This window comes from Xanthomarina sp. GH4-25 (assembly GCF_045363175.1).
Lineage (GTDB): Bacteria > Bacteroidota > Bacteroidia > Flavobacteriales > Flavobacteriaceae > Xanthomarina.
This window is the reverse complement of record NZ_JBJFLO010000001.1, coordinates 1-461373: the sequence shown is the minus strand read 5'-3', so window position 1 is coordinate 461373 and position 461373 is coordinate 1. Positions and strand designations below refer to the sequence as shown.

The 461373-nt window shown below is 32.5% G+C and carries 422 protein-coding genes, 9 tRNA genes, 1 other RNA gene and 2 pseudogenes (1 of these 434 only partly in view); 179 read left to right on the top strand and 255 right to left on the bottom strand.

What is annotated here, in order from left to right; translation table 11 throughout:
- A protein-coding gene (locus ACI5KZ_RS02170) for a YceI family protein (RefSeq protein ID WP_406846737.1) crosses the window boundary here: on the top strand, nucleotides 1-119 show its 3' portion. The gene continues 403 nt to the left of window position 1, outside the view; the window shows 119 of its 522 coding nt (coding positions 404-522); its start codon lies off the left edge, out of view; it ends in the stop codon at nucleotides 117-119.
- Between the two features lie 157 nt (nucleotides 120-276).
- On the opposite strand, the gene rimO is transcribed toward ACI5KZ_RS02170, so the two are convergent.
- A complete protein-coding gene (gene rimO, locus ACI5KZ_RS02165) occupies nucleotides 277-1596 on the bottom strand; it encodes a 30S ribosomal protein S12 methylthiotransferase RimO (RefSeq protein ID WP_406846736.1) in 1320 nt (439 codons plus the stop codon).
- A 130-nt stretch (nucleotides 1597-1726) separates the two neighbouring features.
- Here rimO and ACI5KZ_RS02160 point away from each other — a divergent pair, with 130 nt between their 5' ends.
- Nucleotides 1727-2701, top strand: a complete 975-nt coding sequence (locus ACI5KZ_RS02160) for a fibronectin type III domain-containing protein (protein WP_406846735.1) — start codon at nucleotides 1727-1729, stop codon at nucleotides 2699-2701.
- Nucleotides 2702-2763: 62 nt separating this feature from the next.
- Here the strand turns inward: ACI5KZ_RS02160 and ftsY are convergent, their stop codons facing one another.
- The 8 genes from ftsY to ACI5KZ_RS02120 form a co-directional block, all read right to left on the bottom strand.
- The gene (gene ftsY / locus ACI5KZ_RS02155; protein WP_406846734.1) at nucleotides 2764-3738 is read right to left on the bottom strand and encodes a signal recognition particle-docking protein FtsY; all 975 of its coding nucleotides are present in this window, start codon (nucleotides 3736-3738) and stop codon (nucleotides 2764-2766) included.
- Between the two features lie 143 nt (nucleotides 3739-3881).
- The gene (locus tag ACI5KZ_RS02150; RefSeq protein ID WP_109307877.1) at nucleotides 3882-4034 is read right to left on the bottom strand and encodes a DUF4295 domain-containing protein; all 153 of its coding nucleotides are present in this window, start codon (nucleotides 4032-4034) and stop codon (nucleotides 3882-3884) included.
- A gap of 40 nt (nucleotides 4035-4074) precedes the next feature.
- On the bottom strand, nucleotides 4075-4257 hold the full coding sequence (gene rpmG / locus ACI5KZ_RS02145) for a 50S ribosomal protein L33 (protein WP_109307876.1): 183 nt from the start codon (nucleotides 4255-4257) through the stop codon (nucleotides 4075-4077).
- Between the two features lie 24 nt (nucleotides 4258-4281).
- A complete protein-coding gene (gene rpmB, locus ACI5KZ_RS02140) occupies nucleotides 4282-4518 on the bottom strand; it encodes a 50S ribosomal protein L28 (protein WP_109308132.1) in 237 nt (78 codons plus the stop codon).
- 112 nt (nucleotides 4519-4630) lie between these two features.
- A complete protein-coding gene (locus ACI5KZ_RS02135) occupies nucleotides 4631-5878 on the bottom strand; it encodes a competence/damage-inducible protein A (RefSeq protein WP_406846733.1) in 1248 nt (415 codons plus the stop codon).
- On the bottom strand, nucleotides 5878-6219 hold the full coding sequence (locus tag ACI5KZ_RS02130; protein ID WP_406846732.1) for an Hpt domain-containing protein: 342 nt from the start codon (nucleotides 6217-6219) through the stop codon (nucleotides 5878-5880). The genes ACI5KZ_RS02135 and ACI5KZ_RS02130 overlap by 1 nt, the downstream gene beginning before the upstream one ends.
- A gap of 1 nt (nucleotide 6220) precedes the next feature.
- Entirely contained in the window at nucleotides 6221-6832 is a 612-nt protein-coding gene (locus ACI5KZ_RS02125) for a fumarylacetoacetate hydrolase family protein (protein WP_109307873.1), read from the bottom strand.
- A 1-nt stretch (nucleotide 6833) separates the two neighbouring features.
- Nucleotides 6834-7610 (bottom strand): 3'-5' exonuclease, encoded by a 777-nt coding sequence (locus ACI5KZ_RS02120; RefSeq protein ID WP_109307872.1) that lies wholly within the window; start codon nucleotides 7608-7610, stop codon nucleotides 6834-6836.
- Between the two features lie 143 nt (nucleotides 7611-7753).
- Between ACI5KZ_RS02120 and ACI5KZ_RS02115 the strand changes: the two genes are divergently transcribed.
- Both ACI5KZ_RS02115 and ACI5KZ_RS02110 read left to right on the top strand, forming a co-directional pair.
- The gene (locus tag ACI5KZ_RS02115; RefSeq protein ID WP_406846731.1) at nucleotides 7754-9184 is read left to right on the top strand and encodes a P1 family peptidase; all 1431 of its coding nucleotides are present in this window, start codon (nucleotides 7754-7756) and stop codon (nucleotides 9182-9184) included.
- 38 nt (nucleotides 9185-9222) lie between these two features.
- Nucleotides 9223-10035, top strand: coding sequence for an alpha/beta hydrolase (locus ACI5KZ_RS02110; protein WP_406846730.1), 813 nt, complete (start codon nucleotides 9223-9225; stop codon nucleotides 10033-10035).
- Between the two features lie 94 nt (nucleotides 10036-10129).
- On the opposite strand, the gene ACI5KZ_RS02105 is transcribed toward ACI5KZ_RS02110, so the two are convergent.
- The 3 genes from ACI5KZ_RS02105 to recR form a co-directional block, all read right to left on the bottom strand.
- Nucleotides 10130-11464, bottom strand: coding sequence for a dihydrolipoamide acetyltransferase family protein (locus ACI5KZ_RS02105; RefSeq protein WP_406846729.1), 1335 nt, complete (start codon nucleotides 11462-11464; stop codon nucleotides 10130-10132).
- Nucleotides 11465-11544: 80 nt separating this feature from the next.
- Nucleotides 11545-12651 (bottom strand): glycosyltransferase family 2 protein, encoded by a 1107-nt coding sequence (locus tag ACI5KZ_RS02100; RefSeq protein ID WP_406846728.1) that lies wholly within the window; start codon nucleotides 12649-12651, stop codon nucleotides 11545-11547.
- 10 nt (nucleotides 12652-12661) lie between these two features.
- A complete protein-coding gene (gene recR, locus ACI5KZ_RS02095; protein ID WP_406846727.1) occupies nucleotides 12662-13279 on the bottom strand; it encodes a recombination mediator RecR in 618 nt (205 codons plus the stop codon).
- Nucleotides 13280-13402: 123 nt separating this feature from the next.
- Between recR and ACI5KZ_RS02090 the strand changes: the two genes are divergently transcribed.
- A complete protein-coding gene (locus ACI5KZ_RS02090) occupies nucleotides 13403-14839 on the top strand; it encodes a sodium:solute symporter (RefSeq protein ID WP_406846814.1) in 1437 nt (478 codons plus the stop codon).
- Here ACI5KZ_RS02090 and ACI5KZ_RS02085 read toward each other — a convergent pair.
- Together ACI5KZ_RS02085 and ACI5KZ_RS02080 are read right to left on the bottom strand one after the other, a co-directional pair.
- A complete protein-coding gene (locus ACI5KZ_RS02085; RefSeq protein ID WP_406846726.1) occupies nucleotides 14816-15178 on the bottom strand; it encodes a CoA-binding protein in 363 nt (120 codons plus the stop codon). The two genes, ACI5KZ_RS02090 and ACI5KZ_RS02085, sit on opposite strands and share 24 nt — an antisense overlap.
- 413 nt (nucleotides 15179-15591) lie before the next feature.
- Entirely contained in the window at nucleotides 15592-16602 is a 1011-nt protein-coding gene (locus ACI5KZ_RS02080; protein ID WP_406846725.1) for a 3-oxoacyl-ACP synthase III family protein, read from the bottom strand.
- A gap of 169 nt (nucleotides 16603-16771) precedes the next feature.
- On the opposite strand from ACI5KZ_RS02080, the gene ACI5KZ_RS02075 reads away from it, so the two are divergent.
- Nucleotides 16772-19204 carry a prolyl oligopeptidase family serine peptidase gene (locus ACI5KZ_RS02075; protein ID WP_406846724.1) on the top strand — a complete coding sequence of 811 codons (2433 nt, stop codon included), beginning with the start codon at nucleotides 16772-16774 and terminating at the stop codon, nucleotides 19202-19204.
- 109 nt (nucleotides 19205-19313) lie between these two features.
- Here the strand turns inward: ACI5KZ_RS02075 and ACI5KZ_RS02070 are convergent, their stop codons facing one another.
- Nucleotides 19314-20882 carry a GMC oxidoreductase gene (locus ACI5KZ_RS02070; protein ID WP_406846723.1) on the bottom strand — a complete coding sequence of 523 codons (1569 nt, stop codon included), beginning with the start codon at nucleotides 20880-20882 and terminating at the stop codon, nucleotides 19314-19316.
- A 187-nt stretch (nucleotides 20883-21069) separates the two neighbouring features.
- Here ACI5KZ_RS02070 and htpG point away from each other — a divergent pair, with 187 nt between their 5' ends.
- The 3 genes from htpG (at nucleotide 21070) to ACI5KZ_RS02055 (ending at nucleotide 23820) form a co-directional block, all read left to right on the top strand.
- Nucleotides 21070-22980 carry a molecular chaperone HtpG gene (htpG, locus tag ACI5KZ_RS02065; RefSeq protein ID WP_109307861.1) on the top strand — a complete coding sequence of 637 codons (1911 nt, stop codon included), beginning with the start codon at nucleotides 21070-21072 and terminating at the stop codon, nucleotides 22978-22980.
- Nucleotides 22981-23167: 187 nt separating this feature from the next.
- Nucleotides 23168-23617 (top strand): hypothetical protein, encoded by a 450-nt coding sequence (locus tag ACI5KZ_RS02060; protein WP_406846722.1) that lies wholly within the window; start codon nucleotides 23168-23170, stop codon nucleotides 23615-23617.
- A 2-nt stretch (nucleotides 23618-23619) separates the two neighbouring features.
- Nucleotides 23620-23820, top strand: a complete 201-nt coding sequence (locus ACI5KZ_RS02055; protein WP_109307859.1) for a helix-turn-helix transcriptional regulator — start codon at nucleotides 23620-23622, stop codon at nucleotides 23818-23820.
- A 129-nt stretch (nucleotides 23821-23949) separates the two neighbouring features.
- Here the strand turns inward: ACI5KZ_RS02055 and ACI5KZ_RS02050 are convergent, their stop codons facing one another.
- Both ACI5KZ_RS02050 and ACI5KZ_RS02045 read right to left on the bottom strand, forming a co-directional pair.
- Nucleotides 23950-24717, bottom strand: coding sequence for a hypothetical protein (locus ACI5KZ_RS02050; RefSeq protein ID WP_109307858.1), 768 nt, complete (start codon nucleotides 24715-24717; stop codon nucleotides 23950-23952).
- Between the two features lie 281 nt (nucleotides 24718-24998).
- Nucleotides 24999-25856 (bottom strand): YitT family protein, encoded by an 858-nt coding sequence (locus ACI5KZ_RS02045; RefSeq protein ID WP_109307857.1) that lies wholly within the window; start codon nucleotides 25854-25856, stop codon nucleotides 24999-25001.
- A gap of 475 nt (nucleotides 25857-26331) precedes the next feature.
- Between ACI5KZ_RS02045 and ACI5KZ_RS02040 the strand changes: the two genes are divergently transcribed.
- Nucleotides 26332-27573 (top strand): DEAD/DEAH box helicase, encoded by a 1242-nt coding sequence (locus tag ACI5KZ_RS02040; RefSeq protein WP_406846721.1) that lies wholly within the window; start codon nucleotides 26332-26334, stop codon nucleotides 27571-27573.
- A 51-nt stretch (nucleotides 27574-27624) separates the two neighbouring features.
- Here ACI5KZ_RS02040 and ACI5KZ_RS02035 read toward each other — a convergent pair whose 3' ends face one another.
- Both ACI5KZ_RS02035 and ACI5KZ_RS02030 read right to left on the bottom strand, forming a co-directional pair.
- On the bottom strand, nucleotides 27625-28038 hold the full coding sequence (locus ACI5KZ_RS02035) for a hypothetical protein (RefSeq protein WP_109307855.1): 414 nt from the start codon (nucleotides 28036-28038) through the stop codon (nucleotides 27625-27627).
- Entirely contained in the window at nucleotides 28019-28609 is a 591-nt protein-coding gene (locus tag ACI5KZ_RS02030) for an RNA polymerase sigma factor (RefSeq protein WP_406846720.1), read from the bottom strand. The genes ACI5KZ_RS02035 and ACI5KZ_RS02030 overlap by 20 nt, the downstream gene beginning before the upstream one ends.
- A gap of 153 nt (nucleotides 28610-28762) precedes the next feature.
- Here ACI5KZ_RS02030 and ACI5KZ_RS02025 point away from each other — a divergent pair, with 153 nt between their 5' ends.
- From ACI5KZ_RS02025 to ACI5KZ_RS02005, 5 genes are all read left to right on the top strand, one after another.
- Nucleotides 28763-29110, top strand: coding sequence for a DUF6249 domain-containing protein (locus ACI5KZ_RS02025; protein ID WP_109307853.1), 348 nt, complete (start codon nucleotides 28763-28765; stop codon nucleotides 29108-29110).
- 124 nt (nucleotides 29111-29234) lie between these two features.
- Nucleotides 29235-30215, top strand: coding sequence for a hypothetical protein (locus ACI5KZ_RS02020; RefSeq protein WP_406846719.1), 981 nt, complete (start codon nucleotides 29235-29237; stop codon nucleotides 30213-30215).
- A gap of 118 nt (nucleotides 30216-30333) precedes the next feature.
- Nucleotides 30334-32169 (top strand): Xaa-Pro dipeptidyl-peptidase, encoded by a 1836-nt coding sequence (locus ACI5KZ_RS02015; protein ID WP_109307851.1) that lies wholly within the window; start codon nucleotides 30334-30336, stop codon nucleotides 32167-32169.
- Nucleotides 32170-32281: 112 nt separating this feature from the next.
- Nucleotides 32282-33037, top strand: a complete 756-nt coding sequence (locus ACI5KZ_RS02010; RefSeq protein ID WP_406846718.1) for a DUF6597 domain-containing transcriptional factor — start codon at nucleotides 32282-32284, stop codon at nucleotides 33035-33037.
- A gap of 65 nt (nucleotides 33038-33102) precedes the next feature.
- Nucleotides 33103-33642, top strand: coding sequence for a hypothetical protein (locus ACI5KZ_RS02005; RefSeq protein ID WP_109307849.1), 540 nt, complete (start codon nucleotides 33103-33105; stop codon nucleotides 33640-33642).
- On the opposite strand, the gene ACI5KZ_RS02000 is transcribed toward ACI5KZ_RS02005, so the two are convergent.
- The gene (locus ACI5KZ_RS02000) at nucleotides 33639-34319 is read right to left on the bottom strand and encodes a uracil-DNA glycosylase family protein (RefSeq protein ID WP_109307848.1); all 681 of its coding nucleotides are present in this window, start codon (nucleotides 34317-34319) and stop codon (nucleotides 33639-33641) included. The two genes, ACI5KZ_RS02005 and ACI5KZ_RS02000, sit on opposite strands and share 4 nt — an antisense overlap.
- Before the next feature lie 64 nt (nucleotides 34320-34383).
- On the opposite strand from ACI5KZ_RS02000, the gene ACI5KZ_RS01995 reads away from it, so the two are divergent.
- Nucleotides 34384-34521 (top strand): 30S ribosomal protein THX, encoded by a 138-nt coding sequence (locus ACI5KZ_RS01995; RefSeq protein WP_109307847.1) that lies wholly within the window; start codon nucleotides 34384-34386, stop codon nucleotides 34519-34521.
- Here ACI5KZ_RS01995 and ACI5KZ_RS01990 read toward each other — a convergent pair.
- The 4 genes from ACI5KZ_RS01990 to ACI5KZ_RS01975 form a co-directional block, all read right to left on the bottom strand.
- Nucleotides 34511-34849, bottom strand: coding sequence for a hypothetical protein (locus ACI5KZ_RS01990; protein WP_406846717.1), 339 nt, complete (start codon nucleotides 34847-34849; stop codon nucleotides 34511-34513). The two genes, ACI5KZ_RS01995 and ACI5KZ_RS01990, sit on opposite strands and share 11 nt — an antisense overlap.
- Entirely contained in the window at nucleotides 34806-35564 is a 759-nt protein-coding gene (gene yaaA, locus ACI5KZ_RS01985) for a peroxide stress protein YaaA (RefSeq protein WP_406846716.1), read from the bottom strand. The genes ACI5KZ_RS01990 and yaaA overlap by 44 nt, the downstream gene beginning before the upstream one ends.
- Nucleotides 35565-35661: 97 nt before the next feature.
- Nucleotides 35662-36699, bottom strand: a complete 1038-nt coding sequence (locus tag ACI5KZ_RS01980) for an RluA family pseudouridine synthase (protein WP_406846715.1) — start codon at nucleotides 36697-36699, stop codon at nucleotides 35662-35664.
- Nucleotides 36700-36701: 2 nt separating this feature from the next.
- Nucleotides 36702-37265, bottom strand: coding sequence for a PASTA domain-containing protein (locus ACI5KZ_RS01975; protein WP_109307843.1), 564 nt, complete (start codon nucleotides 37263-37265; stop codon nucleotides 36702-36704).
- A gap of 104 nt (nucleotides 37266-37369) precedes the next feature.
- On the opposite strand from ACI5KZ_RS01975, the gene ACI5KZ_RS01970 reads away from it, so the two are divergent.
- Together ACI5KZ_RS01970 and coaD are read left to right on the top strand one after the other, a co-directional pair.
- A complete protein-coding gene (locus ACI5KZ_RS01970) occupies nucleotides 37370-38344 on the top strand; it encodes a D-alanine--D-alanine ligase (RefSeq protein ID WP_109307842.1) in 975 nt (324 codons plus the stop codon).
- Between the two features lie 18 nt (nucleotides 38345-38362).
- On the top strand, nucleotides 38363-38824 hold the full coding sequence (gene coaD / locus ACI5KZ_RS01965) for a pantetheine-phosphate adenylyltransferase (RefSeq protein WP_406846714.1): 462 nt from the start codon (nucleotides 38363-38365) through the stop codon (nucleotides 38822-38824).
- A 126-nt stretch (nucleotides 38825-38950) separates the two neighbouring features.
- Here coaD and ACI5KZ_RS01960 read toward each other — a convergent pair whose 3' ends face one another.
- Complete coding sequence (locus ACI5KZ_RS01960) at nucleotides 38951-40573, bottom strand: SulP family inorganic anion transporter (protein ID WP_406846713.1); 1623 nt, start codon at nucleotides 40571-40573, stop codon at nucleotides 38951-38953.
- 102 nt (nucleotides 40574-40675) lie between these two features.
- Here ACI5KZ_RS01960 and ACI5KZ_RS01955 point away from each other — a divergent pair, with 102 nt between their 5' ends.
- The 6 genes from ACI5KZ_RS01955 to ACI5KZ_RS01930 all read left to right on the top strand — a co-directional run bounded on the left by ACI5KZ_RS01955 (nucleotide 40676) and on the right by ACI5KZ_RS01930 (nucleotide 49019).
- Nucleotides 40676-42409, top strand: coding sequence for a M14 family metallopeptidase (locus ACI5KZ_RS01955; RefSeq protein ID WP_406846712.1), 1734 nt, complete (start codon nucleotides 40676-40678; stop codon nucleotides 42407-42409).
- A gap of 67 nt (nucleotides 42410-42476) precedes the next feature.
- Entirely contained in the window at nucleotides 42477-44006 is a 1530-nt protein-coding gene (locus ACI5KZ_RS01950) for a bifunctional GNAT family N-acetyltransferase/carbon-nitrogen hydrolase family protein (RefSeq protein WP_406846711.1), read from the top strand.
- Nucleotides 44007-44209: 203 nt separating this feature from the next.
- Nucleotides 44210-45418, top strand: coding sequence for a CHRD domain-containing protein (locus ACI5KZ_RS01945; RefSeq protein ID WP_406846710.1), 1209 nt, complete (start codon nucleotides 44210-44212; stop codon nucleotides 45416-45418).
- A 235-nt stretch (nucleotides 45419-45653) separates the two neighbouring features.
- The gene (locus tag ACI5KZ_RS01940) at nucleotides 45654-47099 is read left to right on the top strand and encodes a RimK family protein (RefSeq protein WP_406846709.1); all 1446 of its coding nucleotides are present in this window, start codon (nucleotides 45654-45656) and stop codon (nucleotides 47097-47099) included.
- 1 nt (nucleotide 47100) lies between these two features.
- The gene (locus tag ACI5KZ_RS01935) at nucleotides 47101-48327 is read left to right on the top strand and encodes a glutamate-cysteine ligase family protein (protein ID WP_406846708.1); all 1227 of its coding nucleotides are present in this window, start codon (nucleotides 47101-47103) and stop codon (nucleotides 48325-48327) included.
- Nucleotides 48324-49019 carry an N-formylglutamate amidohydrolase gene (locus tag ACI5KZ_RS01930; protein ID WP_406846707.1) on the top strand — a complete coding sequence of 232 codons (696 nt, stop codon included), beginning with the start codon at nucleotides 48324-48326 and terminating at the stop codon, nucleotides 49017-49019. Before ACI5KZ_RS01935 ends, ACI5KZ_RS01930 begins: the two co-directional genes overlap by 4 nt.
- On the opposite strand, the gene ACI5KZ_RS01925 is transcribed toward ACI5KZ_RS01930, so the two are convergent.
- Complete coding sequence (locus tag ACI5KZ_RS01925; RefSeq protein ID WP_406846706.1) at nucleotides 48995-49675, bottom strand: M15 family metallopeptidase; 681 nt, start codon at nucleotides 49673-49675, stop codon at nucleotides 48995-48997. The genes ACI5KZ_RS01930 and ACI5KZ_RS01925 overlap by 25 nt on opposite strands.
- Nucleotides 49676-49708: 33 nt before the next feature.
- Here ACI5KZ_RS01925 and ACI5KZ_RS01920 point away from each other — a divergent pair, with 33 nt between their 5' ends.
- The 10 genes from ACI5KZ_RS01920 to ACI5KZ_RS01875 all read left to right on the top strand — a co-directional run bounded on the left by ACI5KZ_RS01920 (nucleotide 49709) and on the right by ACI5KZ_RS01875 (nucleotide 59011).
- Nucleotides 49709-50308 (top strand): alpha-ketoglutarate-dependent dioxygenase AlkB, encoded by a 600-nt coding sequence (locus ACI5KZ_RS01920; protein WP_109307831.1) that lies wholly within the window; start codon nucleotides 49709-49711, stop codon nucleotides 50306-50308.
- A 371-nt stretch (nucleotides 50309-50679) separates the two neighbouring features.
- On the top strand, nucleotides 50680-51606 hold the full coding sequence (locus ACI5KZ_RS01915) for an alpha/beta hydrolase (protein ID WP_109308130.1): 927 nt from the start codon (nucleotides 50680-50682) through the stop codon (nucleotides 51604-51606).
- A gap of 255 nt (nucleotides 51607-51861) precedes the next feature.
- The gene (locus ACI5KZ_RS01910; protein WP_109307830.1) at nucleotides 51862-52722 is read left to right on the top strand and encodes an SPFH domain-containing protein; all 861 of its coding nucleotides are present in this window, start codon (nucleotides 51862-51864) and stop codon (nucleotides 52720-52722) included.
- Nucleotides 52723-52726: 4 nt separating this feature from the next.
- Nucleotides 52727-52885, top strand: coding sequence for a DUF4177 domain-containing protein (locus ACI5KZ_RS01905; protein WP_109307829.1), 159 nt, complete (start codon nucleotides 52727-52729; stop codon nucleotides 52883-52885).
- A 1-nt stretch (nucleotide 52886) separates the two neighbouring features.
- The gene (locus tag ACI5KZ_RS01900; RefSeq protein ID WP_406846705.1) at nucleotides 52887-53390 is read left to right on the top strand and encodes a DUF1648 domain-containing protein; all 504 of its coding nucleotides are present in this window, start codon (nucleotides 52887-52889) and stop codon (nucleotides 53388-53390) included.
- Entirely contained in the window at nucleotides 53390-54322 is a 933-nt protein-coding gene (locus tag ACI5KZ_RS01895; protein WP_406846704.1) for a serine aminopeptidase domain-containing protein, read from the top strand. Before ACI5KZ_RS01900 ends, ACI5KZ_RS01895 begins: the two co-directional genes overlap by 1 nt.
- A 1-nt stretch (nucleotide 54323) precedes the next feature.
- The gene (locus ACI5KZ_RS01890) at nucleotides 54324-54491 is read left to right on the top strand and encodes an Arc family DNA-binding protein (RefSeq protein ID WP_109307826.1); all 168 of its coding nucleotides are present in this window, start codon (nucleotides 54324-54326) and stop codon (nucleotides 54489-54491) included.
- A gap of 65 nt (nucleotides 54492-54556) precedes the next feature.
- On the top strand, nucleotides 54557-55867 hold the full coding sequence (locus ACI5KZ_RS01885; protein ID WP_109307825.1) for a DUF819 domain-containing protein: 1311 nt from the start codon (nucleotides 54557-54559) through the stop codon (nucleotides 55865-55867).
- 52 nt (nucleotides 55868-55919) lie between these two features.
- Nucleotides 55920-56615, top strand: a complete 696-nt coding sequence (locus ACI5KZ_RS01880) for a DUF4369 domain-containing protein (RefSeq protein WP_406846703.1) — start codon at nucleotides 55920-55922, stop codon at nucleotides 56613-56615.
- 86 nt (nucleotides 56616-56701) lie between these two features.
- On the top strand, nucleotides 56702-59011 hold the full coding sequence (locus ACI5KZ_RS01875; RefSeq protein ID WP_406846702.1) for a transglycosylase domain-containing protein: 2310 nt from the start codon (nucleotides 56702-56704) through the stop codon (nucleotides 59009-59011).
- A 57-nt stretch (nucleotides 59012-59068) separates the two neighbouring features.
- Here ACI5KZ_RS01875 and ACI5KZ_RS01870 read toward each other — a convergent pair.
- The 5 genes from ACI5KZ_RS01870 to idi all read right to left on the bottom strand — a co-directional run bounded on the left by ACI5KZ_RS01870 (nucleotide 59069) and on the right by idi (nucleotide 61455).
- A tRNA-Thr gene (locus tag ACI5KZ_RS01870) sits at nucleotides 59069-59142 on the bottom strand.
- 58 nt (nucleotides 59143-59200) lie between these two features.
- Nucleotides 59201-59470: a hypothetical protein gene (locus ACI5KZ_RS01865; RefSeq protein WP_109307822.1), complete on the bottom strand. Its 270-nt coding sequence runs from the start codon at nucleotides 59468-59470 to the stop codon at nucleotides 59201-59203.
- Between the two features lie 27 nt (nucleotides 59471-59497).
- Nucleotides 59498-60469, bottom strand: coding sequence for a type I phosphomannose isomerase catalytic subunit (locus ACI5KZ_RS01860; RefSeq protein ID WP_109307821.1), 972 nt, complete (start codon nucleotides 60467-60469; stop codon nucleotides 59498-59500).
- Between the two features lie 51 nt (nucleotides 60470-60520).
- The gene (locus ACI5KZ_RS01855; protein ID WP_109307820.1) at nucleotides 60521-60931 is read right to left on the bottom strand and encodes a 6-carboxytetrahydropterin synthase; all 411 of its coding nucleotides are present in this window, start codon (nucleotides 60929-60931) and stop codon (nucleotides 60521-60523) included.
- Nucleotides 60932-60933: 2 nt separating this feature from the next.
- On the bottom strand, nucleotides 60934-61455 hold the full coding sequence (gene idi, locus ACI5KZ_RS01850) for an isopentenyl-diphosphate Delta-isomerase (RefSeq protein ID WP_406846701.1): 522 nt from the start codon (nucleotides 61453-61455) through the stop codon (nucleotides 60934-60936).
- A gap of 126 nt (nucleotides 61456-61581) precedes the next feature.
- Here idi and ACI5KZ_RS01845 point away from each other — a divergent pair, with 126 nt between their 5' ends.
- The gene (locus ACI5KZ_RS01845; protein WP_109307818.1) at nucleotides 61582-63171 is read left to right on the top strand and encodes a peptide chain release factor 3; all 1590 of its coding nucleotides are present in this window, start codon (nucleotides 61582-61584) and stop codon (nucleotides 63169-63171) included.
- A gap of 142 nt (nucleotides 63172-63313) precedes the next feature.
- Nucleotides 63314-63547 carry a (4Fe-4S)-binding protein gene (locus ACI5KZ_RS01840; protein WP_109307817.1) on the top strand — a complete coding sequence of 78 codons (234 nt, stop codon included), beginning with the start codon at nucleotides 63314-63316 and terminating at the stop codon, nucleotides 63545-63547.
- Between the two features lie 64 nt (nucleotides 63548-63611).
- Here the strand turns inward: ACI5KZ_RS01840 and ACI5KZ_RS01835 are convergent, their stop codons facing one another.
- The 25 genes from ACI5KZ_RS01835 to ACI5KZ_RS01715 all read right to left on the bottom strand — a co-directional run bounded on the left by ACI5KZ_RS01835 (nucleotide 63612) and on the right by ACI5KZ_RS01715 (nucleotide 86643).
- On the bottom strand, nucleotides 63612-63929 hold the full coding sequence (locus ACI5KZ_RS01835; RefSeq protein WP_109307816.1) for a DUF3467 domain-containing protein: 318 nt from the start codon (nucleotides 63927-63929) through the stop codon (nucleotides 63612-63614).
- A gap of 79 nt (nucleotides 63930-64008) precedes the next feature.
- Complete coding sequence (rpoC, locus tag ACI5KZ_RS01830; protein WP_109307815.1) at nucleotides 64009-68310, bottom strand: DNA-directed RNA polymerase subunit beta'; 4302 nt, start codon at nucleotides 68308-68310, stop codon at nucleotides 64009-64011.
- A 62-nt stretch (nucleotides 68311-68372) separates the two neighbouring features.
- Nucleotides 68373-72185 carry a DNA-directed RNA polymerase subunit beta gene (gene rpoB / locus ACI5KZ_RS01825; RefSeq protein ID WP_109307814.1) on the bottom strand — a complete coding sequence of 1271 codons (3813 nt, stop codon included), beginning with the start codon at nucleotides 72183-72185 and terminating at the stop codon, nucleotides 68373-68375.
- A gap of 125 nt (nucleotides 72186-72310) precedes the next feature.
- The gene (gene rplL, locus ACI5KZ_RS01820; RefSeq protein WP_109307813.1) at nucleotides 72311-72685 is read right to left on the bottom strand and encodes a 50S ribosomal protein L7/L12; all 375 of its coding nucleotides are present in this window, start codon (nucleotides 72683-72685) and stop codon (nucleotides 72311-72313) included.
- A 61-nt stretch (nucleotides 72686-72746) separates the two neighbouring features.
- Nucleotides 72747-73268, bottom strand: coding sequence for a 50S ribosomal protein L10 (gene rplJ / locus ACI5KZ_RS01815; RefSeq protein ID WP_109307812.1), 522 nt, complete (start codon nucleotides 73266-73268; stop codon nucleotides 72747-72749).
- 19 nt (nucleotides 73269-73287) lie between these two features.
- Nucleotides 73288-73977, bottom strand: coding sequence for a 50S ribosomal protein L1 (gene rplA, locus ACI5KZ_RS01810; protein ID WP_109307811.1), 690 nt, complete (start codon nucleotides 73975-73977; stop codon nucleotides 73288-73290).
- A 17-nt stretch (nucleotides 73978-73994) separates the two neighbouring features.
- Nucleotides 73995-74435: a 50S ribosomal protein L11 gene (gene rplK / locus ACI5KZ_RS01805; RefSeq protein WP_109307810.1), complete on the bottom strand. Its 441-nt coding sequence runs from the start codon at nucleotides 74433-74435 to the stop codon at nucleotides 73995-73997.
- 74 nt (nucleotides 74436-74509) lie between these two features.
- A complete protein-coding gene (nusG, locus tag ACI5KZ_RS01800) occupies nucleotides 74510-75064 on the bottom strand; it encodes a transcription termination/antitermination protein NusG (RefSeq protein ID WP_109307809.1) in 555 nt (184 codons plus the stop codon).
- An 11-nt stretch (nucleotides 75065-75075) separates the two neighbouring features.
- Complete coding sequence (gene secE / locus ACI5KZ_RS01795) at nucleotides 75076-75273, bottom strand: preprotein translocase subunit SecE (protein ID WP_109307808.1); 198 nt, start codon at nucleotides 75271-75273, stop codon at nucleotides 75076-75078.
- 16 nt (nucleotides 75274-75289) lie between these two features.
- A tRNA-Trp gene (locus tag ACI5KZ_RS01790) sits at nucleotides 75290-75362 on the bottom strand.
- 62 nt (nucleotides 75363-75424) lie between these two features.
- Nucleotides 75425-76612, bottom strand: a complete 1188-nt coding sequence (gene tuf / locus ACI5KZ_RS01785) for an elongation factor Tu (protein ID WP_109307807.1) — start codon at nucleotides 76610-76612, stop codon at nucleotides 75425-75427.
- 69 nt (nucleotides 76613-76681) lie between these two features.
- Nucleotides 76682-76753 (bottom strand) — tRNA-Thr (locus ACI5KZ_RS01780).
- Between the two features lie 9 nt (nucleotides 76754-76762).
- A tRNA-Gly gene (locus ACI5KZ_RS01775) sits at nucleotides 76763-76835 on the bottom strand.
- Between the two features lie 27 nt (nucleotides 76836-76862).
- Nucleotides 76863-76944: transfer RNA gene (locus ACI5KZ_RS01770), tRNA-Tyr, on the bottom strand.
- 79 nt (nucleotides 76945-77023) lie between these two features.
- Nucleotides 77024-77097 (bottom strand) — tRNA-Thr (locus ACI5KZ_RS01765).
- 99 nt (nucleotides 77098-77196) lie between these two features.
- Nucleotides 77197-77499, bottom strand: coding sequence for a ribosome hibernation-promoting factor, HPF/YfiA family (gene hpf, locus ACI5KZ_RS01760; RefSeq protein ID WP_109307806.1), 303 nt, complete (start codon nucleotides 77497-77499; stop codon nucleotides 77197-77199).
- 32 nt (nucleotides 77500-77531) lie between these two features.
- Nucleotides 77532-78422 carry a tyrosine-type recombinase/integrase gene (locus ACI5KZ_RS01755; RefSeq protein ID WP_406846700.1) on the bottom strand — a complete coding sequence of 297 codons (891 nt, stop codon included), beginning with the start codon at nucleotides 78420-78422 and terminating at the stop codon, nucleotides 77532-77534.
- Between the two features lie 113 nt (nucleotides 78423-78535).
- Entirely contained in the window at nucleotides 78536-78730 is a 195-nt protein-coding gene (gene rpsU, locus ACI5KZ_RS01750; protein ID WP_109307804.1) for a 30S ribosomal protein S21, read from the bottom strand.
- Between the two features lie 82 nt (nucleotides 78731-78812).
- The gene (locus ACI5KZ_RS01745) at nucleotides 78813-80237 is read right to left on the bottom strand and encodes a carboxypeptidase-like regulatory domain-containing protein (RefSeq protein WP_109307803.1); all 1425 of its coding nucleotides are present in this window, start codon (nucleotides 80235-80237) and stop codon (nucleotides 78813-78815) included.
- 19 nt (nucleotides 80238-80256) lie between these two features.
- Nucleotides 80257-81423, bottom strand: a complete 1167-nt coding sequence (locus tag ACI5KZ_RS01740; RefSeq protein ID WP_109307802.1) for an acyl-CoA dehydrogenase family protein — start codon at nucleotides 81421-81423, stop codon at nucleotides 80257-80259.
- Between the two features lie 14 nt (nucleotides 81424-81437).
- Nucleotides 81438-82304, bottom strand: coding sequence for a ComEA family DNA-binding protein (locus tag ACI5KZ_RS01735; protein WP_406846699.1), 867 nt, complete (start codon nucleotides 82302-82304; stop codon nucleotides 81438-81440).
- 18 nt (nucleotides 82305-82322) lie between these two features.
- A complete protein-coding gene (locus ACI5KZ_RS01730; protein WP_109307800.1) occupies nucleotides 82323-83999 on the bottom strand; it encodes a sodium:alanine symporter family protein in 1677 nt (558 codons plus the stop codon).
- A 93-nt stretch (nucleotides 84000-84092) separates the two neighbouring features.
- Nucleotides 84093-85118 carry a TrkA family potassium uptake protein gene (locus ACI5KZ_RS01725; RefSeq protein ID WP_109307799.1) on the bottom strand — a complete coding sequence of 342 codons (1026 nt, stop codon included), beginning with the start codon at nucleotides 85116-85118 and terminating at the stop codon, nucleotides 84093-84095.
- 9 nt (nucleotides 85119-85127) lie between these two features.
- Nucleotides 85128-85355, bottom strand: a complete 228-nt coding sequence (locus ACI5KZ_RS01720) for a PspC domain-containing protein (RefSeq protein ID WP_109307798.1) — start codon at nucleotides 85353-85355, stop codon at nucleotides 85128-85130.
- Between the two features lie 16 nt (nucleotides 85356-85371).
- Nucleotides 85372-86643 carry a DUF2851 family protein gene (locus ACI5KZ_RS01715; RefSeq protein WP_406846698.1) on the bottom strand — a complete coding sequence of 424 codons (1272 nt, stop codon included), beginning with the start codon at nucleotides 86641-86643 and terminating at the stop codon, nucleotides 85372-85374.
- Between the two features lie 184 nt (nucleotides 86644-86827).
- On the opposite strand from ACI5KZ_RS01715, the gene egtB reads away from it, so the two are divergent.
- The 5 genes from egtB to ACI5KZ_RS01690 all read left to right on the top strand — a co-directional run bounded on the left by egtB (nucleotide 86828) and on the right by ACI5KZ_RS01690 (nucleotide 91759).
- Nucleotides 86828-87976 carry an ergothioneine biosynthesis protein EgtB gene (gene egtB, locus ACI5KZ_RS01710; RefSeq protein WP_406846697.1) on the top strand — a complete coding sequence of 383 codons (1149 nt, stop codon included), beginning with the start codon at nucleotides 86828-86830 and terminating at the stop codon, nucleotides 87974-87976.
- A gap of 5 nt (nucleotides 87977-87981) precedes the next feature.
- Nucleotides 87982-88941 (top strand): L-histidine N(alpha)-methyltransferase, encoded by a 960-nt coding sequence (locus ACI5KZ_RS01705; protein WP_109307795.1) that lies wholly within the window; start codon nucleotides 87982-87984, stop codon nucleotides 88939-88941.
- Entirely contained in the window at nucleotides 88934-89608 is a 675-nt protein-coding gene (locus ACI5KZ_RS01700; RefSeq protein ID WP_406846696.1) for an aspartate/glutamate racemase family protein, read from the top strand. Before ACI5KZ_RS01705 ends, ACI5KZ_RS01700 begins: the two co-directional genes overlap by 8 nt.
- 18 nt (nucleotides 89609-89626) lie before the next feature.
- Nucleotides 89627-90337: a flavodoxin family protein gene (locus ACI5KZ_RS01695; RefSeq protein WP_109308129.1), complete on the top strand. Its 711-nt coding sequence runs from the start codon at nucleotides 89627-89629 to the stop codon at nucleotides 90335-90337.
- A gap of 198 nt (nucleotides 90338-90535) precedes the next feature.
- The gene (locus ACI5KZ_RS01690; RefSeq protein WP_109307793.1) at nucleotides 90536-91759 is read left to right on the top strand and encodes a tRNA modification GTPase; all 1224 of its coding nucleotides are present in this window, start codon (nucleotides 90536-90538) and stop codon (nucleotides 91757-91759) included.
- A gap of 160 nt (nucleotides 91760-91919) precedes the next feature.
- Here ACI5KZ_RS01690 and ACI5KZ_RS01685 read toward each other — a convergent pair whose 3' ends face one another.
- From ACI5KZ_RS01685 to ACI5KZ_RS01670, 4 genes are all read right to left on the bottom strand, one after another.
- Nucleotides 91920-92900 carry a PLP-dependent cysteine synthase family protein gene (locus ACI5KZ_RS01685; RefSeq protein ID WP_109307792.1) on the bottom strand — a complete coding sequence of 327 codons (981 nt, stop codon included), beginning with the start codon at nucleotides 92898-92900 and terminating at the stop codon, nucleotides 91920-91922.
- Between the two features lie 209 nt (nucleotides 92901-93109).
- Nucleotides 93110-94696: a DUF1254 domain-containing protein gene (locus ACI5KZ_RS01680; RefSeq protein ID WP_406846695.1), complete on the bottom strand. Its 1587-nt coding sequence runs from the start codon at nucleotides 94694-94696 to the stop codon at nucleotides 93110-93112.
- Nucleotides 94697-94754: 58 nt separating this feature from the next.
- Nucleotides 94755-96308, bottom strand: a complete 1554-nt coding sequence (locus tag ACI5KZ_RS01675; protein ID WP_406846694.1) for a DUF1214 domain-containing protein — start codon at nucleotides 96306-96308, stop codon at nucleotides 94755-94757.
- A gap of 233 nt (nucleotides 96309-96541) precedes the next feature.
- Nucleotides 96542-97777: an ABC transporter permease gene (locus ACI5KZ_RS01670; RefSeq protein WP_406846693.1), complete on the bottom strand. Its 1236-nt coding sequence runs from the start codon at nucleotides 97775-97777 to the stop codon at nucleotides 96542-96544.
- Here ACI5KZ_RS01670 and ACI5KZ_RS01665 point away from each other — a divergent pair, their 5' ends adjacent.
- On the top strand, nucleotides 97778-99034 hold the full coding sequence (locus tag ACI5KZ_RS01665) for an exo-beta-N-acetylmuramidase NamZ domain-containing protein (RefSeq protein WP_406846692.1): 1257 nt from the start codon (nucleotides 97778-97780) through the stop codon (nucleotides 99032-99034).
- A gap of 1 nt (nucleotide 99035) precedes the next feature.
- Here the strand turns inward: ACI5KZ_RS01665 and ACI5KZ_RS01660 are convergent, their stop codons facing one another.
- The 4 genes from ACI5KZ_RS01660 to ACI5KZ_RS01645 all read right to left on the bottom strand — a co-directional run bounded on the left by ACI5KZ_RS01660 (nucleotide 99036) and on the right by ACI5KZ_RS01645 (nucleotide 101987).
- Nucleotides 99036-99824, bottom strand: coding sequence for a hypothetical protein (locus ACI5KZ_RS01660; protein ID WP_406846691.1), 789 nt, complete (start codon nucleotides 99822-99824; stop codon nucleotides 99036-99038).
- Nucleotides 99825-100066: 242 nt separating this feature from the next.
- Entirely contained in the window at nucleotides 100067-100426 is a 360-nt protein-coding gene (locus tag ACI5KZ_RS01655) for a hypothetical protein (protein WP_109307786.1), read from the bottom strand.
- A gap of 174 nt (nucleotides 100427-100600) precedes the next feature.
- Nucleotides 100601-101446, bottom strand: a complete 846-nt coding sequence (locus ACI5KZ_RS01650; protein WP_109307785.1) for a sterol desaturase family protein — start codon at nucleotides 101444-101446, stop codon at nucleotides 100601-100603.
- A gap of 46 nt (nucleotides 101447-101492) precedes the next feature.
- Nucleotides 101493-101987, bottom strand: coding sequence for a YkgJ family cysteine cluster protein (locus tag ACI5KZ_RS01645; protein ID WP_406846690.1), 495 nt, complete (start codon nucleotides 101985-101987; stop codon nucleotides 101493-101495).
- 96 nt (nucleotides 101988-102083) lie between these two features.
- Here ACI5KZ_RS01645 and ACI5KZ_RS01640 point away from each other — a divergent pair, with 96 nt between their 5' ends.
- Nucleotides 102084-102782 (top strand): class I SAM-dependent methyltransferase, encoded by a 699-nt coding sequence (locus ACI5KZ_RS01640; protein WP_406846689.1) that lies wholly within the window; start codon nucleotides 102084-102086, stop codon nucleotides 102780-102782.
- A 3-nt stretch (nucleotides 102783-102785) separates the two neighbouring features.
- Here the strand turns inward: ACI5KZ_RS01640 and ACI5KZ_RS01635 are convergent, their stop codons facing one another.
- The 3 genes from ACI5KZ_RS01635 to ACI5KZ_RS01625 form a co-directional block, all read right to left on the bottom strand.
- Nucleotides 102786-104408, bottom strand: a complete 1623-nt coding sequence (locus ACI5KZ_RS01635) for an amidohydrolase (RefSeq protein ID WP_406846688.1) — start codon at nucleotides 104406-104408, stop codon at nucleotides 102786-102788.
- 170 nt (nucleotides 104409-104578) lie between these two features.
- On the bottom strand, nucleotides 104579-106312 hold the full coding sequence (locus ACI5KZ_RS01630; protein ID WP_406846687.1) for a TonB-dependent receptor: 1734 nt from the start codon (nucleotides 106310-106312) through the stop codon (nucleotides 104579-104581).
- Between the two features lie 41 nt (nucleotides 106313-106353).
- Entirely contained in the window at nucleotides 106354-109377 is a 3024-nt protein-coding gene (locus ACI5KZ_RS01625; RefSeq protein ID WP_406846686.1) for a tetratricopeptide repeat protein, read from the bottom strand.
- 216 nt (nucleotides 109378-109593) lie between these two features.
- On the opposite strand from ACI5KZ_RS01625, the gene ACI5KZ_RS01620 reads away from it, so the two are divergent.
- Nucleotides 109594-110283: a cell division ATP-binding protein FtsE gene (locus ACI5KZ_RS01620; RefSeq protein ID WP_406846685.1), complete on the top strand. Its 690-nt coding sequence runs from the start codon at nucleotides 109594-109596 to the stop codon at nucleotides 110281-110283.
- On the opposite strand, the gene ACI5KZ_RS01615 is transcribed toward ACI5KZ_RS01620, so the two are convergent.
- From ACI5KZ_RS01615 to ACI5KZ_RS01595, 5 genes are all read right to left on the bottom strand, one after another.
- Nucleotides 110280-111230, bottom strand: a complete 951-nt coding sequence (locus ACI5KZ_RS01615) for a hypothetical protein (protein ID WP_406846818.1) — start codon at nucleotides 111228-111230, stop codon at nucleotides 110280-110282. The two genes, ACI5KZ_RS01620 and ACI5KZ_RS01615, sit on opposite strands and share 4 nt — an antisense overlap.
- On the bottom strand, nucleotides 111227-111682 hold the full coding sequence (locus ACI5KZ_RS01610; RefSeq protein WP_406846684.1) for a hypothetical protein: 456 nt from the start codon (nucleotides 111680-111682) through the stop codon (nucleotides 111227-111229). Before ACI5KZ_RS01610 ends, ACI5KZ_RS01615 begins: the two co-directional genes overlap by 4 nt.
- 26 nt (nucleotides 111683-111708) lie before the next feature.
- Nucleotides 111709-112626: a hypothetical protein gene (locus ACI5KZ_RS01605; protein WP_406846683.1), complete on the bottom strand. Its 918-nt coding sequence runs from the start codon at nucleotides 112624-112626 to the stop codon at nucleotides 111709-111711.
- Nucleotides 112626-114056 (bottom strand): MBOAT family O-acyltransferase, encoded by a 1431-nt coding sequence (locus ACI5KZ_RS01600; protein WP_406846682.1) that lies wholly within the window; start codon nucleotides 114054-114056, stop codon nucleotides 112626-112628. Before ACI5KZ_RS01600 ends, ACI5KZ_RS01605 begins: the two co-directional genes overlap by 1 nt.
- A gap of 62 nt (nucleotides 114057-114118) precedes the next feature.
- Nucleotides 114119-115708: a right-handed parallel beta-helix repeat-containing protein gene (locus tag ACI5KZ_RS01595; RefSeq protein WP_406846681.1), complete on the bottom strand. Its 1590-nt coding sequence runs from the start codon at nucleotides 115706-115708 to the stop codon at nucleotides 114119-114121.
- A gap of 257 nt (nucleotides 115709-115965) precedes the next feature.
- Here ACI5KZ_RS01595 and ACI5KZ_RS01590 point away from each other — a divergent pair, with 257 nt between their 5' ends.
- Together ACI5KZ_RS01590 and ACI5KZ_RS01585 are read left to right on the top strand one after the other, a co-directional pair.
- The gene (locus ACI5KZ_RS01590) at nucleotides 115966-116850 is read left to right on the top strand and encodes a glycosyltransferase (RefSeq protein ID WP_109307773.1); all 885 of its coding nucleotides are present in this window, start codon (nucleotides 115966-115968) and stop codon (nucleotides 116848-116850) included.
- A gap of 1 nt (nucleotide 116851) precedes the next feature.
- Entirely contained in the window at nucleotides 116852-117772 is a 921-nt protein-coding gene (locus ACI5KZ_RS01585; RefSeq protein ID WP_406846680.1) for a glycosyltransferase family 2 protein, read from the top strand.
- Here the strand turns inward: ACI5KZ_RS01585 and ACI5KZ_RS01580 are convergent.
- Both ACI5KZ_RS01580 and ACI5KZ_RS01575 read right to left on the bottom strand, forming a co-directional pair.
- A complete protein-coding gene (locus tag ACI5KZ_RS01580; RefSeq protein ID WP_109307771.1) occupies nucleotides 117769-118191 on the bottom strand; it encodes an FdtA/QdtA family cupin domain-containing protein in 423 nt (140 codons plus the stop codon). The two genes, ACI5KZ_RS01585 and ACI5KZ_RS01580, sit on opposite strands and share 4 nt — an antisense overlap.
- Nucleotides 118181-119011, bottom strand: a complete 831-nt coding sequence (locus ACI5KZ_RS01575) for a glycosyltransferase family A protein (protein ID WP_406846679.1) — start codon at nucleotides 119009-119011, stop codon at nucleotides 118181-118183. The genes ACI5KZ_RS01580 and ACI5KZ_RS01575 overlap by 11 nt, the downstream gene beginning before the upstream one ends.
- Nucleotides 119012-119052: 41 nt before the next feature.
- On the opposite strand from ACI5KZ_RS01575, the gene ACI5KZ_RS01570 reads away from it, so the two are divergent.
- A complete protein-coding gene (locus tag ACI5KZ_RS01570; RefSeq protein ID WP_165815766.1) occupies nucleotides 119053-120204 on the top strand; it encodes a glycosyltransferase in 1152 nt (383 codons plus the stop codon).
- On the opposite strand, the gene ACI5KZ_RS01565 is transcribed toward ACI5KZ_RS01570, so the two are convergent.
- The 6 genes from ACI5KZ_RS01565 to ACI5KZ_RS01540 are packed head-to-tail and all read right to left on the bottom strand — an operon-like array spanning nucleotide 120194 to nucleotide 126693.
- Nucleotides 120194-121510 (bottom strand): O-antigen translocase, encoded by a 1317-nt coding sequence (locus tag ACI5KZ_RS01565; RefSeq protein WP_109307769.1) that lies wholly within the window; start codon nucleotides 121508-121510, stop codon nucleotides 120194-120196. The genes ACI5KZ_RS01570 and ACI5KZ_RS01565 overlap by 11 nt on opposite strands.
- Nucleotides 121511-122611: a DegT/DnrJ/EryC1/StrS aminotransferase family protein gene (locus ACI5KZ_RS01560; protein WP_109307768.1), complete on the bottom strand. Its 1101-nt coding sequence runs from the start codon at nucleotides 122609-122611 to the stop codon at nucleotides 121511-121513.
- Nucleotides 122608-123588 (bottom strand): GNAT family N-acetyltransferase, encoded by a 981-nt coding sequence (locus ACI5KZ_RS01555; RefSeq protein WP_109307767.1) that lies wholly within the window; start codon nucleotides 123586-123588, stop codon nucleotides 122608-122610. The genes ACI5KZ_RS01560 and ACI5KZ_RS01555 overlap by 4 nt, the downstream gene beginning before the upstream one ends.
- A 31-nt stretch (nucleotides 123589-123619) precedes the next feature.
- A complete protein-coding gene (locus ACI5KZ_RS01550) occupies nucleotides 123620-125116 on the bottom strand; it encodes a hypothetical protein (protein ID WP_406846678.1) in 1497 nt (498 codons plus the stop codon).
- The gene (locus ACI5KZ_RS01545; protein ID WP_406846677.1) at nucleotides 125109-126494 is read right to left on the bottom strand and encodes a class I SAM-dependent methyltransferase; all 1386 of its coding nucleotides are present in this window, start codon (nucleotides 126492-126494) and stop codon (nucleotides 125109-125111) included. Before ACI5KZ_RS01545 ends, ACI5KZ_RS01550 begins: the two co-directional genes overlap by 8 nt.
- On the bottom strand, nucleotides 126484-126693 hold the full coding sequence (locus tag ACI5KZ_RS01540) for a hypothetical protein (RefSeq protein ID WP_109307764.1): 210 nt from the start codon (nucleotides 126691-126693) through the stop codon (nucleotides 126484-126486). The genes ACI5KZ_RS01545 and ACI5KZ_RS01540 overlap by 11 nt, the downstream gene beginning before the upstream one ends.
- 191 nt (nucleotides 126694-126884) lie before the next feature.
- On the opposite strand from ACI5KZ_RS01540, the gene ACI5KZ_RS01535 reads away from it, so the two are divergent.
- The gene (locus tag ACI5KZ_RS01535) at nucleotides 126885-128162 is read left to right on the top strand and encodes a hypothetical protein (RefSeq protein ID WP_109307763.1); all 1278 of its coding nucleotides are present in this window, start codon (nucleotides 126885-126887) and stop codon (nucleotides 128160-128162) included.
- On the top strand, nucleotides 128146-129303 hold the full coding sequence (locus ACI5KZ_RS01530; RefSeq protein WP_406846676.1) for a glycosyltransferase family 2 protein: 1158 nt from the start codon (nucleotides 128146-128148) through the stop codon (nucleotides 129301-129303). The genes ACI5KZ_RS01535 and ACI5KZ_RS01530 overlap by 17 nt, the downstream gene beginning before the upstream one ends.
- Here the strand turns inward: ACI5KZ_RS01530 and ACI5KZ_RS01525 are convergent.
- The 3 genes from ACI5KZ_RS01525 to typA all read right to left on the bottom strand — a co-directional run bounded on the left by ACI5KZ_RS01525 (nucleotide 129300) and on the right by typA (nucleotide 132005).
- The gene (locus ACI5KZ_RS01525; RefSeq protein WP_406846675.1) at nucleotides 129300-129545 is read right to left on the bottom strand and encodes a uroporphyrinogen decarboxylase; all 246 of its coding nucleotides are present in this window, start codon (nucleotides 129543-129545) and stop codon (nucleotides 129300-129302) included. The genes ACI5KZ_RS01530 and ACI5KZ_RS01525 overlap by 4 nt on opposite strands.
- A gap of 23 nt (nucleotides 129546-129568) precedes the next feature.
- Entirely contained in the window at nucleotides 129569-130123 is a 555-nt protein-coding gene (locus ACI5KZ_RS01520; RefSeq protein WP_406846674.1) for a methyltransferase domain-containing protein, read from the bottom strand.
- Nucleotides 130124-130205: 82 nt separating this feature from the next.
- Nucleotides 130206-132005, bottom strand: a complete 1800-nt coding sequence (gene typA, locus ACI5KZ_RS01515; RefSeq protein ID WP_109307759.1) for a translational GTPase TypA — start codon at nucleotides 132003-132005, stop codon at nucleotides 130206-130208.
- A 162-nt stretch (nucleotides 132006-132167) separates the two neighbouring features.
- On the opposite strand from typA, the gene ACI5KZ_RS01510 reads away from it, so the two are divergent.
- The 3 genes from ACI5KZ_RS01510 (at nucleotide 132168) to kdsA (ending at nucleotide 134594) form a co-directional block, all read left to right on the top strand.
- Complete coding sequence (locus tag ACI5KZ_RS01510) at nucleotides 132168-133187, top strand: hypothetical protein (protein WP_406846673.1); 1020 nt, start codon at nucleotides 132168-132170, stop codon at nucleotides 133185-133187.
- Nucleotides 133188-133381: 194 nt separating this feature from the next.
- Complete coding sequence (locus ACI5KZ_RS01505; RefSeq protein ID WP_109307757.1) at nucleotides 133382-133741, top strand: hypothetical protein; 360 nt, start codon at nucleotides 133382-133384, stop codon at nucleotides 133739-133741.
- A 34-nt stretch (nucleotides 133742-133775) separates the two neighbouring features.
- Nucleotides 133776-134594, top strand: coding sequence for a 3-deoxy-8-phosphooctulonate synthase (gene kdsA / locus ACI5KZ_RS01500; protein ID WP_406846672.1), 819 nt, complete (start codon nucleotides 133776-133778; stop codon nucleotides 134592-134594).
- A gap of 6 nt (nucleotides 134595-134600) precedes the next feature.
- On the opposite strand, the gene ACI5KZ_RS01495 is transcribed toward kdsA, so the two are convergent.
- Complete coding sequence (locus tag ACI5KZ_RS01495; RefSeq protein WP_406846671.1) at nucleotides 134601-134963, bottom strand: DUF1801 domain-containing protein; 363 nt, start codon at nucleotides 134961-134963, stop codon at nucleotides 134601-134603.
- 111 nt (nucleotides 134964-135074) lie between these two features.
- Between ACI5KZ_RS01495 and ACI5KZ_RS01490 the strand changes: the two genes are divergently transcribed.
- The 6 genes from ACI5KZ_RS01490 to ACI5KZ_RS01465 all read left to right on the top strand — a co-directional run bounded on the left by ACI5KZ_RS01490 (nucleotide 135075) and on the right by ACI5KZ_RS01465 (nucleotide 139585).
- A complete protein-coding gene (locus tag ACI5KZ_RS01490) occupies nucleotides 135075-135851 on the top strand; it encodes a DUF6090 family protein (protein WP_109307754.1) in 777 nt (258 codons plus the stop codon).
- Between the two features lie 31 nt (nucleotides 135852-135882).
- Complete coding sequence (locus ACI5KZ_RS01485; RefSeq protein ID WP_165815761.1) at nucleotides 135883-136575, top strand: DUF6090 family protein; 693 nt, start codon at nucleotides 135883-135885, stop codon at nucleotides 136573-136575.
- A 6-nt stretch (nucleotides 136576-136581) separates the two neighbouring features.
- Nucleotides 136582-137274 carry a DUF6090 family protein gene (locus ACI5KZ_RS01480; protein ID WP_406846670.1) on the top strand — a complete coding sequence of 231 codons (693 nt, stop codon included), beginning with the start codon at nucleotides 136582-136584 and terminating at the stop codon, nucleotides 137272-137274.
- Nucleotides 137271-138014 (top strand): DUF6090 family protein, encoded by a 744-nt coding sequence (locus ACI5KZ_RS01475; protein WP_406846669.1) that lies wholly within the window; start codon nucleotides 137271-137273, stop codon nucleotides 138012-138014. Before ACI5KZ_RS01480 ends, ACI5KZ_RS01475 begins: the two co-directional genes overlap by 4 nt.
- Nucleotides 138011-138781: a DUF6090 family protein gene (locus tag ACI5KZ_RS01470; protein WP_109307750.1), complete on the top strand. Its 771-nt coding sequence runs from the start codon at nucleotides 138011-138013 to the stop codon at nucleotides 138779-138781. The genes ACI5KZ_RS01475 and ACI5KZ_RS01470 overlap by 4 nt, the downstream gene beginning before the upstream one ends.
- 69 nt (nucleotides 138782-138850) lie before the next feature.
- Nucleotides 138851-139585 (top strand): DUF6090 family protein, encoded by a 735-nt coding sequence (locus tag ACI5KZ_RS01465; RefSeq protein WP_109307749.1) that lies wholly within the window; start codon nucleotides 138851-138853, stop codon nucleotides 139583-139585.
- A 99-nt stretch (nucleotides 139586-139684) separates the two neighbouring features.
- On the opposite strand, the gene ACI5KZ_RS01460 is transcribed toward ACI5KZ_RS01465, so the two are convergent.
- Nucleotides 139685-139807, bottom strand: a complete 123-nt coding sequence (locus tag ACI5KZ_RS01460) for a hypothetical protein (protein ID WP_406846817.1) — start codon at nucleotides 139805-139807, stop codon at nucleotides 139685-139687.
- Between ACI5KZ_RS01460 and ACI5KZ_RS01455 the strand changes: the two genes are divergently transcribed.
- The gene (locus ACI5KZ_RS01455; protein WP_406846813.1) at nucleotides 139755-139985 is read left to right on the top strand and encodes a DUF2809 domain-containing protein; all 231 of its coding nucleotides are present in this window, start codon (nucleotides 139755-139757) and stop codon (nucleotides 139983-139985) included. The two genes, ACI5KZ_RS01460 and ACI5KZ_RS01455, sit on opposite strands and share 53 nt — an antisense overlap.
- On the opposite strand, the gene ACI5KZ_RS01450 is transcribed toward ACI5KZ_RS01455, so the two are convergent.
- Together ACI5KZ_RS01450 and ACI5KZ_RS01445 are read right to left on the bottom strand one after the other, a co-directional pair.
- Nucleotides 139986-140768, bottom strand: a complete 783-nt coding sequence (locus tag ACI5KZ_RS01450; RefSeq protein WP_109307748.1) for an SDR family oxidoreductase — start codon at nucleotides 140766-140768, stop codon at nucleotides 139986-139988.
- A 17-nt stretch (nucleotides 140769-140785) separates the two neighbouring features.
- Nucleotides 140786-141988: an NAD(P)-dependent oxidoreductase gene (locus tag ACI5KZ_RS01445; protein WP_109308126.1), complete on the bottom strand. Its 1203-nt coding sequence runs from the start codon at nucleotides 141986-141988 to the stop codon at nucleotides 140786-140788.
- A 167-nt stretch (nucleotides 141989-142155) separates the two neighbouring features.
- Here ACI5KZ_RS01445 and ssrA point away from each other — a divergent pair.
- Nucleotides 142156-142550, top strand: a transfer-messenger RNA (tmRNA) gene (gene ssrA / locus ACI5KZ_RS01440).
- Nucleotides 142551-142749: 199 nt separating this feature from the next.
- Here the strand turns inward: ssrA and ACI5KZ_RS01435 are convergent.
- From ACI5KZ_RS01435 to ACI5KZ_RS01420, 4 genes are all read right to left on the bottom strand, one after another.
- Nucleotides 142750-143010: a hypothetical protein gene (locus tag ACI5KZ_RS01435; protein ID WP_123808295.1), complete on the bottom strand. Its 261-nt coding sequence runs from the start codon at nucleotides 143008-143010 to the stop codon at nucleotides 142750-142752.
- Between the two features lie 182 nt (nucleotides 143011-143192).
- The gene (locus ACI5KZ_RS01430) at nucleotides 143193-143720 is read right to left on the bottom strand and encodes a hypothetical protein (protein WP_123808292.1); all 528 of its coding nucleotides are present in this window, start codon (nucleotides 143718-143720) and stop codon (nucleotides 143193-143195) included.
- A 6-nt stretch (nucleotides 143721-143726) separates the two neighbouring features.
- Entirely contained in the window at nucleotides 143727-143966 is a 240-nt protein-coding gene (locus ACI5KZ_RS01425) for a hypothetical protein (RefSeq protein WP_109307745.1), read from the bottom strand.
- A gap of 16 nt (nucleotides 143967-143982) precedes the next feature.
- Nucleotides 143983-144204, bottom strand: coding sequence for a hypothetical protein (locus ACI5KZ_RS01420; protein ID WP_109307744.1), 222 nt, complete (start codon nucleotides 144202-144204; stop codon nucleotides 143983-143985).
- 131 nt (nucleotides 144205-144335) lie between these two features.
- Between ACI5KZ_RS01420 and ACI5KZ_RS01415 the strand changes: the two genes are divergently transcribed.
- Nucleotides 144336-145220 (top strand): helix-turn-helix domain-containing protein, encoded by an 885-nt coding sequence (locus ACI5KZ_RS01415; RefSeq protein ID WP_406846668.1) that lies wholly within the window; start codon nucleotides 144336-144338, stop codon nucleotides 145218-145220.
- Here the strand turns inward: ACI5KZ_RS01415 and ACI5KZ_RS01410 are convergent.
- The 4 genes from ACI5KZ_RS01410 to ACI5KZ_RS01395 all read right to left on the bottom strand — a co-directional run bounded on the left by ACI5KZ_RS01410 (nucleotide 145212) and on the right by ACI5KZ_RS01395 (nucleotide 147177).
- Nucleotides 145212-145610, bottom strand: coding sequence for a rhodanese-like domain-containing protein (locus ACI5KZ_RS01410; RefSeq protein ID WP_406846667.1), 399 nt, complete (start codon nucleotides 145608-145610; stop codon nucleotides 145212-145214). The genes ACI5KZ_RS01415 and ACI5KZ_RS01410 overlap by 9 nt on opposite strands.
- A 10-nt stretch (nucleotides 145611-145620) precedes the next feature.
- Nucleotides 145621-145935: a rhodanese-like domain-containing protein gene (locus tag ACI5KZ_RS01405; RefSeq protein WP_109307742.1), complete on the bottom strand. Its 315-nt coding sequence runs from the start codon at nucleotides 145933-145935 to the stop codon at nucleotides 145621-145623.
- A gap of 93 nt (nucleotides 145936-146028) precedes the next feature.
- Nucleotides 146029-146637: a thioredoxin family protein gene (locus ACI5KZ_RS01400; RefSeq protein ID WP_109307741.1), complete on the bottom strand. Its 609-nt coding sequence runs from the start codon at nucleotides 146635-146637 to the stop codon at nucleotides 146029-146031.
- 6 nt (nucleotides 146638-146643) lie between these two features.
- A complete protein-coding gene (locus ACI5KZ_RS01395) occupies nucleotides 146644-147177 on the bottom strand; it encodes a TlpA disulfide reductase family protein (protein ID WP_406846666.1) in 534 nt (177 codons plus the stop codon).
- Nucleotides 147178-147556: 379 nt separating this feature from the next.
- On the opposite strand from ACI5KZ_RS01395, the gene ACI5KZ_RS01390 reads away from it, so the two are divergent.
- The 9 genes from ACI5KZ_RS01390 to ACI5KZ_RS01350 all read left to right on the top strand — a co-directional run bounded on the left by ACI5KZ_RS01390 (nucleotide 147557) and on the right by ACI5KZ_RS01350 (nucleotide 154747).
- Nucleotides 147557-148960 (top strand): anthranilate synthase component I family protein, encoded by a 1404-nt coding sequence (locus ACI5KZ_RS01390; RefSeq protein WP_109307739.1) that lies wholly within the window; start codon nucleotides 147557-147559, stop codon nucleotides 148958-148960.
- A gap of 86 nt (nucleotides 148961-149046) precedes the next feature.
- Entirely contained in the window at nucleotides 149047-149613 is a 567-nt protein-coding gene (locus tag ACI5KZ_RS01385) for an aminodeoxychorismate/anthranilate synthase component II (RefSeq protein ID WP_109307738.1), read from the top strand.
- 1 nt (nucleotide 149614) lies between these two features.
- Entirely contained in the window at nucleotides 149615-150610 is a 996-nt protein-coding gene (gene trpD, locus ACI5KZ_RS01380) for an anthranilate phosphoribosyltransferase (RefSeq protein WP_406846665.1), read from the top strand.
- Nucleotides 150610-151392, top strand: a complete 783-nt coding sequence (trpC, locus tag ACI5KZ_RS01375; protein WP_406846664.1) for an indole-3-glycerol phosphate synthase TrpC — start codon at nucleotides 150610-150612, stop codon at nucleotides 151390-151392. The genes trpD and trpC overlap by 1 nt, the downstream gene beginning before the upstream one ends.
- Nucleotides 151392-152015: a phosphoribosylanthranilate isomerase gene (locus ACI5KZ_RS01370; protein WP_406846812.1), complete on the top strand. Its 624-nt coding sequence runs from the start codon at nucleotides 151392-151394 to the stop codon at nucleotides 152013-152015. Before trpC ends, ACI5KZ_RS01370 begins: the two co-directional genes overlap by 1 nt.
- 65 nt (nucleotides 152016-152080) lie before the next feature.
- Entirely contained in the window at nucleotides 152081-153262 is a 1182-nt protein-coding gene (trpB, locus tag ACI5KZ_RS01365) for a tryptophan synthase subunit beta (protein ID WP_406846663.1), read from the top strand.
- 3 nt (nucleotides 153263-153265) lie between these two features.
- On the top strand, nucleotides 153266-154036 hold the full coding sequence (gene trpA / locus ACI5KZ_RS01360) for a tryptophan synthase subunit alpha (protein ID WP_406846662.1): 771 nt from the start codon (nucleotides 153266-153268) through the stop codon (nucleotides 154034-154036).
- Nucleotides 154033-154260: a hypothetical protein gene (locus tag ACI5KZ_RS01355; RefSeq protein WP_109307731.1), complete on the top strand. Its 228-nt coding sequence runs from the start codon at nucleotides 154033-154035 to the stop codon at nucleotides 154258-154260. Before trpA ends, ACI5KZ_RS01355 begins: the two co-directional genes overlap by 4 nt.
- Nucleotides 154261-154291: 31 nt before the next feature.
- Nucleotides 154292-154747, top strand: a complete 456-nt coding sequence (locus ACI5KZ_RS01350; RefSeq protein ID WP_406846661.1) for a tRNA (cytidine(34)-2'-O)-methyltransferase — start codon at nucleotides 154292-154294, stop codon at nucleotides 154745-154747.
- A gap of 10 nt (nucleotides 154748-154757) precedes the next feature.
- Here the strand turns inward: ACI5KZ_RS01350 and ACI5KZ_RS01345 are convergent, their stop codons facing one another.
- Nucleotides 154758-155150, bottom strand: coding sequence for a hypothetical protein (locus tag ACI5KZ_RS01345; protein ID WP_109307729.1), 393 nt, complete (start codon nucleotides 155148-155150; stop codon nucleotides 154758-154760).
- A gap of 44 nt (nucleotides 155151-155194) precedes the next feature.
- Nucleotides 155195-156979 (bottom strand): arginine--tRNA ligase, encoded by a 1785-nt coding sequence (argS, locus tag ACI5KZ_RS01340; RefSeq protein ID WP_109307728.1) that lies wholly within the window; start codon nucleotides 156977-156979, stop codon nucleotides 155195-155197.
- A gap of 451 nt (nucleotides 156980-157430) precedes the next feature.
- Here argS and ACI5KZ_RS01335 point away from each other — a divergent pair, with 451 nt between their 5' ends.
- Nucleotides 157431-159491, top strand: a complete 2061-nt coding sequence (locus ACI5KZ_RS01335) for an ATP-binding protein (RefSeq protein ID WP_406846660.1) — start codon at nucleotides 157431-157433, stop codon at nucleotides 159489-159491.
- Here the strand turns inward: ACI5KZ_RS01335 and ctlX are convergent.
- Nucleotides 159488-160423 carry a citrulline utilization hydrolase CtlX gene (gene ctlX / locus ACI5KZ_RS01330; protein WP_406846659.1) on the bottom strand — a complete coding sequence of 312 codons (936 nt, stop codon included), beginning with the start codon at nucleotides 160421-160423 and terminating at the stop codon, nucleotides 159488-159490. The two genes, ACI5KZ_RS01335 and ctlX, sit on opposite strands and share 4 nt — an antisense overlap.
- Before the next feature lie 115 nt (nucleotides 160424-160538).
- On the opposite strand from ctlX, the gene ACI5KZ_RS01325 reads away from it, so the two are divergent.
- Entirely contained in the window at nucleotides 160539-161045 is a 507-nt protein-coding gene (locus ACI5KZ_RS01325) for a DUF3124 domain-containing protein (RefSeq protein ID WP_406846658.1), read from the top strand.
- Between the two features lie 82 nt (nucleotides 161046-161127).
- Here the strand turns inward: ACI5KZ_RS01325 and ACI5KZ_RS01320 are convergent, their stop codons facing one another.
- The 8 genes from ACI5KZ_RS01320 to porU all read right to left on the bottom strand — a co-directional run bounded on the left by ACI5KZ_RS01320 (nucleotide 161128) and on the right by porU (nucleotide 175653).
- The gene (locus tag ACI5KZ_RS01320; protein ID WP_406846657.1) at nucleotides 161128-165168 is read right to left on the bottom strand and encodes an FG-GAP-like repeat-containing protein; all 4041 of its coding nucleotides are present in this window, start codon (nucleotides 165166-165168) and stop codon (nucleotides 161128-161130) included.
- A gap of 146 nt (nucleotides 165169-165314) precedes the next feature.
- On the bottom strand, nucleotides 165315-166001 hold the full coding sequence (locus ACI5KZ_RS01315) for an SDR family NAD(P)-dependent oxidoreductase (RefSeq protein ID WP_406846656.1): 687 nt from the start codon (nucleotides 165999-166001) through the stop codon (nucleotides 165315-165317).
- Nucleotides 165991-166986: a M28 family peptidase gene (locus ACI5KZ_RS01310; RefSeq protein WP_406846655.1), complete on the bottom strand. Its 996-nt coding sequence runs from the start codon at nucleotides 166984-166986 to the stop codon at nucleotides 165991-165993. The genes ACI5KZ_RS01315 and ACI5KZ_RS01310 overlap by 11 nt, the downstream gene beginning before the upstream one ends.
- A gap of 102 nt (nucleotides 166987-167088) precedes the next feature.
- Nucleotides 167089-168741, bottom strand: coding sequence for a pyruvate dehydrogenase complex dihydrolipoamide acetyltransferase (locus tag ACI5KZ_RS01305; protein ID WP_406846654.1), 1653 nt, complete (start codon nucleotides 168739-168741; stop codon nucleotides 167089-167091).
- A gap of 3 nt (nucleotides 168742-168744) precedes the next feature.
- A complete protein-coding gene (pdhA, locus tag ACI5KZ_RS01300; RefSeq protein WP_406846653.1) occupies nucleotides 168745-169743 on the bottom strand; it encodes a pyruvate dehydrogenase (acetyl-transferring) E1 component subunit alpha in 999 nt (332 codons plus the stop codon).
- Between the two features lie 113 nt (nucleotides 169744-169856).
- On the bottom strand, nucleotides 169857-170339 hold the full coding sequence (gene cdd / locus ACI5KZ_RS01295; RefSeq protein WP_406846652.1) for a cytidine deaminase: 483 nt from the start codon (nucleotides 170337-170339) through the stop codon (nucleotides 169857-169859).
- A gap of 151 nt (nucleotides 170340-170490) precedes the next feature.
- Nucleotides 170491-171738, bottom strand: a complete 1248-nt coding sequence (porV, locus tag ACI5KZ_RS01290; protein WP_109307718.1) for a type IX secretion system outer membrane channel protein PorV — start codon at nucleotides 171736-171738, stop codon at nucleotides 170491-170493.
- Nucleotides 171739-171771: 33 nt separating this feature from the next.
- A complete protein-coding gene (porU, locus tag ACI5KZ_RS01285) occupies nucleotides 171772-175653 on the bottom strand; it encodes a type IX secretion system sortase PorU (RefSeq protein ID WP_406846651.1) in 3882 nt (1293 codons plus the stop codon).
- 265 nt (nucleotides 175654-175918) lie between these two features.
- Between porU and gldJ the strand changes: the two genes are divergently transcribed.
- The 5 genes from gldJ (at nucleotide 175919) to ACI5KZ_RS01260 (ending at nucleotide 182445) form a co-directional block, all read left to right on the top strand.
- A complete protein-coding gene (gene gldJ / locus ACI5KZ_RS01280; protein ID WP_406846650.1) occupies nucleotides 175919-177610 on the top strand; it encodes a gliding motility lipoprotein GldJ in 1692 nt (563 codons plus the stop codon).
- A gap of 64 nt (nucleotides 177611-177674) precedes the next feature.
- Complete coding sequence (gene murF / locus ACI5KZ_RS01275) at nucleotides 177675-178949, top strand: UDP-N-acetylmuramoyl-tripeptide--D-alanyl-D-alanine ligase (protein WP_406846649.1); 1275 nt, start codon at nucleotides 177675-177677, stop codon at nucleotides 178947-178949.
- A 50-nt stretch (nucleotides 178950-178999) separates the two neighbouring features.
- Nucleotides 179000-180313, top strand: a complete 1314-nt coding sequence (locus ACI5KZ_RS01270) for a S28 family serine protease (protein WP_406846648.1) — start codon at nucleotides 179000-179002, stop codon at nucleotides 180311-180313.
- A gap of 112 nt (nucleotides 180314-180425) precedes the next feature.
- Nucleotides 180426-181385, top strand: a complete 960-nt coding sequence (locus ACI5KZ_RS01265) for an ornithine cyclodeaminase family protein (RefSeq protein WP_109307714.1) — start codon at nucleotides 180426-180428, stop codon at nucleotides 181383-181385.
- A complete protein-coding gene (locus ACI5KZ_RS01260) occupies nucleotides 181378-182445 on the top strand; it encodes a proline racemase family protein (RefSeq protein ID WP_406846647.1) in 1068 nt (355 codons plus the stop codon). Before ACI5KZ_RS01265 ends, ACI5KZ_RS01260 begins: the two co-directional genes overlap by 8 nt.
- Here the strand turns inward: ACI5KZ_RS01260 and ACI5KZ_RS01255 are convergent.
- The 8 genes from ACI5KZ_RS01255 to ACI5KZ_RS01220 form a co-directional block, all read right to left on the bottom strand.
- Nucleotides 182437-183735, bottom strand: a complete 1299-nt coding sequence (locus ACI5KZ_RS01255) for an aminopeptidase P N-terminal domain-containing protein (RefSeq protein WP_406846646.1) — start codon at nucleotides 183733-183735, stop codon at nucleotides 182437-182439. The two genes, ACI5KZ_RS01260 and ACI5KZ_RS01255, sit on opposite strands and share 9 nt — an antisense overlap.
- Nucleotides 183736-183737: 2 nt before the next feature.
- Nucleotides 183738-184985, bottom strand: a complete 1248-nt coding sequence (locus tag ACI5KZ_RS01250) for an NAD(P)/FAD-dependent oxidoreductase (RefSeq protein ID WP_406846645.1) — start codon at nucleotides 184983-184985, stop codon at nucleotides 183738-183740.
- A 108-nt stretch (nucleotides 184986-185093) separates the two neighbouring features.
- Nucleotides 185094-185459, bottom strand: a complete 366-nt coding sequence (locus ACI5KZ_RS01245) for a four helix bundle protein (RefSeq protein ID WP_109307710.1) — start codon at nucleotides 185457-185459, stop codon at nucleotides 185094-185096.
- Between the two features lie 50 nt (nucleotides 185460-185509).
- The gene (locus ACI5KZ_RS01240) at nucleotides 185510-186520 is read right to left on the bottom strand and encodes a 4-hydroxyproline epimerase (protein ID WP_406846644.1); all 1011 of its coding nucleotides are present in this window, start codon (nucleotides 186518-186520) and stop codon (nucleotides 185510-185512) included.
- On the bottom strand, nucleotides 186513-188252 hold the full coding sequence (locus ACI5KZ_RS01235) for a DUF885 domain-containing protein (RefSeq protein ID WP_406846643.1): 1740 nt from the start codon (nucleotides 188250-188252) through the stop codon (nucleotides 186513-186515). Before ACI5KZ_RS01235 ends, ACI5KZ_RS01240 begins: the two co-directional genes overlap by 8 nt.
- 4 nt (nucleotides 188253-188256) lie before the next feature.
- A complete protein-coding gene (locus ACI5KZ_RS01230; RefSeq protein WP_406846642.1) occupies nucleotides 188257-189840 on the bottom strand; it encodes an aldehyde dehydrogenase (NADP(+)) in 1584 nt (527 codons plus the stop codon).
- Entirely contained in the window at nucleotides 189837-190103 is a 267-nt protein-coding gene (locus tag ACI5KZ_RS01225; RefSeq protein WP_109682685.1) for a DUF1272 domain-containing protein, read from the bottom strand. The genes ACI5KZ_RS01230 and ACI5KZ_RS01225 overlap by 4 nt, the downstream gene beginning before the upstream one ends.
- Nucleotide 190104: 1 nt before the next feature.
- Complete coding sequence (locus tag ACI5KZ_RS01220; protein WP_109307706.1) at nucleotides 190105-191019, bottom strand: dihydrodipicolinate synthase family protein; 915 nt, start codon at nucleotides 191017-191019, stop codon at nucleotides 190105-190107.
- A gap of 144 nt (nucleotides 191020-191163) precedes the next feature.
- On the opposite strand from ACI5KZ_RS01220, the gene ACI5KZ_RS01215 reads away from it, so the two are divergent.
- Entirely contained in the window at nucleotides 191164-192018 is an 855-nt protein-coding gene (locus tag ACI5KZ_RS01215; RefSeq protein WP_109307705.1) for an AraC family transcriptional regulator, read from the top strand.
- A gap of 215 nt (nucleotides 192019-192233) precedes the next feature.
- On the opposite strand, the gene ACI5KZ_RS01210 is transcribed toward ACI5KZ_RS01215, so the two are convergent.
- The 8 genes from ACI5KZ_RS01210 to ACI5KZ_RS01175 all read right to left on the bottom strand — a co-directional run bounded on the left by ACI5KZ_RS01210 (nucleotide 192234) and on the right by ACI5KZ_RS01175 (nucleotide 199504).
- Nucleotides 192234-192308, bottom strand: a tRNA-Val gene (locus ACI5KZ_RS01210).
- A 64-nt stretch (nucleotides 192309-192372) separates the two neighbouring features.
- A complete protein-coding gene (locus ACI5KZ_RS01205; protein WP_109307704.1) occupies nucleotides 192373-193590 on the bottom strand; it encodes a folylpolyglutamate synthase/dihydrofolate synthase family protein in 1218 nt (405 codons plus the stop codon).
- Nucleotides 193591-193594: 4 nt separating this feature from the next.
- Nucleotides 193595-194488 (bottom strand): cell envelope integrity protein TolA, encoded by an 894-nt coding sequence (gene tolA, locus ACI5KZ_RS01200; RefSeq protein ID WP_109307703.1) that lies wholly within the window; start codon nucleotides 194486-194488, stop codon nucleotides 193595-193597.
- 4 nt (nucleotides 194489-194492) lie between these two features.
- Nucleotides 194493-194885, bottom strand: a complete 393-nt coding sequence (locus tag ACI5KZ_RS01195) for a biopolymer transporter ExbD (protein ID WP_109307702.1) — start codon at nucleotides 194883-194885, stop codon at nucleotides 194493-194495.
- A complete protein-coding gene (locus ACI5KZ_RS01190) occupies nucleotides 194885-195586 on the bottom strand; it encodes a MotA/TolQ/ExbB proton channel family protein (protein ID WP_406846641.1) in 702 nt (233 codons plus the stop codon). The genes ACI5KZ_RS01195 and ACI5KZ_RS01190 overlap by 1 nt, the downstream gene beginning before the upstream one ends.
- A gap of 53 nt (nucleotides 195587-195639) precedes the next feature.
- The gene (gene nhaD, locus ACI5KZ_RS01185) at nucleotides 195640-197037 is read right to left on the bottom strand and encodes a sodium:proton antiporter NhaD (protein WP_109307701.1); all 1398 of its coding nucleotides are present in this window, start codon (nucleotides 197035-197037) and stop codon (nucleotides 195640-195642) included.
- A gap of 11 nt (nucleotides 197038-197048) precedes the next feature.
- Nucleotides 197049-198275, bottom strand: coding sequence for a Glu/Leu/Phe/Val dehydrogenase dimerization domain-containing protein (locus ACI5KZ_RS01180; protein ID WP_109307700.1), 1227 nt, complete (start codon nucleotides 198273-198275; stop codon nucleotides 197049-197051).
- Between the two features lie 161 nt (nucleotides 198276-198436).
- Nucleotides 198437-199504, bottom strand: coding sequence for an anhydro-N-acetylmuramic acid kinase (locus tag ACI5KZ_RS01175; protein WP_406846640.1), 1068 nt, complete (start codon nucleotides 199502-199504; stop codon nucleotides 198437-198439).
- Nucleotides 199505-199594: 90 nt separating this feature from the next.
- On the opposite strand from ACI5KZ_RS01175, the gene ACI5KZ_RS01170 reads away from it, so the two are divergent.
- The gene (locus tag ACI5KZ_RS01170) at nucleotides 199595-200737 is read left to right on the top strand and encodes an acyl-CoA dehydrogenase (RefSeq protein WP_109307699.1); all 1143 of its coding nucleotides are present in this window, start codon (nucleotides 199595-199597) and stop codon (nucleotides 200735-200737) included.
- 110 nt (nucleotides 200738-200847) lie between these two features.
- Here the strand turns inward: ACI5KZ_RS01170 and ACI5KZ_RS01165 are convergent, their stop codons facing one another.
- The 3 genes from ACI5KZ_RS01165 to ACI5KZ_RS01155 all read right to left on the bottom strand — a co-directional run bounded on the left by ACI5KZ_RS01165 (nucleotide 200848) and on the right by ACI5KZ_RS01155 (nucleotide 205523).
- Nucleotides 200848-200979, bottom strand: coding sequence for a hypothetical protein (locus tag ACI5KZ_RS01165; RefSeq protein WP_406846639.1), 132 nt, complete (start codon nucleotides 200977-200979; stop codon nucleotides 200848-200850).
- Between the two features lie 172 nt (nucleotides 200980-201151).
- Complete coding sequence (locus tag ACI5KZ_RS01160) at nucleotides 201152-201691, bottom strand: sigma-70 family RNA polymerase sigma factor (RefSeq protein ID WP_109307698.1); 540 nt, start codon at nucleotides 201689-201691, stop codon at nucleotides 201152-201154.
- 415 nt (nucleotides 201692-202106) lie between these two features.
- On the bottom strand, nucleotides 202107-205523 hold the full coding sequence (locus ACI5KZ_RS01155) for a methylmalonyl-CoA mutase family protein (protein ID WP_406846638.1): 3417 nt from the start codon (nucleotides 205521-205523) through the stop codon (nucleotides 202107-202109).
- A 123-nt stretch (nucleotides 205524-205646) separates the two neighbouring features.
- On the opposite strand from ACI5KZ_RS01155, the gene ACI5KZ_RS01150 reads away from it, so the two are divergent.
- Both ACI5KZ_RS01150 and ACI5KZ_RS01145 read left to right on the top strand, forming a co-directional pair.
- The gene (locus ACI5KZ_RS01150; protein WP_109307696.1) at nucleotides 205647-206354 is read left to right on the top strand and encodes a DUF4197 domain-containing protein; all 708 of its coding nucleotides are present in this window, start codon (nucleotides 205647-205649) and stop codon (nucleotides 206352-206354) included.
- Between the two features lie 260 nt (nucleotides 206355-206614).
- Nucleotides 206615-206815, top strand: a complete 201-nt coding sequence (locus ACI5KZ_RS01145; RefSeq protein WP_109307695.1) for a Lacal_2735 family protein — start codon at nucleotides 206615-206617, stop codon at nucleotides 206813-206815.
- Between the two features lie 35 nt (nucleotides 206816-206850).
- Here ACI5KZ_RS01145 and ACI5KZ_RS01140 read toward each other — a convergent pair whose 3' ends face one another.
- Genes ACI5KZ_RS01140 through prfA form a run of 3 tightly spaced genes read right to left on the bottom strand, consistent with a single transcriptional unit; the run spans nucleotide 206851 to nucleotide 209620 of the window.
- Nucleotides 206851-207636 (bottom strand): ABC transporter substrate-binding protein, encoded by a 786-nt coding sequence (locus tag ACI5KZ_RS01140; RefSeq protein ID WP_406846637.1) that lies wholly within the window; start codon nucleotides 207634-207636, stop codon nucleotides 206851-206853.
- A gap of 45 nt (nucleotides 207637-207681) precedes the next feature.
- A complete protein-coding gene (gene pyrF / locus ACI5KZ_RS01135) occupies nucleotides 207682-208509 on the bottom strand; it encodes an orotidine-5'-phosphate decarboxylase (protein ID WP_406846636.1) in 828 nt (275 codons plus the stop codon).
- A 34-nt stretch (nucleotides 208510-208543) separates the two neighbouring features.
- A complete protein-coding gene (gene prfA / locus ACI5KZ_RS01130; protein WP_406846635.1) occupies nucleotides 208544-209620 on the bottom strand; it encodes a peptide chain release factor 1 in 1077 nt (358 codons plus the stop codon).
- 411 nt (nucleotides 209621-210031) lie between these two features.
- On the opposite strand from prfA, the gene ACI5KZ_RS01125 reads away from it, so the two are divergent.
- Entirely contained in the window at nucleotides 210032-210691 is a 660-nt protein-coding gene (locus ACI5KZ_RS01125; protein ID WP_406846634.1) for an ATP-binding cassette domain-containing protein, read from the top strand.
- A gap of 55 nt (nucleotides 210692-210746) precedes the next feature.
- Here the strand turns inward: ACI5KZ_RS01125 and ACI5KZ_RS01120 are convergent, their stop codons facing one another.
- The 6 genes from ACI5KZ_RS01120 to ACI5KZ_RS01095 form a co-directional block, all read right to left on the bottom strand.
- Nucleotides 210747-213302, bottom strand: coding sequence for an adenosylcobalamin-dependent ribonucleoside-diphosphate reductase (locus ACI5KZ_RS01120; RefSeq protein ID WP_406846633.1), 2556 nt, complete (start codon nucleotides 213300-213302; stop codon nucleotides 210747-210749).
- Between the two features lie 177 nt (nucleotides 213303-213479).
- Nucleotides 213480-214433, bottom strand: coding sequence for a DUF3078 domain-containing protein (locus tag ACI5KZ_RS01115; RefSeq protein WP_109307689.1), 954 nt, complete (start codon nucleotides 214431-214433; stop codon nucleotides 213480-213482).
- A 19-nt stretch (nucleotides 214434-214452) separates the two neighbouring features.
- Nucleotides 214453-215631, bottom strand: a complete 1179-nt coding sequence (locus ACI5KZ_RS01110; protein ID WP_406846632.1) for an AIR synthase related protein — start codon at nucleotides 215629-215631, stop codon at nucleotides 214453-214455.
- Between the two features lie 40 nt (nucleotides 215632-215671).
- Nucleotides 215672-216325 (bottom strand): Curli production assembly/transport component CsgG, encoded by a 654-nt coding sequence (locus tag ACI5KZ_RS01105; RefSeq protein ID WP_406846631.1) that lies wholly within the window; start codon nucleotides 216323-216325, stop codon nucleotides 215672-215674.
- A 544-nt stretch (nucleotides 216326-216869) separates the two neighbouring features.
- Nucleotides 216870-219056 (bottom strand): glutamine synthetase III, encoded by a 2187-nt coding sequence (locus ACI5KZ_RS01100; RefSeq protein ID WP_406846630.1) that lies wholly within the window; start codon nucleotides 219054-219056, stop codon nucleotides 216870-216872.
- Between the two features lie 126 nt (nucleotides 219057-219182).
- Nucleotides 219183-220136 carry a calcium/sodium antiporter gene (locus tag ACI5KZ_RS01095; RefSeq protein ID WP_109307685.1) on the bottom strand — a complete coding sequence of 318 codons (954 nt, stop codon included), beginning with the start codon at nucleotides 220134-220136 and terminating at the stop codon, nucleotides 219183-219185.
- A gap of 131 nt (nucleotides 220137-220267) precedes the next feature.
- Here ACI5KZ_RS01095 and ACI5KZ_RS01090 point away from each other — a divergent pair, with 131 nt between their 5' ends.
- Nucleotides 220268-220627 carry a BlaI/MecI/CopY family transcriptional regulator gene (locus ACI5KZ_RS01090; protein ID WP_109307684.1) on the top strand — a complete coding sequence of 120 codons (360 nt, stop codon included), beginning with the start codon at nucleotides 220268-220270 and terminating at the stop codon, nucleotides 220625-220627.
- A 2-nt stretch (nucleotides 220628-220629) separates the two neighbouring features.
- Nucleotides 220630-222411, top strand: coding sequence for a M56 family metallopeptidase (locus tag ACI5KZ_RS01085; protein WP_406846629.1), 1782 nt, complete (start codon nucleotides 220630-220632; stop codon nucleotides 222409-222411).
- A 66-nt stretch (nucleotides 222412-222477) separates the two neighbouring features.
- Here ACI5KZ_RS01085 and ACI5KZ_RS01080 read toward each other — a convergent pair whose 3' ends face one another.
- Nucleotides 222478-224427 (bottom strand): endonuclease, encoded by a 1950-nt coding sequence (locus ACI5KZ_RS01080; protein ID WP_406846628.1) that lies wholly within the window; start codon nucleotides 224425-224427, stop codon nucleotides 222478-222480.
- 115 nt (nucleotides 224428-224542) lie between these two features.
- Between ACI5KZ_RS01080 and ACI5KZ_RS01075 the strand changes: the two genes are divergently transcribed.
- The 3 genes from ACI5KZ_RS01075 (at nucleotide 224543) to ACI5KZ_RS01065 (ending at nucleotide 225548) form a co-directional block, all read left to right on the top strand.
- The gene (locus ACI5KZ_RS01075; protein WP_109307681.1) at nucleotides 224543-224695 is read left to right on the top strand and encodes an SsrA-binding protein; all 153 of its coding nucleotides are present in this window, start codon (nucleotides 224543-224545) and stop codon (nucleotides 224693-224695) included.
- Between the two features lie 56 nt (nucleotides 224696-224751).
- Nucleotides 224752-224825: transfer RNA gene (locus ACI5KZ_RS01070), tRNA-Arg, on the top strand.
- 198 nt (nucleotides 224826-225023) lie between these two features.
- Nucleotides 225024-225548, top strand: coding sequence for a DUF488 family protein (locus tag ACI5KZ_RS01065; protein ID WP_109307680.1), 525 nt, complete (start codon nucleotides 225024-225026; stop codon nucleotides 225546-225548).
- A 155-nt stretch (nucleotides 225549-225703) separates the two neighbouring features.
- Here ACI5KZ_RS01065 and ACI5KZ_RS01060 read toward each other — a convergent pair whose 3' ends face one another.
- From ACI5KZ_RS01060 to ACI5KZ_RS01025, 8 genes are all read right to left on the bottom strand, one after another.
- On the bottom strand, nucleotides 225704-226834 hold the full coding sequence (locus ACI5KZ_RS01060) for a BamA/TamA family outer membrane protein (RefSeq protein ID WP_406846627.1): 1131 nt from the start codon (nucleotides 226832-226834) through the stop codon (nucleotides 225704-225706).
- A 362-nt stretch (nucleotides 226835-227196) separates the two neighbouring features.
- Nucleotides 227197-228786, bottom strand: a complete 1590-nt coding sequence (locus tag ACI5KZ_RS01055) for an FMN-binding glutamate synthase family protein (protein ID WP_109307678.1) — start codon at nucleotides 228784-228786, stop codon at nucleotides 227197-227199.
- A gap of 280 nt (nucleotides 228787-229066) precedes the next feature.
- Nucleotides 229067-229342, bottom strand: a complete 276-nt coding sequence (locus ACI5KZ_RS01050; RefSeq protein WP_109307677.1) for an ATP-dependent Clp protease adaptor ClpS — start codon at nucleotides 229340-229342, stop codon at nucleotides 229067-229069.
- An 18-nt stretch (nucleotides 229343-229360) separates the two neighbouring features.
- On the bottom strand, nucleotides 229361-230197 hold the full coding sequence (gene prmA / locus ACI5KZ_RS01045; RefSeq protein ID WP_406846626.1) for a 50S ribosomal protein L11 methyltransferase: 837 nt from the start codon (nucleotides 230195-230197) through the stop codon (nucleotides 229361-229363).
- 2 nt (nucleotides 230198-230199) lie between these two features.
- Nucleotides 230200-230949, bottom strand: coding sequence for a triose-phosphate isomerase (gene tpiA / locus ACI5KZ_RS01040; RefSeq protein ID WP_109307675.1), 750 nt, complete (start codon nucleotides 230947-230949; stop codon nucleotides 230200-230202).
- Between the two features lie 7 nt (nucleotides 230950-230956).
- The gene (locus ACI5KZ_RS01035) at nucleotides 230957-232033 is read right to left on the bottom strand and encodes an ABC transporter permease (RefSeq protein WP_406846811.1); all 1077 of its coding nucleotides are present in this window, start codon (nucleotides 232031-232033) and stop codon (nucleotides 230957-230959) included.
- 1 nt (nucleotide 232034) lies between these two features.
- The gene (locus ACI5KZ_RS01030; RefSeq protein ID WP_406846625.1) at nucleotides 232035-233345 is read right to left on the bottom strand and encodes a BT_3928 family protein; all 1311 of its coding nucleotides are present in this window, start codon (nucleotides 233343-233345) and stop codon (nucleotides 232035-232037) included.
- Between the two features lie 12 nt (nucleotides 233346-233357).
- Nucleotides 233358-233897, bottom strand: coding sequence for a DUF1599 domain-containing protein (locus tag ACI5KZ_RS01025; RefSeq protein ID WP_406846624.1), 540 nt, complete (start codon nucleotides 233895-233897; stop codon nucleotides 233358-233360).
- A gap of 119 nt (nucleotides 233898-234016) precedes the next feature.
- Here ACI5KZ_RS01025 and folP point away from each other — a divergent pair, with 119 nt between their 5' ends.
- From folP to ACI5KZ_RS01005, 4 genes are read left to right on the top strand one after another with little or no spacing between them, the layout of a single operon-like run.
- Nucleotides 234017-234841 (top strand): dihydropteroate synthase, encoded by an 825-nt coding sequence (folP, locus tag ACI5KZ_RS01020; RefSeq protein WP_406846623.1) that lies wholly within the window; start codon nucleotides 234017-234019, stop codon nucleotides 234839-234841.
- Nucleotides 234842-234843: 2 nt separating this feature from the next.
- Nucleotides 234844-235509 (top strand): hypothetical protein, encoded by a 666-nt coding sequence (locus ACI5KZ_RS01015; RefSeq protein WP_123808289.1) that lies wholly within the window; start codon nucleotides 234844-234846, stop codon nucleotides 235507-235509.
- Nucleotides 235510-235544: 35 nt separating this feature from the next.
- Complete coding sequence (cdaA, locus tag ACI5KZ_RS01010; RefSeq protein ID WP_109307669.1) at nucleotides 235545-236330, top strand: diadenylate cyclase CdaA; 786 nt, start codon at nucleotides 235545-235547, stop codon at nucleotides 236328-236330.
- Nucleotides 236331-236336: 6 nt separating this feature from the next.
- Nucleotides 236337-237092 carry a DUF3667 domain-containing protein gene (locus ACI5KZ_RS01005; protein WP_406846622.1) on the top strand — a complete coding sequence of 252 codons (756 nt, stop codon included), beginning with the start codon at nucleotides 236337-236339 and terminating at the stop codon, nucleotides 237090-237092.
- Between the two features lie 18 nt (nucleotides 237093-237110).
- Here the strand turns inward: ACI5KZ_RS01005 and ACI5KZ_RS01000 are convergent, their stop codons facing one another.
- Both ACI5KZ_RS01000 and truA read right to left on the bottom strand, forming a co-directional pair.
- On the bottom strand, nucleotides 237111-238874 hold the full coding sequence (locus tag ACI5KZ_RS01000; RefSeq protein ID WP_109307667.1) for an ABC transporter ATP-binding protein: 1764 nt from the start codon (nucleotides 238872-238874) through the stop codon (nucleotides 237111-237113).
- Between the two features lie 24 nt (nucleotides 238875-238898).
- On the bottom strand, nucleotides 238899-239648 hold the full coding sequence (gene truA / locus ACI5KZ_RS00995) for a tRNA pseudouridine(38-40) synthase TruA (protein WP_109307666.1): 750 nt from the start codon (nucleotides 239646-239648) through the stop codon (nucleotides 238899-238901).
- Between the two features lie 108 nt (nucleotides 239649-239756).
- Here truA and ACI5KZ_RS00990 point away from each other — a divergent pair, with 108 nt between their 5' ends.
- Entirely contained in the window at nucleotides 239757-240251 is a 495-nt protein-coding gene (locus ACI5KZ_RS00990; protein ID WP_109307665.1) for a metallophosphoesterase, read from the top strand.
- A 60-nt stretch (nucleotides 240252-240311) separates the two neighbouring features.
- On the opposite strand, the gene ACI5KZ_RS00985 is transcribed toward ACI5KZ_RS00990, so the two are convergent.
- Entirely contained in the window at nucleotides 240312-240722 is a 411-nt protein-coding gene (locus ACI5KZ_RS00985) for a DUF4293 domain-containing protein (RefSeq protein ID WP_109307664.1), read from the bottom strand.
- A gap of 196 nt (nucleotides 240723-240918) precedes the next feature.
- On the opposite strand from ACI5KZ_RS00985, the gene rho reads away from it, so the two are divergent.
- Nucleotides 240919-242577: a transcription termination factor Rho gene (gene rho / locus ACI5KZ_RS00980; RefSeq protein WP_406846621.1), complete on the top strand. Its 1659-nt coding sequence runs from the start codon at nucleotides 240919-240921 to the stop codon at nucleotides 242575-242577.
- Nucleotides 242578-242725: 148 nt separating this feature from the next.
- Here the strand turns inward: rho and rpsT are convergent, their stop codons facing one another.
- From rpsT to proS, 3 genes are all read right to left on the bottom strand, one after another.
- The gene (gene rpsT / locus ACI5KZ_RS00975) at nucleotides 242726-242977 is read right to left on the bottom strand and encodes a 30S ribosomal protein S20 (protein ID WP_109307662.1); all 252 of its coding nucleotides are present in this window, start codon (nucleotides 242975-242977) and stop codon (nucleotides 242726-242728) included.
- A gap of 27 nt (nucleotides 242978-243004) precedes the next feature.
- Nucleotides 243005-243076 (bottom strand) — tRNA-Glu (locus ACI5KZ_RS00970).
- 150 nt (nucleotides 243077-243226) lie between these two features.
- Nucleotides 243227-244705 (bottom strand): proline--tRNA ligase, encoded by a 1479-nt coding sequence (gene proS, locus ACI5KZ_RS00965; protein ID WP_406846620.1) that lies wholly within the window; start codon nucleotides 244703-244705, stop codon nucleotides 243227-243229.
- A 100-nt stretch (nucleotides 244706-244805) separates the two neighbouring features.
- Here proS and ACI5KZ_RS00960 point away from each other — a divergent pair, with 100 nt between their 5' ends.
- Entirely contained in the window at nucleotides 244806-245807 is a 1002-nt protein-coding gene (locus ACI5KZ_RS00960) for a hypothetical protein (RefSeq protein ID WP_406846619.1), read from the top strand.
- Between the two features lie 25 nt (nucleotides 245808-245832).
- Nucleotides 245833-247368: an OmpP1/FadL family transporter gene (locus ACI5KZ_RS00955; RefSeq protein ID WP_406846618.1), complete on the top strand. Its 1536-nt coding sequence runs from the start codon at nucleotides 245833-245835 to the stop codon at nucleotides 247366-247368.
- 150 nt (nucleotides 247369-247518) lie between these two features.
- On the opposite strand, the gene ACI5KZ_RS00950 is transcribed toward ACI5KZ_RS00955, so the two are convergent.
- Entirely contained in the window at nucleotides 247519-254628 is a 7110-nt protein-coding gene (locus ACI5KZ_RS00950) for a T9SS type B sorting domain-containing protein (RefSeq protein WP_406846617.1), read from the bottom strand.
- Between the two features lie 207 nt (nucleotides 254629-254835).
- Between ACI5KZ_RS00950 and folE the strand changes: the two genes are divergently transcribed.
- The 5 genes from folE (at nucleotide 254836) to ACI5KZ_RS00925 (ending at nucleotide 259327) form a co-directional block, all read left to right on the top strand.
- A complete protein-coding gene (gene folE, locus ACI5KZ_RS00945) occupies nucleotides 254836-255513 on the top strand; it encodes a GTP cyclohydrolase I FolE (RefSeq protein WP_406846616.1) in 678 nt (225 codons plus the stop codon).
- 203 nt (nucleotides 255514-255716) lie between these two features.
- Nucleotides 255717-257204: a cysteine--tRNA ligase gene (gene cysS / locus ACI5KZ_RS00940; protein WP_406846615.1), complete on the top strand. Its 1488-nt coding sequence runs from the start codon at nucleotides 255717-255719 to the stop codon at nucleotides 257202-257204.
- Nucleotides 257205-257206: 2 nt separating this feature from the next.
- Complete coding sequence (gene yidD / locus ACI5KZ_RS00935; RefSeq protein ID WP_109307655.1) at nucleotides 257207-257443, top strand: membrane protein insertion efficiency factor YidD; 237 nt, start codon at nucleotides 257207-257209, stop codon at nucleotides 257441-257443.
- Between the two features lie 317 nt (nucleotides 257444-257760).
- Nucleotides 257761-258690 carry a prolipoprotein diacylglyceryl transferase gene (lgt, locus tag ACI5KZ_RS00930; RefSeq protein WP_406846614.1) on the top strand — a complete coding sequence of 310 codons (930 nt, stop codon included), beginning with the start codon at nucleotides 257761-257763 and terminating at the stop codon, nucleotides 258688-258690.
- Between the two features lie 139 nt (nucleotides 258691-258829).
- Nucleotides 258830-259327, top strand: a complete 498-nt coding sequence (locus ACI5KZ_RS00925) for a DUF192 domain-containing protein (protein ID WP_109307653.1) — start codon at nucleotides 258830-258832, stop codon at nucleotides 259325-259327.
- 97 nt (nucleotides 259328-259424) lie between these two features.
- Here the strand turns inward: ACI5KZ_RS00925 and secDF are convergent, their stop codons facing one another.
- The 9 genes from secDF to asnB form a co-directional block, all read right to left on the bottom strand.
- Nucleotides 259425-262412: a protein translocase subunit SecDF gene (gene secDF, locus ACI5KZ_RS00920; protein WP_109307652.1), complete on the bottom strand. Its 2988-nt coding sequence runs from the start codon at nucleotides 262410-262412 to the stop codon at nucleotides 259425-259427.
- A gap of 148 nt (nucleotides 262413-262560) precedes the next feature.
- Nucleotides 262561-263223 (bottom strand): hypothetical protein, encoded by a 663-nt coding sequence (locus ACI5KZ_RS00915; protein WP_109307651.1) that lies wholly within the window; start codon nucleotides 263221-263223, stop codon nucleotides 262561-262563.
- A 28-nt stretch (nucleotides 263224-263251) separates the two neighbouring features.
- Nucleotides 263252-264178, bottom strand: coding sequence for a malate dehydrogenase (gene mdh / locus ACI5KZ_RS00910; protein ID WP_109307650.1), 927 nt, complete (start codon nucleotides 264176-264178; stop codon nucleotides 263252-263254).
- A 117-nt stretch (nucleotides 264179-264295) separates the two neighbouring features.
- A complete protein-coding gene (gene gyrB, locus ACI5KZ_RS00905) occupies nucleotides 264296-266245 on the bottom strand; it encodes a DNA topoisomerase (ATP-hydrolyzing) subunit B (protein ID WP_109308119.1) in 1950 nt (649 codons plus the stop codon).
- A 326-nt stretch (nucleotides 266246-266571) separates the two neighbouring features.
- Nucleotides 266572-267588, bottom strand: coding sequence for a dipeptide epimerase (locus ACI5KZ_RS00900; protein ID WP_406846613.1), 1017 nt, complete (start codon nucleotides 267586-267588; stop codon nucleotides 266572-266574).
- A gap of 46 nt (nucleotides 267589-267634) precedes the next feature.
- The gene (locus tag ACI5KZ_RS00895) at nucleotides 267635-268363 is read right to left on the bottom strand and encodes a DUF6090 family protein (RefSeq protein ID WP_406846612.1); all 729 of its coding nucleotides are present in this window, start codon (nucleotides 268361-268363) and stop codon (nucleotides 267635-267637) included.
- 35 nt (nucleotides 268364-268398) lie between these two features.
- Nucleotides 268399-269112, bottom strand: coding sequence for a DUF6090 family protein (locus ACI5KZ_RS00890; protein ID WP_406846611.1), 714 nt, complete (start codon nucleotides 269110-269112; stop codon nucleotides 268399-268401).
- A 77-nt stretch (nucleotides 269113-269189) separates the two neighbouring features.
- Nucleotides 269190-269882, bottom strand: a complete 693-nt coding sequence (locus tag ACI5KZ_RS00885) for a DUF6090 family protein (protein ID WP_406846610.1) — start codon at nucleotides 269880-269882, stop codon at nucleotides 269190-269192.
- Between the two features lie 226 nt (nucleotides 269883-270108).
- Complete coding sequence (gene asnB, locus ACI5KZ_RS00880) at nucleotides 270109-271773, bottom strand: asparagine synthase B (protein ID WP_109307644.1); 1665 nt, start codon at nucleotides 271771-271773, stop codon at nucleotides 270109-270111.
- Between the two features lie 297 nt (nucleotides 271774-272070).
- Here asnB and ACI5KZ_RS00875 point away from each other — a divergent pair, with 297 nt between their 5' ends.
- A complete protein-coding gene (locus ACI5KZ_RS00875; protein WP_406846609.1) occupies nucleotides 272071-272604 on the top strand; it encodes a DUF2911 domain-containing protein in 534 nt (177 codons plus the stop codon).
- 49 nt (nucleotides 272605-272653) lie between these two features.
- On the opposite strand, the gene ACI5KZ_RS00870 is transcribed toward ACI5KZ_RS00875, so the two are convergent.
- Entirely contained in the window at nucleotides 272654-273286 is a 633-nt protein-coding gene (locus ACI5KZ_RS00870; protein WP_406846608.1) for a 7-carboxy-7-deazaguanine synthase QueE, read from the bottom strand.
- Nucleotides 273287-273465: 179 nt separating this feature from the next.
- Here ACI5KZ_RS00870 and ACI5KZ_RS00865 point away from each other — a divergent pair, with 179 nt between their 5' ends.
- From ACI5KZ_RS00865 to ACI5KZ_RS00835, 7 genes are all read left to right on the top strand, one after another.
- Nucleotides 273466-275004: a helicase HerA-like domain-containing protein gene (locus tag ACI5KZ_RS00865; protein WP_406846607.1), complete on the top strand. Its 1539-nt coding sequence runs from the start codon at nucleotides 273466-273468 to the stop codon at nucleotides 275002-275004.
- 46 nt (nucleotides 275005-275050) lie between these two features.
- A complete protein-coding gene (locus ACI5KZ_RS00860; protein WP_406846606.1) occupies nucleotides 275051-275605 on the top strand; it encodes a hypothetical protein in 555 nt (184 codons plus the stop codon).
- Between the two features lie 28 nt (nucleotides 275606-275633).
- Nucleotides 275634-276008, top strand: a complete 375-nt coding sequence (locus ACI5KZ_RS00855; RefSeq protein ID WP_406846605.1) for a cupin domain-containing protein — start codon at nucleotides 275634-275636, stop codon at nucleotides 276006-276008.
- Nucleotides 276009-276055: 47 nt separating this feature from the next.
- Nucleotides 276056-276832 (top strand): alpha/beta hydrolase, encoded by a 777-nt coding sequence (locus ACI5KZ_RS00850; RefSeq protein ID WP_406846604.1) that lies wholly within the window; start codon nucleotides 276056-276058, stop codon nucleotides 276830-276832.
- A gap of 18 nt (nucleotides 276833-276850) precedes the next feature.
- Complete coding sequence (locus ACI5KZ_RS00845) at nucleotides 276851-277615, top strand: pseudouridine synthase (RefSeq protein WP_406846603.1); 765 nt, start codon at nucleotides 276851-276853, stop codon at nucleotides 277613-277615.
- Nucleotides 277616-277693: 78 nt separating this feature from the next.
- Nucleotides 277694-278263: a hypothetical protein gene (locus ACI5KZ_RS00840; protein WP_406846602.1), complete on the top strand. Its 570-nt coding sequence runs from the start codon at nucleotides 277694-277696 to the stop codon at nucleotides 278261-278263.
- A 14-nt stretch (nucleotides 278264-278277) separates the two neighbouring features.
- Complete coding sequence (locus ACI5KZ_RS00835) at nucleotides 278278-278700, top strand: VOC family protein (protein WP_406846601.1); 423 nt, start codon at nucleotides 278278-278280, stop codon at nucleotides 278698-278700.
- Nucleotides 278701-278703: 3 nt separating this feature from the next.
- Here ACI5KZ_RS00835 and ACI5KZ_RS00830 read toward each other — a convergent pair whose 3' ends face one another.
- The 6 genes from ACI5KZ_RS00830 to ACI5KZ_RS00805 form a co-directional block, all read right to left on the bottom strand.
- A complete protein-coding gene (locus ACI5KZ_RS00830; protein WP_406846600.1) occupies nucleotides 278704-280452 on the bottom strand; it encodes an alpha/beta hydrolase-fold protein in 1749 nt (582 codons plus the stop codon).
- 101 nt (nucleotides 280453-280553) lie between these two features.
- Nucleotides 280554-281270: a TIGR02206 family membrane protein gene (locus tag ACI5KZ_RS00825; RefSeq protein ID WP_406846599.1), complete on the bottom strand. Its 717-nt coding sequence runs from the start codon at nucleotides 281268-281270 to the stop codon at nucleotides 280554-280556.
- 21 nt (nucleotides 281271-281291) lie between these two features.
- Complete coding sequence (locus ACI5KZ_RS00820) at nucleotides 281292-282167, bottom strand: bifunctional 5,10-methylenetetrahydrofolate dehydrogenase/5,10-methenyltetrahydrofolate cyclohydrolase (RefSeq protein WP_406846598.1); 876 nt, start codon at nucleotides 282165-282167, stop codon at nucleotides 281292-281294.
- A gap of 99 nt (nucleotides 282168-282266) precedes the next feature.
- Nucleotides 282267-282638: a four helix bundle protein gene (locus ACI5KZ_RS00815; RefSeq protein WP_406846597.1), complete on the bottom strand. Its 372-nt coding sequence runs from the start codon at nucleotides 282636-282638 to the stop codon at nucleotides 282267-282269.
- A 74-nt stretch (nucleotides 282639-282712) separates the two neighbouring features.
- Nucleotides 282713-284041: a signal recognition particle protein gene (gene ffh, locus ACI5KZ_RS00810; RefSeq protein WP_406846596.1), complete on the bottom strand. Its 1329-nt coding sequence runs from the start codon at nucleotides 284039-284041 to the stop codon at nucleotides 282713-282715.
- A 141-nt stretch (nucleotides 284042-284182) separates the two neighbouring features.
- Nucleotides 284183-286498, bottom strand: coding sequence for a LamG domain-containing protein (locus tag ACI5KZ_RS00805; RefSeq protein WP_406846595.1), 2316 nt, complete (start codon nucleotides 286496-286498; stop codon nucleotides 284183-284185).
- A gap of 103 nt (nucleotides 286499-286601) precedes the next feature.
- Here ACI5KZ_RS00805 and ACI5KZ_RS00800 point away from each other — a divergent pair, with 103 nt between their 5' ends.
- The 3 genes from ACI5KZ_RS00800 to ACI5KZ_RS00790 are packed head-to-tail and all read left to right on the top strand — an operon-like array spanning nucleotide 286602 to nucleotide 290362.
- On the top strand, nucleotides 286602-287117 hold the full coding sequence (locus tag ACI5KZ_RS00800; RefSeq protein WP_406846594.1) for an RNA polymerase sigma factor: 516 nt from the start codon (nucleotides 286602-286604) through the stop codon (nucleotides 287115-287117).
- Nucleotides 287118-287172: 55 nt separating this feature from the next.
- Nucleotides 287173-288069: a FecR family protein gene (locus ACI5KZ_RS00795; protein WP_406846593.1), complete on the top strand. Its 897-nt coding sequence runs from the start codon at nucleotides 287173-287175 to the stop codon at nucleotides 288067-288069.
- On the top strand, nucleotides 288059-290362 hold the full coding sequence (locus ACI5KZ_RS00790; RefSeq protein ID WP_406846592.1) for a TonB-dependent receptor plug domain-containing protein: 2304 nt from the start codon (nucleotides 288059-288061) through the stop codon (nucleotides 290360-290362). The genes ACI5KZ_RS00795 and ACI5KZ_RS00790 overlap by 11 nt, the downstream gene beginning before the upstream one ends.
- Before the next feature lie 4 nt (nucleotides 290363-290366).
- Here the strand turns inward: ACI5KZ_RS00790 and ACI5KZ_RS00785 are convergent, their stop codons facing one another.
- Both ACI5KZ_RS00785 and ACI5KZ_RS00780 read right to left on the bottom strand, forming a co-directional pair.
- The gene (locus tag ACI5KZ_RS00785) at nucleotides 290367-291542 is read right to left on the bottom strand and encodes a hypothetical protein (RefSeq protein WP_406846591.1); all 1176 of its coding nucleotides are present in this window, start codon (nucleotides 291540-291542) and stop codon (nucleotides 290367-290369) included.
- A gap of 134 nt (nucleotides 291543-291676) precedes the next feature.
- The gene (locus ACI5KZ_RS00780) at nucleotides 291677-292258 is read right to left on the bottom strand and encodes an NUDIX hydrolase (protein WP_109307627.1); all 582 of its coding nucleotides are present in this window, start codon (nucleotides 292256-292258) and stop codon (nucleotides 291677-291679) included.
- A gap of 127 nt (nucleotides 292259-292385) precedes the next feature.
- Between ACI5KZ_RS00780 and pyrE the strand changes: the two genes are divergently transcribed.
- Both pyrE and ACI5KZ_RS00770 read left to right on the top strand, forming a co-directional pair.
- Nucleotides 292386-293030 (top strand): orotate phosphoribosyltransferase, encoded by a 645-nt coding sequence (pyrE, locus tag ACI5KZ_RS00775; RefSeq protein WP_406846590.1) that lies wholly within the window; start codon nucleotides 292386-292388, stop codon nucleotides 293028-293030.
- 91 nt (nucleotides 293031-293121) lie between these two features.
- The gene (locus tag ACI5KZ_RS00770; RefSeq protein WP_109307625.1) at nucleotides 293122-293517 is read left to right on the top strand and encodes an orotate phosphoribosyltransferase; all 396 of its coding nucleotides are present in this window, start codon (nucleotides 293122-293124) and stop codon (nucleotides 293515-293517) included.
- On the opposite strand, the gene ACI5KZ_RS00765 is transcribed toward ACI5KZ_RS00770, so the two are convergent.
- Nucleotides 293514-294245, bottom strand: a complete 732-nt coding sequence (locus tag ACI5KZ_RS00765; RefSeq protein ID WP_109307624.1) for a biotin--[acetyl-CoA-carboxylase] ligase — start codon at nucleotides 294243-294245, stop codon at nucleotides 293514-293516. The genes ACI5KZ_RS00770 and ACI5KZ_RS00765 overlap by 4 nt on opposite strands.
- A 95-nt stretch (nucleotides 294246-294340) precedes the next feature.
- Here ACI5KZ_RS00765 and rsfS point away from each other — a divergent pair, with 95 nt between their 5' ends.
- The 6 genes from rsfS (at nucleotide 294341) to ACI5KZ_RS00735 (ending at nucleotide 299169) form a co-directional block, all read left to right on the top strand.
- On the top strand, nucleotides 294341-294712 hold the full coding sequence (rsfS, locus tag ACI5KZ_RS00760) for a ribosome silencing factor (protein WP_109307623.1): 372 nt from the start codon (nucleotides 294341-294343) through the stop codon (nucleotides 294710-294712).
- An 8-nt stretch (nucleotides 294713-294720) separates the two neighbouring features.
- Nucleotides 294721-296709, top strand: coding sequence for an ATP-dependent zinc metalloprotease FtsH (ftsH, locus tag ACI5KZ_RS00755; protein ID WP_109307622.1), 1989 nt, complete (start codon nucleotides 294721-294723; stop codon nucleotides 296707-296709).
- Between the two features lie 119 nt (nucleotides 296710-296828).
- Nucleotides 296829-297437 carry an LUD domain-containing protein gene (locus tag ACI5KZ_RS00750; protein ID WP_109307621.1) on the top strand — a complete coding sequence of 203 codons (609 nt, stop codon included), beginning with the start codon at nucleotides 296829-296831 and terminating at the stop codon, nucleotides 297435-297437.
- A 1-nt stretch (nucleotide 297438) separates the two neighbouring features.
- On the top strand, nucleotides 297439-298263 hold the full coding sequence (locus tag ACI5KZ_RS00745) for a phosphatidate cytidylyltransferase (RefSeq protein ID WP_109307620.1): 825 nt from the start codon (nucleotides 297439-297441) through the stop codon (nucleotides 298261-298263).
- Entirely contained in the window at nucleotides 298253-298903 is a 651-nt protein-coding gene (locus tag ACI5KZ_RS00740) for a phosphatidylserine decarboxylase family protein (protein WP_109307619.1), read from the top strand. The genes ACI5KZ_RS00745 and ACI5KZ_RS00740 overlap by 11 nt, the downstream gene beginning before the upstream one ends.
- Nucleotides 298903-299169, top strand: coding sequence for an acyl-CoA-binding protein (locus ACI5KZ_RS00735; protein WP_109307618.1), 267 nt, complete (start codon nucleotides 298903-298905; stop codon nucleotides 299167-299169). Before ACI5KZ_RS00740 ends, ACI5KZ_RS00735 begins: the two co-directional genes overlap by 1 nt.
- A 76-nt stretch (nucleotides 299170-299245) precedes the next feature.
- Here the strand turns inward: ACI5KZ_RS00735 and pafA are convergent, their stop codons facing one another.
- A complete protein-coding gene (pafA, locus tag ACI5KZ_RS00730) occupies nucleotides 299246-300928 on the bottom strand; it encodes an alkaline phosphatase PafA (protein WP_406846589.1) in 1683 nt (560 codons plus the stop codon).
- Nucleotides 300929-301038: 110 nt separating this feature from the next.
- On the opposite strand from pafA, the gene ACI5KZ_RS00725 reads away from it, so the two are divergent.
- Together ACI5KZ_RS00725 and ACI5KZ_RS00720 are read left to right on the top strand one after the other, a co-directional pair.
- Nucleotides 301039-301776: an ABC transporter permease gene (locus ACI5KZ_RS00725; protein WP_109307616.1), complete on the top strand. Its 738-nt coding sequence runs from the start codon at nucleotides 301039-301041 to the stop codon at nucleotides 301774-301776.
- Nucleotides 301776-302543, top strand: a complete 768-nt coding sequence (locus ACI5KZ_RS00720) for an ABC transporter ATP-binding protein (protein ID WP_109307615.1) — start codon at nucleotides 301776-301778, stop codon at nucleotides 302541-302543. The genes ACI5KZ_RS00725 and ACI5KZ_RS00720 overlap by 1 nt, the downstream gene beginning before the upstream one ends.
- Before the next feature lie 16 nt (nucleotides 302544-302559).
- On the opposite strand, the gene ACI5KZ_RS00715 is transcribed toward ACI5KZ_RS00720, so the two are convergent.
- The 5 genes from ACI5KZ_RS00715 to ACI5KZ_RS00695 form a co-directional block, all read right to left on the bottom strand.
- Nucleotides 302560-302730 (bottom strand): hypothetical protein, encoded by a 171-nt coding sequence (locus ACI5KZ_RS00715; protein WP_165815764.1) that lies wholly within the window; start codon nucleotides 302728-302730, stop codon nucleotides 302560-302562.
- Nucleotides 302731-302836: 106 nt separating this feature from the next.
- The gene (locus ACI5KZ_RS00710; protein ID WP_123808280.1) at nucleotides 302837-303037 is read right to left on the bottom strand and encodes a hypothetical protein; all 201 of its coding nucleotides are present in this window, start codon (nucleotides 303035-303037) and stop codon (nucleotides 302837-302839) included.
- 251 nt (nucleotides 303038-303288) lie between these two features.
- Entirely contained in the window at nucleotides 303289-304776 is a 1488-nt protein-coding gene (locus ACI5KZ_RS00705) for a DUF389 domain-containing protein (RefSeq protein WP_109307612.1), read from the bottom strand.
- 92 nt (nucleotides 304777-304868) lie between these two features.
- Nucleotides 304869-305948, bottom strand: coding sequence for a mannose-1-phosphate guanylyltransferase (locus tag ACI5KZ_RS00700; RefSeq protein WP_109307611.1), 1080 nt, complete (start codon nucleotides 305946-305948; stop codon nucleotides 304869-304871).
- Nucleotides 305949-306000: 52 nt separating this feature from the next.
- Nucleotides 306001-306600, bottom strand: coding sequence for a SprT-like domain-containing protein (locus tag ACI5KZ_RS00695; RefSeq protein ID WP_109307610.1), 600 nt, complete (start codon nucleotides 306598-306600; stop codon nucleotides 306001-306003).
- A 184-nt stretch (nucleotides 306601-306784) separates the two neighbouring features.
- On the opposite strand from ACI5KZ_RS00695, the gene ACI5KZ_RS00690 reads away from it, so the two are divergent.
- Both ACI5KZ_RS00690 and ACI5KZ_RS00685 read left to right on the top strand, forming a co-directional pair.
- Entirely contained in the window at nucleotides 306785-307774 is a 990-nt protein-coding gene (locus tag ACI5KZ_RS00690) for a hypothetical protein (RefSeq protein ID WP_109307609.1), read from the top strand.
- 64 nt (nucleotides 307775-307838) lie between these two features.
- Nucleotides 307839-308285, top strand: coding sequence for a hypothetical protein (locus ACI5KZ_RS00685; RefSeq protein WP_109307608.1), 447 nt, complete (start codon nucleotides 307839-307841; stop codon nucleotides 308283-308285).
- Nucleotides 308286-308335: 50 nt separating this feature from the next.
- Here ACI5KZ_RS00685 and hemL read toward each other — a convergent pair whose 3' ends face one another.
- The 3 genes from hemL to ACI5KZ_RS00670 are packed head-to-tail and all read right to left on the bottom strand — an operon-like array spanning nucleotide 308336 to nucleotide 311352.
- Nucleotides 308336-309622, bottom strand: a complete 1287-nt coding sequence (hemL, locus tag ACI5KZ_RS00680; RefSeq protein ID WP_406846588.1) for a glutamate-1-semialdehyde 2,1-aminomutase — start codon at nucleotides 309620-309622, stop codon at nucleotides 308336-308338.
- Between the two features lie 15 nt (nucleotides 309623-309637).
- Complete coding sequence (locus tag ACI5KZ_RS00675; protein WP_109307606.1) at nucleotides 309638-310456, bottom strand: glucosaminidase domain-containing protein; 819 nt, start codon at nucleotides 310454-310456, stop codon at nucleotides 309638-309640.
- A complete protein-coding gene (locus tag ACI5KZ_RS00670) occupies nucleotides 310456-311352 on the bottom strand; it encodes a 1-aminocyclopropane-1-carboxylate deaminase/D-cysteine desulfhydrase (protein ID WP_406846587.1) in 897 nt (298 codons plus the stop codon). The genes ACI5KZ_RS00675 and ACI5KZ_RS00670 overlap by 1 nt, the downstream gene beginning before the upstream one ends.
- Before the next feature lie 411 nt (nucleotides 311353-311763).
- Here ACI5KZ_RS00670 and ACI5KZ_RS00665 point away from each other — a divergent pair, with 411 nt between their 5' ends.
- Both ACI5KZ_RS00665 and ACI5KZ_RS00660 read left to right on the top strand, forming a co-directional pair.
- Nucleotides 311764-317223 (top strand): fibronectin type III domain-containing protein, encoded by a 5460-nt coding sequence (locus ACI5KZ_RS00665; RefSeq protein WP_406846586.1) that lies wholly within the window; start codon nucleotides 311764-311766, stop codon nucleotides 317221-317223.
- 241 nt (nucleotides 317224-317464) lie between these two features.
- Nucleotides 317465-321835 carry a GEVED domain-containing protein gene (locus tag ACI5KZ_RS00660; protein ID WP_406846585.1) on the top strand — a complete coding sequence of 1457 codons (4371 nt, stop codon included), beginning with the start codon at nucleotides 317465-317467 and terminating at the stop codon, nucleotides 321833-321835.
- 3 nt (nucleotides 321836-321838) lie between these two features.
- Here the strand turns inward: ACI5KZ_RS00660 and ACI5KZ_RS00655 are convergent, their stop codons facing one another.
- Nucleotides 321839-322162 (bottom strand): hypothetical protein, encoded by a 324-nt coding sequence (locus ACI5KZ_RS00655; RefSeq protein WP_109307602.1) that lies wholly within the window; start codon nucleotides 322160-322162, stop codon nucleotides 321839-321841.
- A 312-nt stretch (nucleotides 322163-322474) separates the two neighbouring features.
- Between ACI5KZ_RS00655 and ACI5KZ_RS00650 the strand changes: the two genes are divergently transcribed.
- The 3 genes from ACI5KZ_RS00650 (at nucleotide 322475) to ACI5KZ_RS00640 (ending at nucleotide 325242) form a co-directional block, all read left to right on the top strand.
- A complete protein-coding gene (locus tag ACI5KZ_RS00650) occupies nucleotides 322475-322630 on the top strand; it encodes a DUF5522 domain-containing protein (RefSeq protein ID WP_165815763.1) in 156 nt (51 codons plus the stop codon).
- Between the two features lie 4 nt (nucleotides 322631-322634).
- A complete protein-coding gene (locus tag ACI5KZ_RS00645) occupies nucleotides 322635-324629 on the top strand; it encodes a urocanate hydratase (RefSeq protein WP_406846584.1) in 1995 nt (664 codons plus the stop codon).
- A gap of 79 nt (nucleotides 324630-324708) precedes the next feature.
- Nucleotides 324709-325242 carry a DUF4136 domain-containing protein gene (locus ACI5KZ_RS00640; RefSeq protein ID WP_406846810.1) on the top strand — a complete coding sequence of 178 codons (534 nt, stop codon included), beginning with the start codon at nucleotides 324709-324711 and terminating at the stop codon, nucleotides 325240-325242.
- A gap of 48 nt (nucleotides 325243-325290) precedes the next feature.
- Here ACI5KZ_RS00640 and ACI5KZ_RS00635 read toward each other — a convergent pair whose 3' ends face one another.
- The gene (locus tag ACI5KZ_RS00635; RefSeq protein WP_109307600.1) at nucleotides 325291-325644 is read right to left on the bottom strand and encodes a hypothetical protein; all 354 of its coding nucleotides are present in this window, start codon (nucleotides 325642-325644) and stop codon (nucleotides 325291-325293) included.
- 201 nt (nucleotides 325645-325845) lie between these two features.
- On the opposite strand from ACI5KZ_RS00635, the gene ACI5KZ_RS00630 reads away from it, so the two are divergent.
- Nucleotides 325846-326037, top strand: coding sequence for a cold-shock protein (locus ACI5KZ_RS00630; RefSeq protein ID WP_109307599.1), 192 nt, complete (start codon nucleotides 325846-325848; stop codon nucleotides 326035-326037).
- A gap of 91 nt (nucleotides 326038-326128) precedes the next feature.
- Here the strand turns inward: ACI5KZ_RS00630 and ACI5KZ_RS00625 are convergent, their stop codons facing one another.
- The 19 genes from ACI5KZ_RS00625 to ACI5KZ_RS00535 all read right to left on the bottom strand — a co-directional run bounded on the left by ACI5KZ_RS00625 (nucleotide 326129) and on the right by ACI5KZ_RS00535 (nucleotide 344472).
- The gene (locus ACI5KZ_RS00625; protein WP_109307598.1) at nucleotides 326129-326389 is read right to left on the bottom strand and encodes a hypothetical protein; all 261 of its coding nucleotides are present in this window, start codon (nucleotides 326387-326389) and stop codon (nucleotides 326129-326131) included.
- Between the two features lie 124 nt (nucleotides 326390-326513).
- Nucleotides 326514-328565 carry a thiamine pyrophosphate-dependent enzyme gene (locus ACI5KZ_RS00620; RefSeq protein ID WP_406846583.1) on the bottom strand — a complete coding sequence of 684 codons (2052 nt, stop codon included), beginning with the start codon at nucleotides 328563-328565 and terminating at the stop codon, nucleotides 326514-326516.
- Nucleotides 328565-329632, bottom strand: coding sequence for a branched-chain amino acid aminotransferase (locus ACI5KZ_RS00615; RefSeq protein WP_109307596.1), 1068 nt, complete (start codon nucleotides 329630-329632; stop codon nucleotides 328565-328567). The genes ACI5KZ_RS00620 and ACI5KZ_RS00615 overlap by 1 nt, the downstream gene beginning before the upstream one ends.
- Before the next feature lie 113 nt (nucleotides 329633-329745).
- Nucleotides 329746-331047 carry a dihydrolipoamide acetyltransferase family protein gene (locus tag ACI5KZ_RS00610; RefSeq protein ID WP_109307595.1) on the bottom strand — a complete coding sequence of 434 codons (1302 nt, stop codon included), beginning with the start codon at nucleotides 331045-331047 and terminating at the stop codon, nucleotides 329746-329748.
- A 120-nt stretch (nucleotides 331048-331167) separates the two neighbouring features.
- Nucleotides 331168-331764 carry a transferase hexapeptide repeat family protein gene (locus ACI5KZ_RS00605; RefSeq protein ID WP_109307594.1) on the bottom strand — a complete coding sequence of 199 codons (597 nt, stop codon included), beginning with the start codon at nucleotides 331762-331764 and terminating at the stop codon, nucleotides 331168-331170.
- On the bottom strand, nucleotides 331764-332516 hold the full coding sequence (locus ACI5KZ_RS00600) for an enoyl-CoA hydratase/isomerase family protein (protein WP_109307593.1): 753 nt from the start codon (nucleotides 332514-332516) through the stop codon (nucleotides 331764-331766). Before ACI5KZ_RS00600 ends, ACI5KZ_RS00605 begins: the two co-directional genes overlap by 1 nt.
- Before the next feature lie 23 nt (nucleotides 332517-332539).
- A complete protein-coding gene (gene paaZ, locus ACI5KZ_RS00595) occupies nucleotides 332540-335041 on the bottom strand; it encodes a phenylacetic acid degradation bifunctional protein PaaZ (protein ID WP_109307592.1) in 2502 nt (833 codons plus the stop codon).
- A gap of 2 nt (nucleotides 335042-335043) precedes the next feature.
- Nucleotides 335044-336252, bottom strand: coding sequence for a 3-oxoadipyl-CoA thiolase (gene pcaF, locus ACI5KZ_RS00590; RefSeq protein WP_406846582.1), 1209 nt, complete (start codon nucleotides 336250-336252; stop codon nucleotides 335044-335046).
- Nucleotides 336253-336263: 11 nt separating this feature from the next.
- Nucleotides 336264-337124, bottom strand: a complete 861-nt coding sequence (locus tag ACI5KZ_RS00585; protein WP_109307590.1) for a neutral zinc metallopeptidase — start codon at nucleotides 337122-337124, stop codon at nucleotides 336264-336266.
- Nucleotides 337125-337148: 24 nt separating this feature from the next.
- Nucleotides 337149-337556, bottom strand: coding sequence for a PaaI family thioesterase (locus tag ACI5KZ_RS00580; protein WP_109307589.1), 408 nt, complete (start codon nucleotides 337554-337556; stop codon nucleotides 337149-337151).
- Nucleotides 337557-338711, bottom strand: a complete 1155-nt coding sequence (locus ACI5KZ_RS00575) for a 3-hydroxyacyl-CoA dehydrogenase NAD-binding domain-containing protein (RefSeq protein ID WP_109307588.1) — start codon at nucleotides 338709-338711, stop codon at nucleotides 337557-337559.
- A 111-nt stretch (nucleotides 338712-338822) separates the two neighbouring features.
- The gene (locus ACI5KZ_RS00570) at nucleotides 338823-339602 is read right to left on the bottom strand and encodes an enoyl-CoA hydratase-related protein (protein WP_109307587.1); all 780 of its coding nucleotides are present in this window, start codon (nucleotides 339600-339602) and stop codon (nucleotides 338823-338825) included.
- Nucleotide 339603: 1 nt separating this feature from the next.
- Entirely contained in the window at nucleotides 339604-339966 is a 363-nt protein-coding gene (locus ACI5KZ_RS00565; protein WP_109307586.1) for a VOC family protein, read from the bottom strand.
- Nucleotides 339966-340466 (bottom strand): 1,2-phenylacetyl-CoA epoxidase subunit PaaD, encoded by a 501-nt coding sequence (gene paaD / locus ACI5KZ_RS00560; RefSeq protein WP_109307585.1) that lies wholly within the window; start codon nucleotides 340464-340466, stop codon nucleotides 339966-339968. Before paaD ends, ACI5KZ_RS00565 begins: the two co-directional genes overlap by 1 nt.
- A gap of 100 nt (nucleotides 340467-340566) precedes the next feature.
- Nucleotides 340567-341322 carry a 1,2-phenylacetyl-CoA epoxidase subunit PaaC gene (paaC, locus tag ACI5KZ_RS00555; RefSeq protein ID WP_406846581.1) on the bottom strand — a complete coding sequence of 252 codons (756 nt, stop codon included), beginning with the start codon at nucleotides 341320-341322 and terminating at the stop codon, nucleotides 340567-340569.
- Nucleotides 341323-341422: 100 nt separating this feature from the next.
- Nucleotides 341423-341710 (bottom strand): 1,2-phenylacetyl-CoA epoxidase subunit PaaB, encoded by a 288-nt coding sequence (gene paaB, locus ACI5KZ_RS00550; RefSeq protein WP_109307583.1) that lies wholly within the window; start codon nucleotides 341708-341710, stop codon nucleotides 341423-341425.
- A gap of 78 nt (nucleotides 341711-341788) precedes the next feature.
- On the bottom strand, nucleotides 341789-342745 hold the full coding sequence (paaA, locus tag ACI5KZ_RS00545) for a 1,2-phenylacetyl-CoA epoxidase subunit PaaA (protein WP_109307582.1): 957 nt from the start codon (nucleotides 342743-342745) through the stop codon (nucleotides 341789-341791).
- Nucleotides 342746-342761: 16 nt separating this feature from the next.
- Complete coding sequence (gene paaE / locus ACI5KZ_RS00540; RefSeq protein ID WP_109307581.1) at nucleotides 342762-343835, bottom strand: 1,2-phenylacetyl-CoA epoxidase subunit PaaE; 1074 nt, start codon at nucleotides 343833-343835, stop codon at nucleotides 342762-342764.
- A 67-nt stretch (nucleotides 343836-343902) separates the two neighbouring features.
- A complete protein-coding gene (locus ACI5KZ_RS00535) occupies nucleotides 343903-344472 on the bottom strand; it encodes a TetR/AcrR family transcriptional regulator (RefSeq protein WP_109307580.1) in 570 nt (189 codons plus the stop codon).
- Nucleotides 344473-344519: 47 nt separating this feature from the next.
- On the opposite strand from ACI5KZ_RS00535, the gene ACI5KZ_RS00530 reads away from it, so the two are divergent.
- Nucleotides 344520-344825, top strand: a complete 306-nt coding sequence (locus ACI5KZ_RS00530; protein ID WP_109307579.1) for a rhodanese-like domain-containing protein — start codon at nucleotides 344520-344522, stop codon at nucleotides 344823-344825.
- A 32-nt stretch (nucleotides 344826-344857) separates the two neighbouring features.
- On the opposite strand, the gene ACI5KZ_RS00525 is transcribed toward ACI5KZ_RS00530, so the two are convergent.
- The 7 genes from ACI5KZ_RS00525 to alaS all read right to left on the bottom strand — a co-directional run bounded on the left by ACI5KZ_RS00525 (nucleotide 344858) and on the right by alaS (nucleotide 353186).
- Nucleotides 344858-345481, bottom strand: coding sequence for a DUF4230 domain-containing protein (locus ACI5KZ_RS00525; RefSeq protein WP_109307578.1), 624 nt, complete (start codon nucleotides 345479-345481; stop codon nucleotides 344858-344860).
- Between the two features lie 47 nt (nucleotides 345482-345528).
- The gene (locus ACI5KZ_RS00520) at nucleotides 345529-346179 is read right to left on the bottom strand and encodes a response regulator transcription factor (RefSeq protein ID WP_109307577.1); all 651 of its coding nucleotides are present in this window, start codon (nucleotides 346177-346179) and stop codon (nucleotides 345529-345531) included.
- 55 nt (nucleotides 346180-346234) lie between these two features.
- Nucleotides 346235-348334 carry a tetratricopeptide repeat protein gene (locus ACI5KZ_RS00515; protein WP_406846580.1) on the bottom strand — a complete coding sequence of 700 codons (2100 nt, stop codon included), beginning with the start codon at nucleotides 348332-348334 and terminating at the stop codon, nucleotides 346235-346237.
- A 65-nt stretch (nucleotides 348335-348399) separates the two neighbouring features.
- Nucleotides 348400-348687, bottom strand: coding sequence for a hypothetical protein (locus tag ACI5KZ_RS00510; RefSeq protein ID WP_109307575.1), 288 nt, complete (start codon nucleotides 348685-348687; stop codon nucleotides 348400-348402).
- A 278-nt stretch (nucleotides 348688-348965) separates the two neighbouring features.
- Nucleotides 348966-349490 (bottom strand): DUF6252 family protein, encoded by a 525-nt coding sequence (locus ACI5KZ_RS00505; RefSeq protein ID WP_406846579.1) that lies wholly within the window; start codon nucleotides 349488-349490, stop codon nucleotides 348966-348968.
- Between the two features lie 122 nt (nucleotides 349491-349612).
- The gene (locus ACI5KZ_RS00500; protein WP_406846578.1) at nucleotides 349613-350572 is read right to left on the bottom strand and encodes a GSCFA domain-containing protein; all 960 of its coding nucleotides are present in this window, start codon (nucleotides 350570-350572) and stop codon (nucleotides 349613-349615) included.
- A 4-nt stretch (nucleotides 350573-350576) separates the two neighbouring features.
- Entirely contained in the window at nucleotides 350577-353186 is a 2610-nt protein-coding gene (gene alaS / locus ACI5KZ_RS00495; protein ID WP_109307572.1) for an alanine--tRNA ligase, read from the bottom strand.
- Between the two features lie 220 nt (nucleotides 353187-353406).
- Here alaS and ACI5KZ_RS00490 point away from each other — a divergent pair, with 220 nt between their 5' ends.
- Genes ACI5KZ_RS00490 through ACI5KZ_RS00470 form a run of 5 tightly spaced genes read left to right on the top strand, consistent with a single transcriptional unit; the run spans nucleotide 353407 to nucleotide 356625 of the window.
- Nucleotides 353407-354378 (top strand): M23 family metallopeptidase, encoded by a 972-nt coding sequence (locus ACI5KZ_RS00490; protein WP_109307571.1) that lies wholly within the window; start codon nucleotides 353407-353409, stop codon nucleotides 354376-354378.
- A complete protein-coding gene (locus ACI5KZ_RS00485) occupies nucleotides 354378-354707 on the top strand; it encodes a MerR family transcriptional regulator (RefSeq protein WP_109307570.1) in 330 nt (109 codons plus the stop codon). Before ACI5KZ_RS00490 ends, ACI5KZ_RS00485 begins: the two co-directional genes overlap by 1 nt.
- 57 nt (nucleotides 354708-354764) lie before the next feature.
- Complete coding sequence (locus ACI5KZ_RS00480) at nucleotides 354765-355364, top strand: LemA family protein (protein ID WP_109307569.1); 600 nt, start codon at nucleotides 354765-354767, stop codon at nucleotides 355362-355364.
- A 5-nt stretch (nucleotides 355365-355369) separates the two neighbouring features.
- Complete coding sequence (locus ACI5KZ_RS00475) at nucleotides 355370-355807, top strand: TPM domain-containing protein (RefSeq protein ID WP_406846577.1); 438 nt, start codon at nucleotides 355370-355372, stop codon at nucleotides 355805-355807.
- Nucleotides 355807-356625 carry a TPM domain-containing protein gene (locus tag ACI5KZ_RS00470; RefSeq protein WP_406846576.1) on the top strand — a complete coding sequence of 273 codons (819 nt, stop codon included), beginning with the start codon at nucleotides 355807-355809 and terminating at the stop codon, nucleotides 356623-356625. Before ACI5KZ_RS00475 ends, ACI5KZ_RS00470 begins: the two co-directional genes overlap by 1 nt.
- A gap of 73 nt (nucleotides 356626-356698) precedes the next feature.
- On the opposite strand, the gene der is transcribed toward ACI5KZ_RS00470, so the two are convergent.
- Nucleotides 356699-358006 carry a ribosome biogenesis GTPase Der gene (gene der, locus ACI5KZ_RS00465; protein WP_109307566.1) on the bottom strand — a complete coding sequence of 436 codons (1308 nt, stop codon included), beginning with the start codon at nucleotides 358004-358006 and terminating at the stop codon, nucleotides 356699-356701.
- Nucleotides 358007-358089: 83 nt separating this feature from the next.
- On the opposite strand from der, the gene ACI5KZ_RS00460 reads away from it, so the two are divergent.
- Both ACI5KZ_RS00460 and ACI5KZ_RS00455 read left to right on the top strand, forming a co-directional pair.
- Entirely contained in the window at nucleotides 358090-358821 is a 732-nt protein-coding gene (locus ACI5KZ_RS00460) for an SIMPL domain-containing protein (RefSeq protein WP_406846575.1), read from the top strand.
- A 7-nt stretch (nucleotides 358822-358828) separates the two neighbouring features.
- The gene (locus ACI5KZ_RS00455; protein WP_109307564.1) at nucleotides 358829-359332 is read left to right on the top strand and encodes a GTP-binding protein; all 504 of its coding nucleotides are present in this window, start codon (nucleotides 358829-358831) and stop codon (nucleotides 359330-359332) included.
- 48 nt (nucleotides 359333-359380) lie between these two features.
- On the opposite strand, the gene era is transcribed toward ACI5KZ_RS00455, so the two are convergent.
- Entirely contained in the window at nucleotides 359381-360259 is an 879-nt protein-coding gene (era, locus tag ACI5KZ_RS00450; RefSeq protein ID WP_109307563.1) for a GTPase Era, read from the bottom strand.
- Nucleotides 360260-360367: 108 nt separating this feature from the next.
- Between era and ACI5KZ_RS00445 the strand changes: the two genes are divergently transcribed.
- The 7 genes from ACI5KZ_RS00445 to ACI5KZ_RS00415 all read left to right on the top strand — a co-directional run bounded on the left by ACI5KZ_RS00445 (nucleotide 360368) and on the right by ACI5KZ_RS00415 (nucleotide 370863).
- Entirely contained in the window at nucleotides 360368-361504 is a 1137-nt protein-coding gene (locus ACI5KZ_RS00445) for a hypothetical protein (RefSeq protein WP_109307562.1), read from the top strand.
- Between the two features lie 88 nt (nucleotides 361505-361592).
- On the top strand, nucleotides 361593-362183 hold the full coding sequence (locus ACI5KZ_RS00440) for an RNA polymerase sigma factor (protein WP_406846574.1): 591 nt from the start codon (nucleotides 361593-361595) through the stop codon (nucleotides 362181-362183).
- A gap of 4 nt (nucleotides 362184-362187) precedes the next feature.
- Complete coding sequence (locus ACI5KZ_RS00435; protein ID WP_406846573.1) at nucleotides 362188-362925, top strand: tetratricopeptide repeat protein; 738 nt, start codon at nucleotides 362188-362190, stop codon at nucleotides 362923-362925.
- Between the two features lie 34 nt (nucleotides 362926-362959).
- On the top strand, nucleotides 362960-366184 hold the full coding sequence (locus tag ACI5KZ_RS00430) for a CHAT domain-containing protein (RefSeq protein WP_406846572.1): 3225 nt from the start codon (nucleotides 362960-362962) through the stop codon (nucleotides 366182-366184).
- 319 nt (nucleotides 366185-366503) lie between these two features.
- Nucleotides 366504-367142 (top strand): hypothetical protein, encoded by a 639-nt coding sequence (locus ACI5KZ_RS00425; protein ID WP_109307558.1) that lies wholly within the window; start codon nucleotides 366504-366506, stop codon nucleotides 367140-367142.
- The gene (locus tag ACI5KZ_RS00420; RefSeq protein WP_406846571.1) at nucleotides 367142-368254 is read left to right on the top strand and encodes a BamA/TamA family outer membrane protein; all 1113 of its coding nucleotides are present in this window, start codon (nucleotides 367142-367144) and stop codon (nucleotides 368252-368254) included. The genes ACI5KZ_RS00425 and ACI5KZ_RS00420 overlap by 1 nt, the downstream gene beginning before the upstream one ends.
- A gap of 209 nt (nucleotides 368255-368463) precedes the next feature.
- Nucleotides 368464-370863 carry an HYR domain-containing protein gene (locus tag ACI5KZ_RS00415; protein ID WP_406846570.1) on the top strand — a complete coding sequence of 800 codons (2400 nt, stop codon included), beginning with the start codon at nucleotides 368464-368466 and terminating at the stop codon, nucleotides 370861-370863.
- 129 nt (nucleotides 370864-370992) lie between these two features.
- Here the strand turns inward: ACI5KZ_RS00415 and ACI5KZ_RS00410 are convergent, their stop codons facing one another.
- From ACI5KZ_RS00410 to ACI5KZ_RS00335, 16 genes and pseudogenes are all read right to left on the bottom strand, one after another.
- On the bottom strand, nucleotides 370993-372084 hold the full coding sequence (locus ACI5KZ_RS00410; RefSeq protein WP_109307555.1) for a mechanosensitive ion channel family protein: 1092 nt from the start codon (nucleotides 372082-372084) through the stop codon (nucleotides 370993-370995).
- A 174-nt stretch (nucleotides 372085-372258) separates the two neighbouring features.
- Nucleotides 372259-373098: a helix-turn-helix domain-containing protein gene (locus tag ACI5KZ_RS00405; RefSeq protein ID WP_406846569.1), complete on the bottom strand. Its 840-nt coding sequence runs from the start codon at nucleotides 373096-373098 to the stop codon at nucleotides 372259-372261.
- Between the two features lie 142 nt (nucleotides 373099-373240).
- Nucleotides 373241-373708, bottom strand: a complete 468-nt coding sequence (locus ACI5KZ_RS00400) for a Dps family protein (protein WP_109307553.1) — start codon at nucleotides 373706-373708, stop codon at nucleotides 373241-373243.
- Between the two features lie 198 nt (nucleotides 373709-373906).
- Nucleotides 373907-374410 (bottom strand): GreA/GreB family elongation factor, encoded by a 504-nt coding sequence (locus ACI5KZ_RS00395; protein ID WP_109307552.1) that lies wholly within the window; start codon nucleotides 374408-374410, stop codon nucleotides 373907-373909.
- A gap of 173 nt (nucleotides 374411-374583) precedes the next feature.
- A complete protein-coding gene (locus ACI5KZ_RS00390) occupies nucleotides 374584-374982 on the bottom strand; it encodes a heme-binding protein (RefSeq protein WP_109307551.1) in 399 nt (132 codons plus the stop codon).
- A 254-nt stretch (nucleotides 374983-375236) separates the two neighbouring features.
- Nucleotides 375237-376541, bottom strand: coding sequence for a Na+/H+ antiporter NhaA (gene nhaA / locus ACI5KZ_RS00385; RefSeq protein WP_406846568.1), 1305 nt, complete (start codon nucleotides 376539-376541; stop codon nucleotides 375237-375239).
- Between the two features lie 305 nt (nucleotides 376542-376846).
- A complete protein-coding gene (locus ACI5KZ_RS00380; RefSeq protein WP_109307549.1) occupies nucleotides 376847-377731 on the bottom strand; it encodes a pirin family protein in 885 nt (294 codons plus the stop codon).
- A gap of 18 nt (nucleotides 377732-377749) precedes the next feature.
- Complete coding sequence (locus ACI5KZ_RS00375; protein WP_406846567.1) at nucleotides 377750-378052, bottom strand: phosphoribosylpyrophosphate synthetase; 303 nt, start codon at nucleotides 378050-378052, stop codon at nucleotides 377750-377752.
- Nucleotides 378053-378072: 20 nt separating this feature from the next.
- The gene (locus ACI5KZ_RS00370) at nucleotides 378073-378999 is read right to left on the bottom strand and encodes a ClpXP adapter SpxH family protein (RefSeq protein ID WP_406846566.1); all 927 of its coding nucleotides are present in this window, start codon (nucleotides 378997-378999) and stop codon (nucleotides 378073-378075) included.
- An 11-nt stretch (nucleotides 379000-379010) separates the two neighbouring features.
- The gene (locus ACI5KZ_RS00365) at nucleotides 379011-379394 is read right to left on the bottom strand and encodes a nuclear transport factor 2 family protein (protein WP_109307547.1); all 384 of its coding nucleotides are present in this window, start codon (nucleotides 379392-379394) and stop codon (nucleotides 379011-379013) included.
- Between the two features lie 63 nt (nucleotides 379395-379457).
- A complete protein-coding gene (locus tag ACI5KZ_RS00360) occupies nucleotides 379458-380969 on the bottom strand; it encodes a catalase (protein ID WP_406846565.1) in 1512 nt (503 codons plus the stop codon).
- A 257-nt stretch (nucleotides 380970-381226) separates the two neighbouring features.
- Nucleotides 381227-381865, bottom strand: a complete 639-nt coding sequence (locus tag ACI5KZ_RS00355; RefSeq protein ID WP_406846564.1) for an HdeD family acid-resistance protein — start codon at nucleotides 381863-381865, stop codon at nucleotides 381227-381229.
- 66 nt (nucleotides 381866-381931) lie between these two features.
- The gene (locus ACI5KZ_RS00350) at nucleotides 381932-382750 is read right to left on the bottom strand and encodes a universal stress protein (RefSeq protein WP_109307544.1); all 819 of its coding nucleotides are present in this window, start codon (nucleotides 382748-382750) and stop codon (nucleotides 381932-381934) included.
- 68 nt (nucleotides 382751-382818) lie between these two features.
- Nucleotides 382819-383631: pseudogene (locus ACI5KZ_RS00345) on the bottom strand (SDR family oxidoreductase).
- 58 nt (nucleotides 383632-383689) lie between these two features.
- Entirely contained in the window at nucleotides 383690-384583 is an 894-nt protein-coding gene (locus ACI5KZ_RS00340; RefSeq protein WP_406846563.1) for a hypothetical protein, read from the bottom strand.
- Between the two features lie 553 nt (nucleotides 384584-385136).
- Nucleotides 385137-385277, bottom strand: coding sequence for a hypothetical protein (locus tag ACI5KZ_RS00335; RefSeq protein ID WP_165815762.1), 141 nt, complete (start codon nucleotides 385275-385277; stop codon nucleotides 385137-385139).
- Here ACI5KZ_RS00335 and ACI5KZ_RS00330 point away from each other — a divergent pair.
- The 23 genes from ACI5KZ_RS00330 to ACI5KZ_RS00220 all read left to right on the top strand — a co-directional run bounded on the left by ACI5KZ_RS00330 (nucleotide 385270) and on the right by ACI5KZ_RS00220 (nucleotide 408942).
- Nucleotides 385270-387390 carry an FUSC family membrane protein gene (locus ACI5KZ_RS00330; RefSeq protein WP_406846562.1) on the top strand — a complete coding sequence of 707 codons (2121 nt, stop codon included), beginning with the start codon at nucleotides 385270-385272 and terminating at the stop codon, nucleotides 387388-387390. The two genes, ACI5KZ_RS00335 and ACI5KZ_RS00330, sit on opposite strands and share 8 nt — an antisense overlap.
- Nucleotides 387391-387649: 259 nt before the next feature.
- A complete protein-coding gene (locus ACI5KZ_RS00325; protein WP_406846561.1) occupies nucleotides 387650-388489 on the top strand; it encodes a helix-turn-helix domain-containing protein in 840 nt (279 codons plus the stop codon).
- Nucleotides 388490-388571: 82 nt separating this feature from the next.
- Nucleotides 388572-389114: a carboxymuconolactone decarboxylase family protein gene (locus ACI5KZ_RS00320; RefSeq protein ID WP_406846560.1), complete on the top strand. Its 543-nt coding sequence runs from the start codon at nucleotides 388572-388574 to the stop codon at nucleotides 389112-389114.
- A gap of 27 nt (nucleotides 389115-389141) precedes the next feature.
- Complete coding sequence (locus ACI5KZ_RS00315; protein ID WP_406846559.1) at nucleotides 389142-389525, top strand: DoxX family membrane protein; 384 nt, start codon at nucleotides 389142-389144, stop codon at nucleotides 389523-389525.
- A 696-nt stretch (nucleotides 389526-390221) separates the two neighbouring features.
- Nucleotides 390222-391034: a hypothetical protein gene (locus ACI5KZ_RS00310; protein WP_406846558.1), complete on the top strand. Its 813-nt coding sequence runs from the start codon at nucleotides 390222-390224 to the stop codon at nucleotides 391032-391034.
- A 324-nt stretch (nucleotides 391035-391358) separates the two neighbouring features.
- Nucleotides 391359-392051: an MBL fold metallo-hydrolase gene (locus ACI5KZ_RS00305; protein WP_406846557.1), complete on the top strand. Its 693-nt coding sequence runs from the start codon at nucleotides 391359-391361 to the stop codon at nucleotides 392049-392051.
- A gap of 157 nt (nucleotides 392052-392208) precedes the next feature.
- On the top strand, nucleotides 392209-393147 hold the full coding sequence (locus ACI5KZ_RS00300) for a hypothetical protein (RefSeq protein ID WP_406846556.1): 939 nt from the start codon (nucleotides 392209-392211) through the stop codon (nucleotides 393145-393147).
- A gap of 115 nt (nucleotides 393148-393262) precedes the next feature.
- Entirely contained in the window at nucleotides 393263-394441 is a 1179-nt protein-coding gene (locus ACI5KZ_RS00295; RefSeq protein WP_406846555.1) for a serine hydrolase domain-containing protein, read from the top strand.
- 313 nt (nucleotides 394442-394754) lie between these two features.
- Nucleotides 394755-395480 (top strand): DUF6090 family protein, encoded by a 726-nt coding sequence (locus tag ACI5KZ_RS00290; protein ID WP_406846554.1) that lies wholly within the window; start codon nucleotides 394755-394757, stop codon nucleotides 395478-395480.
- Nucleotides 395481-395666: 186 nt separating this feature from the next.
- Nucleotides 395667-396449 carry a DUF6090 family protein gene (locus tag ACI5KZ_RS00285; protein ID WP_406846553.1) on the top strand — a complete coding sequence of 261 codons (783 nt, stop codon included), beginning with the start codon at nucleotides 395667-395669 and terminating at the stop codon, nucleotides 396447-396449.
- A gap of 182 nt (nucleotides 396450-396631) precedes the next feature.
- The gene (locus ACI5KZ_RS00280; protein ID WP_406846552.1) at nucleotides 396632-397093 is read left to right on the top strand and encodes a hypothetical protein; all 462 of its coding nucleotides are present in this window, start codon (nucleotides 396632-396634) and stop codon (nucleotides 397091-397093) included.
- A gap of 65 nt (nucleotides 397094-397158) precedes the next feature.
- Nucleotides 397159-398199 carry an alpha/beta hydrolase gene (locus ACI5KZ_RS00275; RefSeq protein ID WP_406846551.1) on the top strand — a complete coding sequence of 347 codons (1041 nt, stop codon included), beginning with the start codon at nucleotides 397159-397161 and terminating at the stop codon, nucleotides 398197-398199.
- Between the two features lie 15 nt (nucleotides 398200-398214).
- Complete coding sequence (locus ACI5KZ_RS00270) at nucleotides 398215-398724, top strand: RNA polymerase sigma factor (protein WP_406846550.1); 510 nt, start codon at nucleotides 398215-398217, stop codon at nucleotides 398722-398724.
- A 4-nt stretch (nucleotides 398725-398728) separates the two neighbouring features.
- On the top strand, nucleotides 398729-399388 hold the full coding sequence (locus tag ACI5KZ_RS00265; RefSeq protein ID WP_406846549.1) for a hypothetical protein: 660 nt from the start codon (nucleotides 398729-398731) through the stop codon (nucleotides 399386-399388).
- A 439-nt stretch (nucleotides 399389-399827) separates the two neighbouring features.
- Nucleotides 399828-401603: a helix-turn-helix domain-containing protein gene (locus tag ACI5KZ_RS00260; protein ID WP_406846548.1), complete on the top strand. Its 1776-nt coding sequence runs from the start codon at nucleotides 399828-399830 to the stop codon at nucleotides 401601-401603.
- 136 nt (nucleotides 401604-401739) lie between these two features.
- A complete protein-coding gene (locus ACI5KZ_RS00255) occupies nucleotides 401740-402597 on the top strand; it encodes an alpha/beta hydrolase family esterase (protein ID WP_406846547.1) in 858 nt (285 codons plus the stop codon).
- A gap of 10 nt (nucleotides 402598-402607) precedes the next feature.
- Entirely contained in the window at nucleotides 402608-403687 is a 1080-nt protein-coding gene (locus tag ACI5KZ_RS00250; RefSeq protein WP_406846546.1) for a serine hydrolase domain-containing protein, read from the top strand.
- Nucleotides 403688-403711: 24 nt separating this feature from the next.
- Nucleotides 403712-404572, top strand: a complete 861-nt coding sequence (locus ACI5KZ_RS00245) for an SDR family oxidoreductase (protein WP_406846545.1) — start codon at nucleotides 403712-403714, stop codon at nucleotides 404570-404572.
- A 126-nt stretch (nucleotides 404573-404698) separates the two neighbouring features.
- Nucleotides 404699-405304, top strand: a complete 606-nt coding sequence (locus ACI5KZ_RS00240; RefSeq protein ID WP_406846544.1) for a hypothetical protein — start codon at nucleotides 404699-404701, stop codon at nucleotides 405302-405304.
- Between the two features lie 12 nt (nucleotides 405305-405316).
- Nucleotides 405317-406192, top strand: a complete 876-nt coding sequence (locus ACI5KZ_RS00235) for an alpha/beta fold hydrolase (protein WP_406846543.1) — start codon at nucleotides 405317-405319, stop codon at nucleotides 406190-406192.
- Nucleotides 406193-406196: 4 nt separating this feature from the next.
- Complete coding sequence (locus ACI5KZ_RS00230) at nucleotides 406197-407336, top strand: serine hydrolase domain-containing protein (RefSeq protein WP_406846542.1); 1140 nt, start codon at nucleotides 406197-406199, stop codon at nucleotides 407334-407336.
- An 11-nt stretch (nucleotides 407337-407347) separates the two neighbouring features.
- Nucleotides 407348-408598, top strand: coding sequence for a S41 family peptidase (locus ACI5KZ_RS00225; RefSeq protein WP_406846541.1), 1251 nt, complete (start codon nucleotides 407348-407350; stop codon nucleotides 408596-408598).
- 140 nt (nucleotides 408599-408738) lie between these two features.
- The gene (locus ACI5KZ_RS00220; protein ID WP_406846540.1) at nucleotides 408739-408942 is read left to right on the top strand and encodes a hypothetical protein; all 204 of its coding nucleotides are present in this window, start codon (nucleotides 408739-408741) and stop codon (nucleotides 408940-408942) included.
- 205 nt (nucleotides 408943-409147) lie between these two features.
- Here ACI5KZ_RS00220 and ACI5KZ_RS00215 read toward each other — a convergent pair whose 3' ends face one another.
- Together ACI5KZ_RS00215 and ACI5KZ_RS00210 are read right to left on the bottom strand one after the other, a co-directional pair.
- Nucleotides 409148-409843: a LytR/AlgR family response regulator transcription factor gene (locus ACI5KZ_RS00215; protein WP_406846539.1), complete on the bottom strand. Its 696-nt coding sequence runs from the start codon at nucleotides 409841-409843 to the stop codon at nucleotides 409148-409150.
- Complete coding sequence (locus ACI5KZ_RS00210) at nucleotides 409836-410969, bottom strand: sensor histidine kinase (RefSeq protein ID WP_406846538.1); 1134 nt, start codon at nucleotides 410967-410969, stop codon at nucleotides 409836-409838. The genes ACI5KZ_RS00215 and ACI5KZ_RS00210 overlap by 8 nt, the downstream gene beginning before the upstream one ends.
- Before the next feature lie 230 nt (nucleotides 410970-411199).
- Between ACI5KZ_RS00210 and ACI5KZ_RS00205 the strand changes: the two genes are divergently transcribed.
- On the top strand, nucleotides 411200-412087 hold the full coding sequence (locus ACI5KZ_RS00205) for an ABC transporter ATP-binding protein (RefSeq protein WP_406846537.1): 888 nt from the start codon (nucleotides 411200-411202) through the stop codon (nucleotides 412085-412087).
- A gap of 3 nt (nucleotides 412088-412090) precedes the next feature.
- Complete coding sequence (locus ACI5KZ_RS00200; protein WP_406846536.1) at nucleotides 412091-415657, top strand: ABC transporter permease/M1 family aminopeptidase; 3567 nt, start codon at nucleotides 412091-412093, stop codon at nucleotides 415655-415657.
- Nucleotides 415658-415913: 256 nt separating this feature from the next.
- Here ACI5KZ_RS00200 and ACI5KZ_RS00195 read toward each other — a convergent pair whose 3' ends face one another.
- The 28 genes from ACI5KZ_RS00195 to ACI5KZ_RS00060 all read right to left on the bottom strand — a co-directional run bounded on the left by ACI5KZ_RS00195 (nucleotide 415914) and on the right by ACI5KZ_RS00060 (nucleotide 450193).
- The gene (locus tag ACI5KZ_RS00195; RefSeq protein WP_133355515.1) at nucleotides 415914-416555 is read right to left on the bottom strand and encodes a DUF6266 family protein; all 642 of its coding nucleotides are present in this window, start codon (nucleotides 416553-416555) and stop codon (nucleotides 415914-415916) included.
- Between the two features lie 88 nt (nucleotides 416556-416643).
- A complete protein-coding gene (locus tag ACI5KZ_RS00190) occupies nucleotides 416644-417117 on the bottom strand; it encodes a DUF6943 family protein (RefSeq protein ID WP_133355514.1) in 474 nt (157 codons plus the stop codon).
- A 231-nt stretch (nucleotides 417118-417348) separates the two neighbouring features.
- Nucleotides 417349-417645 carry a helix-turn-helix domain-containing protein gene (locus ACI5KZ_RS00185; protein WP_406846535.1) on the bottom strand — a complete coding sequence of 99 codons (297 nt, stop codon included), beginning with the start codon at nucleotides 417643-417645 and terminating at the stop codon, nucleotides 417349-417351.
- Between the two features lie 824 nt (nucleotides 417646-418469).
- Complete coding sequence (locus ACI5KZ_RS00180; protein WP_406846534.1) at nucleotides 418470-418964, bottom strand: heavy-metal-associated domain-containing protein; 495 nt, start codon at nucleotides 418962-418964, stop codon at nucleotides 418470-418472.
- A gap of 32 nt (nucleotides 418965-418996) precedes the next feature.
- Nucleotides 418997-420775 carry an efflux RND transporter periplasmic adaptor subunit gene (locus ACI5KZ_RS00175; protein WP_406846533.1) on the bottom strand — a complete coding sequence of 593 codons (1779 nt, stop codon included), beginning with the start codon at nucleotides 420773-420775 and terminating at the stop codon, nucleotides 418997-418999.
- Complete coding sequence (locus ACI5KZ_RS00170; RefSeq protein WP_036122983.1) at nucleotides 420765-421247, bottom strand: DUF305 domain-containing protein; 483 nt, start codon at nucleotides 421245-421247, stop codon at nucleotides 420765-420767. The genes ACI5KZ_RS00175 and ACI5KZ_RS00170 overlap by 11 nt, the downstream gene beginning before the upstream one ends.
- A 17-nt stretch (nucleotides 421248-421264) precedes the next feature.
- Nucleotides 421265-423766 carry a heavy metal translocating P-type ATPase gene (locus tag ACI5KZ_RS00165; protein WP_406846532.1) on the bottom strand — a complete coding sequence of 834 codons (2502 nt, stop codon included), beginning with the start codon at nucleotides 423764-423766 and terminating at the stop codon, nucleotides 421265-421267.
- A gap of 4 nt (nucleotides 423767-423770) precedes the next feature.
- Nucleotides 423771-424298 carry a YybH family protein gene (locus tag ACI5KZ_RS00160; protein ID WP_406846531.1) on the bottom strand — a complete coding sequence of 176 codons (528 nt, stop codon included), beginning with the start codon at nucleotides 424296-424298 and terminating at the stop codon, nucleotides 423771-423773.
- Nucleotides 424299-424309: 11 nt separating this feature from the next.
- The gene (locus tag ACI5KZ_RS00155; RefSeq protein WP_406846530.1) at nucleotides 424310-424768 is read right to left on the bottom strand and encodes a heme-binding domain-containing protein; all 459 of its coding nucleotides are present in this window, start codon (nucleotides 424766-424768) and stop codon (nucleotides 424310-424312) included.
- Nucleotides 424769-425377 carry a DUF3347 domain-containing protein gene (locus tag ACI5KZ_RS00150; protein ID WP_406846529.1) on the bottom strand — a complete coding sequence of 203 codons (609 nt, stop codon included), beginning with the start codon at nucleotides 425375-425377 and terminating at the stop codon, nucleotides 424769-424771. It lies immediately after the preceding gene.
- An 88-nt stretch (nucleotides 425378-425465) separates the two neighbouring features.
- Entirely contained in the window at nucleotides 425466-427613 is a 2148-nt protein-coding gene (locus ACI5KZ_RS00145) for a multicopper oxidase domain-containing protein (RefSeq protein WP_406846528.1), read from the bottom strand.
- Between the two features lie 94 nt (nucleotides 427614-427707).
- A complete protein-coding gene (locus ACI5KZ_RS00140; RefSeq protein ID WP_406846527.1) occupies nucleotides 427708-428946 on the bottom strand; it encodes a TolC family protein in 1239 nt (412 codons plus the stop codon).
- Nucleotides 428943-432695: an efflux RND transporter permease subunit gene (locus ACI5KZ_RS00135; protein WP_406846526.1), complete on the bottom strand. Its 3753-nt coding sequence runs from the start codon at nucleotides 432693-432695 to the stop codon at nucleotides 428943-428945. The genes ACI5KZ_RS00140 and ACI5KZ_RS00135 overlap by 4 nt, the downstream gene beginning before the upstream one ends.
- Before the next feature lie 109 nt (nucleotides 432696-432804).
- Nucleotides 432805-433218, bottom strand: a complete 414-nt coding sequence (locus ACI5KZ_RS00130; protein ID WP_226742850.1) for an HYC_CC_PP family protein — start codon at nucleotides 433216-433218, stop codon at nucleotides 432805-432807.
- A gap of 74 nt (nucleotides 433219-433292) precedes the next feature.
- On the bottom strand, nucleotides 433293-435242 hold the full coding sequence (locus ACI5KZ_RS00125; protein ID WP_406846525.1) for a heavy metal translocating P-type ATPase: 1950 nt from the start codon (nucleotides 435240-435242) through the stop codon (nucleotides 433293-433295).
- Nucleotides 435239-435601 (bottom strand): DUF3703 domain-containing protein, encoded by a 363-nt coding sequence (locus ACI5KZ_RS00120; protein ID WP_013622781.1) that lies wholly within the window; start codon nucleotides 435599-435601, stop codon nucleotides 435239-435241. Before ACI5KZ_RS00120 ends, ACI5KZ_RS00125 begins: the two co-directional genes overlap by 4 nt.
- Before the next feature lie 56 nt (nucleotides 435602-435657).
- Nucleotides 435658-436071, bottom strand: coding sequence for a Fur family transcriptional regulator (locus ACI5KZ_RS00115; RefSeq protein WP_072349413.1), 414 nt, complete (start codon nucleotides 436069-436071; stop codon nucleotides 435658-435660).
- Nucleotides 436072-436073: 2 nt separating this feature from the next.
- Nucleotides 436074-437279 carry an efflux RND transporter periplasmic adaptor subunit gene (locus ACI5KZ_RS00110; protein ID WP_072349414.1) on the bottom strand — a complete coding sequence of 402 codons (1206 nt, stop codon included), beginning with the start codon at nucleotides 437277-437279 and terminating at the stop codon, nucleotides 436074-436076.
- 4 nt (nucleotides 437280-437283) lie between these two features.
- Nucleotides 437284-441618, bottom strand: coding sequence for a CusA/CzcA family heavy metal efflux RND transporter (locus ACI5KZ_RS00105; protein WP_406846524.1), 4335 nt, complete (start codon nucleotides 441616-441618; stop codon nucleotides 437284-437286).
- 117 nt (nucleotides 441619-441735) lie between these two features.
- Complete coding sequence (locus tag ACI5KZ_RS00100; RefSeq protein WP_027879789.1) at nucleotides 441736-442047, bottom strand: DUF6660 family protein; 312 nt, start codon at nucleotides 442045-442047, stop codon at nucleotides 441736-441738.
- 58 nt (nucleotides 442048-442105) lie between these two features.
- Nucleotides 442106-444169 carry a Piwi domain-containing protein gene (locus tag ACI5KZ_RS00095; RefSeq protein WP_406846523.1) on the bottom strand — a complete coding sequence of 688 codons (2064 nt, stop codon included), beginning with the start codon at nucleotides 444167-444169 and terminating at the stop codon, nucleotides 442106-442108.
- A 20-nt stretch (nucleotides 444170-444189) separates the two neighbouring features.
- On the bottom strand, nucleotides 444190-444483 hold the full coding sequence (locus tag ACI5KZ_RS00090) for a helix-turn-helix domain-containing protein (RefSeq protein ID WP_406846522.1): 294 nt from the start codon (nucleotides 444481-444483) through the stop codon (nucleotides 444190-444192).
- A gap of 163 nt (nucleotides 444484-444646) precedes the next feature.
- A complete protein-coding gene (locus tag ACI5KZ_RS00085) occupies nucleotides 444647-446386 on the bottom strand; it encodes a DUF3987 domain-containing protein (RefSeq protein ID WP_406846521.1) in 1740 nt (579 codons plus the stop codon).
- Complete coding sequence (locus ACI5KZ_RS00080) at nucleotides 446383-447291, bottom strand: BT4734/BF3469 family protein (protein WP_406846520.1); 909 nt, start codon at nucleotides 447289-447291, stop codon at nucleotides 446383-446385. The genes ACI5KZ_RS00085 and ACI5KZ_RS00080 overlap by 4 nt, the downstream gene beginning before the upstream one ends.
- Entirely contained in the window at nucleotides 447278-447550 is a 273-nt protein-coding gene (locus ACI5KZ_RS00075) for a helix-turn-helix domain-containing protein (RefSeq protein WP_406846519.1), read from the bottom strand. The genes ACI5KZ_RS00080 and ACI5KZ_RS00075 overlap by 14 nt, the downstream gene beginning before the upstream one ends.
- 20 nt (nucleotides 447551-447570) lie before the next feature.
- Nucleotides 447571-447873, bottom strand: a complete 303-nt coding sequence (locus tag ACI5KZ_RS00070) for a helix-turn-helix domain-containing protein (protein WP_027885460.1) — start codon at nucleotides 447871-447873, stop codon at nucleotides 447571-447573.
- A gap of 210 nt (nucleotides 447874-448083) precedes the next feature.
- Complete coding sequence (locus ACI5KZ_RS00065) at nucleotides 448084-449088, bottom strand: DUF6617 family protein (RefSeq protein ID WP_406846518.1); 1005 nt, start codon at nucleotides 449086-449088, stop codon at nucleotides 448084-448086.
- The gene (locus tag ACI5KZ_RS00060; protein ID WP_406846517.1) at nucleotides 449081-450193 is read right to left on the bottom strand and encodes a phage integrase SAM-like domain-containing protein; all 1113 of its coding nucleotides are present in this window, start codon (nucleotides 450191-450193) and stop codon (nucleotides 449081-449083) included. Before ACI5KZ_RS00060 ends, ACI5KZ_RS00065 begins: the two co-directional genes overlap by 8 nt.
- 293 nt (nucleotides 450194-450486) lie before the next feature.
- Between ACI5KZ_RS00060 and ACI5KZ_RS00055 the strand changes: the two genes are divergently transcribed.
- The 10 genes and pseudogenes from ACI5KZ_RS00055 to ACI5KZ_RS00010 all read left to right on the top strand — a co-directional run bounded on the left by ACI5KZ_RS00055 (nucleotide 450487) and on the right by ACI5KZ_RS00010 (nucleotide 460737).
- On the top strand, nucleotides 450487-451278 hold the full coding sequence (locus ACI5KZ_RS00055) for a DUF6090 family protein (RefSeq protein ID WP_109307532.1): 792 nt from the start codon (nucleotides 450487-450489) through the stop codon (nucleotides 451276-451278).
- A gap of 256 nt (nucleotides 451279-451534) precedes the next feature.
- Nucleotides 451535-452572, top strand: coding sequence for a helix-turn-helix domain-containing protein (locus ACI5KZ_RS00050; RefSeq protein ID WP_406846516.1), 1038 nt, complete (start codon nucleotides 451535-451537; stop codon nucleotides 452570-452572).
- 80 nt (nucleotides 452573-452652) lie between these two features.
- The gene (locus tag ACI5KZ_RS00045) at nucleotides 452653-453960 is read left to right on the top strand and encodes a S41 family peptidase (protein WP_406846515.1); all 1308 of its coding nucleotides are present in this window, start codon (nucleotides 452653-452655) and stop codon (nucleotides 453958-453960) included.
- 14 nt (nucleotides 453961-453974) lie between these two features.
- Complete coding sequence (locus ACI5KZ_RS00040; protein WP_109307529.1) at nucleotides 453975-455087, top strand: serine hydrolase; 1113 nt, start codon at nucleotides 453975-453977, stop codon at nucleotides 455085-455087.
- A gap of 223 nt (nucleotides 455088-455310) precedes the next feature.
- Nucleotides 455311-455550, top strand: a pseudogene (locus ACI5KZ_RS00035) (type II toxin-antitoxin system ParD family antitoxin).
- 443 nt (nucleotides 455551-455993) lie between these two features.
- Nucleotides 455994-456770: a DUF6090 family protein gene (locus tag ACI5KZ_RS00030; protein ID WP_109307528.1), complete on the top strand. Its 777-nt coding sequence runs from the start codon at nucleotides 455994-455996 to the stop codon at nucleotides 456768-456770.
- Nucleotides 456771-457099: 329 nt separating this feature from the next.
- Nucleotides 457100-457891, top strand: a complete 792-nt coding sequence (locus tag ACI5KZ_RS00025) for a hypothetical protein (RefSeq protein WP_109307527.1) — start codon at nucleotides 457100-457102, stop codon at nucleotides 457889-457891.
- A gap of 203 nt (nucleotides 457892-458094) precedes the next feature.
- Complete coding sequence (locus ACI5KZ_RS00020) at nucleotides 458095-458856, top strand: hypothetical protein (RefSeq protein ID WP_109307526.1); 762 nt, start codon at nucleotides 458095-458097, stop codon at nucleotides 458854-458856.
- Between the two features lie 168 nt (nucleotides 458857-459024).
- The gene (locus ACI5KZ_RS00015) at nucleotides 459025-459846 is read left to right on the top strand and encodes a lysostaphin resistance A-like protein (RefSeq protein ID WP_406846514.1); all 822 of its coding nucleotides are present in this window, start codon (nucleotides 459025-459027) and stop codon (nucleotides 459844-459846) included.
- A 138-nt stretch (nucleotides 459847-459984) separates the two neighbouring features.
- On the top strand, nucleotides 459985-460737 hold the full coding sequence (locus ACI5KZ_RS00010) for a hypothetical protein (protein WP_109307524.1): 753 nt from the start codon (nucleotides 459985-459987) through the stop codon (nucleotides 460735-460737).
- Here ACI5KZ_RS00010 and ACI5KZ_RS00005 read toward each other — a convergent pair.
- Nucleotides 460729-461373: tyrosine-type recombinase/integrase (locus ACI5KZ_RS00005; RefSeq protein ID WP_406846513.1), on the bottom strand; the 645-nt coding region annotated here is incomplete at its 5' end. The genes ACI5KZ_RS00010 and ACI5KZ_RS00005 overlap by 9 nt on opposite strands.

Sequence of the window (461373 nt, the reverse complement as noted above, 5' to 3'; positions counted from 1 at the left end):
GAAACATTAACAGAAAAGATTTCAATTTAACGTGGAATGGGGTTACGGAAGCGGGAAGCATAGTTGTTTCCGATAAGGTTAAAATGGTAATTGACGTACAATTCACAAAACAATCTTAGCAAAAGTTGCTCATTTTTAGTGTTATTAAAATAATAATCAGCACTAAAGTTAAAAACAAATGGTTTGAGTGTACACTCAAACCATTTGTTTTTTATTTAATATTTTTCTTCTAGGAACACCTTGATCTTAATTTCAAATTTCCTCTAGCTGTCCAAATTAAGATTCCTTCTGAAGGGTAGAAACCTCTCCATAAAGATCAAAATCTGCAGCTTCAGTAATAGTTATTGTTGCAAATTCACCAGTTTTTAAGTAGGTTTTAGAAGCATCTATAAGCACTTCATTATCTACATCTGGAGAATCGAATTCTGTTCTACCAACAAAGTATTCACCTTCTTTTCTATCGATAACCACTTTAAAAGTTTGCCCGATTTTAGCTTGATTCAATTCCCAAGAAATTTGAGATTGGATTTCCATGATCTGATTGGCACGATCTTGCTTTACATCTTCAGGAACATCGTCTACTAAATTATAAGCATGTGTATTTTCTTCATGACTATAGGTAAAACAGCCCAGACGTTCAAAACGCATATCTGTAACCCATTGTTTTAATTCCTGGAAATCTTCTTCAGTTTCACCTGGATACCCAACAATTAATGTGGTTCTAATAGTCATTTCTGGAACTTCTTTTCTAAACTCCTTAAGCAAGTTGGTTGTTTTCTCTTTTGTTGTTCCACGACGCATACTTTTTAAGATATGGTCTGAAATATGTTGTAATGGAATATCTAAATAGTTACACACTTTTGGCTCACGATTCATCACATCTAACACATCCATTGGAAATCCTGTTGGAAAGGCATAATGCAAACGAATCCACTCCACACCATCCACTTTCACTAAAGCTTCTAGTAGTTCAGCAAGATTTCTTTTTTTGTATAAATCGAGTCCGTAATAGGTTAAATCTTGAGCAATAAGTATCAATTCTTTCACACCATTAGCTGCTAATTTTTCAGCTTCGATAACAATGTCCTCAATAGGTGTCGATCTATGCTTACCACGCATAATAGGAATAGCACAAAAACTACAAGGTCTGTCGCAACCTTCAGCAATCTTTAAATAAGCATAATTTTTAGGTGTTGTTGTTAAACGTTCACCAATAAGTTCGTGTTTATAATCTGCTCCTAAAGCTTTTAATAAACCTGGTAATTCAGTCGTACCAAAATACTGGTCCACATTCGGGATTTCCTTCTGTAAATCTGGTTTGTAACGTTCGCTTAAACAACCTGTAACAAAGACTTTATCGACATCGCCATCTTCTTTTTTTTGCATAAAATCAAGAATGGTATCGATACTTTCTTCTTTAGCATTATTGATAAAACCACAGGTATTAATAACCACAATATTTCCTTCCTCTTCATGCACAACTTCTTTACCACTGGCTTTAAGTTGTCCCATTAACACTTCGCTATCGTAGACATTTTTACTACAGCCAAGTGTTACCACATTGATTTTGTTCTTTTTAAGCGATTTTGTTCTCATCTTATTATTTTGGACTGCAAATATAGGCTTCTTTTTAGAGTTAATTACATTAAATGTTTTTTGAAATTTTATCTTCTTTAATTGCCTGACAATTTCTATATTCGCGACCGAAAATTCTTATAAATTCATAATGAAAAAAATTATTTTAGTACTCTCAATTGGATTGCTTGTTTTTAACTGTTCTAGTGATAGCTCAGACGATTCAAACGACTCCAATAATTGCCCAAAACCCAATGGACTAAATGTATACGATTTAACAAATACAACGGCTCAATTTAGTTGGAATACAAATGTACAATCGTCTTTATATCAAGTACAGTATGGCCAATTTGGTTTTGGTTTAGGTTCTGGAACAACTTTAACAGTTCCTGAACAATATACTTTAGTAGAAGATTTATTACCACAAACTCAATATGCTTTTTATGTAAGAGTTTTTTGCAATAACACCAATGACTATAGCAATTGGGCTGGACCTTTTAACTTTGTAACTTTATTAGATAATCCTTACTGTAATAATCCATCAGATTTTTCTGAAGGTTTATACCCTGAATCTATAACTCATAATTCAATAGAATTAAATTGGGGTAACCCTAGTTCTGATGGATCTCAAATTGAGTATGGGTTACAGGGTTTTACACTTGGAAGTGGAACCACACAGGTTGAACCTGATTTTTACGATCAACATGCTACTGTAACTGGTTTGAACGCTGAAACTACTTATGATTTTTACTTAAGAAATATTTGTGATAATGTTGGTTATAGTGCATGGATTGGCCCTATAAGTGTAACAACAGAAGAAATTCCTTTTAATGTAAACTGTTTAGACCCAGTAAACTTTGAATTAAATCAAATATATACTTCTGGAGGTTCAGATTATTTAGTGTTTGTTTGGGATGCTCAAAACTCAGAAAACACATGGCAATTAAGTAAAAGTGCTGTAGGCACGCCTGCTGGTTCAGATGCTATTATAGACACAAGCTACAACCCTGTTCAATTAACTAACCATACAAGTACTGGAGTTGTTTACGATTTCTATGTTCGTGCCAATTGTAGTGTAGATGGTTATAGTGATTGGGTTGGACCAATTACAGTTACTGGACCATAATAAAACAACCATAAATAAAAAAGCCTTAAGAGATTCTTAAGGCTTTTTTTTATTTCTAATTTCTATTTAAAAAACGAATCTACAAACTCGTATTTGTTGAATACTTGAAGGTCTTCGATCCCTTCACCTACACCAATATATTTAACTGGAATTTGAAACTGATCTGAAATACCAATAACAACACCACCTTTTGCTGTTCCATCTAATTTGGTAACTGCAAGCGATGTTACTTCGGTTGCTGCTGTAAATTGTTTGGCTTGTTCGAAAGCATTTTGACCTGTAGAGCCATCTAAAACTAATAACACATCGTGAGGTGCATCTCCCACTACTTTCTGCATGACACGTTTTACTTTAGTTAGTTCGTTCATTAAGTTTACTTTATTATGTAAACGTCCAGCTGTATCAATAATAATCACATCGGCATTTTGTGTAACTCCAGATTGCAAGGCATCGAAAGCTACAGATGCAGGATCACTTCCCATATCTTGTCTTACCATGGGTACATCTACGCGATCTGCCCAGACTTGAAGTTGATCTATAGCTGCAGCTCTAAAGGTATCGGCAGCGCCAAGAACAACACTTAAACCTTGTTTTTTAAACTGATAAGCTAGTTTTCCAATCGTCGTTGTTTTACCAACACCATTTACTCCAACGACCATTAAAACATAAGGTGTCTTATTACCTTCACTTGAAGCTGGAAGTTTTGGTATGGTATATTCGGTGTCTTCTCCAGAATTGGTTTCACTTAATAAACCAGCAATTTCTTCACGAAGAATTTTATTAAGTTCGTCTGTACCAAGATACTTATCTTGTTCTACACGAGCCTCAATACGTTTAATAATTTTAAGGGTTGTATTAACTCCAACATCACTAGTAACTAGAATTTCTTCGAGGTTATCTAATACCTCATCATCTACTTTAGATTTACCAGCAACTGCTTTGCTTAACTTATTTAAGAAATTGGTTTTAGATTTTTCTAAACCTTTATCTAGTGTTTCTTTTTTTTCTGAAGAAAATATTTTTTTAAAAAAGCTCATTTGTGATTGTTCTATTACACATTATAAAACAAAAGTCTTGCCTAATTGATTTGGCTGAACATTTGTCATAACAAATGTAAATATAAAATAAAAGCTGCTTTCTAAAATAGAAAGCAGCTTAAAATATTGTAATACAAAAAGGATTATTGTTTAGATAACCACTCGTTTACTTGATCTGGTGCCATAATTGATTCAACAAACATGTAAGCTCCCGATTTAGGAGATTTTACCATTTTTATAGCTTTTGTTAATCTTTTAGATCCTGTTTGTAACGATGCAACTGATTTCTTTGCCATGTCTTATGTTTTTAAAACTTTATAAAATATAAAAGTTTAATTATTTAATTTCTTTATGAACAGTCATTTTCTTTAAGATAGGATTGAATTTTTTAATTTCCATTCTATCTGGAGTGTTCTTTTTATTTTTAGTTGTAATATATCTAGAAGTTCCTGGTTGTCCAGACTCTTTATGCTCTGTGCATTCTAATATTACCTGTATTCTGTTACCTTTCTTTGCCATTTTCTTAACTTTTAATTGCCGCTATTATTTATAAAACCCTTTAGATTTAGCTTCTTTAATTGCAGCAGCAATTCCAATTCTATTGATGGTTTTTAATGCTGAAGTAGAAACTTTTAAAGTTACCCACTTATCTTCTTCTGGAAGATAAAAACGTTTTTTAATAAGATTTGCATCAAATTTACGCTTTGTTTTATTCATTGCGTGAGATACGTTGTTTCCAACCATCGCTTTTTTTCCAGTAAGTTCACAAACTCTTGACATTTCTTCTAACTTTAATGTTGTTATTTGATCTGTTTTCAAAAAATCTATTCAGGATGTTTTTAAACAGGCTGCAAATTTAGTAAAACTTTACAATATCAACAAACTAAAATTGTTACTTTTTTAAAATTTCTTTTTGAAGCATTTCAAAAGCTTTATTTACAGCTTTCCGAATCACTTTAGTTCTATGGTTTCCCAAATTAAATTCTTCTGAAAAAACGGTGTCTTTTGTAGCAATAGCTATAAAAACTGTTCCAACCTCTGCATTCGAGTCTCCTTTGTCTGGTCCAGCATTTCCGGTTGTTGCAATAGCATAATCTGTTTTAAATAAATCTAAAACATTCTTGGCCATAGCTTCTGCTACTTGAGAACTTACTACAGAATGAGCCTTAATTAATGCTTCAGGGACTTTTAAAACATCCATTTTAGCTTCAGTGGCATAACTCACGATACTTCCTTTAAAGTATTTTGAAGCTCCGGGAATTTTTGTAAACGATTCGGCAATTTTTCCTCCAGTACAACTTTCGGCTGTAGCTACTGTTTTTCCAATATGAGTTAATTGTTTTCCTAAAACAGCTTCAATGGAAGTATCGGCCTCAAAACCTACAAAAATATCTTGTATTTGGGGTAAGAGTTTATCTATTTGATGCTGCATTTCGGTTTCTACTAACTCCTTATCCATATTCTTTGCTGACAAACGCAAACGAACTCTACCCAATCCAGGCAAGTAAGCTAACTTCATAAAATTTGGTAAACAAACTTCCCAGGCTTCAATCCTTTCTGCTAAAGAACTTTCTCCTAACCCATAGGTTAAAATGGTAGTATGTTTAATATATGGGAATTTGTAAGTTTCTCTTAACTTCGGAATTACTAAATTTTCCATCAAGGCTTTCATTTCAAAAGGAACTCCTGGAAGCGAAACAAACACTTTTCCATGGTGTTCCATCCACATACCTGGAGCACTTCCATTGACGTTCATTAAAACCTGTGCTTTTGAAGGTACTAATGCTTGATCGATATTTACTTGAGTTAAAGGCTGTTTAATATGAGTTTCCCAAATGTGTTGAATGTTTTTTAAAACAGCATGACTTTGCACCAAACTATCATTAAAATAATCTGCAATGGTTTTTTTGGTGATATCGTCTTTTGTTGGACCTAATCCTCCTGTAATAATTATAATATCGGCATTTTCTTCAGCTTCTTTTAAAGACTTTAATATATGAGCTTTATCATCCTGAACAGAGGTAATTTGATATACAGAAACACCAATAGAATTAAGAATTTTACTTATAAATGCTGAATTGGTATCTACTATCTGACCAATAAGAATTTCATCTCCAATAGTTATAATTTCTGCTTGCATTACAGGTTAAAATCTGCTTTCATTTCATTTGAAGCTTTCTCAACAGCTGTTAAAACAAGTTCTAATTTCTCTGAAATATCTAAACCTGTTTTCTCGAATTTTCCCCAATCTTGAACTTCAATTAGGTCTTGAAGCACACCAAGTTCGAACAAATCGATGGTTGGTTTCATTTTATGAGCTGCCTGATAAGCATTGTAATAGTCTTTTTCTGAAACTGCTTTTTCTAAACGTTGGGCATCTTCAGGTACTTCTCCTAAAAAAGCTTCGGCTAAGGCTTTTACAAAATCTTCATCGCCATCGGCTAACTCACGTACTCTAAATAATTTATAATGTTGTTCCATGTTATTTTACTGTTATTGAAAACATTTGCTTGTTTTCTATAAAACCTACTAATTTATCTTCTGCATTTACTCTTCCAACTCCAGCAGGAGTTCCTGTAAAGATAATATCTCCTATCTTTAAAGTAAAATATTTTGAGATATATTCTATGAGTTCATCAATTTTCCAGAGCATGTGACTGGTATTTCCCGTTTGAACCACTTCGCCATTTTTTTCTAAAGAAAAAGAGATGTTATTTACATTATCGATGTTTGATTTAGACATCCAATTTCCTACAACTGCTGCACCATCAAAAGCTTTGGCTTTTTCCCAAGGCAAGCCCTTTTCTTTTAGTTTGGCTTGCAAATCACGTGCCGTAAAATCAATACCTAATCCAATCTCATCATAATATTTATGTGCAAATTTTTTAGCAATGTGCTTTCCAACTTTATTAATCTTTACTAAAACTTCTACTTCATGATGCACATCTTCAGAAAAATCTGGAATAAAAAAAGGTTGTTTCTTTAATAAAATGGCTGTGTCTGGTTTTAAAAATACAACAGGGTCGGTTGGTTTTTCGTTTTCCAACTCTTTAATATGGTCTGTGTAATTTCTACCAATACAAATAAGCTTCATATTAATCCAGTTTGTTATTAAAAGATCTTAATTTAATAGATGTCAATACTTTTTTAGTATATAAAGGAAAGTCGGCATTTAACAACCAACCAAAATAACCAGGCTCAGTTTCCAACACATCTACCACACGCTTACCTTTATGTTTACCGAATGAAAAACACTCTTCACCTTCTTTATTAAAGATTAAAAAACCTGCAAAATCGGCAAACTTTTTACGAGAACTAAACTCTGCTAAAAACTTGGTATCGTTTTCTAACGTGTCGTATTTAGCTATTTGTGCCTTTAAAACTTCATAAGTCGCTAAGGTATCTGCTTCAGCACTATGTGCATCTTCCAGGCTTTTATCGCAATAAAATTTATAAGCAGCAACTAGTGTTCTTTGTTCCATTTTATGAAAAATAGTCTGCACATCTACCGACATTCTGTTTTTCATATCGAAATCGATATCTGCACGAAGCATTTCTTCAGCTAAAAGAGGAATATCGAATCTATTGGAATTAAAGCCACCCAAATCTGAATCTTTAATCAGGTTGTGAATTTCTTTTGCCAAATCTTTAAAAGTTGGTTTATCTGCCACATCTGCATCTGAAATCCCATGAATTTTTGTCACTTCAGCAGGAATGGGAATGGTAGGATTTACCAAACGAGTATAGCGTTCTTCCTTTCCATCTGGATACACTTTTAAAATGGAAATTTCTACAATTCTATCGTTTGTGATATTAATTCCAGTAGTTTCTAAATCGAAAAAACAGATGGGTTTGGTGAGATTAAGTTGCATGTAATTTAATTTTGGGCAAAGATACTTAGAATAAATAAAAAAGGGTTGACGAACACCTAAAACAAATTGATGAAATTTGGCTTTAAAAGATAATTAGTCGAACTTCGTTTCAATTACCTGAAAACCAACTAAAATAACAAACCATGAAAAAATTCATTTTAACTCTGTTAATTCTTTCCTCTTTTCAATTGGTTTTGACACAAAATCCAAGAGCAAGGGATTTGGGCATCCCTTTTGTTGGAAATACCGGTAAATTTAATGCCATTACAGATGTTCAAGGTGTTGAAGTTGGTTATAGCACCATTATTAAAGGAAAGGGTAAAAACATTCTTGGCGAAGGACCAATTAGAACAGGAGTGACTGCAATTTTTCCAAGAGGAAAAACTAAAAAATTCAGCCCTGTGTATGCCAATTGGTACAGTCTGAATGGCAATGGAGAAATGACTGGTACCACCTGGGTAACTGAGTCTGGTTTTCTTGAAACACCTATTATGATTACTAACACGAATAGTGTTGGAGAAGTAAGACAAGCTGTTTTAAAATGGTTTGTAGATACAGATTGGTATCGTGGCGAAAAATGGTGGTACACCTACCCTGTTGTAGCCGAAACTTATGATGGCTTTTTAAATGATATTTATGGTTTTCACGTAAAGGAAGAACATGTGTTGGAAGCCATAGAGAATACGTCTAGTGGCAAAATTGCCGAGGGAAATGTTGGTGGTGGAACAGGCATGATGTGTTTGGGCTTTAAAGGTGGTACAGGAACATCGTCTAGAGTGGTTCATATTAACGATTCTACGTACACGGTTGGTGTTCTTGTACAGTCAAATTTTGGTGCCAAGAAAAACTTGACCATTGCAGGAGTTCCAGTTGGCATGGAATTGATGCATGTAAAAAGTGAAGAATATAAAGGTGCTCCAATGTCTAACAGAAAGGAAGGCGATGGCTCTATAATTGTTATTGTTGCAACAGATGCACCTTTACTTCCACATCAATTAAAACGCATTGCGCAACGCATTCCATTAGGTATTGGGAATGTTGGTGGTAGAGGAAGCAATGGTTCTGGAGACATTTTTTTAGCCTTTTCTACGGCTAATGAAGGTGCTTTTAGTAGGTCTGAAAACACAACAGTTGAAAATGTTTCCAACGATATGATTTCCCCTTTATTTGAAGCCACAGTTCAAGCTGTTGAAGAGGCCATTATCAATGCCATGGTAGCTGCCGAAACTATGGAAGGCATTCATGGAAATACCAGTTACAGACTGCCTCATGATGAAACCATAGAAGTCATGAAGAAGTACAACAGATATCAACCTAAAGTAATTCTAAAAAATGAAGAACTAGAAACATATGCAGGAAAATATGAATTTAGACCTGAAGCTTATGCAACCATATCTCAAGAAGGAGGAAAACTATTCATTCAATTCCCGAAAACTCATAAAGCAGAAATGTCACCTATAAACAATCATACTTTCGAGGTTTTTGACTTTGGGGTTCGTATAAGTTTCAATAAGAACACAACTGAACTAACCATTATGGCTAATGGTGAAACTAAAGCCAAGAAAGTTGAATAATAAAAAACACTAGAACAATCACTCTTTAAAATTTAAAAATGAATAAAATAACTTTTTTATTGTTTCTTCTTACTCTAACCTTAAGCTGTAAAAACAATCCACAATATAACGACCCCATTCCAGAACACGACAATTTCACAATAGCATCCAGCCAGGTTGATGAAACTAGAGTAATTAATGTTTGGCTACCTCCTACTTATAAAAATGGTAACGATTCGTTTCCTGTGCTATATATGCCTGATGGTGGCATCAAAGAAGATTTTCCACATATTGCCAATACCCTTGCAAAACTTATAGAAGAAAAAAGCATTCCTCCTTATATTCTTGTTGGTATTGAAAATACAGAAAGAGGCAGAGATTTAACTGGTGTTTCTGAAAATATAGAAGATGAAAAATACTGTCCTTTAACAGATGGTGCCAAAAATTTCCGTGGGTTTATAACCGAAGAATTAACGAACGAGATTAACAACAACTATAGAACCACAGATAAAAAAGGCATTATTGGAGAATCTTTAGCTGGATTGTTTGTCATGGAAACCTTTATGTTAGAACCTAAATCCTTCGATTTTTACATTGCTATGGATCCTTCTCTTTGGTGGAATAGTTTTAATTTAGTTAAAGAAGCAAACAATCATTTGGCAAATTTTCCATCTGAAGAGAAAAAATTATGGTTTGCAGGTTCTGGAGCAGAAGATATTTCCAAACACACACAAAAGCTCGCCAAGATTTTAGAAGCTGAAGCACCTGAAAATGTGACATGGACCTATCAAGACGAACCTGATGAAAAACACAATACCATTTTTAGGGCCACCAAAGAAAAAGCAATGGTTTGGGCTTTGAATTATCCTTAAGATAAATACTATTATTAAAACAAAAAAAAACACAATCCTAAAATTGTGCTTTTCTGTTTTATATAGTTGAGATTATTAAATTCTCAGGAATTTGTTAGATTTCTCTATTAGAATCCCAAGCTTCTAAATAATCTTTAACAGCTTTAACAAATTGGCCTCCAAGAGCTCCATTTACAACTCTGTGGTCGTAAGAATGCGATAAGAACATTCTGTAACGGATGCCAATAAAGTCGCCTTCAGGAGTTTCTACAACTGCTGGCACTTTTCTAATAGCTCCAAGAGCTAATATCCCTACTTGTGGCTGATTAATAATTGGTGTTCCCATGATGCTACCAAAAGTACCAACATTGGTTACTGTATAAGTTCCACCTTGTATATCGTCTGGTTTCAATTGGTTTAATCTAGCTCTATTTGCTAAATCGTTTACCTTTTTAGTCATGCCAACTAAATTAAGTTGGTCAGCATCTTTAATAACAGGTACAATTAAGTTTCCATCTCCTAAAGCTGCAGCCATACCTAAATTAATATGTTTTTTCTTTACAATAGTATCTCCCTGAAGTGAAATGTTCATCATTGGGAAATCGCGTAAAGCCTTTGCAATGGCTTCCATAAAGATTGGTGTAAAGGTTAAGTTTTCTCCTTCACGTTTTGCAAAACCATCTTTTACTTTTTTACGCCAATTCCATATTTTAGTCACATCTGCTTCAATAAAACTCTGTACGTGAGCAGATGTTTGAACTGATTCCACCATATGATGTGCAATAATTTTGCCCATTCTGGTCATTTCTATAATCTCGTCGTCTCCACTAGCAACAACTGAAGCTGCTGCAGGTTTTTCAGATTTGGCAGGAGTAACTTGAGGCTTCTCGACTGTGTTTGAAGTGGCAACATTTTGTTGTGGGGCAGAACTTCTAGTTTCTAAGTGTGCTAGAATATCGTTTTTTGTTACACGACCATCTTTTCCAGTTCCAGAAATCCCGTCTAATTCTGCTTGAGAGATACCTTCTTTTTTAGCAATGTTCTTTACTAAAGGGGAATAGAACCTATCTTCTGATGAACTAACCGAAGCCACAGTTTCTTGAGCTGCTTCAACTGTTTGTGCTACTTGAGCAACAGCTGCTTGTTCTGCAACTGGGGCTTTTTGAGCTGGTTCTGCTTTTGGTGTTGCAGCTTCAACTGAGGCTTCACCTTCAGTTTCTATAACAGCAATAACTTGTCCTACTTGAACCACATCGTCTATGTTGAATAATTTTTCAACTAAAACGCCAGTAACTTCACTAGGCACTTCGCTATCTACTTTGTCAGTTGCAATTTCAAGAACTGCTTCATCTGCTTCAATAGTATCACCAACTTCTTTTAACCAAGAAGTGATTGTTGCTTCTGCAACACTTTCACCCATTTTAGGGAGTTTTAATTCAAATTTTGCCATATCTGTAATGGAAAGGTGTTTTTTTAAATTATGACTGCAAAATTAATGAAAATTCATTGAATCTATTGCAGTTTCTTCAATTAATTATTTTTTATACAAATGACTTCTCCGCGACTTTTAGAACTATTCGAGCCTAAAATAAACCCTGCATTTTTAAGCAAAAATTTAAAATAACTTGGTTGTTTTTGATTATTACTTGCCACCAAATCTATCGCTTTTTTAAAGCCTAAAAAATGTGTGTCTAAAATATATTCGAATTTTGGAATATAATTATCTACTGTTTCTTGTGCAACCACGTTTTTACTTAAAACATCTTGGATGTTTTGGTTAAATTCATTTGAAATAAGAACATAACCTTTAACTTGATTTGAATAGGCTTCTCCTTTTGGAAAGAAGATAGACACTATTTTAATTCCAATCCAAATTAAGATATTAAAAAGCCAATTGGCTTTAAAATGCTTTTCGAAAAACAATTGCATCGAGCCATTAAAACGTTTGGCATAGGTTTTATCTTTTAAAGTACTCTCGCCCTTAAAATGAATGACGGAAGTTTTTGGATTGTAATAATTATGATAACCTGCTTTTAATACTTTATAAGATAGATCTAAATCTTCGCCATACATAAAATAATCTTCATCGAACCCTCCAACTTCAACATATACACTTTTTTTTAAAAGCATGAAAGCTCCAACAAGAATAGGCACTTTTCCAATATTGTTTTCATTTAACTGGCTTGCGTAATAAGGTTTTGAAAAGCCAAGAATTTTTTTAATTGAAACCATTGGTGTAGGAACATTGCGTTTACTTTCTGGAAGAAATTGTCCTTTACCATCAATGAGTTTACAACCCAAAATTCCTAAATCAGTTTTTGTTTCTGCAAATTTTAAAAGAATTTCAAAGGTGTCTTCTGCAACAACCGTATCTGGGTTTAAGATGCATAAATAGTCACCATTTGCTTGTTTAACACCTATATTATTTCCTTTAGAAAAGCCGTCGTTAGATTTGTTTTCAATAAGTTTCACCTTAGGAAATAGTTCTTTCACCATCTGGCAACTATCATCTGGAGAATTATTATCAACAACAATAATTTCAGCATCCATATTGACAACTGCTGCTTCGACACTTCTTAGACATAATTCTAAAAAATGGCGCACGTTATAATTTAATATGATGATGGATAATTTCAAATAAAGATAATTAAGATTTTAGTGAGGCTTCAAATGGTATGCGATTAATAATGCTTCGACCAAGCGTGATTTCGTCTGTATATTCCAATTCGTTTCCAACCGAAATACCTCTTGCTATTGTAGACGTTGTTACTTGATAATCCTGAATTTGTTTATAAATATAAAAATTGGTGGTATCTCCTTCCATCGTAGAACCTAATGCAAAAATAAGCTCCTTAACAATACCATGTTTTACTTTTTCTACTAAGGGATGAATGTTTAAATCGTTTGGACCAATACCATCCATGGGTGAAATTTTCCCTCCCAAGACATGATATAAGCCTTTAAACGAACTGGTGTTTTCAATTGCCATGACATCGCGTATATCTTCTACCACGCATATAATTTCATTATTTCTGTGTGGATTGGCACAAATTTCACAAACATCTGTATCGCTAATATTATTACAACTTTTACAAAATTTAATATCTATTCTCATAGATTCTAATGCTTTTGCCAATTGAAGGGTTTGATCCTCAGGCTGTCTCAATAAGTGCAATACCAAACGCAAAGCTGTTCGCTTTCCAATTCCTGGTAATTGCGACATTTCATTCACAGCTTTTTCTAAAAGTTTAGACGAAAATTCCATAGCTGCGAATTTACTATTTAGCCACGAATTTCACTAATTTTCACAAGGCTTTTAAATAAATTATACTTCGTTTGGATTTTGGAATTTAATATTTGTAATTTGAAAACTGAAAAACCTGTTTCTATGAATGCGACTCAAATTATCTTACTTATTTTATCCTACTTCGGAGTTTTAATTTTAATCTCTTATTCTACAGGAAAAAAATCTGGTAACGATGCTTTTTTTAAAGGAAACAAACAATCTCCTTGGTTTGTAGTTGCTTTTGGAATGATTGGAGCTTCACTCTCGGGAGTGACTTTTATTTCTGTTCCTGGCTGGATTGAAGCGTCGCAATTTAGTTACATGCAGGTGGTTTTGGGTTATATTGTTGGATATTTAGTTATTGGTACAGTTTTACTTCCTTTATATTACAAATTAAATTTAACCTCCATTTACACCTATTTAGAGGAACGTTTTGGTGATTATTCTTATAAGACTGGAGCTTCTTTTTTCTTAATTTCCAGAATTGTTGGAGCTAGTTTTAGACTGTTTCTAGTAGCCAATGTCTTGCAAGTTATTCTTTTTGATGAGATTGGTATTGCCTTTTGGCAAACAGTTATTATTACCGTATTACTTATTTGGTTATATACGTTTAAATCTGGTATAAAAACCATTGTTTGGACAGACACATTACAAACGCTCTTTATGTTGATAGCTGTTGGTGTAACCATTTATTTTGTAAGTGATGAATTGGGTTTAACAGGAGGCAATATTTTAGGCTTTGTATTAGATAGCGATCTTTCTAAGACCTTCTTTTTCGACGATTTTAAATCCAGTAATTACTTTTGGAAACAGTTTATTTCTGGTGCTTTTATAGCTATTGTTATGACAGGTTTAGACCAAGACATGATGCAAAAGAACCTAACCTGTAAAACGCTGAAAGATGCTCAGAAAAATATGTTTTGGTTTACTATTGTTTTAACGGTTGTCAACTTTATCTTTTTATGTTTGGGCTTACTATTAACCGTTTATGCAGAACAAAATGGTATTGACGCACACAAAGATGATTTATTTCCGATTTTAGCCAAAAATCACCTAGGAATTGGTGTGTTTGTATTCTTTCTTATTGGGTTAATTGCAGCTGCCTACAGCAGTGCAGATAGTGCTTTAACAGCATTAACAACCTCTTTTAGTATAGATATTTTAGATATTGAAAAGAAACTGGACGAAAAAGCCCAAGTTGCTAAAAGGAAACAAATTCACGTACTTTTTTCAATCGTTTTAATTCTTGTAATTATATCTTTTAAATATCTCATAAAAGATGAAAGTGTTATAGCCAAACTTTTTGTGTTTGCTGGATATACGTATGGACCTTTACTAGGTTTGTATGCTTTTGGATTGTTTACCAAATGGCAGGTAAGAGATAAATTGGTTCCTGTAATCGCCATTCTTTCACCTATCTTATCTTATGTAATTAGTGTGAATAGTGCAATCTGGTTTGGTTTTGAATTTGGCTTCTTTATCTTAATCTTAAATGGGTTCTTAACTTTCTTGGGGTTAATACTGATTCGTAGAAAGTAAGACTAAAGTACAAGCGACTTCAAAATCGATTTCATGCATTTTTAAAATATTATAAAACTCCGGGTTTTCAGTCCCTGGATTAAAAATAACGCGATTAGGTTTTAAAGATAAAATATAATCGTAATAAGCTTTTTGATTGTTTGGGTTTAAGTAAAGAGTTACTGTATCAATATCCTTATAAGGCATTAAATCGGTATCAATTTGTACACCATTTACTGTTCCTTGTTTTAATCCTATTGCGAATACTTCATGACCAGATTGCACCAATCGGTTGACTGCTATATTAGAGTATCTACTAGCATTTAAAGAAGCTCCAAGTACTAAGGCCTTTTTTTTCATTTGTTAAAGTCTGTTAAGTATTGTTAAAAAGAGTAACAATACCCAAAAATAGGCGTCTATATAGTAAATACAAAATAAGTTATCTTAAAATAAACTTATAATAATATTTAATAGCCTACATAATAGTTGATGGTTAGTGTTAAGTCTGGCTATTAAATAAGAAAACCCAAAACATGATGTTTTGGGTTTTTGATTTTAGAATTGTTAAATGATAGTTAAATATAGACATGGATGAAATAAAATCGTCTTTTCTACGTCTATATAATAAGTGATAAGTTTTTAAGTAATCAAACTATAAAAAACTTTTTATGGTTAGTGTTAGTTAAAATTGGTTAGTAGTGAAAAACCCGAAACAGACTTGTTTCGGGTTTTTTGTATTTTATATTCTAATTCACTTTCATTTAGAAACCAGACTACCATTTAATTATAACAGATCCCCAAGTAAATCCACTACCAAAAGCAGCAAGTACCACAGTATCTCCTTCTTTTACTTTTCCTTCTTCCCAAGCTTCAGTTAAAGCTATTGGAATAGAGGCAGCAGTTGTGTTTCCATATTTTTGAATGTTATTAAAAACTTGGTCGTCTGTAAGCTTAAACTTCTTTTGAATAAATTGTGCAATTCTTAAATTGGCCTGATGAGGAATAAGCATATCTATATCATCGATTTCTAAATTATTTTTTTGTAATCCTTCATTGATTACTTCACTAAAACGAACCACAGCATTTTTAAAGACAAATTGCCCATTCATATAAGGAAAATAACTATCGTCGTCCGGATTATCATCTGCAAGAATATCATTAATCCAACGTTTTCCCATTCCAGGAGCAACAAGCACTAATTCTTCTGCATGCTCTCCTTGTGAATGAAGGTGGGTCGATAATATACCTTTACTTGAATCTTCTTCTCTAGTTAAAACGGCTGCTCCTGCTCCATCTCCAAAAATAACTGAAACCCCTCTACCTCTATCTGTTTTATCCAAACCATGAGAGTGTAATTCACTCCCAATTACTAGCACATTTTTATACATGCCTGTTTTAATAAAATTATCGGCTACAGATAATGCATATACAAATCCAGAACATTGGTTTCTTACATCTAATGCTCCAACGGTTTTAATATCAAGAGCATGTTGTACCTGCACACCTGGACCTGGAAAATACATGTCTGGACTTAAAGTTGCAAACACAATAAAATCGATCTCGTCTTTATCAATTCCAGATCGTTCAATAGCTATTTTAGCAGCTTTTATTCCCATAACCGATGTGGTATCACCAGAACCAGGTTTAACCCAACGTCTTTCCTGGATACCTGTACGTTCTTGAATCCATGCATCGTTGGTGTCCATCATTTTTGACAAATCATCATTAGTCACCACATTATCAGGAACATATTTTCCTAAACCAATAATTTTTGAATTATACATAAATAAACAATTTAGTTATTTAATCAGGTTTGCAATTTAATCATTAAAAATAGTATTCTCATAATTATTGATTTTAAATATAAATTTCATAAAATTTCATCTTTTTAACACGCTTTTAATAATTTCAAACCTAAGTTTTAGTAGCTTTAAAAACCAAAATACAAACCACATGAAAACATCTTTATTTCACCTGTTTTTGTTTGTTACTTTTTTAAGTTTCGGACAAGAAAATTTAACTTATCAAAAACCTCATCAAAACATTCTAGAACTTGCCGAAGCTCCTTTAGCTCCAAGCATTAGAATGGATAGTAAAGGAAATAACATTGTCTTTTTATATAGAAGCAATTTTAAAAGTATTGAAGAACTATCTGAAACCGAAATGCGCTTAGGAGGATTACGCATCAATCCTGTAACAAACATTGGTAGTAGAACCAGATATTATATAGATATAAAGGTTAAAAACGGCATAGACGCCAAAGAAACAGCTGTTTCAGGACTGCCAGAAAATGGTAGATTTGCTAATTTCTCATGGTCTCCTAACCAAGAATATATGGCTTTTACAAATACCATACCTTCGGGAGTAGAACTTTGGATTGTTGATGTTAACAAGGCTAAAGCAACAAAAATTAGTCAGGCAAATTTAAATGCAAATATAGGAAGTCCGTTTACATGGTTTAAAGACAGTAAATCTCTAATAGTAACGACGCTTCCAACCAATAGAAAATCATTAATAGACACTAAAGAAGCTATTCCTACTGGACCTACGATTTCTATTAGTGAAGCTGGTGTTGAAGCACAAAACAGAACTTATCAAGATTTACTTAAAAACAAAAACGACGAATATAATTTTGAGCTTTTAACACACGCAGAATTATTTAAAATAAATATTGACGGTTCATCCAGCCTTTGGAAAAAAAGCGATATGTATCGAGATATATCCTTTTCTCCAGACGGGAATTATGTCATGGTTACAACTATTAACAGACCTTTTTCTTATTTGGTGCCTTATTATAGGTTTCCCTCAACAACAACAATTTATAAATCTAATGGCGATTTTGTAAACACGTTTTTAGAAGTCCCATTAATTGAAGATTTACCTAAAGGCTTTATGGCAGAAAGAACTGGAAAAAGAGATGTAACTTGGAGACACGACAAACCAGCAACCTTAGTTTGGACAGAGGCCTTAGATGGTGGAGATCCAGAAAACGATGTGCCATTTAGAGACGAAGTATTCCAACAAGATGCTCCTTTTACTGGAAAAGTAACCTCGCTTTTAAAAACAATAGATCGTTTTAGATTTATACAATGGGGAAATAATAATACTGCATTAGCTTATGATTATTGGTGGAATACCAGAAACACCAGAACGTATCTTTTTAATCCATCGGATAATAGTCAAGAACCAAAAATTGTTTTCGATAGAAATTATCAAGATGTCTACAGCAATCCAGGAAGTTTTGTTTCTACTAAAAATGATTTCGATGAATCTATTTTAGATTTAGATAATAATAATGCTTATCTCATTGGTGATGGTTATAGCGATGCTGGAAAATTTCCTTTTATCGATGAAATAAATTTGGGAAATTTAGAAACCACTAGATTGTACCAATCGACCTTATCGGAACAATTAGAAGATATTTCTATGGCTTTAAACGCCAAACAAGGAGAATATGTTGTAAGAATTGAATCTAAAAATGAATACCCTAACTATTACGTTCGGAATATTAAAAAACGTATTGGACTACAACCATTAACACAATTTGAAAATCCTTTTAAAAGCATTCAAGATGTTCAAAAAGAAGTAATTAAATACAAACGTGCAGATGGTTTAGAATTAACAGGAACCCTTTATTTGCCTACTAATTACGAAGTAGGAAAAAAATACCCAATGGTTATATGGGCTTACCCTCAAGAATTCAAAGACAAAAGTAGTGCTGGACAAAACACCAAAAGCTCGAACGAATTTACGTATCCTTGGTATGGATCACCTATTTATTGGGTAACCAGAGGTTATGTGGTTTTAGACGATGCTTCTTTCCCTATTGTTGGTGAAGGAGACGAGGAACCTAATGATACGTTTATAGAGCAATTAGTTTCCAATGGAAAAGCTGCCATAGACGCTGTGGATGCTTTAGGATATATAGATAGAAACAAAGTAGCTGTTGGTGGCCATAGTTATGGGGCCTTTATGACAGCCAATTTATTATCGCATTCAAATTTATTTGCAGCAGGAATAGCTAGAAGTGGAGCTTATAATAGAACTTTAACACCTTTTGGTTTCCAGAGTGAAGAACGTAATTATTGGGAATCCCCAGAAGTTTATTACAACATGTCGCCTTTTATGCATGCTGATACTATGAAAACACCTTTACTTTTAATTCATGGTGAAGCTGATAATAATTCTGGAACATATCCTTTACAAAGTGAACGTTATTTCAACGCACTTAAAGGATTAGGAGCTCCCGTTAGATTGGTTATGTTACCTAAAGAAAGTCATGGATATGTCGCTAAAGAGTCTGTTCTACACATGCTTTGGGAACAAGATGAATGGTTGGAAAATAATGTAAAAAACAAACCAGAAACATCTGAAGGCACACATTAATAAAAATTAATTAAAGGAATAAAAAAACCACCAAATTGGTGGTTTTTTTTATGTCTTAAAATGCAGTTGAGCACTGCAAATCTATTGATTTTACTTTTCAGACATCATATTAAATCATTTTCGCATTAATATGACTCATGGCATGTTCAGAAATAGCCGTAATAGATAAAGAGGGGTTCACTCCTGGATTTGCTGAAATCATTGAACCATCACAAACCAACATGTTTTTATAACCAAAAACTTTATTGTGTTTATCAATTACTCCTTTAGTTGCATCTTCAGCCATGACAGCTCCTCCCAGAATATGCGCTGTGGTTGGAGTTCCTAACAGAGCATCCGTAAAGTTAGCATAGGGAATTCCGTTTACTTTCTTGGCAACCTGCTTACCTAATTCCATAGCTTCAGGAATAAAAGCACTCGGTTTTGGTCCAGATTCTTTAACGGTTTTCATTTTGGTAAACTTGCCTAATTTCATTTGTAGTGTACTATCCAAAGTTTGCATAAACAATAAGATAGTTGTTCGTTGTGCATAATTTTTTGAAAAGATGGTTTTAAAAAACCTAGAAGGTTGTTTAAAAAATAAACCAACAATTCCTAACAATCTAAATAGTACAAACTTATTATGAATAGTTGGCATGGTTAAAGTTTTTGAAAAACTGGAACCTTCACCATAACGCACAGGTTCTAAATGGCTATTTTCGTCTGTATGTAAAATAGAACCAATAGCAATTCCCTTGGAATAATCTTTTGGATTTTTATCTGTTGATGTCACTAATAACAACGATTCATTATTGGTTCTAATGTTTTTCCCTACAGCATTAGATAAATTAAGTAAGGAAGATTTTTTTAGTTTTAATAACAATGGAACCGTTCCCATAACGCCACCTGAAAAAATAACTCCTTTTGCCGTAACACTTGCTTTTGCTTTTCTTCCTATACTAGATTTAAAGTCAATTTTATAACCATCTGAACCATCTTTATTTCCTAGCACAGACACATTATAAACTTCTTTTTCGGCTAAAATTTCAGTCCCTAATTGTTGTGCTAAATGCAGGTAATTTTTATCCAACGTATTTTTGGCATTGTATCTACATCCTGTCATGCAAGCACCACAAAACACACAGCCTGTTCTATCTGGACCTTTGCCATTAAAATATGGATCTGCTACTTTTTTACCAGCTTCACCAAAATATACAGCCACTTTGGTAGCTTCAAAATGAGCTTCCTTTCCAATGTCTTTCGCCAAGTCTTTTATTAATAAATCCGATTCGTATAATTTCGGATTTGTTTCTGCTCCTAACATTTTATAAGCCGTATCATAAAATGGCTTTAGTTGGTTCTCCCAATTATTTAAATTGGCCCAACTTCCAGTTTTAAAAAACTCCCTTTTAGGAATCGGCAATGTATTAGCATACGTTAAAGAACCTCCACCAACGCCAACACCAGAAAGAACCGTCACGTGATTTAAAAAAGTCATTTTAAAAATACCATGAAGTTTTGCTTTAGGTTCCCAAAGCCACTTTTTTAAGTTCCAGTTGGTTTTTGGGAAGTCTTTATCATGAAACCATTTTCCTTTCTCAATGACTAAAACTTTATAGCCTTTTTCAGACAGTCTTAATGCAGATACAGATCCTCCAAAACCACTTCCAATAATCACATAATCGTAATCTAAATTCACTATAGATTTGTTTTTTATAAAACTAAAAATATTATTCGGCTTTCATAGATAATTCAAAATGAATTTCATGGTGTCAGTTTGTCACTTATTCATGCTTGGCATTTTTGTTGTTTTATTGAATACATTAGAAATAAACATATTATTAATTAGATTTCTTCCTTTGAAGGAATTATAAATACATTACACTATGACAAAAGGAAATATTAATGTTTCGGTAGAAAATATCTTTCCATTAATTAAAAAATTCCTGTATAGCGATCACGAAATCTTTTTACGTGAGTTAATAAGTAACGCTACAGATGCCACTTTAAAACTGAAACATTTAACAAGTATTGGAGAAGCTTCAGTAGAATATGGCAATCCAAAAATTGAAATTAAAATCGATAAGGAAGGAAAAAAACTTCATATTATCGATCAAGGTTTAGGAATGACAGCTGAAGAAGTTGAAAAATACATCAACCAGATTGCTTTTTCAGGTGCTGAAGAGTTTTTAGACAAGTATAAAGATTCTGGAAAAGATTCTGGAATTATTGGGCATTTTGGTCTTGGCTTTTATTCAGCCTTTATGGTTGCTGAAAAAGTAGAAATCATCACAAAATCTTTTAAAGACGAGCCTGCAGCACATTGGACCTGCGATGGAAGTCCGGAATTCACTTTAGAACCTCATGACAAAACGGATAGAGGGACAGAAATCATCCTTCATATTGCTGAAGATTCTACAGAGTTTTTAGAAGAAGCGCGTATAAACAGTTTACTTACTAAGTATAATAAGTTTATGCCTATTCCTATTAAATTTGGAACTAATGAGGTAAACGATCCTGATTTTACACCGCAAACAACAACTGATAAAGATGGTAAGGAAACCACCGAGCCACACAAACAAATAACCGTTGATAACATCATCAACAACCCGAATCCTGCTTGGACCAAACAACCAGCAGAATTAGAAGATGAAAACTATAAAAGTTTTTACAGAGAATTGTATCCAACGCAATTTGAAGAGCCTTTATTCCACATTCACTTAAATGTAGATTATCCATTTAATCTTACTGGAATCTTGTATTTCCCTAAGATGACGAATGATTTAAACATTCAGAAGGATAAAATTCAATTATACCAGAATCAGGTTTTTGTAACCGATAATGTGGAAGGAATTGTTCCAGAATTTTTAACCATGTTACGTGGTGTAATTGATTCTCCAGACATTCCTTTAAATGTTTCTCGTTCTTATTTACAAGCCGATGGTGCAGTTAAAAAGATATCCTCTTACATTACTAGAAAAGTTGCCGATAAATTAAAATCGTTGTTCAACAATAACAGAGAAGATTTTGAAGCTAAATGGAACGATATTAAAATTGTGATTGAATACGGGATGCTTTCTGAAGATAAATTCTTTGAAAAAGCAGATGCTTTTGCATTATATCCAACTGTTGATGGAAAATATTATACGTATGAAGAGCTTTTCAATAAAGTAAAAGCCAATCAAACAGATAAAGACGGAAAATTAGTACTTCTTTATGCATCTAATGAAGATGCACAACATAGTTATATTGAAGCTGCTAAAACTAAAGGTTACGAAGTGTTATTATTAGATTCTCCAATTATTAGTCATTTAATGCAAAAACTGGAATCTACTAAAGAGAATATTACGTTTACTCGTGTAGATGCAGATCATGTTGATAATTTAATTAAGAAAGATGACACGAAGATTTCTAAATTAACCGAAGAGCAAAAATCAGCATTGGAAACCCTATTAAAGGAAGTGATTCCTGCTGAAAAATTCTCGGTACAATTGGAAACTATGGATAGCACTGCCACACCATTTATGATTACGCAACCAGAGTTTATGCGTAGAATGAAAGAGATGCAGCAAACTGGTGGTGGTGGAATGTTTGGAATGGGTAACATGCCAGACATGTACAACTTGGTTGTAAACACAAATTCTGATTTAGTTAGTGAAATTTTAGCTACTAAAACCAAAAAGAAACAAGAACGTTTAATTACACAAAGTTTAGACTTAGCCAGATTATCTCAAGGGCTTTTAAAAGGTGAAGAACTTACTAATTTTATCAAGCGTAGTTACGAGATGATAAAATAGTTTAAACAACACATCTTACTAGATTTTATAATACCAAACCACTTTGATGCTTTTCAAAGTGGTTTGTTAATTTAAAAAATATCTAAAAATATTTTTTTATTTCATAATGTAAAGTATATTTGTCATTATATAAAACTTGCTTTCCTTTTTGGAAAGATTGTTTGTCAAAAAAAAAAAAAAAAAACTTATGGAAAAAAAGAATTTTATAGACTGTGAGCGTAAACAATTTACTAAGCTTTTAAAATTTAGGTTACCCAACACATTTATGTTTGTAGGTATTACCATAGCTGCACTATCAATAGTATCTATGTTTGTAAATGCCTTTGTATTAGAAGGAGATAATCACTGGTTAAAATTACTTTCACAAAAAACCTTATTAATCGGCATGTTAATCATGTCTATTAGTAAAGATAAAATAGAAGATGAAATGACCATTCAACTAAGGTCGCAATCTTATATGATAGCTTTTATTGTAGGTGTTATTTATGCCATGTTTATGCCTTATGTGGAATTTGGCGTTTCTAATATGGTTCATAATGGTGGAGAAAATTATAAAGATTTGGGCGATTTCCAAGTACTTTTGTTTATGCTCATGATTCAGTTAATGTTTTACCATAATTTAAAACGTTACAGATAATTATGGAGAATACTTTAAAATTAGAACGTGTTATTTTAAATTTAACACAAGATGAATTAGCGCAAAAAATAGGCGTCTCTAGGCAAACTATCAATTCTATTGAAGCTAATAGATATGTACCTTCAACGGTTTTAGCATTAAAACTTTCTGAAGTCTTTGACAAACCTGTTAATGATTTTTTTAAACTTACTAAAGATGATTAGACAGATATTTTTATAGTTTCAAGTAACGCAAAAATGACATCAATTATTTTTAAATAATTCAGATATTAAAAACTAAAAAACCACCTTAAAATCAGGTGGTTTTTTTAATAAAATTGGTTGGTTAATTGGTTAGTCGCCACTCAGGTTTTTATTATACACCCAGATTTCATCAAAGGTGTCTTCAAATAAATCGTCTCTTGCGTCTAGAAAATTTTGAAAACTATTTTCCCCATGAAGTTTTTCGAAAGCCTCTTTAAAATTTGGACCTTCTTTATCAAATTCCGTCCAGTTTTTACTAAACCCAACAGATGCTACATGTCTTCCAAGGTCTCCTTGCAAGAAATTATTATAATATAATCCCCAAGGGTTTTCACCAGGCATAGATTTTAGAGTAGTACTTACTTTCTTAAAAAAGTCTTTCATAAGGTATTGATGGTCATCAGCTAACTCCATTATTCTTACAAATAAAATTGGATATTTAACTTCATCTCCTGCAAGTAAACTGGTATTAGATAACTCATCATCTTGAGACCAATATTCAACAGTTTGAACTTTTTTAACATACGGCATCACATTGTCTCTCCAATCAGCATCATGTGCTCCTCTTGGTCTGGAGTCGTTGTGTTTAAACATCATTGGACCCATTTGCCAAATAATGTTTCCAGCATTTGGTCCAGTTGTAATGTTAAATACAAAAGCATTAAAATGACCTTCGCTATGGTACGTTTGGTTATGCTTTCTCATGTTCTCACCAAACGTTTTCAAATTGGCGTAATCTGGAGTTAACATAACGTTTTGCCACATAGTGTAATCTTTTGATTCTTGAGAGTTCGCGTTAATTGACACTCCTAAAACCATGACTAGCATCATTGCAGATGCGATAGTTTTTTTAAACATAATTATAAAATTTAGTTGATTAATAGCACTATTTGTAACGATTGCAAATAGAAAAAAATTAATAATAAAAAAGTGATAATGATATAATAAATGGATAAAAACAAAGCCATTTAAGATAAGGATCAGCTTTGGGAGGTGTTTAAAGTAAATAATTATTTGTCAGTAAATCAAATGATTACGGACGAATTAGCGGTTTCATTGTCCGAAGGATGCTTTTTGTTTATCGGAAATAAAAAAGCTACCTAAAAACAGGTAGCTCAATATCTTATTTTATGTCTATTTTAATCTGTCACACTGTTAGATTCTAAAACTGTAATAGTTGCATTTGGATCTATTTTATAAATAAGTTCTCTTACCATTTCAATTTTTTTAGTATTCTTGGTAATAAGAATCAACTTTCCATTGGCATCATAATGGATTAATTTTAAAATTCCATCTGTATGTTTCTTATTCTTTAATATGGACTCTTGAATTAATATATTTTTAGAAGAAAACACAAACAATGTCATGTTTTTAAGCGACTTTTTCATAAAATATTCAATCGTTTTACTAATGGCAATTATAGCAATAATACTATAAGCTGCCATGGTAAAATCTTCAAAAACTAAGACACCTAATAAGATAACAATACCATCAATAATTAATATTAATTGATTGTATGGTAATTTTATTTTTGTTGCTAAAATTCTAACCAAGATATCGTTGCCACCCGTTGTTGCTCCTGCATTCATAACTATAAAAACCGAGAGACCTATAATAACACCTCCAAAAACAGAGGAGACTAAGACATCTTCAACATAAATTTTATTGTTCAATAAATTTGAAAATACATCTATATAAAACGACACCAAAACCATTGAAAAGGCCGTTTTAATACCCGTTTTAACACCTAGCACTTTTGTTCCCCATAAAAGCAAAGGAATATTTATCATCAAAGCTAAAAGACCAATAGATAATCCGGTTAACTTATTAATAACAATACTCAGTCCTAGAATCCCTCCAGGTACAATATTATGTGGAATTATAAATACCACATAAGTAATAGCTAACAATACAGAGCCAGCAAAAACCCAAGTATAACTTTTAAGTTCTTTAAGTACAATGTCTTTTTTTAATGTGAGTATGAATCTGTTTTTCATGATGCATTTCAATAAAAAAATCCCTTTGATTAAATGTTAATCAAAGGGATTTTAAATTATAATATAAATATATTTTATTCTCTTTGATAAATAGTTATTGCCTTACACATAAACTTACGTGTAATCTTATTAGTCTTACAAATTGGTTTCATCTTAAATAAATTCATTTTTAAAGTTTAGTAAATAAAAAAAGCGTTCTAACAATTAGTAGAACGCTTTTAAAATATTTTAAATATATAGTACGCTCTAGCCCTTGGAAAATTTCCAATTCATCTTACAAATGCTATGTATGCGATTATTTCTCATATTGAAGCAACAAATTTATAATTAATTTTTAAGAGGCATGATATATTTAGTCTTTTTTTTATATTTTTTTGAAATGCCGTCAAAATGAGACGAATTAATAAGACGAAAATGTATCCTTCACAAATTGAATCCTTTAAAATTCATCTATCTTTGTCGAAAATTAAGACACATGTCATTTAAAGACTTACAACTTATAGATCCTCTTTTAAAAGCCATTGAAGAACAGGGTTATACCACTCCTACTCAAGTTCAAGAAAAAACCATTCCTTTAGTTTTAGCAAAAAAAGATGTCATTACTTCTGCTCAAACAGGAACTGGCAAAACTGCTGCTTTTGCATTACCTATTTTGCAATTGCTTTCAGATAAACAAGATGCACCAAAAAGAGGAAAAAAAATAAAAGCGCTTATTGTTAGTCCTACAAGAGAATTGGCATTACAAATTGGAAATAATTTTAAGGCCTATGGTAGACATACCAATCTACGAACTACTGTTATTTTTGGAGGTGCTTCTATAGAACCACAAATTGATGTTTTAACTAAAGGGGTAGATATATTAGTTGCAACTCCTGGACGTTTAATCGATTTGTACAAACAAGAGGTTATTACTTTGGAACACATTGAAATTTTAGTTTTAGATGAAGCTGACTTAATGTTAGACATGGGTTTTATAGACGATGTTAAGCAAATTGAAAGTTTATGTCCAAAACAGAAGCAGATCCTTTTATTTTCGGCAACCATGCCATTTAAGGTTGAGCAACTTGCCAACACCATTCTAAATAACCCAGAACGTATTGAAGTTCATACAACGTTATCATCAGCAAATAATATTGGGCAGGTGTTGTATTATGTTCCAAAACGCAACAAAATAGAATTGTGTTTACACTTATTAAGAAACGAAATAAAAGGTAGTATCTTAATTTTTAGACGCACTAAATTTGGAGTGGATAAATTAGAACAAACCTTAATTAAAAACAATTATCAAGTAGAAACACTTCATGGTGATAAATCTCAAACCGATAGACAAACAGCATTAAAAAAGTTTAAAAGTGGTCAAGTAAATATTCTTGTAGCTACAGATGTTGCTGCTCGTGGGATTGATATTAACGAATTGGATGCCGTAATTAATTTCGATTTACCTAACATTCCAGAAACTTATGTTCATAGAATTGGAAGAACTGGTCGTGCTGGAAACTCTGGTATGTCTTATTCTTTCTGTGGTGCAGATGAAAAAGCCTATGTACAAACCATCCAACAATTACTTCAAATCCAGATTCCTGTTGAAGAATTACATCCTTATCCCTTAGATCCAAACACCAAAGCTGAAATTCATAAATCGAAACAAACAGCAAGCAAACATAAAAAAGGCAGAAAAAGTGCTGCTTCTAGAAAGAAGAAAAAACGCTGGTATTGATTTAGTGTTTAGTGTTTAGTGTTTAGTGTTTAGTGTTTAGTGTTTAGAAGTTTAGAAGTTTAATCTTTTATCGAAATAGTTTTTAAGCAACGGAATTTGGATACAAACCATAATTCCAAATAGAATAAGAGCGTATAAACTTGTCGTTGACAGTTTTACTCCTGAAAGTAGATTAGGCATTTTAAAATTTGAAAGGACACTAAAATCTATAACATCAAACCAGTCACTACTTTGAAAATCACCAGTAATCAAAACAAAAACTACAAAAGCCAAAACAATTAGAATTAAAAATACCCAACCTGTTTTAGTGATTAAAGGTTTATATAAAGTTACATCACTTTTAGAAGAAGTTGTAACTTGTTGCATGACTTGAGACGTAAAATCCAAAGAAGGGGCTTCTAAAACAGAATCCTTCATGACTTTACTCACTAATTTTTCTATATGTTTATCTACGTTCTCTTTCATAATGTTTAATAATTTCTGGTTCAATACGTTGTTTTAAAATAACCATTAATTTTTTTCTACTTCTAAAGAGTTTTACTTTTACGTTATTTGCTGTTAAACCAACAACTTTGGCAATTTCATCTAGAGATTGTTCTTCAAAATAATAAAGAGTTAGTAAAAATCCGTCTTCATTTGGCAACAAATTTAAACAATCCTGTATGGCTTGTTTACGTTCGTCTGCAACCATATTCTCTAAGGCGTTGTCTATGGTCTTAACTTGATGTTCTGTATACTCATCAATAGCAATTTCGTTATATTTTCTTTTATTCTTTTTTATTCTATCTAAACAGGTGTTATAAGCTACTTTATAAATCCATGTTGAAAATTTTGAGTCTCCTTTAAATTTAGACAATGATTTATAGGCTTTAATAAACGTATCTTGCGATACTTCTTCTGCTTCCTCTCTATGTTTTAACATGCGCAACGCCAAAGTAAAAACCAAGTCTTTATAACGATCTACTAAAATTGCAAATGCATTAGTATCGCCTTCGGTTATTTGATTGATGAGTATTTGGTCGTTGTTGGTGGTCATTTATATTAAGACGACAATAGTTTATAAATGGTTACACTTTTATTAAAAAAAGATTTATAAAAAATAATTTTACTTTTTTATGTAACCTAAACTCAAGACGAGTCGTCATAAGCTATGAACACATTAAAATTAATCAATTAAAAACAAACAATTATGGGATCAGAATTAATTATCATACCAATTATATTTGGAGCAATTTTCGGAGTATTTTACTTATACTTTTCTACTAGAAACAAAGAACGCTTAGCGCTTATTGAAAAAGGTGCCGATGCAAGCATTTTTATTAAAGGCAAGCAAAGTACTGCTCCAATATGGAAGGTCTTTATTTTAAACCTTGCCTTATTATTAATGGGCATTGGGGTTGGAGTTTTTATAGCATCTATATTAGAAAGTTACACAACTCTTGATGATGATGCTGTATATCCAGCAACCATATTCTTTATGGCTGGAGCTGGTTTATTTTTAGGCTTTAAAATGACTAAAGATTTAGATAAAGAATAATCTATTACAATGTAACACACTTTTAAACCTGCTATTTTATCCATAGCAGGTTTTTTATTTTGATTTTTTTAGATTTGAATCTGTATCTTTAAAGATTATAAAACAATTGCAATCAATTCATAACATGTATAAAATACCTGCATTTTTATTATTTATATGTCTTTCAATTAACTGTTTCTCCCAAACTGCAGTTATAGATTCTCAAACAAAACACCCTGTGTCTTACGCAACTATTTCGTTTGGAAATGGTCAAGGCGTGTTTGCAGATGATGAAGGGACATTCATGTTTACAAAAAAAATATATCCAGATATCGATTCACTTTTTGTTTCTGCTTTAGGGTTTAAAGATTTACATATTTCATCGGAAAACCTACCAGACACATTACATTTAGTGCCATATATAGACAAATTAGATGAAGTGGTTGTTCGAGCCAAACTAGATAGAAAATACAAAGAGGAATCTATGGAGCCTTACCTAGACGACGATTATTATAAATGTTGGTTACCAACTATTGAATCTGAAATTGCTGTCTATTTTAAAAACCCAGATGATAAACTCAAAAAATTAACTGAAGTCCATTTTCCTATAGCTTTAGAATCTAAAGATTGGGAGAAAAGACATAAGTCCAATGCTGAAAAAAAGCCTTTTTCAACTTTATTTAAAGTGAATGTATACCAGAACAACAACGGCTTTCCTGGCAAACCATTAACTTATCAAAATATGGTTTTTAGAGTCACTGAAAAACATGGCGATGCTTTTACTTTAGACGTATCTGGCCAAGATATTTATATTCCAGAATCTGGTTTATTTATTTCGCTTCAGGTATTAGGTTATACCGATAAAGTAGGGAAACTTTTACCTAATAAAAAATATAAGGAAATTAAATCCAGAGGTCAAACTGTGAAAATTCCAACCAATTTTAGACCTCTACTTCCATTTACCAACGAAATTCCAGAAAATAACACGTTTATAAAACGTGTCTTTTTAAATAGAAACCAATGGATTCAATTTAAAAAAGGAAATGTAGACGATTCTAGTTTGATAAAAGCTGGATTGAACAACTATGGTATGGGAATTACATTTAATGTCTATAAAGACGAATAACTCTAGATGTACTTTTTATAACTTAGGAACAGTACCATATTATCTAACTTGTTTTTAAATAATAAAAAAACGACCTTAGTAAGCATCAAAGACCATTCACATTAAGAATTTATAAATTATGAAAACATCCTTTAAATTATTACTATGCCTGCTATTTTTATTCAGTTATACAGTTTCCTATTCACAAGAAAAGGCTGTGCCTGTTTTTGAAAATGGCGAAGCTCAGATTGTCCCAGAATTTAGTAAACCGGAAAGCTGGATAAGACACGATTTATGGGTTGAAACCGAATTTGATACCGATGGAGATAACAATCCAGATAGAATGCATGTGTCTGTTACAAGACCTCCTCAAACAGATTCTGAAGACTTAAAATTACCAGTTATTTATGTGTCTAGCCCTTATTTTGCTGGAGTAGCAAGAAATGAAGATGGCCTTTTTTGGGATGTCAAACATGAACTAGGTGAAGCAGCCAAAGCACGTACTCATGTTGAAGTAAAACGTATAGGAGAAAGACCAATTATTTCAAACTCACATATTTTAAAATGGGTGCCTAGAGGCTATATTGTTGTACATTCTTCATCTCCAGGAACTGGACTTTCAGACGGCTCTCCTACTGTAGGTGGTGATAACGAATCTTTAGCTCCTAAAGCAGTTATCGATTGGTTATGTGGTCGTGCTAAAGGGTATACAGAAAGAGATGGTAATGAAGAAGTAAAAGCTTATTGGTCTACCGGAAAGGTTGGTATGACAGGCACTTCATATAACGGAACTATTCCTCTAGCTGCTGCAACTACAGGAGTTGAAGGTCTTGAAGCTATAATTCCAATTGCACCAAACACATCCTACTACCACTATTACAGATCGAATGGTTTGGTTAGGTCTCCAGGAGGATATTTAGGTGAAGATATTGATGTGCTATACGATTTCATCCATAGTGGAGACGAATCGAAACGAGCTTATAGCAACGAAGTCGTAAGAGATACCGAAATGAAAAATGGTATGGACAGAATTACAGGGGATTATAACGATTTCTGGGCTGGACGTGATTATATAAACGATATGAAACCTATGAAAGCTGCTCTATTGATGTCTCATGGGTTTAACGATTGGAATGTGATGCCTGAACATAGTTATAGAATATACGAACAAGCAGTAAAACAAGGTATTCCATCTCAAATTTATTATCATCAAAACGGACATGGTGGACCTCCACCAATGACGATGATGAACCGTTGGTTTACTCATTATTTATTTGGCATTGATAATGGTGTTGAAAACGATGCAAAAGCCTGGATCGTTAGAGAAAATGATGCTCCTGAAAATCCAACAGCCTATAAAGATTATCCAAATCCAGAAGCTTCTTTAGTGAGCTTACATCCTCATTCTGAAGGCTTAAAAACTGGAAAATTAGCAATCGGAAAATCTAAAAAACAAGACAAAGAAACGCTAGTTGACGATTATAATTTTTCAGGTATCGATTTAGCGCAAGCAGAAAGTTCTAACAACCGTTTATTATATGTCACATCAACACTTTCAAAAGATATTCACCTATCTGGAACAGCTAAAATAACTGTTAACATTGCAAGTAGTAAACCGGCTGCAAACCTTTCGGTTTGGTTGGTATCTCTACCATGGAATGGAGATAAAAACGCTAAGATTACTGATAATATTATTACTCGAGGTTGGGCAGATCTTCAAAATTATAAATCGCTCACTGAAAGCGAACCTTTAGAACCAGGAAAATTCTATAGCATGACATTCGATTTACAACCAGATGATCAAATAATTCCTAAAGGACAACAAATAGGTTTAATGATTTTTTCTAGTGACAATCAATACACCATATTGCCAAATCCAGGAACAGAACTAACATTAGATTTGGAGAATACGACTCTTAGCTTACCAGTTGTTGGAGGTGAAAAAGCATTAGAAATTGCTTTAAAAGCACATTAAAAAAACTCACGATATTGCATGATTCTAAAAACCAGAGTATTAAACTCTGGTTTTTTTTTGAACTGTTTATTGAAATTGAAATATTACAATATTATATTGTAACTTTAATTTAATGAAATATATAGAACACCCACCTGACAGTATTTTAAAAGAAATTATTCAAAATTATTGGAAATTCGAGGTTTTAGATTTCCCAGATTTAAAATTTCCATTGAATCATGAAACCTTACCAGAAAGCACAGTTTCTTTAGTACTTATTAATCAACCATATTTTAATGGTGTTAGATTAATGGGACCACATAATATAAAATACACGCAATCAATATTCCCAAATTCAATTTTTCTTGGTGTTAGATTTCACCCTTGGATTATTATAAAATCTTTAATAAACAACAAAGCTAATATTCTTAACAAAACTATAGATACAAGTACATCAGTTCAAAATCATTTTAAAGACATTTCTATTAAAGTAGGGTTTGACAACTTTAAGTTAATAGATAAACAATTAATAAAAATTTTAAATACTGTAGAAATAGAAAAAAATAATCTCGTGAAGTTTATTTGCTTAGAGTTAAGTTTAGGGAAACCCATTTCAGAGGTAATCATCCAAATACCAATTTCTACTCGAGTCATTCAAAAAAAATTCAAAGAGGTCACAGGAGTTACCATGAAACAATATTCCAAGATTGAAAGACAAAGAAACACATGGAAATCTATTATTCTAGAAAGGAAAAATCAGATGGATGCAATTTTAGACAATGGTTATTATGATCAATCTCATTTTATAAATGAATTTAAAAAAATCATGAATCGTTCTCACAATGATTTTCAATCATATCTATTATCTGTTGAAATGGCATTCCATTAAATTGACGTTTTTTTACAAGACTTCATAGCTATTTTTCTGTAATTTTAAATATTAAATTATAAATTATGAAAACTCTTATAAGCTACATTATTATTACTTTATCAATTTCCTATTCTGTTTATTCACAAGATTTTGAAGTATCAGATACAAATGTTATGGAACCACTTCAATTTATGTTAGGCAAATGGGAAGGAAATGCTTGGTCTATGACACGTGATGGTAAAGTTGAGTCTAATATTTCAGAACATATATATTGCAAAACAAATTGTAATATTATGGTTGCTGAAGGTTTAGGCACAAAGATAAATCCAGAAACCAATGAAACTGTTATCGTACATGATGCATTTGGAATTATGTATTTAGATCCTGACACTAAAAAATTAACTTTAAGAGCTTATAAAGACAATAAAATTTCTATATCTGAAATTGAATTAATTGAAGATAAAGTTATAAGATGGGAAATGACAATTCCAAACCAAGGCACTGCTAGGTTTACCAGTGATTATAGTACAGAAAACACTTGGATTGAAGTTGGCGAATTTAGCAGAGATGGTGAAACTTGGATACAGTTTTTAGGCATGGAACTTATCCGAATAGACAATTAAAAAAACTCACGATATTGCATGATTCTAAAATCCAGAGTATTAAACTCTGGTTTTTTTTGTTTGAGTTGTTTGTACAATGGCATACTTCCTACAGCTCTGTTTGCTGCTCCTGATGGTGCTGTTAAAGAGACTGTTTTAATGATGCGTTTCTTTGAAACAGATTCCCACGCTTCGCTCGGAATGACAAACTGATGAATTCTAGGCACTTCATTGGAAACCAATTCCAGTTTCAGATTATACTCTTTTAAATGTTTTCTAAAAAAATATTCAGGACCATTTTTACTGTTCCCTCCTGTAAATAATAACGTATCTACTTTTGGGTATTGTTTTAAATAGCTTATTAAATCTCTTAGCTTAATGTTTTGCATGCCTAAATCAGATGCATCCATTTTAACTCGTTCGGCAGATTCAACAATATCGCAAACACCAATGCCTCTATCTATTAAAAATTGTTTGCGTTGTTGTATAGCTGATTTTGTTGTTTCATATTTCAAATTTAATTGAAATAAAGCATCTAAAATTTTCCATAATTGCCCATCACTACTTCCATAACAAAAATCGACATCTGCAGGTTTTAAATCTCCAATGGTAAACCTTGGAGGTGGTAACGTACCAACTATTAATTTGGTAGCGTATTCCGGAATAAATGGTTTGTATGGGTGTTGATGTTTGAACATGAAACTCTTGATTTATAAGCTTATTTTTTGTATCTTATGTATAACTTACAAAATACATAAAAGAATGGGAAAAGGAGATAAAAAAACTAGACGAGGCAAAATACATCGTGGTACTTTTGGTGTTAGAAGACCACGAATTAAAAAACGCCCTCGATTAGAGGATCAATTAAATGTGAATAAAAAAGCAAACCCTAAATCTTAAAATATCTAGCTAGTTTTCTACCAAAAGCATAAGCACCTACTATAGATAAAACAACTAAAAAAATATTTGCAAAAACATATAAGGTATAAAGTAATACGTCATCGATAGAATTGATGCAAAACGTATCTGTAATACAGACTTCTAAAGTGTCTTCATAGATTTGAATTAATAAAAAGCTCAACACAAACATTATTAAAATCGAAACCAAAATATATTGAAGCGTTTTATTTCTAGGCTTTATACCTGTTGGTTTAAAAGCGTTTCGTTGATCTTCGGTGCGTTTGTTATCTTGTAAAGACCAGACGGTTTTCTTTGGAGAGTTGCTCATGAAATCTATAGTTTTCTAAATTAAAGCCCTTAATATCTTCTATGGTTTTGGCATTGGTGTCAATAATAAAACGTGCCATCAAGCCTCTAGCTAATTTTGCGAAAATACCTATGGTTTTATACTCGCCGTTTTTTAGTTCTTTAAAATCGATATCGACAACTGGTACTTTTAAGGTTTTTGTGTCAATGGCTTTAAAATACTCGTTGCTGGCTAGATTTAAAAAGAGTTCGTTGTCTTCCAACTCTTCGTTTAAAGCTTGGGTGACTTTCTTTTTCCAAAATTCATACAGATTTTTATTTTTTCCAATAGGAAGTTTCGTTCCCATTTCCAATCTATAAGCCTGAATTAAGTCCAAAGGTTTCAAAACGCCATACAAACCTGAAAGAATTCTAACAGTATCTTGTAATTTATCAATTTTTTTAGCATCTAAAGTATACACATCCAAGCCTCTATAAACATCGCCATTAAAAGCATACACAGCTGGTCTGGCATTGTCTTTTGTGAAGGGCAATTGCCAGTCTTGATTTCTTTGATAGTTTAATTCTGATAAATCTTTTGAAATACTCATGAGTTTAGATAAACTCCTGGCCGATTTCTTTTTTAGTAATTTATTGATGCGCTCTGAATCTGAAAGAAACTGAGATTCTGAGGTTTTTGTTGTTGGTAATTTACTTTCAAAATCGAGTGATTTTGCTGGTGATAATACTAGCTTCATAGGTCTTTAAATTTACTATTCAAAGTTACATATAAATCCATAAACTAACGAACCGAAACTGTTATAGCAAAGTTAAAAGACTTTATCTCAAGACTGATTATTTCACCTCCTGATGCTTCACATAATGTTGCCATTTTTCAATACACAACTGCATATCTTCAGGGATTTCGGAATCGAAACTCATAAATTGTTTAGTTTTTGGATGTACAAACCCTAATGTTTTTGCATGAAGCGCTTGTCTTGGTAACACTTTAAAACAATTATCTACAAACTGCTTGTATTTGGTAAAGGTGGTACCTTTTAAAATGCGTTCACCTCCATAACGTTCGTCGTTAAACAAAGTATGTCCAATGTGTTTCATATGTACACGTATTTGGTGTGTACGTCCCGTTTCTAATTTACAGGACACTAGTGTCACATAACCCATACGTTCTAATACTTTATAATGTGTGACTGCAGGCTTTCCTTTATCTTCATCATCCCCAAAAAAGACTGTGTTTTGCAATCTATTTTTTGGATGGCGTCCAATATTGCCTTCAATGGTTCCTTCTTCCTCTTCCATATTTCCCCAAACAATAGCTATATATTCGCGTTCACTGGTTTTATCGAAAAACTGTTTAGACAGATGTGCCATGGCCTCTTCGTTTTTAGCAACCACTAAAAGTCCACTGGTATCTTTATCTATTCTATGTACCAATCCTGGACGATTACTAGAATTGTTAGGCAGATTATCAAAATGATAAATCAAGGCATTAATTAAGGTTCCAGAGTAGTTGCCATGTCCTGGATGCACAACCATGCCTGCTTCTTTATTAACAACCAACAGGTCGTCGTCTTCATAAACAATATTTAATGGAATGTTCTCTGGTGTTAGTAAATTTTCGTAAGGTGGATGCTCGAAAAGCACACGAATTACATCAAAAGGTTTTACTTTGTAATTAGATTTAACAGGCTCATCGTTTACATAAATATTACCACTTTTTGCAGCAGCTTGAATTTTATTACGCGTTGCGTTTTCAATAAAATTCATTAAATATTTATCTATTCTTAGAGGTTGCTGACCTTTTACAGCAGTGAAGTTGTAATGTTCGTATAATTCGTCATCATCTTCCTGCTCTGGTGTATAATCTGTCATATCTATTCAGAAGTTGGTCTGGTGCCATTACCTAAAATCAAATCGATTTTAGAAGTTTTTGGGAGCATATCTCCTGGTTTAATTTTCTCTCCATTAAAACTCATATCTAAGACCATATCTTTTGCAATATTATCTATATACGTCAGTTTCCCTATTTTAAACCCTAAAGCTTCCAAGGTTGGTTTTGCTTGTCTAAACGTACGTTCTTTTAAATCTGGAACCAAGACTTTTCTATAACCAGAAGGATTAAGAGTTAAATAAATTTTGCGATTTTCTTTTACTTTCTCGCCTGCAATTGGATCTTGTTCAATCACAGAAAACTTTGGGTATTCCGGATTGTAATTAGACGAATCTAATATTTCCATAACTAAACGATTTTCTTTCAATTCTATATCTGCTACTTGAATTGATTTCCCTTTTAACTCTGGAACCGTTTCAAACTCACCATGATTGGTCGTTATTTTTAACCATTTTAGCATGATAAAACTCAACACGAATATAGCTACAACAGCCAATACTATTTGTTTTAAAAACGTTTTACTTTTTATAAAGTTTAAGAAGCTCATTTAAATTTATTTGTGCAACAAAGATATAAAAACAGAACTGTTTTTTCTTTTGCTTTTAATGTGATATTTTAGCTTAACGGTTTTTTCCATCGTTTCTTATTTATATGAAAAAAAATATTGCCATTATCATGGGAGGTTTCTCCAGCGAATACGAGATCTCATTAAAGAGTGGAAACGTTGTTTACCAAACACTTAACGACGACAAATATACTGCTTACAGAATTCATATTTTTAAAAACAAATGGGTTTATGTTGATGATGAAGATACAGAGTTTCCAGTAGATAAAAACGATTTTTCTATTTCAATCAATAATAACAAAATTTCTTTCCATTGTGTTTTTAACGCCATTCATGGATCTCCAGGTGAAGATGGGTTTATGCAAGCTTATTTTAAGCTCTTGAACATTCCTCAAACCAGTTGTGACATGTATCAGGCTGCACTAACTTTTAATAAACGTGATTGCTTAAGTGTTTTAAAACCATACGGCATAAAAACGGCTGAAAGTTTTTATATCAATCTTGGCGATGCTATAGATGCCAATGCCATTATTAAAAAAGTTGGTTTACCTTGTTTTGTGAAGGCTAATAAGGCTGGAAGCAGCTTTGGAATTACAAAAGTATATAAGGTTGAAGACATGCAGTCTGCTATTGAAGTGGCCTTTAAAGAAGATGATGAAATTATAATTGAATCTTATTTAGATGGTGTCGAAGTATCTGTAGGTGTGATTAAATATAAAGGTGAAACCATTGTCTTACCTATAACAGAAATTGTTAGTGATAATGACTTCTTCGATTATAAAGCAAAATATTTAGGAGAATCTAAAGAAATTACACCAGCTAGAATTAGTGAAGACATGGCTGAAAAAGTGAGCAAAGTAGCCAAACAAGTTTATGATATTTTAAAAATGACAGGCTTTAGCAGAAGCGAATATATTTTTAAAGATGGTGAACCATATTTATTAGAAGTGAACACGGTTCCCGGATTAACCAAAGCAAGTATCTTACCTCAACAAGCTGCAGCAGCAGGAATTAGTTTGTCTGAATTATTTGAAAATGCAATTGAAGAGGCTTTAAATTAAAAGTTGTAATTTTATAATATGAAACGAGCACTATTTCCAGGGTCTTTCGATCCATTAACTTTAGGTCATTATGATATTATAAAACGTGGCGTTCAACTTTTTGATGAAGTTGTAATCGCTATTGGTATCAATGCTGATAAAAACTACATGTTTACCCTTGAAGAACGCAAAAAATTTATTGAAGAGGCTTTTAAAGAGGAACCTAAAGTAAAAGTGGTGACTTACAAAGGGATGACTATCGATTTTTGTAAAGAAATAGATGCCGAATTTATTCTACGTGGATTAAGAAATCCAGCCGATTTCGAGTTTGAAAAAGCCATTGCCCATACCAACAGAATGCTCTCTAAAATAGAAACCATCTTTTTATTAACAGCTGCAAGCACTTCTTACATCAGTTCAAGTATTGTTCGTGATGTTATTAGAAACAAAGGTGATTATTCGGTTTTGGTTCCAGATAGTGTAAGAGTGAAAAAGTATTAAGCTTCCTTCTGAATTTGATTCAGAATATCACAAATTCACAATTAAAATAATGAGATATTGAAACAAGTTCTGTTGAGGAATATTTTTTTCTGCATATATCTGTAAACTGCGAACTGAGACTTTCAATTAAAGCTTATACTCAGAAAGTGGCTTCGGAAAATCTTCAGGATTTGCAGCTAAATGATATCTTGGATCGTCGATATCTTCAACAATTACTTCTCTAAATTTCGGACTCGCCTTATACATTAAAGCTTTGCAATCTTCACTTAAATGCTTTAGCTTAATCGACTTACCTTCAGTTTCATACTTTGCAACAATATTAAATATAGCTTCTAAAGCTGAATGATCACTCACACGTGATTCTATAAAATCGATTACAATCTTATCTGGATCATTTTTCGCATCAAACTTATCGTTAAAAGCCTGGATAGAACCAAAAAATAAAGGTCCCCAGATTTCATATACTTTCGTCCCATCTTCTTTAATGCGCTTTCTAGCACGAATACGTCTGGCATTTTCCCATGCAAACACTAAGGCACTAACAATAACACCAGCTATTACTGCAATAGCTAAATCGAAAAGGACTGTTAAACCAGATACTAAAATAAGTACGAATAAATCTGTTTTTGGTATTTTTCTTGCCACTCTAAAACTAGACCAAGCAAAGGTTCCAATAACAACCATAAACATGACACCTACTAAAGCAGCAATGGGCACTTGCTCGATAAGACCTGAAGCAAATAAGATAAACCCTAACAAAGCTAAGGCTGCCACAATTCCAGAAAGTCTTGTTCTTCCTCCACCTTTTATATTGATTATAGATTGCCCAATCATGGCACATCCACCCATACCTCCAAAGAGACCTGTTACAATATTAGCTCCACCCTGTGCTAGACATTCACGATTTGAATTTCCACGGGTTTCTGTCAATTCATCAATTAAATTTAAAGTCATTAAAGATTCAATCAATCCAATGGCAGCAAGAATTAATGCGTAAGGCGCAATAAATTTAAAAGTAGCCCAAGTTAATGGAACTTTATTAAAAATATCTGTTTGAAATACCGGTAAACCTCCTTTTAATCCTTCTCCTCCACCTTCACGAATAAAGCTTCCTACAGTTGCTACATCTAGATTTCCAAAAATTACTATGGCTGAAACTGCTAAAATGGCAATTAATGCTTCTGGTAGTTTTTTAGTTATTTTTGGTAATCCGAACATAATACCCATGGTTAAAGCTACAAGCCCAATCATCGTCCATAATTTTGCTCCTTGTAACCAAGTTTCCTGACCATTTTCTACAGTCATAAACATACCCAATTGTGATAAGAATATAACAATGGCTAAACCATTTACAAAACCCATCATAACTGGATGCGGAATCAATCTAACAAACTTTCCAAGCTTAAAAACACCAGCTAACATTTGTATCATTCCCATTAAAATAACAGTAGCAAAAAGGTAGTACAACCCTAATTGTTCTCCGGCAGCTCCCATGGCATTACCTTCGGCAACTAAACTCACCATAACTACTGCTAAAGCTCCAGTAGCTCCACTAATCATTCCAGGTCGTCCTCCAAAAACAGATGTAATTAAACCAACCATAAAAGCTGCATACAAACCTACTAATGGATCTACTCCAGCAACAAAAGCAAAAGCAACAGCTTCTGGAACCAATGCCAAGGCTACAGTTAATCCAGATAAAATATCATTTTTAGCGTTTACAGTACGCCTTCTTATAAATTCAGTCATCTATTTCTGTTTTTTTTGGAGGTGCAAAAATAGACTTAATATGGTTAAACACAAGGTTATATTATTTTAAATTGATTAGTTTTATACTTTAAATCTTGACTTATGAAAAAAATTATTGCTTTTTTCCTTATTTGTTTGTGCTTCAATTTTTTATCTTCTCAAACACCTCTACAATTTGAAACAACCTTCGAAAAAAGTGGCGGAACCGAAACTGGATCTTATCAAGAAGTCATTGCTTATTATAAAAATTTGAGTAACACTTACCCTGAAATTTCAATACAAGAAATGGGCAAAACAGATTCAGGAGAACCCTTACATATCGTTATTTACAATCCTGATAAAAAATTTTATTTTTCAGAAATAAGAAAAAACAAACGTGTTTTATTAATTAATAATGGCATCCATCCTGGAGAAAGCGATGGTATTGACGCGACTATGATGTTGTATCGTGATTTAGCTCAAGAAAAAATTAAAACACCAGAAAACACTGTATTAGTAACCATTCCTATTTACAATATTGGTGGTAGTTTAAACAGAAACACAGGAACAAGAGCCAACCAAAATGGCCCAAAAGCATATGGTTTTAGAGGCAATGCTAGAAATTACGATTTGAATCGAGATTTTATAAAAAGTGATACAGAAAATGCCAAAAGCTTTGCTCAAATATTTCATTTAGTACAACCAGATGTTTTTATTGATAATCATGTTAGTAATGGCGCAGATTATCAATATACCTTAACGCATTTATTTACCCAACACAATAAATTAGGAGGTTCTTTAGGCAATTATTTAAATCAAGAAATGATGCCTAATTTAGAAGATAAATTAGCAAACAAAGATTGGGACATTACACCTTATGTTAATGTATTTAACCAAGTTCCAGAGGTTGGCTTTAGTCAGTTTATGGATTATCCAAGGTACTCAACAGGTTATACATCTTTATGGAATGTTTTAGGAATGATGGTAGAAACACACATGCTTAAACCTTACAAACAACGTGTGGAAGGAACCTATGAATTAATGATTAGCATGATAGAAATTACTGAAGAACAAGGTGACATAATTACGGAATTAAGAAAAAAAGCTTTCCAAGAATTTCAAACTAAAAAAACGTATGTTTTAGATTGGGACGTCGATAACACAAAATTCACCACCTTACAATTTAAAGGCTTTGAGGGAGACATAGTACTTAGTGATGTAACTGGTATGCAACGATTAAAATACGATCGTAACAAACCGTTTACTAAAGAAGTTAATTATCTAAATTATTTTAAACCTAGTGTTGAGATTAAAATTCCGAAAGCTTATGTGATTCCACAAGGCTGGCATGATGTTGTAGATTTACTCAAACTAAATCAAGTACAAATAAAACGTTTTAAAAAAGATACAACTCTTACCGTAACATCTTATAAAATAACTGAATTTGATACCAGAAAAAATGCTTACGAAGGTCATTACCCACATTTCAACACAACTGTAAAAAGTTCAGAAGAAAAGGTTACTTTCAGAAAAGGCGATTATTATGTAGAAACAAATCAAATTGCTAAACGCTATCTATTAGAAACTTTAGAACCACAAGCTCCTGACTCCTTTTTTAATTGGAATTTTTTCGATACCATTTTACAACAAAAGGAAGGTTTTTCACCTTATGTATTTGAAGATACTGCCAAAAACATGCTAGATAATGACGCGAAACTTAAAGCCGAATTTGAGAAGAAAAAAGAAAGCGATACAAGCTTTTCAGCTAATTGGTATGCACAACTAAATTGGTTGTATGAACGTTCTAACCATGCAGAAAAAGCATACCTTCAGTATCCAGTTTATAGATTAAATTAATTCAAAATAATTTTGAATTTTCAATTATAAATTCGATTACATTTACATAAAAAATTATTCATATTATATGAAACCTCAGGACATTGAAAATATTGAATTGCAATATCTTACTTTAGATGATTATCAAGAATTAAAAGGTGCTATGCAACAGGCATATAGTTCTATGCCAGATTTATTTTGGAGAGAAAATCAAATAAAAACACTAATAGACAAATTTCCAGAAGGACAAGTTGTAATTAAAATAAACAATCAAATTGCTGGCTGTGCACTTTCTATTATTGTGGACTACGATAGCATTGACGATATACATACTTACGAAGACATTACAGGAAATTACACCTTCAACACACACGATGCAGATAAAGGGGATGCCTTGTATGGTATTGATGTCTTTATAAAGCCTGAATTTCGTGGGTTGCGTTTAGGCAGACGTTTATACGATTATAGAAAAGAAGTATGCGAGAAATTAAATTTAAGAGGTATTGCTTTTGGTGGAAGAATCCCAAACTTTCATAAATATTCTAAAGAGATGACTCCAAAAGAATATATTGACAAAGTAAGGAGAAAAGAGATTCACGACCCTGTACTAAACTTTCAAATCTCAAACGACTTTCACCCTGTAAGAATTTTAAAAGGCTATTTAGAAGGCGACAATGCTTCAGGTGAATATGCAGTACTATTAGAATGGGATAATATTTACTACGAAAAACCTACCAAAAAAGCAGCTACTAAAAAGAAAATTGTTCGTTTAGGACTTATTCAGTGGCAAATGCGGTTGTATAAAGATTTGGAAGAGTTGATGCAACAAGCTGAATATTTTATTGATGCTGTTTCAGGTTATCGTTCGGATTTTGCATTATTTCCTGAATTTTTCAATGCGCCTTTAATGGCTGAAAACAATCATTTATCTGAGTCTGAAGCCATCAGAGAGTTAGCAAAACACACAGAATCAATTGTTCAAAAATTTTCTGAATTTGCCATTACCTACAACATCAACATTATTACTGGTAGCATGCCAGAAATTAAAGACGATTTACTTTACAATGCTGGTTATTTATGTAAACGTGATGGTTCTGTGGAGCGATATGAAAAACTTCATGTTACACCAGACGAAGCTAAAGTTTGGGGCATGCAAGGTGGCACACAATTAAAAGCATTTGATACAGATTGTGGTAAAATAGGCATCTTAATTTGTTACGATTCTGAATTTCCAGAATTAAGCAGATTATTAGCAGACGAAGGCATGGATATTTTATTCATTCCGTTTCTTACCGATACCCAAAATGGCTACTCAAGAGTGAGACATTGTGCACAAGCAAGAGCTATAGAAAACGAATGCTATGTTGCTATTGCAGGAAGTGTTGGGAATTTACCAAAAGTACATAATATGGACATTCAGTTTGCGCAATCTATGGTTTTTACGCCTTGCGATTTTTCATTTCCTGCAAACGGAATAAAAGCTGAAGCAACTACCAATACAGAAATGATTTTAATTGCTGATGTGGACATCGATTTACTTCGTGAGTTAAATCAATTTGGGAGTGTTAGAAATTTAAAAGACAGACGAAAAGATCTGTTTGAACTACGAAAAAAATAATGACACTAATTGGTAATTAAATTCGATGACAACTAAGTAATAAAAACTTCAGGTCTTCTGATTATTTAACCTCTACACCCTCTGTTATTACTTAATTTTAAAAAATGAGTTTATTAATCTTTTGAGTTAATATAAAAACCATTCAAGCAAAAAGTTGTAATACAACTATGGTATTTTTGATTTAAACAAAAAAAAGATTCATTATGAAAAACATTTTTAAAACTTTAGTAATATTAATCTCTATTGCAACGCTATCAAGTTGCAGTAATGACGACGACGATGGGTTAATATATATCAATCCCGATGAAGTAAAAACATATACATTAACCTCAGTATCAGACCCCACTATTTCTGGAACAGCGAAATTTATAAAAAACACCGATAACTCTGTTACTATAGAGCTTCAATTAACTGGTACATCGCCAGGAGGCGTGCATCCTGCACATATTCATGAAAATACTGCTGCAGAAGGAGGAGATATAGCGTTGACCCTTGGAACAGTGGATGGCGATACTGGTTTTAGTACTATTTCAACCACTTCATTTACTTTTGAAGAGCTACTAGATTATGATGGCTATATAAATGTGCATGTAAGCGATACTGATTTAGGAACTCTAATTGCACAAGGTGATATAGGTCAAAATGAATTGACAGGAACTAACAAAATTTATGCTTTAGGTTCGGTGTCCGATCCAAATATAAGTGGAACAGTTGAGTTTGCTGAACGTGTTAATGGTGAGACGATGGCAAAAATACAGTTAGACGGAACACCTGCTGGAGGTATGCATCCTGCACATATTCACATGAATACTGCTGCCGAAACTGGTGATATTGCCTACACATTTAATCCTGTAAATGGAGACACTGGAATGAGTGTCAATAATATATCCGTTTTAGATTTTGGAGATTTAGATTCATCAAATGATGTTCCAATTACTTATGACGAATTAACAGCGTACGATGGCTATGTAAATGTACATTTAAGTGCTTTAGATTTGGTTACTTTGGTAGCTCAAGGTGACATAGGACAGAACGAATTAACAGGTATGACGCAATCTTATACATTAAATGCTGTAGACGTACCAACTATATCTGGTACAGTCACTTTTTCAGAAAGATCAAATGGTGATGCACTAGCAAAAATTGAACTTACTGGAACTCCACCAGCAGGAATGCACCCAGCACATATACATATGGGAAGTGTTGCAACCGCTCCAGGAGACATCATGTTTACTTTTAATCCAGTAATTGGTGATACTGGTATCAGTCTTACCAACGTTACTGCACTTGATGATACAACTTCATTTGGGTATTCTGATATATTAAATGTAGATGGTTATATAAACGTGCATTTAAGTGCTTCCGATTTAGGAACCTTGGTAGCGCAGGGAAATATTGGTGCAAATAACTAATATCAAATTTTAAAAAGATTTAACCTGATGGAAACATCAGGTTATTTTTTTGTTTATTGCTTAAATTCTAGTAACAACCATTTAACTTTCGAAATTAGTCACTTTAGAGCATTAGCACTTATAAATCAGTCCTAAACACTTTTTTTAACTATATAAAAAATATTCTAACAGCATGTAAAAGCAATCAAAAAATACTTTAATTTTGCTTAAATTATATATCGCGATTTCGCTTTAAATGAATAAATACATTGTTGTCAATCAACCTGAAAAATGGCATTTTTCGATTGAGAATATTACCGTAATTTCTTCGCAAGAATATCTTACCAATCCAAAGTATTCCTTACTTAAAAAGGCTCGAATTTTCAATCTTTGCAAAGATTATTCGTATCAATCTAAAGGATATTATGTATCACTTTTAGCAGAAGCCAGAGGGCATTTAGCCATTCCAACTGTTAAGAATATTGTAGATTTAAAAGCCTTAAAACTGGTTCGAATTGTTTCAGATGAATTTGACGACGTCATTCAGCAAAGTTTAAAAAACATCAAATCGCAAGAGTTTACTTTAAGTATTTATTTTGGACAGAATGTGGCTCACAAATACAAGGAATTAAGTGCTCTATTCTACAAACATTTTCAAGTGCCTTTTTTACGTGTAAAATTCAATCATACCACTAAATGGAATGTGCAAAGTGTCCGAGCTATTTCTGAATCTGAAATTCCTTTGGAACACATGGAAAGTGTGATGCTCTTTGCCAATCAATATTTTTCTAAAAAACGCTATGACACCCCAAAACTTTCAAAATCTGATTTCGATTTAGCCATTTTGGTCAACCCTAACGATCCTGCTCCTCCTAGCAACCCAAAAGCTTTGAAGAAATTTATTGATATGGCTGAAAAAATGAACATTTACGCAGAAATTATCGAACCTAAAGATTTATCGAGACTTTCTTCTTTTGATGCTTTATTTATACGTCAGAGTACTGAAGTCAATAACGAGGCTTATGCCTTTGCCAGAAAAGCACAGCAAGATGGAATTGCTATAATTGATTATCCAGATGCTATTTTAAAATGCTGCAACAAAGTTTATATGGCGGAAGCATTAAACAATGCCAATATAGATACGCCAAAAACCGTTATTGTTCATAAAGACAATAGGAACGAGGTGATTGATCAAGTTGGCTTACCTTGTGTTTTAAAAGCTCCTGATTCCACCTTCTCTTTTGGCGTAAAAAAAGCTAAAACGGAAGAAGAATACAATACGTTAGTTACAGACATGCTAAAAGAATCGGATTTGATTATAGCACAGGAATTTTGTCCTTCCGATTACGATTGGCGCATTGGAATTATAGACGACAAACCCTTCTTTGCTTGTAAATATTATATGGCAAAAGGACATTGGCAAATCTATAACTGGAATGCCAAGAAAAAAGATGATCAAGATGGAAATGCAGATTGTTTACCGATTGAAGACGTGCCACAAAAAGTATTAGATATGGCTTTGAAATCTGCTAAATTAATAGGAAAAGGTCTTTATGGTATTGACATAAAAGTAGTTGGTTACAAACCTATGGTTATCGAAATTAACGACAATCCTAATATTGACTTTGGTGTTGAAGATGCGTATTATGGCGATCTTATCTATACCGAAATTCTTTTAGCTTTAAAAAACAGATTAGCGTAACATGAGTAAAAAATATCACCTATTTGAAGTTTACGGCATCGAATTAGAATACATGCTGATTAACAATAAGAACTTTAAAGTAGCTCCAATAGTCGATAAATTATTGACTAAAAAAGCTGGCAAACTTACTTCAGATATAGACAATGGAGATATTGCTTGGAGCAATGAGTTAGTGGCACATGTGATTGAATTAAAAACCAATGGTCCAACGAATAACTTGGATGATTTGTCTGAATCATTCCACAAAAATGTTCTTGAGATAAATACACTTCTAAAACCATTAGAATCTTATTTGCTGCCTACAGCTGCACATCCATTATTATACCCATTAAAAGACACCGAACTTTGGAAGCATAGTTATAGTGAAGTATACGAATTGTACAACCGAATTTTCGACTGTCATGGTCATGGTTGGAGTAACGTACAAAGTACACATATTAACCTACCGTTTTTCGATGATAAAGAGTTTGAAAAGCTTCATGCTGCTATTAGAATCATGTTGCCTTTAATTCCAGGATTGTGTGCAAGCTCACCCATTCTTGAAGGAAAAAATACAGGATTTAAAGACACGCGTTTAGAATATTACAAAACCAACCAAAAAGAAATTCCGGAACTCACGGGCTTGGTTATTCCAGAGCGTGTTTTTAGTAAAGTTGATTATTATGCAACTATTTTTGAGCCTATAAAAAGAGCCATTAGACCACATGATTCCAAGAAAATTTTAGACCATCATTTTTTAAATTCCCGTGGTGCTATCGCTCGTTTCGACAGAAATGCTATTGAAATTCGATTGGTAGATATTCAAGAATGTCCGAAAGCAGATATCGCAATTTGTGTACTTATTATTGAGGTCTTAAAACTTTTGGTATATAAAAAACTAGCACCCATTCAACAACAGAAAAAATGGTTGAAACAAGAGCTCTTTGATATTTTAAACCCAATTATTAAAGATGCCGAAAATTACACCATTTCTAATCTAGATTATTTAAATATGTTTCAAATTAAAGAAACTATTTTGGTTAACAATCTTTGGAAACATTTATATAATTTGGCTAAAGAAAACATTCATGAATCGCATCATGAAGCCATTGAAATCATTTTAAATGAAGGTACGTTAGCAACAAGAATATTAAAATCGGTTGGAGATAATTACTCAGAATCTAACATTAAAAAAGTATATTCTAAATTAGCCAATTGCTTGCAAGAAAATACGCTTTTCTTACCATGAAACTTGTTTTAACATCTGAACATGGTGGAAATTTGATTCCTAAAGCATACGCGTCGCTTTTTATAAATCAACAAGCTCTTTTAAACACACATAGAGGTTACGATTTAGGTTCTTTAGATCTTTTTAATTATTTAAAACCCCTCTCCTCTTTTTCTCTCTCAAGCACAACAAGTCGTTTATTGATTGAGCTTAATAGATCGTTACATCATAAAAACCTATTCTCTGAATTTTCAATAAAACTATCTTTAGAAGAAAAAGAGCAGCTTATTAAAGCTTATTATTTAGTTTATAGAAACAACGTTGAAAAACAGATTAAATACTTTATTGATTCTGGAGAAACCGTTTTACACGTATCGGTACATTCGTTTACACCTATTTTAAATGAGGTTATCAGAAATTGTGATATAGGATTGTTATTCGACTCCAGAAAAGCTTCTGAAAAGCTATTCGCTAAAACCCTTAAAAAAAGTTTAATCAAAGAAAACCCCAACTATAGTGTACGATTTAATTATCCATATTTAGGTAAAGCTGATGGTTTCACTACTTATTTAAGAAAACAGTTTCAAGAAAATTATTTAGGAATTGAGCTTGAAATCAATCAGAAGTTTTCGGAAAACAATAAAGTAGATGCACAGTTAAAACAAAGTTTGTTTACTGTTTTTAATTATTATTTAACTGGAAAATTAAAATAAGTATCAGGAAAGGGTTCATATCTCAATGTAAAATGCCACCATTCTTTTGAGTAATTTCTAAAACCATGTTTTAGCATGACAGTTTGTAAAAGTTGTCTGTTTGCTTTTTGTGTATCTGAAATATCTGGGTAAGAAACCCATGATGCCTCACCAAAAAAATCGTATGGGCTCCCCATATCCAAAGCTTCATGCGTATCTGCATCTATAATAGTTAAATCCAAAGTACTACCTCTACTATGTCCAGATTTCGATGCTATATAACCATCTCGAAACAAATGTTTCTTTTTCACTTCTGGATAAAATTCTTGTTTGTTTCTAGTGTCTTTTAAATCTTTAGCCCATGTCATAAAATGATTAACAGCTTGTTGAGGTCTATATGCATCGTACACTTTTAAACATAGATTATTAAGTAATAATTCGTTTTGAACATTTTTTAGAGCATCAGCAGTTTGCTTGGTAACAATCAATTTATTGGCATAATAGCCAGTAATAGTATCGCCAACAAAATTGTTAGTTGAGTAATAACGCAATTCTACCTCCAAATCTGGAATAATAGAATTGGCATAAACAAAACCTTCTGGCAAGCTCTTTGTATCTTGTTTAAAAGAGACAAGTATTAATAAAAGAATAACTAATATGCTTATTTTTATTTTCATAGACTTATGGCTAATTTAGAAAAAATTTAAACGATGGATTTGTTTTCTACAAAAAAAACCATTTTTAATCTGCCACAAGCAGAATTAATTTACTTGCCTTATTTTTTTAATCAAACTAAAGCAGACACCTATTTTAAAGTGCTTTTAAATGATGTAAATTGGCAACAAGATTATATAACTCTTTTCGGTAAAACACATAAACAACCTAGACTAACAGCATTATTTGCTGAAAACAATACATCTTATACATATTCAGGTATTACAATGAATCCTCAACCGTTTAATGAGTTGCTAATGCATATTAAAAATCGTGTAGAATTAACTACAAGTCATAAATTTAATTCAGTTTTGTTAAACCTTTATAGAAATGGAAATGACAGTAATGGTTGGCATAGAGATAATGAAAAGGAACTCGGTAAAAATCCAGTAATTGCTTCGATAAGTTTCGGAGCTAAACGTGTATTTAAATTTAAACACAGAAAATTAAAAGATGAAAATTATAAGCTAGAATTGGAACATGGCAGTTTATTAATTATGAAAGGAGAGATGCAACACAATTGGTTACATCAAATTCCGAAGACTCAGAAAGAAATAGAAAAACGGATTAATCTAACTTTTCGGTTTATTGCATAAAAAAAACCGAGGTCCCTCAACCTCGGTTTAGTTTAATTTGCATCTTTATTATGTAGTTAGATTTAGGGTCTCTAGTATCAACAACATAATGCAAATATTAATTAATTAATCCATTGAACTAAAAAGTAATATTTTAGTACACTTCAAATGTAAAATTATATTTGAATACCAACGTTTAAAAGTCATTATTTTCGATGAAATGCACATAATTTTAACATTTATGGGTAAAATACCACATAATATCGATGAAATACATAGTTAAGAAATGTAATTTTCATGTAATATATATCCTATTAAAAGATAATTTTAAAGTAATTTTACGTTATAACGACATCAAACTCAAATTTGTTGCAATAAGTAAATTAAAATCTATGAAACTTAAAGTTCTAATTGTTTTTTTAATGTGTAGTGTCACTAAAATGATTTCACAAGAAAATGTCTTTAAAACTGAAGACATTTCTATTAATCAATTTATTGATGGTACTTTATTAACTCCAACAAATAATGAAAGTCCTTCATTAGCGATTATAATAGGAGATTCTGGACCAACAGATAGAAATGGAAATCAGAATTTTCAAAAAAATAATATTCTAAAAAAACTAGCAGAAGGATTATCTAATAATGGTATAGCAACATATCGATATGATAAACGCATTGTAAAACAAATTAGAAAAGGACGAGTCGATAAAAACATCAGTTTTAACAATTTTATTACAGACGCCGTTTCGATTGTCAATTATTTTACAGAAAAAAACACATTTAAGAATATTTATATTATAGGTCACGGGCAAGGAAGTTTGGTTGGTATTTTAGCTTCAAAAGAAAACGTATCTGGTTATATCTCTATAGCCGGTTCTGGCAAATCTATTGACGAAGTTATCTTAGATCAAATCAAGCAAACTGTTCCTGGATTAACAGAAGAATCGGAAGTTGCTTTTAAAATATTAAAAGATGGAAAAGCAACATCAAATTATCCTCCTGCTCTAGAATCTATATTTAGTCCAGAGAATCAAGCTTTTATGAGTAGCTGGATACAGTATCATCCACAAGAAAGCATTTCAGAATTAAACATTCCTACGCTTATTATAAGTGGAACAAAAGATTTACAGGTTCCAACAGAAGAAGCTCAATTATTAAAAGAAGCATCGAAAGAAGGCTCTGTATTACTTATTGAAAACATGAATCATGTATTATTTAATATACAAGGAGATGATTTAGAAAACTCAAAATCTTATAACGAATCTTTCAGACAATTAAGCCCTGAACTTCTTCCTGCCATAATAGATTTCATAAAATAAAACCACTTTCATATTATACAAAAAAAAGAAAAGCATCTTAAAAAGACGCTTTTCTTAACTAACCAACCAAAAATATGAAATACTACCTTTTTTAAAAGTAACCACACTCTTTAAAAAGTTTTTGTGTAGTATCAATTTACATAATGTATTTCAATCTTCGTGCCAAACTAGATTTTGTTGTTAATAATTTTATATATATCTTTATGATATCATTTTAATATCATTTTAAATTAACCGATCTAAATTTATAAACACATGAAAGAAGAAAAAATTATCATTCCAGCAAACGGCTACCTTATGCTATTTGTTTTTGTTTTATTATTATTTGGTGGCATAGTTGCTATTGTTGCTACAAAGAATCCTTGGTATTTATTAATAATATTAATTGCATTATTTATTGCATTAGGATTCCTTATGGTTCAACCAAATAATTCCAGAGTCTTATTGCTTTTTGGTAAATATGTAGGTACTATAAAAAAGAATGGTTTGTATTGGGCAAATCCATTTTATACCAAAAAGAAGATTTCATTAAGGGCCAGTAATTTTGATAGCGAACGTTTAAAGGTTAACGACAAACTTGGAAATCCAGTAATGATAAGTACTATTCTGGTTTGGAGAGTACAGAACACATATAAAGCAGCTTTCGATGTGGATAATTACGAGAATTTTGTGCGTGTACAAACAGATGCAGCTGTAAGAAAGTTAGCAAGCATGTATCCATATGATAATTTTGCTGATGAAGGTCTTGCTGAAGACATCACACTTCGATCAAGTGTAAATGAGGTTAGTGAAGCTCTTGAGAAAGAAATCGACGAACGTCTTTCTATTGCTGGAATTGAAGTTCTTGAAGCTAGAATTGGATATTTGGCTTATGCACAAGAAATAGCAAATGCTATGTTAAAGCGTCAACAAGCAACTGCCATTGTTGCAGCAAGACATAAAATTGTTGAAGGTGCAGTTAGCATGGTCGAAATGGCTTTGCACGAATTAAGCAAAAAACAAATTATAGATTTAGACGAAGAACGCAAAGCAGCTATGGTAAGCAACCTCATGGTTATTTTATGTGGAGATAAAGATGCTTCACCTATTGTAAATGCTGGAACTTTAAATCATTAATACTATGAAAGAATACAAGGTTATTTCTTGGAAAATGGGCTTAACTAATAACAATGAACGTTTAGAGGAAGCCCTGAATCAATTTGCCATGTCTGGATGGAGAGTAATTCATATTGCTGAAAATTCTGCTAGAATTGTTTTAGAACGGGATAAAAACAGATAATATGAAAACGCATAGACCTAAAATTCAAATACCCTTAGCTCCAATTGATAAAACATTAATTGCTTTAACAGTATTAGGCATTATTTGTATGTTTGTTTTTACCTTCACGTCTTATCCAAACTTGTCTGAAACCATTCCAACTCATTTTAATGCCAAAGGAGAAGCAGATGCTTATGGGAAAACTATTAATATATGGATTTTACCTTTTGTTTCACTGCTTATAACAACATTACTCTTTATAATAAATAGATTTCCTCATATACATAATTATATGGTTAATATTACCGAAGAAAATGCTTTAAAAAACTATCGTTTAAGCACAAGAACCGTTAGGGTTATTAACTTTTTTGTTATGCTGTTATTGCTATACATTCAATATGTTATGCTTCAAGCTGGAATGGGCAAAGAGACATCATTAGGTGTGTGGTTATTACCCATAGTTATATCAAGTAGTATCATATTACCAATAGTATTAATTATTCAACTTATTAGAATTAACAAATAATGAAAATAACACTTATTTTAATACTTTTTAGCTGTTTGATGTTTTCGCAAGAACATATTATTTCAGAAGAAATTCTATTAAAGAATGACAGTATTCAACTTCCAGGCACACTATCTTATAACAAAGAATTAAAAAATCAGCCTTTAGTTATTTTTATTCATGGTTCTGGAAATGTAGATAGAAATGGAAATCAAGCTGGAGTAAATATAAAAGCTGAATATATAAAGCAATTAGCAGATAGTTTAAATACTAGAGGCATTGCTTTTTATAGATATGATAAACGTAACTCAACAGAAGAAAATTTAAAATTCATGATGGGAGATTTAGATTTTTACCGTTTTGTAGATGATGCTACGCTTGCCATAAAGCATTATAAAGAAGATAACCGTTTTAGCAGTATTACATTAATTGGACATAGCCAAGGTTCGTTAGTTGCCATGTTAGCTACTCAAAACAAAAATGTGGATAAATATATTTCGTTAGCAGGAATAAGCGAAGACATGGGGACTTTTATTATTAACAGTTACAAGCAAGTTAGCCAAGACATGTCCAACATGGCAAAAGCACAAATAACCGAGCTTAAAGAAACTGGCACCATAGAAACCGTGAATCCTGCTTTGGCTCATTTATTTAGCAAACCCAATCAACCATTTTTTTTTACTTGGATGGCTTATAACCCTTCAGAAGAAATAAAAAAAATAAGCATTCCTGTACTTATTATAAACGGGACAAAAGATCTTCAGGTAAAAGTTGAAGAGGCTAATAAACTACATGAAGCTAAACCAGATTCAGAATTAGTAATTATAGAAAACATGAATCATGTGTTAAAAACAATTGATAAAGACGAAGACAATTTAAAATCTTATTATACACCAGATTTTTCATTGTCTGAAGAATTAATAAATTCTGTCGAAGCATTTATAAAAAAATAATATGTCAAAAAAGAAAGCCTTTGCGTTAAGAATTAATGAAGAGATGCTCAAAGCCATAGAAAAGTGGGCTTCAGACGAGTTTAGGAGCACCAATGGTCAGATTGAATGGATGCTTATGCAATATCTAAAAGAGCATCATAGAGAACCCAAAAAATCAGAAAAAAAGTGACTTTAAAAAAGTTGCTTTTTTTATACCCATTTATTTTGGTATTTTGCAACTTCAAACTATAACACATGCAACAAGCACCAATTTTTACTGACGACACTATTGTATTTGGACTCCTAATGTTAACGTTAGGTTTTATTTTTTATACCGAATCTATAAAAACCGGATTTTGGCCAAAGTTTTATAAAATTATTCCAGGTCTTTTTATGGCCTATATGCTTCCTGCCGTTTTAACTACGTCTGGATTAATAGCTCCAGAATGGCAAACGACTTCAGAAACTGGAGAAGTTGTAAATCACAGTACCAGTCTATATTATGTGTCTAGTCGTTATTTATTACCTGCTGCTTTAGTGCTTATGACTTTAAGTATTGATTTAAAAGCTGTATTTAATTTAGGTTGGAAAGCACTAGTTATGTTCTTAACAGGAACCCTTGGAATTGTAATTGGAGGACCAATTGCCATTCTACTAGTTTCTATGGTATCTCCAGAAACTGTTGGTGGTGTTGGTCCAGATGCCGTATGGAGAGGACTTTCTACGCTTGCTGGAAGCTGGATTGGTGGAGGAGCTAACCAAACTGCCATGCTTGAAATATTTGAATACAATCAATCTGAATATGGTAAAATGGTCTTTATAGATATTGTAGTTGCCAATATTTGGATGGCTATAATATTAATTGGTATTGGTCGTTCTAAAGCTATTGATAAATGGTTAGGTGCAGACAATTCAGCTATTGAAGCTTTAAAAGAAAAGGTAACTTCATTTGCTAAAAGTGTTAAAAGAAATCCATCTTTAACCGACATCATGATTATTGTTGCTATTGCTTTTGGAACGGTAAGTGTCGCACACATTTCTGCCAATTTTCTAGCTCCTTATTTTGAAGGTGTTGTAGCCAATATAGAATCTAAAACCTTAAGAAACACATTTACATTCTTAGATTCTCAATTCTTTTGGATGATAAGTATTGCAACCCTGGTTGCCATATTATTATCTTTTACAAAAGCCAAAAATTATGAAGGAGCTGGAGCAAGTAAATTTGGTAGTGTCTTTATATATATTTTAGTTGCTTCTATTGGTATGAAAATAGATTTAATGTCGATTTTTGATAATCCAGGTTTAATAGCTGTTGGATTAATTTGGATGAGTATACATGCCATACTTTTAATAATAATTGCAAAAATCATTAAAGCACCATACTTCTTTTTGGCTGTAGGAAGTCAGGCAAATGTTGGTGGTGCAGCCTCTGCTCCTATTGTAGCTTCGGCATTCCATCCATCTTTAGCAACTGTAGGTGTACTTCTGGCTGTCTTTGGTTATGCCATTGGAACCATAGCAGCAATAGGTTGTACTATTTTAATGAAATTAGCAGCTGGAGGTTAGTATTTAATTATTTTTTATATGATATTTGCGCTCCAAAATTCTAAATCTTTTTATGAAAAAGCTAGCCCTATTTTTTGTGTTAATTGTTATTGTTTCTTGTGGAAAAGATCCGGATCTAATTGTTAAAGGTCACGTTAAAGGATTAAAAAAAGGAACTGTATATCTTGAAAAAGAACAAGATTCTTCTATTATTATAGTTGATTCTATCTTCCTAAATGGACCTTCAGAATTTGAATTAAAAAGCGATTTAGAATCTCCTGAAGCATTTTATTTGCGTTTAGATAAAAAGAATAGTAAAGAAAACAATACACGAATCGTTTTTTTCGCAGACAAAGGTGTTACAGAAATTAATACCACGTTAAAAAACTTTGTTCAAGATGCTAAAATTAATGGCTCAAAACAGCAAAAGCTTTATGAAGATTTTTTAAAAGTCATTACAAGATACGACGATAAAAACTTAGATTTAATTAAAGAAAGTTTTGAAGCAAAAAAATCAAATGATTCCGTTAGAATTGAAGCTAATAATAAAGCCTTAGATAATTTAGTAAAAAGCAAATATCTCTATATTGTAAATTTTGCAGTTAACAATAAAAATAGTGAAGTAGCTCCATATCTAGCATTAACTGAAATTTATGATGCTCAAATTAAATGGCTTGACACCATAAATAATTCTTTAACACCACCAATTAAAGATTCAAAATATGGCAAAGCTTTAGAAGGTTATCTAGCCATTAGAAAATCTGATTAAACACAACGTTTCTTTTCATATTTATTTCACACATATTATACGGTTCTTTTTAATATGTCGTTACTTTGTAAAGAGAAATTTTACAGATGATTCTAAAAAACGACAAATTAAAAAAATGGGCGAAACGCTTAACTTATAGTTTTCTATTAGTTTTCACACTATTGCTCAGCTTTTATGGAAGCATCTATTTTGGCTTTTGGGGAGAGATTCCTTCTTCAAAAAAATTAGCAAATTTAAAACAAAGTCAGGCCACACAAGTTTTAGACACTAATAACCATCTTATTGGGAAATTTTATATTTACGACAGACAATCTATAACCTATAATGATTTTCCCCAACATTTAATAGATGCATTAGTTGCTACAGAAGACTCGAGATTTTACGAACATGACGGAATAGACAACACCAGCTTATTAAGAGTTTTTTTTAAAACTATTTTATTATCTGATGCCTCCTCTGGTGGAGGAAGCACAATTACTTTACAATTGGCTAAAAACCTTTTTGGAAGAAAAGATTATGGCTTTTTAAGTATTGTTGTAAATAAACTAAGAGAGAGTATTGTTGCAAGTCGTATTGAAAACATTTATTCCAAAAAAGAAATTCTTACTTTATATTTAAATACAGTTCCATTTTCAGATAACACCTATGGCATTGAAAGTGCATCACTAAAATTTTTCAACACAAAAACAAAATCATTAAATCTATCACAGGCAGCAACACTTGTAGGAACCTTAAAGGCTAATAATAGTTATAATCCAAGACTTTATCCAGAAAGATCGCAGCAACGCAGAGATTTGGTTATCATGTTGATGAAAAACCAAGAGTATATTACTGAAAAAGAAGCAGAAAATGTTATTAAAAAAGATATTGAATTGGATTATCAATACTATGCTCCTAACCAAGGTTTGGCGCCATATTTTCGAGCAGAAATCAAAAAACAATTAGACGCCATTCTTCAAGAAAAGTCATACAAAAATCCAGAGGGAGAGGCTTACAATATCTATCATGATGGCTTAAAAGTTTATACCACTTTAGATAATAATATGCAGCGTTATGCAGAAGAAGCTATGCAAGAACACATGTCGAGCATACAACGACAATTTGAAAAAGGGTATGGACAAAATGCGCCATGGTTAAAAAACAAACCAGCTTACTTGGCTGCAATAAAACGCTTAAGTAAATATCAAGCTTTAAAAAGTCAAAACTTATCTGATAAAGACATTGAAGATTCGTTAAATAAAGTACATGAAACTAAATTATTTTCGTGGGATGAACCTACAGTTGCACAAATGTCAACACTTGATAGTTTAGAGTATTATTCTAAATTTTTAAATGCAGGGTTTCTATGTCTTGAACCAAAAACTGGCGCAATAAAAGCATATGTAGGAGGAATTGATTATAGATACTTTCAATATGATCACGTATCCCAAAGCAAAAGACAAGTAGGTTCTACCTTTAAACCCATAGTTTATACTGCTGCATTAGAAAACGGCATGAATCCATGCTCCTATTTCTCCATTAAGGAAGTAACCTACACAGATGTTAATAACTGGACGCCAAAAAATTCTTCTAAAGTTGAAGATGAAGAATTACGTTATTCTTTAAAATATGCCTTAAGTCGTTCGGTAAACACCATCTCCGTAAAAGTATTGCAAAAAACTGGAGTTAATAAGGTTATAGAGCAAGCAAAATCTATGGGAATTAAAAGTGAGATAGAAGAAGTGCCTTCCATAGCGCTTGGAACAGCAAATCTAAGTATGATTGAATTGGCAACTGCATATACATCTTATGTAAATAATAGCATTCCTTCTAAACCTGTCTTTATTACTAGAATTGAAGACAAAAATGGCAATGTAATAGCTTCTTATAAAGATTTAAATCCGATACAATCTGATGAAAAAGCTTTTAGTGATGATACCAGGCAAATAATGTTGGAGTTTTTAAAAGAAACTGTTAATAACGGAACAGCTAGTAGATTGCGTTCCTCCTATAATTTATCCAATGAGATTGCTGGAAAAACAGGAACGACACAAGACAATAAAGATGGTTGGTTTGTAGGTGTTACACCAAAACTTGTAACAGTAACTTGGGTTGGAAACGACAATCAACAAATTGGTTTTAGCAATACTAGAATTGGCCAAGGAGCAAATTCTGCACTACCCATGTTTGCTAAGTATCTACTAAAATTGAATTCAAACATTGACTATAAAAACTTCACACAAGCTACATTTGAAAAACCATCAGAAAAAGTATTAAAAGTAATTAATTGCGAACTCACAAAAGAGGAAGGTTTTTTTAAGCAGTTATTTGGAAGTGACAAAGAGGAAAACACCTTTAAAAAGAAAAAAAAGAAAGGTTTCTTTTCATGGCTTAAAAAAGATAAAGATTCGGTTTAAAGAAAACAGAATGACTTTAAAACAAAAAAGTCCAATATTTCTATTGAACTTATTTTGAGCCGATGGAGGGACTCGAACCCACGACCTGCTGATTACAAATCAGCTGCTCTAGCCAGCTGAGCTACATCGGCAAAACAGGTTGCAAATATAATCTTGAAAATTATATATGCAACTATTTTTTTTTAATTTTTATCCTAGCTTATTAATTTTTTCAATCAAAGCTTTTCCTTTAGTTTCTAATTCATTATTAATAGCCTTAAAATGAGCCTTTTTATCTTCAACATTTTTTGCATTCACTTTTACAATTAACTCATCGAATGTTGCAATAGCTTCATCAATAATTGCTTCGCTCTTTTTATTGTCTTTATCTGTGTTTGAATATTCCCAAACATATACTGCTTCAATAATGTCTCCTAAAACATAATTGATGTCTTTTTTTAAATCTCTTTTGTTTGCCATTTTATTATAATTTATTTAGATGCAAAATTAAACATAAACTTCTAATAGTGTTGCATTTTTAGAAGTAATTTCAAACGTTTTTATTTTTGCCGGAACCAAAATAGTTTCCCCTTTTTTTATTGTTTCTTTATAAGTCCCTACAGAAATTATCACCTCCCCTTCAACGCACATATAAATCAAAAAAGAATCAAATGTGTTTTCTATGAATATAGGTTTTGTTATTTTTAAATAATTGGTGGAAAAATAAGGACAACGAACCATGTTATTAGATTGGTTCTCTGTTTTGTTGTATACAGCCTTAGAATCATTTTTTAGATTAAAACTGATGGCTTCAAACGCTAAATCTGTGTGTAGCTCTCTTTTATTTCCTTGGCTGTCAACTCGATCCCAATCATAAATTCTGTATGTAATATCACTTGTTTGTTGAATTTCTGCCAGTAATACCCCTGCACCAATAGCATGAATAATTCCTTCACGAATAATAAATGTATCTCCAGGAATAACACTTTCGAAATTTAAAATCTTGGTTAAGGTATTGTCTTTAAGGTGTTTCAAATATTTATCTGAAGTCATTTCTTGATTAAAACCAACTATCAAATTTGAATTTGAATCTGCTTGCATCACATACCACATTTCTGTTTTCCCAAAAGAATTATGTCGTTTTGCTGCAATTTCGTCGTTAGGGTGCAATTGAATTGATAAATCTTCTTTAGCATCTATAAATTTAATAAGCAATGGAAACGTGTTTCCAAATTCCATATAATTTTTTTTCCCAATTAAATCTGCTTTGTATGTGCTTAAAAGATGCTTTAATGATTGATTCTCTAGGTCGCCATTTGCAACGATAGACGTGTCTCCTTCAACATCACTAATTTCCCAGCTCTCACCAATATTTGGCAAATGACAGTCCTTATTTAGAAGTGTTTTTAATTTCTTTCCTCCCCATATTTTGTCTTTTAAAATAGGGTGAAATTTTATGGGGTATAAATTGGTTTTCATATGATTTAAAATAAACCTATAAGTTTTTAAAAACCTTAAAGATTCAATATATTATTCTCCAGAATAGCTTACAAAATTACGAGGGGTCTCATAAAGCGTGACTTCCAATTCTAAATTTAGGTTCAATTTTTGTCTCAGTATATTATAAATAACAATAACGATATTTTCTGCAGTTGGGTTTAAGTTTCTAAAAGCGTCAACATCTTCATTTAAATTTTTATGATCGAAGACATCTTCTACGTTCTCTTTAATTATATCTTTTAAAATCTTCATGTCAATAACATAGCCTGTTTCGTTATCAATTTCGCCCGTTACACTAACAATAAGTTCGTAATTATGACCATGGAAATTAGGGTTGTTGCATTTACCAAAAATAGCTTCATTTTTTTCATTGCTCCAATCTTTCCTATATAATCTATGTGCCGCATTAAAATGCCCTTTTCTACTTACAGTTACTTTCATTTTTAAGTAATATTAATATGTTCGTAGAATTTATCGAAAATAATCTTAAACCATTCTGTGTAAATTTCAGGATGGATTTTCAAATCAGATTTAACAGCATCCAAAGACATCCATTTCCAATTAGCTACTTCATCTGGATTAATTTTAGGAGATTCATTATAATAACCAATCATAACATGGTCGTATTCATGCTCGGTTAAACCATTGTCAAAAGGCGCTTTATAGATAAACGAAATAGATTCTTCTAAAGCAGTTACAAACCCCATTTCCTCATGTAAACGACGTTTACCTGCTTCTATGTTAGACTCCCCATCTCTTTGATGACTACAACACGTATTGGTCCATAAGTTAGGGGAATGATATTTATGTGCAGCACGTTGTTGAATCATCAATTCATTTTTATCATTAAAAACAAATACAGAAAATGCTCGATGTAACAAAGCCTTTTGATGTGCTTCTAGTTTAGGCATTAAACCTATTTGTTCATCATTTTCGTTTACTAAAATTACCTGTTCTTCAATCATAGCGTAAAAATACCAATCAAAACATTAAAAATACGTCAAACTTTTCATAAAATTAAAAAGCAAATAAAACAATCATTTAAATTGTGTTTAATAATATTATCTTTGCAACCCATTTGCAAGATTATTATGAGTTTTAAATCAGAAATTAACAGACGAAGAACCTTTGGCATTATTTCGCATCCCGATGCAGGAAAAACCACTTTAACAGAAAAATTATTACTTTTTGGTGGTGCCATTCAAGAAGCTGGAGCTGTAAAAAGTAATAAAATAAAAAAAGGAGCTACCAGTGACTTTATGGAAATTGAGCGTCAACGTGGAATTTCTGTAGCTACTTCTGTACTTGCATTTGAATATGATGGCATCAAAATCAATATTCTAGACACGCCTGGGCATAAGGATTTTGCTGAAGACACCTTTAGAACACTAACAGCTGTAGATAGTGTTATTGTAGTTATTGACGTTGCGAAAGGAGTTGAGGAGCAAACTGAAAAATTAGTTGAAGTTTGTCGCATGCGAAACATTCCTATGATTGTTTTTATCAATAAAATGGATCGTGAAGGAAAAGATGCTTTTGATTTATTAGATGAAGTTGAGCAAAAATTAGGCTTACATGTTGTACCGTTAAGTTTTCCAATTGGAATGGGTTACGATTTTAAAGGTATTTATAATCTTTGGGAAAATAACATCAATCTTTTTAGTGGTGATAGCCGGAAAGATATTGAAGAAACCATCGAGATTTCAGATTTACAATCTCCAGAATTAAATAAACTAGTAGGTGATAAAGCTGCCAACACACTACGTGAAGAAATTGAATTGGTTGAAGGAATCTACCCTACTTTTAATAAAGAAGAATACTTAGATGGCAAACAGCAACCTGTCTTTTTTGGTTCGGCTTTAAACAATTTTGGAGTTAGAGAACTATTAGATTGTTTTGTGGATATTGCGCCAAAGCCACGTCCTAAACAAAGCGAGGAAAGGCTTGTAAAACCAGAAGAAGATAAATTTACAGGGTTTGTTTTTAAAATCCATGCCAATATGGATCCCAATCATAGAAATCGTTTAGCATTTGTTAAAATTGTTTCTGGTGAATTTAAAAGAAATGTATCTTATTTACATGTAAGAAATAATAAAAAAGTCAAATTTTCAAGTCCGAATGCTTTTTTTGCTGAAAAGAAAGAGATTGTTGATGTCTCATATCCTGGAGATATCGTAGGGCTTCAAGACACTGGTACTTTTAAAATTGGAGATACTTTAACTGAAGGAGAAATTTTAAATTATAAAGGTGTGCCTAGTTTCTCTCCAGAGCATTTTAGATATATCAATAATGCAGATCCATTAAAGTCCAAACAATTATTTAAAGGTATTGACCAATTAATGGATGAAGGTGTTGCTCAATTATTTACCTTAGAACTGAACGGAAGAAAAGTAATAGGTACTGTTGGCGCCCTACAATACGAAGTAATTCAATACAGATTAGAACATGAGTATGGTGCAAAATGTACTTATGAAAACTTAAATGTCCATAAAGCGTGTTGGGTTGAGGCTAAAGACCCTAAAAGTGCTGAATACAAAGAATTCTTAAGGGTAAAGCAACGTTTTATAGCCAAAGACAAACAAAATCAATTGGTGTTTTTAGCAGATTCGCCATTCAGTTTACAAATGACACAACAAAAATATCCAAACATTAAATTCCATTTTACTTCCGAATTTAATTAAAAAGGCGATGTATTTCATCGAATAAATAATTTTAATGTTGTGTTTTATCGAATTTTTAATACATTTAATCGATTTTATATGTAATCACAATTTTGATTATATACATTTAAATTAGATTATAACCCCAAATAATGATCTACTTATGGAAACAAACAACCCCAATGTTTTCAGTAATAACGATATTACTGTAACCTACAATCCCAAAGTTTGCATACATGCAGAGCGTTGTGCAAGAGAGCTTTCAAATGTTTTTAGAGATTCTGTCATTCCTTGGATTGACTTAGATGGAGCTTCAACCAAAAAAATTATCAAACAAATTAAAAAATGTCCTTCAGGTGCATTAGATTATTGTTTAAATAAAAAGGAAGCCTGTTAAAATTTATTTTATATACCTTAATTAAACAAAAAATCCCATTGAAATATCAATGGGATTTTTTTGTTTATGCTTCACCAGTTGGTCCAAAGTTGAGTGGAATTGGTGGTTGCTCGTAATCTTTAATTTCACCGTGTGCATTCTCAAATTTATTAACATTGTCACCTAAAGCTTTGAATAGTCTTTTGGCATGTTGTGGAGTTAATATAATTCTAGATTTCACTTTACTTTTAGGTGTACCTGGCATGATACTAACAAAATCTATAACAAATTCTGAAACTGAATGATTGATAATAGCTAAGTTAGAATACGTTCCCTCAGCTACTTTTTCATCTAGTTCAATATTTATTTGTCCTGGTTTTTTTTGTTTTTTTTCTTCTGACATAATATGTATAGTTTTAAACAAAGAATCCTGCAATAGCAGGATTCTTTTAATTATTTAATATTGAATGATAACATACAAATTAGTTATAATTAACTTCTTGTTTTGCTTGCATCATTTCGTCGAATTCTTCTTTAGACCCAACTATAATATTCTCGTAAGTTCTCATACCAGTACCTGCTGGAATTCTATGACCTACAATAACATTTTCCTTAAGACCTTCTAAAGTATCTACCTTACCATTTACTGCTGCTTCATTAAGAACCTTAGTAGTTTCTTGGAACGATGCTGCCGAAATAAACGATTTAGTTTGTAACGATGCTCTAGTAATACCTTGTAAAATAGGCGTTGCAGTAGCTGGTTGAGCATCTCTAGCTTCAACAAGCTTCTTATCTTCTCTACGTAGTATCGAATTTTCGTCTCTTAAATCGCGAGGTGAAATAATTTGACCTGCTTTAATAGTTGCAGAATCTCCTGAATCCTCAACCACTTTCATTCCAAATACTTCATCGTTTTCTTCAATGAAATCTGACTTATGAACTAATTGGTCTTCTAAGAACGTTGTATCTCCAGAATCTATAATTCTAACTTTACGCATCATCTGTCTTACTACAACTTCAAAATGCTTATCGTTAATCTTCACACCTTGTAAACGATATACTTCTTGAACTTCGTTCACTAAGTACTGTTGTACAGCTGAAGGTCCTTTAATGTTCAAGATATCGTTAGGTGTAATAGAACCATCAGAAAGTGGCATACCAGCTTTAACAAAATCGTTTTCTTGTACAAGAATCTGATTTGATAATTTTACTAAGTATTTCTTAATATCTCCTAATTTAGATTCTACAATAATCTCACGATTACCTCTTTTAATTTTTCCGAAGGAAACAACACCATCAATAGCACTTACAACTGCTGGATTTGAAGGGTTACGTGCTTCAAATAATTCGGTTACACGTGGTAAACCTCCTGTAATATCTCCAGATTTAGCTGATTTACGAGGGATCTTAACTAAAATTTTACCAACTTTAATTTTATCTCCATCGTCAATCATTAAGTGAGCTCCTACTGGTAAATTGTAAGAACGAATTGTTTCTCCTTTCGAATCTTCAATGTGAAGTGTTGGGATTAACTTTTTATTTCTAGATTCAGAAATTACTTTTTCTTGGAAACCTGTTTGTTCATCTATTTCAACTTGGTATGTGATACCTTGTTCTATATTTTCATATCTAACTTTTCCAGCAAATTCTGAAATAATAACACCATTATATGGATCCCAAGAACAAACAACATCTCCTTTTTTAAGTGCATCGCCATTTTTAACTAAAATAGTAGATCCATAAGGAATATTATTTGTGCTTAAAACAATACCTGTTTTCTTATCAACAAGTTTCAATTCTGAAGTACGAGAAATAACAATATTATTTGTTTTTCCATCGCTATCTTCACCTTTAACTGTTTTAAGTTCGTCTATCTCTGCGATACCATCAAATTTAACAGCTAGTTTGTTTTCTTCAGAAATGTTACCAGCAATACCACCTACGTGGAATGTACGTAATGTTAATTGAGTCCCAGGTTCTCCAATTGATTGTGCTGCCACAACTCCAACTGCTTCACCAAGTTGAACCATTTTATTGGTTGCTAAATTACGTCCGTAACATTTTGTACAGATTCCTTTTTTAGCCTCACAAGTTAATGGCGAACGAACTTCTACTGCATCAATAGGTGAATTCTCGATTGCTTTTGCAATGTCTTCATCTATTAACTCTCCTGAAGCAACAAATAAATCGTCTGATAAAGGATCGTAAACATCATTTAAAGAAATTCTACCTACAATTCTATCTTTTAAAGATTCAACTATTTCATCGTTTTTCTTTAATGGTGTTACTTCGACACCTCTTAAAGTACCACAGTCTTCACTATTTACTATAACGTCTTGAGATACATCTACTAAACGACGTGTTAAATAACCAGCATCTGCAGTTTTAAGAGCTGTATCGGCAAGACCTTTACGAGCACCGTGAGTTGAGATAAAGTATTCTAAAATTGAAAGTCCTTCTTTAAAGTTAGAAAGAATTGGATTTTCAATAATCTCTCCTCCACCTGCTGTCGATTTTTTAGGCTTTGCCATTAATCCACGCATTCCAGTAAGCTGACGAATCTGTTCTTTAGATCCACGAGCACCAGAATCAAGCATCATATATACTGAGTTAAATCCTTGTTGGTCTTCACGAATACGCTTCATAGACAATTCTGTCAATTCAGCATTTGTAGAAGTCCAAATATCAATAACCTGGTTATAACGTTCATTGTTTGTAATAAGTCCCATGTTATAGTTACCCATAATACCATCAACCAAACCATTAGCTTTATCGATCATGTCTTGTTTTTCTGGTGGGATAATGATATCTCCTAAACTGAAAGATAATCCACCTTTAAAGGCAAAATTATATCCTAAGTTTTTAATTTCATCAAGGAAATCGGCAGTTTCAGGAACCGACGTTACTTTTAAAATATCACCAATAATATTTCTTAATGATTTTTTAGTAAGTACTTCATTAATATATCCTGCTGCATGTGGAACGTTTAAATTAAACAGAACACGTCCAACAGTTGTAGGAATTATTTGTAAGGTTAATTCTCCTGCTTCATTAAAGTCGTACGTTCTAACTTTAATAGATGCATTTAATTCAACTCTTTTTTCGTTGTAAGCAATAACAACCTCTTCTGGCGAATAGAATGTTAAGCCTTCGCCTTTAATTGGCACTTCTTTAGTAGACTTACGTTCTTTGGTCATATAATATAAACCAAGTACCATATCTTGTGAAGGTACAGCTACAGGTGAACCATTTGCAGGATTTAAGATATTGTGAGAGGCTAACATTAATAATTGACACTCTAAAATAGCTTCTGGTCCTAATGGTAAATGTACTGCCATCTGGTCACCATCAAAATCGGCATTAAACGCAGTAGTTACAAGTGGATGTAACTGGATTGCTTTACCTTCAATCAATTTAGGCTGGAAAGCTTGAATACCTAATCTGTGTAATGTAGGAGCACGATTTAAAAGAACTGGATGTCCTTTTAAAACATTTTCTAAAATATCCCATACTACAGGTTCTCTTCTATCTATAATTTTCTTTGCAGATTTTACTGTTTTTACAATACCTCTTTCAATTAATTTTCTAATTACAAAAGGTTTGTAAAGTTCAGCTGCCATATTCTTTGGCAATCCACATTCAAATAATTTTAATTCTGGTCCAACAACAATTACTGAACGTGCTGAATAATCCACACGTTTACCAAGTAAGTTTTGACGGAAACGTCCTTGCTTTCCTTTAAGCGAATCTGACAAAGATTTTAAAGGTCTGTTAGAGTCAGTTTTTACTGCAGAAGATTTACGTGTGTTATCAAATAATGAATCAACAGATTCTTGTAACATACGTTTCTCATTACGCAAAATAACTTCTGGTGCTTTTATTTCAACAAGTCTTTTAAGACGGTTGTTACGGATAATAACACGACGGTATAAATCATTTAAATCAGACGTTGCAAAACGTCCTCCATCTAGTGGTACTAATGGACGTAATTCTGGTGGAATAATTGGAACAACTTTCATAATCATCCATTCTGGACGATTTTCTCTGTTCTCATTAGACTCACGTAAAGATTCTACAACTTGTAAACGTTTTAAAGCTTCGGTTTTACGTTGTTTAGAAGTTTCAGTATTAGCTTTATGACGTAATTCAAATGACAAGGCATCTAAATCTATTCTAGCTAATAAATCGATTAAACATTCAGCTCCCATTTTAGCTATAAACTTATTAGGATCTGAATCTTCTAAATATTGATTTTCTTTTGGAAGCGTTTCAAGAATATTTAAGTATTCTTCTTCTGTTAAGAAATCCATTTTTTGAACTGGTTCTCCTTCAGCATTGTTAGCTATACCAGCTTGAATTACTACATAACGTTCGTAGTAAATAATCATATCTAATTTCTTAGATGGTAAGCCTAAAAGGTAACCTATTTTATTTGGTAACGAACGGAAATACCAGATATGAGCTACAGGAACAACAAGGTTAATGTGTCCTACACGATCTCTACGTACTTTCTTTTCTGTTACTTCTACACCACAACGGTCGCAAATAATCCCTTTGTAGCGAATTCTTTTATATTTTCCACAGGCACATTCGTAATCCTTTACGGGACCAAAAATACGCTCACAGAATAAACCATCACGTTCTGGTTTATGTGTTCGATAATTGATAGTTTCTGGTTTTAGAACTTCACCTCTAGATTCTGCTAAAATAGACTCTGGTGATGCTAAACCTATGGAGATTTTATTAAATCTCTGTACTGTATTCTTATCTTGTTTTCTTGCCATAATAAATGGTGATATCGAATTATTTTGTAAACTTAAATTTCCCCTCTTTCGAGGGGATTTTTTTATTCCTCTAATCTAATGTCTAGTCCTAAACCTTTCAATTCGTGCATAAGTACGTTGAAAGATTCTGGTAATCCAGGTTCTGGCATTGGTTCTCCTTTAACGATACTTTCGTATGTTTTAGCTCTTCCAATAACATCATCAGATTTAACTGTCAATATTTCTCTTAATGTTGCAGATGCTCCATAGGCTTCAAGTGCCCAAACTTCCATTTCTCCAAAACGCTGACCACCAAATTGTGCTTTACCACCAAGAGGTTGTTGCGTAATTAATGAATATGGTCCAATAGAACGTGCGTGCATTTTATCGTCAACCATATGTCCTAATTTTAGCATATAGATAACTCCAACGGTTGCAGGTTGATCAAAACGATCTCCTGTACCACCATCATAAAGATAGGTGTGTCCAAATCTTGGAATTCCAGCTTCATCTGTAAATCCGTTAATTTGATCTAGTGTTGCACCATCAAAAATTGGTGTCGCGTAAGTACGACCTAATTTTTGTCCAGCCCATCCTAAAACAGTTTCGTAAATCTGACCAATATTCATACGAGAAGGTACACCAAGTGGATTTAATACAATATCAACTGGAGTTCCATCTTCTAAGAATGGCATATCTTCTTGACGAACGATACGAGCAACAATACCTTTGTTTCCGTGACGTCCAGCCATTTTATCACCAACTTTTAGTTTACGCTTTTTAGCAATGTAAACTTTAGCTAATTTTATGATACCTGCCGGTAATTCATCTCCTACAGAAATTGTAAACTTTTCACGACGTAAAGAACCTTGTAAGTCGTTTTCTTTAATTTTATAGTTGTGAATTAAATCGGCAACAAGTTTGTTTGTATAATCATCTGTTGTCCAAGTACCACTTGTTAAGTGCGTATAATCATCAACAGCATTTAACATTTTAAGGGTGTATTTTTTACCTTTTGGTAACACTTCTTCTCCTAAATCGTTAAAGACCCCTTGTGCCGTTTTACCATTTACAAGTGCAAATAGTTTTTCAACTAAAACATCTTGTAAATCATCAAACTTTTTATCGTAGATACCTTCTAATTGAGTGATATCTTCTTTATCTTTTGCACGTTTACGTTTATCTTTAACAGCACGAGCAAAAAGTTTTTTATCGATTACCACTCCATTTAATGAAGGTGAAGCTTTTAAAGAGGCATCTTTAACATCTCCAGCTTTATCACCAAAAATAGCACGTAATAATTTTTCTTCTGGAGTTGGATCCGATTCTCCTTTTGGTGTAATTTTACCAATAAGAATATCACCAGGTTTTACTTCTGCACCTACGCGAATCATTCCGTTTTCATCAAGGTCTTTAGTAGCCTCTTCCGAAACGTTTGGAATATCGTTAGTAAGTTCTTCGTTTCCTAATTTCGTATCTCTAACTTCTAGAGAATACTCATCGATATGAATTGAAGTAAACACATCATTTCTTACCACTTCTTCAGAAATAACAATCGCATCCTCAAAGTTATACCCTTTCCAAGGCATAAAAGCTACTTTCATATTTCTACCTAAAGCTAATTCTCCTTTTTGAGTAGCATATCCTTCACAAAGAACTTGACCTTTTGCAACCTTATCACCTTTTTCAACAATAGGCTTTAGGTTAATAGATGTTCCTTGGTTCGTTTTTCTGAATTTTACTAACTGGTATGTTTTAACATCACTATCAAAACTTACTTTAGCTTCGTCTTCAGTTCTATCGTATTTAATGGTTATTTCGTTTGCATCAACGTACTCTACAACACCACTTCCTTCAGCATTAATTAAAACACGAGAATCTGAAGCTACTTGTCTTTCTAAACCTGTTCCGACAATTGGAGCTTGTGGACGTAATAATGGTACAGCCTGACGCATCATATTCGACCCCATCAAGGCTCTATTTGCATCATCATGCTCTAAGAAAGGAATTAAAGATGCAGAGATTGAAGCAATTTGATTTGGTGCAACATCTGTATAATGAATTTGAGATGGTTCTACCACTGGGAAATCGCCTTCCATTCGAGCAATGACCTTATCGTGAAGAATTTTTCCTTTATCATCTACTTTTACAGTTGCTTGAGCAATCATTTGCTCTTCCTCTTCTTCAGCACTTAAATAAATAGGTGTGCTTTTAATATCTACAACACCATCAGTTACTTTTCTATAAGGAGTTTCAATGAATCCCATTGAGTTTACCTTAGCAAAAACTGAAAGTGACGATATTAATCCAATGTTTGGTCCCTCAGGAGTTTCAATTGGACAAAGTCTTCCGTAGTGTGTATAGTGAACATCACGTACTTCGAAACCTGCTCTTTCACGAGATAAACCACCTGGTCCAAGTGCTGATAAACGACGTTTGTGCGTAATTTCAGCAAGTGGATTTGTTTGATCCATAAACTGTGAAAGCTGATTCGTACCAAAAAATGAATTAATAACAGACGATAAAGTCTTAGCATTAATTAAATCTATTGGTGTAAATACTTCGTTATCACGAACATTCATACGTTCACGAATAGTACGAGCCATTCTCGCTAAACCAACACCAAATTGAGAAGATAATTGTTCACCAACTGTACGTACACGACGGTTAGATAAGTGATCAATATCATCAATTTCTGCTTTTGAGTTGATTAGCTCGATTAAATATTTTATAATGGTAATGATATCTTCTTTAGTAAGCACTTGCTTATCCATTCCAATATCAAGACCTAATTTTTTATTCATTCTATAACGACCTACTTCTCCAAGAGAGTAACGTTGATCTGAAAAGAATAATTTATCAATTATACCACGTGCTGTTTCCTCATCTGGCGGCTCAGCATTACGTAGTTGTCTATAAATATGTTCAACAGCTTCTTTTTCAGAGTTTGTTGGATCTTTTTGTAACGTGTTATGAATAATTGCATAATCTCCTTGTTGCGCACTCTCTTTATGTAAAAGAATCGTTTTTACGCTTGTTTCAAGGATTTCCTCAATATTATCTTTATCTAATACAGTATCTCTATCAAGAACAATTTCGTTACGCTCAATAGAAACCACTTCACCAGTGTCTTCATCAACGAAATCCTCATGCCAAGTATTAAGTACACGAGCAGCCAATTTACGACCTAGTACTTTTTTCAATCCAGCTTTAGATACCTTAATTTCTTCAGCAAGATCAAATATTTCAAGAATATCTTTATCGCGCTCGAAACCAATAGCTCTAAATAATGTAGTAACAGGTAATTTTTTCTTACGATCGATATACGCATACATTACTTGATTGATATCTGTAGCGAATTCAATCCAAGAACCTTTAAAAGGAATAACTCTTGCAGAGTATAATTTAGTTCCATTTGCATGAAAAGATTGTCCAAAAAACACACCTGGAGAACGATGTAATTGAGAAACTACAACACGTTCTGCACCATTGATACAAAAAGTACCTGAAGGTGTCATATAAGGAATAGTACCAAGGTACACATCTTGAACAATGGTTTCAAAATCCTCATGTTCAGGGTCTGTACAATACAGTTTTAATCTAGCCTTAAGTGGCACGCTATATGTAAGTCCTCTTTCAATACATTCTTCAATTGTATATCTAGGTGGATCGATAAAGTAATCTAAAAATTCTAAAACAAATTGATTACGTGTGTCTGTTATTGGGAAGTTTTCCATGAAGGTATTATAAAGACCTTCATTACCTCTTTCTTCTGATTTCGTTTCTAACTGGAAAAAATCCTGGAAGGATTTAATCTGAATATCCATAAAATCTGGATATTCTGTTCTATTTACAATAGACGAGAAGTTTAATCTTTCAGCTTGTGTTACTAACATCAATGGACGAAATTTTGATTAAAAAAAAATGTTTGTTTATAGCCTACTGACTATATACGACAAATGGTCTAGGTCTTAGAGAGTACTCTCCAGACCTAAACCTTTGTTAGTTTTGATTGTTAAGCTTACTTAAGCTCAACCTCAGCTCCTGCTTCCTCTAATTGAGTTTTTAGAGCTTCAGCTTCATCTTTAGAAACTCCTTCTTTGATTGGGCTTGGTGCCTCATCAACTAAACCTTTAGCTTCTTTTAATCCTAAACCAGTTAATTCTTTAACTAGTTTTACAACTGCTAATTTAGAACCACCAGCGGCTTTAAGAATTACATCAAATTCAGTTTGCTCATCAGCAGCGTCTCCACCACCAGCAGCAGGACCAGCCATAGCTACAGCAGCAGCTGCAGGCTCGATACCATACTCATCTTTTAATATAGTTGCTAATTCGTTTACTTCTTTTACTGTTAAGTTTACTAATTGTTCTGCGAAATCTTTTAAATCTGCCATTTTTCTATCGTTTTAATAGTTTTAATAAAATATAATTTGTTTAAGTGCGTACACGTTTAAATTATCCTTCTTTTTCGGATAAAGTTTTAATGATACCTGCTAATTTTCCTCCACTAGATTTAAGTGCAGAAATAACATTTTTAGCTGGTGATTGTAATAACCCAATGATATCTCCAATAACTTCTTCTTTTGATTTGATATCTACTAAAGCATCAAGTTGAGCATCTCCAATATAAATTGCTTCTTCAATAAAAGCTCCTTTTAAAAGAGGTCTGTTTGATTTTTTACGGAAATTTTGAATTATTTTCGCTGGAGCATTTCCAGTTTCAGAATACATAACTGAAGTGTTTCCTTTTAATGTTTCAGGAAGTTCTCCAAAGTCTTTATCTGATGCCTCCATTGCTTTTGAAAGCAAGGTGTTTTTAACAACTGCTAATTTTACGTTTGCTTTAAAACAAGCACGACGTAAATTTGAAGTACTAGCTGCGTCTAATCCTGAAATATCTGCTAAATAGATATTTGAGTTATCAGCTAATTGTGCAGTTAATTCTTTAATTACATGTGATTTTTCTTCTCTTGTCATAATAAAAGTTTTAAACTACTTAACCGATTTTAGGATCAACAGCTAAACTAGGGCTCATTGTAGAAGACATAAAAATGCTTTTTACATAAACTCCTTTAGCTGCAGTTGGTTTAAGTTTCATTAATGTTTGTAATAATTCGTTTGCGTTATCTTCAATTTTATCTGCACTAAAAGATGCTTTTCCAATTGAAGCATGTACGATTCCAGTTTTATCAACTTTAAAGTCAATTTTACCAGCTTTAACATCGCTTACAGCTTTTGCTACATCCATAGTAACTGTACCTGTTTTTGGGTTTGGCATTAAACCACGAGGACCTAACACACGTCCTAAAGGACCTAATTTACCCATAACACTTGGCATAGTTACAATAACATCTACGTCTGTCCAACCACCTTTAATTTTATCGAGGTACTCATCCAAACCAACATAATCAGCACCAGCTTCTTTAGCTTCTGCTTCTTTGTCTGGTGTTACTAATGCTAAAACTTTTACGTCTTTACCAGTACCATGAGGAAGCGTTACAACTCCTCTTACCATTTGATTAGCTTTTCTAGGATCTACTCCTAAACGTACAGCTAAATCAATTGATGCATCAAATTTGGTATTGGTTATATCTTTAACTAATGCTGAAGCTTCAGTAACAGAATAGATTTTTCCTTTTTCTATTTTTGCTAATGCTTCTTTTTGTTTTCTTGTTAATCTTGCCATTTTAAAAATTTTTTAGATTAATTAGGGGCTTCGCCACCTTTAACAGTTATACCCATAGATCTAGCAGTACCTGCTACCATTTTCATAGCAGAACCAATAGTAAATGCATTTAAATCTACCATTTTGTCTTCTGCGATGGTTCTAACCTGATCCCAAGAAACTTTTGCTACTTTCTTAATATGTGGTTCTCCAGAACCTTTTTTTACTTTGGCCGCTTCTAATAATTGTACAGCTGCAGGTGGTGTTTTGATTACAAAGTCGAATGATTTGTCTTTGAAAACCGAAATGACCACAGGTAAAACTTTACCTGGTTTATCTTGGGTTCTAGCATTAAACTGCTTACAGAATTCCATGATATTAACTCCAGCGGCACCTAAAGCGGGTCCAACCGGTGGCGACGGATTCGCTGCACCTCCCCTAACTTGTAGTTTAACTACTTTACTTAACTCTTTTGCCATTTTTAATAATTTAGTTTATTTGCAATACTTATTATTTTGAAGCTTAAGATTGCATTTTTATAATGTAACAAATATTATACTTTTTCTACTTGCATATAACTTAATTCTAATGGTGTTTTTCTTCCGAAAATTTTCACCATTACTTCAAGCTTACGCTTTTCTTCGTTGATGTTCTCTATGGTTCCATCGAATCCATTAAATGGTCCATCAATAACTTTAACAGTTTCTCCTTTTGTAAAAGGAATTGCAACATTTGAATCTGAATCTACTGTTAATTCATCAACCTTACCTAACATTCTATTTACTTCAGACTGCCTTAATGGCACTGGATCTCCACCTTTTGTTTCACCTAAAAAACCAATAACATTCGTAACAGATTTTATAATATGAGGTATTTCTCCTGTTAGATTTGCTTTTATCATGATGTAACCTGGAAAATAAACTTTTTCTTTATTCACTTTCTTTCCGTTACGAATTTGAATAACCTTTTCAGTTGGAACTAAAACTTGGTCTACATAATCTTCCAAACCTAATCGAGATATTTCAGTTTCGATATAAGCTTTTATTTTATTTTCTTGACCACTTACAGCACGAACAACGTACCATTTTTTCTCATTCCCTTCAGACATAAATTCTTATTTTAACCGTTAATGAATTTAAAATAGAATCCAACAACTTTACTAAACACTGTATCTACTCCCCAAATTGCTAATGAGAAAATAATAGAAAATACAGCAACTAAAACTGTTAAACTTTGTGCTTCAGCCCAAGTTGGCCAAGTCACATTGTTTTTCAATTCTCCAAATGATTCTTTTATATAATTTACAAATCCAGCCATTATATTTTTTTATTTGCACGGGTTGAGAGACTCGAACTCCCGACACCTGGTTTTGGAGACCAGTGCTCTACCAACTGAGCTAAACCCGTAAATACAAGTCAAGGCATTCCGAAAATACGGAATACCTTAACTTTATATTTATTAAACTTAATTAGTCTAAAATTTCAGTAACCTGACCAGCTCCAACTGTTCTTCCTCCTTCACGGATAGCGAAACGAAGACCAACATTCATTGCAATTGGTTGAATTAACTCAACATGAATTGTTAAGTTATCTCCAGGCATTACCATCTCTACTCCTTCAGGAAGCGCAATGTTTCCAGTTACATCCGTTGTACGAACGTAAAATTGAGGACGGTAGTTATTATGGAAAGGTGTGTGACGTCCACCTTCTTCTTTTTTAAGGATATAAACCTCAGCTTTAAATTTAGCATGTGGTGTTACAGAACCTGGTTTACAGATTACCATTCCTCTTGAAATTTGAGTTTTCTCAATACCTCTTAATAAGATACCTGCATTATCTCCAGCCTCACCTCTATCAAGGATTTGACGGAACATTTCGATACCAGTAATAGTAGAAGTTAATTTCTCAGCTCCCATACCAATAATCTCAACAGGATCTCCTGTATTAGCAATACCAGTTTCGATACGACCTGTAGCAACAGTTCCACGACCAGTAATAGAGAATACATCTTCGATAGGCATTAAGAAAGGCTTATCAACTTCACGTTGAGGCTCTTCAATCCATGCATCAACAGCTTCCATTAATTCTAAAACTGTATCTACCCATTTTTGCTCACCGTTTAATGCACCTAATGCAGATCCAGCAATTACAGGTCCATTATCTCCATCGTACTCATAGAAAGAAAGTAAATCTCTAACTTCCATATCTACCAATTCGATTAACTCCTCGTCATCAACCATATCCACTTTATTCATGAATACAACAATACGAGGAATACCTACTTGGCGTCCTAATAAGATATGTTCTCTTGTTTGTGGCATAGGACCATCAGTAGCCGCAACTACTAAGATAGCACCATCCATTTGAGCTGCACCAGTAACCATGTTCTTTACGTAATCCGCGTGACCTGGACAGTCTACGTGAGCGTAATGACGATTTGCTGTTGCATATTCTACGTGTGAAGTATTAATTGTAATACCTCTTTCTTTTTCTTCTGGTGCATTATCAATTTGATCAAATGATCTTGCTTCTGAGAAACCTGCATCAGCTAATACTTTAGTAATAGCAGCAGTTAAAGTTGTTTTACCGTGATCTACGTGTCCAATTGTACCAATGTTTAAGTGTGGTTTTGAACGATCGAAAGTTGCCTTTGCCATGTTTTTAAAATTTAATCTTAGTTATATAATAATATTAGTGTATTCTAATTTAAAAATCTCTTTAAAGAGAGCCAATGACGGGAATTGAACCCGTGACCTCTTCCTTACCAAGGAAACGCTCTACCCCTGAGCTACACCGGCTTAAAAAAGAGCGAGAGACCGGGTTCGAACCGGCGACATTCAGCTTGGAAGGCTGACGCTCTACCAACTGAGCTACTCTCGCAATATTTTAATATCCTAAATTTTATAGTGGGGAGAGCAGGATTCGAACCTGCGAAGACGTAGTCAGCAGATTTACAGTCTGCCCTCGTTGGCCGCTTGAGTATCTCCCCAATTAAAATTTTTCACTCTTTAAAAGAACTTTACCAATCAAACCATTCCTTTACAGTTATAATCTTCTTGATATTTTTGAGCCGATGGAGGGACTCGAACCCACGACCTGCTGATTACAAATCAGCTGCTCTAGCCAGCTGAGCTACATCGGCTTTTATACTCTTTTTACATAAAAAAAAGCCCGCTATTTCTAACGGACTGCAAATGTATATATTTATTTTCGTATTCAAAACATTTTTTTAAAAATTTTATTATAAATGTGCTCTTAATTTTTCTTTTCGTTTTTTTAATTGTCTTTCTAACGATGCTATTGCCATGTCTGTTCCTTCTTCAAAGGTTTTGCATTGCTTCTTTACTACAAAACTATCTCCTGGAACACTTACTCGAGCTTCAAAAATTTTATTCTCTTTATCACTCGTGTTTTCTAATTTTAAATAAACATCAGAGCTTATTACTTTATCATAAAATAAATCTAACTTATCCATACGCTTTTGAATAAAGTCAATCAATTTTTTGTCTGCATTAAAATTGACGGATTGCGTGTTTACTTTCATACTTCTTTTGTTTTTTGGTTAGACAATAGGTTTCACTTCTTACTTCTAGGATGTGAGTTTAAATACACTTTTTTTAATTCAGCTATACTATTATGGGTATAAACTTGTGTAGCAGCTAAACTTGAATGTCCTAGTAATTCTTTTACAGCATTTAAATCTGCACCTTGATTAAGTAAATGAGTTGCGAATGAATGTCTTAATATATGCGGACTCTTTTTTACTTTACTAGATGCTAAACTAAAATACTCATTAATTATTCGGTAAACAAGTGTTTCGTAAATTTTAACTCCTTTTTTTGTTAAAAATAGGTAGTTTATATCTGTTATATTATTTAACTCTTTTCTAGAGTTTAAATAGGTATTCAATGTTTCTGTTACAGATTCTAATAACGGAACAAAACGCTCCTTATTTCTCTTCCCTAAAACCTTTAACGTTTTATTAGAATAATCAATGTCTTTTAATTTGAGTTCGACCAACTCGATTCTACGTATTCCTGTTGAATAAAAAAGTTCAATAATAAGTCTGTCTCTTATACCTTCGAAATTGTCTTCAAAATGGAGTTCGTCTAAAACCATTGTAATTTCAGTTTCAGAAAATGGCACTTGAATTTTTTTGCTTGTTTTTAGGGCTTTGTGTTTTGCTAACGGATTGGATGGAATGCTTTCTGTTTTTAATAAGAATTTGTAGTATGAATTTAAAGCAGATATTTTACGGTTAATACTTCTATTTGAAATGCCTTTTTCAACTAGACTAACAATCCAACTTCTTATTTGAGCATAGTTAATAGCTTTAATGGCATCTGAGTCGTATGTTGTTTTAATAAATTCTGAAAATTCATTTAAATCATTTTGATATGCTTTTACAGTAAGAGTCGAGTATTTCTTCTCGAGCAACAAATAGTTTATAAAAGATTGAAACTGCATACGTAGGTTTTGAATGACTAGTAAATATAAGAACTTTAATATGAAGGGTTACTTATATAACAAAAAAATCCTGCGATTGCAGGATTTTTATATGATTTAACAAAACAAAGACATTAGATATTCTCTTGATCTCTTAAATTTTGAACGTATTGTGCTTTTTGAATTTGAGCTCTACGTACTACAGATGGCTTATCAAACTGCTTACGAGTTTGAAGTGCTCGTCTTGTTCCAGTTTTATCAAACTTTCTTTTATAACGCTTTAACGCTCTATCTATATTTTCTCCTTCTTTAATTGGTATTATTAACATAGTGTCTTAACCTCCTCTCTTTTAGAATTTCAAGGCGCAAAGATAATAACAAATTTATAATGGGCAATTAAAAAATAAAAAATTATTCTTTAAATAAAGTAGAACGTTTTGTTAGGTCCTGAATGAGCTTTTCTTCTTCCTCACTTTCCAACAACGTATTGTAGTTTTTCCAGAATTCTTTATTATATGGTCTCGACATAAAAATATCTGGATCCCAAGAACTATTTAAGGCTTCTTTAATTTTTTCTTTGTCCAAAATAATTTCTGTAAACAAAATTTCCTGAACTGTATAATAATAACGCTCTTCTGGGTTGCTCTCTACTTCTTTACCATTAACAGTCGTTCCTGATTTTGGTCCAACATTTACCAATTTTGGGGTTTCGTAATATATATAACTTGGATACATTTTATCTTGATACTCCATATAATTAATAATTAATTTATGGTTTACCTGAGTTCCAAAAAGGGTTTTACTTCTACTTTTCTGAGCGCTAGATGCCGCAATTAATTCGTATTCAATTTTTTTAATGGCATAGGTATCCCAATAAATGTAAATCCAACCATTAGCATTGTAACCATCATTATAAATTCCTTTGGTTTCAAGGTTGATATACTCTTTCCCTTTATTAATTTTAATCTTGTAAATTTTACGGTCGTTATCTACTAGAATGGTATCTAAAGAAAACAAGTGTTTATCTAACATGTTTTCGTCAAACAAAGCTCTAGACAGATTCGAATTTCTAACAAGGTTTAACTTGCCTTGAAATAAGTTCTCCAAACCATTAATTCTGGTATCGTTCCACTTAATGGCTTTGACTAAAGTAGATGTTTTAATGGTGTCTCTTCTTAAGTTTTTAGCTTTTAGCTCTCTGTTATTAGACTTGTCTTTTAAGTAAGCTGTGTAGGTTAATAAACTATCTACATCTCTTAAATCGTAACTTTTTCTAACTTCATCGACATTTATCTTAAGAAATTCTGGCGTTTTTGTTTGATAACTGGAATCGTAAAGTGTGATAGCTCCTTCAACTAACCACTTAAACTCTTTTTTATTACGTTCTTTATGCCTCACAAAGCCTTTTTCTAAATAAGCTGAATCTGGTAAGTTTTCAGATAATTCTTCAAGTGCTTTGAGTACAATATCATTTCCTGTTTTTGGTCTTGTTTCTGCAACAAGCAGTATCTCGTCTAATGAAGCTACATCTGGTTCCAAATAAACATCAAACGTGCTGTCGAATTCATTGACAGGAATTTTATAACTTTTAAAACCAATGGATGAAACAACTAAAGTGTCGCTTTTATATCTCTCAGGAACCATTAAAACAAACTTCCCATCTGCATTGGTTATAGTTCCAATGGTCGTGTTTTTAACATACACACTAGCACTTTCTAGTGGAAGAAAAGTTTCTGCATCTAGAACAGAGTTTTTTAATTCTGTTTGTGAAAATGAAGAAAAACCATATAAAAGAATAAGAATTCCGAAAAAATGTTTAAAATATTGAGGCTTCATAGAACTGTTTACTTAAAAATTAGGTAGCCGGTTTATAGTTTTTATCGTCTAATAACATTTTAGCTAATATTTCACGAAGAATCTCTGAGGTTCCACCACCAATTGGACCTAGTCTACTATCACGAAGTAATCTTGCCATAGGGTATTCTTCCATATAACCATAACCTCCTAGAAACTGAAGACAATCGTAAATAACTTCATCTGCCATTTTAGTCGATTTTAATTTAGACATGGTGGCTTGTTTTACAACATATTCCCCTTTATTAAGCCTGTAAGCTACAGAGTAATTGAATTCTTTACAAATTTCCATATCTGCATACAGTTCAGCAAACCGATGTCTTAAGGCTTGAAATTTATTGATTGTTTTTCCAAAAGCTGTGCGTTCACTCATGTATTGTTTGGCATAATCTAATGCGTATTCGGCTCTGGCATGAGAGTTAATTCCCATAATCAATCTTTCTAGAGCAAAATGCTGCATGATGTATGGAAAACCTTTGCCCTCTTCACCCATTAAATTACTAGCTGGAATAGTTACGTTATCGAAAGCAATCTCTGCTGTATCGCTTGCTCTCCAACCTAATTTATCTAATTTGGTAGCAGAAATTCCAGGTGTATCTCTATCCATAATAAAAATACTCATTCCATTATGTCCTGCTTCAGGATCTGTTTTAGCAGCAACGACTAAGTAATCGCTGTAGATACCATTAGTAATAAATGTTTTAGAACCATTAATAATATACGTATCTCCTTTTTTAACAGCAGAGGTCCTCATGCCTGCAACATCACTACCACCAAAAGGTTCTGTAATACATAGACAGCCAATTTTATCGCCACTTATACTTGGAGTTAAATATTTTTCTTTTATCTCATGACTTCCTTCTTTATTAACATGAGTCATGGCCAAATAGGCATGTGCCCACATATTTGCTGCAAACCCTCCGGAATTTACTTTTTGAAGTTCTTCCAAGAAAATTACAGTGTAGAACAAATCGAGATTTAGTCCACCATATGCTTCAGGATAAGCCAAACCAAAGAATCCCATGTCACCAAATTTTTTCCAGATAAAGCGTTCTACAGTTCCATCTTTCTCCCATTTTTCAATATGTGGAACCACTTCTTTTTGCAAAAAATCTTGAAGACTTTCTCTAAACATTTGATGTTCTTCTGTGAAGTACATACTATTCATACCTTTTCTCTTTATTAATTAAGTTTCAAATATAATTTAATTATATCGAATTTGTTAGAAGGGAAGCTTTTAACTTTTAATAATTCATCTAAAGATTGATATCCTTCTCTTAAGGTTCGTTGCTCTATTATATGATGTGCAATCTCGTAATCTATATATTGAATGGTTACTAATTCTTCGATGGTTGCCGTATTTAAATGAATCTTCTCAACCTGTCTTGGTGTTTTTACGGTAAATTGTTGGGTGATTCTTTCAATAACTTCGGGCGACAAACCGTAAACTTCTTGAAGTTGAACATCTGCAATAAAACCACCATATTTATCTCTATAAGCAACTATGCGTTTTGAGTAAGCTTCTCCTATGCCATTTATTTTTTGAAGTTGCGACGCTGAAGCTGTGTTTAAATCTTGTTTCTGTTGAAAGGTTTTTGGCTGACTGTTATTTTGATATGAATAACTGGATCTTGGTTTCGGTTTGGTAACCCATTCTGGAAATTTAAAATAAGGAGATATGATTTCTAAAAGTGAATCTGATACTTTAGTGATTTGTTGAAATTCTTCGGCTGAATTCATCCATTTATCCTGAGAGCGAAATTTTAGTAATCTATCTATTTCTTCATTAGACATTCCAAGTGTATAGCCTCTATAATCGGTTATAAAATTTGGATTAAACGGGTAAATTTTTGGTTTTCTATTTTCAATTTCAACTGTCCGTAGAGAATCTAACTCTTCTTGAAAAACATTTAATTCCTGTTGATTTATTTGAATATTATCTGAAGTAAAATCAATAAAAAAGTAAACACTTTGCAAGATTAAAATGATAAGAATCAATAAAAAAATCCCATTCCGTTGTTTTTTAGAAAACGTGAAATGGGATTTCATATAATGTGTTTTTATATTTTACATGTGCTCTGTAACATCTACAGCGCCATCTTCGATAGCTTCTTTTTTAGCAGTAATGGCACCAATATAACGTTTCATTTCCTCTCTTACTTTTGGGAATAAGAAGAACAAACCAATCATATTTGGAAATACCAATGCAAGAATCATAGCATCAGAGAATTTTATAACAGCATCTAGTGTTGCTGCTGCTCCAATAACTACAAATAATAAGAATAATATTTTATAAACTAAATCGGCTACTTTTCCTTTTCCAAAAAGGTATTTCCAAGATTGTAATCCATAATAAGACCACGATATCATTGTAGAAAAAGCAAATAACACAATAGCAACTGTTAATACATAAGAGAAATGAGGTATTACAGAATCGAAAGCCATTGAAGTTAAATCTACACCATTAATTGGCATCCCAGTTTCATTTAAAAGAACGCTACTACCATGTGCTGCCGAATAATCAAATACAGATTGCACGTCCGTTCCATTAATATTGAAGAAAATAATTACTAATGCCGTCATGGTACAAATAACTACTGTATCAATAAATGGTTCTAATAAAGCAACGACACCTTCGGAAGCTGGATATTTTGTTCTTACTGCAGAGTGAGCAATTGCTGCAGAACCTGCACCAGCTTCGTTTGAGAAAGCTGCACGTTGGAAACCTACAATTAATACACCAACTAAACCACCAAGTCCAGCCATAGGTGTAAATGCACCTTCTATAATTAACTGAAATGCTACTCCTATATCGCTAAAGTTTGCAAAAATTATTATTAAAGAAGCAACTATATAAATACCTGCCATAAACGGAACCACTTTTTCTGTAATACTAGCGATTCTTTTAATTCCACCTATAATAACGATTCCTACTAAAATAGCTAAAATAACTCCAATAATTACACCATTAGAACCTCCTTCTAACTGAAGCATCGAACTAATTTGTACAGCTGCTTGATTAGATTGAAATGCATTACCACCTCCAAAAGAAGCACCAACACATAGAATAGCAAATACAACTCCTAAGACCTTACCAATTTTTGAAAAACCTACTTCTTTTAGTCCTTTTGAGAGATAATACATAGGACCTCCATAAATTGTACCATCTTCACCTACATCTCTATATTTTACACCTAAAGTACATTCTACAAATTTTGTTGACATACCAATTAGTCCACATATAATCATCCAAAACGTAGCTCCTGGACCTCCAAGTCCTATTGCCACTGCAACACCTGCAATATTACCTAATCCAACGGTACCTGATACGGCTGTTGCTAAGGCTTGAAAATGAGACACTTCACCATGAGCGCTTTCGTCCCGTATGGTATCTTTTATATCTTCGACCGCAAGGGCTTCATCATTATTATACAACTTATCTACACCATGCTTTTCAATATCAACATATTTACCTCTAACTGTATTTATAGCTGTTCTAAACTTTGTAATTGCTGGAAATCTAAAATATATAGTAAAAAAAGTAGCGCCTCCAACTAAAAGCAAAACAACAAAAGGGATATTATATTCTCCAATAGGTACTGTTGTTAATATAAATCCTTCCCACCAAACTGCAATTGGCATAAAGGCATCGTTTATTTTCTCGTCTAACCCTTTCTCTGCCACTTGTGCAAAGGTTAAAAAAGGTGTGATTAAGGTTAAAATTGAAAGAAGATATTTCTTCATAAGAATTATTAATTAGTTAGTTTTTTTTAATTAGTGTGACAAGATGCTAAAAAAAAATGATTTTTTAAAACATCTCCCGTTAAAATAAGCACTTTAATATTGAATATTATATACTGAATTTAATGTTTGAATCTGTTCTGGTCTTCCTAAAACTATAATTTTAGAATTAGGTACTAACTTCATTTCAGCTTCCGGATTTATGACATATTCTCCAGCTGCATCTTTATAACCAATGATGCTACACCCTGTTTTATTTCGTAGATCTAAATCTCTAATAGTTTTAATTTCGGAAGTGTCATAGAGTTGTTCCACCGAAATTTCTTCGATATTTATATTGGATTTCCCCACAATAGAAAGGTTGTCAATAAACTCTAATAATCCCGGAACCACAACTAATGAAGCCATGTGGTCTCCACCAATTTTATCAGGAAGAATAACATTGTTTGCGCCAGCTAATTTTAATTTCTTATAAGATGTTTCTTGAGAAGCACGACTAATAATATTCATGTTTTTATTAATCTGCCTAGAAGAAAGGACTACAAACAGGTTGTCGGCGTCGTTAGGCAAAGCTGAAATTAGGGTACTCGCTCTAGCTATTCCTGCTTGTAGAAGTATGTCATCTTCATTGGCATTACCTATTACAAATGGCACCAATTCACTTTGAAATTTTTCTGCTATGTCTTTATTTTTTTCAATAATAACAAATGGCTTTTTATAAGCTAATAATTTTGTAGCAGCTTGCTTACCGTTTCTACCATAGCCACAAATAATAATGTGGTTTTTAAGACTGTCTATTTTTTTTTGCATTTTTCTCTGTTTTAGTCCTTCAAAATTATTTTTGCTTAGTATATATTCTGTAATGATGCTTATAGCGTACCCTACAACAACAACACTTGTTAAAATTAAAAAAATTGTAAAAATTTTAGAACTATCATCTAAAGGTTGTACTTCTCCAAACCCAACAGTTGTTATGGTAATAACTGTCATGTACATGGCATCAATCCATGAAAGTTGCGACAGTATTTTAAAACCAATAACACCTGCGCCTAATAAAATAACCAATAAGAATATGGCCGTATATATTTTAGATCTTAAAAGTTTAATTAATGGGTTGTGCATGTCTGATTTTTATAAATCGAATACCGAAGAACGCTTTGTATAAAGCAAATCTTTTATATGCATCCAAAATGCTATAAAAAGATAAAGTGCAAAGCCAAAACCAAGGGTTACAAAGGTTAAATATAAAAAAGAAGTTCTTACTACTTTTGCTCTAATACCAAACCTATCTGCAATTCGCTGACATACATAGTATCCATGCTTTTGAAAATATAATAAGATTTTATAAAAAATATTCATGTTGCAATTTAACAATTTATTTGATGATTAATGCATTACCTATTGCACATTGCAAACATTTATTTTGATCGCAATATTCTGTTTTTAGCTGAATAAGTGCTTGAGATTGCAAAGCAGTATATGAAACTTTTTTTAAGTTATTAAATGCAGTGACAATACTATTTTTCTCTGATGCAATGTGTTGAATTAACTCTAAAAGTATGTCATTAATATCTTTACCTTGATATTTTGCATAAGCAAACTTTATTGGAATAATTGTATTTATTAAAAGTAAATCTATAAATGGTTTGGTTATTTTTTTTGATAATGATTTTGATTTCTTTCCAAACGAGTAATGTGTTTCCCAAAATGACGATGTTGCAACATGAAACAGCTTATAAAGCTCTTTTTGAGAATTTGTTTCAATTATTTGTGAAAACAAATTGGAATGCAAACTGTAAAGTGTTGCTAATTGAGACAGTCGAAGTGTTGGAAAGTTTTGTGGTCTCAACCTAAAAAACTGAATAGGAACAACCTTAGTATTATCCAACTGAAACTTTTGTTTTAAAAACCGATATTCTTTTTGAAGTTCTAAAAAATAAGCTTCTTGAACGTCTTCGTCTAACAAACCAGCCTGTCCAAAAAATAAAGCTTCTAATGCTGTTTGGTTAATCTGCAATTTTCTTATAATAGTATAATCTATAGAATTTGCCATGCTAAAAAAAGCATCGCCATTTACTTTTAAACCAAAATTTTTAGCCAACATTTTAAACAAAACAGATTCCCAATTGTTTCTGGAGTTTTGTAATAAAACCTCAATAGTCTGAGATTTTCTTTCCAAACGTTCAATATACAATCGCTCTAACCAACTTTCTAGAATAAAGGTATCGACTTCTGCAAAATCTACTTCGCAATTAATCCATTTGTTTTTAGCAGAAAGCAATTTATTGTAATTTTTAAAAACGTGAGAATCTACATATTGCTTTAATTCCAAGGTTGGGATAATGGAATTATCTTTCCTAAAAATTTCTGTATCGTGTTCCCAAACAACGTGTAAAATTACATTATCATACGCTTTATCAATTTCGTGGTTATGTATAAACCAATCGCTAGATTTTATATGTATTTCTACATTTCCAGCCCAAAGTTGTTCTGAAATTTTTAGTTGTGCATTGAAAAAATCTGGTCCAGAATTAATATTATGCTGCCCAACAGAAATTATTTCCAAAGTTTCATATTGAGACGTTTTTAAATGAACAATATCCATTTTTTTATGTTGCCAGACATAATGTAAAAAATCTTCTTGCATACATTAAAAATAATGAATTATTAATAATAAATCATTACTTTTTAACCAATTATAATTAAAAACAAAGGTTTATAAAGTTTAAAGTAAGGACTTTAAAACAAAGGAGACTTAAACCATAGTCACATTGTTAAAATTATCTTATTCTAAACAAGAAATCACAACATATTTATTAAGTTTATAGTATATGCAAGACCTGTTACAAACTTATCAATATACAAGAAACCAAACCAAGGCACTTTGTAAGCCATTAAAAACAGAGGATTACACACCTCAATCTGCTGAATTTGCAAGCCCTCCTAAATGGCATTTAGCACATACCACATGGTTTTTTGAAGAAATGATTTTAAAAACCTATTTTAAAAACTACCACGTGTTCGATGAAACCTACAGTTTCTTATTCAACAGTTATTACAATAGTATAGGCGAGCGTATTGAACGAAAAAATCGTGGTCTCATAACTAGACCCTCAATAGAAAAAATATACGATTACAGAACTCATGTAGATAAACATATAACGAAACTTTTGGAATTAAATACTTCTAAAGAGATTATAGATCTTACCATACTTGGCATCAATCACGAACAGCAACATCAGGAATTATTGATAACCGATTTAAAACACACTTTTTCTTGTAATCCAATTTACCCAAAGTTTTCTAAGACCAATTATCTGACTTCTAAAAATAAGACTACTGGCTGGATAGACATCCCTGAAGGCATTTATCATGTTGGATATGAAGGTGCCGGTTTTTGTTTTGATAACGAGCTTGGGAAACATCGCGTTTTCTTAGAGCCTTTTAAAATTTCTAATGCCCTAGTTACCAATGCTGAGTACATTGAATTTATAAATGATAAAGGTTATCAACAAGCTAAATACTGGTTAGACGATGCTTGGCATTGGGTCAATCAAAACAAAATTAAAAACCCATTGTATTGGAAATTAATTGATGGAGATTGGTATCAATACACCTTGTCTGGATTACAGCCTGTTAATCCGGATGGCATTTTAACTCATATTTCATATTATGAAGCTTCGGCTTTTGCTTTCTGGGCTGGCTATAGATTACCAACAGAATTTGAATGGGAAATAGCCTCTAAACAACTGGATTGGGGAGCCGTTTGGGAATGGACCAATTCTGCTTATTTACCATACCCAAATTTTAAAATTGCTACAGGTGCAGTTGGAGAATATAATGGCAAATTTATGGTGAATCTTATGGTCTTAAAAGGCGCTTCTACTGCAACAGCTAAAAACCACAGTAGGAATACTTATCGCAACTTTTTTTCACCAAATACGCAATGGCAATTTTCTGGAATTCGCTTAGCTAAATAACATCTATGAACACAAATTTTAAAAACGATATTAACGAAGGTTTAAGTAAACCTTTAAAAACTTTACCCTCTAAATATTTTTATGATAAAATTGGAGATGCTTTGTTTGTTAAAATAATGAAGCTCCCAGAATACTATCTTACAAAAGCTGAATTTGATATTTTTAAAAATCAGACCAAAAAAATCATCTCGTCTTTAAAAATAAAGCCAAATGCCTATTTCGAATTAATAGAACTAGGTGCTGGAGATGGAACGAAAACAAAAGAACTTCTTAAAGAGTTACTTGCAGAAAATTATAACTTTGAATATATCCCTATCGACATTTCAAAAAATGCCTTAAGTAAATTAGAAACAACTTTAAAAGCTGAACTCCCTCAATTAAAAGTTTCAACAAAACAAGGTGATTATTTTAATGTACTGGACAGCTTAAAAGCTTCAAGCCACTCAAAAGTGGTGCTGTTTTTAGGCTCCAATATTGGAAACATGGAAGATGAAAAAGCCAAACAATTTATTTCTAATCTAAGTAATTCTTTAAAAAACAACGACAAAGTTTTATTAGGTGTCGATTTAATTAAAACTGAAGATATTGTATTACCAGCTTACAATGACAAGGCTGGGATTACCAAAGCCTTCAACTTAAATTTATTGACAAGGATTAATAACGAATTAGATGCCAATTTCAATATTGACGATTTCTCTCATCAACCTGAATACACAGAATCTGAAGGCATTGCAAGAAGCTATATGGTTAGCAACAAAGATCAAAATGTACGTATTAATGCATTAAATAAAACCTTTCATTTTAAAAAGGATGAGAAAATACATACGGAAACCTCTAGAAAATATAATGACATCATTTTGCAAACCATTTTAGAAGGGAGTCAATTAAACATTGTTTCAAAACTTTTAGATTCTAAGTCTTTTTTTGCCGATTATATTTTAATAAAAACTGAAAATCATGTCTAAGAATGGTAACACTTTAGGGATATTGGGTTTAGGCAACAGAAGCACCTTGTTTTATATAAATACTTTAAATGTTGAATTTAATAATATAGAAAACACAGATAGTACTTATCCCTTTATACTTTTAAATACAGATTTTAATACAATCAACCCCTATTTACCAAATAATTTCAAAAAACTAATTCCTTCACTTTCAAGATACATCCATCAAATAGAGAAACTTCCTATAAGTCATTTATTAATTCCAAACATCACTTTACACGAAACTTTAGACAAACTCTCAATTAGTATACCTATACTTCATCCTCTTGAACTAAGTATTGCCAAATTAAAAGAAAATAACGCAAACCGAGTTGTAATTTTTGGTTCGAAATATACAATGACCTCAACCTATATTTCTAACTTCTTTTCTTCAGAAGGTATTGAAGCGATTTCTCCAACAAAAGATGATATAGATTTTATTGATAGGCTAAGACAAAAAATCTACTCTAATTCTGAAACATTAACTGATTTAGATATGTATAATAGTTTATTAGAAAGCTACAATAAAAAAGCATCTGTACTAATAGCATGCACAGAAATATCTATAATCAAGAACTCCATACCTGTTTTAGACATGGTTAAACTCCAAATAAATGCGGCCCTGAAATTGTGTAAAAAAATTAAATAACATTAAATACTAAAGATGATGAAAAAACCAGATTTTACAGATTTAAAAGCTATTTACGTTAATTGTACCCTAAAAAAATCACCTAGACAAAGTCATACCGATGGCTTGATGGAGGTTTCAAAAAACATCATGAAAACCGAAGGTGTTTCAGCAAAACACATTAGATTGGTAGATCACGATGTTGCTTTTGGAGTCTATCCAGACATGACTGAACATGGCGTTGAAAAAGACGAGTGGCCTAGCTTGTTCAAAGAAATATTTGAAGCCGATATCTTAATTATTGGCTCTCCTATTTGGTTGGGAGAAAAATCGTCTGTTTGTCAAAAATTGATTGAACGGTTGTATGCTATGAGTGGTAAAACAAATGACAAAGGACAATATTTATTTTACGGAAAAGTTGGTGGTTGTGTGATTACGGGTAATGAAGATGGTATTAAACATTGTGCAATGGGTATTCTATATGCTTTACAACATGTTGGTTACTCCATTCCACCACAAGCCGATTGTGGTTGGATTGGAGAAGCTGGTCCTGGACCAAGTTATTTGGACAATGAAAGTAACGCAAAAAACAATAATTTCACCAATAGAAATACGACGTTTATGACCTATAATTTATTGCATCTAGCAAAATTATTAAAGGAAAACAAAGGCTATTCAAATTATGGAAATTCTAGAGAAGCTTGGGATGATGGTACTCGATGGAATTTTGAGAATCCGGAATACAGATAAGAAATAGAATTTATTTCTGCTCTTGAGTTTTTTAAGAGTTTTAAATATACGTATTACTACGTATAGATTATCTTATAAAAATAAATTAGCTTTGTTTAAAATTTGATATAAACCCGAGTTTCGGTTTTATATCTTTTTTTATGGAGTTTATATACCCAAAATTAACTAAGATAATTAACCTTTTAAAATTTAGCCCCAATGAAAAAACAACTATTATTCCTTTTAATTATGATTATAAGCTTCTGTAGCTATGGTCAGATTTCTTTTGAGAACGGATATTATATTAATAATTCTAATGAAAAAATATCTTGTTTAATTAAAAACATAGATTGGAACAACAACCCAACTCAGTTTGAATATAAGCTATCAGAAAATAGCGAATCCCAAAAAGGGACTATAAAATCCGTAAAAGAATTTGGTATTAATAATATTTCAAAATATATAAGAAGTACTGTAAATATCGACAGATCTAGTGATAATATTAATGATTTGAGTGATGACAAAAACCCTATATATAATAAAGAAATCCTATTCTTAAAAGTATTGATTGAAGGAAAATCTAACTTATATGAATATGCAGATGTCAACTTAAAAAGATATTTTTATAATATAGATAACGCTATAATTGAACCTTTAATCTACAAAAGGTTTAATACCATTGACAAGAATATTGGTAAAAACTATAGATTTAGACAACAGTTATGGGTTAATTTAAAATGTCCAAATTTCAAATTGAGTCAGATTGAAAATATTGATTATAAAAAAAATGATCTAGTAAAGTATTTTATTGAATACAATGAATGTCAAAATGCCACGGTAATCAATTATGAACAAAAACAAAAAATAGATTTTTTTAATTTAACTCTTCGACCACGTATCAATAATTCTTCATTATATATTGTAAGCTCTACTTCAAATCCTAAAAGTTTTGATTTTGATAATGAAATAGGTTTTGGTTTTGGAATAGAGTTCGAATTTATTCTGCCATATAATAAAAACAAATGGGCTATTGCTATAGAACCAACTTATCAGAATTATAAATCTGAAACAATATCCACCTATGATAATGTTTCTGGAGGAGATTTGACAGCAAATGTTGACTACAGTTCAATTGAAATTCCATTCAGTATAAGACATTACTTTTTTCTTAATAAAAATTCAAAAATTTTCGTTAATGCATCTTACATTCTTGATGTGAGTTCAAAAACATTAATTGAACTTACAAGGGTTGATGGTTCTAATTTTAATACACTCGAAATTAATTCAAGAAATAACTTTGGAATGGGAATTGGTTTTAAACAAAGCGATAAATATAGTTTAGAGATAAGATATCAAACCAGTAGAGAGATTTTAGGTAATGATCAAGCATGGAGTTCGAATTATAAAACATTGTCTTTTATTATTGGATACTCGTTTTTTTAAAAAAAACACATCATATCAATGACAGAAAGCATGTAACTCCTTTTAGCTTAAACATTTTTAACATAATTGCATAAAAAAAACCGAACAGTAGTTCGGTTTTTTTTTATATGTTTTAAGGTTTTGAGAAAATGCTACGTCACGTTGTTCCTCACAAAGACAGTTAATCAATATAACCCATTTTCTTCATCCAGTCGTCGTTAAACATTTTTCCTACATATCTACTTCCATGATCGTGGAAAAGCACTACAACTACATCGTCTTTTGTAAAGTGTTCTTTTAATTGTAATAAGCCTTTAATAGCTGCTCCAGCAGAATTCCCTAAAAACATGCCTTCTTCCTTGGCTAATTTTTGAGTATAAACTGCTGCATCTTTATCCGTTACTTTGGTAAAACCATCTATAATATCAAAATCAACATTTTTAGGCAATATATCTTCACCAATACCTTCAGTGACATAAGGGTAGATCTCCTTCTCATCGAAGATTCCAGTTTCATGATATTTTTTAAACACAGAACCATAGGTATCTATTCCCCAAACCTTCACATTTGGATTTTGTTCTTTTAAATATTTTCCTACTCCAGAAATAGTTCCACCTGTACCAACACCAACAACAAAATGTGTTATTTTCCCTTCTGTTTGTTTCCAGATTTCTGGTCCAGTACTTTGATAATGCGCTTTTGTATTGCTTAAATTATCGTATTGGTTGACATACCAAGAGTTAGGCGTTTCCTCACCTAAACGCTTAGAAACAGAATAATACGAACGTGGATCTGTAGGTTCTACATCTGTAGGACAAACTATAACCTCTGCTCCCACAGCTTTAAGCATATCTACCTTTTCCTTACTCTGCTTGTCTGCCATAACAAAAATACATTTGTAACCTTTAACAACAGCAGCTAAAGCTAAGCCCATTCCGGTGTTTCCTGAAGTTCCTTCAATAATGGTGCCTCCTGGTTTTAATCGTCCGTCTGCTTCGGCATCTTCAATCATGGTTAAAGCCATTCTGTCTTTTACAGAATTGCCTGGATTAAAGGTTTCGTATTTTGCTAATACCAAACATGGCAAGTCTTCTGTAAGTTTATTCATTTTAACCAAAGGCGTATTTCCAATGGTTTCTAAGATATTCTTTGCGTAATTCATGCTGTAAATTTTCAGCTGCAAAGGTAGGTTTTTGCTATGAATTCATGAATACATTTTAAAAAGAATTAAGTTTTGGAATTTTAATATATATTATTTTGAATGTTTGCAACCAAATATTTAAAAAGCTTTTTTTTTAGGCAAACTTTAAAGTAAAAAAACCGAGACATTGTCATCGGTTTTTTTTAAATCCTTTTTATATGTAGTGTATATTATTTCACCAATTTAAAATCACCAGGCTGCCATGTTTTGTCAAACCAAGGTTCTAGTGGACCATAGAGTCTAAAAATCACAAAAAATCCTTTGCCTTTTACCGACTGTAACCAATTGGCTTCTTTACCTTCGGGAGCACTATTTGTTGCTCCAAAATACAAGGTAACAGATCCATCTTCGTTCTTTACTAATGGCGTTCTTTGGCTACTTACGCTAGGTAAAGCCTGTCCGGTTTGCAATTCTGAACGTGTTTGTGGATCGTACATCACTACCGACCAAAAATCTTTTGCCGGCACATTTGCAGGAATATTAAGGGTATAGTTGTTTTTACCATCAAGATAATTGCCGTCTGCATCTAGAAAAGCTATAGCATACTGTGACCCTTTACCTATCATTTTTAAGACCATAGCTGGGGTATTTACTGTGGCTGCATAGAAAAAGCGTGTTCGTGCATCTAAGAATCGTCCTCCTTTACCATCACTTTTCAACCACTGATAACTACCACCAATAAAACCAGATTCCCAATGTCCAGTTTCAAAAATGGATGATTCTTTTTCTCTAGTTTTAAATGTTATTGCTCGAGCCGTGGCGTTTCCTACAGCTACGGCATCTGTTAAGATGTCTTGCATTCTATTATCTGGATTAAATGGGATTTCTTTTTCTATTCCAATACTTGCAAACAAACCACGTAATTCTGGATCTAAGAAAGAAACCGGTTCTCGTTGAATGACATCGTTTAGTTCTTTGTAAAAATCGAAATTGTTTGCATGAATAGTGTTAAACAGCTTTTTCGAACTATTAATGAATTTCATAGAAGGTTGTTTATCTTTATCTTTTAACGGATAAATTTTTAAACCGTTACGAAACATTTCTGATGAGAAATCTGGTTTTCCATCTACTAAGAAGCCTCTAAGAATAAGCCAATTGACATAGCTTGTAGATTTGGCCACAAAATAGCCCTCTGGTGTTTCTCCATCAAAATCGGGTGGTAGTATTAAGTATTTACCTCCTTTACCCCTGTCTGGACCAGGAGCACCCATATCTACTACAAATCTAAAATAAGCATCGTTTACAGTACCTGGGCCACAACCTGCAGGAATCTCTACAACTGTAGGTCCATCATTTTTTAAATCGAGAAAAGTGGTTGCATACACCGTACTAGTATTGCCTGTTAAAAATAATGGATTAGAATCCATTAATTCATCGAATATAACTACTTGATTTGACGTGTTAGCACCTGCTTCTTCCAATCCCAACCTAATACCTTCTATAGAAGTCGCTGGAATTCCGTTTAAAAATGTTTCAACACCTCTCATAAAGTCGAGGTTATCATATACTTTCTTTGTGGTTTCATCAGAAGGTAATCCGTCAAAGAAGTTTAAAGTACCAAGTCTTGTTTCTACAGCATCAGGAGTCAATATTTTATCAGGAATATCTGTATTGTACTTTTCTTTTATCGATTCTAGTGAACTCGTTTCGACAACCACGTCTTCTATTTTATTCTCTTCACTAGTATTTTTGCAGTTGATTATAGCCAAAAGGGAAAAGACACCGATGGCATATGGCAATTTGTGTTTTAAATTCATACTTAAAAGGTTTTTAATTGATTGTTTGATTCATTTTTATTTAATAAATTATATAATGTTATTTCATCAATTCAATATCGCCAAGCTGCCATGTTTTATCAAAGAATGCTTGCTGAGTTCCATAGGTTCTAAATACAGGGAACCATCCTTCATCTTCATTGGTTTGAACCCAGTTACTCTCCTTACCTTCAGGAGATGTATGACCTATGTACAAATCAACACTACCATCGTCATTTATTTTTAACTCCTTATCTCTCGAGTCAATGCTAGTAGCTCTTAGTTTATCTTTTGCCTCTTTATTGTCTATGAAACAACGTGTCACTTCGCTATAAATAGTAAACGCCCAAAAATTTGAAGCTGGCATATCTGCTGGAATATGGATTTTGTATGTATTAGAACCCAATAAGAAATTACCGTCTTTATCCTTTTTGTTGGTTAAATAACTGGTTGTACCAGGGCCAGGAGTGTTCGATTTCATACCAGCTGTTATAGTTACTGCTTCGAAATAGTATTCATTGCTTTCATCTAAATAATAATCTGTCTTGGTTGATTTAGTCAATGGAATATTGGCCATCAATCGGTACCAAGTAGTGTTATCATAAAAAGGCTCATCTTGTCTTGGCTCTATCTGATTGGCTCTACACATCAATTCACCCAATTTAGCTCCTTTAGTCAAAGTTATTTGCAATTCTGAAGATGGATTTAAGGGTTGACCGTTTACAATACCAAAATACCTCATATAAGTATAGAAGATTTTATCTTCTTGCTTCTGTGGTTCATCTTGAATAAACTGGTGTACTAATTTAAAATAATCATACCCACTCGGCATGACACCCGAAAAGCGTTTGTCTGTATTTGAAATGAATCTTGCTGGCTTCAATGCTTCACCATATTTACCAATTAAAAAGCTTTCTTTCATCTTTTTTACTTCTGCTTCGTCAGTTGACAAAAACCTAGTTCCAATCATAATTTTATTGGTGGTAGCGTTAATTACAAAATACCCTTTTGTATTTAGTTTTGAAACATCATAACCATTAGGAATAATCAGGTATTTTCCACCTTTCCCTTTGTCTTGACCAGCTAATCCTAGGTCGCCCAATGAAAGTTGGAAAAAATCTAATACGCCTCCTGCAGAAGGCCCTGCAGGATAATCAATAACTACTGGTCCTGTATTGGCAAGGTTTGCCCAACCAATTACATAAGGTGTAGTCGCATTAGCGGTTAAAATACCTACTTTTTCTTCAAAGGACTTGGATTCTACAAAATCTAAATCGTTTGCTCCATATACTTCAGAACTGGAATTGTACCATTTTTGAAAGGATACTAATGGTAGTGACCATTCGTAAATGGCAACTGCACGTTGCAAGTGCAACTGGTGATTTAACTTGTCAATAGATTCATTGGTAATAAAGGTTTGGTTCATTTGAATATCCCCAAAATCTGTTTTAATCAATTCATCGCCTTGCAAAGTAGCCTCTGCTAGTACAACTGTTTTGTTGTTTAGATCTGCTTTATAAACTGTATCGTTTTGAGGTTGTTGATTATTACAACTGGTTAAAACAATTATTGTAGCAAGCAATAGTATTGTTGTAAATTTTTGTGGGTATTTCATAAAGAATTGGTGTTTTAGTTGAAAATTTGCTAAATCTACTTTAGTTATAGCTGGAGAACTACAAATACAACATAGTCGATTAAGCACTTTTATTATTGCTTTTAATGTAAAATGAAAACAAAAAAAGGGTTTAATAAAAATAGTGTTTTTAAAATGATTTACTACTGTGTAAATTCCATTTAAATTTATTATTCGTTAGCTGACTTATTTAAAATTATTAATCTATAGAAACCTTACTCAAACCTAATAGCTTTTACAGGAGAAATTTTTGTTATAAGATATGAGGGTAATAATAACATAAATAAACAAAGTATAAAAGTGCCAATGTTTAATGCAAAAATATAGCTTAAGCTTATATAAACCGGAGCTTCTGTTACATAATACACGTCTGGATTTAAAGGGAAAAGTTTTAAATACTTTTGAGCAAAGAGCAATCCTAAGCCAAGTATATTTCCCCATATTAATCCTAAAGTAATCAAATAAGAAGCATTGTAAAGAAATATTTTTCTAATGGTCCAATTATTAGAACCTAGGGCTTTTAAGATACCTATCATTTGAGTACGTTCTAATATTAAAACTAGTAAAGCCGTTATCATATTAATGCCTGCCACTAAAATCATGATACCAATTATGCCATATATATTTTTATCAAAAATTTTAATCCATTCGAAAATAGATCCAAATTTTTGCTCAACTGTTGTCACATTTAACATGGATGGCGTATTATTATAGACGCTATTATAGGTCTTGTTTAATTTGCTATAATCATCTACAAAAACCTCAAAATGTCCAGCTTGATCAGAATCCCATTTGTTTAAACGTTGTAAGTGACGCAAATCTCCTATTACATAAGTTTCGTCAAAATCTTTAAAGCCAGAATTATAAATACCTACAATATTGTAAGTAATCATGCTTGGTGGTTTGTTTGGGTCTTCTTTTCTAAATAACGCTGTAAACGAATCGTCTAACTTAAAGCCTAACCTATTAGCTAAATATTCTGAAATTAAAACCTCTTCATTTCGTTTTTTTGTATAATCTGGGAGCCTTCCTTCTTTTAAAAAATCTTTGAAAAGCACCCAATTATAATCAGCACCTACACCTTTTAATATTATGGCTTCAAAGTCTGTTTCGGTTCTAATAATTCCAAATTTTGAAGCTACCGCTTGAATATGATTTATCCCATCAACCGATTTGAATTCTGGATAAAAATCCTGATCCATAGACACAGGATCCCCACTCTCCTGAGAATTATTACTATCAAAATTAGAAATAATAATGTCGCCATTAAAAGCAACCACTTTTTCTCTTATTTTTTGCTGGAGTCCAATTCCAGTAGCTATAGCAATCATCATCACAATAATTCCAATAGCTATAGCAGCGATACCAATTTTTATTATTGGTGCCGAAACACTACTTTTATACGCTTTACTATCAATAATGCGTTTAGCTATAAAATATTCGAATTTCAAATGAAGCAATTAAAATTTATTCACCTCAAAAATACAGTTTTATTATTTGTTTTAATACTCCTTTCTTGTGGAAACTTTTCGAATGCTGAAGGTGGGCATAACAATGAAGTCATTGCCACATCGCAAACTCCTCTCGATGACAATCAAATTATTATTGGAGCCAATCAAACCGAGAAATACATACCACTTCTAAATGGAAAACGTGTTGGCGTTGTAGCTAATTTGACAAGTGTTATTTTTAAAAACACTGAACAAACAAGATATACGCATCTAGTAGATTCTTTAGTCGCATTAAATATCGATGTCAAAAAAGTACTTTCTCCTGAGCATGGTTTTAGAGGTGCTGCTGATGCTGGAGAATTAGTTGAAAGTGGCAAAGACATTAAAACAGGTCTGCCCATCATTTCGCTTTATGGAAAAAACAGAAAAGCGACTATGGCAGATTTAGAAGATCTTGATATCATAGTTTTCGATATCCAAGATGTTGGTGTTCGTTTTTACACGTATATTTCTACACTGCATTATATCATGGAGTCTTGTGCTGAAGCAAATATCCCATTACTTATTTTAGATAGACCAAATCCAAATGGGCATTATGTAGATGGACCTACTCTAGAAATTGAGAACAAGAGTTTTCTTGGCCTGCATCCAATTCCGTTGGTACACGGTTTAACCATTGGCGAATTTGCTCAAATGCTTAATGGTGAAAAATGGTTGGAAAATAAGGCACAATGCGATATAACTATTATTCCAGTTAAAAATTATACTCATGACCGGTTTTATCATGTTCCAATTAGACCATCACCAAATTTACCAAACGATCAAGCTATTAAACTTTATCCTAGTCTAGGTCTTTTTGAAGGAACAAACATCAATGCAGGTCGAGGTACAGAATTTCAATTTCAACGTTATGGAGCGCCATTCTTAAACAAAAAGGTATTTCCTTTCACTTATACACCCAAAGAGAATTTTGGTGCTAAAAACCCAAAACATAAAGATGAACTCTGTTATGGTGAAAATTTAGAAAACAATACTTTGTATGGACAAGTCTCCTTAAAGTGGGTTATAAAAGCTTATAACAATGCTACAGATAAAACTAAAGTGTTCAATACAGCAAATTTTACTAAACATGCAGGAACAACTAAATTACAGCAACAAATTGAAGCTGGTTTAAGCGAAAAAGATATTAAAGCTACTTGGCAAAAAGATCTTGAAGCATTTAGAAAAATTAGACAATTGTATTTATTGTATCCGTAAATTAATCGTAGCGTCTGCCATTTGGTCTTAAGTTGTTTCGTCTATAATCTTCTCTAGACTGAATAACATATTGACCTTGTCTCATATCTGTTAAGTTATAAGGCTTGTATTCTATTGTGTTTCCATGCTTTTTAATAGACTTAGAAATGATATTTCCTCTTAAAGGATTTTTCTTCCCTGAAGCATCTATATTTATTAAGGAAAGCGACCCGATACTTTTTTCAGTTTCTCTTGATGCCAGTTTGTTTGAATCGACATTGATCTCTTCTTTCTCATCTAAATTACTAGCCAAACCAACTGGTTTTGGAAAATCTTTAATAATTTTATTTTCACTAAGATCCAAAATTGGAATTTGTCCTCCAGCCAGATTGTAATTAGATTGCAGTTGATTCATACCATTTTTCATACCAAAATCTATAGGTACCAATCTAGACACTTTAAAAATGATACTTTTTCTATAAATAGTGGTGTCATCACGTCCTTCAGTATGCATAACAACAATGGTATAATCTCCAAGAGGAAGATCGTTTAAAGGAATACGAAGTTCTTTGGTGGAATCGTGAACAGGAAAATTCTTTAAACCAGAATCTCCAATAATCTCAATTTTATTAAGAGTGAAAGTACTTTTAAGAAAAAGTGTGTCGCCAGACTTATTTAAATAATGATTTAAACTTTTGGCTGTTTTATTTACATTTTTAAAAATTGCTGAATAAACAACTTCTTGACTGTAAGAAGTATTAAAAAAAGCAACAACTAAAAACATAAATATAGTAAATTTTAGGGTCTTCATACTATCTATGATTTTGTTTAACAAATGAGTTTTAGGCTATAATCAATTCTTTGTTGAACAATATTAATTTAGCACAAAATAAGTGTCAAAACAATCAAAACCCCATATATTCGATAAGTCTATAATTAAAATAGACTAACCGATTTTCGCATACATTTAATCGATAATTTAAGTCATTAGAAGACAGCTATTTTAAGACATAAAGCACTGAAAACTAAATAATATAGAAAAGAATTAAGCTTCTAATTATCAATAGAAGCAATAGGAAAAGGACCATAAACATGGATAACAAAAATAATTTTCTTAGGTGATTGATCAACCACCATGACATGTTTTCCTCGGGATAATTTTCTTAGCGAAATTTGTAAATCTGTTTCATTCAAATACTCATCTAACTCTCTTTTATATTTAGAGTTTATAGAATAGATATGTGTGATTTTGGTATCACTTTTAAGTAATAAGGTATCTTTTGACGTATTTAATTCGTGAAAAAGAGTATTTGCCTTTAAATTTCTATTTTTTTCAATTTTTGCAAAAACTGTTTGCGAAAAAATAGAATTAGAAAAAATACTAATGCTAAGTGTCAGTAAAAATGTTTTCAAAAAAAAATACTATTAAGTTCTACAATCCTTGAACTCAACAGTAACTAATTAATCCTCAGGTAAATCTAATTGAATTTCTATTTTTTACGGCAAATATTCCATAAACTACCAAAAAATCAGAAGAAGCGTAATAAATTGTTAATAACCTGTTGAAAACTGTTCAAAATCATGAGATTAGGAGATCTCTTTTTCAGGAATAATTGTTGGTTTTTGGTAATTTTGAAATGGTTGTTTAAGCAACTCTCCAATCTTTCCATTTTTAATTTCATCAGGAAAAACATCCACACCATAGACCAATTTCTCTCTATCTAAACTCATATAAGTACCAAACAACCTGTCCCAAATAGAAAAGATATTACCATAATTAGAGTCTGTATAAGGTAAGACATAATGATGATGAATTTTATGCATATCTGGAGAAATAAACACATAGCTAATTATCTTATCTACTTTTTTAGGCAACTTTATATTTGCGTGTGTTAATTGTGTAAAAATAACAGACAAAGATTGATAAATAAACACAATAGCGATTGGTGTCCCAACAATAAACACACCTAATAAGGTAAACATAAAACGAATAACACTCTCTATTGGATGATGCCTATTGCCTGTGGTTGTATCTACTTTGTGGTCTGTATGATGTACCAAATGTATCATCCATAAAGGTTTTACCTTATGTTCTACATAATGTGCTAAATAAGCACCAAAAAAGTCTAATAGCAAGACTCCCAATACAACATATAACCATATTGACATGTCTGGCAACCAATTTATGATACCAAAATTATTTTCTTTAACCCAATCTGCAGATAGCAATAAAATAAAAGCTAAACCAAAGTTTATTAATATAGTTGTTAATGTAAAAAAGAAATTAGGCCAAGCATGTTGCCATTTTTTATAATTGAATTTAAAAAGTGGAAAGGCACCTTCCAGCATCCAGAAAAAAGTTATTCCTCCTGCTAAAAGTAATCCTCTATGGAGTGTTGGGATGGTTTCGAAATATGTAACTATAGATTCCAAGGACAAATATTTTGACTAAATATACAAAAAGAAAGTATTTTATGTCTTAAAGCTTGAGTCGCTTTTTCATTTCTTCAACAATATTAAATGCGGCTGGACAAATAGCAACATTCTTTAAAGTTAAATTAGAGATTTGCTGAAACTTTTTCCTATCAGTATGTGGAAATTCGCTACAGGCTTTTGGTCTAACATCGTAGATTGAACAATAATTATCTGCGCCTAAAAATGTACAAGGAACACTTTGTAAAACATAATCATTCTCCTCATCAACACGCAAGTAAGTATCTATAAATTGCTGTTGTTTCATTTTAAAATGTTTGGCAATACGCACCACATCTTTATCTGTAAACAAAGGACCAGTTGTCTTGCAACAATTAGCACATTCTAAACAATCTGTTCTATTAAATTCTTCTTCGTGTAATTCCTGCATCACATAATCTAACTGCTTTGGTGGTTTCTTTTTAAGCTTTGTAAAGAAAGTTTTATTTTCCTTATGCTTATCTTTGGCGAGCTTTGGAAGATTATTAATGATGTCTTGCATACTGCAAAAGTACTAAAACTTGTCATTCAGAGCGAAGCGAAGAATCTAAAAATAATAAAGATGTTTCGACTGCGCTCAATATGGCACATAACAAATATGAAAAAAGACCTATTCGGAAAAGCTTTGTTAGATTATCAAAATGATAATTATACGGAAGACTTAATAACCTCAACCAATATTTCAGATGAAGATGAATTACCTCTTCCCTATCTCTTTAGAGACTTCAAAGAGATGCCAAAACTGGAACAAAAAGCCTTAAAACTTTCAAAAGGAAAAACCTTAGATGTTGGTTGTGGTTCTGGTAGTCATAGCTTGTATTTACAAGAAAAAGAGTTTGAAGTCAAAGCCATAGACATCTCAAAAGGAGCTATTGAAGTTGCTAAAAAACGTGGCGTTTTAAATACTGAGGTTTTAGATATTTTAGATGAAACTGAGACATTTGACACCATTTTACTTTTAATGAATGGCTCAGGTATTTTTCAGGAGCTTTCTCAAATAGCTACATATTTGAAACATTTAAAATCGCTTTTAAATCCAAAAGGTCAGATTTTAATTGATTCCTCAGATATCAAATACATGTACCAAGATGAAGATGGAGGCCTTTGGATAGATACCAATGCTAATTATTATGGCGAATTAGATTATTATTTAAGCTATAAAAAGGACCATGAAGAACCAATGAAATGGCTTTATCTTGATTTTGACACTTTAAAACTTGCTTGCGAAAGTGTTGGATTACAATGCGAAAAGGTAATGGATGGTAAACATTTTGATTATTTAGCGAAACTCTATTAAAACTTAATTTATTTTTCCTCCAATAAATGTCTGTTGAACTTTAGTTGTTGGAATTTTCTTCACATCAATAGTCATGATGTCTTGATCTAATATGATAAAATCTGCAAATTTTCCAACTTCAATACTCCCTTTTTCGTTGTCTTCAAAATTTGCATAAGCAGCCCAAATGGTCATGCCTCTTATGGTTTCTTCTCTCGTTAAACCATCTTCTATATTAAAACCATCTTTTGGAAAACCTGCAACATCTTGTCTTGAAACTGCTGCATAAAATGTTGCAATAGGGTTTACTTTTTCTGCTGGAAAATCTGTTCCTAAAGCAATCTTTCCACCTGCATTTAAAAGTGTTTTAAAAGCATAAGCTCCTTTTATTCTTTCGGAGCCTAATCTATCTTCAGCCCAATACATATCGCTTGTGGCATGTGTTGGCTGTACTGAAGGTATAATATTCTCGTTTTTAAAATAATCGAAATCATCATCTGTAATTACTTGTGCATGCTCTACTCTCCAGCGTCTATCATGTTTACCCTGAAGTGTTTTTTCGTACGTTTTTAAAACAACGCTATTAGCCGAATCTCCAATAGCATGTGTATTCATTTGAAAGTTGGCAGCTTCAATTCGTTTTGCTAAACTTTCTAATTCATCCAAACCAATAACCATAGCACCAAAATGATTTTCCATATCTGAATAGGACGCTTTTAAGGCTGCACCACGAGATCCTAAAGCACCATCTGAATACACTTTTACAGATTGAACATTCAGTTTATCTGTTTTAATTTTGCCTTTCGGTAAATAGTAATCCAAATTTTCTTTGGTATTACTAATCATCGCATACACTCTTATTTTTAAATCTTCGGTTTGTTGTAAGCTGTCTATAAGTTCTATGATATTTCTATGTAATCCTGCATCTGAAACCGTAGTTAAACCCAGATTCATACACACTTTTTGCGCATCTAACAAAGCATTTATTTGATCTTGCCTTGTAGGTTCTGGAAAAACAGCTTCTACCATTTCTGCAGGTCTATCAATTAAAACACCTGTTAATTCGCCATTTTCAACAACGACCTCGCCACCTTCAAACTTAGAATTTTTTGTTATGCTAACTAAGTCTAATGCTGCTTGATTACATAACATAGCATGTCCATCAACTCGTGATAAAGCTACAGGAGTATCTGGAAATAGCGCATCTAATAATTTTTTATTGGGATAGCTTTTGTCTTCCCAATCGTTTTGGTCCCAACCTCTTCCTATTATAAAATCTGTTTGCTTTTCATTTTGAAAATCTAATACGCGTTTCATCACATCATCAAAACTGGTGGTTCCAAATAAATCGACTTGCTGCATATTCATTCCCATGCCATACATGTGGCAATGTGCATCTATAAATCCTGGAAGAATGGTTTTACCTTTTGCATCTATAATGGTGTCTGTTTCGAACGTGTTTTTAAGGTCGACGGAAGTTCCAATTTGGAAAAACTTACCATCTTTAATAGCAAAAGCTTCAGCTATTTCGAAGTTTGAATTTACGGTATAAACCTTGGCATTGATAACAATAGCATCAACATGTTGCTTTTCCTTACTACATGAAAGAATGAAGATTAAAACGAAAATGAATAATAACTTTTTCATAAAACTATAAGATTTGTTCTCGATACCAATGTGGCAAAAAATATTAGAATCACTCGAACTAACGTTAGACAAAAATAATAAAAGCGTTCAAAATAGAACGCTTTAAAATGAAGAATTAGAATTGTTGAAAAGATTGCCTCATCATTGACTCCTCGCAATGACATTTTTATTTAAAAGTCAAATTTATAAGTAGCTCCTGCCAAAATTTGAATACTTTGAACTGGATAATTTAACCAACGTTGGTAATTTTGGTTTGCAATATTATTGGCTTTCACAAACACTGAAAAACGATCGTTTATATGGTAACCAACATGTGTATTCGCATCAAAATAACTATCTAAAGTTGTAGCGCCGAAAGATACTACAGGGAATGTGGTTTCATACACTCGATCTTTACGTTCGCCAACATAAAACAAGCTAGCTCCTGCATACCAATGAGAATCAATCTGATAATCCATAAATAAAGAACCTGTAATGCTCGGTAAGTTCCATGCTTCACTTTCATTATCTGTGCTGTAAGCAAAGAAATCGGCATTAAGACCTAGTTTAAAATTACGGCTGATATCGACACTTATTTCTCCTCCAACATTAAACGTTGAAACATCATCATAAACTACAGAAAAAGAATTCCCAAACTGATAATTTTCGTCTGGACTGATAAATTGGATTTCATTATGTCTAAATAATGCTTTGTCACTTTCAGCAAAATAAGCTCCTTTTATATTATAGCTGACATTGTTTGAGACTTTTCCTTTCAATCCAACATAGGCATGATATTGTTGGTCTGTTGGAGCAACTAATAAGGTTGGAGAGACAAACTTGTTTTCTTCAGCAAAATTCTCGTAGGTGTTTTGAATCAAACCTCCTTTGATGCCTCCATAGGCAATTAATACCTCGTCAACCACTCGATAAGAGGCTGCTATGTTTGGATAAATGTAAAACTTACTTTCGCTAGCTTCAGTATCATTTAAATAAAATAAAGAGACTCCTAAATCTAAAGTTAAATCGTCTTGAACTAATCGATATGTTGGTGCTAAACCAATATTAAAGTTTCCGTATTTATTCTCGGCATCGACGTTGTAATATCTATCAAAAGAACCACCCAAATAATCAAACATAACTTTGGTTGAAATTTCTATATCTGCAATAGGGATATCTGCTGCAACATCTGCAGAAAATCGATTTTCTCCTGAACCTTGGTCGTCACCAAAATGTCTAAACATCACACTTGCAGACTTAATATAAGTATCCTGGAATGCAATATCTCCACCAAGATTTCCTCCGTAAAACGTATGACTTACACCTAATTGCGTTTCAGGTGAGGTGACATCATAATAAGGTTGTGGCAAGCCATACCAATTAAAGATTTGATGTTTAAAACCACCTTCAACATTCCAACTTAAATCGCGCTCTTTTCTTGAAAAATTAACATTCAACTTAGTGTCGTAAAAATAATCGTCTAATAAAACATCGTCGATTCCTCCTTGAGAGGAATGATGTCTAACAGATCCTCCAATGTTGTCTGTCTTACTTAAAGAATGATTTAAATATACGTCTCCTAAAACCGTAGTATAACTACCAAAACCAAGGGATGCGTAATTATCGAATAACTCCATTGGTTTTTCTTTATCAACCACTGCTGCTTTTCCCTTTGCTGGTGTAAATGTCGATGCTACTGGAAAAGAAAAAATATTATATTCAACTTCCTTTTTAGTGGTAGTTTCATCGTCGTCTATAGTTGGAGACTCTTTCACCTTAAACGCATCTGAAATTGTTGGCGTATATGGTTTAACAACGTTAATAACATCTGTTTTTATAGTATCGTTATCTCTTTCCTGAGACCAAGAAATAGAAACACTTAAGGTTATTAAGAGGATACTAATTTTATGAATGTGCTTTCGCATAGATTTTATTTTATTTTTGATTTACGTTTGATGAATTTTGATTAATCTTCTTCGGGTAAAACAGATGAATTTGTTTTAGCTTGTTCAGCTTTAATTTTAGTTAATTCTTCTTGAGCTGTTGTAACCACATCTTCAAATTCTTTAAAGTTTTCTATAACACTTTCTAAAATATAAGTGGCTTGAAATGCTTCATCTAATTGATAATAATTCTTTGCCATCAACACGAGACCTTTAGCACTAAAATATTTGTAACTAGAAAAATCTTTTGCCAAACGTTGTGTTGTTGCATTCGACGCTTCAAAAGCACCTTCCTTATTTTTAAAATAAGCATTGTAGTACAAGGCCTCTGCAGCAGCTTCGCCTGTAGCTGTCTTTTCTACTTCAGTAAAAGCTGTTTTTGCTCGAGTTTCATCTCCCATTTTTATAGCAGAACGAGCAATTATTAAGTGTGCATCACTTTTAATTTTATTATCTAACACACCATGATTTAATACCTTTTCAGCATAACCAACTGCTTCAGTGTATTTATTTAGCTGATAGTAAGCTTTCATTAAATTAGATTGTGCAAAAATGATATTCTGTGGAAAACTGGCTTCTACTTCTAAACGTTTTAATGTAGGAATGACTTCTATCCAACGTTTCTTTTCAAGATAAATTTGTGACACTTTAGAAAGTGACTCTTCTGTAAATTCGCTAGGCGAAGCATCTGCAACATATTGATAATGTGGTGCAGCATTGTCTTTTAAATCTTTTTTGTAGTACAATTGTGCTAGATAAAAATGAGCTTGTAAGGCATGCAGGCCTTTTGGAAACTGACTTAAATAGCTATTAAATTGCTTGATAGCATCGTCTGTTTTACTATCGATATATTTTTTTTCAGCCGATTCATAGGTTGTATTATCCAAATCGGCATCAGTAACTTCTACATAATCTAAAGTTCTTACCCAAGTAGCATAATCGTTTACACGACCTAAATCGATATAGATTAAACGTGCAGAAGCAACGGCTTGATTGGCTTCGGCAGTTCCTGGATAATCTTTGGCTACAGATTTAAATTTACTTAAAGCCTGTTCATTATCGCTTTTATTATAATGAATTAACCCTTGACGTAACAATGATCTTGGAACAAACGTACTCATTCTATAATCTGTCTGAAGCTTGTCGTACATTTTTAATGCTTTTACATCTTCATTGGCTTTAACATAAGAGTTGCCTAATTCAAACATGGCATCATCACGCAAAGTAGATTTTGAATAGTTTTGAAGAAAAGTTTCTAATTCTGCTATTTTTTTAGTTGCTTTTCCTTCGTAACCATAACTGATGGCTTGTTGAAAAAATGCGTAATCGGAATCAATCTTATTAATTTTTATCGCTTCATCATAAGCTTGAATAGCTTCAGCATATTGACTTGATACAAAATATGCATCACCAAGTCTTAAATACGCGTCGTTTAAACGAATGACATCATCTTGCTGATTGGCTATAAATTTCTTATAATTTTGGATAGCTTGTAAATAGCTTTTCTGCTTAAAATAAGTATAAGCTAAATTATAATCTATGTTTTTGTATTCGGGAGTTTCTGTTGCATTCGTTTGTTGCTGAAATTGTTTGAAACCAATTAAAGCTTCTTCATAATTTGTTAGATTGTAATTTGTTTCAGCTTTCCAAAAAGTGGCTCTTGCAGTATAAATTGGATCTCTAGGTTCTTTAATTGAATTTGAAAACATTTCTAAGGCATCTTGATAATTCCCATCGTTATAAAGTTCTAGACCTCTATAAAAAGCCACTTTTTGATAAGCAACTTTATTTTCGAAACTGTTCTTTCCTTTTAATAATTTTAAAGCCTCTTGATAATTTTTTGAGGTAATGTACGAATCGATTAAAAGAGTTTCTATCTCTTCTTTATACCCTGAGTTTGGGTAAGCATCTAAATAACTCGTTAAAACCTGTGGTACAGATTGGTAGGGATTGCCAATTTCATAACTAATTTTCGCATAATTTAACCAAGCATCTTCCTGAATTTTTAAATTAAAATCCATTTGTGAGGCATTGCGAAATGCATTTAATGCTTCCTGCTTTTTGTCTAATTCTACATAACTCTCGCCTAAATGATAATAGGCATTTTGAGCCACGGCATTATTGCCTCCAATTATTTTATTAAATTCTGAAATGGCATTTTCAAAATCACCTTGTTTATAATACGCATAACCCAATTGGTAATAATCCGTGTTATTCCATTTACCTCTTCGACCTTGATATTCTGATAAATACGGAATAGCTTCGGCGTATTTTTCAAGATTAAAATAACTTTCTCCAATTATTTTATTGAGTTCGGAAACTTCGTTTCTATCACTATTTGGCAATTGCTCTTTGGCTAATTTAATAGCTTCCTCAAACTTCCCTAATTTAAAGTTTAAATCTGCTTGATAATAAGATAGCTTTTCTCTGTATTTTTCATTATCACTAACTTGATCGAAATACTGATTGGCTTGATCGTAATCGTCGCTTTCATAAGCCATAAACCCAATATAATATTTTGCTTGCGACCCGTATTTTTGAGAGTTTTCTACACGAGACAAATAGGTCTTAGCATCTTTATAGTTCTTGGTTGAAAACGCTACATACCCATTATTGAAATTAAACCTTTCTTGTTCATTTCTAGCTAAGGAGCTTTCATCTACTTTATCGTACCACTTTTTTGCATAAGCATATTTTCCATTAGCAAAGTAATAATCTGCTACATCTACAAAAGCTGTATTACGTTTGGTGCTTGTTGGGTAATTAGCAACAAAATCTTCCATGAGTTGGTCGGCATTTAACTGATTTAAACGTACGGCACAATTAGCTATATAGAAAGCACAATCGGATTGTAAAACGTCTGTTTCTGCAGTTTTTTGAATCTGTGTAAATAAAGACTGAGCCGCTAAATACTGCTGATTGTCATATAAATTTAAAGCTTTTTGGTAATCGACTAACGGATTCGTATATGCTGCAGATTCCTGACTAAAAACACTTAAATTAAAGCTACAGGCAATAAAGAAAATTAATAATTTATGGATACTCATAAAGGCGTTTTTTCATTTAAAATCAAAGATAATTTAATCTCCATTTTATAACGTTAGAATTATGTTATAATTATAAACAGACTTATAAAAAGTCTTATTTAGTACTAATTAAACTGTATTCTATTGGCAGTTACATTATGAAAACTTTAAACTTGGAATTTTGAACATTAAACATTTTAGTAATACATTTACAATTCTTAAAACCCACATAACTTTATGTCGAATTCTGTTTTACAATTAAAAGATGTTTCTATTTTTCAAGGGGAAAGTCTTGTTCTTTCAGATGTTAATGTTGAAATAAACAAAGGAGATTTTATTTATTTAATTGGTAAAACCGGAACAGGTAAAAGTAGTTTTATGAAAACACTTTATGCCGATTTACCACTGACTAAAGGTGAAGGAAGCATTGTTGATTTTAATTTAAGAACTCTTAAAGAAAAAGACATTCCTTTTTTAAGACGAAAATTAGGCGTTGTTTTTCAAGATTTTAAACTTCTAACCGACAGAACCATCAACGATAATCTGTTTTTTGTATTGAAAGCAACTGGTTGGAAAAACAAAAGCGACATGAATACACGTGTTGAAGAAGTTTTAGATAAAGTAGGCATGAAAACTAAAGGTTTTAAATATCCACACGAACTTTCTGGAGGCGAACAACAACGCGTTGCCATTGCTAGAGCTTTATTAAACAACCCAGAACTTATTCTTGCTGATGAGCCTACAGGGAATCTAGATCCACAAACCAGTATTGAGGTTATGGAAGTGTTACAAGAGATTAATAAAAATGGGAATACCATATTAATGGCAACTCACGATTATGCATTACTCTTAAAATACCCAAGTAAAACTCTTAAATGCGACGATAATCAAGTATATGAAGTTGTACAACGAAAAGCAACTACCTAATTCTTTTTTCTTATTTTTTGAAACAGTAATCTAGTTTCAAAAACCCCAGGTAAACTTAATAATGTCGTTTTAAAATCTGTCTTTAAATAAAATGGAGACATCAAAAACAGTACACCAATATAAAGTGGTGCACTAAACATATTTACTCTAAGAATAAAATGAATTCCAAGATGTAAACTTAATAATAAAACTCCCCAGATTTTGTGTAAGTTTGGTTTAAAGAAAATAAAAACTGAACATATTTCAATATAAACCACAGCTAAATACATAACCCATCCAATATAATAATGTTCTAGAAACCAAGCTCCGATTAACGTAGGATCGACATATTGATATTGTTCAATAATGACATTTCTGAAGGAATATGGTGAAAACAAGCTTACATCTTTATTAAAAAACTCTACAATGCCCCAAAATAATTTCCATGCACCAGACAAGCTATATGCCATTAATAAAAAGAACTGAGCTGTAGCGAAAGTTAATATCGTTTTTTCTTGATATTTATCTTTCCTGTTTGTTGGGATAAACATATAACAAAACAAGATCATTAAACTTAAATGAGACCCATGATTTATTTTACCAAACGAATTATTAAAAGCAATGTAAAGGAAGTAAATAATAAATGCATAAACTTTGAAAAACTTTTGATTTGGTTTAACACACAACCAAATAAATGAAATGAACAAGTTAATCTGAAAAAAAAGAGTTAAGTATCCTGCAGAGATATTTTTGAAGACTACCATTGGCCACAATGGATCAATCATTTTCATATTTGCATCATGCTTATCAGCAAATAACTGCACAAACAAAGCAAATAGAAAAAACAAATAAGAAAACTTTACAATGGTCATTATCTCACTATAAAGAACCTCTTTAGGTTTACTAAATAGGGGCCATTTCCCATTAGCATTTTTCCAAAAAAAATGAGATTTAGTTATTTCTTTCAATTAGGGTTTATTTTATTGTTTTTCACATTTAAAACCTGATGATGCTTTTCTGTCTCTTTATAATCTTCAACACTTAAGTCTAGCTCCTTAATATACAAGGTAAACTCGCTATCTTTGGGTAATACATTTAGAAAAACACCTTGATATGCATTTTTATTTCCAGGAAAAGCTTCAATATCATAATAAAAATTATTTACCATTAATTTTAAATCTGTAAGTGCTAAATCATGTACTGAATATAAGTCTAGAATATTGGTTGGTTTTGGCAATACAGAATCACCCACTTTATTCACTAAAACATAAGGATACACCAGTTTATTTGGTGTTTTAGAATATAATGACCATCTAAAAAAAGGGAAGATTTCTTTTTTGTACGTATAGACTCTCCCTATAATGGCAATAGCAAAATAGAATACAGCCCAAAACACAATAAAGTTTTTATAAAATCTCATTTGTTGCTAACAATATTAATCATTTTTTACAACTTGTTTAAATATTGGTCGATAACCAAAGAACACTTTTTAGCTCCATCAGCGTTTAGATGATCGGCATCTTGAAAATCTTTTAACACAAACCGTTTATCTTCTAATAAATCTATTCTAGTAACGTTACTATTATTGGTTTCTAAAAGTTGACAAACAGCATCTATTTTCTGCCATTTTTCAGCATTTAATACAGATACATATTCTGGAACAGATGGCATATTTACTAATAACACTTGAATATTTTTTGATTGACACAAATCTATCATTTGTTGAATCCTTTCAGTATTTAAACTAAAATCTAAAGAGCCATCTTCATGTTTTTTAGCTACTACATGTGCCAAACGATTCATCTCAACGGAGTCTACAGTACTTAGATAGGTGTTTCCCCAACCATTGGCATCACAACCTATTAAAGTTCCTTTATTATGATATTCTTCACATGTTTGCCAAGTTTTATCAAATTTTCTAGTTAATGCTAAACTATATTTTTTAGGATTGTACCATTTAATTAAAGGCACATCTAAATCCATTTGAGACTCATAAAAATATTTTCTCCAAATATCTTCTTGGGTATTATCAGCCTGGCTCAACGTGGTATAATCTACTGCCAAAACAAGGTATTTTAATTTTGACAACTGTTTGATATGCTTTTCAAATAATAATTTATCGAAGTAAATAGTCTGACTAACATTTGACAAATTATAAGCTTTAAGAGATAAAAACTCTGGATTAATACCATAAAACGTATGCGAATCTCCTAAGATAAGAACTTCAATATCCGTATTATTTGAAATTTGCTTGTGTTTATAGGTATAGTTATTTGGAACCGTTCTGTAAAACACCTCTGCTAATATCCAAATTACTAGAATTGGAATTAAGAACAGACTTATATGTGATAACAATTTCTTCATTAAAACTGAAAATATATAAACGGTTGTGTATCTCCTGCAAAATAAAATATAATAAACACCAAACAATAATAAATAGCAATACGTAAAGGTTTAGAGCGAATAAAATCTATTTCTAAAAGGTGCTTTTTATCTCTTTGAAGCCATTCAAAAAGCATATAAACAACAAGAAATAAGACCAAGCCTCTTGATACCGTTGGGAATGAAAATAACGACATGTCGAACATACCATTCAAATATAGAAATGCATGAGTGATGTTTTCGGCTCTAAAAAATACCCAAGCTAAAAGTACTACTAGAAAAGTGGAACCTATTTGAAAGACTGTTTTAATTGAAGGCAGTAACTTATTATTATCAGCGACATCTTTAAACTTGGCATTACTACTTTTAAAAATTAGTGGCAGAAAAAATAGAGCATGAATAAATCCCCAAATAATAAAAGTCCAATTAGCTCCATGCCACAAACCACTTAATAGAAAAACAATAAAAATATTACGTATCCATTTTGTTTTAGACACTTGGCTACCACCTAATGGAATATACACGTAATCTCGAAACCAGGTACTTAAAGAGATATGCCAGCGTCTCCAAAATTCTCCAAGATTTCTTGATAAATAAGGTGAATTAAAATTCTGCATTAAATCGAATCCTAATAGCCTGGCAGAGCCAATAGCAATATCTGAATATCCAGAGAAATCGCCATAAATTTGAAAAGCAAAAAAGAAAGCACCAAAAAACAAGGTGCTGCCACTATATTCGGGATAATATGTAAAAATTTCGTTTACTGCTAAAGCACAGTTGTCTGCAATCACCATTTTTTTAAAAAGTCCGAGGAGGATTAAGCGTAATCCATCGATACTTTTAGCATAATTAAAGTGTCTTTTTCTTTCAAATTGAGGCAGTAAATTGGACGCTCTTTCAATAGGTCCAGCAACCAATTGTGGAAAGAAACTAACAAAAGCAAAAAAGGACACCACATTAGATGTTGGTTCTAGCCTCTTTCTATAAATGTCTATGGTATAGCTTAAGGTTTGAAAGGTATAAAAACTAATACCAACTGGGAGTAAAATATGTAATGTGCTTGACTCTAAAGATCTTCCAAAAAGAGAGAATACCTCTTGAAAAGATTCTAGAAAAAAATTGTAATATTTAAAAAACCCTAAAACTCCTAGATTAACAATTAAACTAGTTAGCAGGAGACTTTTCCTTTTTGTTTTATTATCTATTTTTACCAAATAAAGTCCAACCACATAATCTACTAATGAGCTTAAAAAAATGAGGCCCAAAAAACGCCAATCCCAACATGCATAAAAGAAATAACTAGCTATAACTAGAAAAACATTCTGAGTTTTTATGTTTTTATAGAATACAAACCAATACAATAGAAAGATTATTGGCATAAAAATGGCAAAATCTATGGTATTAAATAGCATGGGTTTTGGTTAGAAGTTGTTTGTAAATATATGCTTTTTGTAAACTTTGAACATCATTCCATTTAAATTCCTAACCAATTTAAGAATCTTTCCAGAAAATCTTTAGTTTCAATAGTTTCATTTTTTTTAAATTCAATATCATAAACTCCAAAGTTGTTGTAAGATTTCATTTTATCACGTGTCACATTCATTGGAATTTTAATTTTACTCGTTTCAGCTAAAGTTCCAGAATCTAAAATATGTTTATAATTTTCAACATCCTTAATGATGTAATTGCTATTTTCAGGAAGATTGTATTCAGAAAAATCAACCATAACATCTTCAAGATCTTTATTAAAGAGTACTACTCTATAAGTGTTTTCTTGGGTGTTGATTTTTGTTATTTTCGGAACTTGATCGGCATCAAATTCTTTAAAATACTTCCATTGACTATGTCTTCCTAGTCCATAAATAGCTTGCCATTGTTGAATAGAATAATCTATTTCACCTTGTATTCGAATGGGTTTTGAATTTCTTGTATAATAGGTGTTATTTTCAAATTCCCAGGACTTATTATTTATATGCTTTAAAACCGGTTTAAAAAATCGCGCATATCCACTATAAACCATGTTATTTTTAAAGGTCAAAGATTTTGCACTTAACACTCTTAGCGCATCTTTTCTACCTATTATAATATTGTTATTAATAGTTATATTCTCTATTGGAGATTTCTCATTAAATCCTAAAGTAAGAGAAGGTGCGTCAGAATTCTCGATAGCTTTAGATAAGGTTGTGTTGTGATAAAATATATTATTACTAACTGTAATGTTTTTTGCTATGTTAATTCCTAAAACATCATCTGTGGCAATTATTAAATTGTCTTTAAAGCTACCTGAAATTAATCCACTATTAAAAATAACATTATTATCTAAAGTCACATTTTTAACTATAGCTACTTTAGAGTGTGTACTTGCAGACCAAACCTCGATTCCTTTATAGTAATTATTAAAAATAACATTGTTTTTAATCAATCTTTCTTCATCACTTTCATTTTGAACATACATCCCTACGCCACTTCCTCTTCTGGAAGTCATAAATCCATTATTATAAATGATACAGTTTTCTATAATGGCGTTGCTCGTTCTTTTCCATGAGCCAAACCCAGAACCTGGATTGTTATGTATCATTAGGTTTAAGAATTTACAATCTTTCCCATTTAAATGACTTACACCATCCGATTTTTGAAAACTTGCATCTTTACTATTTCTAGAAAACTCACCTAACCAAGTAATTTCAAAATTTTTATAAATAACACCACTGCCAGTAACAGTTAATACTGCTGTTTGATTTGAAATAATGTTTCCATTTAAAACAGCCCATTCGTTTAAAAATGAAGACACTGTAATATACTTATTACTGATTGTACTATTCAATTTGCTATAATAACGACCATTATAAACACCTTCATGAAGCCAGATAATATCATCTCCATTAACACTATCAGAAGACTGATTTAAAGCTGTTTGTAAATCCCAAGGTTGATTCATGGACCCATTTCCTGATGGTTTCCCAGGAGTCATTGAATGAGATTCTGGAAACACATGAAATTCTTTTTGCGAATACCCAAAAAGTATGACAAAAAATATCAAACTTGATAAATAGATTTTTTTCATACACTCAAAAATACAATTACCATACCAATAGAACATTTAAAATGGTTTATAACCTGTTTTGCGTTTTTTAAAATTCGTCAATTTGAATGAATTTTGTATCGAGAATTTGAGTTTAAATTAAAAAATAGTTCTCGAAATAATTTTTCGCACCTCAAAATCACTAGAACAGACGTTTGTCAATTCTTTTAAACTTAAAATGATCAACATTAATATAAATTGATTTTATTGTTTAGATTTGAACAAATGAACCAAAATTCATGTTATCTATATTAATTCCCACATATCATTACAATGCATATCCATTAGCTTTACAGCTTGAGAAACAAGCATTAAAAGCAAATATAGCTTTTGAACTCATTTGTGTAGATGACGGTTCTTTTTCGCATTTAAATATTGAGAATCAAAAAATTAACAATCTAACCAATTGTAAGTTTATAGAAGCAAAAAAGAATGTTGGAAGAACGGCTAGTAGGCTTTTTTTAGCGCAGCAAGCAAAGTACAGCTGGTTATTATTTGTTGATGCAGATGTATTGCCAAAAAGTGACGATTTTTTATCCAAGTATCTTGAAGTAATTAATATAAAACTTGATGCCATTTTTGGTGGTTTTGCTTATCAAGAAGCATCTTATTCTAAAAATAAATCTTTGCGATTTACTTTTGGAAAACAACGTGAAGAAGTAGATGCTAATCTAAGAAACCAAACCCCTTATAAGGTGATAATTTCAGCAAATTTTTTAATGAAAAAACCTGTTTATTTAGAGCTTATAAAAAACAACACAAAAAATAGTTATGGCATGGATTATTTGTTAGGTGCTTTGTTAAAAAAGCATCAATTTAAAATATTACATATTAATAACCAAGTGTACCATTTTGGTTTAGACGAGAATCCTGAATTTTTAAAAAAAACAGAGCATGCTATGGTAACCCTTCATCATTTGTATGTTACCAAACGGATAACTAATAATGATATTAGTTTATTAAAAGCTTATGGCTGGCTTAAATTTTTCTATATAGAGCAACTTTATGGAAAATTTATGGCACTTTTTGATTCTAAAATAAAAAAGAACCTAACTCATGAAAACCCTAATTTATTACTCTTCGATTTATACAGATTAGGTTATTTTTGCAGGATAAATAAATAGTATGAACCCGTTTTTTTCAATAATCATTCCTTTATTTAATAAAGAAAAACACATTAAGAATACCCTACAAAGTGTTCTTAGTCAAAGTTTTTCTGATTTTGAAATACTTATTGTAAATGATGGGTCAACAGATAATAGCCTGAACGTTATAAGTGATTTTAATGATGAAAGAATAACTATTTTTACAAAAGTAAATGAAGGAGTATCGTCGGCTAGAAATTATGGTATTTCTAAAGCATCAGGAAAGTTTTTAACTTTTTTAGATGCAGATGATATTTGGGAAAACATATTCTTAGAGTCAATACTCAAGCTTATTAATACGTATCCAGAAGAACACATTTTCGCAACGGCATTAAAGATAAAAACTAAAAAAGAATCATATTTAGCTACCTATTGCAACCTTCTTCTAAAAATAAATGAAGTTGCCGTATTAGACTATTTTCAATATAGTTTAGATCATTCGATTTTACATTGTGCAAGTTCTGTTTTCAAAAAAGAAGCTATAACTGTTATTGGTAAATTTAATGAATCTCTTAGTACAAGTGAAGATACTGATTACTGGATTAGGATAGGTCTAAAATATGCTGTTGTATTTTTGAACAAACCATTAGCAACACATGTAGTTGTAGAAAATGGGCTAACAAAATCTAACAGAAAAAAATTTCAATCTATTGATTTTTCTAAATATACTTCTTTAGATAAATCTACTTTTTTTAATGAATATATTAATAAAAACAAATTCTCTTCAGCTTTAAAATATAGACTAGTTGGTGATGTAGAAAATTATAAAAAACTGAAAGAAAATATCGATTTCCATAAATTAAATTTCAAACAAAAAACCCTACTTAATCTTCCGTTACCTATTACCAAAATTGTAGTGTCTATCTACAATCAATTAACACACAAAAAGAATTATTTCTAGTCTTTAAACGCTAAAAACTGTTTGTATTTTCTAATATAATCTTCTTCATCAAATTCCTCAGATGCCAATACTAAACAGACAGAACCTGAAGAGAAGTTTTCCAATTCACGCCAAATGCCTTTAGGTATTAACAAGCCTTTATTTGGTTTGTTTAGCGTTATTGTTTTCTTCTGATTTCCATCGTCTAAAACCACATCGAAACTGCCACTTAAAGCAATTAAAAACTGGTATAAATTTTTATGAGCATGTCCTCCTCTGTAGGCATCACTAGGCACATCGTACAAATAATAAACACGTTTTACCGAAAATGGAATACAATCTTTTTCAATAACAGATAAGTTCCCTCTTCCTTTTTTATCTTCAATTTTAGGAATGTCTAATATCTTAATAAGATCTATCGTTGTTTTACTACTTTCCATGTTTCAATTCTTTATAGGTTTTTATTCCTTGATTGGCCATTTTAATTTTTGATGATATCTCATTTAAGTTAATCAATCCTTTTCTTACCAAAGATGCTATTAATCTAAATACATAAAACCAGACAAACGTGCCATGTAATTTATAATTCAAAGCACTTCTAGCAAAGATAAATCTATCTGAAGCCACGTCGTCACTAGAGCTTGAAGGTTCATGCATTACAATATAATCTGGCGAAAAATACGCTTTTATTTGTTTCTTTTTAAAAACATCCTCAAAAAATAATCTGTTTTCTCCATCTTGAAAAACACTTCCCAAACCAAAAAGCTCATTGAATGCAACATTGTTATTTATAAGAGATTCTCTTTTAAAAGATATTTCAATTGATAGTACTTTTCTATAAAACCTATTTAAACTTGTTATTTGATTTGGATAATTACTGTATGGTTTCTTTTCTGAAGTAAGTGTTTTAAAGGTTAAAATATCTGCATCTGATAATTTATTATAACGTTCTAAAATTGTTTTTTCAAAATGCTCTAAATACACTACATCATCATCAGCCAATAAACAGATATCTCCAATAGCATTTTTTAAGGCTAAATTTCTACTTTTACTTAAACCTGTTTCAACCGAATTAATCACACGAATGTTTGGAGTTTCAGCATGCAATAATTTTTCTTCCTTGGTTTGATTAACAATCAAGATGTGATAATTTTCCAGTACATTGTTTTTAAACATATTATAAAGAAAATCCAATGTGGTTCTGTTGGTTGTAGCCACAAGAATTTCTAAGGGAATTTTAGTTTTTTCTGAAATGTTCATTGAAACGAGTATCTTTGGATAACAAAGGTATCAAAATAAGCATGCAAATACTTTTAATTGGAGAATTTAGTCGATTACATAATTCGCTAAAGGAAGGTTTACAAGAACTAGGTCACGACGTTGTTTTGGTTGGAAACGGAGACTTATTTAAGCAGTTCCCTGCAGATATAGACCTATCTATTAAAATATCTAATCAACCCGTTTTGTTGTTCTTTAGAAAAGTCATTCATAAAGTAACCAATTTTGACATTGCAGATTTTGAAGTGGCATACAAGTTTAAAAAAGCTTTAAAAAAGCTTCATAATTTTGATGTGGTTCAATTAATAAACGAAGATGCTCTTTCCATTCACCCAACAATACAAACGCCTTTATTAAAGACATTAATAAAACAAAATAAACATTTGTTTTTACTGTCTTGTGGCGACGATTATGTGACAATTAATCATTATCTCAAAGAAAAAGAGGCCTATTCTGTTTTATCGCCTTATTTAAATAATAAATCATTAAAAAAGCAATTTCATTATTGTTTAAAATATGTGACTCCAGCCTATAAAAAGCTTCACAGTTTTATTTACAAACATAGTTGTGGAGTCATTGCATCAGACATCGATTATCATATTCCTTTACGAAATAACGAGGCCTATTTAGGCATGATTCCAAACCCAATAAATACAGACAAAATTCTGTTTGAGCCTTTACAGATTAAAGATAAAATCCATATTTTTCATGGGATAAATACCTTGTCCAAAATTAAAAAAGGGAATGATTTTTTTGACGAAGCTCTAGAGATTATTCAGAAAAAATATCCAGACAAGGTAGCCATTCACACCACATACAATTTACCTTACAAAGAGTATATAAATGTATATAATCAGGCACATGTTGTCTTAGACCAAGTGTATAGTTTTGACCAAGGTTATAATGCCTTGGAGGCTATGGCAAAAGGGAAAGTGGTTTTTACAGGAGCCGAAAAAGCATGGTTAGATTATTATCAACTAGAAGAAAATACAGTTGCCATCAATGCCTTACCAAACGTGTCTCAAATAGTTGAAAATTTAGAACGGTTGATAGAAAACCCAAATAAACTCATAGAGATTTCAAAAAATGCTCGAGCATTTATCGAAAAAGAACATCACTACATACAAACAGCTACAAAGTATTTACACCTTTGGAAAAAACATTCTAATCGATAGCATCTAAATCGTCTTTTTCAGGAATCACTCCAAAAAGCGAAGAACTAAAAATTAACAATATCACACCATAATACATCACATAAGACACAAAATGTGCTATGGTTGCGCCTTTTACGCCATAAATATCAATAAAATACACACTGGTTGCATACATTATAATCACCGAAAAAGCTTCAGTAATAATATAATGCCAAAACATTTTTTTAGCTAAAAATTGATAAGCAATTACAATGGAAAGCACTTTAACAAAGTCGCCTAAAAGCTGCCATAGAAATAAGTCTTCCACTGGATTAAACTCACTAGAAAAAACAATGGTAATAATATAGGTTCTTAAAAAGTATATAATTATTAGTCCAGTTCCAAAGATTGGAATGATGGTTTTATAGAAATTAAACACTTCATTTCTAAAATCTTTAGCATTATCTATTTCAGATAATCTAGGCAAAATATATAGGGTTAATAAAGAACTAACAAACATTAAATAATACTTAGAAATCCGGTTCATAGCTTCCCAAAAACCAGCTTCTTTAAAGCCTACATTATCTATAATATAAGACCTAATAGCAATAGCGACTAATGGCAAAACTATAGCAGAAAACAATGCCATAATTGAAAAGGAACTAAGCTTTTTAACTTTTTCTATACTAAAACTACCAACTTTTATTAATGGAATTAAGCTTCGTTGATTAACAATACCAACAATGGTTATTAAAAATATTAATGATTCTGAAATTACTACCGAGATTAAAGCGCCATCAATTCTATTCTTATAGATTAATATTAATGTAACACCTACGCCTAAAATCTGACCAATAATATTAATGATAATAAGAATTTTAAACTTTGAAAAGCCATTCAATATTGAAAAAGTGAACAAATTCAATGTGTAAAATGGTAATGCTATAGCAAAAATTCTAATCACGTAAGCATAATCGTTATATAAAGGAAAAATTAGATTGTTGATGCTTTCTGCATTAAAATAACAACCAAAGGACACTAAAACAGTTGAAATAAAACCCAAGTAAAAAGATGTAGAAATAGTTTTGCTTAACTCAACGGTATTGTTTTTAAATTCTGCAATGTATTTAACAACGCCATTATATAAACCAAGCGTAGCAATAGACTGTAAAGAGCCAACAAAATTTCGTAAATTTCCAATTAGGGCTAATCCTTCTGCTCCTATAAAATGTGCAATAGCATTGGATGTTAAAAGACCACCAACAATTTTGGTAACTAGAGACGCAGAATTTAAAGAAGCCACTTTAACTAAAACGTTATTGTTTATGTATTTAATTAATCTTTTCAATTAATAAGCATTTAATATTTTTATTACATGATTTACTTCAAGGTCTGTTAATATCGGACTTATAGGAATACTAACTACAGTTTCATGAATTTTTTCGGTAATAGGTAAGCTTAAATTATTAAAATACAATAAAGCTTCTTGTTTATGAGGTGGTATTGGATAATGAATTAAAGTCTCAATATGATGCTTTTTTAAATAAGACACAAAATTATTTCTATCTTCTACCCTAACTACAAAAACATGAAACACATGGTCTTTAGTGTTATTATAAAAAGGCAATACAATGTTATCGTTTTTAATTTCAGATAAATATCTTTTGGCTATTTCTTGTCTTATTAAATTATCTGCATTTAACTGTTTTAGTTTAATGTTTAAAAACATGGCTTGAATTTCGTCTAAGCGGTTATTACAACCAATCAGGCTATGTTCGTATTTTTTTTCAGAACCATAATTATGTAATTTATTAATGGTTTCTGCTAAAACAGCATCGTTTGTGGTTACTGCTCCTCCATCACCTAAAGCACCTAAGTTTTTACTTGGATAAAAACTAAAAGCAGCTGCATGACTTAAGTTACCTGCTTTAATACCAGAATTGTTTTCGGCTCCATGGGCTTGAGCAGCATCTTCAATTACTAATAACTCATATTTTTTTGCAAAGGCATTGATAGTTTCCATATTAGCTAATTGCCCATATAAATGTACTGGCATTATAGCTTTAACTTGAGACGTATACTTTTTTTCTATTTCTTGGATTGAGATATTAAACGTTTCAATCTCTGGTTCAATAAAGACAGGAACCAATCTAGAATTTAAAACAGACAACACACTTGCAAAAAAGGTGTTTGCTGGTATTAATACATGATCGCCTTCTTGCAGTTTTCCTAAAAGGATATATGCTTTAAAAATTAACGTTAAAGCGTCTAACCCATTACTAGTCCCGACACAGTAATTGGTTCCACAATATGACGCAAAATCTGTTTCGAAAGTAGTAACTTCTTTCCCTAAGATATAATGACTTGAATCTAAAAACTGTTGAAATTTCTTTTGAAATTCAGGTTCAAATCTTTTGTTGATATTATATAAGTCTAGAAACTTTATCATATTAAAACATCGTTTAAAAAGCTATGATTTTTAGTAAAAACACTATAAAAATCATGCGATATACTTCTAGCTCCAAACGATTCTTTCCAAGATTGCAACCCTGAATTTATTTGTTTGCCTTGATTTTCGTTACTAATACCAAAATCGAAAAAGGCTTTATCTTTATAAACTTCATGTATTAATTCATGGAACAGTATATCTAAACTACCTAATTCTTGTTTGTTATTATTAGCCGAAATATATTGTGCATGTGCCACTGTCTCTGTTTCAAAAACGGTTGTTCCAGCCACAATGGTATTGTCTTTATAAACGTTAAATTGTCTAATATTATTTGGGAAATTTGATTGTAATTTTGTAATATCTTCTAAAGTATGAACAGGTTCAACACCATGTTGTGCTTTTAAGTTTGGAATTAGTATTTGGTTCCAAAACAAATTAAAATCAGATTCTTCTTTAACAAGCAGGTTATTTTTTTGTGCTTTTTTCAACCCTCTTTTTCTATTAGATGCGCTAATGTCTATTGGTTGAGCTGTATTAATTGCTAAGGTTAAATCTCTTCTAATTAATTCGGCTTGAAGTTTAAAAAGCAGATAATCCATTTCATCGCTTGGATGTGTATGATAGATTCTCGGCGTTGGTTTGATAATCATTTCATGCATCCCAAAAGACTCACAAGTTTCTAGCAAGCTTTTAAAGGTGTTTAAAACCATTTTAAACGACGCTTCTTTTCCAACAATTAATCCTCCATAAGTAAGACCTTGATGCGAATAAATTAGCTCATTCTTCCTATTGGCTGGAAAAATAGCAACCAATTTTTCATCTTGAAAAATTAAAAACGAGGCATCTTCAAATCGATCCTGATGATATTCCATAAAATCACGATGACATAAAAATGTCCCGTTTTTAGAATGTTTTAGAAAATCATTCCATTGTGATTTATATTCTGGACCATATTTTTTAACTGAGAAAACCTTCATTTGTATTTAATTCGTGCTGAAAATACTAATTTTAATGCTGATTAAAAACAACATCACCATTTTCGTTTATAACTTCGTAGATTCCAACAGGAGCTCCCTCTTTTATTAGAGTATAACTTTTATCAACTTCTAAAGTTTTTAAATAACTTGTATCATCACTTAAGTAAGAAAACAAGATCCTAAACAGATTGACATTTGTTTTTAACTTATTATCAAAATATGGTGCTATATTTTCTGGCCATTTAATAGCTAAGATTGTTGAAAATACCGATGTAACCAACGCATCATCAACTTGTTTCAGGTTACTTTCTTGTGTAGACTCCATGCCAACAAACCCACCATGATCTGCAGCAATTATTATAATACCTCCCGGATCTTTCTTAGAAATTATCTGAACGACATTCGTTAACCAATCATTGGCTTGTTTAAGTTGTTCTAAATAGATATTTCGTTCGCCTTCTATTCCCTTAGAATCACTGTAATCGTTTGTTATATGCATGGGAAGCATTTTTTCTATAAAGAAAAAGTTATTGGTTTCTAAATTACTTTCAATAATGCGCTCCAAATCTATTAAAGGGTCTTTTTTAATACTAAAACCTCTGTCTAAATAAGGAATTTCGCTATAATCTATGTTGCTATAATCATATAAAATTGGAGATCTATTTACCAACAAATAAGAAACATCAAGCATTAAAAATGTTTTATACTGATTGTTTTTAAAAATGGATACTACAGGATTATCTCCAATGATAATTTTTCGCGTATTATACAACTCATTAGGCTTACTCTTATTGTTATTATAATAGTGATGTTTCATAGCAAACATAGAGCTATTAGAGCTTAATGTTGTGGTATAATTACTTCTAAAATCGTTGTATAACTTAAACCCGCTTGCAGTTAAAAATTGCTGAAAATTTGAATTATCGAAATTGTATGTTTTCTTTTTTAATTCTGAAAAACTAGTGTAACCATCTGGTTGAATAACATAAATATTTGGCTTCTTTTTAAAATTTACATTTTCAATATCATCGCTTATTTCCATCCATTTGGATGAGTAAGTAAGATGTCTATAAACATCTGGCACTAATTTAGTTGCAACAATTAAAGTCATTAATAGCTGAAAAACAACAACTTTTTTGAAATGTTTTTGTAGCAGAATGGCTAAAGCAATAGCAATTATTAATGAAACTGCTATAACCTTCCAACTAAAGCCATATGTGCTAATAATAATTAAAAACACAAAAGTCATGAAATTTAACACTGGAAGCGCAAATTTCTTAAATTTTTGCAGTGGTGTAACTCGTTTAAAAAACAGAAAAACTCCCAGAAAAACGCCACTTGGTATAAGTAAATAAGTAATAACAAAAAACAAGAATTGGCTCCAAGAGTTCACTAAAGTGAAATTGGAGTTATAGTAATATAAAAGCGGATACAATCCAGCTGAAACAGCTGCTATTATTGGATATTCTTTATCATTACTAATAAATGACATAATACCAGACCGCATCTTATTAATGGTTTTAATCATGTCTTGTTTTTAATAAATACATGACTCTTTCTGAGTTTTCAATGGATTGTTTTTCAATAATTTCAAAATAATTTAGATAAGCTTTTTCAAAATTATCGATATTATAAAACCCAAAATAATCTTTAAAATCGGCTTTATTATTTAAGAGTCTTTGTACCCAAGAGTCCTCTCTTTTAGGAAACTCAATAATAAGATGTTTAGAAAATTTAGCAAAAAATTGTGCAGACATCTCAAAGGATATATTTCCAGACAAAGACATATGATGTATTACAGCCAAAGCCAAAGTAACATCTGGTTGATATTTTACAATTCTCTCAATAAACGAATCTCGTTCTACATTATTAAACCCAATGGATGCTGTTGGGTTTAAAACATCTAATACAAAAGGCAACATAAAATGTTCCTTATTTTTTTTTATAGTTTTATAGTTAAAATCGACAGCGTTATTATCAATATCGCATACCAATGCATGTTCAATATCAGACGTGATTCTTCTAACAAAAGTGCCATCGTTACCCCCAATATCTATAACCGTTTTGGTATTTAATTTAGAGATCCATGCATTAATAATATCCGATTTTAAATTAAATGCTGCATCAGAATAATTTGTTTTATTGTAATAGTCTCCCCATTCAGAATGTTCTTTTAATGATAGCTTTTTAATAATATCATACAAACTTTGTATGATATTTAATTGTGCTTTTTTGGATAATGACTTGATTTTAGATTCGCCTTTATAATCCTCATTATATTTACCCTCAAACTTAGCTAACAAATGAATATTTGAATATAAAAATGGATTTAATTTCGATTTAAATGGCATCATGGAAGCAATCATATTTAACGGAATACCATCCATATAATTGCTCATCAGTTTTAAAGATTGTGCACCATGATAATGAGCCATAAGTAAGGGCCCTAAAAAATGAGACACAAATTGTTTATAAGCTCTCCATGGTGAATTTTCAATATAGAAATCGAAAGATAATGTATCTATAAAAATTGCTTTCCCATGATGAAAAGTTACATTAAAAGCAGAAGCATCTTTTAAAGAAAAACCATGTTCCAAACTAAACTTTTGAAGCTTAAGCGTTAACAAAGCCGTTTCTTTATATTGATTAAAACACCACTCGTATGGGTAAGTAATAAACGGAATTTGTTCTGGCTGAATTATTATTTGTTCTGAAGAATAAGTTAATTCTTCATGTGGAATTAACACTTCTTTTTGAAATAGTTTGTCAAAAAACCCTGAATCTTTAAGAGCTAAATACTGTTTAAAATAAATTGGATTTATTTGTCGCTTGAACACACCTTCTTCAACAAACATAAAACCAGAAGGATCTCTAAACGAAGCTGGATGTGCTTTTTTATGAGTCACTAGAATCTTTCTTTTCTATTTCAGACTTCTCTATATCTATATCGTCAAATAAGTCTTCTTCTTTGGGCTTTACTATTCCTAAAAACACCTTTACTTTTAAAAGTAAATTTTTAGAAAACAACAAAACGCCTGCTATTGCAGCTACAATAGCTTGAACAATCATGGCTCCCATTGCTGGATCGAAATAAAGAAAGGTCATATTGAAATTTTTGTAAATATAGTAAACTTAATTTCTTTTTATAAGTAAAAAATAATAGGTTTCTAATAGTCAAGCCTTAAATGAAATTAAAACACAAATGTTTACTAACCAGCTATTTTTTAAGAAGTTTTAATAAATACCTAATATTAATAATTATTCATTTATTTTGTGAAAAATAAATCCAATTAAAATTGAAAGACATTAAACTTAAGGACATTGTTGTTTATGGAATGTACTTCTTTAGTTTCATATTTCTAATTTTTCAAGATGCTATCTATACTCCTGACACAGCCAGCTATTTAAATGCAGCAATTTATAGATATCCTGTTTATCCTATTTTTACAAATTTCTTAAAATTTGTATTTCAAGATTATTTCGATTTGGTTACTGTTGGAATTCAATTATTGCTTGGGCTAGTGGCTGTGCATTTTACAGCTAAAAAATTCACCGAAGTCTTTCAACTAAATTATCTTTCAAAGGTCTTAATTGTAATTATCTTATTATTCCCTTTTTTTGGGCCATTATATATTGCAAATAATATTTGTTCTGAAGGATTAAGTTATCCGTTTTACTTGTTTTTTTTAACATTTGCACTTGATTTCTTAAATAGAAATCATAGAAAGTCATTTATACTTCTTCTTATAAGTTATGTCCTATTAACACTAACGCGAGGGCAATTTATCATCCTTCCCATTATAGTGGCAGTCATGTATATTTTAAAAAACAAGGCTTCAGTTTTTAAAATCATACATTTAAAAAAATTCGTATTGCTATTACTTATTCCTTTTATTACAACAGTAATGGATAAAAGCTATCATATATTAAAAGATGGCAAATTTGTTTCAACACCTTTTTCCTTTATTAGTGCTTCAGGTGCTGCATTATATGTTAGTAAAGCTTCAGACATTCAATTTATCGTAACCGATGACGATAAAGAAATTTTTAAAGATTGTCATGCGTTTTTAACTGAAAACAATTGGTTATTATCTAGTAAAAATAGAGCAACCCCAAAGGAAGATTATAAACATTTTCATAATAACGTCTCAAAATTATGTAATTACACCTTGCATGATAGAGGTACTCAATACTATTTAGACAAGGGTTACAACATTGTAGATGCTAGAATTGCAATAGAAAAAACTAGCAAAAACATATATCCCATACTTGTAAAGAACAATTTTAAAAACTGGATAAAGCTTTATTACAGCAATTTAACTCATAGTTTTAAATCGGAATTCTTGTTGTTTTTTATCGTTTTTGTTTTCTTTTTTAGTTGTATAAAAAGCATCCTCTCAGATAATAAATTGTATGTATATCTATTCTTTTTAGCTTCTTTAATACTATCTAATGCCATGATTGTTGCTTTTGCAAGTCACTCTATTATAAGATATCTATTTTATAATTATTTCTTATTTTTCATAATAATTGTTCTCATATTTAAATTAATAAAGCATGGAAAAAAAGCTTGAATTATCTATCGTTATGCCATGCTTAAACGAAGCAGAAACTTTAGCCATATGTATTACAAAAGCAACACGTTTTTTAGAGACCAATAACGTTGAGGGTGAAATTATAATTGCTGACAATGGCAGTACAGACGGCTCACAAGACATTGCAAAAAACTTGAATGCTAAAGTTATTCCTGTAAAAGAAAAAGGCTATGGCAGTGCATTAAGAGGAGGTATTGAAGCTACATCTGGAACATATATTATTATGGCGGATGCTGATGATAGCTATAATTTTGAAGCACTTTCCCCTTTTTTAAAAGAACTTAGAGCTGGAAATGATTTGGTGATGGGAAATCGTTTTAAAGGTGGTGTTGCTAAAGGTGCTATGCCATTTTTACACAAATATTTAGGAAATCCTGTATTGTCCTTTTTAGGGCGTTTGTTTTACAAAATAGATATTGGTGATTTTCATTGTGGATTAAGAGGGTTTAGTAGAGAAGCATATTATAAGATGGATTTAAAAACCACTGGAATGGAGTTTGCATCCGAAATGATTGTAAAATCTAAACTCAATGGCTTAACTATAACCGAGGTTCCAACAACCTTAAAACCAGATGGTAGAACGAGGGATCCTCATTTAAATACCTGGAGAGATGGCTGGAGGCATTTAAGATTTTTATTATTATATAGTCCGCAATGGTTATTTTTAATACCTGGTGTTTTTTTAATATTACTAGGGTTTATTACTTCAATAATAATTATTAGTCAACCAGTTGTTATTAATTCGATTCAATTAGATATTCATACGTTACTTTACACATCTAGTTTGGTGCTTATTGGTTTCCAATTTATAGTGTTTTATGCACTTACTAAAATTTATGCTGTAGAAAACAATTTACTCCCAAAAAGCAATCGTTACAATAAATTGTTTAAATTTTTAAACTTAGAAACTGGTTTAATAGTTGGGATATTGTTTCTTATTCTTGGCATTATATTAAGCTATTTTGGACTCAACATATGGAAGCATTCAAATTTTGGAGAACTAAACCCTTCAGAAACATTAAGAATTGTAATCCCTGCCGTATTTACATTACTTTTAGGGATGCAAATTATATTCTTTAGTTTGTTTTTTAGCATTTTAGGATTGAAAAATAAAACTTAAGCCGTTTTTTTCATTTTAAAAAGATAGTAACTATTTACAATTGCAATGGCTGCATTTGCTATTATAATTGGTAATCCTATTCTGAAAGTTGGCATTAAATATCCATAAATTATAAACAATATACATCCTGTTATATTTACTAAACGCAGTTTTTTAACATCCTTCATTGTAAATGATAAAAGCACCATTAAAGATGCAAAATAACCAACATACTCTGTTACTGTAATTCCGAATAATTCCATAATCTAATATTGATATTTAAAAATTAGCTTAATTTTTCAAAAACAAATAAATTATTCAATCCCAGTTGAAATTTTTTTTGTTTTACTAGTTTGTATTTATGAGACTCAAATAATTGAGGTAGTTCTTCAATTTTAAATCCATAATGCTCATCTAACGACATACCATCGATTAAACGCAGTTTTGCTAGAATCCATAATATGTGGTCTACAAATGGAGAAGGTACTGTAATAATTACTCTGCCTTCTTTTTCTAACACTTTATAAAAATCTTCGCTAATCTGCTTTTGGGTTTCTCTAGGGATATGTTCAATAACTGCAAGCATGATGATGCAATTAAATTTCTTATTTGCTGGTAGATTGTCTGGAAACACACCAGGAATTAAAGTATAGTTATCCTTTTCTACTATTTCTGTTAATAATGGATCTAATCCGATACTATTTTGAATTGACTTAAATTTTAATTTTTCAAAAAGATGACCATCAAAACAACCTATATCTAAAACTTTATCGTTGGTTCTAACAAATGGCATACACTTTTGAATACGCCAATCTCTTAAAAACCTATCTAAAAATTTCATAATTATTACATTGTTTTAAAATTAAAAAAGAGGAATCCAAAAATAGGATTCCTCTTTTAAAATATTCGTTTAATTACAATAATTAAATACTTTTATTTCTTTTACGCTCCACTTCAGTTAAGTATATTTTACGCAAACGCAAGAAATTTGGAGTAACCTCAACATACTCATCTTTTTGAATATATTCTAAAGCTTCTTCTAAAGAGAACTTAATAGCAGGTACAATTTTTGCTTTATCATCTGCTCCAGAACTACGTACGTTACTCAATTTTTTTGTTTTGGTTACGTTTACTGCCATATCGTCTCCACGAGAGTTTTCACCAATAACCTGACCTTCGTAAATATCTTCACCTGGATCTACAAAAAACTTCCCTCTATCTTGTAATTTATCGATAGAATAAGGAATAGCTTGTCCTTTTTCCATAGATACTAAAGAACCATTTTGACGCTCTGGGATACCACCTTTTAAAGGTTGGTATTCTTTAAACCTATGAGCCATAATAGCCTCACCTGCAGTAGCTGTTAATAACTGGTTACGTAAACCTATAATCCCTCTAGAAGGCACCATAAATTGACACACCATTCTATCTCCTTTAGCTTCCATGCTTAACATTTCACCTTTACGCATTGTTACCATTTCGATGGCTTTACCAGAAACCGTTTCAGGTAAATCAATTGTCATTTCTTCCACTGGCTCACATTTTACACCATCAATTTCTTTAATGATTACTTGTGGTTGACCTATTTGAAGCTCGTAACCTTCACGACGCATGGTTTCAATTAAAACCGACAAGTGTAAAACACCACGTCCAAAAACAATAAATTTATCAGCACTATCAGTTTCATTAACACGTAAAGCTAGATTTTTCTCTAGTTCTTTTGTTAAACGATCTTTGATATGTCTAGATGTTACAAACTTTCCATCTTTTCCAAAGAAAGGCGAATCGTTAATTGTAAACAACATACTCATTGTTGGTTCGTCAATTGCAATGGTCTTAAGCCCTTCTGGGTTTTCAAAATCGGCAACTGTATCTCCAATTTCAAATCCTTCTAGTCCAACAATCGCACAAATATCACCAGTTTGAACTTCATCAACCTTTAAACGACCTACCCCTTCAAAAATATGAAGTTCTTTAATTTTATTTTTTACAATTTTACCATCTCTTTTTACTAAAGAAATGTTTTGTCCTACTTTTAAAGCTCCACGAGTTAAACGTCCAATGGCAATACGACCTGTAAAAGACGAAAAGTCTAAAGATGTAATTAACATTTGCGTATTTCCTTCAGGAATTTTAGGAGCAGGAATATGTTCAATAACCATATCTAATAATGGTTCAATATTTTCTGTTTCATCTTTCCAATCATCACTCATCCAGTTGTTCTTTGCAGAACCATAAACCGTTGGAAAATCTAGTTGCCATTCTTCAGCACCTAATTCAAACATTAAATCGAAAACTTTTTCATGTACTTCATCAGGTGTACAGTTTTCTTTATCCACTTTATTTATAACCACACATGGTTTTAAACCTAAATCAATTGCTTTTTGTAATACAAAACGCGTTTGAGGCATAGGACCTTCAAAAGCATCAACCAATAGCAATACACCATCAGCCATATTTAATACACGCTCTACTTCTCCACCAAAATCGGCGTGACCAGGAGTATCAATAATATTTATTTTTGTGTCTTTATAAACTACAGATACGTTTTTAGAAGTAATTGTAATACCTCTTTCACGTTCTAAATCGTTGTTATCTAGAATTAAATCACCAGTATTTTGGTTTTCTCTAAATAGTTGACAGTGATACATAATTTTATCTACCAAGGTTGTTTTACCATGATCGACGTGTGCAATAATTGCAATGTTTTTAATATTAGCCATATAGGTGCTTTATTTTGAGCGTGCAAAGTTACGTTTTATTTTAATAGGTTGTATATGATAATCGACAAGATTTCATATCTAATTGAGACTCTTTGTTTTTTATAAAATGCTGATAATTAAAAAATTATACTAAATTTACAAAACAATTAAAAAATTTTAAACATGAAATTTAAATTTCTACTTCTAATAACTCTATTCACTTTAACGAATGTATTTACGCAAACCGACGGAATAAATTATAAGGCAATAATAAAAGACAATCTTGGAAATGTCTTGGCTAATACAAGTGTTGATGTTCAGTTTAACATCCTTGCATCTACAAGTCAAAACTTAGTATATAGCGAAACACATACCACTAATACAGACGCTAACGGACTCGTAATATTAAATATAGGTCAAGGAACTACAAGTGATGTTTTTAGTGATATTCAATGGGAAAGATTTGAGCACTATCTAAATGTTCAGGTAGATACTGGTTCGGGTTTTCTTGATATGGGAACCACAGAATTCATGTCAGTACCTTATGCATTACATTCTGATTATGCTAATTTTTCAGGCACAGCATCTTCAGCAAACAGACTTATTCTCAAAGATGGAACTAGTACGAAATTTGATTTAAATTATAGTTCTTCAGGAGACAAACTAAGAATCACTGAAACTGGAATAACTGGTAGTGTTTTAGAAATAAAAGATGGAGAGGTATATCTACCTCAATATGCAGGTAATAATAATGGGGCACTTAAAGTAGATGCAACTGGTAAAGTCATTACAGAAACTATTCCTCAAACAATAACATTCAATAGGTTTGAATTGTCTACTGTTAAAACATTTACAGATTACACTCGATTACGAAAAGGTATTCAATTTCCAGATGGCACCATTCTTTCAGGCATCAAGGCATTATTAAAGGACAATAATACAACTGGCAGTACTGGCGTTCACAATACTACTTTTGCTGGATTGTATAGAGCCAATAAATACACATACAACGAAAATTCTTTATTACCAATCTACAGAATTGATGGCTCCGACACGCCTACTGGCACGCATACTGAGTTTACACAAACAAGTGTAGCTCAAACAAACGCCAATATAATTGATAATATTAACTACATATACTTTATTCAAGTTTGGTATTGTAACGATTGTGATATCACGGAGTTTACAATAATGAAAAATTAATATCCTTAATGAAACACTATTATCATTTTAAAAACTATGTTAAGTAAATGTTATAGTTGCATTAAAATATAATTTCTGTCAGTATCTTTCGTTTAATAATTGATTAATAGTAAATAGCCAAACTAGCCAGGAATTAACCACAATAGGCAATTTACATCTTAATAAAAACAGGTATTAACCCTAAATTTTAAAAGATGAAACTGATTAGTAAATACTCAAAATTTATACCTTACCTTTATTTTATTGCTTCTGTTGCTTACTGGTTTACAGATGTCAATAAAAATAATGGCATTAGTGCTTACCCTATATTACTTATTGCTATTCCATTTATATGGCAATTAGTAAAACCTAGTAAACGACTTAATTTCTCGCTTGGAATTATTTTTGTTTGTTTATCCTCTTATTTGATTTTAGCTTATTTAGGAGACATCTTTAATATTGTTTCTTTTTCTGAAACTGTTAAAAGTTTTATTCTTTTAGGTGGCTTGTTTGTGTTTACAAACTTTATCATGTCTCTCTGGATGATTAGAAATAGTATGAAAAAAGCATTCTAAATTGATTATCTTTGTGGCTTAAAATTTTAAGCAAATGAATCTTAATGAAATCCCTAAAATAAAGCACACCAATTCTAATAACTTTTTCCTTTTAGCTGGACCTTGTGCTATTGAAGGTGAAGACATGGCTTTGCGTATCGCTGAAAAAGTAATTACCATAACCAATAAGCTAGAAATTCCTTATATTTTTAAAGGAAGCTTTAAAAAAGCAAACAGAAGTCGCATTGATAGTTTTACTGGCATTGGTGACGAAAAAGCACTTAAGATTCTACAGAAAGTATCAAACACCTTTAATGTTCCTACTGTTACAGATATTCACGAAATTTCCGATGCTGCTATGGCTGCCGAATATGTAGATGTGCTTCAAATTCCAGCTTTTTTGGTACGCCAGACTGATTTGGTTGTAGCTGCTGCTCAAACTGGAAAAGTAGTGAACCTTAAAAAAGGACAATTTATGAGTCCTGAAGCCATGAAACATGCGGTACAAAAAGTAAAAGATGCTGGAAATGAAAAGGTTTGGATTACAGACAGAGGCACTATGTTTGGCTACCAAGATATGATAGTCGATTTTCGTGGCATTCCAACCATGAGACACTATGCTCCTACTGTTCTAGATGTTACGCATTCTTTACAGCAACCAAACCAAAATATCGGTGTTACAGGAGGCAGACCAGATATGATTGAAACCATTGCTAGAGCTGGAATAGTTAACAATGTAGATGGCTTATTTATAGAAACTCATTTCGACCCAGCAAATGCAAAAAGTGATGGCGCCAACATGCTACATTTAGATAATTTGGAAGACTTATTAACCAATCTGGTTGCCATTAGAAAGGTTGTAAACACTTTATAAAACACACTATTTCCAAAAGGATTTGTCTTTGTGCAATTTGACTTCTTTAAGAATTGCGATAAGGACATCATCATCAACTTCCTCTAAGGTTTTATAGCGAAGCGATTTCACTATTTTCCGGTTTTCACTAACTAAATAACTATCAAACTTTTTAGATAAATGGGCTGAATGCCAAAAACCCACATCCACATAATCTTTACTTTGGTTGATGTAGCAAATGGGTCTCTTCCCTATATAATAACAAGGCAATTTCCATTTATATTTTAATTCGGCAACTGGTAATGTGTACTCTATTACAGCTTGCAGATGCATCATGATAGACCGAAAGGGCTCCTGTTGATTTAATATATAAGCTTCTGCTGGTTTCATGTTTCATATAAATAACCTTTCAAATATAAATTAAATTAGTAAATTACTAATCTCTAAGAATTTGTAGCCTTAAATTTCTATTTAACCTAAATAATAAACCAACCATTATTTATGCTGAAATTCTTTCGTCGTATTAGACAAAATCTTCTTATACAGAATAAAACATCCAAATACTTTAAATACGCCATTGGCGAAATTGTACTTGTGGTGATTGGTATTCTCATTGCATTACAAATAAATAATTGGAATGAAGAGCGCAAAAGGGCAAATCAAGAAAATGTCATTTTACAGTCCTTAAAATCCGATTTTAAAGAATCCGAAAAACGACTTCAACATACCCTCATGATGCAGAAAAATGCTTTGTCACGAAGTATTTCTTTAATTTCTATTTATGAAGACAAAATCCCCATGCCAATTAACGATTCTATAAAAATGTTTGTAGAATATGGTGCTTTTTCCTGGTATAGAGCCGAATTAGTTACTGGTGCTTATGACGCTTTAATAAATACTGGAGATTCAGATTTAATTAAAAATGGAGAACTTAATAGATTGCTAGCAGAATATTTCTCCATTCTAAATGCTGGGTTTGAAGATCAGGAAACTAGTATGTTTCTCCTACATAGGTTACAAATAATTGCTGAACCCATATTACTGACATTATCTGTTCCACAGTTAAGGAATCGTATTGGATTGCAACAAAATTCAGATGCTGATAAAGAAGCTGAAGCCATAAAATTCTTATTTAAACAAAAAGCCTTTTTTGGTCATTTGTATAATAAAACGCAATTAGAAGATTTACGACATAGCATTCAAAAGGATTTAATGAATCGAATTACTGAAATATTAGCAATAATTGATGAGGAATTAAAGCCCATAGAAAATGATTAAATTCTTCCGACATATTCGTAAATCACTCATTATGGAAAACAAAACATCCAGATACTTTAAATATGCTATTGGCGAAATTGTGCTTGTGGTGATAGGTATTTTAATCGCACTACAAATTAACAACTGGAATGAAGAACGTATAAATTCTAACAAGGAAACGGCCATCTTAGCAGACATTCATAAAGAATTTAAACAGAATAAGAAACAGCTAGACTCAGTCGTTGGTTTGCATAAAAAAGTTCATAGTAATTGTAGCAAAATCATAAATCTTTTCCCAATACTTTCAAAACCAGAACCAGCAGTTTTAGATTCATTATCTGTTTATTTATGGGAATCTTATGGAGGACATACGTTTAATCCTTATCAAACCAGCATCAATGCCCTTGCTAGCACCTCTTCTTTTGATATTATTAAAAATGAAACCCTACGCGATTTATTGATATCTTGGAACGATTTGGTTATAGATTATCAAGAAGAAGAACTGCGTTCCAGAGCACATATTTGGGAACAATATGATCCCTATTTTTCTAAACATTTTGATTTTAACCTTAACTTTAAAGATGAGCGAAATAATTTTGAAGTATTACAAACCTTAGAATTTGAATATTTAGTAAAAAGCAGATACGATTTTATTAATCAAATCTTATACAGTAGTGGTGAATTACAACAAGTACAAGAAGCTCTAGATAATATTATCGAGTTAACAAAACCAAAAAACAACTAGCGTTTTATGATTAAATTCTTCCGAAAAATCCGTCAAAACCTCATTGTGGAAAATAGGACAAGTAAGTACTTTAAATACGCCATAGGCGAGATTGTACTTGTGGTTATAGGGATTCTTATTGCTCTTCAGATAAATACTTGGAATGAAAACAGAAAACATGCTTTAGCAGAAAAAGAATTCTTTAAAAGTATAACAAAAGATCTTAATCAAGATCTAATATTTATTAAACATGTACAAGCCAGCACAAAACCTAAAATTGAAGCTTATAACCTTTTAAATAATAAGTTTTTAAAAGATTATGATAACAATAAAACACAAATAGATTCATTAATGGCTATTTATCTTTTTTCTGGACAACGTACATTTTACCCAGTTTCAGGCGCTTTTAAATCTGCACTAGCTGGAAATGAAATTAATACCTATAGTCAGAAAAATATCATTCAAAATATTATTAAACTATATGGTTCTAATTATGGTAGACTTGTAGATAATGGCAAAATTGTAGACGACAGATGGAGTAAATTAAGTGAAAACTATATTCATAATAGAAGAATAAAATCGTTCAATAATGTAAATAATGCATCATATACTACAATGTTAGACAACTTATATTTTCATTACATTCAATTAAACTGGTATAATAAAATTTTAGATGAAACAGAAATAGAAGTTAATAGATTACTGAAAAAATTACAATGATTAAATTCTTCCGAAAAATTAGATACGATCTCATGAATCAAAATAAAACAACCAGGTACTTCAAATATGCCATTGGAGAAATTATTCTCGTGGTTATAGGTATTTTAATCGCACTTCAGATTAATAATTGGAATGAAGGCAGAAAAAATAGCGTATTGCTTAATAATTACAAAAACAATTTAATTGAAGACCTGAAAAAAGATAGCATCAATATTAATAGGAAAATTCTTGAAATTAAAATTGATTCAACAGCTATAAGTAATTTTGAGAAACGAGTCTCTAAGGCAACAAAAGCTTTAGATACCATATTAAAAATTGCGAGATATGAATATGCTTATTATATCTCAATTCACGGAGATTATAATAGTGACACCTATCAAGTTCTTAATGCTACAGGTGATATTAGCTTATTTGATAGCGAAATTATTAATGAATTAAATGCTTTACATAATCTTCAAGAAAATGCTTTAAATGCCCAAAATCTTACTATGGAAAGTTACAGTAACAACTTGGACAACTATGGCAGAAAATATCCACTCCCTTTTCAATCTAATTTAATTGTAAATGGCACGAATGCTGCCACTATTATTTGGGAACAAATTTCATTAAGAGATCATGCTACCGAGTTTAATGCTTTAGTTATGTCCAAAGGAGACTCGTATAGATTATCTCTAGGTTATTTACCCTTAGTATTAGAAAAAACAAACGACCTGTTGGCTAAACTTAAAAAATTAAAATGATAAAATTCTTCCGAAAAATTAGATACGATCTCATGAATCAAAATAAAACAACCAAGTACTTCAAATACGCCATTGGCGAAATTATTCTTGTAGTAATAGGTATTCTAATCGCGCTTCAAATTAATAACTGGAATGAGAATAGAAAGACACATATAAATCAAGAGAAATATCTGGTATTACTTAAAAAAGAAGCTATTAATAATCTAAATGCCATAAAAATTTCTAAAAAAAATACTCATAATACATTTGAAGGACAACGTAAACTAATTGAACTTATAGACTCAGACCACGATACCATTTCAGAGCAATACTTCTCACAAGTATATTCTGAAGTATTTTTTTTTACAAATCAATTTAAATATGAAAACAATGTATTATCTGAACTTAAAACCACAGGTGAACTAAAAAACATCTCTAATGATAATATCCGTAATAATCTCATGGGATTTGAAGCTTTAGTAGAAATCATTAAAAGCCAAGAACAAAGTGTTGAAGAAATCTATAAAAAATCTGCTGATTTCAATAGGCGTTATGGTAGTCTAAGACTGGTTTTCGATGATCTAAATCTTAATGATTCGCTTAACTTTCCAAAAGCAAGAAAACAAACAAGTAACATACCCTTACTAAAACTAAAAGAATTTGAAAACAACCTTTATGGATATTCTGGTTCTGTGTTTAATCTTCTAAAGTGGCAATATCCACAACTTGAAGAGCATCTTAATAAACTAATTTCTTTAATAGATGATGAATTAGATAAGGATAAATAACAAACAATATTCCCGCTTTCTCGGGAAATAAATATGATTAAATTTTTTAGAAATATCAGAAGAAACCTTATGGAAACAAGAAAAACATCTAGGTACCTTAAATACGCCATTGGCGAAATAATCCTTGTAGTAATTGGTATATTAATTGCACTACAGATTAACAATTGGAACGAAAACCGAAAAGACATTGCCAAAGAGCAACAAATTTTATTAAGCCTTCAAGAAGAATTTAAACAAAACATTAAAGAACTAGAATTCGACCATCAAATAAATCTAGGCTCTATAAATGCCATAAAAACACTTTTAAATTTTGATGAAAACGTAGACTTTGAAACGCGAACCATAGATAGTTTAATGGGTCAGGCTTATAATTTCGCAACATTTGATGCTAGATTAGGTGTTTACAATGATATTAGCTCATCTGGGAGTTTGGAACTGATAAGAGATCCAAAATTACGATACCAATTGAATCAATGGACAGGCGAATTAAATGATTATAAAGAAGATCAAATTATAAGAAGAAACTATTGGATTCATAACATGCCTTCTTTAGTCAATAAATTATTACCTATAAGAAATCAAGATACTTTTATGGATCGGAAAGACTATGCAAGAGAAATTTTAACTAAACCTATTCAGGTGCCAAAATCTAATTATATGGAGTTTTTAAAGAGTCTTGAAATTGACGGGATGTTATTTGATTATTATATGAATCAATCTTTTGTGACTACAAATGAAGAGTCTATTATGAAATTTTTAAAAAGTACTCTTAAATTAATTGAAAGTAATATTGATGGCGATTAACTAAATGCAAAACAACTGTATTAAATTGAAATTACAATTCAACAAAACATATTTTATATTATTTGTTCTTCTTTTTATAACCGAAGCACTAATAGCTATCTATTTAAAAACTGGGTTTATACGCCATACATTTGGCGATTTCTTAATAGTTCTTTTAATGTATTGTTTCATTAAAAGTTTTTTATCAATAAAACCTTTGATAGCAGCTATTAGTGTACTCATTATTTCCTTTTCTATCGAATTTTTACAAATGGGAAATCTATTATATCATTTAAATCTTCAAAATAACACAATTGCAAAACTTGTTTTGGGAAGCACATTCCAAACTTCAGATCTGGTTGCTTATACTTTAGGTATCATTACGGTTTTAATAATTGAAAAGATTGGTAATAAAAACTAATTAATCTTCTCTATTCTTCTCTTGAATTTTACGAACAATATTTGCTGCAGAATTTCTTGGCATGAAGCGTGGCAATGTTGCCAATAATTTATTAAATCTTCCAGGAATAGCATAAACCTTTCCTTTATTCATGGCTTTATAACCATATACTGCCACTTCTTTGGCGCATGCCATATTGAAAGATATTTTATTTTCAGAACTATCATTAGCTACTACTTTTTGAAACGATGTTTTTGTAGGTCCAGGACATAAAGCTGTAACCGTAACTCCAGTTCCTTTTAACTCGCATGCTATAGCTTCTGAAAAAGACAAAATATACCCTTTAGTCGCATAATACAAAGACATTAAAGGGCCAGGCTGGAAAGCAGCTAAAGAAGATAAATTCAATATTTTACCAGAACCTCTGGCTACCATGTCTTTTAAAACCAGTTTGGTTAAGTGTGTTGTTGTTATTATATGTAAATGCAGCATTTGTTCTTCGCGTTTCCAATTGGTTTCCCAAAAAGTACCAAACAATCCAAAACCAGCATTATTAATCAAGACATCTATAGATCTGAAGTTCAATTCTGCCATGATTTCTTCTGAAACATTACTTAAACTTAAATCTTTAGTTAACACTTGAACTTGTACTGGAAAGTCAGATTCTATGGTTTGTTTTGCTTCCTTGAGCTTTTCTGCATCAATGTCTATTAAAACTAAGTCATGAGCATCTTTAGCTAATAATAGTGCAAACTCAAATCCTAACCCCGAAGCGCCTCCTGTTACTAAAGCCGTTTTATTCATTTTAGAAATGTTTAAAATTATTTCCCATCTACATAATCTTGTAGGTATGAGAATCTTTCAGTAAGTTGTCCGTTTTCAGTAATTTTAGCTCGTTTTAGAATGCCACGTTCATCGTTATTAAAAAAAGCAGGAATCACATTTTCTAAAAACATATCTCCAAAACCTTCACTTGCATCTTTAGGTAATTCGCAAGGCAAATTATCGACAGCCATAACTGTTATAGCTCCTTTAGCATTAAAAGACACTTCACTTTCAGTTTTTGCATCATATCCATAAAACGGATCCGCAATAGTAGATGCTCTAATTGTTGAAGCCACAGGACCATCGACATCGCAACTAATGTCTGCTATCAAATTAATTCTAAAATCTTGATGTTTAGCGTCTTCTCTAGTAAAAAGATAAGGTGCATTATTGCCATAAAAATGTCCTGCTATAAAATAATCAGTTTGTTTAGCATAAGGCATAAAATTACTTTCGTACCCACTTGGGTCTTTATAGAACTCTTGCTTTTTTCCTACTTTACCATCTTTACGTATGTTGTATTCCATAACATCTGCCATGCAATAAACAGGTTCTGTAAATTGACAGGATAAATACAATGCATCACTTACTTCCTTAATTTTTAAATGGTCAAGAATTTCTTTTGCTCCTTGGGCCACTTTACCGGTTCCAGTTAATACTATCTTAATATTAGGGAGCGTAATTTTATTTAACTCAGCTTTAACGGCATCTAAATCTGCAAGTGTTTCTACTTTTGGCAAGTTAAACAGTCCATCTCTTAAACCTAAAGCTCTAAAACCATTATAAGCACCTACCAACCCAGCATAGCGACCAAATCCAATTAATCTAGCATTGCTTTTCTTTACGATGGTTTCATGATCGAACATTTCAATGTTTTTATCAAGCATGGCCACAAGCAACTTTCTATTATAAGGTTGTTTTTTAATAGTATGCGAAAAATAGAAATATTTTTTATTAGGAATTAAGGCATCAATAGGTACTTCTTTAACGCCTAACATCACATCGCAATCACTAACATCATTGGTCACTTCAAAACCTAACTTCCTATATGCTTGATCTGAAAAAACTCTTATATTGCTAGATTCCACTTTAAAAACAGCTTCTGGAAATTGTCTTCTAGCCTCAGCTAATTTTTCTGGTGAAAATACCACACGTCTATCTGGTGGATTTTTTCGTTCTTTTATGATGGCGAATTTGATACTCATTACAAACAAACTATTTATGGGTTATAGATAATGCAAATTGTATTATCTGACACATTTACATTTGGTACAGAATTTGCACGAAAATACATGGATTTATGAAGTTGCACAACTTTTTTTAGTAACTTCGCTTTCCTTTAAAAAAAAAGATAGTGATTTTAATTGGGGTCGACTGGTTTTGACAGCGAGATTAATTAAACGGTAAGCACGTCGTGTAATGACTTTGAAACACGTAAAAGGCTAGGTCAAACTTTTAAACGGCGAGAATAACTACGCTTTAGCTGCCTAATCCGAATTATAGTAGGATTGGCCTAGGTACACAAGGTGTACAAGCTAAATGTCTCCTGAAAGCCTTGATTAACGGCGTTCTACAAGAGGCATCGTAAATGTTAATATAGAAAGTAAAGTGCTTCGATTTACTTTTGAAACTAAAGAAGATAAGTTGTAAGTAGGTTGTCTTTAACCAGCTTACAATCGAAAAACCAAGAAAAGAATACACGTGTAGAAAGCTCTTTGGTTACTTGTTTGGACGAGAGTTCGATTCTCTCCGACTCCACTTTTAACCCTGTATATAACTGATATACAGGGTTTTGTGTTTAAAGGGGATAGTTTTAGGGATAATTATTTTGTTATCCATTATATCTTTCAAAGTAAACCCATGCACATATGCATATTCTCCAACCTTTTATGATTAACAAAAAACTCCAAAAACATTAATGTTTTTGGAGTTTTTCATTGAAGCAAATGGTAGACTAATACTATTGCAATTGCTTTGTTTTATTTAATCTCATAAGTTCTTGTTGAATTTCTTTACTTCGTTGCATAAACTTTTCAAATTTTTGACGTCTTAATTCTGCTCTTTCTCTCATTCTATCATTAAATGCCATTTCACGCTGACGTTTTTTCTCCCAAATAGCTTGACGTTTTTTATCTTCTGAAGCTACTGTAGAATAGGAATACCAGTAAAAAAATAGGAACATTCCCGCTAAAATTGATAAAATTATAAATCCGTTCATCATAATAATTATTTTTTTAGTTAATAAAAAATACTACTTACGTTTATTGTATTTAAGATTTGGGAAAGAATCATTTAATTACGTAATTACTTAAATTTAAGCAAATTGAAATAAAGTCTTACAAAAGAACAGATTAAGAGACAAAAAATTAGTTGAACGTATCCTTTATGTAATTTTTACTTAGTTTATTCATTAAGATACTTGGTATAAGCCTCTTGCATTTGATTAACACTTTCTTCTGATAAATCGAGAATGGTTCCTGCTGAATTATTTGTTTCTTTTCTAATAAATATTCCTTTTTCAAAAGACATACTTCTCCTCATAGATGTGGATTTTAAATCGTCTACATCTATAAAAAAGTCAAGGTGTTTATTATGCATTAAAAGATTTGCGTTTTTTAAAAACTCATTAAAGTCTTCTATTACAAACAATGAGAATTCTTTAGACCCCTCTTTTTTAATTAAAAAAATAACATAGGATTCTCCTTTTGGTTGCTTTAATTCTATAAGTCCATGATGTATGGTAGGTTTTTTTCTAAAAAAAGTTCTCTCTATTGATAGAATTTTATTAGTTTTTAATTCATAAAGGGTATCTACCTCATTAATATAACCACTTTCATTATTTGTGTTTTTGTTTGAGTTACAATTTACTATAACAAAACAAGTCATTAAAAACAACCCTAAATTTAAACATACTACTAACTTTTTTGTCATTACTTCTTATTTAAATTTAACTAGTTTTTTTACTAGTAAACGTTCAGAATTACTAAGGGGTTCATTCTTTAAAGATTCTAGTAAATTTGAAAGTTTTTTTGTGCTTTCTAAAGGCACGACTTCGGCTTGAAAATCTATTTGATTAAGCAGTTTTTTTATACTCCTTACAGCAACTAACAATTCTGAATTCTCTGGAGAATTCCTTTCAACATCTTGTTCTATAAATAAGATTTTGGTTTGAATCATTTTAATAATCCTTTAATTACTTCTTGTTGTATTTATTTATGTTTTTTGTTTTCCAAATAGAGTATGTAAGCAACAAGTTATTTAGTTCTTGTAAACACGCCATTGCAGCATCAATAGTTTGAATACTTCTGGTACAATCATCTATTGTTCTTTCTAACAGATGGAAAGCAAATTGCTCCTTATCCATTTTAATTTTTGAGTATGTGTTACTCTCATTGTCATTGTTTTGAATACTCATCTGTTATTGAATGTACTATTATACTGCAAAAGTAATTTCTGTTGTCGAGGCATTGTATGACGTTGTATGTCATGTAAATAAAAAAAGTTACTTTTACTAAGAAATCAACCGAATAACCAACTAATAATAGAATGAAAAAGTACTCGTCTATAGGTGCCTTACTAATAGATTTTAGAGAATTTAGCAAAATATCTCAAGCTGATTTAGCCTCGAAATTCGATGTAGATATTAGAACCATTATTAGATGGGAGAAAAATGAAACATTACTAAAACCTGATAAGGAAGAAGAAATGGTAGACATTACTTTTATACCTTATCAAGTTATTAGAAATTTAAATGCTCCAGTTTCCATACCTACTTATTACGATTTTAATGTAAGAAGATACTCTTTAAGTAATATTTCTAAAGAATTACCCGATCCAAACTGGATTATAGACATTCATACGGAAACAAATAGGTTGAGAACTATAAAATATAATTCAGATTTAGAAGAAATTTTAAGGTATTCAAAATTACAACAACATGTAATCAAGCCTATTTCGAAAGAAGTTATTTTGAAAGCTACCGAATTACTTCCAGAAATAAATCAAATTATTTTTGACACATCAGGTTATTATTCTGGGCATTTGGTGTTTTTGCCCATTTCGAAAAGATTATATAATAAAATTAGAAAAAGAACAGTCACTGAAAACGATATTACTGTAAACGACTTAATTGATTACAGAAAGTACAAAAATCCTGTGTTTTATTCTTATAATATGAGTGGTGACTGCAATGAAAACTTCTTTTATTTAGCTGCATGTTTAATCCATTTTTTGAAAAAATTTAAAAGAGATTACACATATGCTTCTTACACTTCCAGAAATGACAGTTACCACATAAATGCGCTTTTGGGTGTTTTTATTGTTTGGGAAGACAAGGTGTTACAAAAAGAAATACACAGTTTAGCTCCTCCAAGATTATATGAAAGTAACCATGCAATTTTTCAAAATTTTCTAAACAAACATTTAATTTAAAATGTCGACGCCCAATCCATTATGTTTCCATTGGGTTATTCCTCCATCTAAATCGTACACTTTAATAAAACCTGCTTCAATTAGCTTTTCTGAACATTTTGCGCTTCTACCACCAGATTTACAATACAAAACAACTGGCTTCGTTTTATCTAACTTTAAGATATCTTGATCGAAAGTATCTGAATAAAAATCAATATTTTGAGCGCCTTCAATAAAACCTTCAGAAAACTCTTCGGGTGTTCTTACGTCGATTAATTGAACGCCATCCATTTCTAAAATAGTTTCCATTTCTTCAACCGTTACCAAATTAACATTAGTCTGCTCAGAATTTTTACAACCAGTAAACAGAATTAATAAAAACAAACTTAAATTTAGCAAAATATGTTTCATGATATATAAATTAATTATTTGATACATCGCCTTGCCATTCGCAAAAACCTCCCAAAAGATTAAACGTATTAGTATAACCTAGCTGATTCATAATAGCACATGCTTGAGCACTTCTTCCTCCAGAACGACAATACACATAATAATTCTTACTCTTATCTAAGGCTTCAATTTGATCAATAAATTCTTGACCTTGATAGATGTCTATATTGATTGCATTTGGTATTCTACCTTCTTCTAATTCTTCTTCGGTTCTTACATCCAATATTACAGCATTAGAATCTGCTAATAATTCTTTTTGCCATTGTTCTTGAGCTAAGTCTGCCATGTATATTTTACTTTAATTATTGAAGTCACAAAATTAGTGTTTCTTATTTAATAAAAAAACCGAAGTGTTTAACTTCGGTTTTTTTTAACTCTATTAAACTTTTATTGTACAGCCAATAGCTCTAGTATGTGTTTCTTGGATTGGTTTCCCTGCAAGCAAAGCATCTACTGCATTTTCAACATATTTCTGATTTACAGATTCTGGATGCTGATAATTATCATCAATTGCTCCAATATATTTTACCTGGTTTCCTTTATTTGTTTTTTGTAACACATAGACATGTGGTGTTCTTGAAGCTCCATATTCTGGATACACTTTTTGTCCCTTATCTAACAAATATGGAAAATTAAACCCTTTAGCTTTGGCTCTAGCTTTCATAGCATCCATATTGTCTCCAGGGCTTGCAGTTGGACTGTTTGGCATGATTGCTATAACAGGATATCCTAAAGCTGCATATTTTTTATTTAATGCTACAACTCTATCCTCATAGGCTACGGCATAAGGGCAAGTGTTACAAGTAAAAATGATAATAAACCCCTTAGATTCAGGGTAATTTGATAGAGAAACCATGTTACCATCTACATTCTCTAAATTAAAATCTGTAGCAATATCTCCTACCTTATATCCTGGACTATCTAAACTTGTAAATGCTGATAATGCAATTATAGCTATTAATACAATGCTTACTTTTAATAATTTCATAGTTTTTTATTTTAAAAATTGTTCAACTTCCGTTTCTAAATCGTTGTAATTAAAGGACTTTTCATAAAATTTCCTATTATTCCTAGAGTAAATAAGTGTTGATGGGATGGCTCCAGTCCATTCTTCACTTACTTTTGGAATCCATGTATTAGAATCTGTATCATTTAAGACGACCACCTGAGATTGTATCTTATGATCTTTTATAAAGGGAACTAATTTACTTTCATATTGCTTCGGAAAATCTAAACTCACCAATATTACTTTAACATTCTTATTTCTATATTTATCATGTATCTTCTCAAAAGCTGGCAACTCTTTAACACAAGGTGCACACCATGTAGCCCAAAAATTTATTACATAGACTTGATTGTCTTCCTTGTTAAGATATGGCTCAAACGATTTAAAATCTAAAATTTCTAATTCAATGTCTTCCATAGAATTAGTGTTTTCAACGTACGTTATTTCTTTATCATTTTTAACTGTCTGATTACAATTAAACAAGAAAACCAAACTAAAAAGAATACCAAATTTATATTTCATATCAATAAATTTAAATAATACTTATTGTTTTAAAACAATCTTTAACAAATAATTACATTTATGCTTCATTATTTCATTGATTTTATTACATTTATAAATTGATTACTAGAAACGATTCGATTAATAGCTAACTAAAGAAAATTTCACATTAGTAATCTTTAAAACTACCATTTTTTAAATGGTAGTTTTTTTATTAAAATTTTGCTTAATTAACAAATCATCTTATATTTGATAAATTAAAAAAATGAACACAAATTTAAATCATACTTGGTGGTGGTGCTTTCGAAACTCTAATTCGTGAAGTAACCTTTTGTATATTTAAAACTCAACATATAAAGGCTTGTCATTCACGACAAGCCTTTTTTTTATTTAAAAACTTATGAAAACATTCAGTTTATACACACATTATAAAAAGATACTCGCAGACACAATTACTCCTGTAAGTATCTATCTAAAAATACGTGATAAATTCCCAAATAGCATCTTACTAGAAAGTAGCGATTATCATGCCAGTGATAATAGCTTTTCTTATATCTGTTGCAATCCAATAGCCTCTTTAAAAGTTAAAGATGAAATAATTACTCAAACCTTTCCAGATGGAACAGTTTTTAAGAATAAAATAAGAAACGACAAAGGTGTTACTGATGTCATTCATAAATTCACCAAACGATTTAAAGTACAATCTGAAGAAAATTTTAAATTTATAAACAACGGAATATTTGGGTACATCGCTTATGATGCAGTTAGATATTTTGAAGATGTTGAAATTTCTAAAAAAGAAAATCACTTAAACATTCCAGATATTTATTATGCTGTTTATCAAAATATTATAGCCATAAATCATTTTAAAAATGAAGCTTATGTTTTTGCACATTGTTTTAATACTGAAAATAATATTGAAGATATCCTTCAACTAATAAAATCTAAAAATTATGCTGCTTTTAATTTTTCAACACAAGGTAATACTACCTCAAACTTAACTGACGAAGAATATAAAACACAGGTTGATTTAGCTAAAAAGCATTGTGCACGAGGTGATGTCTTTCAATTAGTACTTTCAAAAAAATTCTCACAGCAATTTAAAGGAGACGAGTTTAATGTTTACAGGGCTTTACGAAGTATTAACCCGTCGCCATACCTATTCTATTTCGATTATGGTGATTTTAAAATCTTTGGAAGTTCTCCAGAAGCACAATTAGTAATTAGCAAAGAAAAAGCAGAAATACATCCAATTGCAGGAACATTTAAACGGACTGGGAATGATGAAAAAGACGCAGAACTTGCTAAACAGTTAGCTGTAGACGATAAGGAAAATGCAGAACATGTCATGCTAGTAGATTTGGCTCGAAACGATTTAAGCAGACATGGAAGTAACGTGGTTGTTGAAAAATACAGAGAAGTACAATTTTTCTCTCATGTTATACATTTAGTTAGTAAAGTTACTGGAAACAAACATAAAGATACAACCACTATGCAAGTAGTTGCAGATACGTTTCCTGCAGGTACTTTAAGTGGAGCTCCAAAACACAAAGCCATGCAACTTATTGAGAAATACGAAAAAACAAGTCGTGATTTTTATGGAGGTGCCATTGGTTTCATGGACTTTAACGGCAATTTTAATCATGCCATAATGATAAGAACGTTTTTAAGTAAAAACCATCAATTACATTGGCAAGCTGGTGCAGGATTGGTGTCTAAATCCAACCCAGAACACGAGCTACAAGAGGTTTATAATAAATTAGGAGCACTAACCAAAGCTATTGAGCTCGCAGAAAACATATAACTTTGAAATGTCTATAAAAATTTTCTAATCTTGAAAACTTATATAGACATTCCATCTGACCATTAATAAAAAATAAATATCAACAGATGAAAAACGTATTAGTTATTGATAATTACGATAGTTTTACCTACAACCTGGTTCATTATTTAGAAGATTTAGGCTGTCATGTAACTGTAAAAAGAAACGATCAATTACATTTAGATGATGTGGAAGCATTCGCTAAAATAGTCTTGTCTCCTGGTCCAGGAATACCAGACGAAGCTGGTTTATTAAAACAAATTATTGCAAGATATGCACCTACAAAAAGCATTCTAGGGGTTTGTTTAGGTCAGCAAGCTATAGGTGAAGTTTTTGGAGGAAAATTAATCAACTTAGAGACTGTTTTTCACGGGGTAGCAACAAAAGTTACAACTTGTGTTGATAATGAAAACCTATTCAATGGCTTAGATAAAACTTTTGAAGTAGGTCGCTACCATTCGTGGGTTGTTGATGCGAAATTGCCAGAAGATTTGGAAGCAACATCTTTTGATAAAAATGGCCAGGTTATGTCTTTACGACATAGATTTTATGATGTTAGAGGTGTACAATATCATCCTGAATCCGTGCTAACGCCTAATGGAAAACAAATTTTAAAAAACTGGATAAATAGTTAATATGAAACATATTTTAAATAGACTACTAAACCAAGAAAGCATCTCAAGCGAAGAAGCCAAACAAGTATTGGTAAATATTTCTAAAGGAGATTACAATCAAAGCCAGATAGCTTCTTTCTTAACGGTCTTTATGATGCGAAGTATTACAATTGAAGAATTATTCGGGTTCAGGGATGCGCTTTTAGAATTGTGTGTTCACATAGATCTAAAAGATTATAATGCGGTTGATTTATGTGGAACTGGAGGTGACGGAAAAGACACTTTTAATATTTCCACTTTAGCATCATTTGTAACAGCTGGCTCAGGAGTTCATGTAGCAAAACACGGAAATTATGGCGTGTCTTCGGCATGTGGATCATCTAATGTTATGGAGCATTTAGGGGTTAAATTCACTTCCAATACAGATTTTTTAAAACGCAGTTTAGATCAAGCAGGTATTTGTATACTACATGCACCTTTATTTCATCCAGCCATGAAAAATGTGGCTCCAATTAGACGAGATTTAGGCATAAAAACCTTTTTTAATATGTTAGGTCCAATGGTCAATCCATCGTTTCCAAAACATCAAATGGTTGGCGTTTTTAATTTAGAGTTATTACGTATGTATGGCTATTTATACCAAAACACAGATAAAAATTACACCATTTTACATGCACTCGATGGGTATGATGAAATTTCACTTACTGGTCCAACAAAAGTGATTAGAAATGCTTCAGAATACATGATAAACCCTGAAGATTTTGGTGTTGAAGTTTTAAATCAAAGCAATATACATGGTGGCGATTCTATAGCTTCATCTGCAAAAATATTTACTCATATACTTAAAGGTCAAGGTACGCAAGCACAAAACAATGTGGTTTGTGCCAATGCAGCAATGGCAATTGCAACTGTTACAAATAAATCTGTTGAAGAAAGTTTTGAATTAGCGAAAGAATCCCTTTTGGGAGGAAAAGCTCTAAATAGCTTTAAAACCCTAGTGAAATTAAGCAAGAATTAATGAACATATTAGATAAAATAATAGCAGATAAACGCATTGAAGTCAATTATAGAAAGCAACTGATTCCTATAACGCAATTAGAGCAATCGGTTTTATTTAATAGACAAACCATTTCGTTAGCTAAAAAGCTAAAAAACAGCACAACTGGAATTATAGCAGAACACAAACGTCGTTCTCCTTCAAAATCGGTTATCAATCAAAGTTTAAATGTTTTTGATGTAGCTAGAGGTTATGAAAAAGCTGGAGCTTGTGGCATGTCTGTACTTACAGACGCTAAATATTTTGGAGGTTCTTTAGACGATTTATTAACGGCTCGTGCTAGTTGTAATTTACCACTGCTTAGAAAAGAATTTATTATTGATGCCTATCAAATTATTGAAGCTAAAGCTTATGGTGCTGATGTTATTTTACTCATTGCAGCCATACTTTCTAAAGCAGAAATAAAACTATTTTCTGAATTAGCAAAAAGCTTGAATTTAGATGTGCTTTTAGAAGTTCATAATGAAGAAGAGTTACATAAATCTATCATGCCAAGTATAGATATGCTAGGTGTAAATAATAGAAATTTAAAGACGTTTGATGTCAGTTTAGAAATTAGCAAAGCTTTGAGCAAGCTTATTCCAAATGACTTTATTAAAGTATCTGAAAGTGGCATCAGTTCTATTGAAGCTATTAAAGAACTGCAACCTTATGGGTATAAAGGATTTCTAATTGGTGAAAATTTCATGAAAACTGAAGATGCAGGTAAAAGTGCTGAAGCGTTTATAAAAAAAATTAGATGATGAAACTGAAAATCTGTGGCATGAAATATCCGGATAACATTACTGAAGTTGCCATGTTGCAACCAGATTATCTAGGCTTTATTTTTCATGAACCATCTGCAAGACATTTTGAAGGAACCATCCCTGAAATTTTAGATAAAATAGAAAAAGTAGGTGTTTTTGTAGATGAAAAAGTTGAATATATTTCACGTCAAATTGAAACCCATAAATTAACTATTATTCAGTTACATGGCCATGAATCTCCAGAAATATGTCAGTTGCTAAAATCTTCAGGAGTAAAAGTTATTAAAGTATTTTCTATTAAAAATACTTTTGATTTTTCAATTTTAACACCTTACGAAGACGTTTGCGATTACTTTCTATTTGACACCAAAGGAAAATTACCAGGTGGAAATGGGTACACATTTAACTGGTCTGTATTAGAGCAGTATCCATCGACAAAACCTTTCTTTTTAAGTGGTGGTATTGGTTTAGACCAAGTAGAAGACCTCAAGCGCTTTCAAAAAAGTAAAGCATCAAAATACTGTGATGCTTTGGACGTAAACAGTCAATTTGAAATAGAATCTGGTTTAAAAAACATTCAATTATTAAAAGAATTTAAAAATAACTTAAGTGATCTTTAAGGAACGAGAGCTTTGTATTGAGAAGTTTCACAAAGTTCTCGATGTAATTTCGATAACATAAAATTATGAGTTACAACATCAACGAGAAAGGATATTACGGAGAATTTGGAGGTGCATATATTCCAGAAATGCTGTACCCAAATGTAGAAGAACTACGTCAAAACTACTTAAAAGTCATGGCTGAACCCAAATTTCAAAAGGAGTTTAAACAGCTTTTAAAAGACTATGTTGGCAGGCCTTCACCACTCTATTTTGCCAAACGTTTAAGTAAAAAGTACAACACAAAAATTTATTTAAAGAGAGAAGACCTCAACCATACAGGAGCACATAAAATCAATAATACCATTGGTCAGATTTTAATGGCACAACGTTTAGGCAAAAAACGCATTATTGCAGAAACTGGAGCAGGACAACATGGAGTCGCCACTGCAACCGTTTGCGCCTTAATGGGCTTGGAGTGTATTGTATATATGGGAGAAATTGATATAGCTCGTCAGGCTCCAAACGTTGCCAGAATGAAGATGTTAGGAGCAACCGTTGTTCCTGCGTTATCTGGAAGTCGCACACTAAAAGATGCTACAAACGAAGCTATTAGGGACTGGATTAACAACCCTGTAGACACTCATTATATTATTGGGAGCGTTGTAGGACCTCATCCATATCCAGATATGGTGGCTCGATTTCAAGCAGTCATTTCAGAAGAAATACAGTGGCAATTACAAGAACAAGAAGGCAAAACCAAACCAGATTACGTAATTGCTTGCGTTGGAGGTGGCAGTAATGCTGCTGGTGCTTATTATCATTATTTAGAAGACTCAGACGTCAAACTTATTGCTATTGAGGCTGCAGGTCTTGGTGTTGATTCTGGCGAAAGTGCTGCAACTTCTGTATTAGGAAAAGAAGGTATTATACACGGAAGTAAAACCTTATTAATGCAAACTAAAGATGGGCAAATAACGGAACCATATTCCATTTCGGCTGGTTTAGATTATCCAGGAGTTGGACCCATGCATGCCCATTTATATAAGTCTGGTCGTGCTCAATTTATCTCAATTACAGATAATGAAGCTATGAAAGCTGGTTTAGAACTTTGCAAACTAGAAGGTATTATTCCTGCTATTGAAAGTTCTCATGCATTAGCCGTTTTTGAACAGAAAAAATTTAAGCCAAACGATGTTGTGGTATTGAGTTTATCTGGTCGAGGCGATAAAGATTTAGAGACATATATTAACTATTTCAAATTATAAATTGTGAATAGAATCAATAAAAAATTACAGGAGAACAAAGCGTTATTATCTATTTACTTTACAGCTGGGTATCCAAATCTTCATGATACTGAAACCATTCTTCAAAATTTAGAAGCAAGTGGTGTTGATATGATAGAAATTGGCCTGCCTTTTAGCGATCCTCTTGCCGATGGCCCAACCATTCAGGCAAGTTCCACCCAAGCTCTTAAAAACGGCATGACGACCGAGGTGTTATTTGACCAATTAAAAGATGTTAGAAAATCTGTTTCTATTCCTTTAATAATTATGGGGTATTTTAACCCAATGCTTCAGTATGGTATAGATGCTTTTTGTAAAAAATGCGCTGAAATAGGTATCGACGGACTCATTATCCCAGATTTACCGGTTGATGTATATAACGAGCAATACAAAACAACATTTGAGAAATTTGGCTTGATTAATGTGTTCTTGATTACACCACAAACTTCAGTTGAACGCATCCATTTTATCGATTCTATTTCTAATGGATTTATATATATGGTAAGTAGTGCTAGTGTTACAGGAAGTCAATCTGGTTTTGGAGAAGTGCAATCAAATTATTTTAAACGTATTTCAAACATGAATCTTAAAAATCCTCAAATTATTGGCTTCGGAATTTCTAATAATGAAACTTTTACTCAAGCAACTACTTATGCGAAAGGAGCTATTATTGGAAGTGCTTTTATAAAACATCTTTCTAAAGAAGGTGTAAAAGAAACAGATAGCTTTGTAAAATCAATACTTAACAAAACATGAAGGTACTAAACGACTGGAGGTTTGTAATTCTACTTTGTTTAACATTAGGATTAGCTCCATTTTTCCCTGAACCACATATTCTTGGGAAGATAAAATGGGTTTTAGGTGGAGCTAATGGCATGCAATTTATGGATTGGTTCGATATTATTTTACATGGTTTTCCATTTGCGCTACTTTTACGATTAATTTTTATAAAATTAACCAAGACAAAAAGTATAAATTAAAAATATATTCCCACTTTAGAGGTAAGTTAACATGGCAATAAACATTGTACTCATAGAACCAGAAATACCAAACAATACAGGAAACATTGGGCGTCTTGCATTAGCTTCAGGATCTAATTTGCATTTGGTAAAACCTTTTGGTTTTGAAATTAGCGATAGTCGATTAAAACGTGCAGGTTTAGATTATTGGAAGCATTTAAATGTTTATTACTATGAAAATGTTGAAGAATTTCTCCAAATTAATAAAAATGCGAACATGGTGTTTTTATCTAGTCATGGCACAAAAAACCATTGGGATATTACGTTTGAAGACAATCTTTTTTTAGTTTTTGGAAAAGAATCTGTTGGTTTACCAAAATCCATTACAGAAAGCCATTCAAATCAATTATTTAAAATCCCTTTATTTAGCGAACATGTAAGAAGTTTAAATCTAGCTAATGCTGTAAGCATAGTTGTATATGAAGGTATAAAACAAAATAGTAGATAATAAATCCGTTCTAACTCTTAGTGACTTTATTTTTATTTTGCTCATGTACTATCCATTTTAAAGCTTCCTCTCTATCTGAAAATATTTTTAAATTCCAGGCACTTTTTCTAGGTAATTTATCTAGAATTTCTGTTGTCATACTAGCTACTTGATTATACGCTACAACAGCCATAGAGACAATTTCACCAATGGTCGCTAAGTTTTTTTGTGCATAAAAATCGTAAGAATAAGAATGTTTTTTATTCACCAGTAACGAGAACGGTGCTTTTAAATTCGACTTTAAAACCTCATGGTAATGGTCTATCATTGTGGCATCCATAACAACACCCTCATCTATAATAACTTCGGCTATATTTTCTTCAAGAATAAAAATTTTGCCATATGGTAACTTTAATATTTTCATCACAACCTCCTAATATATTAAAAATTATCTTTTCAAATAAATTATTACATACGTTCAGGCACTTGAATCCCTAACAATCCAAAAGCATTTTTAATGATGTTTGCCACCACTTGAGACAGTTGAATTCTTAATAGTTTTTCGTTTTCTGTATCTGCTCCTAAAATGGATACATTCTGGTAGAAAGAGTTAAATTCTTTTACTAAATCGTACGTATAGTTTGCTATTAATGCTGGACTATGATTGTCTGCTGCATTTTGGATGACTTCTACAAAAAGTTGAATTTGTTTAATTAATTCTTTCTCTTTTTCATGCAATGAAACATCCTTTGGATTTAATACAACAGTTACATCTACATCAGCCTTTCTTAAAATGGATTGGATTCTAGCATAGGTGTACTGAATAAACGGTCCTGTATTCCCTTGAAAATCTATAGATTCTTTTGGATCGAATAAAATACGCTTCTTTGGGTCTACCTTCAGGATGTAATATTTTAAAGCGCCTAAACCAATCACACGATATAACTCTTGTTTTTCTTCTTCAGTATAACCGTCTAATTTTCCTAATTCTTGAGAAATATCTCCAGCTGTGCTGGCCATTTCTTCAATTAAATCGTCTGCATCAACAACGGTTCCTTCACGACTCTTCATTTTACCTGATGGCAAATCTACCATACCATAACTTAAATGATATAAGTTTTTAGCCCATTCGAAACCTAATTTTTTTATAATTAAAAACAAGACTTGAAAATGATATTCCTGTTCGTTACCAACTGTGTAGACCATACCTCCTACATCTGGATAATCTTTGACACGCTGTATGGCTGTTCCAATATCTTGCGTCATATAAACGGCTGTGCCATCGCTTCGCAGTACAATTTTTTCATCTAATCCTTCATCTGTTAAATCGCACCAAACTGAACCATCTTCTTTTTTAAAGAAAACACCTGTTTTTAAACCTTCGCTTACAAATTCTTTTCCTAATAAATAGGTCTGGCTTTCGTAATATAATTTATCGAAATCGACACCTAAGTTTTTATAAGTTGTATCGAATCCATCATATACCCATTGATTCATTTTTTTCCATAGCGCTACAGTATCATCATCTCCTGCTTCCCATTTTAAGAGCATTTGCTGTGCTTCTTTTAATATAGGCGCATGTTTTTTAGCTTCTTCTTCAGTTTGCCCTTCAGTAATTAAATTTTGAATTTCCTTTTTATATTCTTGATCAAATTTTACATAATAATTACCAACTAACTTATCGCCTTTAAGGCCTGAGGATTCGGGAGTTTCTTTTTCACCAAAACGTTCCCATGCCAACATGCTTTTACAAATATGAATCCCTCTATCGTTTACAATTTGAGTTTTGTAAACTTTTTTACCAGATGCTTTTAAAATTTCAGCAACACTGTATCCTAATAAATTGTTCCTAACGTGACCAAGATGTAAAGGTTTATTTGTGTTTGGTGAAGAATATTCAACCATAATAGCTTTGTCTGCAGGTTTAGGTTTTGCAAATCCAAAGGTGCCATTAGGAACAACCTTATTAAAAAAGTCTAAATAAAAGCTATCACTTATTTCAACATTTAAAAAACCTTTAATTACATTAAACCCAATAACTTCTTCAACATGCTCAACAAGATATTGACCAATGGATTCTCCAATCTGAACAGGGTTCCCTTTAACAGTTCTAAGCATTGGAAAAATAACAACTGTTACATCTCCTGCAAATTCTTTTCTGGTTGCCTGAAACTCCACCGTTGGTAGTTCTTGATTATAAATAGCTTTTACAGCAGCAATTACGTGTTTTGATAAGATGTCTTGAAGACTCATAATCTATGGTTTTTAAGGATGCAAAGATAAAACTTTTATTAAAGGTATGCTGTTTAAAATGTTGTATAAATTAGTTTTAGATTCAACAAAAATGCCTTCAGTAGGATAAGACACCTCCAGAAAAGAGTATTATACTTTAGACAAAAAAATAATGTAAAACAAAACGTGCATTTCATCGACAAAAGTGTCGTTTTTCCTACTTATTTGCCTTTCATCGATAACCCATTTTTACTTCAAAATTTTAACCAACATTTCATCTAATTTATTGGTATTAAAACCTAGAAATTAGTGTATAAAATATCTTTTTACAACTTTTGTTAGGTAATGCTATTAATTGTCCCAGTCTATGGGTTTTCTTAAACTAACTAATATATTGTAGTTTAAAGTTTTAAACTAACTCACCAATACCTAACTAATTGATGAGTTAATACTTTTGCTGCAATAAAAATGTATGAAGAAGCTATTTTCTTTTATCGTTTTTATGCTTATGCTCAATGGTTATTCCCAAACCAAAGAAGTAGATAGTCTTACCATACAATTAGCTTTTCAAAATTCTGATACTACCAAAATAAAAACATCCTTATTGCTTGTTAAATCTCTTTATAATGAAAAGGAATTTAATAAGGCTTTAAAATATATTTCACAAACTGAAAAACTATCGAATAAATTAAACTATCAAGATGGTGTCGCTGAAATGACCTTTTACAAGGCATTAATATATGCTTATAAAGACGATTATATCAATGCTAGGGATAATTTCTTAAAAGCTAAAGAGCTGTTTATAATTTTAAACGATACATTAAATATTGCAAAAGTTAATAACAACATTGGTTTAAACGAGATAAAAAGAGGAAATTATAATAAAGGACTTCAATATTCTCTATTAGCTTTAAAAGAATTCGAAAAACGAAATTTAAAATATGAGTTACGTTCTGCATACGAGTGTCTTGCAAAAGCTTATTATAGCATCAACGACATTGATAAAGCCATAGAGTATTATTCTAAAACCTTAGAAATTGAAAGACAAATTAATAATGGTGATGGTTCTATTGAAGCTTTAAAAATATTAGCCGAATTATATTCAATTAGAAAAGAACATAGGAAATCTATTGATTATTACGAAAGGGTTTTAAGGTTTATTCCTATTGACAGCGATTCTTTAAGAGGTGAAATACTCCCTAAATTAGGTGGAGAATATCTACAGTTTAAAGATTTTGATAAGTCGTTGGAATATTTGATTGAAGGTTTAAGACTTAATAGAAACTTAAACAATAAACATGGTATTTTAGTTTCATTAAATAATCTTGGAAGTTTGAATTTACAAAGAAACTTTTTAAAGTATGCTGAGATACAATTAAATGAAGCAAGAGAAATAGCTAGTACAATTGATGATAAAGAAGAGCAATTAAAGAATTTTGGCTTAATGAAGGCTTTAGATTCAACCAATAGAAGATTTGATAGAGCTTTTGTTTGGCAACGCGAATATTATCAATTACAAAGCCAGATTAATAATGCTTCTAAAAAAACTTATTCTGAACCAGAAGACACTAATTTAATTGACAATGTGTTAACAGAAGAAGCTATTGACAATTCTTTAAAATCTAAACAATTAACGGAGTCTTCAAATAATCAGGAAGAATTCGATAGATTACGTATTATTTTTTACGCATTATTAGGTGCTGTAGCAATTCTTTCAACTTTTTTAATACTTATCTATTTAAAAAGAAATAGTCGTTTAAAATACACACGAGAACTCGAAGAGAAAAACAAACGCATTGAGATTCAAAATGAAGCTATTCTCGAACAAACCAAACATCTTGAAGATATTAATAAAGTTAAAGACAGGTTGTTTTCTATAGTCTCTCACGATTTAAAAGATTCATTAACGTCCATAAAAGGTTTTATAGATTTATTAAAAGATGGTTCTTTAACACAAGAAGAATTTAAAACTTTAATTCCAGAATTAAGCGAAAACGCTAACAATGCGTCCTTATTATTATTCAACTTATTAAACTGGTCTAAGTCTCAAATGCAGTCTCTTGAACCTAGTCCTAGTTTATTTGATTTACAAGAAGTGTTTGAAGATAAAATGAATTTACTGGAACAAAAGCTGGAGAAGAAAGGCATTATTTTAAGAGATAAAACATTGAGAGATTTTGTCTATGCAGATAAAAGTATGGTCGAGATAATTATTCAAAACCTACTTACCAATGCTATTAAATTTAGTAAAGAAGGGGATACAATTACCATCGCTAATCATATTAGCAATGGTAAATCAATTATTAGCATCTCTGATACTGGAGTTGGAATCTCTAAAGAAAATCAGGAAAAGTTATTTAAAAACACCTCTTTCACAACCATTGGTACAAAAAATGAAAAAGGTACTGGTTTAGGACTCACAATTTGTAAAGAGTTGGTAGAGTTAAATCTTGGTAAAATTTGGGTTGAAAGCGATTTAAATGTAGGTACTACGTTTTATGTTGAATTACCAAAATCTAACCCACAGAATTAATCATTCTTTGGCAAGAACACTTCTGCCATCATACAACGTGCACTACCTCCACCACAAGTTTCAATTGTTTCTAATGAACTAGATAGAATATCGCAATGCTTTTCAATAGCTTGTATTTGTGCTTTTGTTAAAGATGTATAGGCAGCCTCACTCATAATTAGATATCTTTTATTATTTTCTCCTCTAACTTGAAGCATATTTCCAGCAAAATTAGCAACTTGATCTTCCGTAATAGCAATTACTTCTTTACCATCTTCTTTCAAATGTTTTAATACATTTTTACGCTCTTTTTTATCATCAATACAATCTAAACAAATAACTGCAAAGTTTTCGGCCAAACACATCATCACATTGGTATGATATATAGCTTCTCTTTTATCTTCAACTGTTTGATAGGCTGTAAAAATAACTGGCGTATATTCAAAATCTTCACAGAACTCAATAAACAAATCTTCATCTGCTCTTGGAGATAAGGCACAATAAGCTTTACTATTTACACGATCTAAAAGCAAACTTCCAGTACCTTCTAAAAATACACCTTCCTCTTCAGCACTAGTATAATCAATAATGTTATTGATTACAAAGCCTTCTTTCTCTAATCGAATAAAAACCTCATCACGGCGTTCTTTTCTTCTGTTTTCTGCAAACATTGGATACAATCCTACATTACCATTTTCATGAAAACTCACCCAGTTATTTGGAAATATAGAGTCTGGAGTATCCATGAGTTTATCATCATTTTCAACAATCACATTTACACCTACAGCACGTAATTTAGTAACAAAAGCATCAAACTCTTCTTGTGCTTTTGCATTAATTTCAGTGTTTTTAATATCTAAATCTTCCTGAAAAAAATTATTGACAGCCGTTTGCTCATTCATCCTAAAATTAATTGGACGAATCATTAAAATAGTGTTTGTTGTCTGTAACATAAATTTGATTTTTAGAATTGCAAAATTACTTTATTAAAATGAAATGTAATTGTGTAAAGCAATAAAAATTGTAAATTTAAACGACCATAAAAATGATTAATAAAACCTTTGTGTTATGAAATACATTTTACTTCTTTTGCTCACTTGTTTACTATCTGTATCATGTCAAGAAAACAATCGAACCGAAGATATCAATCCAATTAACTGGAAAAACAGAAGTGTTAATCTACCTAAAAACGACAGTTTAGCTCAAGGTAAAAGTTATTTATCTGTCTATTCTGAAATATACAGTATAACAGAACACAGAACCATTGCATTGACAGTAACAGTTAGTTTAAGAAATGTTAGTGTTACTGAGCCTGTTTATCTACTAGAAGCCTCATATTACAACACTAAAGGCGATTTAATAAGAACATATTTTGAAAATCCGATTCTTTTAAAACCTCTAGAAACTATAGAAATAGTTATAGATGAAAAAGACTCTCATGGTGGTTCAGGAGCTAATTTTGTGTTTGATTGGGCTTTAAAACCAAACAGCCATGAACCAGTTTTTGATGCTGTTATGATTTCTACCTCTGGTCAGCAAGGTATTTCATTTACAACACAAGGAATAAAATTATAACTCCCTTTCCATTTTACAATAAAACAAAAGAGATATAAACTAGGTTTATATCTCTTTTGTATTTATTAATATGTTTAAATTATTAGTTTCCTTTTTTAACTATGATTTTTTTAGTGTATCCATTCCATCTTAAGAAATATACACCAGAAGATGTAGAAGCAGGTATAGTTACTCTTGCAGACCCATTCTGATAGTTAAAATCTGTATGAGTTATCTTGATATATCTTCCACTAACATCAAATAACTCATATTTAGTATCTGGGTTTGCATTAGAGATATTAATAACCTCTCCCGAATTTACTGGATTTGGGAAGATGCTTGATAACGCATATTCTTCAATACCAATGGTCGGACTAGTGAAATAAGGAATAGCAAAATCGTAAGCTTCTGTACCAATTTCTTCTCCAATTAATCGTCCAGGAATATCATCTGCAGGTGGATGGATTCCTCCCCAAATTCTAGATAAACTACATTGGTCTGAAGCATCTCTATAAGTTGCCCATTGTAACGTAACATCTACAGAAGGCCCTTCTTCAAATACTAAAAATTCATTTTTTCTAGCCTTAAACTCTCCCATTCCTCCTGGGAAATATTCATCTCCAGTCATTAATGTCATAACTTCTGCAGCTGCTCTTGAAAAGGTTGAATGTCCAGAAACATAACCTGCAAATGGAGGTGTTACAAAAGAAGGTCTTTGATATGGCCACCAATCTTCAGCCAAAATCCAATCGACACCAGCATGATCTGTCGCAGGATTATTAATATAACTTGGTCCTTTCCAACTATATACTTTAATTTTTCCAACATGTTGGTCAAGAGCTCCAGCCAATGGATCTCCAGTTTCTACAACCTCAATAAAACCAGGTTGTAAAGGAATCCCTTCTGGGTCGTAATTACTTAAAGCTTGATTCGTACTCTGCCCTTTTTCAGCCATATAACGAAGTGCAGATATCGGTCTGATATAATCGTACCAACCTTTTATTCCCCATGCTGTAATTGCCGAATCATGCATTGCACCACCTAAGATGAAATACGTTTTTACATCCCACTCTAAGGGACTTAATACAGCTCCTTGTCCGTTAAATTGTTTTACAAATTGTGGATGATCAGACACGTGATTTAAAAGTGTAAACCAGTGACCAGGAGGTGTTTCTGAATCTGGCCCATCTGCCCAGAACTCTGCTAATACTCTAGCATAGTCGCCTCTAGGCACCATTTGTGGAGCATATGGTTGTCCTGTAACCGGATTTGTGTTTCTACCTGTACTAATATCTCCACCATTTAAAACATCGTAAAAATTTGGATATTGTAAATAATTAGTAGGTAAAGATGAGAATGGTATGTTTCCTATTGAAGCAGGTGAAATATCCCAAAGCTCACCATCTGCTGGATCTAAATGAGCTCCCCAAATAGACACTAAGGCAAAGTTCCATTTATAAGCATCACTAGAAGCGCTATTACCTGTATTGTCTAGATATGGAGGATCTGAAGGGTCTTTATAAACTAGATAATTATCACCATCTCTTTGGAAAGTAGTTCTATCTGAAGCAGATAATGCAAACGCATTTACATTCCCCCATTCTGGACCTAAAAATGGAATAACATCTCCATCAATTAAATTTCCACTTTGATCGATATATGTTTCTAGGCTTAATGGTTGCCATCTATTCGGAAATAGAATCGTATTACTTTCTAATGCAGGAGCTAAAGGCGGATTTATTGGTTCGTAATAAGCATTATCAAATCCTGTAGCTTCTCTAGAACCATCAACTAATCCATAATCAATAAGAGTTTGTGCTACATAGTTCCCTAAAGCTGCTGGATCTCCAGATTGATAATCTACAGATGTATTATTTTTATTATAATTCATCTTAGTCATTAATAAATCAAATCTTTCTTGAGATTCAGTTGCTCCTGGAGAGTTGGCAAATCTATAAGTCAACAATCTATAGGCAGCATAGCTTATAGCTTTTCTAAATGAGGCATCAAGACTTTCATTGGATGTAAAACTTTCAAGAACACTAGTAAATCCATGCACTTGATTACCCATTAAATAAGGTCTTGCAACTGGATCGTAGATAGCCCAAACATCATACATGGCAACACTTGTATGAAACAAGTTTCTTGCATGTACTGTTGGTCTGGCAAAATCTTTTCTAATAGCCTCAAGCAAAGCTTCATTCCAAAGTCTAGCTACAGAAACATTATTTGGTGTTTGATAAAGCACCATAGTAACTGTTTCTGATATTGTTGGGCTAGAACACACGCCATTATGCTCGCTTACAGACACTGTTCCTGAAGCATTAACTCCCCATTTAACTGTAATTTGATTCGTTCCTTGTCCTGAAACCAATTCGCCTCCTGATACTTGCCAATTCAAAGTACCTCCACCAGTTGGAGCATATGAATAAGTTTCTGTTTTCAAAAATCCGGAAGTTGTTGCTCCTGTAATAACATCTGAGGCTAAGTAAGTACAAGAGTTATCATTTACGGTTGCAGCTGGGTTATAAGAACAAGACTGTGGGTCTGTACAACCGTATACTTTAACACTCGGTGATACTGCAAGTGTTACTAAACCTACACCTTCTGTTGCTTTTACATGTGTATCTGCAGTAATATTATTATACGTTTCTACAGTTCCTGATGGCCATTTTATTGTTAAATCTGTAACTACAGTCTCAGCATTTAATCCAAAAATAACAGGCTTGATACTCTGACCTAAGAAACCAACACCATTAAAATATTTTTTAAAAGTTCCACTATTAGTTACAATTGTTAATTCTGTTCCAATTGCACTTTTATTTGAAACGGTTCCTTCTAACGACACTTTTAAATAATGGATGGCGTTAGGCTGATCGAAACTTAAAGTTTTATTTTCATATAAATATGAATATGTATCTGTATTTGTAACATATATATCTAAATCTCCATCATTATCATAATCGAAATCTAGAGCTTCAATCCCTATAGTTAAATCATTTAAATTAGAAGATACAGATTCATCTGTAAAGTTATTTAAACCTTCAACATAATTGTTTTTATAATACTTATTATATTCAGCATTTCTACCTTCAAAAATGTATCCATTTGTAACAAAAAGATCATCATCTCCATCTAAATCGAAATCTGCAAACTTAGTTCCCCAAGCCCAACCAGCTCCAAAGACATTGTTTACGACTGAATTTTCAAAAAAGGTATTATCGCCATTGTTAGTAAATAAGGCAGTTTCGTCTATTCCTGTAATATAAAAATCGAAAGCACCATCGTTATTATAGTCTCCCATGGCGATTCCCATATCATCAAAATTATTATCTAATCCAATGATAGCAGCTTGTTCAACAAAACTGGTTCCACCTTGGTTCATGTATAAATAATTTCTGTATCCAAAATCGTTAGACACATATAAATCTAGGTATCCATCACCATTAAAATCGTATGGCATTCCAACAAAACTTTGACGTGCAGTTGTTTCTTGAATTCCTGTAGTTACAGTTACATCGGTAAATGTTCCATTTCCATTATTTCTATAAAGCAAATTAGAAGTACAACCTCCCCAATCGCTTATATAAATATCTAAATAACTATCGTTATTATAATCGAACCAAGTAGCTCCTGTATATTGACAAGAAGTTGCTAAATTAAAACCAGCAGCAACAGTTACATCTTCGAAAGTACCATCTCCTAGATTTCTATATAATAATACATTAAATGTGTTTGTAAAAAACAAATCTGGATGACCATCATTATCATAATCTCCCCAATAAGCTCCAATTTTAAAACCATCGAAGCCGTAAAATACACCATCAAAACTATAATCTTCAATTAACAAATTTGTTAATCCAGAGGCATCTGTTACATCGGTAAAAGAACCATCGTTATTGTTTCTGTAGAGTCTACTGTGTGTTCTTTCTACACCATTTCTATCTATAGCTTTAGCTACTACAAATATATCCATGGCGTTATCTCCATTATAATCTGCAACTGCTACACCATTGTTTTGTTCTATCGAACCTAGGCCCGAAATAGCTTCTGCTCTTTCGAATACTTGAGCAGTTACTTGCAACGAAAAACATATAAATATAAGAATGCTATTAATTAGATTTAAATGTAATTTTGTTTTCATAATTGATTTATTTTACAATAAATGAAAGCATATTTTACAACTCTAAAGAATTTAATCTATAAAATGTAAATTAAATTCTTTTAACTGTATTTTAACACATAAAAACCCACTAAAAAAACATTTTAAAAATTTGGCATCTATTAAAATCAGGGTGTTGAATTTGAAACTTGAAGCATCTTTCCGTTATAATATTTTTGACCATTCAAAGCAAATTCTGAAATGTATTTTGCCATTTCATTTGCAGTCATTAAAGCTTGGTATCCAGGGAATGCTTCTTCTAACATTTCAGTTTGAACTGCACCCAATGCTAATACATTAAAACAAGGACCTGTTTCTTTGTATTCTTCAGCTAATAATTCGGTAAGTGTAATAACAGCCGCTTTACTAGAACTGTAAGCTGAAAGTCCAGGAAATTTAACGCTACCTTGAACGCCTCCCATCGAGCTTATTGTTACCACATGTCCATCTTTTTTCATAAAGGGAATAACAGTTCTTATCATTTCTGAAACACCAAACACATTGGTTTTATAGACTTGTTCAAAATCTTGAAAAGTCGTTTTAGAAAATGGTTTATTTAATATGGCACCTGCATTATTAATTAATATATCTACCTGATGCCATTTGTTTTTAATAAAATCTGCTATTTTTTTATATTCTGATACATCACAGATATCGCAAGAAAAACAAGTTACATTCTTATTTTCAAGCTTATTTATTGGGTCTGAATTTCTAGATAAGGCCAATACTTGATGCCCCTGACTTGCAAATAGTTTTACAAGTTCGAAACCTATCCCTCTACTAGTTCCTGTAATAATAATATGTTTACTCTTCATGTAAGACGATTTCTTTTGTTGGAGTTAGACTCATTTTCTCAATTACAGGAATCATACTGTTTATTAAAGTTGCCATATGGTTGTAATCTAATTGATTTGCTTCATCTTTTACATGATGATAGTAATCATAATTAGATAAATCGCAAGAAGCAATAGTCTGACATGGCAATTTAAAGGCTTCGTAAAAAGGATGGTTATCTGATGCCTTAAACAGTTGATACTGTTTAGCTATTTCAGACAAACCTACTAAATTACTACCAGCATATTCGTTGATCTTTGCTCCCATATTAGACAAGTCGTAACCTGTTACAAAAGCCACATAATCTCTATCTGTGAAGGGAACACCTATCATTTCAAAATTTAGCATGGTATATAAATTAATGCTATCTGCTTTTAGTTTTCCCGCTAAGTGTTTTGAACCCAATAAACCCATTTCTTCAGCAGAAAAAAGTACAAACATCAAGCTTCTTCCGTTAGATTTTGCTTCAGAAAAATATTTAGCCATAGCCAAAACAGCAGAAGTACCAGATGCGTTATCGTTTGCTCCATTTGCTATGGAATCACTTTCTACAGTTTTACCATACCCAATATGATCATAATGTGCTCCAATAATAATAATTTCCTTATTTAGTTTTTCATCTTGTCCTTCTAAAAAACCAACTACATTATAAGCGTTCTTCTCTCCTACTATAAACGAATCTCTATAAGTTTCAAAATAAGGTTTAAGTTGATAAGATTTAAACTTGTTCTCTATATAAACAGCTGCTTGTTCAATACCGTCGCTTCCTGTATTTCTTCCTTTTAGATCGTCTGATGCTAAAAACTCAACAGCCTCTTTAAGTTCTAAGTTGGTTATTAACGGTGTTTTTTTAGGAGTTTCAAGAATGGAAGCTTGGTCTTGATTGTCGTTATTTACAACAACATTTGACGGTTTACACCCAATTAAAAGTAATGCGACACTGAAAAGGAATAAAAAATGCTTCATGGTTAAATTTATTTTGGTTTAAAGATAAAAAAACCTGTTTCAATTATTATGAAACAGGTTTTATTTTACAAAATTCTTGTTTGTATTGTTCTAATAGACTTTCTATACCAACATCGTCACAGGGTTTTCAATATATCCTTTTAAGGTTAAAAGGAATTCTGAGCCTGTTGCTCCATCCACTGTTCTGTGGTCGCAAGCCATGGTTAATTTCATGGTATTTCCTGCTACTACTTGACCATTTTTAACTACTGGTTTAGATACAATAGCACCAACAGATAAAATAGCTGAATTTGGCTGATTGATAATAGACGTAAAACTTTCTATCCCAAACATCCCTAAATTAGAAATGGTAAAAGTACTGCCTTCCATTTCTTGAGGTGTTAGTTTCTTATTTCTGGCTTTTCCAGCATACTCTTTAACTGCTGCTCCAATTTGAGTTAAACTTTGCTCGTTCGCAAATTTTACCACTGGTACAACCAACCCATCTGGAACGGCAACTGCAACACCAATATGCACATGATTATTTATCTGCATTCTGTCGTCAAACCATTGAGAGTTGACTTGTGGATGTTTCTTTAATGCTAAAGCACAAGCTTTAACAATCATATCGTTATAAGATATTTTAGTTTCTGGAATTGAATTGTATTGCTGACGGAAGGCTATGGCGTTTTCCATATCAAATTCCACATTTAAATAATAATGTGGTGCCGTAAATTTAGACTCTGCTAAACGTTTGGCAATTACCTTACGCATTTGTGAGTGTTTTACCTCATCAAAATCTTCCTGTCCAGTTGGTACAAATTTGCCCACTGAAGCTGAGGTTGAAGTAGATGGTGTAAAGTTCTCTATATCGCGTTTAATAATTCTTCCATTTTCTCCAGAGCCTTTTACTTGAGATAGATTAATCCCTTTCTCATCTGCCATTTTTTTAGCTAGAGGAGAAATAAATATTCTACTTGAGTCTGAAGTTGATGTTGAAGTTGATGTTTGAGACTTCTCGTCTACGCTAGAAGTGACAGTCGTTTCTTTTTTAGGTTCGGCTTTAGATGGTGCTTCCTTCTTTTCTGAAATATCTTCAGTTTTAAAGTTTTTGGCTATGTCTGAAACATCTGTTCCTTTTGGACCAATAATCGCTAATAGTGAATCGACTTTAGCAGACTCTCCTTCATCTAAACCAATATGTAACAAGGTACCTGCTTGGAAACTTTCAAATTCCATAGTGGCTTTATCTGTTTCAATTTCTGCAAGAATATCTCCTTCAGAAACGGCATCGCCTACTTTTTTAAGCCAAGTGGCTACAGTACCTTCTTCCATGGTATCACTTAATCGTGGCATGGTAACTATAATAACACCTTCAGGTAGCTTTGTTTCTGTATTTGAGTCTTTATTTGAATTAGATTTAGATACTTCGTTATCGCTCTGAATCTCATCATCATTAGACGCTTCATCTTTTAAATTTGTTTTTTCTTCCGAAGCTTTAGAATTAGAACTTGCTATCAAATCTGAAATATCTTCTCCTTCATCACCAATAATAGCTAATAATTCATCTACTTTAGTTGTTTCACCTTCTTGAACACCAATATGAAGCAATGTTCCTTCGTGAAAAGATTCAAATTCCATGGTGGCTTTATCCGTTTCAATTTCGGCAAGAATATCACCTTCCTCAATTTTATCACCAACTTTTTTCAACCAAGTAGCCACAGTACCTTCTTCCATGGTATCGCTTAAACGAGGCATGTTTATAATTTCTGCCATAGCTTATATTTTGTGTTCTATAAATGGATAATCTTTTTGCTCGTAAACAGCATCGTACATCACATTTAATTCAGGATAAGGAGATTCGTCTGCAAATTTTTCACATTCATTAACTAAATCTTTGACACGCTTATCAATTTTTTTGATGTCTGCTTCAGATGCATATTTCTTTTCAAGAATAACATCTTTTACTTGCGTAATAGGGTCAATTTTCTTGTACTCTGCAACTTCATCTTTTGTTCTATAATGTTGCGCATCACTCATGGAGTGCCCTCTATATCTGTATGTTTTTAACTCTAAGAATGTCGGCCCATCACCTCTTCTTGCTCGTTGTATAGCTTCATCAAAAGCTTCGGCCACTTTAACAGGATTCATACCATCTACTGGTCCGCAAGGCATTTCGTAACCTAAACCTAATTTCCAAATATCTGTATGGTTTGCCGTACGGGATACAGATGTTCCCATAGCATACCCATTGTTTTCGCAAACAAAAACAACTGGAAGTTTCCAAAGCATGGCCATATTAAAGGTTTCATGAAGCGATCCTTGCCTAGCAGCTCCATCTCCAAAACAACAGAGTGTTACTGCATCTACATTGTGGTATTTATCTCCAAAAGCAATACCTGCACCTAATGGGATTTGACCACCTACAATTCCATGACCTCCATAAAAACGGTGTTCTTTCGAAAAAATATGCATGGAACCACCTAGACCTTGAGAAGTTCCTGTGGCTTTGCCATACAGTTCAGCCATTACAAGTTTAGGATCGACTCCCATACCTATAGGTTGTACGTGATTACGGTAAGCCGTTATCATTTTATCCTTTGTTAAGTCCATAGCATGTAAAGCGCCTGCTAATACAGCTTCTTGACCATTATATAAGTGAAGAAATCCTCTTACTTTTTGTTGAATGTAAACGGCAGCAAGTTTGTCTTCAAACTTTCTCCAGAACAACATGTCTTCGTACCATTTAAGGTAAACTTCTTTTGTTATTTTTTGCATTGGTTACGTTACTTTGATAAACGATTAACAAAAATACTACTTTAGTTACTAATGAAAAAACTGTAATTCGTAAAAAATTAATATGATCTTAATTATTTGTCATATAACATTATTTAAAGTACAGATTTATCGAACACCAAAGGTAGTAGATTAGCTAAAGAATGAGATTTTACAACTTTTCCAGTTTCCCCCATAAAATAAATTTCTATAGGAGCAACTTGTTTTACTTCATATTCTGCAATAGCTTGCCTACAAGCTCCACAAGGAGGAATTGGCGTAATGGTTTGACGAATTCGAGACCCTGCAACAATCGCCATTTTTAATATTTTAGCTTCTGGATATTGCGATCCCGCATAGTAGATAGCTGTGCGCTCGGCACATAATCCAGATGGATATGACGCGTTTTCTTGATTAGATCCTAAAACAACCTCATTATTATCTAATAATATGGCAGCTCCAACACTAAACTTAGAATATGGCGAATAGGAGTTTTTTCTAGCCAAAGTAGCTTGATCCATTAGTTTTGAAACATCTGTTGGAAGCTCTTCTATATTATCGTAAACTGTTAATATAGATTCAATTTTTATTTCCTTCATACATTTTAAATATTACTAAAGTTACTGATACTATTTTAGACAAAAAAACTATTGCGTTTGCAATAGTTTTTTTGTAGTTATTCTGAAAGATGCGAAGAGTCTATTAATTCTATTTAAAAAAATCTTCATTCGCAAGTCTTATAAATAATTTTTAATATTCACTATAAGCTTCTCTATCTATATTAAAGGTAAGAGAAAAACGAAGTGTATTTTCTAATGGGCTTGGCACTTTTGATGCTGAGAATAAATAAGATAAATCTAAACCAATAACATTATATTTAAATCCTGCTCCAATAGCAAAAAACTGTCTAGCACCTTTTTCTGGGCTCTCGTGAAAATATCCTGCTCTAAACGCAAAAGAGTCTTGGTATGAGTATTCGGCACCTAAGGCCCAAGTCCATTCCTGCATTTCTTCGCTAAAACCTCCTGGTGCATCACTAAAAGATTGAAACATCCCTTTAACAAAACTGACGTCTGGATCTTTACCTTCTATAATATAATTACTGTCTTCGCTAATTTTTATATCTCCATCAGCTGGATTATACTCGCCATCATCATTCACATCGTCATACACTAATTTGGTTCCAGTAATTGGAGGTGTTGGCACCAATAATTTGGTAACTTCACCAGTTAATGATACTTTATTAAAATCGTCTAGTATAAAATCGAAACCTGCTCCTAATCGCAAGGTTGTTGGTTGGAAATTTTCCTGTCCTCCTTCATCATACTTAAATTTAGGTCCTATATTTTGAATAGCAAATCCAAATCTTGTTCTCCCATTAAAACTGTTGTATGCTTGTTCTTCACTTTGATAATAACCAGAAATATCAACACCAAAAGTGCTTGCAGCAGAGGTATCACCGTTTCCGTCTGGAATTTTTAAATCAGAATTCAAATAACGCATAGCTACTGACATCCCGAATTGTTCACTTAATCTTAAGGCATAAGAAATATCAAAAGTAAATTCGTTAGGACTTTGAATTAAAGGTGTTTGGTTTTCGTCTTCTACAAACTCAATTTCTCCTAAAGAAAAATATCTAAAGCTGGCTGCAAAAGAACTTCTGTCATTTAATCTATTAAAATAAGTAAGACTTCCTAAAAAGATATCGTTTACTAGCTTACTTAAATAAGGTGTATAGCTAATGGCAACACCTTGTTTGGTTTCTGAAAATACATATTTTGAAGAATTCCATTGCTGAGAAAAACCATCCACAGATGTTGCAACTCCCATGTCTCCCATGGATGCCGAACGAGCATCGGATGCTATTAATAAGAAAGGAACTCCTGTTGTGATAACTCTTGAATCGTAAGGATTTGGTGTGATTTCTTCAACAATATTTTGTGATTGTATTTGGGTTGCAAAAAATAATGCGGATAACATTAAAATTGATTTCTTCATAAATTTTATTTATTTAACAAATATATATTTTTATTATAGTATAACAAGTTTCTCTATTTTTTCTACGGTTTTATTAAAGGTTGAAGATCGAACGGTTAGTTTATAAATATAAACTCCTTTTCCAATTTTATCTCCAAAATCATCCCTTCCATCCCAAACAATTTCTCGAGATAAAGATGAAGCACCTTGATTACAACACTCTCCACTGTTTGTTTGCCCACTTAAGGTTCTAACAATTTTTCCTGTAACTGTGAAGATTTGTACTAAAACGTCTAAAGGTTCTGAACTATTGTGATTAAACCAAAATTCTGTGTAATTAACGAAGGGATTTGGATAATTTAAAACATTTTCGACAATCAACTCTTGATTCTCGTCAAACACCACAAATTGAATTTCTGTGGTTGATGAATTGTTATAAACATCCCAAGCTTTTACAGTTAATGTATGCAGTCCTGGCTCTAAATCTCTTAATGGATAATTAACAACACCTCTTTGATAATCGTCTAACTCCGTTTGGTAATAATCGTTCAACACATATGGGTTTGCTTCGTCACCATCAAGAATTCCAACGATATCATGACCAATACCACTAGCAGTATTAATTCCATTATCGTCCTGCAACTTTAAAATTAAACTTGGCGATTTATTTGTAATACCTCCAGAAACAAAGCTTTCGTCATTCATAAATGCCTGAATTACAGGTCCAATATTATCTTCTTCAGCGTTTTCGTTTAATCCACCTATTTGTACCTGATTGACACTTGCGCCAGCTTGATCTACAAGTCGTCCATCTTGTTTGGCATAAAAACTAACCCTTCCATAACCAACTGGAATACCAATATCTCTTGGAACAACAAATTCCATCTCGAATTGCCCATTAGTAACAGTAGATTGCCCTCGAAAAATTATTGGTCCTAAAGTTTCAAAATCTAAAATAATAAGTTGCCCACTATCCCTTGTATTATCATTTCCTAAGGTTTGTCTTTCAATATTTTTATCGTAAATAGTTGTTGAAAGCACACCATTAAAATCGGTTCTAACATTTCCATTCAAATCAACTACTTCCCCAGATAGTTTAACATGACCTAGTGCTTGTAGCACATCGGTTGTTCCAGAAATTGGCGCATCGTTTATTTTTGTTAATACAATATTAGGTTTTGGAAATGCTAATTTCATGGCTGGGTCTCCAATAAAAAACACCAACCTTCTTTGTCCAATAATAGAAACTGCAGGGTCTGTTTTTGTTAACCTTAAAGCTTCCGCCATACTTGGATACTCATGATCGGGATAAGGATCATTATCACTATAAGAAAATAAATATTGTTCTAAAACTGTATTAAAAGTAATTCCTACATTCACAAAAACTTGTCTTGTTGTTGTAATTAAAGCTATAGCTCCTCCATCTTTATTCCAATAGGTGTATTCTCCTGCTGTTGGACGGATAGGGTTATCGAATTTGGTAAACTCGCAAGTTACTGTAACAAAACAATTAAGCTTGCACACATTATTTAACCCTTGTGCATCTGGTTTTTCAAAAATACGTTCATGAGCCAAGCCATCTTCTCCTCCATGTCCAAAATAATTAACAACCAAAGCACCAGTTTCTAATGCGTTTTTTATAGCTGTATTAACTGTTGGGTATCTTTCTCCACCTGCAGAAGATTCTTGCTGAAAAGCATCTGAATGTATTTTAGTAACATTTATAAAAGGTTTTTCTGCCGCTACATCGTCTCCAATTACATCAGTTGTTGCCTGAATAGCTTGTTCCCAAGTTTCATCGACATCATCTGAAATTACCACAAAATTATTTCTCCAACTTCCAAACGATGCTTCTATATAATATCTTTCTACCTTATCTACAAGGTCTTTGGCTCTTTGATAGGAGTCGGCAAGAATTCTACCAACGGCAATATCTAAATGATCTGAAGGTTCTAAATTGCCTTCATTAAAATCCATCATACCAAAAAAATCATCTGATACAAAGGAGTTCGTTAAATTAAAACTGTTATAAGCATTCCAAGAAGGTACAAAATTCGTATTATTAGAGATTCTGTCTTTATAATCGAATGAACCATCACCAAACAAACAAAGATATTTAATTCTTTTATCTGGTGTACTAGCATTATCATAAATGTATTTTACAAAATTCCTAATGGCTCCAATGTCGTGATTTCCTGTACTAAACTCTGTATATATTTGATCTAAAGTAACGACTTTGACATTTAATTGATTTTCATTTCTATTTATTTGAGCCAACCTTTCTGCTTGATCTCTAAAACTATTTGGAGTAACAATTAGATAATCTACATCTTGAAATTGCCCTTGAGAATCTTGAAATATGGTCCCTTTTAGATCTTGATTATTAACCGTTGTATAAGAACCTATCATAGGTTCATAATAATTTGATGGAGCAACAAGTACGTAGGTTTTTAAACTTCCTAATGAAGATGTAAAGCTAATGCTTGAACTAGAATTTGAATTTATAAGATTGGTGACATTGTATATATCTGTAACATTCCATATTTCTGAAACTTGAGAAGTGTTGGTAACATTATATTGTCCAATACCAGATAATTGAGTTACCGCTTTGTTTTTAAAAGCTAATTGACTTCCCGAAAAATTTAAGGCTCGCGTAGCTTCTATAGAAATATAATCTATATAAGCTAAAGAGGAAGGGTTGCCTCCATTGTTATAATTTAAATTTACTGTTAGGTTTGAAGAGCTTACAAGTATGTTGTTATCATAACTTGCTTCAGTAGCTAAATTAGAATCTGTTGTAGCTGGCAATGGCAAAGTTGCAATCGTATTACTGTTTATACCAACTTGCATACTTGTAGGAATCTGAGAAGTAGAGCCAAGATATACTTTAAAATTAATGGGTTCTGTTTGAATTAAATCTGGGAAATTAAAATCGAAAGATTTTGTGTGTTCTATATCAAATTTATCACCAAACCAGCGTCTTCCTACACTTACCAAGTTATATTCGTCTACTTCATGAAATTTATAATCTTGAAACGTATCAATCATTAAATCCACTGGACCAGAGGGCTGAACAAAAGGTTGAATTCTTTTTCCATGTCCTGAACTTATATTAATATAATAATATGTTTTATCCGAATAACAGTTTATATTGGTATTACTTACTTGATCGTAACCTCTTGGCCCTTGACCGTAAAATAACATATAATCGCTATCATTAAAATAGCCATCACTTTCACCAATAATTTTAATGGCATTTTCTTGCACATCTATTGGATAAGGTTCAGAATTAGCATAAGGAATCATTCTTCCACCATTTCCGTATAATTTTATAGTTCTTGGATCAACATTATCCATGTTGATTCCTAAATTAGAAAGAAAATCTCTTGTAATTTTAAAAACACCGGTTTTATCTATATAAAACTTATACCATTGTCCAGTACTCAATACTGAATTAGTAATGACACGATTTTGAAAGCGAGAATTATTAGTATTAAACCTTCCATTAGAATAAGACACAGAAAATGAAACAACTTTTTTATAAGTATTTTCACTCGTTTTAACAATTGGAGATAAAACCAAATATGCACTATACGAATTTCTCGCAATGGATGTTTTTAAGCTATAGGTTAATTCATTAGGAATTGTTTCAATATTTAGATCTTTTAATTCCGCTCTTGTTATTGTAGCATACTGTACATTATTAATTGAGACAGAGTTTTCATCTATAATTTGCGAAATTGACCATTGAGAAACAAATTGTAACCCATCGGTTAAACTAAAATTAAAATTAGCCTTATTAAATGAAGGAACCGATAACTTAAAGCTTTCAGTTGACAATACTTTAGATCCTTCCCAATTGATTTCAAATTGTTTTTGTTGGGAAAAAGCAATTAAAGTGACAAAAAATAATAGGAATACAAATTTCTTTTTCATTGACTAAATAACGTGAATAATTGCCTGATATTATTAAAAAACAAACAATTTTAAAAAAACGATTCAAAAATACAATAATAATTTATAAAATTGTGCGTTATTTAAACACAAATTACCGATTAAAAGCGTAAAAAACATCGTTGTAACGTATAATAAATAGGATGAAATGCGTATTTTTTTAATCAAATTTTACATTTTATCTTGTAATATTCGCTATAATGCTTATATTGCGTCACCAAAAACATGATTAAGCTTACTTAAAGGTATGGATATGAAAAAAGTAATGGCATTTAAGATATTGTTAGTATTAACAATATGTATAACAACAGTTGGTTGTAAAAGATCATCTAGCTCAAACAGCTCCAGAGCTACCGGTTGGGATATTAATTCCAGAGATGGAGGATTCCAATATAACACACAATTTAAAGAGCAAGAAACGGCTCCTGGCCTTGTTTTTGTAGAAGGAGGAACTTTTACAATGGGACAAGTTCAAGATGATGTGATGCACGATTGGAACAATACTCCAAATCAACAACACATTCAGTCATTCTATATGGATGAAACTGAAGTAACCAACAAAATGTATATGGAATACTTAGATTGGTTAAAAAGAATTTATCCACCATCAGAAGAAAACTACAAAGCTATATACAATGGTGCGCTTCCAGACACATTAGTTTGGAGAAATAGATTAGGTTATAATGAAGTGATGACAGAAAACTATTTACGTCATCCAGGATATGGAGAATATCCTGTTGTAGGTGTTAGTTGGATTCAAGCGGTAGAATTTGCTAGCTGGAGAACAGATCGTGTAAACGAAATGTATTTAGAAGATGCAGGTTATATTACTAGAGATGCTAAAATTACTAGTGTAGAAGCTGGTGAAACTTTTAACACAGACACATATATTAATGCGCCTACACAAATATATGGTGGAAACGATAGTCTTACTAACCCAGAAAACACTAGAAGAAGAGTAACTACTACTGCTTCAGGAGACACTATAGGTGTTTACGCAGGTAGAGAAACAGGTATTATTTCTCCTAGCTATAGACTACCAACAGAAGCAGAATGGGAATATGCTGCTTTAGGTTTAACAGAATTACGTAATTATAACATTTATAGAGGTAGAAAAAAATACCCTTGGGATGGACAATACACACGTTCTGGAAAACGTAAAGTTAGAGGAGATCAAATGGCCAATTTCAAACAAGGAAATGGAGATTATGGTGGAATTGCAGGATGGTCTGACGATGGTGCAGATATTACCAATGAAGTAAAACAATACCAACCAAACGATTATGGTTTATACGATATGGCTGGAAATGTTGCCGAATGGGTAGCTGATGTTTACAGACCAATAGTAGATGATGAGTTTAACGACTTTAACTACTATCGTGGAAACGTTTATACTAAAAACGCAATCAACGAAGATGGTACTGTAAAAATTGTTACTACAGACGAAATTGTTTTCGATACTTTACCTAATGGAAAAGTTGTTGCTAGAGATTTACCTGGTGAAATTTCGCAAGTAGCTGTTGATGAAGATGAAACCTATTTAAGACAAAATTTCGATAGAAGCGACAACAGAAACTTTAGAGATGGAGACAAACAATCGTCTCGTCAATACAGAGAAAGCTTTGGAGACGAAGAAGGTGTTACAAGTGAAACCTCTATGACAGGAAAAATGTACAACTCTCCAAAACACAATGTAGATGTAGATGATTCTACTGGTGCATTAATTAGAGAGTACGATAAATCTAATAAAAGAACATCTTTAATTAACGATGAAGTTCGTGTTTATAAAGGTGGTTCTTGGAAAGACAGAGAATACTGGTTAGATCCAGCACAAAGACGTTACTTCCCACAAACTATGGCTACAGATTATATTGGCTTTAGATGTGCAATGTCTCGTGTAGGTTCTAAATCTAAAAACAAGAACAAAACAAAAAATTAATAAGATTTCAATCTTTTAAAAAAGTCCTAACAATTAGTTAGGACTTTTTTTATACTTTTATTTTATGAATATTGAACAACTACATACGCTTTTTTTAAACCATCCTTCTGTTTCTACAGACACCAGAAAAATTACGAAAAACGATATTTATTTCGCTCTTAAAGGCGAAAACTTTAATGGTAATACTTTTACCAAGCAAGCTTTAGAGAATGGGGCCTCTTACTGCATTATTGATGAAGAAACTCAAGCTTTAAATAAACAATGTATTCTGGTTGAAGATGTTTTAAAAACCTTACAGGAATTAGCTACTTTCCATAGAAAATATTTAAAATTACCCATTATTGCTTTAACAGGAAGCAATGGAAAAACAACTACCAAAGAATTAATACATGCCGTACTTTCAAAAAAATATAACACTGTAGCGACTGTTGGAAACCTTAACAACCATATAGGTGTGCCATTGACGCTATTAAAAATGAATCATGAAACTGAAATGGGCATTGTTGAAATGGGAGCCAATCATAAAAAAGAAATTGAATTTTTATGCAACATCGCTTTTCCTGATTATGGACTCATTACTAATTTTGGAAAAGCACACTTAGAAGGCTTCGGTAGTGTTGAAGGCGTTATTGAAGCAAAATCTGAACTCTATAAACATCTAATATCTCATGATAAAACTATTTTTATAAACTCTAACGATCCCATTCAGCTTGAGAAAAGTCAAGGAGCAAAAACTTTGTCTTTTGGCTCAAAGAAAACCGACGATTTTGAAATTCATTTTAAAAGCGCACAACCAAATGTGACGGTTACTTTTAATATTAACGAAATACACAGCCAACTCATTGGTGAATACAATTTCAACAACATCTCTGTAGCTATTGCCATTGGCGCTCATTTTAAGGTAGCTGAAAGCCAAATTAAAGAAGCCATTGAAAACTACACACCAAAAAACAACAGGTCACAAATTGTTGAAAAAGGTAATAATAAAATAATTCTAGATGCATACAATGCCAATCCATCTAGTATGACAGTTGCTTTACAGAATTTTGGGAAATTAGAATCTAAAAATAAAATAGCTATTCTTGGAGATATGTTCGAATTAGGTCAAGATGCTAAAAAAGAACATGAAGCTATTGCAGAATTAGCAACTTCGTTACCGCTTTCAAAAGTAATTTTTATTGGTGAAAATTTTTATGATGCCATTCCTAAAACCAATGAAGCTTATAAAACATTTAACGATTTTAAAGAACAATTTCATTTTAAAACTCTAAATAATGCAACACTACTTATTAAAGGGTCTCGAGGCATGGCTTTAGAACGGATATTAGAATTATTATAGTTTAAATCTGTATATTTAGCTTTTTAGAAACAACACGTAATCTACAAAACATGAAATTAATTCGCACGTTATCAATATCCATTTTCCTTCTATTATTAGTAGGGTGTAAAACACCTCAAAATTCTGTTACAAAAGAACACGAACTCTCAACTTTTGAAAAATTAGCTAGTATTGAAAATGTGGTCACTATTGAAAAAAGAGAACCCGTTAGTCATTTTGATGAAAATTATGAAATCTGGTTTGAACAACCCATAGATTATAACGACTTATCCAAAGGCACTTTCAGACAACGTGTTTTACTTGGTTTCGAAAATGCAACAGAACCTGTTATTGTAGAGCTTCAAGGTTATGGTATTGGTACAGAAAAAGCAGGTGAATTGGCAAGTCATTACAAATCAAACCAATTAAACATTGAGCATCGTTACTTTAACGATTCTCGACCAAAAACTATAGATTGGAACACCCTTACAATTGAAAATGCTGCCAAAGACCAAACAAGGATAATAAATGCAATTAGAAAAGCAGTCTATCCAAATGCTAAGTTTATTTCTACCGGAATTTCAAAAGGGTGCCAAACTACCATGATACATCGCAGATATTTTCCTGAGAACGTAGATGCTTGTGTATGTTATGTTGGTCCTTTAAATTTTGAACGTGAAGATCCAAGGGTGTATGAATTTTTAAATAATGTCAGCACTCAAGAGAATAGAGATAAAGTAAAAGCATTTCAAAACTTATGCTTTGAAAACAGAACAGCCTTATTAGAAATGATGAAAGAAGCAGCCATAGAAAAAGATATGTCTTGGGAGTTTGGCGTAGATAAAGCTATTGATTATACCATATTAGAATACTCTTTTGCTTTCTGGCAATGGGGAACACCCATTGAAAGTATTCCAACTGAAAGTGCTTCAGCTAAAGAAATATACAACCATCTTATTAGTGTTGTTGGTTATGGTTTTTTTGAAGAAAAAGCTGTTGATAATTTACAACCTTACTTCTGGGCTGCGTTAACGCAACAAGGTATATATGGTTATGAAACAGCGCCATTTAAACAATATTTAAATACTGAAGAAATTTATAAATTTGATTGGGCATTCCCAGAGGGGATTACTAAACCCTTTGATCCAATACCAATGAAAGAGGTTCAAACGTTTTTAGATAATTCAGCAGAAGATATGCTTTTTATATATGGTGAATACGATTCCTGGAGTGCTACTGCCGTTGAATTAGAAAAGGATGCATCAGATAGAGATGTTTATAAATTTGTACAACCACAAGGAAGCCATACAACTAGAATAAAAAGTTTTAGCCCTGAAAGTCAGAAAGAAATCTACAACATAATCGATGGTTGGCTAAAAGAATAAGAGCGTTAACAAACCTCTCATTTTAGATACTATCTTATCCAATATTGATACCATTTTAGCTGTTTAATATCCAAAATGTGATTAGAATTCAAATTTTGGCTACCTTTAAATTATGGATAGTATTTTACAAATTGGAGACTCATTTATTGAGCAAAACACGATTTTTTCAGAATTAATTCAAGAATTAAATCAGAGTTTTTCTAACAGCAATGTTATTGTTCCACTACGTCATCATCACGATTTTCCAAATCCTGAAGTAAATTCAGATTCGACACTTCTGTTAATGCCTGCCTGGAATCCAAGTAAAATTGCAGGTGTAAAAATAGTTACTGTTAGTCCAGAAAACAGTCAATTCGATTTGCCCTCCATTCAAGGAACCTATATTTATTTTGACGCACTAAAAGGAAGTGTTAAAGCCATAATAGAAGCTAAAAGTCTCACGGTTAAACGTACGGCTGCTGCATCAGCTTTGGCTTCAACTTATCTATCAAGGAAAGATTCAAAATCCATGTTAATGATTGGCACTGGTGCTTTATCCATAAACCTAATTAAAGCACACGCTTCAGTTAGACCTATAGAAAATGTGTATCTCTGGGGAAGAAACTTCAATAAAGCTGAAGCAATTGCAGCAGAACTCAAAAACGAAAAATTCAATGTCTATCCTATTCAATCTATTGAAGAAAAGATTTCTGAAGTTGATATTGTTTCTTGTGCCACCTTGTCTAAAACACCTTTAGTATTAGGCGCTTATTTAAAACCTGGACAGCATATAGACTTAGTTGGCGCTTACAGACCTACTATGAGAGAAGCAGATGATGATACCATTAAAAAAACATCTGTATTTATCGACACCTATCAAGGTGGATTAAAAGAAAGTGGTGATATTTTTATTCCTTTACAAAGTGGTGTTCTAAAAAAAGAAGACATTAAAGCAGATTTGTTTGAGCTTTGCTCAAATCAGAAATCGGGAAGAAAGAATAATGAAGAAATAACTTTATTTAAGTCCGTGGGTCATTCACTTGAAGATTTAACAGCTGCTACTTATTATTACAACAAATTTAAAAATGACTAACACCTACCAAAACATTCTTAATAAAACCAATTTTAAACCTGATAGCAATTGGCTTCAAATAAAAACCATTGATATGCATACAGGTGGAGAGCCACTACGTGTCATTGTAGATGGGTTTCCAGAACTAAAAGGGAACTCTGTATTAGAATATAGAAGATATTGTCAACAAAATTTCGACCATTTACGAACTGCTTTAATGTTTGAACCTCGTGGTCATGCAGACATGTATGGTTGTATTTTAACACCTCCAAACGATAATGAAGGCGATTTTGGGATTATTTTTTTACACAACGAAGGCTACTCCACCATGTGTGGTCATGCCATTATTGCTATTTCAACTTTGGCTGTAGAAATGAATTGGATAGACGTAAAAGAAGGTAATAATATCTTAAAGATTGATGCACCTTGTGGTAGAATCACTTCTTTTACTCATGTTGAAAATGGAAAAGTAACTGGTGTTAAATTTCATTGTGTACCAAGTTTTGTAGTTAGTTTAGATAATAAAGTGCATGTAGATGGCATAGGAGAAGTAACTTATGACCTAGCTTATGGAGGTGCTTTTTATGCATACGTGGATATGGCTAAAAATAATTTTGATTTTGATTTAAAACCTGAATCCTATCGCTCATTAATTTCAAAAGGCATGGATATTAAACATGCTGTCATGAAAAATGACAAAGAGATTACTCATCCATTTGAAGAAGATTTAAGCTTCCTTTATGGTACAATTTTTATAGATAATAAACAACAAGAGTCTGGAATAGATAGTCGTAATGTCTGCATTTTTGCTGAAGGCGAAGTCGACAGATGTCCAACAGGTTCTGGTGTTTCGGGAAGAATGGCAATACACAAAGCTAGAAATGAAATCACTTACGGAGAAGAAATGACTATAGAAAGTATTACCGACTCTGTGTTTAAAGGCTCCATTATATCTGAAGAAAATTATGGACCTTTTAAAGCTGTTATTCCACAAGTTGAAGGAACAGCTCATATAACAGGAATGCATACTTTTGTTATCGATCCTAATGATCCTATGAAAAATGGATTTATATTAAGATAAAGAATTCATTAAGGCTTCAATCTCATTGATTTCTATTGGCATAGCTTCTGTTAAGTTGATGTTCCCGTCTTTGGTTATTAGATAATCGTTTTCCAAACGGCAACCAATTCCTTCTTCAGGAATATAGATTCCTGGTTCGCAGGTTAAAACCATTCCAGGTTCTAAAACTTGAGAATACAAACCTACATCATGCACATCCAATCCTATATGATGCGCTGTGCCATGCATAAAATATTTTTTATACAAAGGTTTCTCTGAATTTTGATTGGCAACATCTTCGGCCTTAAGTAAACCTAATTTTATAAGTTCGGTTTCAACAAGTTTTGCCATTTGTGTTTCATAATCTGAAGATAAAACACCAGGTTTCAACAATTTGCTTCCTTCTTTCAAACAATGTAAAACGGAACTGTAAACCTCTTTTTGTCTTTCAGTAAACCTACCGTTTACTGGAAAACATCTGGTTGTATCACTATTGTAATTGGCATAACAAACGCCAAAATCCAATAGAATCATATCTCCAGATTTACAAACAGCATCATTGGTGTTATAATGAAGTGCGCAGGCATTTTTCCCAGAAGCCACAATAGGCTTAAAGGCATGACGTGTGGCACCAGATTTTATTAAATTATAAGATAATTCGGCTTCTAGCTCGTATTCCTTCATGTTTGGTTTACATGCTTTCAAGACGCGTTTAAAAGATTCCACGCTAATATTTGCTGCTTGTTGCATTAAAGCAATTTCTTCTTCAGATTTAATAAGTCTTAAATCTCGAGTAATTTTTGCTGCTCGATGATACTCATGTAAAGGATATTTTTCCTTACACCATGCAATCATTCGGTCTTGTTGCGTTTGTTGATTATGGGTCACACGTTTAATGTGTTCATTATGTCCCAAATAAATTCCATCGGCTTCAAAAGCCATTAATTGCAAAACTTTTTCAAAATCTTGAATCCATTCTACACGTTTTATACCTGAAATTTCGGTCGCTTGTTCTTTGGTTAATTTGTCACCATCCCAAATTTTAATTTGTTCATTGGTTTCTTTAACAAACAAGATTTCACGATTCTCCTTTTTAGTAGCATCAGGATAAAGTACCAAAAGAGTTTCCTCTTGATCAATCCCACACAGATAAAACAAATCGTTGTTTTGGGTAAAACCCATGACATCGTCTGCATTGTTATGCTTCACATCATTTGAAGTTAGAATAGCTAACGTATTAGCCTTCATTCTAGCAGTAAAATTGTTTCGGTTTTTTATGAATAAACTATTTGGAATCTGATTGTAACGCATAACTAAAAGGTTCTATCTGGATGAAACGGATTTAAATTTAATGTACTTTTTTTATCTGAAATAACTTCTGAAACCAATTTTCCAGTAGCTGGACCCATACTCCAACCCATCATGGCGTGACCTGTTGCAATGGTTAGATTATCGCATTTTGAAGATTTCCCAATATAAGGCAAACCATCTGGAGACACTGGGCGCAAACCTGAAGCCACATTGTTTTTTTCTTCATGTGTTAGAGTAACATCTGGATAAAAACTGTTAGCAGCTTTTGCAATAGCTTCTACACGAACTTTATTGATTTTATCGTTAATACCTGCTATTTCCATCGTGCCAGCAAAACGTGTAAAGCCATTCATTGGTGTAACTGCTACTTTGGCTTCTGCTAAAATGGAAGGAATAGTAATTCCTGTGTTTTGTGTGGTATTAATCCGATAGCCTTTTCCTGCTTGAAGCAATAATTTTAAACCCAATTTCTTACTTAATAAAGAACTCCACGAACCAGCTGCAAGCACAAATTCATCAGCTTTTAAAATTTGGTTTTGTGTTTTAACAGCTTCAATTTTTCCATTATTGATTACTAAATTTTCAACTCTCTCATTAGAAAAAAGCGTAACTCCAGCGGCTTTCAAATAGGCTTTCATTTCTGTCATAAACTCATGAGGCGTAGTATGGGAGTCGCATCTATAATAAGCTGCACCTTTAATATTGAAGGTCGCATTGGGTTCAAGAACTTGTAATTCTTCTTTACTGATTTCATCGACATCTAACCCTTCTCGTTTTGCGATATGTGCTGTTTCAATTTCTTCTTCAAGCATTTTATCTGTCTGACATAACATAAGCAAGCCTTTCTTTTCATATTGAAAACTGAAATTCTCATCACGCTTTATATCATCGAATAAGTCTTGAGTTAATAAAGTAATTTCTTTAATAACAGGAATCGCTTTTTCAACGTGATTGGCATTACAGGATTTATTAAAAGCGAGTGTCCACTTAATAAAATCGGCATCCAAACGAGGTTTTATATACAAAGGACTTGCTGGATTCAACATCCATTTCAAACCTTTTTTCATGACTCCAGGAGCAGATAATGGTACCAAATGACTTGGCGATAAATACCCAGCATTGACATAAGATGCACCTGCATCCATGTTGGATTGGTCAATTATTGTCACATGATGACCTTCCTTTTGAAGATAGTAAGCAGAACACAAACCGATGATTCCGCCACCTATGATGATTATTTTTTTTGACATTGAGTCAGTTTATTTATGTGTTAATGAAATAATGAGTTAATGAGTTAATGAGTTAATGAGTAAATGAGTAAATGAGTTAATGAGTTAATGAGTAAATGAGTTAATGAGTTAATTGTTTGGATATATATTCTTCCTAGCTTTTGAAACAATCTTAAGGATTTCTAAAGCTTCGCTTATTAAAGGTTTTAAATCTTTTTCTGAAGCTAATTTTGTGTCTTTTAATATTTCTAACCAAAATAAGGTTTCGTCTGCTTCTTCAACAACTATGGAAATTTTGGCAAAAAACTCTTTTTGTGAACGAGCTATACAAGCGGCTCTATAATTTGCTGCAGTTGAAGTTACAGATTTAATAATTTGATAGCCAATTACTTTTGTAGCTTCCGTTTTTTTTATATCATCATAAAACAAAATAACATTTACGGCTAACTTCTTTGTTCTATCCTTTAATTGCTCAACAAATTCTGATTTATCCATGATTTTATTTATTAGTTCATTAAATCATTGTTTCATTATTTCATTGAAAATTAAATTACCTGAAAACCAAACGCATACGGATCGTCTTCAGAATCTATAGTAATGGTATTATGTCCATAAATTTTCGCCCAACCTTGTATGCTTGGAATAATAGCTAATTTACCATCTAAAGTAGTTTCTTTTTCAACACGACCAATAAATTTGCTTCCAATAAAACTCTCATGAATAAAATCTTCCCCTACTTTCAATTTTCCTTTAGCATATAATTGTGCTAATCTTGCTGAAGTTCCTGTACCACAAGGACTTCTATCGATGGCTTTATTTCCATAAAATACCGCATTTCTACCAGAAGATGTTGGATCGATAGGAGTTCCTGTCCAAAGCATGTGTGTCACATCCTTAATAGTTTCGTTTTCTGGATGAATGAATAGATTAGGATATTTCTGGTTAATTCGTTGTCTTACCACTTGCGAATACTGAATGATTTTTGAAGCAGAAAAATCCTGAACCCCAGAAAAATTCTGTTGTGGATCTACAATGGCGTAATAATTTCCACCATAAGACACATCGAACCTAATTTCTCCTAATTCTGGACAATCAACCGTCAATCCTTCTGCTGCTAAATAACTTTTTACGTTGGTAAGTTTTACCCAATCGACTTTTGTTCCAGTTTGTTGGTATTTAATTTCAACCAAACCAGCAGGAGCTTCCATTCTAATTTTTCCAGGAACTTTTGGAGTTACTAAGCCTTCTTCAATAGCAATAGTTATAGTTCCAATAGTGCCATGCCCACACATTGGTAAACAACCGGAAGTTTCTATAAACAGAATGGCAAAATCGTTTTCTGGGTTATGCGGTGGATATAAAATACTGCCACTCATCATGTCGTGACCACGAGGCTCGAACATGAGACCTTTTCGAATCCAATCGTATTCTTTTAAAAAATGCTGACGCTTTTCGCTCATGGTATTTCCAACCAATTCTGGACCACCTTGCTTTATCACTCTTACAGGATTTCCACAAGTATGTGCATCGATGCAAACAAAAGTGCTCTTATTCATTTTTAACAGTTTCAATATAACTATTTACTCTATCTTCCATAATAGACAAAGTCACTGTGCCTTCGCCTAAAATGACTTCATGAAACTCGCGAATATCGAATTTATCTTGTAATTCGGTTTCTGCTTTTTCACGTAATTCCCTAATTTTTATCTCTCCAATTTTATAGGAAATGGCTTGCGCTGGCCAAGAAATATATCTATCCGTTTCTGTAGTTACTTCATGAATAGACAAAGCAGTATTCGATGCCAGATAATCTAGAACCTCCTGTCGTGTCCATCCTAGAGCATGCACGCCAGTATCGACAACCAATCTACAGGCTCTCCACATTTCGTATGTTAGCTGACCAAATTTCTCATATGGTGTGGTATAAATGCCCATTTCATCAGCTAGATATTCGGAGTATAATCCCCAACCTTCACCATAAGCTGAAAGATATAAGTCTCTTCTAAATTGTGGAATAGAATCGCCAAGCTCATTGTTTAAGGAAATTTGCAAGTGATGTCCTGGAACAGCTTCGTGAGCAGTCAAAGCTGGTATAGTATATAAGGTTCTACTTGGCAAATTATACGTATTCACCCAATAAAATCCAGCTGTTTTATCATCGTAAGATCCTGAATATCTTCCTCCGGTATATTTTGGTGCAATAGCTTCAGGAACTGGAACGACACCATAAGGTTTTCTAGGCAAGGTTTTAAAATATTTTGGAAGTTCGCCATCAATCCGTTTGGAAATATCTCTAGCAAACATCATTAATTCTTTAGGCGTTTTGGCATAAAACTGCGAATCGGTTCTTAAGAATGCTAGAAAATCTGCAAAGCTTCCTTCAAAGCCTAACTCGTCAATAATTACTTGCATTTTAGCTCTTATTCTGGCGACTTCCTTTAATCCTATTTGATGAATATTCTCTGCAGTATATTGATCACTCGTTGTAAAATAATTAATACTATTTTGATAAAAGGCTTCCCCATTTGGTATAGAAGTAATACCTAATTCTGTACGAGAGTTTGGGAAATATTCGATTTCAAAAAAGTCTTTAATTTTTTGATATTGCCCAACGACATTATTTTCAACACTAGCTTTTGCTACAGTTAAAACACTATCTTTTTGCTGACTGGTTAAACTTTCTGGTAAGGTATTAAAAGGCTGGTAAAAGTCACTTTGTGTATAATCTTCAACCAGATGTTTGTTGTAAGTATAGCTATAGTCTCCAAAAACAACTTTTGGTTGCGTCATGCCTTCTTTGATGCTTTCCCGTAATAATGCCAAGTTATAATCTACCGTTTTTGGCAATTTGTTTAATTTATCTAAATAGGCCTTGACATCATCATAGTCTTCAAAATTAACATCAGCCATATTACTTAAATTCAAATGAAAAGCCGATTCTGACGTAATGGTATTTAGATACATTTTGTATGTATTTGTATCTATTTTATCCTGAAGTTCAAAACGTAATAATTCCAAAGAAATTTGCTCAGACTCTGTAAGAGTTTCTTCATTAACTTTTAAAAGTTTCTGCTGAAGTTCTTCTGCAAAAGTTGCTTCTTTTTGATAAAATGCAATTGTATTTTCTACGGATTCAAATGGTTCAAAATCGTATTCTCTTTCAGTTTCATAGGCTTTAATGACATCTTCTAATAAATCTTCTGAAGCAATTGTATTGCTAGCCTCGTCATTTTTACAAGTCATTAAACTAACCAATAAAAAGAATAATACACCTTTTGAAACTTTCATAGAATTAAATCGTATCTGTAGTTTGGTTGTTATTCACCAAACGTGAAATTTTTAATGGATTTTCATTTTTCAATGCATCTGGCAACAAATTATTTGGCCAATCTTGATAGCTAAAAGGTCTCACCCAACGTTTAATTGAATGAATTCCTACAGCTGTAAAACGACTATCTGTTGAAGCCGGATAAGGACCACCATGAACCATGGATGGACAAACCTCAACTCCTGTTGGCACGCCATTATAAATGATACGTCCTACGCGATTTTGAAGTGCATCTATAACTTGAGAATATTGTGAAGCTTCGTCATTATCTGCTATTAAAGTGCCTGTTAATTGACCTTCTAGTTTTGAAATAATCTGTTCTAATTGTTCGGCATTTTCACACTGAACAACCATAGAATAGGGTCCAAAAACTTCTTGATGTAAGGTGGTATTCTTTATAAAAGTAGCTCCTTCAACAGTAGTTACCGTTTGTCTGGCATAATTAGGTTTCACGTCAGAATTAAAATCTGCAACAACCGTTAATTCAGGTTGAGACAGTGCTTTTTGCTTGTTGTTTTCATAAGCTCCAATAATATTTGGATGTAACATGCTTGATGGTTCAATCTTCACAATTTCATTTGATAACTTTTTAATGAAATTAGATAATTCTTCACCTTTAATTCCTAACAATAAACCTGGATTGGTACAAAACTGACCTGTTCCTAAAGTAATGGAACCAGCATAAGTTTTAGCTAAAGCCTCTCCTCTATTTTTTAAAGCATTAGGCAATATAATCACAGGATTAATACTTCCCATTTCAGCAAAAACTGGAATTGGTTCTTCGCGTTTAGCAGCTAAATCGTACAAAGCACGACCACCACGAATACTACCTGTAAAACCAACAGCTTTTACACCAGGATGAGACACCAATTGTGTTCCTACTTCTATGCCACTACTATTTAAATTTGAAAACACACCATTTGGCATACCTGTTTTTTCAGCTGCTTTGATAATTGCCGAAGCAACTAATTCACCAGTTCCAGCATGCATAGGATGCGATTTTACGATTACTGGACAACCAGCTGCTAAAGCTGCTGCAGTATCTCCACCTGCAGTAGAATATGCTAACGGAAAATTGCTTGCTCCAAAAACAACTACTGGTCCTAAAGGCACCAACATTTTTCTAATATCGGATTTCGGCATAGGTTGTCTGTCTGGTTGAGCAGTATCAATGGCTGCTTCAACCCAAGAACCTTCTTGGAGTAATTCAGCAAAGGCACGTAATTGTCCAACAGTTCTACCTCTTTCTCCCATAGCTCTTCCTTCTGGTAAACCAGTCTCTGAGCAATAGGTTTCTATCAATTCTGAATCTAAAGCTAAAATTTCGTCTGCAATGGTATTTAAAAATTCGGCTTTTCGCTTTCCTGATGTTTGTCTAAAAGATTTAAATGCTTTAGAAGCTAAAGCAACTGCTTCATCTATTTCTTCTTTAGTAGCTTCAGTATAAATAGGATTATTTTCTAGATTTAACTGTGGATTAAACGTTTTATACGTTTTAGTTCCTTTTGCTGAAAGTTGATTACCAATATAATTTTTTCCTGTTATCATTTTTTATTTATTCTTTCTAAATGTTTTTCAATATCGACTGGTTTATAAACCACTTTTGTAGATACTGGGTATTTTTCTAATAATACTTTTGGTCTAATTGGACGCTTTTCAAAACCACCATTACAATTAGGACAAACATGCTGTAGCACTGTTTGAACGCAATCTTTACAAAAGGTGCATTCAAAGGTGCAAATCATCGCTTCTTGAGAATCAAAAGGCAATGATTTGTTACAATGCTCACATGTAGGCCTTATTTCTAACATCTTATAAGTTCTTATAATTTGGAAGTGTTGGTCTGTTTTTTAAACCTTCTTCTATCACTTTTAATACATGTTTACGCTCATCTCCTATTAGTGGTAATCGTGGTGCTCTAACATTATCAGTACCAATCCCTGTAGCAACTTCTGCTAATTTAATATTTTGTACTAATTTAGCGTTAATATCTAACTCTAGCAAAGGCATAAACCATCTGTAAATTTCTAGAGCTTCTTTTATTCTTCCTGCTTTTTGTAATTCGTAAATAGCAACTGTTTCTGCAGGGAAAGCACAAACTAATCCTGCAACCCAACCATCGGCACCTAATAACAAACTTTCAAGTGCAATAGTATCAACACCAGTCATAATCTTTAAACGGTCTCCAAAACGATTTTTTATTCGTGTAATATTTGTTGTATCTCTTGTAGATTCTTTAACAGCTTCAATATTGTTACATTTTAATAACTCTTCGAACATGTCTAATGAAACCTCAATTTTATAATCCACAGGGTTATTATACACCATAATAGGTAATGATGTATTGTTTGCAACAGCTTTAAAGTATTCTACTGTTTCTCTATCTCCAGATTTATATCTCATAGGAGGTAACATCATAAGTCCTCTGGCACCATCATCTTCTGCTTTCTGAGCTGCTTGTATAGCTGCTTTAGTTGTTTGTTCTGCAATATTTATAAGCACTGGAACTTTTCCCTTTACAATATCAACTGTTGTTTGGGTAAGCATTCTTTTTTCTTCGTCCAACAAAGTACTGGCTTCACCCAAAGTACCACCAAGTACAATACCATGAACTCCTGCTTCTAATTGCGCATTAATATTTACTTCAAACATTTTTAAATCAAGTTCATCTGCATCTGTGAACTTTGTTGTAACTGCAGGCATAACGCCTTTCCATTGAATACTCATAATATATTTGTTTTAATTAGTACAAAATTAATTAAGAAAAAAACCAATCAATAACCTTTCGTTATCCACTTATAATACTATATTATCTTATTATGTCATAAACCATTAATTATTGCTTAATTTTGTATATAAAATAACCTCCTAATGAAAGTACTTCCATTTAAAATACCAAAACCTGAGTCGGCTGCATTAGTATACCAAGAAGACTTAGTACCTTTTTTTTATGACAAACTCCATCAACATGAAGAAATTCAATTAAGTTATATTGTAAAAGGAGAAGGCACTTTAATTGTTGGGGATACCATAAATTACTATAAAACAGGAGATATAATTGTAATAGGAAGTCAGTTACCGCATGTTTTTGAAAGTGACCAGGAACAGTACAAACAGTCTCATATGCTCACTTTATTTTTTACAGAAACCAGTTTTGGTAACGATTTTTTTGAGCTAGATGAATTAGCAGAATCAAAAGCATTTTTTAAAAAAGCCAAACACGGATTTAAAATCACATCCAATCAAACTGAAATAACAGCCCTTTTCAAAAGGATTAAAACTGCAACAAAATCAGAACGATTTATAATACTTTTAAAGTTATTAAACCTTTTCTCAATTAGTGAGTATAAAAGTTTATCATCTTTTATATATGAAAAAACATTTTCTGTTATTGAAGGCGAACGAATGCGTGATGTTTTTGAATACACCATGACCAATTATAATAAAGATATTACTTTAGAATCTATAGCAAATGTCGCTAACATGACAAAGAATGCTTTTTGCAAGTATTTTAAAAAATACACCAATAAAACTTATGGACAGTTTTTAAACGAACTACGCATCGAACATGCCTGTAAACTTCTGCTATCAAAAAAGAACCTTACCATCTCTGATATAGCTTATAAAGTAGGTTTCAATAACATTTCAAATTTTAATCGACAGTTTAAAAAAGTAAAACACTTAACCCCTTTAATCTATAAAAGCGAAAACTCTCATAACATGTAGAAATAAAAAAATCCACACTTAAAAAGTGTGGATTGTTTATTTAATGTGGGCGCGAAGGGATTAAATATCCCCAAACGAAACCTCTTCTGCAAATTGACAATCCAAATTGCTACTGCGATTTTGTTCTTTTTTATTTATTCTAAATCTTCAAAAGATCTTGAATTTAGAATAAATAAAAAAATCCACACTTAAAAGTGTGGATTGTTTATTTAATGTGGGCGCGAAGGGATTCGAACCCCTGACCCCCTGGGTGTAAACCAGGTGCTCTGAACCAACTGAGCTACGCGCCCTTTGTAATTGGACTGCAAATATAAATTAGTTTTCCATACTGCAAAAGCTTTTTTGAAAAAAAAATTAAATTATTTCTGCAACCACAAAAGTACTACCACCAATATATATTAAATCTGTATCCAAAGCATTTTTAATTGCAGCTTTTAAGGCTTCATTTACACCAAGATAGCTGCTTCCAACAAATCCTTTGGTAGTAAAAATTTCTTGTAACTCATCAACCTCCATACCTCTTGGAACATTAGGTTTACAGAAATAATAGGTTGCATTTTTTGGTAAGATATCTAAAATTGAGCTAAGATCTTTATCTTTTACCACTCCAAACACTATATGCAAATGATTAAATGTTTCATTTTCTAGTTGTTTTACAACGTAATTTAATCCTTCTTTGTTATGAGCAGTGTCACAAATAATTTTAGGTTCTTCCTGAAGCTGTTGCCATCTTCCTTGTAAACCTGTGTTTTTTACAACATGTAATAATCCTTTTCTAATATCTTCTTCTGAAATTTTAAAAATCTTCTGTTTTAAAAGGTAAATGGTTTGTATGACTGTTTTAATATTTTTTTGTTGATAACTCCCTTTTAAATCGCTAAGAAAAACTTCAGAAATAGATGAATCAGCAAAATATATTTCAGACGCTTTCTTTTCCGCTACTTCTACAAACACATTTGTTGTTTCCTTTTGTGTTTCGCCTATAACCACAGGGATATGTGGTTTTATAATGCCAGCTTTTTCAAAAGCAATGGCTTCTAAGGTATTTCCTAAAAACTGTGTATGATCGAATCCAATATTTGTAATTACTGATACTTCTGGGGTAATAATATTTGTAGAATCAAGTCTGCCTCCTAAGCCAACTTCAATAATAGCTACATCTACTTTTTTTTTTGAAAAATAATCGAATGCCATACCAGAAGTCATCTCGAAAAACGACAAATTTTGTGTTTCTAAAAATGCTTTATTACGTTTAACAAAACCATTTACGAAAGCTTTACTAATTACGGCTCCATTAATTTTGATGCGCTCTCTAAAATCTTTTAAATGTGGTGAAGTAAATAATCCGACTTTATATCCAGCTTCTTGTAAAACTGAAGCTAACATATGACTTGTAGAGCCTTTTCCATTGGTTCCTGCTACATGAATGGTTTTAATTTTATGCTCTGGATGGTTTAAATGCTTAGCTAATAAATGTGTATTGTTTAAATTAGCCTTGTATGCCGATTTCCCTTGTCTTTGATACATTGGGAGCTGTAAGAACATCCAATTAATTGTATCTTGATATGTCATGTTGTTACTGACCCAAATTGAAGTTTACTTTTACAAAGCCAACTTGCTTGGTTGGTGCCTTGCTATCTGCTCGCCATTTATGAGATAAGGCTATTTTTTTTGCTGGTTCCAATAAACAGGAAGCTGTATTGGTTGTCCCTTTAACACCAGGAGTCGCTTCAATAACATCGCCATTTCTATTAACTACTATTTTCACGATAACCATTCCAGATTCATTACAATCTTGTTTAAATACTTTTTTTGTTGGAGCACCTCTGCCCTTTAAACCATAACCTACGCCTCCATTACCAGAACCTGGCTCTCCAAAATAACTTGCTGCATAAGGATCTCCATCTAATTGTCCTTTATCTCCTGCTTTATTATCGTCTCCTTCTCCTCCAGTTTCTTGTCCTTCAGATTTACTAACACCTCCAATTAAAGCATCTAATTTTTTCTTTTTAGCCTCTTTTTCAGCTTGCTCTTTTGCTAATTTGTCTGCTTCTGCTTTAGCTTTAGCATCTGCTTCAGCTTGAGCCTTTGCTTTAGCATCAGCAACCTTTTTTGCTTTCGCTTCTGCTTCTTTTTGTTTTTTTATGGCTATAGCTTCATCGTTATTTTCAGTTAAAACATCTTCGGCTTTTGTCTTAGCTGAAGCGGCTTCGGCTTGTTTCTGCTCAGGCTGTTTAACCGTTTCTTGTGGCTGTTTTTCAACTTCTCTTGGCTCAGATTTTATTGGCTTTGTTGGTTGCACGTCGCCACTTCCAAAATCCGTAGTTCCAAAATTTACAGCAACTCCATATTCTTCTGGAGGATCCATATATTGTGTACCAACAACAAACAACAACAAAATAATTAACACTGCAATAAGTGTTGTAATCTTTGCGGAATTACGCTCGTGTTTGGTCTCGAAATATTTCATGAATCTAATTAGGTTTCACTGCTAAAATAACCTTAAACTTGTTTCTATTAGCTATATCCATGACTTTAACAACATGTTCTACAGGTACTGATTTTTCAGCTCTTAAAACTAAAGTCGGCTTGTCTTCGGTAGATAAAGCCGCAATCAATTCAGATTCTAAGACGCTTTCTCCAACACGCTTTTGGTCTATATAGTAAGTCAAATCCTTTTTAATACTTACTGCAACCGATTTCTTATTTTCAGTTTTACCACTAGCTTTAGGGAGTAATATATCGATAGCATTAGTAGTCACTAAAGTAGACGCAAGCATAAAAAAGATAAGTAACAAAAAGACAATATCTGTCATAGACGACATATTGAACTCTGGTGTTACTTTATTTCTTCCTCTTAAATTCATTAAATAGGCTCGTTTAAGTGATCTAAAAATTCTAGCGAATTGGCCTCCATTTGATAAACAACTTTGTCTGTTTTTACCACCAAATGATTGTAAGCAATGTATCCTACAATTCCAACTATTAAACCTCCAACTGTTGTTGTCATGGCTGTATATAATCCATCGGCTAATAATTTAATATCTATTTGCCCTCCAGAATTAGCAATCTCAAAAATGGAAAGAATCATTCCAATAACAGTTCCAAGAAACCCAATCATTGGTGCTGCACCTGAAATGGTTGCAAGAACACTTACATTTTTTTCAAGTTCATAAATCTCTAAACGTCCGGCATTCTCAATAGCTGTATTAATGTCTTCTAAAGGTTTACCAATTCGCGTAATCCCTTTTCCAATTAGTCTTGAAACTGGTGAATTTTGTTGAGCACATAATACTTGAGCCGAATCTATTTTTCCATTTGTTACGTGGTCTTTTATTTGATTCATAAAGTTCGCATCCATTTTTGAAGCAGCTTTAATTGCAAATAATCTTTCGAAATAAATGTATGTGGCTACAATTAACAGCACAAATAAAATAGTGATTATAACCATACCAGCAGTTCCTCCACTAGTTATTAATTCTATAATGGATAATGTTTTTTCTACAGATTCGCCTTCATTCAGTAGCTCTGTACCTTCCTGTGCGCCTTGCATAATTGAATTTAACATAGATTCTATAATATATTTACGTTTATAACGTGTGTTTATTAATTAAATTATAATTAAAAGATGGTTCTAGTAAACATGAAAGCAATTGCTCCAACCAGAAAGCCAACAAATGCTAACCAAGCAATTTTTTTAAGGTACCAGAAAAAGTCAATTTTCTCCATTCCCATAGCAACAACTCCAGCAGCTGAACCAATAATTAACATACTTCCTCCTGTTCCGGCTGAGTAAGCTATAAAGTGCCATAATTCGTTATCAATAGGCTCTGTAAACATCCCCAAACTTGCGGCTACTAATGGCACATTATCTATAACTGCAGATCCAATACCTAGAAGCAACACCACCAAATCTGAAACGCCAGCATGATGTAGCTCCGTTCCTAACATTGGCATATTATCTTGTAAACTAGATGCAAAACCGAATAAAATTCCTAAAGATTCAAGTGCAGCAACAGCCATTAAAATTCCTAAAAAGAATAGGATACTTGGTAGCTCAATTTTAGATAGTGATGAATGTACAGGACTATGATGCCCTTGATGGTCTGCATTTTCATCTGTATTAAATGAAAGAGCAAATTTTGAATTACTGTACAACTCGGCAAAGATTGCTACAACCCCTAAAGCCAACATCATTCCTACATAAGGAGGTAAATGAGTGATGGTTTTAAAGATAGGTACGGAAACAATACCACCCAAACCTAAATACAACATGGTTGCACTAAATTTGCTTTTAGGTTTATCATCTTTATCTTCCTCATTATTTTCCAAATTGCCTTTAAAAGCAGGTAAAAATGAAGCGATAAAAGTTGGTACCAACATACATAATAATGAAGGTAAAAATAAATACACAAATAAATGACCAGTAGTCACCTTTTTGCCAATCCATAACATGGTTGTTGTAACATCTCCAATTGGAGACCATGCTCCTCCAGCATTTGCAGCTATCACAATTAAACCAACATACCAGATTCTTACATCTCTATCTTTTACTAATTTTTGTAAAATAGAAATTAAGACAATGGTAGCTGTTAAATTATCAATAATGGCAGAAAGGAAAAATGCTAAAAAGCCAAAAATCCATAAAATACGTTTTTTACTTTTAGTTTTAACAAAGCTTTTTATTGTTGCAAAACCGTCGAAATAGTCTATAATCTCTACAATGGTCATGGCTCCTAAAAGGAATACTAAAATTTCGGATGTTTTACCCAAATGATGCAATAAGGTTTCCTCCATTAAATGCATCTTTTCCTCATGGGCCAAGAGTCCAAAATTCTCTAAAAGAGAGTGTTTAGAAGAATCAAACCATTGGGTGAAGTGATCTAAGCCTAATGCAATCAAAGCCCAGCAGATAGCCATCATGACAAGGGCTGGAATAAGCTTATCAATTTTTAAATTGTGTTCTAAAGTAATGGCTAAGTAGCCTAATACAAATACTAATATGATAATTGTTTCCATAAAATTAACTATTAAATAAGTTGACTAAGTGCAATTTCGAATGCAGTTTCGCTAATATCGGTTTTAGATTTATTTTGATTATAAACATTTTGAATCGCTTTCCTAATGGTACTTGATGTGTCATTAAAAATAGCTTCATCAGTCATTTGAACGCGAGCTTCCATAAAATAAGCAAAAACTCGAGCCATACCACAATTAGATATAAAATCAGGAATTAAACTGACTCGTTTGTCTGTATGTTCCATGATTGGTCCAAAAAAGATTTCTTTGTCGGCAAATGGCACATTAGCACCACAAGAAATCACTTCCAAACCACTGTCAATCATTTGATCTATTTGATTTTTTGTAATTAATCTAGATGCAGCACAAGGTGCAAAGACTTCTGTTTGCAGAGACCAAATTTTTTCATTGATTTCTTCGAAAGGAATCACATTTTCGGCCACAAGTGTGTTGCCAGTTTTAGCTAAAAATAAATTGGTTATTTCTTCAAAAGTAAAGCCATCTTCATTAATCAATCCGCCAGAAATATCAATAATCCCAACAACCTTAGCTCCCATTTGAGTTAAATAAAAAGCGGCTGCTGCTCCTACATTTCCAAAACCTTGAACAACGGCTTTTTTACCAGCAACGCTTCCTCCATAAATGCTATAATATTGTTTTACTGCTTCGGCAACTCCAAAACCCGTAATCATATCTGCAATTGTATATTTTCTTTTAACACTTGGAGAGTAATTTGGATTTTCTATCACTTTAATTACGCCTTGTCTTAATTGACCAATTCTATTAATTTTATCTGCCTCTGTTGGTTTAAAATGGCCATTAAAAACACCTTCTTGTGGATGCCAGACACCACTTTCTTCGGTAATAGGAATAACTTCATGAATTTCATCAACATTTAAATCGCCACCAGTTCCATAATAGCTTTTTAGTAAAGGAGAAACAGCCTGAAACCAGCGCTGTAAAACCCCTTTTTTTCTTGGGTCTTTAGGGTCAAAATTAATACCAGATTTTGCGCCACCAATAGCAGGACCAGAGACAGTAAACTTCACTTCCATGGTTTTAGCTAAAGACAAAACTTCGTTCATGTCTAAGCCTTTTCGCATTCTAGTTCCACCTCCTGCTGCACCTCCTCTAAGCGAGTTGATAACAGTCCAACCTTCGGCATCTGTTTCTGGATCTTTCCAATTAAATATTATTTCTGGTTCTTTGTTTTCGTACTTCTGAAGTAATTCTTTCATTAGGTGAGGTTCATTTTAAAACAAATTGAAAGAAATGAAATATTAAAAACTCCATAAAAGAGAATTATCAATATGCTGACATTTCATTCGGATGATTAATGTGTAAATGTAAAAACAAATATAAAAAACTAATAGGCTACTTTATTAAAATTACAATAAATTTAATTATTAAAAATAACACCTGAACTATGATTGTAATTTGCTCCTGTTACACTTTGCAAACAATTGATTTCGTTCCGTAATTTTAAAACCCCTAAGAACCCGAAAACCAATGCCTCTTTAAATTCAACTAAGGCGTTTTCAGGAATTTCCAATGTGTTTGCTGTCTTTTTTTGAATGTTTTGTATTAAAAGCTGATGATATGCACCTCCACCCGTTATTAAAACACAAGCCTTTTCTTGATGATTGATGTTATTCGAAATCTGAATAGCAATATGTTCTACAAACGTTCTTAAAATAGTTTCAATTGGCAGTTTATAACCATCTATTAGTGGTATCGTGTTTTTATTCACCCATTCTAATCCCAAAGATTTTGGGGGTTCTTGCTTATAAAACTCTAATTCATTTAATTGATCTAAAAGTTTTTGATGGACACTTCCTCTTGAAGCGATGGTTCCTTTATCATCAAAATCAAATCCTAACTTAGACACATAATGATTTAAAACTATGTTTACAGGACAAATATCGTAAGCAACTCTTTGATTGTTTTTTTCAAATGAAATATTTGCAAAACCTCCTAAATTTAAACAAAAATCATATTTAGAGAATAACAACTTATCACCTATAGGAACTAACGGAGCTCCTTGACCACCTAAAGTTACATCTTGAACTCTAAAATTACAAACAATCGTACGCTGTAATATTTGAAATAAACTTGGCAAGTTACCAATTTGATAGGTCATCCCTTCTTCTGGTTGATGTAAAGCTGTGTGACCATGAGAACAAATAGCATCTAAATGTGTAATCTTATTTTCATGGATAAAATTTTGAATAATTCCTGCTAAATATTCTGTATACTTAATATCTATTTCTTGGAGTTCCTCAAGAGGTTTTAAAACTAAATGTTTAAGAGTATTAAACCATTCATTTGTATAAGCTAAGGTTTTAGAAGTGTGAATTTTAAAACTCCAATTGCCTTGAATAATATTAAAAGTAGCAAAAACCAAATCCACACCATCTAAAGACGTTCCAGACATAACACCAACAATACGATATTCAGTTTTATTCATATCCTGTAAAAATAACAATCCGTTTTGAAAAAATGCTAATAAAAAAGTATCTTTGTGCACTTTTAAATAATACTACAATCATAAGAAACTATGGATTTTAATCTTACAGAAGAACACATAATGATTCGCGATGCAGCTCGCGATTTTGCTCAAACCGAATTACTTCCTGGAGTTATAGAACGTGATAACGCACAAACCTTCCCAGAAAGCATTGTACGCAAAATGGGACAGCTTGGTTTTATGGGAATCATGGTCGATCCAAAATATGGAGGTTCTGGCATGGATGCCATTTCTTATGTGTTAATAATGGAAGAACTATCTAAAATAGACGCCTCAGCTTCTGTTATGGTTTCTGTAAATAACTCTTTGGTTTGTTATGGTTTAGAAGCTTATGGAAACGAAGCTCAAAAACAAAAATACCTTACCAAATTAGCTACAGGCGAAGTTATTGGTGCCTTTTGTTTAAGTGAGCCTGAAGCTGGTAGTGATGCCACTTCGCAAAAAACTACGGCTATAGACATGGGAGACCATTATGTTTTAAACGGAACAAAAAACTGGATTACCAATGGTGGTCGTGCAGAAGTTTACTTGGTTATTGCCCAAACAGATAAAGACAAAGGTCACAAAGGAATCAATGCATTTATTGTAGAAAAAGGCATGCCAGGATTCGATGTTGGTCCAAAAGAAGATAAATTAGGCATTAGAGGTAGTGATACACATACGCTACAATTTAACGATGTAAAAGTTCCTAAAGAAAATAGAATTGGGGAAGATGGCTTTGGATTTAAATTCGCCATGAAAACACTTTCTGGTGGTCGTATAGGAATTGCTGCTCAAGCCTTAGGTATTGCTTCTGGGGCATACGAATTAGCTTTAAAATATTCTAAAGAACGTAAAGCTTTTGGAACAGAAATTTGCAACCATCAAGCCATTGCTTTTAAAATAGCAGATATGGCAACCGAAATTGAAGCTGCAAGAATGCTAGTAATGAAAGCTGCCTGGGATAAAGACCAAGGAAACAACTACGACATGTCTAGCGCAATGGCAAAACTTTACGCATCGCAAGTAGCCATGACACATACAGTAGAAGCCGTGCAAATACATGGTGGAAATGGTTTTGTTAAAGAATATCATGTAGAACGTTTAATGCGTGATGCAAAAATCACTCAGATTTATGAAGGTACTTCTGAGATACAAAAAATTGTAATCTCAAGAGGAGTCTTAAGAGATTAACTTTTTATAAGAATACAATATATAGAATAAATTCAATTTCTAAAGTCCAAACTCAGGTTTGGACTTTTTTTTATATAATAAATTGAGATTTTAATTAACTACTACATGAATTAAGAAGCCTTGTTTAATGGAATAATAGAACTATCTGCTTCGTAGTATTTTTCAGATTTAATAACATTTAATAACCAATCAAAATGATTTTCAGATTTTCTGTTAAAACTGTAGTTTAAAGTCGCTTCCATAATAATAGAGTTTAAAATTGAACTAACTTAAAGTTACAGATAGAATAAATGTAATAATAATATTTTAGCCGAAGCGCAAATTTATTGCTTTAAAAAACATACAGTTACAAATAATTAAGACAAAATACATCGTCTTTAAGTAAAGACGATGTACACATTCAAAATAATTAAATTAATTACAAACTTTGCAGTCTTTTTTCTCTTTAATCTCTCCTACTAAATAGCCATTCGTATTCATTTTAAAATCGCAACATTCCATAAATCCTTGAGCAATTTGTTTTCTAGCTCTTTGTATTTGCGACTTAACAGTTGGAAGAGGTAATTTTAATTGTTTGGCAACCTCATCTTGTTTTAATCCTTTTATATCTGCTAGAAATAAAGGATCTCGATATTTTTTTGGTAAGCTTTTTATAATCCCATGCAAACAATCATGCTCCGTATGTTTGTTGTCGTTTTCCAAAAAAGGAACATCGATATTTGTTTCGTCAGTCGTTATTTTATGTTGCCTAAAGTAATCCAATACCGTAAATCTAGCTACAGAAAATAACCACGCTTTTAATTTCGCTTCATCTTTTAAAGTGTCTTTTTTGGTATGTACTTTAATAAAAGTGTCTTGAAGTAAATCGTCTGCAATAGAGCTGTCTTTTACTTTACTCAATATAAAGTATTTAACATCTTCTGCATACAAATTCCATATCGTTTGGGTAGTCATTTTTTTTTAAAATTAAAAAACAGCAACTTCTTTAGTATAAAATTACTAAAATAGTTGCTGTTTCTCTGTTAATTAGCATTCCTTAACAGTTGCAGTTAGCACAAGTGCAATTTTGACAAGTACAGTTTTTACAATTTCCATCTTTACAACCTGAGCAGTTGCAAGTACATTCGTTATTTTTCATTTAAATGATGTTTTTAAAATTCATATAATAGACGTTGAAGTATTAAAAAAGATGCAAAAGTTTCAAAAAAAAAAAAAAAAAACCTCACAAATCGAATGGGACTTGTGAGGTTTAAGGTTCTATAAACTTAAGTAATTCTCATACTTTTGTTATTTCAAAAAGACACTTCGACTGCGCTCAGCATAAGTGATTCACTCACTCTTCGTAAAAAAAACGAAAAGTGGTTCTTACCTACATATTCCGTCTATACTGACCTCCTACTTCAAATAAAGCAGAAGTTATTTCACCTAAAGAACACACTTTACAAACCTCCATCAAGGCTTCAAATATATTCTCGTTGTGAATAGCTCTGGTTTGAAGGTCTTTTAAAAGGTCTGTAGTATCATTTGCTTTATGCAAATTCTCTAAAGTTTTTATTTGAGATTGTTTTTCTTCTTCTGTAGCCCTAATAACTTCAGCAGGCTGAACCGTTGGAGAACCTTTTGAACTTAAGAAGGTGTTTACACCTATAATAGGGAATTCTCCATTATGCTTCAAGGTTTCATAATACAAACTCTCTTCTTGAATCTTAGAACGTTGGTACATAGTTTCCATAGCACCAAGAACGCCTCCTCTTTCAGTAATTCTATCAAATTCTACTAAAACAGCTTCTTCTACTAAGTCGGTTAATTCTTCTATAATAAATGACCCTTGAATCGGGTTTTCATTCTTAGCTAATCCTAATTCTTTGTTGATGATTAACTGAATAGCCATGGCTCGACGTACAGATTCTTCAGTTGGCGTGGTTATAGCTTCATCGTAGGCATTTGTATGTAACGAGTTACAGTTATCATAAATAGCATATAAAGCTTGAAGTGTGGTTCTAATATCATTAAAATCAATTTCCTGAGCATGTAAACTACGCCCTGATGTCTGAATGTGGTATTTCAACATTTGAGCTCTAGCATTAGCTCCATATTTATGTTTCATGGCTTTTGCCCAAATTTTTCTGGCTACACGACCAATTACAGCATATTCTGGATCGATACCATTCGAGAAGAAAAACGATAGGTTTGGACCAAATTTATTGATGTCCATACCACGAGATAAATAATACTCTACATAGGTAAATCCGTTAGAAAGCGTTAGCGCCAATTGGGTAATTGGGTTCGCTCCTGCCTCGGCAATATGGTAACCTGAAATAGACACCGAATAAAAATTACGCACATTATTCTCTATAAAATATTCTTGAACGTCACCCATTAATCGCAAAGCAAATTCCGTAGAGAAAATACAGGTGTTTTGTGCTTGATCTTCTTTTAAAATATCGGCTTGAACCGTTCCACGAACTTGAGCAATGGTTTTTGTTTTAATATCTAAATAGACATCGGCTGGTAAAACCTGATCACCAGTAACACCTAAAAGCATTAAACCTAAACCATTATTTCCTTCTGGGAGTTCACCAAGATATTTAGGTCTTTCTACACCTTTTTCTTTATAAATTTCAGCAATTTTTGCTTCAACTTCTTTTTCTAGTCCATTTTCTTTAATGTAAAATTCACATTGCTGGTCAATGGCTGCATTCATAAAAAATCCTAGCAACATAGGTGCTGGGCCATTAATTGTCATACTTACAGATGTCATGACATTTGCTAAGTCGAAACCAGAATACAGTTTCTTAGCATCGTCTAAACAACAGATAGATACTCCAGCATTTCCTATTTTTCCATAAATATCTGGACGTAAATCTGGATCGTTTCCGTAAAGCGTCACACTATCAAATGCTGTAGATAAACGCTTTGCAGGTAATCCAGCACTTACATAATGAAAACGACGGTTGGTACGCTCTGGACCACCTTCACCAGCAAACATTCTTGCTGGGTCTTCTCCTGTTCTTTTAAACGGATACAATCCAGAGGTATAAGGAAATTCTCCTGGCACATTTTCTTGCAAACACCATTTTAGAATATCTCCCCAAGCTTGATACTTAGGCAAAGCGACTCTTGGTATTTGTAAATGAGAAAGCGACTCTGTATGTGTCTCTATTTTTATTTCTTTATCTCTTACTTTAAAGGAATAAATAGGGTTTTTATATGTATTGACTTTTTCGCTCCAACCTGTAATCACTTCCCAGTTGTAAGGATCTAGGTTTAGTTTTACTCGGTCGAATTCGCCTACGAGTAATTTAATAAAGTCTTTCTGTTCTTTAGATTCTATAGATTTTGAATCTATACCAGCTTTGTCCAATTCGGGTGTGATTCCAGAAATGGACTCTATGGTTTTATAAATACCATAGAGTTTTTGAGCTACCTCAACTTGCTCATTTGCTGTTTTATCGTAAGCGCGATTGTTTTCAGAGATTTCAGATAAATAGCGAGTTCTTGCAGGTGGAATAACAAACACCTTTTCGCTCATTTCTTCTGTAATTTTAAAATCTGATTTTAATTTTACATTTGTTTTCTCAACCAACTCATCCATAATAGCTTTATAAAGCGTATTCATTCCAGGATCGTTAAATTGTGATGCAATGGTTCCAAAAACTGGTAAATCTTCAGGCTTGGCATCCCATAGCAAATGGTTGCGTACATATTGCTTTTTAACATCTCGTAAAGCATCTAAAGCTCCACGTTTATCAAATTTATTAATGGCTACCAAATCGGCAAAATCAAGCATATCAATTTTCTCCAATTGGGTGGCAGCTCCAAATTCTGGAGTCATTACATATAAAGATACATCTGAATGTTCAATAATTTCAGTATCAGACTGTCCAATACCAGAGGTTTCAAGAATAATTAAATCGTATTCAGCTGCTTTTAGCACTTCAATAGCTTCATGAACATATTTAGAAAGCGCCAAGTTCGATTGTCGCGTGGCCAAGCTTCGCATATAAACCCGAGAATTATTAATGGCATTCATACGAATTCTATCTCCTAAAAGCGCACCTCCTGTTTTTCTTTTTGAAGGATCGACAGAAATTAGACCTACTGTTTTTTTAGGAAAGTCTATTAAAAATCGGCGCACCAGCTCGTCTACTAATGACGATTTTCCAGCGCCTCCAGTTCCTGTAATTCCCAAAACAGGCGTTTTAGATGTCTTGTTCTTAGTATGTATTTTATCTAAAGTGTCTTTTGCTACTTCAGGAAAATTCTCTGCTGAAGAAATAACTCTTGCAATAGATTTAGCATTTTTCTTAGAGAGTAAATTAACGTCAACATCTAATACATCACCAATAGCAAAATCTGCTTGTTCAACCAAATCGTTAATCATTCCCTGAAGACCAAGAGCTCTTCCATCGTCTGGAGAATAGATGCGAGCAATTCCGTAATCCATTAATTCTTTAATTTCCGAAGGAAGAATGACTCCACCACCTCCACCAAAAATCTTAATGTGTTCGGCACCTCTCTCTTTCAACAAATCGTACATATACTTAAAGTACTCGTTGTGTCCACCTTGATAAGACGTTAAACAAATAGCATTAGCATCTTCTTGAATGGCTGTATTAACAACCTCTTCCACACTTCTATCATGTCCTAAATGAATCACTTCAACACCAGTAGACTGAATAATTCGTCTCATGATATTAATAGATGCATCGTGCCCATCAAATAGAGAGGCTGCTGTAACAATTCGTACTTTATGTTTGGGTTTATAAGGTGTTATGGCTTTCATGTATAGATCTTAATTTTTGTGGCACAAATTTACGCAATATTCAATAAATCTACCTTATTACTTTTATTTAATCCCATTCAGAATTAAATTTGAGTGCCTTATCTTTGTAAAAAAAAACACCTCATGATTAAAAAATATTTTCTCTTTTTATTAGTTATCAACTTTATGTCTTGTGCCGAATTGCAAGAAGTAGTCAATCAACTACCTGAAAGCACAACTGGAATTAGTAACACCCAAATCGCTGAAGGCTTAAGAGCAGCTTTAGACCAAGGTATTGATAAGCAAGTAACAAAGTTGACACAAACAGATGGATTTTATAAAAACGATTTGGTAAAAATATTGCTTCCTGAGGAATTACAGAAAGTAGACAAAGCGCTTAGAGATATTGGTTTAAGTTCATTAGCTGATGAAGGTTTAAAAGTTTTAAATCGTGCAGCTGAAGATGCGGTAAGCACAGCAACACCAATCTTTATAAATGCTGTTAAAGGCATAACATTTGCAGACGCGAAAAACATTCTTTTAGGAAATGATGATGCTGCAACACGGTATTTAGCTGGAAGAACTGAATCTGCACTTTACACTGAATTTCATCCCGTAATAAACAACTCTTTCAAAAAAGTTGGAGCAGATCAAATTTGGTCTAATTTAATTAATAAATACAACAACATACCATTTACATCTAATGTAAATCCTGATTTAACAGACTATGTTACTGAAGAAGCACTAAAAGGAGTTTATAAAATGATTGCGGTTGAAGAAAAAGACATTAGAACCAAATATACTTCTAGAACTACCGATTTATTAAAACAGGTATTTGCGCTACAAGATTAATATATAAAACTCAGTTCATTAAAACTTTAACTTAAATTGACATTAAGCTAACATAGACCAAGTACAAAAACGTCATCTTTGTACTGATTTTATTTCAAAAAGTTAATTTCACATCCCTTGTGATTCATTTGAATTAAGTTAGTTAGTTATTAAATTAAAATCGATTCGCAACGGATCGATTTTTTTTTATAAAAAAACCAAACATTTAACTTGCTGAATTCTATTATTTTAGATATATTTAATTCTCAAAGGTGTAAGCAATGGAAAATTCAAACAAAATAAAAGAAAACCAAGTCAAGTTACAAAAACGCTACAAACGCCTTATTGAAAAAGCTTATAATCTTCGAGAAACCGATTGTGCATTGAGTGATATATCGGAGTTTAAAGCTATCAAACTCTTAAACAAATTAAATAGATTAAACTATTTAAGCAGAGAACCTGTAAAACAACAGCACTTATAAGTAATTAATTTTTGCAATTTAATGGGTTTCTTTTTCTATAAAGATTCAAGTCTTAATGACTTAAAATATTGAAAAGACTTAGCCAATCTAGAGCCATACCACGAAAATAATTCTCCATCTACCAATAACACTTTAGCATGAGGGAATTGTAGTTTCATACTCTCAATGTGTACTTTCTTAAACGGAAAGGGCTCAGTTGAAAGCATAATAACCTCTACATCTGTTCCAAGATCTTTTTCTAAATCGATTTCTGGATATCTTTCTAAAGCTCTAAAGTGGTTTTCAAATTTACCAACAGCCATTAAAGCATTTATAAAATTATTCTGTGCTGCAACCATCCACGGATTTTTCCAAATAAAATAGGCTGTTTTTAATTTTGGTTGGTCTTTTATAAAGTCTTGAAATTCTTCTTGTTCTTTTTTAATGGTAGCAATAATTTCTTTAGCATTCTCTTCGACTGAAAATAATGCTCCATACATACGAATTAACTCCAAACAGTCTTCAATATTATAAATATCGCTAATATGCACTGGAGCTATTTTTTCTAGTTCCAAAATCATCTCTTGCGTATTTTCCTCTTTATTACACAAAATAATGTCTGGCTGAAGCGCTTTTATTTTATCGAAATGCACGTGCTTGGTTCCTCCAACAACATCAATATTAGAAATGAGATGTCGTGGATGAACACAGAATTTAGTAATACCAACTATGGAAGGTTCCAAATCTAAATCATACAGTAACTCCGTTTGTGAAGGTACTAAGGAAACTATCCGTTTAGGAGTACGTTTTATTTGAATGGTTCTATTTAGTTGGTCTTTCATTTGTAAGATTACCACATTTCGACTACGCTCAATGCTAGCTAATTTTCAATCAGATAATTGACTTTTAATAATCTTTTCCATTTCCTTTTGAAGATCTTTTGCTTTTATAGCAGCAGCTTCAGCAAAATCTTTTTTATTTGAAGCATAAATAATACCTCTTGAAGAATTGATAAGTAAGCCTACATTTTTGTTTAAACCAAATGTACAAACATCTTGTAAGTTTCCACCTTGTGCTCCAACACCAGGAACTAGTAAAAAGCTATCTGGAACGATGTTTCTAATATCTGCAAAATATTCTGCTTTGGTGGCTCCAACCACATACATTAAGTTTTTAGAGTTCTCCCAAGATTTAGACGTTTCCAGAACCTGTTTGTATAATTCTTTTCCTTCAACCGTTTTCGTTTGAAAATCGAAAGCACCTTGATTTGAAGTTAAAGCCAACATGATGGTATGTTTGTTTTCAAAAGCCAAAAAAGGTTCTATAGAATCTTTTCCCATATATGGAGCAACAGTAACGCTATCAAACCCTAAATCATCAAAAAAAGCTTTGGCATACATGCTACTTGTATTTCCAATATCACCACGTTTAGCATCTGCAATAGTGAATATTTCAGGATGGTTATAATTTAAATATTTAATGGTTTTCTCTAAAGATTCCCATCCTTTTAATCCATAAGCTTCATAAAAAGCAGTGTTTGGTTTATAAGCAACACATAAGTGATGTGTTGCGTCGATAATAGCTTTATTAAATGCGAAAATGGGATCTTCTTCTTTTAATAAATGTTGTGGGATTTTATTTAAATCAACATCCAATCCAATACATAGAAAGGATTTCTTTTTTTTGATTTGTTCTGTTAGTTGTTTTGTTGTCATTTTATAAAAAAAGCCTCAAAAAAGAGGCTAGGTTTTAAATTACATCAGTGCTTGCTTTTAACTTTTCGGTGTTTTCAGCCAACTGAAGTTCGTCAATAATACGTTGAATATCGCCATTTACAATATTACTTAAATCGTATAAAGTCAGTCCAATTCTATGATCTGTTACACGACCTTGAGAATAATTATAGGTTCTAATTTTAGCTGACCTATCTCCAGAACTAACCATAGAGCCACGTTTTTCAGCATCTTCAGCATTTTTCTTTGCCAACTCCATATCGTACAATCTAGAACGTAACACCTTAAAGGCTTTCTCTTTATTCTTATGTTGCGATTTTTGGTCCTGGCATTGTGCTACCAAACCTGTTGGAATATGTGTTAAACGTACAGCAGAATAGGTAGTGTTTACAGATTGACCTCCTGGACCAGACGAACAGAAAAAATCGATACGTACGTCTTTTGGGTTAATTTCCACATCAAACTCTTCAGCTTCTGGAAATACCATAACTGTTGCTGCACTAGTATGAACACGTCCTTGAGTTTCTGTTTGTGGCACACGTTGCACACGATGCACGCCAGCTTCAAATTTTAAAGTTCCATATACATCATCACCAGTTACTTCAAATTGAATTTCTTTGAAACCTCCATTGGTACCTTCGCTGTAATCTACAGTGTCGATTTTCCAACCCTTGCTTTCACAATATTTGGAATACATTCTAAACAAATCCCCAGCAAAAATACTGGCCTCATCACCTCCTGTTCCTGCTCGTAATTCAACGACAGCATTTTTAGTGTCTTCAGGGTCTTTAGGTATTAGAAGCACCTTTATTTCGTCTTCTAATTTAGGAATCCCTTCTTTGGCTTCATCATACTGCAATTTAGCCATATCCACCATTTCAGGATCGCTTCCATCTGCAATAATTTCTTCTGCTTCTTTTAAGTTATTCGTCAACGCTATATACTGTTCACGTTTGTCCATTAAGACACGTAAATCTTTATATTCTTTATTTAATTCTACATAACGCTTTTGATCTGTCATTATATCTGGTTGGATAATTAAATCGCTAACCTCATCAAAACGTTGTTTTACTATTTGTAATTTATCTAACATGTATTATTCTAAATTGTGTGTCAAAAATACGATAATTTATGGATTTTATAATTTTTTAGATTCTTCAATTTTTAGCTAAAAGATTTATTAGAAAATATTTTTCTTAAAAAGGCGTTTTTATTCTATGATGCAGCGATTAGGAGCCATATTTATATTTTATAAACCTTATATATTTTGGTCTTTTGGTATAACCCTTTTTTTAATAGCTTTTAAATCCAATTTAGTAGTTATCTATATCGCAAAATTCTTTTTAACTGCTTTTTTATGGTATTTCCTTTCAGAAACCACTGCTAAACGCAAACTTCTTTTCTATAAAAACCTTGGGATATCTTCTTTAAAACTTTTCGGGATCATGTATTTAATTGATATCTTTATAACTAGTCTTTTATTTAAATTGATTAGTGTTTTTATATGATTTTAGAATTAGATAATGTCGAATTTTATTTTAAAGAAAAACGCATTCTCAATGGCATCTATCTTAAAGCGCAAACAGGCGAAGTTACTGGCATACTAGGAAGTAATGGCAGTGGTAAAAGTTGCATACTGAATATTATTTTTGGCACACTGAAACCAAAATACAAACTGATTCGTTTAGACAACAAGCCCATTTTAAAACCACTTTATCAAACAAAACTGGTGAAGTATCTACCTCAACTGCCTATAGCACCTAATAGCTTGAAACTAAAAACTGCTTTCAAATTATTTCAAGTAAATTGGGAGGAATTTACGTCGCATTTTGAAACCTTTACAATTTATAAAAATAATAGACTCAGACAGCTTTCTGGGGGTGAACGCCGAGTAGTAGAGACCTATTTACTTTTAAAAAGTTCCACAAAAATCATTCTTTTAGATGAACCTTTTTCGCATGTGGCCCCTTTGTATATACAAACCATAAAAAAACTAATTTCGGAAGAAAAGCAACGAAAAATCATCATTATTACCGATCATCTATATCGAGATATTATCGACACAAGCGATAATTTGTATTTAATAAAAGATGGAAACTCTAAATTAATCACAGACTTAAAAATGCTTGAAGATTTTAAATACATCAGTCAAAATACCTTTTAAAAAAAGAAACTATTTCCATTGAAATAGCTTCTTATTTTCTACATATTTATATGGACTATCCACATTTAGATGAACCACAGTCTTTACAAGTTAAGCAGCCCTCTTGATAAATTAAATTTTCAGAACTACAGTTAGAACACATTTGTCCTTTGGCATGAGTTCCATCTTCCACATAACGTTTTATGGCACGAACCACACCGTTTTTCCATGTATTTATAGATTCGCTATCCAATTGTAAGCTATTTATTAAATCTACAATTTTATCAATAGGCATCCCATGACGCAAGGTACTTGAAATCAGTTTCGCATAATTCCAATATTCTGGGTTGAATTTATGAGACAGACCTTCAATTGTCGTTTTATAGCCTCTTATATTTTTATATTGAAAATCGTAACGAGAGCTACCATCTTCATTTCTATTTTTAATTATAAGCCCTTTGTTTGCCCATCTTGGTATTAAAATACCATCTTCATCATCAGCAAGACCCGTAAACACTTCATAAGGTTTTCCGTCAATTAAGCCTATAAAAGCAATCCATTTTTCTTTATTATTTTGAAAGCGAACCACATCTGCCTCTAACACTTGAGGTCTTTTTGTTGGAAAATGAGTTAAGGTTTCCTGTTCTTCTTCTTTCTTTTCTTCGTTTGAAATTAAAACACCAGAACGTGAACCATCACGATAAACAGTTACTCCTTTACAACCTGCTTCCCATGCTTCCATATATAATTGCCCTACCAACTCTTCGGTAGCATCATTTGGTAAATTGATGGTCACACTAATAGAATGGTCTACCCATTTTTGTACAGCACCTTGCATGCTTACTTTACTCATCCAATCGACATCGTTAGAGGTCGCTTTGTAGTAAGGTGACTTTTTAACCATAGCATCTAGTTCCTTTTGGTCGTAATTATTCGAAACCTCAAAACCATTCACTTCCATCCATTGTTTAAATCTGTGATGGAATACCACATATTCCTCCCAAGAGTCTCCTACTTCATCCACAAAATCTACGCGTACATTTTTATCGTTAGGGTTTACTTTTCTTCTACGTTTGTAAACTGGCATAAAAACAGGTTCAATTCCTGAAGATGTCTGGGTCATTAAACTAGTAGTTCCTGTAGGAGCAATGGTTAACAAAGCAATATTTCTACGTCCATGTTCCAACATTTCGTAATACAGCTTATCATCTGCTTCTTTTAAACGTTGGATAAATGGATTGTTTTTTTCACGTTCAGCATCAAAAATGGCGAAAGCCCCTCTATCTTTTGCTGCATAAACTGAAGCTCTATATGCTTCAATTCCTAATGTTTTGTGTACTTCAACAGAAAAAGCATTTCCTTCTTTACTTCCATATTTAATTCCTAAAGCAGCAAGCATATCACCTTCAGCAGTGATGCCTATTCCAGTTCTACGACCTTCGTTTGCTTTGGTTTGAATATTTAACCATAAATTTCTTTCAATTGCCTTTACTTCATCGGCTTCTGGGTCTGCATCAATTTTAGCTATAATAGCGTCTATTTTTTCCAATTCAAGATCGATAATATCATCCATAATACGTTGTGCGACATGGATGTGTTTTTTAAACAATTCGAAATTAAAAGATGCTTGCTCAGTAAACGGATTTTCTACATAAGAAAATAAATTAATAGCTAACAGTCTGCAAGAATCATATGGACACAACGGAATTTCGCCACACGGATTTGTAGACACCGTTTTATAACCTAAATCTGCATAACAATCTGGAACCGATTCGTTGATAATGGTGTCCCAAAATAAAATACCTGGTTCAGCTGATTTCCATGCGTTATGAACAATCTTTTTCCAAATTTTATTGGCTTCAATGGTTTTTGAGAATTTTGGGTTTTGACTAAAAATTGGATATTTCTGAGTATAGGTTGAATTCGCTTTTACAGCTTTCATAAACTCGTCATCAATTCTTACCGAAACATTAGCTCCAGTCACTTTACCTTGCTCTAATTTAGCATCAATAAAGTTTTCGGAATCTGGATGATTAATTGAAACCGATAACATTAAAGCTCCTCGACGGCCGTCTTGCGCCACTTCGCGAGTTGAATTAGAATAACGCTCCATAAAAGGTACAATGCCTGTAGAGGTTAACGCTGAATTTTTTACAGGAGAGCCCTTAGGGCGAATGTGAGATAAATCGTGACCAACTCCTCCACGGCGTTTCATAAGTTGCACCTGTTCTTGGTCAATCTTCATGATACCACCATAGGAATCTGAATCACCTTCATTTCCTATCACGAAACAATTTGAAAGCGATGCGATTTGGTATGGATTACCAATTCCAGCCATCGGGCTTCCTTGAGGCACGATGTATTTAAAATCTTTAATTAAATCGAAAATAGTTTCTTCGGATAATGGATTTGGATATCGCGACTCAACTCTTGCTATTTCCTTAGCAATACGTTTGTGCATATCGTTTGGTGTTAACTCGTATAAATTACCTTTAGAATCTTTCAAAGCATATTTATTGATCCAAACGCGAGCAGCTAAATCATCGCCTTTAAAATATTTTACTGAGGCCTGAAAGGCATCATCTTGTGAATAAGTAGGAGGAAGTACTTTCTCTTGGGTTTTTGTTGGCATGTTTTGGATTAATTAAAAAATTTATATTCTTTTTTTGAAAACATAAAGAACGTAAAAATTTTACACTTAAAACATGACTAAAATCATAAAGTTTACAAGAAATTTACATAAAATCCTGTTTATCAGTAGTGTAAAAATTTATTAACAATAAAAAGTTCACAAATTTTTTATTTTTTATTAAAAGTCAACAACCACGCCTACACCAAGGATTTGCTTCCATTGCACCATTGCTCCTTTGGTTTCATACTCATCTATCTCTTCTGTTTCAACCAGAGTTTTTACATCGTTATCATACTTTAAGTGGGAACCAAAATTAGCTTTCATGAAGTTATTAACTTTAAAATCGAAATTAATTTGCCAATCGATATCAATATTTCCAAACTCGTTTATATAATCTGTATAAAAACTAACATAATTAGTAAGTAAGACATTCTGAAAAATTTCTTTTTCGTAGATACTTGTTAATAAAATTCCAAATTCATTTCTAATGCGCTCTCCTTCTTCAAGTATGTTCCCTTGATCATCATAAACTGCAGGAGTAACTCCAAAAGAACCAGAATTAGCCAACGTATCGTCTAAAACAAACGTTGTTTTAACAGTTAGGGGTGAAAAGTAAAACGAAAACTCTTCAATGTTTTTTCCATATTCAATTCCTCCTCCAACAAACAAATAACCTGGAGCCATAAATCTGGACAAAACATTTGTATCGTCTGGATAATTATACCCTTTAGTGAATTGTGTTTTAAAATGAAATCTGGAAGAAAAAAACCAATTGGTAAATTCGTTCCTTCTAAAGCCTAAGGTAGAGCTTACATCCAGGATATCATCCGTTTTTCTTAAGCCTTGATTTTCTTGCTTATTAATTCCATAACGAGAAATTAAAATACTTTGCCACACGAGATGTCTATACCTATATTTTAAAGCGCTTTCAAAGTTGAACAATGCTGATATAGAATTACTACCTCCTGCATTCCAATTAACAAAAGCCACTTCACTTAGAAGCACACTAGCTTTGTTGTTTTGAGACCATTTAGGAATATTGATGTTTTCAGTCTTAAAATATAAAGAATCTGGCTGAGCAATGATACACTGAAAACTTACGATAGATAAAATGAATAGAAACTTCTTCATTAACCCGAATTTTTAAAAACTAATAATTGAACTCTCCGTATTGACTTGATATGGTTAACTGTTTTGCATCTGAAGCCTCAACACGACCAATTATTTTAGCATCCACTTGAAACGATTTTGAAATACTTATAATATCTTGAGCTACTTCTGGCGCTACATACAGCTCCATACGATGGCCGCAATTGAACACCTGATACATTTCCTTCCAATCTGTTTTAGATTGCTCTTGAATAAGCTTAAACAAAGGAGGAACTGGAAACATATTATCTTTAATGATATGAAGATTATCGATAAAATGAAGAATTTTTGTTTGAGCTCCACCTGAACAATGAATCATTCCATGGATATCTTTACTATTATATTTGGATAAGATGTTTTTAATAATTGGCGCATAAGTTCTCGTAGGAGAAAGCACTAATTTCCCTGCATCAATAGGCGAATTTTCCACAGTATCAGTTAGCTTAACCTGCCCTGAATAAACCAAATCTTCCGGAACAGTGGCATCAAAACTCTCTGGGTACTTAGTAGCAAGGTATTTATGAAACACATCATGTCTAGCAGAAGTTAAGCCATTACTCCCCATACCTCCATTATACTCTTTTTCATAGGATGCTTGGCCAAACGATTCTAAACCAACAATCACATCGCCTGCCTGTATGTTAGCATTATCTATAACATCTTTACGTTTTATTCTAGCTGTTACTGTAGAATCTACAATAATAGTTCGTACTAAATCTCCAACATCTGCAGTTTCTCCTCCTGTTGAATGAATGGTTACACCAAATGATTTAAGATCTGAAATAAGTTCTTCTGTTCCATTAATTATAGCAGCAATCACTTCTCCAGGAATCAGGTTCTTATTTCTTCCAATTGTAGACGACAACATGATATTATCTGTTGCACCAACACACAGCAAATCGTCAATATTCATGATAAGTGCATCCTGAGCAATACCTTTCCAAACTGAAATATCTCCTGTCTCTTTCCAATACATATAAGCTAATGCACTTTTTGTACCAGCTCCATCTGCATGCATAACCAAGCAATAATCAGAATCATTTGTTAAATAATCTGGCACAATCTTACAGAAAGCCTTAGGAAAAAGCCCCTTATCGATATCTTTTATGGCATTATGAACATCTTCTTTTGAGGCAGAAACACCTCTTTGAGAATACCTTTTGCTTATTTCTTCGCTCATGACGTTTTATTGAAATGCAAAAGTAATAATTGTTATTTACTTAATTGTTAATTATAGGATTGGAATTGATAATTGTAGGCTCGTTTCTATCAGTTTTAACTTTTCTTTTAGAACCTCCAAAATAATAATTAAGTCCCAAAGCCATTCTCCAATAAACATCGTCTGAATTTCCATAAATTCTACCATCAAGCTCATCACTAAAAAGCAAATTATAATCTGAAAATAATTTAATACCTATTTTATCTGAAATAAGATACTCAACACCTAATCCTCCTTGTGCTTTTGCTTCCGATTGCTCAAAATAGTTAGAGGCATTTACGCCTCCTCCAACAAACACATAAGGTGTGAATTTTTTGTCTGGAAAGATAGTCCCTTCCAAGTTTACATCGAAAGACATATACCCTTCATTAAAAGCATCCTTGAAAGCAATGTTAAACTTATTATAACTGAAATTAATATTTAAATGAGGAACTACATATCTTTTATAACCAAAATGCATGTAAATTTCAAACATGGGATTTGAATAATCTCCATTTGGGACTGCAGTCCCAAAAGCCATATCTACCACATTATCCCCTCTCAATGTATTAAACCCTAATTTTAATTTACTACTCTTTTGAGCCATTCCATTCAAACCTGCTAAACCAAGGAATATTAGAATTAAATATTTATAACACCTTTGCTTTTTTTTCATTTTAAAAGAATTTTTCTTTCAATAACACGCTATAATTCAGTGCAATATAACAAATAATCAATAAGTTAGACTTGAAAACAAATATATTGCCTGGTAAATAAAAAAAGTGCACACATAAAAAAAAAACACTCTATAAGTTAAATTTTGCAATTTAACTTATAGAGTGTTTTAATTATATCTTTAAAAATAAAGAATATTTAAATGGTATTTTCCATTAAATAAATAATATTAAATCTATAAAGCTGGTTGTTCGTGAACTACCAGGTCGTGTTGTGCATTCACTTTTGTATTTTCATTATTTTTTTGTGAAAATATTAAAGTTGCTGCCATAAGCATAAGTACACTTATAATGAGCCTTTTCATGTTAAATAGAATAATTGATTAATAGCAGTGCTAAATTACTAAAAAAGAGCATACAGGAAGTTGCATTTATCAATTTTTCGTTGATTTACAAATTAAATCAGACAAACGACATTTCACTTGATTTTTGACCAAAAAAAAACCTGTTTTTACACAGGATTTTTTTTTAACTTAAAGAAAATGTTTATTTGGTAAATAACAATTCTCTGTATTTTGTTAATGGCCAAAGTTCATCATCCACCAACAGTTCTAACTTATCGCAATGATATCTAATTTCATCAAAAATTGGTTTCACTTTGTTACAATAAGCACTAGCTTTTTCTTCTAAGTTTTCAATGTTATTAGCTACTTTTCTTTCATTCGTCATTTTGGTAACATTCGAATTAATAGATTCGATATGACCAGAAATTTCTTCAATAAGAGTCATTTGCTCCTTAGCTAGTTTTTTAAATCCTGTACCATAAATTTCTTTTAAACCCTTGACGTTTTTAATCAATCTATTTTGATATCTAACTGCTATTGGAACCACGTGATTTCTAGCAACATCACCTAAAACACGACCTTCTATTTGAATATGCAACACATATTCTTCCATTTCAATTTCGTAACGAGAAATAGATTCAACCTTATTCATAACTCCTAAATCTTCAAAAAGACTTAAAGTCTTTTTAGACACTTTTGCTTTTAAGGCTTCAGGAGTTGTTTTATGATTACTCAATCCACGTTTTTTGGCTTCTTTTTCCCATGCTTCACCATAACCATTTCCTTCAAATAAAATGTTTTTAGATTTTTTAATATACTCTCTTAATATATTAAAGATAGCCTCGTCTTTCTTTAAACCTCTACTTTTAATTAGGGCGTCGACTTCTTTCTTAAACTCAATTAACTGATTAGCAACTATGGTATTTAAAACAGTCATTGGATTAGCACAATTAGCTGTTGAACCAACGGCTCTAAACTCAAATTTATTTCCAGTAAAAGCAAAAGGAGATGTTCTGTTTCTATCTGTATTATCTAATAAAATTTCAGGAATTTTTCCAACCACATTTAATTTAAGGTCTGTTTTTTCTTCTGGAGACAACTTACCATTTGTAACGTTCTGTAATTCATCTAAAACACTAGTTAGCTGTTCTCCTATAAATACTGAAATAATAGCCGGAGGCGCTTCGTTAGCACCTAATCTATGATCATTACTAGCAGAAGCTATAGATGCTCTTACTAATTCTTCGTTATCATAAACAGCTTTAATAGTATTTACAAAAAAGGTTAAGAACTGAAGATTACTCATAGGTGTTTTTCCTGGACCTAATAAATTTACTCCAGTATTAGTACTTAAACTCCAGTTGTTATGTTTTCCAGACCCATTAACACCTTTAAAAGGTTTTTCGTGAAACAGGACTTTAAAATCATGACGTTCAGCTACTTTATCCATCACATCCATTAATAAGGAATTATGGTCTACAGCTAAATTGGCTTCATCGAAAACTGGAGCTAATTCGAACTGATTTGGAGCTACTTCGTTATGTCTGGTTTTAACGGGAATACCAAGCAACATGCATTCTGTTTCAAGATCACGCATATATTGCATAGCTCTGTTTGGAATGGTACCAAAATAATGGTCGTCTAATTGTTGTCCCTTTGCAGAAGAATGACCAAGTAACGTCCTTCCAGTTAACTGAATATCTGGTCTAGAAGCAGCGAGACCCCTATCTATTAAAAAATATTCTTGTTCCCAACCTAAAGAAGCATTTACTTTTTTAACATTTTTATCAAAATACTTACAAACGTCTACAGCAGCATTATCAATTGCTTGCAAAGCTCTTAATAGAGGCGTTTTGTAATCTAAAGCTTCACCAGTATAAGATACAAACACTGTAGGAATACATAAGGTTGTACCATAAATAAAAGCAGGAGATGTTGGATCCCAAGCTGTATAACCACGAGCTTCAAAGGTGTTTCTAATTCCTCCATTAGGAAAGCTAGAAGCATCTGGTTCTTGTTGAACTAATTGTCCTCCTCCAAATTTTTCAATGGCACGTCCATTACCTATAGGCTCAAAAAAAGCATCGTGTTTTTCGGCAGTAGAACCTGTTAAAGGTTGAAACCAGTGTGTATAATGCGTTGCTCCTTTAGAAATAGCCCATTCTTTCATTCCTGTTGAGATATGATCTGCAACAACTCTATCGATTTTAGTGCCATTTTGCATGGCATCCATAACGCTATTAAATGCTTCTTTTGTTAAATATTGACGCATCTTATCTTCGTTAAAAACATTCTGTCCAAAAAGTTCGGATCTACGAACTTTTTCTTCAATCTTAATAGGTTTTCTATTTAGTGATTTTTTAATTGCGTGAAATCTTAAAGTTGACATAATCTATTTGTTAGTTGTAAGTGGTTATATGGGGCAAATTTATAAAAAATATCGAAAAACAAACAAGCAACCCCTATTTTTTTAGGGGTTACTTGTAAAAAATATCGAAAAACAAGATAGACTACCCTATTTATCGTTTAAAAATGCTAAAATTATAAACATTGAATAGGCTGTTAAAATAACAAATCCCTTAAGCCTTCCAATTTCGAACTTTTTTGGAAGTAACATAAAAGGGATTAAGATAAATGCAAAGCCCAACATCCAGAAAATGTCATTTGTCAAAATTTTTGGGTTATCTAGCCCTATAGGAGATATCATAGCAGTTATTCCAAGAACAGACGCAATATTAAAAATATTAGAACCAATTAAATTCCCTAAAGAAATGGCTTTTTCTTGTTTTAAGGCTGCAATTACCGATGCCGCTAATTCTGGAACACTCGTCCCAATAGCTACCATGGTTACAGAAATAACACGTTCGCTAACACCAAAATTAAAGGCCATTTCTTTAGCTCCTTGAACCAACCACTCACTACCAAAATAAAGAGCAAATCCACCAATTAACAGCCAAATAATCAACTTAATATTAGACGTCTTTTTTAAGGCATCATTTACTTCTTCAACAGGTTCTAAATTATTATTTTTTGATTTCTTAATTAATATATATAGAAAAACAATTAGTGAAAGAAATAAAATCAAACCTTCATTAAAATCTAAGACATTTCCACTTTTTAAAAAAAAGTACAGGACAATGGATAAGAGCATCATCATCGGCCAATTAAGTTTATAGAAGTCGTGACTAATTGTTAAAGGCGAAATAATTGCTGTGATACCTAAAACCAATCCTATGTTAGCAATATTAGAACCAATGACATTTCCTAGTGCAATGTCTGGAGAACCATCTAATGCGGCTTGTAAACTAACTAATAATTCTGGAGCCGAAGTTGCAAAAGACACTACTGTCATCCCAATTACAAGCTTAGATATATTAAATTTAAACGATAAAGCAACCGAAGCTCTCACTAAAAACTCTCCACCAACAACTAATAAAATTAACCCTAATACAACCCAAACTAAACTCATAAACAAAATTTTTGGCGAAGATAACATTTCCTAAGATAAGTTAATGAAAACTAAAAATTTCGTTAAATAACTATATTGGTAGTTGTATAACTAGAAAAATAGTTATATGTTTGAATTATAAAATTAACATCATGCAAAAACTCACAAATAAAGAAGAAGAAATTATGCATATTTTATGGGTGCTAGAAAAAGCATTTGTTAAAGATGTGCTTGCTGAAATAAAAGAAGACAAACCACATTATAATACACTTTCAACTATTATAAGAAATTTAGAAGAGAAAGGTTATGTAGGCTATCATGCTTATGGCAAAACACATCAGTATTTCCCTATTATAACAAAAGAAGCTTATAAAGAACGTTTTATGAATACAGCCATAGACAACTATTTTAATAGCTCTTACAAGAATGTGGTTTCCTTTTTTGCTAAAGAAGAAAAAATAAGTGTCGAAGATTTAAAAGAAATCATAGCCTTAATTGAAAACAAAGAGTAATTATGGAATATTTTATTAAAGCATCAGTCGTTTTAGGCATTTTTTACATCTGTTACAAACTATTTCTACAAAAAGAAACATTTTATAATGCCAATAGATGGTACCTGTTTTTAGGCTTATTAGTGTCAACTTTAGTTCCTTTATTAGTTATTCCAATCTATGTTGAATATACAGAATTAACATTGCCAAACAGTTTAGTATCTGATAGCTCATTAAACGATACTGTTGAGAATTCCATTACTTTTTTTCAATTGATTAATTGGATCTATTTATTTGGTTTTGCTTTCTTTTTTGGAAAGTTAGTTATCGAATTTGCCTCTTTGTTTGTACTCATAAAAAACAATAAAAAAAAGAAAGTAGGCCGTTTCACATTTATTGAAACAACAAACAATGTACCTCCTTTTTCTTTTTTTAACTGGATTGTATATAATCCTAGTCACTTTCATGAAAACGAGTTATTACATATTATTAATCATGAAAAAGTGCATGCTAAACAATTTCATTCAATAGATGTTATGCTGTGTCAAATAAGTTGCATCGTGTTTTGGATAAACCCAATTTGTTGGCTATACAAAAAAGAATTACAACAAAATTTAGAGTTCATTGCAGACAATAAAGCCCAAGAAATTTCCGAATGTGAGAAAAGTTACCAACGTTTATTAGTTAAAGCTAGTTTAACCAACCATCAATTGATGGTTACAAATAATTTTTATAATTCATTAATCAAAAAACGAATCGTTATGTTACACAAATCAAAATCAAACAAATTAAATGTTTGGAAGCTATTTTTAGTTCTTCCACTATTAGGGCTCTTTTTAATGAGCTTTAACACCAAAGAAGTTTATATTAATACTTCTGGTTTAGATCAAACCTTAACCACTAATTTATCAGAAAAAGCTACTGTGATTATCACTAAAGATTTCACAGATACAGAATTAGAAAAAATTAAAAACAAATTGTTACAGGAAGGATTGACATTAAAATTTAAAGGCGTTAAGCGAAATACAGCTAATGAAATTATCGCCATTAAAATTGATGTCAAATCTAAGGAGTCTAGTGCTAATTATAACACAAATGGTATGGCACCAATTGCTCCTATTAAAATTAGTTTTAATACAGACGGAAATCAAATTTCTATTGGAAACGTTTCTATTCAATCCAGCAAACACACAATGGCTTTTATAACTAAAGATGGACATGCACATAAAATAAATTCTAGTGATGAGAGTGAAAATGTTTTTGTTTTATCTACAGATGATAAGGACTCTAACAAAGAATTTGAAATTGTATCTAATGGCGGTATCGTTTTTACTAGCGAAGATGGCGAAATACAAACTATTAAAGATGGAGATGGTACTATCGAGATCATTACAATTTCTGATGATGGAGATGGAGAAACATTAGTCTATGATACTAAGAGTCACGGCAAGTCTAAAAAAGTATGGCTTACAAAAGAAGAAACATCGGGTGACCATGAAGAAAAAAACTATGAAGTAAAAATTATATCTCCTGATAAAGATGGCCTTCATTTTACGACTCAAGACCCTCATACAAAACAAAAAGTAAAAATTGTGAAAATGAATGCTAAAGATGGGGCTGTTATTACAAACAATGGTGGAACACCACTTTTTTTCATAGATGGAAAAGAAATTACTAAAGAAGAGATGGAAAAAATTAACCCAGACATCATAGCTAGTGTCAATGTATTAAAAGGTGAGAAAGCTATTGAAAAGCATGGTGAGAAAGCTAAAGACGGCATTGTAGAGATTATAACTAAAAAATAAAACCTCAAAGTAACTTTATAAAAAAACCCCAACATAAGTGTGGGGTTTTTTCAATATAAATCGTTCTTATTTAATCAAAATCTTTTTTTCAATTGATTTATCATCTGAAGTTAATTTAACCAGGTACAATCCAGAATTTAGAGTTAAATCTACAAAAGTATTATTATTAATTTTTTGGGATAACAATTGTCTACCATCTACTGAGAACACATCGATTTTTGTTTCGGAAGTGATACCGTTTATAAACAACCTACCACTTGTTGGGTTAGGATATAAACTCACTTTTAATTCTTGAGCTTCAGCAATACTTAAATTTTGTTCCCAAGTTTCACCAACCATATTTCCCCAGATATATTCTATTAAATCTGGCTGATCAATAAAGGGATTTCTATTAAACTGCCAGTTGTAAATAACGTTATTTCTGTTCATTTCAAAATCGTCTGGAGGATCATTTCTATGCCACTCTAACAAGGTTTGTAAATCTCCTAACTGTCCAGGGATGCCATCTGGATAACCATTAACAATTTCTAAACCGTTATATCTTACAGCTAAATAAAAAACGCCTCTGGCAACATCTCCTTTAAAACCACCTAAGGTTCCAGTTGGTCCATTATATTCGCCATAAAACTGATTGCCACGACTGCTATTTTCTGGACCATCTACAGCTCTTAACCCATGAGCATCGGAGTTTCCATGACGTAAAGAATCGGCTTTAGTTGTCCAAAACACATCTATACCATCTGCAATTTCATCTTCTTCAATACTATAATATCCTGCTCTTGATCTTGGGAAAGTATGTTCTCTGTTCCATTTTCCAGTATTTACAGAAGATAGTTGAAAATCTAATTTAGCACGACCTTGTTCTTGGTATACCAACCAAACCTGATTGCTGTTTTCAGGGTTTTGGTCTGCCTCTTTTAAAATATCAATAACATCGGTATATGTTTGGGCTCTAACCACATTCGGATCCGCAATAATATCTTGTAAAGCCTGACGTAAATCAACACCAGACAACTGATCCAAGCTGCTATAATACCCATCAGGTTGCGTGCTAGACACTATACCATAAGTGGCATTTATTGGTGTACCGAAAGCAGCCATTGTAAAATCGTTATCAACCACTCGGAGCTTTAAGAAATTATTATTAGGTATGTATGGCCATTGTAGGTTTGAAAACTTTACAAGTGGCTCTTCGTCTCCTTCATCTAAAGTATCATCTATTAAAGTAATGGTTGTAGAAATGGTATTTTGACCAGATGGAATTGTAATTGTAGTATTTCCAGTAAAATCGTCTGTTGTAAAACCATAATTATCTAATGTAAAACTAAATTCGAAATTGGAGGTTACATTTTGTTGTGCTGTAAAGACTATATCAAAAACATCACCTTCATTGTATTGAGTTTGCGAAGTAGAAATAGAAATAGCATTAAAAATATCTCCACTACCATCATTCAATAATCTAGGTGTAGGAGTTGTTACTGTATAACTTCCATCGTTATTACGTTGAATAGAATTTGTATTATTACTTGAGCCTTCATTAATTTGCTCAGTAACCCCTAAAAGGGCCATTAATTCAGTATCATCTGCATCACTTGTATCATAAACTAAAGCATCAATTAAATTCGTTTGAGTTGCAAGAGTGCCCTCAGGAAAATCCGTTTCATCACCTAAATATATAGCAACAGCATCTGCTCCATTTTGAATCACATTAGCTGCTATTAATAATTGAGGAAATGGCTCAACAGCATCACTTCCAATTAAAAGCAAACCATTATTATCTGTAGTAAATCCATCTAAATCAATTGTGAAATAGCTTGAATCTGCACCAGATGAAGAACCGTTAAAAAACACCAACACATAGCCATCCAGTAAGGCGTTTGGAGTATCGGATTTTAATTCTACAAATTCTTTATCATCTATTCCTGGAGAATCACAATCTAGTTCGTTTATTACTAATTGTGCATAAGAAAGTTGTCCTAGCATTAGGAAACTTATTAAAGTAATTATTTGTTTCATTCGGGAGAATTTTAGCAAATGTAATCAACTCTTTGACTTAATTTCGTTTCTGAATTATTAAATAGTTAATTTTAACACTTTATGAATAAAAAAAGGAATGTATCTTTGCAATAAGATGACAAAAAAATTCTTTAAAATACTCGCTAAATTAAATAAAATAATACTTCCAAGCTATACAAAACAACGTTTAGACTTAAGTAAAGCCAGTAAATTTCAAATGGCTATTTTTGGTTGGAAACTTTATGTTACCAAAAACGCCCTAGATTAATTCAAGTTTTTTTTGAAATTTCATTTAAAAAGGAATATATTTGCATCCTCAAAAATGGCCTCGTGGCGCAACTGAATAGCGCACTTGATTACGGCTCAAGAGGTTACTGGTTTGAATCCAGTCGAGGTCACTAATAAAACCAGTATCTTACAACGTTTTTGTAAATACTGGTTTTTTCATTTGCACACTATTTTCAGAAAAAACAAGATTTCTTTTTTAACCTTTTTAAAGTTTAATTCACCTCTATTTAGAACCAACATTTAACAACACTTTAGATTTAAATTCTCTTTAACAAGGCAAACAATTCATAAATTTGTTAAGTAGAAGAATGAAAACTGAAAAGACCATATGGACTATTGGGCACTCTACCAGAACAAAGGAAGAGTTTATAGATATGTTGCAATCTTTTAATATTCTAAAATTAGCAGATGTTAGACAATTTCCAGGTTCTAAAAAATTTCCACAATACAATAAAGAGGCATTAAAAACCACTTTAAAACAACATCAAATCGATTATTTTCATTTCCTATCATTAGGAGGTCGAAGAAAAGTAAATCCCGATTCGAAAAATACGGTTTGGAACCATCCTTCTTTTAGAGCTTATGCTGATTATATGGAAACTGAAAAGTTTAAGGAAGCCCTTAGAGAACTTGAAGCATTCGCAACTAATGAAAGGACTGCCATTATGTGCTCAGAAGCAGTGTGGTGGAGTTGTCATCGTTCTATGATTGCTGATGCTTTAAAATCTAAAGGATGGCAAGTTTATCATATTATGAATCTTAATAAACAAACGGAACACCCATATACCAAACCAGCAAAAATAATTGATGGTCTATTAAGCTATCATAATTAGAGCCTCCTTGACTATGAATCTATTGTTTGTTTATTTTACAATTTTGTTTGGTTTTTTATCTAACGAAACTTCAATATTAACTATCTAAATTAGGATTATTGATAAAATTCATGGTCACATTAAAAAAGCTATTTAACCATACTATTAGATTCATATCAATTCCTATTATTCCATGCACATCCAAAAACTACATACCATCCAAAATCACCATTAGACCAGGCCACATCAATACCAGTTCTTATTTTAAATTTACGTGCAATTAAATACCGGAAACCACCTCCATAATTATATACTAGTAGTGAATCATTAAATGACACTTTTTCTGTTGGCGCTTTTGCTAAACCAGCAAAACCAATAGCGCTCCATCTAAACGCAAAATCGTACCTTTGTTCAGTTTCTAACACATAGACCTGATTTCCCTGATATCTTGCCATTGGCACTCCACGTAATGAAACACTAGGTTCTAAATAAAATGGTGCATCACCAAATTGAAACTGCGTGTCTAAACGTAAGCCACTAACCCATTTTGGAGATACTTGAAAATACTTAATGATTGCCAGGTTAAAATTTTGAAAATTATAATCACTTCCTGTCCAGTCTGCATTTACACGATATTCTGAAGTTATGTACCATCCAGAATCAGGTGTAAAAACATTATCACGTTTGTCGTATTCCATATTAACACCCAAACTACTAATATTACTTTTTAAATCTTTTTCTTTTACAAAATCGGGTAATTCAAAATGCTCGAATTCTGGAGTTATTTTATTTAATCCGTAAAAATATTCTAATCCTAAAAACAAACCTGTATCGCTTATCTCTCTTAAAACGGAAGCAAATGCACCAATAATTCTAAAATTAAAATTAAATTCCTGCTCACCAACAAGAGGTAGGTTTCTATAGAAATCCATATTAACATCACCATAAACAGCTCCAACTCTATACTTTAAATGATACTTTGGTAAAGATGCCATACGCATACCTCCAAAACCCCAAGTTTTATTTGCCGTATACCCAATAAATCCAGCAGTTATATTTGGTGGAATATACTTTCCTTCTTCTTGCACTTTATTAGGTTTAATAAAAACAGGAGCTAGCATAAGTCCTAAACCACCTAATGCTGGCTCGGTAACAATCTGTGGAACGGGAATAAAACCATTGTAGTCTATTAAAGCATCACTCATGTCCAGCTGTCCATCCAATGAATCTTTTAATACTTTTAAACTAAATTTCTGATTTTTATCTTTAGAAGAATTAGGTTTTGTTTGAGCTGAAACGAAAAGCAATTTGAAACAAAAAATAATTATTAAAAAAATTACTTTTATATTAAACTGAAAGAAGAATGGTCGCATAAAAAACTTTTTAAAAAATTTAGGTTATTATTAAAGATAAATTTCTAACCCAAACCTTAGTAATAATAAAATACACTTTTTGAATTTAGAGAATTTCCAAATTCATATTTTTTTAAAGCAACCATATTAGACACTTACTCTAGGTTCTATTTATTGTATTGTCTAATTTAAACTCGCTTTTATCATAAAGCATTTTATATAATTACTGCAACAATTTAATTCGCTTATGCTTAAAAAAATATGGTTTCTGCAACGACATTTACAGTTAAATTTTTTAGTAAAATACACAATTGAATTTATTTCATCATTCTTGTCAACTTAAAGAACTTCTTGTAACTTTCAGGAATGTTGGAAATATCCAATAATGATCCTGGCACCATATATGGGTAAATCTCTTCATACGTTTGCACATTGTACAAACCTACTCTTTTACTTATATGGCTACGGTCTAGTTCTTCTGGACCATTAAGTCCAGCAGCAGCTACTAATTCTAAGAAACTATGGATAGTTGCTTCATGATATCTTTTTGCTCTTGGTGCTTTATCGTCAACTACCAACCCTTTTATTAATGAACGGTTTTGAGTTGCAACACCAACAGGACAGGTATTTGTATTACATTGTAAGGCTTGTATACAGCCAATAGAAAGCATCATAGCACGTGCACTGTTGCAACCATCTGCACCTAATGCCATGGCTCTAGCCATATGAAAACCTGTTATTATTTTCCCAGCAACTATGACTTTAATATCATCTCTTAATCCAAATCCTACTAAGGTGTCGTGAACAAAAATAAGTCCTTCTCTCAGAGGCATACCCATTGAATTTGAAAATTCAACTGGAGCAGCACCTGTACCTCCTTCTCCACCATCAACTGTAATAAAATCTGGTTGAATTCCTGTATAAATCATGGCTTCACAAAAATCCATAAATTCTTGTTTTCTACCCAAACACAATTTAAAGCCAATTGGTTTCCCATCAGATAGATCCCTTAGTTTTTTAATAAAATACATAAACTCAATAGGATCAGAAAATGCAGAATGGGAAGGTGGTGAATGCACTGCGATATGTGGTTTGATATGCCTAATTCTTGCAATTTCTTCAGTATTCTTAGACGCTGGCAAAATTCCACCATGACCTGGTTTTGCTCCTTGAGATAATTTTATTTCAATCATCTTTACTTCAGGCAGGATTGCATTTTCTCTAAAAGTAACCTCATTAAAAGTACCATCATCATGTCTACAACAAAAATAACCTGTTCCTATTTGCCAAATTAGATCTCCACCATACTTTAAATGGTAATCACTAATCCCACCTTCACCAGTATTATGAGCAAAATTTCCCATTTTAGCTCCTTTATTCAATGCCATAATTGCATTATCACTTAAAGAACCAAAACTCATAGCTGAAATATTAAGCAGACTTGAAGAATAAGGTTGCTTACAATCTTTTCCTCCAATTAATAATCTTGGAAACTCACCAATATCTTTAGGATTATTTTTTGCATACATGGAGTGCTCCATCCATTCGTAACCTGAATGATAAATATCCATTTGAGTTCCAAATGGTTCTGTATCATTTTGTCCCTTAGCTCTTTGATAAACTAAAGATCTTAAGATACGGTTTATTGGTCGTCCTTGCGTATCTGTTTCTACAAAGTATTGCATAATTTCAGGTCTAATAGACTCCAACATATACCTGATACGACCAATAAGTGGAAAGTTTCTTCTTATACTACGTTTTTTTTGAAGCAAATCAAAAACACCTAAAAGAATAAGCGGAATTACAACGAAGTAAGCCCATAAAATTGGTGGCCAAAGAAGTGCAAGTAAAGCTATGGACACCGTTAAAACAATTGAAATAATTATAAAATATTCACGAACTTTCATAAAGTAAATTAATTATCATGTTAAAAAGAAGCCATCCTAAATAGTGGTTTTCTTTATCCAAAATCTAAATTAAAAAAATATATCAATCTAGTCTATAATTTCTTAAACTATTATAGTAATTGTTTTTAGTTATAAAAAATAACTCTTGAAAAATTAATACAAGATGTGTAACTATATTTTTTGTTGATTTTTTTGGTTTATTATTGTTTAAAACAAAATTTATGTGACATGTAACTCCTGTTTAACTCAGCATAATTTGACTGCTATGCTTATACTTGTTTTAAACTATTTCTGCGCTTAAGCCAGCTTCTAACAACATCGAACATCTTGGTTCTAATTCTTTATAAGAACCAGTTTTTACAGTACATTTTCCTTTATAGTGAACAATTATTGAGCATTGTTCTGCTTGTTCTGCAGTGTGTTCGCAAGCGTATATAAGTGTATTTATAACATGATCGAACGTATTTACATCGTCGTTATACAATACAATTTCATTGTTGTTTTGCTCTAAAGTGTCAACACTATTTTGCTCCTGTATTTTTTCTTTAGTACCCATTTAAAAAAAAATTATTATCTAATTTAAAAATTTTAATGCTACCCATTGATTTTTTTCGATAGTCTCTACAAGTTTTAATTGATGCTTATTGCATGATTCTTCTATTACTGAAATGTCATCTTTGTAAAACCCACTTAAGAAAAGTACGCCATTTGAGTTTAAACATTTTGTATACGTCTCCATATCGTTTAGCAAAATATTTCGATTGATGTTTGCAATAATAATATCATATTTATTTCCTTTTAACAAATTAGCATCACCTTCTAACACGGTTATATGTTTGCAATGATTACGCTCAACGTTTTCTAAACTATTAATATAACACCAATTATCATAATCTATAGCATCAATTGGTTTAGCACCTTTCATTTCTGCAAGTATTGCTAAAACACCAGTACCACAACCCATATCTAAAACTGATTTTCCTTCAAAATTAGTTTTTAAAATATGCTGAATCATCATATGAGTGGTTTCATGATGCCCTGTTCCAAAACTCATTTTAGGTTCGATAATGATATCATATTTTGTGTCTGGCTTCTCATGAAAAGGTGCTCGTACGGAACAAACATTATCAACAATGATGGGATTAAAATTCTTTTCCCATTCCTGATTCCAGTTAACTTGTTCAATTTCGTTAAACGAATAATGAATTTCAAACTCTCCTGAACTTAAAATTTGAATATCTTCTAAAACGGCATCGTGCCAGTCGTCTTTTTGAATATAAGCCGTAACACCTTCTTCTGTTTCTACAAAACTTTCAAAACCTGCATAACCTAATTCTGCAATTAAAATTTCGGTAGCTGGCTGTAAAGGAGATACCTTAAAATCGTAACCAATATAAATAATATTCGACATCTTTAAAAAGCGTTTACAATAGCGTAAAAATCATCAGCTTTAAGCGCAGCACCACCAATTAAACCGCCATCGACATCTGGTTTTGAAAATATTTCCTTGGCATTAGTTGGCTTCACCGATCCTCCATATAAAATAGACACAGAGTTTGCTGTTTCTTGACCATATTTTTTTGCTAAGGTTTTTCTAATAAACCCATGCATGTCTTGAGCTTGTTCAGGACTTGCTGTTTCTCCTGTTCCAATAGCCCAAACAGGCTCGTAAGCTAAAACGATATTCTTAAAGTTATCTGCTTCTAAATGAAATAATGCCTTTTTTATCTGATTTTCAACAATAGTTTCGTGGTTTCCTGATTTTCTATCTACAAGTTCCTCCCCAAAACAAAAAATAACTCGCATTTTATTGTTCAAAGCTGTATCAACTTTTTTTGCAAGCAACTCATCGGTTTCATTAAAATAAGCTCGACGTTCACTATGCCCTAGAATCACCGTTTGTACGCCAACACTTTTAAGCATCTCTGCACTTATCTCTCCTGTATATGCGCCAGATTCTGCAAAGTGCATGTTCTGTGCAATGACTTCAATTTTTGAGTTTTTTAAAGTCTCGAAAGCAGACCAAAGGTTTGTAAACGTTGGAGCAATCATTACTTCAGCATTAGAAGTTTGTGATTGTTTTTTTAATTCGGTAATTAATGATTGCGTCATTGCTAAATCATTATTCATTTTCCAGTTTCCTGCAACGATATGTTTTCTCATAATTCTTTTATTCTAATGTTACTTTTGGATCTAACCAAGCGTAAATAATATCTACAAAAATATTAATTATTATAAAGAGTAACGCTATAATTAACACAGAACCCATAATAACGGGTAAATCTAATGTGTTTAAAGCATTTACAATTTCTTTACCTAAACCATTCCAACCAAAAATATACTCTACAAAAACAGCCCCAGCCAACATAGAAGCAAACCAACCAGATATAGCTGTAACTACTGGATTTAAAGCATTTTTAACAGCATGTTTTCTAATAATTTGAAACTCAGTTAAACCTTTAGCTCTGGCAGTTCGGATAAAATCTTGATTAAAAACTTCCAATAACGAATTTCTCATGAGCTGAATTACAACTGCCAAAGGACGGATGCCTAACACAATAGCTGGCAAGATTAAATTTTTCCATTGAATGTGCATGGCTTCACCATAATCGTCTAATTCGTATAAACTACCTGTCATTTCCAGATTGGTAAATGCATGAAGTACGTATCCAAACAACCAAGCAAATAAAATAGCACTAAAAAAAGAAGGTACACTCATTCCAATAGTGCTTACAATTTGAATGAGTTTATCCAACCAAGTATCTTTATACAACGCTGATACAACTCCTAAAGTCAAGCCAATTAATAGAGCTATACAAATAGCACTTACGGCTAATACAAAGGTGTTAGGCAAGGTTTCTGCCAACACCTGACTCACTTTTTTTCCTTGTTTGGTAAAAGATTCTCTTAAATATGGAAACTTTAAAACGGTTGTAGAATTACCTAAAGAGAACAACGGAACAGCTGTATATTTGCCATCTCTTAAATAGGTGTACTCTGTTTCAGTTTTTGAGTGAAATGATATAGGAGACAAATCGTTTAAGTAATAGAAATACTGCGTACTTATAGGTTTATCGAAACCATATTTTTGTTTAACTAATGCTAATTGTGCACTGTCTTCATTCTGGCCAAGCATCATTTGTGCAGGATCTCCGGGAAGTACATTAAATAAAAAGAATATGACAGTGACTACTCCAAATAAAGTGAGTAATGCGTAAAAAATTTTATTTAATAGATAGTTTATCAGATTATTCTTTCTTTAATATAATTTCAACGATTGAATCCAAATCTACAATTCCCATTTCTCTAATAATTGTTGAATCTTTAATAACATTTAACGACTCTATTGTTTCGGGATCAATTTGATCTACATAAGATTTTTCGTATTGAACTCCATCAATGATATATAGTAATTTCTCTTCAACAACAATTTCAAGCTCAGGCTCAGGTTTACGTTCTACATCTGGTAAACTTATATCTTCCAAATCGTTCCAATGTACTTTTTGGATAACGGTTCCTTTTTTTAATTTTAAAATACCAGGGCTCGCACGAACAACTGTTTTTAAAGCTTTTTCATCTGAAAGGAAAAAATCGAAATTCAATTTGTACTGTGATTTCATTTGTTGCTTTGCTTCTTCACCAGAAGCTGTTAAACCAATAACTGTGTAACCTTTTTTAATGGCTTCGTCTGAAAATGTTTTCAATTTTACCACACCTTCTTTTTCAGCTGTGTCCAAATTATACATCACAATCATGATTAAATTGTCTTTGTTTAAATAATATTCGGTAAAATCTTCATCCATCGTTTCAATGGAAAAATCTTTTACAGGAGGATCATAACCTTCTTCTATAATTTTTGTTTCAACACCAACGTATTCCCCATCGACTTCAGGATAACTTCCATCGGTTACAAATTCTTTGTCTTCGCCATTCACTTTTAAAGTCCAAGTAAATTCTTGAACAGGTTTTGGCGCATCTTCAGGAATTATCATGCCTTCCATGATGTTTTTACCTACCGCATAAGCTCTAAAATCTATAGATGGTAAATGCATTAAAACATGGTATCCAAACCCTAGACAAGCAATAAAACTGAATAAAGCAACTACAGTTAATCCTAATTTACTAAATATAGGTTTAATGTGCTTTACACCAAAAAATAGAATTAAAATAAGTACTGATAAAATAACATCTTTATAAAAACTTTCCCAAGGAGTTAATGGAATGGCATCTCCAAAACAACCGCAATCTTTCACTTTTTCAAAGTATGCAGAATAAAATGTTAGGAAGGTAAAAAACACGATCATTCCCAACAAACTCCAAACTGTAAATTTAGGCTTGTAACCTATAAGTAAAAAGACACCCAAGATGACTTCAAAAATGACTACAAAAATGGAAATGGCTAGCGCATATGGTTCTAAAAATGTGATATTAAGTACATCTGCACTAAAATATTCTTGTAATTTATACGAAAACCCAAGAGGGTCGTTTAATTTTATTAATCCCGAGATAATAAATAAAACTCCAACAAGTATTCTACTTAACTGTACTATATATTTCATAAAATCTAATTTTTATTTATCGTTTAAATGTATCAAAGCAAAAACTGCATAATTAATCATATCTTGATAATTAGCATCTATACCTTCGCTTACTAATGTTTTTCCTTGATTATCTTCAATTTGTTTAACACGTAATAGTTTTTGTAAAATCAAATCGGTTAGACTACTTACTCGCATATCTCTCCAAGCCTCACCATAATCATGATTTTTATCCATCATAAGCTGTTTGGTAGTAGCCACTTTTTCGTCATAAAGTTTCGTAGCGTCATTAACAGATAAATCTGGTTGTTCTACGACACCTCTTTCAATTTGAACTAAAGCCATTACACAATAGTTTATGATGCCTATAAATTCACTTTCTTGTCCTTCATTTACTTTTTGAACTTCATTTTGTTGCAATCCACGAATACGTTGTGCTTTTATAAAAATTTGATCTGTAAGTGAAGGCAAGCGTAAAATGCGCCAAGCACTTCCATAATCGGACATTTTTTTTAAAAATAAATCTCTACATGTTTTTATAACTGCGTCGTATTGTTTTGAAGTATCTTGCATGAATTAAAATGAATTTTGCGTAAATTTCGCTTAAATAATTAAGAGTTCAAAGTTCTGTATTCAAAGTTTCATTTCTTTATCGAACTTTGACCATGAAATCTTAAATTTTAAACCTTTTTATGGCTATAAACTGCAAAGGCAACCTCATTGATTTATCGACTCCAAAGGTCATGGGAATATTAAATCTAACACCAGATTCTTTTTACGATGGTGGTAAATACAAAAACGAAAGCGACATTTTGTCTCAGGTTTATATGATGTTAAAATTTGGCGCCACCTTTATTGATATTGGAGCCTACAGTTCTCGACCAGATGCTAATCATATTTCTGAAGAAGAGGAGTTAAAACGACTTCTACCTATAATTACTTTAATTCTGAAGGAGTTTCCAGAAGTATTCATGTCTATTGACACCTTTAGAAGTCAAGTAGCTAAAGAAGGTGTAGAAGCTGGAGCTACTTTAATAAATGATATTTCAGCTGGAAAATTAGATGAACACATGTTAGAAACTGTTGCAAAACTTAAAGTCCCTTATATCATGATGCACATGAAAGGGACACCACAAACCATGCAGCAACAAACCAATTACGAGAATTTGACAAAAGACATCTTGTTCTATTTCTCTGAAAGAATTGCTAAAGCAAAAGCTCTTGGAATTTTAGATGTTATTGTTGATCCAGGTTTTGGATTTGCAAAAACACTTGAACAGAATTTTGAGCTTTTAAATCAATTAGAACTTTTTAAGATACTAGATAAACCCATTTTAACTGGCTTTTCCAGAAAATCTATGATTTATAAGACTTTAGGAAACTCTGCTAAAGAAGCATTAAATGGCACAAGTGTCTTAAACACAGTGGCTTTGCAGAAAGGAGCTACCATTCTACGGGTTCACGATGTAAAAGAGGCTGTTGAATGTGTTAAACTTATAGAACAATTAAAATCTTGACCATGAAATACTTTCAAATAGCCCTCTTTTTATTATTAATGTCTTGCAACAATGAAAAAGTGGTGCAACTTCCAGAAATAGCACATTCGGACATTACTGAAATATTAGATGTTTCTGCTGCTTATTTATTTTACGATGAAACTAAAGAAGACAGCATAGAACTTAACAGAAGAACACTTATTAGTACAACAAACTGGCTAGTGAATGTAGATAAACGATTAACCTTAAAACAAGCTATCCCAAAAATTACATTTCTACAAAACAAAAAAAGAAATGCCGAATTGCATAAAAATGATGCTGCAAAAAACTATTTTACTTGTAACGATACCTCTAAAAAAAACTTAGGCTTCATTGAATTTACTCATGTTTACTATATTGAAAAACAACCAAATACAATAAAATTAAAGTTAAATGAATATCGTGTAGTATTTAATAACCCTTCAAATATCGAAATTTCTACTTTTAATATAGAGGATTTAAAATCTTCAGAAGAGACATTATTACAAGACCTAAATAAACTGTTATTAGAAAATGATGAACCAATAACATTACATTTATTTTTTAGTAAAAACTTAAGTTTTCAAAATTATATCACATTTAAATCTCTTTTAAACAAGCTTAAAAACAAACAACTTATTATTGCCAATGAAGAGTTTATTTTTAATTAACTATATTTTGTTAAATTTACCAAAACACCTTACGCTTGGAAATTTTTGATGACCTTTTAAAATTTACAGTTATAGACATTATAGATGTTATTCTAGTAGCACTTCTACTCTATTATGTCTATAAATTAGTAAAAGGCACTGTTGCAATCAACATTTTTATAGGCATTGTTATTATTTATTTTATTTACTTATTAACAGATGCGCTTCAAATGAAGATGCTTAGTAAAATTCTTGGTGGTTTTATGAGCGTTGGTTTAATTGCTTTGATTGTCGTTTTTCAACAAGAAATTAGAAAGTTTTTATTAATGGTAGGCTCTACAAATTTCAGTAAAAGACGAAAATTTTTCAAACAATTTAAATTCTTAAAAACAGAAGCGGATAATAAAACTGATGTAGATTCAATATTAGCTGCTTGCAATAAAATGGCATCTTCTAAAACAGGAGCTCTTATCGTTTTTGAATGCAACAACAATCTCGATTTTCTTGCTAATACTGGCGATGATATGCGAATAAAAGTCACGCAACCCATTATTGAAAGTATCTTTTTTAAAAACAGCCCGTTACATGATGGCGCAATAATAATTGCAGACAATATTGTTAAAGCTACTAGAGTCATTCTTCCAGTAAACAACGAAAAAACCTTGCCTCAACGTTTTGGTTTAAGACATCGAGCAGCAGTAGGAATTACAGAAAAAACAGATGCTTTAGCGCTTGTTGTTAGTGAAGAAACGGGGCAGATTTCTTTTTTTAAAGATGGGGAGTTTATTATGTTTAAAGACACACAAGAACTCTCTCAATTAATAAAACAAGATTTAGTTTAATAAAATATGAATTGCAAAAATTGTGAAACTTTACTAAAAGAAACGGATTTATTTTGCAGTGTCTGTGGGGGAAAAATAATTAAAAACAGACTTACAATTGCTAATCTATTTTCACATTTTAGCGAACAATTTTTAAATTACGATAACCGTTTTATTCAGACATTAATCAAACTATTTACAGATCCGGTTGATGTAATTGATGGATATATTAAAGGTGTTAGAAAAAAATATGTAAATGTTATTAGCTATTTTGCTATTGCATTGACACTTTCAGGGTTTCAAATGTTTTTTATAAATAAATTTTTTCCGGAATTAATGAATATGGATGCTCCAGATCCAAAAGGCATGGAGGGTTTTCAACAAAAAAACATGGACTTCTTGTCAGAATACCAAGGCTTGATTTATATGGCATTAGTTCCTCTTTATGCTATTATTTCTAGAATCACTTTTTTTAATTACAAAACATACAACTATACAGAGCATGTGGTAATTAACATGTATATATCTGCACAAGCAGCCATTGTAAGCACCATTATTATATTAATTAGCGCCTTAACTAATCTAAATATTTTAGTTATAACCTTTATTTTATTACCACTTCAAGCTCTTTATTCGGCTTATAGTTTTAAAAAATTATATCAATTAAATTTTAAAAGCATTTTATTAAAATTCATTTTATTCTTATTGATTTTAATTTTACTCATTGTAGTATGCATCATACTTACGCTTATAGTGGTGTTAATAATAAAACAATATTATTAATCTAAAGATCTAGTTGTCCTAAGCAACTTCTTCATTTAAAAATTGCACTTCGTAAAGGTTTTTGTAGTAACCGTTTGCTTTTTTAAGGAGTTCTTTATGTGTACCAACTTCAACAATTAGTCCAGCATCCATAACAATAATTTTATCTGCCTTTTTAATGGTTGCTAATCTATGTGCAATTACAATAGAGGTTCTACCTTTGGTTATTTTAGCCGTTGCATTTTGAATAAGTTGCTCTGAATAAGAATCTACTGAGGATGTGGCTTCATCTAAAATCAATATACTTGGGTTAGTAACATAAGCTCTTAAAAACGAGATTAATTGGCGTTGCCCAGAAGATAGCATAGCGCCACGTTCTTTAACATTATAGAGATAACCATTAGGCAAACTCATAATAAAATCGTGAATACCTATATCTTTGGCTGCCTGCTCGACATCTTCTTTTGTTATGTCTGGATTATTTAAAGTAATGTTTGTTAAAATAGTATCTGCGAACAGAAACACATCTTGAAGTACAACTGCAATTTGGGCTCGAAGCGACTTTAACGTTAATTCTTTGATGTTGATTGCATCTATACAAATGGTGCCTTTGTTAATGTCGTAAAACCTATTTAACAAATTAATAATGGTGGATTTACCTGCTCCAGTTGCTCCAACAATCGCTACCGTTTCGCCTGCCTTGACATCTAAAGAAATACCTTTTAACACTTCCTCTTCTTCAACATAACTAAAATGCACATCTTTAAATGAAATATTTCCTTGAAAATGAGAAGCTTCTCGAGTTCCTGTATCATCAATTTGCGAAGTCGTTTCAAGAACTTTAAAAACTCTTTTGGCTGCAACCATTCCCATTTGAAGCGTATTAAACTTATCGGCAATTTGTCGAAGTGGCCTAAACAACATAGGAATCATCATGATAAATGCTGTTAAATCACCAAGCGATGCTGTTTGATCCACAACTGTATTTAAACCTCCATACCAAGCAATAAGACCAATAGTAATAGACGATGATAATTCTGCAATAGGAAAGAAAATAGAGTTATACCAAACGGTTTTTAACCAACCTTTTTTATGACGCGCATTAATTACTTGAAATTTCTTATACTCTGTTTCTTCTCTTGTAAACAATTGAAGAATTTTCATTCCGGTAAGGCGTTCTTGGACAAAAGAGTTTAAGTTTGAGACTTCTGTTCTTACCTCTTCAAAAGCACGTTTCATATACTTCTGAAAAATACGTGTCGCATACAACACTAAAGGCAACATCAAGAATACAATAAAACTTAGTTCCCAATTCATATAAAGCATGACAATTGAAACCACCAACATAGTTAGTAAATCCCTAAAAATCATAAATAAACCTTCTCCAAAAACATCTGCAATACGCTCCATATCTGTAACTGCTCTGGTTATTAAAACCCCAACAGAAGAGTTATCGAAGTATTTCATTCTAAACCGAATCATATGATCAAAAAGTTTCACACGAATATCTTTTACCACACTTTGACCAAGAAATCCTGAATAATAAATAAACAACAATTGACATATAACTTCAGCAATAAGAAGTGCTGCCATGGTTAATATATAAGGCATAAAACCTTCCAAGGTTTTAGTAGCAATATTTTTATCTATTGCTTGTTGTAAAATATAGGGTCTTAAAGCTCCAAAAACAGCCAGTAAAATTACGGCAGTTAAAACGCCAATAAAGACATGTTTATAGGGTTTAATAAACTTTAAAAGCTTTTTAAACAATTCAATTTCTAATATGTCGTCTATTTTACTCATATACTTCCAACCATGGAATGTTTTTTAATTGTGTGTTTTAATAGTTTCTGGATATGCAACTTCTATTAAATACAAGCCATGAGCTGGTACAGAAAAACCTGCTTTACTCCTGTTTTTAGATTTAATTATTGTGTGCATATCTTCTACTTCCAGTTTCCCTAATCCTATATTTATTAAAGTGCCAACTATTGCTCGAACCATATTCCTTAAAAACCGGTCTGCTTTTATAGTAAACTGTAATTCGTTATCAACCAAATGCCACTCAGCCTGCATAATGTTACAATGATACGTATTTACATCTGTCTGACTTTTAGAAAAGCATTGAAAGTCTTTATATTCAAATAGTATGTTCGTGGCTTGTTTCATTTTATTTAGATCTAAAACTTGCTTTAAGTAATAAGATTCATCATTATTAAAAACATCTTTATTTAAAGAGATTCTGTATAAATACCCTCGGCTCAAAGCATGAAATCTAGCATGAGCATCAGAATTAACTTTAAAAACATCAAGAATAGCAATATCTTTTGGCAAAAAGGAATTGAGTTTATAAATTAAATCTTGAGCTTTAAAATGAACCTCTGTGTCAAAGTGAGCAAACATTTGTTTGGCATGTACACCAGCATCTGTTCTTCCTGCTCCAACAATGGCTATGGTGTCGTTTAAAAGTGTAGACATAGATTGTTCAATAACTTCTTGAACAGATATCGCATTGGGCTGATTTTGCCAACCATGATAATCTTTACCGTTATATGTAAGCTCTAAAAAATATCTCAATGGATTATGCTATTTTTGTAAAAGGCAAAGATAGAATTTTAATCCTTCTTGAAATTTCAAATAAAAGTTAAATAAAAAAAGTACTTTCTACTTTGGCGAAAAATAAATATGAAAAAAATCCTTTTGCTTTCCGACACACATAGCTATATAGACGAAGCTATTTTAAAACATGTAAAACAAGCTGATGAAGTTTGGCATGCTGGAGATATTGGCGATTTAAATGTCACCAATCAAATAAAAAAACTAAAACCGTTAAAAGCCGTTTTTGGAAATATTGATGGACATGAAGTTAGAGCAGAATTCCCAGAAAACAACAGGTTTATGTGCGAAAGTGTTGATGTTTGGATCACGCATATTGGAGGTTATCCAAATAGGTATGATGTTAGAATAAGAGAAGCCATTAAAAAAAATCCTCCAGATTTATTTATTTGTGGACATTCTCACATCTTAAAAGTCATACCAGATAAAAAGTTAAACTTATTACACATGAATCCTGGAGCAGTTGGAAAGTATGGATTTCATAAAGTAAGAACCATGCTTCGTTTTGTAATAGATGGCAGCAATATAAAAGATTTAGAAGTCATAGAGTTTGAGAATAGGTGATAAAAAAAACCCAAGGTCTTCACCTTGGGTTCACGCACTAATACTACTAAGATGATAGGCTTATCTTAATCGATCTACAGATTTTACGAGATCTTCATCCTTCTTAATGGCCTTATTGGCTAATGCCAAAAACACGATAGAAATAATAGGAAGAAAAATCCCAATACCTTTCTCTGAAACTACAGTTTCTCCAGATAAGTTTAGTGATTGATATACAAATAATCCTAGTAAAAAAAAGTTTAATAATATATTTAGTCGTCCCAACATAAATTGAGATTTCCTATGTTTAAATCTTGAAATAGCTAGTATTGAGAAAAATGCTGACACTAAAAATATGGCAAAAATGTAATTAACATCATCTGCATACACTTTTACGTTCTCAGGAGATGTCCATAATTCAAACACAAAAATAAATCCACCGGAAACTCCAGCAGCGATTAATAGATAGATAGTTTGAATTCTTTGAAGCATTATTTATACTATTTGAAGGCACAAAAATAACAGTTTCTTTTTAAAAATTAACTTAAATAAATAAAATAAAGTTGTATAATTGCAATAATAAGTTACAACTATCACAGTAGTAAGCTATTAATTCTTCAGAATAAAATCAATTTTTTTCAGAAAAATTCAAATTTAATATTTAACACAAATATTCAATTCAACATCCATGTTTGAAATATCACAATTAAAAGAAATGAAGCTTCCTGAGTTACAGGATATAGCTAAAAAGTTGAACGTTTCTAAGTATCGTTCATTAAAAAAATTAGATTTAGTATACCAGATACTAGACCAACAAGCTGCAAATCCAAAAGCAGTTAAAGAGGTTGTAGGAGAAGAACCTAAAAAGGCAACTCCAAAACAGCAAGATAAAAAACCTAGACAGAGAGTCCAAAGACCAGTTAAAGATCAACAAAAGACCGAACAAAAGGTCGATCAGAAACCTGTTCAAAGTGTAAAAGCTGAAACTCCAAAAGCAGAAAACAAAGCTCCTCAACATTCAAAACCTTCAAAACCTACTACTAATACTCAAGACGCAGAAAGTAAAGGTAAGAATGAAAGTAAAGAAGCTCAAAAACCTCATTCGAAGAACGATAATCAAAATCGTCCAAAAAGAGAAAATAAAAACCCGAATCAAAATAAAAAGCAAAATCAAGGAAATTCAAATGGTAATAAAGACACTAGAAACAGGTATCGTGAACCAGATTTTGAGTTTGATGCCATTATTGAAAGTGAAGGTGTTTTAGATGTGATGCAAGACGGTTACGGATTTTTACGTTCATCTGATTATAATTATTTGTCTTCTCCTGATGATATTTATGTATCTCAATCTCAAATAAGATTATTTGGATTAAAAAAAGGAGACACTGTTCTTGGAAATGTGAGACCTCCAAAAGAAGGAGAAAAATATTTTCCTTTAATAAAGGTAAACAAGATTAACGGTCAAAACCCAGAAGTGGTAAGAGATAGAGTTTCTTTTGAACATTTAACGCCTCTTTTTCCTCAAGAAAAATTTAATATAGCTGAAAGGCAAAGTACTATTTCTACTAGAATTATGGACTTGTTTTCTCCAATTGGAAAAGGACAACGTGGTATGATAGTCTCGCAACCAAAAACTGGTAAGACCATGTTATTAAAGGATGTGGCTAATGCAATAGCAGCTAACCATCCTGAAGTATATCAAATGATATTACTAATAGACGAACGTCCAGAGGAAGTAACAGATATGCAACGTAATGTACGTGGAGAAGTTATTGCTTCTACTTTTGATAAAGAAGCTCACGAACACGTAAAAATTGCAGACATTGTTTTAGAAAAAGCAAAACGATTAGTAGAATGTGGACACGATGTTGTTATTCTACTTGATTCTATTACACGTCTGGCTAGAGCTTATAATACGGTGCAACCTGCTTCAGGTAAAATATTAAGTGGTGGTGTAGATGCCAATGCATTACACAAACCAAAACGATTCTTTGGAGCAGCTAGAAATATTGAAAATGGGGGTTCTTTAACCATTATAGCAACTGCTTTAACTGAAACTGGTTCTAAAATGGATGAAGTAATCTTTGAAGAATTTAAAGGTACTGGTAATATGGAATTACAATTAGATAGAAAAATATCTAATCGTAGAATTTTCCCTGCTATCGACCTAACCTCATCAAGCACTAGACGAGATGATATCTTATTAGATGAAACGACTATTCAAAGAATGTGGGTAATGCGTAAATATTTAGCAGATATGAACCCTGTAGAAGCTATGGAGTTTATTAATGAAAGGTTTAAGCAAACTAGAAACAATGAAGAGTTTTTAATATCAATGAACGGATAATTTAAAACCGAATATATACTAAAAAATGCCTTGATAAATTATCAAGGCATTTTTTTATCTAGATGGTATTCAATTAAAAACCTAGAACAAAAAAAGCCCTTCAATTTAAAATTGAAAGGCTTTTTTTTACTTAATAAAAGTAAATTCCTTATAAAGAAGCTACATGCTTAGTTAAGTTAGATTTTAAATTCGATGCTTTGTTTGCATGAATAATATTTTTCTTAGCTAATTTATCAATCATAGAAACTATAGTAGGAAACATTGTCTCAGCTTCTTTTTTAGATTCTAATTCACGTAATCTCTTAATAGCATTACGCGTTGTTTTATGTTGATACTTGTTTCTTAGACGTTTAGCTTCGTTACTTCTAATTCTCTTTAATGCTGACTTATGATTTGCCATTTTATTATCTTTCTTTTATAAAAATTGTAGCCCGTAGGGGAATCGAACCCCTCTTACCAGGATGAAAACCTGGCGTCCTAGCCGATAGACGAACGGGCCATTTTGTTTTGAGTGCGCAAATATATAACTATATATTTAAACTTGCAATACATTTCAAAATAACTAACAATGTTCCCATTGCGGATGCAAAAATACAACTATTTTTAAATGTTGCAACTCCAATATAATTTTTTTTTAAAAATTTTTGTATTAATACGCTTTTGCAAACAATACTCTACGTTTTGAAGGCTTTCCAGTATAGACACATTTGCCAATTACTTCCTTTTCATCCGTTGGAATACATCTAATAGTTGCTTTTGTCAACTCTTTTATTTTAGATTCGGTCTCTTCTGTGCCATCCCAATGCGCTGAAATAAAACCTCCTTTTGTTTCTAGAACCGTTTGAAACTTATCAAAATCGTCTACCAAGGTTATATGAGAGTCTCTATAATCTAATGCTTTTTTATAAAGTGAATTCTGAATCTCAACCATTAAGGTTTCAACTTTAGACGTTACATTATCTAATGCTATAACTTCTTTAGTTAGGGTATCTCTTCTTGCCAATTCTACGGTACCATTTTCCAAATCTTTTGGTCCAATAGCAATTCTTAAGGGCACCCCTTGCAATTCGTGCTGCGCAAACTTTGCTCCAGGTCTTAATGTCGTTCTATTATCAAATTTCACAGAAACGTGCTTAGCTCTTAAATCGCTCATCATTAAATTGGCAATTTTAGAAATCTCTTCTAATTGTTCATCCGTTTTATAAATTGGCACAATAACAACTTGATTTGGTGCTAAATTTGGTGGTAATACTAAACCATGGTCATCACTATGCGTCATAATTAATGCTCCCATAAGTCTGGTTGAAACTCCCCAAGACGTTGCCCAAACATAATCTTGTTTTCCTTCTTTAGAAGTAAACTTGACATCAAAAGCTTTGGCAAAATTCTGTCCTAAAAAATGAGATGTTCCAGCTTGTAATGCTTTTCCATCTTGCATTAATGCTTCAATACAATAAGTTTCAACAGCTCCAGCAAAACGTTCGCTTTCTGTTTTTAAACCTTTAATAACTGGAATTGCCATAAAATTTTCAGCAAATGTAGCATACACATTATTCATTAACTCTGCCTCTTGAATTGCTTCAGCTTTTGTTTCGTGAGCCGTATGTCCTTCTTGCCATAAAAATTCTGCTGTTCTTAAAAATAATCGTGTTCTCATTTCCCAACGCACCACATTAGCCCATTGGTTAATTAATAATGGTAAATCTCTATAAGATTGAATCCATCCTTTATAAGTATTCCAAATAATGGCTTCACTAGTTGGTCTAACAATAAGTTCTTCTTCTAATTTAGCTTCTGGATCAACCCGCAATTTCCCTGGGTTATCAGGATCGTTTTGTAATCTATAATGTGTCACTATAGCACATTCTTTGGCAAATCCTTCAGCATTTTTCTCCTCAGCCTCAAATAAACTTTTTGGTACAAATAAAGGGAAATATGCATTTTGATGCCCTGTTTCTTTAAACATGCGATCTAATTCTGCTTGCATTTTTTCCCAAATAGCATAACCATAAGGTTTAATTACCATACAACCTCTTACTGCAGAGTTTTCAGCTAGGTCTGCTTTTACAACAAGTTCGTTATACCATTTAGAGTAGTCTTCTGCTCTACTTGTAAGTTTTTTGCTCATATCCAGGTTTTTGGCACAAATATTGTGATTATGTTAAAAATAGAAATAGTTGCGCAAAACTAACTATTTTTGTTATGTTCAACAATAAAATTCAAGAGATATGCAAATTAATAACTCCTTTTTAACTAAAACACCATATGTAGCTGTATTTAGCTTGTTTGCTGTTTTGGCATCTTGTGGATCTTCACAATATGCTTCACAAGACAATGATGGTATTTACGGTTCAGACACAAGTGTTGAATATCAAGAAAATTCGGTAGCAGAAACTAAGTCGGTTTCCGAAAGCCAAGCTTATTATAAAAATTACTTCAAAGAAAAGTCTTTAGAATACCAAATCCCTGAAGAAGATGAAATTTTCACAGATGTTGATGGCTATGAAGGTGAATATACTGAAGTACAAGACTCCTTAGAAACGGAATACAATAGTTATGCAGGTTGGGGAGAAGACAATAGTGAAGTTTCAATTACTATAAATACAGGTTTTAATTATGGCTGGGGTTATAATCCTTGGTATACGCCATATTACTATGGTGGTTTTTATCCTTATTATAGCTACGGCTGGGGCTATTACAATCCTTGGTATCCTTATTATGGTGGTGGCTACTATGGTGGATATTATGGAGGTGGATATTATTATGGCTATGGAGGAAGAAGCTTAGCCTATAATCACGGAAGACGTGGCAGTTATTATGGAGGAAGCGGTTATTATAATAGAAATTCTAATTATTACGGTTCACGAGCAAGAACTACACGTTCTAGTTTAGGTTATACAAATGCAAGAACTAGAAATTCTTCAACAACTGTTAGGCCAAATTCAACTGTTCGTTCAAGAACAACTACCAGACCAAGTCAAAGCACAACAACTTCTAGAACAAGAACGAGAACTACTACTAGACCTAATTCAGGGGTAGTTTCTCCAACGAGACCAAGTACAACAACCACGAAGCCAACGAGATCGACAACTACTAAAACAAGAACAAATTCTAGACCTAGAAGTAGTTCGACAAGAAACTATTCCCCAAGTAGATCTTCGGGTAGCTCTCCTTCATTTTCATCTGGAGGTGGTAGCAGAAGCTCTGGTGGCTCAAGAGGAAGAAGATAAAATTGTTTAAAAGAAAAAGAAAAATATGAAAAAGTTAATATTACTATTCGTAGGTGTTATGTCTATGGCAAATTTTTATGCCCAAGATGTTACAGATGCTCTAAGATACACGCAAGACGATGTTCAGGGCACAGCTAGATATAGAGCCTTAAGTGGTGCTTTTGGTGCACTGGGTGGCGATTTAAGTGCTATAAGTATCAATCCAGCTGGTTCTGCAGTTTTTAATGGGAGTCATATTTCATTATCCTTATCGAATAACAACACTAAAAATGATGTTCAGTATTTTAACGGAGTTAACACTTCTAAAGATTCTAATATTGACTTAAACCAAACAGGGGCTTCTTTTGTGTTTAGAAACCCTAACAGTAATTCAGATTGGTCTAAATTTGCATTTAGTGCAACTTATGATAAAGCAAAAAATTATAATACCGATTGGTTAGCCTATGGAAATAGTCCAACTTCTATAGATAGATATTTTCTTGGTATTACCGAAAATCAAGCCGTTCCTTTTGGCGTATTAAAACTTCAACCAGGCGAATATCTTGAAGAAGCTTATGCTGATATAGGTTCTAGTGCAAATTATGGTTATCCTGTTCAACAAGTTTTTCTTGGTTATTGGTCTGGTATTATTGATCCCGTAAATTTAGATAATGACACTAATAATGATGAAACTAATTACTTTTCTAATACAGCACCTGCAGAGTCTTTTTACCAAGAATACAGCTATGCTTCTTCTGGTTATAATGGTAAATTTTCATTGAACTTTTCGACAGCTTTTAAAGACAGACTGTATTTAGGAGTTAATTTAAACACCCATTTTATAAACTATGATAAGTTTACGAGTTTTTATGAAACTAATAATGACCCAGATTCTTTAACAAGAAATATTGTTTTCGAAAACTGGCTTTCTACTATTGGATCTGGTTTTTCTTTTCAATTAGGCGCCATAGCTAAGGTGACTAATGATTTAAGACTAGGTTTATCATACAATTCTCCAACATGGTACCGTATAGAAGAAGAATTAATTCAAGGAATCGATTCTAACATTGCAGACCCAGACATTGGATATATTTCAGACATTATAAACATTTATCCTGCATATAACCTCCAGTCTCCAGGTAAATTTACTGGTAGTTTAGCTTATGTTTTTGGAGAATTCGGACTAATTAGTTTTGATTACTCTCTTAAAGATTACGGAAACACGAAGTTTAAACCTACATCTGACTCTTATTTTGCAAAACAAAACAATGCTATAAACAATCAATTAACTACTGCTTCAACTTATAGAGTTGGTGGCGAAGTAAGATTAAAACAACTAAGTTTGAGAGGTGGTTATAGATTTGAAGAAAGTCCGTATAAAAACGGAAACACTTTAGGTGATCTAACAGGTTATTCTGTAGGTTTAGGCTATAGCTTTGGTAATTTTAAATTAGATATGGCTTTCGATCAAGCCAAGCAATCTTCTGAATATAGACTGTATAATAATTCAGGGTTCTTAAATACAGCTTCTATAGATTCAAGACTTACCAATGTAACTCTTACAGTTGGTTTTAATTTATAACCCATTAATTCGTTAGATTTTATAAACTATAGGTGTCCATTTAATTTTAACTAAGCCTTATTAAATCTAATTAAAATTAGAAACGATTAAACATAAAAAAACTCAGACTAACCAGTCTGAGTTTTTTTTATTAATTAAATATGTAAAGAACTATCTCTTTAAACTAAAGTGTGCTTTAAATTGTTTTTGTGCACCTTCACTTTCACCTAATTCTCTATAGTCAATAGTAAACCAATAGTCACTTGAAGGCAGTAATTCTCCATTATAAGTGCCATCCCATCCTGGACCATTTGGACTTAATTGCTTCAGTAGTTTCCCATAACGATCGTAAATAAATATTTTAGCATCATATTGATTTTCAATACCAACTATCTGCCAAGTATCATTATGTCCATCATTGTTAGGTGTAAAGAACAATGGATAATCCATTAACAGAACAACATCGCTAGCAATACCACAACCATTTAAATCTCTTGCTTGGACAACATGTTCTCCAAAAGGGACATTATAGAACGTATAAGTATTAGAATTTGGCTCATTACTCACCCAAGGTCCATTATCGATGCTAAACTCAAATAAAGCTGCACCATCTCCTGTTGCAGTTACTACTACAACATGATTACTAGCAAAAGCTTCTGTAGCTACGGTTGCTGTAACGATAGGAGGCGAACTTAATTGAACAATTGCAGAATCTGAACTTGTACATCCATTATTAATATCTGTTACAGTTACAGTATAATTACCTGCAACCGTTGGCATGTAAGAAGATGCGACACTTAAAATTGTTGTTGGATCACCATCTTCAACCCACTCAAAAGTAAATAAAGCTGGACTTAAACCTGTATCCATAATTGGGTTACCAATTACTTCAGTTCCATTAAGATTAACACATATGGTATATAAATCATCTAAATCGAATGCCGGAATTGGATCCACTCTTAATGTTAATGGTTTTACATCATAACAAATAGAGTTTGCATTGGTATTATTATCTATTCGCACCCAAATAATTTGAGGGTTAGACTGGTTTACATAAGGTGAAGAAGTGTCGATAGCATTTGTAGGCACTTCCGCATCAGCTTCACTTTCATAATATGAAACGATAAAATCAACCGGATCTTGACCATTTAATAAAAGGGTATTTTGAGATAATAAATCGAATTCGATGGTATCGTTTGATGTATCGTTATCAAACTCCATATTATCATCACATAAAGCATAGGTGTTGTAATTCGGATTCACCTCAGCTGCTTCCTGAACTTCAATAAAGAAACTAACAGTTGCCACATCACACCCTGTAATAGTATTGGTGATGTTTACAAAAATTTCTTGTGGATTAAGAGGCTGACCAGGATTTGCAGGATCCATCATATTGGTATAAGCAGATGGATTTGCTATAAATCCAATGCCTGATTGCGCAGCAGCTAAACTTGTATAATACGTTACAGCAAATTCTGGTTCTGGTTGTCCGTTTAAAATATCATCATTTCTAACCGTTAAATCAAAAGTATAAAAACCATCTGTATTCAATTCACAAGCAAGAATATCATCAACAGGAACCGTATCTGGTAGTGGGTTTACAATAATATCGAAAGATACAATTGTATAACATCCGGTTCCAGTATCCAATGGGTTTGCAGGATCGCCAGTATTTGTAACACGTACATATATCGTTTGTGTTGGATCTGTATTTGGATATGCTGTTGGGTTTGGAATTGGGCTATTTCCAGTTTCTGCATCTGCCATGGATGTATGATAAGTTACCGATTCATCAAGAGCATTTAACATAGCAGCTTCATTAGCAGTGATATCGAAAATCTCTTCTAAATCTCCAGGATTATTATCATCACATAATTCTAAATTTTGTAATACTGGATTAGGAGTTGGAACCGAGTTTACAACTAAAGTTAATGTAGATAACGCATAACAATCTACCCCATTTGCTGTGGAGGATACCGTTACAAATATGGTTTGTGGATTGTGTGGTAAACCTCCAATAGATGTATTTGCATAAGCCGTATAATCTGGAATAGGATTATTTGCAGTAACATCTGCCATGGTTTCAAAATAATTAACAGTCCAACTTGAATTTCCTCCAGTAATAAGATCGTCTTGAACCGTTAAATCAAAAATAGCATAGCCATCATTATTAACTGTATCGTCACAAATTTCATATTGTAAAGCTTGAGTTGTAGTTACTGGTACTGGCAACGGATTTACTATCAACTCTAAAGTTGTAACCGTATAGCATGTTGTTGCTATATTTTCAACTCTCACACCTATAATCTGATTAGGAGCTACTGTATTTGTATAGGTAGCAGGTGCCGCAATATAAGTTGGTGCTGTTGGTCCAACTTCAGCATCTGCTATATCTCCATAATAAGTAACCGTATAATCTAAAGGACTTAATCCATTTAAAATTTCGGTGTTTCTTATAGTTAAATCAAATTGTGTCATACCATCTGCCACACCATCATCATCACACAACACTATAGGTTCTGGATTCATTTCAATTTCTGGAGTTTCATCTACAATTAATTCAAACTGCACAATTGTTGGACAGTCTGTAGTGGCACCAACATAATCTACACGTACATAAATTGTTTGAAAATCTTCGTATACATTATCATACGGACTGCTTAATGGTAAATCATCGTCCAAGGCATTTTGATAGGTTTGGTGAAAAGTAACTTCCAATGCAGGATCCGTAGTTATTAATGCAATATTACTATCTAAATCGAAAGTTCCAAAACCATCGTTATCAGGATCACAATAATGTAAATCTGGTGGTGTATTTGCTGCTGGAGCATTTACTACACCAAGTGTTAATGTCGTGAAATCATGACAACCCGTAGTTACATCTTCCACTCTAACATGAAGTATTTCCCCATCTGTACCAATATAAGCTATATCAGAAGGCATTACTTGAGGCGTACCATTTTGAGCTGCTAATAAAGTATTGTAATAGGTTATTATATAATTAGTATTCCCTCCAGATATTTCATTGTTTTTAATTGTTAAATCCATTTCAGTCATTCCATCAGGAATGTTATCATCGCATACAATTAATGGTGTTGGCGCAACAACTGTTGGTAATGAATTAATGGCAACAACAAAGCTATTTTCATCTGAACAATTTGGAGTTGTGCCTGTTTCAGCATACACATAAATAGTTTGTGTACTTGTAATAGCATCTCCGGCATTTAAAACCGTTCCTGTTCCCCCTGTTCCTGTATAATAAGTCCCATTTGTTAATACTGGTAAGGTATAAGTAACACATTCAGTTACATCTGAAGGTGCATCTACTAAAGGTGTCGCATTAATGGTAACAACAAAATTGTTTTCGTCTGAACAATTTGGTGTGGTACCAGTTTCAGCATACACATAAATAGTTTGAGTGGTCGTTATAGCATCTCCTGCGTTTAACATCGTTCCTGCTCCTCCTGCTCCTGTATAATAAGCTCCTACCGTTAAGGCTGGTAAGGTATAACTATCACATGCTGTTACATCTGTTGGCGCATCGGCTACAGGAGTTGCATTAATGGTAACCACAAAACTATTCTCATCTGAACAATTTGGTGTGGTTCCTGTTTCTTCATACACATAAATAGTTTGTGTAGACGTGATGGCATCCCCTGCATTTAACACCGTTCCCGTTCCCCCTATTCCTGTATAATAAGTACCATTTGTTAGTGCTGGCAAAGTATAACTATCACACATGGTGACATCTACTGGTGCGTCTACAGTTGGTGTTGTATTAATAGTGACTACAAAATTATTTTCAGCAAAACAATTGGGTGTCGTTCCTGTTTCGGCATACACATAAATAGTTTGTGTAGCCGTGATGGCATCTCCTGGGTTTAAAACAGTTCCAGTACCTCCTGTTGCTGTATAATATGTTCCCCCTGTTAAAGCAGGCAGGATATAAGTATCACATGCAGATACATCTACTGGCGCATCAACGGTTGGTGTGTTATTAATGGTGACTACAAAACTGTTTTCATCTGTACAATTAGGCGTCGTTCCTGTTTCACCATATATATAAATAGTTTGAGTAGTCGTGATAGCATCTCCAGCATTTAACGCTGTTCCAGTTCCTCCTGTTCCAGTGTAATAATTACCACTAACTAAAGCTGGTAAAATATAACTATCACATGCTGTCACATCCATTGGTGCATCTACCGTTGGCGTTGTATTTACAACAACGGTTACTGTATTTGTTGCCGAATCGTTAGGTGGTGTTAATCCACTATCTGTTAAAGTCACTTCGTAAGTGATGGTTGCAGCAGGTGGTGGCGATAAAAGCAAGGTTGGATTCGTACCAACAACAGTTGCATTTCCTTGAACTGTCCAACTATAGCTATAAGTTCCTACGGCTACACCAGGTGATGGGTTTGCTGTTAAAGTCACATCAGCACCTGCATCATGACATATAGAAGGCATGTCGGCTGTTGCCGTTACAGAAATGGTACAAACATCAATGGTGACTACAAAACTGTTCTCATCTGAACAATTTGGTGTGGTTCCTGTTTCAGCGTACACATAAATGGTTTGCGAAGTTGTAATTAAATCTCCTGCATTTAAAACAGTTCCTGTTCCTCCTGCTCCTGTATAATAGGTCCCATTTGTTAAAGCTGGTAATGCATATTCATTACATATCGTAACATCAGCTGGGTTATCAACAACTGGCGTAGTATTAATAGTAACTACAAAGCTATTTTCAGCAAAACAATTGGGTGTCGTTCCTGTTTCTTCATAAACATAAATAGTTTGCGAACTATTTATAGATGTCCCAGCTGTAATTAGCCCCCCTGTACCTCCTGGACCGTTATAATATTGTCCACCCGTTAAGGCTGGTAACACATAACTGTCACAAGCAGTGACATCTGTTGGGTTATCAATAACTGGGGTAGGATTAATCGTAACTACAAAACTGTTTTCATCAAAACAATTAGGAGTCGTACCTGTTTCTTCATACACATAAATAGTTTGTGTACTGGTTATAGAGTCTCCTGCATTTAAGACCGTTCCGGTTCCTCCAGCGCCAGTGTAGTACGTGCCACTTCCTAAAGGTAATAATGTATAACTATCGCATTCAGTCACATCAGCAGGATTATCAACTGTAGGCGTAGTATTAACCGTTACCGTAACTGTATTGGTTGTTGTATCGTTTGGTGGAGTTAATCCACTGTCTGTTAACGTTACTTCGTAGGTAATGGTTGCAGCTGGTGGTGGTGATAAAAGTAAGGTTGGGTTCGTACCAACAACGGTTGCATTTCCTTGTACAGTCCAACTATAACTATAAACCCCTACAGCTACTGCTGGTGAAGGAGTTGCTGTTAAAGTAACATCTAATCCAGCATCATGACAGATAGAAGGCATATCGGCTGTTGCCGATACGGATAATGTACAAGTATCAATAGTGACTACAAAACTATTTTCATCAAAACAATTTGGTGTGGTACCCGATTCCCCATACACATAAATAGTCTGAGTAGTGGTAATAACATCTCCTGCATTTAACATGGTTCCGGTACCTCCCGGTCCACCTGTGGCAGTATAGTAGTCTCCAACTGTTAATGCGGGTAAGGTATAATCATTACAAGCTGTCACATCTGCTGGTGCATCAACAGTTGGTGTTACATTTACAATCACTGTTTCTGAAACAGACATGGGACCACCACAAACAGAATTATAATTATTAGCCGATAATAAGTTTATAGTTTGTGTGGTAGCAACTCCTGTAAGTGTAATAACATGAACTCCACTAGCATCTAAAGTAATAGACTGAGTAGCACCTCCATTGATGTTGTATTCTACCACATCGTTTTCAGACCCTGTAATAGTAAACACAGCATCACCAGTATCACAAAGATCGGCACTACTTGTTACAGTTACAGCTGGCGTTGGTGCTACTACAACAGTAATAGGTCTATAAGCCACACGTTCTGTATAAGGAGGCAAAGCATCTGTATAGGTTACTTGGGCTATATAAGTGGTGGTTACGCTTGGGGTTACTGTTAGGTTTGTTGGATCGGTTCCAATAACCGTTCCTGTTTCGTCTAACCATTCAAAGCTTGTAATAGGTGTGCCATTTGGGTAAAACTGCCAAGCCTCTGGAGCTGTAAATGGGATATCCCAAGTTCCAGTATTTCTTCCTGGAGGTGCAATTCCCTGTGTCCCTGCTGGATTTTGTATTCCTATAACTGCATTACCTCCATTCCAAGAACAGACAGGCTTTTGAAATATATAGGTTTCAATGACATTGGTAGTTTCATAAAACATGATCATTTGTGATGTTCTTAATGATGTGCATCCAAATTGTGGTGGATTATAGAAACTAAACACAAACACTCTAAAAGGTGCTTCTCCTTTTACCCCATATGTTATATTATAACTTGAAGCAGGTACTCCTCCTGCTCCAGGATAAATATCATGCATTGCACCAAAAATATTTGCACCAGTAAATGCAGCTGCATTATTTGGAATTTGATTTGCTGCATTAAATGACCATTCATGAAAAGTATTGGCTTTTGCTGTATTAAAGCTCACGGCTCCATTCGTAGATAACACACACTGGGAGTAATCTGTTTGATAAAACTCAAAATCGAAAGCAAAGTTTAAAATAGGACTCCAAACATCGTCAGTATTTATTGCTGTATCTCCTGCTGTATCTCCAAACGAAAAAGGAGGATTCATAGGAATAGATCTAACACCATAACTATTAGATTCTCCTACGACTGTATAATCTGCAGTTAGTGTTAAAGGAGGAATGGTTCCTGTATTTAAATCGATACAAAAAGCGTCTGTAATACACACATTATTACCACAATTAACAGATCCACTGCTTGCAGAAATTGTCATTTCAGAAGATCCTGAACCAGAACTAATTGTTCCTGGAAAAACTCTAATTTCAATAACAGCTGTATCGCAATTAGTTGGTGCAGCATTTTCGCATACTTCATAGGTAATGTAATAAATACCTTGAGGTGTATTAGCTGCAATATTTACAAAACCTAATGGGTTAAAAGTTATAAATCCAGTTGGATCTGGAACCGTTTCTGTAAAGGTAAAGTTGCCATAAGTTCCAAAATTAAGTGCAGTTCCATTAAAATAATCGTTTAAAAAAACACGATCTCCACTTGAGGTGGATGCGTTTGGATTATCGGCTCTACCAACCAGAACATCATCTATTGCAATAAGTTGCGCAAAAGAGATATTAACAAACAAAAAACAACATAACGTAATTATCTTTTTCATAGGGAAAATATAAAAATGAATTAATTAAGATAACAAAAAGATTATCAATTAATTAGCTACTAATCATTAAAAAATAAAGCTGAAAATTAAGGAAATTTTATGAAAAATGCCGTTAATTTTATTGCTAAATTAATTCTATGTTAATAAAAGGTCTATAAATATGGAATTTCTTATCTTTGCAGATTAAACATATATTTAATTTATCGGATGAAATTTGACGAAAAGTTAGAAGAATTTGAGTCTTTAGGTGAAAACCATATAGGAACCTCTTCAAACACACCCATGCGTGAAGATGCTTTTAAACTTACTAACGAAGAAAAGATTGACATTATTAAAGACGATGTTCAACATATCATGGAAACTTTAGGGCTTGATTTAACAGACGACAGCTTAAAAGGCACACCAAATCGCGTTGCCAAAATGTTTGTAAAAGAACTTTTTGGAGGGTTAGATCCTGAAAAAAAACCTACGGCATCTACCTTTGATAACAAATATAAATACGGTGAAATGTTAGTAGAAAAGAACATTACTCTTTATTCTACTTGCGAACACCATTTACTACCTATAGTGGGCAAGGCTCATGTGGCTTATATTTCTAATGGCACAGTGGTTGGACTATCAAAAATGAATAGAATTGTAGATTATTTTGCAAAACGTCCACAAGTGCAAGAGCGATTAACCATTCAAATTGTTAAAGAATTACAAGAGGTATTAAACACCCAAGATGTAGCTTGTGTGATAGATGCCAAACATTTATGTGTAAACTCACGTGGGATTAGAGACACTGAAAGCAGCACTATTACATCAGAATTTGGTGGAAAGTTTAAAGACAAAGAAACCAAAAGAGAATTTTTGGATTACATTAAATTGGACACTTCTTTTTAATGTTTCTCGTTTAGTCGCTTGTTGTTAAGTCGATGACTTTTTAATTGACTTTGGTGAGCTAACAGCTTAAATGATTTTTTTTATTCTTTTAAAAAAATAACCGAATTTTGATTTAACAACTTTTTGTAATTTAGTTTTTGAATATTTAACTCAACAACAAACACCTTTAAAGCTTAACGATTTAACAACACACAAAAAACAACATGCATTTATACAAACAACAAGAAATAAAAATATACAATTCACTTTCAGGTGAAAAAGACGTTTTTAAATCCATTCACGAAGGCTATGTTGGCATGTACGTATGTGGTCCTACTGTTTATAGTAATGTGCACTTAGGAAATGTTAGAACCTTCATGTCTTTTGATGTTATTTATCGTTACTTATTACATTTAGGTTTTAAAGTACGTTATGTTAGAAATATTACAGATGCTGGTCATTTAGAAAACGATGCTGATGTTGGCGAAGACCGAATTGCAAAAAAAGCACGTCTGGAAGAAATTGAACCTATGGAAGTGGTTCAGAGATATACTGTTGATTTCCATAACATATTAAATGCTTTTAATTTCCTACCTCCTAGCATAGAACCTACAGCAACAGGCCATATTATTGAACAGATAGAACTCATTAAAACCATTATTAACAATGGCTTTGCTTACGAAGTTAATGGTTCTGTTTATTTTGATGTATTAAAATATAATGAAACCAATAATTACGGTATTCTAAGCAAGCGTAAAGTAGAAGATTTAATCCATAACACACGCGAACTTGATGGACAAAGCGATAAGAAAAATCCTCAAGATTTTGCGCTTTGGAAAAAAGCCGAACCACAGCACATCATGCGTTGGCCTTCTCCTTGGAGCGATGGATTTCCTGGATGGCACTTAGAATGTACAGCTATGAGCACCAAATATCTAGGGGAGCATTTTGATATTCATGGTGGTGGTATGGATTTAAAATTCCCACATCACGAATGTGAAATTGCACAAAACCAAGCAGCCAAAGGTCAAACGCCAGTAAATTACTGGATGCATGCCAACATGCTGATTATGAATGGTAAGAAAATGGCAAAATCTACTGGGAATTTCATTTTACCAAGTGAAATTTTCTCGGGTGATAATCCACATATCACCAAAGGATTTTCTCCTTCTGTTGCCAGATTTTTTATGCTACAAGCACATTACAGATCTGTATTAGATTTTACAAATGATGGCTTGCTAGCTAGCGAAAAAGGATTTAACAGATTGATGGATGCCATGCATCTTTTAGATGGTTTATCAACTTCTACGACATCGACAATGAATGTTTCTGAATGGATGCAAACATGTTATGATGCCATGAACGACGATTTTAATACACCTATCTTAATTGCGCATTTATTTGAAGCAGCTAAATATATCAATCAAGTTAACGATAACAAAGCGTCCATAACTAAAGAAGATTTAGAGCTTTTAAAAGAAACCATACACAACTTTGTATTTGATATTATGGGTCTTGAAGATTTGACTTCAACTGATTCTAGTGGTAACACCAATAAGCTTTCAGGAACAGTTGAATTATTAATAAAATTACGTCAAGAAGCTAGAGCTAATAAAGATTTTGCCTTGTCGGATCAAATTAGAAACGAACTCGATACACTTGGCATTCAATTGAAAGATGGGAAGGATGGGACAACGTTCTCGACTAATTAATCATGAAAAAAATACTAGTTGCCCCTTTTTTATTCCTTATAAAAGTTTATCAAACAGTTATTTCCCCTTTTACACCAGCCACTTGCAGGTTTCAACCAACTTGTTCCCATTACGCTAAAGAAGCTTTGGAAAAGCATGGTTTTTTTAAGGGTGGAAAATTAGCTCTAAAAAGGATTTTTAGTTGTCATCCATGGGGACGAAGTGGTTACGATCCTGTTCCAGAAAAGGATGACAACTAAAAATTGCCATCGCGCCAACTCGCATGTTCGCTAAAAATGTACACTGTACATTTTCTTCTACGCTCCATCGCCATGGGGACGAAGTGGTTACGATCCTGTTCCAGAAAAGGATGACAACTAAAAATTACCATAGTGCCAACTCGCATGTTCGCTAAAAATGTACACTGTACATTTTCTTCTACGCTCCATCGCCATGGGGACGAAGTGGTTACGATCCTGTTCCAGAAAAATTAGAAAAAAAAATAACATTTCCTTATAAACCTTTCCTTTTTAATCCATTTTCATTTGTCTATATTTACAAACATAAAATAAACCCTATGTTTTTACTTAAGTTCGATTGGAATCCTGTTTCTGGAATAGATATTATTGGAAATTTCAAACTTCATTTTTATAGTATGATGTGGATAATTGCCTTCCTATTAGGTTGGTATATTATGAAACGGATTTTTATTAAAGAAAAAGTAAAACTAGACTATTTAGACCCACTTTTTATTTACACCGTTTTTGCAACCATGCTTGGTGCTCGTTTGGGACATGTGCTATTTTACCAATCTGAATTAATTTCTCAAGACTTTTTTAGCATCTTTTTGCCCTTCCGTTTTCATCCAGAATTTGAATTTACAGGATTTCAAGGTTTAGCAAGTCATGGTGCTGCTATTGGGATTATTATAGGCATGTATCTTTATAGAAGAAAATACAAATACAAATCCTTAATGTGGATACTAGACAGGGTTGTTATTCCTGTTGCATCGGGAGCTGTTTTTATAAGAATTGGAAATTTTATTAATTCAGAAATCATCGGAAAAGTAACCGATTCTGCTTTTGGTGTTCGTTTTATTCAAGATCAATATAGCCAAGGAGAGGCCATGCAATTAACAGGTATGAAAACACCTAAAGCTGCCTATGATGCCATTGCTACAAATCCGCAATTTCAAGAGTTATTACAAGCTGTACCTTTTAGACATCCTGCACAATTATACGAAGCATTCTGTTATGTTTTTGTGTTTTTAATTTTATGGTATTTCTATTCTAAAACCAATAAAGGCAATCAATCAGGATTCTTATTTGGTTTATTTTTAGTGTTATTATGGACAATTCGTTTATTTGTTGAGTTTGTAAAAGAACCTCAAGGTGAAGAATACATTACATTAATGGGATTAAATACAGGGCAAATGCTAAGTATTCCTTTTATTATTATTGGGCTCTATTTTATGTTTGGTTTCAAACAGAAAAATAAAACGGTATAGCTAGCTTCAGTCTCTTTAAAATTTAAGAATCGTGTGAGCGTTTAAAACTTCAGGTGTCCACTCGAGTGCAGTTGGGTGGATCTTACTTAAGCAACTTATATTAAAATAGGTCTCCACTGCATTAGACCAAACATTTGTTATGAAATTAAAACCAATCTCTTTAGTTTACATTCTATATATCTCTGTTTCTCTTTGCGTTTTTTCTTCTTGTAAAAACGAAAAGAAAATTATTAAAAAAGTTGAAGTTTCTTTTACAAAAGAAGGTGAATTAACGCTCTATAAATCTGTAACAGATTCCATAATTTCAAAAATAGATATTGAAATAGCAGATAACGAATATAAAACACAAACAGGATTAATGTACAGAACTTCCATGAAAGAAAATCAAGGCATGTTGTTTGTTTTTGAAGATGAAAGACCTCGTTCTTTTTATATGAAAAATACGCAGTTTGCTCTTGATCTTATTTATTTAAACGCTAACAAAACAATTGTCAGTTTTCAAGAAAATGCACAGCCATTAGACGAAAGCTCCTTACCATCTAATGCTCCTGCAAAATATGTGCTTGAAGTAAATGCTGGATTAGTGAGTAAATGGCAGTTAGAAACTGGTGATTGGATTGAGTTTTCTAGGAATTAATTTTTAGTATTTGGTTATAAACTCTAACAAACAACTAAAACAAAAAAAGCCTTTCAGAATAAAACTGAAAGGCTTTTTTATATTATTGAAAGAACGATTAAGCTTTCGCTTCTTCTATTTCTTCTTTTACTTTATCTTTTAAAGCGTCGGTAGCATCACTTTTCTTAACAGAATCATACATGATTGGTGTTGCAATAAATAATGATGAATACGTACCTACAATAACCCCTACTATTAAAGCAAACATAAAGCCTCTAATAGAATCTCCACCAAAAATAAAGATCGCTAATAACACGACTAATGTTGTTAAAGAGGTATTTAACGTTCTACTTAAAGTACTACTTAAAGACGCGTTAATTACTTTATCGAAATGCCAATTGGTATGCTCGTTAAAGAATTCACGAATTCTATCGAACACGACAACCGTATCGTTTAATGAGTAACCAATTACGGTTAAGATAGCAGCAATAAAGGCTTGATCTATTTCCATTGTAAATGGCATAAACTTGTATGTTAAAGAGAAAACTCCTAATACAATAAGTACATCGTGGAATACAGCAGCTACTGCACCAAGAGAGAATTGCCATCTTTTAAAACGGAATAGAATATAAAGGAATACTACGATTAAAGAGCCTAAAATTGCCCAGAATGATGCTTTTTTAATATCATCTGCAATCGTTGGACTAACTTTATAGTATTTCATTAACCCATGAGTTTTATGCTCATCGTCGCTAATAAACTCTTCATAAGAAATGCCATCTAAATGAGGTTGTAAAGCAGTGTATAAGCTTTTTCTTAACTCTTCATCTACACCCGTTCCAGTTTCATCAACTTTAAACTTGGTTGTAATTTTTAATTGGTTTGAATTTCCAAATGTTTTCGCATCAGCAGACCCAAAAACTTCTGGTGAAGATAATAAGCTTGTAATTTCTGAAGAACTTACAGGTTGATCAAAACGCACTTGGTAGGTTCTACCTCCAACGAAATCGACACCTTGGTCTAAACCATTTGTAAATAAGGATCCTAAACTAATAGCGATTGCAATTCCAGAGACAATATATGCTGTTTTATGTTTCTTTAAGAAATCGATATTGATATTTCTAAATAAGTTTTTAGTTAAACTTGTTGAGAAATCTAAGCTTCCTCCTCTTGCTACATACCAATCGATGATTAATCTAGTAATAAAAATAGCAGTAAATAAAGACGTAGCAATACCAATTATTAAAGTAGTTGCAAATCCTTTAATAGGTCCTGTTCCAAATATAAATAGGATTAAGGCCGTTAAACCTGTTGTAATATTAGCATCTAAAATGGATGATAAGGCATTAGCAAATCCATCCTGGATAGACTCTTTCTGTCCTTTCCCTTTCGCTAATTCCTCTCGAATACGCTCAAAGATAAGTACGTTAGCATCGACCGACATACCAATGGTTAATACAATACCAGCAATACCTGGAAGTGTTAAAACGGCTCCTAAGCCAGATAACACACCAAAGATTAACAAGATATTGAACGCCATAGCTATATCTGCAAATAGTCCCGCTTTACCATAATAGAAAACCATCCATAATAACACTAATGCAAGTGCAATCATGAAAGACATTTTACCACTATCGATTGCTTCTTGACCTAAAGACGGTCCAACAACTTCACCTTGAATAATATCTGCTGAAGCTGGTAATTTACCTGCACGTAATACGTTTGCTAAATCGGTTGCTTCATTTAAACTAAAGTCTCCTGAAATTTGAGAGTTTCCTCCAGAAATAGCTCCTGTTGTAACTCCTGGTGCAGAATACACCACATTATCAAGTACAATAGCAATTTGGCTTCCTTGAGAATAAGCTTTTCCAGTCATTTCTTCCCAGATCTTAGCTCCTTTTGCATTCATTTGCATAGAAACTACAGGCTTGCTTGTTGGTCCATAATCCTGACGAGCATCTGTAACCACAGCACCACTTAAAGGTGGTAGATTGTCTCTATTTCCTATTAAAGCATATAAATCTACTATTTCACTATCTTTTTCTGGTTTTCCAAATAAGAATTTTACATCACGCATTTCTGCAGGAATTAAAGCTCTTACTTGAGGCATGTTTAAATACTCTAGAACTTGGTCTTTATCTTTAATAGCAAATTGTGCTACTATTGGACCACCTTGATACCCAAAACCTCTAATTAATTTCCCTAATGGGTTGTTTTCTACAGCTAAAGAATCTGGATCGTCTCCTAATAAATCGGCAATTTTATCGTCTTCAGAATCTTGAGATTCTTCTACAACATCTTCTGTTGTAGTGTCGTCTTGAGCAGCTTCAATTTCTTTAAGTAATTCGTTAGCTTGGTTTAAGAAGCCCATAAATTGCTCTCCTTTATAACAATCCCAAAATTCTAGTTGGGCTGTACTTTGAAGTAATTTAAGTGCTCTTTCTTTATCTTTAACTCCTGGTAGTTCTACTAAAATACGTCCAGAGTTTCCTAAACGCTGGATGCTTGGAGAGGTAACACCAAACTCATCAATACGTTTACGTAATACTTCGAATGCAGACACAATCGATTCGTCAATTTTTCTTTCGATGATAGGTTTTACTTCACTATCAGACATATCGAAAGTTATTTCTTCGCTTAAGGTTCTGTTTGCAAAAATATCTGGAGATGCTAATTTTGTATCTCCTTTAATTTTATCGAACGCTACAAAGAAATCTTCTAAATACGTGTTCTGACTGTTATTTTGAAGCTCTGAAGCATCATCTAAAGCCTTGTTAAAAACAGGGTCTTTACTATAATTAGACAATCCTTTTAAGATATCTTTTACAGATACTTGTAAGATAACACTAACACCACCTTTAAGGTCAAGGCCAAGATTCATGGCATTTTCCTTTACTTCGTTATACGTGTAATCTGCTATACCTATATTATAAACTTTTTCGTTAGAAAGTGAATCTAGATATTGACGTTCTTTTACGGCATCACCTTTTGAATATACAATGGCATCATCGTCTATACTGTTTGCTTTAAATGTAAAAGACAATTGGTAAATACTTACCAGACCAAATAAAATTGCAAATAGTTTTACTAATCCTTTATTCTGCATTATTTATTAAATTAATTAGTTCTTTGTTGATATTTTTAAAAACGAGCAAATATATATCTTCTATACTTATTTAACAAAAGGTTTGAGATATATAACAAAAAAAACAGCTATAAAAAGCTGTTTTTTTTGTTAACATAAATTTGAAGGCTTACATGCCTTGTAACTTGTCTGTTTTTTCGTAACCTTCTGGAGGTGTCATATCGAACTTATCATCTGACACAGATTCTTTCTTAATCTCGGTAACTTCATTTGTAATGGTTAAATTCATTCCCATTTGACTCATGTTCATGGTCATATATAATGGAAAACCATTCAAATCTGCTCCCATCATGGTAGATTGTTGAGAAATAGCCGTTAATTTATCTGTGGTATACACATCCATAGTTACTACAACACCATCTTTGTTTACCTCAACATTATACTCTTGACACTCGTAGCCTAGTACTGTTTTTGTTTCATCTCCTTTGGTAATCGTTACATTCTTTAAATCTTCTTCTGAAGGCTCCATGCTTTTTACAACATATTTTTTACCTGTCATTTGATTATTCATTGCCATTAACATTTCATTGTTTTCACTATCCATAATGGAATATGAAGAACCTGTCATGATATTAGATGTTTCTGAACGTGTTTTACCCTCTTTAAAGTAGGTAGTTGTTAAGATGTCTCCAATCATGGCTAATTGACTTTGCATTTGTGCATTATCTGTAGACATGGTTTGCTTAGAATAAACAACTCCTTCGGTCATGCTTTCTTGCGAAAAACTAACTGTTGTAATCGCGACTAGTACTAATAATAGTATTTTTTTCATTTTTATTGTTTTAAGTTTTAAGAGTGTGTTACAGTTCTAATAATCCGTTTGTTTTTCTAACTGCTTCTGCACTATTAAGCATGTTTTCTTTTTCGGCATCTGTTAAATTCATTTCAACAATTTTTTCAATACCATTTCTTCCAAGAATTACAGGAACACCTATACAGATGTCATTCATTCCATATTCACCTTCTAAAAATACCGAACAAGGAAATAGTTTCTTTTGGTCGCAAGCAATGGCTTGAACTAATCCACTTACAGCTGCTCCTGGAGCATACCAAGCCGAAGTACCTAATAGTTTAGTAAGAGTCGCACCACCAACTTTGGTATCTTCTTTAACTTGTTCTAAACGTTCTGTAGTTAAAAATTCAGATACTGGAACCGAGTTTCTTGTAGCTAATCTGGTTAATGGAATCATTCCAGTGTCGCTATGTCCACCAAGTACCATACCATCTACATCGCTAATTGGAGCGCCTAATGCCTCAGCCAACCTGTACTTAAAACGAGCCGAATCTAAAGCGCCACCCATGCCTATAATTCTATGTTTTGGCAAACCTGTTGCTTTTGCAGCCAAGTAAGTCATGGTATCCATAGGATTACTAACAACAATTAAAATAGTATTTGGAGAATGTTTCACTAAACTTGAAGATACAGCTCTAACAATACCTGCGTTGATTCCAATTAATTCTTCACGAGTCATACCTGGCTTCCTAGGTATTCCAGAAGTAATCACACAAATATCACTATTTGCAGTTACGGAATAATCGTTAGTAATTCCAGTTATTTTAGTGTCAAATCCGTTTAATGAAGCTGTTTGCATTAAGTCCATAGCTTTACCTTCAGCAAAACCTTCTTTAATATCTAACAAAACGACTTCTGAAGCGAAATCTTTAATAGCAATATATTCTGCACAACTGGCACCAACTGCTCCTGCTCCAACTACTGTTACTTTCATAAAATTATGTGTTTTTTAATGTGTTGATTTTTAAGACTGCAAAATTACAAATAAAAATAGTGCAAATGAAAAAGCAGAAGTATTATCTTCTGCTTTAACGGTATTTATTAAACTGGTTTATGCATCAATATTCGCATAAATGGCATTTTTCTCAATAAACTCTCTTCGAGGTGGTACTTCGTCTCCCATAAGCATAGAGAATATTCTGTCTGCTTCTGTTCCATTGTCTATTTGAACCAAACGCATGGTTCTAAATTCTGGATTCATGGTGGTATCCCAAAGCTGTTCTGCATTCATCTCACCAAGACCTTTATAACGTTGAATTTTAGCGCTATCACCAAACTCTTTTAAAATTTCATCTCGTTCTTTATCAGACCAGGCATATTCCTTTTTAGCACCTTTTTTAACTAAATATAAAGGTGGAGTTGCTATATAAATATGTCCATTTTCTATCAATTCCTTCATATATCTAAAGAAGAAGGTTAAAATTAATGTTGCAATATGTGATCCATCGATATCGGCATCACACATAATCACAACTTTATGGTAGCGTAATTTTGATAAATTAAGAGCTTTACTATCTTCTTCGGTTCCAATAGTAACACCTAGTGCTGTGAAGATGTTTTTTATCTCTTCGTTTTCAAACACTTTATGAACCATGGCTTTCTCTACATTCAAGATTTTACCACGTAAAGGCAAAATAGCTTGAAATGCTCTGTCACGACCTTGTTTAGCCGTTCCACCTGCCGAATCTCCCTCAACTAGAAACACTTCGCATTTTGCTGGATCTTGCTCTGAACAGTCTGATAGTTTTCCTGGCAAACCACCAATACTCATGACGGTTTTACGTTGCACCATTTCTCGTGCTTTTTGTGCTGCATGACGTGCTTGTGCTGCCAAAATCACTTTTTGTACAATGGTTTTAGCATCGTCTGGATGTTCTTCTAAGTAGTCGGTTAACATCTCAGAAACTGCTTGACTTACCGAAGCAGAAACCTCACGGTTACCTAATTTGGTTTTTGTTTGCCCTTCGAATTGTGGCTCTTGAACTTTTACCGAAATAATAGCAGTTAAGCCTTCACGGAAATCATCCCCAGCAATATCGAATTTTAAGTTTTTAAGCAAACCAGATTCATCTGCATACTTTTTAAGTGTATGTGTTAATCCACGACGAAACCCAGACAAGTGTGTTCCACCTTCGTGTGTATTAATATTATTTACATAGGAATGTAGATTTTCAGCATAAGAGGTATTATAAACCATAGCAACCTCTACAGGAACGCCATTTTTTTCGCCTTCAAACGCTATAACTTCATTAATTAACGGCTCTCTGTTTCCATCTAAGAATTTTATAAATTCTTTTAATCCTTCTTCAGAATGAAATGTTTCTCCTTCAAATTCGCCATCATCTTTTTTATGACGTTTATCAATTAAATGAATGGTGATACCTTTATTAAGGTAAGCCAACTCACGCATTCTGCTCGCTAAAGTATCGTAGTTATATTCTAATGTTTGGGTAAAAATGGTTGGGTCTGGTTTAAAAGTAACGATGGTTCCTCTTTTTTCAGTTTCTCCAACTTTCTTAACTGGATACATAGGTTTCCCTTTTTCGTATTCTTGTTCCCAGATTTCACCTTTTCTATAAACGGTTGCTTTTAAATGAATAGATAACGCATTCACACAACTAACACCTACTCCGTGTAATCCACCAGAAACTTTGTAGGAATCTTTATCGAATTTTCCTCCAGCACCAATTTTAGTCATAACAACTTCTAAAGCTGAAACTCCTTCCTTTTTGTGCAAATCCACAGGAATACCACGACCATCATCTTCGGTAGTTATGGAATTATCTTCATTAATAATGACACTAATATTATCGCAATGTCCAGCTAAAGCTTCGTCAATGGAGTTATCAACCACCTCATAAACCAAATGATGTAATCCTCTGGTACCAGTATCTCCAATATACATAGAAGGACGCATACGTACATGCTCCATACCTTCCAGGGCTTGAATACTATCTGCTGAATAATTATCCTTATTAAATTCTTCTCTTTTCTCGCTCATATAAAACGTTTCTTGTTTGTTATTAATTGACTGTTGAGCCATCAAGTGACTTCACAAAAAAAGATGCTTTTAGCATCCTTTTGAATACAAACAAAGATACGAATTTAAAACGCTTTTAAAAAGCATTTTAACGAGTTTGACTCGAAATTATCAACAATTGTTAATTACTTAAAAGTGTCTTAAAACGCTTTAAATTGACCTTAAAATGAATTTTGATGATTTTTAAACAACCTTAAAAACAGAAAAATAGTTATCGCTGCTCTAAAGCGATTTTTTGAATTTTTGTATTAGGCTTTTTAACAAGATTTCTGCTTATTCTTCTTGTATTAAAGCAAACGTATTCCTGAACCATTTTCTTTTGCAAAAATAATTTTTCCTTGTTCAAGTTTGATCCCTTTAGCAGTATCATTTTTTAATAACATAGCACCATCGGCATCTAAATAATCTAAAAGTGGTGCTATTTGAGCCAGATTAGAAACACCAACAGTAGATTCTGCCATACAACCAGCCATGACTTTTAAATTGAGCTCTCGTGCCTTCTTTATCATTTTTAGAGCTGGTGTAAGTCCGCCACATTTCATGAGCTTGATATTGATACCATGAAAACCTTCAGCGCATTTTTGAACATCTTCAAAACGCTGACAGCTCTCATCTGCTATTAATGGTAATACGCATGTTTTTTTTAATTGTTTCACACCTTCCCAATCGTCTGCTTTTAAAGGTTGCTCTATAAACTCCACACCTAATGCTTTTAGTTGTATTGCATTATCAAGTGTTTCTTGAACAGTCCAAGAGCAATTAGCATCAATTCTAAAAATAGCATCTGTTATTTTTCTAAGTTCAGAGACTATTTCCACATCATGTTCTGTTCCTAATTTGATTTTATAAATTGGCCAAGGTGTTTCTAGAATTTTCTGTTTCATGATTTCGATTCTATCAATTCCTATGGTATAATCTGATAGTGGAGAATTTTTAGCATCATCGATAAAATAACTTCTAACCGTTCTGTTTTGTGATTTCGCATAAAAATCCCAATAAGCACAATTAAGTGCGCAAAGCGTAAAATAATCGTCTCCTAATTTAGGCTCTAGCAAATGCCATAGATCGTCAGGTAGCATCCCAAAAGCATTTTCAATAATTGATTGAGTTTTCAAAATGGATTGTTGTATCTTTTCTTCTGTAATGTTGTAATATGGATACGGAATAGCTTCGCCATATCCAGTACATACACCATTAGATATAGATACAATTACTGTGTTTTGAGAGGTTCTTGTTGACCTAGAAATTGTAAATGGATGTTTTAAAATAAGCTGAAAAGGGCTTGCTTCTAGTTTTAATTTCATTGGTTATTTTCTAATTCTGAATTGGTTTCCGGATATACCGAAGAATTTAATCAATACTTTTTTCTATTTCATTTTCCAAAAGTTTAGTAATTTCAACTAGTAATTTTTCTGCTTTCTGTTGTGCTGTATAATAATTATCTGCTGCTATCGTTAAATTCTCTATTAAATTTTCGAAAAGTAGCGCATCTAGCATACCTCTATTATCGACCGTAAAACCTGATTTAGGAAATTCCACATTTCTACCTTGATCAGGTATTTGATCGGCATTTAACCAACTACCGTGTTCTAGGATAAAGGTATTTAATATATCTTCAGCATAATCTAGAGAGCTAAACCGTTCTTCTAGAATATCAACTTCAGGTTTCCAAGAGGACAACAGGTTTCGCAGTTCTTCATTCTTAAATATACCTAGTTTTCCAGAACTTAATAGATCGTCTAAAAATCCATTTTGAGGATAATAAGGCGAACTGTTGTATAGTTTGTTTAATAATTGGTTAAAGTTGGTTTCGGAATCTGGTTTACTTTTGACTCCTGTATGATTAAGAATTTGTATTCCAGAACTTACAATTGTTAAAGTGTTAGTTTTTACTTCTTCTAATATGGCTTTGTTTTTTATAAAGTCGCGATGAATATTATGCAACGCATTTTGTTCTACCACATTTGCTTTTCTTAATTCATTCCAATTGTTAATTTGTAAAGCAATTAAAATCCCAATAACCACTAAAATTATTTCGCCAATGGCGTATTTAAAGTATTTGGATGTTTTGTTTTCCACAATTAGGTTTTGTCGGATTTTTCGGAAGAATTTAATCATATTGTATCACTCTTAATAAGATTTCTGATTTCTGTAATTTTCGCTATTGCTTTTTCCATTATATCCACTTGACCTACTCTGTTATCTTTAAAAAGTTTAAAAAGCACGATGGTAGAGGGTTTCTCAAAAAAGCTTTTAGAATCGATTGGCACGCAGAACTCTAACCATTTAAAATCTGAAAATTCATGTTTTATAAGCGGAATCCAATCTGTATTAAAAGATTTTTCCACATCTAAACAACTTTCATATACACTGAAAAGGATTTCGTCGTAATACGTTATTAACTCTAATTGTAATTGTTTATTTCTAATGTTTTCTATGCCTTTTGATTTTAAAACTTCAAAAGCACTTGACTGAGATTTAAATCGTTGAAAATTTATAATTTTACCCATCATATAATTCAAACTATCACTATAAATACCTTGATCGATCTCATGGAGTAAATGTTCTGTAGTTGATATTGCCAATTTTGCTCTTTTAAGTTCGACTGCCAACGACATGGAATCTTTAAGTAGATTATTATCAATAAGTGCAATGATTTCCGATTCAAATTGTCTGTTTTTCCTGTTTTCGTTCCAATTATTCACTTGTAGAGCAAGTAGAATCCCAATCATGACAAGTGTTATTTCGCCAATAGCGTACTTAAAGTACTTAGCTGTATTGTTTTGTTCCATAAGGTTATATCTAATTCGCTTAAAAAATTTTATCATTGTTTTAATTACTCATTAAGTTGTTCAAGAATAATATTGTTTAAATTTAGTACCCCCTTGTTTCACCCATAGATCAATCAACATATTTTGATAATAGATGGTATATAGCAATTTATACGTTTTTGGCAATTTAAGGTAAGTAACAAAATCGGTATCGTTTTTTTTGAATGCTTTGTGTATGGGAATTGTTCTATTTGGAACGTTAAATCAAACATAGATTGGAATGTCGAGAGGGTGATAGTTAATTCGAATATTCTATCATCATCAGACTTCGTGCCCATTGAATCTTCTTTAAGAGAATTTAAGGCATTAGTATAATCTATATATTTTGAAAGCATGGCTTTTAAACTATCATTCAACAACTCAAACTTTCTAGACGAAATGGCTTCTTCCTGAACCGAGTTTAACAATGATAATTGATATAGATATACCATTTTGCTTGAATAGAGCCGTAAAGAATCTACAGGAAGGCTTACAGTAGAATCTGCAGAAAAATGAAGTAGTTTATTTAAAAAAACATTACTTGTTTTTAACCCATTATAATGATTTTTTAATTCTTTTTTATTACTCAAAAATTCTTGTTTGAACACATGTATTAATTTGAATTTATCATTTTCTAACTTGCGATTTTCATTCCAGTTATTAATTGAAAGCGCTATAAGAATACCAATAACCACAAGGATAATTTCACCAAAGGCGTATTTAAAATATCTGGATGTTTTTCCTGTTTCCATAAGATCGTATCTTATTTTTCTGAAAAACTTTATCATAGCTTCAGAGTTTTAGATGTCGATTGTATCCTCACCAAAGGTCTGCTAGACCTTTGATTTTTCGATTGAAAAATTGTGTTCGAATAGTGTCTAAAGAATTTAATCATACTTTTTTCCTGAGGAAGCCGGAATCTTGTTAGTTGGTTAACCTTTTAAAGGTAACTATTTTTTAAATAAAAAAAACCAGCTTTAAAGCTGGTTTTCAATTATTTATTAAAATCTCCTATTAATAAGCATCGGCATGTACTTTGGCTACGGCTCTACCACTAGGATCATTCATGTTTTTAAAAGCATCATCCCACTCTAAAGCTATTTGGGTACTACAAGCTACACTTGCTTCTTGAGGCACACTTAGAGCTGCAGCATCACTTGGAAAATGGGCTGCAAAAATTGTGCGATAATAAAATTCCTCTTTACTAGTTGGTGTTTGTATTGGGAATTTATATTTAGCGTTAGCTAGTTGCTCATCAGACACTTCTGCTGCTACTACTTCTTTCAAGGTGTCTATCCAACTATAACCAACACCATCGCTAAATTGTTCTTTCTGTCTCCATGCTACAGATTCTGGAATCATATCTTCAAAGGCTTTTCTCAAAACCCATTTTTCCATGCGTTCCCCATGGATCATTTTATCTTGTGGATTAATTTGCATAGCCACATCCATAAATTCTTTATCTAAAAATGGCACACGACCTTCAATACCCCATGCAGCTAAACTTTTGTTTGCACGCAAGCAATCGTACTGATGTAGCTTGCTTAATTTTCTAACAGTTTCTTCGTGAAACTCTTGTGCATTTGGCGCTTTATGAAAATATAAATAACCTCCAAAAAGTTCGTCTGCTCCTTCTCCAGATAATACCATTTTTATTCCCATTGATTTAATAACGCGTGCCATTAAATACATAGGTGTACTGGCTCTAATAGTGGTTACATCGTATGTTTCCAATTGATAAATAACATCTTTTATAGCATCTAATCCTTCTTGTATGGTAAACTTAATCTCATGATGAACCGTTCCAATATGATCTGCTACTTTTCTAGCTGCAGCCAAATCGGGAGAACCTTCCAATCCAACGGAAAAACTATGCAATTGTGGCCACCAGGCTTCAGAGATATCATTGCTCTCAATACGTTTTTGTGAATATTTTTTTGCAATTGCTGAAGTTATAGAAGAATCCAATCCACCAGACAACAGGACTCCATAAGGAACATCGCTCATTAATTGTCTGTGAACTGCAGCTTCTAAGGCTTCTTTTAAAACTTTAATACTTGTTTCATTGTCTTTTACAGCATCAAATTCTGTCCATTCACGTTTATACCATTTCACAAATTCACCATCTTTACTAGACATATAATGTCCTGGAGGAAACAACTCTATTTTAGTACAAACACCTTCAAGTGCTTTTAATTCAGATGCCACATAGAACGTCCCGTATTCATCCCAACCAATATATAACGGAATAATTCCCATATGGTCTCTTGCAATAAAATAGCTATCTTCTTCAACATCGTAAATGGCAAATCCAAAGATACCGTTCATATCATCAACAAAATCAACACCTTTTTCTTTGTATAAAGCTAAAATGACTTCGCAATCGCTTTCAGTTTGAAAATTATAAGCTGTTTTTAATTGCTTACGCAATTCTCTATGATTGTATATTTCGCCATTGGCAGCTAATATGAGTTTTTTATCATCACTTAACAAAGGCTGTTTACCTGAAGCTGGATCTACAATAGCCAAACGTTCATGAGCCATAATCACTTTATCATCGCTATAAATCCCACTCCAATCTGGACCTCTATGACGAATGGTTTTGGCCATTTCTAATATTTGAGGTCTTAAATCTTCAGCTTTTCTTTTTAAATCGAATGCACATACAATGCCACACATAACTCTAATTTTTTATTTATTATTATTCTAATAGTTAAGCAAAAATGAGATTATTATAACAACTATGAAACATAAAACAAAGAAATAGTTACATATTACAAATATAATCTTTGTTTTTACGCATAAATGAAACTAATAACTTCTGAATAAACATATTTTTCATTGAAATTGTAAATTTTAACATATCCTTTCGACAATTATTAAGACGTTTCTAATATTTTTAAACTTTAACAAAAACAAAATTCCATAATCCTGAAACTATTTCAGATTAATTTATGGTTTTAAAAAACACATTCTATGAAAAAATCAATTTTAATTTCAGCTTTAGCATTTTCACTTGTCATGCTATTTTCAACAAATTTGTCTGCGCAAGATTTTAGTGGACTTGACAAAAGTCCGATGGATGCAGCATCATTCCCTAGCGACTACAAAGTATCAGACAAACAAGTAAAAGTGGTTTACAGCAGACCACAATTAAAAGGAAGAGATGTTAGCACTCTAGCAAAAAACGGAGAAGTATGGAGAACTGGCGCTAACGAAGCTGTTGAAATAACTTTTTATCAAGAAAAAATGTTTGGCGATAAAAAAGTGGCAGCAGGAACTTACACCATGTATACCATACCTGGAGAAAAAGAGTGGACGGTTATTTTAAGCTCAGATTTAAATGTTTGGGGATCTTACTTTTACAAAGAAGAAAATGATGTTGCTAGAGTAACAGCACCTGTTACAGAAGGTAAAGAATCTTTAGAAGCGTTTTCTATTGCTTTTGATGACGATGGAACCATGCATATGGGTTGGGACACATTACGTGTTTCAGTTCCAGTTAAGTAAAAAAACAATTCATCATGAAAAAAACACCTTGAAATTCAAGGTGTTTTTTTCATGGAATATTTAAATATTTATGTGTTTGTAGAGATACTTTCCACTTAGGGTTAGCCATCACATAGTCCACAATTTCAGGAACCACTTTATCGCGTTTACTCCACTCTGGCTGCAAATACAATATACAATCTTCATTTACTTTAGCAGCTTGTTCTTCTGCAAATTTAAAATCGCTTTTATTATAAATGATGCATTTTAATTCATGTGCCTTATTATAAATTTCTTCGGTAGGTAATTTGAGTTTTTTGGGAGAGAGACAAATCCAATCCCAAGTACCTGTAAGCTTATAAGCCCCAGAGGTTTCTATATGTGTTTGAAGACCTTTTGCTTTCAACTGTGTAGTTAATGGTCCCATGTCCCATGTTAATGGTTCTCCTCCAGTAACCACAATAGTGTTGCTATACTTCACTGCGTTATCAACAATTTTTTCTGTTTCCGTTGGTGGATGCAATTCTGCCAACCAGCTTTCTTTAACATCACACCAATGGCAACCAACATCGCAACCACCTATTCGAACAAAATAAGCAGCTGTTCCTTTATGGAAACCTTCACCTTGAATGGTATAAAACTCCTCCATTAAAGGCAACAATAATCCTTTATCTATTAGCTCTTGTCTTTCACTTCTTGTCATAGCTTGCAAAGATAGGAAACAGGAAACAGTTTTTTAGAAATGATTAACATTAGTTTTTCATTCTAAGGAACTTCTTCAAAATGTAATAGAGTTATAATAACAACTTCTACTTTTTTGTTGAAAACATTTTCCTTCAGATTGGTTCAAGATTAGTATTTTTATACAAAATTTCAAAAAACATGAGTAAACAAGAAGCATTCTTTAATCATATCACTGAAGGAAACACTAACAAAGGCGAATTTATTACTTTAGGATCTGCCATGTTAGATGGTAAAACCGTTAAAAATGCTTTTGTTAATGTGCCTTTAAAAACCATGAACAGACATGGACTAATTGCAGGAGCTACTGGAACTGGAAAAACAAAAACCTTACAGGTGCTTGCTGAAAACCTTTCTGAAAAAGGTGTTCCTGTTATCATGATGGATATTAAAGGAGATTTAAGTGGTTTGGCCCAACCAAGTCCTGGGCATGTAAAAATTGACGAACGTCATGAAGCTATTGGCTTGCCATTCGAACCTAAGGCTTTTCCTGTTGAAATTTTAACGCTTTCAGCTCAAAATGGTGTGAGGCTTCGTGCAACAATAAGCGAATTCGGACCTGTTTTAATCTCTAGAATTCTAGATGTTTCCGAGACTCAAGCTGGCATTATCTCTGTCATTTTTAAATATTGTGATGACAATAAGTTACCACTACTCGACTTAAAAGATTTTAAAAAAATACTTCAGTTCGCAACAAATGAAGGAAAAGAAGAGTTTGAAGAAGCTTATGGACGTATTTCAACAGCTTCTACTGGGGCTATTTTAAGAAAAATCGTAGAAATCGAACAACAAGGAGGTGATTTGTTTTTTGGCGAGAAATCGTTTGACCCTCAGGATTTATTAAGAATAGATGAAAATGGTAAAGGCTATATCAATATTATTCGATTAACAGATATTCAAGACAAGCCAAAATTATTTTCAACGTTTATGTTGAGCCTTTTAGCTGAAATATATTCTACATTTCCGGAACAAGGAGATACTGGAAGGCCAGAACTTATCATGTTTATTGATGAGGCTCATTTAATATTTAACGAAGCTTCTAAAGCCTTATTAAATCAAATTGAAAGCATTGTCAAACTGATAAGAAGTAAAGGAGTTGGCCTGTATTTTGTTACCCAAAATCCAACGGATGTTCCTGAAGCTGTTTTAAGTCAGTTAGGTTTAAAAGTACAACATGCTTTAAGAGCTTTTACAGCAAAAGATAGAAAAGCGATTAAACTAACAGCACAAAATTATCCAGACACAGAATATTATGATACAGCCAGCGTTCTTACTTCTTTAGGAACTGGTGAAGCTCTAGTATCTGCTCTAAATGAAAAAGGCAGACCAACACCTTTAGCTGCAACAATGATGCGTGCTCCAATGAGCCGTATGGATATTCTAACAGATTCTGAATTGAAAGAATTATTAAACAATTCGAAATTAGTAAAGAAATACAACGAAGAAGTTGATAGAGAAAGTGCATACGAAATGCTCAATGAAAAAATTGAACAAGCCGAAGCCCAAGAATTAAAAGAAAAAGCAAAAAAAGAAAAAGCTGCATTAGAAAAAGCTGAATCTAAAAGCAGAAGTACATCAACAAGAAAGAGCACCAGAATGAACCCAATAGTAAAAGTACTTACAAGTGCCACTTTTATTAGAAGTGTTTTTGGTATTTTAACCAAAGTCATGAAAAAATAAAATCTTACTTAACTTTAAAATAATTTAATATTTACCCTTAATTTATATGAAAAAAACTATTTTCAGCTTAGCCCTTGCAACCCTTTTATTTGTTGGTTGTAAAAAAGAACAAAATCCCTTCCAAATTAGCAAACAAAATATTGGATTGCTAACAGATTCAACCCAGGTAAAAGACTTAAAAGCTGTTTTTGCAAACGACTCTGTTGTGGAAAGACTTCTAGACAATGAATTTACTTTTAATCGAACAGATATTGATGTTTTTGATAAATCAGGCAACAAGTTACTTACGTTAACACCTAGTAAAATTCAAGATCCAACTTCAACTATAGAAACTATTAAAATATTGGATTCTAGATTTAAAACAGACAAAGGTCTAAATACAAAAAGTACTTTTGGAGATATAAAAAACAATTATAAGATATCTAGCATTCAAAATACCTTAAAAAATGTCGTAGTTTTTGTAAACGAAATCAATGCCTTTTTTACCATTGCTAAAAGCGAGCTGCCTGCGGAATTACAATTCGATATGAATGCGAAAATTGAGGCCATTCAAATACCTGAAAAAGCTAAAATTAAATATTTCATGATTGGCTGGAATTAAGCATACAACCGTAATAAGCAATTAAAAAATGCAAAAAAATAAAAAATACACCGTTCAAAACAACCCTTTTGTTGTTCCTACGTCAGATGGTAAAATAATAACCGAACATTTTGGGAATGCCACAAACAAGGATTCCAATATTAGCATAGCACATATGATAGCTCCTGCTGGTTGGAGTGAACCGTATCAAACTCCAGAATTCGACGAATACACGTTCATCATAAAGGGAAAAAAACAATTTATTATTGATGGTGAAGAAATTATTTTGGAAGCAGGTCAATCTATCAAAATAGAAAAAAACACAAGAGTACAATATTCAAATCCGTTTACTGAACCTTGTACCTATCTTGCCATATGTTTACCTGCTTTTTCAATGGATTTAGTAAATAGAGAAGGTTTATGATGACCTTGCTGCAAAAAATAATTGGCCTTTTAATAAACCTGATTAGCTTGTTTTCTCCAAGATTAGCTGGCAGAATCGCTTTGTTTTTATTTTCGAAACCCTTTAAAGGAAAAGTTAATGAGAAACAATCAGATTTTTTAGACACTGCCTTTAGAGAAGAATTAAAATTCAACGATACGCCGTTTATGACTTATAGATGGCTTGGGAAAAAAGAAACCATATTATTAGCTCATGGTTGGGAAAGCAATTCGGCTAGATGGCAAGATTTAATTACTCATTTAAGAAAAAGAGGGTTTGGTATTGTTGCCATAGATGCTCCTGCTCACGGTCGTTCTGGAAGCAATAGATTTAACGCCATTCTGTATGCAGAATTTATTAAAGTAGCTTCAGAACGCTTTGAGCCTAAAATTATTATTGGCCATTCGGTTGGTGGTATGGCGTCGGTTTTATTTCAATCTAAGTATCAAAAAGAACATGTACTAAAAATGATTTTGCTTGGTGCACCTTCAGAATATGCAGATGTTATAAACCGTTATGCTAATATGATGAGTTATTCGAATCGCGTTACTAATCATATTAATTTGCTTATTAAAGAGCGTTTTGGAGATTTCCCTAAGGCATATTCTACAGCTAATTTTTCAGAACATATTTCTTCAGCAGGATTAATAATACATGATAAAAAAGATCGTATCATACCTTATAACGATGCGGTTCAAATTAAAGCCAAATACAAAAACAGTCAGTTAGTTTCTACAGAAGGTTTTGGTCATTCTCTGGTTTCAGACGAAGTTTCAAATTACATTTTTGACTTTATAGACAACTAAAGTTGCTATCTTTGCATTATGGAAGAAAATTTAAAACGAATCAATAAATTTTTAAGTGAAGTTGGTTATTGTTCGCGTCGAGAAGCAGATAAGCTTATTGATGCAGGACGAGTGACGATTAATGATGAAGTTCCAGAAATGGGAACAAAAATAGGTCCAAATGATGTGGTACATGTTGACGGAAAATTGATTAAAAACACCAAAGAGAAATTTGTTTATTTAGCTTTTAATAAACCTTTAGGGATTGTCTGCACAACAGACACACGTGTTGAAAAGGACAACATCATCGATTTTATAAATTATCCGAAACGTATTTTTCCTATTGGCCGTTTAGATAAACCAAGTGAAGGGTTAATTTTATTAACTGATGATGGAGACATTGTAAACAAGATACTTCGTGCCAGTAATAACCATGAAAAAGAATATATTGTAACGGTAGACAAACCTATTTCACAAACGTTTATTCAACGAATGTCTAGTGGCATTCCTTTAGAAGAATTAGGAAAAACGACTAAACCATGTGTTGTTGAAAAACTGGGCACTTTCGAATTTAAAATTATTTTAACTCAAGGTCTGAATAGACAAATTCGTCGCATGTGCGAATATTTAACCTATGAAGTTGAAACATTGAAACGTATTCGAATAATGAATATCAAATTAGATATTCCTTTGGGAGAATACAGAGAATTAACAGCATTAGAATTTTCAGAATTAAACCATTTGTTAGAAGATTCAGATAAAGTGTTTCATTCAAAAAAGAAACTTAAAACGGACGAAGACTAATTTCAAATTCTGTTAAAAAAGTATTAAAAGTCACTCAAACTAAATAACCGATTGGTAACTTTAAAATAAAGTTATCTTATGAAACCTTTAACCAACCTCCTATTTTTAGTTTCACTTACTGTGTTTTCTCAGTATAATTACGACGCATCTGAAGCATTTCCATTCGGGCAAGCCAATCCAGAAGCACCAAAACAAATTACAGATTACGAAGCCATGATTGGTCGTTGCAATTGCACCTCAACAAGAAAAAACCAAGATGGTACGTGGACAGAACCAGAAGACATGACATGGACTTGGAAATACATTTTGAATGGCATGGCAGTTCAAGATGAAACCTTAAAATCTGATGGTTCACATTCTGGAAGCATCCGTCAATATATAGCAGATAGTAGCCGATGGTACGTACATTGGTATTCATCTAAAACACCTACTACAGAATTACCTACTTGGGAAGGGAAGAAAAAGGACAATGGAAATATTGTTCATTATAAAGAACAAAAAGCTCCAAATGGTACGGATGGTTATTTTAGATTAACTTTTTACGATATAAGTCAGTCTGGTTATAAATGGGTAGGCGAATGGGTTGATAAAACTGAATCTGTCGTTTTTCCTACTTGGAAGATAGATTGTATAAGAGAAGAAAATTAATTATATATTTAAAGATGACAACAATTTCTCCATTTCACATTGCCATCCCTGTTCATAATCTAGACACTTGTAGAACCTTCTATCGAGATATTCTTAATTGCGAAGAAGGTAGAAGTAGCGACCACTGGGTTGATTTCAACTTTTTCGGACATCAATTGGTGATACATTACAAACCAAAATCTAAAGAGGAATCGCAAACCAATTCGGTGGATGGAAAAGCAGTTCCAATTCCACATTATGGTGTGGTTTTGCCTTGGGATACGTTTCAAACTTTTGCTGAAGATTTAAAACAAAAAGGTATTAACTTTATCATAGAACCTTACATCCGTTTTGAAGGTTTGGTTGGCGAACAAGCAACTATGTTTTTCTTGGATCCTGCAGGTAATGCTTTAGAGTTTAAATCCTTTAAAGACATAAGTCAACTTTTTGCTAAATAAACATTACTTATAACGCCAACTTGTTAAGTCGGCTCCCTCTGGAGCAGAAGCCATAATACGTTTCATTATTTTTGGCACATACATACTATTATATCGCAATCTGGAAATGTAGTTCGGGTTTTCTTGATCTCCATTCCAACAATGTTCTGCCCGATTGCCATAATCTACTTCGCCATCATAATAAGGATCTGTAGTACTTTCTAGAAAATCTTCCATGAGGTAAACGGCATTATTCAAATAATAATTATCCATATCGCCACAATAAATATGAATTTTTCCTTTTAAATTTTCACCTAGTTTATCCCAATCGCGTTCTAAAATATGTCTTAAATCGTAATTTTCTTTCCAATACGCTGCAACTTCATGATTGATCTCGCCTGTATACTTATCCCAAATACGTTGAGGATAACCATCTTCACCTTGAGGTGAATACGTTGCTTCCCAAATATCGTATTGTCCACCAGAGCGTGACTTATCACCAAGTACTAATTCTAAATAATTATCATCTTTCACAGTTGCACTAACATTTCCTAAATAATCTCTATGACTTGGGATTTCTAAAATTTTATGATTGGACCTTGCAAAATACGCATTGTCATCTTCATAAATATTATTTAAACAATAGGCTCTAAAATCTATTGGATCTGGACAAGCTGCAAAACAGCCATTGTATTCTTCAGGATATTTTACTTGAACTGCTAAAGCTTCCCAACCACCTGTGGAACCACCATATAAAAATCGAGACCAACCTTCACCTTGACCTCTAAACATCTTTTCGATATATGGAATTAATTCATAAGTAAGCGCATCTCCATAAGGTCCTTGACTTGCAGAATTTACGGCATAGGAATCATCGTAATAAGGGGTTGGGTGTTGTATTTCAATAATTAGAAATCTAGGAAAATCTGGTTCATTCCATCGTTTATAAAAATTGTAAGCTTCTTCTTGTTGGATGATATTATATCCATCAATACCAAAACGGTCTGAATATTCTGGTTTTAGGTTTGGGTCTGGAGGTGTGGTTCTAAATCCTCCAAAATCACTTGGAAAATGACCTTGAAAGACCATCAATGGATATTTGGCTTCAGGATGTTCGTTAAACCCTTTAGGTAATAATACATGAGCTCCTAAATACATATCACGTCCCCAAAATTTTGATAACAATTCCGATTTCATTTTAATGTGCTTTATCCATTCGGTATCTTCTGGTTCAACAATTTCAGAAATCACTTGATCCATAACGAGATCAATATTTGGAACCGAATTTTTAGAGATTTCAATTTTTACAGGCTTACTGTATAAATTGCCTGGAGACTTATTCCACTGTTGTCCTTCGCCATTATCCATAGGTAATTTTACCATTTGACCAGTAGATAAATTAAAAGTTTCGTATACATGAAGAACAGCTTGAGCATAATACGTGCCTGGTTTTACATCTGATAACGATTCATAAGGAAAACCGAAATCATCTTCAGTAAACACCACATGTTCATTTGGTTTTAACTGATTGACATTTTTTCCAAAAATGGGTTGAGCTTTTAAATTGTTTGTAACTTGAAATCGAGGTTCTTCGTTATTATTGTCTGACAATACCAATAGCAATCGTCCATCTAAGTTCTCGAAATTCAGATCGTCTGAATAAGATACAGAAATGTGATTTTCTGAAGTTTTAGAAGAAACATCTGGTGATTTTGACTGACAAGCAACAATAAAAATTGAAAACAAAAATGCAAATTTTGAAACGGAATTCATAAGGTTGGTTATTTCATGAAAAGTTACGTATTTTAAATTAAAAACAAAATCAACTTTTTAAGCAAGTTATATTTAATAAGCGATACAAATGAACACCTATTTTAACTGGCTGTAATCGATCTTTTATTATAAAAATAAAAGGGCAAATAAAATAACACGAAATATGGAATAAGAAGGAATTGCATACCTAAAATATAATAAGGCCAAGGGCCTAAATAATCTAAAACTGTTACAGAATCTGGCTTTACATTTAAATACATATAATTAGCATCTAATATTTGGTTTATAACTAAAATAATTAATATGTATCCTTGTAACACTAAAATGGACAAAAATATACTTTTAAAATTTGGGTGGATTTTTAAAACAAATACAACATAAAGCACAAGTATTATAGTCCCTAAATGTACAACCCAATAACGCACATAATCTAATGAGTAATGACTATCTAATATATCGGGAGTGATGACAGCTTGTACACCCCAAGACATACACCAAAAAAATAAAATTCTAAAAAGTAATGGTTTGTTTAAAAATAAAACAACAGGAAAAATCAAGGCTGAAAAACTACTTAAATAGAGTGGTAAATCCTGTTTAACATTAAAATTATTAGTCACTAATTCAAATACAACAACCCCTATAATAAAGACAGCCAAACACAAAGACAAAAAGGTGAGTAAGCCTATCTGCTGTTTATTATTTAAAACTTTTTTTGCAAATAAAATGATACTTGTGCCAAAGACAAAAGCTATAATAATTGGAAGTTTATGCAAAAAACTCCCTATTTCTATTTGTAATAAAAAATTTACATATTGCATTAATTAATGTGCTATTAAAGTTTAATGACGTAACTCCCTAGCCAATAACGTGTTTTTTAACAACATGGCTATGGTCATTGGTCCAACACCTCCAGGTACTGGAGTTATAAAACTAGCTTTTTTACTAACGTTTTCAAAATCGACATCACCTGTAATGACATAACCCTTTGGTGAATTTTCATCTACAACACGAGTAATACCAACATCTATAATAACCACATCGTCTTTTACCATTTCTGCCTTTAAAAAATTAGGAACCCCTAATGCTGAAATAATAATATCTGCCTGAGACGTTATTTGCGTGATGTTTTTTGTGTGACTATGTGTAATGGTAACAGTAGAATTTCCAGGAAATCCTTTTCTTCCCATTAAGATACTCATAGGTCTTCCAACAATATGAGAACGACCAATAACAACGGTATGCTTCCCTTTCGTTTCTACATTATATCTGTCTAGCAATTCAAGAATTCCAAATGGTGTTGCAGGAATAAATGTGGACATATCTAATGCCATTTTACCAAAATTCATTGGATGAAATCCATCCACATCCTTTTCAGGGTCTACAGACATTAATACTTTTTGGGTATCAATTTGTTTTGGAAGTGGTAATTGAATAATAAAACCATCTATTTCAGGATTGTTATTCAATTCTTCAATCTTATCTAATAACTCGATTTCACTAGTCGTGTTAGACATTCTAACCATTGTAGATTCAAAACCAACACGTTCGCAAGCCTTTACTTTACTGGCTACATAGGTTAAACTTGCGCCATCGTTACCAACTATTATAGCTGCTAAATGAGGTACTTTTTCTCCATTAGCTTTCATTTTTCTAACTTCATCAGCAATTTCATTTTTAATGTCGTTGCTTACTTTTTTTCCGTCTAGTATTGTCATAAATATTAGTTTTCATTCGCAGTCACAGTTTTCAGGTTTTACTCTTGCGATTATAGTTTTCAGTTTCAGTGGTAGTTTAAAGTTTTATTCAATAAATAATCAATCTAATTTTACTCCAAATTTCTCAGGATTATTTATCATGTAATTTATTAATTTACCAACTTCAATTCCTTTATTTGATAAATCTGTGTGTTGTTCTTTCGATTTATATTTACAAGCAAATGCAAAATCTAACCAAGTATTTGTTTCAGAATTTTCGGCATCAGCATCTGTTAGTTTGCTATTGAAATGTTTTGGAAAGACTCTTTTTCTATAAGCATCAGCTAAGTTAGCATTTACTGATCGTGAGCTTCTTCTTATTTGATCTGTAAGTGAATAGGTTTCTTCGTTTAGAAAGGATTTTGAAATTTCAAAAATAGACATAGCCAGATCAAATGCTTTTTGGTATGCTATTAATTTCTTAAAATCCATTTTTATTTTTTAACTATAAATAATAATTTAGAAACTGAACACTGTGACTGCAAACTGAGACTGAAAGCTGAAAACTATTTCATCCTTTTCATAGCTTGCATCATCGCTTTTCCTTTTCCTCCTTGCATCATCTTCATCATCTTGCTCATTTGATCAAACTGTTTTAGTAACTGATTGACCTCTTGAACTGACGTTCCTGAACCTTTACCAATTCGTTTTTTTCTACTGGCATTTATAACAGATGGGTTAGTACGTTCTAAAGGCGTCATAGAATGAATAATAGCTTCAATCCCTTTAAAAGCATCGTCATCAACATCAATATCTTTCATCATTTTTCCAGCTCCAGGAATCATTCCTATGAGGTCTTTCATATTCCCCATTTTCTTGATTTGCTGAATTTGCTTTAAGAAATCGTCAAAGCCAAATTGGTTTTTGGCTATTTTCTTTTGAATTTTTCTAGCCTCCTCTTCATCATATTGCTCTTGAGCTCTTTCCACAAGAGATACCACATCTCCCATTCCAAGAATTCTTTCTGCCATACGAGAAGGATAGAAAATATCAATCGCTTCCATTTTTTCACCTGTACCAATAAACTTTATTGGTTTATTAACGACAGATTTAATAGAAATAGCAGCACCACCACGAGTATCCCCATCTAATTTAGTAAGAATAACACCATCAAAATTTAGGACGTCGTTAAAGGCTTTTGCTGTGTTTACAGCATCCTGCCCAGTCATAGAATCCACGACAAATAACGTTTCCTGTGGTTCAATGGCTTTATGGATGTTAGAAATTTCGGTCATCATAGCTTCATCTACAGCTAAACGACCAGCAGTATCTATAATCACTACGTTAAACCCATTTGCTTTGGCATGTGCTACACCAGCTTTTGCAATGGCAACTGGATCTGTATTGCCTTTATCGCTAAAAACCTCCACGTTAATTTGTTCTCCAACAACATGTAATTGGTCTATTGCAGCAGGACGATACACATCACAAGCTACTAATAATGGTTTTTTTGTTTTCTTGTTTTTAAGAAAATTTGCTAGCTTTCCAGAAAAGGTTGTTTTACCTGAACCTTGTAAACCAGACATTAAAATAATGCTTGGATTTGCAGATAAATTAAGTCCTTCGGCATCTCCTCCCATTAATTCGGTTAATTCGTCTTTAACGATTTTAACCATTAACTGTCCAGGCTGAAGTGTTGTTAATACGTTTTGTCCTAGTGCTTTTTCTTTTACTCGAACGGTAAATTCTTTAGCTATTTTAAAGTTAACATCGGCATCTAAAAGCGCTCTACGAACTTCTTTTAAGGTTTCGGCAACGTTTACTTCTGTAATACTTCCGTGACCTTTTAATACGTGTAAGGCTTTATCTAACTTTTCGCTTAAATTATTAAACATAATCTTCTTTGAATTTTAAAGATGCAAATTTAAGGATTTGATTGTTATTATTAAAGAGATGACCTTATTTTAATTGCATAAAAAAGAGCTGCCTTTATTGGCAACTCTTTCTAACCTAAACTAAAACCAAAATTCTAAATCTTAAAGGCATTGATAACAATCTGCTTCAAGATTATATAAATCATTTATATCATTAGTACTCAATGTTCTTTTATAAACTCTCAAATCATCTAAATGTCCTTGAAAGCCTTCACCTAAAATATATTCATTAGCAGGTTGTGTTCCAACACTAAAATTAGAGTTTTCAATAACATTCCTAAGGACACCATCTCTAAACAATCTAACAGTGTTATTTGAATCTAATGTTACAACTAAATGATGCCAATCTGTATTATCCCAACTAACATCTACTTCTTGATTCCAATCGTTATCCCAAATAGACGTGTTTAAATTATCAAAAAACAATGGGGTATTCAAATCATATACTCCTAATTGAAAACCTTGAGTTGCATTACCAGGTGACCTAAAGAAAATTTCTAAATTTGATAAATCATCATTTTGCATTTTAAACCAAAGACTTATAGAGAAACTATCTCCTTGCACCAATTGGTTTTGAGTTGTAACTGGAATTGAGAAACTTTCAGTTCCATTAAATGATACTGCACAAGTTGCGTTACCTGAACGATCTTCTACTAAGTTTAAATCGTTAATAACTGTTCCACCAATTAAATCTCGAACCTCATTACCAAAAGGCATGTAGATTATTAAATCGTTAGTTAGCGTTCCAGGATTATTACAATTATTTGTGCAATCTTGCTCCATTACCATGATGTAGGCATCATTAATGGAATTCAAGACTAATCGATCTTCAGCACATTCAACAACCAACCAATTTCCTGTAATGATTTGTATTAAGCCGCCATTAACATTACTGAATTCCACGATAGTACCAGAGCCTGATTGTGAAGTTGACCAATTTGCATTTATAACTTCACCGTTACCAGTTATAACCACTGTTGAATTTGATATAAAGTCAAAATCATAAATTATTAACTCATTATTTCCGTCAATATCGACAACATTCCATACACAAGTTTGCAAAAAATTATCGATCTCTGTCTCTGAGCAATTTGCACTACAATCTTCAAGAACTAATGTTATTTCGAAAACTTGAGAATTTCCATTTACAGCTTCAATTCTTAAATATATCGTTTGTGGATTTGTGGTATTTGTAAATGCATTTGGCTGAGCAATAGCATTTACATTATTTTCAGCATCCATTAGAGTTTCGTGGAAAGAAGGGGTATAATCAATGTTACAAATAATATTGCCCAAAACTAAAGCTTCTAGTTCAAAAACGCCAAAACCATCATTGTCAAAATCACAAGTAGTAACTGTAACATCATCAAAACAATTAAACGGATTCTGTCCACAATCTTGCTCTAAAACCAATTCAATCGTTTCAGAATTTACTTGTTGTGTTAAAACAAATCTACCATCATTACAATTCACTACTAACCAATCCCCTTCTAAATCATTAAAGCCGGTTAGCTCACTTATAGTAATTATTGTATCATCATTTAATTCTGAAACTATCCAATTTCCACCAACAGTTAGACCTCCAGTTCCAAAAATTATTTGTAAATAATTATTTTCGTTAAAATAAATATCAAATCCTATATATTCATTATTTACATTATAATCCGCAATTGTCCATTTACACTCTTTTAAATCTTCTATAACATCATTGATTTCACATTCTGCATCACAATTTTCGTTAGCTGCATTGATTGCCTCTTCCAATTCTTGATTGTTTGTCACTTCAATAGTTTCTCCATTAGTGTATTCTAAAATAACTGGAAAGTTTAAACTAGCTAAAACCACACCATTATTACCATCATCCAAGCCTTCTAGGAAGATATATAATTCGTAATCATTATCAACAATAACTGTTTCGATAACTTGAAAATCTGTATTATAAATTGAAAACGAAATTGGGTATACAAAATCAACGCATTCTATTACATCCTCATTAGCTATGCAGGAATCAATAAAATCGTTTAATGCATCAATGGAGTCGATATTTACTTCTGTATAATCATTTAAAATAATAGTAACTGGGAATAAAAATTCCACATCGTCATCATCTGTGTTACTCGCATCAAAAATAGCTTCTAACAAACTTAAATCATCTATAGTTTCTATAGTTAATATAATGCCATTTGCGATAATAGTCACTGGTAAATTTACTGTAAAACAATCGCTGTTATCCAAGATATCGTCTACACTTCCATCATTAGCAGACGTATTACGCATTAAATTAGCCAGATTGGAATTTGGCTGAATAACTTCTTGTTCATTTGGTGGAGTTTCTTCAATAACTTCATCTTGACAAGATGTAAAAGTTATAAGCATTATACTTACAAATAGAAATATAAATTTGATTGTTGTTTTCATGATATGTACTTTAATTTAACTCATTTCTTATAGAACAGTTTAAATTTAAAAACTCCTACCATGCCATAAGTTTTTTTATACATTTACAGTCAGAAAATCAAAAATGTCTAAAGATTTAAACAACCATATTTGTAACGAACAGCTTTTTTCTAAGCTATTTAAAGCGCATGCCAAAAACTTGCATGATTTTTTATATTACAAATTTGGAAATCATTTAAATCCGCAAGATCAGGTTCAGGAAGCTTTTATAAAGTTATGGAAAAATTGTAAGAACGTCGAACCTTCTAAAGCAAAATCTTATTTGTTTACAGTCGCTAATAATTTAATGCTAAATGCTGTTGCGCATCACAAAGTCGTGTTGAATTTTCAAAAAAACAAACCCAAATCATCCACAAATGAGAACCCACAATTTCTTTTAGAAGAAAGTGAATACATGCACAAACTTCAAAAGGCAATTGCAAACTTAACAGAAGCGCAACGCGTGGCGTTTTTACTAAACCGAATAGAAGGAAAAAAACACAAAGAAATTGCTAATATGTTAGACATTTCAACTAAGGCTGTTGAAAAACGGATCTATGGTGCTTTAAAACAATTACGAAAAGACATAGAAGGAATTTAAAAAAGTAGGTAGGAAAAACAACATCCAACTTGTTTTATATATGAAGAGCTAAATTATGACAAAAGACGAACTCATACAAAAATGGTTATCCAACAACCTGAATCCTCAAGAACATGAGGCTTTCAAGGCATTGGATGATTATGAGGCACTCATGAAATTATCTGAAGGTTTAAAACATTTTAAAGCTTCAGAATTTGATGAACAGCTTGCTTTAGCAAATATTTCCAAGGCTATTTCAAAAAAATCTGCTGTAAAAACAACTTGGTTAAAACCTGTGCTACGCATTGCTGCTTTATTAGCCATACTTTTTAGTGTGTATTATTACACAACAAATTTAGACACAAACATTTCAACCTTAACAGCTGAAAAAACAGCTATTAGTTTACCAGATCAATCGCAAGTGACATTAAATGCACTATCAAAAATCACATACAACAAAAAGAAATGGAAAGACAGTCGTACTTTAACCTTAGATGGTGAAGCCTATTTTAAAGTTGAAAAAGGTTCCCAATTTAGAGTCCAAACCCAATCTGGAACAGTTACTGTTTTAGGCACTCAATTTTTAGTTGAAAATCGCGACCATATTTTTGAGGTTGTTTGTTATGAAGGCTCTGTAAAAGTTTCCATAGAAGACGCAAACACCATCTTAAAACCTGGAGATCAATTTTTAATTCTTGATGGGAAATTAATTGTTAAAGAAAAAGAAGACGCCACAGAGCCTGCTTGGTTACAAAACAAAAGCACCTTTAAAAGCATGCCTTATAAATTTGTTTTAAATGAATTTAAACGTCAATATAAAGTAACTATTGATGCTAAAAATATTGACACAAACATTTTATTTACTGGGCATTTTGTTCACAACAACAAAGACATGGCCTTAAAAGCCATTACGCTACCATTAAATATTAGTTATACGTCTAAAAATGATATGATAGTATTACATGAAAAGTAAACACATTCTTTTCTTTTATTGCTGCTTTTTTAGTGTCTTTGGTGTTCTTCAAGCACAGAAAAATACTAACACAAAACAGTATTTAACTAATATTTTAAAAACTGTCGAAAAGGAATATAACCTATCGTTTTCTTATGCAGATGAAACTATAACAGACAAGCAAATTTATCCTCCAGCAAAAAATTTATCACAAGCCAAACTCATAGACTATTTAGAAACTGAAACTCATTTAGTTTTTGAAGCATTATCTGAAAATGCTTTTGTTATAAGATCTATTCTGTTTTCTGATATTACCAAAACTCAATATCTAAACGAAATATTACTTACCAACTACCTAACCGAAGGCATCTCGTTACAAGCCGATGGGACATCGCGTATTCACTTAAAGGCTTTTGGTATTTTACCTGGTTTGATTGAACCTGATGTTTTACAAACCGTTCAGTCATTACCAGGTATTACAAGTGTTGATGAAAGGGTTTCTAATTTAAACATTCGTGGAGGTACAAACGATCAAAACTTAATTCTATGGGATGGCGTAAAAATGTATCAATCTGGACATTTTTTCGGACTTATTTCTGCTTTTAATCCTTCTCTAATCGATCAAGTATCAATTTCAAAAAATGGGTCAAGCACCCAATTTGGAGATGGGGTTTCAGGTATTATTGATATGAGAAGTAGCAATACTATTTCTACAAAATTTAATGGAGGTATTGGAGCAAATATGCTAGCTGCAGATGCGTTTGCCATCATTCCTATTTCTGAAAAAATTGGATTACAAATTGCCGGAAGACGCTCTCTTACAGATGGTATTGACACACCAACGTACAAACAATATTTTAAGCGCATTTTTCAGGATTCCGATTTAACAAATCCTACAGAAACCGTTTTAACCAATAATGAGAATTTTTATTTTTATGATGTATCAGCTAAACTGATTTATGACATTTCTAAAAACGACAAACTAGAAGTTAGTTTTTTAACCATTGACAATGCGTTGGATTATGAAGAAACTGCTACTATAAACAATTCCAATACCATTTCAAACAGTCAGCTTTCACAAGGCAGTTTGTCTATTAATGCCAAATACACACGTAATTGGAATCCTAAATTACAAACTAGCTTCCAAGGTTATTTTTCAAATTATGACCTTAATGCCAATCAAGTTGATGTAAGTAATAATCAAAAACTTATTCAAGAAAACAAGGTTTCAGAAGGCAACTTTAAAGCACACATACTTTATAATGTGGACGATCAATTAAACTATTTTGGTGGTTATCAATACTCTGAAACTGGCATTGGAAACCTAGAAGATGTATCCAATCCAGATTACAGACGTTATATTAAAGAGGTCTTGCGTACTCATGGATTTTTTAACGAGCTAACATTTAAATCGAAATCAGGAAACACACGTGCTCGTTTTGGGTTTCGAACAAATTACATTGAGAAATTTTCTGATTTCTATTTTGAACCTCGTTTAAGTTTCAATCAAATAATTGCTAAGAATTTTCGTGTTGAAGTTTTAGCCGAGCTAAAAAGTCAGACTACCTCACAAATTATAGATTTGCAAAATGATTTTTTAGGTATTGAAAAAAAACGTTGGATTTTAGCAAATGACGAAGATATTCCAATCATTAAAAGTCAACAAGTATCAACTGGCATTCATTATAATAAAAAACAGTTGTTAATTAGTTTAGAAGGGTACATTAAACATGTTGAAGGGATAACTTCTAGAAGTCAAGGATTTCAAAATCAGTTTCAATATACCAACACCATTGGTGATTATTTTGTTACTGGTTTAGACTTTTTAATCAATAAACAATTTAAAGATTTTAGCACCTGGATGAGTTATTCTTACAGTAAAAACGATTATACCTTTGCTGAATTACAAAATGGCAACTCTTTCCCCAACAATGTAGATATTAGACATCAATTAAACCTATCTGGAACCTATACTCTTAACCGTTTAAAATTAGCGTTAGGTATGAATTGGCATTCTGGAAGACCTACAACTTTAATAAATAGCACAGAATCTAAAGCTACAAACACCTTAGTTTATGGAGAACCCAATGCCAATAGTTTACCCGATTATTGGCGAACAGACTTTTCTGCAATTTACGATTTTGAATTTTCAAAACATATTAAAGCACAAGTATGTGCTTCGGTTTGGAATATTTTTGATACAGAAAACATTATCAATAGTTACTACTTAATGGATGAAAATAACGACATTCTTGAAGTAAAAAATGTGGCTCTAGGCATCACACCAAATGTATCGTTTCGGGTGTCCTTTTAAAAAATCAATCCTTATTTTTATGATGTTTATTCTTCTGATGTATTTTACCAGCAAAATAACCTAAAGCAAAAGGCAAAAATAATAAGAGTGCAAACAATAATACAAAGTAAAATAAAAGTGTTCCCGTTAACTCCTTGACATGAATCATGGCTTCATCTACAACACGCACAGAAATATCACCAGCTTCTGCTGCAACAGCTTTTCTTTCTCGTAAAATAATACTGTCTAGGGCAATTCGCTCTCTTCTAATAATGGTATCGATGGCTTGACGTTCTAATGCCATTCGATCACTAACGAATGCTATTTCTTCGTTGAGACTATAAAACAAATAACGCATATCGTTTGAAAATGATTTTAAGGCATCATTTAATTTATCTGGTGTATTTTCAGCAATATCACTTAACCGGTCTACTTTTATCTCAATAGTCGTCATCATATCTTTAACTTGAACAGAGTCAAAACCTTTTTCTTTCAGCATTAATTCGGTATTCCATTTAAACTGTTTGCCAGCCGCATCGGTGGAATAGGAAAGTTTGTCTGAAAAATTTGACATCACTTCAGATAAAGAACCAACTGTTGTAAAAGCCAAACTATCTGGCACTTCTAAGAATTCAACATAGCTGCTTCTTATAGAATTATGTTTTAAATTACTACTGGAAAGTGGATGTTCTTTAGCATATTGATTGGCAAAACTTTGATGCTTTTTAAAGTTATCTGATGTAAAAAATTGTTGGGCTTTTTTCTCGATATCGTTTACATTGTCTTGAGCTACTTGCGCAACATAAGATCTGTAAACACCAAAATAATCTAGGGCTTTGTCTGTTTCCATAAAATTACGGACTTGCAACATATACGTCCACGTATCCATTAAGGATAATTTAGGCGAACTTTGAAAAGCGGTGCTTTTAAACGTATTTAAGGTCTCTATTTTCCAACGATAAGCATGTTTCTGCAAATTAGTATTTGTGGAATTTGTTATAATACTATCTGCAGCAAATTCAACACGATTGGTTGCTTCGTTGACCAAAGATTGCGTTAACAAACGCATATTTAAATCTTGTTTTGACAGAGGTTCTTGTGCACTTTCTATTTTCAACAAGGAACAACTATGAAGAAAGATTCCCAAAACAGAAACAAAAAGTGCATTTTTAAGAAATGGAAAAGAATTGGTTCTAAACACAAGAAAATTTTATGTTATAAATATAATAACTAATTGCGAAAAGATTTCATATCAATCAAAAAAACTAAGTAGTATGCATCAATAAAACATACTATTAACAACAAATATTATTTAAAGTTTGATGAAACTTTATTTTAAATAAGTGATTTTATATTTGCATAAGAATTTTCTAGAGCTTTTTCTACTTGCTCTTTATCCAACCAAGCCACCTTGGTTATGCCTTCATTTTCTTGAGGTTCCAACTTACCATTATAGTTGGTTTTCATTTCAAACCAATAAGTTATTTTGATTTTATTCCTGCCGTTTCGCTTAAAAATATGATAGGTTGTTTCAAGTGGTTTAACAATTTCAAGACCATTAACACCTGTTTCCTCTTCAACTTCTCTTATTGCAGTTTCTTCAATAGCTTCTTTTTTTTCTGTTTTCCCTTTAGGTAGATCCCATTTATTATTTCTAAAAATAAATAGAATCTCTCCTTTATCATTATAGGCTTTACCTCCACCTGCAATCACATTAGGCAGCTTCTTTAGGAATTTTTTTAAAAGTTTTTCTTCGTTTTTATGAATTAACCGAACTTCTTTTAACGACGTAGAGTTAAGCTCTCTTATAATCTTTTTAAGATTGACTGTTTTTAAGGGGAAATTCTTAAATCCTTTTTCTTTTTCAACTTTGGTTGTTAAAACAATTGGTTTATCATTAACAAAAACTTTATGCATAATGTGTTTTAAAGTTGTTTTGTTCTGTAAAAATATCAATTTTTATTTCATAACAATAGTTTTCATAAGTAATTATAAATACATTTTCAAATTAAAATTTTAATTAAAAAAGTGTAATTTTGCGCTTATGATTTTCAATAAACATACAGCAAGAAAAACGGCAGAAGTTTTATTACAAATAAATGCTATAAAATTAAGCCCTAAAGATCCTTTTACCTGGGCCTCAGGATGGAAGTCTCCCATTTATTGTGATAATAGAATTATATTATCTTATCCAACCATTCGAAATTATATTCGCGAAACCATGGCGAAACAAATTGAGAAACAATATGGGAAGCCAGATGTTATAGCGGGAGTTGCTACTGGAGCTATAGGAATTGGCATGTTGGTTGCCGAATATTTAGGTGTACCTTTTATTTATGTAAGACCTGAAGCAAAATCTCATGGTAGAAAAAACCAAATTGAAGGTCATGTAGAAAGCGGTCAAAACATTGTTGTAGTTGAAGATTTAATAAGCACAGGAAATAGCAGCTTAAACGCTGTAAAAGCGTTAAAAGAAGCCAATCTAAATGTAAAAGGAATGATCGCTATTTTTTCTTATGGCTTTGAAATAGCAAATGCTAATTTTGAGAAAGAAAACATTACGCTTCATACTTTAAGTAATTATCAAAGTCTATTAGATCAAGCTTTAGAAACAAATTATATTACACAAAAAGAATTAGGAACTTTATCCAAGTGGAATGCAAATCCAAGCGAATGGAATAATAATTGATAATAAAACACGAAGAGGCAAAGTATTAATGTAAGATCTATTTTATTAAAGCTTAAAACAACAGAACAACTTTCAACTAAACAAGAATAACATGAATTTAGAATCACCAACAGTAACAGTAGATAAATCACCTGAAGAAGTGTTTAATTTTCTATCTGAAATAAAAAACTTTGAAAAATTAATGCCAGAAAACATTAGTAAATTTGAGGTGTTAAATGAGGATAAATTCTTATTTGCTTTAAAAGGTATGCCTGAAATTATTTTAAAGAAAAAAGAATTAATTTCTCCTAATAAAGTTGTTTTAGGAGCTGCTGGTGGGAAAATAGATTTTTCTTTAACAGGACATATTACAGAACTAGAATCTCATAAAAGTGAAGTACAATTAGTTTTTGATGGTAAATTTAATGCCATGATGGCTATGATGATTAAAGGCCCAATTACTAAATTTATTGAGACCTTAGCAAGCAATATACCTAGTGCTATTTAATAGAGCAAGCTTATTTCCTTTAAATCGAATTCTTTAATAACTTGGTCTTCAAGCATGATTTGAAGATTGCCGGAATTTGATACAGATTTTATAAAACCAGAAAACAAAGAACCTTCAGCATTTTTAAAAGTTGAAGGTTTATCTTTTCTAAACAAATAACTTTCATAACTATCTTTTATTTGTTGGTGCTTTCCTGCATTTAATAAGTTAAAATAAATTTCAGTGTTTTTTGTAATCGCAAATAACACTTCTTCTAAATTAAAAACAACACCAGTTAACAGATACATTGAGGAGGCTTTCGGTAATTCTTCAAAATTGGTTTGATTGACATTTAGACCAACTCCTATGATGCTTGCTTTCAAAGAATTTTGTTTTATGACATTTTCAATTAAAATCCCGCATATTTTTTGGCTTTCTGACAAAATGTCGTTAGGCCATTTAATGTGTAATTTCGGGATTAAAAATTGTTCAAGAGACTTAATAATAGATAGTGAAACCGCCATACTTATAAAGAAGTTTTGTTCTATTGGAAGATACGAAACATCTTTAAACACACTAAACATAAGGTTTTTAGAATCTGCAGAAACCCAAGTGGTTCCCATTTGCCCTCTACCCTGAGTTTGATAATTTGCTACAACAATCGTGTTATCTTCAACAAGTTCATCCATACTTAGTTGCTTTAAATAGCTGTTAGTGGAATCGATGGCATTAAGTTTGATTATACGCATAATAAATAGTTATATTCGTACTATAAAATCTTATGAAAATTTTAGAGTATAAAGAACTTAAAAAATAATAACTTTGCACAAATTAAAAATAATTAATGGCGAAAAAAGAATCTAACGCAGACTTACTAATAACAACCATAATAAGTGGTATTGAAGATGTTAAAGGAAAAGACATCAATATTCTAGATTTACGAGACATAGAAAACACGGTTTGCGACTACTTTATTATTTGCGAAGGAACTTCGAATACGCAAGTGAATGCCATTGTAAATTCCATTCAGAAAAAAGTAAGTAAGGAATTAAAAGACAAGCCTTGGCATATTGAAGGTGAAGATAATGCTGAGTGGATTTTAATGGATTATGTAAATATTGTTGTTCATGTGTTTCAAAAACATATTAGAGAATATTATGATATTGAAAGCCTTTGGGGAGACGCAAAAACAACCGTAGTTGAAACAAATTATTAAGAGAATTAATGACAAATAAGAAAAAAATTAATCCTAAAAAACCTAAATTCAGTCCTTACTGGATTTACGGTATTATTATAGTTATATTTTTAACCATGCAATTGTTCAGTGGTAGTAATTTTCAGGATGCAAGTCCTACTACACCATCACAATTCATGACCTATTTAAGAAATGGGGATGTTGAAAAAGTAGAAATAGTAAACAGACGTGAAGCAAAAGTATATTTAACTGCTGAAGCTGAACAAAAGGAAATACATAAAAAATCGAAACCATCTTCTTTATTGCCTTCTGCAACAAAGCTTCCAAATTATAAATTTGAATTTGGAGATCTTCAGAATTTTGAAGATGACATATCTAAAGTTATCAATGAAGAACATTTAGATCCACAGCCAAAAGTAGAGTATAAAACCGAACAAAATCTATGGGGAGATTTCCTAATAGGGTTACTGCCTTTTATCTTATTAATTGGTGTTTGGATTTTTATCATGCGTCGTATGTCTGGTGGTGGAGCTGGAGGTGGTGGTAGCCAAATATTTAATATTGGTAAATCTAAAGCTAAGCTTTTTGATGAAAACACAGAGGTAAAAACGACTTTTAAAGATGTTGCTGGATTAGAAGGCGCGAAAGAAGAAGTTCAAGAAATTGTAGATTTCCTTAAAAACCCAGAAAAATACACCTCATTAGGAGGTAAAATACCAAAAGGAGCATTATTAGTTGGTTCTCCTGGTACAGGTAAAACCTTATTAGCAAAAGCTGTAGCCGGAGAAGCCAAAGTCCCTTTCTTCTCTTTATCTGGTTCAGATTTTGTTGAAATGTTTGTAGGTGTAGGTGCTTCTAGAGTTAGAGACCTCTTTAAACAAGCTAAAGAAAAATCTCCAGCCATTATATTTATTGATGAGATTGATGCTATTGGTCGAGCAAGAGGTAAAAATGCCATGTCTGGAAGTAACGATGAGCGAGAAAACACCTTAAACCAACTATTAACAGAAATGGATGGTTTTGGTACCAATACAAATGTTATTGTGCTTGCTGCAACTAACAGAGCCGATATTTTAGATAAAGCTTTAATGCGTGCTGGTCGTTTTGACAGACAAATTTTTGTAGATCTACCAGATGTAAGAGAGCGTAAAGAGATCTTCGAAGTTCATTTAAGACCTCTTAAAAAAGCTGAAGGATTAGATATTGATTTCCTTGCAAAACAAACCCCTGGATTCTCTGGTGCAGATATAGCCAATGTTTGTAACGAAGCAGCATTAATAGCTGCCAGACAAGGTAAAAAAGCTGTTGATAAACAAGACTTTTTAGATGCTGTAGATAGAATTGTTGGTGGTTTAGAAAAGAAAAATAAAATCATGACGGTTGCTGAAAAGAAAGCCATTGCTTTTCATGAAGCTGGTCATGCTACAGTAAGTTGGATGTTAGAACATGCTGCGCCACTAGTAAAAGTAACCATTGTACCTCGTGGACGCTCTTTAGGTGCTGCCTGGTACTTACCTGAAGAAAGGCTTATTGTTCATCCAGAACAAATGCTGGACGAAATGTGTGCTGCTCTTGGTGGTCGTGCTGCTGAAAAAGTGATTTTTAATAGAATCTCTACAGGTGCTTTAAGTGATTTAGAGAAAGTAACCAAACAAGCTAGAGCTATGGTGACCATTTATGGCCTAAGCGAAAAAGTTGGAAACTTAACGTATTACGATTCTTCTGGACAAAACGAATATGGCTTTACGAAACCTTATAGCGAGAAAACAGCCGAATTAATTGATAAAGAAATCTCAGATATCATAGAAGAGCAATACGAAAGAGCCGTAAAACTCCTAGAAGAAAACAGAGATAAATTAACCTTACTTGCCGAAGTATTACTTGAAAAAGAAGTTATTTTTAAAGATAATTTAGAAAAAATATTTGGTAAGCGCCCTTTTGAAAAACAAGAACTTGTTGCTGAAAAGGTAGAAATTAAAGACCAGAAAGAAGAACTTGACAAATCTGAAGAAGAATAAATTACTTAAATATATTTGTTAAGGTTTAGCAAAAATCTTAAATTAACCCATTGGTTAGTTTAAGATTTTTTATATTTGAAAAAAAGCCTACTATACTTAGATTAATAGCAATAACTTAAATGAGTCTTTTTAGAAAACTTTTTGGTTCCAAATCTGAAAAATCAGAAGAAGAATTAAAATCAAATGAGAGAGGCAAATACATGCCAGAAATTAAACTGCCAGTAGATGAAAGGTTTACAATAAACTTTAAAGCTAATGGTGGAAAATTTCTGTATTGCGAAAATTTAGATGAAATTTTTAACTCTCTAAATAACATTATTGAAGAGAATAGTTGGCAAGAAAAAAAAGTCTTATTTCTTGACAGTAATATGGAAGACAGATTTAACGACTTTAATTTACCCAAATCAAAAACAGCAGAAAATGCTACTTTTTTTCTTACAACTTGCGAAAATCTAATTGCAGATGATGGTTCTTTACTTATTTCATCTAGACAAATTGCAGAAAAAAAACTAAAAGAGCTTCCAGATAACTTTATAGTATTTGCAACTACTAGTCAAATAGTTGAGAATATAGGCGAAGGACTAAGAGTGATAAAATCAAGAAACAAAAAACAGATTCCAACAAACATTACAACCATAAAGCATTTTAAATCTTTAGAAGAAAAAGACTTTATGACATACGGTAGTAGTTCAAAAAATTTATATTTACTACTATTAGAAGACCTATAGTATGAAAGAAACTCTAGTAAGATCCTTTTCTGGCCTTTTGTATGTAGCATTACTACTTCTTTCATTAACCAATGAACATGCCTTTTTAATCTTATTTTTTGTGTTCGGAATTATCTGTTTAGCTGAATTTAAAAAACTTATTCAATACAAATCATTTATTCCGTTTATAGTCTTCACTATTTTATATGCAATTTTTGGCTATTGGCAATTTGTTGTCGACTCAACCGATGGTTTAAATGAAATCACGCAAATACTACAAGTTATTACCATATTTGTTCAATTGTTTTTAATTAAGGACTTATTTACAGAAAAAAATATACCTCTCTTTATTTCAAAAAAAATAATTACAACAACATTTTACCTTTCCAGTGGGTTTATATTCTTAGTTTTAATTGCAAGTCACAACCACACCTTTAATCCTATAATTTTATTTGGGTCGTTTATTTTAGTATGGACGAATGATACTTTTGCTTACCTTGTTGGTAAGAATTTTGGAAAACAAAAATTATTTCCAAGCATTTCACCAAAGAAAACGGTTGAAGGATTTTTAGGAGGTTTATTTTTTGCTTCCGTTGCAAGTTATTTTATTGCTACCTTTACAGAAACTAATTTAAGTTTTTCAAATTGGTTAATTTTAAGTATCATTATTAGTGTTTTTGGGACACTTGGCGATTTAATAGAATCGAAGTTTAAACGCCAAGCCAATGTTAAAGATAGTGGTATTATTATGCCAGGACATGGTGGATTGTTAGACAGGTTTGACAGCATTATATTTGCTGCACCTTTTATTTATTTGTTTTTACGTATTTTGAATTATGTTTCATAAAGAAGGCCATAAAATTATTTTTGTAACTCTTATTATAGTCGTTGCATTATTTCTGCTAACTGATAACTTTGTTACAATTGCTTGGTTAAGCAAAATATTAATGATTTCGTATTTAATTTTCTTAATCTTAATATTACAGTTTTTCCGAAACCCAAAACGATTTACTCACAGAAATATAGATACCGTTGTTTCTCCTGTCGATGGAAAAGTGGTGGTTATAGAAGAGGTTTTTGAAAAAGAATACTTTAACGAAAAACGGCTACAAGTAAGCATCTTTATGTCTCCTATAAATGTGCATGTAACAAGACATCCCATTGGTGGGCAGGTGCTTTTTAGCAAATACCATAAGGGGAAATATTTAGTTGCATGGCATCCAAAAGCTAGCGAAGAGAATGAACGAACGACAGTGGTCGTTGAAAATGAAACTTACGGCAAAGTACTTTACAGACAAATTGCTGGAGCATTAGCAAAACGTATTGTAAACTATGCAAAAGTAGACCAGACTGTGTTACAAGGCGAAGATTCTGGATTTATTAAATTTGGCTCGAGAGTAGATTTGTTTCTACCTTTAGATACCAAAATTAAAGTTGAACTCAATCAAAAAGTACGAGGTGGTGAAACTGTTATTGCTGAAAAATAATGACTTCTGAAGAATTAGATATCGCATTTAAAGAAGCTGTAGATCGAATAAACGATTACACAGAGCCATTCCCAGCAGATTTCTTATTGCGTTTGTATGCCTATTACAAAAAAGCAACAAACGATTACAATAGACCTAGCAGTAGTAAGCCTTTAATTACTGCATTTAAAACAAATGCGTTGTTCCAAATTCAGAATATTACACAAGACGAAGCTAAAGAAACCTATATTAATCTTGTTAACAATTATTTTCTGTATCGAAAGTAACTTAAGTATCAAGTGTTAAAATTCAGCATTAAACACCAATTAAATTAAGAGCTTATTTATTTAATCTATTCTCAATTTATTCCTCTAACACAAACTCTAATGGCGTACCAATAGATCCATTAGGGAAACTAATACCTAATAAGGCTGATATTGTAGGTGCAATGTCCACAATCTCTGTTCTTTTTAACGTAGAGCCATTTTCAATCCCTTTTCCAAAAAATAATAAGGGTACATGTGTATCATAATTAAACCCTGTATGATGATCGGTTCCTGTTCTATTCCAAGGTGTATCTTTAAAAACAGCTGGTTTGTAAACAAATAAAACCTCACCAGATCTTTTTTGGTTATGCCCATTAGCCAACATGTTTTCTACATAACCATGAGTATTTTCTAAAATATTTATCTCTGAAGTAATAAACACCTTATCTATTAAATCATATTTCAACAACCCATTTGCAGCAGTTTGTTTTATCTGCTGAAGGTTTAAGTTGTTTTTCTCAATTAACGCATGGTCAAAAAACAATTGATTATTAATTCTGCTTAACAACAAACCTGTTATGCCATATGTGTCATTCAATAGCATGTTAATATCATCAAACATAGCACTTTCGTTAAAAAGACCTGCTGGAATTTGTTCAGAGTACAAATATGCTGGAACATCTGGCGCACCATGATCTGAAGTTAAAAAAACGGTGTACTCACCTATTCCTACTTTTTTATCCAATACCTTGAATAATCTTTCTAAATCCAAATCTAAACGCAAATAGGTGTCTTCTGTTTCTTTAGCATTGACACCATAATCATGACCTATTTTATCTGTACTCGAATAACTTATGGTTAATACATCAGTATATTCATCTTGACCTAATTGCTCACCATCAACTGCTGCTATAGCAAAATCTGTAGTTAAACTGTTCCCATAAGGAGATTCAGCAATTATTTTAAAATTCCCGTTTAGAGTTCTTAATTCCTCTAAATCATATGGAAATGTTGCCGTTTCTCGTCCTTTAAGTATTCTCTCAAACGTATTTAAATCGCTTCCACTTTCAGTATACGATTCTATTGGGTAAAGTGTATTCCATTCTTTAAAATAAGACTCTGTAATGTTGGACGTATTAAAATCTTCTACCCATTTTGGTAAACGATTCATATAAAACGAACTTGTAATCCAATTTCCGGTTCCTTCATGTTCGTAATCTAACCAAAAAGCGGCATTAGCAGTATGTCCTGCTGGCAAAATAGCTCCACGGTGTTTTAGTGAAACTCCAATAGTTTTACCACGTAATTGAGTAAACAATCTATTTTCATCTGCAAATGTTGTAGTTAGCATTCTTTGAGGAGATTTTATGCCATCTTTACTATTTGTGCCAATGGGTTGAACAGAATTATCTTCAACACAATTTACTTTATCGTTTATTTTTTTGTCAAACCAATCGTTTCCAATAATACCATGATATTTAGGAGTAGTTCCTGTAAAAATAGATGCATGGCCAGGTCCTGTTTTGGTTGGTATGTAATTATAATGATTGTTTTTACAGTTAAACCCTTCATTCATCATACGTTTAAAGCCACCTTCACTATATTTATTATAAAATCTCGATAAATAATCATATCGCATCTGGTCCACTACAATCCCTACAACTAGTTTTGGATTATTTTGAGGGGTAAACACTTTTGGATTAGCATTAACTGTTTCGTTTTGAGACTTACAAGAAACACTTAATATTAAAAGACTTAAGACTAGAACAAGTTTTTTCATTTTCAGAATTAAATTTAAACTCCAAAAATAGACATTTTAAAACATCATAATTTAAAATTAAGGTTAAAAAAGGCTTAGTTTTTTATACTTTAGCAGTAACAAATTATTTTATGACATACCTTCATAATATTGGTGCTTATTTTATAATGATTAAAGATATGTTTCGCAAACCTACTAAATGGTCTGTGATGCGAATTCTAATCTTTAAAGACATAGACGATTTAATAATAGGCTCGCTTGGCATTGTAGCTTTTATCTCTTTTTTCGTTGGTGGTGTTGTAACCATACAAACGGCATTAAACATTACCAGCCCTTTAATTCCTAAATATTTGGTTGGTTTTGCTACAAGACAGTCAATTATTCTGGAGTTTGCTCCTACTTTTATTTCCATAGTTATGGCTGGAAAAGTAGGCTCTTTTATTACTTCAAGCATAGGAACCATGCGTGTTACCGAACAAATTGATGCGCTTGAGGTTATGGGAATTAATGCCATTAATTACTTAGTATTTCCAAAATTTATAGCCTTAATGCTCTACCCTTTTGTTATTTCTATAGCGATGTTTTTAGGAATTATGGGAGGCATGGCAGCTTGTATTTATGGCGGATTTAGTACGCTTGACGATTATATTATTGGAATTCAAATGGATTTTATTCCATTTCATATTACGTATGCCTTTATAAAAACATTTGTATTTGCTTTTGTTTTAGCGACCATTCCATCCTTTCATGGTTATTTTATGAAAGGTGGAGCCTTAGAAGTTGGTAAAGCTAGTACAACCTCCTTTGTTTGGACTAGTGTAACCATTATACTTTTAAACTACATTCTAACTCAACTCCTACTAAGCTAATGATAGACGTAAAAAATATACATAAATCTTTTGGAGACGCGCATATTTTAAAAGGCATATCTACGACGTTCGAAAAAGGCAAAACGAGTTTGGTAATTGGACAAAGTGGTTCCGGAAAAACTGTTTTTTTAAAATGCTTACTAGGTTTATTTCATCCAGAAGAAGGATCCATATCTTACGATGGTAAAATTTATTCTGAATTAAATAGTGACCAAAAAAGAAACCTTCGCTCCGAAATGGGCATGGTATTTCAAGGCAGTGCCTTATTTGATTCTATGACTATAATGGAAAACGTTATGTTTCCATTGCGCATGTTTACAAAACAAAGTAAAAGTGAAATGGAAGACCGAGCTGACTTTGTTTTAAAGCGTGTAAAGCTTGAAGATGCTCATAACAAAATGCCTAGTGAAGCTTCTGGAGGTATGCAGAAAAGAGTTGCCATTGCTCGAGCTATTGTTAACAAACCCAAATACTTATTTTGCGATGAACCTAATTCTGGTCTAGACCCTAAAACGGCTATTGTTATCGACGATTTAATTCATGAAATTACAGACGAGTATAATATTACAACTATTATTAATTCGCACGACATGAATTCGGTTATGCAAATAGGTGAAAAAATTGTATTCTTAAAAGATGGTTTAAAAGCTTGGGAAGGTTCTAAAGAAACTATTTTTAAAACCGATAACGAGGTGGTTACCGATTTTGTTTACTCGTCTGAGTTGTTCAAGAAAGTACGCCAAATGTACTTGGAAGAAAGGCAATAAATTAATTTTTGCCAGTCTAATCTGTTTCTAATTCATTTTCTATAAATGTTATCAGACTTACAATTTGCTTCTCAATACCTTTAACTCGAAATTGAACAAACCAGCTTTCAAATGAAGCAGCATTTACTACTTTCAAGAAATCACCATTTTCTTTTAATTCAGTAAAATCTTTCAGAGTTGTATTCATATTCGAAAAGTAAGCACAATCTTCATTTTGTAACCATGTATAATACTTTAACAACATGGACTGAATATGAGTTGCCTCGAAATGAATACGCTCTTTTTCATATTTCTCATAGTAAGGGTAAGACGACTATAGCAGCACGTAAACTATCTTTTCTAATCAATTCCATCCCTTTAGAAACATATAATTCGTAACCGCTTTTGTTTGGATTAAAATGTGACACCACTTTAAGCTTAGATGCATTATAATTAAAATCGGCTGATGGTTCGTTATTGGTATTAATATATGTAATGACCAATTTACATGCCAAACCAATAGAATCTATGACTCCAATATCTTCACGGATTTCACTTAAATCTAAATGAAGGTTAGCACCTATCTCTTTTAATATCTTGACTTCTAACTCCTGTTTCTGCTGTTCATTATTCCAGGTATTAATTTACAACGCAATTAGAATTCCAATAACCAACAAAACAATTTCACCTATAGCATACAAAAGGTATTTATTGAACTAATTTTCGGTTATCAGTTTTTGACGGATTTTTCTAAATAATGATACCATTAATTCTGGCGTCTTACAACCAAAGTATCTAACTTCAATTTTACTTTTAACCAACGTTCTAATTTGTCTTGTTCTTTGGAAATATCCTGTTCCTTCACCTTTGCCTTATCCCAAGTCACTAGAAATTCGGGTATTGTATCAATCGTTTTAAAATTAGTTTTAATAAGATTGGCATAACTAAAAGCCGATAAATTTTCATAATTAATTTGAACTTCTTTAACCACATCATCAAAAGGAATGGTGTTTTTTTCTAAAGCTGTAAGCGATTTTACACGATTTTCCAAAAATTCAATTTTTTGGGTTTGAGATATGAGATCTACAGAGTCTCTAAAGCGTAATTGCTCCATATATTTCATGTTATCGTATTGTTCTGCTCTACTTTGATTAAAGATAATCCTTGTATCTTTTAAAGCAGGATAAGCGTTTTTTTTCTGTTTTAAAACATCTATTGTGGACTGTGGTACTTCGCCTAATCCATACGTATTGAATTCTATATAAGATCCTGCTTCGTCATACTTATAAATAACATTCTTTTTTATGTATTCAAATTGAGGCAAACCATTCAATTCTCTATCCACATAACTTCTTGCATCTGCATGAAAATTACTTTCTTTTAATACTTCTATAAATGTCCAGACAGCAGGAATCATAACAATTATAGCTAACAACGAAGCTATTCTAGCTATTAATTTTCGTTTTTTAGAGTTCGCATATTTAAGCATTGGAAAACGCAACACTTTTAAAACAATAAATCCAGCTAAGGCAATAAATATGGTGTTAATGGTGAACAAATACATGGCACCAAAAAAATAGGGCCAATTGGCTTTTGCTAATCCGTATCCAGCAGTACATAAAGGTGGCATTAATGCTGTTGCAATGGCTACACCGAAAATAACTGAGGCTATGGTTCCTTTTTTGGTACGTGCAATCATTAATGCCGAGCCACCAAAAAAGGCAATTAAAACATCTCTAATATCTGGTTTCACTCTTCCTAAAAGTTCCGAGGTATCTTCACTTAATGGAAATAACCAGAAAAACAGAAAGGCTGTTAATAAACTTAGCACAATCATGGTTGCTAAATTAATTAACGATCTCTTCATGGTATCAATATCATTAACAGCTACCGATAATCCAATCCCTAAAATTGGCCCCATTAAGGGAGAAATTAACATGGCTCCTATAACAACAGCTGTAGAGTTGGCATTCAACCCAATGGAAGCTACAAAAATGGAACAAACTAAAATCCAGGCTGTAGCTCCTTTAAAAGAAATATCTTTTTTTATCGCTTCAATTGTTTCGTCTCTATCAGTATCTTCTCTAAAATCTAGCAGCTCTTGTAAAAACTTTTTTATGTTTTGAAACAAGCCTTTAGCATCTTTCGTTACGGCATTTTTAGATTCTTCAACAGCTTGATCTTTCTTAGCGTCTTGGGCTGCTTGATCTTTTTTAGCTTCCTCTTCAGAAAAATTGAATTTACTTTCTTCCATGTAATTTTAGTTTTATAACAACAAGCGAATATATATAAAAATCCGATTCATTATTTTATTGTAATAGTAACTTATAGAATATCTTTTAGTTCTTAGCCCAAATTATTGCCAAAGGCATCTTTTACTTTATTAAGCACCATTTTAATATCCTGCTCTTTCGCTTTTGGATAGATTAATAAAACGTCGTCTTTATCAACAATAATAAAGTCTTTCAGCCCATCCACAACCACAACTTTATCTGTTTGAGTACGAATCATATTCCCTGTAGCATCTTCAAGTAACGTTCTCGCGTTTACTACTGCATTTTTATTCTGGTCTTTATCTAGCTTATCGTATAAGCTGCCCCAAGTTCCTAGGTCGTTCCAATCGAATGTTGCTGGAATAACATACACATTTCTTGAAGATTCCATAATGGCATAATCCACTGAAATGTTTTCGGCTAATCCATAGTTTTCATTTATAAAATCGCTTTCTCCATCTGTATTATAAACCGGAATTCCTTTTTCAAAAAGTTGAAATAATTGTTTTTGATTCTTTTTAAAAGCTGCAACAACATGCTTTACATGCCACATAAAAATCCCTGCATTCCACAAAAAATTTCCTTGATCTAAAAACTGTTTTGCAGTTTGATAATCTGGTTTCTCTCTAAACTGTTCGACTTGTTTGATATCTGTTTCAAAAGAGGTATTGTATTCAATATAGCCATAACCCGTATTTGGGAAAGTAGGCTTGATACCTAAAGTCATTAAGGCATCATTTTCCGAACAATAATCAAAAGCTTGCTGAACATTATCTGTAAAAGCGTCTTCATCTTCAATCCAATGATCACTTGGAGCAACTATCATCACAGCATCTGGGTTTTCCTTCTGAATTTTTAAAGAAGCATATAAAATACAAGGTGCTGTATTACGCATAGCAGGCTCAAGAACCACCTGACGATTAGTAATTTCGGGCAATTGCTCGAAAACCAAATCGTTATAACGCTCGTTGGTTAAAATAAAAATATTCTCTTTTGGAATAAGCTTAGAAAGTCTTTGAAACGTTTTTTGGATTAACGTATCTCCAGTCCCTAGCATGTCGTGAAACTGTTTAGGAAAATCTTGGGTACTTACTGGCCAAAATCTAGACCCTACGCCTCCAGCCATTAGTATGGCATAATAATTTTTATTCATTAAAAATGTTATTTTCATTTCACCAAAGTGAAAGCTTATAATATATTTTGAATTAGTCTTCTATCAACTCTACTTCTGCATTTGGGTTGAAAAGATACAATTTTCCTGACCTTATTTCAACACATTCTATCCGTTTTGTACGAGTTTGTCCTTTTTTAAAAACTTTTCCATTATAAAGTTTAAATGATGCTCCAACAGGAATTTGAAAAACATATGTTTTATTATTAGGTTCATCAAACTGCTTTAAGGCCAAAGCCAAAGCAATATCTGTATCACTACTTGCTTTTGGGTTTTTAAAATGTTTTGCTAAAAGAGGCAATAAGTTATTTGGAAAAATATCTGGATTTAAAAATGGCAACATAAGTCTTTGAAAGGTATATTTCCACTCTTTCCCATGAGGTTTTATAAACCTTCCATAGCTTTTATAAGCTTCAAAATGAGCAATTTCGTGAATTAATGTAATTAAAAACCGATAGACATTTAAGTTAGAATTTACTGTAATTTGATGTGTGCCGTCTGGTAATTGTTTATAATCTCCATGTCTTGTTTTTCTTTCTTTTTTTACTTTAACCGACAAGTTATCGTCTTGTAAAAGTGCTAGTACTTGAAGATATGCTTTGTCTGTGAGAAAAGGTTGTAGGGTGTTCGGCATAAAGCAAAAATAAGATTTTATTTAATTAAAAAACGCTAATATTTTGGTCTTGTTTATATGTTTAAAAATTAAATAAAGGCATCTAAAATGAAGCTTATAAAGTATAAATCAGATTTTTATCGAAATTTTTATCGATGATAAAACATTTTTATTACTTTCACTTTTCCAAATATCAAATCTTACAATGAAAAATTTAATCTATTCGATAGCTCTTTGCTTCCTTTTTATTTCCTGCTCAGAAGATGCAGACGACACGTATTATTCGCCTATTCCACCAGAACCAACACCTGAAGTAGTTCCTGAGTTTTTGCCAAACCTATCTGAACTCAATTTGTTTACAGAGAATTTAACCGATTTAACACCAAGTGATCGTGCTTTTATTTACGACTTAAACACACCTCTTTTTACAGATTACGCACACAAACAACGTCTTATAGCATTACCTGAAGGCACATCTATGGAATATGTTGATGATGGCTTTCCTAATTTTCCTGATAATACCGTAATCGCTAAAACCTTTTATTATTTTAATAATGAAAGAGACGAATCTGAAGGAAAAATATTAGTTGAAACCAGAATCTTAATTAAACAAAATGGTGTTTGGGAACTAGGAAACTATAAATGGAATGCCGAACAAACAGATGCAGTATTAGATAACACAACCAGTACTGTTCCATTAAGTTACTTAAACACAAATGGAGAAACTGTCAATTTAGATTATGTAATACCTTCTGCTCAACAATGTATCGATTGCCACAATAGCAATAATATAATAAAACCTATTGGACCAAAACTAAGATCAATTAACAGCAACCACCAATTAGAAGATTGGATTTCTAATAACTATTTAACAAATCTAACAGATGCCTCTCAAGTTGGCGTGTTGCCAAATTGGGAAGATGCAGTAAATTATTCTTTAGAAGAACGTGCTAGAGCTTATTTCGATATGAATTGTGCACATTGTCATTCTGATGGTGGATTCTGTCAAGATCAATCTTACTTAAGGTTAACTTATGAAACACCTTTAGCTGATTCTTATATTTTTGAAGATAGGATAAATATTGATGCCAGAATGTCTTTTTATTACCAAGGATTTACCATGCCTTTAATTGGAACTACCATATTACACCCAGAAGGTTATGATTTAGTTAGTCAGTACTTAGATTCTCTGTAAGCACTCATTTTAAACCTTTTGCCATTTATTAGGTCTTATAGTTATAATTCTAAAAAAATACAAGATGAAAAAAGTAATGGCAATCGCATTCATTTCGCTAAGTTTTTTAGCGAATGCACAACAAAAAAAAGAAATAGCTAATAAAATGCAGGATTACACACCTGAAGAAATAGCTCAAGTTCAAACAAAACAAATGACTTTAGATTTAGATCTAACAGAAGCACAACAAAAACAAGTGCTGCAATTAAATCTAGAAAATGCTAAAGAACGTAAAGCTAAATATGAATCTAAAAAAAGTGCTACAGAAGCTTCACAAAAAGTAAAACCTTCAAAAGAAGACCGTCTTAATATGAAAAATGAACAATTAGACCGTCAGATTGAAATGAAGAAAAGAATGAAAAGCATTTTAAATGATCAGCAATACGACAAGTGGGAAAAAATAAGTAGTGAAAGAAGAGACAGTAAAAAAACTAGAGTGCATCAAAAAAAGCAAATGAAACACAAAGAATAATAGCAAAATTAAAAAGCTGTTTAAGAATGACATCTTAAACAGCTTTTTTTTTATAATGAACTACAAACTTTATCACAGGCCGCAATGGTTCTGTCTAAATCTTTATAACTTAAAGCATCTGTAATAAACCAAGTTTCAAAGGCACTTGGGGCTATGTAAACACCTTCGTTTAACATGCCGTGGAAAAAAGATTTAAATCTATCATTATTTCCATTAGCAGCAGATTCAAAATCTACCACATCTGTATCTGAAAAATGAATTGAAATCATCGACCCAATTCTGTTTATTGTATGTGCAATTTTATGTTTATTTAATACCTCTTCACATCCTTTATGCAAATAAGCCGTTTTTTCAGCTAATCGATTATAAATGGCTTTGTCTTCATTCAATTCTGCCAACATTGCTAATCCTGCAGCCATTGCTAATGGATTACCACTCAATGTTCCTGCTTGATAAACAGGTCCAAGAGGTGCTAAATGGTTCATGATTTCTGCTCTTCCTGCAAATGCACCTACTGGCAAGCCACCACCTATAACTTTTCCAAAACAAACTAAATCTGCTGCAACACCAAATAGTTCTTGAGCACCTCCTTTAGCCAATCTAAAGCCCGTCATAACCTCATCGAAAATCAATAAAATATCATTGGCAGTACATAAGTTTCTTAACTTTTGCAAAAACATTTCGCCTGGAGGAATACAACCCATATTACCTGCAACAGGCTCTAAGATAATACAAGCAATTTCACCTTTATTAGATTCAACAATAGATTCTACATGTTTATAATCGTTAAATCTTGCCAACAAAGTATCTTGTGCCGTTCCTTTTGTAACTCCAGGGCTATTAGGGCTTCCAAAAGTTACTGCGCCACTTCCTGCCTGAATTAAGAACGAATCGCTATGGCCATGGTAGCAACCTGCAAATTTTATAATCTTATCTTTTCCTGTGTATCCTCTAGCTAGTCTAACAGCACTCATACAAGCTTCGGTACCCGAATTCACAAACCTAATTTTATCAATATTTGGAACCATAGAAACTGCCAATTGAGCTATTTTTGTTTCAATTTCAGTAGGTGTACCAAATGAGGTCCCTAATTTTGTTTTTTCAATTACAGCATCAACCACAGGTTTATGTGCATGTCCAAGTATCATAGGTCCCCAAGAATTAATATAGTCAATGTATTGATTATCATCTTCATCTATTAAATAAGCGCCTTTGGCTTTTTTAATAAAAATAGGAGTTCCTCCAACAGCTTTAAATGCTCTTACTGGCGAATTAACACCACCAGGAATAACCGTCTCTGCCTCTGCAAACAAAGCACTACTTCTTTTATATAACATGAAAATTCTTTGATATTAATTCGATTTAACTATTAGCACATTTCCTATAGTTAAATCATTAGTACGTAGATTATTTATTTTTTTTAACTCCTCAACTGTCGTATTATATCTTTTAGACAATGAATACAAAGTATCTCCTTTATTGATCAAGTGAGTGTTTTCAGCTTTTACAGTTGTTCTATTTGTTTTCTTATCTCCTAAAACAGCATCATCATAGGTATATAACTGATATCGTTCTATCAAACTAATTAATTTATCAGGATATTTTCTATCTGTAGCATAACCTGCAGCTCGTAATTCTTTTGCCCAAGATTTATAATCGTCAATATCTAATTGAAATAGTTTTTGATAACGAGATCGTCCTGTTAAAAATAAAGAATGATCTCTATAAGAGTATTTAGCATCATTGTATTTCCTGAAACACTCCTGAGAAGCATCATCATCATGATAAATTTTAGCACCAGTCCATCCGTGACATTTTATCCCAAAATGATTATTAGCTTCAACTGCCAAACGGCCTTTACCTGAAGCTGATTCTAAAATACCTTGGGCTAAGGTTATACTTGCTGGAATTTTATATAAGCGCATTTCTTCTTGAGCAATATCACTAAACAAAGCGATATATTCATTCGTAGAATTAGGAATTTTTACAGGAGTTTCCTCAACCACAATAACAGGTTCTGTTTCTTTTGAAACAGTGGGCTGCGTTCTAGTATCTTTTACTACACGTTCGGTCTTTGTTTTGCTTTTTGAACGTTTTGAACTTGTTTTTTTGCTGGTACCACAACTAAAAGCAAAAACACTTAACACAAAAATAAGGATGAGTTTTCTCATTAATCTAAATTAATTATTGGTGAATTTTTACGTCTCAATATTTTATTCATTCCTTCAATTCCTTGCAATCCACCTGTATGAATAGCAAGAATTTTAGAACCCTTTGGAAAATAACCTTGTTTCAATAAATCAAAAATTCCAAACATCATCTTTCCAGTATATATTGGATCTAATGGAATATGATAGGTGGCTTTAAACCAATTAATAAAACTAATTAAATCGGTATTTATTTTAGCATAACCCCCCAAATGATAATCTTGGATTAAATCCCAATGTTTATTCTGTGCAAATTTACCAATTTCTTCTCGTAAAAAGTCACCTTTTAACGATGGAAAACCTAGAATTTTTTGCGAATTGTTGCTTGAATTAATTAAGCCGCTAATCGTACCACCAGTGCCTACTGGACAACATATATAATCGAAGGAATTATCGTCACGTGTTAAAATCTCTTCACAGCCTTTTACTGCTAAATTATTAGTGCCTCCTTCTGGTATTAAATAGAAATCTCCAAACTTAATTTTCAACGCATCTATAAAAGTTTCAGTCGTCTTTTCTTTATAAGTCTCTCTAGAAATAAAGTAAAATTCCATGCCTTGATTTTTCGCAAAAGTTAAAGTTGGATTTTCTGAAATTTTAGCCGATAACTCATCTCCTCTAATAACACCAATGGTTTTAAAACCAAATTCATGCCCTGCAGCTGCAACTGCTGCAATATGATTGGAATAAGCGCCTCCAAAAGTTAGCAATACAGAATAATTTAATTGTTTAGCAATAAGAAGGTTATATTTTAATTTTCGTAATTTATTTCCAGAAACAAAAGGATGGTTTAAGTAATCTGGTTTTATAGTAAGAGTTTCATTTAAAAAAATATTCGATTTATTTTTTATACTAATCATAACTTTTCACATCTGCATCACAAAGATAGTCATAGCTAATTGCAACTTACCAAATAGAAAAAGAAAATATTGAAACTTCATTCTTACATATTAACTTGATTACTATACCGTTTATCGAAAAATTTAATAGCATAAATAACTAGTCGAAAAAAAAGCTCATTTTTATGTTAACAAATGTTTAATAAAATTACAGATTAATCGACATATCATTTAAAAGAAGTGTTAAATTCATGCATTATTATCTGTTTATAAATTAAAACATTAAAAATTTTATATTTTTTTTCAAGATTCCCCCAAAATCTACAGAAGCTCATCTATTAGTTATAAATAGCGACCGTAATTGTTGCTGAATTTTCCCTAAAAATTATTACAAACAAGATCAACCTTGTTAATAAACTAATAGAATAGCATATGAAAAAAAAATACTTCAGTCTAAAAACAAACACATTACATGTCTTTACCCTATTATGTTTTTTAATTTCCTTTAGTGGATTTGGGCAAGGAGACATTTGCAGTGGGTCTACAACACTAACAATAGAAACAAGTTGTACAACAACACCTTATAATATTACCGGGCTTTCAAACTCTATGGCTAGCCCTTCTTGCGCTACTTCTTATAGAGATGGCTGGTTTTCTTTTACTACTGGCACTTCAACAACAAATATTACAATAAATTGTGTTGGAAACAGAAGAATTTCTATTGCTTTATATAGTGGTGTTTGTACTGGATTAACTGAAGAGTATTGCGCTCAAGATACAGTTACTGCAGGAGAGCCTTCATTAGTAAATATTGCGGTTACTCCAAGTACAACCTATTACCTCCGAATAATGAGAAGTAATAACGCAGGAACGAATAGCACAACTGGAACCATATGCGTTTACGATTCTACAGTATCTTGCGCAGGAACAACTACTAACTTCTACGACACTGGTGGCCCAGGTAACAATTATAGCAATAATGAACTGGAAACATGGACATTTTACCCAGATGGAGGACCAGTTACAGCAACGTTTACTGCTTTTAATTTAGAAAATGGCTGGGATTTTTTATATGTTTATGATGGGCCAAATGCTGGATCCCCTCAAGTAGCAGGATCGCCATTTTCAGGTAATTTAGGATCTATAGGACCATTTACATCAACTCATGCTACGCAAACCTTAACATTTGAATTTGATAGTGATGGCTCCAACACCCGTCCCGGATGGGAGGCTTCTGTTTGTGGTATTCCAGCACCTTGTAATGAACCTACATTAACAGCTGCAACAAATGTATTAACCTCGACTGCAACTATTAACTGGAATGCAGCAGTTCCTGCACCATCTACAGGATATCAATACGCTGTTTCTCTGGATAATTCTGGTACAACTCCAGGCAATGATATTATTGGAACAACTGGAGCTGGAATAACAACTGCAAATATTGTAGGATTAACACCAAATACTACCTATTATGTATTTATAAGAAGTATTTGTAATTCAGGTAATTTCAGCACTATCAATGGTCCTATAATATTTACAACAGATCCAATAACAGTACCAGGAAACGACGAGCCTTGTAATGCCATCCCATTAACAGTAGGTAGCTCATGCTCATTTGCAACTTACACCAATGAATATGCTACAGCTACAGCTGGCGTTCCAGCTCCTACTTGTAGTTTTTATTCGGGTGGCGATGTGTGGTTTACAGCTGTTGTTCCAGCTAACGGAACACTAATTATCGATACTGATACTGGTGTTATTACGGATTCCGGAATGGAAATCTATTCTGCAACTGGATCTTGTCCTGGTAGTTTAACTCTTAATTCTATTGAGTGTGATGATGATGGAAGTACTAATGGTGCTATGTCTTATATAAACAGATCTGGACTAAATCCAGGAGATACTATTTATATTAGAGTCTGGGAATATGGAAATGACAATAATGGGACCTTCGATATTTGTGTATACACACCTCCACCATGTACTATGCCTAATTCTCCAACAAACCTAACAATAGGCACTGTAACAGACAACTCTATTGCAGGAACCTTTACAGGATCTGGAGCAAACAACTATCTAGTATTAATGAACACAACTGGCACGCCACCATCAGCTCCTGTTGATGGTACAGTATATGGAATTGGAAACACCGCTTTAGGTGCTACTGTAATAGATACAGATGGAAACACAAACTTTATAGCTAATGGATTAAACTCTAATACACAATATTACTTTTGGGTGTATTCTTTTAATAACACGGCAGCATGTGCAGGTCCTGCTTATGGTAATTCTACCCCAACTACAACTGCAACCACAACAACATGCTCTCCTACTTCAACTTATAATTCAGAATACATTAATAATTTCACTGCTACTGGCGATGGAGCATCAAATATAAATAATCTAGGTACAGGTGGAGGAATCACAGCTTCAGGGTATAGTAACTATTCTCAAGCTCCAGGTGGCCCATTAACAGTCAGTCAATCTGAAGGAGGTATAGTCAATTTTACTGTAAATATGGCTCCAACAATTTGGACTTATGGCTTTAATATTTGGGTAGATTGGGATGATGATTCAAACTTTACAGCAGCAGAACTCGTTTATGCTAGTGGCGCATATGTTACAGCTGCTACGGGTAGTTTTACAATTCCTGGAGGAACTGCAGGTACTCATGTTATGCGCATAAGGTCAAGTGAATTCGATACAAGCCCCCCAGCTTGTGGCAATATATCCTATGGAGAAGCTGAAGATTATCTAATTACCATCACTCCTTTAAATTGTACTGCAAACCCACAAGCATTAACAGCTGTCTCAAGCACAACAACCACAGCTACCATTAATTGGACACACGCTTCACCTTTACCTGGTAATGGTTATGAATATATTATTTCAACTGACAATTCTACTTCTACTCCAGCAGGAGATATTACTGGTACTACTGCAGGAAACAGTGTAAATTTAACAGGATTACTAGCCGGAACCACTTATTATGTATTTGTAAGAGGTGTCTGTAATGCTGTAGATAATGGCGTCTGGATTACAACAACCTTCACAACAGGCTGTTCAGATACTGTTAACACTCCAACAGTATGCCCTATTATTGTAGGCGAAGTTGGGGTCGATCCATTTACTGCAGATCCGTTTAATCCTGATCCAAGCTTTGGTCTAGACTGCTCGAACCCTACAATTACATTAGAGGCTCACTCTAACTTAAAACAAACAACCAGTTATATAGTAGAAAAAATAACCTATCCGAATCCAGTACCAGAATATGATTTTCCGATTTTCGGTAATGGTGTCCCTCAGGTAATTACTACAGATGACGTATGGGCAGATGCTGCAACCCCTATCCCATTTAATTTTAACTTTTATAACCAATGCTACGATGAAACTTTAGTTGGTGCCAATGGGTTGATTACATTCGATTTTGACAACAATACAGGAACAGCTCTTCCATCTCCAGGGCAAGGTTCTGGATGGCAATATAGTAACAACTTACCTAGCACAGTAAATAGTCTATTCGAACACACCATCTATGGAGTTTATCATGATATCGACCCAACGGGCATGACAGGCACACCAATTAAAAGTAGAGTTATTGGTACAGAACCATGTAGACAGCTTCAAGTATCTTGGAATAACATACCTATGTTTGGTGATAGTTCTACTTTTTACACGGGCATGATAATTCTACATGAAACAACAAATATTATAGAGGTCTTTATTGAAGAAAAACGTCTTGAAAATAATGGCACTTCAATATGGAATGATGGTAATGCTACAGTAGGGATTCAAGGGAACAATGTGGATAATAACCCAGGCAATCCAGCGAATGAATTTGCAGTTGCACCTTGCAGAAATGGTATAGACCCTAACTGGGAAACTTTTAATGAAGCATGGCGTTTTACACCAGATGGAGCTGTAATTAATCATAATAGTATTACTTGGTATTCTGACAGTAATGGTGGTGTTGGAGGAACATCTATAGGCACAGGCCCAACATTAACCGTTACAACCCCAGACACCTATACAGCTGTTGCAACTTATACTATTTGTGGCGCTCCTGTAACATTAACCGACGATGTTGTTGTTACCCAATCAAGTAAAACATGGATGGGCTATATTGATAACAACTGGTATGTGGATGGCAACTGGGAACCAAACGGAATTCCAACAGCTAGTGACTGCGTATTAATACCAGATATAGCCGTTTCAAATGTAGATTTTCCAATAGTAGATGAAGCTGTTGGTTTAACTACAATTCCTCTTCCACCTTCCATTATTGGATTCGCTCTAAACTTAACTGTGGCACCAACTGCAAGACTAGAAATAGCTTCAGATACAGAACTAGTAGTAACCGATTGGATCCATCTAGATGGAACTATTGATATTAGAGATTCTGGCAGCTTAATTCAAGTTACGGATGGGGCTCCAAACGTGAATAACAATACTGGTAATGGTGTTATTAATATGCAACGAACCGTTCCAGGTGGTGTAAATGGTTACGATTACATCTATTGGTCGTCACCAACAGATAACGACTTTAGTGTGACAGATATTTCAGATGCAACAGGCGAACTTATTTACGTGTGGAATCCCACATTAAATGGTATCACCCATGGCGATTGGATTCCTGCTTCTGGTTTAATGGAAAATGGTAAAGGATATATCGTTAGAGGACTCCAGTCTACAAGTCCTATCCCTGCAAACACCACTCAGTTTTCTGGAAAACCTCAAAATGGTGCTATAACTACTCCCATTACTAGAGGCACACATATTACTGGACCTTATACAGCTCCTGGTGATGTTCAGGCGACTAACGAAGACGACAACTGGAATCTAATTGGTAATCCGTATCCTTCAGCAATTTCATATACTGACTTTTTGAGTGCTAATATTCATATTGATGGAACTATTTACTTTTGGACACATCAATCTGCTCCAGTCAATCCTAATAGTCCATTCTATTACGATTTCCTATATAATTATAGTGATGATTATATCGATAACAATTACACAGGATCTAATCCTCCAGGGTTTAATGGTGATATTGCAGCTGGACAAGCCTTTTTTGTCCTGATGTTAGATGATGTAGACGGCACTGGAGTTTCTGAGGATGTTATCTTCAATAACACCATGCGTCATCCAACATATGACAATGGTCAGTTTTATAGAACCAATAACTCTAATAGTAGTTCTACAAACATGGAACGACATAGAATTTGGTTAGACCTCATAGATCCTAATGAAATAGGAACATCAATCTTGGTTGGTTATGTGGAAGGTGCTACAAATGATAACGACCGACTTTATGATGGCTATGAATTTGCAGGTTCCGCAATTAGCTTTTATTCATTAATCAATGAGGAAAAAATGTCTATTCAAGGAAGAGCACTTCCTTTTGAAGAAACAGATATGGTACCTCTAGGTCTTGTTGTTCCTGAAACAGGAAATTACACCATAGCTATTAATTCGTTAGATGGTTTATTTGAAACAGATGCTCAAGATATTTATTTAGAAGACACCTATCTTGGAATCATTCACAATTTAAGAGTCGCGCCTTATAGCTTCAATACAGAAGAAGGCACCTTTAACGATCGCTTTATTTTACGCTATACCAATAATTATTTAAATATTGAGGAAGTAAGCATGTTAGATGGTTTCGTTATTTCTGCACCCAATAATAATTATATCAAAGTAACTTCTGGAACAGAAACTATTAAATCTGTCACTATTTACGATGTCTTAGGAAGGCTTTTATACAACAACCACAACATAAATGAAATGGAATTAATAATAAACAATATAAATCATTCCGATGGCGTTCTGTTTGTAAAAGCTACATTAAATAATGGCTTACAGAAAACACAAAAAGTCGTCATGAAACAGTAAAGAATTATAATAACATAAAACATCAAAGCCCAATAATTAAAAATTATTGGGCTTTTTTTACGCTTATTTTTGAAATTTTATTATTTAGACAGAATACAAATAAAGTATTTTATCGATAAAGTGTTCGATTTATTAGTTTAAATGTATTTTTTATTTATATTTGTCTATTAATTAACAAGATGCAACCTAACAATAAGTGTCGTTAATTAAACATTTAGTCAATTATAAGACCCCAAATATTATGAAACAACTGTACATTCATTCAGGGATTGCGCATGCCATAAGTGCAAATGTTAAAACTTTATTCTTAATTTTATTTCTATTATTCTCAATTAATGGGTTTACACAAACCACTATTTTCTCAGAAAATTTTGAAGGAGCTTCAGGTAGTCAGAATCCTATTGATGGCGGGTATTTAGGCTGGGATAATATTGAATTCGGAGGTTCAGATGATAATAAATGGTGGGTACTTAATAATACATATAGTGCTATTATTGGTGGCAATTACTCCATGGCAATTAGCCAAAACACACCAACTACAGCTTCACCTAGACCTCAATATAATAATAATGATCAAGAAAATATTGCAAGCTCTCCCCTAATTAATGCTACGGGTTATAATGCTATTACTTTAGATTTTAGATGGATTTGCCAAGGTGAAACCGGATATGATTATGGTCAAATTGCTTATTCTCTTGATGGTACTAATTGGACTATATTTGCTAACTCAGGTGCGTATGTAGGACAAAACACAACGCAAACCATTACAAACTTAGACATCTCAGAAGTGGATGGTCAACAATTTTATTTAGGATTTTATTGGCAAAATGATGGCTCTGTAAGGAATTACCCTAGTTTTATAGTTGATGATATTGTAGTAAAAGGGACAGCAGCAGTAGCTTGCTCCCAACCAACAGCTCAAGCTACAGGCTTAACATTTGGTTCGGTAACAGCAAACACAATAGCTGGAAGCTTTTCAGCAGCATCGCCTGCTCCAGATAACTATTTAATTTTAATGAACACGTCTGGCACAACACCTTCACCAGGTCCTGTAGATGGAAACACCTATGCAGTTGGTAATACCGTAAGTGGAGCCACGGTTGTAGATAACGATGGTAACACCAACTTTAATGCGACTGGTCTTGCTGCATCAACCACTTATTATTTCTTTATTTATAGTTTTAATAGTGCCTGTTCTGGCGGACCAGATTATTTAACATCATCGCCTTTAACTGGAAACCAAGCAACAAGCGCAGTAACGTATTGCACACCTTCTGTTGGTAGTGGTAATCAAAGTAGTTCATACTTACAGGAAGTCAGTTTTGTAGGTACATTAAACAATACCACAAATACATCTACCTATTCTAACTCTCCTAGAGGTTATCAGGATTTTACAGGATTAACAGATGTTAGTCAACAAGCACAAGGAGAAGGTGTGAATATATATGTAGAATTTGAAGGAGCTACTAACATGCATATTAAAGCATGGGTAGACTGGGATAGAAATGGTGTTTTTGGAAACACAGCTGCCGAAGAGATATACAACCCAGGTAGTAGTGCAGTAATAAATACAACCTTTGGTTTTATTATCCCATCTGGACAAGCTCTAGGAAATTACAGAGTACGCATTCGAGGAAGTGCCTATGGAGGAACATCTACTTTTGGACCATGCGGTAATCTAAATTATAATGGTGAAACCGAAGATTATTTATTCGAAGTAGTCCCTAATTGCACGAACATCATTACAGATATTGCCAATGGCGAGGCTTGTGGCAGCAACCAAACGGTAGATTTAGAATTTGAAGGTTCTGCTGGTGTAACGTCTTTTAGGGTGTATGCTAATAAAACAGGTGGCTCCCCATTATCTCCTGCCCCTACGTTTTCAACTCCTGGAGGCACGCCAACAGGCAATTGGACAACACCAAGCATCAGTACAACAACTAGTTATTGGGTTACTGCTGTTAATGGTTGCGAATCTTTAGCACGTAAAGAAATTGTGGCTAAAATAAATCCGGTAGCCACCTTAACGTTTACACCAAATACGCCAACCCTTTGTGGAGAAGATACCATTGTTGAAATAGCAGCTTCGGGAGATAAAGAAAGTATCATTCTATTAGATGAAGATTTTGAAGGTACTGGCTTAAGTACATTTACTCAGGTACAGCCAAATGTTACGGATGCTAGAACAGAATGGACACAACGCGCAAACACTTATATCCCTGTTGGAAGAACTTGGTATCCTGCCATTGCCTCTGGTTTAGGTGTCAATCACTTTGTTATGTCTAATTCAGATTTTTATACTGGAGTAGGTATCAATCTAGATAACGATTTAAGATCCCCTACGGTAACGACCACAGATTTTTTAAATTTATTTTTAGAATTTGACATGTATTATTCTGATTATTATGAGGTAACTAATGGAGATGGAGCAGTAGATGATGATTATGTAAGAATTAGAGTATCTGTGGATGGAGGTGCTTGGACTCAAGTAGAGCAATATGACGATGCAGATATTGGTGTGGGAACAGATTTTGAAACAAAAACAGTTGATTTATCGGCTCATGTGGGTCCTTCATTTAACACAATACGTGTATCGTTTTATTACCATTCCGAAGGATGGACTGATGGTGTTGCCATCGATAACATCAAAATATATGGTGAAAAACCGTTAGATTCAGCTTTCGATTGGACGACTACGGCAGATGCATACTCTGATGCGGCTGCAACTATTCCTTATATTTCTGGAACAAGTGCACCACTAGCAACTATTTATGTAAAACCAACACCAGCACAATTAGAGAATCAAAACTTTTCATTTACAGCTTCTGCCATTTTAAATAACGGATGTTCGGTTTCTACAGTAGTACCAATTAACAACAAAACAAAATATTTTAAAGGAACAAATAACAACTGGAACGATCCTGATAACTGGTTCCCAAATGGGGTGCCAAGCTCTGATAATTGTGTCATTATACCAGATACTTACAGAAGTATTATTAATGGTACAACAGATGGAGACGCTAGAAACGTCACAGTTAAAAATGGCGGAGAATTGTTTATTCAACCAAATGGCACCTTAACCATTGTTAATTTTTCCGATATTAGAACAGGAGGGCTTTTTGAAATCGAAAGCGGTGGTAGTTTAATCCAAATAGATCCTGTAATAAATACCGGTATTGGTGATGTTAAAAGAAATTCTGCCAATGTTCGAGATACAGATTATATTTACTGGACCTCACCTGTAGACGCGTTTGATCTTTCAGGAATTTCTTCTGGAACTCCTTATTATTACAGGTGGCAATGGATCCCTACGGTTGGAAGTAACACAAATGGCTTTGGAGATTGGACCTATGCCTCTGGAAACATGACTCTTGGTAAAGGTTATATTGTTCGTGCTGGAACTAATAATAGCGATAGCACAGCAGATACACCTGTAAATACAACGTTTAGAGGGGTATTTAACAATGGTAATATTAATACACCTATTGCAAGCGGCACCTATAATGGTGGTGACTACACGGGGCCTTCAGCTACTTTGGTTACAAGAAACGATGACAACTGGAACCTTATTGGGAACCCTTATCCATCAGCCATAGATGCTATAGCCTTTTTAAGTGCTAATCCAAATATTGAAGGAGCAGTCCATATTTGGACGCATGGCACACAAATCAACACAACAAATTTACCACCGTTCTATGAGGATTATGAATATAGTTATAATGTGAATGATTACGTTACTTATAATTCTTCTGGTTCCTCTTCGGGAGCTGGTACCTATGGTGGAAACATTGCTTCCGGACAAGGGTTTTTCGTCATGATGAATCATGGTGCTGCAGATGCAGATGTTAATTTCAACAATACCATGAGACATAAATCTTATGATAATGGTGAATTTTACAGAACCACTCAAACAAGAACTGAAAATGAGATTGAAAGACATAGAATTTGGTTAAGTATCATTTCACCAACCAATCAAACGGCTACTAGCCTAATTGGTTACATTGAAGGCGCTACACTTGCCAAAGACCGTATGTTTGATGCGTATGGATTAGAAAACAATGCTATGAATTTGTTTTCCTTAATAGATGAAGACCGTATGCTTATTCAAGGACGTCCTTTACCATTCAATACAGAAGACCAAGTGCCAATTGGTGCAGTAATTCCAGTAGCTGGTAACTATACCATCGCGATCCATAGTGTAGATGGTTTATTTGAAGATGAATCTCAAGATATTTTTCTTGAAGACTTAGAATTAAATATCATACATAATTTACGTAACCAACCGTACAGCTTTAATGCTGAAACTGGCGTATTAGATAACCGCTTTGTATTACGTTATAATAATAGTATTCTAAGTACAGAGGAATTTAATGATATTAAAGATTTAAGCATCACTGCACCTAAAAACAATTACATTAAAATAACCTCTGCTAAAGATGTTATAAAAGATGTTGTTGTGTATGATGTATTAGGAAGGGTGATTATTGACAATAAAAACATTCTTAAATCTGAAATGATCTTTAACGAGATTAAAAATCCTTCAGGAGCTTATATTGTTAAAGTGACACTAGCAAATGGACTTCAGAAAACTCAAAAAATCATTTTAAAATAACAATTAAAAATAGCTTATAAAATTCCAAAAAGACCTTGACTTTAAATAGTTAAGGTCTTTTTCATTGGTATAAGCTTCTCGTTCAAAAGAAATCTGTTTATAGGCAGCCTGCCAAGATTTAAATTGAAATAATCGAATAACAAACTCAATACCATAAATTAAAAAAAAGGGTAGAATTAATAATTCTAATTGCTGTCTTAGATGTATGCGTTCATGGTTCATTAAAACAGCATCACATTTTAAAGTCGCAGTCTTTAAAATCACAAAGGGAAAAATAGTAATTCCCAAATACCCCTTTGGAACCAAATATTTTGAAATGACAATCATAATTACAAGCTCTCAATAATCAATCCAATTAATTTATTTCAAAATTTGAAATTAAAATTAATAATGAAATCTACAAGCATTAAGTTTTAAAAATTTAGCAAGTTGAAGTCTTTCTTTATTAAAAAATGTATAGTTATTTTAGTGTGTGTTACACAAACAGAATACCGTATCGGCTGGCTATTGATATCTTATAGATACCCTATGGATGCAAGAGTATTTTCCTACATATTAAAAGAGGCACTGTTACGGTAATAAACAGAAACCAATTAAATAGACTGGCCATCCAAAAATCTATTTTCATATCTTTGTTTTATGAAAAAACTAGTTCCCATAGAAGAAGGCGATTTCTATCTTACACCAGAAGGTTATCGCTGTTTCACTGAACAATATCTTATTAAAAGAGGCTATTGCTGCGAAAGTGGATGCAGACACTGTCCTTATGGGTTCGACAATAAAAAACAATACTGAGTTTATGACATTTCAAGAGCAAATATTAGAAGGCATTCCATCTAACTTACCACAAGTAAAAACATACGACGCATCAATCAATCATGCACCTAAACGAAAGGATATTTTAACCGTTGAAGAAAAGAAATTAGCTATCCAAAATGCTCTTCGCTATTTCGATGCAAAGCATCATAAAACGTTACTCCCAGAATTTAAAAGTGAATTAGAAACTTATGGAAGAATCTATATGTATCGCTTTCGTCCAGATTATAAAATATATGCAAGACCTATAGAAGCATATCCTGCAAAATCTAAACAAGCTGCTGCCATCATGCTCATGATTCAAAATAACTTAGATCATGCAGTAGCGCAACATCCTCACGAATTGATTACTTATGGTGGCAATGGTGCTGTGTTTTCAAATTGGGCGCAATATAGATTAACCATGAAGTATCTTGCCGAAATGAACGATGAACAGACATTAGCCATCTACTCTGGACATCCAATGGGCTTATTTCCTTCTCACAAAGATGCACCTCGTGTTGTAGTTACAAACGGTATGATGATTCCTAACTACACCAAACCAGACGATTGGGAAAAATTCAATGCATTAGGAGTCACACAGTATGGGCAAATGACAGCAGGAAGCTATATGTATATTGGACCTCAAGGTATTGTTCATGGCACCACCATCACGGTTTTAAATGGTTTCAGAAAAATAAAAAAAACACCTAAAGGCAATCTATTTGTAACATCAGGCTTAGGTGGTATGAGTGGTGCACAACCAAAAGCCGGAAATATTGCTGGTTGTATTACGGTTTGTGCCGAAGTAAATCCGAAGATTACTCAAGTAAGATTAGATCAAGGTTGGATTGACGAAAAAATATCTGATTTAGATGCATTAGTCGCTAGAGTTAATAAAGCCAAAATTGAAAAAGAAACAGTTTCTATCGCTTATTTAGGAAATATAGTTGACGTCTGGGAAAAATTCGATCAAGAAAATCTCTTTATCGATTTAGGAAGCGACCAAACATCTCTTCACAACCCTTGGGCTGGTGGTTATTATCCTGTTGGTATTTCTTTTGAAGAAGCCAACGACATGATGGCCAATAATCCAACACTTTTTAAAGAGAAAGTGCAGGAAACTCTACGTCGTCATGCAAAAGCTATTAATAAACATACGGCAAGAGGTACCTATTTTTTCGATTATGGCAATGCGTTTTTATTAGAAGCTTCAAGAGCTGGGGCAGATGTCATGTCTGAAAACCCAAGTATAGGCAGAGAATTTAAATACCCAAGTTATGTACAGGACATTATGGGACCAATGTGTTTCGATTATGGCTTTGGTCCTTTCCGTTGGGTCTGTACCTCTGGAAAACCAGAAGACCTAGCCAAAACAGATGCGATTGCCTGCGCCGTTTTAGAAAATATTAAAAAACATTCGCCACAAGAAATCCAACAGCAAATGTCTGATAATATCCAGTGGATAAAAGGTGCTCAAGAAAACAAATTAGTGGTAGGCTCTCAAGCTAGGATTCTATATGCTGATGCTGAGGGTCGAATGAAAATTGCCGAAGCATTTAATAATGCTATTGCAAAAGGAGACATTGGTTACGTTGTGTTAGGCCGTGATCATCATGATGTTTCTGGTACAGATTCACCCTATAGAGAAACAAGTAATATTTATGATGGTTCACGTTTTACTGCAGATATGGCTATTCAAAATGTCATTGGAGATAGCTTTAGAGGAGCCACTTGGGTAAGCATCCATAACGGTGGTGGCGTTGGCTGGGGAGAAGTTGTAAATGGTGGATTTGGTATGGTTCTTGATGGTAGTAAAGATGCGGAAAGACGCTTAAAATCGATGCTCTTCTGGGATGTAAACAATGGCATCTCTAGACGAAGTTGGGCTAGAAATAATGAAGCTATTTTTGCCATTAAAAGAGCTATGGAAGTAGAACCAAACTTAAAAGTAACACTCCCTAACTTAGTTGATGAAAGTTTACTAAACTCGTTTTAACTTAAAAAATGTTACTATGAAAAAAATAAAAAAACCTCGCAATCAAGTATATAATCTATTTATTGCGAATTTTAAAAACATGTCTAAATATGCTATTCTAACAATATTTACTGTAAGCTTATTTTCCTGTGTTTCAGTAAATGTGGCTTCAGATTATGACAGACAAGCAAATTTTTCTGAATTCAAAACCTTTGCTTTTTATAAAAATGGCATAGACAAAGCCGAAATAAACGATCTTGATAAACGTCGAATTTTAAGAGCTATCGAATCTGAAATGCTCGCAAAAGGCTTTACTAAATCTGAAACTCCAGATTTGTTGGTGAGCATCTTTACCAAATCAAGAGAAAAAGTGAATGTTCAAAATTCTGGCTTTTATCCTTATGGTTATGGTTGGGGTTGGAGTCCTTATTATTGGGGAAATTACAACACTGTAACCACTTCAACGGAAGGCATCTTATATGTAGACTTAATTGATGCTAATAAAAAAGAATTGGTGTGGCAAGGTGTTGGTACAGGTTATTTAAGTAAGAACATCAATAAAAAAGAAGAGCGTATAAAGGAATTTGTTGCTGCAATTATGGCGAAATATCCTCCAGGTTCTGAGGATAAATAAATAAAAAAAGCGACTCATAGAGTCGCTTTTTTTTAATATAAAGTATAATTACTTTTTATCTTTCACTAAAGAAGATTGATATGTTCTAAATTGTTCTGGAGTTAAAATCTTTTTAAAACTCTCTTCTACTCTTTCATTAACAGTTCTATTACCTTCCTGTCTAAGTTTATCTGCGTCTGGCCTTTTGTTTAATTCTTGTCTATTTTGTTGAGCATCTACTAATACTTTAAAAATAGCACTTTGTTGCTCTCCTGTTAAACTAACAAGTTCGTGTAATTGGTAAGTTTGCTGTTTTGCAATAGCTTCAGGACTTTGTTGTTTTTCTGCAGATTGTGCTGAAGAAAATTGTGTCCCAATAAAAAATAAAGCTAAAATGCTTAAAAATGAAATGTATTTTTTCATGATAATGTTCGTTATGTTAGTTATTAAAAAAATAAATATACAAAAATTATCAATATACACTTATTCATTTAATGATATCTCTCTTAAAATTTTTAGCCCTTCAATAATATTTTTTTACTCTATTTATAAACTAAAAGTAAAAAAGCTTTAAAAATCAGAATATTAAGTTACCTTTGCAACTTAATTAAATAAATTATTATTATGAGTACTGGTACAGTAAAATTTTTTAATGACTCTAAAGGTTTTGGATTCATAACAGAAGAAGGAAACAACAAAGAGCATTTCGTGCACATTTCAGGTCTAATCGATGAGGTTAGAGAAGGTGACACAGTTGAATTCGATTTAACAGAAGGTAAAAAAGGCCTAAACGCAATAAACGTAAAAGTAATCTAAGAAGATTTACTTTTAAACTTTTAAAAAGAGCCTATCATAAATATGATAGGCTCTTTGCTTTTATTACTATTAAAAATAAATAGTTTTTTAATTATTCCATTTCAGAATCGGCGTCTTCTTTGACTTTTATTTTTGTATCGCCATCATCACCTTCTTTAATTTTCACCTTTTTATCTTCAGTTTCCATTTTTATTTTGGTATCATTGACGCGATCTTTTACTTCAATATCTGCATCGTTAGCTTGCATTTCTTCTATTAATTCTTCCTTTTGAGTTTTATTTTCATCTCTACAAGATGTAAATGCAACAGTTATAAGTAATAGAAAGATTATTCTATAAAATAAAGTTTTCATGATTTAATGTTTTTAAATTAATAATACTCAAAATTATAAAAACCTATAAATCATATTAACTCTAAATCAAATAATACTAACTGATATGCTAAATCAAAGTAAAGAACCCTCTATTCCTTCACTTTTAATACTTTAGAACCATTTCAATCTTTGATTTTACTTTTTCTGTTGAAGGTATCATCGTTTGTTCTAAAGTGGCATTTAATGGAATTGCTGGCATATTTTCACTACCAATTGTCGTTACTGGGGCATCCAAATATTTAAAGCATACTTCTTGAATTTTTCCTGCCAAAGCTCTAGCAAAACTATTGTTGCTTGGCTCTTCTGTTACCACTAAACATTTTCCAGTTTTCTTAACCGATTTCATAATCGTTTCTTCATCTAAAGGACATAAGGTTCGTAAATCAATCACTTCAATTTGATCTTTCATTCCGAGTTCTTCTGAAGCATTCATAGCCCAATGCACTCCCATTCCATAAGAAATTATAGTAATGGTCTCAACATCTTCTTGTTTCCAAATCTCTTGTAACACCCATGCTTTACCAAAAGGCAATACATAATCTTCTCCTGGTTCAACCGAAGTTGCTCCTTGCGTTCCAGGAACTTTAGACCAATAAAGACCTTTATGTTCTAGAATGACAACTGGATTAGGATCATAATAAGCAGCTTTCATCAGGCCTTTTAAATCGGCTCCATTACTTGGATACGCTATTTTAATCCCTCGAATATTGGTAATCACACTTTCTACAGACGACGAATGATAAGGCCCTCCACTTCCGTAAGCTCCGATTGGAACACGAAGTATCATACTAACTGGCCACTTTCCATTACTTAAATAACAACTTCTACTAACTTCAGTAAACAATTGATTTAATCCAGGCCATATATAATCTGCAAACTGAACCTCAACAATGGGTTTTAATCCAACAGCACTCATACCAACGGTAGAGCCAACAATAAATGCTTCCTGGATGGGTGTATTAAACACTCTGTCGTCTCCAAACTTTTGTGCTAAAGTGGCCGCTTCTCTAAACACGCCTCCAAGTCTTCCTCCTACATCTTGTCCGTAAAGCAAACACTCTTTGTGCTTTTTCATGAGCTCTTCAACAGCAAACAAGGCACAATCTACCATGACTACTTTTTCTGCTCCTTCCGGAGAACGAACTCCTAGCTCTTCTGTGATAGGTGTTGGAACAAAATCGTTTGTAAATAAATCTTCAGGTTTTGGATCTTCAGCTTTTAGAGCCTTTTCAAAATCTGATTTCACTTTAGCTCTTGCGGATTTTTCTATATTTTCAACTTCTTTTTCAGTAAACCCATAATCTAATAACTGTTTCTTTAAAACTGGGTAAGGATCTCTTGATTTAGCTTCTTCTAAATCGTCACGATACCACTCCATTCTAACTCCAGAAGTGTGGTGATTTAATAAGGGTACTTTAGCGTGTACTAAAAATGGACGACGTTCTTTTCTTATGGTTTCTATTACTTTTTGAACAGCTTCATAACTTTCAGTAAAGTTGGCACCATCTATAGAAATCGCTTCTAAACCATTGAATCCTCTAGCATACTCAAAAGCATCTTGTGCTCTGGTTTCAGCTGCATTAGCAGAAATATCCCAACCATTATCCTGTACCAAGAATATAATTGGCATTTGCTTTAAAGCTGCCATTTGGAAAGCTTCGGAGACCTCACCTTCAGTGACAGAAGCATCCCCTAAGGAACAAACCACTAAAGGTAAATCCTTTAATGTTTTATCATCTAAACCTTGTAGTTCTTTGTATTGCATGCCCATCGCAACACCTGTAGCAGGAATGGCTTGCATACCGGTTGCAGATGATTGATGTGGAATTTTTGGCTTATCGGCATCCTTCAAACTTGGATGACAATAATAAGTTCTACCACCAGAAAACGGATCATTTTTTTTGGCTAATAATTGCAACATTAAATCATAAGGCTCTAAACCAAATGAAAGTAACATAGCATCGTCTCGATAATATGGAAACGCATAATCCTGAGGTAATAATTGCATCCCTAATGCAATCTGAATAGCCTCATGACCTCTTGAAGTGGCATGCACATATTTTGAAACCTGCTTAAAATTAGCTTCGTATAATTCTGCCATTGCTTTCGCTGTACAGAGTTTTAAAAATCCTTTTTCTAATATATCTTTTTTCATTAAACTAACTCTTTTTTAACCTTAGTCATCCAATTGAATGTGTCCTCAACTCTACCTGTTTTAATATCATTTAAAGTATTATTCACTTCTAATCCAACAGGACTTTCATCAGATACATGAATGGTTTCTCCTTCTAATCCAATATTTTGAATATAAGCAATCCCAACAGCCGTTCCAGTTCCAAAGGCTTCTTCTAAAGTGTTGTTTTTTGAAGCTTCAATAACCTCATCGATTGTGATGGCACGTTCAATAACTTCATATCCTTTATCTTTTAAAATATCAATAACACTCATTCGTGTGATACCATCTAAAATAGAACCATCGCGTTTTGGTGTGATAAATTTACCATCTATTTTAAAGAAAATATTCATAGTTCCAACTTCTTGGATATACTTATGTTCTACAGCATCTAACCATAAAACCTGATCATAACCTTTAGCTTTTGCTAATTCAGTAGGACGAATTGCTGCTGCATAATTTCCAGCTGCTTTTGCTTCTCCTGTACCTCCATTAGCTGCTCGTATATATTGCTTTTCTGCCCAAAGCTTGATACGTTTACTAAAAAAAGGACCAGCTGGCGATGCCATAATAATAAACTTATAATGGGTTGCTGCTCGCATCCCAATAAAAGGTTCATCTGCATACATAAAAGGTCTTAAATACAATGCGCTTCCATCTGTTGGAGGAATCCAACTTCGTTCTAAATCTACTAACTGCTTCAAACCTACTACAAATAAATCTTCAGGAAAATGAGGCATTCCCATTCTATCTGCACTGAAATTTAATCGTGCTGCATTTTTATTTGCTCTAAATAACATCGGGTTCCCATTGGCATCTACAGTCGCTTTCATCCCTTCAAAAATGGCTTGTCCATAATGTAAAGCCATAGCTGCTGGATGTGTAGGAATGAATGCTAATGGTTCTATTCTTGGATTTGTCCATTGACCATGTTCATAATCGCAAATAAACATGTGGTCTGTAAATGTGGTTCCTAATGGAATGTTGTTGAAATCGATGTTTTCAACTTTTGATTTTTCTACTTTGGTAATTAAAATGTTTTGCTTCATAATTTTATCTTTACGTCAGTTCGTGTGAATTTGCTTTTTACAATTTCGTATCGAGAACCTTAGATACTTCTCGATACAATTTGTTCGTGCTTCATAAATCACCCTAAGTGACGTTATATTTTTCTATTGATATCAAACTGCTCGAAATAATCAGCTACACGTCTCACAAAACTTCCTCCTAAAAAGCCATCAACCACTCGGTGGTCAAAGGACAAGGATAAATACATCATACTTCTAATAGCAATTTCATCTCCTTTTTCAGTTGTAATTACTTCAGGTCTTTTTTTAATAATTCCCAAAGCTAAAATGGCTACTTCTGGTTGATTGATGATGGGTGTTCCCATAACGCTTCCAAAGGTTCCTACATTTGATATTGTGAAGGTGCTTCCTTTTATATCGTCACCTCCCAGTTTATTCTCTCTGGCTTTATTAGCTAATTCATTAACATTTGCTGCTAAAGATTTCAAATCTTTGGCATCTGCATTTCTCACAACAGGAACGATTAAGTTACCACTAGGTAAAGCTGTTGCCATACCTATATTTATATCTTCTTTTACAATAATGTTATTACCATCAACAGAGGCATTGATATTAGGAAAATCCTTAACGGCTTTTGCAACCGCTTCTACAAATAAAGGTGTGAATGTTAAACGCTCTCCATGTTTTTCCTGAAAGGCTTTTTTATTGGCATTTCGCCAGTTTACCATATTTGTAAGATCAGCTTCCACATAGGCAGTCACATGAGGTGATGTGTGTTTTGAATACACCATATGATCAGCAATCATTTGACGCATTCTGTCCATCTCAATCACCTTCCCCTTGCCTTTATCGAAACTTAATTGTGGAATTCTATAAGCTGTTGGATCTTGTGTTACTGGTTGTGCGAATTTAAACGGTCTGCCTTCTTCAATATAATTAAACACATCACTTTTACGTAATCGGCCTTCATTACCTGTTGCAGGAATTCGGGCTAATTCTTCAAAACTAATATGGTACTCTTTTGCTATTTTGATGATTAATGGTGAAAAGAAAGTGTTGGAATTTGAAACCGAAAATGAATTCGAGGTTAAAGATTCTGAGGCTGGTTTCAATCTTTTTGATACCTTCTTCTTTCGTTGAGATTCTTCGCTTTCGCTCTGAATGACAGTGTCTTTTTTTGAAGATTTTAATTCTTCTGAAATCTCAAGTACTGCAATTACTTCACCTACAGGTACAACATCTTTAGCCTGGAACATGGTTTTTACCAATGTTCCTGAAGCTGGTGCAGGAACTTCATTATCTACTTTATCGGTTGCGACTTCTAGGATGATATCTCCTTCTTCAAAAGAATCTCCTTCAGAAATCAACCAATTGATAATTGTTCCCTCTGTAATACTTTCACCCATTTTGGGCATTCTTAATTCGAATTTCGACATTTTTATATTTCAATTTCGTCGGTTCGAGTGAAATTGCATTTTGCAATTTTGTATCGAGAACTTTTTTACTTCTCGATACAATCTCGAAAAAAATCGAGATCACTCGAAGTGACGTTAAAATTATTTTTTCATAAAATCACGAAGTGTTTTATAAACATCTTCTTGTATTTTCATATTCTCTGGAACCTCTCTTAAAGGTTCAACTTCTTTTAAACTCTCATGACAATCAGCTGGTAATTGTTGGTACAATTGTGTGCCTTTTGTTTTCCATGCAATCATGTCATCACTTACTTCTTTAATAATCTTTGCCGGATTCCCAACGACTAAACTTCTTTTAGGAATTTTAGTTTCTGCTTTCACAAATGCCATGGCTCCTACAATACTTTCATCACCAATTTCAGCATCGTCCATGATAACTGTATTCATTCCAATCAGGCAATTTCTACCCAGATTTGCACCATGAATAATCGCTCCATGGCCAACATGAGCGCTTTCTTTAAGCGTGATGGATTTTCCTGGAAACATATGTACCGTACAATTTTCTTGGACATTAACGCCATCTTCTAAAATGATTTGTCCCCAATCGCCACGAATAGCAGCACCTGGGCCAATGTAACAGTTTTTGCCTATGATGACATTTCCTGTTACTGCTGCCAAGGGGTGCACAAAACTAGACTCGTGAACCACTGGTGTGTAGCTTTTAAAACGGTAAATCATTATTTAAAACCCTTTAATTTTTCCTTTGTAAACTCACTTAACACCAAGCGACCACTTATAGCTGCACGTTCGGCTAGTAATGAGCCCCAGTCTTCTGTTCCTTGCCAAAAAATGGCTTTCATTTCTTTCATGGCTTCAACATTATATGAGCATAAGTTTTCAGCAAACTCTTTTACTGCTTCATCTAATGCTTCAGTTGTGTCGTAAACTTGTGTAAACAACCCTTTTTGTTTTGCCCATTCTGCTGAATAAAACGTATTCGCATCGATAGCTATTTGTGACATACCTGTCAATCCAATTTTACGTTCTATGGCAGGGCCAACTACAAAAGGTCCAATTCCAACATTTAATTCGCTTAACTTGATGGCAGCAAATTTTGTTGCCATACAATAATCGGTTGAAGCAGCTAAACCAACACCTCCTCCAACGGTCTTTCCTTGAATGCGTCCAATAATGAATTTCGGACATTTACGCATGGCATTAATAACATTTGCAAAACCAGAAAAGAACACTTTTCCAGTAGCTTCATCATTAATATTAATCAATTCTTTAAAACTGGCTCCAGCACAAAACGTTCTGTCTTTACCACTTTTAAGAACAATGACTTTAATAGCATTGTTTTTTCCAGCATCTGTAATAGTTTGCGCTAATTTTGCTAATAAATCTCCAGGCAAGGAATTATGAGCAGGATGAAAAAACTCAATATATCCCACTTCATTATTTATTTTCAACTTAACATATGGGTCACTCATATTCTATTTAATTTCTTAATTATTTATATTAATCCGAATTGCTCAAAATGATGATTTAGATGTTTTCTTTCCAATAAATAGGACTCATACCTATTTAATTCTCCAAAAACGAGATTCTTCAATTTTGCATCAGGGTGTTCTGTAAAATATTCTAAATATGTTTCTCTTTGAGCTTTAAACTTTTCAATAGCTGTTGCTAAATCTGAATGCTTCAAAGCATCTAATGTGTTTTTCTCTAATTGAGGAAATTGAGAGTTTTTAGGAAACTTATCATAATTCCATAAACTATTATGCACTTTCTCTAAAATCTTTTCTGGCGTTGCAATTTCAAAATCCTGAATCTCTCCTGAAGCAATTTTATAAGTATATTCTAGATGCTCAATCATGTGCTGAGGCGTCATAATTCCCCATTTTGGTTTTATATCTTCAGTTAATTTTGAAAGACATTCATTGATTTTATCTTCAGTCATTTCAATAAAAACCTCTTGCTTTTTCTGTACCATTGTTAAGATGGTTGCAAAAGCCACTAGTTCGTCATTTAAAGCATCAAACACCTCAACATACCATTTCACAATCCCACTTGGATGTTCTGCAGAAGCGACATCACGATCGACTTTTTGTTTACAAGTGAGTCTTACATAAACGGTGTCATTATGATATAAGGGACGAAGGAAACGACATTCTTCCAACCCGTAATTCGCTGCTACAGGTCCTTTATTTGGGTACACAAATAATCCTGCTGCTGCCGAAATAATGAAATATCCATGAGCTGTCCTTTTTTCAAAAATACTTCCGTCTAACGACGTGATATCTGTATGTGCATAAAAATGATCCCAGGTCAGATTGGCAAAGTTGATGATGTCTGTATCAGTAAAAGTTCGGTTATGCGTTTTAAGCGACATACCTGGCTGAATGTCTTCCCAATGGTATTTAAAAGGATGTTGTTCAGCTTCTTTATACTCAGCATTTTGCTGATAAATCCCTGTAATTTCAGTTAAAGTTGTAGGCGAACCTTGAATGGCAGTACGCTGTAAATAATGCTTAATGCCACGCATACCTCCCATTTCTTCTCCACCTCCAGCACGTCCGGGACCACCATGGACTAAGTTTGGCAATGGCGAACCATGACCCGTACTTTCCTTAGCCATATCACGATTAATCACTAAAATTCGTCCATGATGACTAGCAGCATTAATAACATAATCTTTAGCAATCTTATCGTCATTTGTTGCAATGGAAGACACTAATGACCCTTTACCCATTTGAGCTAAGGTAATTGCTTCGTCTAAATTTTTATAAGGCATGATAGTACTTACTGGACCAAAAGCTTCCGTCTCGTGAACGGCTAAATTTGTAAATGGATGATCTTCACGAAGTAATATTGGTGCTAAAAAAGCACCTTTTTTAGCATCGGCTCCAAGGGTTTCAATTTTATCTAAATCGCCATAAACAATACTTGCTGTTTTTGCTAATTCCTGAACACGATCTCTTACTTCTGTTACTTGGTCTTTGCTTACTAAAGCTCCCATTCTTACTTCTTTAAGACGAGGGTCTCCAATAGTGATTTTATCTAATGCTTTTCCTAAAGCTATTTGAACATCTTCAACACGATCTTGGGGCACAATAATTCTACGAATCGCTGTACATTTTTGACCACATTTTACAGTCATTTCATTTCTGACTTCTTTGATAAACAAGTCAAATTCTGGTGTTCCAGGAACGGCATCTTCACCCAAAACGGATGCATTTAAGGAATCTGCTTCCATATTAAATGGCACAGATTCTTCAATGATACGTTTATGAGATTTTAATAATCTACCTGTTGTTGCCGAACCTGTAAAGGTTACGACATCCTGTGATTCTACTGTATCTAAAATACTTCTTGCTGAGCCTGTAATTAATTGTAATGCGCCTTCAGGCAAAATACCTGAGGCAATAATTTCTCGAACCACTGCTTCTGTTAAAAACGACGTGTTAGTTGCAGGTTTGACAACAGCAGGAACACCTGCCATCCAATTCGTAGCACATTTTTCTAACATGCCCCAAACAGGGAAATTAAACGCGTTGATATGAATAGCAACTCCTCGTTTTGGCACCATAATATGATGAGCCATAAAACGACCACCACGAGACAAGTCGATAGCATCTCCTTCTACATGATAAGACTGATTAGGAAACAACTTTCTTAAAGATGCATTCGCAAACAAATTTCCAAAACCTCCTTCAATATCAATCCAACTATCTATTTTAGTTGCTCCAGTTCTATAACTTAATTCGTAAAAAGCTGCTTTCCTTTTAGTCAAATATAAAGCCAGACTCTTCAGCATGTTACCACGTTCCTGAAAAGTCATTTTACGCAGTTTGTCTCCTCCTTTAGTTCTTCCATATTGAAGGATTTCTCCAAAGTCTAATCCTTCTGTATCAGAAAGCCCTACAATTTCTCCGGTAATGGCATCGAACATAGGAACGCCTTCTCCTTGCCCCTCTAACCAATGTCCTGTAACGTAATTTTGTAATTTATTCATAATTAAACTCTTTCAATTATTGCAGCATAACCTTGACCGACTCCAATACACATGGTAACCAAAGCATAACGTTTATTTTGTTCTTTCAGTTCTAAAGCTGCAGAATATGTAGTTCTAGCACCTGTAACGCCAAGTGGATGACCAATAGCGATGGCACCTCCATTAGGGTTTAATCTCGGGTCGTTATCTTCCAAACCCCAAGCTCTTGTGCAAGCCAAAGCTTGTGCCGCAAAAGCTTCATTTAATTCGATAACATCCATATCGTCCATGGTCAAACCTGCTTTTTCTAAAGCTTTATTTGAGGCTTCTACAGGACCAATCCCCATAATTCTTGGCTCGACACCAACAACAGCTGAACTTACTATTCTAGCTAAGGGTTTTAGATTGTATTTTTTTACAGCATCTTCAGAAGCAATAATGGTTACTGCTGCTCCATCGTTTAATCCTGAAGAGTTACCTGCAGTCACGCTTCCACCTTCTGCTTTAAAGGCACCTCTTAATTTAGCAAGAACCTCTAACGATGTTGTAGGTTTTACAAACTCATCTTTTGAAAATTGTATTGGGTCTTTTTTACGTTGGGGAATCTCAACCGTAATAATTTCTTTTGCTAAACGACCATTTTCTTGTGCTTTGGCAGCTTTCATTTGGCTCCAATAGGCAAATTTATCTTGATCTTCACGAGAGATATTGTATTTCTCAACGAGATTTTCAGCTGTTTGTCCCATCCCATCTGTACCATACATTTTTTCCATTTTCGGATTGATAAATCGCCATCCAAAACTTGAATCGTACATTTTAGCATCCGTTCCAAATCCTTTTGAAGGTTTCGCAATTACGTATGGCCCACGTGTCATATTTTCTACACCGCCTGAAATAAACACGTCTCCATCTCCAGCTTTTATAGCTCTATTGGCATGAATAATTGCCGATAATCCCGAGCTACATAAGCGATTAACGGTTTCTCCTGGAACACTAAAAGGCAAACCAGCTAAAAGCGAAGCCATTCTAGCCACGTTCCGATTATCTTCACCAGCTTGATTGGCACATCCCAAAATTACATCATCGTAAGCATCGCTTGGGATATTTAGATTTCGTTTTACAATTTCTTTAATTACTAAAGCTGCTAAATCATCTGTTCTAACAGCTGACAATGTGCCTTGATAATTTCCTATTGGTGTTCTAACACCATCAATAATATATGCTTCTTTCATGATAACTTGTTCTAATTTAAAATTGCAGAAAACGTATCTCCCTGTCTGATATCTCCTGAGTTATACCCTTTCATAAACCACTCCATACGTTGCTCTGAAGTTCCATGAGTGAAACTGTCAGGTCTAACGTCTCCTTGAACGCGTCTTTGAATGGCATCATCTCCAACAGCATTAGCGGCACTTAAGGCTTCTTCAACGTCACCAGCTTCTAAATACTTCTGATTATGATGTGCCCAAACACCTGCATAAAAATCTGCCTGAAGCTCCTGTGCTACAGAAAGTTTATTGGCTTCTACTTTATTTGTTTGTTGTTGTAATTGCCTCACTTTTTGTGAGGTTCCTAATATGGTTTGAATGTGATGGCCAATCTCGTGTGCTGTTACGTAAGCGATTGCGAAATCGCCACCTTGAGCACCAAAACGTGTTTTTAGCTCTTCAAAAAACGTTAAATCCATATATAATTTTTGATCTCCTGGACAATAAAATGGTCCTGAGGCGGAACTAGCATTTCCACAGGCCGTAGAAACTGCATTTGTAAATAACACCATAGTTGGCTCTTTGTAATTTCCAAGGTTATTTTCACGAAAAACCTGATTCCAAACATCTTCAGTATCTGCTAAAACAGTAGCCACAAAGTCTCCCACTTCTTTTTCTTGATCTGAGAGTTCCCTCTGTTGAACTTGTTGTGTACTCTGACCTTGATTCATTTGCTCAATGATTGGCGCTATTTGTTGTCCAGTTTCACCTCCAAAAAGTTGTAAAAGTATTACTACAACTGCTATTAAACCTCCACCAGCTACAAGCTTTCCTTTTGAGCCCATACCTCTTCGATCTTCTAAATTATCGCTTTTTCTTCTACCTTGCCATTTCATAATTACACTTTTTATTTATGTTTTTTATTCTAGCCAATCTTTATTTGTTCTATAAACCACGCCTTTAAATAAAGCGACAAGTTCTTCATCTCTTTTAACTTCAATAATATTGAAGCCTAATTTGTTTTTCACATTTTCAATGACTGATTCTGCCACGATATAATCTCCTTCATTTAATGCTTCTATATGATTGATACTAGTTTCAATGGAAACGGCATATTTGCCATGAGTATTAGCAGCAAAACCGAAAGCTGTATCTGCTAAAGAATAGCTAATGCCTCCATGAGCTTTGTTCATACTGTTTAGCATTTCCTTTCTAATGGTCAATCCAACTTTACATCGTCCAATTTCGCATTCAAGAATCTCAATACCTAACCAAGTGCTGTAAGCATCTTGACTTAACATCTTATATGGAATTTGTTCGCCTTTCATTTAAAAAAAGGTTTTATTTTCTCTATTCATTTTACGCAATAATGGACTACAACGATATCTATCTTCATGATATTCATTATATAACTCGTCTAATTTTGAAACACACCAATCAATCCCTTTTTCGTCTGCCCAAGCCAATAATCCTTTTGGATAGTTAACACCTTTAGTCATGGCATTGTCGATATCTTCAGCTGATGCGATGTTTAAAAATAAGGCATCTGCTGCTTCGTTGATGAGCATCACTAAAACACGATCAAATATTTTTTGAGCTAAATCTTTATCTTCCTTTGGTTGTAGTAGTTTTGCTCCTTCAGAATAATCATAATATCCTTTTCCAGATTTACGTCCTAAGTAACCTGCTTCAGCAAAACGTTTCTGAGTAAATGCTGGTTTATATCTTGGATCGAAATAGAAAGCCGTAAACACCGTTTCTGTGACTGTGTAATTGACGTCGTTTCCTATAAAATCCATAAGTTCGAATGGCCCCATTCTGAAACCTCCTAAAGTTTTTAAACTATGATCAATCGTTGCGAAATCGGCAAAACCTTCTTCATAAATTCGTAAAGCTTCTCCGTAAAATGGTCTAGCAACACGATTGACAATAAAGCCAGGAGTATCTTTTGCTACAGCAACCACTTTCTTCCAATCTGAAATTATATTTACTGATTTATCAAGAACTTCTTTTGATGTTTGAATCGCAGGAATAACCTCAACCAGCTTCATTAAAGGAGCTGGATTGAAAAAATGGATTCCGATACAACGTTCTGGTTTTTGTAATGAAGAAGCAATAGAGGCTATTGACAAACTAGAGGTGTTTGATGCAATGACACAATCATCAGCTACATAGCTTTCTAATTCTGAAAATACTTTTTTCTTTATCTCAATATTTTCAATGATGGCTTCGATTGTTAGATTTGAATCTGCTAAATCTTTTAAAGTATCTACATAAGAAATGTTACTTTGAATTCTTGCTTTTTCGACCTCATCAATTCGTCCTTTTTCAACTAGACGTGCTAATATTTTTTCTAAAGTTGTTTTTGCTTTATCCAGTGCTGCTTGATTGGTGTCGTATAGTTTCACTTTGCAACCAGAAGTTGCAGCTACTTGTGCGATGCCACTTCCCATGGTTCCAGAACCGATAATTCCTACGTTCATATTTTAAATCTATTGTTATGAAATCCTGAAACATGTTCAGGATGACGTTTCTATATTATCTTGTTCTCGATACAAAATTGCTAAAAAGCAATTTCACTCGAACTGACGTTTTTAATTCCCTTTAAAATTTGGCTTACGTTTTTCTATAAATGCAGCTACACCTTCGGCATAATCTTCACTTTGTGCTGCTTCTATTTGTAATTTAGATTCTAAAGCTAATTGTGCTTCTAGATCATTTGTCATGGATTGATTAAATAACTCTTTAATCATTCCTAATGCTTTTGTTGGCATGTTTGCCAATTTTATAGCTAGTTTATTGACATCTTCTTCAAAACTTTCTAATGGAATAACCTTATAAATCATTCCCATTTTTTCGGCTTCTTCAGCACCTATTTTATCTCCTAACATGGCTAATGCTAATGCTTTTTGGAATCCGATAAGTCTAGGCAAGAAGAACGTTCCTGCACTATCTGGAACTAAACCTATTAAACTAAAAGCTTGAATGAAGCTCACTTTTTCATGTGCAACTACAATATCGCATGCTAAAGCAATATTAGCTCCTGCTCCTGCAGCAACACCATTAACGGCTCCAATAATTGGTTTTTTAATATTTCTAATTCGTGTGATTATTGGATTATAATGTTCTTCCAGTATTTTTTTAAATCCTGGGTTTAATTCTGGATCTGTTACTTCTTTTAAGTCCTGACCAGCACAGAATGCTTTTCCATTTCCTGTTAATACTATGGCTCTAACATCATCATTTTTTTCACATGCATCTAATGTATCGTGAAGTAAAAATGCCATTTCACGATTAAAACTATTAAACACTTCTGGTCTGTTAAGTGTGATATATGCAACTTTATTTTCTATTTTTAGTTCTATTGAACTCATATTATTCTGGTAATTTAAAATAAGGGTTATAAATAATGCCAATGATGTTATTCCAAGGGTCGAAGACACTAGCAACCATGAGTTCGCCTCCTACATTATTTGGTTCTTCATGTTTAGTGGCTCCCAAATTTAATAGATGTTCATAGGTTTTTTGAATATCTTCAACTCCCCAATATGATAGTATATTTTCTCCTTTTTGAATTTGCTCTTCCTCAGGAAGCAACCCTAATTCGTAGCCTTGAATATTAAACCCAACATAAAAAGATTCATCAAAATAAGGCTCGATTTTGAATGCTTTTACATACCAAGCTTTTGCTTCTGATAAATTATTGACTTTATATATGGTTGTTCTTAATCCTAACATTATTTAAGACATTTAAAATAATCAAAGGGTTCTTGACAATCATTACACTGAAATTGTGCTTTACATGCTGTTGAACCAAACTGACTTACTAATCGTGTGTTTGTTGAACCACAATTGGTACATTTCACTAATTTCTTATTCCCTAAAAGTGCCTCTTTATCAGCTTCTGCATCTAAAGGGGCTGCAATACCATAATCTTCCAGAGCTTTTCTACCTCTTGGCGTAATCCAATCGGTTGTCCAAGCTGGAGCTAGAATTAATTCAATTTCTGAACTGTATCCTGCTTCTTTTAAGGCCGCTTTAATATCATCACCAATGACATCCATTGCGGGACAACCACTATATGTTGGTGTAATTTGAACTTTTACATAATTATTTTCAATAACAGCCGAACGTACAACTCCCATATCCATAATAGACAATACTGGAATTTCCGGATCTGAAACTTGCTCCAGAATTGGAATTAGAATTTGATCGATATGTTGTTTTTCTGCTATCATATTTATTTGAAACTGAACTTGAAGATGAAAATGAATTTGAAAGACTTAATATGTATTTTTCAGCTTCGATTTCAAATTCAGGTTCGATTTCATTTTATTTTTACCATTCCATATTTGGATAGGTACGTTGCATGTACTGTAATTCCGTTAATATATAACCCATATGTTCTGTATGAATCCCTAGCTTTCCTCCCTTTTGAAAATATTTAGACTCAGGAATTGTTAAGGTTGACTCTTCAAGAATACTCGTTACAATTTGATGATATTTTTCTTTTAAAGCGGTTACATCTACACCTATTCCTTCTTTAACCATCGCTATATCAGCTTCGGTTTGATGAAATAATTCATCTGTGTATCTCCATAAATCATCAATAGCGTTTTGCATTTTTTGATTGCTTTCCTTGGTACCATCACCTAAACGTTTCATCCAATCTGATGAAAATCGTTGATGATAACTCACCTCTTTCATTGACTTAGTAGCTATTGCTGATAAGGTTAAATCTGTACTTTTTTGTAGTTCCTGTAAATACAACAAATGATACACATCAAACAAAAACTGACGTGTCATTGTGTATGCAAAATCTGTATTTGGCTGCTCTACAAGCAACACATTAACGTACTCGCGTTCTTTACGAAGCATGGCAATATCATCTTCCGTTCTGTTATCTCCAGCTATTTTAGCGGCATATTGATAATAACTACGTACCTGACCGAATAAATCTAATGAAATATTTGTGCAGGCAATATCGGTTTCCAAACTTGGTCCATGACCAGTTAACTCTCCTAATCTTTGTCCAAGAATTAAAGAATTATCTGCGATGCCTAGAATGTAATTATATAAATTTTCGTTTTTCATGTTTAATCTTTGTGTGAAGAAATTCTTCGTTGCACTCTGAATGGCTTTCTTATTATTGATGAGTTCCTGAATAAGCTAAGGATGACAAATCAAAGATGTATCACATATATTTTACTTCGTCAGGTAACTCGTAAAAAGTAGGGTGACGATAGACTTTATCTTGAGCAGGCTCGAACATCTCACCATTGTGCTGAGGGTTTGATGCTGTAATATTTTTAGATTCTACAACCCAAATACTCACACCTTCATTTCTTCTTGTATATACATCACGTGCATTTTCTAAAGCCATGTCTGCATCTGCTGCATGAAGACTTCCAAAATGTCGATGTTCTAATCCGTTTTTACTTCTTACGAAGACTTCCCAAAGTGGCCAGTTTTTTGTTGACATGATATTATTTTATTTATTCATCTTGTTGTCGATACAAAATTGCTTAAAAAACAATTTCACTCGAACTGACAAAAGTTTCTATACTGCTTGTTTTTCTTTTCTTTGTTGTTGTTTTTCGGCATGTGCCATAGCTGCATCACGAACCCATTCTCCTCGTTCCCATGCACCAACTCTGGCATTCATTCGTTCTTTATTACATGGTCCATGACCTTTAACGACTTGCCAAAATTCATCCCAATCGATATCTCCAAAATCGTAACTTCCCTTTTCTTCATTCCATTTTAAATCTGGATCAGGAATGGTTAAACCGATTAAATCTGCTTGTGGCACTGTTTGATCTATAAATTGCTGACGTAAATCGTCGTTAGATTTTCGCTTTAATTTCCATTTCATGGATTGTTCTGTATGAATAGATTCAGCATCTGTAGGACCAAGCATCATTAAACTTGGCCACCACCAACGGTTTAAAGCATCTTGAGCCATTTCTTTTTGCTCTGGAGTTCCGTTTGCTAACTTAATCATGATTTCATAACCTTGACGTTGGTGAAAACTTTCCTCTTTACACACACGAACCATGGCTCTAGCGTAAGGTCCATAGGAGGTGTTACACAAAGGCACTTGATTAATAATAGCTGCTCCATCTACTAACCAACCAATGGCTCCCATATCTGCCCAAGTTACGGTTGGATAGTTAAAAATACTTGAGTACTTCGCCTTACCAGAATGTAATTGTTCATATAGTTCATCACGTGAAATCCCTAAGGTTTCGCATGCAGAATACAGGTATAATCCGTGACCTGCTTCATCTTGAACTTTTGCTAACAGAGCTACTTTTCTTCGTAACGAAGGTGCTCTAGTGATCCAGTTACCTTCTGGAAGCATCCCTACTATTTCAGAATGTGCATGCTGAGACATTTGTCTGATATGCGTCTTACGATACTTTTCAGGCATCCAATCTTTAGCTTCAATTTTTTCGTCACGAGCAATACGTGCTTCAAATTGAGCTTCTAAGTTTTTTATTTGTTCTTCACTCATAATTTTTGAGTTTATTTTATACGTCAAAATCTACTTTAACTACTTTACTCGTTGGTACAGCCTGGCAGCTTAACACATAATTTTGTGCTACTTCTTTTTCTTCGAGTGCATAATTTACTTTCATTTTTACTGACCCCTCAACCACCTGACATTTACAGGTACTACAAACACCACCTTTACACGCAAAAGGCAAATCGGCTCCTGCTGCTAAGGCACCATCTAAGATGTTATCGAAATCGTCGTCCATGATGAAATGAAATTCTTTTCCACCATCGATAATAGTTACTTCTGTTCCATCTGCTTTTTCTTCAAGAACTTCAGCAATGTGTTTATTTTCTTCTTCGGAGCTTCCAGAGAAAAACAATTCGTAATGTATCTTTTCTTTATCTAATCCAGCCGCTTGCAATTCGTCTCGAATTAGAAAAATCATGTCTTGTGGACCGCAAATAAACGCGTGATTTGTATCTGGAATATCGATAAAAGTCTTGGTTAAAACAGCTAATTTTTCTTTATCAAAACGACCATTTAAAAATGGGATATCACGTTGTTCCTTTGTTAAAAAGTAAAAAACCTGAAAACGCTCAAAAAACTCATTTTTAAGTTGTTCTATCTCTTCTTTAAAGATAATGGATTTAACAGTACGATTCAAGTAAAACAACTTAAACGTACTATTTGGCTCTTGATGTAGGTGTGTTTTAATAATGGACAACATAGGTGTTATACCACTACCAGCTGCAAATGCTATATAATTATTAGTAGATTCTGGATTACATTCCACATAAAATTCACCATGTGGAGGCATAACCTGTAACTCGTCTCCTCTTTTTAATTCGTTAAAAGCATAATTAGAAAACACTCCTTGACGAATGGTCTTAACTGCTACTTTCCATTTATTATCAAAAGGGCTGGAACATAACGAGTAGTTACGACGAATATCTTGTCCGTTTATTTCTTTACGAAGGGTAAGATGTTGTCCTTGTTTAAACTTAAACTTCTCTTTTAAGTTCTCTGGAATATCAAAAGATATCACCACTGTATCTTTAGTTTCCTTATATATATCTGCAACTTTTAAGTTATAAAAATCTGCCATATGAAATTTTAAATATGCAACTAACACTTGTTAGTTAGGGTTACAAATTTACAAAATAATTTCTAAACTATTTGTTAATTCCGTTAATGAGAATATCACTTAATTGTTCACTTAGTTTCTTAATATTAATATCCTCTTTACTAGGAATCCAAATATATAAGGAACGTAGCGTAGAAAGCATTGAAAATAATATGACTTCTGTATTTTTATTAGATATTTCTTTATTTAATATTCCTGAACTTAAAACACTTCTAAAATTCTCTTCATAATTAATACGCAATTTTAAATAATAATCTAATTGTTCTTCCAGATGCATCCAATCACTATTAAGTGAAGCCATTCCGAAAGTGTTCTGACTTGTAATAGTAATATGCAACTCAACAATTTGTTTTAATTTTTCAATACAAGAATTATTGGATTCTTTAATTAGCTCCATTTCATTGGTAAACTCTTCAGCTAGAGAAATAATGATTTCTTTAAGAATTTCTTGTTTGGAATTTATGTGGTTATACAAACTAGCTGCTTTCATCCCCATTGCAGCCGCAATATCTCTCATGGTGACAGCGCTGTAGCCTTTTTCTTTAAAAAGTTTGGCTGCTGTTTTTATAATTTCGTCTTTTCGTGTTTCGGGTTTCAATAGAAGATTTTAATAATTTATTGTAAATTTAGGCAAAAAGATAGACTATGGGGTTTTTAGATTTTATTTTTGGTGCAAAAAAAAGACAGGTAAAATTTTTTCTTGAAAATGGCGCTGTAATTCTTGACGTGAGGACGAAACGAGAATGGGATAGTGGACATATTGAGGGCTCAAAACATATTCCTTTAGATGATTTAAGAAACCATGTCGATGAGTTAAAAGCAATGAACACCATTTTTGTGGTTTGTTGTCAAAGTGGTGTGCGCTCTGCAAAAGCTGCAAAATTTTTAAACCTTAACAATATTGAGGCAACTAATGGTGGTGGTTGGGTAAGTTTAAGCAAAAAGCTTTAAACCTCTTACAACTATCTTCTTCAAGGAGAACTTTAATCTTTGAAGGTTTCAATGTTTTGAAACTCATTTGTAGAACCAATAATATTCCCATTATATTGTAGTGTCCATCCTAAAGAGTTCGTAAGGATATAAAATTTAGACAATTCGCTTATTAGCCTATTTTGAGCATTGGATTTGATTTCTGAGGCATTTACCTTTTTCATTAAAGACTTGTTTACCGTTTCTTTAATGGCATTATAATCTTTAGCTTCAAATGGATTTAGATAATCTGCTTGTACATCATAATATTCAAAATCTGGATTGATTTTAATTTCTTCAGTTGGAATGCTTAAGATGGTTAGTGTTTTTGATGCTTCATCTATTTGATATTCAATTTTACTTAAATCGTAAGCGATGGTTACATTAGCATTAACAACCACCAATGCCTTTTTTTCAGCATTTACCAAATCGGCAAAAACGGCTTTAGAATTATTATAGGTAAACACTTCACTAAAATGCCCTTCGGTAACAATAAGTTTGCCTACGTTTTTAATTTGTTCTTGAATTAAAGCAGAGCTTTCCTTAAGCACCATTTTACCTTCCTGCTTATCTTCACAGTATTTGAAAGTAAAAAGAACAACCAATGTAATAATAACACCAAATAGAATTTTTCGCATATTTAAAAATAGACAAAAAATAATTAATTACTTGAAACGGGTTTGTTTTAAATAAGATTATTCTTCTTGGCCTTTTGAAGGGCTTCAATTTTATTATGCACCTGCAGTTTATTATAAATGTTCTCGATATGTTTTCTAACAGTTCCTGTAGAAAGTATTAAATTGGACGCTATAGCATTGTAGCTTAAACCTTTACTCAAATGCTCTAAAACCTCAATTTCTCTTGTTGTTAATTTAATATCTTCTTGCTCTTGTTGGTTTTCAATATTTAACGGGTTTCGAAGCAATTTTAAGGTTTTTAAAGCTATGGAAGGATTCATAGCTGCTCCACCATTTAATGTTTCAATTATACCGTTATGAAGATCTTCAGCATTAATTTCTTTTAGCAAATACCCATCTGCTCCAGCTTTAATAGATTTAAAAATATTCTCATCGTTATCGAAAACGGTAAGCATGATAATTTTAATGTGTGGATATTTTTGCTTGACAATTTCTGTGGTTTCAATGCCATTTAAAACGGGCATCTCAATATCCATAAGGATTAAATCTATATTATGATTGTCTTCAAGTTTTATTAATAAGTCTGATCCATTTGTTGCCGAAAATTTAAAATTTAAATCCTCAAAAAACGAGAGTTTTTCTTTTACTGCATTAATTAGAAAGGAATTATCGTCTACTATGCCAATTTTAATATTCATGTTATTTAATTTTTTCTAAAATAACCATTTAAGTCATTTGACGTCATACGAAGAATTACGTATTCTTAGTTTTAAAAACTCTTATGATTGTTCCTTTATTAATTACGGATGTCACCTCAAATTCTGCATCTAATTCATGAGCGCGTTTTTTCATATTATTGAGCCCGTTTCCTAATGCAATCTGATTGATGTCGAAACCGATGCCATTATCTGTAATCGTCATTTCATACATCCTATTTTTAAAAGAAAAATCAACATCAATTTGAGAAGCCTTGGCATATTTTAGGGCATTATTGATGGCTTCTTGAATAATTCGATACATATTCATGCCTTGAACAGAGGTAAACATTTTATTGTTTTTCAGTTCCTGGTCCACATTAAAATTAAAAGTGACAGCTTCAGACGATTTGTTTGCTTTTTCAATAAAATTGGAAATCCTAGATTGCAGGTCTTCAAACGAAATTTCACTTTTATTCATAGCCCAAATAGTATCTCTTAACTCATAGATGGTTGAAGTGGTAAACTCGCTAATATATTTTAATTTATCGTTTAAATTGTCTGGTAATTTGAAGCCGTATTTTAAATTATCTAAAGATGAAATGATAAATGTTAATTGTGCACCAATATTATCGTGTAAATCTCTACTAATTCGCAATCGTTGGTCTTGTAGCTTGTTTTGAGTTTCAATGACAACTAAAGCCTCTTTCAATTCGCTCTCTTTTTTAAGTTGTTTGTGTTTTAACTTTTGTTGATTAAATAATAAATAACCCAATAAACTAATTACTATAGCCAGAATAACCAACCCAATAAGTTGTGTGTTTTTGATATTAAGCGACAGTTCTTTTTCGGCTAAGTCTGCACGTTGCGAAAGAATTTCTTTTTCTTTTTTTTCTGTTTGATATTTTACTTCATAATTAGAAATTTTATCCTGTAAGTTTTTTGAGGACAGCTGTTCTTCAATTTCTTTTTCAAGTTTTAAATAACGGTAGGCCTCTTTATAATTTTGCTCTTTGGCAAAAAGCGCATTTAAACTACTGTATAACTGAGCTTTATCTTTAGGAGCTCCTGTTTTTTCAATAATTTCTTTTGCTTTTTCTAGCCTGCGTTTGGCGACATCAAAATGATTTTGTTCAATAGCAATAACGCCTAACTTTAGGTTTGAAACACCCATAATTGGTTGGTTATTTAATGCACTTGCTATGCTATCCATTTTAATGTAAATCTCTTTTGCTTCATCATATTTTTTTTCATTTAAAGCAATTTGGCCAAGACCCTCAAAACCATAAAGTTTCCCATTGCCATACTCGTTTTCTTCAGAAATAGAAAGTGTATTCAAAAAATTGGTTTTTGCTTCTTTTACTAATAAAGAATCCTTCTTGTTTTCTCCTAGCTTGAGTTGCATGTTCGCCATATTATAATAAGCATTAGCAATATCTATTTGTGTGGCTGATGCTTTTTTTACTTGAAATGCTTTTTTATAAAAACCTAGGGCTTCTTCAAATTGATTCATATTTTCATAAATCAAACCTATATTATTTAAAATTTTACCAATATGGTCTTTATCTCCTTCACTTTCTGCTAATTTTAAAACATCGTAATAAATTTCAATAGCTTCTTCATTTTTTCCTAATTGCGTATAAGCTAAAGCCGTATTATTACTATATCTAATAACTTCTTCGTTATCGTTTTCGGCTTTTGCAATTACTAATGCACTCTGAAAACTTTCAGCTGCTTTGTCAATGTTTCCTTCATAATAATGAAGAATCCCTTTGTCTCCATAAAAAGACGTTTTTAGTTTATAATTTGTTGCTTGATCTAGTAGTTTTTCTGATTTATCAAAATAATAATGTGACGAATCAAATTTCCCTTTAATAATATATGACGTGGCCAAACTACTGTAAGATTCCGTTTTCTTGGCTGTTAAATTATTTTTTTCGGAAAGCGTGACGGCTTTCTTAAAGTAAGTCATTGCAGAATCAACATTAGACCTATTATATATTTTTCCTAGTCCTATTGATGCATCAATTTTAGTTTCAATTTTGATGGCTGTTCTATATACTTGTTTTAGGCTGTCAATGGATTTCTCAAAATCCTGAGCATTAACGAACCCAATATTTAAAAAGAGAAAACAGAAAAAAATATTTTTTTTTATCATATTATCGAAGTGTTACATCTTATTTTAAAGCTATATGCTTTGAAGGTTTTATTAAATACATATCATTAATAATAAAACGCTTCTAATATACTCTTTTTTGTTAAAAGTAATTCTTTAGTAATTTCAAATAGTTTATTAAGTAACAATCCATTATAATTATCTAAATACATATTTTTTTGAACACATAGTTCCTGTTTCTGTTTTTCAATAACTAATTGTTTTTGTAACCTTAAATGGTTTTCCTGAAAAACTTTGACATTCCATTTAGTAACAATAAAGGTTCTAAAACTAAATAATAATAATAGGCCTATAAGCGAGTATAAAACAACTGAAAAAACAAGGTTAAAGTCCATAACTAAATGCTTTATTAAGATTATAAAAGCATGCTATAAGTTCAAATTAAGACATAAAAAAAACACCAAACTCAATCCCTCAAAAGATAGATATTGCTTGATGTTTATTTATAAAATTGATTAATAGCATGATGAAAATACAATTTAATGGCAGATACTAAATAATTTTTCGATAAAACGAGCTTTTAAAAAGATTAAGCGCAATAACCTACCTGTATTACGCTTAATCAGGTTTAATCTCAACAACAAAGGCCCTGAGTTGTCAAGATATTCAATATTTACTGCTTTTTAAGGTTAAAAGCACCTTCTGTGATACTTTTAGTAGAATCGTCGTTACTGTTTTTACCTGTAAAATGAAAGGTTCCCTTTACATGTGTATCTGTTTCCTCAGAAATTTTTATTTCACCAACTATACCAGAATCTTGATATGGTGCAGACCAAGTTTGTGAATTTGTAGGATTACTAACATTGGGCTCCATGTAAGAAGCTGAAATAAAGACATTACTGTCGCTTAGTTCGTAAGTTCCAACACCATCATATCCATTAATAATCATATTAATTGCCTGAGATTGCGTGTTGCCTTGCAAGATTAAAGTTGTTTGACCTCCACCTGTAGTAGAACTTGCAAAAGAAGTCATTTCTAAAGATGTAAAAGAATCTCCATTAATTTGGGCAGTAATGGTTCCAGAAGCAGCACCTTGATCTCCTCCTCCATCTCCTCCATCGTCATCTTTAGAGCAAGAAGAAAATGTTATTAAAGAAACACACATTAATAATAGTGTGACATGTTTTAAAGTTTTCATTTTGAAATATTTTAGGGGTTTATAATAATCCAAAATTGCGATATAATAGAAAGATAATCAATACGATGAATTACGTATATTTAAAAAACCGAAAAGTGATGCAAGAAAAAAGAAGAGACTCTTTAAAAAGAAATATGTGAAAAATGTGATTGTAGTTTTACTTTTCTATCTGAAAGTTTTTGCAGAAACAGTTTATGTGCTTCAGAATTTGGATGGAATGGCTTATGCTGAAACCCTTTTTGTATAGCATCTACCTCTTCCATAGTTTTTGATGCTTCGTTAGACATCCAAACCTCTTGAAACCTTTCCCAAATATAACTAATGGCTGTCTGACTAGGATGTATCATGTCTTCTGCATAAAAACGATAATCGCGAAGTTCATCCATCATAATTTCATAAGAAGGAAAATAATAAAGTCCTTTCGACATTGTTCGAGATGAAAATAACGAATGAATAGCAGAAATTAAATGCGCTTTACTTCTGGTATTTTCTACAAATCCATCTTTTAAATGCCTTACAGGTGAAACTGTAACAATAACAGTTGCTGTATCATTAACACTTTTAATTAGGGCAATAATAGACTGTAAAGATTCTGAAATTGCCTCTATAGAAAGCAGTTCTTTTAAAAACTTCTTTTGAGGTACTTTATGGCAGTTTGCAACAATTGTGTCTGTTTCAATTTGTCTGTAAACCCAAGCAGTTCCTAAAGTAATTATTATGTGAGAAGCAGCTTTTATATGTTTATTTGTTGCTTTAATTTGCTCGTTCAAATGGTGTAATAAATCCTCTTTAGAAAAGGAACTAAACTTTGAATGTGTTTCAAAACTATACCATTGTTCATTAAAATAAAAAACATCTTCCTCTGTATAAACTTTTTTGTTAATTGCATTGGTAATAAGGTTTTCTATAGCTAATGGTTGAAATAAAATACCAAAAGGATTTTGAAGATTTTGAAATTTGAAATACTCTAATTTCACTCCCATATTCTCAACAAAACAGGACCCAAATAGTAACAACTTAGAATGATAATCTATTAGATTATAGGGTTGTTTTTTTAGTGGTATGGTAGTTTGTAGTTTCAACTTTCTATTTTAGATATTCTTCGACAGCCTTTAATGCTTCTTCTATACCTTCAGGTTTTTTACCTCCGGCAGTTGCAAAGAAAGGTTGTCCTCCACCTCCACCTTGAATGTGTTTTCCTAACTCTCGAACTATCTGTCCGGCATTAATTCCTTTTTCTGAAACTAATTCTTTAGAAATATAACAAGACAATAAAGCTTTACCATCGTTTTCTGCACCAAATAATAAGAATAGATTATCAAATTGACTTCCTAACTCGAAGCATAAATCTTTAATACCTCCTGCATCTAAATCTATTTTTTTTGCTAAAAATTGAATACCATTTATTTCGGTTAATTCGTTTTTAAGATCCCCTTTTAAATTCTTTGTTTTATCTTTTAACAAAGCTTCCACTTGCTTTTTAAGATTACTATTTTCTTCCTGTAAATTCTGAAGAGCTTTAACTGGCTCGTTATTGTTTAATAAAACTTTCATATCATTAAACGTTCTATTTACATCAACAAAATAGTCCTTTAATGCATCGTTTGTAATAGCTTCAATACGTCTTATTCCTGCTGCAACAGCTCCTTCAGAAACAATTTTAAAGTACCAAATATCACCTGTATTTTTCACATGGGTTCCCCCACACAATTCGATAGATTGTCCAAAACGAATGGTACGTACTGTATCTCCATATTTTTCACCAAATAAAGCCATAGCACCTTCTTCAACAGCTTTTTCCATAGGAATATTACGCTGCTCTTTAAGTTCTAGTTTTCCTGCAATTCTAGCATTTACAAAACTTTCAACATCTCGTAATTCTTCCATTGATAATTTTGAAAAATGTGAAAAATCGAAACGTAAGTATTTTGAATGCACTGCGCTTCCTTTCTGCTCTACATGATTTCCTAAAACCTCACGCAATGCTTGATGTAATAAATGGGTTGCTGTATGGTTACATTCGGTTCTATAACGTTGCTTAGCATCTACAGTAGCTTTATGCGTTTCGTTTAAATGGTCTGGCAAGTTTTTTGTAAAATGAATCACCACATTATTTTCTCTCTTGGTATCTAAAATATATACCACATCGCCATTTACATCTTCTAAGTAGCCTTTATCACCTACTTGCCCTCCTCCTTCAGCATAAAATGGCGTTAAGTTAAAAACTAGCTGGTACATATCGCCATCTTTTTTGGAAGTTACTTTTCTGTAACGCGTAATCTTGACATTTGTTTCTAAAGTATCGTAACCAATAAATTCTTGTTCGGCATCCTCAATTAAAATGGTCCAATCTTCCGTAGACATTTCGCTAGCTGCTCTAGAACGGTTTTTTTGCTTTTCTAAATGTTCTTTAAAACCTTGCTCATCTAGTTTTAAACCTTGTTCCGAAAGAATTAAAGCAGTTAAATCTATTGGAAACCCAAAGGTATCATACAATTCAAAGGCTTTTTCACCAGAAACCGTATCGCCTATTGTATTTTTAACAATCCCATCTAAAAGCACCAAACCTTGATCTAAAGTTCTTAAAAAGGATGCTTCTTCTTCTTTAATGACGTTTTCAATGAGTTGTTTTTGAGATTTCAACTCTGGAAATGCATCTCCCATTTTCTTACATAACACATCTACTAAGCGATAAATAAATGGGTCTTTTTGGTCTAAAAACGTAAAACTATAACGAATAGCACGACGTAAAATTCTTCGAATAACATATCCAGCTCCAGTATTACTAGGTAATTGGCCATCGGCAATTGAGAAAGCCACAGCACGCACATGATCTGAAATAACACGAATAGCAACATCAACTTTATCATTTTTGCCATAATTCTTATCCGTAATGGTTTCTATTTCACGAATAATTGGTGTGAAAACATCTGTATCATAATTACTCTGAACTCCTTGTAAAACCATACACAAACGTTCAAAACCCATTCCTGTATCTATATGTTTATTAGGTAAAGCAATCAAAGAGCCGTTGGCTTTACGGTTGTATTGCATGAAAACAAGATTCCAGATTTCAACCACATGAGGATGATCCATATTCACTAAAGACTTTCCATCGACCATTGCTCTTTCTTCAGCTGATCGAATATCTACATGTATTTCACTACAAGGTCCACAAGGGCCTTGATCTCCCATTTCCCAAAAGTTATCTTTTTTATTTCCCATGAGAATTCTGTCTTCAGAAACATACTGTTTCCAAATATCATACGCTTCTTGATCCATAGGAATATTGTCGGCTTCATCTCCTTCAAAAACACTGATATAAAGGATATCCTTATCAATACCATAAACTTCGGTAAGTAATTCCCAAGCCCATGCAATCGCTTCTTGTTTGAAGTAATCTCCAAAACTCCAGTTTCCTAACATTTCGAAAAGTGTATGGTGGTAGGTATCATAACCGACTTCTTCTAAATCGTTATGTTTTCCAGAGACACGTAAACATTTCTGACTATCGGCTATTCGGTTATTTTTTGGTTGGGCATTCCCTAAAAAATATTCTTTAAAGGGTGCCATTCCAGAATTTACAAACATTAACGTAGGATCGTCTTTTAAAACCATAGGAGCCGATGGAACAATACTATGTTCCTTATCCTTAAAAAATTGTAAAAATTTTGAGCGTATATCTTGAGATTTCATAAATGAAAATGGGTTCTAAGCTTTTGTTAAAATTCTATAAAGTGGCAAACTATTTTTTAAATTTACTCTCCAAAAATATTTAAAATTAAGGAAAAACTGACCCTTGTATAAAAATAACAACTTTTAATATTATAATTTTTATTTTGTAGGTTTGTTAGTTAGCCAAACTGAATTAATAATAATTCTATTTTATTAGCTGCAAAAATAGTAAATTTAGCCAATGAGTAAGGTAAAATATTATTACGATTCTGAAACGCTTTCTTATAGAAAGATTGAACGTAAAAAAAGAAGAACTGTCAAATACATTTCAATCTTTTTACTGGCTTCTGCATTATTTGCATTCTTATTTGTGTTTATTGCCAGTCAGTATATAGAATCTCCACGAGAAAAAGGGTTAAAACACGAATTACAAAACGCCCAATTACAACTAGAGCTACTAAACAAAAAAATGGATGAAACAGAAACTGTTTTAGCTAGTATTGCTGAACGAGATAATAATATTTACCGTTTGTATTTTGAAGCTAACCCCATACCTGACGAGCAAAGAAAAGCTGGGTTTGGAGGTATTAACAGATATAAAAACTTAGAAGGATTTGATAATTCTAAATTAATTATAGAAAGCCATAAGCGTATTGATCAATTACAAAAACAGATAGTGGTACAATCTAAATCACTTGATGAAATCACTAAATTAGCGGAAGAAAAAGAAGCTTTATTAACTGCAATTCCAGCTATTCAGCCTGTAAAAAACGAAGATTTAACAAGAATGGCTTCCGGTTATGGTATGCGAACTGACCCTTTTACAAAAGTAAGAAAAATGCATTGGGGAATGGATTTTACAGCACCACGAGGAACGCCTATTTATGCAACTGGAGATGGCACAGTAATAAGAGCAGATAATGGATCGGCTGGCTATGGAAATCATGTTCGTATTGATCATGGATATGGTTATGTGAGTCTGTATGGACATCTTTATAAGTATAATGTTAAAAAAAACCAGAAAGTTAAACGTGGTGACATTATTGGGTTTGTAGGAAGTACAGGAAGATCTGAAGCACCACATTTACATTATGAAATTTTTAAAGACGAACAACGTATCAATCCTCTTAATTTCTATTATGGTAGTTTATCTGCTGAAGAATTTAATAAATTGTTAGAACATGCTTCGTTAGAAAACCAATCTTTAGACTAATGCATATAGAATTGCCCGAAAAACGATATTACGGTATTGGCGAGGTAGCCAAAGCTTTCAATGTGAATACTTCTTTAATTCGATTTTGGGAAAAAGAATTCGATGTCTTAAAACCAAAGAAAAATGCCAAAGGCAATAGAAAATTCACACCCGAAGACATTAAAAACCTTAAGTTTATTTATCATCTAGTCAAAGAACGTGGTTTTACATTAGATGGCGCCAAAACGCATTTAAAGGAAGAGAAAAAGAAATCGCTTAATAATTTTGAAATTATAAGCAAATTAGAAGATATTAAAACACAACTTACTAAAATTAAAGAGCAGTTGTAACATTTTTATAATTTTTGCAACTAATAAATAAACACTAACACTTAAAAACAATAACTCATGAAAAATTGGATAATTCCAGTAATTATCATTGCCGTAATTGGTTTTGGTCTTTACAGTTGGGCTGTAGGATTCAATAATACAGCTGTAGAATATCGAGCTGATGCTAAAACAGCTTGGGCAGACGTTGAAAGTTCTTATCAACGTAGAAACGATCTCATTGGCAATTTAGTTAAAACGGTTCAAGGAGCTGCAGATTTTGAAAGAACAACTTTAAGAGAAGTTATAGAAGCACGTGCTAAAGCAACTTCCACAACTATTGATGCTGCTAATTTAACCCCTGAAAACATGGCGCAATTCCAACAGGCACAATCAGGTTTAAGTGGCGCATTGTCTAAATTACTGGTTTCTGTTGAACGCTATCCAGAATTAAAAGCGAACCAGAATTTTCTCGAACTTCAATCTCAATTAGAAGGTACTGAAAACCGTATAAATGTTGCTAGAGATCGTTATAACGAAAAAGTAAATATTTACGATAAACACACTACAAAATTCCCAGGCAAATTACTGGCTGGATTGTTTGGTTTTGAAGAAATGCCACGTTACAAAGCCGATCCAGGGAGCGAAAATGCACCTGATGTCGATTTTGATTTTAATTAAAAACTATGTCTAAAATAGAAGATTTTTTAACACCTCAAGAAGAACAGGAGATTGTAAACGCTATACGCGTTGCAGAACAAAATACATCTGGAGAAATTAGAGTGCATCTTGAAAAATCTTCTAAAACAGATGTTTTTAATCGTGCCATGGAAGTATTCCATTATTTAAAAATGGACAATACCAAAGAACAAAACGGGGTATTAATTTATGTGGCAGTCGAAGATAAAACCTTTGTTATTTTTGGTGACAAAGGCATTAACGACATTGTTGGAAAAGACTTCTGGAATGACACAAAAGATGTTATTCAAGCACAATTTAAATCTGGAAAATTCAAACAAGGCCTTGTAGATGGTATTTTAAAAGCAGGACAAGCCCTAGAAATACATTTTCCTTGGCAACATAACGATATCAACGAATTACCAAACGACATATCTAAAGGCTAATGAAATTTTTGAAACAAGCTTCATACATTTTTACTTTGTTATTTTGTGTCACATTGGTACAAAATAGTTATGCTCAATATGATATTCCTGAAATACCTAAAGAACAAACCAGTATATATGATTATGCATCATTATTATCTCCTTCAGATAAAAGTCATTTAGAAGAAAAGCTCATACGCTATTCAGATACAACTTCAACACAAATTGTAGTCGTAATTATATCTTCCACAAATGGTGAAAATATAAATTACTTAGGTGCTCAATGGGGACAAAAATGGGGAATTGGTCAAGAAAACGAAGATAATGGTGTATTGATTATCCTGGCAAAAAACGACAGGAGAATTGCTATAAATACGGGCTATGGCGTTGAACACTTATTAACTGATGCTATGTCTAAACGCATCATTGAACGTGACATTATCCCTTTCTTTAAGCAAAATGATTATCCTAGTGGTTTAAATCGTGGCGTTGATGCCATTTTCGAAGTCTTAACAGGCGAATACCAAGGTTCCAGAGAGTCTTCAAATAATGCTGGACTTCCTATTGGTTTTATGTTTCTTCTATTTATTGTTTTTATCATCATTTTAATATCCATTTCTAAAAACAGACGAGGTGGAAAAGGAGGTCCTGGCAACAACTCTGGTGGAGGCTTTAGCATACTTGATGCCATTATTTTAAGCAATATGGGACGAGGTAGCTATGGAGGTTCTTCAGGTGGCTTTGGAAGCTCATCAGGAGGAGGGTTTTCTGGTGGAGGCTTCGGTGGCGGCTTTGGTGGTGGTGGCTTTGGTGGCGGTGGTGCTTCTGGCGGCTGGTAAAATAACATTATAATAAAATAAAAAAGGTTCTACATGTTGTAGAACCTTTTTATTTATAAATTATAATTTCAAATTATTTTTTACGCATATAAACACTTACTGGAACACCATTAAAATCGAATTGCTCACGCAATTTATTTTCTAAAAAGCGCTTGTAAGGTTCTCTAACATATTGAGGTAAATTACAAAAAAATGCAAATTGAGGTTGTGGTGTTGGCAATTGCATGATGTACTTAATTTTTACAAATTTCCCTTTGTATGCTGGAGGAGGATTGTGTTCTATTATTGGCAATAAAACCTCATTCAGTTTACTTGTTTTAATCTTTTTCGTTCTGTTTTTATAAACTTCTACAGCCGTTTCAATTGCTTTATATATACGCTGCTTATTAAGAACCGAAATAAACACAATAGGCACATCTGTAAAAGGTTCCATCTCACTTCTTATACGTCGTTCATATTCTTTAATTGAATTATTCCCTTTATCTTCAACAAGGTCCCATTTATTTACAAGAATCACAATGCCTTTTCTATTACGTTGGGCTAGCCAAAAAATATTTTGAACTTGTCCGTCGAAACCACGAGTGGCATCCATAACGACCAAACAAACATCGCAATGCTCAATGGCACGCACACTCCGCATGACAGAATAAAACTCTAGATCGTCTTTTACTTTCGCTTTACGTCTTATTCCAGCTGTATCTACTAAATTAAATTCGAATCCAAATCGATTATATCTAGTATCTATAGAATCTCTAGTAGTACCAGCTATATCAGTAACAATATATCTATCTTCTCCAATAAGTGCATTTATAAACGAAGATTTTCCGGCATTTGGTCTTCCAACTACTGCAAATCTTGGTAATTCGTCTTCTTCTACATGTTCTTTTTCTGGTAAAGCTTCTACAAGTGCATCTAACAGATCTCCTGTTCCACTTCCATTAATACTTGCAATAGTAAAATAATCGCCTAAACCTAAAGAATAAAATTCTACAGCATCTTCGGCACGTTTCCCATTATCAACTTTATTGACTACTAAAAAAACAGGCTTTTTAACTTTTCTAAGTAAAGTAGCAACATCTTCGTCCATACCTGTAACGCCAGATTCTACATCTACCATAAAAATAATGGCGTCTGCTTCATCAATCGCTAATTCAACTTGTTTATCGATTTCAGCTTCAAAAATATCGTCACTTCCTTTAACATATCCACCTGTATCAATAAGTGAAAACTCTCTTCCATTCCAATCGCTCTTCCCGTAATGTCTGTCTCTAGTAACACCACTTGTTGCGTCAACAATCGCTTCTCTTCGTTGTATTAAACGATTAAAAAAAGTCGATTTCCCAACATTTGGTCTTCCTACTATAGCAACTATGTTACTCATTTTAAATAAATTTTGGTGCAAATATAATGATATGCTTATGATTTCGTTGTATTTTGTATCACTCAAAAAAAATATTTGTTAAAATGAAAAACAACTTTGCTGCAATAATTTTTTCTTTAGCTATTGTCATTTCAGCATTCTTGCTCGGAAATGCTTTTATGAATAGAAACCAAGACGATGGAACCATATCTGTTACTGGTTTAGGAAAAGCCGACTTTACCTCAGATTTAATTGTTTGGGAAGGCTCGTTTTCCAAAGAAAGTTTTAATCTACAAGAAGCCTATAGCGATCTTGAAAAAGATAAGAAAATAATTTCAGAATACCTTCATTCTAAAGGAATTACCAATAAAGAATTGGTTTTTAATGCAGTTAATAGCAGAAAAAATACGCGTGGAAAATACAACAACGAAGGACAATATATTGGTGAAGAATTTTTAGGATATATTTTAACACAGTCGCTTCAAATAGATTCTAACGATGTTGAAAAAGTAGAATCGCTTTCTAGAGAAATTACAGAACTATTAAACAAAGGCATTCAGTTTTATTCGCAATCGCCAAGATATTACTATACAAAATTGGCTGATTTAAAAATTGAAATGATTTCTAAAGCCACTTCAGATGCACGAATTAGAGCAGAAATGATTGCTGAAAATTCTGGTGGGAATTTAGGCGAATTAATTTCTGCCAAAATGGGTATCTTTCAAATTACGGGTCAAAACTCCGACGAAGATTATTCCTGGGGAGGAACGTTTAATACAGAGTCTAAAGAAAAAACGGCTTCTATTACGATGAAACTTGATTATAAAGTGAAATAACTTATTTATGCTCAACTCCTCAAAAATCAATGATGTTGTATTACGACCACGTTTTAAATTTGAAAAAGATAAAAATAATCAAGATTTATTAAGTCGGTTTGATAGAGCAAAAAAGGAACAAACCAATTTTATAGTCTCCCGAATAGACAATCATGTGTTTATTAAATTCCCAAAAAGCAAACAGCAATTTTGGTCTCCACAACTACATTTAGAAATCGATGAAATAAACGAGAATTCAAGCCTAATCCATGGTTTATTTGGACCAAACCCTACAGTTTGGACCATGTTTATGTTTTTTCATTTTTTAGTTGGTTGCTTATTTTTAGGATTTGGCGCTTGGGCATATTCTAACTGGTCTTTAGATACTTCTTATGCTGTACAAATAAGCTTGATGCTTTTTATGGTAATACTTTGGGTTGTTTTATATGTTGTTGGTCAAATGGGAAAGAAAGTTGGTATGGACGACATGCATCTGCTCCATAGTTTTATGAGAGATGTTTTAAGAAGCTAATTTACATCAGGTTGATCTTCGATTCCAATTTCAGTTACGATTTCAATTTTACTGATTATACCCAAAACGTTTTAATTGTCTTTGGTCATTACGCCAATTTTTATTCACTTTCACATACAATTCTAAGTGCACTTGTTTGCCAAAGAATTTTTCTAAATCTTTTCTAGCTTCGATACCTACACGCTTTAGTGCAGATCCTTTATGACCAATAATAATCCCCTTTTGGGTCTCGCGTTCAACCATAATTACAGAACGCATACGAATAATGGTCTCTTCTTCAAAAAATTCTTCCGTATCAATTTCAACAGCATAAGGGATTTCTTTTTTGTAGTGCATTAATATTTTCTCGCGAATGGTTTCGTTTACAAAAAACCGTTCTGGCTTGTCTGTTAATTGGTCTTTTGGATAAAATGGTGGCGAGTCTGGAAGTAATTCAATAATACGATTAAAAACCTCTTTTACTTGAAAACCCTCTAAAGCCGAAATAGCAAAAATCTCTGCATTTGGCACTTTTACAGCCCAACTTTGCACTTGCTCTTCAAGTTGTTCTTGATCTGATTTATCAATCTTATTAAGCAATAACAAAACAGGAATTTTGGAATTTGTAATTCGATTAAAAAAGGCTTCGTCTTTTAGTTCTTTCTCACCTATTTCAACCATGTAGATTAGCACGTCGGCATCATCGAAAGCCGATTTTACAAAATCCATCATGGATTCTTGTAATTCGTATGCTGGTTTAATAATTCCAGGTGTATCAGATAAAATCATTTGAAAATCTTCTCCATTTACAATACCTAAAATACGATGACGAGTGGTTTGTGCTTTTGAGGTAATAATAGACAATTTTTCACCCACAAAAGCATTCATAAGTGTCGATTTCCCTACGTTTGGATTACCAATAATATTTACAAAACCTGCTTTATGCATACTGTTAATTTTCATGCAAAGATAGGTTTAAAAAAATGAATGATGACATTTTTGATTAAAGGAGATGTGTGGTTAAAAGATAAATATTCATCTTAAAATTTTGTCGCCATGAAAACTTCATATGTATTACAATTAGTTTTAGCAATCAGTCTCTTTTCTTGTGGAGATAATAAAGAAACGCTTCAAGTTTCAGAATTTAACTCCCAAAACACCATTGAAAGTTATTCAGAGAATAACGAGAGCAATCAACAAGAAAGAAATAATCAAAACATTAAATATTATGAAGTTATGAGTAAACAGTTTGGAATACCAGTTGGTTCTGTGCCTATTCCAACTACCTGGAAGAAAAGTAATAATACTCAAGAAAATATTCTCTTTGAAGGTTCGAATGGTGTGAAAGTTTATAACGAGCAATTTTCTTCATTTTCTTATCATAATGATCCACAGAGAAATCAAATTATGCAACAGAACGGAAGTGCTGTACAACCTTTAAAAAGTTTAGAGAATGTTATAAACAATGATTTTAAACCATTTTTACTATCAAAAGGCATTCATTTTATTAAACAATATCCACTCCCACAATTAGCACAATTTGACAAACAATTTGACAGCTATCTTTTTAAAGCCACTCCAGAACAAAAACAATATCAGTGTATGGTTACAGAATGGAAAGATCAAAATGGAAACTTATCTGTTGGCGTTATTAGATATTTTATTACCCAATATACAAGTATTGGTGGTTTAGATTGGGGTTACACCATTAATTCTATGGAAGCTCCAGAAGCTGTTTTTGAGGAAGCAAAGTTTGCTTTTATTAACGCATTAATTAACTTTCAAGTTAATCCACAATGGGTTCAAGTAAACAATCAGTATTACGCACAAATGGCACAACAAAACAATGCCAGACACCAACAACGTATGGCAGCAATTAAATCTCAAGGGCAACAAATTTTAGCTAATGGAAGAGCCAGAAGTCAAGCTATGGATGCACAGTATAATAATTGGAGAAACAACCAAGCAGCATCCGACAGAAGTCATGAAAATTATATTGATGGCATTTATGACAGACAAGTAGTTACCAACCAAAATACTGGCCAAGAATACAAAGTAGATGGCTACAACAGTCAAGTTTGGATGAATAATAACAATGAATATATAAGTAATAACAATTCACTTTACAACCCAAATCTTGATAACACAGTAAACAATCAAGAATGGACGCAACTTGAAACCAACGGTTACTAGCATCATATTAAACGGTTTATCGTATTAAAATACATTTTATATGGTTTGATTTGAAAAATCACAACTTTCGCATATATTTAATAACCCTATGCGAAATTTAAAAATAATACATCCCCCAAACAGGGCTATTAATCAACTCATTGAAGCCATAAAAATCAATGACACTCATGTATTAAAGGAACTTTATCAGAATAATTACCGGAAAATTGAAATTCTTGTTTTAAAAAACAGTGGCACTATAGATCATGCAAAGGACATTTATCAGGACGCTTTTTTAGCCGTTTGGCAAAATATAAAGCAAAATAAATTTCAACCACAAAATGAAACTGCTTTAAACGGTTATCTATACACGATTGCTAAAAATAAATGGATGGATTTTTTACGTTCTAAAGAGTATAAAAAAACGGTTGTAACATCTAAGCTTAATAATTTTAGCATCAAAGACACACATTTAGACCTAAAAGATGATGACATATTAAAAGAAAATCGATTACAAAATGTCATGCAAGCATTCAAAGATTTAGGATTGCCTTGCAGATCTTTATTAATGAAGTTTTATTTTGAAAAAAAGTCAATGAACACCATTGCAGAAGAATTACAATTAGATGCTGCATCTACAAGAAACAAAAAATATAGATGCATGCAAAAATTAAGAAAATTAGCCCTGAAAGAACATTAATAGCATGGACCTAGATAAAAACATGACTCAAGAGGAATTAGCACATATTGAACGTTATATTAATAACAATCTGACGTTTGAAGAATTATCTATTTTTGAAGAGAAACTAAAAAACAATCCAGATTTTAAAAATCAGGTAGAAGATATTAAAACCTTGCTTTTTGGCATTGAAAAACAAGCCTTAAAAGAACAATTAGACACGTTTCATAAAGATATTCCAATAGAAGTTATTGAAGACAAAAAACAACCTAAATTTCGCTTTTTAAACTTCAAAAAAACTGCTGTTGCTGCAGCTGTAATTATAGCATTAGGCAGTTTTTGGTATACAAATAGATCGACACCCAAAAGCGTGTTTGCCAAACATTATACTCCAGATCCTGGATTACCAACAACCATGAGCTCATCAGATAACTTTATCTTCTATGATGCAATGGTAAATTACAAAAGAAAAGATTACCTAACAGCTATTTCAAAATGGCAACCTCTACTTCTTACCAAACCTGATAACGACACCTTAAATTATTTTATAGGTTCGGCTTATTTAGCAGATGGCAAAGAAAAAGAAGCCATCCCATATCTAAAAAAAGTAACGTTATTTAAAGAAGAAACGTTTAAAAATGATGCTTTCTATTATTTGGGCTTGGCTTATTTAAAAGTTAACAATGTAGAACTAGCCAAAAAAAACCTTAACTTTAGTACCATTGATAATAGCAAAGACATACTTTCTGAGTTAGAGGATTAAACAGCCTAATACTATGAAATCATTATTAAAGATCATGACCACAGTCTTCGTCATGTTGCTATTATTATTTTCTACACAAACCATTTTATCACAAAACGATACTATTTCTGGTATTGCACTTATTAAAAAACTACTAAAAGAAGATGCTTTATACGAAGCAAAAACGGAGTTAAACAATCAATTAAATTATTTTCGTGCAGAAAAAACAACAGACAGTTTAATTAAATACATTTCGCTTGTTGGAAGTTTAAAATTAGCTAACGGAAATCACGATTTAGCCATTAAAAATGCTGAAACTTTTGGAGATGAGTTATATAAATACAACAACTTATATGTAAATAAAGAAGTCCTTTTGGAATTATCTTGGATTTATGATGATGCTGGATATACCGAAAGAGCATATAAAACCTCTGAAAAAGCCCTAAAAATTGCAGAACAAATTACAGACCCAAAAAAAGCTGACATTAGTGGTATTTACCATAATTTGGGGTATTTAGCCTCTAATCTAGGAGATATTGTTCTTGCAAAAAAACAATATGCCATTTCCATTAAAATTATGGAAAATGCGCCAGAAAAAGATTTTGAATCTCTTCAAAAAACCTACAATTCTTTAGGAGGCATGATGTGGTATTCTGCAAAATTGGATAGCAGTTTGTATTATTTTAATCTTTCCTATAAAATGTTAGAAAAGGCTGAGAAAAATCCTATGAATTTATATTATCGTCCTGCACTAGTTAAAATGAATGTTGCTGTTTTAAATCATTCTCTTGGACATATCGATGAAGCTATAGAATCATCCAAAGAAGTCATTAGTAGTTTTCAAAAATATTTAGACGTTTCAACCGATGAATCTAGAAAATTAAGAGCCCTAAAAAACCAATTAGCTGCAATAGATAATTTAGGGTCATTTTATCATTCACTTGGAGAGTTTGAACGTGCAGATGAGCTTATTACATATTCATATCAAAAAAAATTAAAAACACTTGCTCCAGACGATTTTAATATTACAGTGTCTCAAATTATTTCTGCTCAAGCAAAAATAGGTTTACGCGATTTTGAAGTTGGCAATGAACTAATAGATCAAGCTCTTGAAAGAATTAACACCAGTAAAAACACACAATTATATTGGAAAGCAAGCGCATTATCTACTAAAGCAGAAATTAGCGACAAATTAAACGACCCCAAAAGTGCCGATACCTATTTTAGTGCTGCCTATACCTTATACAAAAAATCTTTAGGTGAAAACGAATACAACAGAGGTTTTTTAGACGAAATGATTGATATGTCGCAGTTTTATGCTAAGATTAAAAATTCAGAAAAAGCTATCTCATTAGCTAAAGAAAGTTATCATTTTATAAAAACAAGCGATTATAAAAACACGATTCAAGGCTTTCATCATATTTTAAATTTATCAGAAGTATACTACAAATTAAAAGATTATAACCAAGCATTAACGTATAGTAATGAAGCACTTAACTTATTAAACAATAAAAACCTTTCAATTACAAAATTTACAGATTCTATTCAAATTCAATACAGAAAACCAAAGGCCTTATTGATTAATGCAAAATCCAAATATTACTTGAATTCTGATAAATCTGAAACCTTTTTGATAAGATTACTAAGTCAGTTAAATAATGGTGTTGAAATTCTCAATCAAAGAAAAGAAATCATTAAATCTTACGACGATTTAAGCTTACTTATTACAGAAAACAACGAGCTTTTCGATTTTTCAAAACAATTGCAATTGGACTTGTATCATCTAACAAAAGACGAATCTTATCTCGTAAAATTATTAACCATTCACGAATCTAGTTTATACAATCGAATAAGATCCCGATTAAATTTAAAAAATAATATGACTTTCGCCAATATTCCAAATCAGGTTTTGGCACGTGAGACAGCTTTAAAAAACAAAATGAATGCCTCGATTGAGAACTCAGTTGATGGAAGTTTTGAAACTTTTTTTAAAGCAAATTACAATTGGGATGTTTTTTTAGATTCTCTAAAACAGGACTATCCAAAATATTACAAAATGCGTTATGCATCTATTGAAGAACCTCTAAATACGATTCTTAAAAACATACCCAAAAATACAACTCTTATTCGTTACTTATTTAGTGATACAAATTTGTATGCTGTGATACTCACAACCAACGAAAAACATATTTTTCAATTAGATTTCAAAAAAGCTAAACAACTTATTGTGAATCTTCAAAAGGAACAATCCAACATCGATCAAACAAGTAAGCACTTAAAAGAGTTATATGCAGATCTTTGGCTACCATTTGAATCGAAAGTAACTACAGAAAAAGTTATAATCTTTCCAGACAAAGAATTATTCAACTTAAGTTTTGAAATGCTTACTCCAAAACAAATAAAATCTTATACAGATCTAACTACAAATAGCTTATTATCAAAACATACCATCTCCTACAATTACAGTTTATTTTTAATTCACGAAGGAGATAAACCCATTGGTTTCGATTCTAATTTTATAGCCTTTGCTCCAGAATTTAACGACAGCATGAAAACAGACTATCAAATGTCAATTACAGATTCTTTAACACTAGACAAAGCCTATTTAAAACTCCTTCCGCAACCCTTTACTAAAGAGCTTGCAGAATCTTCATCTCATCTTTTTGAGGGCGAATCTTTTTTAAATGAAAAATCTACGGAACAGATTTTCAAAAACAACGCAAAAGAACATAAAATCATTCACATTGGCACTCATGCAGAATCGAATAATATTTCCCCCGAATTATCGCGATTGGTTTTTGCAAAATCTTTAGATTCTCTAAATACAGAAGACAACTATTTATATACGTACGAAATATACAACACCAATTTATCTTCTAATCTGGCCATTTTAACAGCTTGCGAAACTGGCAAACCTACCTTCCAACCTGGAGAAGGCATGATTTCTTTAGCACATGCTTTTAACTATGCAGGAAGTGAAAGCATTTTAACAAGTTTATGGGAAATAGACGAACAATCTAGTGCACAAATTGTGGATATGTTTTATAAAAACATTAAAAAAGGGATGTCTAAAGACAAAGCATTGCAACAAGCAAAAATAGCATACATCAATAAGTCCAAGGGTAGAACCATAAATCCAGAGTATTGGGCTGGACTTGTTATTATTGGAGACACTATACCAATTCAGATTCAAAGTAACCCCAACCTAATCTTTTGGTTATTTGGTATTACAATTATTATAATACTAGTAGTATTCGTTAGAAAAAAACGAAGAAAATAAAAAAGTCGTCAATTTATTGACGACTTTTCCCTCCAATAATCAACTTCAAAACTGATTCTCCAAACAATTTAGTTGACTACTTCTAAAATTAATAGCAACCATACATCGCTTAAAATAAAATATGTGAGCAAAACTTAGTTATTAAAATAACAAAGCCATATCAAAGCACATTTGAAGTTTTACATCTTTTTGGCTGATTGAGCGTTTTGTTTGTTTTTTTTAATACTTTAGTACTATAATATTAACTACAATAAAAGAGCCATTTTAAGTGATAAACAAATCCCTTACTGTTATTTTTTTTATCGCATTTTTTTATGCGATGTCTCCAATTTGTTTTGCCCAAGAGACTGTAAAAGACACCATTAAAACAGCTTCGGAAACCCCTTTTAGAAAAGGAAGATGGTTAACAGGATTAACAGGGTTTATAGGTTCTGGTTCTACTGAAAACACAATAACTCATAATAAATCTATCAGTAATAGATATCGAATTGAAATTAATACTGGAAAATTTGTAAGAGATCGAATTAATATTGGGCTTTCTGCCAATATGGAACGTAGTAATTTTGAAGAAAAAAATGTAGCTGAAAGTACTTCAGAAACATTTTTTATTGGTCCAAAAGGTACATATTACGCTTCTAATAGTGAAATAGGCTCTATCTTTTTTAGCTTATCTCCAGGATATGCATTGTATAGAGATCAAGTTGGAGCAATCATTGAAAACGTTTATACAGAAAACACAAATAAAGGAGGCGGGTTTGGTTTTCTATTTACTTTTGGCTTCGCATATGTTATTCACGATCGCGTATCCTTTGACTTAGGTTTAAATTATAATGTGTATTGGTTAGATTTAAATCAAGAAAATTCCATAAACGATAAAACAGACAATGTGTCTTTTGAAGTTAGTAATTTATCCTTTTCTTTTGGATTCAAAATTTTGTTAGATAGCAAACCACTATAATGAAAAAACTATTTTTCTTGATATTATTTTGTCTATTTATGGTGCCAAAAAACTTTGGGCAAAACAAGGACGATGTTATTAAATCTGATACTATAAATAAAAATAAGAAATTTCAGTTTGTAGCTATTCCTATTGTATTTTATACTCCAGAAACAAGTTTTGGCTTTGGAGCTGGAGCACAAATATTCTTATTAAAACAAAAAAACATTTATAACGATCGAGTATCGAATGTTTTTGTAGATTTTATAATGACCTCTAATAAGCAATTTATTATAGACGTTATCCCACAAATATATTTTGGTAAAGGAGATTATTTTTTGGATATGAATTTTAAGTGGAAAATATTTCCAAACAACTTTTGGGGAATTGGCAACACGACTCCAAACAGTAACGAAGAATCGTATGATATGACTTCGCAAATTTTAAAAGTAAGCTTCTTAAAAAGGTTGCCTCCTTCGTTAAATTTTGGTTTTGAGTTTATTTATGAAAATCATGATGTTACAAAAGTAGTAGAAAACGGACTTTTAAGTAGTGGTGATATTGTTGGTAGCGATGGCGCTGTTATTAGTGGTTTTGGCGCTATTTTTAACTTAGACACCAGAGATAATGTTGGATCTCCAATTTCTGGGCATTTACTTAAAATGAATGCACAATTCTCTAGTGAACTTTTTGGAGCTACTCAAACTTATAATAAGTTTATTGCAGATTTGCGTACCTATCAGAAATTAGGAGACAAGAGTATTATTGCTCTTCAATTGTATTATGAAGGAAATTTTGGAGACCCTCCTTTTCAAGGTCTTGCTTGGTATGGTGGAGGTAATCAAGCACGAGGCTACTATCAAGGTCGTTTTATAGACAAGACTTTATATTTAATTCAAGGTGAATATCGTTACCGGTTTAAACCACGTTGGGCAATTGCTGGTTTTGGTCTGTTTGGAAAAGTTGCAAACGACCAGAAACAATTATTTAGCTTAAACGATTTAAAGCCTAGTGCAGGTGGTGGTATTCGGTTTAAACTCCTAAAAACCCAAGATACTTGGGTGAGGCTTGATGCTGGTATTGGGATAGATGGTAGTAATGGTATCTATTTTGGTATTAATGAGGCCTTTTAAAACTCAAAATTACAACTACATAATCCCATATTATTTTTCAATCTTATCTAGTTTACTGAAAATCGATTTCACCCTATGTTAACACCTAATTGTTAATATTATACAAACTGGCTTGTGCTAAACTTATTAAAATTCATTAGTTTAGCATAACACTAACGCATCGATTTTTAATAATCTATGTATCACATTAATTAAAACCACTAACCAATATGAAATCAATTTTACAATATAACATCAAAAAATTATGCTTTGCCTTTGTTTTGTTTTTTTGTTCAGTACAAATAAATGCTCAAATGGCCTGTGGCATGCCAGATATTACACCTGATGAAGCTAGAGCCCTAATAGAAGATCTTGAAATTCTAAGACGCGCAGATGTGTCGCCTACAGGTTTAATTACAGTCCCTTTTCAAGCTCATATTGTTAGAACAGATGCTGGTACTGGAGGTCCTAATGCAACAATTGTTATGAATAACATTATTGCTGCAAGAGATAAATACTTGCCTTATGGTATTACTTTAAATATATTACCAATAAACTATATAGACGAGACTGATTTAATGGTTTTAGGAACCAATGGAGTTGGAGGCTCAGGGTATACTGAAGGCGATAATATCCTTCAGTTAAACAATGTACCCAATGTAGTGAATGCATATTTTGTAACAACAGCCTACGGGTCAAGTGGAGGAGCCATTGGAGGTTATGCTAGATTCCCTTGGAATTTACCAAATGATTATTTTGTGGTTGTAAACAATAGTGCTGCCGAAAATGGCGCTACAGTTGCACACGAAATGGGTCATTATTTTGGCTTATTACATACTTTTGAAACAGCTTATGCTGTAGAATTAGTTAATGGATCTAATTGTGATGTCGCAGGCGATTTATTATGTGACACACCAGCAGATGGTTATCATACTTATGGAGATGCAAGTGGCGCTTCCTGTGTTTACTCAACTGGTACGGATACTAATGGCGATCCATATGCTGCAGACGAGACACAAATTATGTCTTACAACCAACCTTTTTCTTGTGTGTCAAACTTTTCCCCTGAAGCAGAAACGCGTATTAGATTTTATATGGGTAAAGAAGATCCAGGAAATACAAGAGCTTATTTATTTCAACCAAACACAATCTGTAACACCTATAATGCAACACTAGGTGCAGGAGGTACAGTAAGTATTTCTGGGGCAGATATAGATGGGGGCACTACAGATCCTAATGGAGATACAGTTACACTAACTGCAAGCCCTTCGTTTTTCACCTGTTCTGATGTTGGCGACCATACAGTTACTCTAACAGCTACTGATCCAAATGGATTTACTAACACTTGTACCACTACAGTTACAGTATCTGATAATGTAGCACTCTCTGCTGTATGTACAAGTCCTACAATTTCATTAGACAACTCAGGAATTGCAACTATTACAGCTTCAAATATAGATGGTGGTTCTGCTGTAGGAAACTGTGGTTTAGATTCTGAATACCTAACAAATGGTATTTCAGATGTTACTTTAACATCGGCTACAGCAATTGATGCAGCTGCATTTGGAAATATGTTTAATATAAAAGCAATAAACCCAATAACAATCAACTCTTTCGATATTCGTGCCAATATTGGAGGCCCGGAATCACATAGCTATGATGTGTATTATAAAACAGGATCTTTTGAAGGTTCTCAATTTGCAATTGGTGATTGGACATTAGTTGCAAGTACCACATTAACAGCAAATGCAATTGGAACATTAACACCTTTAAACCTATCATTAAATATTGCAGTAGCAGCTGGAGAAACAGTTGCATTTTGCATCTTTGCAAGTGACGGATCTACTATGATTTTTGAAAACGGAAATGCTGTAGGAAGTTTATGGACTAGCGATTCTAATATGGAGTTTTACGAAGGTTATTTGTGTTTTGGCCCTTTTACTGGAACAAATGGTCCTCACGTATTTAATGGTAACATCGTTTACAGTACACCAACTGTTTTTGATGGAAATTTTGATTGTACAGATATTGGTGCGCACACCATTACTCTAAATAGAAAAGATAATGCTGGAAATATAGCAAGCTGTGACTCGACTGTTACCGTAGAAGACAATATGGGACCTACGCTTTCTTGTTTAGCAGATTTTACAATAGATAGCTCTGGAAACTTTACACTTCCAGATTATTATGTTGGAGGATCTGTAACTGTTGTAGATAATTGTGGTATTAATACTGTAGTACAAACCCCAGCTTCTGGAACTAGTCTAGCACATGGTGTACATGTCATAAGTTATTTAGCTACAGATGTTAATGGAAACACAAACTCATGTTCGTTTAATTTAACGGTTAATGACAATACCTTAAGTATTGCTTCTGTTGAATTAAGTGTGAGTGACATTTTATTAGCACCAAATCCAACAACAGCTAAAATTACATTAACTAATAATAGTATGGTTAAATTAAAATCTGCTGAATTATTAGATCTTAATGGACGCTTATTGAAGACCTTTAATTTAGAACACATGCAATTAAAGAAAGATATTGACCTGTCTAATTATGCAGATGGTTTATATTTAATTCGTATTGCTTCAGATAAAGGAAGTATTACTAAACGAGTTGTTAAGTATTAAAAAAACAATGAAAACTAAAAAAAAGCCTTGAAATTACAAGGCTTTTTTTTTATAAACTATCTGGATTAAATATAACCATAAACGAAAACTACTTTACCTTATGTTTAAGGTTCAAGTATTATTTGCTTACTATATTTCTTTAGCATCCTTTTTCATCACTATAGTTCTGTATGGGAATGGAATTTCTATACCTTCCTTATCGAAACGTTTTTTAATACTTTCTAACACATCTATTTTAAGCTGAAAACTATCGCTATAGCTTTTCCCCCAAGTCCAAGCTCTAATGGTCATTGAAGAGTCGTTTAGTTGCGTTAATGCCGTTTTTACTACTGGATTACCTTCTTGTATCTCTAAGTCTGTACGATTATCTAAAATAAGTGGATGTCTTTCACATTCTTCTTGCATGATTTTTTTTGCTAAATCAATATCACTATCATACGATATACCAATTTCTATTCGTTCGCAACATTTAAGTTCTCCCATATCATAATTAATAAGTTTTTCTTTATTAATAATAGAATTTGGAATAACAATCATCTTATTTTCAAAATTACGAATTACTGTATGTCTCAGGGTAATATCTGTTACCCTACCTACCATTGTGTCTGTAACCTTAATGAGATCACCAATTCTAAATGGTTTAAACGTAATAATAAACAAACCTCCTATAACGTTTGCCAAAGCTTCTTGCGCTGCTAGTCCTGCTATAATAGCTAAGACACCTGCACCTCCTAAAGCTGTTTGCGCAACGCCTTTAAGTGAAGGAAACGCTAAAAGGCACAAAAGAATTCCCACAAAATAAATAACAACAAGAACAACGTATCTTAAAAATTTAAAACTCGTTGGATCATGTTCGCTTTCTATCTTTTTTTGAATATCGTGTTTAAACCACATATTAGCAGTTGTGGCTGCAATTACCGTAAGTGATAAAACAACACCAATATAAAGTACTATTTTAAAATCATCGGTTAAGGTATTATGCCTGCTTTCATCTGCAATAAGGTAAGTCAGTGCAATTAAACCTAAAACAACCCACAAAGTATTAAGGATTCGCTTTAATATTTTTAAAGGTCTTGATGGTTCACCAGGGAATTTCCTCTCTTGTTCTTTGGCTAACCAATGGTGTAATTTATTTGTCAACATTCGTAAAACGATAATGACAACAATGATTATTAGCCCATAAATTAAGTCTTGCTTGTATGTCTCTAAAAATTCTGTCATAATTAATTTGATTTTTTTCAATTTTGCAGGAAGCAACTAATCTAGTTTATAACGGATCATTTTTAATATCTTTTATTAAAATACAAATCTAACATGAAAACTGTCATATCTTATTAAAAAAGCAATCCAAAACTTTTGAAAAATATTTTTAACAAAGTCGATGTACTAAGTAAGTTACGAAGAAATTTCGCTAGGACTATATCCAAATTTGTTCTTAAAAGCTATACTAAAGTTCGAAAGGTTGTTGTATCCAAAATCTAAATAAATGTCTGATGCTTTTAATAGACCTAGCTCTAAAGTGTCTTTAGCTTTTCTAAGTCGCTTATCTTGTAACCATTTTCCTGGTGATTCTTTATATTCGTTTATAAAATGACGCTTAAAAGTAGATAAACTCATATGACATAAAAAGGCGATTTCTTCTAGCTTCAAATTCGAGTAAATATTGCGTTCTATAATTTTTTTAAAAGGTGAAATATCATTTGATATTAAAGACTGTAGATAATCTTCAAATTTAATTCCATATTTATTAATTAGATAGAGCATTAATTCTTCAAATTTTACAGAAAGCAAATTGTCCATAAAAATTGCAGGTGCTTCACTGATAGTAGATAATGAATTTAAATAAGAGGTTATATAACTATCATTTTCAATCACAAAATATGCAATTTCATCTTTATTAGGCTGGTAGTTATCTACATGTTTATCTAAAAACTCTAAAAGTTTGCTCTCTGAAAAAAATAATAGTTTGCAATAATAATTAGTGTCGGTATCTAATAACTCGGTCCAAAGCCAATTTCCTTTTTTAAGAAGTAAAGATTGATTTTTATTTACAATTACAGAAGCATCTGCAAAATGCACTTGCTTCTTTCCTATCTGCAAAAAACTGAACATATTCATACTCAAATTGACTTTACTCTTCACGACATCGTTAGTCATTTTAAAGTCATAAACAAACACATCCTTTGTAGTATTAGGATCCTGAATATAAATTTCTGGCACGTTTTCTATCGACATTTAGCTTGTTTAAGCTTGCAGATAACATTCTATAAACTACACGTTATGTGCAATATTTAATCTTCAAGTCTGCAAAATACTATTCATTGCTTTTATTAAAACTCGGGTTTTATATACCAAAAGGCAACATATTTAAAGAAAATTATCTCAAATACGAATTAAGCATCCAAAGTGTTTTTTCGGTTTCAGAAATGTAATCGCTCATCAAACTTACGGTTCCTTCATCATCTGCATCTGCTGCAAGAGAGAGAATAAGACGTTCTTTGGTTATTAAAGTCGAAAAGTTCTTTACAACAATTTCCACACATTTCTCACCATCTGCAACACTTTTTGCTTCAGGGATTTCGGTTGTTTTAAGATAATCTGTGTATGTGTGTAAAGGCTCACCTTCTAGAGTTAAAATACGCTCTGCTATTTCATCTATCTTTACAAAAGCATCATTATATAGTTCTTCGAATTTGTTATGTAATTCAAAAAATTCCTTTCCTTTAATATTCCAATGAAATCCTCTTAAATTTTGGTAAAAAATCTCATAATCTGCTAATAAAATATTCAGTTCAACAACTAATTTCTCAGCCTTTTCTCTTTCTATTCCTACTAAATTTTTCATGTCTTAAAATGTATTATTTTTAAATATATTCTTTGAATAATAGCACAAAAAACTTATTCTTTTCATGCTTTATAAATGTATTCAAATATAGCCATATTTTTTCTGATTAAGAAGGATACATGCTAGTTTTATACTGAGAAACAGGCAAATTAAAACTGTAATTGACAACCGTTTTTAATCAATTACTTGTGGGTGTTTCTAATTGTAAGCAATGTCCAAAATTTCGAAAACCCTTTCTTCCTTTTCTAGTTTTAAAATGGCTTTGTCACCAACTTTTTTATGTGTTAAAATTTTAGATATTGGCGATACAAAAGAAATTTTTCCTTTAGAAATATCTGCCTCATCTACACCTACAATCTGATATTTTTGAACGTTTTTTCCAGCTCCTATTTTTAAAGTAACGGTTGCTCCAAAACGGATTTCATTTTGTGGTTGTTTATTTAGGTCTATTATTTTAGCTGTAGAAATTCTATAATTTAGCAATTGTAATTTTGCATTTATGTAGTTCAACGTTATTCGCCTTTCATTTTCATTGGTAATATCTAGATGTTCAATCTCATTTATAAGCTTCTTTTTTTCATATAAGAGTTCATCCATACCAACTTGTGTTACGTAATTGGTTACTCCTCTAGGTAAATCTGCTCTAGGAGGCACTATAGGAATTTCTTCTTGATCGTCTTCTTTTACAAATCCTCTACTCATAATTTACTTGATTTTTAATAACTTTTTTACCGATATTACAAGATCAATTCTTTATTTAATTGATTGTTAGCTTTACTATTTCTAAATAGTATACCATTCATAATTATTGGATAAAAAAAAGAGGATTACTAACAATTAGTAAATCCTCTTTCTTGCTATTAATCAATTATAACTTAAATTGCTTTTGCTCCAGCATCTGCTACTGCATGATCGTTTTCAACTGAACTACCACTAACTCCAATAGCTCCAATAATATCACCTTGTGAATTTTTTATTGGAATTCCTCCTGGAAACGTAATTAATCCGTTATTTGAATGTTCTATATTATATAAAGATCCTCCAGGCTGAGATAATTCACCTACAATTCCTGTGTTCATATCAAAAAAACGTGCTGTTTTAGCTTTTTTAATAGAAATATCTAAAGACCCTAACCATGCGCCATCCATTCTTCCAAAAGCTACTAAGTTTGCTCCAGCATCAACAATGGCAATATTCATTTTAGTATCTATAGCTGTTGCTTTTTGTTTTGCTGCTGTAATTGCTTTTTCTGCTTGTGTTAATGTAATATTCATAATATTTTGTTTTAGTATTGTTATAATTATAATGCAAATATACTACGAGAGTAATGGTATCTATTTACCAAAACAGTTCAACAACTTATGAAAAAGGCTCAAATATTAATAACAAAAGATTAATGTATCATTTTCTGAGAGTTGGGTAACGCAAACACATATACTAACTAGGGTTGGATAACTAATTCATCTCAATCCATGAATAGAACAATCACGTTAAAGATTCTTATTTCGAACGAATCAATTATTAAAAATTAAGCTTGAGCTTTTTTTGAATCCATTCTCAAAATTAGATACCCGATGACTGCAGAAATAAAGGAACCAATAAGAATACCTATTTTAGCTGAATCTATAAATTCTGGTGAAGAAGCAAAGGCTAAACTAGCTATAAAAATGGCCATAGTAAACCCAATACCTGCTAAAAATGAAACTCCTAATATTTGTTTAAAACTTATATCGCTTGGAATTTCAATTAATTTAATTTTTTTAGCAAGCATTACTACCGAAGATATCCCGATACCTTTACCTAATACTAAACAAATTACGATGTTGGTTACCAGGGCTGTGTCTAAATATTCTGAACTATCTATAAGTACACCTGCATTGGCAAGTGCAAATATTGGTATAATAAAATAAGCAACCCAGCCATGTAAATTATGCTCTAACTTTTGTAGTGGGGACTGGAATTGTGCAGCCCAATCTTCTAAATCATCAATATGTCTAATCTGTTCTTTTGATAGAATTGGTTTTTGAAGAACACTAGCATTCTTAATATCTTTATATACATTCTCTAATTGTATTAAAAATGTTGTCGTATCAATTTTTTGTCTAATAGGCACAGAGAATGCCATTAAAATACCTGCTACGGTTGGATGAATTCCAGAATTTAAAAATAAGAACCAAATAACTGTTCCGAAGAAGAAAAACATATATTTTGAGTAAAAGCCTTTAAATGAAAACACATATAAAACAGCAAGCATGCCCAAGGCAACCAATAAAAGACTAATATTAATAGTCCCACTATAAAATAAGGCAATCACTAAAACAGCACCAATATCATCCACAATTGCAAAAGCTGTTAAAAATATTTTGAGACTTAAGGGCACACGCTTACCTAAAACATTTAAAACTGCTAAAGAAAAAGCAATATCTGTGGCCATTGGAATCCCCCAACCTTTTGTTGTTTCAGGATTTTGGTTCAACACTAAAAAGAAAATCACTGGAACTAACATTCCTCCTAAAGCACCAACTAAAGGAAAGGCTATTTTTTTCATGGAATTAAGCTCACCGATGAGCAACTCTCTTTTTATTTCTAAGCCAATAAGAAAAAAGAAGATTGCCATTAATCCATCATTAATCCATAGTATTAATGGCTTCTTAAATTCGAAGCTATCGGTTACTATACCTATATCATACTGCCAAAGTTCTCTATACACATTCCCAAAAGACGAGTTTGCCCAAACTAGAGCAATAATTGTTGTTAGTAATAATAAGATACCACTAAAGCTCTGAATTTTTACGAATTTTTGAAATGGAGTAAGGAATACTTTTTTTATCATATAAGTTAATTTTGACTATTGTATATGCTATTATTTATTTAAATCGGCATGTTTGAAACCCAAATTTAAATCAATATTACAAAAATGGCGACAATAATCTAACCTATTATTCCCATAAATAAATTTACTATATCCAGACGACCAAATTTACCTATCAAATTGTTCAGTATTTTAAATAGTTATTTTAAAATTCTGGTAAGTTTATTGACCTTTATAAAGTATTAGTACTAGAGACAACTTTAGAAATATAAAGTTAAGGACTGGCTCCCTAAACCATAATACAATTGATAATTTTAAACGATAATTTATTTTCTATTGAAAGTTGGATAAGGAATAAATTCAGTTTCATCTCCTTCAATTTTATCGAAGGATTGCGATATCCATTTCTCTTTTGCTTCAGCTATTAAGTCTTTATCTGAAGACACAAAATTCCAATCAATAAAGCGTTCTTCAGGAAATGGCTCGCCACCAAAAATATAAATGGTACTATTTTCCTGAATAGTAAATTGGCAAAGTGTGCTATCTTTTGCTACTAACAGTTGTTTAGGTTCATAGATATTTCCTTCACTTTCTATAGCGCCTTTAAGGATATACAAACCAGCTTCACCGTATAGCTCATTACCTATATTTACTATTTGTTTTGATTTGCTTTTTATTTCAATCATAAACAGTTTACTAAAAACTGGAACTGGCGATTTTTTACCAAAGGCCTCACCTGCTATTAATTTAAACTGAATATCTCCTTTTGTCCAACTTGGAATGTCGTTTTCTTCAATATGAAAAAACTCCGGTTTCATTTGTTCTAAATCTTTTGGCAATGCTACCCAAATTTGTAAACCGTGCATATATAATTGTGAGTGCCTTAAATACTCAGGGGTTCGCTCGGAATGAACAATTCCTTTCCCTGCTGTCATCCAATTGACTGCTCCGGGTTTTATTTCTACTTCATTACCAAGTGTGTCTCGATGCATGATACTACCTTCAAATAAAAAAGTAAGCGTTGAAAGTCCGATATGTGGATGTGGTAACACATCAAAATTTTCGCGCTCACTTAATTTTACTGGTCCCATGTGGTCTATGTAAATGAAGGGGCCAACCATTCGCTTTTGACGAAATGGCAATAAACGACCTACCATAAACTTGCCAATATTAGCTGCTCTTTCTTCAATAATAAGTTTGATGTTTGACATAATTTAAATGCAGTTAATTTAATGTTTGTGTAATTTTTTAACCAATTTTGGTGAAACAGATGTTGAGTAAGCACTATAAGAATTCACCAACAATCCTTTCATATCGCCTTTTTTTGAAGAAATTGCATACAAAATACTTTCATTATCCACATCGGACATTTCTTGAAAACGAAATACACCATCAACTTCAAATTCATCTATTTCTAAAACTTCATCGTGTTTTTTACACTCTATTGTATCATCCTTAGTACTAAAGTTATGTGTATAACCTTTTAGTGTTAAATCGTTAATAGCTTCTGATAAGCTTGTGTATTTTCCCATTTTATAATCGTTTTATTTGTTTAGTTTTTAATTTTCCAAATTGATCCGTTTTTTGTAGTCAGTTTTTCTAAAGCGTCCTTTTTTGAAAGTTCATTTAAAATAGATTCACTTTCTTTTCTTGGTGTTCCTGAAAGCTCAGAATATTCTTTTGCTGTAAGCGATGAATATATTGAAAATAGTGTTTCCCAGTTTTTACTGTATTCGCTTTTTATAGCATTAGGATTTAATTTTAAGATTGCCATTTCGTAAAATGCATAAGGTCTTGTACCATATACTATTTCTTTATTTCCAACATTGTCTATAAAAAAAATCGTTGGAAACCCTCTTACTCCAAGCTCTCTCCCTAATTTTAAATCGTCTTGAAACAATTCTTTTGCTTTGCCTTCAAAATCGATTTTTAATTGCTCAACATTAAGTTCTACTGTTTTTGCAGCAGTTGCTAAATGCTCCCACTTTGCAATATTCTTCTTTTTCAAGAATACCATCTCTCTTATTTCTCGCATAAACAATTGAGCTTTCTTGTCGTCTTGCATTTGAGCAGCTTTAAATGCAATGGAAGGTGGATAAGATGAATCTAAAGGGTCTTCCAACCACAAATCGCCATCGATAGGCATATCGTAATGCACACTCACCTCGTCCCAATGATCTGCCACATCTGAAGGTTTACCAATGCCACCACTGTTGTAACTCCAATCTGGCAATAACCCTCCCATTCTATATTCTATTTCAACGGTATTGCCATATTCTAATTTCAATTTACGTAATTGTGGTTCAATTCCCCAACAAGATGAGCAAATAGGATCCGTATAATAAATAAGTTTTACAGATTTCTCTGTTGATTGTACTGAACTATAAGATGACGTATTTGTTGTTTCATCTGTGGTTTCGCACATACCAGTTTCTATATCGCATAAAAGCGGATTGTTATTAATTTTTTCGTTATTCATGATTTCTAAATTTACTGCTGTACTTCTTCCGAAGTAGCAAATTCTTCCATTTTTGCAATTAAATTATTTTCAATCGTATATATCTGAACCCAATCTTGTTTTAGTTCTCTTCCAGATCGTTTTACTCTTTGATGTTCTCGACCTAATACCACAACTGTATTATCTTCAACGATATATTGTAGCGGTTCAAAGTTGATGATTTCGGTTCTTTCCATAATATTATTATAAAAAGCTCTTACACCTTCCTTCTTTTCAAATCTTCCTTTCGGGATTATTTGAGTGCCATGATAAATCCAAACCGTATCGTCTGAAACAGTTGCTACAAATTTATCTGCATCACCACTGCTAAATGCAGCGAACATGTTTTCTACTACTTTTTTTGCTGAATTTTTCATGTTTATAAAATTTAATTTTTGTGATAAAATCCATTACAAATTCTATTTAAATTTCTTATCCCTTCAATTACTAGGTTTCGGTGCCCATTTGTTAAAAGGCGTCATATCGAAATTGTTTACCTCATCCATTGTTAAAGCTAGTGCTTTTGCAACACCTTGTCCGTATTCTGGATCTGCTTTATAACAGTTTCTAATATGTCGGATCTGAATAAATTTTTCAGCTCCACCTACTTGCGCAGCTGTATTTTTAAATAAAATATCGGCTTTACCATCGGCTTTAATAATGCGAAACAAGTCGCCTGGTTGCGTGAAGTAATCTTCATCATCATCCCTAAAATTATGCGCATAAGCACTACCATCTAATTCTAAAGGTGGTTCTTTTGCATCTGGTTGTTCTTGCCATTCACCATAACTATTTGGCTCGTAATGTAAGGTGCCTCCATGATTTCCGTCGACACGCATGGTGCCATCTCTGTGATTAGAATGATAAGGACAGGTTGGTTTATTTACAGGAATTTGATAATGATTTACACCCAATCTATAACGTTGCGCATCACCATAAGAGAACAAACGTCCTTGAAGCATTTTATCTGGTGAAAAGCCAATTCCAGGAACAATATTTGTAGGATTAAAAGCAGCTTGCTCTACATCCTGAAAATAGTTTTCTGGGTTTCTGTTTAATTCAAATTCACCTACAGGAATCAACGGGAAATCTTTTTTAGACCACACTTTGGTTAAATCGAAAGGATGAAAACGGTATGTTTTAGCTTCGGCTTCAGTCATTACCTGAACAAATAGTTTCCATTTTGGGAACTCTTTTCTTTCAATAGCATCGAAAAGGTCTTTTTGAGATGATTCTCTATCCATTCCTACTACTTTAGCTGCTTCCTCATCAGATAAGTTTTTGATACCTTGTTGCGTTACAAAATGAAACTTTACCCAATGTCTAACATTGTCTTTATTGATAAAACTAAAGGTATGACTTCCAAAGCCATGCATGTGTCTGTAACCAGTTGGCAAACCACGATCACTCATGGTTATGGTAACTTGGTGTAATGATTCTGGCAGTAATGTCCAAAAATCCCAATTATTATTAGCGCTTCTTAAATTGGTTTTAGGATCGCGTTTTACAGCACGATTCAAATCTGGAAACTTCATTGGATCGCGGAAGAAAAATACTGGTGTATTATTTCCTACTAAATCCCAAATACCTTCTTCGGTATAAAACTTCAATGCAAACCCTCTAATATCTCTTTCGGCATCAGCAGCACCTCTTTCTCCAGCAACAGTAGAAAATCGGCTAAACATTTCAGTTTTTTTACCGACTTCGCTAAAAATTTTGGCTTTTGTGTATTTAGTAATGTCGTGAGTAACTGTAAAGGTTCCAAAAGCTCCCGAACCTTTGGCGTGCATTCTTCTTTCTGGAATGACCTCTCTATCAAAATTTGCCATTTTTTCAAGAAACCAGGCATCTTGCATTAACATTGGACCTCGTGGCCCTGCTGTTTGAACGTTTTGATTATCTCCAACTGGTGCTCCAGTCTGTCTGGTTAGTTTTTGTTTTTTTTCTTCCATTTTAGTTGGTTTTATAATGATTTATATATGAATGTATAACGTAAGGAATCCTAACTTTAAATAAAAAACTAAGGTGATTTTCCTTACAACTAAAGATACTTATTATTAACGACAAATGCTATATTCACAATTTGCTGAACCTACTATTCTGGATTAAATAAAGCTATAACACCTTCATGGTAACTTATGTTTTCAATATCATGGATTGATAAAATATTCTCTAATTTTTGATATTCGAAATGCTATCATGATGTTTTCTAATCATCCCATTCATCACGTATCTCTTTCATAATATCATCGTAACGGACTTTTAATTCTGCTGAAATAGATTTAGAGGATTTATGTATTTGTCGTAATTGCAAACCCAAATAAATACTAAATAATCCAGCAAACAAGAAACTTAATGCTATTAAAATGACCACGCTCATTCCTGCAAATAAGGGATTCCATATTAATATAAATGAAAAAATGGTCCCTATAATTCCAAGTCCTAATAACACTCCCCAATTTTTACTGCCATATTTTTTAACATCTAGTGCAAAACTAATAGCGGCAACCGAACGAAATAGAATAATAAAACCAATGTAAAATGCCAGAACACTTATGGATAAGGCTGGGTGTATTAAAAGTGACGTTCCAACAATAAATGTTAAAATACCAAATGCTAAAGACCAACCCCAATTTTCTAATTGATGTCTATTGATAATGGAAAACACAATTTCTGATAATCCTCCAAATAAAAACGAAAATGCAAAAAGGATAGACAATGTTAATAATGAGCCAGCTGGCGACATAAACACAATAACACTAACGGCAACAAAAAATAATCCCACAAGTAAGGGGATATACCAATGTTTTATAGCTTCTTTAATTGATTTTAAAAATATTTTTTCCATGATTTTATTGTTAATAGTTAGATCTATACTCTATTATTCTTTTTGAATAAATAGAAGCTTATTAAATTACAATTTAAAACTCATTACAGGACGCTTAGAATGGTTTGCAAGATTTTCAGAGATACTTCCCTTAATGAAATGGTTTAAGCCTTTTCTTGCATTCGTTATCACAGCTATAGCATCTGCGTTTATTTCGTCTGCGTACTGTATAACGCCATCTTCGATAGTATATCCAGCAATGAATTTCACTTTATTAGAACCTCCTGCTTTTTCAAATTCCTGCACTTTTAAATTAAATTCTTTCGAGCTTATAAAATTATTATTAGGTCTATTAACATACACAAGATGTGTTTGACTTCCTAAAATTGAAAGCAAATTAGAGGCTTTCTTATATGTGTTAACACTTTCTAAACTCATGTCTGTTGCCAAGACAACATTATTAAGGTTAAAATTTTCAGGGTTTGATTTTACAATTAAAACAGGTGTCGAACTATTACGCACCATTTTTTCTGCATTGGAACCTGCAAAAATACCATCTTGAAGTGTGATACCTTGAGATCCCATAATAATTAAATCTGCATTCAATTCTTTAGCTACAGCATCAACTTCTTTATAAACTTTATGCTTTTTAATTACTGGAACCACATTAACTCCTTCTAAATAATCCTTTTCTAAAAAGGACTCAAATTTCTTTTTTGCAAGAGATAACATAAAAAACATTTCGTTCTTGCTTTCATTATTAGAAAGTGATATTAAAGAATCTGACAATTCTAACATATGTAATACATTTAGAGTTGCATTGTGCTTCTTAGCTAATATAGCACCTGTTTGAAGTGCAAATTCTGATTGTTGAGAAAAATCTACTGGTATAATTATGTTTTTCATGATTTTGTATTTTATTTTTTCTAATTGTTTTTTTTTAATATTAATTACTTCACTAATTCTTAAACTGTTTAAGTCATTTTTTTTATATTATGGATAACGCCTCCATCCACTAAAATATCGGTACTTGTTATAAAACTAGCAGCATCACTAGCTAAAAAACATATAACATTTGCAACATCTTCTGGTTGGCCGTTGCGTTTTAAAGGAGTTGCCTGTTTTATCGTTTCCATGCGTTCTGGGTGTTCTTCTGCTGCTTTTAATGCCATTGGTGTTTCAATAACTCCTGGTGAAACCGATACAATTCTTGCTCCTTTTTGACCCCATTTGTCAGCATGCTTATGCGTTAACAACTACACACCTCGCTTTGCAAAATTATACATGAGATCTGAATCGTTATTTACAAACCGACTCACAATATTAAATGATTCTGGTGCTTGAGGATTTGCAAGCGCCTCATCATAATCCTTATTTTCAGGAACTGTATGTGCCATCATAGACGATAATAAAATAGCTACTGAATCTTTTTCTGCTAGTTTATAAAATGCATCTACTAAAAGTTCTGTTGCTATTAGGTCTATGGTGTAAACTTTTTTTAAATCTTTAACTGTTCCACTAACGCCTGCAGTATGAATCATGGCTTTTAATGAGCCATGATCGGCAACATATTTTATTAGCTTATCAATATCATTTTTATTTGTGATATCACAGGCAATTCCCTTAACATCAAAACCTTCTTTTATTAATTCTTCTACTGTGTCATCAACCTTTTCCTGGGAGTAATCTGTTAAGATTAATGGGTGATTTTTAAAAGCTCTAGCACAAGCTTGACCGATTCCTCCAGATCCACCAGTAATAACTATAGCTTTTTTTTGAACATTCATTATGGCTTAATTTTTAATTATTTATTATACAATTTTAACTTTAATACTAAAGATAGAATTAATACCTAGTTATAGCACCAAAGCCGTTAAATTTTGATAATTCATTTTTTGGAAGAAACACCACATCGCCTCCAAAGCTCATGTTTACCTCAATCATTTCATCATAAATATCATCTATTACATTTGAATCGTTTCTCTGGAAGTCTGACACAAAAGTCATGTCGTCCGTTCCAATAATTGCTGGCTGATACAAACCTTTCTCTATAAAAAGCGTTTGCACTCTTCCTTTATTTAAAGCTTTCCAAATCTCAAAAGTATCACTCAAAAATTTATTATCGGAAACGGCTTTGAGTAGTTCAGATTTTCTTTCTGCATTTCTTTTTTTATTAAGAACTTCAACCATTTTCCACGCTTCACTTACAATAGCATGGGCTTTTTCTGGAATTCTATTTTTATTTAAAAACGTATCGAAAATACTGTCTTTCTTATCGGCTATTTTTAAATACTCTGGATAATTTTCTTCAACTGTAGAAATTAAAACTGGTAATGGATTTTGACTTCTAATAGCATTAACTTCTTTATCCACTTGGTTAAAAAATTCTGCAATTAAATTCCTTTGTCTTGATGAAACAACCGGCTCCATTGTGTTTATATTATCGAATTGTGTATTTATAATAGGAAAAGGCTCATTAAATTCTCTTACCACCTTATCGTTTAATGCTTCTATCAACCGTGCTTTTTCCTGACTTAACACCAATACATAATAATTGGATTCTGAATGCATGGCTCTAATAACATCTCTTGTTGAAAAGGTGTTATCTATAATTACTCGATCTGTTACTTTTATTGGCAATCTGATATACTCAGAAATATCATGATTTACAAATAGAATTAAACTTTCTAGATTATGACTATGATCTATTTGCTCTGCTAGCGATTTTAATTTATCCACTAACGCAATAGTATCTCTTTTTGTTTAATCTTCCAGAAGCCTGTTTTCAGCTTCTTTAATTAAATTTTTTAGAGTTAATTCGTCTTTCAGATAATCTGGTTTTGTTCTGTGTGAAGTCATGATGATAGTAATACAATTTTCAGAACTTATATTTTTGATTTTTTTTAAAGTTGTGTTCATTATTTATCTTTTAAATTGTTAAACTTTTAAATTGATTCACGCTTTTCCTGAGACCAATTTGATTCAATTAATTTACGACTAATCAACACTTACAAGATAAGCTTTTTTTTTATGATAAACAGCTTAAGACCCCACTAATAACAGACGTTTCAGGATATTTAACAATAATATAACAAATTTCATGTATCGCATCTATCAATTCGACACCCTTTAATATTTTGACTTGGTTAATTGCAACATCAAGACACATTTTTAATGTTTATATACAATTTTAAATATGACTCACAAATAACCATATTGAAATTAATTTATTAAGTATTTACAGTTCTAATTTTAAAAAACAAGTTTTATTATTCAAGTTGTATCTTTGCTATTAAACGACTAAAACAGCAATCTCCATTTCAAATTTCATAACAAATAACGTCAAGGAATTATTAGAATTTCTTAGAAGCAGTAACTTTTCAAAAGCTGTATTAATTGGTATTGCCATTACTGTACCTGTTGTTTTGGGCATTGTAACCAATCGTTTTGAAATTGGGCTTGCCATTTGTTTTGGAGCGTTTTGGTGTTCTCCCAGTGATGTAAGCGGTAGTTTAAAACACAAGCAAGTTGGCATCCTGTTTTCATCTTTTTTGGTGGTTATTATCAGTTTTATTGGTGGCTATTTTCATATTTCTAACATTTTTCTTTTCCCTCTTTTAGGTGTGTTAACATTCTGTATAGCCTTTATTTCCATTTACGGATTTAGAGCTTCGCTAATTAGTTTTTCTGGATTATTAGCTTTGGTATTGAGTTTTGCACACACTTCGGAAAACTTAGAAGTTTATCAATACGCTTTATTAATAGGCGTGGGTGGTTTATGGTATTTATTAATATCTACAATATGGTTTTACATAAACCCTAAGGCACAAACCGAAGAAACACTTATGGAAATCATGCTTATTACAGCAGATTTCTTAGACACCAGACGACAGCTAATTGGGAAGCAACCTAACAGAGTTGCTTTAGAAACAAGGCTCATGAGCTTACAAATAGAGCTAACCGAACACCATGAAACTTTACGCGAGATTTTAATTTCGTATCGTAAAAACTCAGGGAAATCGAATTACCACGGTAGACGCTTATTAATATTTATTCAATTGGTTGAATTCCTAGAAACTGCTATTGCTAACCCTGTGAATTACGACAAAATGGATGCCCTTTTTATAATGCATCCTGAATTTAAAACCGATTTTCAGAAGTTAATCTCAGAACTATCTCATCAACTACGTTCAACAGCTAATAATTTCAATACCTCAAAACAGGTCCCTTCCAATAAAGTGCTATCAAATATTTTTGAAACGCTTGAAAATGATATTCTAAAATTCAAAAACGAAAAAAAATCTGAAAACTACGAACACTATTTAATGCTTGAGAATTATTTAGATTATCAGAAAAAGCAATTTGGTAAGCTTAAAAAGATAAAATGGTTATTGGATAATCCTAAATTAACTTCAGACGATGTTATAAAAAAAGACAATTTAAAACGTTTTATACACTCACAAGATTACGACCCAAAATTAATACTTAGAAACCTGAGCTTTAGGTCTACCATTTTTAGGCATTCCTTACGTCTGGCCATTACAGTAATGTTAGGTTATGGCATTGGTTTGTTTTTCGATTTACAAAATCCGTATTGGATAATACTTACGGTAATTGTAATCATGCGACCTAGTTACGGACTTACAAAAACACGATCCAAAGACCGAATTATAGGCACATTAATTGGTGCTGTATTAGCAAGTGGCTTGGTGCTATTAATAAACGATCCATATATCTATGGTGCATTAGGTGTACTCTCTTTAGTTATTGCTTTTTCTATGGTTCAGAAAAATTATAAAGCATCGGCAACCTTTATTACATTGAGTGTTATTTTTATATATGCCATTTTACAGCCAGATATTTTAAAGGTAATACAATTTAGAGTTATTGATACTGTAATTGGAGCAACACTATCTTATATGGCTATGCGTTGGCTAATACCTGCTTGGTCGTTTATGGAAATTGGCGATAATATAAAAGATGGGTTAAAAGCAAATACTGCATTTTTTAAATCTATAAGCAGTTACTATCAACAGAAAGGTAAAGTTCCCATTAGTTTAAATGTCAATCGAAAAGAGGCATTTTTACAAATGTCAAATTTAAGTGCTGCGTTTCAGCGAATGGCTCAAGAACCAAAGTCGAAACAAAATCACATAGATGATATTTATGAACTTGTAGAAATTAACCAAAGTTTTTTATCATCGTTAGCCTCCTTGAGTGCTTATATTCAAAACCATAAAACCACCGAAGCTTCGGAAGAGTTTAAATTTATTTCAGCAAAAATTCAAGAGAACCTTGATACAGTTTGTTCGCAATTAAAATCTATCAATTTTGAAGTTCCTACTCTAAAACCTATACCTTCAGAATTAATATACAAACCTTCAACCTTAAACTTTTCTATTGACAGTCTTACAAACCATGTTATTTCAAAAACCGATAATGTACGCTCTCATAAAGAAGTTCACTTGGTTTGGGAACAATTATCTTGGCTGTTTAGCCAAAGTGAAAAAATGTTGAAACTCACATCTAAGTTTCGGATGGATTGATTTATTTTAGAAAGTGTTAATACTAAAAACCAATTAACAAAATCGAATAGAAACAGTAAATGTTGTTGATTACGGAAAAATTTAGAAAAACGGCATAAAACCAATTGCCTGTATTATGTAAAAATTAATGAGCCTTTATTGTATATCGCGATAATTCCTTCAGAATAATCTCAAGCTCGTTTTTGTTTACTAACTTAGTTCTAGTTAACACAACCAATAATACACAATATCGATAACAAACATATAAAATTAAACTAATTTGAAATTTAAAGGTCAAAATAATGAGTATATAGAGATTGTGAATGTAAACAAATCGAACGCCAACATACTTAATGAGTCTAAACAAAGTGAGTTATGTATGATTTGGTTTAAAACCGATAATAATAAAATTAATATAGACGCTATAGATTATGTTTTCAACACAAATGACATTATAAGCCTAACAGAGTTTCATACCGTTAGAGTAGACAATTTAATAGAGGCTACATTAATTAAATGGAATAGGTCATTTTACTGCGTTGTAGATCATGACAGTGAAGTAGGTTGCAAAGGCATCCTGTATTATGGAGCCTCTACTGTTCCTATTATAAAACTTGACGAAAAGCACATTGATGTTTTAACAACTTTATTTAAAATGCTCTATATCGAGATGGAATCCAGAGATAATTTGCAATTAGAGATGTTGCAGATGATGCTAAAAAGACTTCTTATTTTATGTACACGTATTTATAAAGACCAAAATATAGGTTCTAAACTTAGAACACAAAGCATTGACACTATAAGAGAATACAATTATCTGGTAGAACAACACTTTAAAACAAAGCACACAGTAAAGGAATATGCTGCTTTGTTATTTAAATCCCCAAAAACACTTTCCAATCTATTTAAAAAATATGGCGACACAACACCTCAACAGTTTATTCAAAACAGACTCATGCTTGAAGCCAGAAGACTACTAACTTATACCGAGAGACCTATTTCTGAAATAGGTTTTGAATTAGGCTTTTCAGATATACAAGCCTTCAGTCGATTTTTCAGCAAACAAGAAGGACATTCTCCACAAAAATTTCGAAATAGGGAAATAATGCCAACTAAGTAGGTAGTATTGATTACCTCCTACATCCATTCCTAGCGTACATTTGTACTGTAAATAAATAATGAATCATCAAAAACAGTATAATATGAAAAATGTAACTAAAATTTCAGTACCAAGTAAAAAGGATGTTAATAAAAAAAGTCAGAAACTTTTTGACCAACTAAATTCACAATTAGGAATGGTGCCTAATTTATATGCCACCATTGGATATTCTAGCAACGCCCTAGAAAACTTTTTAACATTTTCAGGAAATGCAGGAAAAGGCTCCTTTTCAAACAAAGAAATTGAAGCTATAAAACTTGCTGTATCTCAAGCTAATAATTGTATCTACTGTAAATCTGCACATACAGCAATTGCTAAAATGAACGGGTTTACAGATGCTGAAACAGTTGAATTAAGAAACGCTACAATTAATGACCCAAAACTAAAAGTGTTAACAACTATGGCAAAACAGGTTGCCGAGAAAGCAGGACATATTGATTCTGACGTAAGAGAAGCGTTTTTTAATCAAGGATACGATGCAAAAGCACTAGTGGATTTTATTGCAGTTGTAACTGCTATTACATTTACAAACTATGCTCATGCACTTACAAATGTAGATGTTGACTTCCCAATAGTGGAAAAATAAAAAAATAGCAACTCTAATTTTAATAAAATGAAAGCAGGAAACTTAATTATAAGAATAGGTATAGGCCTCCTCTTTGTATGGGGAGGTTTAGAAAAATTTATTGAAGGATTTTTAGGAGGCGTTGGTTTAGATAATATGGCAGCGTTTCTTAAAAGTAATGGATTAGCATTTTTAGGCGATTCAGGAGCATATTTTGCTGGCGCACTATTAGCAGCAGTAGAATTAGCGGCAGGTATATTAGTACTAGCAAACAAGCAGCTGTTTTATGCATATGCTTTTTTAGCGTTTATTATGTTAATAGCCTTGATATTGGTTCACATACCGTCTGGTAATTGGATGAATATTATGATACACATAGCTCTGTTTACCACAATGCTAGGATTAGCATTAGAAAATAAAAAAATTAAATAGTAGTAAACAATAACAATCTATTAAAAAGCCATAGCGGTTCTGGATATCTCCAGAACCGTTTTTGTGTTTAAATAAGTAGCTTGTCTTCAGCATTTAGATTGCATCTGTTTTTTTTTAAGTTGAACAAAAACATTACTCGTATTTGAAGGTTAAAAAATTTTAAAAAACACATCTTAATATTATCATTGGCAACTACATGTTAGAAAAAATAGCATTCACTTCAACACTTAAAAAAGGCGAGTTACCAAATGTTAAAAACTTCTAGAGCATCACCATATATCGTTTGCCACAACGCTGGCATGTAGAAAATGAATTAAACAGATACAGAATTGGTAGAGCTTCTAAAGACATGAAAGTGAAAAAATAAAAAAAATCGCTCTTTAACTATACACCTAAAATCTAACAAGCTATAAGCAAGCAAATTAAGTAATTGGTTACCAACACCAGGTGACCCTTTTTAGATTGTATTGCGTTGTTATGCTCAGATAAAGTCATTTTAGAAGGTTCTTGGCCTGAACCAACATTAGCTCCGACAAAATAATAATTCTATCTGGTTTGTTTGATAATCCATTAAAAGAACAGATTAAAAAATATGTTTATTTTAGAGTAAACTAAAACACGTATTTCAAGATTAGTTTATATTTGTTAATAAACAAACGTATTAAACTTAATCCATTTCATATAAAAACTAAAATCATGATTAGAAGAAACTACATTATAGCTGTTTGCTGTTTCTTAATTAGCACCTTAGGAATTGCCCAAGAAAAAACAGAAGAAAAAACAGATGCGAGCGCGAGTGCTGCACAAGCAAACAATCCATTAGCTAATATGACGGCTTTAAGCTTTCAAAATTACTATATGCCTAAATTAGCAGAATCGCCTTCAGATGCTTTTATGAATACCACATGGATACGATTTGCAAAGCCTGTAGCTAAAGGAAAATTATTATTACGTGCTTCTATGCCATTCTCAACGTTAGGTTTGCCTAATGCTAACGGCGTAGTTAATACAACAAGTGGATTGGGAGATTTTAATGCCTTTTTATCTTATAACTTTGTCTCTAACGCAACCACAACTATGGGTATTGGACCGTCTCTTACAGCTCCAACTGCTTCAGACGATCTTTTAGGTGCCGGTAAATGGCAAGGAGGATTTGCATTTGTTGCCTTTGTTGCTAAATCGCCAATATTTCAATTTGGTGGACTTATAACATGGCAAGCTTCCTTTGCTGGAGATGAAGATAGACAATCTACTAATATGGCTGCACTTCAACCGTTCTATTTTTGGCAGTTAGGAAAAGGTACTTATTTAAGAGGTGCTCCAATTTGGGTTTTAGATTTCAAAAAAGAGGCCTATTCTGTTCCTATTGCACTAGGTATTGGTAAAGTAGTAAAACTGGGAAATACTGTTTTTAACATGTATGTTGAACCTCAATATTCAATTTATGTTGAAGGTGTTCAACCTGTATTTCAATTATTAACAGGTATTAATTTACAATTTGTTAAATAAAACGTTTTTCCTGCAATTTAAATTGAAAGGATGGGGGAACACATAAAATGACAAACAACTTATTACTTTTCACCTTTATACTTAATTCGGCAACTCGTGTTTGTCAAGATAATAGTCCAAAATAAATTAGAGAAAGCTAGAGCTTTGGAGAAAATATAAATAAACCAAATTTGCTCACACTAGGTATAATTAATTACAGATATTAAATAAAAAGGTACACGGAAATTCTGTCGAATTCTCTAATCACATCGCATTTTTGTTATCTTAGTTGCTTTCACCATTAACCATAAACAAATCCGTTGCTCATAATATAAGACCACAAATATGAAAAGAATTTTCACCCTGATTTTTTGCTTAATTATGACTATTGGACTTTCTCAATCAAAGCAAATTCAAATCGAATTTATTGGAAACTGTGGCTTGCATATGACTGATGGAACCACAAATTTCTACATTGATTTCCCTTATAAATCAGGAGCACACGGCTATATGGAATTTAACGATTCTGAATTAGATAGTATTCAAGAAAATTCTATTTTCATATTTACTCATAATCACTCTGACCATTACTCTAAAAAGAATCTCAAAAAAGTAATGAAAAATAAAGGAGGACAGACTTACGGTGTTTCAAACATTTCAGAATTAGAAAAGCTAGGAGAATCTATAGAAAATTTTGAAATACAAGCATTTAAAACTGACCATACTGTATTTGGAATTTCATTTCGTCACTACTCTTATTTGATAACTTGGCACAATAAAAAAATCTATTTATCTGGCGATACAACCGAACCTGAAACCTTAAGTCAAATGGAAGAAATTGACTTAGCTTTTGTTCCTTATTGGATTTTAAAAAACGCTAAAGATCAGAATATCACAATCGACGCAAAAATGTTTGCTATCTATCATCTATATCCAGAACAAATTCCAAGTGCAAAAGAAAATTGGGGTGAAGTTGAAAATATTAGACCAATGGTTGAACAAGGAGAAATAATAACGATCGAATTAGAAACAGATTAAAATACCAACTTAAGACGTGTATAATTAATTGCAAGTCCTAGCCTACTTACTAAAATCTTCGCAGATTTTCTATTCATTATTTATTTGTTAAATTAGATACTTAAACAGGCATTAACCAAAAACAAATCCGTTGTAGCCAATTTAAGAAAACCACAAAATGAATAGATTAACCTTCATATTTGCTATTGTTTTACTGGTTTCCTGCCACAAAGAAACTCCATCAGACCAGACTACCAATTCTTCACATATAAAATATTTCGGATTCACATTGATTGACACCTATTGGGACGACCCAACCGATAACCAACCGATAACCAATTATATTGATGAAGTCTCCGGATTCTCAAATATTGCCGATATTTTAATTGTAAATCCTTCAGATAATATTGTTGCAAGAATGACAGAAATGAACGATTTTCAAGTGAAAAGCATTTTGCATCTATCAGAGATTTTTTTTGAATCGGTTGGCACTTCAAGTCCTTCTGGAGTTGAATATGGTTTACGTACAGATTACCAATCAAGATGGGACGAATTTATAGACACTAATAATCTACAAGTCAATCAGAATTTAATACAATCATTTTACATTGGAGAAGAACCAACTTGGAACGGAATATCTTTTTCGGAATTAAAAGCTGCAATCGATTATGTGAAATCCACAATTCCAACAATTCCAATAATGATAATTGAAGCTTATCCCATAATCGACCAACTTCAAGTGCCAAATTCCGTAGATTGGATTGGTTTTGACCATTATTTTATTAAAGACCCTAAATCAAATGTTGATTTTTTGAGTGAATTACATAATCTAAAATCAAAATTTACAAATGCTGAACAAAAATTGGTAATCATTATGGACACTCATTATATCAGTTCATTACACGGAGATTTAGGAGGAATCTCATTAAATGAAATGGACCGGGTAGCCAACAGTTATTTTGAATTAGCAAAATCTGAACCGAAAACAATTGCAATACTAGGTTATTTTTGGCCGAGTGGCTTTGATAATTCAGAATCTATTGGAGCGAGAAATATGCCTGAAATTATAAAAGAAAATTATATCCGAATAGGAAAAGAAGTAACAAATAAGAATTAAAAAAGCATGACAACACTGTTTATTAAAAATACTTAATTTAGTGTTTAATCAAAGGGAAATGCACGTTTGCTTTCTTCCCATATACTAAACCATTATACCTAATTAGACAAAAATTATGAGAACAACTATAAAAAAAATTAAAACGCTAACATTTTCAATTTTATTTATAGTTGCGTTAATTGCTTGTAACTCAAAAAATAAAGCACCTACAAAAGTCACACAAAAGGAAACATCGCAAAACAACCTTTCCACAGTAATTGATTCCATTAATTCAGAAATAAATAATGGAGATTATGGGTTAATTGATCGCTTTATGGTCATACAGAATGACCAAATATTGGCAGATTTTAAATATGAACAGGACTATGAAACCATTGTTCAAAAATATGACACAACTAATCATCAATACAATTTCAATAGTATAGATTGGCATCCATACTACAAAAAAAGTGAATTACACACCCTTCAATCTGTAACCAAAAGTATTACTTCAATCCTTTTTGGTATTGCGTTGGATTTGAACAAGGAATACAATGTTAGCAACAAAGCAATGCCTTTGTTAAATAATACCAACATTGATCTTAAAGATGAACGAAAACAAAATATAGCCATTGAAGATTTATTGACTATGAGAAGTGGATTACAATGGAATGAAGAGACTGACCATAATGATACTACAAATGACTGTTTTAGACTTGAATCAAGCAACAACTGGATAGAATATGTTTTGAGTAAGCCTATGGATACCATACCAGGAACAAGATTCGTGTATAATGGTGGAGGAACGGTTCTTTTAGGAAAAATTATTAGCACCATTACGGGCAAACGAATTGACCAATGGGCAGAAGAAAAATTATTTGAGCCACTAGGTATTACAGAATATTATTGGAAAGAAACACCTGATGGAGAAATTGATACAGAAGGAGGTTTATATCTTAAGGCTGAAGATTTGGCTAAAATTGGTTCATTGTTTTTAAACAAAGGGAAATGGAATAACACACAAATTGTATCTGAAAGTTGGGTTTTAACATCCACGAGCCCTTTAATCAAAGATGTAAAGCCTGAATGGCGACGTGATATGGGATATGGTTATCAATGGTGGATCCCTGAATATACTGATACTGGTAAATCCAAAATTTATGGTGGCAACGGATATGGCGGACAGTATTTAATGATGGCACCAGAATACAATTTAATAATCGTCTTTAATGGCTGGAATATTAATTATGAGCCTGAAAAGTCAACCTGGAGAGTATTACAAGACAGAATAATCCCGACACTTAAAAATGAATAACTGGATATAAAACATATAAAATTATTTGCATGATCACTGCCGACTTACAAACATTCTCACGGAATATTCTATCTTTAATTTATTTGTTAAATTAGGTGTTTAAAAACACTTACAAACCACGTACAAACACGTTTTGCTCCATTATTACAAACCGTTAACCAATGATAGATTTCTTTAGATTATCGAAACAAAATTTTGCTTTTGCAAAATCTAATGCCCAATGGGCATTTGGTTACGATAGCCGTTTACGGACTTGAAAAAAACATTAGAAACTATGATAAAATTCTTTAGAAAAATTAGACAAAACCTCTTAATGGAAAACAAAACTGGAAAGTATTTAAAGTATGCAATCGGAGAAATTGTACTTGTGGTTATTGGCATTTTGATTGCGCTATCAATTAATAACTGGAATGATAACAGAAAAAACAAACTTGCCGAATCTGATTACTACTGCAGAATTTTAGAGGACTTTCAAATAAACGAAAAGTTAGTAAATGAATCACTTGAGGGAATTACTAACAGGATTAAAATCAGTAAAAAAATTATACTAGATTTAAATAAAACACCCAATAATAAAAGTGAAATTCTAAATGATTTTTTACATGCGTTAAGACAAAATGTATTTGTGCCAAGTAATATTACCTTCGAAGAATTAACGTCATCGGGTAATATAAAGTTTATAACAGATATCCAATTAAAAAACAGACTTATTGAATTCAATACTTTTTTGGAGAACACATTGGATTTACTTAAAGAAAATCGTAACGAACTCAATAAAAGAATGATTAATTTTGAGTCAGCAACGGAATTTGGAATGCAAGAATTTGACTATTTAGAGAATGAACTTGGAAAAGAAATTGTCCAATTATTACCAAGTATCGAGTGGACTAACAATAAAAATGACAAAACATTTCTAAAGTTCCAGGACAACCTTGTATTTCTAGTTGCAATGTATGTTAGAAAGAAACAACATCTATATAATCTTAAAGTGGAAATGGAAGAGCCAATAAGACTTTTAAAAAATAAAAAATGTGAATAACGAATGCCAAAAGCCATGTATAATTAATGGCTAGTCTTCGCCTACTTACGAAAATTGCTTGTGTTTGTTCGCTTCGCTCGTGACTCGCGTATTTCCTATTTTGTCTTTATTTGCTAAATTAGTTACTGAAGTACGCAAAAAAGCACATATAACACCATATCAAACATAACGACAAACTATTAACCAATGATAAAATTCTTTAGTAAAATTAGACAATACCTCTTAATGGAAAACAAAACTGGAAAGTATTTAAAGTATGCAATCGGAGAAATTGTACTTGTAGTTATTGGCATTTTGATTGCGCTACAAATCAATAACTGGAAAGAGCAACAAATAGAAAGCAAAAACGAACAGGCCATTCTAAAAAGGTTATCCAAAGAATTTACATCAAACCGTGAGCAGATTTTAGACAAAATTGACAGCAGAAAAGATATAATAAAAAAATGTGGTCGATTGTTGTCATTTTACAACGAACCAAAAGATGCAGATATTGACAGCATCCTCTTGTTTTTAGGAAGTATTGTTCCTACTACTTTTGACCCCATTCAAAACAACTTGGTCAGCTCTGGTAGAATCGAAATTTTAAAAAACGAAGAGTTAAAACAGTTGCTCATAAATTGGAGTACAGATGTTATTCAACTTCAAGAAGTGGAGCAAATGTTTCTAAGGTATTATGAAACAATCTTTATGTCCTACATTCACGAAATAGGCATACAACGTGATTTGGGATATACTTTCTGGCAAAAGGCATCGTCAAGCTTGTTAGAAGCTAAAAACATTAGCAATCCAATCCCTGGGAAATCAAAAATCAGTAACTATAATAAAAATATATTGCTTGAAGATTCAAAACTAGAAGGCATAATTGCATGGACAATGAATTTAAATACCTTTAACAACCAAGAGGGTACAACCTTGTTGAAAAGGATTGATTATATCCTTGAAGTTATAGAATCTGACATTAAAAAATAATGAAAGCACAACAAAGTGTATAAAAATGCTCAATTAAATGCTCAATCAACAGAACAGTGTGCGTTGGCTGTTATTCTCAAACTTTAATCCAGACGCCATTTTAAAAAACTAGTAAAAATATTATAAAAAGTGTGATTTTTATTTAAGGCTTGCGAATAATAAGGAAACTAACTTATTATAATATGGCAACTAGAAAAATTATCGGAATTGTATTTTCATTTATAGGTATTCTATTTAGCGTAATCTTCCTAATACACTCAGACATAAATATAAATTTAAAAGAATATTTTGATTTTTCTTTTAAAAGTTATTTTAGCTTATCCTATTTTAATCAAATTTTGCCTTTAATAATTTGCCTTATCCTGTTTTATGGTGGCATATTATTAATTATAAAACCTACAAAATCAAACCCTATTTTAGCTTTATTCGGATTTACAGTACTAGAGCAAATTGTGTTCAGTTGGTTTGGTATAATTTCTATTGATTTCTCAACTTATGTTATTGGTATATTTTTTTTCTGCACAATATTAGCATTATGGATTGCCTATTCAAACACTATTAATCAAAAACGTTTATCGCTAAAAGAAGGTGTTTTTAGTTTAATTCTCGGAACTATAATCAATGCTTTTTCTTATTATTTATAAATTTTTTCTAAAAAAGTGTGATTTTTTATCAAGTACTGCGAATAATATATAAAACAATCAAAATAATGAAAACAGTATTTTTAAGAAACATTTTATTAGCACTTTGTATAACAACAAATGCTATTGTAGCACAAACCGAATCAAAGCAGTTTGAGAAAACTCAAAATGAGATCATAAATCTTATTAATTTACCAAATCCAACGTTTAATCCAGATATCATTCAGAAACCGATGACATCAGAAGCAATTGCAGATTTAGGATTCGATCAGGTTTATAAAAACAGTCCTCAAAAGTTTACTACAAGAGATGGAAAACAACTATTTTCTTATGTATATAAAACTGAAAGTAATACAACAATTATTTTACTTCACGGAATTCTTTCTAGTTCTTATTTAATGAACAAAACAGCTGGATTATTAAAGGAAGCAACTAATAGTGAAGTAGTAGCTTTAGATTTTAGAGGACACGGTCAATCCGAAGGTACACCTGGCGATGTAGATTATATCAATCAATATGCAGATGATTTAGAAGATGTTATTTCGGAGATTAAAAAAGAAAAACCGAATCAAAAAATAATTCTTGCAGGACACTCAATGGGTGGCGGTATAATTTTACGATATGCTATGAAAGAGAACAAACCCAACATTGACGGCTATCTTTTATTTGCTCCTCATTTAGGTGTAAACTCTCCAACTGTAAAAACAACAAATTCAGTTGAAGAAGAGGCATTTATCAAACTACATATAAATAGAATTATTGGTTTAAAAATGATGAACGCTATTGGAGACACAACACACAATCATCTTCCGGTATTGTTTTTTAATCTACCTGAAACTATGCCAATTACCAAATATAGTTATCGTGCCAATGAAAGTATGTCTCCTTTAGATTATAAAAAAGGCCTAAACGCCATAGACAAACCATTACTCGTGGTAGTTGGAAGTGAAGATGAGGCTTTTGATGCCAATAAGTTCTCTTCAGCTGTTACAGAAAACAGCACTGGAGAAGTGTATATTGCTGAAAATGAAACTCATAACGGAATTCGTCACAACAAGAAAACGATGGAAATAATTTCAATTTGGATAAAAAATTATAAATTACAATAGTACAATCACTTACAAATGACGGCAAATAAAAAAGAACAATTCATAAAAACGATAGAAGACCAAAAAAAAATCATCTATAAAATTGTGAACTCTTATTGCCAAAATAAAGAAGATAGAAAAGATTTAGAACAAGAAATTATCATCCAGTTATGGAATTCGTTTGATAAGTATAATAGCGATTATAAATATTCAACTTGGATGTATCGAATTGCGCTAAACGTTGCAATCTCTTTTTATAGAAAAGAAAAAAAGTGGTCGATTAAAAATGATTTTTACAATGAAGAATCTATTTTCAAAATAGAAGATGATACTAACGAAGAACAAACAGAATTAAATTATCATTTAAAGTTATTACAAGAATTCATTCATAATTTAAACGAACTAAATAAAGCACTAATGTTATTGTATTTAGAAGAGAAAAGTTATGAGGAAATTTCAGAAATACTTGGTATTACTAAAACTAACGTCGCCACAAAAATTAGTAGAATTAAATTAAAATTAAAAAAAGAATTTCAAAACATATAGCATTATGGAAGCAGGAGAGTTAAAAAAAATATTAGCAGCTTACGATACGAAATTAGATGAAAAATTAAGTTTAAATCTAGCTTCTTTTAAGAGTATCAATTTAGATAAATCAGAAAAGAAAACACTCAGTATTCTTAAGTACAGAATTATAGAAATTGTAGTTTTTTCTTTATTAGCAGTGTTTATGGGAAATTATATTGCTAGTAATTGGACCCAAACACATTTGGCCATAAGTGGAATTATTGTTGGTGTTTTCACCTTAATTGCATTAGCGGGCAGTATAGGACAGGTTACTTTATTAAAACAAATTGACTTTGCAAAACCAATAGTTGACATAAGAAAAAAGATAGAATTAGTAAATACTCACGGATTGCTATTTGTTAAACTAATGTTGCTATCTACTCCAATATGGTGGGCTTATATAGTGGTTGGCAGTGATTACATGTTCAATATTGACCTTTATGCTCACATGGATGTCGATTTTGTGTTAAAATACCTTATGGTTAATTCCTTGTTAATTATTCCGTTAGTCTGGTTTTTAAATAAATTAACCTACAAAAACCTACATGTAAAATGGGTAAGAAAAACTATAGGATTTTTTATAGGGTCAAAAACGATGAAAGCTTTAGAGTTTTTAAATGATATTGAGAAGTTTGAAAATTAAATATTTTATTTAAAAAAAATATCTCACTCTCAAAATCGGCTTTAATAGTTGGAATTGGATTATTAATAATGACTTTAACGGTTCCACTTGCCGAATTTAAAATAATCCAAGATTTAGTAAATCCAAACATTTGCCAGCCCTGCTATGAATAAAATAATTATGGAGCACCTGATGTACTTCAGATGCTGGCTATCGAAAAACCATTACCAAAAGTTAATGAAGTCCTCATCAAGATACATACTACAACTGTAACTGCAAGTGATGTCCTGATTCGTAGAATGGACGAAGCACCACTTCTTAAATTTTACATCAAATCATATTTGGTGTTGGAAAGCCTAGAAATCAAATTATATAACTTTCTAAATATTATTTGTTCCTTTTTTTATAATTTTACAGTCCTTATTTCAACATCCATTTTTAAAGCCTTTTAGTTGTTTAAGTGCATAAATCATCAAAATCCATAGCAGTACTTCCATTTGTTAACATGAGTAACGATGTTAATAATGAATATTTTAGTGATGGTATTACTGAAGAAATTATTAATGCATTAACAAATATTAAAGAATTAAAGGTCATTGCAAGAACATCTTCGTTCGCGTTTAAAGGAAAACAGGTTGATATTAGAAAAGTAGGGACGCAGTTAAACGTTGCCACAATTCTAGAAGGAAGCGTAAGAAAAGCAATGAATAGGGTGCGTATTACAGCCCAATTAATTGATACCAGCGATGGCACCCACTATTGGTCTAAAAATTTTGATAGAGAATTAGACGATATTTTCAAACTTCAAGACGAAATAAGCCTTCTAATTGCTAATGAAGTACGTAATAACTTTGGGCATTTTGATATTCAAGAACATTTAGTAACAGAACAAACTAACAATATTGAAGCCTACGAATTGTTTTTAAAAGGACGTTATTATCAATTGCAATGGACTCCTGATGCGCTCCGAGATGCCATAAATTATTATAATAAAGCCATTGAAAAAGATAAAAACTATGCCAAAGCCTATTATGCCAATTTACAATGCTTTGGTTTGTTGGCAGCTTGGGGCTATATGCCATATCAAGAAGGAATAGAACAAGCAGAGAGAAATTTTCTTTTGGCTAAAGAGTTAGATACTCAATTACCAGAATACCCACTTTCTTTTGTGGGTAAAACCTTTTGGGGAGAATGGGATTTTAAATCCGCTTACAGTTATATTCAACAAGTATTAGCTATAAACCCTAATCATATAGATGGTTTGGAAGCCATGGCAGAATTATTTATAGCTCATGGTTTATTTAATCAGGCAGAAAACTATGCACGAAAACTGCTGGATGTGGATCCTTTATCAGCCAATAACCATTATACAATAGCTCATATTTATTATTATCAAAAAGATTTTAAAACGGCTTTAACACATGTTAATAGAGCCTTGAGAATACGACCAGATCTGGAACTTGCAAAGCATGTGCAGGTTTTGTGTCTTTTATGGTTGAATAAAAAAGTAGAATTTGAAAAAGCAACCAAAAACAATCCGTTACGCCATTTACAAGATGTTTTGTTTCAGGTTATTAACGAAAACAAACAAACCTTACCAAATACCTTAATAGAATCTTGGAAAGACGTAGATAAGGAGAAGTCTCAATTAGCTCCATATGAATTATTTATTCTTGCAAATACAGATTATAAAGCAGAGGCATTTAACTTGCTAAAAAAGTACATCGAACAACGCCGAGGACAAATTATTAATTATAGACAAGATCCTCTACTAGAACCATTAAAGCAATTTGAAGATTTTGAAAACTTGCATAATTCCAACTTCTCAATTGATGATATATCTGAGCTTAACGTAGAGAAGGCTAACAATAAACTAATTATTGATCCCACAGAACAGAAGGCACTTAAAGTGAAGTTAGTAGAATATATTGAAGAAGAAGTCCCTTATTTAGATTCTCAATTAAATTTAAAGTTTGTAGCAGATGCTTTAGAAATTCATCCCAATAAATTATCTTATTTAATAAACGAAGTTATGGGAGTAAACTTTAATGAGTTTATAAACCAATACCGACTTAAACACTTTAAATCTATTGCGTTAAAACCTGAGTTTAAACATATCACTATTTTAGGTTTAGCTTATGATAGTGGTTTTAATTCCAAAAGTGTTTTTAACACCTACTTCAAAAAAAGTGAAGGTACTACCCCTAGCAAATGGGTTCAGCTACATTCTAATTAAAACTCTTTAAACAAATTTCATTTGTGTTTTCAATTAATTCCGAACGTACGGAATTATAATCTCGAACGATTAGTATCTCTAATTACCTAAAATTTGCATTGTCAAATAAAATTATATCAATTAAAAGAATCAAAAAATGAAAACACGAATATTATTAGTAGTAGTTGTTATAACTTTTTCATTATTAAAAAGTTATTCTCAAACACGTTTTGTCAAAGTTAATGACACAATAAGACAATTCACATCTTATCAATCAACAAAAATTAAAGAAAATGAAAAAGCTCCATTATTATTAAATTTTCACGGCTCAGGTATGACGGCTTTAGAACATATGATGTATACTAAAACGAATCAAATAGCGGAAGAAAAAGGGTTTATAGTAGTCTATCCACAAGGCATTAACAACGAGTGGAACGTGGGATTTGGTCAAGATTATGACAATGGAACTAAAGACATAGAATTTATTAATGTTTTAATAGAGAAATTAATAAAAAATTATCCAATTGATAGCACTAAAATATATGCCACAGGATTATCTAGAGGAGGCTTTTTTGTTCAAAGATTAGCAACAGAATTGCCAAATAAAATAAAAGGGTTTGTATCAGTGGGAGCTCCAATGCCAAATGAGGTTAAAGAGCGAATAATTACAAACAAACCTGTAAAAGCCATGTATGTACATGGTACTGCTGACGAAATCGTAAAACTGGATGGAAAAGAAGGCGCTTACCTTTCTGTTGAAGAGAGCATAAGCTACTGGAAAACAAGAAACAATATAAAAGAAATCTCTAAAACAAAAACAGTAGACAATATAGATGATGGAACATCTGTAACCATAATCAACTATGGATCTGTTGCCCAATTACACATTGAAAATGGAGGACATACATGGCCTAGTGCAGACCCTTTTAATGTGGGATTTCCGTTAGGAAAAACAACTCAAGATATAGACTTCAATACTCTATTATACCAATTTTTATTTCATTCAATCAATTAAAAAAACAGTTATGACAACCATAAGTAAGTATGTAGTAATATTATTAATATCCTTAGTAACCCTTTTAATTTCATGCTCAAGTAATGATGATATCAATTCATCAGCCACAAACTACACAAGCGTTGAAAATGTATTAACCAATATTGACTTTCAGGGCTATGCCATTGTAACCAAAAATGGAAATGATTTAGTGCGCCAAGGTTTTGGATTGGCAAATGAAGCTACAACAATGCCTCAAGAGTACGAACTTGCTTATCGCATTGGTTCAGTAACTAAAACTTTAACAGCTGCAGCTATTGTAAAATTAAAGCGTGATGGTTTAATAGCCAGCTTTAATCAAACATTAGATGAATTTGATGCTGAATTTCCAAACGGAAATCAAATAACCATTGCACACTTGTTATCACATCAATCAGGTATTCCAGAGTATCAATTTGTAGTTGAAAATGCCTATGAAGAAGGAGAAGTTTTAGATGAAGATGATATTTATGATGTGATCATAGACTTGATTACTGAAGACGGACTCAATTTTACGCCAGGATCAAACAAACAATATTGTAACTCCAACTATCTTATTGCTGCTTTATTGGTTCAAGAATTATCTCAAATGCCTTACCACGAGTATGTTCAGCAGAACATTTTTGAACCACTAGCAATGACTAATTCTTATAAAGGCACAAATATAATAGATGAAAATACACATGCCCAAGGCTATTTAAACGGACATCCAAATAGTACATATCCTATGTCCATTCCTTTTGGTGCAGGCGACTTTAGCAGTAGCCCAAAAGATATGGAAACGTGGACCAATGCTGTAAAAACGAATTGGTTTACGGAAGCTGAACAAGCTGAAATATTTGCTCAAAATGTACCAAGTGGATACGTTGATTTTGGTTTGGGCTGGTTCACTACACAAGAGAGTAACACGACCATGTATTGGCATGGTGGCGACATTAACGGCTATTGGAGTATGATTGGTTTTATACCAGAATATGATGCAACAATTGTACTGTTAAGCAACAAGCAAGACGATACAGGGGCACAACGCAACACCTTTATTCAACAGGTTTTAGCAAATGAGTTTAATTAAAAATAGTCTAAAAACTTTTTAATAATGAAACGTCACAACATATTATTAGCAGGAGCTACAGGTTATTTAGGTGGTTATTTGTTGCAAGCATTAATCAAAGAGAAACACTACGTTCGCACTGTTGTGCGTAATCCTAGAAAGCTACAAAAATCCCATAAGAGCCATTTAGATATAAAACAAGCCGAAGTCACAAAACCTGAAACCCTTCAAGGACTTTGTAAAGATATAGATACAGTTATTTCAACAGTTGGTATTACTAGACAAAAAGATGGACTCACTTATATGGATGTAGATTATCAAGCCAATATAAATCTACTTAACGAAGCCAAGCGTTCAGGAGTAAAACGGTTTATTTATGTGTCTGCCATAAATGGCGATAAATATAGACATCTTAAAATATTTGAAGCCAAAGAAAAATTTGTGGATGCTTTAAAATCCTCTGGATTAGAATATACTATAGTAAGACCCAACGGTTTTTTCTCAGACATGAAAGACTTTCTGCAAATGGCAAAATCGGGACGCGTTTATTTATTTGGGTCAGGGGAACAAAAATTCAATCCCATTCATGGTGAGGATTTGGCAACATTTATTGTTGCATTGCTTAACAAAGAATCGCGTGAGGAAACCATAGGTGGTCCAGACGTTTTAAGCTTAAACAATGTAAGTAAGCTAGCCTTAGATGCTTTGGACAAACCTATTAAAATAACCCATTTACCAGATTGGGTACGAATATTCACTCTTTGGAGTTTAAGAACATTCACAAGTGTAAAAACCTATGGATCCATAGAGTTTTTCTTAACCTTAATGGCTGAGGATAATATAGCTCCAACACATGGTACTCATAAGCTCAAGGATTTTTTTATACAAGAATCCAATAATGTATAAATCTTAAATTCTACGTCTTTGTATAAGTTCTAATTTATAATTCAGAACGATTCGTTTCAAGATATATCCCAACTTTGCAACATCAAATTAAAAAACAATTAAAATACAATCAAAAAACGAACAATTATGAAAACAATCAAAAAACAAATGAAGTTAAAAATGGCAGCTAGTGTTGCTTTTTTATTAATGTCAGCAATGTCATTTGCACAGACCGATTCTACTAACGAAACCACCTATCAGCGTGATGGTTTTATCTTTGAGATTGGTCTTGGTGGTGGCGTTATTAGCCTTGAAGATAGCGAAGGCATTCAAACCTTTGATAAATCACAAGGTGCTTTTAGTTTTCCTGAATTAAAATTTGGTTTTATGCTGAATGATAAGTTGGCTATAACAGCTTCCATGCCAGGAAACATTTATGAATTTCAAGACAACGACAGGCATTTTGGTAGTTTTATTCCATCTGTACAGTATTGGGTTAAAGACCGTTGGTGGATTCATGGAGGTATTGGTTTAGCCATAGATGGTCCTGCTTTATACGATATTAATGACGATAACGACGATTGGAACTTTGGTTGCGCAGTTATGGCTAGTACAGGTTACGAAATCTATAAAAAGAAGAATTTCGCACTCAACCTACAATCAAAAATCGTTCTAGGGAGAGCGTTTCTGGAAGGTGATGCTCATAGAGATGCTGTCTTATTTAATGTAGGGTTAGGATTTAACTGGTTGTAATAACAGGTACACATGCCATCTTTTTTTATCAATAAAGAGTCCAAAAAAGCAATTATAGATTTATACTATAAAAAACTTCAGAGTTTAAATCTAAACTTCGAATTCTTAACTGTTGAAACAAGTTTTGGAGATACAAATATTATTGCAACAGGAAATATAAATAATCCGCCTTTAATTTTGGTGCACAGTAAAAATAGCTGTGCACCAATTGCAATAGAAAAATTAAAAGAACTTGAGGAAAAGTTTAGAATTTACGCTATTGATGTCTTAGGACAGCCCAATTTGAGTGCTGAAGTCAGACTTAACCCAAAAACAGATGATTATGGAAAATGGATGTATGAGATTTTATCGCGACTTCAAATATATAAGGCCTATTTTGTGGGAATATCACTAGGTGGTTTTATTGGTCTAAAATCATTAATCTACAATCAAAATAGAATATTTCAAGCTTTTTTAATTCATCCAGCTGGCATTGTAAACGGTAATCGGTTTGAAGTTTTTGTTAAAGCATATCTGCCATCTACATCGTTTAAAATTCGAAAAAAAACAATCTGTCTTAAGCAATTCATGAAAAACACATACACCAATGAAGATGCTTTTACTTTAAAGTTTTTATCAAAACTTTTTTTAACTTATAGAACAAAATCGATATCAATACCCTTAATGACAATACAAGAAACTCAAATAATAACCATACCATTAAACATTATTACAGCAAAAAATGATTATTTATTTCCAGGTGAAAAGCTTTTGAATCGTGCCCAAAAACTTTTTCCATCATTAAAAAAAACTATTTTGTTGGAAAACTCTAAACATGTTCCCAGTAAAGACGATTACGACAGAATAAAAGAACTGATTTTAGAAACACTAATAACATCCAAAAAATAACCATATGAAAAAGATAATTCCTTTTAGTTTGGCACTTTTTGTTTCATTTTTATGCTTTGGTCAACAATCTATGAATGATGAATTTAAGCAACTATTTAAAGCTGAACTGGAAAAAGAGACGGTTAATAATGCATTTTTACACGTATATTCAAAGTCGAAAGCCATTGATGTTCTACTAGCTGAAGGCGTATTTAGCACAGGAGATTCAGTAACTATTGATACTCCTTTTTATGTGGCAAGCATCGGGAAAACATTTACAGCAACAGCTATAGGCTTGTTGAAAGATAACAAACAATTGGCGTTTGAAGATGCCATAAGTAACTACTTGTCTGAAGACATTTTAAAGGAGCTACATGTTTTAGAAGGAGTAGATTATTCCAATGAGATTACCATAGCTCAGTTGTTACAGCATACCTCAGGATTGTCAGACTATTTTGAAGATAAAACTGTTAATGGCACTCCAAATATGATGGAACAACTCTTTAATGATCCAACAAAGATTTGGACACCCTTGGAACTGATTCAATTTTATAAAAAGAATATGAAGCCCTTATTTGCTCCAGGCACTAGTTATCATTATACTGATACTGAATATGTGTTATTAGGATTGATTATTGAGCGTGTAAGCGGTTTAAAACTTCATGAATTTTTTAAACAGTATATTTTTCAACCACTAAACATGAATCATACGTACATGAACTTAAGATCAAATCCCATTCAGGAAACGGCAAAAATGGCTGAGATATATGCAGGTGCATACAACATCTCTAGCTTTAATAGCTTAACTGCTGATTGGGCTGGAGGAGGTTTGGTTTCTACCACACAAGATTTAATAAGGTTTCAAGATGCTTTATTTCATGGCGAGTTGGTTAATAATGACACGTTACAAACCATGCAACAATGGACTCCAGAAACTCAAGGTATGTACTATGGTTTTGGACTTAGGAAAATAGTATTTAACGAACTTCATCCAAGTTTGACTAAACTTGAAGTTATTGGTCATTCAGGTAGTACAGGCTCTTATTTATTTTACTGTCCAAGTTTGGATACATATGTGTCGGGAACATTAAATCAAACTGATGAAGTAAGACAGACCATCCTTTTGTTATGCAACATTATGTCACTTATTTCTGAAAAACAATAAAAATAATTTGAATGAAAACAATTTTAAAATTCAAGGTGGCATTACTTTTTACTTTATTAGTTGCCTCATTTGGTTATACTCAAAACGGAAACAAAATAGATTGGACTACGGATTTGGAAGTTTATAAATCACAGTTAGAAAGCAAACACATCGATTTATACCATTCCATAAATAAGCAAACATTTGATAAGGAATTATCACGCATAAAAGTGCTGTCAGATTCGGCAAGTGATTTCGAGGTTGTTTTAGAGTTGATGGAACTCACTAGACGCATTGGAGATGGTCATACGGCAGTATCATTACGTCATTTAGATACACATACTTTTCCATTTGAAGTCAAGTTTATAGAAAATGAATGGCGAGTCGTAAAAATAAGTCATGAGCATAAAAATTTATTAAAGGCGTCGTTGGTAGCTATTGATGGTGTTCCTATTGATGAGGTAGCAGCAAAAGTTTCAGAAGTGGCACAATTTGTTGAAAATAAACATTCGGAAGTTGTTAGAACAGGAAGTTATTTAACCATAAGCGAATTATTGCACACCTTACAAATAACTAAAAATACGAACTCAGCTGAATTTACATTTGTAGACTTAGATAATAATAAAATCAAAGTGACGCTTGAAGCATTAGATAAAGTTGCAGCAGAAAAGACAGCAAATTTTGTTGCTTTATCCATTAGTGTTCCCGAAATAACAAAACCAAACAGCCCTATGTTCGATTATTTATGGTATGCGCCTATAAAAAACACAAAGGCTGTTTATATTCAATTTAATAGTTATCCAACTTTTGAAAACATGCAGATTTTTGGAGAAGAATTGGTAGGCTATATTACTGAAAATGAAATTAAACAGTTGGTAATAGATATGCGTAACAATAGAGGAGGCGATTTGTATGTAGGCGTGGTTCTAGCCTATGCGCTTAATTTGGCTGATACTATAGACTGGAAGCAAAGTGTATATGTAATGACTGATGCAGTTACATTTTCGGCAGCCACAAGTAATTCTGCACTTTTTAAACAATTATTGAATGCTAAAATTGTTGGGCAGCCAACTGGATCCAATCCAACAGGCTATCAAGATATGGATCAGTTTGAGTTACCCAATTCCAAATTGGTCATTACCTATTCTAAAAGAAGGTTTGAATTATCTGAAACAGTAACACAAGGTATTCAACCAGATGAGTTTTTGAATTATAATTGGAATGATTTCTCACAAGGAAACGATAACATGCTTCAATGGGTCATTAAAGATATGAAACATTAAATCAGACACAGATGAAAACTCCGGATGCAAGAACAGCTTTTCGCTTAAAGATTATAACAAACTTTATTTTTTACATTTGTTACTAGCAAAGAAAGAGTTTGATCGATAAAAAATCCATAGCAGTACTTCCATTTGTCAATATGAGCAGCGATATTAACAACGAATATTTCTGCGATGGATTAACAGAAGAAATCATTAACGCTTTAGCGGAAATCAAACAACTTTCTGTTATTTCCCGTACCTCTTCATTTTATTTTAAAAACAAAAAAGTTACAACTAAAGAAATAAGAGAGAATTTAAAGATTGCTACCTTTATTGAAGGCAGATTATATGTCTTTTTTTAGAGTTTTTATTAAAATGCTAACTTAAGCCGTGTATAATTCATTGCTAGTGCAAGCTTGCTTACTAAAATCCTCGTGGATTTTCATCTGGTCCATTTTCTTTTTCTATATAATGTTATTTATTACAAATTAAAGAAACACGTTGTAAAACATTAGTACACTAATTTAATCTCGAAATTAAAACTTGATAGAGACGAATAATAAAAAATTAGAGCAATTTAATAACATTCCCTTTATAAGTTTGACCTATCGGAATTTTATGTTCATTTATTAGAATTTGATTACCTTCAATAAATTTTATTTTATCAATGGCAACAATGAATGATTTGTGAACACGTAGAAAATTTGAAGCATCTAAAGTATTTTCGTAAAGTGATATTTTTTGATGACTAACAATCATTTCACTCTTTAAGAAAAGCTTGGTATAGTTTCCATATGCTTCAATAAAAAGTATATCATTTAAATTAATTTGATGGTGCTTTTTGTCGCCTTTTACAAATAAACGAGTAGGTTTTGAAATATTAGAAACTTCTTTAACCAGCGTTTTTGTGGTTTTAACTTCTGAAACTTTATTTATAGCTTTAACCAATCGATCAAAACTGAATGGTTTTAAAATATAGTCAACGACATTTAGATCAAAACCTTCTAAAGCATGTTCTTTATAAGCTGTTGTTATTATAGTTTTAGGAGGATTCGTTAATGTTCTTAAAAAATCTAAACCTTTTAATTTAGGCATATTGATATCTAAAAAAATAAAATCTACAATGTTGTCATTCAAATATTGCATTGCTTCCATTGCATTATAACAATTGCTTTCTAATTGCACATGTGGTAGCATACTACAAAACTCTTCAATAATTTCATGAGCAAGAGGCTCATCATCAATTATAATATATTTAAGCATGTTTAGAAATTTTTAAAATAGCTTTATAGACGGTATCAACTTCATCTATAACTAAATCGTGTTTTTGATTATACAATAAAGATAATCTTCTTTTAAGATTTTCTAATCCTATTCCATTTGTTTTATCTATTTCCTTTGTGTCAAAATTATTTTCTATTTTGAAATAAATAAAGTCTGCGTCATTATACAAATTAATATGAATAAAAGCATTTTCTGAAAGCGTTTCAACACCATGTTTAAAAGCATTTTCTAGAAGAATTATATACAACAATGGAGCTACTTTTAAATCAATATCTACATTGCTATAATTAAATGTTATATCAACAGATTTTTTATAACGTATTTTGTGCAATTCAATATAATTAATTAAATATTCAATTTCATCTAGGATTTTTACTGTTTCTTTTTCCCCTTCATAAATGGTATAACGCATCATATCAGATAGTTTTAAAATAACTTCTGGTGCTTGCTTTGAATTTTTAACTGTAAGGGCGTAAAGATTATTCAATGTATTAAAGAAAAAATGCGGATTTATTTGTGATCTCAATAAAGATATTTCTGTTTTAGTTTTTTCAGTTTTTAAATTTTGAATCCATTTCCACTGTTCAAAAAGCCAAACAAGAAAAAAGATTGGAATTGGTAAAAAGAACAAATAGAATGGAAAATCTTCTTTAATTTTTAGATACGCATCTAAATCTCCCGAAAAGAGTCTTAAATAAACGAAGTAAAGAAATAATGGCACATAAATAAGTGTAATTAACTTCCAATATTTTTTGATAAATTCTGGAATTAATACATAAGCTACTCCAAACCAAAATCCCATTAAAAGAATAAATGTAATTGGGTTATCTGGCAATTTCATAAAACTGTCTATTGCTAATGCAATAAAAAATAAACCAATTAACACAAGAACTTTTAATACTGTACTTTTTTTTCTTTTTAAGTAGTTGAATTTATGAAAAGGCAGTGCTATTAAAACTCCCCAAAAGATAGCATATAAAACAATCTCGTAGGTCCTTTCTTCAGGAAGAATAATCACACCAAAACAATCTAATAAGTAGAATATTGGAACTATAACAATTAACCCAATAATAAAAGCTTGGTATTTTTTTAAAAACTTTATCATATCTCAAAAGTAAGTATGATATGGTATTTTAACAAGAAAATGGACACACACTACTAAATTTAATACCAACACCTCTTTTTTTTAGTCAAACTCATTTAATATCAAAAGATATTATGTATAGCATGATAAAAATAGGCTTTATCATATTAATTAGTAATCACTTTTTAATCATTTTATGTTTGTTTCAAATTAGTAATTAAAGGCATACATCAATCAAAAATCTAACAGTTATGAATGTATTACAAATAAAAAATTTATGTAAAACGTATCCTAATGGAGTTAAAGCATTAAATGAAATCAATTTAGAGATTACCAACGGAATGTTTGGTTTATTAGGAGCAAATGGTGCAGGAAAATCTTCTTTAATGCGAACCATTGCATCTTTACAAGAACCTACTTCTGGAAGTATCACATTTAATAATTCAGATATTGTTAAAGATCCTGAATATATAAGACAAAACTTAGGTTACTTACCTCAAGAATTTGGGGTATATCCAAAAATTTCAGCCGAAAAATTACTGAATCATTTAGCTGTTTTAAAAGGATTATTAGACAAAAAAGAACGCAAAGAGCAAGTTACTGCATTATTACAACAAGTGAATCTATACCAACATAGAAAAAAATCTGTCTATACTTTTTCTGGGGGGATGCGCCAAAGATTTGGAATTGCGCAAGCGTTGTTAGCAAATCCACAAGTTATAATTGTTGATGAACCTACTGCTGGTTTAGATCCAGAAGAAAGTAATCGTTTTTTGAACCTACTTAGCGAAATAGGCGAAAATGTTATCGTTATCTTATCTACTCATATTGTTGAGGATGTAAGAAACCTATGTCCAAAAATGGCAATTCTTTCTAACGGAAAAATTATTTCAGAAGGAAATCCTACAGAATTAGTAGCAAGTATTGAAGGAAAAATTTGGTCTAAAATAATTCTTAAAAATGATATTGAAACTTACAAAAAACTATTCAATGTAATATCCACAAAATTAGTTGCAGGTAAGACACAAATTAGAGTATTGGCAGATTCGAAACCAGAAGAAGGTTTTAGTTTAATCACACCAAATTTAGAAGATTACTATTTCACTACACTTGTTAATGACCAAACAAATAAGCTATAAGTTATGTTTAAGCAATTATTAAATTTTGAGGTTTTTTATCAACTAAAACAACGTGCTTTTCCATTATTTGCACTATTGTTTTTAGCATCAGGAGTATTTGTTGGACAACAAGGTTTCGCACAAAAAGGCGTTAATTTCAATGCTGTTTATCAAGTTTATTTTCATACAAGTTTATTTACTATAGGTAGTGTCTTTATAGTTATGTTTTTTGCCATTAGTGCTATAATAAGAGACAAACAATACAATATGGAAGGGCTTATTTATAGTTCATCTTTAAAAAAAGCAAATTACTTTTGGAGTCGATTTTTAGGGACATTTGTTTTTAGCGCATTAGCATTTTCTCCATTTATAATTGGATATGTTTTTGGTAATTATTTTTCAGATTTAGATCCAGAACGTATTGCAAGCTTTCAATTAATAACCTATTTACAACCTTGGTTATATATAGTTTTACCAAATATTTTTATTTGTTCTTCAATTGTATTCTCTGTAAGTACCCTTTCAAAGAATAGTACAGCAACCTATGTAAGCGCTGTCTTTGTTTATATGCTTTACTTTATAAGTTCTATTTTTTTAAATTCGCCATTAATGGCACAGGCTACTCCAGCTTCACCAGAAAGCATGGCTATTGCTGCAATTGCAGACCCATTTGGCATTGCTGCATTTTTAGAGCAAACACAGTATTGGACAGCTTTTCAGAAAAATACACAGCTAATTTCTTTTTCGGGTTTATTTTTAGCGAACAGACTTATTTGGATACTGTTTTCTATTGGAATTCTGTTCACGACATATAAATTATTCTCATTTAGAAAAATCTCTAAAAAAGTAAAGAAACAGCCAAAAGAGAAAAAGGAAAACATTCAATTAGTAACATATCTGCCAAAAATGGCTCAACATAATTTTAAGGCACAAAGAATGGCTTTCATTTCTCTTTTAAAATTAGAATTGAAAAGTGTTTTTAAAAGTCTTCCTTTTATAGCTGTTTTGCTAATGTGGTTGGGTATTGTCTTTTCAGAATTATATGCAACTGTAATTAGTGGTGAAGCTTATGGTGTAAGTGTATACCCTTTTACAAATCAACTGATTGATTTAATTGTAGACCCACTAACAATTTTTAGTTTAATTCTAATCATTTATTATAGTGCAGAAATTGTTTGGAAGGAACGTAGCATTAACTTTAATAACATTGTGGATGCAACACCAGTAAAGAATTGGGTGTTTTTTACATCTAAATTTTTCGCACTAATAACTTTGCCATTACTATTAATTACTTCTGGTATTTTGATATGCGTCATTTTTCAAATTAGTTTAAATTATACAAATTTCGAATTTAATTTATATGCATTCATATACTATCATTATGGTGTACAATTAGTTGTATTTTCTATGATTGCTTTATTTGTAAACAGCCTAGTAAAAAACAAGTATTTTGGTATGGGGATTTTTGGTTTAATTGTGTTGTTAAGCTTAAAATCTGGAACACTCGGATTAGAACATCCATTAACAAGTCTTGGGTTTATGCCTAGAACTAAATACAATAATATGGATGGATTTAATGGTGCTTCAAACCTATTTAATCATCTTTCTGTATACTGGTTAGCCTTTGGTTTATTATTAACTTTCATTTCGTTTAAAATTTGGAATAGAGGAGTCGTAACCAATATAGCTTCTAAATTAAAACAACTAAAAAATGATTGGACAACTATTCAAAAAACAACTTGTATACTCTCTTTGTTGCTATTTATTGGAGCTGGCGGTTTGGTTTTTTATAATACAAATATGTTATCTGATTACAAGACAAAAAATGATCAATTAGACTATAGTGAAAACTATGAACGAAAATTTAAGAAATATGAAAGTTTAGAACGACCAATTCGCATAATAGTAAAAAATGAAGTAGCTATTTATCCAAAAGAGAGAAGATATACTGTAAAAGCAAACCAAACATTAAAAAACAGCAGCGAACAAGAACTTTCAGAAATTTTTATAACAGAACGAATTCCATTAGAAAATGTCAAGATAGAAAACGCTCACTTAGTTAATCATGATAAAATATATGGAACGTATTTGTTTCTGTTTGATAAACCATTGCAACCCAATGATTCTGTAAAGCTCAAGTATGAAATTAAAAAAGAGTTGAAAGGTTATGACGAAGACAATTCTATTGTAGAAAATGGCACTTATATTAATAAATTCAACAACTTTGAACCAATTCTAGGATACAGTTCTGGGTTAGAAATCACAAACAAGATAGAGCGTCAAAAAAGAAATTTACCAAAACGTTTAGAAGAAGATAATTCTGATGCTCATATGGTATTAGAAGACTTTAATTTTGAAAAAATAAAATTCGAAACCATTATTTCAACTGATAATGACCAAACAGCAATAAGCTCTGGACGTTTAATTAGGGAATGGTCAGAAGATAACAGAAACTATTTTCATTATAAATCAACCAATAAAATTATGCCTGCAGTTGGTTATTTTTCTGCAAAATATAAAATACAGAAAACCAACTATAAAGGAGTTACTATAGAACTATATTATGATGAATCTCATGAGTTTAATATTAATAATATTGAAAATAGCATAAAACAAACATTAGATTATTGTCAAGAAAACTTTGGACCATACTATTTTGATCATGTAAGAATAGCTGAAGTTCCTTCACATTGGCCATTTGGGGGCTTTGCACATCCTGGAGTTATAAGTATGGTTGAGGACAGACTATATTTAATTGATGTAAGTAATAAAGAAACTTTTGATTTGGTTGCAAAACGAACCATCCATGAAGTAGCACATCAATGGTGGGGGCATACTCTATCTGCCAAACCAGTTGCTGGAGGCTCTATTTTCGTCGAAGGATTTGCTAAATACACAGAGGCTGTTGTTATGGAAAAAATGTATGGAAAAGGCGCTTTATATACCTTGAGTGAAGATGTTAGAGCTAGATATTTTACTGGAAGAGCTTTTGATGGAGATATAGAACCCCCTGTTTATAAGGTGGATAATCAAAGTTATATTTCCTACGGAAAGGCACTTACAGTAATGTTAGCCCTAAGAGATTTAATTGGCGAAAAGAAAGTAAATAAAGTAATAAGAACAATCACAGATAGGAATCGTAATACTAATAAGTTAAGCGTTACTACAATTGAATTATTAGATGAAATATATAAAGTAACACCAACAGAGTATCTTATTTTAATTGATGATTGGTTTAAAAAAGTAATTACTTATGATATAGGCATTAAAAATTACTCTTATAAAGTTTTAGCGAATGGAAATTATCAAGTTTCTATACAAGTAAAAGCAAATCGTTATATAACAATGGATAGTGGAGAAACAAATAAGATCTCTATAAATGAACCAATTAAAATAGGGGTTTTCACAAAACACCCTTCGAAGGTAAAAGACGATAATTCTATTTTATATTATAATTCTTCAAACATTGATAAAGAATTTACAGAAATTAAGATTATTGTAAACAAAAAACCTAGCTATGTTTCAATAGATCCTTATGGAACAAGATCAGACAATAATTTGGTTGATAATACAAGGAAGTTACAAAAGTAAAAAATGACAGCTATTATTTATCCCGAAATAACGTTATATAACAACGTGCAAACGCAATAACTACTTAATTCCCTCTCGGAAATTAAAAAACCCTTATTTATAAGGGTTTTCAGTTAAAAAGGCAACAATAAGGCAACAAATATTTGATTATAAGAGCTAATCAAAGGAAAGAAATAATAGATAGAATTAGGAACTTATTTAATGATAAAAATAAAACCGTTCTTGTTGAACGGTTTTATTATTTAAACATCAACCGTTAATTAGCTGTTCCAGAGCCTAAATAAACGCTGTTTGACACAACACTACCATCAGCAGTAGTAAATGCCATAAAAAGCTCAACAGTATCTCCTGCGTATGTACTTGGAATTGTAATGATTTGTGATCCTACAGTTCTATCAGCACCATCAAGAATATACATTGATTCTTTTTTACTTGGATTGTAAACTAACACCATTGCTTTATCGGTTGCATTTGCATTACCTTCAGCAGAGTTATCATCCCAAGTAAACTCAACTTGTCCAGCAGTTGCTAAATCTGTTGCAGGGTTTAATGCTCCTGATAAGTTACCTCTACTTAATAAAGCTAAAGCATAATCTACAGTAAAGTTTGGTGCAGCTCCTGTAATAGCATTATTCAATACATAAGACATTGCAGCATTAAACTCTGTTTTTTGCACCGCATAAGACTTATATCCCTTTTGGATAAAGCCTAAATTCGGTTGAAGATACTCCAAAGTAACCGTAAACTTGTTTCTTTGGTTAACTTGCCCCTCTGTACGTGGATTTGCCACGCTTGAGGGTTTGATTCTCAAATAGTCAATACCTTTCCAAGAAGCACCGACTACGTTTCCTACTTTTCCTGATACACCGCCCAGGATTCCTTGTGAAATTACACCCATAACATATAAAATTTAAAATTATTACTTATTCGAAGTTGGTACGGACTTGGTATGGTCTTTTACCAACACAGGTAATATATGGCAAATACTATGCTAATAGATTGATTAGGTTTTTGTTGCCCTTTGTTGCCCGATTTTGCTTTTTAGAAAATAAACTTTGAATATATGACACCTTTAAATGTTCCATTTTTAAAATGACTTTTTGCAATTCTGCTTCTTTTTTGCTAATTGCTGACACTATGTTAATATGCTTTTGTAATTCTTCAAATTCAATTAGCATAGAATTGTAACCATCTTTAAGCGTGTTTCTGCAATCATTTACAGAAATGAATGGAATAACACTACCTTTTAGATGATACGCATAGAAACCACCTATTTGTAGCATCATTGATAAATGATAAAGGGTGTTTTTTTCTTCTTCTGTTGGTACAGTTACCACAAAGCAATTAGGACAGGGATTTATTAAAGGCTTTCCGCTGTTTTGCCCTTTGTTCAGGATAAAAAAATGAGGTTGCGAGTAGATTCTTCCTATTTGGTGTGTTTTTAGTTCAAAAGTTGACATAGCTATCCAATTTAAAATTGCTTCGCTACGCTTCGCACCATTAATTTTTTAAAAGAAAAACAATAAAAAAAGAAAGCCGTATGTTCTTGTGGCGTGGATAAGGCTGTCAAGGTTTTTGGAAAAAATACTACCCTCTTTTTTAAATAATATTGGGGTGGAGATTTTTTTCAAAACCCGTAGGGCGTGACCTTTATAGCCTTGCGCGTTGGCTGTGGTAGCCACATATATTTGCTACCTTTTTTTATTTATTTTTTGTTGTTCTAAAACATCTAATATGTCTTGTTTTTTGTAAAAAATTCTGTTGCCCATACGAATTGGATTTAAAATGCCGAGTTTATTCCAGGAATGTATTGTTACCAAACTTATCTTTAAATAATCAGATACTTCTTGTCTTGTTAGTAATTCATCATTTTTTGATTTTGATAGTTCTTTAAGGTAATCTTCAATTTTAAACAATAATTTATCTGCTACCTTTTCCGCTAATTCATCAACTGTGACTTCTGTAATTTGGATTGTTTTTGTAATCATATTGAAATGTATTTAATTTATTGAACAACACTTTTTGGGGCATAAACACTTAAAAAAATAGGTTATAACCAATTTGAGCGTTGGATGAAGCGTTTGTATGGGTAGCGTTTTAAATAGTTGTTTGATAAAACAGCATTTAAACAAGCTACTTATACAGGACTTTTAGACAATAGCTTTTTGTTTTTTTGAGGCACGATAAAAAGCAATATGCTATGGCGTATTACTGCGTATTATGAACCTATTTTTTTAAAACCGCTGACTTGGGTGGTGGGGAAAAGTGGACTATGATATTTGTTAACGAAATGAAACAAACAAAGACTTGAGGTAAGGAATACTTGGACTTAACGATTGTTTTGTGCAGTTTGAATGAGATAACGAATATTATTATCAATTAACGTAACCCTTAAATTATACAGATGTATAATGTTAGTTCAAAATGTGGTTAAATATACGGAATTGAGCGTTGGAATAGCGGATATTTTACATAATACCAGTTATAGCTACAAAATGCATTTACACTGCGATAGCAAACCTTTGAAAAGTGCCGTTTGCTACTATAACTTGTATTATGTAAACATAGCTTGGGGTAGTTTTTGGTGTGAGCGTTGGCAACAGCTCTTTGCTTTTTTGTTGTACCATTTAAAAACAATAGTAGATTAAATAAAATAAGCAATGTGCTGTGTGTGGGTTGGCAACCAAAAACTACAAACGCATTGGATAGCGGAACAAAATAAAAGACAGAGGATTTTGAGGTACGAAAAAACTGGGTTTTGGGTTGTGGGGAATAAAAAAGAGCCTTCCGAAAAAGACTCTTTCATTATTGCTTAATGGTCGTGATTTGAATGGTCATCACTTTCTTCTTCACCAGATTGATTCATCATCATTTCGTGGTCGTATTTACAACAACCTGGTAAACCATCATATGCTTCTTCATCACCTGCTACTTTTTCGGTATCATATCCTGAAGCTGCGATTGCTTTATGGATTGCCATTGCATCGGTTTTTGTATCATCAAAAGACACATCAATCTTCTTTTTATCGACATCCCAATTAGCACTTGCTACACCTTCAACACCGTTAGCTGCTTTTTCGATTGTGCTTTTACACATTCCGCAATTTCCTCTTACACCAAAAGACAGGTCTGTGATTGCCATATCTTTTGACATTTCAGTAGTTGTGGTTTCTGTTTCTTTTTTGGTTTCGTTTTTACAACTTGTTAAACCTAATGCTGCTATTACAGCTACACTTAAAATTACTTTTTTACTCACGTCGATTACATTTTTGTTTTTGTGTTCGTGATTTTTCTTTGAAAAATTCATTGTTTAAAATTTAATTGTTATTACTTGATTTATTATTCTATTACTTGTTTTACTTCACCACAGGTTAGCATTGCTTCGCCAAAATATGGATTGATTACTTTTTCTTCTTTGCTTAACCAATAAGCACCATTATTGTTATCTGCCATTGGACAAAATTCTACATAGACCTTTTCATTGATACCAAATAGTTGTACAGCATTGATTAGATGTGATGATAAATGTTTAAAATGGTCTCTTTGTGATTTTATATCGGACGTTTCAGAAATTGAAGTTGCAGAAGATTTTATTTCGCCTTCTAATGACATCCAATGGTTATGCGCCTTATTATCTGACAACAATTTCATATCTACTTTGTTCAATTTATTTAATAAAGTTGTTGCGTTTGCTGAAGTACTTATTGAATCTTCTTTTACTAAAGCATCTTTTAAATTGATATACGCATTGTAAACACTATTTAACTGTTGTTGAAATTTCTCTGATACTTCCAAACGCTCATTCATATTAGTGTGGTCACTTTCTTTGTTAGATGCATTGTTATCCATACCTAAATGACCTTCGTGTCCAGTCATTACTTTACCACCATCTTTATTCATCATAGACTTTTTGCCTTGTAATTGTGCTGCTGCATCAACCGTAAATGTTCCGTTAGTCACTATTTCATTTCCAACAAATAAACCTTCTACAACTTCATATTCATTACCAATTTGATTGCCTAATTTAATTTCACGCATTTCAAAAATAGGTTGGTCTGGATTTGTTTTAAGGTACACCACAGAACGTTCACCTGTCCATAATACAGAAGATGCAGGAATTGATAATACTTCATCATTTTTAGCTGTACTGCCTTCAATATTTGCGGTTACAAACATTCCTGGTTTAAATACATCGTCCTTATTGCTTAAAACAACACGTAAGGTTACAGTTCTTGTTTTCGTGTTTAAAACTGGGTCAATGAAATCAACTTTACCTTTAAACTCTTTATTAGGATAAGCATTGGTTGTTATCATCACTTCCTGTCCTTTTTTAAAGCGGTCAATCTGATTTTCATACACATCAAAGTTTCCCCAAACTGTGTTGAGATTGGCAATTTTTAATAAGGGTTGTCCTTGTTTGATGTAATCGCCTTGCTCTACCAATTTTTCTGTAACAGTACCCGAAACGGTTGCATAAACAGGAAAGTTTTCTTTTACTTTTCCTGTTTCTTCAATCTGGTTGATTTGATTTTCAGAGAGTTTCCATAATTTCAATTTATTACGGACTGCTTTGTATAAAGCAGGTTGCGATGCTTTTAAAGATGCTGCTGTAATTAATTCTTGTTGTGCTGCATAGAGTTCTGGCGAATAAATGGTTGCCAATAATTGACCTTTACGAACTTCTTCGCCTGTAAAACTCACATTCAAACGTTCAATTCTTCCAGCGAAATAACTTACCTGTACTGCATTGGCTTCTTCGTTTTCAGCAATTTTACCAGATAACTTTATGGTGTTGCCTTCAACATTTCCCTTGCCTACAACAGTTGTTTGAATATTGGCTAATGCCATCGCATTTTCTGTTAGTTTAAATTGGTCTGCCATTAAGCCATCACTTCCGCTTTCCGCAGGAATTAAATCCATACCACAAATGGGGCAGTCGCCTGGCTCTGGTTGCATAATCTGTGGATGCATAGAACACGTCCACATTTGATTGGTTGCTGCAACCGCATCGTGATTATGGTCTATTTCTTCATTTGTCGAGCCACCAAAAAGCAACCAACCCAATAACACACCTACTACGAGTATGCCAATATATATGACTATTTTATTATTTTTCATTCTCTAATCGTTTTATCATTGCTTTCATTTCTTCTATTTCTTTACGTTGTGCTTTTATAATGTCTTCTGCTAATTTTTTAACTTCTGGGTCTTGAATATCTGCTCTCTCACTTGTTAAAATAGCGATAGAATGATGTGGTATCATTGCTTTCATCCAAAGGACATCACCAATAATGGGTGCTTGTGTTCTTACCAACCCTAATGCACCAACAAACAGAATGAAACTACTTGCGAGTATTGCGATATTCTTCTTTTTATCATTATACATTTTTCGCATAAAAAACCACATTATTACTGCCATTGTTGAAATTCCTAAACACGTCATATAGAATCGTGTTAGACTAAACCATACGTGGTCTATGGAATAGGTGTTTAAATACATTGTGATGTACATGGCTACAAATGAGCAAGCCAACATGATAAAGAAGGTTTTGTAATTTCCTTTGTTTGAGTGTTCTTTTGAATTTTCCATATTTTTTGATTTTATAGTTATACTTTAATTGTTCTTAATCGTAGTGCGTTACCTATTACCGAAACCGAGCTAAAACTCATTGCTAAAGCTGCTATCATTGGCGAGAGTAGTATTCCGAAGAATGGAAACAACACACCTGCTGCAATAGGTACACCTAAAGTGTTGTAGATAAGTGCAAAAAATAGGTTTTGCTTAATGTTCTTCATTACAGCATTACTCAAATTTTTTGCTTTTACAATACCGTGTAAATCGCCTTTTACTAAAGTTATCATAGCACTTTCTATCGCTACATCTGTTCCTGTTCCCATTGCAATACCTACATCACTTTTTGCCAATGCTGGTGCATCATTAATACCATCACCTGCCATAGCAACCACTTTCCCTTTTTCTTGCAGTTTCTCTACTTCTTTGAGTTTATCTTCTGGTAGCATACTGGCTTTAAAATCTGCGAGATTAAGTTCTGATGCTACTGCTTTTGCAGTATCGTGATTATCGCCTGTAAGCATTATAACATCAATGCCTTTATCTTGAAGTGCTTTAATCGCTTTGGCACTTGTTTCTTTTATCTTATCGCCTATAACTACATATCCAACGACGGTTTCATCTATTGACAAATAAGAAACTGTTTTACCCTGTTCTTGGTAAGATTTAGCTTCGTCTTTCATTTTAGAAGTAATATCCGCTTTAGCATATTCCATCATTTTAGGATTACCTAATGCTACATTTTTTCCATCAATTTTAGCTTCAACACCTTTTCCTGTAACAGCACTAAAATCTTCGGACTTTAAAATTTCTGCGTTGTGTTCTTTGCCATATTTAACTGTCGCTTCTGCCAAAGGATGTTCGCTATTTGTATTTAATGACACGATGTATTGTAACACTTCTTTTTCGCTTAAAGCATCATTAAAAGCTCCAACGGTTTCAACTGTTGGTTTTCCTTCGGTAATTGTTCCTGTCTTGTCAACGATAAGCGTATTTACCTTATCCATTTTTTCAAGAGCTTCAGCATTTTTAATCAATACACCATTTTGAGCACCTTTACCCACACCAACCATTACAGACATTGGTGTTGCTAAACCTAAAGCACAAGGACAAGCAATGATTAGTACTGCAATTGCATTGACAAACGCATACACATAAACTGGTTCTGGTCCCCAAATAGACCATACAATAAATGTGATAATAGAAATAAGAACTACAACTGGCACAAAATAGCCTGAAACTTTATCTGCTAAATTTTGAATAGGTGCACGACTTCTACTGGCATCATTAACCATATGAATGATTTGTGATAATAAAGTGTCACTTCCTACCTTTTCTGCTTTCATTAAAAAGGATTGATTCCCATTAATGGTTCCGCTACTTACTTTATCTTCTTGAGATTTGTTTACAGGAATAGGTTCGCCTGTAATCATAGATTCATCAATAGTTGTTTCGCCTTCAGTTATCACACCATCCACAGGAATTTTATCTCCTGGTTTCACTTTTAAAATATCATTAAGTTCTATCTCGTCAATACTGACTTCAACTTCCTCGCCATCTACTATTTTTATGGCTTTATTAGGTGCTAATTTCAACAGTTCTTTTACTGCCGAATTGGTTTTACTGTGTGCACGAGCTTCTAACAATTGACCTAAAAGTACTAACGTTAGAATAACTGTTGCTGCTTCAAAATAGACGTGAACTGCGCCTGATTCAGTTTTAAATTGTTCAGGAAATACATCTGGAAACAACATCCCAAATACACTAAATAACCAAGCCACACCTGCACCGATTCCAATGAGTGTAAACATATTGAGATTCCACGTTTTTATGCTTCTATAAGCACGCTCAAAGAACATCCACGTAGCGTAAAAGACAACTGGAGTGGATAATGCAAATTGAATCCAATTCCAATTTTTCTGTTCCATTATATCATACAATGGATTGTTATTAAGCATTTCGCTCATTGCAATTAAGAAAATGGGTAATGTGAATACAGATGCTATCCAAAATTTATTTAATAGCTTCTTATACGTTTTTTCTTCTGCTGAACTATCTGCTTCCATTGGCACTAAATCCATCCCACAAATAGGACACGAACCTGCTTCATCTTTGACAATTTCTGGATGCATAGGACACGTCCATTGTTCCTTTGAAGTTGCTGATAGATTTTGTTCTTCCACCAAATCCATTCCGCAAACAGGACAATCGCCTGGTTCATCATAAGTTTTATCGCCTTCGCAATGCATCGGACAATAAAATGTGCCTGTACCTTTTCCTTTGGGTTGCTCTTTCTTTTTATCTTTTGAATGTTGATGCTGTTCACCTTGTTTATGAATACTGTATCTGTCACCATCCTTTTTTAAGGCTTCTTGAAACTTTTCTATAGGAATATGCGATTCCATTTCGATGGTAGCTTCTGCCTTATCTAAATCGACTGTTGCTTTTAAAACACCTTCTATTTTAGAGAGCGTTTCTTCAACGTGACTGCGACAACCGTTGCAAGTCATTCCGTGTATATGATATGTGTGTTTCATAAGCTTACTGCTTTAATTTTTTAAATGATGTATGTGAATGGATAATTTTCCATTCTCCATTAATTTTTTCAAGAATTGAAGTCGCCACACCTTTGCTTTCAATAGTTCGCTCTTGTGTACCTTTAGCCTCATCACCTTTTAGAACTATCGTATATATATAGTTTTCAGTAGTATAGGCATAAGATAAATTTACAGTAGTGTTGATTTCATAATCTGAAAATGTAAAGCTTTTAAAATGACCTAATTCTGGTCCTAAATGATGGTCTATATAATCTTTATAAGTCCCTTCTACTTTACCTTGCTCAAATACGGTTGCATCTGGTGTAAAAAGCTCAAAAGTACCTTCGGTAGTTAGATTTTGAATAGCATCTTTATATGCCTTCATTACTTTTTCAACTGACTGTTTTTCAGATTCTATATCTATAACTACTTCTTTTGCTAACGTTTCTACTTCAACTTTTTCTTTGTTTTTACAACTGCTAATAATTGCAAAACTTAAAAGAATGAGTAATACGGATTTTTTGAGTTTCATAGGATTGGTTTTTAATTAGTTATACTGTCTTTTAATCTTTCCATATAGTCAATAACTCGTTGGGCTTCTGCTTCTGAAAACCTTGCTTCTTTATGAATCAAAGTATAAGAAGATAAAGGCATCTCATCACTTTCAACCTGCTTAATAATTGAATTTAATTTACTTGCCTTTCTTCGATTTGATAAAGAGTCCCATTCACTAAAATTTAATTCGGCTTTTCCCTCTTTAATATGGTCTTCCATAAACCAAGCTATTGGCTGAATTTTGCTATACCAAGGATATGATGTATTGTTGCTGTGGCAATCATAGCAAGATTCTTGTAATAGTGTACTAATGTTTTCTGGTGGATTGTTTACCAACAAAAAATCAGTACTAGTAACAATATCGCTTTGGTTTAGCTCTGTGGGCACAAACTGTATGCCCACAAAAGCTACCAATAAGACGAATCCTATGATTTTTAAAAATTTCATTTAGTTTATTTCTTTCTGTACTTTACCACAAGACATCATTTTGCTACCATAGTATGGGTTTTTAATATCCTTGCTCATACTCAACCAAGCGCTTCCACCATCGTACATTGGGCAAAATTGTTGGTACAACGTATTTTCTGTTCCAGTAATGGCAACCATATCAATAATATCCTTGCTCAAGGTCTTGAAATGCTCACGTTGGTGATCTATTTCGCTTCTACTAATATGCTCTGCGTGTTCTATTGCATCTGCAATGATATCCTTTAACTCTTTTTGTTGTTCAGCAGTGTATTTGCTTACGTCAAAACTTTTTAAAGAACTTTCCAATTTTTTACCTGCTTTGGCAGCATCTTCTTTATTGGTGGCTACCAATGCTTCTTTAAGAGTCATATAGTCTGCCACAACTTGTTTTGCATCTGATGTTTGAATGTTGTTGTCTACCACATCGTTGGATGTGTTCAAATTGTCGTGATTCATTACCTCATCGCGATTCATTTCTGAGTTCATTGCTTCTTCTGAATGTTCTTTTTTACTGTCTTTACAAGACATTGCTGATAGACTTACGAAAGTCATTACCATAATTGCTGTTGTTACGCTTACTTTTTTCATTTTGTTTATGTTTAGATTATTATTTAATTAAAATTGTTTTTTTCTTCCGATTTGAGGTTATTTAATTCAAAATCCATATCCCTATTTATCAATAGTTTAAAGTTGCACCAAAACCAATTCCCATATCGCTGTCATAATGCGTTGAAATTCCTAAATTTCGGGTAGCTATATATTTAAGACCAGTCATATATTCCTTGTCTGTATTTATCATAAATGCCCAACGAAATCTTGGCGAAATAGGAATATCTTCTCGCATTAACTGAAAACGTACATTGCCATCTGTAAAAATTTCTCCTTGTAATATAACAAGCATAGGCAAGGTATACTCTGCTCCTAAACTCAAAACCGCTCTCTGGTCTTTTGTGTTGGTTTGTCCAAAAATGTTTGTTTCAACCTTACCATTGGTTTTTCGGTATCGCCAATCAAAACCTACAAATGGCATAAACCATTGGTTCTTACCAATATACCGTCCAATATGCGTTTCAGTTTCATAACCGTGTTCATCGTGATAACCCAAACGCCATTCTGTACCAAAACTCCATCGTGTATTTTGAAACATTGCTTTTCCGTCATTTCCATTGGTTGCAAAGTCATTTTCTGCCATAAAATGAAGTTGGTTGCTTTCTGATTGCAGTTTCCTATAAGCCCATTCTTTATTTGGTAAATATGGATTTGGTGCTTGTTTTTCATAACTGAAAACCCTATTCATTCCAGCCATCATATGATATAAAATATGACAATGAAAAAACCAGTCGCCTTCAACATTGGCAGCAAACTCAATAACATCGGTTTCCATTGGCATTATATCTAACACATTTTTTAGTGGTGCATAATCACCTTGTCCGTTTAAAATTCTAAAATCGTGTCCGTGAAGGTGCATTGGATGTCGCATCATTGAACCGTTATAAAGGGTAATCCTTACATTTTCTCCTTTTTTTATGAGGATTTTATCGGTTTCAGAAAGTACTTTGTTATCCATACTCCAAACGTAACGGTTCATATTTCCTGTTAATTCAAAGCGCAACTCCCTTACTGGTGCATCTTTTGGCAATGTTGTTGGCTGTGGTGCTTTCAGCATTCCATAATTTAAAGTTATTATGTCCTGGTTAGCATTCATTGAATCGTTGGAATGATTCATATTATCGTCCATTACCATCTTTTCATCCATTTTCATTTCAGGATTCCCTGTAATTTCTGGATACATTACTGTATTCATATCCATTTGCTGGTAGGACATATCCATTCCCATATCGTCCATAGAACCATCCATATTCATCATATTATTCATCATCTTCATTCCCTCAAAATACTTTAGCCTTGGCATTCTACTTTTTAGTTGCATTTTACCTTTTCCTAAAAAAATTGAAGCCGATTTTGTTCGGTCTTCTGGTGTTACCAAAAATTCATAAGCCGTATCATCATTTGGGATTGAAACTACAACATCATAAGTTTCAGAAACTCCAATAATTAATCTGTCTACATCTACAGGCTCCACATCATTACCATCATTGGCTACAACGGTCATTTTACCTCCAGCATAATTCAACCAGAAATACGAGGATGCACCACCATTTGAAATGCGTAAACGAACTTTATCTCCAGCCTTGAATTGTGATAGTTGGCTTTCGTTTTTCCCATTAATTAAAAACTTATCATAATACACATCACTTACATCCATTGCCAACATACGTTTCCATTCATTGCCTAATTTGGTTTTGAAATGTCCTGCTTTTATGGCTTCTGAATAGCTTTGAACGGTACCTTTTTTAATAGCAAACCAATCGTTTGCATTATGCAACATTCGATGAACATTTTCGGGCTTAATATCTGTCCACTCACTTAATATTATCGGGACTTCAGGCAAATCATCAATTCCCTTTCTAAATGTTGGGTCATCCTTTTTTTTCAATAAAACCAACGAGCCATACATTCCAATTTGCTCTTGCAAACCACTATGGCTGTGATACCAATGCGTTCCACTCTGAATAATTGGAAAGCGATAGGTAAATGTTTCATTAGGCTTAATTGGCATTTGAGTTAAATAAGGAACTCCGTCTTCCTTGTTGGGAAGAAAAACTCCGTGCCAATGTAATGAGGTACTTTCGTTTAATTTATTATGAACTACAATTTCCGCAATGTCTCCCTCTGTAAATGTCAAGGTTGGCATTGGTATTTGTCCGTTAACTGCAATTGCCCTTTTTTCTTTACCAGAATAGTTAACAATTGTGTCTGTCATTGTTAAATTATAACGAACAACATTTTGACCGAATATGAAATAAGTTGGCAGTATTCCAAAGAATATAACTACACATTTTATTTGCTTTTTCATTTTATCTATTAGTTAAATAATTAACAATCGTGGTCTGCACATAATAGGTTCTCACAGATTCAATTTGGTTCATTTGAAACTTTAGCTGCAACTCTTGAATATCCAAAACATCATTAAAATCTATCGTTCCTGTTTCGTAGCTTTTCATTAAAATATCTTCCGCGTCTTTGGCTTGTTTTAAATTTTTGGTTTGGGTATTATAACTTATTCTTGCAGAAATGCGTTCGTTAATCGCTTTGTCTAAAAGCGTTTCCAAAGTATTTAAACGTTCCTGTTTTTGAGCAGTAATTTCCTGCTGTTGTAACTCATTTTGTTTGGTTTGCGATTTATATTTCTTATTAAAAATTGGGATAGAAACTGAAACCATTGGCATTACAATATCCTTTCCGTTATCGCTGAAATCCATATTTGGTCTTTCAGCAACATTGATATAATCTAATCCAAAACCAATCATAGGACTGCTTTCTTTTTGATTCAATAATTCTGATTGCTCTATGGATTGATAGAGTTTATCATATTTAAGTAATTCAGGATGTAATGCTAAATTTTCAGAAGTAATATCAAAGTCTTCTGAAGGTATCATTAAGCTATCTACCACATTCACGGTAACATCATTATCTCTATTCAATAGATTATTGAAGTTAGTTTGTTCTGCTAAAAACTGTTGTTGCAATACATCTTTTAATTGTTGCATTTCGTTTTGACGCATTTGCAATCGCAACACATCTACTGCGGATGCTTTACCAACCTCAACAGAAGTTAATGCCAACGTTTCATAAGTTTCTAATAGTTTGATGTTTTCAGTTAAAACCTCTTGCTTTGCTTTGTTAGCGTATAGATTATAATAGGATTGTGATACCGAAGCCATTAGTTTTCGCTTTGCGATGACAATGTCTTCGTATTTAGCATCTGCCAATGAACTCACGTAATTTTCTCTCGAAGTAATAGTCCCAAACCACGGTAACATTTGTTTAGCAGATACTTTAAAGCGTTGTGCACCTGTTCGTGTTTCTGGCTCACTCACAAAATAACCAACACCAAATTCGGTATTAGGAATGGTGTTGACCTCGTTTACCTTTTCGGAAGCTCTTTTGTATTGTAACTCAAACTTTTGAATTTCTGGATTGTTTGTTAAGGCTTCATCGATAAGTATTTCTAATTGTTGAGCGTTCGCAAAAAGACTCAAGAAACAAGAGCCAAGAGCCAAGACGATTTTTATTTGTATTGATTTATATTTCATTTTGATGTTCTTTTAAGTTGAACTTCTGCTTTCCAGCTATACAATACTGGTACAACAAACAAAGTGATTAAGGCTATAAGCATTCCACCAAAACTTGGTATTGCCATAGGTATCATTATATCGCTTCCTCGACCTGTAGAGGTTAATACTGGTAATAATGCTAAAATGGTCGTAGCTGTAGTCATTAAACACGGTCTGATTCGTTTTTCACCTGCTTCAACAACGGATGCTCTAATTTCCTTTTTATTATCTGGTGTATTTCTATCGAATGTTTGGGTTAAATAAGTTGCCATTACTACACCATCATCTGTTGCAATACCGAAGAGCGCAATAAATCCAACCCAAACTGCTACACTTAAATTGATTGGGTGCATCTGGAATAAATCGCGTAGGTTTTCACCAAAGAAATTAAAGTTTAAAAACCAACCTTGACCATACAACCAAATCATAATAAAACCACCTGCAAATGCTACTGCAATACCTGTAAATACCATTAATGACGTACCTACAGAACGGAATTGGAAATACAGAATTAAGAAAATAATTGCTAATGCTAAAGGCACAACAACCGACAAGGTTTTTTCGGCTCGCAACTGATTTTCGTATGTTCCTGTGAATGCATAGTTGATTCCTTTTGGTACAATTAGCTCACCAGAATCTATCTTTTCTTGGATTAGTACTTGTGCATTTTCAACAACGCTTACTTCTGCAAAACCATCCATTTTATCAAATAAGACATAGCCAACTAAAAAGGTGTCTTCACTTTTAATAACTTGTGGACCTTGTTCGTATCGGATAGTTGCCAACTCGCTTAAAGGCACAGGACTACCCTTTTCAACTGGTACATAAATCTGTTGTAAGTCTGTTGGGTTTGCTCGTAATTCTCTTGGGTATCGTACGCGTACACCATATCGCTCTCGACCTTCTACCGTTTGGGTTAAGACCATACCACCAACTGCTACTTTTAATACATCTTGAACATCTTGTATCGAAATGCCATAACGTGCAATTTTCTCTCTATCAATATCAATTAACAAATAGGGTTTACCAACAATACGGTCTGCAAAAACAGCTTCTTTTTTAACACCTTCAGCTTCCTTGATGATGTTTTCTAATTGCACACCAAACGCTTCAATCTGCTTTAAGTCTTGACCTTTTACTTTAATTCCCATAGGTGCTCTCATTCCTGTTTGAAGCATTACCAATCGGGTTTCAATAGGTTGTAGCTTTGGTGCAGAGGTTACGCCTGGCAATTTGGTAACTTTTACAATTTCATTCCAAATATCGTCCGGTGACTGTATTTCTGGTCGCCAATTACGGTAGAACTCGCCATCATCGTCTGGAATGAGTTGAGACCTTTCGACTGCGCTCAAGGTGACATTTTCAATAGTATTTGGATTTGCGATGAATCGTCCATCTTTCAATTCATACATACCATCATCATTGACTTTATAGCGTTGGCGTACTCCGTTTTCATTCAGCATATATTCTGGTTTATACTGAATGATATTTTCATACATCGACAAAGGTGCTGGGTCTAACGCTGATTCTGTTCTACCTGCTTTACCAACTACGGTTTCAATCTCTGGAATACTGGCTACTGCCATATCCAATTGCTGTAAAACACGTTTATTTTCTTCCACGCCAGAATGAGGCATCGAGGTTGGCATTAGTAGAAATGAGCCTTCATTTAATGAGGGCATAAACTCTTTGCCTGTATTTTTCATAATGAAAAAACCTGCAATTACAATAGCCGTTGGTACAGATAAAAACAATAACTTATTATCTAAACACCACCTTAAAATACGTGTGTAGTATTTTATAAATAATGAGAAAACACCTAATAAACCAAAGCAAATAACACTCACAAAAATGAGATTCCAAAAAATGCTTTTATCAACGCCTAATGGTCTCCAATATTCGGCTAACAAGAATACAATAGCTGATACCGAAATAATGATATTGATAAGATTAGCTTGCTTGTCTGTTATCTTACTTTGAAGATTGAGAAATGCTGTAATCCCAAACGCAATTAAAATTAATCCTAACCAATATCCATAGACTATGGCTACGATTCCCAATGCTATTAAAACACCATTTAAAACATATTTAAAAGAGTTTTTGATGTTTTTCTTTCTGAATAAAAATGCAGCAAACGGTGGAATTAAAAACAACGCTACTATTATAGAAGCTGTTAATGCAAAAGTCTTTGTGAAAGCTAATGGTCTGAATAGTTTTCCTTCCGCTCCAATCATTGTAAATACAGGAATGAAACTGATAATAGTTGTCATAACTGCGGTTACGATTGCACCAGACACTTCAGCTGTTGCGTTATAGACTACTGTGTTTATGGGTAACTTTTTATGAGATTCCTCGTCGCTCGTTCCTTGCTCTGTCGGAATGACATTTTCGTTTTCATCCAAATGCCTTATAATGTTTTCTGATAGTATGACACCTACGTCGACCATTGTACCAATAGCAATAGCAATACCAGATAAAGCAACAATATTTGCATCTACACCAAAGAACTTCATGGCTATAAACACCATCAACACAGCTACCGGTAATAATCCTGAAATAAGTATAGATGCACGAAGATTAAAAACCATTACAATAATGACCAAAATGGTAATCAGTATTTCTAAAGTCAGTGCTTCGTTAAGTGTTCCAAGGGTTTCCTGTATGAGTTCAGTTCTGTCATAAAAAGGCACAATGGTTACTTGGGACGTTCTTCCATCTGCCAATACTTTTGAAGGTAAGCCTGCACTTAATTCATTAATCTTCTCTTTCACATTATTGATGACTTCCATTGGGTTTGCACCATAACGAGCTACCACAACCGCACCAACAACTTCAGCACCTTCTTTATCCAAAATCCCACGTCGTGTTGCAGGACCTAAAGAGACTTTTCCAATGTCCTTTATCTTAATAGAAGTATAGTCTTCGGAAGTGACTACTGCGTTTTCGATGTCTGAAACAGATTTAACATACCCCAAACCACGTACTAAATATTCGGCTTGGTTAATTTCAAGAGTTTGCGCTCCAATATCCCTGTTACTTTCCTTAACAGCTTTTACGACTTGATTTAAACCGATATTGTATTGTCGCATCAATTCTGGATTGACATCCACTTGATACTCTTGAACATAACCTCCGATAGAAGCGACTTCCGAAACACCACTTGCAGAGGATAGCGCATATTTCACATAGTAATCTTGAATACTTCGTAATTCCTGTAAATCCCAACCACCAGTAACATTTCCGTTTTCGTCACGACCTTCAAGAGTGTACCAAAAAATTTGTCCTAACCCTGTGGCATCTGGACCTAAAGCAGGATTAACACCTTCTGGCAATAATCCACTTGGTAAGGAATTGAGTTTTTCGAGAATACGACTTCTACTCCAGTAAAATTCTATATCCTCTTCAAAAATGATATAGATACTTGAAAAGCCAAACATAGAGGAACTACGAATGGTTTTTACTCCAGGAATACCCAATAATGATGTGGTTAATGGATAGGTAATTTGGTCTTCTATATCTTGTGGCGAACGTCCATCCCATTTGGTAAAAACGATTTGTTGGTTTTCGCCTATATCTGGTATGGCATCTACAGCAACTGGATTACTTGGTAAGAAACCAGTATCCCTATTGAAAGGTGCATTAACCGTTCCCCATCCTACAAAAAGGACGAGTAGCAGAACTGCTACGAGTTTGTTTTCTATTAAAAATTTGATGCTTTTATTGAGCATTGGCTTTGATTATTAAACAGTTAGACATTGGTGTTACGACAACACCGAATACAGCGAATTATCCTTACGACATTGCAGTCATAGGATAAAAAAGTCTATTGTTTAAAAATCAAATTAAGTATGTTTCGTCAATCTTGTAGAGTTGCCTTATGACGAGTGGCGGTTTATATTCTTCGTAAGTAGAAACGTTATTTTCTAAACCTTCAAAAAGGTTAATGTAAGTGTAAACAAATGAAGCTAAAAATACTTGTTGTTCAAATGTGATTTTGTCAACTTGCAATTGTAATTCGTCTTGACCTTCAATTGCTAATTGTTTATCATCACAACAATTTTTCTTGGTAATAGAACATCCTTCGGTTGAAGGCTTTTCCATTTCCATTCCGCACCCTTTGGCTTTATGAAAAATAGCAGTTTCTACTAACGTATCTCCGCAATAATGCATATTCACAGTAAATGACATTGTAGAGAATAACACTACAAAAGCCATTGCTAAAGACATTATTTTATGGAAAAATTGCTTCATATCTATTTGCAAAGGTATAAAAAATTTTAACAACTATTGATTTTGTTTAACAGAAGTTTAATTGATTAATCTGCTTAATCCCATTTCATTTTCTGCAATCGAACTGCATTTAAAATTGCTAATAATGCTACTCCTACATCTGCAAAAACAGCTTCCCACATTGTGGCTAAACCACCTGCTCCTAATATCAAGACAATAACTTTAACTCCAAACGCTAAAATGATATTTTGCCAAACAATTTTTCTTGTAGAACGACTTATTTTAATGGCTCTAACTACTTTTGAAGGTTGGTCGGTTTGAATGATAACGTCTGCTGTTTCAATAGCTACATCACTACCCAAACCACCCATTGCAATTCCAACGTTACTTGCTGCTAAAACAGGCGCATCGTTTATACCATCCCCTATAAATGCTACTTTATTTTCAGGATTCTTTTTTAAAATTTCAACTTCGTTTAACTTATCTTCTGGTAATAAACCACCTTTAGCATTTTCAATATTTAGTTCTTTAGCGACTTGTTGAGTAATGGAATCTTTATCACCAGAAAGCATCATAATATTTTTAATGCCTACTTTGTGTAATGCTGTAATTGTTTCTTTTGCATCTTCCTTTAATTCATCTGCTATGACTACATAACCTGCAAATTGATTATCGATTGCAACTAATACTATCGATTCTACAATAGATTCCGTTTCCGTTGGAACATTTATATTATCCGCAGTCATTAAGGCTTTATTTCCTACTAAAACTGTTTTACCATTTACAATTCCTTTTAATCCTTTACCTGCAATTTCAGAAACGTCTTGAGCTTCAAAATCTTCTCCTTCTGATTTATACTCTAAAATTGCTTTAGCAATTGGATGCGTGGATTGTTCTTCCATCGCCATTAAATATTGCATAAATTCGGTTTCTTTCCAATCAATTGCTTTTACTTCTTTGATTTTAAAAACACCTTTAGTTACGGTTCCTGTTTTGTCCATTACCAAAGTATTTATCTTGGTCATTGCATCTAAAAATGAAGCACCTTTAAATAAGATTCCATTTTTTGAAGCTGCTCCCAATCCACCGAAATATCCTAATGGAATTGAAATCACTAACGCACAAGGACAAGATATTACCAAGAAAATTAATGCTCTGTATAACCAATCTCTAAACACATAATCATCTACAAAAAAGTAAGGTATAAAAGTAACACCAATAGCTAAAAACACTACAATTGGTGTGTAGATACGAGCAAACTGTCTGATGAATAATTCTGTTTTAGATTTACGTGCTGTTGCATTTTGAACCAAGTCTAATATTCTCGCAATAGAACTGTCTTCAAACTTATTGGTTACCTCAACTTCAATAACGCTTTCCAAATTAATACTACCCGCGTAAACCTTTGCTTCTTTTTGAATGGAATCTGGTTTGCTTTCTCCTGTTAACGCAGCTGTATTTAAAGATGCTTTTTCGGATAATAAAATGCCATCCAATGGAATTTTTTCACCTACACGAATTTGAATTTTCTCTCCAATATTGACAACTTCAGGCGAAACACTTTTATAATCTCCCTCACGAAATACATTGGCTTCTTTAGGTCTAACATCTAATAATGCTTTTATATTTCCTTTTGCACGATTTACAGCAGCACTTTGAAATAATTCGCCTACTGCATAAAATAGCATTACTGCAACACCTTCGGGATATTCACCAATAACAAATGCACCAATGGTTGCTATAGACATTAAAAAGAACTCTGTAAAAACATCACCTTTTTTAATACTAATCCAACCCTCTTTTACAACAGGAAACCCTACAGGAAGATATGCAATACCATACCAAGCAATACGAATCCAATCCTTAAAGAATGAAACATCAAAATAATCTAAACCTATACCAATGATAAGCATTGTAAAACTTATTATTGCAGGCACGTAGGTTTTGAATGCACTTCCATTACCGTGATTATGACCATCATTATGCGTGTGTTGCACTTCTGAATTTGGTTTTAAATCTCTTAAATTGACTTTCTTTTTTTTCATTTAATATCTAATAATTTTTCAATGTCATTGGGAATAGGCATTCGTTTTAATGGTGGCACGTTTGCTCCACCAGTATTACCAAGTGGAACGTGATTTATAAATGATTTCCAGCCACCCACAAGCAACCTAATTATTTGACCTATTACTTCTTTCGTATCTTTTTGTCTAAATCCAAACTTTAGCATAAGCCAATGTGAATAGGTATGTTCTATAGGATAAGATTGTCCTATTATATGACTACGTTCTAAATGATACCAAGCATTACCAAACTGCTTATTTTCTAAACAGAAACTGTATTGTTTTAATTCTTGGTTATACGCCTGTTTTAGATGTTTAGGTATTTTAGTATTAAACTTCATATCCTCTAATTTTGGATAAATGTACTTTAATAGTAAGTGCAATGGAAGTGCAATAATTAGACACTACACTTATCGCAAATACCTTTTACCACCAAATTTACATTCTCTGACACAAAACCATCTGGCACTTTTATTTGAGGTATTTTATGTTCTGTTAAGCAAATGGTTTCATTGCAATTATTACAATGAAAATGTAAATGCAAATCGTTTTTAATATCACAATTACATCCCTCTTCGCATAACGCATATTTTGTTATCCCTGTGCCATCGTCTATTTGATGGACTATTCCTTTATCTTCAAATGTTTTAATAGTTCTGTATAAGGTAGTTCTATCTGCTTTTTCAAAAGCATTTTCAATGTCACTTAATGTTACTGCTATTTCTTTTTCTGCAAGAAACTTATATATAAGCAAACGCATTGCTGTAATACGAATTTGTTTTGACTCTAATAATTGTTCTATTGTCTGCATAATTAATGTTCGTGTTCTGCTTCTCCTTTTTTCATTTCTGCGTTAAGGTAATAAGCATTGTTATAGGCAAATTGTGTGTTACTTTCTATATCTTCAATAAATTGAACCGATACCCAATCACCATCTTTAGTACCTAACACAACTTCGATAGGTTTAAAGCTCCAATCGTCATTTTCTTTTTCTACTGAAAACACATAATATCTTTCGCCTTCTTTTATAATTGCACTTTCTGGTAAAGCTTTTGTTTGGGTATTATCTACTTGAATTTTACCTTGAATATACATACCAGGAATTAAATTACCTTTTTTGTTTTCTATTTCTGCGTGAACGTGAACTGCTTTTGGGTTGTCCTCAAAGGTTATGCTTACGGAATAGATTTCTGCGGTAAGTTCTGTATCTGGTATAGATTGTACCGTAAAGTTTACTCTTTGACCCTTCTGTACTTTATGGACATCTTTTTCAAAGACCATAAAATCGGCGTGAACGTGATGCGTATTTACAATTTCAAATAATTCGGTTTGTGGCTCTACATATTGACCTGTTTTTACTTCAACTTTTTGCACAAAGCCTTCTATTGGACTTCGCAATGCTATGCGCTGTGCAATTGTTCCATTGCGAACTGATGTAGTGTTAACGTTGAGTATTCTTAATTGCGCTTCTAAACCATTAACCATTGCTTTTGATGCTTGATATTCTGCTTCTGCTTTCTGGAAATTAGCACCAGAACCAACACCAGCATCGTATAATTTTTGTTGACGTTCATAATTTTTCTTTGCAAGCTCGCTATTGCTATAAGCGTTTAAATAATCCGTTTGCGCTTGTATGATATTTGGGTGCGATAGATAAGCCACAACTTGACCTTTATTAACCTTATCACCTTCAATCACTTCAATTGAAACGACATTTGCACCAACAACAGTAGTAATAGCTGCTTCGTTTTGTGGTAGTACTTCTAACGTTCCGTTTGCCTCTACATAGCCGCTCATATTACGTAATGCCAACGTATCTATTTTCATTTTTAAAGCATCGAATTGCTGTTGTGATAGCATTACTTCTTCGCTTTCATTATGTTCTTCGTCAACTTCTGTTTTTTCTTCCTCATCGTGGGAATGACCATCATTCTCGTTATGATTTTCTTTATTTCCGCAAGCTGAAACAAAAATGGTTAACACCATTACGGTAAGAATTTTATATATTTTATTTTTCATTGTCTTATTGATTAAAATATTGTAATTGAAATGTGCTTTCTAAATAGTTTACTAATGCAGTCTGTGCTTCAAGTTCCGATTGAATGGCTTCTTTTATCAACTGCGTAAATGCAGTATAATCTATTTCGCCTTCTCTGTACGCCAGTAATGCACCTGTTTTTTGCTCTTTTGTTAATGGTAAAACTTGGTCTTTGTAAAACTCCCAAGATGTTTTCCATTTTATATAGTTTTCTTTAGCCTGAACAAACCTTGATTGTACTTCCTGTTTTTTGAACGCTACATTGGTTTCTGCTATTTCTTTATCAATTTTGGAACTTCTAATTTGTGCTTTGTTAGTACCTGATAAAAACGGAATGGAAATACCTGCTTGATACGTGTAAAACCCTGAATTGCCATTTACTTTCTGTATACCACCTTGAAGATTGAACTTTGGCAAATTATCTGCTTTTGCAGCTTTATATTTAGCTTCCGCTTCATCTACAATGTTCTGCGACATACTGTACAACGGATGGTTTTCAATACTAATCGTTTCCATATCACTATCTATCGCTACCTCAAATTCATCTGAAACTGTAAAAATTTCTTCTGATACCAACCACAAATTGAATTGCTGTAAGGCAATAAGGTAATCACTATAGGCTTGCGCTTTTTTATTTTTAATTTGAAACGCTTGATTTTTTGCTGCCGAATATTCTAATTTAGAAATGGCTTCGACTTCATAATTTAAAGCTACTGCTTGTTCAAATTTGGAATAAATGGAATCCAATTCCTTATACAAATCATAGTTTCGTTTCATTTGATAGCATTTTGACCACGCCTTTTTGACTTCTAATTCCAATTCCAATTCGGAAAGTTGAAAGGCTTTTTGTGCTAACTGAATGCGTTGTTCTTGTAACTTCCTTTTTGAACCAATACCAAATACATCGATATTGGATTGACCAATACCAATAGTTGTGTAGATGCCATTGCCACTATCAATTTCTTCTCCACCTGTGAAAATTTGAGTCGTTCCGAAATTATAGGCAGTCACTTTTAATTGCTCTTGTTTTGTAATTTCCAACTGCTTTTGTTTGAGCAATGGATAATTACTTTTTGAGAGTTTTATAGCTTCCTGTAATGAAATTTCGGGAATTGTATCATTCAACTCTTGTGCATTACTTTGTGGTGAAAAGCCAAATAGTAATAATACAACTGCTGTTGCTGTTACTAACTTTTTATTTGGCTTAAACGTAAAAGATTTGTTTTCTACCCAATGATATAAAATTGGTAAAACAAATAAGGTAAGCAAAGTTGAAGTTAATAATCCACCAATAACTACAGTTGCCAAAGGACGTTGTACTTCTGCACCAGCTGATGATGAAATAGCCATTGGTAGAAAGCCTAATACATCTGTAAAAGCAGTTAGCATAATAGGTCTGATTCTTCGTTTAGTACCTTCAACTATTCTATCCTTTAGATTGGTTACACCTTCTTCTTTTAATTCGTTGAGTCCGCTTATCATTACCAATCCATTTAATACCGCAACACCAAACAACACAATAAAACCAACACCTGCCGAAATACTAAATGGCATATCACGCAACCATAAGGCTACTACACCACCAATAGTTGCCATTGGGATGGCTATATAAATCATTAAGGTTTGAGGTAGTGATTTTAATGCAAAGTATATTAGTATAAATATGAGTAATAAGGCGATAGGAACAACGGTTTGTAATCGGTTGCTGGCACGTTCCAGATTTTCAAATGCACCACCATAGCGAATAAAATAACCCGATGGTAGTTCCAATTGTGCATCTAATTTTGATTTTATTTCAGTTACTAAAGATTTTACATCTCGACCTCTGACATTGATACCTACATAGGTTCTTCTGTTGGTATTGTCTCTACTTATTTGCATTGGTCCTGCTTTGTAGCTTACATCTGCAATTTCACGTAAAGGAATTTGAGCACCTGAAGGTAAATTGATGTACAGGTTTTGAACATCTGTTATATCCTTTCGGTTTTGAGAACTTAAACGCACCACTAAATCGAAGCGTTTTTCACCTTCAAAAATCACACCTGCTGTACCACCTGCAAATGCAGATTGTACGGTTTGATTGAGCGTATTTATTTGAAGTCCGTATTGTGCTAATTTATTCCGGTTGTAATTGATGGTCATTTGTGGTAAACCCGTTGTGGCTTCCGCTTTCATATCTCCAATACCTTCAGTACCTGCAATAATTTTAGATATTTCTTCAGCTTTTTGGGATAGTATGTCAATGTCTTCACCATAGAGTTTAATGGCAATATCTTCACGCACACCTTCAAGCAACTCATTAAAACGCATTTCGATAGGTTGAGTAAATTCATAATTAACACCAGGAACGATTTCAACCGCTTCTTTCATTTTCTCAATCAATTCATCTTTTGTCTCTGCTGTTGTCCATTCGCTTTTAGGTTTCAGAATAACAAAAACATCAGCTAAATCCATTGGCATTGGGTCGGTTGGTATTTCAGCAACACCAATACGACTCACAATTTTTTCGACTTCTGGAAATTTGGCTTTTACTATTTGTTCTATTTTGGTCGTAGTTTCAATAGTTTCTGTAAGTGAGCTACCTGGTTTTAATATTGCGTGAAATGCAATATCACCTTCATCGAGTTGCGGGATAAATTCACCACCCATTCTTGAAAACATAAAAACGGTTATCCCAAACAACACAACTGCAATACCAATTACCCATTTACCTTTTCGCAAGGCTCTAACCAATAAAGGTTGATATTTGTCTTCAACCCAATGTACAAATCTATCTCCATAAGATTTTTTATCATTTTTTGGTGCTCTTAACACTAAAGCAGACATCATTGGCACATAGGTTAAACACAGTACCATTGCACCAATCATAGCAAAAATAAAGGTCAATGCCATTGGTTTAAACATCTTTCCTTCAATACCTTGTAAGGCTAAAATGGGTAGAAAAACGATAAGGATAATCAACTGACCGAAAAACGCAGCGTTCATCATCTTTTTTGAAGCATTAGACGCCACTTTATCTCGCTCTTTGGATGTAAGCTGTTTCTTTTTTAGTACTTGTGATGCAATGAGAAATACTGTACTTTCTACAATAATTACAGCGCCATCAACTATAATACCGAAATCTATTGCTCCCAAACTCATTAAGTTTACCCAAACATCGAACACGTTCATTAAAATAAAAGCGAATAATAAGGATAATGGTATTGTTGAAGCAACGATTAAACCACCTCGCCAATTACCCAATAAGAAGATAAGCACAAAAATAACTATCAATGCACCTTCAATAAGATTTGTGGTTACAGTAGAAGTTGTTTCTCCAATTAATTTACTTCGGTCTAATAAGGGTTCAATAATTACACCTTCAGGTAATGACTTTTCAATTTGAGCCATTCGCTCTTTTACATTGGCAATAACATCATTGGAATTTGCACCTTTTAGCATCATCACCAATCCACCTACAACTTCACCTTCACCATCTTGGGTTAATGCACCGTAACGTATGGCAGAACCGAATTGCACAGTTGCAATATCATTAATAGTTACAGGAATATTATTAACGGTTTTTACCGTAATTTTTTTAATGTCTTCTAAACTCCGTACCAAGCCTTCTCCACGAATAAAATTAGCCTGATGGTTCTTTTCAATATATGCACCACCTGTATTTTGATTATTGGCTTCAAGTGCATTAAAGACATCTGTAATGGTCAATCCAATTGCGTTTAAATCGTTTGGGTCAACCGCGACTTCGTATTGTTTAATTTTACCGCCTATGGCGTTAACCTCAACCACACCTTCTACCATTGCCATTTGACGTTGTACAATCCAATCCTGCATTGAGCGTAAATCTGCAATGTCGTATTTGTCTTTATACTCTGGTGCTACTTTTAAAGTGTATTGGTAAATCTCTCCCAATCCCGTGGAAATGGGTCCCATTGTTGGTTCGCCAAAACCACTCGGTATTTGTTCTTTAACTTCGTTTAGTTTTTCTGCTACTAATTGACGTGGCAGATATGTTCCCATATCATCGTCGAATACGATGGTAACAACCGATAAGCCAAAACGAGAAATAGACCTAATTTCCTGTACATCGGGAAGGTTGCTCATTGCCACCTCAATAGGATAGGTTACAATCTGTTCAATATCTTCTGTACCTAAATTGGGTGCTTGTGTAATAACCTGTACTTGGTTATTGGTAATGTCTGGAACAGCATCTATTGGCACTTTGGTCATACTCCAAATACCTGCTCCAATTATGGTAAGCGTAAGCAAACCAATAATGAATTTGTTATTGATTGAAAAATCAATGATTTTATTAATCATAGTAAAATTTTAATTCAGTTAAACATATCATTTTGCGCTTCGCGCAAAATAAAAGCGAAGCAATGCTTTTGTTAAAAAGCATTGCGTAAGGATATAGCTATCCTTTAAAAAACTGAATTATGCCTGTGGTGGCTGTAAAATGGAAGTGGTAAAATCTTTTTTTATACCGTTTAAGTAGAGAAAATCTTGAGAAGAAATGTATTTAAACTCAAATTTTATTTCTGCGAATTTGAAATAAGTTGCGTTTATATGGCAACATTGGCAAATACAAAATGGGGAACATAAATCTGCATCTTGATGTTGGTGGTTATCACCTAAATCTTGAGAAATTTTTTTTTTAACTTCATTGTCAAAAGTACCTGTATCTTCACAAGGCACTAAATTTAGTGTGAAGATATAGATTGACAATATGAATGCTAAAAATTTCATTAAGGCAAATATAAGAATTTTTTAATGCAATGGTTGTGCAAAGAAAAAAGGCTTCGGATTATAAAAACCATAAGGTTTCTTGACCAAAAGGTGGTATTTCCTTGCTTTCAAAACGAGGTGCTATTTCTGCAACCATTTCAGGATATTTAATTGTTATTGGTACGTTTTGTTGACGTAAGGATTTCCAATATAGCCTACTAAATTGATACACTTGCTCTATTAGCTTTCTAATCATTTTACTATCATTTAAAGCCTCTGGTGTAGGACTTGATATTTTAAGTTTTATTGGAAATGAATAACTTGAATGACTTGGGTATTTTACAGTATTGTTATACCTCAAATTATTAAAGAGTAAATATTTATATTCTCCTTTAGGGCCAATATTTATATATGTGCCACTCATTGGAATTAACTCACCATTCCAATTTTGGTCAAAAGCAATAATATCTTGTGATTTAGTTTTATTAATATTAAGAACAAAAAGAGGACAAGGCAATTGAAGTTTATCCATCATTTCTAAAACAGGTTGTATTTCTTCATCCTTCATATCCTTATAAAAGTGAATCACTATTTTTTCGGGTGACTTATTCGTTGGAACATATTGCCAAATAGCATCACTTAAAGCATTGCCTAATTGTTTAACATCTGATTTACTGAAATAATGAAATTCATTGAACCTTCCATTGTTTTTAAAACTGAATGCACTTGCTACATAACGAATGTTTTCTTCGGTATTTTTAAAAGCACCAACACCAATTACCAATTCATTTTTTGGTTTTACATTAAGTTGCCAAGGTGTACCATCTAATTTTGCTAATAAGGCTAATGATATATTGGTTAAATCGTAAATAAATTTATGTTGGTTTCTTCTAAATCTATCAAACTCTATTACTTGAGATATTATTCTTTTATATAATAGCTGTTCTTTAACCTTGTAATACACTAACTTTTTTTCAAGATTAGGTTCGTGCTTGTTAAAAGGGCTTAAATAAATAGCAACGTAATTAATGTTAGGGTCTGATTTAAAGTCTTTTATACCTTGTGAAATTTGAGGTAATGGATTTTCTAAATCATCAAATACTATATTGACATCATTATCGAAATGTGCTAAAACACCTGCATAAATGTTTAAACCTTTATACCAACTTGTACCATCTTCCAATAATTTTTGCAATGCTTCTACTTCTTTAGCATAACTTGTATGATGTATAAAGAAGAAATGCACATTATCTAACTGACAAGGATTTAAAGGTTTTAAGTTCTTAAAATCTATTTTGGGATTTCTACCAACACCATTTTGGAACAATAAATCATTACTTTCATCAGTTACTTCACCAATGCGATTTATTTCTACTGGCAGGTAATCATCATTATTTACAGGGATAACTTTCTTAAATTCATCACTTAAAATGAAATGTTGAATAAACTTATCGATTTTGTGTTTATAACCAATATATTTATTGGACTCATCTTTTGGTTCTGGTTGAATATTAAAAGCTGTTCGTAAATCGTTATTCAAAATGGCAAAAGCCTTTGTGTTATCATCAATAAATTCCTTTTCCTTATGATATTTTAATAACCTCATTTTATATACAACTTTATTAAGATTTGTTGTTGAGGTATGTTTTATAATTTCAGAAATAGGTTTTTTAAACACTTTGGCCATACCATCATAAGAAATAACTAACTCACCATATTCACTAACTTCTTTAATTTGTACTTTGACAGTAAACTTATAATACTGTGCAAAACTTTTATTTTGATATGATCTATTACCTATCCAAATTTGATTATCATTCACAAAGTTTTGACCAACAAGTTTTTTTATGCTTTTAAAGAATTTTTTGATTCGCCAATTATAGTAATGCTTTATTAAGTCGGTTGGTTGTTCTTTTAGATTGAGTTTTAAAGGCAAATAACCTTCTTTTTCATAAATAAATGATGTGTAGATAAAATCAGGATTTTCTTCTTTTATAACAGGAAACAAATCTTCTATATTGGTTGGGAACTTTGTTTTATACAACTTTTGAGCATTACCAATTTTCTCTTTACTTAAATAAAAAGTTATTGGTTTGTCTGGTAAATCAAATGTTATGATATTAAAATAAAGTTCCTGACTCATAAGACTTGGGTTTATTAATTCTACTTCTTGCTCAATCTATTAATTTTTTGTTCTACAATTTTGAGGATTTCCGTAATGTTTTTTTCTTCTTTTAACATAAAGACAATTTTATCTGCTAACCAATATTGAAGTAATTCGCTTTTGTTTTGCTTTAATGCTTTAGCTAATGCTTCAACTTGTTCTTTACGAGCTATACGAGTACTACGTTCAATTTTACTTAAAAGTGCAGTATCAATATTCATTTGAGAAGCAACTTCTCTTAACAATAATTGCTTTTCTTCTCGTATTTCTCTGATGTATTCTCCAAACGTCATTTTGGGGATATTTTGACTTGTCAATATTTGTCTAATGTAAGAAAAAGAAAATAAGAACTAACAAAAAGATATTAACAATTATAAACAGGAAATGAGGAAGTTAAGGATTTGAGGATATAAAGTATTTTTATAAATCCTCGTTTCCTTAAAATCCTCAAAATCCTTATTGTGCTTTTGTGGGATTTGTATAATTGTTATGTGCTTCCCTATGTATTAAACCAGCATCGACAAATTTAGTAATATAGCCTTCTGCTGTTTTATGAGGAATCTTGTTTTTGTCGGCTATATTTAGGTAATCTTGTCTTGAAAATTGATAAGGTAGTGCTTCTAAAAAACGTTCTTTACGATTGGCTCTTTTTACTTCTTTTTGTTCAATAGGTAAATCGTTAAACACCTTACTACTGTGCTTTACTAATACACTTATCATTTCTAACGTATTATCAAAATCTATATCCTCACAATGTCTAACTTGGTTGACATCGCCATCTTCCATAATGCGAAACACAGAAAATAACATCATAATTCTAAATGAAACTAAACCTAAACGTCTTACGGTTGCTATATAATCATCTGGTTGTAGATTAAGATATTTGGTTTGTAGCTTTTCAAAAAACATATTGAATTTTTGTTGTTGCTCTGTTGTTAGCCTTACTTCAATAGGTCGGTTGTTTTTTAAAGTTTTATATAGCTCAAAAAATTCTTTTCCTAATTGGTCGTAATATTCATCTAAACCATTGGTTGTATCGGTTTGAAAAACGTTCTTCCAAGTAGGTTTGATATTCATATAATAAAACATAAAACGACTAAACAACCCATTTTCAGCACTTGGAACCAATGCTTGAATTTGTTTTGGTGTACCAGATAACACCGTTGACAAACAAGGTTTTTCAATATCTACATATTCTCTATCGGTTCTACGATAATAACTAATGGTTTCGTGGTGGAAAGCTTTACGAAAACCATCGGAATAATTACCATAATCACTTTTAAAGGCTTGTGCTAATGTATCACCTTCGGTTTCAAAAATTAACCCTCTACCTTCATTGTCAGATATTAATTGATAAACACCTGTTACACTATTGTTAGCCGGAATAAACAACATTCTTTCAGGTGGTTTACTCGGTTTTTCCATAGTTTCACTTTTGCCCTTATTCATATTATAAGTAGCCATTTCAACCTGATGCTGTTGTTTTAGGGTTTTGGATTGTTCGCGTTTTTGTTTGTGAACAGGATTTACCAAATTTTTAATTTGGTTTAATCTTCCTTTTCCTGCTGAAGCCGGTGCTGTAACAAATAAATACAAGTTGCTAAACACTTTACGTTGGTCGTACACGCCAAACAATTTTGGAAAACAAGCACTAAACGCTGTTAACGCTCCCAACAACAAAATATCTCGTTCTTCATTACTGCTTGATGGTTGTACTATTTGTTGCAAAAATGTTGGAATGTTATTGTAAACCGTTGTTGGAATTGTTGGCAACGGCAGTTTTTCTTCCTCTGTCTGTTGCAACACTTCAACAACTTGTTGTTGCTGTTTTGGTTTAATTCCAACTTGATGCAAATGGTGGTATAAGGTTGCTATACTTATACCGTGTCCTTTTGCTTGTAAACACTTGTTATACTGTTCGTCACATTCTTTATGGTCGTAACCAGAATAATTTCTGCTAATTCTATGATAGTAATCACGTCCAGCTTCTCCGTATTCCTCTGAAATAGCAAAACCAATATCACGCCACTTTTCATAAGTATCAGTAATATCGATACCTGATTGTTCTAAAGCGTTAATATATGTTTCAATATCATTTACAACAAATGTTGTTGGGTTGTTGTTGATTGGTTTTTTAGGTACTTCTTTTTGCTCTGGAACAGCTAACCAATCTTTCGGGTTGAATATCTTTGTCATATCTTTTGATGTCTTTTATGTAGGTATGCCAATGGATCGTGGGATAAAAAACACGCTCTGGAAATATCTTTACCTGATTGGTCAACCTCTATGTTATATGTTTGTTTTATGTAATTGGCCACCGCAATAAAATATTCGTTGTGTGACACTTTAGATACATCGATTCTAATTATCCATTTTAAACCTTCTCCTGAAGGTGATGTAAACAACAATTCGGTTTCAAAATATTCATCGTTCAATAATTGTTGTTTTAGTTCTTCAAGATTCTGCAAATGGTCAAAATCGATTGTCAATAATGATGAATGCTCAATTAAGCTAGCATCATTTCGTTTAGAAAACACGCCTGAAAATGTTACATAATCAAAATGATTTGCTTTAAATTTTCGTGCTTCTTTTGGGTCTTTAATCGCTCTAAATTGCTCTGTGATACTTTTATACTTATCGCTTGTAATACGCTCAAATATTTGATATAACCTTACTTTTTCGGTTGGAAAAACATTTCTAATTGGTGCTTTATAAAAACTGCTGTAAGCATACCAAGTATCATCGGGTTCATCTAACCAGGATAATTCATCTTCTTTTTTAACTTCAAAGTTTAGATTCATTACCTCATTAATTTTAAGTAGCAATTCTTCTTCTTCGATAAGTTTAAAATGATAGGATGCAAAATCGAACACGTCGCCTTTAAAATCGGTTAATTCTGTATCGTAATGCACCGCTTTATTGTCTAAAACATTAATTTGTAATGTTGATTTACCTCCGTTAAAAGGATTGCGGGTTACCCCACAGTCCCTTCCTTTTAAGGAAAGGACTGTTGTTTTAGGATAATACTGCCTTAATACATAAGCATAAATATTTAACCCGTAATGCGTTTTCTTTAAAATGCTTTCTTTACTTATTTCCATCGCATTTAAAATTTGGGTTATAATAATTGCTTTGTAATAGTTCCTCTATATCAGATACTTTGTAATAAAATTTACCTTGTATCTTGCTGTATGGAAGCGTACCATTTGAACGGAATGTTTGCAAAGTCCGTTGGCTAATATGTAGCGTTTGCATTACGTCCTGATTGTCAATCCACGTATCTTTTAAGCGTTCTGCTCTCGTAGCTCTTATTAATTCGATACGTGCTTTTAAATCCTTAATCTCTTGTGAGAGTGCCAAGAGTAAATCGATTATTTCAGTCATAACTTTACCTTTCCTTTTTTGATTAGGTAATCAGCAGCTTGCTGTTCGATTTCATCTTGGGAATCCATACGGTTACGTAGTAACCATTGGTCTAACTCCTGACGTTGGAAATAGATTTTTTTTCCATTCGGTTTATAATGTGGAATGGCTCCCGTACTTGTAAGTTTATACAAGTGCGATTGTGATAGTTCTAAATACTTGCAAGTTTCATTGAAGTTCAATACTTGCTTTTGCAACGTTTGTTGTTCTATTAACAACTTTTCGATGCTTTCTAAACGTTCTATAATTTTAACGTCCATCTTTTTATAATTTTAATTTAAAAATGGACTTCTGCGCAAAAGTCATCCTTGATTGTCAAGGACATAGCAAATATGGAAAAAGGTGTTTGGTATAATAGAAAAGAGAAAAAATGGTATTATTAAACCATTGTAAAACAATAAGTTATATTGTTTTTGGTATTATCTATTTGGTATTTAGTAGAGAAAATACCACTTTATAAAAATGAAGATTTATTTGATTTGGTCAAGCCAAAAATTAGCATCAACTAATTTTTGATAGGCTCTTTTTTCAGTACCTAAAAATCTACGGTATTCTTTACCTGCATTACTACTTGGTCCATATCGATAAGCAAAGAATTTATAAATGTGTTTAGGCTCAATTTTTTTAGATGGTTTACTTTCAAAAAATATTCTTTCATTAAAATATTTAGTTTCTGTTAACTTAACCATAAAAGCTGCAAGTAAGATTTTATTACCTCTATCCTTTATGAAGTTATATTCATCATCTATAATGCCTTTTTCATTTAACAGCTCCTCTAATTTTGCAAATTCTCTTTGTTTAATCTTATTAATAAGTTCGTTATAGGATAAGACATCATTGTTTTCCTCTCTAAAATCACCTTGTATAGCGTTGAAAATTGAACTTTGTTTTACTTTTTTCCTGACCGTTTTTATTTCTGCACCGGAATAGGATTTTACAATTAACTCTTGAGGTGGTTCTTCATTAAAAAATACTTCGTGTAGTTCTTCGATAGTATAAATTTCTGTATCACTTAAATCTGAAAATCGGTCTTGAAGTTCCATAAAAAGCATCATCGCATTAGCTTTTAAAAATGAAATGATATAGGCTTCATCTGATTTGTCATTATTAATAGGCTTTAAATACAAACTTTCATCAAGATCATTTTCAGAAATGTAATTGCTAATCTGGGTTAAATAATTTGTAATTCGGTTAAATTCTTTGTCATAGAGAAAAGACAAATGACCAGGTGTTGAATTTGCTTCAAGGGTGTCATTAATAGCATTAAACTTTTTGATATAATCATTTTCAATTAGTTTAAAGTAATATTTACGCTTGTTTGAATATGCTTTTTTAAAGTCGATTTCATAATTAGGCGTTGTATTGAGGTATTGCTTTTTAAAGCCTTTTAAAAGCTCTTTAAATTGGTTTTCGGTTCTTTTATCATCAGTAACCTTTTCCACATACAGTAAGTCGATAAATAGGTCTTTAGCCATTTGGGTTAAGGTTTATTCTGTAAGCAGCTTGTTTCTTTTTGTCGTCAATTACTTTAGCGTAAATTTGAGTTGTTTTTAGGTTCTTATGACCTAACATTTTTGATACTGTATAAATATCAGTACCTAAAGTTAGCTGCAATGTAGCAAATGAATGTCGCGCACAATGGAACGTAATATTCTTCTTAATTTCTGCATCTCCAACCCAATCTTTTAATAGGTCATAGTTTCTCTGAACGTTATTTATATTCTCGAAAACTTTTTGAGTTGGTTCGCCTTTTTGTCCTAACAATTCAAATGCTTGTTCAGAAATTGGCAAGGTTTCAGCTCCTTTAGTTTTCTTTTGCTTAAATCTAATAAAATTCCCGTAACTTTCTGAATATTGAATTTCTGACCATTGTAGCTTTGTAATATCCGACCAACGCAAACCTGTAAGGCAAGAGAAAAGAAATGCATTTTTTAATTGTGGATGTTTGCTATCTGTACTAAAAAGCTTTCTAACTTCCTCTAAAGTTAAAAATTCCATATGTGTATCTTCTTCTTTGAAGTTTTCAACATAAATTGCAGGATTGTATTGTATTACCTTTTCTTTAACCGCTTGACGTAATACCGCCAATAACTTTTTAAAATATGCCGATTTAGTATTTTGGCTTAATTCTCGTTTACTTCTGGAAAGTGCCTTTTTATCTAAATACTCTTTAAAACCTTCAACCCATTCTTCATCAATTCTTTCAAAAGAAATACCGCTAGGATAATAAGCTTTTAAGTGTTTTAAAGTACTATTCCATACCGCTAAATTCCCCTTGCTTTCTGAACGTCTTTCAATCCATTGCTCTAAATACACAAAGAAATTACCTTGTTTCTTTTCCTTATTCTCAAAGCCATAGATATTATTTTGAATTTCTAGATGCCTTTTAGCTCTGATGCTTTCAGCAAGTTGTAAGATTTTCTTATTCTCTAATTTCTGTGCTTTGGTTAAGGAACCTTTATCAGGTTCTGGTGTTAAATACAATTTCAAGTACTCGTACTTACGATTACCGTTTTCGTAATAATCAAGATATAAACTAATTCGTTTCCCTTTTCTACGTTGGCGTAAAGTAACTTTCATTTTCCTTATATTTACTGTGTTAAACGATGTGTTGTATTAATGTTAAATGGGCAACAATACGGCAACAAATATAAGCAAAAAAGGGTAGTTTGGCAACAAAAAAGAATGTAAACATTTACATAAACTAATGATTAATAGGTAGATAACAAACAAAAGAAAGATAATGAATTTCCTATCGGAAATTCAGTGTTTTTAACTAAATTAGTTGTGTCAGTGGAAAATACTAACCTCTTTTCCCGTTACTGACGCTTACACAAACTCGTAATGCTTTTATTATAACCAACCGCTAACAAATGATAAAACTCTTTAGAAAAATACGCTACGAGCTTTTGGAGAAAAACAAAACTGGAAAGTATTTAAAATATGCTATTGGAGAAATTGTACTTGTAGTTATTGGTATTTTGATTGCGCTTCAAATTAATAATTGGAATGAAAGGCGAAAAGATTTTGCTCAAGAACAATTAATTCTAATGCAATTGCAAAGAGAATATATTAGCAATCTCAATCAACTAGACGAGAAAATACTTATGAGAAACGAAGGATTAGTAGCATGTAACATTTTATTAAATCAAATTGATAATCCACAACTAGTCAATGCCGACGAATTTTATAAATCTATTTGGCAAATAGTCAGAGATCCAACATTTGACCCAATTATGAACGACATTATCGGTTCCGAAAAAATGAGGCTTATTCAAAACCAAGAGTTGGTTGGACTTCTATCAAATTGGTCTTCTGAAGTATATCAAGTACAAGAATTGGAGTTAGAGTATCAAAAATTTAGAAGTGAAATACTTGTTCCATGTATCATTAGACTAGGTGTTGTAAGAAATGTAAATGATGTTCTCTGGAAAGATGGATACACACCTACTGAAGCATTAGACAAAAAATACAATTATAAATTTAATATTAATCCGACAAAAAAGAAATTAGACTTGAATAAGGTTGTTGCAGATGTTGAGCTCGAAGGTATTGTTAGTATGGTTATAACATTTAATCAAATGACAAATATACAATCTCAATCATTACGAGAAAGGATAAAAAAAATTCTTTCGATAATTGAAAACCAAATTGAAAAAAAATAACGAAAGCACAACAACATGTATTATTCATGCTAATACATGAACTTCAATTTTAATTTATATCTTTAAACAAACGTATGATTACTTGGGAAAATAGAAAGACTCAGCCTTGCTCCTTTTTTCCATCGGATTTTTCACCACATATGGCTCATCCTAGCGCAAAGCACTTAGGCTGAAATTCTGTACGAGACCATACATAAACACGTCGGCAGTAATTTGAACTCACTCAACTCTGAAAGAAAATGTTACATTTGAATTAATGAATTTTATAACTCAAATATTATTTTTCTTTGGTGCAATAGGAGTTTTCAATAGTTTTATTGTAGCTGTTTATTTCTTGATTAATAAATCGTATTCAAATTTAAGTAATCGACTTTTCGGTTTATTCTTATTAATATTGAATTTAAGAATTTTAAAGTCGTTATTTTATGCATTTTCTACTGATGACCCAGTTTGGTTTTTACAATCTGGTCCTTCTTTTTTCTTATTAATTGGTCCTTTATTTTTTTGCTACACATTAAGTGTTTGCAAACCAAATTCATTTTGGATAAAGTATTGGAAACATCATATCCTATTTTGGTTAGGTATAGTCATTTTCTTGATGATTTTTGTTCCATTTAAAGAATATAATGACCTTAACAAAACAATTATTTTACCAATTATAAATTTACAATGGCTGTTTTTTATCTTGCTTTCAGGCATTTTTATAAAATCAAATTTTATAACACAAAAGAATAATCAAATCAAAAAGAAATGGTTATTAGTTTTAACCTTAGCTGTTTTAACTCTTTGGTCAAACTATACCTTTATGAGTTTTGATTATTTTATAAGTGGATCTATTGTTTTTTCGATACTGTTTTATTTATTCTTTGTGTATTTTCTTATTAAAAAAAGATACGCATCAAAAATTTTTGAAAAAACAAAAAAGAAAAACATACTTAGTTCTTCTCGAAAAGACCAACATCTAATTAACCAATTAAATGAAGTAATGGTAAATGAAAAGTTATTTTTGAATACGAATTTAAAAATAGCTGAAGTAGCCGAAAAATTAGATATTTCTACACACGAATTATCCAAGTTAATTAATGATAGTGCAGGTAAAAATTTTACAGATTTTATTAATGAGTATCGAATTGAACAGGCAAAACAGTTAATTCAAGATAACTCTTTATACACTATAGAAGCAATTGGAAATCAATCTGGATTTAATTCTAAATCAGCTTTTTACAAGGCTTTTAACAAATTTACGAAAACAACACCTGCTAAATATAAAGCACAACAAAGTTCTTTTTTATAAATCAGAACATTTAAAAGCGAGTATAATAGTTCTCTATTTTTGTATTTCAATAGATTTGTAGAAATTCAAAAATCGTTTAAATGAAAATCACCCTTTTTAATATTCTTATTTTGTCAATTTTCTGCTTTTCTTCTTGTAAAAGACATGAAGTCGAAAAAGAGAAACTAAACGAATTAGCTCAAAATTATTTAGCAGATTATAATGAACTAATAGATACCTTGACTACCTATCATCCTGCGCTTTATGAATTCACATCAAAAGCTGATTTTAATAATATAGTTGAACAAATAAGAAATGAAATTGATAATACAACAACCAAAGAAAATTTCATTTGGAAGTTGAGCAAGGTCATGGCAATAGTTGATTGTGGTCATACTTCATTAGGATTTTTTAATCAACAAAGAGATTTACTAAAACCTAAAGATTATTTTCCTCTACTAACAAGACTTATTAATAATAAGCTTTATGTTATAGACAATTTAACTAATAAAGATAATGTACAAATCGGCCAAGAAATATCTCAAATTAATGGAAAGCCTATTAATGAAATTATTTCTATTATTTATTCACATATCAACTCTCAAGCAGATATCGAAAGTTCAAAAAGAAGATTGTTTAATGGTTATAATACCTCTATGATTCCTTACGCTTTGAATTTTCCTGATGTTTACAACATAAAAATTGCGGGTGAAAGTGGAATAATTCGTTTAAAATCACTTAATAAAAACCCACCTTACACACCATTATTTAGTGAAAAACACCCTTGCCAGAGTGATTTTTGTTTAACAGAAGTTAATGCAGAAACAGTTTTATTAACCTTACGAAACTTCGCATATTATGGCGATAAAACAAAGATTTTCTTAAATTTCCTAAATGATTCTTTCAACGAAATTAAAACCGAAGGCTTTAGAAATTTAATAATTGATGTTCGTGAAAATTTAGGAGGACCTGGAGAAGCTTCAATTAACCTCTTAAAATACACACTGCATGAACCTTTTCAATACTTTGCAAATAGTGATTATGGAAGAAAAGAGGTACAACAACCTTTTGAAAACAATTTTAAAGGAAAAATTATTTTTGTAATGAATGGAAATGGTTATTCTACTGTTGGTCATTTAGCATCTATATACAAAGATAAAAATAGAGTAGTTTTTGTTGGAGAAGCTTTAGGTTCAAACCAATTCTGTACTGCAAATCAAAAACAATTTGAATTAACAAACACAAAATTCACTTATACTGTAGCTCGAAACATCTTTATTACAGATGTTCAAGAAAAAGACCCAAAGGCTACTATTGAGCCAGATATTGAAATTGAGCAATCAATTGACGATTTTTTATCAGACAAAGATGTAGTTTTAGAAAAAGCGATAGAATTGACTGAAAAATAAAAAACCAACCAGTTATGAAAATTAAGAAAGTATTTAAAAGAATCCTTTTAGCCATATTATTTTTGGTCGTAGCATTCGTAATCTACAGCCTTATACCAAGAGTTAGTCACTCGTCCAGTTCATTTGCTACCGATTTAAAAAAATCTAACGTTCTATCAAAAAACTTTCAAGAAGATTTAAGGTTATTTACACAAGATACAGCAACAAAGACAGAGGTTGTTATTGCACTAAAGGACAACGAAATAATATTTGAAAAAGGCGAAACAGAAAAATTAATCAATCTTCATTCTGCAAGAAAAAGTATAATGAGCCTTTTAATTGGAATTGCAAAAGAAAAAGGCCTGTTAAAATTAGACGAAAGTTTGGAAAGCTTAGGCATCGACGAAAGTAAAACCCCATTAACCAAACAAGAGAAAACAGCAACCATAAAAGATTTACTAATGGCTCGTTCTGGAGTTTACCTTCAAGCAGAAGCAGAAGTGCAATCTGCTAAAGACAATCGACCACAAAGAGAACAATACAAACCAGGAGAATTTTTCTTTTACAATAATTTCGATTTTAACGTTTTAGGTGTAATCCTTGAACAAAAAACAGGTAAGTCCATTGGCGAATTTATGGAAGAATATTTAGCTAAACCTTTGGGTATGCAAGATTTTTCTTCTTCAAACGTCGTTTATAACAGTCCTTGGCCAATTCCAAACAAATCATTATCTGATTATCCTGCATATTGGATTTTTATGAGTGCAAGAGATTTGGCGAGAGTAGGCTCTCTTGTTGCCCAAAACGGAGAATATTACAATAAACAAATCATTTCGACCGAATGGCTTGAAGAAAGTTTTTACCCATATTCCAGAATGTCCGATTATAATATTGACAAAAACCCGTTGGACGCGTACGGATATTTGTGGTGGCTTGATACGGATGAAAATTTAATTTGGGCTGATGGTTATGGTGGACAATACTTGTTAATCGACCCTGCGACTGACCTCGTATTTGTGCAAAGAAATTTTACTGGAAACTCACTTATGTCTTCTGGACTTTTTTTAATGGACGAAAATAGAGACAGTTCGCATAAGCTCGATTTACAGCACCTTTACGAAAGAACAAAAAAGTATCTTGTAGAATAAAATACGTAACTAAAATACGGCACATAACAATGTATAACCCAATTACGGTAGATTTGACTAGATTCAAATCCACTCAGAATTGCTAATGTTAGTGCTGAATCAAAATAATCGCTAATTTACATGCTACGAGCCATTTACGTATTCCATGGCCGTTGGCAATAATTTTCAAGAACATTTGCGCTTGATTCACAATTGATGTAAATTTTCATCTAAACAAAATATTATGGCAAGGCAAAGTATTTCATTTACAAAACCCAATGATGAATAGCTAAAAAATCAAGTTGAAAACAACGAATACTCAAGTAAAAGTGAATTAGTTAACGATTTAATTAGACAAACAAGAAGCCAACAAGTTCAAATTGACTGGATTAGAACTAAATTAGAAAAAGCTGATAATAGCGGATTTACAACTAATAGTAAAGATCAAATTCTAAAGGAATCAAAGAACTTACTCAATGGCTGAATTTAGAATAAGTAATACTGCAAAAGAAGACTTAATTAAAATTCATCTTTACTGTGTTAAAAAATTCGGAATTACTCAAGCGGATAAATACTTTGAGTTTTTTTTTGAATATTTTAATATAATTGCTTAGAGACCATTTTCATTTGAATCTGTTGATTTTATAAAAAAAGGATATCGACGTTGCGTTTGCTAATCTGATAGTATATTCTTTAAAGTCAATGAAGACATTGTAGATATTATGACTATAGTAGGAAGACAAGATTTGGATAATATTCTTTAAAAATACAGTTGACTACAACGTGTATAATCAATAACTAGACTGTATGTACTCTGAAAATCCTACGGATTTTCCTCTGGTTCGGTTTCTTTTATTAACTTAGTTCCTGCCAATGCAAATAACCATACACAACACGTTGTGCTTCGTTATCAGAAACCGCTAACCAATGATAAAATTCTTTAGAAAAATTAGACAAAATTTACTCTCTGAAAACAAATTTAGGAAGTACCTGCTTTACGCTATTGGAGAAATCATTCTTGTTGTTATTGGAATTTTAATTGCGCTTTCAATTAATAATTGGAATGAAAAGGAGAAATTAAAAACAGAAGAAATAAAGTTTCTAAAAAACTTTAAGCAAAGTCTAATTGCTGATATAGAGTTTAATAATTTCAGATTTAATAAATATGATTTAACCAAAGAATCTATTTCGATTTTATTAAATCATATGGAACAAGATTTACCTTATCAAGATTCTTTGAAATACCACTTTGGAAGAATTACAAACACTTGGACACCTAAAATAAATACAGAAGTATTTGAGGCCTTAAAATCAAAAGACTTAAATCTAATATCTAATGATGTCTTAAGAGATAAATTAATCAGTTATTATTCTTGGTCTCACAACGTATTAGACGCACAAATTAATAAATACGTTCAAAGAATAGAAGATGCAAGTTCAACTATTTTCAATTCACGATTTAACGCTTTATGGAATGGTAACTACCAAAAATATCGAGATACTGAAAACTTTGACGATTTGAAACTTGAAATGATGCCGAACAACTATAATGAACTTAAAAAGGATAAAGTGTTTATGTATTTCCTTGGAAGTCTTAAAAACCAATTTTATTGGGATATAGAAGTTGTTCAAAACAAAATTAATCCGAAGATTAATGATTTGATAAGTTCAATCGACTCTGAATTAAAAACTTTAGAAAAATAGCGAAAGCACAACAACGTGTATAATTAATTGCTAGGTCTCGCCTACTTACGAACATTCATGCAGAATACTCTATCTGTGATTTATTTGCTAACTTTAATGCTTAAAACACGCCACTAATCATACACGTTGCATAAACTATTTCCTTTAATGGGTACTATTATAACCTGGTATTCCAATTGTTTCTATGCAACATATAAGAAGGAAAGAGGACTAATACATATAATAAGGCATTAACTTAAAAAACCGTTTTAGTTCTCCTCTTTTCTTCTGTTAAATTAATAAATACTAAATAAAGGAAACCGTTGGCAACAACTTAAAAACTAATCAAAATGGGAAAAACTACGAGAAGAAAATTCATCATCGGAACTTTATCCACACTTGGACTTATTGGAATAAGTGCGTGGCTAGGAAAACGTAAAATTTTGACTTGGATTGTCCGTAAAGACAATGACAGTGAACCAAAAATGACTTTAACCCCAAATATTGATGATGAGATTTGTGTGTTATCGTCACCAATTTCTGAAGGACCATATTATATAAAATCACCTTTAAAAAGTGATATACGAGAAAACAAAAAGGGAAAAACTTTAAACCTAAAATTTCAAATTGTTGACTACCCAAGTTGTAATCCAATTGAAAATGCCATCGTGGAAATTTGGCAATGTGATGCTCATGGAAACTATAGTGGATACATTGAGGGAATTGGACATAATATCTGGGAATCTGCAAAACAAATGGAATTTGGAAAGAAGGAACACATTGAACCAAGTAATGAATCTACTTATCTGCGTGGTTATCAAAAAACTGATTTAAATGGAAATGCCGAATTTATCACTATTGTTCCTGGTTGGTATGATCCAAGAGTCCCTCATATACATTACAAAGTAATATTAAATAACAAAGAACACTTAACAAGTGAATTGTATTTCGAAGAAAACTTTTGTAATGAATTATTTACATCTGTTGAACCTTATAATCAATATGGGCAATCACCTTATGATTTTAGAAATGACAAGTCTTTGGCGAATGTGAAAGAAGGAACTGGACTGATATTAAATCCTGAAAAGAAATCAGACAACACAGTTCTTGCAACAGCAAAAATTGGAATTAAATTATCATAAAAAAAGCAGTTGCCAACAACGTGTATAATTAATTGCTAGGTCTCGCCTACTTACGAACATTCCTGCAGAATATTCTATCTGTGATTTATTTGCTAAATTAGTTGCTTAACCACGTAACGAAATCAAACACAAAATCGTTGTATGCCATTATGACCAACCATTAAAAAATGATAAAATTCTTTAGAAAAATACGCTTCGATCTAATGGAAAAAAATAAAACTGGAAAGTATTTTAAATATGCTATTGGAGAAATTTTGCTTGTGGTCATTGGAATTTTAATTGCACTACAGATTAACAATAAAAATGATGAAAGAAAAGCTGAAGAAAGTGTAAATAAATTTTATGAAGCCACTATTCTGGATTTAGATGAGGCTTCTAATGCCACAAGAACACAAATAAACTGGTTTAAAATGTACCAAGACTTAAATTTTTCTCTTTACGAGCAGTCAAGAAAACAAATCCCAGATGATTCAACTTTAAATACAAATTTATTGATTTGGACACATTCATTCAGACCATTAATAACTGATAATTATGAATCAAAATTTGACCAAATAAATAATGACAAAATTCAAGAACTGTTTAGGGATATATTATGGAGAGAACAATTGGTGGTAGAAGCAATTGAAGAATGGAACTTAATGAAAATCGGTACATTAAGACCATTCTTTTTTAAGAAAAACATAAACAATGTGGATGAATCATTCAGTGCCGAACGATATAAATTTATTATGTATGAAGTAGAATTATTAAATAAAGATAAACTAATTGCTCACTATAACACATCGGAATTCGACCAAATACTCTACGAATTAAGACATAAAACATCCTGGGCGATAGAATGTTTTAAGGGACTTGAAGCGTCAAATCAAAATTTAAAATTGGCACTCGAATACTACCTTGAGGGAGATTATATAAATCTTAATAAAATCAAGTCATTAAAATATTATATGAAAGAAGAATAAATAAAAAAGTCAAAAAATAACGAAAGCAAAACAATGGCTATAAGTAATAACTTGTTCTCGCATACTTCTGAAAATCCTCGCAGATTTTCAGCTTGGTTTGTACTTGCTAAGTTAGGTGCTAAACCACGCAACTAATCTTATACAACAACCTTGGCAATTATTTAAAAAATGAATAGAAAAAAATTATTTGTGTTTTTAATACTGACCTTTTTATGGTCTTGGATACTTTGGATTATTGGATTAAACTACTTATCAGACGGAATTAATCAAGAGTCAATCGGTAAATTTTTAGTTTTCTTTTTTGTTGGGGTATATGGACCAACAATTTCTGGAATAATTACAACTCTATGCTTTGATGGACTCAAAGGATTATTTGAATTAATCAAAAAGCTTTTTATATGGAAAGTCCCTTTTAAATATTATTTATACATAATTTTTTTACCTATAATATTTGTCATTATTGGTATGACACTTTACAGCCAATTTATAGGGGAAATTGGAGATTTTGATAAAATGGCATATCTATCAATACCAACAATATTATTAACAGGATTATATGCTGGACCTTTGGGAGAAGAACTAGGGTGGAGAGGTTTTTTATTGCCCGAATTTCAAAAAAAATATTCAAACTTGAAAAGTGCAATCATTATTGGATTTATATGGTTTGTTTGGCATATTCCACTATGGTGGGCACCATTCGGAACCTTGGTTAGTGGAGAACCTATATCTATAATTCCTGTAATTGCATATTTTACTATGCTAATCTGTCTATCCATAATAATTACTTGGTTAGTAATTAATTCACAGGGAAGTGTTCTTATTGCAATTTTATTTCACCTGTCAATTAATGCAGGAATCGCATTGCTTTTTTACCCTGAATTGAATATGGATTTCAAAAAAGTACATTTATTATCCAGCATCGGAATGTTAATATTTACTGGATTTTTAGTAGTAAAGAATAAATTAAAAACAAGTGCCAACACCGTGTAATAATAACTGCTTGGTTCTTACCTACTCGGAAAATCCTACGGATTTTCTATTCGGTTTTTATTTGCTAAATTACGTGCTTAAACACGCCACTAATCATACATAAAACCGATGTGCTTCATTATAACCAATCACTAACCAATGATAAAATTCTTTAGAAAAATTCGCCAAAACTTGCTTATGGAAAACAAAACTGGAAAGTATTTAAAATATGCAATTGGAGAAATAGTGCTTGTGGTTATTGGAATTTTGATAGCACTTCAAGTCAGTAATTGGAATACGAACAGAATTGACAATCAAGAATTACAAAAATCTTTAGAAAATTTACATACGGAGTTTACCATTAATCAGCAAATCATATCTAAAGCTATAAAGGCAAATGATAGTGTCATCAAAACTGGGAAACACCTAATTAATCTAATGAATTTGGAGCGCGAAATTCTTATAAGTGAAAATACAGACAAACTTCTATTTGATATTTTTGAGAATGGAAGCCTTGAGGTTACTGAAAATTCTATTTTAGAGATATTACAATCAAATAAGCTGCAAAAAATTAAGAATGATTCTTTAAAAAGTCTAATTCTAGAATGGACGCAAAAAAGAAGTAGGATTGCCATTACTGAAAAAAGTTTTGCTGAAAAAAGTCAATACTTGGTCAGGTATTTAATGAAACGATATCCTCTAAAGAATTTAGATGCCTATGGCGTACTTCAATGGAAAGAATCGTCCACTATAGAAATTGACAAATATTTGATTTTTTATGACATTGAGTTTGAAAATATAATAGATGATTACCTCTATAATATTGTGAGCTTTAATATTCGTTTGCAGAGCCTTAAAGCAAATGTTGATCAAATCATAAAATACTCTGACAAAAACAATAACTTAAATTAATAAATAACGAAAGCACAACACCGTATATAATTTAGTAATATACGTATGTCTAAAGCTATATAATCCATAATCTGCTCCAAGATTAAACTTATCTTTTACTACACGCTTAAATCGTTTTGAGAAGTAATCACGTTTGTTACTTAATTCAGATTCCCAAGTCCCTCCTATACCTTCTGGAGTAAACAAATTGTCTCTTTTGTTTAGTTTTGAAAGGTCTGGTAAATCTTGCAACAATAAATCTGGTATGATTTTCGTTTTTAAAGGACTATTCTTCGCTTTAAACTGTATTCGCTTATTGGTGATGTCTAAATCACCAACACGTAACCTACAGACTTCTATGGGTCTTAAAAAATTGTAGGAAATGAACTTGATAAAAAGCAATAAGGTTTTATCTGTTTCTTCTAGGTGTTCAAAGATAGCTTTCTGCTCTTCTTGTGAATAGGTTTTGTTTCGTTGTGGTATCGATTTTAAAACTGGTATCTTTTTGATATAATTAGATGTAATGATGTCATTATCTTCTAATGCCTGCATAATACTACTTAAATCTGTTCTGTAGTTGTTTCTGTTTCTTGGGCTTGTTTGGTCTAAAATATGGTTTAAAAAATCTATTACCAGTTTCTTATCAATATCGGTTAT

What these genes read in the sequence shown, in the direction of transcription:
- ACI5KZ_RS01510 (WP_406846673.1), top strand. Translation starts at nt 132,168, where the DNA reads ATGAAATTTAAATTTCTACTTCTAATAACTCTATTCACTTTAACGAAT.
- ACI5KZ_RS01115 (WP_109307689.1), bottom strand. Translation starts at nt 214,433, where the DNA reads ATGAAGAAGTTTCTATTCATTTTATCTATCGTAAGTTTTCAGTGTATC.
- ACI5KZ_RS00430 (WP_406846572.1), top strand. Translation starts at nt 362,960, where the DNA reads ATGACCACAGTCTTCGTCATGTTGCTATTATTATTTTCTACACAAACC.
- ACI5KZ_RS00635 (WP_109307600.1), bottom strand. Translation starts at nt 325,644, where the DNA reads ATGAAAAAATACATTTCATTTTTAAGCATTTTAGCTTTATTTTTTATT.
- ACI5KZ_RS02050 (WP_109307858.1), bottom strand. Translation starts at nt 24,717, where the DNA reads ATGTTTAAAAAAACTATCGCATCTGCAATGATGCTAGTCATGGTTTTA.
- ACI5KZ_RS00585 (WP_109307590.1), bottom strand. Translation starts at nt 337,124, where the DNA reads ATGAAATGGCAAGGTAGAAGAAAAAGCGATAATTTAGAAGATCGAAGA.
- ACI5KZ_RS00985 (WP_109307664.1), bottom strand. Translation starts at nt 240,722, where the DNA reads ATGCTTCAAAGAATTCAAACTATCTATCTATTAATCGCTGCTGGAGTT.
- ACI5KZ_RS00660 (WP_406846585.1), top strand. Translation starts at nt 317,465, where the DNA reads ATGAAACAACTGTACATTCATTCAGGGATTGCGCATGCCATAAGTGCA.
- pyrE (WP_406846590.1), top strand. Translation starts at nt 292,386, where the DNA reads ATGATTTTCAATAAACATACAGCAAGAAAAACGGCAGAAGTTTTATTA.
- ACI5KZ_RS00105 (WP_406846524.1), bottom strand. Translation starts at nt 441,618, where the DNA reads ATGATTAATAAAATCATTGATTTTTCAATCAATAACAAATTCATTATT.
- gyrB (WP_109308119.1), bottom strand. Translation starts at nt 266,245, where the DNA reads ATGAGCGAGAAAAGAGAAGAATTTAATAAGGATAATTATTCAGCAGAT.
- ACI5KZ_RS01685 (WP_109307792.1), bottom strand. Translation starts at nt 92,900, where the DNA reads ATGAATTACGCAAAGAATATCTTAGAAACCATTGGAAATACGCCTTTG.
- ACI5KZ_RS00885 (WP_406846610.1), bottom strand. Translation starts at nt 269,882, where the DNA reads ATGATAAAGTTTTTCAGAAAAATAAGATACGATCTTATGGAAACAGGA.
- ACI5KZ_RS01840 (WP_109307817.1), top strand. Translation starts at nt 63,314, where the DNA reads ATGGAAACAAACAACCCCAATGTTTTCAGTAATAACGATATTACTGTA.
- ACI5KZ_RS00115 (WP_072349413.1), bottom strand. Translation starts at nt 436,071, where the DNA reads ATGCAGACAATAGAACAATTATTAGAGTCAAAACAAATTCGTATTACA.
- paaE (WP_109307581.1), bottom strand. Translation starts at nt 343,835, where the DNA reads ATGGCAGATTTTTATAACTTAAAAGTTGCAGATATATATAAGGAAACT.
- ACI5KZ_RS01195 (WP_109307702.1), bottom strand. Translation starts at nt 194,885, where the DNA reads ATGAATTTAAGAGGAAGAAATAAAGTAACACCAGAGTTCAATATGTCG.
- ACI5KZ_RS02120 (WP_109307872.1), bottom strand. Translation starts at nt 7,610, where the DNA reads ATGCAACTTAATCTCACCAAACCCATCTGTTTTTTCGATTTAGAAACT.
- ACI5KZ_RS01080 (WP_406846628.1), bottom strand. Translation starts at nt 224,427, where the DNA reads ATGAAACAAATAATTACTTTAATAAGTTTCCTAATGCTAGGACAACTT.
- ACI5KZ_RS01005 (WP_406846622.1), top strand. Translation starts at nt 236,337, where the DNA reads ATGAATTGCAAAAATTGTGAAACTTTACTAAAAGAAACGGATTTATTT.
- ACI5KZ_RS02055 (WP_109307859.1), top strand. Translation starts at nt 23,620, where the DNA reads ATGGAGAATACTTTAAAATTAGAACGTGTTATTTTAAATTTAACACAA.
- ACI5KZ_RS01845 (WP_109307818.1), top strand. Translation starts at nt 61,582, where the DNA reads ATGAGTTTTAAATCAGAAATTAACAGACGAAGAACCTTTGGCATTATT.
- pdhA (WP_406846653.1), bottom strand. Translation starts at nt 169,743, where the DNA reads ATGCAAAAAATAACAAAAGAAGTTTACCTTAAATGGTACGAAGACATG.
- nhaD (WP_109307701.1), bottom strand. Translation starts at nt 197,037, where the DNA reads ATGGAAACAATTATCATATTAGTATTTGTATTAGGCTACTTAGCCATT.
- ACI5KZ_RS00040 (WP_109307529.1), top strand. Translation starts at nt 453,975, where the DNA reads ATGAAAATTAAGAAAGTATTTAAAAGAATCCTTTTAGCCATATTATTT.
- ACI5KZ_RS01860 (WP_109307821.1), bottom strand. Translation starts at nt 60,469, where the DNA reads ATGAAAACCAATTTATACCCCATAAAATTTCACCCTATTTTAAAAGAC.
- ACI5KZ_RS00025 (WP_109307527.1), top strand. Translation starts at nt 457,100, where the DNA reads ATGGGAAAAACTACGAGAAGAAAATTCATCATCGGAACTTTATCCACA.
- ACI5KZ_RS00245 (WP_406846545.1), top strand. Translation starts at nt 403,712, where the DNA reads ATGAAACGTCACAACATATTATTAGCAGGAGCTACAGGTTATTTAGGT.
- ACI5KZ_RS01930 (WP_406846707.1), top strand. Translation starts at nt 48,324, where the DNA reads ATGAAACTTGTTTTAACATCTGAACATGGTGGAAATTTGATTCCTAAA.
- idi (WP_406846701.1), bottom strand. Translation starts at nt 61,455, where the DNA reads ATGATTGAAGAACAGGTAATTTTAGTAAACGAAAATGATGAACAAATA.
- ACI5KZ_RS00220 (WP_406846540.1), top strand. Translation starts at nt 408,739, where the DNA reads ATGAGCAGCGATATTAACAACGAATATTTCTGCGATGGATTAACAGAA.
- ACI5KZ_RS00210 (WP_406846538.1), bottom strand. Translation starts at nt 410,969, where the DNA reads ATGATAAAGTTTTTAAAAAAATACCAAGCTTTTATTATTGGGTTAATT.
- ACI5KZ_RS01595 (WP_406846681.1), bottom strand. Translation starts at nt 115,708, where the DNA reads ATGAAAAAAATCTATTTATCAAGTTTGATATTTTTTGTCATACTTTTT.
- mdh (WP_109307650.1), bottom strand. Translation starts at nt 264,178, where the DNA reads ATGAAAGTAACAGTAGTTGGAGCAGGAGCAGTTGGTGCCAGTTGTGCA.
- ACI5KZ_RS00950 (WP_406846617.1), bottom strand. Translation starts at nt 254,628, where the DNA reads ATGAAAAAGATAATTACGTTATGTTGTTTTTTGTTTGTTAATATCTCT.
- ACI5KZ_RS00650 (WP_165815763.1), top strand. Translation starts at nt 322,475, where the DNA reads ATGAAAAAACTAGTTCCCATAGAAGAAGGCGATTTCTATCTTACACCA.
- ACI5KZ_RS01480 (WP_406846670.1), top strand. Translation starts at nt 136,582, where the DNA reads ATGATTAAATTCTTCCGAAAAATCCGTCAAAACCTCATTGTGGAAAAT.
- paaB (WP_109307583.1), bottom strand. Translation starts at nt 341,710, where the DNA reads ATGTCAACAAAAAACTGGCCACTTTGGGAAGTCTTCGTAAGAAGTAAA.
- ACI5KZ_RS01465 (WP_109307749.1), top strand. Translation starts at nt 138,851, where the DNA reads ATGGAAACAAGAAAAACATCTAGGTACCTTAAATACGCCATTGGCGAA.
- ACI5KZ_RS02030 (WP_406846720.1), bottom strand. Translation starts at nt 28,609, where the DNA reads ATGACCACCAACAACGACCAAATACTCATCAATCAAATAACCGAAGGC.
- ACI5KZ_RS01050 (WP_109307677.1), bottom strand. Translation starts at nt 229,342, where the DNA reads ATGGGTACTAAAGAAAAAATACAGGAGCAAAATAGTGTTGACACTTTA.
- ACI5KZ_RS01590 (WP_109307773.1), top strand. Translation starts at nt 115,966, where the DNA reads ATGTTATCTATATTAATTCCCACATATCATTACAATGCATATCCATTA.
- ACI5KZ_RS01460 (WP_406846817.1), bottom strand. Translation starts at nt 139,807, where the DNA reads ATGAGTACACTAATAGCTGCTATCAAAGGTTTTATTGATAAAAAACTT.
- ACI5KZ_RS00665 (WP_406846586.1), top strand. Translation starts at nt 311,764, where the DNA reads ATGAAAAAAAAATACTTCAGTCTAAAAACAAACACATTACATGTCTTT.
- ACI5KZ_RS01100 (WP_406846630.1), bottom strand. Translation starts at nt 219,056, where the DNA reads ATGTCAACTTTAAGATTTCACGCAATTAAAAAATCACTAAATAGAAAA.
- ACI5KZ_RS00250 (WP_406846546.1), top strand. Translation starts at nt 402,608, where the DNA reads ATGACAACCATAAGTAAGTATGTAGTAATATTATTAATATCCTTAGTA.
- ACI5KZ_RS01415 (WP_406846668.1), top strand. Translation starts at nt 144,336, where the DNA reads ATGAAAAAGTACTCGTCTATAGGTGCCTTACTAATAGATTTTAGAGAA.
- ACI5KZ_RS00955 (WP_406846618.1), top strand. Translation starts at nt 245,833, where the DNA reads ATGAAAAAGTTAATATTACTATTCGTAGGTGTTATGTCTATGGCAAAT.
- ftsH (WP_109307622.1), top strand. Translation starts at nt 294,721, where the DNA reads ATGACAAATAAGAAAAAAATTAATCCTAAAAAACCTAAATTCAGTCCT.
- ACI5KZ_RS01560 (WP_109307768.1), bottom strand. Translation starts at nt 122,611, where the DNA reads ATGATAAAGTTTCTAGACTTATATAATATCAACAAAAGATTTGAACCT.
- ACI5KZ_RS00720 (WP_109307615.1), top strand. Translation starts at nt 301,776, where the DNA reads ATGATAGACGTAAAAAATATACATAAATCTTTTGGAGACGCGCATATT.
- gldJ (WP_406846650.1), top strand. Translation starts at nt 175,919, where the DNA reads ATGGATATGAAAAAAGTAATGGCATTTAAGATATTGTTAGTATTAACA.
- ACI5KZ_RS01735 (WP_406846699.1), bottom strand. Translation starts at nt 82,304, where the DNA reads ATGAAATCCCATTTCACGTTTTCTAAAAAACAACGGAATGGGATTTTT.
- hemL (WP_406846588.1), bottom strand. Translation starts at nt 309,622, where the DNA reads ATGTTATATAAAAGAAGTAGTGCTTTGTTTGCAGAGGCAGAGACGGTT.
- ACI5KZ_RS01605 (WP_406846683.1), bottom strand. Translation starts at nt 112,626, where the DNA reads ATGAAGAAATTGTTATCACATATAAGTCTGTTCTTAATTCCAATTCTA.
- ACI5KZ_RS02025 (WP_109307853.1), top strand. Translation starts at nt 28,763, where the DNA reads ATGGGATCAGAATTAATTATCATACCAATTATATTTGGAGCAATTTTC.
- ACI5KZ_RS01855 (WP_109307820.1), bottom strand. Translation starts at nt 60,931, where the DNA reads ATGAAAGTAACTGTAAGTAGAAAAGGGCATTTTAATGCGGCACATAGA.
- ACI5KZ_RS00070 (WP_027885460.1), bottom strand. Translation starts at nt 447,873, where the DNA reads ATGGACGTTAAAATTATAGAACGTTTAGAAAGCATCGAAAAGTTGTTA.
- ACI5KZ_RS00770 (WP_109307625.1), top strand. Translation starts at nt 293,122, where the DNA reads ATGAATTTAGAATCACCAACAGTAACAGTAGATAAATCACCTGAAGAA.
- ACI5KZ_RS01995 (WP_109307847.1), top strand. Translation starts at nt 34,384, where the DNA reads ATGGGAAAAGGAGATAAAAAAACTAGACGAGGCAAAATACATCGTGGT.
- ACI5KZ_RS00390 (WP_109307551.1), bottom strand. Translation starts at nt 374,982, where the DNA reads ATGAATATTACATTAACACAAGCAGAAAAAGCAATTACAGCAGCAAAA.
- ACI5KZ_RS00310 (WP_406846558.1), top strand. Translation starts at nt 390,222, where the DNA reads ATGATTAGAAGAAACTACATTATAGCTGTTTGCTGTTTCTTAATTAGC.
- ACI5KZ_RS01975 (WP_109307843.1), bottom strand. Translation starts at nt 37,265, where the DNA reads ATGAGCTTCTTAAACTTTATAAAAAGTAAAACGTTTTTAAAACAAATA.
- ACI5KZ_RS00960 (WP_406846619.1), top strand. Translation starts at nt 244,806, where the DNA reads ATGCAAATTAATAACTCCTTTTTAACTAAAACACCATATGTAGCTGTA.
- ACI5KZ_RS00835 (WP_406846601.1), top strand. Translation starts at nt 278,278, where the DNA reads ATGACAACAATTTCTCCATTTCACATTGCCATCCCTGTTCATAATCTA.
- ACI5KZ_RS01335 (WP_406846660.1), top strand. Translation starts at nt 157,431, where the DNA reads ATGAAGAAGCTATTTTCTTTTATCGTTTTTATGCTTATGCTCAATGGT.
- ACI5KZ_RS01665 (WP_406846692.1), top strand. Translation starts at nt 97,778, where the DNA reads ATGAAGCAATTAAAATTTATTCACCTCAAAAATACAGTTTTATTATTT.
- trpC (WP_406846664.1), top strand. Translation starts at nt 150,610, where the DNA reads ATGAACATATTAGATAAAATAATAGCAGATAAACGCATTGAAGTCAAT.
- ACI5KZ_RS01915 (WP_109308130.1), top strand. Translation starts at nt 50,680, where the DNA reads ATGAAACTTAAAGTTCTAATTGTTTTTTTAATGTGTAGTGTCACTAAA.
- ACI5KZ_RS02010 (WP_406846718.1), top strand. Translation starts at nt 32,282, where the DNA reads ATGAAATATATAGAACACCCACCTGACAGTATTTTAAAAGAAATTATT.
- ACI5KZ_RS00420 (WP_406846571.1), top strand. Translation starts at nt 367,142, where the DNA reads ATGAAAAAACTATTTTTCTTGATATTATTTTGTCTATTTATGGTGCCA.
- ACI5KZ_RS01085 (WP_406846629.1), top strand. Translation starts at nt 220,630, where the DNA reads ATGGAATATTTTATTAAAGCATCAGTCGTTTTAGGCATTTTTTACATC.
- ACI5KZ_RS00780 (WP_109307627.1), bottom strand. Translation starts at nt 292,258, where the DNA reads ATGCATAAAGTTTTTGTTAATGATAAACCAATTGTTTTAACAACCAAA.
- ACI5KZ_RS01215 (WP_109307705.1), top strand. Translation starts at nt 191,164, where the DNA reads ATGAAAGTACTTCCATTTAAAATACCAAAACCTGAGTCGGCTGCATTA.
- ACI5KZ_RS00215 (WP_406846539.1), bottom strand. Translation starts at nt 409,843, where the DNA reads ATGCTTAAATATATTATAATTGATGATGAGCCTCTTGCTCATGAAATT.
- ACI5KZ_RS00150 (WP_406846529.1), bottom strand. Translation starts at nt 425,377, where the DNA reads ATGAAAAAAGTAAGCGTAACAACAGCAATTATGGTAATGACTTTCGTA.
- ACI5KZ_RS00510 (WP_109307575.1), bottom strand. Translation starts at nt 348,687, where the DNA reads ATGGACTTTAACCTTGTTTTTTCAGTTGTTTTATACTCGCTTATAGGC.
- ACI5KZ_RS01955 (WP_406846712.1), top strand. Translation starts at nt 40,676, where the DNA reads ATGAAAAAAATTATTGCTTTTTTCCTTATTTGTTTGTGCTTCAATTTT.
- ACI5KZ_RS00715 (WP_165815764.1), bottom strand. Translation starts at nt 302,730, where the DNA reads ATGAATACAACTCTGAAAGATTTTACTGAATTAAAAGAAAATGGTGAT.
- ACI5KZ_RS00085 (WP_406846521.1), bottom strand. Translation starts at nt 446,386, where the DNA reads ATGACAAAGATATTCAACCCGAAAGATTGGTTAGCTGTTCCAGAGCAA.
- ACI5KZ_RS01540 (WP_109307764.1), bottom strand. Translation starts at nt 126,693, where the DNA reads ATGACCTTTCTTTATTTCGATCCAGCAATGGGAGCCATGATTGTTCAA.
- ACI5KZ_RS00515 (WP_406846580.1), bottom strand. Translation starts at nt 348,334, where the DNA reads ATGATAAAAAAAAATATTTTTTTCTGTTTTCTCTTTTTAAATATTGGG.
- ACI5KZ_RS01940 (WP_406846709.1), top strand. Translation starts at nt 45,654, where the DNA reads ATGAATAAATACATTGTTGTCAATCAACCTGAAAAATGGCATTTTTCG.
- ACI5KZ_RS01725 (WP_109307799.1), bottom strand. Translation starts at nt 85,118, where the DNA reads ATGCACAACCCATTAATTAAACTTTTAAGATCTAAAATATATACGGCC.
- ACI5KZ_RS00020 (WP_109307526.1), top strand. Translation starts at nt 458,095, where the DNA reads ATGGAAAAAAATAAAACTGGAAAGTATTTTAAATATGCTATTGGAGAA.
- ACI5KZ_RS00925 (WP_109307653.1), top strand. Translation starts at nt 258,830, where the DNA reads ATGAAATTAAAACCAATCTCTTTAGTTTACATTCTATATATCTCTGTT.
- ACI5KZ_RS01110 (WP_406846632.1), bottom strand. Translation starts at nt 215,631, where the DNA reads ATGAGCGAAGAAATAAGCAAAAGGTATTCTCAAAGAGGTGTTTCTGCC.
- ACI5KZ_RS00805 (WP_406846595.1), bottom strand. Translation starts at nt 286,498, where the DNA reads ATGAAAACAACAATCAAATTTATATTTCTATTTGTAAGTATAATGCTT.
- ACI5KZ_RS00470 (WP_406846576.1), top strand. Translation starts at nt 355,807, where the DNA reads ATGAAATTTTTGAAACAAGCTTCATACATTTTTACTTTGTTATTTTGT.
- ACI5KZ_RS00225 (WP_406846541.1), top strand. Translation starts at nt 407,348, where the DNA reads ATGAAAACAATTTTAAAATTCAAGGTGGCATTACTTTTTACTTTATTA.
- ACI5KZ_RS00825 (WP_406846599.1), bottom strand. Translation starts at nt 281,270, where the DNA reads ATGCAATATGTAAATTTTTTATTACAAATAGAAATAGGGAGTTTTTTG.
- ACI5KZ_RS01400 (WP_109307741.1), bottom strand. Translation starts at nt 146,637, where the DNA reads ATGAAATTATTAAAAGTAAGCATTGTATTAATAGCTATAATTGCATTA.
- ACI5KZ_RS01190 (WP_406846641.1), bottom strand. Translation starts at nt 195,586, where the DNA reads ATGTTAAATTCAATTATGCAAGGCGCACAGGAAGGTACAGAGCTACTG.
- ACI5KZ_RS01270 (WP_406846648.1), top strand. Translation starts at nt 179,000, where the DNA reads ATGAAATTAATTCGCACGTTATCAATATCCATTTTCCTTCTATTATTA.
- paaC (WP_406846581.1), bottom strand. Translation starts at nt 341,322, where the DNA reads ATGAAAAACGAAAATTTATATAATTACATTCTAGGCATCGCAGATAAT.
- ACI5KZ_RS01635 (WP_406846688.1), bottom strand. Translation starts at nt 104,408, where the DNA reads ATGAAAAAGTTATTATTCATTTTCGTTTTAATCTTCATTCTTTCATGT.
- paaD (WP_109307585.1), bottom strand. Translation starts at nt 340,466, where the DNA reads ATGATAGCAGAAAAACAACATATCGATCAAATTCTAATTCCAATTCTG.
- ACI5KZ_RS01945 (WP_406846710.1), top strand. Translation starts at nt 44,210, where the DNA reads ATGAAAAACATTTTTAAAACTTTAGTAATATTAATCTCTATTGCAACG.
- ACI5KZ_RS02130 (WP_406846732.1), bottom strand. Translation starts at nt 6,219, where the DNA reads ATGGAACAACATTATAAATTATTTAGAGTACGTGAGTTAGCCGATGGC.
- ACI5KZ_RS01630 (WP_406846687.1), bottom strand. Translation starts at nt 106,312, where the DNA reads ATGCGAAAGCACATTCATAAAATTAGTATCCTCTTAATAACCTTAAGT.
- ACI5KZ_RS00670 (WP_406846587.1), bottom strand. Translation starts at nt 311,352, where the DNA reads ATGATTAGTATAAAAAATAAATCGAATATTTTTTTAAATGAAACTCTT.
- rplJ (WP_109307812.1), bottom strand. Translation starts at nt 73,268, where the DNA reads ATGACAAGAGAAGAAAAATCACATGTAATTAAAGAATTAACTGCACAA.
- ACI5KZ_RS00235 (WP_406846543.1), top strand. Translation starts at nt 405,317, where the DNA reads ATGCCATCTTTTTTTATCAATAAAGAGTCCAAAAAAGCAATTATAGAT.
- ACI5KZ_RS00415 (WP_406846570.1), top strand. Translation starts at nt 368,464, where the DNA reads ATGAAATCAATTTTACAATATAACATCAAAAAATTATGCTTTGCCTTT.
- pyrF (WP_406846636.1), bottom strand. Translation starts at nt 208,509, where the DNA reads ATGACAACAAAACAACTAACAGAACAAATCAAAAAAAAGAAATCCTTT.
- ACI5KZ_RS00855 (WP_406846605.1), top strand. Translation starts at nt 275,634, where the DNA reads ATGCAAAAAAATAAAAAATACACCGTTCAAAACAACCCTTTTGTTGTT.
- ACI5KZ_RS00580 (WP_109307589.1), bottom strand. Translation starts at nt 337,556, where the DNA reads ATGAAAGGCGAACAAATTCCATATAAGATGTTAAGTCAAGATGCTTAC.
- rpmG (WP_109307876.1), bottom strand. Translation starts at nt 4,257, where the DNA reads ATGGCAAAGAAAGGTAACAGAATACAGGTAATATTAGAATGCACAGAG.
- secE (WP_109307808.1), bottom strand. Translation starts at nt 75,273, where the DNA reads ATGGCTGGATTTGTAAATTATATAAAAGAATCATTTGGAGAATTGAAA.
- ACI5KZ_RS01585 (WP_406846680.1), top strand. Translation starts at nt 116,852, where the DNA reads ATGAACCCGTTTTTTTCAATAATCATTCCTTTATTTAATAAAGAAAAA.
- ACI5KZ_RS01575 (WP_406846679.1), bottom strand. Translation starts at nt 119,011, where the DNA reads ATGAACATTTCAGAAAAAACTAAAATTCCCTTAGAAATTCTTGTGGCT.
- ACI5KZ_RS00165 (WP_406846532.1), bottom strand. Translation starts at nt 423,766, where the DNA reads ATGAAACACACATATCATATACACGGAATGACTTGCAACGGTTGTCGC.
- ACI5KZ_RS01225 (WP_109682685.1), bottom strand. Translation starts at nt 190,103, where the DNA reads ATGTTAGAAATAAGGCCTACATGTGAGCATTGTAACAAATCATTGCCT.
- yidD (WP_109307655.1), top strand. Translation starts at nt 257,207, where the DNA reads ATGAAAAAAATACTAGTTGCCCCTTTTTTATTCCTTATAAAAGTTTAT.
- ACI5KZ_RS01030 (WP_406846625.1), bottom strand. Translation starts at nt 233,345, where the DNA reads ATGAAATATATAGTACAGTTAAGTAGAATACTTGTTGGAGTTTTATTT.
- rplL (WP_109307813.1), bottom strand. Translation starts at nt 72,685, where the DNA reads ATGGCAGATTTAAAAGATTTCGCAGAACAATTAGTAAACTTAACAGTA.
- ACI5KZ_RS00405 (WP_406846569.1), bottom strand. Translation starts at nt 373,098, where the DNA reads ATGTCGATAGAAAACGTGCCAGAAATTTATATTCAGGATCCTAATACT.
- ACI5KZ_RS00180 (WP_406846534.1), bottom strand. Translation starts at nt 418,964, where the DNA reads ATGAATTTTTCAAAGAAAAATCACGAACACAAAAACAAAAATGTAATC.
- ACI5KZ_RS00795 (WP_406846593.1), top strand. Translation starts at nt 287,173, where the DNA reads ATGACAAAAGACGAACTCATACAAAAATGGTTATCCAACAACCTGAAT.
- ACI5KZ_RS01385 (WP_109307738.1), top strand. Translation starts at nt 149,047, where the DNA reads ATGAAAAACGTATTAGTTATTGATAATTACGATAGTTTTACCTACAAC.
- nhaA (WP_406846568.1), bottom strand. Translation starts at nt 376,541, where the DNA reads ATGATAAAAAAAGTATTCCTTACTCCATTTCAAAAATTCGTAAAAATT.
- ACI5KZ_RS00360 (WP_406846565.1), bottom strand. Translation starts at nt 380,969, where the DNA reads ATGGAAGAAAAAAAACAAAAACTAACCAGACAGACTGGAGCACCAGTT.
- ACI5KZ_RS01990 (WP_406846717.1), bottom strand. Translation starts at nt 34,849, where the DNA reads ATGAGCAACTCTCCAAAGAAAACCGTCTGGTCTTTACAAGATAACAAA.
- ftsY (WP_406846734.1), bottom strand. Translation starts at nt 3,738, where the DNA reads ATGAGCTTTTTTAAAAAAATATTTTCTTCAGAAAAAAAAGAAACACTA.
- ACI5KZ_RS01485 (WP_165815761.1), top strand. Translation starts at nt 135,883, where the DNA reads ATGGAAAACAAAACATCCAGATACTTTAAATATGCTATTGGCGAAATT.
- tpiA (WP_109307675.1), bottom strand. Translation starts at nt 230,949, where the DNA reads ATGAGAAAACATATCGTTGCAGGAAACTGGAAAATGAATAATGATTTA.
- ACI5KZ_RS01180 (WP_109307700.1), bottom strand. Translation starts at nt 198,275, where the DNA reads ATGAAAGAATTACTTCAGAAGTACGAAAACAAAGAACCAGAAATAATA.
- ACI5KZ_RS01240 (WP_406846644.1), bottom strand. Translation starts at nt 186,520, where the DNA reads ATGAATAAGAGCACTTTTGTTTGCATCGATGCACATACTTGTGGAAAT.
- ACI5KZ_RS01580 (WP_109307771.1), bottom strand. Translation starts at nt 118,191, where the DNA reads ATGGAAAGTAGTAAAACAACGATAGATCTTATTAAGATATTAGACATT.
- rpoC (WP_109307815.1), bottom strand. Translation starts at nt 68,310, where the DNA reads ATGGCAAGAAAACAAGATAAGAATACAGTACAGAGATTTAATAAAATC.
- ACI5KZ_RS01705 (WP_109307795.1), top strand. Translation starts at nt 87,982, where the DNA reads ATGAACACAAATTTTAAAAACGATATTAACGAAGGTTTAAGTAAACCT.
- cdd (WP_406846652.1), bottom strand. Translation starts at nt 170,339, where the DNA reads ATGAAGGAAATAAAAATTGAATCTATATTAACAGTTTACGATAATATA.
- ACI5KZ_RS01150 (WP_109307696.1), top strand. Translation starts at nt 205,647, where the DNA reads ATGATTAAAAAATATTTTCTCTTTTTATTAGTTATCAACTTTATGTCT.
- ACI5KZ_RS00195 (WP_133355515.1), bottom strand. Translation starts at nt 416,555, where the DNA reads ATGGGTGTAATTTCACAAGGAATCCTGGGCGGTGTATCAGGAAAAGTA.
- ACI5KZ_RS00820 (WP_406846598.1), bottom strand. Translation starts at nt 282,167, where the DNA reads ATGACAATACTAGACGGAAAAAAAGTAAGCAACGACATTAAAAATGAA.
- ACI5KZ_RS00015 (WP_406846514.1), top strand. Translation starts at nt 459,025, where the DNA reads ATGAATAGAAAAAAATTATTTGTGTTTTTAATACTGACCTTTTTATGG.
- ACI5KZ_RS02135 (WP_406846733.1), bottom strand. Translation starts at nt 5,878, where the DNA reads ATGCAAGCAGAAATTATAACTATTGGAGATGAAATTCTTATTGGTCAG.
- ACI5KZ_RS01250 (WP_406846645.1), bottom strand. Translation starts at nt 184,985, where the DNA reads ATGTCAAAAAAAATAATCATCATAGGTGGCGGAATCATCGGTTTGTGT.
- ACI5KZ_RS00155 (WP_406846530.1), bottom strand. Translation starts at nt 424,768, where the DNA reads ATGAAATTTTTAAAAATCATAGGATTCGTCTTATTGGTAGCTTTTGTG.
- ACI5KZ_RS01905 (WP_109307829.1), top strand. Translation starts at nt 52,727, where the DNA reads ATGAAAGAATACAAGGTTATTTCTTGGAAAATGGGCTTAACTAATAAC.
- ACI5KZ_RS01160 (WP_109307698.1), bottom strand. Translation starts at nt 201,691, where the DNA reads ATGACTACCCAAACGATATGGAATTTGTATGCAGAAGATGTTAAATAC.
- ACI5KZ_RS00090 (WP_406846522.1), bottom strand. Translation starts at nt 444,483, where the DNA reads ATGACGTTTGGAGAATACATCAGAGAAATACGAGAAGAAAAGCAATTA.
- ACI5KZ_RS00185 (WP_406846535.1), bottom strand. Translation starts at nt 417,645, where the DNA reads ATGATTACAAAAACAATCCAAATTACAGAAGTCACAGTTGATGAATTA.
- ACI5KZ_RS00875 (WP_406846609.1), top strand. Translation starts at nt 272,071, where the DNA reads ATGAAAAAATCAATTTTAATTTCAGCTTTAGCATTTTCACTTGTCATG.
- ACI5KZ_RS01950 (WP_406846711.1), top strand. Translation starts at nt 42,477, where the DNA reads ATGAAACCTCAGGACATTGAAAATATTGAATTGCAATATCTTACTTTA.
- rpoB (WP_109307814.1), bottom strand. Translation starts at nt 72,185, where the DNA reads ATGTTAGTAACACAAGCTGAAAGATTAAACTTCTCGTCTATTGTAAAT.
- ACI5KZ_RS01090 (WP_109307684.1), top strand. Translation starts at nt 220,268, where the DNA reads ATGCAAAAACTCACAAATAAAGAAGAAGAAATTATGCATATTTTATGG.
- ACI5KZ_RS00315 (WP_406846559.1), top strand. Translation starts at nt 389,142, where the DNA reads ATGAAAGCAGGAAACTTAATTATAAGAATAGGTATAGGCCTCCTCTTT.
- ACI5KZ_RS01935 (WP_406846708.1), top strand. Translation starts at nt 47,101, where the DNA reads ATGAGTAAAAAATATCACCTATTTGAAGTTTACGGCATCGAATTAGAA.
- ACI5KZ_RS02125 (WP_109307873.1), bottom strand. Translation starts at nt 6,832, where the DNA reads ATGAAGCTTATTTGTATTGGTAGAAATTACACAGACCATATTAAAGAG.
- ACI5KZ_RS01220 (WP_109307706.1), bottom strand. Translation starts at nt 191,019, where the DNA reads ATGAGTATTCAATGGAAAGGCGTTATGCCTGCAGTTACAACAAAGTTC.
- egtB (WP_406846697.1), top strand. Translation starts at nt 86,828, where the DNA reads ATGCAAGACCTGTTACAAACTTATCAATATACAAGAAACCAAACCAAG.
- ACI5KZ_RS00200 (WP_406846536.1), top strand. Translation starts at nt 412,091, where the DNA reads ATGTTTAAGCAATTATTAAATTTTGAGGTTTTTTATCAACTAAAACAA.
- ACI5KZ_RS01120 (WP_406846633.1), bottom strand. Translation starts at nt 213,302, where the DNA reads ATGCCAACAAAAACCCAAGAGAAAGTACTTCCTCCTACTTATTCACAA.
- ACI5KZ_RS00110 (WP_072349414.1), bottom strand. Translation starts at nt 437,279, where the DNA reads ATGAAAAATAAAATATATAAAATTCTTACCGTAATGGTGTTAACCATT.
- rpmB (WP_109308132.1), bottom strand. Translation starts at nt 4,518, where the DNA reads ATGTCAAGAGTTTGTGAACTTACTGGAAAAAAAGCGATGGTTGGAAAC.
- ACI5KZ_RS01505 (WP_109307757.1), top strand. Translation starts at nt 133,382, where the DNA reads ATGAAACTGATTAGTAAATACTCAAAATTTATACCTTACCTTTATTTT.
- ACI5KZ_RS00255 (WP_406846547.1), top strand. Translation starts at nt 401,740, where the DNA reads ATGAAAACACGAATATTATTAGTAGTAGTTGTTATAACTTTTTCATTA.
- ACI5KZ_RS00705 (WP_109307612.1), bottom strand. Translation starts at nt 304,776, where the DNA reads ATGGAAGAAAGTAAATTCAATTTTTCTGAAGAGGAAGCTAAAAAAGAT.
- ACI5KZ_RS00175 (WP_406846533.1), bottom strand. Translation starts at nt 420,775, where the DNA reads ATGAAAAATAATAAAATAGTCATATATATTGGCATACTCGTAGTAGGT.
- hpf (WP_109307806.1), bottom strand. Translation starts at nt 77,499, where the DNA reads ATGAAAGTAAACACGCAATCCGTCAATTTTAATGCAGACAAAAAATTG.
- ACI5KZ_RS00130 (WP_226742850.1), bottom strand. Translation starts at nt 433,218, where the DNA reads ATGAAGCAATTTTTCCATAAAATAATGTCTTTAGCAATGGCTTTTGTA.
- ACI5KZ_RS01645 (WP_406846690.1), bottom strand. Translation starts at nt 101,987, where the DNA reads ATGCAAGACATCATTAATAATCTTCCAAAGCTCGCCAAAGATAAGCAT.
- ACI5KZ_RS00320 (WP_406846560.1), top strand. Translation starts at nt 388,572, where the DNA reads ATGAAAAATGTAACTAAAATTTCAGTACCAAGTAAAAAGGATGTTAAT.
- ACI5KZ_RS00830 (WP_406846600.1), bottom strand. Translation starts at nt 280,452, where the DNA reads ATGAATTCCGTTTCAAAATTTGCATTTTTGTTTTCAATTTTTATTGTT.
- ACI5KZ_RS00265 (WP_406846549.1), top strand. Translation starts at nt 398,729, where the DNA reads ATGGAAGCAGGAGAGTTAAAAAAAATATTAGCAGCTTACGATACGAAA.
- ACI5KZ_RS00750 (WP_109307621.1), top strand. Translation starts at nt 296,829, where the DNA reads ATGAGTCTTTTTAGAAAACTTTTTGGTTCCAAATCTGAAAAATCAGAA.
- ACI5KZ_RS00445 (WP_109307562.1), top strand. Translation starts at nt 360,368, where the DNA reads ATGAAAACTTCATATGTATTACAATTAGTTTTAGCAATCAGTCTCTTT.
- ACI5KZ_RS01520 (WP_406846674.1), bottom strand. Translation starts at nt 130,123, where the DNA reads ATGAAATTTTTAGATAGGTTTTTAAGAGATTGGCGTATTCAAAAGTGT.
- proS (WP_406846620.1), bottom strand. Translation starts at nt 244,705, where the DNA reads ATGAGCAAAAAACTTACAAGTAGAGCAGAAGACTACTCTAAATGGTAT.
- ACI5KZ_RS01265 (WP_109307714.1), top strand. Translation starts at nt 180,426, where the DNA reads ATGGATAGTATTTTACAAATTGGAGACTCATTTATTGAGCAAAACACG.
- ACI5KZ_RS01720 (WP_109307798.1), bottom strand. Translation starts at nt 85,355, where the DNA reads ATGAATATTTTTTATAAAATCTTATTATATTTTCAAAAGCATGGATAC.
- ACI5KZ_RS00375 (WP_406846567.1), bottom strand. Translation starts at nt 378,052, where the DNA reads ATGGGAAAATACACAAGCTTATCAGAAGCTATTAACGATTTAACACTA.
- ACI5KZ_RS00815 (WP_406846597.1), bottom strand. Translation starts at nt 282,638, where the DNA reads ATGGATTTTAAGAAATTAATAGCATACCAAAAAGCATTTGATCTGGCT.
- ACI5KZ_RS01395 (WP_406846666.1), bottom strand. Translation starts at nt 147,177, where the DNA reads ATGAAATATAAATTTGGTATTCTTTTTAGTTTGGTTTTCTTGTTTAAT.
- ACI5KZ_RS00870 (WP_406846608.1), bottom strand. Translation starts at nt 273,286, where the DNA reads ATGACAAGAAGTGAAAGACAAGAGCTAATAGATAAAGGATTATTGTTG.
- ACI5KZ_RS01660 (WP_406846691.1), bottom strand. Translation starts at nt 99,824, where the DNA reads ATGAAGACCCTAAAATTTACTATATTTATGTTTTTAGTTGTTGCTTTT.
- ACI5KZ_RS01600 (WP_406846682.1), bottom strand. Translation starts at nt 114,056, where the DNA reads ATGCTATTTAATACCATAGATTTTGCCATTTTTATGCCAATAATCTTT.
- secDF (WP_109307652.1), bottom strand. Translation starts at nt 262,412, where the DNA reads ATGCAGAATAAAGGATTAGTAAAACTATTTGCAATTTTATTTGGTCTG.
- typA (WP_109307759.1), bottom strand. Translation starts at nt 132,005, where the DNA reads ATGGCTAATATTAAAAACATTGCAATTATTGCACACGTCGATCATGGT.
- recR (WP_406846727.1), bottom strand. Translation starts at nt 13,279, where the DNA reads ATGGAATTTTCGTCTAAACTTTTAGAAAAAGCTGTGAATGAAATGTCG.
- ACI5KZ_RS00570 (WP_109307587.1), bottom strand. Translation starts at nt 339,602, where the DNA reads ATGAGTTCAATAGAACTAAAAATAGAAAATAAAGTTGCATATATCACA.
- ACI5KZ_RS00745 (WP_109307620.1), top strand. Translation starts at nt 297,439, where the DNA reads ATGAAAGAAACTCTAGTAAGATCCTTTTCTGGCCTTTTGTATGTAGCA.
- ACI5KZ_RS01055 (WP_109307678.1), bottom strand. Translation starts at nt 228,786, where the DNA reads ATGAAAGTTCGTGAATATTTTATAATTATTTCAATTGTTTTAACGGTG.
- ACI5KZ_RS01000 (WP_109307667.1), bottom strand. Translation starts at nt 238,874, where the DNA reads ATGAGTAAAATAGACGACATATTAGAAATTGAATTGTTTAAAAAGCTT.
- ACI5KZ_RS01715 (WP_406846698.1), bottom strand. Translation starts at nt 86,643, where the DNA reads ATGCAAGAAGATTTTTTACATTATGTCTGGCAACATAAAAAAATGGAT.
- ACI5KZ_RS01875 (WP_406846702.1), top strand. Translation starts at nt 56,702, where the DNA reads ATGATTCTAAAAAACGACAAATTAAAAAAATGGGCGAAACGCTTAACT.
- ACI5KZ_RS00425 (WP_109307558.1), top strand. Translation starts at nt 366,504, where the DNA reads ATGTCTCCAATTTGTTTTGCCCAAGAGACTGTAAAAGACACCATTAAA.
- ACI5KZ_RS01900 (WP_406846705.1), top strand. Translation starts at nt 52,887, where the DNA reads ATGAAAACGCATAGACCTAAAATTCAAATACCCTTAGCTCCAATTGAT.
- ACI5KZ_RS01410 (WP_406846667.1), bottom strand. Translation starts at nt 145,610, where the DNA reads ATGAAACATATTTTGCTAAATTTAAGTTTGTTTTTATTAATTCTGTTT.
- ACI5KZ_RS00630 (WP_109307599.1), top strand. Translation starts at nt 325,846, where the DNA reads ATGAGTACTGGTACAGTAAAATTTTTTAATGACTCTAAAGGTTTTGGA.
- ACI5KZ_RS01315 (WP_406846656.1), bottom strand. Translation starts at nt 166,001, where the DNA reads ATGAAGAGTAAACATATTATTATTACAGGAACTAGTAGAGGGATAGGT.
- ACI5KZ_RS00475 (WP_406846577.1), top strand. Translation starts at nt 355,370, where the DNA reads ATGTCTAAAATAGAAGATTTTTTAACACCTCAAGAAGAACAGGAGATT.
- ACI5KZ_RS00645 (WP_406846584.1), top strand. Translation starts at nt 322,635, where the DNA reads ATGACATTTCAAGAGCAAATATTAGAAGGCATTCCATCTAACTTACCA.
- ACI5KZ_RS01865 (WP_109307822.1), bottom strand. Translation starts at nt 59,470, where the DNA reads ATGGCAAACAAAAGAGATTTAAAAAAAGACATCAATTATGTTTTAGGA.
- ACI5KZ_RS01025 (WP_406846624.1), bottom strand. Translation starts at nt 233,897, where the DNA reads ATGCAAGATACTTCAAAACAATACGACGCAGTTATAAAAACATGTAGA.
- ACI5KZ_RS00700 (WP_109307611.1), bottom strand. Translation starts at nt 305,948, where the DNA reads ATGAATAAAAATTATTATGCCATACTAATGGCTGGAGGCGTAGGGTCT.
- ACI5KZ_RS00055 (WP_109307532.1), top strand. Translation starts at nt 450,487, where the DNA reads ATGATAAAACTCTTTAGAAAAATACGCTACGAGCTTTTGGAGAAAAAC.
- kdsA (WP_406846672.1), top strand. Translation starts at nt 133,776, where the DNA reads ATGAATCTTAATGAAATCCCTAAAATAAAGCACACCAATTCTAATAAC.
- ACI5KZ_RS01355 (WP_109307731.1), top strand. Translation starts at nt 154,033, where the DNA reads ATGAAGGTACTAAACGACTGGAGGTTTGTAATTCTACTTTGTTTAACA.
- ACI5KZ_RS01255 (WP_406846646.1), bottom strand. Translation starts at nt 183,735, where the DNA reads ATGCGTTACAATCAGATTCCAAATAGTTTATTCATAAAAAACCGAAAC.
- ACI5KZ_RS01390 (WP_109307739.1), top strand. Translation starts at nt 147,557, where the DNA reads ATGAAAACATTCAGTTTATACACACATTATAAAAAGATACTCGCAGAC.
- ACI5KZ_RS00900 (WP_406846613.1), bottom strand. Translation starts at nt 267,588, where the DNA reads ATGAAATTAAAACTAGAAGCAAGCCCTTTTCAGCTTATTTTAAAACAT.
- era (WP_109307563.1), bottom strand. Translation starts at nt 360,259, where the DNA reads ATGCATAAAGCAGGTTTTGTAAATATTATTGGTAATCCAAACGTAGGG.
- ACI5KZ_RS00140 (WP_406846527.1), bottom strand. Translation starts at nt 428,946, where the DNA reads ATGAAATATAAATCAATACAAATAAAAATCGTCTTGGCTCTTGGCTCT.
- ACI5KZ_RS00790 (WP_406846592.1), top strand. Translation starts at nt 288,059, where the DNA reads ATGAAAAGTAAACACATTCTTTTCTTTTATTGCTGCTTTTTTAGTGTC.
- ACI5KZ_RS00575 (WP_109307588.1), bottom strand. Translation starts at nt 338,711, where the DNA reads ATGAACGTAGGAATTATCGGTTCTGGAACCATGGGAAGTGGCATCGCA.
- ACI5KZ_RS00615 (WP_109307596.1), bottom strand. Translation starts at nt 329,632, where the DNA reads ATGAAGCAAAACATTTTAATTACCAAAGTAGAAAAATCAAAAGTTGAA.
- ACI5KZ_RS01325 (WP_406846658.1), top strand. Translation starts at nt 160,539, where the DNA reads ATGAAATACATTTTACTTCTTTTGCTCACTTGTTTACTATCTGTATCA.
- ACI5KZ_RS01550 (WP_406846678.1), bottom strand. Translation starts at nt 125,116, where the DNA reads ATGATTAAAACCATTAATAAGATGCGGTCTGGTATTATGTCATTTATT.
- ACI5KZ_RS01640 (WP_406846689.1), top strand. Translation starts at nt 102,084, where the DNA reads ATGAAAAAAGACCTATTCGGAAAAGCTTTGTTAGATTATCAAAATGAT.
- folE (WP_406846616.1), top strand. Translation starts at nt 254,836, where the DNA reads ATGAAATTTGACGAAAAGTTAGAAGAATTTGAGTCTTTAGGTGAAAAC.
- htpG (WP_109307861.1), top strand. Translation starts at nt 21,070, where the DNA reads ATGACAAAAGGAAATATTAATGTTTCGGTAGAAAATATCTTTCCATTA.
- ACI5KZ_RS02105 (WP_406846729.1), bottom strand. Translation starts at nt 11,464, where the DNA reads ATGGCAAAATTTGAATTAAAACTCCCTAAAATGGGTGAAAGTGTTGCA.
- ACI5KZ_RS00120 (WP_013622781.1), bottom strand. Translation starts at nt 435,601, where the DNA reads ATGAAGTTTAATACTAAAATACCTAAACATCTAAAACAGGCGTATAAC.
- ACI5KZ_RS01125 (WP_406846634.1), top strand. Translation starts at nt 210,032, where the DNA reads ATGATTTTAGAATTAGATAATGTCGAATTTTATTTTAAAGAAAAACGC.
- ACI5KZ_RS01895 (WP_406846704.1), top strand. Translation starts at nt 53,390, where the DNA reads ATGAAAATAACACTTATTTTAATACTTTTTAGCTGTTTGATGTTTTCG.
- ACI5KZ_RS01675 (WP_406846694.1), bottom strand. Translation starts at nt 96,308, where the DNA reads ATGAAATACCCACAAAAATTTACAACAATACTATTGCTTGCTACAATA.
- ACI5KZ_RS00240 (WP_406846544.1), top strand. Translation starts at nt 404,699, where the DNA reads ATGAAAACAATCAAAAAACAAATGAAGTTAAAAATGGCAGCTAGTGTT.
- ACI5KZ_RS01745 (WP_109307803.1), bottom strand. Translation starts at nt 80,237, where the DNA reads ATGAAGCCTCAATATTTTAAACATTTTTTCGGAATTCTTATTCTTTTA.
- ACI5KZ_RS02015 (WP_109307851.1), top strand. Translation starts at nt 30,334, where the DNA reads ATGAAAACATCCTTTAAATTATTACTATGCCTGCTATTTTTATTCAGT.
- pafA (WP_406846589.1), bottom strand. Translation starts at nt 300,928, where the DNA reads ATGAAAAAACTTGTTCTAGTCTTAAGTCTTTTAATATTAAGTGTTTCT.
- ACI5KZ_RS00300 (WP_406846556.1), top strand. Translation starts at nt 392,209, where the DNA reads ATGAATAGATTAACCTTCATATTTGCTATTGTTTTACTGGTTTCCTGC.
- ACI5KZ_RS01205 (WP_109307704.1), bottom strand. Translation starts at nt 193,590, where the DNA reads ATGACATATCAAGATACAATTAATTGGATGTTCTTACAGCTCCCAATG.
- ACI5KZ_RS00350 (WP_109307544.1), bottom strand. Translation starts at nt 382,750, where the DNA reads ATGAAAAACATAATTATACCAGTAGATTTTTCTCAACAATCAGAATTT.
- ACI5KZ_RS00030 (WP_109307528.1), top strand. Translation starts at nt 455,994, where the DNA reads ATGATAAAATTCTTTAGAAAAATTAGACAAAATTTACTCTCTGAAAAC.
- ACI5KZ_RS01345 (WP_109307729.1), bottom strand. Translation starts at nt 155,150, where the DNA reads ATGAAAATATTAAAGTTACCATATGGCAAAATTTTTATTCTTGAAGAA.
- ACI5KZ_RS00485 (WP_109307570.1), top strand. Translation starts at nt 354,378, where the DNA reads ATGCATATAGAATTGCCCGAAAAACGATATTACGGTATTGGCGAGGTA.
- ACI5KZ_RS00600 (WP_109307593.1), bottom strand. Translation starts at nt 332,516, where the DNA reads ATGAGTGACCCATATGTTAAGTTGAAAATAAATAATGAAGTGGGATAT.
- ACI5KZ_RS01570 (WP_165815766.1), top strand. Translation starts at nt 119,053, where the DNA reads ATGCAAATACTTTTAATTGGAGAATTTAGTCGATTACATAATTCGCTA.
- ACI5KZ_RS01015 (WP_123808289.1), top strand. Translation starts at nt 234,844, where the DNA reads ATGAAATACTTTCAAATAGCCCTCTTTTTATTATTAATGTCTTGCAAC.
- ACI5KZ_RS00400 (WP_109307553.1), bottom strand. Translation starts at nt 373,708, where the DNA reads ATGAAAAATTTAGTAGGAATAGAAAGAGAAAAGGCTGAGAAATTAGTT.
- ACI5KZ_RS00370 (WP_406846566.1), bottom strand. Translation starts at nt 378,999, where the DNA reads ATGAATAACGAAAAAATTAATAACAATCCGCTTTTATGCGATATAGAA.
- ACI5KZ_RS00365 (WP_109307547.1), bottom strand. Translation starts at nt 379,394, where the DNA reads ATGAAAAATTCAGCAAAAAAAGTAGTAGAAAACATGTTCGCTGCATTT.
- ACI5KZ_RS00410 (WP_109307555.1), bottom strand. Translation starts at nt 372,084, where the DNA reads ATGACAGAATTTTTAGAGACATACAAGCAAGACTTAATTTATGGGCTA.
- ACI5KZ_RS00640 (WP_406846810.1), top strand. Translation starts at nt 324,709, where the DNA reads ATGTCTAAATATGCTATTCTAACAATATTTACTGTAAGCTTATTTTCC.
- ACI5KZ_RS00160 (WP_406846531.1), bottom strand. Translation starts at nt 424,298, where the DNA reads ATGAAACTCAAAAAATCCGTATTACTCATTCTTTTAAGTTTTGCAATT.
- ACI5KZ_RS00675 (WP_109307606.1), bottom strand. Translation starts at nt 310,456, where the DNA reads ATGAGAAAACTCATCCTTATTTTTGTGTTAAGTGTTTTTGCTTTTAGT.
- ACI5KZ_RS01620 (WP_406846685.1), top strand. Translation starts at nt 109,594, where the DNA reads ATGTCGAATTCTGTTTTACAATTAAAAGATGTTTCTATTTTTCAAGGG.
- ACI5KZ_RS02060 (WP_406846722.1), top strand. Translation starts at nt 23,168, where the DNA reads ATGGAAAAAAAGAATTTTATAGACTGTGAGCGTAAACAATTTACTAAG.
- prfA (WP_406846635.1), bottom strand. Translation starts at nt 209,620, where the DNA reads ATGTTAGATAAATTACAAATAGTAAAACAACGTTTTGATGAGGTTAGC.
- ACI5KZ_RS00100 (WP_027879789.1), bottom strand. Translation starts at nt 442,047, where the DNA reads ATGAAATTTTTAGCATTCATATTGTCAATCTATATCTTCACACTAAAT.
- ACI5KZ_RS00490 (WP_109307571.1), top strand. Translation starts at nt 353,407, where the DNA reads ATGAGTAAGGTAAAATATTATTACGATTCTGAAACGCTTTCTTATAGA.
- ACI5KZ_RS01925 (WP_406846706.1), bottom strand. Translation starts at nt 49,675, where the DNA reads ATGAAAATAAAAATAAGCATATTAGTTATTCTTTTATTAATACTTGTC.
- rsfS (WP_109307623.1), top strand. Translation starts at nt 294,341, where the DNA reads ATGGCGAAAAAAGAATCTAACGCAGACTTACTAATAACAACCATAATA.
- ACI5KZ_RS00605 (WP_109307594.1), bottom strand. Translation starts at nt 331,764, where the DNA reads ATGATTTACCGTTTTAAAAGCTACACACCAGTGGTTCACGAGTCTAGT.
- ACI5KZ_RS00295 (WP_406846555.1), top strand. Translation starts at nt 393,263, where the DNA reads ATGAGAACAACTATAAAAAAAATTAAAACGCTAACATTTTCAATTTTA.
- ACI5KZ_RS02080 (WP_406846725.1), bottom strand. Translation starts at nt 16,602, where the DNA reads ATGTATAATTCAAAAATTATTGGTTTAGGAAAATATGTTCCTGATAAT.
- ACI5KZ_RS00305 (WP_406846557.1), top strand. Translation starts at nt 391,359, where the DNA reads ATGAAAAGAATTTTCACCCTGATTTTTTGCTTAATTATGACTATTGGA.
- ACI5KZ_RS00280 (WP_406846552.1), top strand. Translation starts at nt 396,632, where the DNA reads ATGGCAACTAGAAAAATTATCGGAATTGTATTTTCATTTATAGGTATT.
- ACI5KZ_RS01310 (WP_406846655.1), bottom strand. Translation starts at nt 166,986, where the DNA reads ATGAAGCATTTTTTATTCCTTTTCAGTGTCGCATTACTTTTAATTGGG.
- ACI5KZ_RS00435 (WP_406846573.1), top strand. Translation starts at nt 362,188, where the DNA reads ATGGACCTAGATAAAAACATGACTCAAGAGGAATTAGCACATATTGAA.
- ACI5KZ_RS00170 (WP_036122983.1), bottom strand. Translation starts at nt 421,247, where the DNA reads ATGGAAAATTCAAAAGAACACTCAAACAAAGGAAATTACAAAACCTTC.
- ACI5KZ_RS01910 (WP_109307830.1), top strand. Translation starts at nt 51,862, where the DNA reads ATGAAAGAAGAAAAAATTATCATTCCAGCAAACGGCTACCTTATGCTA.
- ACI5KZ_RS00355 (WP_406846564.1), bottom strand. Translation starts at nt 381,865, where the DNA reads ATGGAAAAAATATTTTTAAAATCAATTAAAGAAGCTATAAAACATTGG.
- ACI5KZ_RS02110 (WP_406846730.1), top strand. Translation starts at nt 9,223, where the DNA reads ATGAATAAAATAACTTTTTTATTGTTTCTTCTTACTCTAACCTTAAGC.
- ACI5KZ_RS00060 (WP_406846517.1), bottom strand. Translation starts at nt 450,193, where the DNA reads ATGAAAGTTACTTTACGCCAACGTAGAAAAGGGAAACGAATTAGTTTA.
- ACI5KZ_RS02040 (WP_406846721.1), top strand. Translation starts at nt 26,332, where the DNA reads ATGTCATTTAAAGACTTACAACTTATAGATCCTCTTTTAAAAGCCATT.
- ACI5KZ_RS01890 (WP_109307826.1), top strand. Translation starts at nt 54,324, where the DNA reads ATGTCAAAAAAGAAAGCCTTTGCGTTAAGAATTAATGAAGAGATGCTC.
- rpsT (WP_109307662.1), bottom strand. Translation starts at nt 242,977, where the DNA reads ATGGCAAATCATAAGTCAGCATTAAAGAGAATTAGAAGTAACGAAGCT.
- ctlX (WP_406846659.1), bottom strand. Translation starts at nt 160,423, where the DNA reads ATGTTACAGACAACAAACACTATTTTAATGATTCGTCCAATTAATTTT.
- ACI5KZ_RS01405 (WP_109307742.1), bottom strand. Translation starts at nt 145,935, where the DNA reads ATGGCAGACTTAGCTCAAGAACAATGGCAAAAAGAATTATTAGCAGAT.
- ACI5KZ_RS01980 (WP_406846715.1), bottom strand. Translation starts at nt 36,699, where the DNA reads ATGACAGATTATACACCAGAGCAGGAAGATGATGACGAATTATACGAA.
- ACI5KZ_RS01235 (WP_406846643.1), bottom strand. Translation starts at nt 188,252, where the DNA reads ATGAAAGTTTCAAAAGGTGTATTATTCTTTTTATTGGTTAGTTTAATG.
- rplK (WP_109307810.1), bottom strand. Translation starts at nt 74,435, where the DNA reads ATGGCAAAAGAGTTAAGTAAAGTAGTTAAACTACAAGTTAGGGGAGGT.
- ACI5KZ_RS01065 (WP_109307680.1), top strand. Translation starts at nt 225,024, where the DNA reads ATGAAAACTGAAAAGACCATATGGACTATTGGGCACTCTACCAGAACA.
- ACI5KZ_RS02005 (WP_109307849.1), top strand. Translation starts at nt 33,103, where the DNA reads ATGAAAACTCTTATAAGCTACATTATTATTACTTTATCAATTTCCTAT.
- ACI5KZ_RS00440 (WP_406846574.1), top strand. Translation starts at nt 361,593, where the DNA reads ATGCGAAATTTAAAAATAATACATCCCCCAAACAGGGCTATTAATCAA.
- ACI5KZ_RS00765 (WP_109307624.1), bottom strand. Translation starts at nt 294,245, where the DNA reads ATGCGTATAATCAAACTTAATGCCATCGATTCCACTAACAGCTATTTA.
- ACI5KZ_RS01245 (WP_109307710.1), bottom strand. Translation starts at nt 185,459, where the DNA reads ATGGATAAATCAGAATTTGTTGAGCAATTAAAGGATAGAACAAAGAAG.
- ACI5KZ_RS02020 (WP_406846719.1), top strand. Translation starts at nt 29,235, where the DNA reads ATGTATAAAATACCTGCATTTTTATTATTTATATGTCTTTCAATTAAC.
- der (WP_109307566.1), bottom strand. Translation starts at nt 358,006, where the DNA reads ATGAGTAACATAGTTGCTATAGTAGGAAGACCAAATGTTGGGAAATCG.
- lgt (WP_406846614.1), top strand. Translation starts at nt 257,761, where the DNA reads ATGTTTTTACTTAAGTTCGATTGGAATCCTGTTTCTGGAATAGATATT.
- ACI5KZ_RS01680 (WP_406846695.1), bottom strand. Translation starts at nt 94,696, where the DNA reads ATGAATTTAAAACACAAATTGCCATATGCCATCGGTGTCTTTTCCCTT.
- ffh (WP_406846596.1), bottom strand. Translation starts at nt 284,041, where the DNA reads ATGTTTAATAATTTAAGCGAAAAGTTAGATAAAGCCTTACACGTATTA.
- alaS (WP_109307572.1), bottom strand. Translation starts at nt 353,186, where the DNA reads ATGAAATCTCAAGATATACGCTCAAAATTTTTACAATTTTTTAAGGAT.
- ACI5KZ_RS00800 (WP_406846594.1), top strand. Translation starts at nt 286,602, where the DNA reads ATGTCTAAAGATTTAAACAACCATATTTGTAACGAACAGCTTTTTTCT.
- ACI5KZ_RS01625 (WP_406846686.1), bottom strand. Translation starts at nt 109,377, where the DNA reads ATGAGTATCCATAAATTATTAATTTTCTTTATTGCCTGTAGCTTTAAT.
- ACI5KZ_RS02160 (WP_406846735.1), top strand. Translation starts at nt 1,727, where the DNA reads ATGAAAAAAATTATTTTAGTACTCTCAATTGGATTGCTTGTTTTTAAC.
- ACI5KZ_RS01970 (WP_109307842.1), top strand. Translation starts at nt 37,370, where the DNA reads ATGAAAAAAAATATTGCCATTATCATGGGAGGTTTCTCCAGCGAATAC.
- ACI5KZ_RS01475 (WP_406846669.1), top strand. Translation starts at nt 137,271, where the DNA reads ATGATTAAATTCTTCCGAAAAATTAGATACGATCTCATGAATCAAAAT.
- rpsU (WP_109307804.1), bottom strand. Translation starts at nt 78,730, where the DNA reads ATGTTAATAATACCAATTAAAGAAGGAGAAAATATAGATAGAGCGTTA.
- ACI5KZ_RS00460 (WP_406846575.1), top strand. Translation starts at nt 358,090, where the DNA reads ATGAAAAACAACTTTGCTGCAATAATTTTTTCTTTAGCTATTGTCATT.
- paaZ (WP_109307592.1), bottom strand. Translation starts at nt 335,041, where the DNA reads ATGAATAAATTACAAAATTACGTTACAGGACATTGGTTAGAGGGGCAA.
- ACI5KZ_RS01420 (WP_109307744.1), bottom strand. Translation starts at nt 144,204, where the DNA reads ATGAGTATTCAAAACAATGACAATGAGAGTAACACATACTCAAAAATT.
- rplA (WP_109307811.1), bottom strand. Translation starts at nt 73,977, where the DNA reads ATGGCAAGATTAACAAGAAAACAAAAAGAAGCATTAGCAAAAATAGAA.
- ACI5KZ_RS00285 (WP_406846553.1), top strand. Translation starts at nt 395,667, where the DNA reads ATGATAAAATTCTTTAGTAAAATTAGACAATACCTCTTAATGGAAAAC.
- ACI5KZ_RS01610 (WP_406846684.1), bottom strand. Translation starts at nt 111,682, where the DNA reads ATGAGATTTTATAAAAACTTTATTGTGTTTTGGGCTGTATTCTATTTT.
- ACI5KZ_RS00915 (WP_109307651.1), bottom strand. Translation starts at nt 263,223, where the DNA reads ATGAAAAAAATACTATTATTAGTACTAGTCGCGATTACAACAGTTAGT.
- ACI5KZ_RS02150 (WP_109307877.1), bottom strand. Translation starts at nt 4,034, where the DNA reads ATGGCAAAGAAATCAGTTGCATCGTTACAAACAGGATCTAAAAGATTA.
- ACI5KZ_RS01435 (WP_123808295.1), bottom strand. Translation starts at nt 143,010, where the DNA reads ATGATGAACGGATTTATAATTTTATCAATTTTAGCGGGAATGTTCCTA.
- ACI5KZ_RS00395 (WP_109307552.1), bottom strand. Translation starts at nt 374,410, where the DNA reads ATGAGTAGAGGATTTGTAAAAGAAGACGATCAAGAAGAAATTCCTATA.
- ACI5KZ_RS00455 (WP_109307564.1), top strand. Translation starts at nt 358,829, where the DNA reads ATGCTCAACTCCTCAAAAATCAATGATGTTGTATTACGACCACGTTTT.
- paaA (WP_109307582.1), bottom strand. Translation starts at nt 342,745, where the DNA reads ATGAGTGAAGAACAAATAAAAAACTTAGAAGCTCAATTTGAAGCACGT.
- ACI5KZ_RS00690 (WP_109307609.1), top strand. Translation starts at nt 306,785, where the DNA reads ATGAAAAATTTAATCTATTCGATAGCTCTTTGCTTCCTTTTTATTTCC.
- ACI5KZ_RS00010 (WP_109307524.1), top strand. Translation starts at nt 459,985, where the DNA reads ATGATAAAATTCTTTAGAAAAATTCGCCAAAACTTGCTTATGGAAAAC.
- ACI5KZ_RS01230 (WP_406846642.1), bottom strand. Translation starts at nt 189,840, where the DNA reads ATGATAACAGGAAAAAATTATATTGGTAATCAACTTTCAGCAAAAGGA.
- ACI5KZ_RS01430 (WP_123808292.1), bottom strand. Translation starts at nt 143,720, where the DNA reads ATGACAAAAAAGTTAGTAGTATGTTTAAATTTAGGGTTGTTTTTAATG.
- porV (WP_109307718.1), bottom strand. Translation starts at nt 171,738, where the DNA reads ATGAAGAAATCAATTTTAATGTTATCCGCATTATTTTTTGCAACCCAA.
- pcaF (WP_406846582.1), bottom strand. Translation starts at nt 336,252, where the DNA reads ATGAAAGAAGCATATATTATTGATGGTGTTAGAACACCAATAGGAAAT.
- ACI5KZ_RS02045 (WP_109307857.1), bottom strand. Translation starts at nt 25,856, where the DNA reads ATGAAAAACAGATTCATACTCACATTAAAAAAAGACATTGTACTTAAA.
- ACI5KZ_RS00190 (WP_133355514.1), bottom strand. Translation starts at nt 417,117, where the DNA reads ATGTCAACTTTTGAACTAAAAACACACCAAATAGGAAGAATCTACTCG.
- ACI5KZ_RS01835 (WP_109307816.1), bottom strand. Translation starts at nt 63,929, where the DNA reads ATGTCAGAAGAAAAAAAACAAAAAAAACCAGGACAAATAAATATTGAA.
- ACI5KZ_RS01490 (WP_109307754.1), top strand. Translation starts at nt 135,075, where the DNA reads ATGCTGAAATTCTTTCGTCGTATTAGACAAAATCTTCTTATACAGAAT.
- ACI5KZ_RS01170 (WP_109307699.1), top strand. Translation starts at nt 199,595, where the DNA reads ATGGATTTTAATCTTACAGAAGAACACATAATGATTCGCGATGCAGCT.
- ACI5KZ_RS00080 (WP_406846520.1), bottom strand. Translation starts at nt 447,291, where the DNA reads ATGGAAATAAGTAAAGAAAGCATTTTAAAGAAAACGCATTACGGGTTA.
- ACI5KZ_RS01105 (WP_406846631.1), bottom strand. Translation starts at nt 216,325, where the DNA reads ATGAAAAAAAAGCAAAGGTGTTATAAATATTTAATTCTAATATTCCTT.
- ACI5KZ_RS00865 (WP_406846607.1), top strand. Translation starts at nt 273,466, where the DNA reads ATGAGTAAACAAGAAGCATTCTTTAATCATATCACTGAAGGAAACACT.
- ACI5KZ_RS00625 (WP_109307598.1), bottom strand. Translation starts at nt 326,389, where the DNA reads ATGAAAACTTTATTTTATAGAATAATCTTTCTATTACTTATAACTGTT.
- ACI5KZ_RS00275 (WP_406846551.1), top strand. Translation starts at nt 397,159, where the DNA reads ATGAAAACAGTATTTTTAAGAAACATTTTATTAGCACTTTGTATAACA.
- ACI5KZ_RS00655 (WP_109307602.1), bottom strand. Translation starts at nt 322,162, where the DNA reads ATGATTGTCATTTCAAAATATTTGGTTCCAAAGGGGTATTTGGGAATT.
- ACI5KZ_RS01880 (WP_406846703.1), top strand. Translation starts at nt 55,920, where the DNA reads ATGAAAAAGCTAGCCCTATTTTTTGTGTTAATTGTTATTGTTTCTTGT.
- ACI5KZ_RS00620 (WP_406846583.1), bottom strand. Translation starts at nt 328,565, where the DNA reads ATGAAAAAAGATATATTAGAAAAAGGATTTTTAAAACTCTGTACAGCG.
- ACI5KZ_RS02090 (WP_406846814.1), top strand. Translation starts at nt 13,403, where the DNA reads ATGAATGCGACTCAAATTATCTTACTTATTTTATCCTACTTCGGAGTT.
- ACI5KZ_RS00525 (WP_109307578.1), bottom strand. Translation starts at nt 345,481, where the DNA reads ATGCGAAAAATTCTATTTGGTGTTATTATTACATTGGTTGTTCTTTTT.
- nusG (WP_109307809.1), bottom strand. Translation starts at nt 75,064, where the DNA reads ATGTCTGAAGGGAATGAGAAAAAATGGTACGTTGTTCGTGCTGTAAGT.
- ACI5KZ_RS01700 (WP_406846696.1), top strand. Translation starts at nt 88,934, where the DNA reads ATGTCTAAGAATGGTAACACTTTAGGGATATTGGGTTTAGGCAACAGA.
- ACI5KZ_RS01495 (WP_406846671.1), bottom strand. Translation starts at nt 134,963, where the DNA reads ATGAAACCAGCAGAAGCTTATATATTAAATCAACAGGAGCCCTTTCGG.
- ACI5KZ_RS01470 (WP_109307750.1), top strand. Translation starts at nt 138,011, where the DNA reads ATGATAAAATTCTTCCGAAAAATTAGATACGATCTCATGAATCAAAAT.
- ACI5KZ_RS00735 (WP_109307618.1), top strand. Translation starts at nt 298,903, where the DNA reads ATGACTTCTGAAGAATTAGATATCGCATTTAAAGAAGCTGTAGATCGA.
- ACI5KZ_RS00505 (WP_406846579.1), bottom strand. Translation starts at nt 349,490, where the DNA reads ATGAAAACTTTAAAACATGTCACACTATTATTAATGTGTGTTTCTTTA.
- prmA (WP_406846626.1), bottom strand. Translation starts at nt 230,197, where the DNA reads ATGTCGAATATTATTTATATTGGTTACGATTTTAAGGTATCTCCTTTA.
- porU (WP_406846651.1), bottom strand. Translation starts at nt 175,653, where the DNA reads ATGAAAAAGAAATTTGTATTCCTATTATTTTTTGTCACTTTAATTGCT.
- ACI5KZ_RS01350 (WP_406846661.1), top strand. Translation starts at nt 154,292, where the DNA reads ATGGCAATAAACATTGTACTCATAGAACCAGAAATACCAAACAATACA.
- ACI5KZ_RS01425 (WP_109307745.1), bottom strand. Translation starts at nt 143,966, where the DNA reads ATGATTCAAACCAAAATCTTATTTATAGAACAAGATGTTGAAAGGAAT.
- ACI5KZ_RS00520 (WP_109307577.1), bottom strand. Translation starts at nt 346,179, where the DNA reads ATGAATATTAAAATTGGCATAGTAGACGATAATTCCTTTCTAATTAAT.
- yaaA (WP_406846716.1), bottom strand. Translation starts at nt 35,564, where the DNA reads ATGAAGCTAGTATTATCACCAGCAAAATCACTCGATTTTGAAAGTAAA.
- folP (WP_406846623.1), top strand. Translation starts at nt 234,017, where the DNA reads ATGGCTATAAACTGCAAAGGCAACCTCATTGATTTATCGACTCCAAAG.
- ACI5KZ_RS01165 (WP_406846639.1), bottom strand. Translation starts at nt 200,979, where the DNA reads ATGGAAGCGACTTTAAACTACAGTTTTAACAGAAAATCTGAAAATCAT.
- ACI5KZ_RS01155 (WP_406846638.1), bottom strand. Translation starts at nt 205,523, where the DNA reads ATGAAAGCCATAACACCTTATAAACCCAAACATAAAGTACGAATTGTT.
- ACI5KZ_RS01690 (WP_109307793.1), top strand. Translation starts at nt 90,536, where the DNA reads ATGAAAAAACAACTATTATTCCTTTTAATTATGATTATAAGCTTCTGT.
- ACI5KZ_RS00290 (WP_406846554.1), top strand. Translation starts at nt 394,755, where the DNA reads ATGGAAAACAAAACTGGAAAGTATTTAAAGTATGCAATCGGAGAAATT.
- ACI5KZ_RS01920 (WP_109307831.1), top strand. Translation starts at nt 49,709, where the DNA reads ATGGATTTGTTTTCTACAAAAAAAACCATTTTTAATCTGCCACAAGCA.
- ACI5KZ_RS01075 (WP_109307681.1), top strand. Translation starts at nt 224,543, where the DNA reads ATGACAAAAAAATTCTTTAAAATACTCGCTAAATTAAATAAAATAATA.
- ACI5KZ_RS00840 (WP_406846602.1), top strand. Translation starts at nt 277,694, where the DNA reads ATGAAACCTTTAACCAACCTCCTATTTTTAGTTTCACTTACTGTGTTT.
- ACI5KZ_RS00205 (WP_406846537.1), top strand. Translation starts at nt 411,200, where the DNA reads ATGAATGTATTACAAATAAAAAATTTATGTAAAACGTATCCTAATGGA.
- ACI5KZ_RS00860 (WP_406846606.1), top strand. Translation starts at nt 275,051, where the DNA reads ATGAAAAAAACTATTTTCAGCTTAGCCCTTGCAACCCTTTTATTTGTT.
- ACI5KZ_RS00480 (WP_109307569.1), top strand. Translation starts at nt 354,765, where the DNA reads ATGAAAAATTGGATAATTCCAGTAATTATCATTGCCGTAATTGGTTTT.
- ACI5KZ_RS00740 (WP_109307619.1), top strand. Translation starts at nt 298,253, where the DNA reads ATGTTTCATAAAGAAGGCCATAAAATTATTTTTGTAACTCTTATTATA.
- ACI5KZ_RS00725 (WP_109307616.1), top strand. Translation starts at nt 301,039, where the DNA reads ATGACATACCTTCATAATATTGGTGCTTATTTTATAATGATTAAAGAT.
- ACI5KZ_RS01695 (WP_109308129.1), top strand. Translation starts at nt 89,627, where the DNA reads ATGAAAAAACCAGATTTTACAGATTTAAAAGCTATTTACGTTAATTGT.
- ACI5KZ_RS01140 (WP_406846637.1), bottom strand. Translation starts at nt 207,636, where the DNA reads ATGAAAGACCAACTAAATAGAACCATTCAAATAAAACGTACTCCTAAA.
- ACI5KZ_RS00065 (WP_406846518.1), bottom strand. Translation starts at nt 449,088, where the DNA reads ATGGCTAAAGACCTATTTATCGACTTACTGTATGTGGAAAAGGTTACT.
- ACI5KZ_RS01095 (WP_109307685.1), bottom strand. Translation starts at nt 220,136, where the DNA reads ATGAGTTTAGTTTGGGTTGTATTAGGGTTAATTTTATTAGTTGTTGGT.
- ACI5KZ_RS01450 (WP_109307748.1), bottom strand. Translation starts at nt 140,768, where the DNA reads ATGAATAAAACGGCTTTAGTAACAGGAGGCGCTTCGGGGTTAGGATTT.
- ACI5KZ_RS01145 (WP_109307695.1), top strand. Translation starts at nt 206,615, where the DNA reads ATGGAAAATTCAAACAAAATAAAAGAAAACCAAGTCAAGTTACAAAAA.
- asnB (WP_109307644.1), bottom strand. Translation starts at nt 271,773, where the DNA reads ATGTGTGGCATTGTATGTGCATTCGATTTAAAAAGAAAAGCTGAAGAT.
- ACI5KZ_RS02085 (WP_406846726.1), bottom strand. Translation starts at nt 15,178, where the DNA reads ATGAAAAAAAAGGCCTTAGTACTTGGAGCTTCTTTAAATGCTAGTAGA.
- ACI5KZ_RS00530 (WP_109307579.1), top strand. Translation starts at nt 344,520, where the DNA reads ATGGGGTTTTTAGATTTTATTTTTGGTGCAAAAAAAAGACAGGTAAAA.
- ACI5KZ_RS01305 (WP_406846654.1), bottom strand. Translation starts at nt 168,741, where the DNA reads ATGGCAGAAATTATAAACATGCCTCGTTTAAGCGATACCATGGAAGAA.
- rho (WP_406846621.1), top strand. Translation starts at nt 240,919, where the DNA reads ATGTTTGAAATATCACAATTAAAAGAAATGAAGCTTCCTGAGTTACAG.
- ACI5KZ_RS01755 (WP_406846700.1), bottom strand. Translation starts at nt 78,422, where the DNA reads ATGCAGTTTCAATCTTTTATAAACTATTTGTTGCTCGAGAAGAAATAC.
- ACI5KZ_RS01260 (WP_406846647.1), top strand. Translation starts at nt 181,378, where the DNA reads ATGACTAACACCTACCAAAACATTCTTAATAAAACCAATTTTAAACCT.
- ACI5KZ_RS00270 (WP_406846550.1), top strand. Translation starts at nt 398,215, where the DNA reads ATGACGGCAAATAAAAAAGAACAATTCATAAAAACGATAGAAGACCAA.
- coaD (WP_406846714.1), top strand. Translation starts at nt 38,363, where the DNA reads ATGAAACGAGCACTATTTCCAGGGTCTTTCGATCCATTAACTTTAGGT.
- ACI5KZ_RS00610 (WP_109307595.1), bottom strand. Translation starts at nt 331,047, where the DNA reads ATGTCGAAATTCGAATTAAGAATGCCCAAAATGGGTGAAAGTATTACA.
- ACI5KZ_RS01320 (WP_406846657.1), bottom strand. Translation starts at nt 165,168, where the DNA reads ATGAAAACAAAATTACATTTAAATCTAATTAATAGCATTCTTATATTT.
- ACI5KZ_RS00050 (WP_406846516.1), top strand. Translation starts at nt 451,535, where the DNA reads ATGAATTTTATAACTCAAATATTATTTTTCTTTGGTGCAATAGGAGTT.
- ACI5KZ_RS01885 (WP_109307825.1), top strand. Translation starts at nt 54,557, where the DNA reads ATGCAACAAGCACCAATTTTTACTGACGACACTATTGTATTTGGACTC.
- ACI5KZ_RS00685 (WP_109307608.1), top strand. Translation starts at nt 307,839, where the DNA reads ATGAAAAAAGTAATGGCAATCGCATTCATTTCGCTAAGTTTTTTAGCG.
- cysS (WP_406846615.1), top strand. Translation starts at nt 255,717, where the DNA reads ATGCATTTATACAAACAACAAGAAATAAAAATATACAATTCACTTTCA.
- ACI5KZ_RS01740 (WP_109307802.1), bottom strand. Translation starts at nt 81,423, where the DNA reads ATGAATAGTATGTACTTCACAGAAGAACATCAAATGTTTAGAGAAAGT.
- ACI5KZ_RS00125 (WP_406846525.1), bottom strand. Translation starts at nt 435,242, where the DNA reads ATGAAAAAAAAGAAAGTCAATTTAAGAGATTTAAAACCAAATTCAGAA.
- ACI5KZ_RS00335 (WP_165815762.1), bottom strand. Translation starts at nt 385,277, where the DNA reads ATGCCCAAAACAACAGGTACAGTAATGGCAATACCAATTAATACAGCT.
- ACI5KZ_RS00990 (WP_109307665.1), top strand. Translation starts at nt 239,757, where the DNA reads ATGAAAAAAATCCTTTTGCTTTCCGACACACATAGCTATATAGACGAA.
- ACI5KZ_RS00565 (WP_109307586.1), bottom strand. Translation starts at nt 339,966, where the DNA reads ATGTTAGGATTAAGAACAACCATATATAAAGTCAATAATTTATCAGAA.
- ACI5KZ_RS01175 (WP_406846640.1), bottom strand. Translation starts at nt 199,504, where the DNA reads ATGAATAAAACTGAATATCGTATTGTTGGTGTTATGTCTGGAACGTCT.
- ACI5KZ_RS01555 (WP_109307767.1), bottom strand. Translation starts at nt 123,588, where the DNA reads ATGAAGGTTTTCTCAGTTAAAAAATATGGTCCAGAATATAAATCACAA.
- ACI5KZ_RS00095 (WP_406846523.1), bottom strand. Translation starts at nt 444,169, where the DNA reads ATGAGTCAGGAACTTTATTTTAATATCATAACATTTGATTTACCAGAC.
- tuf (WP_109307807.1), bottom strand. Translation starts at nt 76,612, where the DNA reads ATGGCAAAGGCAACTTTCGATCGTTCAAAACCACACTTAAACATTGGT.
- ACI5KZ_RS00145 (WP_406846528.1), bottom strand. Translation starts at nt 427,613, where the DNA reads ATGACAGACACAATTGTTAACTATTCTGGTAAAGAAAAAAGGGCAATT.
- trpD (WP_406846665.1), top strand. Translation starts at nt 149,615, where the DNA reads ATGAAACATATTTTAAATAGACTACTAAACCAAGAAAGCATCTCAAGC.
- ACI5KZ_RS00380 (WP_109307549.1), bottom strand. Translation starts at nt 377,731, where the DNA reads ATGTCAAACATCAAACTTATTATTGAAGAAAGAGCAGCTAATATTGGC.
- tolA (WP_109307703.1), bottom strand. Translation starts at nt 194,488, where the DNA reads ATGAAATATTTCGAGACCAAACACGAGCGTAATTCCGCAAAGATTACA.
- ACI5KZ_RS01370 (WP_406846812.1), top strand. Translation starts at nt 151,392, where the DNA reads ATGAAACTGAAAATCTGTGGCATGAAATATCCGGATAACATTACTGAA.
- ACI5KZ_RS02035 (WP_109307855.1), bottom strand. Translation starts at nt 28,038, where the DNA reads ATGAAAGAGAACGTAGATAAACATATAGAAAAATTAGTGAGTAAAGTC.
- ACI5KZ_RS01960 (WP_406846713.1), bottom strand. Translation starts at nt 40,573, where the DNA reads ATGACTGAATTTATAAGAAGGCGTACTGTAAACGCTAAAAATGATATT.
- ACI5KZ_RS00890 (WP_406846611.1), bottom strand. Translation starts at nt 269,112, where the DNA reads ATGATAAAATTTTTTAAGCGAATTAGATATAACCTTATGGAACAAAAC.
- argS (WP_109307728.1), bottom strand. Translation starts at nt 156,979, where the DNA reads ATGAGTCTTCAAGACATCTTATCAAAACACGTAATTGCTGCTGTAAAA.
- ACI5KZ_RS00135 (WP_406846526.1), bottom strand. Translation starts at nt 432,695, where the DNA reads ATGCTCAATAAAAGCATCAAATTTTTAATAGAAAACAAACTCGTAGCA.
- ACI5KZ_RS00695 (WP_109307610.1), bottom strand. Translation starts at nt 306,600, where the DNA reads ATGCCGAACACCCTACAACCTTTTCTCACAGACAAAGCATATCTTCAA.
- ACI5KZ_RS00845 (WP_406846603.1), top strand. Translation starts at nt 276,851, where the DNA reads ATGGAAGAAAATTTAAAACGAATCAATAAATTTTTAAGTGAAGTTGGT.
- murF (WP_406846649.1), top strand. Translation starts at nt 177,675, where the DNA reads ATGAATATTGAACAACTACATACGCTTTTTTTAAACCATCCTTCTGTT.
- rimO (WP_406846736.1), bottom strand. Translation starts at nt 1,596, where the DNA reads ATGAGAACAAAATCGCTTAAAAAGAACAAAATCAATGTGGTAACACTT.
- ACI5KZ_RS00045 (WP_406846515.1), top strand. Translation starts at nt 452,653, where the DNA reads ATGAAAATCACCCTTTTTAATATTCTTATTTTGTCAATTTTCTGCTTT.
- ACI5KZ_RS02075 (WP_406846724.1), top strand. Translation starts at nt 16,772, where the DNA reads ATGAAAACATCTTTATTTCACCTGTTTTTGTTTGTTACTTTTTTAAGT.
- ACI5KZ_RS00230 (WP_406846542.1), top strand. Translation starts at nt 406,197, where the DNA reads ATGAAAAAGATAATTCCTTTTAGTTTGGCACTTTTTGTTTCATTTTTA.
- ACI5KZ_RS02000 (WP_109307848.1), bottom strand. Translation starts at nt 34,319, where the DNA reads ATGTTCAAACATCAACACCCATACAAACCATTTATTCCGGAATACGCT.
- ACI5KZ_RS02115 (WP_406846731.1), top strand. Translation starts at nt 7,754, where the DNA reads ATGAAAAAATTCATTTTAACTCTGTTAATTCTTTCCTCTTTTCAATTG.
- ACI5KZ_RS01530 (WP_406846676.1), top strand. Translation starts at nt 128,146, where the DNA reads ATGGAAAAAAAGCTTGAATTATCTATCGTTATGCCATGCTTAAACGAA.
- trpB (WP_406846663.1), top strand. Translation starts at nt 152,081, where the DNA reads ATGAGTTACAACATCAACGAGAAAGGATATTACGGAGAATTTGGAGGT.
- ACI5KZ_RS01730 (WP_109307800.1), bottom strand. Translation starts at nt 83,999, where the DNA reads ATGAAGAAATATCTTCTTTCAATTTTAACCTTAATCACACCTTTTTTA.
- ACI5KZ_RS01525 (WP_406846675.1), bottom strand. Translation starts at nt 129,545, where the DNA reads ATGGAATTATTCGGAATTACAGTAACAGAGTATGTTGGTTATTTTGCA.